The sequence below is a fragment of the Haemophilus sp. 27098_8_127 genome (assembly GCF_041433495.1).
GTDB lineage: Bacteria > Pseudomonadota > Gammaproteobacteria > Enterobacterales > Pasteurellaceae > Haemophilus_D.
Genome location: NZ_JAPWBP010000001.1, coordinates 1 through 461,373 on the forward strand (window position 1 = coordinate 1; position 461,373 = coordinate 461,373).

Sequence of the window (461,373 nt, forward strand, 5' to 3'; positions counted from 1 at the left end):
TTGGGGCTGCTCCTAGTACGAGAGGACCGGAGTGGACGCACCACTGGTGTTCCGGTTGTGTCGCCAGACGCATTGCCGGGTAGCTAAGTGCGGAAGAGATAAGTGCTGAAAGCATCTAAGCACGAAACTTGCCAAGAGATGAGTTCTCCCTGTCTTTAAGACAGTAAGGGTTGTTTAAGACTAAGACGTAGATAGGCATGGTGTGTAAGCGGTGCGAGCCGTTGAGCTAACATGTACTAATTGCCCGAGAGGCTTAACTATACAACGCTCAAGGGTTTTGGGTGTTGTAATGATACAAAGACGAAACTCAGAGGATAAAGAGAAAGTATTGAAGGTGAATCAGCTTGTTTGGTTGTGAGCGCTAGAGATAGCGGAGCAGAGAGAAAATAGAAGTTATTAAAGGAATAATCCTGGCGGCGATAGAGCGGTGGTCCCACCTGACCCCATACCGAACTCAGAAGTGAAACGCCGATGCGCCGATGGTAGTGTGGGGCTTCCCCATGTGAGAGTAGGACACCGCCAGGTACTGAATGTAGAACCCCGAGCTGAAGAGCTTGGGGTTTTGTTTTTTAGATTTCTTAATTTACTTTTAATTAGTACACTACTTCCTTTATTGAGTTTCTACATGGGACGAATTTTTGTTCAGATCACATCTAAACATTCTAAATTTTCAAAGAAGTATACTCCTTTTACTTGATATTGACATATCAAGTAAACTCTCTGAATAAAATTATGGTGACGATTATGGATGATAATTATCAAGAAATGCTTTCGCAACTATCTAAATCTTGGGAAGATTTAGATTTTCAATCTATTTTAGAATTAAATAAGGAGAATTTAGATAATAACCTAGTTTTTGAAATTGGTGAACTGATAAAAAACATAAAAAGTGTAGAAATTCATAGTTTTACGCATATTCAACAAACTATTGTATTATTAAATTATATTTATTCTGATTTAAAAGATGGAGATTTATCTGAAGTAAATACTAATTTTTTAAAGATTAAACAGTATATCTTAAATCTAAGAAAATAAGGGATCGAATGCTTTCAAATTATAAAAATTTATTTATTTTTAGTGTAGTATTTGCTTTATCAGCTTGCTCATCAGGCTTACATGTTTGGTATAACTCTTCGCCACAAAATGCAAGATTAATCTGTGGAGGACAGTTTGTTGGCTATACTCCTTATAATGCCTATTATAATATTTCTGAACAAGATATTCAGAGAGGCGTTATTCAAGTACAACCGTGTCAAGCTGTTTGGGTTGGAGGAGCTGTTGAGCAATATCGAAATCAATTCCCTGTAACTTCTACAAGCCATTCTTATGCTCTTACTGCTGTGAGTGCTAATGTGACAAGTGCAGATGTTCAATTTGATGCTGCTCAAAGTGCAGCTTATAGAGCATATCAACAACAAAACAATCAGGTTATCCAAAGTGTCGGTCAGAATAGACCAAGAAATACCATTTGTAATCGAATTGGTAATCAAGTTTTTTGTAATACTTATTAAGGAATCAAAATGAAAAAGTTACTTCCAGTAATGGCAATTGCTTTATTTATATCAGGCTGTGAGAGTAGTGTAAATTTACCTAATATAAATACTTCTAATGTGGCATTACAGGGCCAACAAGTTCGCCCATTTGCTGAAAAAACTGAGTTAGAGTATATTGGGTTAATTAGCGTTATGACGCTGACTTATAGTGAAACATGTCCAAAAAAAATAGCAAGTAAGTGGGAGAAACTTGATCAGGACGTCTTAAAAATTATTAGTAATATGAACGAGTATGAGCAACGTTATGTTAAAGACTACTCTTTGACTCAATTAATTCGTCCATATTTGATAGAAAATAATATTCCTTTGGTCCCTGAGAATATTGTTAAATTACCTAATATGGCTGATTCAGATCCAAAACTAAAAAAAACTATACTTAATTCATCAAAAAAGAATATAGATGCAGCAGGATTTAATTGTGTTTCTTCATTTGGACTAGTAGATCAAAAATTAAAAAGCATTATGGCAGGTCAGATTCATTAATACGTTAAATTTATGAGTTATTTAGTATAAACCGCATATTTTATTATGCGGTTTTTTATGCCATTAGAAATGATATAAAAATATATTATTATTTTTAATGGAAAAGCTTTTGCCAGAAAGAACAAACAAATTCCCTTTCTTCTGCAAACTCCGAATCATCAACAATGACAGGATTTCCTAATAAGTTCAGGTGATGAATTTTATTACGTAGTGTCACGTAGCAGAATTTGAGATTTTCACATTCTGTTGGAGAAATAATGTGATATTCTGCCATTGAATCAAAGATACGGACATTATCAGACCATTTGGTTAATATTGGGTTAATTGGAGCGTTCGCGAGCATCAGATACTGGGCGATAAATTCAATATCGGTAATGCCGCCACGATCGGTTTTGATATTAAAAAAGCCATCTTTTGTATGAGATAAATGTTCGTACATTTTTTCACGCATTTCTCTTACTTCGATTTTTAGCTGATTAATATCTCTTTGAGCGGAAAGTACATTACAGCGAATTTTTTCAAATTCCGCTTTTAATTCAGTTTCACCAAAAATAGCACGGCTACGGACAAGCGCTTGTTTCTCCCATGTCCAAGCCTCATTGAGTTGATAGTTTTCAAATGCTTGAAGTGAACAGCCTAATAAGCCTGCATCGCCTGAAGGACGTAATCGCATATCAACATCGTAAAGTACGCCTGCACTGGTGTTCATACTAAAAATGCTGACAATTTTTTGAGCCAATCTTAAATAGAATTGGTTGCTATCAATGGATTTTTTCCCACCAATGGTTTGGCCTTCAACAGCTTGGTATAAAAAGACTAAATCCAAATCGGATTTATACCCGAGTTCAATTCCGCCTAATTTGCCGTAGCCAATAACTAAAAAGCCTTTTTCAGTTTTATCTACAAGGTGTTCGGGAACTCCAAATCGTTGACTGACTTGTTGCCAAGCAAAATTGACAACGGCATCAATGATTGCCTCTGCCAGATAAGTGAGATGATCGCTTACTTTCATAACAGGCAATACGCCTAGAATATCAGCGGCTGCAACACGTAATAAAATAGACTGTTTGAATTGGCGTAAACCGTCAATAAATTGTTCTTCATCATCTTGCGGTAATCGCAGCATATATTGCTTCAATTCATCAGGATACTGTGTGAACGGCAATGGATTACGTAGCGCTTCAGTATTTAATAATTCATCGAGTAGAATAGGGAAACGAGCGACTTGTTCGGCAATCATCTGTGATTGCGCACATAGTTCAATAAGCTGCTCAATGGCTTGAGGATTTTCTAAGAGTAATTCTAAATACGTCGTTCTACTCGCAATTTTATCGACAATGTTGAGGATGCGTGGCAATAAAGTGCGGTAATTTTTTTGTTCAAATATTTGAGTGAAGATATTTGGTAATAAGTGAGCTAGAACTTCTCGACCTCTAGAGCCAATAACACGGCGCGCAAGCCCCTCTTTGAATTGAATAAGTTTATCTAAGATATCGGAAATTGCGTCATCATCAATGTGATTATCAACCAACATTTGTTCAATGTCATCAAGATCACTTTCTAAAAAATCAATCCAATGATTATTGTCATCGGTACGTTCATCTTTTTCTTCACCAATTAATACATCAAAAACTGACCGCACTTTTTGTTGGTGTGTTTGTAGTATTTGATAGAAATCATCCCAGTTTTCAATTGGATAAGATTTCATCGTAGTTTGATTGTTCTCATCTAAGTAAGTGTATTCTCGACAAGCGACCATTAATCTAAGGCGATTTTCTTCATCTGTTGGGAGAAGTTGCGTCTGTTGATCGTCAATAGCTTGTAGTACGTTTTCAGTTCGACGAAGGAAGATATAAGCGTCTCTTAATTCATGATATTGTTCAGGCGTAATTAAACCAAGATCTCGTATTTCAGGGAGAAGTTTAAGCAATTCATGTTGTTGGAGTTTAATCTCGCGGCCACCACGAATCAGTTGAAAAACTTGTACAATAAATTCGATTTCTCGAATCCCGCCTGCGCCTAGTTTAATATTGTCTTTTAAGCCACGACGACGTACTTCGCGCTCGATTTTACCTTTCATTTCACGTAAAGCTTGAATCACACTAAAATCAATATAGCGTCGATACACAAAAGGACGAAGTAATTGTTGTAAGGTTTTTACATTGGGATCTTGCGCATCACCGCCTAAAATACGACCTTTGATCATGGCATAGCGTTCCCAATCTCGCCCCTGATCTTGGTAATATTGTTCCATCGCAGAAAAACTTAAGGCAAGTGCACCACTATCGCCAAAAGGACGAAGACGCATATCTGTACGATAGACAAAGCCATCTGGCGTAAATTGATCCAATGCATTAATCAGACGTTGTCCTAAACGGGTAAAAAATTTAGCATTATCAACGGCTCGTCTTGCACCGACGGTTTCACCTTGTGAGGGATAGGTAAAAATTAAATCAATATCAGAGGAGAAATTTAGCTCAAAACCACCTAATTTTCCCATGCCAAGAATATAGAGTTGCTGAGGGTTGCCATGTTCATCACAAGGCGTGCCCATTTCTTCGCAAGCTTGTTTGTACAGCCAGTCTCTTGCACCAATGATAAGACTCTCAGCAAGTTTAGAAAGACGAATAAAAATTTCTTCTACGGTAGCAAGATTCAAGCTTTGACAGAAACTTAGTTTCGCCATTTCTTGATTTCGAAAATCTCGTAGCGTTTTGTAAAGCTGTTCTTCGTTTTGGATAGTGGAGAGTTGGTCAGCTAGATGGCTAGCGTAATGTTGACAATCTGAAAATTGAGGAGGTGTTTGCCACCATTGGGCTAAAAAGTGCGGGTGTTTTTTTAAGACTTTTTCCAAGAAATCAGACAGACTGATGGCATAGTTTATTTGTCCCATTGGGGTTGTGAGATCGGCTACGTCCCGCTCGATTTGTTGGGTTATTTTATCAAGATTCATTTCAGGGAAATGTTGGCAAAGCACTTCGCCAAGTTGAATGAGTTTTTCAGTCGAAAGCGGAAGTGAAAGCGCCATAATTTACCCCTTAAAATGTTCGTCAATCTTGCGTAGTACGATTTCTTTGGCTTGTTGCGGTTGCAGACTATCTAGCCAATTTAATGGTGTTTTCCAGCCGCGCAGCCAGGTGATTTGTCGTTTTGCTAATTGGCGAGTCGCACAAATGCCACGGAAGACCATTTCTTCATGATCATAGTCACCACGTAAATATTCCCACATTTGTCGATAGCCCACACAGCGGATAGAGGGCAAATCAGGATGGAGATCTTCTCGTTGATAGAGTTTTTCAACCTCTTCTTGGAAACCTAATTCGATCATTTTATGGAAACGTTGTTCGATACGTTGATGTAACACCGCACGATCTTCTGGAGCAATAGCAAATTGTAAAAATTGATAAGGCAATTCTTCGCCTTTTTGTTCAGTTAATTCCGTTAATGATTTGCCCGTTAAATAGAATACTTCTAATGCACGATTAATGCGCTGTGAATCATTTGGATTAATACGCTCTGCTGAAATAGGATCAATTTTTTGTAATTCTTGATGAAGTGCTGGCCAGCCAAGTTTTTGCGCTTTTTCTTCAATTTCTAAGCGTAACTTTTCATCAGCAGAAGGAAGGGGAGAAAGTCCCTCAATCAATGCTTTGTAATACAACATAGTGCCGCCAACCAAAAGCGGAATTTTACCTTGCGCGGTAATATCAGCCATTTCTCTGAGTGCATCATCACGAAAATTCATCGCGGAATAACTTTCAGCCGGATCTAAAATATCGATTAAGCGATGAGGGGCAAGGGCAAGTTCTTCTTTAGAAGGCTTTGCCGTACCAATATCCATCCCTTTATAAATTAATGCAGAATCGACGCTGATCACTTCCACGGGCAGGCTTTGACGTAATTGAATAGCAAGATCCGTTTTTCCTGAGGCTGTCGGTCCCATCAGAAAAAGTGCGGTTGGTTTGGAGTCAGTTTGTTGTGTCATATTACAAATCAGTTAAAAAAGGCTGCCAGTTAATCGGTTTCAGTAATGTATTAAATTTTTCTTGATGAGCTTTATTCAGTAAGCGTTCCGTTTCGCTTAATAAGCTGACCGCATCCGCTAACACTTGAATTGGTTTCATCTCTAGAGTCTGACAAAGTGCGGTCAGAAAATCAGGTATATTTTCTAGATGTTCCGCAAGTAGGCTCACCACACATTTTTGTAAATTTTGTGTACGTAAAACCACAGGGACTTTGTTTAATGTAAGACGTAGCTGAGCTTCATTTTCAATAAATTCAAAACCACTTTGTTGGAAAAAAGCTTTTTGTTTTTGCCATTGTTCAAATTGTTTTTCATCTAAGCGAAAAATAATCGGAATGAGCAACGGCTGTTGTGAAATTTCACCTTGTTGTAAGGTTAATTCATAATTTAAGGTTTGCAATTTAGCTAATGACATCAAATAAAACTGCTGATTTTGTTGTAAAAGCAATGCTTTATTTTCAATTAATGCTAATGCGCGTAAATAGCCTGTTTCACTTGTCTGTGGGTGTTGTTCAACGACAGATTTTGTTAAAACTTGAGAGGCTTCTGTTGGACGTACTAATTCACCATATAAGCGTTGTTCGGTCTTTGTAGGTTGTTCGCGATAACCATACGACGGAACGTACTCACTACGGCTTGAAAAGTGCGGTCGATTTTCTGATTGTTTTTCACGAGTCTGATGATAATGCGAGGCAAAAATATTTTGCCCTGCCGCAGCCCGATTGGGTTTTATTTCATAGTGCGTTTGATACGAAGCCGAAGGCTCTCTTGCCTCATTCATAGCGGGTGCTAAATCCAATTCAGCTTGAGGAATGGCATTGAGCGCATTTGTTACGCCTTGACAGATAAAATCATGAATTAAACGCGCTTGATGGAAACGTACTTCGTGTTTTGTTGGATGAACGTTGACATCGACATCATGTGGATTGAGATCGATAAACAGTACAAATGCAGGGTATTGCTCAGTATGCAAATGCTCCGCATAAGCTTGACGAATTGCGTGGGTGATCACTTTATCGCGCACCATTCGCCCATTGATATAGCAATAGCTTAAATCATTCTGAGAACGGGTAAATTCAGGTGTCGCCACCCAGCCAGAAAGATGCAGATCATCATGTTTCCAATCAATACGTAAGGCATGTTGAACAAAATCATCGCCACAAATGGCAGCAACGCGTTTTAGTTGCTGCTCTTCATTTGCCGCTGGGCGGTATTGTCGCACAATTTTGCCGTTATGAGTGAGCGTAAAAGCGATATTAAATTTTGCTAAAGCAATACGGCGAATGACTTCATCAATATGAGCAAATTCTGTTTTATCGGTGCGTAAGAATTTACGACGAGCAGGTGTGTTAAAAAAGAGATTTGCCACTTCAACTGTTGTACCGACTGGATGAGATGCAGGTTTAATTGTAGTTTCCATCTCTCGTCCTTGCGCATAGACTTGCCATGCTTCATTTTGCTCTGCTGTGCGAGAGGTAAGGGTTAGACGAGAAACCGAGCTGATACTGGCAAGGGCTTCACCGCGGAAACCTAAACTTAAAATGGCTTCTAGATCATCAAGATCGGCAATTTTACTGGTTGCGTGTCGAGCCAGCGCAAGGCTTAATTCTTCTTTAGGGATACCGCTGCCATTATCTCGAATACGAATCAGACTGGCACCGCCGTTTTCAATATCAATATGAATTTTATTGGCACCGGCATCAAGGCTGTTTTCCACCAATTCTTTCACCACAGAAGCAGGGCGTTCGACCACTTCACCGGCGGCAATCTGATTAGCCAGCTGTGGAGAAAGAATTTTGATTGCCATAGGATTCCTTATTTTTCTTTAAGTTTGATTTTTTGCCCAGTTACGACTTTGCCATTTTTCAATGTTGGGTTCAGTTTTAAAAGACGATTAACCGGTACATTGTATTCACGAGAGATAGCATAGATAGTTTGATCAGCTTTTACTGTGTGATAAAGCGGGGTTTCTTTCTTGCCATCATCTTTCTTTTCATTTCCTTTTGAAGAAGCGTCTTTTTTATCATTACCTTTTTTCTCAGGCTCTTTTTTATTCTCAGCTTTTTCTTGTTTTTGATCTTTTTTAGAAACCGCTTTTTCTGCTTCAACAATTTTGCTGCTTTTTCCTTTGTTATCGGCTTTGGCTTTATCATCCGCTTTAGGTTTTTCTTCTACCTTTTTGCCTTTGCCGTTATCAGGAATTTTAATGGTTTCATTCAGCCAAAGCTCTTTACGTTTCAGTTTATTTAACTCAATAATTTCACTGACTTTCACATCATATTTGTTCGCCAAGCTACCAATGCTTTCACCTGGTTTCACTTTATGACGTACACCGCTATCTTTGATATCGGAAGGGCGGTCAGATTTTTCGATGTTTTTATTTTCTTCTTTAGTTGGTTCTTCCGATTTTTTGCCTTTGCCATTATCAGGAATCTTAATGGTTTCATTTAACCAAAGTTCTTTGCGTTTCAGTTTATTTAACTCAATGATTTCACTGACTTTCACATCGTATTTATTTGCTAGGCTACCAATGCTTTCGCCTGATTTCACTTTATGGCGAATACCGCTATCCTTCACATCGGAAGTGCGGTCAGATTTTTCATTATTTTTGTCGTTTGATTTTGTAGATTTGCTATCTTGCTCATCACTAGGTGGAACAGCAATCGCTTTTAAATTACCATTGCGATAAGCGACTAAGCCTTCATAAATCATATAAGCAATACGACGACGATAAGCAATGGTATTCAGTTTTTGTTCTTCTTCCATATTGGAAAGGAAACCTGTTTCCACCAGAACGGAAGGAATATCCGGTGAACGCAATACGCCAAGGCTCGCATGTTGTGGCGTGCTACGACTTAATGAAGTCACGCGAGCAAAGCGACGTAAAATACTGTTTCCGAGTTCATAACCTGTGCGTTGGCTGTGACCAAATTGCAGGTCGAGTACAGTTTGATCTAAATATTTGTCATTGTTATTGGAAAGTACTTTTCCTGCACCACCTAAAAGCTCAGAGCGTTTTTCATCGTCTTCTAACCATTGACCCATTTCATCGTTGGCACGGCGATTGGATAGCACCCAAACAGATGCACCACGTTGGTCTGCATTAAGAGAGGAGTCGGCATGGATAGACACGAGAAAATTTGCTTTGTATTTACGTGCAATTTCAGAACGTTCTGGCACAGAAATGTAGTAATCGCTACTGCGCGTTAAAACGCCTTTGAAATTAGGATCTTTATCTAATAAGGCTTTTAATTCTCGCGCGATAGAAAGGGTGACATTTTTTTCATAAATGCCGAGATTTTTTCCGATTGCACCGGGATCTTTACCGCCGTGGCCGGGATCAATGGCAATTGTCCATTGTGGTGCGGCAAATACGGTAGTAGAAATTAGAGAAAATATTCCAAAAAGAAACGAAAATTTTGCTTTCATGTAAGTCAGTTTTATAGTTGTGTCAAAATATGCTCGCCCACTGAGTTTTGAGCAATTAGCGTGATGTTTCGAGCATCGTCGTAATAATCAATATTCACCAATAAATCAGCCTCAGGCAAGATGCCCTCACCTTTTTCTGCCCATTCGATTAAGCAGATGCAATTTTGGCTGAAATAATCACGAATACCCATAAATTCCAATTCTTCAGGATCGGCAAGACGATATAAATCAAAGTGATAAATCATTTTTCCTGCAATGCTATATTCTTCCACTAAGGTATAAGTAGGGCTTTTGACATTGCCTTGGTAGCCTAAACCTTGCACCATTCCGCGAGTCAGGGTGGTTTTTCCTGCACCAAGATCGCCATTAAAATAAAGCACAATGGCATTATCTTTCGGTTGTTTTACAAGCACTTCTGCCAGTTTTTTACCAAAACGGAGCATCGTGCCTTCATCAGGAATGTATTGGGTTAATTCGGTCATTCTTAGAGTGATTTTTTAGGTTAAAGTTTCTAGGGGATTTTATCGTATTTTGAAGGGAATATGTAGGGAAAATACAATAAAAAAATCCGCTGCTTTTCAGCAACGGATTGAGAATTTGGAGCGGGAAACGAGGCTCGAACTCGCGACCCCGACCTTGGCAAGGTCGTGCTCTACCAACTGAGCTATTCCCGCAGGGCATTTATGTGAAAATTTGGAGCGGGAAACGAGGCTCGAACTCGCGACCCCGACCTTGGCAAGGTCGTGCTCTACCAACTGAGCTATTCCCGCATTTCACATTGGTGAATGAGGCAACATTATACGAAAAAATTTATTCAACGCAAGTGCAGATTTCGCAAATGATTGAGTTTGCCTAAGTTTTCATCAACCCAGATTAATAAAGTGATCACGGTAGTAAGCTAACTCTTTTATTGACTCTCGAATATCGTCAAGGGCTAAATGAGTATTACCTTTTTTGAACCCGTCTAAAATTTCTGGTTTCCAGCGAGCGGCTAATTCTTTTAACGTGCTCACATCGAGATGACGATAATGGAAATAATCCGCTAAATCAGGCATATATTTATAAAGAAAGCGTTTATCTTGTGCGATGCTGTTGCCACAAATCGGTGAAGCACCTTTTGGTACCCATCGTTTTAAAAAATCTAATGTTTGTAATTCAGCCGCACGTTCGGTGAGTTTGCTCGCTTTGACACGGTCAACTAAGCCATTTGCTGTATGGGTTTTTACGCACCATTCTGACATTTTGTTTAATAATTCATCACTTTGATGTACCGCAATCACAGGTCCTTCCGCTAAAATATTGAGATCTTTATCTGTCACGATGGTTGCGATTTCAATAATTCGTTCTTTTTCAGGATCTAATCCTGTCATTTCTAAATCGATCCAAATCAGATTTTGTTTATCTAATTGCATAATATAAGGTATCCTATGAACATTTTTTAATCCCGTTTATTTTAACGAAAAACATCGGAAAAAACGACCGCACTTTATGAGCAAACGTAAACTAACGCAAAATCAAACTCGTCGAATTCAATCAAATAACGCGAAAGCTTTGCATCGCCACAAGAAGAAAGAAGTGGAATGGCAAGATGATATGCTAGGCGAAAGCCAAGATGGGGTAGTGGTCACGCGTTATTCGGTTCATGCAGACGTAGAAAACGCACAAGGCGAAATTTTCCGCTGTAATTTACGTCGTACACTTTCTAGTCTCGTGGTTGGAGACAAAGTGATTTGGCGACAAGGCAATGAACAGCTCCAAGGTGTGAGCGGTGTGATTGAAGCCATTCACCCAAGACAAAATGAAATTGCTCGCCCAGATTATTATGATGGGTTGAAACCAATCGCGGCGAATATCGATCGTATTATTATTGTTTCTGCGGTTGTGCCAGTACTTTCACTCAATATTATCGATCGTTATTTAGTGGTGTGTGAAAATGCGGGGATCGAGCCAGTCATCGTGGTAAATAAAGGCGATTTACTGAATTCGGAGCAAGAGCAGGAAGTGGAAAGTCAGTTACAGATTTACCGTGATATTGGTTATCAGACCATCATCATTTCTGCTGAAACTGGAAAAAATATGGAAAAATTGACCGCACTTTTAAGTGATGGAACATCCATTTTTGTGGGACAGTCAGGGGTAGGCAAATCCAGTTTAATTAACCATATTTTACCAACGGTCAATGCGCAAGTCGGTGGCATCAGTGAAACCTCGGGTTTGGGGCAACATACCACAACTTCTTCTCGCTTATATCATTTGCCACAAGGCGGTAATTTGATTGATTCACCAGGCATTCGTGAGTTTGGTTTATGGCATTTGGAGCCAGAACAGATCACCAAAGGCTATCGTGAATTTCAATATGTCTTAGGTACATGTAAATTCCGAGATTGTAAGCATTTGAACGATCCTGGCTGTGCATTACGTGAGGCTGTCGAAGCAGGTCGGATTTCACCTATACGCTATGAGAATTATCATCGCCTCATTGAAAGCTTGAGTGAGACGAAATCACAGCGTCATTTTTCTGTATAGTAGACAATTTACTGTAAATTAGGTATAAAGTACCTCTAATTTCGTGATGTAGCTCAAGTTTTTTTGTGTTTAGCCTTGATTATTGGGCATTTAATAGAGATACTACAGCGGATTTATAGACTAAATTTTACAATTACTATAGAGGTAACATTATGTTCTCAAAAGATGTAGAAATTACAGCTCCTAATGGTTTACACACCCGTCCAGCGGCGCAATTTGTGAAAGAAGCGAAAGCATTTGCTTCTGATGTAACAGTGACTTCTGGTGGTAAAAGTGCAAGTGCGAAAAGCCTATTTAAGCTACAAACCTTAGGCTTAACGCAAGGAACTGTAATCACCATCTCGGCGGAAGGTGAAGACGAACAACAAGCCGTTGAACATTTAGTCGCATTAATTCCTACTTTAGAATAATTTACGATTAGCCATAGGATTTCTATTCTATGGCTATTGTTTATCTAACCTTTAATAAATTATCTCGGAAGGTAAAAGTATGATTACAGGTATTCCAGCGTCACCAGGTATTGTTTTTGGTAAAGCCTTAGTATTAAAAGAAGAAAAAATTGTTCTTGATACGCAAAAAATTTCAGAAGATCAAGTTGAGGCAGAAGTTGCCCGTTTTTATGCAGGCCGTGAAGCGGCCGTTGAGCAACTTAATTCTATTCATCAACGTGCATTAAAATCCTTAGGTGAAGAAAAAGCGGCCATCTTTGAAGGCCATTTAATGATCCTTGAAGATGAAGAGTTAGAAGAGGAAATTATTGATTATCTTCGTTCAAACAAAGTGAATGCGAGTGTGGCAGCAAGTAAAATCATCGATCAACAAGTTGAAATGTTGTCTGAAATTGATGATGAATACTTAAAAGAACGTGCGGGTGATATTCGCGATATCGGTAATCGTTTAATCAAAAATATTTTAGGCATGCATATTGTGGATCTTGGTGATATTACTGAAGAATCCATCCTTGTGGCTTACGATTTAACTCCATCAGAAACTGCTCAATTAAACTTAGAAAAAGTATTAGGTTTTATCACTGATATTGGTGGTAGAACATCTCACACTTCAATTATGGCTCGTTCACTTGAATTGCCGGCCATTGTAGGGACGAATGATGTCACAGCTCGAGTGAATACAGGTGATTATCTTATTTTAGATGCCGTGAACAACCGTGTTTACGTGAATCCGACTCAAGCTGAAATTGATGAATTAAAAACACTAGAAGCAAAACTTGCTGAAGAAAAAGCAGAATTAGCGAAATTAAAAGATTTGCCTGCAGTTACCCTTGACGGTCATAAAGTGGAAGTGGTTGCAAATATTGGTACGATTCGTGATTGCGAAGGCGCACACCGTAATGGTGCAGAAGGGGTGGGTTTATACCGTACTGAATTCCTCTTTATGGATCGTGATCAATTGCCAAGCGAAGAAGAGCAGTTCATTGCTTATAAAGAAGTGGTTGAAGCAATGGAAGGTCGCCTAGTGGTATTACGTACCATGGATATCGGTGGAGACAAAGAGCTTCCATATTTAAATTTACCAAAAGAAATGAATCCATTCTTAGGATGGCGTGCGGTACGTATTGCCCTTGATCGTCGTGAGATTTTACACGCACAATTAAGAGCCGTATTACGTGCTTCTGCGTTTGGTAAACTTGCCGTGATGTTCCCGATGATTATTTCGGTAGAAGAAATTCGCGAATTAAAATCTGTGCTTGAAACCTTAAAAGCAGAATTACGTGCAGAAGGTAAAGCTTTTGATGAAAACATCCAAGTGGGTGTCATGGTTGAAACCCCATCTGCAGCAGTCAATGCAAAATTCTTAGCGAAAGAAGTGGATTTCTTCAGTATTGGTACAAACGATTTAACCCAATATACCTTAGCTGTTGACCGTGGTAACGAATTAATTTCTCACTTATACAATCCAATGTCACCTTCAGTGCTAGGCTTGATTAAACAAGTGATTGATGCCTCTCATGCAGAAGGCAAGTGGACTGGTATGTGTGGTGAGTTAGCCGGTGATGAACGAGCAACCTTATTGTTACTCGGTATGGGCTTAGATGAATTTAGTATGAGTGCAATTTCTGTGCCACGTATTAAAAAATTAATTCGTCATGTGAATTATCAAGAGGTGAAAGCCTTAGCTGATGAAGCATTACAAAAACCAACCGCTGCTGAAATTGAGCAATTAATTCAAGCTTTTTTAGCAGAAAAATCGTTAAACTAGATACAAAAACAGAGTTTTACGTTAAAATACTAGCCATCTTTAATAGATAGGAGATTAAAATGGGCTTATTTGACAAATTATTTGGTTCAAAAGAAAACAAAACAGTGGAAGTCGAAATTTATGCGCCACTTTCTGGTGAGATTGTGAACATCGAAGATGTACCAGATGTTGTTTTCTCTGAAAAAATCGTAGGTGATGGTATCGCGATTCGCCCAACAGGTAACAAAATTGTTGCGCCTGTTGATGGTGTAATTGGTAAAATTTTTGAAACCAACCATGCGTTTTCAATGGAATCAAAAGAGGGTGTTGAATTATTCGTTCACTTCGGTATTGATACCGTTGAATTGAAAGGTGAAGGATTCACTCGCATCGCACACGAAGGTCAAAGCGTAAAACGCGGCGACACAGTAATCGAATTTGATTTAGCAACATTAGAATCAAAAGCAAAATCAGTTTTAACACCAGTGGTTATCTCTAACATGGATGAAATTTCATCTATCGAGAAAAAATCGGGTGAAGTGATTGCTGGAGAATCGGTTGTTTTAAGTTTAACAAAATAAGATTTATAGACTAAAAGATCCGCTTTAAATAAGCGGATTTTTTTATCCTTATTCTTTTTTAAAGAAGGTAAAGATGATTTATCGATTAACTGGCCAAGTACAGCATTATGCATGGGGCGGAAAAAACTATATTGCATCATTGATTGGATTACATTCAGCGAAAGATCAACCTTGTGCAGAGTGGTGGTTAGGTGCTCATCCATCAGCACCTTCTGAAATTGAGGATGTAACAGGTAAGCAATCCCTTATTGAATTTTTATTGCAAAATCCGACCGCACTTGGGCAAGCAAGTCGTCAGCAATTTGGCGATGAACTCCCTTATTTGTTAAAGATTTTAGATGTTGAAAAGCCGTTATCGATTCAATTGCATCCGACTAAGTCTCAAGCTGAAAAGGGCTTTGAGGCTGAAAATGCAAAAGGCGTGGCATTAACAGACAGCACTCGGACTTATAAAGATAGAAATCACAAACCAGAAATGATGATTGCTTTATCTGATTTCTGGCTTTTACATGGTTTTAAAACAAAATCTCAAATTCTTGCCACATTAAATGCGCGCCCCTCTTTGCAACCTTTGGCTGAAAAACTAAGCACACAAAGCCTTGCTGAATTTTATGCGGATGTGATGTTAGCGGATCAATCAACGCTCGCAAATTGGCTATTGCCCATTATTGAAGCCAACCAACAGCCTTATAAAAATAGCGAGTTAGCGCTAGATAACCCTGATTATTGGGTGCTTTATACGATGGAAGCCATGGCGATTTCGCCTGAAAAATTAGATGCAGGCTTGGTGTGTTTTTATCTCTTTAATATCGTGCATTTAAAAGAAGGAGAGGGAATTTTCCAAGATGCAGGCATTCCTCATGCTTACCTTCGCGGACAAAACGTGGAGTTAATGGCCTGTTCTGATAATGTGATTCGTGGTGGATTAACACCAAAATATGTCGATATTGTCGAATTATTAAAAATTGTGGATTGTCGCGAAGTAACACCTAAAATTATCTCAGCCGCGCCTCAAAATCAGTCAGAATTTACTTATAAAACGCCAGTAAACGATTTTGCTTTAGCTCAAATTCGTGTCGAACCCGAAAAGCATACTAAAGTAAATCTTCAAAGTGCGGGTATTTTGTTGGTGATGCAAGGTGAGCTGAAAATACAAGAAAAATCAACTGCACTTACCTTGAAACAAGGTGAGTCAGCATTCATTACAGCGAATTCTAATGTTGAGATAATGAGTGAAAAAGGCGGTTATGCCTTCTTAGCAAAATTGCCATAAAAATTAATGTGATAACTATCACGATTTGTGAACTTATTGGTAGATTAGTCGAAGATTTTAGGTATAGTGGGCGTCATTCTGGCGCCCTTTTTTATGTGTCTAAATTGCATTAGGAGTTTTTATGCCGTTGCCTCGTTATTTTGAAGATCCGCAAACCTTGCACGTGAATACCACACCACATCATGCTTATTTTATTCCTTTTTCTTCAACAGAAAGTGCGGTCAAAAAGACACGAGAATTTTCCCATTACTTTACCTTACTAAATAGTGAATGGGATTTTGCTTATTTTGAAAGCTATACTCACTTGCCTCAAGATTTTCTTCATTTTTCATTTACAGATAAAATCCCTGTTCCTTCCAATTGGCAAAATCATGGTTACGATAATCATCAATATACTAATGTAAATTATCCTTTCCCTTTTGATCCGCCTTATGTGCCCATTGAAAATCCTTGCGGTTTGTATCACCGCGTTTTTAATGTTGAAATCAATCCAGAAAAACGATATCTCTTAAATTTTGAAGGGGTAGATAGCTGCTTATTTGTGTATGTGAATCAACAGTTTGTGGGCTACAGCCAAATTAGTCATTGCACTAGCGAATTTGATATCACTGATTTTTTACAACAAGGGGAAAATCACTTACATGTTTTAGTATTGAAATGGTGTGATGGTAGTTATTTGGAAGACCAAGACAAATTCCGAATGTCCGGTATTTTCCGAGATGTTTATCTGTTAGCGCGAGAAAGAAATTACTTACAAGATTTCTTTATTCAAATGCAATTGAATAAAGACCTTACCAAGGCTCAATTACATGTGGCCTGTCAGTTTGTAGAATGCGAACAATCCATTTCTTGGCAATTATTTGATCCTCAAGGCGAATTGATAATTGAACAAAAAGGGCATGCATTTCATGCTGAAATTGAAAATGCACAATTATGGCATGCGGAGAACCCTCGTTTATACACGTTGATTTTGCAATATGGATCAGAAGTAATTTGCCAAAAGGTTGGTTTGCGTCATATCGAAGTAAAGAATGGTGTAATGTTATTTAACGGACAAGTGATAAAGTTTAAAGGCGTTAATCGTCACGATAGCGATCCTAACACTGGTTATGTCATTAGTCGCGAACAAGCGTTGCAAGATTTACGCTTAATGAAACAGCATAATTTTAATGCCATTCGCACAGCGCATTATCCTAATGCACCTTGGTTTACTGAATTGTGTGATGAATATGGTTTTTATGTGATTGCGGAAAGTGATATTGAATCACACGGCACGAATGCAGTCTATGTAGAGTCGCCAGAAACAAGCATTTTATTAGGGGTAAAAACAGAGATTGATCATGACGCAATTCGTCAAAAAACAATCGACAATTATTGTTATATGGCTCGAAGCTCCGAATTTAATCAAGCCATTTTAGACCGCACTTATGCCAATGTTGAGCGAGATAAAAATCGTCCTTCTGTTGTGATTTGGTCATTGGGAAATGAAAGTGGTTACGGTGAGAACTTTGAGCAAGCTGCCGCTTGGGTGAAACAGCGCGATCCAAGTCGCTTAGTGCATTATGAAAATGCGATCTTTCAACATTCAGCGCATCAAAATGACACATCCAATTTAGATTTTCATAGCGAAATGTACACCAGTACGGAAGAATTGGATGCTTATTTTGCCGATGCCAAAAATCAAAAGCCGTATCTTTTCTGTGAATATTTGCATGCGATGGGGAATTCTTGCGGAGATACGGAAGATTATTTTAAAGTCATGGAACGACATGCAGGCGCTTGTGGTGGCTTTGTGTGGGAGTGGTGCAATCATTCGCCTTATTTGCCAAACTCAAGCAAGATGGGCTATGGCGGGGATTTTAATGACAAACCGAATGACGGTAATTTTTGTGCCGATGGATTAGTGACGGCTGACCGTCAAATTCAAAGCAATTTGTTGGAATACAAAAATGTGTATCGTCCACTTCGTGCTACCTTAAAAAATGGTCATGTTGAACTCAAAAATTATTTGGATTTTACGGATGCGGCAGAGGCCATTTCGATTCATTATCAAATCACCGAAGATTTTGCTGTTATACAAGAAGGCCAAATAGATGGTTTAAACATTGCACCAAAATCAACTTCACTTTTGCCTTTAACATTGCCGGCAAGTAACGGTTCATTACAAGTTTTAACATTGACCTATCATCAAAAAACAGAAACGGGCTTAATTCCCCAAGGGCACAGTTTGGGATTTGATCAGATCATTTTGTCGGAGCAACCTCATTTATTCGCTGATGAGCTCAAATCAAATCTCCAACCGATTTCTGTTTCAGAACATGCCAATTTAATTTTAGTTAAAGTGGCAGATATTGAATACCAGTTTGATCAATATAAAGGCACTATTCAACAAATTCGCAAAGCGGGCGAGCCGTGGTTGAATCAAGCTGCCGATTTTAATATTTGGCGAGCGCCTTTAGATAATGATAGTTTAATGAAAGCATATTGGCTTGCAGCAGGTTACGATCGTGCGACGAGTCGAGTCTATGATTACCGTGTAACTGAGCAGGAAAGTGCGGTTGAAATTACCTTTAAATTAGGATTGGTTGCCGTATCAAAAGCGCGAATTCTGACATTGCATGTGGTGTATCGTATTGAGCAAAATGGATTACTTCGCATCAATATTCATGCTGAAAAACAACCGCACTTGCCATTCTTACCACGCTTTGGTTTGCGTTTCTTCCTTAATCAAGGATTTAACCAAGTGGAGTATGTAGGCTATGGTCCAACGGAAAGTTATCTGGATAAACATCACGCCACGGCTTTCGGTCGTTATAAGACAATACCAGAAAGTAATCATGTACCTTATTTAAAGCCGCAAGAAAATGGCAGTCACTATGGTTGTCGTGAAGTGAAGGTGGCGAATTCGGCTGATTGTTTTATCGTGCAAAGTCATGTGCCTTTTAGCATGAATGTTTCGCCTTATTCTCAAGAAGAATTGGGCAGTAAAAAGCACCAATATGATTTGGAGAAAAGTGGCAGTACGATCTTGTGTGTGGATTATAAAATGAGTGGGGTAGGATCCAACTCTTGTGGACCTGTATTAAAAGAACAATATCGTTTGAATGAAACGGAGTGGGATTGGTCGATCTCGCTACAAATTAACTAAGATGAAATAAAAAAGTGCGGTTGAAATTAACCGCACTTTTATGTTTTTAGCAAAAATTAAGCAATAACGTTAAATTGTTCTTTCATTAATGCTTCGAAATCAGTGCAACCACCGATTGGTTTTTCATCGATAAAGATTTGTGGCACAGTTTCCACTTCTTTACCGACAGATTTTGATAAATCTGCTTTAGAAATGCCTTCAGCGATAATATCTACATAGCGATAATCGAAATCCGCTACTTCACCTTTTAATTTTTCAGCAAGGTTTTTTGCACGTACACAATAAGGGCAGCCAGGACGACCAAAAATAACTACGAACATAAAATTTTCCTTTTATTTAAACAAAATTCCTAATGATTTTACTCTATTTCCACAAAAGCAGAAATCATTTTTCAGGATTATTGTGATTGGTGTAATATATCAACTCTTCTTTTCCTAAGGGTATAACTGAATGAAATTATTGATGCTTTGCCGCGAGCCTCGCCTTTATAGCTGCCAGCGTTTAAAAGAAGCAGCAGAAAGTTGCGGGCATCAAATGGATATTTTGGATCCTAATCGTTGCATTTTAAAACTCGACAAAAATCAACCGCACTTTTCTTTGTATTATCAACAAAATGCAGAAAGTGAGCCTTATTTATTGCCCAATTATGATGCAGTGTTACCACGTTTTGGGACGACAAGTACCCAAATGGGTTGTGCGGTATTGCGTCATTTACAAGGAAAGGGTGTCTATTGCCTCAATAAAGAACAGGCATTTTTAGCTGCTCGCGATAAATGGCGAAGTTTGCAGATGTTATTGGAGCAGGGCATTGCAGTACCGAATTCAGTTTTATCAGGTTGTGAAGTTGCGCCGAAACAAGCCATTAAGCAAACAACCGCTCCAATGATTATTAAAACCTTAAAAGGGTCACAAGGGATTGGCGTGATCTTAGCCGAACGTCCACTAAGTGCGGTCAGTATTTTAGAAACGTTAAAAGATGCGAATGTGCCTGTTTTATTGCAAGATTTTGTAGAAGAGGCAAAAGGGACAGATATTCGCTGTTTTGTGATCGGTGATAAAGTCGTCGCTACTATGCAACGTATGGGGCAAGACGGCGAGTTTCGTGCGAATTTTCACCGTGGTGGCACAGCAGAAAAAGTTAAACTTACCGAAGATGAAAAATCCATCGCTATTCGTGCGACTAAAGCTTTAGGGCTTGCCGTGGCGGGTGTTGATTTGATTCGTTCAAAAGAAGGTTTATTGGTGCTCGAAGTGAATGCCAGTCCTGGATTAGAAATGATTGAGAAGACCAGTGGCATTGATATTGCATTGCAGATGATCTTGTTTTTAGAACAGCAAGTGAAATAATAAAAGAAAAGGGCGAACCATATCATGTTCGCCCTTCTTGTTTATCCTTTTGCGTCTTGTTTAAAATCGTAATTTGGTGGTAATTCCGGCATCGTATTTTCTTCATCAAAAGGCTCGCTTGCCGGTTGATGTTGAAATTCTTTGCTATCGTGAGCCGGTTTTTCTTTACCTAATAATTGCGGTTGTAATTTGATAAAACTACTTTTATCTGAAAGCCACACATCAATAAACGCTTGTGTAAATTTTTGATCGAATTCGTGATCTAACACGGTGTCATTTAACACAAAATAGCCTTTATCCGCTAAGGCAACAAAATTTAAGATGTCGCTTGGTGAAAAATCAGGAAAGATTTCCTGCATTTTTTTCAGCCATGCGGTGGTGTCATCTTTACTTAAGTTTTGGGCTTCCATTTCTTTAGTTAAAGCAATGGCGAAATTTTTCCCTTCAACTGGTTTCTCATATTTAATCGAAAACATTAACGGACGTTCATTCTTTTCATATGACCCCGTTTCAGAATATAAGCCGACAGTATAAACATGGAATGGCCCCCATGTGTATTCAGCGTTGCCAACTGGTTGCCATTGGGCAAAAAGTGCGGTGGAAAATAAGGCTGAAATGGCAGCAATAATAAATTTCAGTTTCATAGTTTTTTTCATATCAAAAATATTGCCGTGATTATAACAAAAAAGCCCTCTAAAAAAACACAAATAAAAAGGCAGGAATACCTGCCTTTGACATCAAATTATTAGGGGAGTTTATTTTAAGCTACCCACCATATCTTCTGGACGAACCCATTTGTCGAAATCTTCGGCTGAAACTAAGCCTAAGTTAATCGCTTCTTCACGTAAGGTTGTACCGTTTTTGTGTGCTGTTTTCGCAATTTTCGCTGCATTTTCGTAACCAATGTGTGTATTAAGTGCGGTTACTAACATCAATGAATTTTCCAATTGTTGTTTAATGCGTGGGTAGTTTGGTTGAATACCGGTTGCGCAGTGTTCATCAAATGATACGCAAGCATCACCCAATAATTGTGCAGATTGTAAGAAATTCGCCACCATGACAGGGTTAAATACGTTTAATTGGAAGTGACCTTGTGAGCCAACGAAAGAGATAGTGGTATCGTTACCGAATACTTGTGCACATACCATGGTTAATGCTTCACATTGAGTTGGGTTCACTTTACCCGGCATGATTGAAGAACCTGGTTCATTTTCAGGAATTAAGATTTCACCGATACCAGAACGAGGGCCTGATGCTAATAAACGAATGTCGTTTGCAATTTTGAATAAGCTCATCGCTAATTGTTTAATTGCACCGTGAGTTTCCACAATCGCATCGTGTGCGGCTAACGCTTCAAATTTGTTTTCTGCAGTCACAAATGGTAAACCAGTGAATTTTGCAATGTAATCTGCTACTTTCACATCATAGCCTTTTGGTGTGTTCAAACCAGTACCTACAGCTGTACCACCAAGTGCTAATTGACTTAAGTGTGGAAGGGTATTTCTCAGTGCACGTAAACCGAAATCTAATTGTGCTGCGTATGCAGAGAACTCTTGGCCTAATGTTAATGGAGTGGCATCCATTAAGTGAGTACGGCCAATTTTTACCACATCTTTAAATTCCGCTGATTTTTTAGCGAAAGTTTTTTGTAAACGTTCTACACAAGGAATGGTGTGTTCAACTACTTTTTTGTATGCCGCAATGTGCATTGCAGTTGGGAAAGTATCATTTGAAGATTGGGATTTGTTCACATCATCATTTGGGTGGATAAATGATTTTTCACCTAATTTACCACCATGTAAAACGTGAGCACGGTTTGCCACTACTTCGTTCACGTTCATGTTTGATTGTGTACCTGAACCGGTTTGCCAAATGACTAATGGGAATTGGTCGTCTAATTTTCCTGCAAGGATTTCATCACAGGCAGTTGCGATTAAATCACGTTTTTCTGCAGGTAATACACCTAAATCGCAGTTTGCGAAAGCAGCGGCTTTTTTCAAATAACCGAACGCTTCAATAATTTCGTGCGGCATAGAGGCTGCCGGACCAATTTTGAAGTTGTTACGGGAACGTTCGGTTTGTGCTGCCCAGTATTTATCTGCAGGAACTTGAACTTCGCCCATAGTGTCTTTTTCAATACGAAATGCCATGTGATACTCCTATCATCGAAAATAAAAATAAATCTTGAAAATTCTAACACCTACTAGTTATGAATGGAATGTAACATAAAGGTTAAAAGTTACTTTTGTGATGTAGATCATAAAAGTGCGGTAAAAAATTTCCGTGTTTTTTCTATTTACTTTAATCGCCTTGTTGATGATTTATTTTTTGCTGCTTTTTTGATAAAATCCGCCAGTTTACAAAACGATAAATGGAGAAGTCGCAATCATGGCAAAAAACGCACAATTTTATCTCTTAAATCCAGAAAAGAAGATAACAGTTGAGCAACTTGCCTGTGATCTTGCCGCTCAAGCGTGGCGTTTAGGCAAGCGAGTTTTAATCGCGTGCGAAACAGAAGAGCAAGCATTTTTAATTGATGAAGCATTATGGCAACGGGATCCGAACGAGTTTGTTCCTCATAATCTTTCAGGCGAAGCAACACAATATGCGCCGCCAATTGAGATTAGTTGGAAAGGCAAACGCAATGCCCAACGTCGAGATTTGCTGATCAATTTACAAATGGAAGTGCCGGATTTTAGCCACAGCTTTACGCAATTAATTGATTTTGTACCGGTAGAAGAAACACAAAAAGCTCAAGCGCGTGAACGTTATAAAATTCTTCGCTCGCAAGGTTGGACGCTTTCTACTGAAAACACTTAATATTTTTTAACTTTAAAACCTAGGAAATTAACATGAATTTAAACGCTAAAGTGGCTTTAAGCCTTATTCTTGGCGCAAGCACCTTATTATCTGCTTGTGACAATAAAGAAAACACATCAACTCAAGTTGAGAAAGCAGTAAGAATACCTGCACCAACAGAAAAAGTAGAAAGTGCGGTTGAAAAATCAAAAGAATTAGTGGCTGAAACTAAATCAGCCGAAAAAGTCGCTGAGAAAACAGAAACCACAGAAGTTAAAGCTGACGCTAACAAAGCAGATGTAAAATCAGACGCAGTGAAAGCCGAAGTTAAAAAAGAGGCGAAAGCGGATGATGTGGCAGAAAAAGTATCTGAGAAAAAGGAAACTGTTGTCGCTCAACAAGCAACAACTCCTCAGAAGCCACGTGTGGTAGTGACTGAAAAAGCACCAAAAGAAAGTGCAGAACGTAAACAGCAAAGAGCCGTATTAAATGTGTTAGAAAAACAATACGAAGAAGTTCGTTGTTCTGCTGATGCGAAAAACGTAAGCGGTGATAGTTTCTGCCGTCAAGAAGAACGCCGTTTATTCTTAGAAATTCAACGTATTAAAGATAAATTAAGAGGGATTGAGGAATAATCCTATCCTGACCAATATGAGGGTGTGATCAATTCGCCCTCAAAATAAAAAATAGATTTTTTGTGACCGCACTTTATGAACGATATTACCTTTTATCAACGCTTCGAAGCCGATATTCTCGCCGGGCGTAAAACCATCACGATTCGAGATAAATCCGAAAGCCATTTTAAAGTTGGTGATATTTTACGTGTTGGTCGATTTGAAGATAATCAATACTTCTGCACGATTAAAGTATTAAGTGTTGAGCCGATCATGCTTGATAATCTAACAGAACAGCACGCAGCTCAGGAAAATATGAGTTTGGCTGAATTGAAAGAGGTGATTAAGGCGATTTATCCTAGTGAAGATAAGTTCGTATTAATCAATTTTAAGATAAAATAATCAGAGGGAATCATGTATATAAAATATATTAGACTGATTTTATTGCTTCCTATTTTTCAGTCGTTGTCGGCATGTCTTAGTTTCGATGGGATATATCCGAAGTATAAAGATTATGAAGGTAGTGACTATGGCACGTTAAGTGTAAAAAATTACGCAACTCATCTTATAACTATTTATAAGAAAGATGATGTTAAGCAATGTTTAGTACAAGATGGCCCTCGAAGAGTTTTAGTTTTACGTGAGCTTTTTCTACCTCATTTTCAAAATGGGGTATTTAATAATTCACCATTTAAAGACTCCGAAAAATATTTATCTGAAAGTAGAGTAAAGGCTGGATCTTATGTGCAATTAACAAAAAGATCTAATAATTCCAATATAAGCTCTCAAACTTTTAAATTTATTATTGAGAATAAAGGGTATTATTATTTTCAACGAATAGCTAATAAACCTATACCTATTTTAAAGATGGATGAGGATATTAATGAGATTTTCTATCTTTTGCCGGATAAAAATGGGACTTATAAAAAAGATACCTATAGTGAAACAACAAAGAGACATTATACATTAGATGGATTACTCAGCGAAAATGATACTATTATTCGTTATAAGAATGAAATTCCCGCAAAGAAATGGGATCTTCCTGAATGTGAGTAGTTAGATTATAAGTTAGTTAAAGAGAAAATAAATGACACAAAAATTCGAAATGGCAGACCGTTTTAATCCGTCTGCGGTAGAGCAAGCCCTTTATCAACATTGGGAAGAGAGCGGTTATTTTAAACCGTCTGAAAATGAAAACGCACCGAGCTATTGCATTGCAATTCCGCCGCCGAACGTAACAGGTTCTTTGCACATGGGGCACGCTTTCCAACAAACCTTAATGGATACCTTAATCCGTTTTAACCGTATGGAAGGGCATAATACCTTATGGCAAGCGGGCACAGACCACGCGGGTATTGCGACCCAAATGGTAGTGGAGCGTAAAATCGCCGCAGAAGAAGGCAAAACTCGCCACGATTATGGTCGTGAAGCGTTCATCAACAAAATCTGGGATTGGAAAGCTTATTCTGGTGGCACAATCAGCCAACAAATGCGCCGTTTAGGGAACTCTATCGACTGGGAACGTGAGCGTTTCACTATGGACGATGGTTTATCTAACGCGGTAAAAGAAGTATTTGTTCGCTTGCATGAAGAAGGCTTGATTTACCGTGGCAAACGCTTAGTAAACTGGGATCCGAAACTTCACACCGCGATTTCTGATTTAGAAGTAGAAAATAAAGAGAGCAAAGGTTCCCTTTGGCATTTCCGCTATCCGTTAGCTAACGGTGCGAAAACGGCAGATGGTAAAGATTATTTAGTGGTGGCAACCACGCGTCCAGAAACCATGTTGGGCGATACGGCTGTTGCAGTGCATCCTGAAGATGAACGTTATCAATCTTTAATCGGTAAAACTGTGGTTCTGCCACTGGCTAATCGTGAAATTCCAATTATTGCCGATGAATACGTCGATCGTGAATTCGGTACAGGTGTGGTAAAAATTACCCCTGCGCACGACTTCAACGACTACGAAGTGGGTAAACGTCACAGCTTACCGATGGTTAACGTGTTAACTTTAAATGCGGATATTCGTGATGAAGCGGAAATTATCGGTACTGATGGCAAACCACTTGCTGGCTATGAAGCGACGATTCCTGCGGATTACCGTGGTTTAGAGCGTTTTGCAGCACGTAAGAAAATCGTGGCAGATTTTGAAGCGCTAGGTTTATTAGACGAAATTAAACCGCACGATCTCAAAGTGCCTTATGGCGACCGTGGTGGCGTGCCGATTGAGCCGATGTTAACTGACCAATGGTATGTGAGCGTGAAACCGCTTGCTGATGTGGCAATTAAAGCAGTGGAAGACGGCGAAATCCAATTCGTACCGAAACAATATGAAAACCTTTACTTTTCTTGGATGCGTGATATTCAAGATTGGTGTATCTCTCGCCAACTTTGGTGGGGACACCGCATTCCTGCATGGTATGACGAAGAAGGAAACGTTTATGTTGCGCGTAACGAAGAAGAAGTGCGGTCAAAATACAACTTAGATTCTGCAGTTGAGCTCAAACAAGATGAAGATGTGTTAGACACGTGGTTCTCATCAGGATTATGGACGTTCTCCACTTTAGGCTGGCCGGAGCAAACTAAAGAACTCAAAATGTTCCACCCAACGGATGTGTTAATCACAGGCTTTGACATCATCTTCTTCTGGGTTGCGCGTATGATTATGTTTACGATGCACTTTGTGAAAGATGAAAATGGCAAACCACAAGTGCCATTCAAAACTGTGTACGTAACGGGCTTAATCCGTGATGAAAACGGACAAAAAATGTCGAAATCGAAAGGTAACGTGCTCGATCCAATCGATATGATTGACGGCATTAGCCTTGACGATTTACTTGAAAAACGTACCGGCAATATGATGCAGCCGCAATTAGCAGAGAAAATTGCTAAAGCGACTCGCAAAGAATTTGCTGAAGGTATTGCCGCTCACGGTACAGACGCATTGCGTTTCACATTAGCCGCATTGGCTTCAAACGGTCGTGATATCAACTGGGATATGAAACGTTTAGAAGGCTACCGTAACTTCTGTAATAAATTGTGGAATGCAAGCCGTTTCGTTCTTACGAATGAAAAATTAGATTTAAGCGAAGGCGAGATCGAATTTTCATTAGCGGATCGTTGGATTCAATCAGAATTCAATCGTACCGTGGAAACTTTCCGTAATTCATTAAGCCAATATCGTTTTGACCTTTGTGCCAATGCGATTTATGAATTTACCTGGAACCAATTCTGTGACTGGTATTTAGAACTTACCAAACCAGTATTTGCAAACGGCAATGCAGCACAAATCCGTGCGGCAAGCCAAACCTTGGTTCATGTGTTAGAAAAATTATTACGTTTAGCACACCCGCTTATTCCGTTTATTACCGAAGAAATTTGGCAAAAAGTGAAAGGATTTGTGGGCATTACAGCTGACAGCATTATGCTACAACCTTTCCCACAAGTGGAAGAAAACGGCTTTGATCCAGAAGCAGAAGCTGAAATTGAGTGGTTAAAAGAAGTGATTGTTGCGGTACGTAACATCCGTGCAGAAAGCAACATCGCACCAAGCAAAGGCTTAGATCTGTTATTCCGTAATTTAAGTGCAGAAAATGCAAAAATTCTTGAAAAACAGACCGCTCTTTTAAAAGCCATGGCGAAATTAGATAACGTTCAAGTGTTAGCGGCAAACGAAACAGCACCACTTGCCGTAGCGAAACTTGTTGGCAATGCGGAATTACTCGTGCCAATGGCTGGCTTTATTAATAAAGAAGCAGAGCTTGCCCGTTTAACTAAAGAGATTGAAAAATATCAAAACGAAGTTAAACGTATTGAAAACAAACTCAGCAACGAAGCTTTCGTGGCTAAAGCGCCTGAAGCGGTGATTGCGAAAGAACGCGAAAAACAAGCGGAATACCAATCTGGATTAGAAAAAATCCAAGAGCAGTATAAAGCGATTGAAGCGTTGTAGTTTTTAAATAAAAAAAGCGGTCAGATTTAAAATCTGGCCGCTTTTTATTTTTTACAATATTCTTATAAGTAGAAAATCCACTCTAGTTATTCAGAACTTCAAGCAATGCTTGAACAGGGTGTTTCAAGATGGCTTTTTCATATCGCTTCACTTGGCTACGGCAGGAATAGCCAGTTGCGAGACAATGATTTGGATCTTTACCTTGTAATTTTTTGCCCCATGATACGTCGTAAATATCTTTCGACATGGTTTGATTTTGTACTTCATGACCAAATACACCTGCCATACCACAGCAGCCGACTTTTTCTACCTTCAAGGTTTGTCCAAATTGTGCGAAAATATTCTGCCATTCTTTTGGGCTGTTTGGCATAAAGGTGGATTCAGTACAATGAGGGAATAAATGCCACTCAGAAGTGCGGTCAGATTTGGCAATATTTTTCACCGCACTTTGTAATGAGTTACTTTCTAATTGATTGGTCAGCCATTCGTGCGCTGTGAGCACATGGAAGTCACCGCGAGAATTCCCTAAGGCCTCTTTATATTCATCTCGATAAGAAAGCACAATCGCTGGATCTACACCGACCAAAGGCACATTTAATTTAGCAACGCGATTTAAAAACTCCGCTTGTGTTTTTGCTGTTTTACTAAAGCGAGTTAAAAAACCTTTAATATGCATGGCTTTGCCATTCGGTTTAAAAGGCAGAAGGATTGGCTCAAAATCTAGTTTTTGTGTGAGAGCTACGAAATCCCGAACTACTTTAGCATCGTAATAAGAGGTGTAGGGATCTTGCACGATAAAGAGCATATTGGCTTTTTCTGTGGCACTGAGACTTTCCAACTCTTCTAATTTTTTGCCTTGGTAGCCAATTTCGACTAACTGTTGTTGAAGGTTAGGCTCAGAAAGGAGAGGCAAGTCAGTCATACCCAGTGTTTTTTCAACCAAGCGTTGTGTGACTTTGAGCTTGGTGAAATAATTGAACAATGCCGGTTGTTTCGCCATATAAGGTGCTGCCACTTCTAAATTCGCCACAATATGATCTTTGGCTGGACGCAAATAACGACTGTGGTAGAAATGGAAGAATTTCGCACGGAAACTTGGCACATCAATTTTAATTGGGCATTGGCTTGCACAGGCTTTACAAGCCAAACAAGTATCCATTGCGGCTTTCACTTCATGTGAGAAGTCATACTCACCACGCCATTTCTGCACGCTATTGCGGAAACGTTCCACTAGTGCGGTTAGTTTCACTTGTGTTTTATGAAAATCTAATTGCTCAGGTGATACGTTTTCATTGGCCATTAATCTCAACCATTCACGCACCATCGCGGCTCGTCCTTTTGGCGAGAATACGCGATTTTTACTCACTTTCATGGAAGGGCACATAATGCTGTGCTCATCAAAGTTGAAGCAAAGTCCGTTGCCGTTACAATTCATCGCACCTTTAAATTCGTTTCGCATCTGAATCGGGATTTGGCGATCATTGTCCGCACGCATCGGTGAGAGAATGGAATAGAGTTCCGCATCGCTATTAAGTGGTGTACAGATTTTACCTGGGTTGAGACGATTATTTGGATCAAATAAGAACTTCACATAACGCAACTCTTGCCAAAGTTCAGGTGTAAAGAATTTCTCGCCATAATGAGAGCGTACGCCTTTGCCGTGTTCTCCCCATAACAAACCGCCATATTTCACCGTGAGTTCTGCCACTTCATCTGAAATTTGTTTAAAGAGTTTGACTTGTTCTTTATCGCATAGGTCTAAAGCGGGACGAACGTGCAATACGCCAGCATCAACATGGCCAAACATCCCATATTGCAGATTGTGACTATCTAATAAGGCTCTAAACTCTGCAATGTAATCCGCAAGATGTTCTGGTGGCACACAGGTATCTTCCACAAAAGGAATTGGTTTGGCTGCGCCTTTCGCATTCCCCAATAGCCCCACTGCTTTTTTACGCATGGCGTAAATACGTTCAATAGAAGGCAAGTCAGAACAAAGTTGATAGCCGATAATATGATCTTGGCCTTGTGCAATTTTTTCATCTAATTGCTGACAAAGTGCGGTCACTTGGCTGTCGATTTTAGCTTGATTGTTGCCCGCATATTCCACAATGTTTAAACCCAGAATTGGATTTTGTTCTTCTTCTGTTAAAAGTTCTTTCACTGAATGCCAAATAATATCTTGCTTAGCAAGGTTCAGCACTTTGGAATCGACGGTTTCAACGGAAAGAGCATTGGCTTTCACCATAAAAGGCGCATTGCGAAGTGCTGCATCAAATGAACTGTACTTCACATTAATTAAGGTACGATATTTCGGAATCGGCAATAAATTCAGTTTAGCTTCGCAGATAAACGCAAGTGAACCTTCTGAACCCGTTAAAATTCGGGTGAGATTAAATTCACTTTCATCTTTATTAAAGACATTCTTAAGATCGTAACCGGTGAGGAAGCGATTGAGTTGTGGTAAATCTTGAATGATTGAGGCTCGCTTCTCTTTACAACGTTGGAAAATCGTTTGATGTAGCGTTTTACCATTTTCTGCAAGCGGGTAGTTTTCTAAAACGTCGTCAGATTTGACCGCACTTGTATCTAATATTCCACCGTTCATTAAAACAGAACGTAATGCTAAAACGTGATCAGAGGTTTTTCCGTATTGTAGTGAGCCTTGACCGGAGGCATCGGTATTAATCATGCCACCTAGTGTTGCTCGATTACTGGTGGAGAGCTCTGGTGCAAAGAATAATCCGTGTGGTTTTAGAAATTGGTTGAGTTGGTCTTTTACTACGCCTGCCTGAACGCGAACCCAACGTTCTTCTATATTAAGCTCTAAAATGCTCGTCATGTGGCGAGAGAGATCGACAATAATGTTGTTATTTATAGATTGTCCATTGGTACCCGTGCCGCCACCGCGAGGTGTAAAGGTTAGATGAAGATATTTCTCTTTATTGGCTAATTTGGTGATACGTACTACATCGGCAACAGATTTAGGGAATAAAATAGCCTGAGGAAGCTGCTGATAGACGCTGTTATCTGTCGCAAGACTTAAGCGGTCAGCATAATTTGAGGCAATATCACCTTCAAAATGCTGCTTTTGGAGTTCACTAAGATAATCACTTACCACGTTATTAAGTTGTGGCACATTAGAAAGACGGGGCAACATAAAATCACTCACCTATATAATAGAGAAGAAAGTGAATTTGATGATATATGAAGCTCAAAAAAAAGTCGATTTCAACAAAAGATATTTTTTGTTAGAATAGAAATCGGGTTAAAAATTAACCCGATTTTTGTGAACGAATGTTCATTTTAGGGGTTGTTTGTCTATAAAATAACCAAAAAGGGCAAAAAAAGTTTGATCTTTGATGTTTTTATAGGATAATAACCATACTTTTGAACGTTCCTTTGGCTATGGCAAAGGAATTGAATTTGTCAAAAGGATAAGTTAGGGCAAATTCAAAACCCTAGTTAAGCAACGTTTAGAGTGTTTCTTTTTTATAAAGTTCACAATAAACAAGGAAACTTTTCTTATTAATAACGATGACTAAATAGAGGACATCAAAATGAAAAAAACTGCAATCGCATTAGTCGTTGCTGGTTTAGCAGCAGCTTCAGTAGCTCAAGCAGCTCCACAAGAAAATACTTTCTATGCAGGTGCTAAAGTTGGTCAAGCATCTTTTCATGATGGTATCAAAGACAACTTAGGTTCTTATCACCGTAACTCTGTTACTTACGGTGTGTTTGGTGGTTACCAAATCTTAAACCGTGATAACTTAGGTTTAGCGGTAGAATTAGGCTATGATGACTTTGGTCGTGTTAAAGGTCGTGATTTAGGTAAAACTGACTTCAAACACACTAACCACGGTGCTCACTTAAGCTTTAAAGGTAGCTACAATCTTGGTGGTTTAACTTCTGCTTTAGAAGGCTTAGATGTTTATGGTCGTGCAGGCGTAGCATTAGTTCGTTCAGACTACAAATTCTATGATGTAACAAACGGTGGTGCTCGTATCCACGATGCTGGTCGTCATAGTTTACGTACTTCTGGTATGTTCGCAGCAGGTGTTGAATATGCATTACCATCATTACCAGAGTTAGCATTACGTTTAGAATATCAATGGTTAACTCGCGTGGGTAAATTACGTACTGAAGATCGTCCAAATAGCTCAGTAGACTACAACCCATGGATCGGTTCTATCAACGCTGGTTTATCTTACCGTTTCGGTCAAGGTGCTGCTCCAGTTGTTGCACCTGAAGTTGTAAGCAAAACTTTCAACTTAAGCTCTGATGTAACTTTCGCTTTCGGTAAAGCTAACTTAAAACCACAAGCTAAAGCAACTTTAGACGGTATCTACGGTGAAATCGCTCAAGTTAACAACGCTAACGTAGCTGTTGCTGGTTATACAGACCGTATCGGTAAAGATGCACCAAACGTGAAATTATCACAACGTCGTGCAGACTCTGTAGCTAACTACTTAGTAGCTAAAGGTGTTCCAGCTCAAAGCATCTCTGCAGTTGGTCACGGTAAAGCTAACCCAGTTACAGGTTCTACTTGTGACGCGGTTAAAGGTCGTAAAGCGCTTATCGCTTGTTTAGCACCAGACCGTCGTGTTGAAATCGCAGTTAACGGTACTAAATAATTTTATTTAGTTATCCATTAACGGATTAACATTAGAAGACCTAAACTTCGGTTTAGGTCTTTTCTTATATAAATTAAACCTATAATTGAAGGAATTTTTGAATGAAAAAGTGGATTATCTTGATTATTATCGCCGTTGCTGCAGGTTTTGGCTTAATGTCTAGCTACAATGGCTTAGTAAAAGCAGAAACTGAAATTGATTCTGTTTGGGCAAATGTTGAATCATCTTATCAACGTCGTGCAGATTTAATTCCAAACTTAGTGAATACTGTGAAAGGTCAAGCTAACTTTGAACAACAAACATTAACCAATGTAATCGAAGCTCGCGCAAAAGCGACACAAACTAAAATTGATCCGTCTAATTTAACGGAAGAACAATTAAACGAATTCCAACAAAACCAAAATCAAGTAGGTTCAGCATTATCTCGCTTACTTGTTACTGTAGAACAATACCCACAATTAAAAGCGAATGAAGGTTTTATGAACTTACAAGCGCAACTTGAAGGTACAGAAAACCGTATCAATGTCGCTCGTAATAAATTTAATGAAGCTGCACGTATTTATAATGAAAAAGTACGTCAATTCCCAACTAAATTAGCGGCAATGATTTTTGGTTTTAAAGCTAAACCTTACTTTAAATCATCTACAGGCGCTGAAAACGCACCGACTGTAAACTTTAATTAAGGTTTATCTATGCCATTCTTTTCCAGAATTCCGGTAGATAAAAAGCAAATCGAGGCGGCGATTAGTCGCCTCGAAAGCTTAAGTTCGGCTGAGTTACGTGTTTATATTGAACGCAAAGTACCAAAAGCTTCAGCACAACTGTCTGCAATGGAACGTGCTTTAGAAGTGTTTGATGAACTGGAAATGCATAAAACAGCGGCACAAAATGCCGTGTTGATTTATGTGGGATATAAAAATCATCTCTGTGCAATCGTAGGTGATAAAGGCATTCATCAATTTGTTGATGTAGCTTATTGGCAGTTACAATGTGATTTAATGATTGAACAGTTTAAACAAAAAGCTTATACACAAGGCATTGTCGATGCGATTGATCGTATCAGTGATATTTTATCTCGCCATTTCCCTATTCAGCCTGATGATGTGAATGAATTATCTAATGAGGTAATTATTAATGGCTAAGCTTTTATCTTTTATGAAAAGTGCGGTTATTTTTAGCCTTGTTTTTTTTGCTCAAATGGTTGTTGCGGCAGAATTTCCGCCTGCACCAAATCCTTTCCATTACATTAACGATTACACCAACACACTTTCATCAGAACATAAGCAAATTTTAGAAAATAAACTGATTGCTTATAGTAAAGAAACGAGTTCACAAATCGCTGTTGTTTTGGTTCCGACAACCGGTGAATATGAAATCGCTGATTATACCTTTGCTTTAGGTGATAAATGGGGCATTGGACGACAAAATCTGAACAATGGCGTGTTGATGCTGATTGCGAAAAATGATCGCAAAGTCTTTATTGCAACAGGGCAAGGTTTAGAAGGCGTATTGCCCGATGCTTTTTTATCGCAAGTCATCCGTTCGGCAATTTTGCCACAATTTAAACAAGGCCAATATGCGCAAGGTATTAATGACGGCTTAAACCAAATTATTGCGGCAAGTAAAGGCGAGTTTGATGCGGCACAAGTTGAAGAAGATGCGTTCGATAAGTACATCCCATTCTTAATGGTATTGGCGTTTATTGCTATTGTATTATTTGGTGAATTCCAATATCACAAAGATGAAGTCTATATCAGCCCGAATCAACGTGACCAACTGAATAAAATCATTCGTCAAAGTACGATTTCTCGTCGCCGTGGTGGCGGTTCCGGTTTCGGAGGCGGATTTGGTGGAGGCTTCGGTGGCGGTGGTTCTTCCGGTGGTGGCTTCGGCGGCGGTGGCTTCGGCGGCGGTGGAGCAGGTGGAAGTTGGTAAGACCAAGTCTTTCACTCAGGTTCTATCTTATGCTAGAATAGCGCCCTATTCAGACTTATTTGAACAAGGAACATTATGGAAACGTTAGACAAAATCAAAAAACAAATCGCTGAAAACCCAATTTTAATTTACATGAAAGGTTCACCAAAATTACCTTCTTGTGGTTTCTCTGCGCGTGCATCTGAAGCATTAATGAATTGCAAAGTGCCTTTCGGCTATGTTGATATTCTTCAACACCCAGATATTCGCGCTGAATTGCCGGCTTATGCAAACTGGCCAACTTTCCCACAATTATGGGTAGAAGGTGAGTTAATTGGTGGTTGTGATATTATTTTAGAAATGTACCAAGCTGGCGAACTTCAAACTTTATTAAGCGAAGTAGCGGCTAAACATCAAGCTTAATTGACGATAGATTACAAGATAAACCTGCTTTTTAGCAGGTTTTCTTTTGCTCAAAAAATGATAAACCTGTTATAAAAATGTGATCAGATTAACATTTTTAAGTTAAATAACTTGTTGATAAAACTCCCTTACGTTAGACTACATCGCACTTAGTCGGGGTGCCAATATTAATGGCTGAGAAACACCCGTGAACCTGAAACAGATAATGCTGGCGTAGGAAACTAATCATCTCATTATGCTGTTTCGTTATGCAAAAATAAGGAGAACGCATAATGAACAAAACGCTTCCCATTTTAACCGCACTTTTTACTGCTTCCGCTTTCGCACAAGCTGCACCTCAAACATTAGATGTTTATACTTATGATTCATTTAGTGCAGATTGGAGTGCTGGACCAAAAGTTAAAGCGGCTTTTGAACAACAATTCCCGCAATGTAAGCTGAATTATGTGGCTTTTGACAATAATGGCACCTTGTTTAACCGTGTTCGTCTAGAAGGTAAAAAAATTAAGGCGGATGTGGTGCTCGGTTTAGATAGCTATCAAATTGAAGATGCACAAAAACTCAATATTTTTGAGCCAAATAAAGTGGATTTAAGCCAGTTACGTTTACCCATTAAATGGGAAAATCACACATTCTTACCATTTGATTATGCGCAATATGCGTTTATTTATGACAAGAATAAATTGGCAAACCCTCCAAAGAGCTTAAAAGAATTAGTTGAGCGTCAAGATCTTAAAGTGTTATATCAAGATCCGCGTACAAGCAGTATTGGACGTGGTTTATTACTTTGGATGAATGCCGTTTATCCAGCAGCAGATGTCGCAAATGCCTGGAAAACCCTTTCTAAACATACTGTCACGGTCACAAAAGGTTGGACGGAATCTTACGGCGCCTTCTTAAAAGGCGAAGGTGATCTGGTTTTAAGCGTCAATACTTCGCCGATTTACCATATTCTTTCTGAACAAAAAGACAATTATGTGGCAACGGAATTTGCAGAGGGGAGCGTATTACAAGTTGAAGTCGCAGCAAAAGTTGCTAACCGTAATAATGCCTGTGCGGATGAATTTTTAGGCTTCCTACTTTCACCGCAAGCTCAAGCGGATATTGCCAAAAATAATGTGATGTTACCTGTGGTAGAAACCAATATCGAAAGTCATATTGATGCGCTTAATTCTCGCGCAAAATCAATGCGTATTTTAGATACCACGAAGGTGACAAGTGAGCAGCTTAAAGGCTGGATCAATCAATGGCAAAAAGCCTTATCTAAATAGTATTAATGAGCTTATTGCAACATCCGCATTTTCGTCCTCGCCATTATTTGGGCGGAAGTGCGGTCATTTTTTTCATTGTTTTACTCTATGGATTTTCACTTTCTGCGGTTTTTTCAGTAGGAAGTGATTATGCCTTATCTGATTTCTTAAAAGACGATTATTTGCATCAAGTTATTGCCTTTAGTATCGGGCAGGCATTCTTATCAGCCATTCTTTCTAGCATAATTGGAACTTTATTTGCACGCGCTTTTTTCTATTTAGATTTCAAAGGCAAATCGCTCATTTTACGCATTTTTTCCCTAACATTTGTTTTGCCGGCATTACTGGCTATTTTCGGGCTAATTGGTATTTATGGCACTGCCGGTTGGCTAACACAACTGCTGCAAACCCTAGGTATTTCATGGAAACCCTCCATTTATGGTTTAAGCGGCATTCTTATTGCTCATTTATTTTTTAATATTCCTTTAGCGGCACGAATGAGCTTGCAAGCTTTGCAAAGTATACCGACCGAACAGCATCAACTCGCGGCACAATTGAATATTAAAGGTTTCACATTTTTCCGTTTAATTGAATGGCCTTATTTGAAAAGCCAAATAGTGTCTGCCTTTGTGCTGATTTTTATGTTGTGTTTCACTAGCTTTACGATAGTGTTGGCACTGGGTGGCGGGCCACAAAATAGCACATTAGAAGTCGCGATTTACCAAGCCATTTTCTTTGAATTTGATTTACCCAAAGCCGCACTTTTTGCGCTTGTGCAATTTGCGTTTTGTTTTGCGTTATTTTCACTTTCACAATATTGGGCAAAAGCACCTGAAACGCAGATTTCGCAACGTTATCGCTGGGTTTTACCTGTTTCAAGAGCGGTCAAATTTGGACATGTTTTTGTCTTATTCTCGGTGTGCTTATTTATTTTAAGCCCCTTATTCAATATTGTTTTCCAAGGTTTGTCTGCGACCCAATTATTTGGCTATTGGCAAAATCCACAATTATGGAAGGCGCTTGCTTATTCATTAACCATGGCACCGACAGCCGGGATTTTATCAGTATTATTTGGATTCTTCTTATTGTTACTCTCCCGTCAGCTACAATGGTTATATCACCCTAAATTAGCGCACTTAATTTTAACGGGGGGCATGATGATTTTAGCCATTCCGACGATTGTCTTAGCAGTCGGCTTATTCATTTGGTTGCAAGATATTGATTTTTCGGCAGGGCATCTGTTTGTGGTGGTATCGGTTTGCAACGCCTTGGCTGCCTTGCCATTTGTCATCAAAATTCTCAATACACCAATGAATCAATCGATGCAATATTATGAAAAACTCTGTTTATCGCTGAATATTACAGGCTGGCAGCGTTTTCGTTTAATTGAATATCCGCTACTAAAAGCACCGTTGAAATATGCTTTGGCGCTCGCAACGACTTTATCACTCGGAGATTTTACAGCGATAGCCTTATTTGGTAGTCCTGATTTTACTTCGTTGCCTCATTTGCTTTATCAACAAATCGGGCAATATCGAAGTCAAGAAGCTGCAGTGACGGCATTGATTTTATTGGGCTTATGTTTAGGTTTATTTATGTTTGTTGAAGGGCAGAAGGAACAACATGATTAAATTAGATAATGTAGTCTTCAATTATCAATCCATGCCGATGGTGTTTGATTTACAGATTCAAGCGCAAGAAAAAGTTGCCATCATTGGGGAAAGTGGTGCAGGAAAAAGTACCTTACTGAATTTAATTGCTGGCTTTGAATATGCCGATAGTGGGGAGATTTGGCTAAATGGTGAAAATCATACCAAAACGGCACCTTTTGAACACCCCGTTTCCATGCTATTTCAGGAAAATAATCTCTTTACTCATCTTTCTGTGGAAGAGAATATCGCTTTAGGTTTAAAACCGAATTTAGCCTTAAATACAGAAGAAAAAGCCCTTGTAGAACAAGCTGCAAGTGCGGTCAATTTACAGGATTTTTTAACGAGAAAACCGACCGCACTTTCAGGTGGACAAAAACAGCGAGTAGCGTTAGCGCGCTGTTTGCTACGAGATAAACCGATTTTATTATTGGATGAGCCTTTTTCAGCTCTTGATCCTAAATTACGCATTGAAATGCAGGATTTAATGGATCAATTATGTGAAGAGAAAAAGCTCACCATGTTATTGGTGACACATCAACCCAAAGAAATTGAACGGCATATTGATCGAGTGATTGAAATTCATCAAGGAAAAGTGATCTGATCTCTTTTTATCATATTGTAGAGTAATATGCTCAACTTAATAAAAGCTAAGTAGCTTAAACGAGGAAAATATAATGACCACAACAAATGTAGTACAGCTTTCATCTATTACGCCCCATCCATCAGTAGAATATTGGTCAGTTTGTAAAGTAGAAGCGCTATTTGAGACACCTTTTTTAGAATTAGTCTATCGTGCGGCTCAAGTGCATCGAGAGCATTTCAACCCTGGCGCAATACAGTTGTCGACGTTGATGTCGATTAAAACGGGTGGCTGTCCGGAGGATTGTGGTTATTGTCCTCAATCTGCACGTTATCAAACAGGTGTACAAAATCAGCAGATCTTGGATATTGATGAAATTGTCGAAAAAGCCAAAATTGCTAAAGCACGTGGTGCAGGACGTTTTTGTATGGGCGCGGCATGGCGTGGTCCTAAGCCTAAAGATATGGAAAAAGTGACGGCGATTATTCGTGCGGTAAAAGATATTGGCTTAGAAACTTGCGGTACTTTTGGCTTACTACAAGATGGTATGGCGGAAGAGTTAAAAGATGCAGGATTGGATTATTACAATCACAATCTAGATACCGCGCCAGAGAATTATCACAATGTCATTGGTACACGCCGTTTTGATGATCGTTTAAGTACATTAGGAAAAGTGCGTCATGCCGGTTTAAAAGTTTGCTGTGGTGGTATTGTGGGGATGAATGAAACCCGTAAAGAGCGAGCAGGCCTTATTGCAAGTTTGGCAAATCTTGATCCTCAGCCGGAGTCAGTGCCAATTAACCAATTAGTGAAAGTGGAAGGTACACCAATGGCTGATGCAGCTGATTTAGATTGGACAGAGTTTGTTCGCACCATTGCTGTGGCGCGTATTACCATGCCAAAAAGTTATGTTCGCCTTTCTGCAGGTCGTCAAGGTATGAGTGAAGAAATGCAAGCCATGTGTTTTATGGCGGGAGCGAACTCTATTTTCTATGGGGATAAATTGTTAGTGACAGGCAACCCAGAAGAAGATGGCGATCAACTTCTTATGGCAAAATTAGATCTAGAGCCGGAAACGGAAGAAAATAGAAAGCCACTCGACAGAAATTAGTCATAAAAAAAGTGCGGTGAATCTACCGCACTTTTTGTTAAGACTTACTTCACTTGTTCGGTTAAGCAAGGCTGAATTTTATTTAGCATTTCTTTTAAAATACGCGCTGGAGCAGCCACAATATTGCCTGAGCGTAAATAGCCGTGACCCGCATTGAAATCACACACTAAACCGCCGGCTTCACGTACGATTAAATCACCTGCTGCGCAATCCCAAGGTTTTAAGCCCATTTCGAAATAACCGTCAACGCGATTAGAAGCCACATAGCAAAGGTCTAATGCGGCAGAACCCGTACGACGGAAATCTGCAGCTTCATCAATTAAGTTATTCATGATAGCAAATTGAGTTGGCATCAAGCTTGGTTGTTTGAATGGGAAACCGGTGGCTAAAATTGCCCCGTTAAGTTCATTTTGGCTATCTACACGTAAACGCACTTCATTTAATTTTGCGCCTTCACCACGCACCGCAGTGAATAATTCATTACGAATAGGATCGTAAACCACACCCACTTCGGTACGGTTTTTTACACGGATAGCAATAGAAACGGAGAAATGTGGCAAACCTTTTACGAAGTTGGTTGTGCCATCTAGTGGATCAATTACCCATTGAATATCACTGTCTTTGCCTTCTAATGCACCACGTTCTTCACTGATAATTGTATGATCAGGATAAGATTTTTGAATGATTTCAATGATCTCAGCTTCAGCGGCTTTATCGACGCTGGTCACATAATCATTAATACCTTTTTTACTTGTTTGGATGTCATCACGGCGCTCATAGTTTTTAGCAATCACGTTGCCCGCTCTTCGTGCCGCACGAATAGCGATATTTAACATTGGATTCATATTTCCACCAGATTTTAAAGAACAGATAAATAGGTGGCCTATTATAAGGGAGTTTTAGTAAATAGCCAGTTGAAAATGTTTAATTCACGGTTTTTCCCGTTTTTTAAAGCAAATTTGCGATCAGTATCGCAAAAATAAAGTATCAAATTTGGCTTTCTTCTGAAGGACTTTTAAAGTGAGGTCAAAAAAGAAGGCATTTTATGTATAAAGGGATAACCTTATTAGAAACCTTGATTGCATTATTTATTTTAAGCGTAACGTTGGCGTTTGCATTGCCTAAATGGCAGAAAAACGATCCCAAATATTTTCTCGAAAAAGAGCAACAACGGCTTTATTTTTTCTTACGTAATATCCAAGCGAGGGCAGAAAACTCATCGGCAATTTGGTTTATTTTAGCCAATCAAGATAGGGCGAATCAACGTTGGTGTATTACTGCTCAAGTAAAAAACGATCATTTTTGTGATTGTTTTCATCCCCAGAATTGTCCTAAAAACCTTTATGCGCATTTTTACTATCCTTATTTTGAAGGAAAAACGATGCTGATAGGCCCTAAATTATATCCATCTGAAGTGGCGGTGAAATTTAATGGGGCCAGGAATACCATGGAAACAAATTGTTTTATGTTACAGTCGGAAGAGCATCGTACATTGTTCTCTTTTTTCAATGTCGGCAGTATTAAATTAAAGTCTGATCAAGCGGCGAGTGCATGTACAAGATGAAACCATTAAAAGGCGAAACATTGGTGAGTTTATTGATTTCACTTGGCTTATCCGCTTTATTATTGCTATTGGTTGCACAGTTTTATGCCCAAACTCAACAGCAAAATCAGCGTTTAATGTTACAACTCAAATTACAAGCGGAATTACAACGCACAATTCAACTCATCGGGAAAGATCTGCGTCGTGTAGGCTTTCGAGCTGCAAGCCAAAAACTCATCGAAGATAATCTGGCTTTATTCGAATTAGACGAAAAGGGCACAGCAATAACCATTGCTCAAGCAGATAATGCCCCGTCAAATAGTTGTGTTTTATTTTTTTATGATTTGAATAGCAATGGTTGTATTGGTGAAAAATACACCAAGAATACCTGCGTAAATGGTGTTAAAAATGTGGCGAAAAATATCGAAAAAGAGCTGTTTGGTTACAAACTTAACGAGAAAATGATCGAAACCAAACAAACTTATAAAAATGCGGTAAATGCGGATTGTCGCTCGGAAGAATGTCAGCGTGCTTTAACCCAATCTACTTGTAACGCTGGTGGTGGATGGACAGATTTATTGGATGAAAAAGAGTTTGAGATTTCTCAATTACGTTTTGATTGGTTAAAGGCAGGGAAAGGGATTGAAATCAAACTCGCGGGAAATCTTGCAACACATAAGTATATTCAATATGAAACTTCGCTTGTGGTGCCTTTATTAAATCAAGAAGAATGATGATGAAAAAAGGGATGGTAACACTGACGGCTCTTATTTTACTTTCGGGATTATTGGCATTGATCTTATTATTTGATGAACAGATCTTTGCATTTTTTCGATCTCAAATGAGTCAGCGAAAATATTATGTAGAACAAAGTCTTCCTTTACAGAAAATCAGTCAGCAGCAACAAACGCACATTTGCCAAAACGTGCCTTTAAATGGTGCTGAAAAAGTGAAACAAGTCTTTTTCGAGTCTAATGGGGCAGAGGATAAAGTGGCCTATTCTGTTTGGTGTAAACGAGCAGAGTTATTTAAGAAATCGCCCACAAAAGGTATTAATGAAAATATGCTGCGAGATTTTATTTCCAGCGAAAAACAAGCTGATTTTCAACCGCACTTCATGAAAGTAGATACTACTTTAACTGCTCAAAAAACACCACAAGTGTATTGGATAACGCAAAACCAATTAGAAATTAAAGGGAATGTGAGTGGCATTTTGTTAGCAGAAGGGGATTTAACTTTAACCGGCAAAGGACGAATAAGTGGTGCGGTGATTACAGGTGGTTCACTTAAGTTAGAGGAGGGCGTGACGGTGGCTTACGGTAAAGCTGTGGTGACAAAACTCGTACAAGAATATAGCCAATGGCGTTTGGTGAATAAAAGCTGGAGTGATTTAAGTGCGCAAGATCAAAGTGAATAAAGGCATGTCGTTAATGTCACTTTTATTAGCCTTATCGATTTTCAGTGGGTTATTTTTGATCTTTAACCGATGGACGAGTGAGCAACGGAAAAGTGCGGTCAAAATTTTTCAAGAATTTCAGGCGATTCAAATTGCTGAGAATCAGGCTCAACGCCAGTTTCTAGGCTTGTTTTGTGAAAATAGCGTAGAACAAAATCGCATTCAATTTGCAATTCAATGTAGCGATCATCAAGTGAATATACGCTATCCTCAAGGTGAATTTTTATTGAAAACCGAGTAAAATAACGCATTGTTTTTGCTTTCAAAAGGGCGTTACTTTGTTCGTTACTTATTATTCAAACCAACCGGAAATTCAAAAGGATATTTTAGTTTCGCTGTTGGAAAATTTACCGCAACATGATCCGTTTCAGTCTGACATTGTGTTGGTGCAAAGCCCTGGTATGGCACAATGGTTACAAATGGAAATTGCTAAAAAACGCAGTGTTGCAGCGAATTTCCAATTCCCCATGCCTTCCAGTTTTATTTGGAAACTTTACGCTGATAATTTGCCGAATGTTTCCACGCAAACCCCTTTTGAAAAAGATTCAACGTTATGGCGATTAATGCGATTAATCCCTACCTTTTTACAGCAAAAAGAATTTGAACCCTTAAAAAAATATTTAGCGTCTTCACCTGCATCAGAACAGCAAAAACTTTATCAATTAAGCCTAAAAGTTGCCGATTTATTTGACCAATATCTCGTCTATCGCCCCGAATGGATTGCCGCATGGGAAGAAAATAACGATGAAAAAATCTTGGCTCAAATTAATCAGCAAAAGCAGGGCCTTTCGGCATTAAATCCTACCTTTCTTTCTCAAATTAAAGGCAATATTCACTGGCAGGGAATTTTATGGCGAGCCTTGGTGGATAATGTTCAACGTGATTTCGGCGGAAAAGCGAAACATCGTGCTGCACTCAATCAACAATTTTTAGCATTATGTCGTGATCCCAATGCGACGCTCAACTTACCAGAACGTATTTTTATTTTTGGTATCCCTGCATTGCCAACGGTTTATCTCAATATTTTCCAAGGTATTTCAGCTAAAACAGATGTGCATTTATTCTTTAATAATCCATGTCAAGAATATTGGGGCGATTTGCGAGATCTGAGTAAATCCTATTTATTAGAAAGACAACGTTTCTTGAAAGAAAGCGACGATGTGAAGCCTTTAATTTCAGCCGAGCAAGTGTCATGGGAACCTGCCGATCTTGATTACACCAATCAACAAGAAGAATTGTTCAGCGGGAATCCGCTTTTAGTCTCTTGGGGAAAAATGGGACGGGATTTTCTCTATCAATTAGTGCGTGATGAAGAAAATATTCAAGCCATTTCCCGTGATTACTATGCAGAACTTCCCGAAAAAACACTGTTAGGGCAGATCCAAAATCAAATTTTGACGTTGAGTCATGGTGCATTAAATGTCGCGAAAAATGACCGCTCTTTGGTGATGAAATCTTGTCATAGCGCGATGCGCGAAGTTGAGGTGCTACATGATTATTTGTTGGATTTATTTAATCAAAATCAGCATAAGCCAAAAGAAGAACAGATTACACCAAAAGATGTGGTGGTCATGGTGGCTGATGTTAACCAATATACGCCTTATATTCAGGCTGTCTTTGGGGCGAATAGTGCAGACGCACCCGTTATTCCGTTCTCAATTTCTGACAGTAAATTGTCTGAAAGTGATGTGATCGTATCGAGCTATCTTTCCCTGTTAAATTTAAAAGAAAGTCAGTTTGGCGCGGAAGAGGTGTTGGCTTTATTGGATATTCCGGCTATCCGTGAACGTTTTAATATTGCCCTTGCCGATCTCGAACAAATACGTGAATGGGTGAAAGAGTCGGGTATTCGCTTTGGTTTGGAAAAACGGCAGAATACACTGAATTTTAACGCGTGGCAGGCGGGGCTTGAACGTATGACTTTAGGTTATGCGATGCGAGAAGAACAAGGCGTTTGGCAAGACAGTCTTGGACTTGATAGTAGCTATGGATTGAAAGGGCAGTTAGTTGGTGCAGTGAATCAATTTTTTACGCTCTTAAATAAATGGCATCAAGATTTGCAAAAGGCACACAATATTGAAAAATGGCGTGAAAAACTGACCGCACTTTTGACGGATTTCTTTGTGCAAAATGAAGAAACTGCGGATACCTTATTTTATATTCAAGATTGTATCAATGCCTTTGCCGATGATTTGCAGACCGTTAATTTTGAAGAAACTTTGCAAGCGGATGTCATTGCGGAAGTGATGTCGGCACGTTTAGAAGAAACACCAAACAGCCTTCGTTTCTTAGCGGGGAAAGTGAATTTCTGCACACTTTTACCGATGCGTTCCATTCCTTTTAAAGTGGTGTGTTTGCTCGGAATGAATGAAGCGGATTACCCACGCAGTCATACGCCAAATAGTTTTGACTTAATGCAATATCATCATCAAAAAGGCGATCGTGTTCGTCGAGATGATGATCGTTATTTATTCCTTGAGGCTTTGCTCGCCGCAAGATCCCATTTTTATGTGAGTTATGTGGGGTCTTCAATTATTGATAATCAACCTAAAGAACCTTCAGTATTGGTGAGCCAATTGGTTGATTATATTAATCATTATTCAGACAATGGTTTGAGAATTGAACAACATCCAATGACGGCGTTTAGTCCAAGCAATTTCCAACATGAAGGGAAAATTAACCGCTCTTTTGCGAAAAAATGGCTGCCCATTGCTCAATTCCAAGAAAGAAAATGCCATGAATTTGTTGTGCCGATGGGCGAAAATAAAGAGCCAATAACGGAAATTGAGCTCGATCGTTTTGTGAGTTTTGTTGAAAATCCAGTGAAGTTCTTTTTTGAAAAGCAGCTTGGCGTGTATTTTCGAGATGAAGACGATCGTATTGAAGAAAGTGAAAACTTCACGTTAAATAGTTTGGATCATTATCGCATTAGTAATGAGTTATTGCATTTAGAGGAAGCGCAATTTAACTATTATTTCGCCAAACAGCGAGTAAAAGGCATCATGCCACGCGGCGAGTTTGCGGAAGTCTGTGCGCAATCCATTCGTGCTGATGTATTGGCTTTTAAAGAGAAAATTAAGGATTATTCTTCACCACATAGTGAGAGTGTCGATTTTGTGGTGGAAACGGCACAAGGCAATATTCGCTTATTTGGCTATATGGAGCCATTATTTGGCGATGAAAATCAGATAATCGAATGGCGATTTGCAAAATATAAGGATCGTTATCGCATTCGCCCATGGCTTTATTATCTCATTCAACTGGCGACAAAAGAGAACGCACTGCCACCACGCATTATCGCTAAAGATAAGGATTTAACATTAAAAACAATAGAAAAATCAACCGCACTTGAGAAACTGAAAATGTATGTCGAGGCTTATTTACAAAGCCAGCAACAAATTCAGCTCATTCCAACGGAAAATATAGCGAAGTTTATTGAAAAAGATGAAAGTGCGGTCAATTTTGACAATGTTTTAACGAATATCGAATCCCTAGCGAAAGATGATAACTATGGTTATAGAAAAGCCGATCCTTATTGGGCGAGGGTGTGGGGGCAAACAGAACAATTTAAATCGCAGGATGGTCTTTTGCAGTTGGTGAAACAAACCACATCCTGGTTTGGAGAAATGTTGTCTTAAAGCGGATCTTCAGATCGAAAAGATCTTGGATTTTTGATAAGATATTGACCTAAGAATGATTTTTAAAAGGAGCTAAAATGCGTTGTCCGTTTTGTTCAACTGAAGAAACTAAGGTAATTGACAGCCGTTTGGTTTCTGATGGGTATCAAGTGCGTCGTCGTCGGGAATGTGGGAATTGTCATGAACGCTTTACCACCTTTGAAACAGCCGAATTAGTGGTGCCAAAAATTATTAAAAATGATGGGTCACGCGAGCCGTTTAATGAAGATAAATTGCGTAGCGGCATTCAACATGCGTTAGAAAAACGCCCTGTAAGTTCGGATGATGTGGAAAAAGCCATCAGCCATATTATTATCCAATTACGTGCGACAGGTGAGCGCGAAGTGCCAAGTCATCTCGTGGGCAAATTAGCCATGAATGAGCTGAAAGAATTAGATAAAGTAGCGTATATCCGTTTTGCATCCGTTTACCTGAGCTTTGATAATATCAATGAATTTACTAAAGAAATTGAAAGCTTAAAGGATTAATATGAGTGACACCTTTTCCCTTGATGATGTGAAATTTATGCAACTAGCTCTTGAGCTTGCAGCAAAGGGGCAGTACACCACTACGCCGAATCCGTCCGTAGGATGTGTGTTAGTTAAAAATGGTGAAATTGTCGGGAAAGGGTTTCATTTTAAAGCCGGTCAGCCTCATGCAGAACGTGTAGCGTTGGCAGATGCCGGTGAGAAAGCGAAAGGCGCAACTGCTTATGTAACGCTTGAACCTTGTTCTCATTATGGCCGCACACCGCCCTGTGCATTAGGGTTAATTGAAGCGGGTGTCAGTCGAGTTGTGGCAGCTATGGCGGATCCTAATCCGCAAGTAGCAGGCAAGGGCCTGAAAATGCTAGTCGATGCAGGCATTCCAAGTGCGGTCAATTTATTGAATGAACAAGCAGAAGCCTTAAATAAAGGTTTTCTTAAACGTATGCGAACGGGCAAGCCTTATGTGCAGCTAAAATTAGCCATGAGTTTAGATGGTCGAACAGCTATGGCAAGCGGTGAAAGCAAATGGATCACTGGTGACGTAGCCCGTGCGGATGTGCAAAAAATGCGAGCCAAAGCGACCGCACTTTTATCAACAAGTGCTACGGTGTTAGCTGATGATCCAAGCTTGAACGTGCGTTGGAATCAATTTCCCAATGATCTAAAAGCGGAATATGCTGAAGAAACCGTGCGTCAGCCTATTCGTGTGATCTTAGATTCTAAAAATCGAGTTCAACCAAGCCATCAATTATTTCATACCCATTCGCCAGTTTGGCTTGTGGGTTCAATTCCACGAGATATGTCTGTATTCCCTGATTTCTGTGAGCAAATTCTACTGCCAGAAAACTATGATTTAGATCTATTGATGACAGAATTAGGTAAGCGACAAGTGAATTCTGTTTGGGTTGAAGCAGGCGCTAATTTAGCGGGTAGTTTGATTGAACAACATGCTGTGGATGAATTAATCATTTATGTTGCCCCGAAACTCTTGGGAGATAAAGCTCGAGGATTATGCCAACTCCCGCATTTGGAAAAACTTGCTGATGCCCCATTGTGGCAATTGCAAGAATGTGAAAGAATTGGGGATGATTTAAAGCTCAGTTATTTACCTAACTTATTAATAAAAGAATAAAAAATGTTTAAAAAACTTTTCCACTCCGCCCTTTGGGGGCTTGCTGCGGCAGGTGTTATTTTATTTGCCGTTCCCAAGCTCAATAACAGCAGCCTTTTCTCTGCTGACGATATCGTGTCTTTCAACAGCGCCGTGAGAATTGCTTCACCTGCCGTTGTGAACGTGTATAACCGCTCTTTTTCTTCTGCTAGCATTAATGACAGCGATCAATTACAGGTAAATAACTTAGGTTCTGGCGTGATCATGACCAAAGACGGTTATATTCTCACCAATAAACACGTTATTCAAAATGCCGATCAAATTGTGGTGGCGTTGCAAAATGGCAATATTTATGAAGCCAATTTAATTGGCTCAGACAATTTGACAGATCTTGCGGTATTAAAAATTAAAGCAACCAATCTTTCGACGATTCCACAAAATAAAGAACGCCAAGTACGAGTTGGGGATATTGCTCTGGCTATTGGTAATCCGTATAACCTCGGTCAAAGTGTTTCCCAAGGGATTATCAGTGCGGTAGGACGTAGTGCCGTAGGCGATTCTTTAGGTCGTCAAAACTTTATTCAAACCGATGCATCAATTAACCGTGGTAACTCTGGTGGCGCATTGATTAACTCAGCGGGCGAATTAGTGGGGATCAGCACGTTAAGTATTGGTAAAACAGCCAATGAAATTGCTGAAGGGTTAAATTTTGCGATTCCAATTAGTATTGCTAATGACGTGTTATATAAAATTATCCGAGATGGTCGCGTGATTCGTGGTTACTTTGGCGTACAAAGTGAAATCACCGCTAACTCAAACGGTGGTATTGTGATTACCGGCGTGACAGCGAATAGTCCTGCCGCTAAAGCAGGCATCCAAGTGGGTGATGTGATTTTACGTTTAAATAAACAAGATAACTTATCTATTCGTGAAATGATGCAAATTATTAGTGATACTAAACCGAATACAGAAGTCATTGTTACTGTTTCTCGCTTAGGTAAAGTGATTGATCTCCCTGTGGTTATTGAAGAGTTGCCGTCTAATTAAGGATATATTGTGGAAGTTAAAACCAGTCACTTTTTCGCTTGTTTAGATCGTCTTCGCTTAATTCAGCGTTGGTCATTGATGCGCAATATTGAAAAGGAAAACTTAGCAGAGCATAGTCTGCAAGTTGCCTTTGTAGCACAAGCCTTAGCCATTATTAAAAATCAATTTTTTGGTGGGGAAGTTAATCCTGAGCGTATTGCGGTGATGGCAATGTATCATGACACTTCTGAAATTTTTACTGGTGATTTGCCGACCCCAATTAAGTATTTCAATTCTGAAATTACTCATGCTTACAAAGACATTGAAGCGGCAGCAGAATTGCATTTAATTAGTTTGCTCCCGACAGAATTACAAGACAGTTTCGCGCCATACTTAGATAGTGAGCAATTTAGTCCAGAAGAAAAGCATATAGTAAAACAAGCGGATTTGATTTGTGCCTATATTAAAGCCCAATTTGAATTAGAGCATGGTAACCATGAATTTAAAACAGCGAAAAAACGCTTAGAAAATTTAATGGAACAATGGCACAGCCAAGAAATGGATTATTTTTTGCAGGTCTTTTTGCCAAGTTTTGGACGCTCGATTGATGAGATTGCGTTATAAATTAAAATAAAAAAGTGCGGTTAATTTTAACCGCACTTTTTGTTTCTAGGATTATTTCAATGTTGCCAAAATAATCTGTTCTGGATCCACGTGTAACCACACATCTTGTCCCACTTTCCAACCATCTTTGCTATGAATACTCGCACAAAATTCAATTGAGCTGTCCTTTATTTTCAAAATCGCTTCTTCATTCTGCATAGAAAGAATCGTCGCTTGGAAAAGGTTATTTTTTTCTTCTAATGGGGTGGTGCTAATTTTTACCCAAGGGGCTTTAAACATGACCATCACTTCTTTTTCAGTAATGAGTCTGAGTCGCTCTGCACTGCGCATTGTGATTGAAACATGTAATGGATGAGCTAAATCCTGAATGTTTACTGCAACAATGCAGCGGGAGTCCACAATATGTTGGCTTGCCACTTTCCCGAAAAATTGATTGCGCGCGCTACTTTGTAAGGAGAATTTTGCCGTTGCTGAAAGGAGGCTGTTTAGTGGGATCGTCTCATCTTGCAGAATATGGAACGCGTGCTCTTGTGTTTGTTCGAGTAAATCATAAAGCTGCAGTAAACGCTCAGCATAAGTGGTTAATGAAGTACCGCCCCCATTTTTCCCACCGATATTACGTTCTAAAAGCGGTTTGGGGCTGATTTTATTCATCGCTTCAAGATGATCCCAAGCACTTTTATAGCTCACTTTAGCGTTTTTGGCCGCTTGGTTGATTGAGCCACATTCTTTAATTTCTTTTAAGAGGCGAACACGTTTTGGATCAATAAATAATTCTTGATGAAGTTTGATAGTCAGTAAAATTTCAGTTTGTTTCATCATCTCCTCCTAATACACAATTCTGTTTATTTTACTTGATCTTTAAGTTTTTCTGTATGCTTATTTAAAAATTCAAGTTATAATTTACTCGTAGTATATTTTTTTATATATAGTTTCATTTATATAGGAGATAAATAATGAAATTAACTAAATTTGCAACCGCACTTTTAATTGCGGGCATGGGCGTATCTTTTGCTGCATCAGCAAAAGTGACTGTGTTTGCAGCAGCTTCAATGACTGATGCGTTACAACAAATTGCGGATCAATACCAAACTGAAAAGCCAAATAATACCGTCGTTTTCTCTTTTGCTTCTTCTTCTACCCTTGCAAAACAAGTTGAAGAAGGTGCACCTGCAGACTTATTTATTTCAGCTAGCAACAAATGGATGAAATATTTATCAGATAAAAATCTCACCGTAAAAGAAACTGAAAAAGTATTAGCGGGTAATGAATTGGTGTTAATTGCGCCGGCTAAAAGTGCGGCTAATTCAGTGGATATTGCTAAAGGTGAGTGGATCAAAGGCTTAAAAGATAGCTATTTATCTGTGGGTGATCCTGCGCATGTTCCTGCAGGACAATATGCAGAAGAATCATTAACGAAATTAAATTTATGGGATCAAGTTAAAGATAAATTAGCGCGTGCGAAAGACGTACGTGGCGCGTTAGCCTTAGTTGAACGCGCTGAAGCGCCTTACGGTATCGTGTATAGCACTGATGCAAAAGTGAGTAAAGACGTGAAAGCAGTAGGTGTATTCCCGAAAGATAGCTATAAACCGGTTGAATATCCAGTCGCGATTTTAAAAGATCATGACAATGCAGATACCCGTGATTTCCTTAACTACTTAGAATCGAGTGCAGCGAAAAAAATATTTGTTGAATATGGTTTCTCTGTGAAATAATGAGCTCAGACTTTATAAAGAAAGGACAGGAAACTGTCCTTTTTGTTATCTCTAAAGAAATTTCGTCATATCGATATATACACAAGGAAATATTTTGCTCTCTTGGTTTCAATTAAGCCCGATGGAATGGGATGCGATTCACTTAAGCATGAGTGTCGCATTGAGTTCTATGCTTTGGAGTTTGCCTTTTGCGATTTTTATCGCTTGGTTACTGGCTCGTAAGGAATTCTACGGTAAGTCACTGATTACAGGGATTATTCATCTGCCTTTGGTGTTACCGCCAGTGGTAATCGGTTATTTATTATTAGTCGCCATGGGGCGTAACGGCTTTATCGGTAAGTATTTATATCAATGGTTTGGCTTATCCTTTGGCTTTAGCTGGAAGGGGGCGGTATTAGCTTCTGCAGTGGTAGCATTTCCATTGGTTGTGCGGGCAATTCGTCTTTCCTTGGAAAGCATTGATTTTAAGTTGGAGCAAGCCGCACAAACGCTTGGTGCTTCGCCTTGGCGAGTCTTTTTTACAATCACGTTGCCTCTTTCTTTACCAGGTGTATTGGCGGGTTTAGTATTAGGTTTTGCACGCTCTTTAGGAGAGTTTGGTGCAACCATTACTTTCGTTTCGAATATTGCGGGTGAAACTCAAACCATTCCTTTAGCAATGTATTCGTTTATCCAAACACCTGGTGCAGAAGCACAAACTGCACGCCTTTGCTTGTTTGCGGTGATCCTTTCATTAATTTCTTTATTGCTTTCCGAAACCTTAAGTAAACGGATGCAGAAAAAATTGGGGCAAGGCGATGCTACACATTAATGTACAACAACAATTAGGACGCCTGACCTTACGTGCGGGTCTGCAATTGCCAACTCAAGGTGTGACGGCTATTTTCGGTTTGTCGGGTTCGGGGAAAACCTCATTGATTAATTTAGTGAGTGGCTTAACTCATCCTGATCAAGGATTTATTCGTTTAAATGACCGCACTTTGGTGGATGTAGAGAGCGGTGAGAATCTTCCCGTGCATCAGCGCAAAATCGGCTATGTATTCCAAGATGCGCGTTTATTTCCGCATTACAACGTCAAAGGCAATTTACGTTATGGCATGAAGCACGTTAGCCGTGAAGATTTTGACTATATCGTTCAGCTCCTTGGTATCGAACCGTTACTCAAACGCTATCCGCTTACTTTATCAGGCGGAGAAAAACAACGTGTGGCGATTGGACGAGCCTTATTAACGGATCCTGATATTTTGTTAATGGATGAACCGCTTTCAGCTTTAGATGTGCCTCGTAAACGTGAGCTTATGCAATATTTAGAAAGTCTATCCAAAGAAATTAATGTGCCGATTTTATATGTGACGCACAGTTTGGACGAATTATTACGTTTGGCAGATCGCGTTGTGCTGATGGAAAATGGCAAAGTGAAAGCCTATGACACCTTAGAAAATGTCTGGAACAGTCCGTTATTTGCCCCTTGGAAAGGTGAATCGGAGCAGAGTAGTGTGTTGGCATTGCCTGTATATTTGCATAATCCAACCTATAAAATGACCGCACTTTCTTTGGGCGAGCAACAGCTTTGGATTAACGAAGTGCATCATCAAGCGAATGAAAAAGTACGTGTCTGTATTTATAGTTCCGATGTATCACTCACTCTCAGCAAGCCAGAACAAACGAGTATTCGTAATATCTTACGTGGACAAATTGTACAAATCGTTCCGCAAGAGAATCGCATTGATATTGCGGTGTTGGTGGAAGGGCATAAAGTTTGGGCAAGTATCAGTAAATGGGCATTTCATGAATTGCATTTTGCTCAAGGCATGGATGTTTATGTACAAATAAAAGCGATTTCAGTCGTATAAAGTAAAAGTGCGGTCAATTTCAAAATAGTTTTAAAATTGACCGCACTTTTTTGTTTAGGCTTACTTACCTAAGTTATCAAAGAATTTCTTCACACCGTCTAAAAAGCTTGAAGATTTCGGACTATGCGATTTTTGTCCTTTCAAACTTTCTTCCAGTTTTTCTAATAATTCTTTTTGTTCTTTATTTAAGTTCACCGGTGTTTCAATCACTACGCGACAAATGAGATCGCCTGCGTAGCCACTACGTGTAGAGCTCACCCCTTTACCACGCATACGGAATAGTTTGCCTGTTTGGGTTTCCGCAGGGATTTTGAGTTTCACTTTACCGTCTAAGGTTGGAACTTCAATTTCACCACCTAACGCAGCCATTGAGAAACTGATTGGCACTTCGCAGTAGAGGTTATTGCCATCACGTTCAAAGATATGATGTTCTTTAACGTGAATAACCACATATAAATCACCTGCTGGAGCACCATTTTCGCCAGCCGCACCTTCACCGCTTAAGCGTAATTGGTTGCCGGTATCCACACCTGCTGGGATTTTAACGGAAAGATTTTTCTTTTTGTGAACACGACCTTCGCCATGGCAGCTTTTACATGGTTTTTCAATTTTCTTACCAGAACCATGACAAGTAGGACAAACCGCTTCAGTTACGAAGAAACCTTGTTGGCGACGAATACGACCTGAGCCATGACAGCTTGGGCATGTCTCAACTTTTGATCCTTTTTCTGCACCAGTACCATCACAGCTATCACAGTGAGCAAGCGTATTAATTTGGATGTCTTTGGTTGTACCTTTTACGGCTTCTTCTAACGTAATTTGGATGTCATAACGTAAATCTTCACCGCGTACTACACGCTGACGACCACGCCCGCCACCGCCGAAGATATCACCGAACATATCTCCAAAAATGTCACCGAAATCAGCACCGCTGAATCCGCCACCAAAGCCGCCGCCTCCCATGCCGCCTTGTTCAAAGGCTGCGTGACCGTATTGATCGTAAGCGGCACGTTTTTCTTTATCACCTAGGATTTCATAGGCTTCTTGGATTTCTTTAAATTTTTCTTCTTTGGCTTTATCACCTTTGGTTCTATCAGGGTGATATTGCATGGCGAGTTTTTTGTAAGCACGTTTAATTGCTTTTTCATCTGCGCCACGTTCAACACCAAGAACGTCGTAATAATCTTTCTTTGCCATAATGTTTTCGTTTTCCGTTTAAAAATATAAATTTAAAAAATTTTATTTTGTTATTGTGTGGTACTGCATAACAACATACCTAACAATAAAAATGATGCCTAAGGCAGAAATATCAAGGGTAAATACGTTAATTTATACTTGTTTTTGTTTGCTTACTATTAAGATAAGTAAACAAATAAAAATAAGCGATAAGCTGAACGTTTTTATCTCTCGTTATTTAAAGTGGCAGGCAATTTGCCTGCCTTATAACACTTATTTCGCTGCAGCGAATGCTTGCTCTAAGTCGGCTAAAATATCTTGAATATTTTCAATACCACAAGAAAGACGAATAAGTCCTGCAGAAATACCGGCTTTTTCTAACTCAGCTTCACTTAATTGGCGATGCGTTGAAGTTGCTGGATGTAACGCACAAGTACGAATATCGGCTACGTGTACTTCACGTGAGGTCATTTGTAACGCGTTTAACCATTTTGCCGCGGTTTCTTTGTCACCTTTAATCTCAAAGGAAATGACACCACACAAACCATTAGGTAAATATTTTTGTTTGAGCGCGTAATCTGGTGAGCTTGGTAAGCCTGGATAATTCACTTTAGCGACTTGCGGATGTTTTTCTAAAAACTCGGCTACAGCCTGTGCATTTTCATAATGACGTTGCATACGAAGCGCAAGGGTTTCCATACCTACATTCAATAAGAAACTATTTTGTGGCGCTGGGGTTGCGCCTAAATCACGCATTAATTGCACGCGTGCTTTGACAATATAAGCCGCAGGGCCAAAGGTTTCGGTATAAACCAAACCATGATAAGTTTGGTCTGGCGTGCTTAATTGCGGATATTTGCCGTTATTCCAATTAAAATTACCACCATCAGTAATGGATCCTCCTAAGGCAATAGCATGACCGTCTAAATATTTAGATGTGCTGTGAATGACCACGTTTGCGCCAAATTCGATTGGACGACAAAAATAGGGGGTAGCAAAGGTGTTATCAATTAATAATGGCGCTTCTGCTGCTTGCGCTAAGGAAGCAAATTTTTCAATATCCAACACGCGTAAAGCGGGGTTCGCAATGGTTTCAGCAAAAACAGCTTTTGTATTTGGACGGATTGCTTTTTTGAGCTCTTCAAGCGGTAAGTCTTGATCCACAAAAGTCACTTCAATGCCCATTTTTTTGAAGGTATGGGCAAATAAATTGTAAGTGCCGCCATACACATAAGAAGAGGAAATAAAATGATCGCCGGCTTCTAAAATATTCAACATCGCATAGAAAACTGCAGATTGACCAGAAGCAGTACACATTGTTGCTACACCATCTTCAAGTGCCGTGATTTTTTCTTCCGCAGCATTTGTTGTTGGGTTTGCTAGGCGAGTATAGAAATAACCGGCTGCTTGTAAATCAAATAACTTGCCAATTTCTTCTGCAGAATCGTAAGTATAAGTGGTGCTTTGTACGATTGGTTGAACACGTGGCTCACCGTTTTTAGGGCTATAGCCAGCATGGAGGCATTTCGTTTCGAATTTCATTGTTTTTTCCTTTAGTTGTGTTTGTTTGGGGATAAAGTGCGGTCATTTTTTATAAAATTTTATGCACTTTGAGCTTAGCAATGAGGTTCAACAGCAATATAAATTTCTACCAAACCATCAGGGTGGTGTTTTTCAAAATCCACCGAATAAGCCCGCTTAAGTAAACCTTGTTGTTCTTTTTTCCAGATTAGTTGCCATGTTTGATAAATTTCATCTACTTTGCAACGAAAAACTTCGTAGCAACTCAAATCTTCAATTTCAATCACTGGGATATCTGTTTCTGATACTACTTCACTTGCAATCGCAAAATCATAGTCTGCTTGGTAATTCGTAGCATAATTAAAATAAATGCTATAACAATAGTGACCTTGTGGTAGTTTATCGAGATTGTTTTGCCAAAGGGACGGAATTATCTCATCTGCTATGTTGTTATTTAAGCGTTGTTGTACGATTGGGTAGAGTTTTAACACCATTTATCCTCCTGGTTTATTTTTCCTGATTTCACTTTTTTAAATAAAGTCAGGAAAAACGGCATTTAATGAATATGCCAAAAGGGCGTATTGCTACGCCCTTTAATTTTGGTTCAAGTGAAATTATTTATTATCTTTCACTTCTTCAAACTCAGCATCAACAACATCATCATTTGGTTTGCTGTTGCTTTGAGCTTGTTGTGCATCACCTTGTGGTTGAGCCGCCTGAGCAAGTTTTTGAGCCACTTCTGCAAGCGCTTGAAGTTTAGCTTCGATTGCTGCTTTATCTTCACCTTTCGCTGCAGTTTCTAAATCGCTTAATGCGCTTTCAATTGCTGCACGATCTTCAGCTGGAACTTTGTCACCTGCTTCTTCTAATTGTTTACGTGTGCTGTGTACAAGGTGATCTGCTTGGTTACGAGCTTGTACTAATTCTTCAAATTTACGGTCTGCTTCAGCATTTGCTTCTGCATCACGAACCATTTTTTGAATTTCTTCATCACTTAAACCTGAAGAGGCTTTGATGGTGATTTGTTGTTCTTTACCCGTACCTTTATCTTTCGCAGAAACGTGGATAATACCGTCAGCGTCGATATCGAAGGTTACTTCAATTTGTGGCATACCGCGTGGAGCAGGGTTGATGCCTTCAAGGTTGAATTGACCTAAAGATTTATTCGCTGATGCTTGTTTACGTTCACCTTGTAACACGTGAATGGTTACTGCACTTTGGTTATCTTCTGCTGTTGAGAATACTTGCGATTTTTTAGTTGGAATCGTCGTGTTTTTCTCAATTAAGGTAGTCATCACACCACCCATAGTTTCGATACCTAAAGATAACGGCGTTACGTCTAACAATAATACATCAGTTACATCACCCGCTAATACACCACCTTGAACTGCTGCACCGATAGCAACGGCTTCATCTGGGTTCACATCTTTACGAGGGGCTTTACCAAAGAATTCTTCTACTTTTTGTTGTACTAATGGCATACGGGTTTGACCGCCCACTAGAATAACATCATCAATTTGTGATGCACTTAAGCCAGCATCGTTTAATGCAACTTTTACAGGTTCAAGTGATTTCGCCACTAAATCTTCTACTAAAGATTCTAATTTAGCGCGAGTTAATTTGATGTTTAAGTGTTTAGGACCTGTAGCATCTGCAGTGATGTAAGGTAAGTTCACATCAGTTTGTTGTGCAGAAGAAAGTTCAATTTTCGCTTTTTCACCTGCTTCTTTTAAACGTTGCATTGCAAGTGGGTCATTACGTAAATCAACGCCTTGTTCTTTTTTGAACTCATCCACTAAGTAGTTGATTACACGGTTATCGAAGTCTTCACCACCTAAGTGAGTATCACCGTTGGTTGCTAATACTTCGAAGGTTTTTTCGCCACCTACTTCATCAATTTCGATGATAGATAAGTCGAATGTACCACCACCTAAGTCATAAACAGCAATAGTTTTGTTGCCTTGACCTTTATCTAAACCGTAAGCTAATGCTGCAGCTGTAGGTTCATTGATAATACGTTTAACTTCTAAGCCTGCGATACGACCTGCATCTTTTGTTGCTTGACGTTGAGCGTCGTTAAAGTATGCAGGAACAGTGATTACTGCTTCAGTCACTGGCTCACCTAAGAAGTCTTCTGCAGTTTTTTTCATTTTTTTCAATACTTCTGCAGAAATTTGTGGCGGTGCAAGTTTGTCACCTTTTACATTTACCCATGCATCACCATTGTCTGCTTTGGTGATTTCAAATGGCATAATGTCGATATCACGTTTTACTTCAGCATCATCAAAACGACGACCAATTAAACGTTTGATTGCGAATAATGTATTTTTCGGGTTGGTCACCGCTTGGCGTTTTGCCGGTTGACCCACTAAAATTTCGTTATCATTTGTATAAGCGATAATTGACGGGGTAGTACGATCGCCTTCTGCGTTTTCAATTACGCGAGGTTTGTCACCATCCATTACAGCGACACAAGAGTTTGTTGTACCTAAGTCAATACCAATAATTTTTCCCATGTTGTTACTCCTAATTAAATTTTAAATTCGTTGTAAACTATTACGATGAATAAGATGTGGATACTTTTTCGCATTTCAAGAGGCAAGATTTAAAAATTTTTCTTCCTTTTAAAGTGCGGTCATTTCCGTTCTTGTTTTACAAAATAAGTCCAGAGATGAGAAGTTCAAGGGGGGATATAAAATTATTTTTTAAAAATAAGAAAAAAATTGTGATTTGTGATAAATTGCCAGCAATTTTAATCATCTATTAGTTAGCAAAGGAATCAAAATGAAAAAATCAACTGTAGCATTAGGTGTCATTGTTGCCCTCGGTATTGTCGGCATCGGTGGTGCATGGTTTACTGGGGAAAAAGCACAAACTGAATATTTGCGTCAAATTGAATTAGCGAACCAAAAATTCCAAAGTTTAGGTTTGCCAGATTCAGTGAATCTTGTTTATAAAAATAAGCAATTTGATCGCAGTTTCTTTACTTCTCAAGTGGAAGATGAAGTCGTTATTTCTTTACCAAAAGAAGGACAAGTATTTACTATTCCACTTTCAACTAAGCTTTATCATGGACCATTTCCACTTAATCAGTTGGAAAAATTTAACTTCGTACCAACAATGTTTTCAGCACAAGGTGTGATTGGTAAAAATGAAACAACTCAGCCGCTATTTGATTTTCTTAAATCAGATAAACCTGTTCAATATCAAGCTTCGACTAGCTATAGTTTAGCAACAAAAGGTAAAGTTGAATTAGCAGCTGGGGAAATGGCAGATCCTCACTCACCGCAAAATAAGATCTCCTGGTCAAATATCAACATTGGTTTTGATATAGATAAAGATCGAGCGGGAAAATATGACATGACCTTAGACGAAGTGACTGCTGATTTAGGCCCTAGTAGTGCAGATGGGGATAGCCAGGACGCTACTGCAGTTAAGTCGGTAAAAACGAAGATGAAGGGCATGAAATTGGATGCTTCATTCAATCCTACAAAATGGGCTTACATTTATACGGGGAAAGGTTCTTATTCAACTGAAAGCTTCGAAATGACGAGCACGGACTATGCTGGAAAAACGACTTCTCTTATTGAAAAAGGCTTAAAAGCCACATCTGATATTTCACTTAATGGTGATTTTGTAAATTTAAAAAGTGAGAGTGCAGTAGATTCATTTGTTCTAGATGGAAAAGAGTTAGGGAAGTTAACTAACAATAGTGAATTAAATCATATTGAAGCAAACGCAGCAAATGCGTTGATTGAAGCTGTTTTCACGGTATTTAAGTCTGTTAGAGATGATAAAAATGTGAATGATGAAGTGGTATCTGAAATTTTAAGTTCATGGGTTGAAGAGCATGGTATGGCTATTTTTAATAATCAGCCTCAACTTAAACTCAACCCAGTATCAATTTCAGATAATCAAGGTAAAGTGTCATTAGATCTCAATGTGGCATTAGCGAAAGATCCAAAATTTGATTTAATGAAAGGAAGTTTATATAAACAATTTACGGATTTTGCGGTGCATATTCATGTAGATAAAGCGACAGCAGAAAAAATCATGACACAATTTGCTCCAGAAGAAGATAAAGCGTTGATTAAAGAGAAAATTGAAGAGCAAGCCAAACAAGCAGCAGCACAAAATATTGTGGTGAATAACGATAAAAATGTGACGCTTGCTTTAGTGCTCGAAAACGGCGAACTCAAACTCAATGGTCAAGTGATTCCTGAAGAGCAGGTGCAAGGCGTGTTATTTATGTTGATCATGAGCGCGGCAATGCAAGGTAAGTAATTAACGACTAAATAAACAGAAAGGAGATAAAGTGATTTATCTCCTTTTTATTTAGTTAATTTAAACGTGCTTTTAAATATCCTTCATAATCGGGGATATCAATATTGATTTCTTGATCAAATAAGCTTGATGTTAAAAGAAAATCAGCGGTACTTTGATTAATTGCCACAGGAATATTCCAAACAGTTGCAATGCGCATTAAGGCTTTTACATCGGGATCATGTGGCGCGGCGTTCATCGGATCCCAAAAGAAAATCATCATATCAATTTTTTTCTCAGCAATTAGTCCACCAAGTTGTTGATCGCCACCCATAGGGCCACTTAATAGCGAGGCTATTTTGAGTCCCGTTTCTCTTTCTAATAGATGGCCAGTTGTACCCGTCGCATAAAGTTGATGGGGAGCGAGTGCTTCTTTGTGTTTCTTTACCCAATTGAGCAGATTTTGTTTGCAGCTGTCATGTGCAACGAGCGCTATTCGTTTATGAGAAAAGATTGGGCGAGTTGTCGTGTTCATATTTTGTCCTCTAAAAAGCTCAAAAGCATGCGAACACTTTAGATCAAAGCGGGTAAGGAATGCAATATATAAAGTATGCTTTAATTTAAACCCAAAAATCCTTTAAAAATGACCGCACTTTTAATGAAGACTATTGCAATAACAGGAAGAAATGCGTGAGAACAGTGAAAATCTACTATCTTTCTTGCAAAAAATCTTCTAAAATTTACAAGATTTGTTAAATGTTTGTAACATTGATTAACAAGCTTGATTTTCGTGTTTGGTCATGACCAAACTTCATTTTCACTCAGTAAAATAAGGAAAGACTATGTCAGATACCTTAGTAAACGATATTGACCCAATTGAAACACAAGATTGGTTGTCAGCTGTTGATTCATTAATTCGTGCCGAAGGCGCAGAGCGTGCGCATTACATCATCAATCAGGTGATTGATCAGGCACGTAATGGTGGTGTGAACATTGCAAAAGGTGGCGTAACAACCCCTTATGTTAATACCATCCCTGTTTCTGAACAGCCAGCATACCCAGGTGATAAAGCTATTGAGCGTCGTATTCGTAGTGCTGTACGTTGGAATGCGATCATGGCGGTATTACGTGGCCAGAAAAAAGATCTTGAATTAGGTGGCCATATTTCAACTTATCAATCTGCAGCAAGCATGTATGAAGTCTGTTTTAACCACTTCTTCAAAGCTGCTACAGATAAAAACGGCGGTGACTTAGTCTTCTTCCAAGGCCACGCGGCACCAGGTATGTATGCTCGTGCATTCGTTGAAGGTCGTATTACTGAGGATCAAATGAATAATTTCCGTCAGGAATGTGAACCAGGTAAAGGTCTTTCTTCTTACCCACACCCGAAATTAATGCCTGAATTCTGGCAATTCTCCACAGTATCGATGGGTTTAGGTCCAGTAAATGCAATCCGTACTGCTCGTTTTTTAAAATACTTAGATAACCGTGGCTTAAAAGACACCAAAGATCAAAAAGTGTATGCTTTCCTTGGTGACGGTGAGATGGACGAAATCGAAGCAAAAGGTGATTTAACATTTGCAGCACGTGAAGGCTTAGATAACTTAATCTTCGTAGTAAGCTGTAACTTGCAACGTTTAGATGGTCCTGTAACGGGTAACGGCAAAATCGTTCAAGAATTAGAAGGTTTATTTGCTGGTGCTGGTTGGGAAGTCATTAAAGTTATGTGGGGTAGTGGCTGGGATAAATTATTTGCAAAAGATACTACCGGCAAATTAACCCAATTAATGATGGAAGTACTTGACGGTGACTATTTAACCTTCAAATCTAAGAATGGTGCATACGTTCGTGAACACTTCTTCGGTCGTTATCCTGAAACCGCTGCATTAGTGGCTGATATGACAGATGATGAAATCTGGGCATTAAGACGTGGTGGTCACGATTCAGAAAAACTTTATGCGGCATTCCATAAAGCGCAAACTGCAGGTAAACCTGTTGTGATCTTAGCGCACATGGTTAAAGGTTATAAAATTCCTGAAGCAGAAAGTAAAAACACTGCGCACCAATCGAAAAAAATGTCTCTCGAAAGCTTAAAATCTTTCCGTGATCATTTCCAATTAGATATTAAAGATGAAGATATCCCTAACTATCCGTACATCACCTTCCCAGAAGGTTCGGAAGAATACAATTATCTTCACGGCAGACGTAAAGCGTTAAATGGTTACTTACCAAAACGTTTACCAAAATTCACCACTGAATTTAAAGTGCCATCATTGGAAGAATTTGCCCCATTATTGGAAGAACAAGCGCGTCCAATTTCAACTACAATGGCATTCGTGCGTTTCTTAAATACCTTATTGAAAGATAAAAATATTGGTAAACAAATTGTGCCAATTATCGCTGACGAAGCACGTACTTTCGGTATGGAAGGTTTATTCCGTCAAATCGGTATTTACAACCCACATGGTCAAAACTATGTACCTTCTGACCGTGACTTAGTGGCTTACTACCGTGAAGCGAAAGATGGTCAAGTATTACAAGAAGGTATCAATGAATTAGGTGCTGCATCATCTTGGTTAGCGGCAGCGAACTCATACTCTGTAAATAACCTGCCGATGATTCCATTCTTCATCTACTACTCAATGTTTGGTTTCCAACGTGTGGGTGACTTAATGTGGGCAGCAGGTGACCAATTAGCACGTGGTTTCATGATCGGTGGTACTTCTGGCCGTACAACATTAAATGGTGAAGGTTTACAACACGAAGATGGTCACAGCCATATTCAATCTCTTGTTATTCCTAACTGTGTGTCTTATGACCCAGCTTACGTTTATGAAGTGGCAGTTATCCTACAAGACGGTATCAACCGTATGTACGGTGAAAAACAAGAAGATGTGTTCTACTACATCACCACATTAAATGAAACTTACGAACAACCAGCAATGCCAAAAGGTGCAGAAGAGGGTATTCGTAAAGGTCTTTATAAATTTGAAACCGTTGAAGCGAAAGACAACAAAGGTCATGTTCAATTATTAGGTTCTGGTGCGATCTTCCGTCACGTTCGTGAAGCGGCACAAATCCTTGCAAATGAATATGGCGTAAGCTCAGATGTATATAGTGTGCCTTCATTCACTGAAGTCGCTCGTGAAGGTGCGGATGCCGTACGTTGGAATATGTTACACCCAACAGAAACACCACGTGTACCTTACATTGCACAAGTCATGAACGATGCGCCAGCTGTTGCGGCAACTGACTACATGAAATTATTCGCAGAACAAGTTCGTGCATTCATTCCTGCACGAAGCTATCACGTATTAGGTACTGATGGTTTCGGTCGTTCAGACAGCCGTGCAAACTTACGTGAACACTTCGAAGTGGATGCGCGTTATGTTGTGGTTGCAGCATTACATGAGCTTGCAAAACAAGGCAAATTTGATGCGAAAGTAGTGGCTGATGCAATCGCGAAATTTGGTTTAAAAACTGAAGTTTTAAACCCGCTTTACGCTTAATAAAAACATCCTGTGCGCAAAACGCACAGGATCATCTACAAATAAAGTGCGGTTGATTTTAACTGCGTTTTTTAAAGGTAAGATAACATGTCAAAACAAATTCAAATTCCTGATATCGGTAGTGATGAAGTTACCGTAACAGAAGTGATGGTGAAAGTAGGTGATACCATTATCGCTGATCAAAGTATTATCAATGTTGAAGGTGATAAAGCCTCAATGGAAGTACCCGCACCAGAAGCCGGTGTGGTAAAAGAAGTATTAGTGAAAGTGGGTGATAAAGTCACAACTGGCACACCAATGCTTGTTCTAGAGTCAGCGGAGGCGGCAGCACCTGCTCCAGCCGCTGCAGCACCAGCGCCGGCAGCCGCACCAGCAGCTGCAAGTGTAGTTGAAGTCAATGTACCAGATATCGGCTCAGACGAAGTAAACGTGACAGATATTATGGTGAAGGTTGGTGATACCGTTGAAGTTGATCAATCAATCATCAACGTTGAAGGTGATAAAGCGTCAATGGAAGTCCCTGCTCCAGTTGCTGGCGTGGTAAAAGAAATTTTAATCAACGTAGGCGATAAAGTGGTTACAGGCAAATTAATCATGAAATTTGAAGTGGCGGGTGCAGCACCAGCCGCAGCGCCAGTTCAACAGGCGGCAGCACCTGCAGCAGCACCAACAGCTTCAGCCATTAAAGAAGTGAACGTACCTGATATTGGTGGTGATGAAGTTAACGTAACTGAAATCATGGTTGCCGTTGGTGACAGCGTTTCTGAAGAGCAATCTTTAATTACCGTTGAAGGCGATAAAGCCTCAATGGAAGTACCAGCTCCATTCGCGGGTGTGGTAAAAGAAATTTTAGTGAAATCAGGTGATAAAGTTTCAACTGGTTCATTAATTATGAAATTTGAAGTGGCGGGTGCAGCACCTGCTCCTGCAGCGGCTCCAGTAGCGGCAGCTCCAGCGCCTCAAGCAGCACCTGCAGCGGCGCCGGTAGCACAACCAGGTAATGTATCTGGCTTAAGCCAAGAACAAGTTGTCGCAAGCGCTGGCTATGCACACGCAACTCCAGTGATTCGCCGTTTAGCACGTGAATACGGTATCAACCTTGATCGCGTAAAAGGTACGGGTCGTAAAGGTCGCGTAGTAAAAGAAGATATTCAAGCTTACGTGAAAACCGCTGTTAAAGCGTTTGAAACAGGCACTGTATCTTCTGCAGCAGCGGGTAATGGTGTGGCAAACGGCGCAGGCTTAGGTTTATTACCATGGCCGAAAGTTGACTTCAGCAAATTTGGTGAAGTGGAAGAAGTTGAATTAAGCCGTATCAACAAAATCTCTGGTGCAAACTTACATCGTAACTGGGTAATGATTCCACATGTTACTCACTTCGATCGCACAGATATCACCGATTTAGAAGCATTCCGTAAAGAACAGAACAAGATTGTTGAAAAACAAAAATTGGATGTGAAAATTACACCAGTTGTGTTCATTATGAAAGCCGTAGCGAAAGCATTAGAAGCGTTCCCACGTTTCAATAGCTCTATTTCTGAAGACGGTCAAAAATTAACACTTAAAAAATACATCAACATTGGCGTAGCGGTGGATACACCAAACGGTCTTGTTGTACCTGTATTTAAAAACGTGAACAAAAAAGGTATTATCGAACTCTCTCGTGAATTAATGGAAGTCTCCAAAAAAGCACGTGACGGTAAACTTTCAGGTTCTGATATGCAAGGTGGTTGTTTCACCATTTCAAGCTTAGGTGGTATTGGTACAACTCACTTTACGCCAATCGTAAATGCACCTGAAGTGGCAATTTTAGGTGTGTCTAAATCAGAAATGCAACCAGTTTGGAATGGTAAAGAATTCGAGCCACGCTTAATGCTTCCATTATCATTATCTTTTGACCACCGCGTGATCGATGGTGCTGATGGTGCTCGTTTCTTAAGCTATATCAATGGCGTATTAGCTGACTTACGTCGCTTAGTGATGTAATTAACACGGTAAGATGTGAGTGATTAGGCTCACATCTTACAGAAAGGACCGCAAGTGCGGTCAAAAATTTGAACGTTTTTACGAGGTAAAAATGAGTAAAGAAATTAAAACCCAAGTTGTGGTACTTGGTGCTGGTCCTGCAGGTTATTCAGCGGCATTCCGTTGTGCGGACTTAGGTTTAGAAACAGTACTTGTTGAACGTTATTCAACATTAGGTGGGGTATGTTTAAACGTAGGTTGTATCCCTTCTAAAGCATTACTTCACGTTGCTAAAGTAATTGAAGAAGCAAAACACGCAAGCAAAAACGGTGTGTATTTCGCTGAGCCTCGCATTGATTTAGATGAAGTGCGCGCAGGTAAAGAAGCGGTTGTGGCTAAATTAACAGGCGGTCTTGCAGGTATGGCTAAACAACGTAAAGTCACCGTTGTTGAAGGTTTAGCGGCGTTTACCGATCCACACACATTAGTGGCACGTGATCGTGATGGTAAACCAACCACAATTAAATTTGATAATGCGATTATCGCAGCGGGTTCTCGCCCAATTCAATTACCATTCATTCCACATGAAGATCCACGTGTTTGGGATTCAACAGATGCACTTAAATTAAAAGAAGTACCGAAAAAACTGTTAATCATGGGTGGTGGTATCATCGGTTTAGAGATGGGTACCGTATATCATGCATTAGGTTCTGAAGTTGAAGTGGTTGAAATGTTTGACCAAGTAATTCCAGCAGCAGATAAAGATGTTGTTGCAATCTACACCAAACAAGTTGAGAAAAAATTCAAGTTAATGCTTGAAACTAAAGTGACTGCAGTTGAAGCAAAAGACGATGGTATCTATGTTTCAATGGAAGGTAAAGCATGCAATGACACTAAACGTTATGATGCAGTGTTAGTGGCAATCGGTCGTACACCAAACGGTAAATTGATCGATGCAGGTAAAGCTAGCGTTGAAGTGGATGAGCGTGGTTTCATTCATGTTGATAAGCAAATGCGTACTAATGTGCCTCATATCTTTGCAATCGGTGATATTGTTGGTCAACCAATGTTAGCTCACAAAGGTGTCCACGAAGGTCACGTAGCGGCAGAAGTGATTGCAGGACAAAAACATTACTTCGATCCAAAAGTCATTCCTTCTATTGCTTATACTGAACCAGAAGTAGCTTGGGTAGGTAAAACTGAGAAAGAATGTAAACAAGAAGGTTTAAATTACGAAGTCGCTAAATTCCCTTGGGCTGCTTCTGGTCGTGCGATTGCATCTGAATGTGCAGAAGGTATGACCAAATTAATCTTCGATAAAGATACTCATCGTATACTTGGTGGGGCTATCGTGGGGGCTAACGGTGGTGAATTGTTAGGTGAAATCGGTCTTGCGATTGAAATGGGTTGTGATGCGGAAGATATCGCATTAACGATTCATGCTCACCCAACACTTCATGAATCTGTAGGTCTTGCGGCTGAAGTATTTGAAGGTTCAATTACCGATCTTCCAAATGCAAAAGCGAAGAAAAAATAATCAATTCTAATCCTTTTAAGGGCTGCTCATTGAGTAGCCCTTATTTTTTTGAGATCTCACTCACAAAATTGCATAAAAATTCAATAAAGACTGGCGGGCATAATGACTTTTTGATAAAATCCGACCAGTTTTGTTTTTATATTTTTTTATTATTTAAAAGCTATGTTAAAGAAGATTTTGATTATTGTAGGTTTGGCTGTTTTGACAACAGCCTGCTCTAACAATTCGGGGCAGGCACAAAACGGCATGATTAGTGAAAGTGATGATGCTGAGTTAACGGGTTTGATTGCAGGTTTAGATGGGAAACAAGGTGGACTTCACCCTAAATTAAGAACAAACCGTCCTAAATCTGGTTTAATTGGTGATAAAGCACTTGCTCAAGTTTATAACGAATGGGGTGGTACACGTTATAGAATGGGCGGAAGCACAAAACGTGGTATTGACTGTTCTGCATTTATGCAAACCGCTTTCCTTGATGCTTATGGTGTGGAACTTCCTCGTACAACTTCAGAACAACGCTATTTAGGTCGCCAAATCCAAAAACATGAATTACGTAAAGGCGATTTAGTCTTCTTCCGTCGAAATAACCATGTGGGCGTTTATATTGGTAACAACCAATTTATGCATGCAAGTTCAAGCCAAGGTGTAACAATTAGTTCATTAGATGAAGATTACTGGGCAAGAACTTACACACAATCACGTCGCGTGATGTAATAACAATTTTTTATTTCAACAAAAAGTGCGGTTAAAATTAACCGCACTTTTTCTTTACGTAGATTATCTGTTTATTGGCTTAAGCCGCAAATTTCATTAAATCTCTTCTTGGTTTCATTTGGTGGATGGTATTTGTTACTGTTCCAACCAATGGTAGGCTTGTCCATTGTGTGGTTTTAATATTCTCCACTTTGGAATCTAATGCCATGAATACAAATTCATTACCGCTTACACCGGCAAATTCATAAATATGGAATTCATCTTGTTTTTCCAATACCACAAGATCACCGATGAAAAGGCTGTCATTTTTTTCAACCACTAACATATCGCCCATTTCAATTCCCCAAGCAAGCATATTCGGATTCGTTACACGAATAAAACACGTTTGTTGTGGACGTTTGATGCAATAAAGGTTGAGATCTAATTTTTTATTAAATGTCGATTTGCTTTCAACATCATTGAAAAATGGCATAGGATGATAAGAAAACGTCATATCATTTTGTGCAACTGTATTTGCGTAGTTCATCATCTTGTGTTCCTTTTAGTTAGTGTGTTTTTAATCATTGGTTGTTTATACAGGTGTAATATACTGTGGTTAGATACAGTATGTCAATAGGACATAGAAAAAATTTTTTTATAGGCGAAAATTTTAGAAAAAATTCATTCCAAGCTTAAAAAGTTCAATTTTTTAATAAAATAATAAAGAAAAAATTTTCTTTTAAACAAAATTTAAGCTATCTTTACTCTGTTTCGGTGGATCGTAACGATCTGAAGTTCAACTTAATCTTCATTTAAAACTATTATGAATACATCACGTTTATTTCATTTTCTTTTCCAAGGTAATTTGGTAAAACGAATTGCTGTTGGTTTGGTACTCGGGATCCTTGTTGCATTGGTGAATGAGAGTGTTAAAAATTCATCAGGCATTGATCTTGCATCTAGCTTTGGTGTGCTGGGTCAAATTTTCGTTAAAGCATTACGTGCAGTTGCACCAATTTTGATTTTCTTCCTTGTTATGGCTGCACTGGCTAATAAGAAAGTGGGCTCTAAAAGCAATATGAAAGAAATCGTAGTGCTTTATCTTTTGGGTACTTTCTTAGCGGCTGTGGCTGCAGTAATTGCAAGTATGGCATTCCCATCAGATGTAGCTCTTGCAGTAAAAGAGGATGCGAGTTCAGCGCCTCAATCTGTTGGCCAAGTGATGCTTGCTTTAGTATTGAATGTGGTGGATAACCCATTAAATGCAATTTTCAAAGCAAACTTTATCGGTGTTTTAGCGTGGTCTATCGGTTTAGGTTTAGCCCTTCGTCATGCATCAGATACAACTAAACAGGTTGTGGCTGATTTTGCAGAAGGCATTTCTAAAATTGTTCACGTGATTATTTCATTTGCACCTTTCGGTGTATTCGGTTTAGTGGCTGAAACATTATCTGACAAAGGTTTATCTGCGTTAGGTGGATATGTTCACTTATTATTCGTGTTAATCGGTACAATGCTATTTACTGCCTTTGTACTTAATCCAATTCTTGTTTATTGGAAAATTCGTCGTAATCCATATCCATTAGTGTGGACTTGTGTACGCGAAAGTGGTGTAACGGCATTCTTTACACGTAGCTCTGCAGCAAACATTCCTGTAAACATTGAATTAGCAAAACGCTTAAATCTTGATGAAGAAACCTATTCTGTGGCAATTCCATTAGGTGCAAATATCAATATGGCGGGTGCGGCAATTACCATTACTGTATTAACGTTAGCGGCTGTTCATACATTAGGCATCGAAGTATCTTTCATCAGTGCGGTGTTATTAAGTATTGTGGCAGCGCTTTGTGCATGTGGTGCTTCTGGTGTGGCAGGTGGTTCATTATTATTAATCCCATTAGCTTGTAGTTTATTTGGTATTAATGATGACATTGCAGCTCAAATGATCGGTGTAGGTTTTGTGATTGGTATCTTACAAGACTCAACAGAAACCGCGCTAAACTCTTCAACTGACGTATTATTTACTGCGGCAGTATGTATGGAAGAAGAGCGTAAAAACGGTTAATTAAATTAATCTGACAAGGCGGGCAAATTGCTCGCCTTTTGTTTTTAAAGGAAAGAGAATGACACTTTTAATTCAGCAGGCAAAATTTGAGCTTCATCAAAAACAGACCTTAAACTTACCGCACTTTGCGATTGATCCACGACAATATTGGGTTGTGGTAGGCAGTAATGGGAGTGGAAAATCAGCGTTTGCTTTAGCTTTGCAAAATGAATTGTCTTTGCAGGAAGGGGAGTATCGTAATACTTTCAAACGTGTTCAATCTTTCTCTTTTGAAAAACAGCGAGAAATTCTTGAAGCGACATTAAAGAATTTAAATAATGATGATACCGATCCAGATTTTTTTGGTAAAACCGCAAGGGAAATGATCTTAAATGGCAGTTCATCGCTAGATTTTTGCGAAGAGATTGCAGAAAAATTAGGGATTACTTATCTCTTAGATCGTTTCTTTATCAAACTTTCCACTGGCGAAACACGTAAAGTATTATTGGCACAAGCGTTATTACAAAAGCCCGACCTATTAATTTTAGATGAACCTTTTGAAGGGCTAGATCAGCAATCTGTGCAAGATTGGATGGCGATGCTGAACGAACTGAAAAAAGAGTGTGCAATTGTTCTAATTGTTAATCGTCTAGCGGATATTCCAGAACAGTCCACTCATTTAGCCATGTTGGAAAATTTAGAGTTAGTATTAGAAGGTGAACGCCAATCCATTGAGCAACAAAGTATTTATCAACAATTAGTTTATGCAGAGCAATCTGTTGATGTGGCTTTGCCTGAACCAGCCTCACCATTACTAAAACTACCTGAAAACCAAGCGCACTTTGAGCTTAAAAATGTCACGGTCCAGTATGGCGATAAAGTCATTTTGGATCATTTAAACTGGGTTGTTCAACCTCATGAAAATTGGTGGATTAAAGGACCAAATGGTGCAGGAAAATCAACCTTACTTTCTTTGATTACAGGCGATCATCCTCAGGCATTTTCGAATCATGTGGTGATCTTTGGTAAACAACGAGGCTCAGGTGAAACGATTTGGGATATTAAACAAAAAATTGGTTACGTAAGTAGCCAACTGCATTTAGATTATCGTGTGAATTGTTCCGTGCTAGATGTCATTATTTCGGGCTTTTTTGACAGTATAGGGATTTATCAACAAGTACCAGAGGCAATTCGTTTGAAAGCCATGCAGTGGTTAGCTCGTTTAAATCTGACTCATTTAGCAAAAACGTCATTTCGTTCACTTTCTTGGGGGCAGCAACGTTTGCTTTTAATCACACGAGCGATGGTGAAACATCCGCCTGTTTTAATTTTAGATGAGCCTTTTCAAGGGCTTGATGGATTAAATCGTAAGCTAGTGAAACATTTTATTGAACAACTTGTTAATAATAGTGAAACGCAGCTTTTATTTGTTTCTCATCAAGATTTAGATGCCCCGAATTGCATTACGCATCTTTTTGAATTTATAAGAGAAAACGATAAATATATTTATGTACAAAGTGCGGTCTAATTTGATAGACTTTTCTTATATTTCCTCATCATTAAGGAGCAATCTATGGAAGGCTTATCTATTGCCGCAATCGTCTTTATTGTATTAGTTGTTGTTGTGCTATTTTCGGCACTTAAAACTGTACCGCAAGGTTATAACTGGACGATTGAGCGTTTTGGACGTTATACCCACACCTTAATGCCTGGCTTGAACTTTGTGGTTCCATTTGTGGATCGTGTTGGTCGTAAGATCAATATGATGGAACAGGTATTAGATATTCCCTCACAAGAAGTTATTTCTAAGGATAACGCGAACGTATCCATTGATGCGGTTTGTTTCGTCCAGGTGATTGATGCTCGCAGTGCAGCTTATGAAGTGAATCATTTAGAACAGGCGATTATTAATTTAACCATGACTAACATTCGTACCGTATTAGGTTCGATGGAATTGGATGAAATGCTTTCCCAACGTGACTCCATTAACGGTCGTTTGTTGGCAATTGTGGATGAAGCGACCAATCCTTGGGGGATTAAAGTTACCCGTATTGAAATTCGTGATGTGCGTCCACCACGTGAATTGATTGATTCAATGAACGCACAAATGAAAGCGGAACGTAATAAACGTGCGGAAGTGTTGGAAGCGGAAGGTATTCGTCAGGCGGAAATTTTACGTGCAGAAGGGGAAAAACAAGCCCGAATTCTGAAAGCGGAAGGGGAGCGTCAAGAAGCCTTCTTACAAGCAGAAGCGCGTGAACGTGCAGCAGAAGCGGAAGCGAAAGCAACTCAAATGGTATCAGAAGCGATTGCCAGCGGTGATACCAAAGCGATCAATTACTTCATCGCACAAAAATACACAGAAGCCTTAAAACAAATCGGTGGTTCACCAAATAGCAAAGTGGTCATGATGCCGCTTGAAGCCGGTAATTTAATCGGCTCGGTAGCGGGTATTGCCGAACTGTTAAAAGGCGACAAAAAAGCGTAATTTCCTAAAGTGCGGTTAAAAATGACCGCACTTTTTCTCTCAAGGAGTTGATATGGCAGATTGGTTAACAACTTGGTCGGTGTGGCATTGGTTAGTATTAGGTTTTGTATTGTTAATTGCTGAAACCCTCGTGCCCGGCGTATTTTTATTGTGGTGGGGCTTGGCTGCGATTGTGACTGCTGGTGTAATGGCGTTAGTACCAAGTTTATCCTTAACCGTGTTAGCCGTTTTTTATGCGATTTTAGCGATTATTCTCTCGCTGCTTTGGTGGAAATACCAACATAGCAAAGATAATCAGGACCAATCACGTACGACCTTAAATCAACGAGATCATATTCTGTTAGGTAAAAAAGGCACGGTATTAGAAATCGGTTCTAACGGTATTGGTCGTGGTGCCTTTGGCGATACCACATGGCGCATTCAAGGCGAGCATTTAACAGTGAATGATCTGGTGGTGGTAGAACGCGTTGATGGCATCACATTGTTAGTGAAAAAGGTAACGGAATGAATCATTTAATTATTTTTGCACATCCCAATAGCCAAAAAAGTTTTGGTCGTGCTATCGTAGATCGCGTTGTAAAAGCAAGCCAACAACTTGGTGTTGAAACCCATTTGCGCGATCTTTACACCATGGAATTTAATCCGATTATTTCCTTTGAAGAATTACAATCGGCGAATAAAGGGATTATTCCGGCAGAAATTCAGCAAGAGCATGATTTTATTCGCCAAGCAGATTTGATTACGATGATTTATCCTTTATGGTGGATGGGTTTTCCCGCAATCTTGAAAGGCTATTTAGATCGTGTATTAAGTCATGGTTTTGCTTATAAAACAGAAAATGGCGAATCCAAAGGTCTGCTTCAAGGTAAAGCGATGCAACAATTTATCACTATTGGTAGCAGCGTAGCAAAATATCAAGAATACGGCGTGGATAAGTCTCTCAATCATTGTTTGATCAATGGTTTATTTAATTATTGCGGTATCGAGAATGTGGATTACACCCTGTTTGGGGATATTCATATTATCGATAATGCTGCTCGCCAAGCGATGCTTGATGAAGCTGCCGAAAAAACAACAGCAAAATTGACCGCACTTTTAGCTCAATCTTGAGCACAATCATAGGAAAGCAACAGATGTCAGAAACTCAAGTTAATAATTTCTCTTTAATTAGCCGTTTATTCGGCAATTTATTTTATCGCAGCCCTACGGATCCCATTTTGAGTGGGGTATTTGATTGGCTGCAACAACAAGGTTTAAGTCAAGTGTGGGCACTTTCTACGGATAAAGAAAGCGAAGCGGCCATTGATAATTTACAGATGAAAATTGATTTAACGTTGCTTGATCAAGAATATCAAAAATTGTTTGGTCCAAACGGTAACGTACCAACGGCTATTTCAAGTTATGATATAGATGTACAACGTTTTGTGGATTTCCGCAATACTCGTAATGTGCCTGAGGCAGAGCATGTGGATCATTTCGCTTTGTTATTGCTTACTGCTTCTTGGTTAGAAGACAACACGGAATCACTATCCGCTCAACAAGATTTATTCGGTGATTTCTTATTGCCTTGTGCAGCGAAATTCTTAACCCAAGTGGAAACTTATGCAACGCTTCCTTTCTATCGTTCATTAGCGTATTTAACCCGTGAAATCTTAGCTGCAATGGCTGATGAATTAGAAGAAGGCGAGTAGTTTTCATTAATAGAATAGATCCCTAAAAGAGATTTTTAGAGAGCAATAAAAAAGCCCCGCGAATCAAAACGCGGGGCTTTTATTTAATGGAAGATCAATTATTCTTCAGAAGTCACATCTTCAGTGCCTTCGTCTTCATCATCCACATCACAAACACGTTCAAGACTGACTACGTGCTCATCTTCTGCGGTACGAATTAAACGAACCCCTTGGGTGTTACGGCCAACGATGCTCACTTCACTTACACGAGTACGCACTAAGGTACCCGCATCAGTGATAAGCATAATTTGGTCGGTTTCTTCCACTTGTGTCGCCGCAACGACTTTACCGTTACGTTCGCTCACTTTAATCGAAATCACCCCTTTGGTATTACGGGATTTGGTTGGGTATTCGCTTAATTGTGTGCGTTTACCGTAACCGTTTTGCGTCGCCGTAAGGATTGCGCCGTCATTTTTCGGCACAACTAAGGAAACCACTTTATCGATGTTGAGATCGAGTGTTTCTTCTGCATTATCATCAGAAACCTCTTCAATTTCGACCGCACTTTCATCGTCAGCGATGTCGTTGGTTAGAGCAAGTTTAATACCGCGTACACCTGTTGCTAAACGACCCATTGCACGTACTGCGCTTTCAGCAAAACGCACCACGCGACCTTGTGAAGAGAACAACATGATTTCGTTAGAACCATCGGTAATATCCACACCAATTAATTCATCTTCATCACGTAAGTTCAAGGCGATGATACCGCTTGAACGTGGACGGCTGAATTCGGTTAGCGCAATTTTCTTCACAATACCACCAGCCGTTGCCATGATGACGAATTTATCTTCTTCATAAGCAGAGATTGGTAGGATTGCGGTGATACGCTCGTTTTCTTGCAACGGTAGAATATTCACAATCGGACGACCACGCGCACCACGGCTAGCTTGTGGTAATTGATAGACTTTCAACCAATATAAGCGACCACGGCTCGAGAAACAGAGAATCGTATCGTGAGTATTCGCCACTAAGAGTTTTTCGATGAAGTCTTCATCTTTCATCTTCGTTGCGGATTTACCTTTACCACCACGACGTTGTGCTTCGTAGTCGGTAAGCGGTTGATATTTCACATAACCTTCGTGAGAAAGGGTCACTACTACATCTTCTTGAGCGATTAAATCTTCTAAATCAATATCACCGGAAGCCGCAGTAATTTCAGTACGACGTTCATCGGCAAATTGTGCTCGTACTTGTTCAAGTTCTTCACGAATCACTTCCATCAAGCGCTCAGGGCTGTTGATGATGTGGAGAAGTTCTGCAATTTTAACCAATAACTCTTTGTATTCATTGATCACTTCTTCGGTAGCAAGACCGGTTAAGCGATGTAAGCGAAGTTCTAAGATTGCATCAACTTGTTCTGGAGAAAGGTAGTAATCCGAACCTTTAATACCAAATTCAGCCGCTAACTCAGCTGGACGTGCCGCTGCATCAAGCAAACCTAAAATTTCGTTATTCAGTTTCCAAGGACGAGAAATTAATTTTTCTGCCGCTTCTTTACGCTCTTTCGATTGACGGATGATATCGATGATTTCATCGATATTTGATGTCGCAACCGCTAAACCTTCTAAAATATGAGTACGCTCGCGGGCTTTACGCAATTCAAATAAAGAACGGCGAATCACCACTTCTCGACGGTGCATCACAAAGGCTTCAATGATTTGTTTTAAGTTGAATAAACGTGGTTGACCGTGATCTAAGGCCACCATGTTGATCCCGAAGGTCACCTGCATTTGGGTAAGCGCATAGAGATGATTTAATACCACTTCGCCTACGGCATCGCGTTTGATGTCGATTTCAATGCGGATCCCTTCTTTGTTAGAAAGATCGATAATATTGCTGATGCCTTCGATTTTTTTATCTTTGATAAGCTCAGCAATTTTTTCTACCAATTTGGCTTTGTTCACCTGATAAGGCAATTCGGTCACAATGATTTGCTCTTTGCCTTTATCTGTGGTTTCTACGCTTGCACGAGCGCGAACATACACTTTGCCGCGGCCAGTGCGATAAGCTTCTTCAATCCCTTTACGGCCATTAATTAATGCCGCTGTTGGAAAGTCTGGACCTGGAATATATTGCATTAACTCATCAATGGTGATGTTTTCGTTATCAATATAAGCCAAGCAGCCATCTAAAACTTCATTTAAGTTGTGTGGAGGAATATTCGTTGCCATCCCCACCGCAATACCGGAAGAACCGTTTGCTAAAAGTGCAGGAATACGGGTTGGTAATACATCCGGAATCATTAATTCGCCATCATAGTTTGGCGAGAAATTCACGGTTTCTTTATCCAAGTCAGTTAATAACGCTTGGGTGATTTTTTGCATACGTACTTCGGTATAACGCATTGCCGCTGGCGCATCACCGTCGATTGAACCGAAGTTACCTTGCCCATCTACCAACATGTAGCGCAATGAGAACGGCTGTGCCATACGCACAATGGTGTCATACACCGCAGAATCACCGTGCGGGTGATATTTACCGATTACATCACCTACCACACGGGCAGATTTTACGTATTTTTTGCCGGCAGTGATGCCAGATTGATCCATGGAGAAAAGCACACGTCGATGCACCGGTTTTAAACCGTCACGTACGTCGGGCAAAGCACGCCCAACAATCACCGACATGGCGTAGTCAAGGTAAGAAGATTTGAGTTCTTCTTCAATATTGACTGGGGTAATAGAGGAATGGATTGAATCCGTCATTTTTATTCCTTTTTTGATCAAAAAATTGCGACGGATTATAGCATAAATTTAAGCGTTTTTGTGTGAAAAGTGCGGTTGATTTTAAAGCAGTTTTTTAATGCGGAAATAAATAAGGCAGACATTAAGTCCGCCTTATGATTGAGAGAAAATCATCTACTTCCAATTTTCTCGTTTAGCTTTTTGTAATTTCGCATAAGCGCCAAGTAAAGCTTGGTGTTCTTTGAAGTTTTCAAGCGTTTCATCGCTGGATGGCAAGTTATAGAACGGGTTACCTTTTTCTGCCACTACAGCCCAAGCTTGTTGAACGGCTTCTTTGCCATACATTCTTTCAAATACAGTGCGATATTGCTGTGGATCGCGAGTACTGTCTAAATGCAATTCAATGATACTGATTAAGGCACGATAGTAATTCACACGTTCTGGCGTAAATACAGAGCTGTTCATATTCATCGTCCAGTTTGCCCAATCTAAGGCGAATTCTAATTCACCTAATGCTAAGTAAAGCATGGATTTCAGTTCACCAACACGTAATGTTGTCCAACCGCTTGCTTTTGGTGCCACGATACCGATAAATTCGCGAACACGTGTGGCATCGTCAATATCTTGCTCATCTAATTCTGCCAATAACTCTTGGTAAGTTTCAGCATCATGATGATGGTGTGGTAGATCCAATAAGATCTCGCGCCAGTCCATACCCATATTATTATTGGCATAAATGAGGTCATCAGCAGGATAGATATCAGACATGCCTGGTACGATAATGCGGCAAGCGTAAACGTCTAAATGGTTGTAATCCATGATATAGACTTCTTTTTCCTCTGCATTAAAGATAGCCATCAAGTTTTCATATTCTTCTTGGGTTGAACCTGAGAAATCCCAATCTACAAACTCATAATCTGGCGTATTTTTGAATAAATCCCAAGAAATTAAACCGCTAGAATCAATGAAGTGTGTTTCAAGGTTAGCGTGTTCAGCCACATCATCATTATTGAATGATGGAGGAGAGAATACATCGAGATCTTTTAAGCTGCGGCCTTGTAAAAGCTCCGTTACGGTACGCTCTAGTGCCACTTGAAAGTTTGGATGTGCACCAAAAGAGGCAAAGCACGTGCCGTTATTGGGGTTGAGCAATACCACGCAAATCACAGGATATTTGCCACCTAATGAGGCGTCAAAGGCATAAATAGGGAAACCTTCTTCCTCTAATTTGGCAATAGAGGCTTGAATGGATGGATAGCGATCCATCACGGATTTTGGAATTTCAGGAAGACTGATCGCTTCTGCAATAATGCGATTTTTCACATAGCGCTCAAAGACTTCTGAAAGCCCTTGCACACGCGCTTCATTTTTTGTGTTGCCAGCTGACATCCCATTAGAAACATATAAATTCGCAATGATACTTTGCGGAATATAGACGGTTTGTTGATCGGATTGGCGCACATAAGGCATGGCGACAATACCACGATCGTAATTACCGGATTGCAGATCCACAAGTAATTCAGGCGTTAGTTCTTGGTTTGGATCGAAATAATCCCATAGATAATCATCTAAAATCCCTTCTGGTAAAAGGGCGTCATCTTCAATTGGAAACCATTTTTCAGCTGGGTAATGAACAAAATCACCGTTAGCAATTTCTTGTCCTAAATAGAAATCAGCAAAGAAATAGTTGGTGGAAAGACGCTCGAAATATTCACCTAATGCAGACGCTAATGCGGCTTTTTTGCTTGCGCCTTTGCCATTAGAAAAACATTGTGGGCAATCTTTATCACGAATGTGTACCGACCATACATTTGGCACAGGATTAAGCCAAGAGGCTTCTTCAATATTGAAACCAAGTGCGGTCAATTTTTGTTGAAATTTTGAAATACTGTCTTCAAGTGCGGCATCTTTGCCGGGGATAAATGTTTGTTCGGTCATAATTGTTCCTGTTATAAAAAGCCCCAGCATCATAGGGGAGTTTAGTGAGCTAATCAAGCATAAAATTTATGCACTTCTGCTCTTGTTTTCCTTGATTTTTAAGGGTAAATTAGCTTGGCGCAGAAAGGCATTTTCTGCGTGGGTAAAATTATAAACAAATCAACCAATTGGGAGATATCATGGCTCAAGGATTTTATGAATTAAAAGTGGCTAAAGATGGACAATTTATGTTCAACTTAAAAGCAGCAAACGGACAAGTGATTTTAACTAGCGAACTTTATAAAACTAAAGCATCAGCTGAAAACGGTATTGCTTCAGTGCAAAAAAATGGCGTGGATGCGAAAAACTTTGAATATCGCGTAGCGAAAAATGATAAACCTTATTTCGTATTAAAAGCGGCTAACCACCAAGAAATTGGCCGTAGCCAATATTATTCTTCTCAAGCTGCAGCAGAAAAAGGCGTTGAGTCAGTGATCAATAACGCATCTTCTGCAGTAATCAAAGAAGTCTCAGAGTAATCATTCTGTTCTTATTTCTTTAAATGCACCTGCCGGCTCTAAAAACGCCGGCATTTTTGACCGCGCTTTCTCCGGATTCAGTGTCAATGGATAGGTTCGTTTTTGAGCAACGATTACCGTGAGCGGAGAGCAGAGCGTGCTCTTTTCTTGTTTTATGGATAGTCTTTCTTCTGCAATCACATCAAAATTTAATAACGATAACCAGTCAATGACTCGCCAAGTAGCATATTGTCGGAATTTGAAGTCACCTAACTTCGGTTTGAAAAGTAATGGACTCATCGGATTAAATAACGTGATGAAAATCCAGCCGTCATCCTTTAAAACGCGATGTGCTTCACGCAATATTTGGTGAGGATCTTGCGCAAAATTTAAGGTGTTTGCCAACAAGCAGGCATCCATTTCTTTTTCAATAAAAGGCAAGGCTAATGGTGAGGCTTGGATCAAACTGTCACTTTCATTTAAAAGTGCGCTAGGAAAATGTGCGATTTTTTCTGCTAACACAATTTGATGGCGTAAAGGCAAGTCAAAGGCTATTTCGCCACTTAAGGCACCGACTTTCAGAATTTGATAGCCTAAAATTTTTGGTGTCCATTGGGCAAAATAATCGGTTAATACGTTACAATAGGCTTCACCTTGCGGTAACGCTTGCCAACTTTCAGGTGAAAGAAGAGGCTTGTGCCATTTGGCTTTCCAATTCAATGTTAATCCTATTTTCATAAGGTAATTTATGCTAGTTTCTATTCCTGCACTCAATGATAACTATATTTGGCTTTATAGACGAGAAAATTTCCCTGTAATTGTGATCGATATCCCAGAAATAACGCGTTTAATTCCGTACTTAGAATCGAATAAGTTAGACGTAGAGGCGGTGTTATTAACTCATAATCATGATGATCATGTGCAAGGTGTCGCGGAATTTAAGCAATATTATCCAAATGTACCTGTTTTCGGCCCAACAGAATGTGCAAATAAAGGGGCAACCAATATCGTGGATAGTGGTGTGATTAATACGGCACATTATCATATTGAAGTTTTGCCAAGTGGTGGTCATACAGCAGGGCATGTCAGCTATTTGGTGGATGGGCATTTATTTTGCGGTGATGCGTTATTCTCTGCGGGCTGTGGTCGCGTATTTACGGGAAATTTTGCACAAATGTTTGAATCTATGCAACGTTTTAATCAATTACCGAATGAAACCGTTGTTTGCCCCGCTCATGAATATACGCTGGGTAATTTAGCTTTTGCGGAAACCGTATTGGCAGATAAAAGTGCGGTCAAAAATCAACGTGTTTTAGTGGAACGTTATCGAGCAGAGGGTAAGCCGAGCTTGCCGACAACAATTGAATTAGAGAAACAAATTAATCCGTTTTTACAAGCAAAAAATTTAGACGAATTTACACAATGGCGTTTAGCGAAAGATAAGTTTTAACTCATTTTAGTTATTTATTTGAGTTTTTTCTCTTGAAATTTGCTCAATTCTCAACAATTCATTAAAATAGCGAAACTTTTACTTTCTACTTAAGCCGCATATTCATAAAAGTGCGGTTGTTTTTATTAGGTTTTTATGACCCTTCTTGTTCTAGGCATTAATCATAAAACAGCTTCTGTCGCTGTTCGTGAGAAAGTCGCTTTTTCTGAAGAAAAGCGGCAGCTTGCCTTACAACAAATTCACCAACAAGATTTGGCTGAAAGTGCGGTTATTCTTTCTACTTGTAACCGTACAGAGATTTATCTTCACCATCGTCAAATTTCACCCCAAGAGTGTAAGCAATGGCAAACGAACTGTATAAATTGGTTTGCTAACATTCATCAGCTTTCTGTCGATGAATTAAATAAAAGTATTTATGCGCATCAAAATCAACAAGCAGCAAATCATTTAATGCGCGTGGCCTGTGGTTTGGATTCATTAATTTTGGGTGAGCCGCAAATTTTAGGACAGGTGAAACAAGCTTTCCAAATTAGTGAAGATTATTATCAAGCGGCTAATATTCCGCTTTCAAGTACGCTTTCTCGCTTGTTCCAAAAAACCTTTGCAACAGCAAAACGAGTGCGTACTGAAACCAATATTGGTGAAAGTGCCGTATCGGTGGCTTATGCGGCTTGTAGCTTGGCACGTCAAATTTTTGAATCTTTACGTGAATTACAAATTTTGCTCGTTGGGGCAGGGGAAACCATTGAATTGGTGAGTCGTCATTTATTACGCCACGGTGTAAAAAAATTGATGATTGCTAACCGCACTTTATCTCGTGCTGAGCAGTTGGTGGAAAAATTAGCGTCTAATACACCGATTGATGTGTATTCGCTTGATGAATTGCAAACACCGCTAAATCAAGCCGATATTGTTATCAGCTCTACAGGCAGTCCGACTATTTTAATCACTAAAGCGATGGCTGAAATTGCGGAGAAAGCACGCCAATTTAGACCGACTTTAATGGTTGATATCGCCGTGCCTCGTGATATTGATGAAAATGTCTCTGAATTAGAAAGTGTGTATCATTACACCGTGGATGATTTGCAAGATATTATTCAACGCAATCTTTCTCAACGTGAGCAAGCATCAGAGCAAGCACAAGATATCATCACGCAAGAATGTAATGCCTTCTTTGAGTGGTTGAAAGTTCAACAATTCTCCAATTTGATCCGTCATTACCGTGATGAGGCAGAGAATACTCGCCAAGAATTACTCGAAAAAGCGTTACACCAAATTCAACAAGGTGAGAATGCTGAAAAAATTCTGCAAGAATTAAGTTATAAATTAACAAATAAACTCATTCATGCACCAACCCAAACTATGCAATCCATGATGAGATCGGGTAATGCAGAAGGGTTGCATGCCTTTTCAAATGCGTTGCATTTAACCCATCCTTTGAATGAAAAAAACGATTAAATTTTTGACCGCACTTTTCGGTAGTGCATCGTTACTGATGAGTGTGCCAGCCCTAGCGGAATACCGAACTTTTGATGATGGCAATATTACTTACGGAATTTTCCAAGCAAAGCCCGAAGAAGTACAGCTACATTGGAAAGATGCCGAAGGTAAAGATTATCAAAGTTTAACGCGTCTCAAAAATGCCTTAGAGCCTAGCTATAACGTGAAAATGATCATGAATGCAGGCATTTATAGCATGAATAACACGCCAGCGGGATTATGGATTGAGCATGGAAAAGAGCTCAATGCGTTAAATACAAAATCAGGCAAAGGTAACTTTCATGTACAACCCAATGGTGTGTTTGCCATTGCAAAAAATAAGCCCTACATTTTAACCACATCCGCTTATCAGAAAAGTAAACTCAAGCCGGATTTTGCGCTGCAATCAGGCCCGATGTTGATTATTCATGGCAAAATAAATCCGCAATTTAGAGCAAGCCTAGAAAGCTATCATAAGCGTAATGCAGTGTGTTTGACGAAGCAAAATGAATTGCTATTTTTGATGACGATAAGAGGTGAGCCTAATCTTTATACCTTGAGTCAAGGTTTGCTTAAAATTGGTTGTCAGGATGCCTTATATCTTGATGGAACCATTTCTAATTGGTACATTCCAGGGCAATTTAGCTCTTTGCATTGGAAGCATTTTGTGGGAATGATCTCCGTTCTTGATGTGAACAAAAAATAGCAAAAGCGTTTTATTTATAATCAACTAAATCAAAAAATCCGTTTTTTGCAAAAAAATGATTGACGAGAATAGGTCAAATCAGGATAATACGCCCCGCAAAGCCGATAAGGTAAAGCAAATGATGGCTACATAGCTCAGTTGGTTAGAGCACAACACTCATAATGTTGGGGTCGCAAGTTCGAATCTCGCTGTAGCCACCAAATTTGCGGGACTGGCGAAATTGGTAGACGCACCAGATTTAGGTTCTGGCGCCGAGAGGTGTGTGGGTTCAAGTCCCTCGTCCCGCACCATTTATCAGCTTGCAGTCAAATAGTAGTTGGGGTATCGCCAAGCGGTAAGGCACCGGGTTTTGATCTCGGCATCCCTAGGTTCGAATCCTAGTACCCCAGCCATACTATCTAAATAAAATCTTCTTTATTTCCAATCAAAGAATTTCTGTTGGGGTATCGCCAAGCGGTAAGGCACCGGGTTTTGATCTCGGCATCCCTAGGTTCGAATCCTAGTACCCCAGCCATCTTATTTTCTCTATTTCTTTTATATAAAAAATGCGATTAAATTTAACCGCACTTTGTTCTATCCATCAGTTGTTATTTGCTCAAAATTTTAATGTCTTTATATAAAAGAAAAGCCACCTTGCGGTGACCTTTCATATTGATTTATTTTAATTCTACTAAAGTTAAATTACATTGAGCTGTTGATGCTGCAGGTAATGCTTCATAATCTTTTCCTGCCTGAGGCGTGAATGTGAGTTTTTTACCCGAACAGCTGTAACCTAGTTGTGTATATTTAATACCTTTTGCATAATCGGTATAAGTATTATCTGGGGTTACTATTTCACTTTTTAGAGTGATTTCAGCACCAGCAGGGATAACAAACTCTTTAAAGAAAGTACTTGAACCAAAGTTATTGAATTGGCTTGGTTTTTTACTCGCTTCGCTATCTGGCATCCCTAGCGATTCATTACCTTTAAGGTAAAGCATTGAGCCGAAGGATTGCCCCCATCCACCTCCAACATTTACTTTTTCTGTTTTTCCATTCTGTTTTACTTCCATCTCGGTATAGCGACCATTTTGTCCATATAGACGGATACGTGCGTCAGTTTGTGGGTTATAAGCTTTTCCTGCATTTGACAGCTCAGTGTTTACACAACCCGAGAGTAGTAACACTGCTGTACTGATAAGCATCAATTTTTTCATAATTTTTCCTTTTGTTAATGGTAGAAAATGGTAATTAATGTTCCCTTGTCTTAAAGAAGGTCACATCAGGATAACGTTCTTGTGCAAGATTTAAATTAACCATAGTTGGTGCAATGTAAGTAAGATTATCGCCACCATCTAATGCTAGATTTTGCTCATTTTTGCGTTTGAACTCTTCAAATTTTTTGTTATCTGCACATTCCACCCAACGAGCCGTCGCGACATTGACCGTTTCGTAAATGGCTTCAACGTTATATTCTGATTTCAAACGAGAAACGACCACATCAAACTGTAGCACACCGACCGCGCCAACAATCAAATCATTATTACTTAATGGGCGGAACACTTGAACAGCACCTTCTTCAGAAAGTTGTACTAAGCCTTTTAACAATTGTTTTTGTTTAAGAGGATCTTTCAAACGAATACGACGGAATAATTCAGGGGCAAAGTTTGGAATACCGGTAAATTTAAGCTCTTCGCCTTGCGTAAAGGTATCGCCAATTTGAATCGTACCGTGATTGTGCAAACCGATAATATCGCCAGCATAAGCCTCATCTGCATGAGTACGATCCCCCGCCATAAAGGTGAGGGCGTCAGAAATGACTACATCTTTACCAATACGCACGTGTTTAAGTTTCATGCCTTTTTCATATTTGCCAGAAACTACGCGTAAGAAAGCCACGCGGTCGCGGTGTTTTGGATCCATATTGGCTTGGATTTTAAATACGAAACCAGTGAATTTTTCTTCTTCTGCTGAGACTTTACGGGTATCAGCTTGACGAGCTTGTGGTGCAGGTGCCCATTCAGTTAAACCATCTAAGAAATGATCAACACCGAAGTTACCTAATGCAGTACCGAAAAAGACAGGTGTTAATTCACCACTTAGGAATAAATCCAAATCAAATTCATTACTTGCACCTTTTACAAGCTCTAATTCATCACGCAGTTGTTGGGCTAAGTCATCGCCTACGGCAGCATCTAATTCTGGGCTATTTAGACCTTTCACAATGCGTACTTCTTGGATTGTAGAGCCTTGCCCACTTTGGTAAAGATAGGTTTCATCTTTATATAAATGATAAACCCCTTTAAACAATTTACCGCAACCAATCGGCCAAGTAATTGGCGCACAATGGATTTTTAATACGCTTTCCACTTCATCTAATAATTCCATTGGATCACGAATATCACGGTCAAGTTTATTCATGAAAGTGATAATTGGCGTATCGCGTAAACGGGTCACTTCCATTAATTTAATGGTACGTTCTTCAACCCCCTTTGCCGAGTCGATAACCATTAAGCAGCTATCCACAGCCGTCAACGTGCGATAGGTATCTTCCGAGAAATCCTCATGCCCCGGCGTATCCAATAAATTCACTAAGCATTCATTGTAAGGGAATTGCATCACGGAAGTGGTAATGGAAATACCACGTTGTTTTTCCATTTCCATCCAGTCAGATTTTGCATGCTGTGCAGAGCCTTTACCTTTTACTGAGCCTGCTTTTTGAATGGCATTGCCGTATAACAATACTTTTTCGGTGATGGTGGTTTTACCCGCGTCAGGGTGGGAAATAATCGCAAATGTGCGACGTTTATTCACTTCTTCTAATGGATAACTCATTTGTCTTGTTTCTTCTGTTTTAAATGATGCTGTATTGTCGCTGATTTTCAGATTGAGCTCAAATTAAATTGCTTTTCTTTTGTTATCTATAGCTTATTTAGGTGTATGACTCTGTAGTTTCTTTTCTTTAAAATTTTTCATAAAAAAAGCAAACGTTTGCGCCAAAAGTGCGGTACAATATCTACCGATTTTTTATTCTTATAATTAAAGGTGCAAGCAATGACACAACTTAGTCTAAAAAAAATCTATTCGGGAAAAGTGCGTGATCTTTATGAGATCGATGATAAACGGATGTTAATGGTAGCCAGTGACCGTTTGTCCGCATTTGATGTGATTTTAGATGATCCTATCCCACGTAAAGGTGAAATCCTGACTCAAATTTCCAATTTCTGGTTCAATAAGTTAGCTCATATTATGCCGAATCATTTTACGGGTGATTCAGTTTATGATGTGTTACCAAAAGAAGAAGCTGATTTAGTAAAAGATCGCGCAGTGGTTTGCAAACGTTTGAATCCAATTAAAATTGAGTCTATCGTGCGTGGTTATTTAACAGGTAGCGGGCTAAAAGATTATAAGCAAACAGGGACCATTTGTGGCTTGAAATTACCGGAAGGATTAGTTGAGGCAAGTAAATTACCTGAACCGATTTTTACGCCATCAAGTAAAGAAGAATTGGGTAATCACGATATCAATATCAGCTATGAACAATGTGAAAAAGCTATTGGCGCAGAGTTAGCGGCACAAGTGAGAGAAAAAGCGATTGCACTTTATACTGAGGCAGCAAAATATGCGCTGACTAAAGGTATTATTATTTGTGATACCAAATTTGAATTTGGTTTAGATGAAAATGGCACGCTCACTTTAATGGATGAGGTATTAACACCGGATTCTAGCCGTTTTTGGTCAGTTGATACTTATAAAGAAGGAACAAATCCACCGTCATTTGATAAGCAATTTGTACGAGATTGGTTAGAACAAAGTGGTTGGAATAAACAACCGCCAGCACCGAAAGTACCAAAAGAAGTGATTGAAAAAACAGTGGCTAAATATCAAGAGGCGTTGGATTTATTAACAAAATAACATTAACAAACTCCCTGCTATGCTTTAGAATAGCAGGGATTTTTATGGATAAAATATTGTGAATAAAAGAGTATGAAATCTGTTGCGATAGTTGGTTTAGGTTGGCTAGGCTTACCGCTGGCGCTGCACTTAAAAGAGCTTGGTTGGTGTGTAAAAGGCTCAAAACAATCCCCTGATGATGCTCAGAAATTGCATCAGCTAGGCATTGAAACTTATCCTTTTTCGCTTTCTGACGAAATGAAACGTTTACCAGACCATATTCGCCCTCTTTTTAATGTAGATGCTCTCATTATCACCCTACCACCTAGCCGTTTTTCTTCTCAACAGTATTGTGAATATCTTGCTTTTTTAGCCAATCAAGCCAAGAAACAAGGTGTACAACATGTACTTTTTACCAGTTCAACTTCTGTTTTTCCTGATATTTCGGGGCAATTTGATGAAAGTTCTCAACGTTCAGCTGAAACAGAAATGGGTAAAACACTGATACAAGCAGAACAGTGCTTGTTCCAATCAGGAATATTGCATTGCGATATTCTTCGACTTGCAGGATTAATTGGTAAACAACGCCATCCGGTTAAATTCTTAGCAGGAAAACACAATTTAAAACAGGGCTATTCGCCTGTTAATTTGGTGTATCTAGAGGATTGCATTCAAGCTATTACTGCCTTACTCATGAATTCAAATGGATTACGAACTTACCATCTTTGTGCGCCAATTCATCCTACTCGAGCAGAATATTACACAAAAGCAGCAGTATTTTATGATTTATCCATACCACAATTTGAATGTAGTGATTCGGATCCGAAACGAATCATTATGGCAGATAAAATTTGTCGAGATTTAGGCTTCGCTTATCGTTATCCAAATCCCGATGATATGTTAGAAAAGCGCAGTGATTTTTGACCGCACTTTTTAAAGACTCACTCACCATAACCACAATGAAGGAAATAAAATATGTCAAATACGATTCTGCAACATTTACCTAAAGGTCAAAAAGTTGGTATCGCTTTTTCAGGCGGGCTCGATACCAGTGCGGCATTACTTTGGATGCGTCAAAAAGGTGCAGTACCTTATGCTTATACAGCAAACTTAGGTCAACCAGATGAAGATGATTACAATGCAATTCCCAAAAAAGCAATGGAATATGGTGCGGAAAATGCGCGTTTAGTGGATTGTCGTGCGCAGTTAGCCCATGAAGGGATTGCGGCTATTCAATGTGGTGCATTCCATATTTCTACTGGTGGAGCAACCTATTTCAATACCACACCACTTGGCCGTGCGGTAACAGGTACGATGCTTGTTGCAGCCATGAAAGAAGATGATGTGAATATCTGGGGTGATGGTTCAACTTTCAAAGGTAACGATATTGAGCGTTTTTATCGTTATGGCTTATTAACCAACCCAAATTTAAAAATTTACAAACCATGGTTAGATCAACAATTCATCGATGAGTTGGGCGGTCGCTTTGAAATGTCACAATTCTTAATCGCAAATGGTTTTGACTACAAAATGTCGGTAGAAAAAGCGTATTCAACTGACTCTAATATGCTAGGTGCAACACACGAAGCGAAAGATTTAGAAGAATTAAGCACAGGCATCAAAATTGTGAAACCAATTATGGGCGTGGCATTCTGGGATGAAAATGTTGAAGTGAAACCAGAAGTAGTAACTGTTCGCTTTGAAGAAGGGGTGCCGGTTGCATTAAATGGTAAAACATTTGATAACGTAGTAGAGCTTTTCTTAGAAGCAAACCGCATTGGTGGTCGTCACGGTTTAGGCATGTCAGACCAAATTGAAAACCGTATTATCGAAGCAAAATCACGTGGTATTTATGAAGCACCGGGAATGGCATTATTCCATATCGCTTATGAACGTTTAGTAACGGGTATTCATAATGAAGATACTATTGAACAATATCGTATCAACGGTTTACGTTTAGGCCGTTTGTTATACCAAGGTCGTTGGTTTGATCCACAAGCGTTAATGTTACGTGAAACAGCACAACGTTGGGTCGCTCGTGCGGTGACTGGTGAAGTGACATTAGAACTTCGTCGTGGTAATGACTACTCAATCTTAAATACTGAATCACCAAACTTAACTTATGCGGCTGAACGTTTAAGTATGGAAAAAGTGGAAAACGCACCATTTGATCCAATCGATCGTATTGGTCAATTAACTATGCGTAATTTAGACGTAGCAGATACGCGCGGAAAATTAAGTATCTATTCTCAAGTAGGTTTATTAACTGCGGGTAAAGATTCCGTTTTACCGCAATTAGGTAAAAAATAATTTTCTCCTTTAAATATAAAAAGAGCGGTCGATTTTGACCGCACTTTTAGTAGAAATAATAAAAAACCTTAGGTTTTAACCTAAGGTTTTTGTTTTTTAGCACAGATTATTTTTTCTCTTCACATTTGTTGATATCGCTACATTTGCCGTAGAGATATAAACTGTGTGCTTTTAATTTGATGCCATGTTGTTCACTGATTTCTTTTTGACGTTGTTCAATAATGTTATCAGTAAACTCAAATACTTTGCCACAATCTTCACAGATAATGTGATCGTGGTGTTCTGTTGGCGCGAGCTCAAAAACAGATTTGTTGCCTTCAAAATTATGGCGAATCAAGATATGCGCTTCATCAAATTGGTTAAGCACGCGATATACAGTTGCAAGGCCAATATCACTGCCTTGCTCTAACAAGATTTTATATACTTCTTCAGCTGAGAAATGTTCATGTTTATGCTCTTGCATTAATGCAAGGATAGTGAGCCGAGGTTCAGTAATTTTTAATCCTGCTTTTTTGAGTAATTTGATGTTTTCTTCAGACATAATGTTCCCTTAAATTTGCTAAATTAGAGATGGTTAAGCTAATTCTGCTAAACACATTTCATCGTAGATTTGTTTTGTCCATTTCTCTACGCGTTCTGCAGTAAGTTCAGGTTGACGATCTTCATCAATACATAAGCCGATAAAGTTTCCATCATCTAACAATGCCTTTGAGGATTCAAAGGTATAACCATCCGTTGGCCAGTTCCCTACGATAATCGCACCGCGTGGTTCAACGATATCTCGTACTGTGCCGATCGCATCACAGAAATAATCTGCGTAGTCTTCCTGATCGCCACAGCCAAAGATACCGACTAATTTGTCAGTAAAATCAATTTCTTCTAAGGTTGGGAAAAAATCATCCCAGTCAGCTTGAGCTTCACCGTAATACCACGTTGGAATACCGAAAAGTAAAAAATCATAACCTTCGATATCTTCTTTAGAGCTTTTTGCAATGTCACGAATATCAACGAGTTCGTTGCCTAATTGCTTTTGAATCATTTTTGCAATGTTTTCTGTATTACCTGTGTCACTACCGTAAAATAAACCGACAACTGCCATTGTTCTTTCCTTTTGAAATAAAATTAGGTGAGTAGAAAAAAGATGAGGGATCAAAGCCCCACAATTTGTGCGAACTATAACATAAATGAATTCTCATTTGAATAGAATAATTCTCATTTAAAACGATTAATTCTTATTTAGAAACCTATCAATAGCACGTATCACAAAATCAGGTTTTTCTGCATGAACCCAGTGCCCACAACCATTGATGGTGAAGGAGGTCGCATTCGGGAATTGTTTTAGAATGGTTTCGGTATATTCAGGTTTAATATAAGATGAAAGCCCACCTTTGATGAAGAGTGTAGGCGTATTAGCGAAGACCTCTTGCCAATCCATTAGCTCCGCATAATGTTCAAAAAGTGCGGTCAAATTGAAACGAAAATATTCACTTGAAGACGGCTCAAAAGATTTCAACATAAATTGCACCACACTCGGATCGGCAATTTCAGTTTCTAAAATAGGCTTAGCTTGTTGACGAGTTTGTGGCTGCGCTTTTTTCACAGCAAACAAACCACGGAACACATCATCATGTCCAGCACTGCTATTTGCGACTGGGGCAATATCAATGACGACCAATTTTTCTACGCGCTGTGGTTGAAGAGCGGTCATTTTCATGGCCGTTTTTCCACCCATTGAATGACCAATTAAGATAATCTTATCTAATTGAAGATGATCGATAAGTTGCCATACATCATCAGCCATGACATCGTAATTCATTGTTTCTGAATGAAAACTATGCCCATGATTACGTAAATCTACGCGCAAAATATTATAGTTATCGCTAAATGCACGCGCGATGACACCAAGATTATTCATATCCCCAAATAAGCCGTGAATGAAAACTAAAGTGGGCGAATTAATTGATTGTTTTGCTTGGTGAAATTGATGGTTTAATAATTGGGAAGATGACATATATTTTGCGTGAGAATTTGGTTAGAAATCGTTATAATGGACGAAAATTTTAGCAAACGGAGAGAAAAAAATGAAGATAATTGAAGTCGATGAAGAATTGTATCAATACATTGCGGCACAAACTCAATCTATTGGAGAAAGTGCGTCTGATATTCTTCGCCGTTTGTTGAATTTACCCACTCACGCAACAAGCTCAGTTGATTTCTTTGAATCAGTCGTATCAGCTGAAACGCCAAAAAGTGCGGTGCATTCTGAGCCTGTTTTAACGGAAAAAGCAACCGAAGCATCTCAACCAAAAGTTGAACCTGTCGAACCGCCAAAAGCAGTGAAAAAACAATCGGATGAAGCAATCAATCATATTGTTGATAAAGTCCGTGCGCTCTTGAATTCTGCTGAATTTAAAGAAGAGCCAAAAGCAGTCGTGCGTTTTTTAAGTATATTGCGTACGCTTTATCGTACCAATCCAGAAAGTTTCGCACAGGCAACAGAAAGCCTACAAGGTCGTACTCGTGTTTATTTTGCTCGTGACGAAGGGACGTTGCTTGTGGCGGGTAATCACACGAAACCAAAACAAATTCCAGATACGCCATATTGGGTGATTACCAATACCAATAGCGGTCGTAAGATGCTGATGCTAGAAGGGGCGATGCAATCTATGCATTTGCCTGAATATTTAATTGACGAAGTTCGCCCTTATTTCGTTAGCAACTAATTCGATGCAAAAATTCCCTTGGCAAGCATTTGCCCAAAATTCAGCGTATGCAAATCAGGTCGCGTTGCGAAATTCGCAGGGCGATCCTTTTACTTGGGCAGAACTTGCTGAGAAAATTAATCAGGTAGAAGCCTTTCTTTTACAACAAGGTGTGACAGCGCAAAGTGCGGTTGCTTTTTGTGGTAAAAATTCAGAACAGATCTTATTTCTTTATTTAGCCGTTATTCAGCTAGGTGCAAAAATTTTAGGTATCAACCCTGCATTTCCTCAAGAAAAAAGAGAAGAATTGTGTCGAATGTATGGTGTGGGTTTTTGTTATCAAACCGAAGATATTCATTATTTAGCTGTTAAAGCATTACCCGAACATAACGCTGATTTTACAAAAGCGGCAACGATGACATTAACATCGGGCTCGACTGGTTTGCCTAAAGCGGTGGTGCATAATGTTTCTGCTCATTTAGCTAATGCAGAAGGCGTTTGTGCCTTAATGAATTTTGGCAAAGATCAATCATGGCTACTTTCTTTACCGCTTTATCATGTTTCCGGACAAGGTATTGTGTGGCGTTGGCTGTATGCGGGTGCAACTTTAGTACTACCGAAAGAAGATTTTTATCAATCTATTGGTTATGTTTCCCATGTTTCTCTCGTGCCAACTCAATTGCAGCGTTGGTTTGATTATTTGACGGAGTATCCTCAACCTATCCAAACGCAAGCCGTGTTATTAGGTGGGACACAAATCCCTGTAAAATTAACCCAAGTATTAAGTGAATTAGGTATTCGAAGCTATTCAGGCTATGGTATGACAGAAATGGCTTCTACCGTATTCGCTAAACAATCGGATGGAAAAATTGGTGTAGGTCAACCTTTACTTGGCCGAGAGTTCAAGTTAGTGAATGAAGAAGTTTGGTTAAAAGGTGCAGGGCTTGCCATGGGATATTGGCGCGATGGACGTATAGATCCACTCACGAATCACGAAGGCTGGTTCCAAACCAAAGATAAAGGTCAATGGCTTGATGATGAATTAGTCATTCAAGGCCGATTGGATAATATGTTTATTTCCGGTGGTGAAAATATTCAGCCGGAAGAAATTGAAAAAGTGATTGCACAATCAGATTCAGTAAAACAAGTTTTTGTTTTACCTAAACATGATGAGGAATTTGGCCATCGCCCTGTCGCGATTGTTGAATTTCATACCTCATTTAATGAAAGTGCGGTCGAATCTCTCAACATTTTTTTACAAGGGCGATTGGAACGATTTAAGCAACCTGTTGCCTACTATGAACTCCCGCAGGATTTAATCCAAGGGGCAATAAAGATTTCTCGCAAGGCACTCGCCGATTGGCTGTCGCAACAATAGGAAAGTTAGTTTAATGAAAAATATCTCTCGCGTTTTGACCGCACTTGGTCTTTCATTTGTTTTTACGCTGGCGCTTTCTCAGCCTGTTTGGGCAGAGAATAATAATGCGGATTTACCGACGGAAAAAACACTAAAAAGTGAATTAGCCGAGGCACAAAAATTACCAGATGGTGATGAAAAAACAAATAACGTCGCGACAATCCAGGCTTCGCTTGATTTCTTGCAACAAATTCAAACACAGCAAAAAAATAACAACGATTTGCAAGATACGCTTATTGATGCAGATTCTGAAATTCAGAAGAATAGTGCTGATCTTCAAAATCTTAAAAAACAGCTAAGCACGCCAAGTAACACCGATTATGCTTCACAAAGTTTAGCTAATCTACAGGCTCAGGTTGAGAAACTGACCAATCAACAACAAGATGCCCAATCTGCATTAAGTGCGGTGAATACGCAACTTGCAGGGCAGAGCTCTGTGTCGGAACGTGCTCAAACAGCCTTAACAGATAATGTTAAACGTACGCAAGAATTGAATCAGAAATTAGCTGATCCAACGACAAGTTCACTATTAAAACAGCAAATTCAGCTTGAATTACAACTGATTGAGCTAAAAAATATCTATAATCAAGTGCTATTAAAAAATAGCGATCAGTTGACTGTGCTTTATCGAAGTCGATATGAGTTATTAAATACTCGTGTTCAAGCATTGCAGCAACAAATTGCAGCCATTCAAGAAGCGATTAATCAAAAGAATTTGGCTAAAACACAAAACCAAGTTGAGCAAGCACAACAACAAAGCCAAAATGTTGAGCAAAATCCGTTGATTCAGAAAGAATTGAATTTGAATGCGCAGCTTAGCCAATATTTACTTGAGCAAACAGAGAAAACCAATACATTAACGCAAGATGAATTACGCATGCGAAATGTGTTGGATAACTTAACGCAGACACAACGTACCATTGATGAGCAAATCAGTGCGTTACAAGGCACGTTGGTGCTTTCTCGCATTATTCAGCAACAAAAACAAAAATTACCGACCAATTTAAATATTCAAGGTCTTTCAAAGCAAATTGCGGATTTGCGTGTACAGATCTTCGATATTACGCAAAAACGTAATGAGCTTTATGATATTGATGCCTACATCAGTAAAATTGAGCAGGATGAAAACAAATCGTTTACACCGGCGGAAAAAGCACAATTAACCAATTTATTGACAGAACGTCGAAAAGTGGCTTCTGATTTGATTAAGTCATTGAATAATCAGTTGAATTTGGCGATTTCCTTAGAGCTAACCCAGCAACAAATTACACAAATCAGTGATCAGATCCAGTCTAAACTTGATCAACAAAGTTTCTGGGTAAAAAGTAATAACCCAATTAATCTTGATTGGTTCAAAAAGCTGCCAATGTCACTCAAGGCACAATTTGATGGCATTGGAAAGAAAATCGGCTTCCCGACAAATTTTGATAATTTGCCGTATTTACTCACTTATGTCTTTATTTTGTTTGTGATTGGTGGATTGATTTTCAAATTTAAAGAATCAATTAAACAACGTTTGAGCGTGATTAATGGCGAAATTAATACGCTTCGTTCTGATAGCCAATGGCATACGCCGCTTGCGTTATTTTATACGGCATTTTTATCGTTATCGGGCACACTCTGGTTCTTAGCCGCTTGCCAACTTTTAGGCTTTTTCTTTGTGAAAAATCCACAAGAGTTTTGGGAGTGGTCGCTCAGTATGGCGGGCTATTGGTGGTTCTTTAGTTTTATCTTAGCTATTCTTCGTCCGAATGGTATTTTAGTCCGCCATTTCGGTTTTGCTAAAGAGAGCGCGGCTGCTTTGCAAGACGTCACAAAACGTATCATTGTTTCCGTTGTGTTATTACTGAATACGTCAATTTTCAGTAATGTCATGGATACAGGTTTAGCCAATGACGTCCTCGGCGAAATTAATACGATTGTTGCCTTGCTTTTCTGTATTGTGATTATTGCGCCACGTTTTGTTCGCACAGAAAAATCGTTGAATTCAAGCGTAACGGATCAGCGTGATAGAACGCTTTTAAAAATTATGCGCGTTTTATTGCAATTGGTCCCTGTTATTTTAATTGCACTAGTTGCTTTAGGCTATTATTACACCGCCTTAAATTTAATTACGCATATTATTAATACCTACATTGCATGGGTGGTGTGGTCGTTGGTGCGTCATACTATTTATCGTGGTATTACGGTTGCATCAAGACGTTTAGCTTATCGACGTTTACAAGAAAAACGTCAGCAAAAACAACAAGATTCAAGTGATACTTCAGCCTCTGATGATGTGGTCGTGATTACCGAACAAGAAGAGGGATTAGCCTTAAATGAAGTGCGTAGCCAGTTACTACGCTTTGCCGATCTCTTTATTTGGACCGCACTTTTTGCCATCTTCTATTATGTATGGTCAGATTTAGTGACCGTTGTAAGTTATTTGCGTGATATTACCTTGTGGCAACAAACTTCAACAACTGAAGCGGGCGTGGTGACAGAAACGATTTCACTCTTTAACTTGATTGTTGCATTAATCATTGTTGTGATTACCTATATTTTAGTGCGTAACATTCCAGGTATTTTAGAAGTATTAATCTTCTCTCGAGTGAAACTTTCACCAGGTACGCCTTATACCATTACAAAATTATTAACCTATATCTTGGTTGCAGTGGGTGGCGCATGGGCATTTTCGACGCTTGGGATGTCATGGTCTAAATTACAATGGTTATTTGCCGCCCTTTCCGTTGGTCTCGGTTTTGGTGTGCAGGAAATTTTTGCGAACTTTGTTTCTGGCATCATTTTATTATTTGAGCGTCCAATTCGTGTGGGCGATACCGTGACAATTAATGGTGTTACGGGGACGGTGGCGAAATTCCGTATTCGTGCCATTACCATGATTGATCCTGATCGCAAAGAAGTGATTGTGCCCAATAAATCTTTTGTAACCGGACAAGTAACTAACTGGGCATTATCTAGTACCGTTACTCGTTTAGTGGTGTCTGTTGGCGTGGCGTATGGTTCAGATTTAGAGTTGGTGAGACGCTTATTATTGCAAGCCGCACACGAGCAACCAAGCGTCTTAAAAGATCCGGAACCAAGAGTGCTATTTTTAACCTTTGGTGCAAGCACATTAGATCATGAACTACGTGTTCATGTTGGGCAAGTGTCTGAGCGAAATGATACGCTTGATGCGCTCAACCGTCGCGTGAATGAGCTATTTGCAGAAAATAATATTGATATTGCATTCAATCAATTAGATATCTTTATCAAGAATAAAGATACAGGTGAAGAAATTCCATTTATTGATGTAGCAAAATTAGCTCAAAACCATTAATTAAAGAGAGAAAATATGGCAGGGAATACTATCGGACAACTTTTTCGTGTGACGACCTTTGGGGAGTCGCATGGTATTGCATTAGGCTGTATCGTAGATGGCGTACCGCCGAATCTTGAATTATCGGAAGCCGATATTCAACCTGATTTAGATCGTCGTAAACCGGGTACATCACGTTATACCACACCACGTCGTGAAGACGATGAAGTACAGATTTTATCTGGCGTATTTGAAGGTAAAACAACGGGTACCAGCATTGGAATGATCATTAAAAATGGTGATCAACGTTCACAAGATTATGGCGATATCAAAGATCGTTTCCGTCCTGGACATGCGGATTTTACCTATCAACAAAAATACGGTATTCGTGATTATCGCGGTGGTGGTCGCTCTTCTGCACGTGAAACTGCCATGCGTGTTGCCGCAGGTGCGATTGCGAAGAAATATTTACGTGAGCAGTTTGGTATTGAAGTCCGTGGTTTTTTAAGCCAAATTGGTGAAGTGAAGATTGCACCACAGACTGTCGGCAAAATTGATTGGGATAAAGTGAATAGCAATCCATTTTTCTGCCCGGATGAAAGTGCGGTCGAAAAGTTTGATGAATTAATCCGTGAATTGAAAAAAGAAGGCGATTCGATTGGGGCAAAACTAACTGTGATTGCAGAGAATGTCCCTGTTGGTTTAGGAGAGCCTGTTTTTGATCGACTTGATGCCGATTTAGCACATGCCTTAATGGGGATTAATGCTGTTAAAGGTGTAGAAATTGGCGATGGTTTTGCGGTGGTTGAACAACGTGGCAGTCAACATCGTGATGAAATGACACCAAATGGTTTTGAAAGCAACCATGCTGGCGGTGTTTTAGGGGGCATTAGCTCTGGTCAGCCAATTATTGCAACGATTGCATTGAAACCGACGTCTAGTATCACGATTCCAGGTCGTTCCATTAATTTAGCGGGAGAGTCTGTGGAAGTGGTGACAAAAGGCCGTCATGATCCTTGTGTGGGGATTCGTGCAGTACCCATTGCGGAGGCAATGGTTGCAATTGTGTTACTCGACCATTTATTGCGTTTTAAGGCGCAGTGCAGATAACTCTTTTAAATTAAGCTTATTTTTTCTTTTATTGAAGATAAGGTCATTCGTTTAGGAAATCTTATGAATAAATCTTTAGCAAAATTACTTTCAAGTGCGGTTGTTTTAGGGAGTGTTTTTTTCTCGCTACAAACAACGGCCTCGCCACAAGACTGGCAAAGAATTAAACGTCCAATTCCTGCAACAGATGGTAAGGCAAATCCAATTGGTAGCTATTCGAATGGTTGTATTATCGGGGCTGAACCTTTGCCTTATAAAGGTGAGGGCTATCAAGTGATTCGTATGAATAAAAATCGCTATTATGGTCATCCGGATATGATTGCCTATTTACAGCGTCTTGGGCAAAAAGCGAAGTCAGCAGGCTTACCAACGATGTTAGTTGGGGATATTGCTATGCCAGGTGGTGGTCGATTCTTAACGGGGCATGCAAGCCATCAAATGGGATTAGACGCAGATATTTGGTTGCGCATGGGTACCATGACAGACAGTGAAGCGTTAAATTCTGATGGAAAAGGCTTGCTTGTGGTGAACCGTCAAACACAACGTGTTGATGAAAATGTGTGGAATAACAATCACGCCACCTTAATTAAATTGGCTGCGCAAGATCCCCAAGTGACCCGTATTTTTGTGAACCCCGCGATTAAATTAAAACTTTGTCAAACAGCAGGAGATGATCGGGCTTGGTTACACAAAATTCGTCCATGGTTTGGTCATGATTCACATTTCCACGTGCGTATTGCTTGTCCGAAAGATGCCGCTTATTGTGAAGATCAAGCACCTGTACCTGCAGGCGATGGTTGTGGCGATGAACTTTATTCTTGGTTTGAACCCGCAAAACCAGGTTCAGGCTCTTCTAAACCAAAAGTGACACCGCCAGAACCGTTCTTGTGCCAACAAGTGTTGAGTTCGCCAAATAGTAGCGAATGGTTAGAGTAGGAGTTAAATCATGGAGTTGGGGATTGATATATTAGCCATGCTTTTTGCAGCTGCTTTTATTGCCGCGTTTATTGATGCGATAGCGGGTGGCGGAGGCTTAATTACAATCCCGGCCTTATTAATGACAGGTATGCCACCAGCAATGGCATTAGGCACGAATAAATTACAAGCATTCGGCGGTGCGTTGTCGGCAAGTATTTACTTTCTGCGTAAAAGAGCGGTCAATTTATCGGAGTTTTCTTTCATCTTACTGGTGATTTTTATCGGCTCGGTGATTGGTACGTTACTCATACAAAATTTAGATGCATCATTAATTAAAAAAGGGCTTCCATTTCTCATTTTAGCGATCGGCTTATACTTTTTATTTACGCCTAAATTGGGTGAAAGTGATCGTAAACAACGAATTTCTTACGCTGTTTTTGCGTTATGTTTTGGTTCACTTTTAGGTTTTTATGACGGCTTTTTTGGGCCAGGAACAGGTTCATTAATGAATCTAGCTTGTGTGACGTTACTTGGATTTAACCTCACTAAAGCGACTGCGCATGCCAAAGTGATGAATTTAACCTCTAATTTTGCTTCATTAATTTTCTTCTTTATTGGTGGTCATGTGATTTGGACCGTTGGGTTAGTCATGATGGCAGGAAGCCTGATAGGCGCCAATTTAGGGGCTAAAATGGTGATGGCAAAAGGCAAACAACTGATCAGACCGATGGTGGTGATTATGTCATTTATCATGACGATAAAAATGGCGTATGATCAAGGTTGGTTTCATTTTTAACGATTGATTATGACAGACTCTCAGAAAAAATTACGTATTACGGCACGAACAGGCTATGAACCACATTTTTCATGGTCATATTTGCATCCGAAAAATTGGGGCATTTGGCTCGGTATTTTTGTGCTTTTGTTACTCGCTTTTGTGCCATTTCGTTTACGAGATAAAATGGCTGAGAAACTGGTGCGTGCACTGACGAAAAAAATTGGTAAGCCACGCATTCGTGCTGAGATTAATTTGAAACTCTGTTTCCCAGATTGGACGGATGAGCAACGTAATAAAGTGATTGAAGAGATGTTTGTGACGGTCGCACAAGTAATGCTCGGTATCGGTGAAATTGCTATTCGCTCTAAAAAACATTTACAAGAACGTAGCGAATTCATTGGCCTTGAGCATATCAAGCAAGCGAAAGCCGAAGGGCATAACATCATTTTGATGGTACCGCATGGTTGGGCAATTGATGCCTCTGGCATTATTTTGCATACACACGGCATGCCGATGACATCAATGTATAACCCTCACCGAAATCCATTAGTAGATTGGTTATGGACTTTAGCTCGTCAGCGTTTTGGCGGGAAAATGCATGCTCGCCAAAATGGGATTAAGCCATTTTTAGCGCACATCAAGCAAGGTCAAATGGGGTACTATCTTCCAGATGAAGATTTTGGTGCCGAGCAAAGTGTCTTTGTGGATTTCTTTGCCACTTATAAAGCCACCCTTCCTGGGTTAAACAAAATGGCGAAATTGGCAAAAGCGGTGGTTATTCCAATGTTTCCACGCTATAACGCTAAGAATGGCAAGTATGAAATGGAAATTCGCCCACCGATGCAATTAAGCGAAGATCCTGAGCAATCAGCCCGTGCGATGAACGAGGAAATTGAATATTTTGTTACACCAACCCCCGAACAATATGTCTGGATTTTACAGCTTCTTCGTACCCGAAAAGACGGGGAAGATATTTACCCAGATTAATTCATTTTATTTACAAAAGTGCGGTCAAAATTCACCGCACTTTTGTATTTTTCTATGCTAGAATGCGAGCCTAAAAACAGGATTTTTTCTTACTCTTTTTTGAGCAATTATTTATGAACAAACAACTTGAATTAATCAAATCTTCTATCAAATCTATCCCAAATCATCCAAAAGAAGGCATCATTTTCCGTGATATCACGAGCTTGCTTGAAGTGCCTGCAGCTTTCAAAGCCACAATCGATTTGATCGTTGAAAAGTATAAAAATCAAGGTCTCACAAAAGTCATCGGTACCGAGTCTCGTGGATTTATTTTTGGTGCGCCAGTTGCATTAGCATTAGGCTTGCCATTTATCCCTGTTCGTAAACCGGGCAAATTACCTCGTGAAGTGATTGCACAGTCTTATCAATTAGAATACGGTCAAGACACCCTTGAATTGCATACAGATGCAATTTCACAAGGCGATAATGTGTTAATCATTGATGACTTGTTGGCAACAGGTGGTACAGTTGAAGCCACCGTGAAATTAGTTCAACGTTTAGGTGGTGAAGTGAAACATGCTGCCTTTGTGATTAATTTGCCAGATTTAGGGGGCGAAAAACGCTTACGTGATTTAGGCATTGATTGCTACACCTTAGTGAATTTTGAAGGCCATTAATTTTTAAAGGGATGCGATGAGCTACCAAGTTTTAGCCAGAAAATGGCGACCAAAAAACTTTTCTGAAGTAGTGGGACAAAGCCATGTGCTCACTGCTTTAGAAAACGGTTTAAAAGAAAACCGTTTACATCATGCTTATTTATTTTCCGGCACCCGTGGCGTGGGTAAAACCTCCATTGCTCGTTTATTTGCGAAAGGCTTGAATTGTGTAAACGGTATTACTGCCGATCCTTGTGGTGAATGTGAAAACTGTAAAGCGATCGAGGCAGGCAACTTTATTGATTTAATTGAAATCGATGCGGCTTCTCGTACAAAAGTAGAAGATACGCGTGAGCTATTAGACAACGTGCAATATAAGCCGGTAGTAGGGCGTTATAAAGTCTATCTAATCGATGAAGTCCATATGCTTTCCCGCCATTCTTTCAATGCGTTGTTAAAAACCTTGGAAGAACCACCTGAATATGTGAAATTCCTACTCGCTACAACGGATCCTCAAAAATTACCGATTACGATTTTATCCCGTTGTATGCAATTTCATCTTAAAGCATTAGATGAACCGCAAATTTCAGCACATCTTAATCGCGTGCTTACTGCCGAAAATATTCCTTTTGATGCGCCAGCATTAGATAAATTAGCCAAAGCGGCACAGGGTAGTATTCGCGATAGCTTAAGTTTAACGGATCAAGCGATAGCCATGGGCAACGGTAAAGTTTCCACCGATGTGGTGAATACCATGCTTGGGCTATTAGATGAAGACCAACCGATTGAAATCATTTATGCTTTACATCAAGGTAACGGTGAGCGTTTAATGAAAACCATCCAAACGGTGGCAGAAAAAGCGGGCGATTGGGATGAGTTACTGGCAGAAACAGCCGAGAAATTACATCAAATTGCATTAATGCAGTTACTTGCTAAAAATGCCACCGATGAAAACGATCACTTAGGTTTTCTGGCTAAACATATTTCACCGGAAGACGTACAATTTTTCTATCAAGTGGTTGTATCGGGTCGAAAAGAATTAGCCTCTGCGCCAAATCGTCGAATTGGTGCAGAAATGACATTATTGAGGGCATTAGCATTCCACCCAAAGTTCCTTACGGCAGCACAAACGCCTAAACAAGGCGGGCTATCCCCTGAACAAAATACACATAAAAGTGCGGTTGAAAATCAGCCTGTTTCTGGTTATGTGGATATGCCGGTGCTGTCGCAAAACATCAAAGCAAATTATTCTGCACAAGCACAAAAGCCGATGGCTCAATCGGCGGTTGTGCATTCTTCACCTTCTCAACCTGTTTCCGCGCAAACCACATCTTCATTGAATTTAGCTAGCCTTGCTGCGCTAGAGGCGTTGAATCAATTAACGCAAATTGAGCAATCAGAGCGCCAGCAGCATCATGATGAACAGCAAGCCGCAGTGGAAGAAACTTTGCATCATCTCCAAGCGTTAGATGAGCAAAAAAATTCACCAAAAATGACCGCACTTCCTGTGCGAGAGATGACACCACCGAAAGCTACGCAAACGAAAGCCTCGGTGATAAATCCAATTACTCAACAAGCAGAAGCGTTAAAGCAAGGTATTGAGACGGTTGAAAATACCATTGATGACAACGCTGAAATGGACGCGGAAGAGCAAGAAATTCTGGATGCGGAAACCTATCGTTGGGAGTGGAGCAATCCGGATTTAGCCAAAGTAGATAGCGGAGTGCGACCTTCTGATATCAAACAGGCGATTTTAAAAGATGTGACACCAGAATTGCGTGAGAAAATTATTCAAATTACGCAAAAACAAGATCCTTGGACGGATATCGTTGAACGCTCTGGCGTGACTGGTTTCTCAAAAGAGTTGGCATTAAATTGCTTTATTAAGTCGCAAACCGAAAATGAGCTTCAACTCGGGCTTCATTCTGAAAAAGCCCATTTAAAACAAGATCGAAATATTAAAAATTTAGTGGATCATCTTGAACGTTTATATGAAAAACCAGTCAAATTGTCGATTTTTGTTGAAGATTCCGATGTTTTAACCCCGATGGATTACCGCAAAAAAGTTTATCAAGACTTGCGTGAACAGGCGCGTACGGATTTACAGCAAGATAAAAAACTGCTTTTATTACAAAAAGAGTTTGATGCGAAGTTGGATGTTGAAAGCATTCGACCCGTCTAAAACTCATTTCTCTAAATTTTAACTTTATAAAGGAAAAAATATGGCGTTTAGCTCTCTTTTTACTCTTATTGATGACATTGCATCGATTCTTGATGATGTCGCCTTGATGACCAAAATAGCAGCCAAGAAAACCGTTGGTGTAGTAGGTGATGACTTAGCCTTAAATGCTAATCAGGTAACAGGGGCATCTTCCGATCGTGAATTACCCATTGTTTGGGCAGTCACCAAAGGATCCTTAGTCAATAAAGTCATTTTAATTCCAATTGCTTTACTGCTTTCTGCATTTTTACCTTGGTTGATCGTGCCACTTCTGATGATTGGTGGAGCGTATTTATGTTTTGAAGGTGTAGAGAAAATTCTACATAAATTTATTGCCCATGAAGAGCATGAAGAAAAAACAACCTTTAATGAAGTCGCCAAAATCAAAGGGGCAATTCGTACCGATTTTATTCTTTCTGCTGAAATTATTATTATTGCATTGGGCGAATTAACCGAAGCGAGCTTGCTGACTCGCATCATTTCTCTTTCAATAGTGGGTATCGGAATTACTATTTTTGTTTATGGCTTGGTCGCATTGATTGTTAGAGCGGATGATTTCGGTTTATACCTTATCAAAAAAGGTGGTGTGGCGAAGTCAATCGGTAATGCAATTTTAGTGATTATGCCAAAATTTATGCGTTCACTTAGTTTTATCGGTACGCTTGCGATGTTCTTAGTCGGTGGCGGTATTTTCGTACATAATGTGGATTTCATTCATCATTTGCTCGCTGATTATCAATTAGCTGATGGCTTATTAGGTAATGTAGCGACGTTAGTCGTGGGTGTGATCGTAGGCGCGATTGCTTGTGCGATTGTATTACCCGCGATGAAATTATTTGGCAAACACTAAAAACGAGATAAAAAAATAACCGCACTTTGATTGTTTCAAGGTGCGGTTTTTTTATGGGCGAAATAGATTATTTACGAGAAGTGTAATCGCCGACACAGACCCATTTATAACTGGTTAAGGCTTCTAATCCCATTGGGCCACGTGCGTGAAGTTTTTGGGTACTTACCGCCACTTCTGCACCTAAACCAAATTGTCCGCCATCGGTGAATCGAGTACTTGCATTAACATACACGGCTGCCGCATCTACTTGATTGATAAATTGCGTGGCTAGTCGTTGATTTTCCGTCAAGATACTTTCTGAATGTTGTGTGCCATATTCACGAATGTGAGCAATTGCCGCATCCATATCTTCAACCACCACGACATTGAGATCGAGTGAGCCCCATTCTTGGCATAGCGCTTGTTCAGTCACTTCTTGCACATCGACATTTGCAGCTTGAAGAATAGAAAGTGCGGTCGATTTTGCATGGAATTTTACTTTTTTCTCGGCTAAATATTTCGCGAGTTTTGGTAGGAAAGCATCAGCAATCGAGCGCTGAACTAAAAGTGTTTCCAGCGTATTACATGTGCTTGGACGCTGGCATTTTGCATTAGCAATTACCGTTAGGGCTTTTTCTTGGTCAGCACTTTCTTCCACAAAAAGATGACAAACGCCCACACCACCGACAATCACTGGAATGGTTGAATGTTGTTTACAAAGTTCATGTAAACCAGCTCCGCCACGAGGAATAATCATATCTACATAGCGATCCAATTTAAGTAGTTGCATTACAAGCTCACGATTCGGATCGGTAATGGCTTGGACTGCATGGCGTGGTAATCCTGCTTGTTCAAGGGCATTTTGTACCACTTCCACTAAAATTTGGTTGGAATGTTGTGTTTCTTTTCCACCACGTAAAATCACGGCATTACCGGTTTTTAAGCAAAGGCTTGCCACATCAATAGTGACATTAGGACGCGCTTCGTAAATGGTTCCAATCACGCCAAGCGGTGTGCGAATTCGTTCGATCTTTAATCCGCTATCTAAGGTGCCCCCATCAATAATTTTTCCCACTGGATCCGCAAGCGAAATCACATGACGCACATCACTCGCAATGCCTTTTAGGCGATCTTCGGTTAATAAGAGACGATCAATTAATGCTTCGGATAAACCATTTTGTTTCGCAATTTCAATATCTTTTTGGTTTGCAGCAAGAATACGCTCCGCTTGTTGTTCTAATTGATCTGCAATAATGCTTAGCGCATGATTTTTTTCAGTGGTGTTTAACTGCGCTAAAATAAAGGCTGCATCTTTGGCCTGTTTGCCCATTTGTTCTAACATATCGAATCCCTTGTTATTGCAACAAAAATATGGTGTAGCTTATCGTAAAAATGAGCACGGTGAAATGATTAAATTTAAGGATTTTGTGAATTAGGTGTGAATGGGTTATGATTTGCCCGACTTTATGACGTAGGGAAGTATTTAAAATTTACAGGTTCTACAGATAGTACTATTTACAGTTGTAAAATAGACAACAATAAAACTTTTGAAAAAACATGACGAATAGTTTGGGAGATAAAATATGAAAAAACTATCAAAATTGCCAATAAATAATTCATTATGTTTTAGAAATATCGACTTTAATGGATTTTCGAGAAGTAACAAATGGGTGGGTTACTTTGGAGCAAATGATTTAGGTGATACGGCTAACATAAAAAGAGCTTCTAAATTGCTTGAAAGATTTTTTTCTGAAGATTTGGACGGTTTTTTCCTTATTAGTGCTCTAGTATATGATGATAATTCAGAGGTAGATGATGAATTAAAACAATCTGGCTATTTAGAAGAATACTTGAGTTTATATGAAGAAGCCAAGAAGAGTAATTTCTTAAATGAGTATACTGGTGTTTATGAAGATTATTTTGAATCAATCGATTTGAAAAATGAGCCACAACCTCCAATAAGTATATTTAACATGCATTTTGATTCCAATAAGATCTTCTTGTATTGTGAGTTGGTTATTGCTTTTTATTTTGGAAAAGTTTGTGGTGGTATTTGTTTTTTAATTAATCCTAAGTTAGGAATTGCACTTTATCCACATGATGATATTGGTTATGGCTGTATCTCTCTTACAGATGACACATCTTTAGCGGAGCGTTTCCTCGAATTTTGTAATGAAGATAAATATTTCTATTCTATTCTTGATGAAGAACTTAAGAATTAATTTTTCTTAAACAATAAAATAAAGGCTAGTATGACATTATTTGATGAGTGTATAGAAGCTCTTTCAGACGATTTTAGTCTCCTGACAGAGGAAGAAGAGAAAGAGGCTTTAAATATTTTTTATAAATATCCATTTGAGTATGGAAATATAGATAAATTAAAGGAAGGTGTTGTTACTTTAAAATTTGATAAATTGATTAAATTGGTTGAAGAAAAAGTTAAATCTTCAGAAGTTTATGTTTTAGCCGATATAAATGGAGTACCTATCTTTAAAACTAATTTATTCTTAGCTTTAGAAAAAATAGATGATATATCTGCATTATCAACAAAAGTGTTTTTGCTTGGGGATGGTTATTTGGCTCAAATAGTGCCCAAAACACCTCCATTAGATATTGTAGCCTTGAATTCTTAGTAGTTCGTGAGTCTGGGGTTTTAGCATTGTGTAATCAAAGTGTTAGAACATAAAATGTGTTTGGTTTTTAAGAAATTTTGAAATGCTTTTATCTTATGACCCATCATACTATCTCTTTAATTAGAGAAATCTAAATTTACATCTTATCCATTATTTCTATTTCGTTTTCTTCGGTAATTTATCATTTGTTTCATCATCTTGCTCTTGGAAATCGAAAACAGGTAATCCCCAACCAAATCGAACTGCAAGTAAGCGCAATGCAAAACCACTGAATAACGTGAGTAAAATTGAAAGTGTGTGTTCAACTTGAATGTGTTGTAATGCCATATACATAGCGGCAGAGAAGAATGACACGCTGGCGTAAAGTTCCTTTTGGAACACAAGGGGAATGCGGTTACAAAGTAAATCACGTAATACACCACCAAATGCCCCTGTCACCGTTGCCGCAATGGATGTCACGGTAAAGCCATAACCCATATCAATGGCAATTTGCGCACCGATAATGGAATATACGATTAACCCTAAGGCATCTAATACCAAGAAAATCGTGCGGAAGTAGCGCATGAAATGTTTGATGAAGGGCGCGATAAAAACCGTTAATACAGCTGCACCAGCCACCATAATGAAATATTCAGGATGTTTAACCCAGCCAAGCGGGTAGTGTCCAAGTAAGACATCGCGTACTGTACCACCGCCAATCGCCGTTACACAGGCAATAATAATTACCCCGAAAATATCCATTTTTTCTCGTCCAGCGGCTAATGCGCCAGTAATTCCTTCGGCGGTAATTCCAATAATATAAAGTACGCTTAATAGCATTTTTTTGTGGTTCCTAAAGTGCGGTTATAATTTTGCTTATTTTAAAAGGGAATGAGCCAAAATGCACGAAAGCCATTAAAAAAAGCCATAAATTTTGGCATAATGACGTCTTCTTTTTCTAATCGAGAATTTTATGTCAGAAGAACAATCCAAACCCTTGGCCGCATTTCTTGCACTATTACCAATTGGGTTGCTATTAATGATCGAGTTTTTTGTAGAAGCTTTGCAACTTGCTGAAAAACTGATTCCCCATTTAGCCTTTGGTGTGCTGATTGCCCAATTGCTTTGTTTGGTTGCTTTTATTAAAGGGGAAATTTGCCCTGGGCAGCGTGGACGTTTAATCAAAGCAAATGTCTGTTTTGCGCTTTATTGGTTCATTTGGTTAGGGATGAGCCTGGCCTCACCACATCATTACGTGATAACTGATATTGTTAGCTTATCTGGATTATCTGCCGTATATGCAGTATGGAAACAACCTAAAGATGAAGTCGCTCGCCGCGGTTTTCTCTTAATGTCATCTTTGGTGAGTGGATTGGGTGTCATTGCTTATTTGATGATTTTCTTCGGCAATCCAACACCCAATTTCATGCAATATAACCCACTGGCACAAGCTTTAATGGGCGTATTGTTAGCGAATTTATGTTTGTCTGTTTCTCGTAATCGTTTACAAGGTTTTATAGCATTACTGCCATTATTGATGATTTTACTGCTTGCACTGAATGCGTTGGCAGTACTGATTTTTATTATTTATCAAGGTGTAAGTGCGGTCAGTTCTGCCGTTGTTTTTGCATATGGCATTTATTTTCTGCTTCACTTAGTGATAGCGGGCATTCTGCTTTTACATAGTGTGAATAAATGGAAACTCAGCTATAACAGCTTACTCATTTTGTTCTTTATGGCGGCGAGTTTGGCTGTCTGGGCGATGTTTATTTAATGCATAAAATAAAATCTTACGCCGCTCCGATGCTAGTCGTGGGCTGCGTACTATTCGGTTTAGGAAGCCTAATTGTTAAGTTTGTGCCAGTAGGTGGTTATGCCATCGCATTTTGGCGCTTACTTATTGCCTCTTTTATTTTCTGGTTCTTAATGAAATTAAAAAGACAGCGTTTTCCAAAAAGCCGTAAAGCGATGATGTATGCGATATTAGCCGGGATCTTTTTAGCTTTTGATTTATCCTTTTGGCATGAAAGTGTATATGCCGTAGGGCCGGGTATTTCAACATTGCTGAATAGTTTGCAGATTTTCTTTTTGGCAGCAATTGGCTATTTTTTCTTTGGCGAACGCCAAACTAAACTACAAATGCTAAGCCTTTTTTTAGCCGTTGTTGGTGTTGTCTTAATATCAGGGGAAGAGCTACAGCATAATTTTGAAGGCATGTACGGCATTATCATTGGGCTCATTTCTGCTGGCTTGCTTGCAGCCTCAATGGTTATGATTAAAAAAGTACACGAAGAAGAACCAACGGCTTTATTCTCACTCATGTTTATTCTGAGCTTAAGTGGTGCTTTCGTCTTAATTATTCCTTCGCTAATTTTTAATCCTGATAGTCTTTATCCAACCACCTTCACCGATTGGGGATTGGTGTTTATTTATGGGGCGGTGATGCAATGTGTCGCCTGGGGCATGATTGCTTATACAATCCCTTATTTATCATTAGGTTTAACCGGTTTGTTGCTTCTTTCTGAACCGGTGGTTGCGCTCGTAATTGATTATTTTGGATTGGATAAGCCCATCAATCATTGGCAATGGGCGGGGGCAGTGCTGACATTAGTAGCGATCTATCTGGGCTCTCAAAAAAACAAAACCGCTTAAAACAAAAAAGTGCGGTAAATTTCACCGCACTTTGTCTTCACATTAAACCAATTACTCAGTTGCTTTCTTTTTCAAGTATTGATAGAGCTCGTCTTTAATCCGTAATTTTTCTTTTTTCAAGTTCTCAATTTCCGTATGAGTAGCGAGTTCTATGTTATCAATCTTATTTTTGATCTCTTGGTCTAATGCATTGTGCTTTTCAAACAAGCGATCGAAATAAGCATCTTTATTTTTGAGATTAGTAATTAAATCGCGAAATTCAGGAAACATAGGTTACTCCTCTTGGTTAACGTTCATTTTCATTATAGAGCTTTTTTTTGCTGTTTCTACTGCCTCATTCTCAGAATTTGACAGAGATCACAAAATTAAATCATGGCAAAGTGCGGTCATAAAATTGGATGTTTTTGAAGAGGTTAATAAAAGAAAAATCAGGGTTTTAACTGGTTTATTTGCTCAAAGCACGCTAGAATAAAGGTATCTGTTTCATAATGAAAAATAGGGAATTCCAATGATCGATCCAAATTTACTCCGTAATAATCTGGCTGAAGTAGCAGAAAAATTAAAAGTAAAACGTAACTTTATTCTTGATACGGAAAAACTTACCGCATTAGAAGAACAACGCAAAGATTTACAAGTAAAAACTGAAACATTACAAGCAGAGCGTAACGCACGTTCCAAAGCTATTGGTGCAGCAAAAGCACGTGGTGAAGATATTGCACCATTATTGGCTGAAGTAGATAACATGGGCGAACAGCTTAACGAAGCGAAGTCCCAACTTGATGCGGTGTTAGCCGAAATCAATCAAATCGCATTAAGCATTCCAAACCTTCCAGCAGATGAAGTGCCATTAGGTAAAGATGATACTGAAAATAAAGAAATTTTACGTTGGGGTACGCCGCGTACCTTTGATTTTGAGATCAAAGATCACGTGTCATTAGGTGAAGATGTCAATGGCTTAGATTTTGCTGCTGGAGCTAAATTAGCAGGTGCGCGCTTTGCGGTAATGAAAGGTCAAATTGCTAAAATGCACCGTGCGTTAGCGCAATTCATGTTAGATCTTCATACCGAACAACATGGTTATTTAGAAACCTATGTGCCTTATTTAGTTAACCATGCGACCCTTTATGGTACAGGCCAATTACCAAAATTTGGTGAAGATTTATTCCATACTTTAGCTTTAGAAGGTGAGCAACCTTACGCATTAATTCCAACAGCGGAAGTGCCAGTAACTAACCTTGTACGTGATGTGATTATTGATGAAGCAGAATTGCCAATCAAAATGACCGCACATACACCATGTTTCCGTTCTGAAGCAGGATCTTATGGTCGTGATACCCGTGGTTTAATTCGTATGCACCAATTCGATAAAGTCGAAATGGTACAGATCGTGGATCCAGATAAATCTATGGAAGCGCTTGAAGAATTAACCGGTCATGCAGAAAAAGTATTACAACTTTTAAATCTACCATATCGTAAAGTCTTACTTTGTACCGGAGATATGGGTTTTGGCTCTTGCAAAACTTACGACTTAGAAGTGTGGGTGCCTGCACAAAATACTTATCGTGAGATTTCTTCTTGCTCAAATATGTGGGATTTCCAAGCACGTCGTATGCAAGCACGTTGCAAAGCAAAAGGGGATAAGAAAACCCGCTTAGTACACACATTAAATGGTTCTGGTTTAGCAGTCGGTCGTACTTTAGTAGCCGTGCTTGAGAACTACCAAAATGCAGACGGCTCAATTACGGTGCCAGAAGTATTACGTCCTTACATGGGCGGATTAGAAGTGATCTGCAAATAATCAAAAATATATAAATTCAATTTAGGGCTAATGTTTATTAGCCCTTTCTTTCATCTAGAGAAATGAGATTTTTATTCTAGTCTTTGAGATAAATCCACATCAATATTCATGCATTTAGAGGTAATCTTATAAGGTATCAATTTTTAGGAGAATAATAATGACTGATAAACGACCATTTCCATTACCAACAGGGTATTTTGCGATTCCATTAGGTTTAAGCGCTTTATCTTTAGCCTGGTTGCATATGGGCGATACGATCTCTTTTTCTCGAAATGTGAGTGATATTATTGGCGTGACGTCTGTTTCAGTATGGGCACTTTTTGTCTTGCTCTATATTTATAAAATGATTTATTTCTCTCAAGAAGTACGCGATGAATATTGTTGTCCGATACGTTTTTCTTTTCTCGCATTAATACCGATTACAACGATGTTAAGTGGTGATGTTCTGTATCGTTGGTTTCCTCTTATTGGTGAGGGATTAATTTGGATCGGGACAATTGGGCAATTATTGTTTGCCTCAGTGCGTATTAGTGCGTTATGGAAAGATGGCACATTTGAGCAGAAATCTACATTGCCACCATTTTATTTACCCTCTGTAGCCACTAACTTTACAAGTGCCTCATCATTAGCCTTGTTAGGCTATCAAGATTTAGGTTATTTGTTCTTAGGCGCAGGGATGATTGCTTGGATTATCTATGAACCGGTGTTATTCCAACGTTTACGTGTGTTGCAGATTGAACCACAATTTCGTCCAACAATGGGGATCATTCTCGCCCCAGCATTTGTGGGCTCATCGGCTTACTTATCGCTTAATGGGGGAGAGATCGATCTTTTCGTTAAACTCTTATGGGGATACGGTTTTTTACAAATGTTCTTTTTAATTCGCCTGTTTCCTTGGATTAGTGAAAAAGGACTGAATATTGGGTTCTGGGCTTTTTCATTCGGATTAGCTTCTTTAGCGAATGGGGCTGTTTCTTTTGTTCATCATAACGTACTGAGCGGATTGGCAAACGGTGCATTTATCTTTGCTAACTTAATGATGAGCGGTTTGGTGCTGATGACATTAGTAAAAATTTTCAAAGGACAATTTTGGTTAAAATAGCTTAAATAAAAAGTGCGGTTAAAAATGACCGCACTTTTTTTATGAATTATTTTAAATAACAACCTATCATTTACAAAAACTAGACATGCCGTTTTGCTGTTGAAGTAAACGCAATTTTATCTGGTCGATAGCTAATACTCCCATATTGAAACGGTCGGCCATCCGCCAAATAAGTGGTACTCGTCACATTCACAACCATGTCATACTCACCAAGATCAATTGCCTTTTTTTCTTCTTCGTTTGCATAGCGAAAGACAATTTTTCGTTGTGAGTGACTAATTTTTAATTTTAATTCGTTTTCCAAATAGTGATAAATAGAGTGTTCAGCGATTTCTCGGCTAATAAAAGGCACGATGCGGCGATCAAAATAAGAAACCTCATATTCAACGGCTTCGCCATCAATTTCACGGAGGCGAGCAATACGGTAGAAATCGATCTGATCGTCAACATTAAAAATATGCATCAGCTCTTCTTCACCTTGCACAATATACAAGCTGGTTAATGTGGTTTTTACTTGATGTGTTGAGGCACTATTTAATTCGCTGACGGTTTTAATTTCGGAAAGCATTTGTGGTTTAGATAAATCATGCTTTAAAACAATCGAATTTCTGCCTTGTTGCTTTTGAATATAACCATCGATTTCAAGTAAAGAAAGCGCTTTTCGAATAGTATCTTTGGAAAAACCATAGCTTTGCATGAGTTCATTTTCACTCGGGAGTTCTTGCAATGGTGCTAAATTACCATTATTAATTTGGCTTTTTATCTCGTTATAGACCTGCTTGTACTTGCTCATTTCTTATCCTTTTATCAGCCGCTCCATAAATGTGTTAATAGCATATCATAAAATCCTTAATGTTATACGTATAAATTTTAATGAAAACCAATCTTTTACGAAAATGTTTTAAACTTTTACGTATATGTTGTTGCATTAAAATATGTTTAGGTTAGAATAAGCGAAAAATGATGACGTCCTAAAGGAGATATTATGCTTACTCGTTCAAGTGGTGTTCTTATGCACATTACCTCACTACCAAATGCATTTGGGATTGGTAGTTTTGGGCAATCCGCTTATGATTTTGTCGATTTTTTAGTTGAAACCAAACAAACTTATTGGCAAATTCTTCCACTCACTACCACCAGTTATGGTGATTCTCCTTATCAATCTTTCTCTGCGGTTGCAGGTAATACTCATCTTATTGATTTTGATTTATTAACTCAAATGGGCTTGTTGAAAGAATCGGATTATGCTTCGGTCAATTTTGGTGATGATCCAACTAGCGTGGATTATGAACGTATCTTCTACGCGCGCCGTCCGATTTTAGAAATAGCCGTGAAAAATTTTTTAGAGAATCAATCATTCCAAGCTGATTTCAAACACTTCGAGAAAAGCAATCGTTTATGGTTGGATGATTTTGCTGAGTTTATGGCAATTAAAGAGCATTTTGGCAATCAAGCATTGCAAAAATGGGATGATAAAAAAGCTGTGGCTCGAGATCCAAGTGCATTGGAAAAATATCGCACCATGTTAGCGGAGCAAATTCAGTACTTTAAAGTGACGCAATATTTCTTCTTTAAACAATGGAGCGAGTTAAAACATTACGCGAATCAAAAAGGCATTAAGATTATCGGTGATATGCCGATTTACGTGGCTGCAGATAGCGTAGAGGTTTGGACAAAACCAGAACTCTTCCAATTAGATGAAGAACGCAATCCGCTTTTTGTCGCGGGGGTCCCAGCCGATCAATTCAGTGCAACAGGACAACTTTGGGGCAATCCGCTTTACGCTTGGGAAGAACATAAAAAACAAGGCTACGCTTGGTGGATTCACCGCATTGAAGAAAGCTTCAAAATTTATGATGTACTACGTATCGACCATTTCAAAGGTTTCTCTGATTATTGGCAAGTAGACGGAAAAGCAGAGGTCGCTAAAGATGGTAGCTGGCAGCCAGGCCCAGGTTATGACTTATTTAAAGCCGTTAAAGAGCAATTGGGCGATTTACCGATTATTGCCGAAGATTTAGGTAATATTGATGACAAAGCCAGAAAATTGCTTGCAGATTGTAATTACCCAGGCATGAAGATCCTGCAATTTGGTTTTGAAGATGTCAGCGGAGAAAGCTTAGATAGCCCGCATTATTGCATCCCGCATTCCATTGTTTATACCGGTACACATGATAACGATGTGACCAATGGTTGGTATAACAGCCTGACTGAACAACAGCAGCAATATATCAATGATTATACGCATCGCCATGAGGATGAATCGATTTGCCAAGCGATGATTCGTCAGCTTTTTGCAACGGTTAGCAATACCACGATTGCCACAATGCAAGATGTTTTAGATTTGCCAGCGAGTTCAAGAATGAACGTGCCTTCAACAATTGGTGGAAACTGGCAATGGAGAATGCAGCAATCAGATTTAACGCAAGATAAAAAAGACTTTTTAGCAAAAATGACCACGTTATATCAACGTGCGAATCAGGAAAAATAATGATGAAATTTAGTACCTTTGTAAAAAACGAAACCAATAAATCGCTTGAACAATTAAGCGATAAAGAAACTTATATTCAATTATTAAATTACGTAAAAACACTCTCAGCAGATAAACCTAAAAACACAGGTAAACGTAAGGTTTATTATATTTCTGCAGAATTCTTAATTGGTAAATTACTTTCTAATAACCTGATTAACCTTGGTGTGTATCAAGATATCAAAGCGGAATTAGAAAGTGTGGGTAAATCATTAAGCCATATTGAAGATATTGAGCCAGAACCATCTTTAGGAAATGGTGGTTTAGGGCGTTTGGCTTCTTGTTTTATTGATTCCATGTCTACCCTTGGCTTAAATGCTGAGGGGGTTGGTTTAAATTATCATTATGGGTTGTTCAAACAGGTCTTTAAAAAGAATGAACAACATGCTGAACCTAATGATTGGATTGAAGATAATTCTTGGTTAATTCCAACAGATATTAGCTATGAGGTGCCATTTAAGAAATTTACATTAACCTCTAAATTAGATCGTATTGATATTTTAGGTTATAAGAAAGACACGAAGAACTATCTCAATTTGTTTGATATTAAATCAGTGAATCCTAAACTGATTAAGAAAGGTATTGAGTTTGATAAAACTGCGATTGAAGAAAATCTGACTTTATTCCTTTACCCAGATGATTCAGATAAAAATGGGGAATTATTGCGTATTTATCAACAATACTTCATGGTATCAAATGCGGCACAATTGTTAATTGATGAGGCGATTGCGCGTGGCAGTAACTTACATGATTTAGCCGATTATGCGTATGTACAGATCAACGATACACATCCTTCAATGGTGATTCCTGAATTAATTCGCTTATTAACAGAACAACATAAAATTAAGTTTGCTGAAGCGGTTGAAATTGTACGTAATATGGTGGGCTATACAAACCATACAATTTTGGCTGAAGCGCTAGAAAAATGGCCACTCGATTATCTAGATGAAGTGGTGCCGCATTTAGTCGTGATCATTAAGAAATTAGATAAATTAGTGCGTGCAGAATATAAAGATTCAGCAGTACAAATTATTGATAAACAAAAACGTGTGCATATGGCGCATATGGATATTCACTTTTCAAATTCTGTAAATGGTGTGGCAGCATTACATACGGAGATTTTGAAAAATTCAGAACTTAAAGCGTTCTATGCGTTATATCCTGAAAAATTCAATAATAAGACAAATGGCATTACCTTCCGTCGTTGGCTAGAGTTTTCTAACCAAGCATTGGCGGCTTATATTAAAGAATTGATTGGTGATGAGTATTTGCATGATGCAACGAAATTAGAGAAATTGTTAGCCTTTAAAGATGATAAAAAGGTTCATCAACAATTAGCGAAAATTAAGTTTGAAAATAAATTGGCATTAAAAACCTACCTTAAAGAAAATAAAGGTATTGAGTTAGATGAAAATTCTATCATTGATACGCAAATTAAGCGTTTCCATGAATACAAACGCCAACAAATGAATGCGCTTTATGTGATTCATAAATATTTAGAAATTAAAGCAGGTAATTTACCAAAACGTAAAATTACCGTGATTTTTGGCGGAAAAGCAGCGCCAGCTTATATTATTGCACAGGATATTATTCACTTAATTCTTTGTTTATCTGAGTTAATCAATAATGATCCTAAAGTGAACAAGTATTTAAACGTACATTTGGTGGAAAACTATAATGTGAGCGTAGCGGAAAAACTGATTCCAGCAACTGATATTTCAGAACAAATTTCACTTGCCTCTAAAGAAGCTTCTGGTACAGGTAATATGAAATTTATGCTTAATGGCGCGTTAACCTTAGGCACAATGGATGGGGCTAATGTTGAAATTGCAGAATTAGCAGGTGCTGAAAATATCTATACATTCGGTAAAGATTCAGAAAGCATTATTAAACTTTATGAAACAGCGGGTTATGTTTCAAAAGAGTATTATGAAAACGACAAAGATATTAAAAGAGCGGTTGATTTTATTCTGAATCCTGCCGTGGTGAAATTAGGCAATAAAACACGTTTAGAACGTCTTTATAACGAATTATTGAATAAAGACTGGTTTATGACGTTAATCGACTTTAATGCTTATGTCGACGCGAAAGAACAAATCTTAGCCGATTATGAAGATCAAGATAGTTGGAATGAGAAAGTGGTTCATAATATCGCAAAAGCAGGCTTCTTCTCATCAGACCGCACGATTGCTCAATATAATGCAGACATTTGGCATTGTGAGGGCTAAGGGGAAGCAATGAAACTACTTACCCTGAATGTACACGCTTGGTTAGAAGCTAACCAAGCGGAAAAAATAGAGGTTCTTGCTGAGACTATTGTGGAAAAGGGTTATGACATCATTGCCTTACAAGAGGTGAATCAATTGATGTCGTCTCCTGCTATTTCGCCAACGTTAAAGCAAGATAACTATGGTGTCATTCTGTTAAATAAAATCAATCAACGCGTTGCACAGAAATACTCGCTTTTTTGGAGCAATTCGCATATTGGTTATGATAAATATGATGAAGGCATTGCATTTTTAACGCGTTTGCCTGTTTATGATGTTGATGCGTTTTATTGTAGCCAACATCAACGTCTTGACTCGATTCTCTCGCGTAAAATCATTGGCTTGACAGTAGAATATCAAGGCCAGTTAATTGAATGTTATTCTTGCCATATTAATTTGCCAAATTGTGATGGTGAAAACCAACTTGATAATGTTCGTTATATTGTAGAGCGAAGTCAAAGTGCGAATCTTAAAATCTTGATGGGTGATTTCAATACCGATGCAATAGGCGATCAGCAAGCTTATCAGCAAATTAAATCCTTAGGCTTATTCGATACTTTTGATATGGCAGAGCAGAAGGATAGCGGTATCACTGTGGAGAAAGCGATTGACGGTTGGAAAGGCCATAGTCAAGAAAAGCGATTAGATTATATTTTTTTAAACCAAGCAAAAAGGGTTTTATCCAGTCAGGTTATTTTTAATGGTAAAAATAAACCGATTGTTTCCGACCATTTTGGCGTAGAAGTAGCTCTCATCTTGTAGGAGAATCAATATGAAAAAAATGCTCAGTTTTGAATTTTGGCAAAAATTCGGTAAGTGCCTAATGGTTGTGATTGCCGTGATGCCAGCCGCGGGTTTAATGGTGAGTATTGGTAACTCACTGCCTTTGATTAGCGATGCTGAATGGCTAGCGCTTGTCGGAAACATTATCGCCCAAATTGGTTGGGGGATTATCGGTAACCTCCATCTATTATTTGCTTTAGCGATTGGTGGTAGCTGGGCAAATGAGCGTGCAGGCGGTGCATTTGCAGCTGGCCTTGCTTTCATTTTAATTAACTTAATTACCGGTAACTTTTTCGGTGTAAAGCTTGAAATGCTAGCCGATCCAAATGCTCACGTAAGTACCATATTGGCCGGTGAAATTCCTGTGGCGAATTACTTTGTGAATGTGCTTGGGCAACCTGCGTTAAATATGGGCGTGTTCGTTGGTATTATCGCGGGTTTTGTGGGGGCAACAACTTTTAACCGTTACTACAATTTCCGTAAATTACCTGAAGTATTAACGTTCTTTAATGGTAAACGCTTCGTTCCTTTCGTTGTTATTTATCGTTCTGTATTAGTGGCGATCTTCCTATCATTATTCTGGCCTTTAGTTCAGACAGGAATTAATCATTTCGGTCAATGGATTGCTAACTCACAAAACTCAGCGCCAATTTTAGCACCATTTATTTACGGTACCTTAGAACGTCTATTGCTTCCATTTGGTTTACACCACATGTTGACTATCCCAATGAACTACACTTCATTAGGTGGTACTTATGAGTTCTTAACCGGTGCACAACAAGGTAAACAAGTATTTGGTCAAGATCCACTTTGGCTTGCCTGGGTGACTGACTTAATCAACCTTAAAGATGCAGGTAATTTAACGCAATATAACGAACTTCTTTCAACTGTGACACCTGCTCGCTTCAAAGTAGGACAAATGATTGGTTCAACCGGTATCTTAATGGGCTTGACCCTCGCCATGTATATCAATGTAGATGAAGACAAGAAAAAACTCTATAAAGGTATTTTCCTTTCTTCTGCACTTGCTGTGTTCTTAACCGGTGTAACAGAGCCAATCGAATACATGTTTATGTTTGTCGCCTTACCGCTTTATATTGTTTATGCGTTAGTACAAGGTTGTGCTTTCGCCATGGCAGATATTGTTGACTTACGTGTGCATTCATTCGGTAACATTGAGTTCTTAACTCGTACACCAATGGCGATTAAAGCAGGCATTGGTATGGATGTGATAAACTTTATTTGGGTATCCATCCTGTTTGCCGTTGCCATGTTCTTTATCGCGAACTTTATGATTAAGAAATTTAATCTTGCCACAGCAGGTCGTAATGGTAACTATGATGCAAAAGGTTCAGATGATGCTTCTAGCAATGAGCCAAAAGTGGCGAATGCTAGCGCGCAAGTTATTCAAATCATCAACTTACTTGGTGGACGTAATAACATTGCAGATGTGGATGCTTGTATGACACGTTTACGTATCACCGTACATAATCCAGATTTAGTCGGCGATGAAGCAAGTTGGAAACAAGCAGGTGCAATGGGCTTTATCGTGAAAGGCTCTGGTATCCAAGCGATTTATGGACCAAAAGCAGATGTCTTAAAATCCGATATTCAAGACGTGCTTTCATCGGGCGTAGAAATTCCTAAAATGTAATTTAGCCTAAACATTCATTTTATCCCCGCTTTTTAAGGCGGGGATGTCATATCAATATCTCATCTCGATGTTCTTCAATATATCCCAATAATCCTTTTATTTATTGCTATAGACGTACAAAATATTTTTACAACTTAGGTTCTATAAAAAATACCGCCCGTTGTGTCACGAGCGGTATTTCTAGATGGAAGGAAAGTGGTCATTAAATGATTAATTGACCGATAATACTGCGAGTTTCTTCTCGTACTTCGGTAAGTTTCACTTTCACCAAATCACCGATTTTGTAACGGCGTTCCCCTTGAATATACAGTGCTAATTCATCAGCATTCACTTGCATTTCATCTTTATTTGGATGCAACGTGGAAGCTGGTACGAACATGGATGCACCATTTTCTAATAATTGAACACGTAAACCGCCACGCATCACATCTTGCACTTCTGCATCAAATTCAGCATTTTCAGCGACTTTGTCAGCTAGATAGCGACAATATAACCAATCTGCAATATCACGTTCAACCAAGCGATTTTGGCGACGTGCTTCTTGCAAGCGAGCAAGCACCTCATCTTGTGGTTTTTCACAAGCTTGCTGTGTGAGCACGGCTTTAATTAAACGATGGTTTACCATATCAGAATATTTACGGATAGGCGATGTCCAAGTTGCATAACCTTCTAATCCAAGCCCAAAATGTGGAGCAAGTTCTGATTTAAATTCCGCAAAGGTTAAATAACGACGTAAACGGAATTCTAAATAGTCACCTTCAATCGGTTCAATATCATGACGCATTTGGCAATAACCCTTTAAGGTTGCCAAATTTTCTACTGAATAACGCTCAGCAAGCTCGGCTTGATTTTCTTCATTAGCTAAATTTGCCATTAAGAAATTATGCGCGTTTTCTAAGAATTTCTTATCAAACCCAGAATGTGTATTAAAAATACCGGTTTGTGCTTGTTCAGCTAAGAATTGTGCAGCACAGATATTGGCAATAATCATGGATTCTTCCACGATTTGATTGGCGATACGACGATATTCCGCTTTAATTTCTTTCACTTTGCCATTTTCAGCGAGAATAAAGGAGTAATCCGGCTTCTCTTTAAATAAAAGAGAATGCGTTTTACGCCATTGAATACGTGCTTTGGTAAATTGATGTAGCCAATCAATTTGCTGTACAATTTCTGGTGTTTCCGGTTGCCATGCATCAGGCACTTGCTCTAAATAATCTGAGATCTTGTTATAGACTAATTTCGCTTTAGATTGCACATAAGCAGACACAAAATGCGGTTTAGCCGTGATGTTACCGGCAAGATCCGTTTCAATGTAACACACTAATGCAGGGCGAGTTTCATTTGCCATTAATGAACATAATTCATCAGACAATTCACGCGGCAACATAGGAATGTTAAAGCCTGGCAAATAATTAGTGAAACAACGCTGTTTCGCATCTTTTTCAATTTGTGAATCTAATGCAATGTAAGCCGTAGGATCAGCAATAGCAACGACTAATCGCCAGCCGGTTTGTGTACCATTTTGCTCGACAGGTTCGATGTAAAGAGCATCGTCCATATCCTGCGTGCTTTCAGAGTCAATGGTGACAAAATGAAGTGCGGTCAGATCTTCGCGAGTTTGTTGATCTAACATTTCATAACTTTCTGCACCTTGCACAGGATGACGAGATTGCTCATGACGTGCCAGCGTGACCCACCAAGGGGCTAATTCATCATCAACACGGCAGATAAATTGATTGATAGTCGCATAGAAAAAGCGATCATCACGTAATGGGTGCGTTTTCAAATTTGCAACGACCCAGTCGCCTTCTTGTAATTCTTCTTTGACGGATTTAGCTTGTTGCGCGCCAATGGGTTGATTGATACTTGGATGATCAACCAAAACTTGCAATTTTTTGTCTTTATTGAACCGCACTTTGGCAATAAAGCGCGTGAGCATTGGCTCAATTAATTCTTCAGGTTCAGCTTGCTCTTTATCGCCTTGCTTTTCAATGGTGGCTTTGATTTTGTCACCGTGCATGACTTTTTTCATTGCAGGTGGGGCAATAAAGTAGCTTTTTTTATCGCACTCTAAAAAACCATAAGCTTTATCAGTACTTTTTACCACGCCTTCAACGTGTTCTTTGCTATCGTGGATTTGTTGCTTAAGTTGTGCGAGTAATGGATTATCTTGGAACATAGTTATATTTAAAAAAAGAGAAAAGGCAGACTGAAAAGCCTGCCTAAAAAATAGATTGTACGAAAAATTATTCTTCGCCTAATTCGCCCATTGCAGTGATGCTGAAACCTGCATCTACGTGAACGATTTCACCTGTAATACCAGATGCTAAATCAGAGCATAAGAATGCTGCTGAGTTGCCCACATCTTCGATAGTAACAGTGCGGCGTAATGCTGCGGTTTTCTCAAATGCAGAAAGCATTTTCTTTAAGTTTTTAATACCTGATGCCGCTAAAGTACGGATTGGACCTGCAGAAATTGCATTTACACGAATACCTTCTTTACCTAAGTCAGCTGCCATTACGCGAGTAGCCGCTTCAAGAGATGCTTTCGCTAAACACATCACGTTGTAGTTAGGAATTGCGCGCTCTGCACCTAAGTAAGAAAGGGTTAATAACGCTGCATTTGGATTTAAGTAAGGACGTGCCGCTTGTGCCATAGCAACAAAGCTGAATGCACTGATGTCGTGAGCGATACGGTAGCCTTCACGAGTTGCAGCATTTACATAATCACCATCTAATTGATCGCCTGGTGCGAATGCGATAGCGTGTACGAAACCATCAAATTTTTCCCAACGTTTGCTTAATTCTGCAAAGCAATTTTGGATGCTTTCATCGGTCGCTACGTCTAAAGGAAGGACGATGTCAGAACCAAATTCTTTTGCAAATTCTTCTACGCGTGGTTGTAATTTATCGTTTAAATAAGTGAAAGCAAGTTCAGCACCTTGTTCTTTCATTGCTTTTGCGATCCCGTAAGCGATAGAACGGTTGCTTGCAAGACCTGTTACTAAAATACGTTTACCAGTTAAGAAACCCATATTTTCTCCTATGTTTGAGTTAAAAAAATCGACGAGATTATACTTGTTTTGTGTGCTTTCGGCAATCAATCACACTTTGTACCAGTTAGGCAGGATTATCAATATCTTTAAATTCTACATCCAAGCCATATTCAGCCGCTAGCCATTCACCTAATGCTTTAATGCCATAGCGTTCAGTCGCATGATGACCAGCCGCAAAGAAATGAATACCTTGCTCACGAGCAGAGTGAATTGTTTGCTCCGAAACCTCACCGGTAATAAAGGCATCACAACCTTGTGCTGCAGCTAAATCAATATAGCCTTGTCCGCCACCGGTACAAATACCAATTTTACGGATTAAGTGCGGTCCATTTTCGATGCAAATTAACGGTTTGCGTTGAAGCACTTGTTCAATACGTTGTGCAAACTCTTCAGCGGTAACAGGATCTTTTAACGTTCCCCAAACAGGAATGCTGGTTGCGCTATTTTCTAAAGGTTGGAGATCGCTAATCCCTAATAACTGAGCAAGTTTTGCGTTGTTGCCTAATTCCGGGTGAACATCCAAAGGTAAGTGGTAGCCGTATAAATTAATATCATTTACAAGTAAGGTTTTGATGCGTTTGCCTTTCATGCCGCGAATACATGGATTTTCACTTTTCCAAAAATAGCCATGGTGGACAAGTACCGCATCAGCTTGTTGTGCAACGGCATAATCAATTAGTGCTTGGCTTGCGGTGACACCCGTGATGATCTTTTTGATCTCCGCTTTGCCTTCTACTTGCAAACCGTTAGGGGCGTAATCATTTATTCTGTCTGTGCTAAGTTTTTCGTTTAGTAAACGTTCAAGTTCTAGATTGTTCATCATTTTTGAGAGAAAAGAAAAAGGTGAGATATGGTAAGGGATTTAAAAAAAAATGGCTAGTGCAAAAGGAGTGGGGGGGGAATGCACTAGCCAGTAGTGTGTTTGTAATAAAACAAGTTTACTATCTAAAACGAGATTCATTATATATTTAATTATATAAAGATCAAGAAAAAAAATAAGGAAAAATTTCCTTATTTTTCTATATGTCGTTTTTATGCTCAAAAATAGATGAGAAATTAACCGCACTTATGAATACAAACTCGGTTCATTTTCAGTTGGACGCGTTTTAAATCGGCGGTGTAGCCACATGTATTGTTCCACGCCTTTTAAGATTTCTTTTTCCACAACTTTATTCATTCTTGCAGCGATTGCTGTTTCATCTGAAAGATCGGAAAAATCCACTGGTGGCGAAATACTGACCGTATAGCCTGAGCCGTCTTTATTACGCAATGGAGCAAAAGGCACAACTTTGCAATTTGGTGCAGATTTGAGCAGATAATAACTGCCTGTCGTAGTTGCGGCTTCTTTTACTGCAAAGAAAGGCACAAATACCGCATTTTTTCTACCGTAATCGTGATCGGGCGCATACCAAATGGTTTCACCTTTGCGTAAGGCTTTGAGCATACCACGCAGATCTTTTCGGTTCAGCATATCTTTGTTTGAACGTAAACGACCTTTAATTTGCAACCAATCCAATACAGGATTGTCATTTGGACGATAAACACCTACGCCAGGATGATGTAAGCCCACAATACGCGCGCCTAACTCAAGCGTAAGAAAATGGACGCCTACAAATATGATGCCGTCTTGAGCGTTTTCTTTTAAATAATTTAACCCTTCAATTTTTGACCATTTTTTGATGCGAGCATCAGACCAAAACCATGCCATGCCGGTTTCAATAATCGCCATCCCAACGGCACGTAAGTTTTCTTGCAAAATGGCTTCACGTTCTTGCTCAGGCATTTTTGGGAAGCAGAGCTCAAGATTTCGGCGAGCAATCGCGGCACGACGTTTTCCCACTTTTAATTTTGAGAAAAGCCAGCCTAAGACATTGCCGATATGACGTAGAATTGGATAGGGAAGTAACAAAAGGCTTCGCCAAATCGCCACACCAAGCCAAAATCCCCAGTATTTAGGGGCTAGAAAGTGCGGTTGAAATTGAGGGAGTTTTTCGTTTTTCATAATTCTTTTCTGGTTAGTTCGGCGTGTAGTTTATCGCAAATTTGAGTTGTGGTAAAATTGCGCCAAATTTTTATTATTCCAACAGAGAGATTTCAAAATGGCTCAATATTCTGCCAATTTTAATCAAGCAAAAGTATTAGTGTTAGGCGATGTAATGCTTGATCGTTACTGGTTTGGTGCGACTAATCGTATTTCGCCGGAAGCACCGGTTCCTGTGGTTCGTGTACAAGATAATGAAGAGCGTGCAGGTGGTGCAGCAAACGTGGCAATGAATATTGCTTCTCTTAATGTCCCTGTGCAAATTTTAGGTTTAATTGGTCAAGATGAAACAGGCACAGCCTTAACCAATTTATTACAACATCAAAAAATTGATTGTAATTTTGTGGCATTGGATACTCACCCAACCATTACGAAATTACGTATTTTGTCTCGTCACCAACAATTACTTCGTTTGGATTTTGAAGAAGATTTTCAAAACGTTGAATGTCATGAGTTGCTTGCGAAATTAGAATCGGAAGTGAAAAACTTTGGTGCGTTAGTGCTTTCTGATTATGGTAAAGGCACGTTAAAAGATGTGCAAAAAATGATTCAAATTGCATGCAAAGCAAACGTACCAGTCTTGATCGATCCAAAAGGCACAGATTTTGAGCGTTATCGTGGTGCGACTTTACTGACGCCAAATATGTCAGAATTTGAAGCGGTGGTAGGTAAGTGTGATTCTGAAGAAGAAATCATTGAGAAAGGTTTAAAATTAATTTCAGACATCGAATTGACCGCACTTTTAGTGACGCGTTCTGAAAAAGGTATGACATTACTTCGTCCAAATCAAGAGCCTTTCCATTTGCCAACCGTTGCCAAAGAAGTGTTTGATGTAACGGGGGCAGGTGATACGGTAATCAGTGTCTTAGCTACTGCACTTGCAGATGGTCGTTCTTTTGAAGAATCTTGCTATTTAGCCAATGTGGCGGCAGGTATTGTGGTCGGTAAATTGGGTACATCAACGGTTTCTACTGTGGAATTAGAGAATGCAATCCATGGCCGTTCTGAAACGGGCTTCGGCATTATGTCAGAAAGCCAATTAAAAACTGCGGTAGCTCATGCTAAAGCACGCGGTGAGAAAATTGTGATGACAAACGGTTGTTTTGACATTCTTCATCCAGGCCATGTGTCTTACTTAGAAAATGCTCGCAAACTTGGTGACCGTTTAATTGTTGCCGTAAATACGGATGATTCAGTCAAACGCTTAAAAGGTGAAAGTCGTCCAATTAACAATCTGAATGCACGTATGGCAGTATTGGCTGGTTTAGCATCAGTGGATTGGGTGGTTTCTTTTGATGAAGATACACCACAACGTTTAATCGGTGAGATTTTACCGGATTTATTGGTGAAAGGCGGCGATTACAAACCTGAAGAGATTGCAGGCAGCAAAGAAGTGTGGGCGAATGGTGGTGATGTTCGTGTATTGAATTTCGAAAATGGCTGTTCAACCACTAATGTGATTGAGAAAATTAAATCTCTGAAAGATTAATTTATTAAGGAATGAGTAGAATAAAGCTTGCCTTTATCCTGCTCAATCGTTAAAATTCAGGCTCCTTGTCATCGCTGAGTTAGAGATCGGCGAATGATGTATTAATAACACTACCTTTTAGGAGTAAAAAATGTCTCTAAGTACTGAAAAAAAAGCAGCAATCGTTGCTGAATTTGGTCGCGATGCGAAAGATACTGGTTCTTCTGAAGTTCAAATCGCATTATTAACTGCACAAATCAACCACTTACAAGCTCACTTCACTGAGCACAAAAAAGACCACCATGGTCGTCGTGGTTTATTACGTATGGTTTCTCGTCGTCGTAAACTTTTAGACTACTTAAAACGTACTGATCTTGCTTTATACCAAAGCACTATCGCTCGTTTAGGTTTACGTCGCTAATTTTTATTACGATAGTAAAAATAAAAGCCTTCGGATTACCGAGGGTTTTTTTATTTTCTGCATATTAGAAAAATAAAAAAACGGTCAAAAATTTGACCGCTCTTTTTTAGTTATTAGTTCGCAATGCCTTTATGGCGGAGCAATGCGTCTAATTGAGGTTCGCGTCCACGGAAGCGTTTGAATAATACCATTGGTTCTTCAGAGCCGCCGCGAGTGAGAATTTCATCTAAGAAGGATTTACCCGTAACCGGATTGAAAATCCCTTCTTCTTCAAAGCGAGAGAAGGCATCTGCAGATAACACTTCAGCCCATAAATAGCTGTAATAACCTGCCGCATAACCGCCTGCAAAGATATGGCTAAAGCTATGTGGTGCTCTTGCCCATTCAACACCTTTAATCACGGCAACTTTATCTTTCACTACTTTTAAGGTATCAAGCACTTGATTAGATTTGCCTGGTTCAAAAGTATGATGAAGGGTAAAATCAAACAAACCAAATTCAAGCTGACGTAGCACAAACATCGCTGCTTGATAGTTTTTCGCTTTGAGAAGTTGATTTAATTTTTCTTCTGGTAATGGTTCGTGCGTTTCAAAGTGACCCGAAATAAAATCAAGCGCTTCTTTTTCCCAACACCAGTTTTCCATAAATTGACTTGGAAGCTCTACCGCATCCCAAGGCACACCATTGATACCCGCGACATCAGGCACATCAACTTTGGTGAGCATATGGTGAATACCATGACCAAATTCATGGAAGAGAGTCGTGACTTCATCATGGGTGAATAGCGCAGGTTTATCACCAATCGGCGCGTTGAAGTTACACGTTAAATAGGCAACCGGTTTTTGAATTGAACCGTCGGCATTGCGTTTTCTGCCGATACAATCATCCATCCATGCGCCGCCACGTTTATTTTCGCGTGCATAAAGATCGAGATAGAAACTGCCGCGTACTTCATCGGTTTCATCAATTAAATCAAAGAAACGTATATCTTTGTGCCAAGTATCTACACCAAAACGTTCAACTGCACGAATATTAAAAATACGCTTAATTAATTCAAATAAACCCGAAATAACGCGATCTTCAGGGAAATAAGGACGAAGTTCTTCATCATTGATCGCATATAAATGTTGTTTTTGTTTTTCGGAATAGAAACTGATATCCCAAGGCGCAAGTTCAGTGACGCCAAATTCTTTTTCACAATAAGCTTTGAGTTCAGCTAATTCTTTCTCACCTTGTGCTTTTGAACGATCCGCAAGGTTATTTAAGAAGTCTAACACTTGTTGTGGATTTTCTGCCATTTTGGTCGCAAGTGAGCGTTCAGTATAGGTATTGAAACCTAACAATTTAGCCAATTCCACACGTAACGTCATGATTTCTTCAATGATCGCCGTATTATCCCATTGACCGGCATTTGGACCTTGATCTGAAGCGCGAGTCGCATAAGCACGATACATTTCTTCGCGTAGTGCTGCATTTTCACAATAGGTCATGATTGGCAAATAACTTGGGATTTCTAACGTAAAGCGATAGCCTTTTAAGCCTTTACTTTCGGCAGATTGTTTTGCCGCAAGTAATGCAGATTCAGGAAGACCTGCTAATTCACTTTCATCTTCAATGACTTTTTCCCAGCCCATGGTGGCATCGAGTACATTATTGCTAAATTGTGCGCTTAATTCAGATAAGCGAGCAACAATCTCACCATAACGTTTTTGTTTTTCTTCGGATAAACCGATACCTGAAAGCTCAAAATCACGTAATGCATTTTCAATGGCTTTCTTTTGCGCCACTGAATAAGTGGCAAATTCAGGACTATTTTTTAAGGATAAATAGGCATTGTATAATCCTTCGTGTTGACCTACCCAAGTACTGTATTCAGAGAGTAGTGGTAAGCAAGCTTGATACGCATCACGTAATTCAGGGCTGTTTTTCACTGAATTTAAATGGGAGATGGGTGACCAAGCACGGCTTAGGTGTTCGCCTGCTTCAGAAAGCGGTTCAATAAAATTTTCCCAAGTAAAGTGCGGTTGTTTTAAAACTTGTTCAATGGCTTGATGATTTTCTTCGATGAGTTTTTGGATTGCCGGTTGAATATGTTCTGGTTTGATTTGAGAAAACGGAGGTAAGCCTTCAATATGAAGTAATGGATTAGACATAAATATTCCTTTTGCTAACTGTTTCTTTAGTAAATTGCGACAAATTCTATAATATCAAGGTTGAAAAATCTAAAAAATCAGTAATAATTGCGTATCACTTTTATTTAGGAATGATGATGAACGACGCGTTATTGTTTTCTGGCTTAATCACATTTTCGGTTATAGCCGGTTTTGTTGCACTTAAATTCTTCCCCAAAAATCCTTTAATTAAAGCCATTTATATTGTACTTGGTTGTATTTCTTTGGTTTTAGGCGTGATTGGTATTTTTCTACCCATTCTTCCGACAACACCTTTTTTGTTGCTAACACTTTATTCTTTTGCGCAAGGTTCATCTCGCTTAGAACGTTGGTTTTTAGAGACAAAGCTTTATCAAAAGTATCTGAAATCTTTTAATGAACGTCGTGCATTAACAAAAAAAGCAAAAATTTCTATTCTAACCTTTTCAACTACAATGCTTTTAATTGGCTTTTACTTTACCCCAAGTGTAGTGGGGCGAACGATCATTGCCATTTTAATTGCGGTAAAATATTGGTTCTTTTTCTTTTGGATTAAAACAGAAGACGTTGAAAATGGATAATTCTTTCTTTACTTGGCTTAAAAGTGCGGTCATTTTCGGTATCGTTTTTGGATTGAGTGGTTGTGATAAATTAAACAGTCCTAAATCTACAAACGCGGCAGCAGAAGAGCAACCAACACAAAGTCAGTCTATCGAACAAGAAAATAGATCAAAACCGAGTCGAACTTTGCTGACTCGAGCGTTTACTCATACTCCTTCTTTTGAGCCTTGGTTTGTGCGTTATCCGGAACAAGAAAACTTATTGCGTGATTTATATGAAGGTTTAACCGCTTATGATTCGGAAGGGCGAATCGTGCCGGGTATCGCAGAAAGTTGGCAAACGAAAGATAACAAAACCTGGATCTTTACTTTACGTGAGGGGCTTCGTTGGTCAAATGGTGATCCTTTAGTCGCTCAAGATGTCATGCTTTCTTGGCAAGCATTATCCCAATCAAATAGTCCATTAAGATCTTATTTGGCTTATTTAAATCTAAAAAATGCGAAAGGCGTTTTAGAAAAAAATAAACCTTTTAAGAGCTTAGGGATTTATGCGGAAAATGACCACACTTTACGTATTGAGCTTGATAAACCAACACCATATTTACCGGAAATGTTGGCGCATATTAGCCTCGTGCCACAATATAGCGATCCTGAGTACCCTGTGACAAACGGGGCTTATATGATCGAAAGTGAAAATGTGAAAAGTATACACTTAGCTAAAAACCCCTACTATTGGCAAAAAAATAATGTGGCTTTTGAACGCGTAGCCTATTTGCCTTTTGTGGAACCTAAATTGGCTGAATTTGATGTGGTGGTTGATGTGCCAGAAGTGCATTCAGATCTTCAGCATTTTCCACAGCTTTGCGGTTATTTTTATGAATTTAATCTGAAAGATCCTAAAGTTACTAAGGCCGATATACGTAAAGCGATAGCGTCATTGGTCTCTGTCACCAATATCGTGAATAATGAGATTCCAGCGGCAATTCCGAGTTCTTATTTTTTACCGAAAGCCATGTTAAATGGACAAGATTCAAGATGGGAGCCTGTTGTTGCCGAGCAGTTATTGGCTCAAAATAAAATTGATGAAAGACATCCACTACATTTAAATGTGCTCTATGATGATGCACCATTGCATGTAAATATTGCGCAACGTTTAGTGGGCCAATTAACACAATCCGATATGTTGCGCGTGGATGCCCAACCCGTCAATTGGCAAACATTACAAATGAAACGCCAAAAGGGTGATTTCCAAGTCATTCGTTCTGGCTGGTGTGCAGACTTTAATCATCCTATGGCATTTTTAGGCTTGTTCTATTCTAAAAGTCCCGATAATAAAAATGGCTATGCTAATGCAGAATACGATCAACTTTTTGAGCAAGCACTGAGAAGCTTAAATGAAAAAGAGCGGTCAGAAATTTACTTAAAATTAAGTGAGAAGATCCAACAGGAAAACCTTGCTTTACCGCTTTTCCAATACACTACACCGGTTTATATTTCTCCAACTATTATGGGGGCGAAGAAAAATCCAGTAGGGGTCATTTATAGCAAAGATCTATGGCGAAAAGTGGAAGCTAAAGCTGATTAAGAAAGTTGTTTATCATGCGATAAACAACTTTTTTATTAAATTTAATTAAAAGTGTAAAGTAACACTGTTTACTTTTTATTTTTATCCGCTACAATACACAACAAATCAACCTAGAGGGAAATCCTGATGTTAAAAATGAATGATTTAGTTAAGCTTAGTCAGACACCAAAATCCACGGTGCTGTACTATGTGAAAGAAGGTTTGTTGCCTGAGCCGGTGAAAGATAAACCGAATTTTCATCTCTATGATGAACATTGTGTGAAGTTACTCAGCTTTATTAAATATCTACAAAGCAATTTCAATGCGACGATTTCACAAATTAAAGCACTTTTTGCACATCCTCATTTTGATTGGAATAATCCTTATGAAAGTCTTATTGGATTATTAGACATCATCATGGGCGCTGAAAATGAAGTATTTTCAGTGGAGCAACTCTCTAAAGAGTTTCATCTTTCTACTCAGCAAATCGAAGACATGGTAGCAGAAGGATTATTGAATCCTCGTGAAGGCATTTTTACCGCAAAAGAACGTGATATTTTAGCGATCTTGTCTCGTTGTGATGAAGCCGAAATGGATGTAGTGAAAGCTTATTTGGCTGCTGCAAAAATGTTAGCGGAAAAAGAGGTGAATGTGACTTTAGCTGCATTAGCCAATAGTGAACAAAAAGATGAAAAATTAAAACACTTATTTGATTTATTGTTGGTGTTAAAACCTTATCTCTTGAATATGAAAACCTTTAATCTTTACCAAGCGGAGAGTGCGAAATGAAACTCTTAAAATATGCTGGCTTTGTGCCTTATTTAGCCATTGCCTTTATTAATGCCAGTGTGGATTTGGCACATAAAATTACCATTCAAAATGTGTTACTGAAAAGCTTTTCAGGGGAGAGCTTGGTCGTTTTAACGGCGTTAATTAATGCCATGATTTTATTACCGTTTATTTTCTTGTTTTCCCCTTCGGCATTTATCAACGATAAATTTTCTCGCACCAATGTGATCCGTTACAGCAGTTTAGCGGCGGTGGTGATCAGTGCGGGGATTTTATTGAGTTATATGACGGGCATGTTTGCGCTTTCCTTTGTACTCACATTGATTTTGGCAGCGCAAAGTGCGGTCTATTCTCCGGCCAAATATAGCATTATTAAATCGATTGTGGGTACTGAAAATATCGGTATGGCAAATGGTGTCATTCAAGCACTCACCATTGTGGCCATTCTATTTAGTTCTTTTGCCTTTTCTTTCTTCTTTGAAGCGCATTATGTGGCATCAGATGATCCGAATGAAGTATTACAAAGTGTTTGGGTGATAGGTGTAGCATTAGTATTATTGAGTGCACTAGAAGCCTATTTTGCGTTTAAAATCCCATTCTTTAAGCAAGAAGCTGAGAATACAGATGGTCAGTTTGATATGAGAAAATACCTTTCTTTAGGGTATTTAAAAGATAACGTTTGCACATTAAAAGCAGATCAAAATATTTGGTTGAGTGTCATTGGATTAAGTCTCTTTTGGGGTGTATCACAAATTATTGTGGCAGCGTTCCCTGCACATTATAAAGCGATGTTCAATGAAGATAATGCTGTTGTCATTCAAGCAATTTTAGCGGTAAGTGGAGTCGGACTAGTGCTTGGTTCATATCTTGCTGGACGTGCTTCTCGTTTGCATATTGAGTTAGGTATTGTGCCGCTTGGTGCATTGGGTATTTGTGTGTCGTTATTCTTCTTAACTCTAGCTCAAAGTGGAGTGGTATTAGCACTTTGTTCTTTTGTCTTTGGTTTCTCTGGCGGTTTATTGATCGTGCCATTGAATGCGACGATTCAGTATTTCGCACCTGAGAAAATCAGCGGCAAAATCATGGCAGGTAACAACTTTGTGCAAAACGTGTTCATGGTGGTCTTTTTGCTATTAAGCATTGTTTTTGTACAACTTAATGTTTCGACTCAAGGTTTATTCTTAGTAACTTCTGCTGCATGTTTTGCTGCGAGTCTATATACCATGTCGAAAGTGCCTCATTTATTTACGCGTTTATTCTTGCTCTTTGCATTAAAAGCAAATTACCGTTTTCATGTGGATGGGTTAAAAAATCTTCCACAAAGTGGTGGTGTGTTGTTATTAGGTAACCATATTAGCTGGATTGACTGGTTGGTGTTACAAGCGGCTAGCCCGCGTGCGATTAAATTTGTCATGTATCGTCCGATTTACAACAAATGGTATCTCACTTGGTTCTTCCGTATTTTCAAAGTCATCCCAATTGGTGGAGGCTCAAGTCGTGAATCTATTGAAACTATTCGTGAATATTTAGCGCGTGGTGAAGTAGTGGCGTTATTCCCAGAAGGTCATATCAGTTATAACGGTCAAATCAATGAGTTCCAAAAAGGCTTTGAGCACGTATTAAAAGATTTAGAGAATGTCACAACGGTTCCTTTCTATTTACGTGGATTGTGGGGTAGCAGCTTCTCTCGTGCGGATTCTTTCTATAAGAATTTAACTAAACGCCAAGGTAAACGTGAAATTTTAGTGGCATTTGGTAAACCCATTCATGGCTTTATTGATGCGACAGCGATGAAGCAAAAAGTACTCGAACTTTCTTTCTCCGTATGGGAAAAAGTCATGAGTAAACGTAAACCGCTAATGCATCATTGGTTGAGTTCAGCAAAATCGAATTTATTCAAAGAAGCTACCGTAGATGCACAAGGCACTAAACTGAATAACCTGAAATTTATTGCTGCAGTGCTAATGTTTGTGAAAACCTTGAAAGCCGCTTTAGGGAATGAAAAAAATATTGGTGTGTTATTACCAAGTTCATCAATCGGGGCAATTATCAATATGACCTTAATGGTGATGGGCAAAGTACCGGTAAATTTAAACTACACGCTAAGCCCTGAGGTGATGGAAAAAGCGTTGAAGAAAGCCAACATTTCGCAAGTCATTACCTCTGAAAAATTCTTGGATAAGTTGAACGCAAAAGGTTTTGATTTTAGCCAAGTGGTGGCTGATAAAGCCCTCTTTATGGAAAATTTAGGAAAATCGATCACTAAAGCCAATAAAGTGCGATCATTTTTAACAGCGTTTTTGGCGCCACAATGGTGGATTAAATTACGCTACTTTGCAGACGTAAGCTTGGAAGATAATGCCACCATCCTATTCAGTAGTGGTAGTGAAGGTGATCCGAAAGGCATTGAATTAAGCCATAAAAATTTACTGACGAACATTAAACAGATTGGTGAATTATTAAATTTCCACAAAGATGATGTCATTTTAAATTCCTTACCAATTTTCCACTCATTCGGATTAACCGTGACAACCTTATTGCCATTGTGTGAAGGCATTAAAATGGTGAGTGTCGCGGACCCAACAGATGGGGCGACAGTAGGAAAAATGTGTGCTCGACATCGGGTGAGTATTTTATTTGGGACTTCAACTTTCTTTAGATTGTATGTACGCAATAAGAAATTCCATCCGTTAATGCTACAAAACGTGCGTATGGTTATTGCTGGTGCCGAAAAATTGAAAGCAGATGTCAAAGAAGCCTTCAAACTTAAATTTGGCTTGGAAATTTACGAAGGCTATGGGGCGACTGAAACGGCACCGGTAGCTAGTGTCAATATGCCTAATTTACTTGATCCAGAAACTTTACAAGAATTTACTTTCAATCAAGCTGGTACGGTAGGTATGCCATTACCGGGCACCATTATCAAAATTGTGGATCCAGAAAGCTTGCAGGAACTACCAGTCGGCGAAGACGGCTTGATCTTGATTGGTGGTGGGCAAGTGATGAAAGGTTATTTGAACGCACCAGAAAAAACAGCAGAAGTGATTGTTGAAATTGACGGAGTGCGTTATTACAAAACCGGTGATAAAGGCCATATCGATCATAACGGCTTTATTACCATTGTGGATCGTTATTCGCGATTTGCTAAAGTTGGTGGCGAAATGATCAGCCTCGGTAGCGTGGAAGAGAAACTTTCACAAGTATTTGATGAAGAAAATCAATTCGTTGCGGTGGCTGTAAGCGATGATAAAAAAGGCGAGAGCATTGTGCTTTTAATTAAGTCTGCGCTTTCTTTAGATGAGATCAATGAACGCATTAAAGGATTAAATGTTCCGCCAATTATGCTACCAAGCCAAGTCTTCTTAGTGGATGAAATTCCAATGCTCGGAAGTGGTAAAGTGGATTTTAAAGGCGCGAAGAATCTGGCGATGAGTTTGGTTAAGTAAAGAACATCGTAATAAATAAAAGAGCGGTCAATTTGACCGCTCTTTTTGTTATTTAATGAACCTCATTTAGGTGTTTTCAGCATCCTTAACCTTACATCAACGTGCCGACATATTTTAACATGACCCCAGCGGCAATGGCCGAGCCAATTACACCGGCAACATTCGGTCCCATGGCGTGCATGAGTAGGAAGTTTTGATTATCCGCTTCCAATCCGATTTTGTTGGAAACGCGAGCGGCCATAGGAACGGCAGATACGCCAGCAGAACCTATGAGTGGGTTGATTTTATTTTTGCTGAATTTGTTCATCAATTTGGCCATTAATACACCGCTACCTGTACCGATTCCGAAAGCAATGACACCAAGAATTAAAATGCCTAATGTTTGCGGTTGTAGGAATTTATCGGCGATAAGTTTAGAGCCTACAGACAAGCCAAGCACGATGGTTACAATGTTAATCAAGGCGTTTTGTGTGGTATCGCTTAAACGTTCAACGACGCCACTTACGCGCATGAGATTACCGAAACAGAACATCCCAAGTAATGGGGCTGCATCAGGTAAGAGTAAACCAACGAGCAACAGCAAAATCACCGGGAACAAGACTTTTTCTCGATTACTCACATGGCGCATTTGCGTCATGCGGATTTTGCGTTCTTCTTCTGTGGTTAACGCTTTCATAATCGGCGGTTGAATCAACGGCACTAGTGCCATGTAGGAATAGGCCGCTACGGCAATCGCGCCAAGCAATTCAGGCGCGAGTTTACTGGTAAGATAAATCGCGGTCGGACCGTCTGCACCACCGATAATGCCGATAGAGGCAGCTTGAGGTAGCGTAAATTCGATAATACCGAAATAATTTAACGCTAGCGCACCGAGTACGGTAGCGAAAATACCGAATTGAGCAGCTGCACCAAGTAGCAATGTTTTAGGATTGGCTAATAGCGGGCCAAAATCTGTCATTGCACCTACGCCCATAAAAATGACCAATGGTGCAATGCCGTAGCTTATCGCAACTTTATAGAATAATGCCAAAATACCGGCGCTGTAACCCATATCCACAGATAACGCTTCTAATTGATTTATCATAGATATCGGCGCAGAATTTAGCGCTGTTTTAATTGCAGCAATATCGGGTGAAACACCCAACTGCGCGGCGATTACCGCAATTTGCTCTGGTGAGCCAAGATGAAGCAAATTCTCCAATGCTGTCATAGCAAGACCTGCCTCAGGGATATTTGACAATAGTCCGCCGAAACCAATTGGCAGTAACAACAATGGTTCAAATTTGCGCGAAATGGCAAGCCATAGCAACAGTAGGCTCACAGCGATCATTACCGCTTGCCCCCATTGCAGATGGAATATACCCATCCCTTTAATTAACGCAATAATACTCTCCATAGACCATTCCTTATGCTAAGGTCATCACGGTGTCACCTACGGCGACAGCATCACCGGCTTTGACGCAAATGCCACGTACGGTACCAGCCTGTGCAGCTTTCACTTCGGTTTCCATTTTCATGGCTTCGAGAATGAATAATACATCGCCAGCTGCTACGGTTTGACCTTCTGTTGCAACAACTTTCCAAATATTACCTGCCATCGGCGCCGTTACTGGTGTACCACCGGTTGCTGGAGCAGGAGTCGCTTGTGGTACAGCTTGAGGAGCAGTAGTTGCGACATGAGAGATGTCACCGCCTTCGCTTACTTTCACCACAAAAGCTTTACCTTCCAATTCCACGGTATAAACAGCAGAGCCAGAAGCAGATGGTGCGGCTTTAGAAACAGGTTTATTTTCCACCGCACTTTCATTGCCGGTTGGAGCAGGTTCAAAGGCGGCTGGGTTGTTGCGGTTTTCTAAGAATTTCCACGCAATTTGAGGGAAGAGCGCCACGATTAAAGCATCATCCACAGCATTGTCTGCTAATTTCACGCCTTTCGCTTTAGCTTGTTCTGCAACTTCAGCTTCAATTTTCGCCATTTCAGGCGCAATGTGATCGGCAGGGCGGTCTGTTACTGGCGCAGCGCCTTCTAATACTCGAGTTTGCAACGCACTATCTACTGGTGCAGGCGTTTTACCGTATTCACCTTTTAAAATACCGGCAGTTTCTTTGGCGATAGTTTTGTAGCGTTCGCCAGTGAGAACGTTAATAACCGACTGTGTGCCAACAATTTGAGAAGTTGGTGTAACGAGCGGAATGTAACCTAAATCTTTGCGTACGCGTGGGATTTCTTCTAACACTAAATCTAATTTATCGGACGCATTTTGTTGTTTTAATTGGTTTTCCAAGTTAGTGAGCATGCCGCCTGGCACTTGTGCCACTAAAATACGGCTATCGACACCACGTAATTGGCCTTCAAATTTAGCGTATTTTTTACGTACATTGCGGAAATAGGCCGAGATTTTTTCCAAGCGAGGAATATCCAAACCGGTGTCATATTCAGTACCTTGTAAGGTGGCGACTAGGGATTCAGTTGCAGGGTGACCATAAGTTCCAGACATAGAAGAAATTGCCGTATCAATACCATCTACACCTGCTTCAACCGCTTTTAATAACGCCATTTCTGCCATACCAGTAGTAGAGTGGCAGTGTAAATGCAACTCTACGTCGAAACGTTTTTTGATTTCGCGTACTAAGTCTGCCGCCGCCATTGGATTTAAAATACCAGACATGTCTTTGATGACCAAGCTGTCGATACCGATTTCAAGCAATTGTTCTGTGGTGTCGAGCCAGGTTTGCATAGTATGTACAGGGCTGGTGGTATAACTTAAAGTCCCTTGAGCATGACCACCAAATTTACGTACTGCTTGCAACGCTGCTTTCATGTTACGCGGGTCATTGAGTGCATCGAATACACGGAAAACATCCATACCATTCGCTACACAACGTTCTACGAAACGTTCTACTACATCATCAGCATAGTGGCGATAGCCTAATAGGTTTTGGCCACGTAATAACATTTGTAATGGAGTTTTTGGACAAGCTTTTTTCAATTCACGCAAACGAACCCAAGGATCTTCACCTAAAAAGCGAATACAGCTATCAAATGTTGCACCGCCCCAAGCTTCCAACGACCAATAGCCAATATCATCTAATTCATGAGCAATTGGTAACATATCATCAAGACGCAAACGAGTTGCGAAAAGTGATTGGTGGGCATCACGAAGCACCAGTTCTGTCATTTTAATTTTTTTAGCCATGGTAAAATCCTTATTTTATTTGAACTGTTGGGTACGGCGATGATGTGCGATAGCCGCTGCAATCACAGGACGTAAACGCTCAAAATCGTCAGTAGGTGTCGCAGAAAGTGCGGTTGAGTTTTGGGGAGTTTTGGGTTCGGGTTGCGGTTCTGGAAAGAATCGATTGATAAGTTTAGACATCACCCCAATTGCCCAAATTAAAATGAGCAAAAAGACCAATACAAAACCCATCCCTGAAAACATCAGGTTAATTCCTTCGCCTATAAGTGCAGAGGGAGTCATCATTTTTCTTCCTTATTTACTTGAAAAAATGGACAATTTTATTCTAATCGATCTGTTTGAATAAAACTGTGATGAAGATCATAATTTGAAATATAGGCACACAATAAAAGGGGAAATGTGCGGTTGATTTTGAAGTATTTTGGCGTGAGTTAAATATTATTAATTAGGTATTTCTACTGAAACATACGTTATACAAAGCGTGTAAAATTAAAAGGACTAAGTCCTATAGTGATAGAACTTAGTCTTTGAATTAAATGAATCTCTATTTGTTGATAGAAAGGTAAATTATTCTACTTTTACAATCCAGCCTTCAGGGGCTTCAACATCACCGAATTGGATTCCGGTTAGCTCGTTGTAAAGTTTACGTGTAACAGGGCCTACTTCAGTTTCTGAATAGAACACGTGGAATTTACCTTTGTGTTGAATACCACCTACTGGCGTAATCACTGCGGCAGTACCGCAAGCACCCGCTTCGGCGAATTGATCAAGTTGATCAATATAGACATCGCCTTCAATGGCTTCCATACCTAAACGTTCTTTTGCAATGTGAAGTAATGAGTATTTCGTGATACTTGGTAAAATGGATTCAGATGCTGGCGTGATAAATTTATTATCTTTGGTAATACCAAAGAAGTTTGCCGCACCCACTTCTTCAATCTTAGTGTGAGTTTTTGGATCAAGATAGATCGCATCAGCAAATTTACGTTCAGGTGTGCCAGCTTCAGCTGCTAATTCATGAGGAAGTAAGCTTGCCGCATAGTTACCACCTACTTTTACACCACCGGTCCCCATCGGAGCCGCACGGTCGTAATCAGTTGTAATGAAGTTAGATGGCGCTAAACCACCTTTGAAGTATGCGCCGACAGGGCAGCAGAATACAGAGAAAATAAATTCTGGTGCGGTTTTTACACCGATATTCGCACCCGTACCAAAGAGGAATGGACGTAAATATAATGTTGCGCCAGAGCCGTAAGGACCTAACCATTCTTGGTTTGCTTTCACTACTTCTTTACAAGCGCGGATAAATAATTCTGTTGGCACTTGTGGCATTAATAAACGATCAGAGGTGTGTTGCATACGTTTTGCATTTTGATCAGGACGGAATAAGTTGATTGAACCATCTTTACAACGATAGGCTTTTAAGCCTTCAAAGCATTGTTGACCGTAGTGAATTGCAGTTGAACCTTCGTGGATATGTAGCATATTATCAGTGGTAAGTTTCCCTTCATCCCATTTACCATCTTTCCAATGTGCGATGAAACGATAATCTGTTTTGATATAACTAAATCCAAGATTGTTCCAGTCTAAGTCTTTCATTTTGCTTCCTTAATTTGTATAAATAATTTTATGAATGGAAATGCAGTTAATCTACACCATAACGGCTACTATGAAAACCTTTAAACACAAAAATATTGTGATTTCTCAAAATTTTTATTGGATTTTTAAATTTGTGAAGTTGGTCAGGAAATAAAATTTTGCTTATGTTAGAATGCGAGAATAAAAAAACGCCGCTCGAAATGAGCAGCGCTTAACCAGAATGGTTTAATATATACAGGAAGTAAATGAGTAACTTAATTGTTACTCCAGTTCGGAGAACCGAACTATATGCAAACACAACATCATACTTAAGTCTGAAACTCATTAACTTGTAAGGAATTACCAATCATTAAGTATGAGTGTATTGTAGGTAGAAGGTGATGGAAGGACAAATGATGTTTTTTTATTTGACGCATAAAAAAAACTAATCCGAATTAGATCTTAATCATTATAAACTAAAATTTAGCCATTGGGAAGAATTATGTATAAACGTTTGCCTCCCTTGAATTCATTGAAGTCTTTCGAATCAGCTGCACGACATTTAAGCTTCACAAAAGCTGCGGATGAACTTTTTGTGACACAAGCCGCAGTGAGCCATCAAATAAAATTATTAGAAGATTTTTTAGGTGTCGAGCTTTTTATACGTAAAAATCGTTCACTCGAATTGACGGAATTTGGGAAAGCCTATTTTGTTGATATTAACAAAGTCTTGCGAAAATTAAATGAAGCGACTGAACGTTTATTAACACTTAAAGCAGAGCCACATTTGGCAATTAGTGTGCCACAAACCTTTGGTATTCAATGGCTTGTGCCACATTTGAGTGATTTTAATAAGCAACACCCTGAAATTGAAGTGCGCTTGAAGGGCGTTGATCAAGATGAAGGTTTATTAAATAAAGAAATTGATATTGCCATTTATTATGGCAAAGGTGATTGGGAAAATTTACAAGTCGATCGATTAGGTGAAGAAAACTTAGTGATTTTGGCGGCACCTTCATTGCTTGAGAAAATTCCCGTTCGCCGTCCAGATGATTTGAAAAAGCACACGCTGATTCACACACATACTCGAGATAACTGGCAAGCGATGGCAGATTATCTCAAATTAGATGATTTGAATATTCAGCAAGGTCCGTTATTTAGCCATACTTTTATGGCATTGCAAGCGGCCGTTCATGGGCAGGGTATTGCGTTAGCTAATCGTATTTTGGCTCAGCAAGAAATTGAAAACGGTCATTTGCAAATTGTGTTACCAACCGAATTGCGGGATCCAAAATCATTCTATGTGGTCAATCATTTAGATCGTTTAGATGATGAACAAATTCAAGCCTTTAGAAAATGGATTAAAGATTCAATTAAATTAGGAAAACATGAATAAATTAGCCTTATATTGTCGAATTGGCTTTGAAAAAGAAGTCGCCGCAGAAATTACTGACCGAGCCTCTGAGCGTGGTGTATTTGGTTTTGCTCGCGTAGTAGAAAACAGCGGCTATGTCATTTTTGAATGTTATCAACCGGGTGATGCAGATCGTTTAGCGCGAGAAATCCCTTTTAATCGTTTGATTTTTGCGCGTCAAATGCTCGTTGTTTCAGATCTCTTAGAAAATCTCGATCCTCAAGATCGTATCTCGCCAATTCTTGCTCAATATAAACATATTGCAGAAGACATTAATCTTAAGCAAGCGGTAGAGTTATTTCTCGAAACAGCAGATACCAATGAAGCCAAAGAGCTTTCGACATTTTGCCGAAAATTCACCGTGCCGTTACGTCAAGCGTTGAAAAAACAAGGTTGGTTACAAGGTAAGCCGAATGCAAAGCGCGGTCAGATTTTACATTGTTTTTTCACTCAGCCGAATTGCTGCTATGTAGGGTATTCTTATCTTGGCAATAACTCTACCCATTTTATGGGGATACCACGTTTGAAATTCCCAGCGGATGCGCCAAGCCGTTCAACTTTAAAATTGGAAGAAGCGATTTTAACCTTTATTCCTCGAAATGAAGAAAGTAAACGCTTAAATGAAAATATGGTTGGCGTTGATCTTGGAGCTTGCCCTGGCGGCTGGACCTATCAATTAGTGAAACGTGGTTTATTTGTGTATGCGGTCGATCACGGCAAAATGGCGGCCAGTTTGCATGATACCGGTAGAATAGAACATTGCCCAGAAGACGGATTTAAATTCCAACCACCAAAACGCAAGCATATTGATTGGCTTGTGTGTGATATGGTGGAACAACCAAGCCGCATAGCCAATTTAATCGGAAAATGGCTGATTAACGGCTGGTGCCGAGAAACCATTTTCAACTTGAAATTGCCAATGAAAAAACGTTATCAAGAAGTGATGTTGTGCCTAGAAAATCTTGCAGTGATGTTGGCAGAAAAAGAACTGGAATTTGATATTCAGGCTAAGCATTTGTATCACGATCGAGAAGAGATTACGGTGCATATTGCATTAAAATAATTAAAATAGAAAAGCAAAGAGCGGTCAAAAAAACATTGAATTTTTTGACCGCTCTTTTATTTAAGCAATTATTTATTGGCTAAAATCACTGCACGAGTTGGTGCTTGATAGCCTTCGATAGTTTTACTGTGATTATTTGGATCTAAGAAATCAATCAAACTTTCATTTTCTAACCAATCAGTTTTACGTTGTTCTTCTAATGTTGTGGTGGCGACATCTACACAACGCACATTAGTAAAGCCGACTTTTTCCAACCAATTAATGAGTGCAGCAACAGAAGGAATAAAATACACGTTCTTCATTTTTGCATAGCGATCTGAAGGTACTAATACCGTATTGACATCGCCATCAACTACTAAGGTTTCTAAGACGAGCTCGCCACCTTTTACTAATTGATTTTTTAGTTGAGTGAGATGATCAAGCGGTGATTTACGGTGATAGAGCACACCCATTGAGAATACCGTATCAAATGCTGCAAGTGGTTGCATTTCTTCAATACCTAGTGGGATTAAATTAGCTCGGCGATCGTTATTTAATAATTTTCGAACGGCTTCAAATTGGCAAAGGAAAAGTTCGGTTGGATCAATACCCACCACCATTTTTGCACCTTCACCAACCATGCGCCACATATGGTAGCCGCTACCGCAGCCCACATCTAAAATGGTACGATCTTTTAATGGCGCAAGATGAGGCAAAACACGATCCCATTTGAAATCAGAACGCCATTCGCAATCCACGTGAATATCAAATAAATGATAAGGTCCTTTTCGCCACGGCATCAATTGCTTCAAATGATGGACAATGCGTTGTTTTTCGCCCTCTGAAAGTGGGGAAGTGCGGTCAGATTTCACCGCATTTTTTAAATCGATAGTATCTGCCTGCAAATCAGGGAGAAAGTCCACGATTTTTGACCATTTTGCATAATCACCATGGGTTTGTTTTTCCCATTCTTTTAACTGCAAAGGCAATGTTTCTAGCCAAGCAGATAAATTTGTGGTGGCAATTTGTTGATAAAAAGGACGAAAATCAATCATTATTTTGCTTCCTTATAGGCTCTTTCTGCTTTTTCAAAGGTTTCTTTTACTTCATTTTCAGGTTCTGCAGAAAGGAGAGAAACCACAATAATCGCCAGGCTAGCAAGGATGAATCCTGGGATCATTTCATAGACATTAAACCATTCACTGGTTTCTGGAATCACTGATTTCCAAGCAAAGACAACCACTGCGCCGACAACCATGCCTGCCATCGCCGCTGATGAAGTCATACGTTTCCAGAATAAGGAGAAGAGCACGACAGGACCAAATGCAGAACCAAAGCCCGCCCAGGCAAATTCAACGAGTTTTAATACTTTGCTGTTTTCATCCTGTGCAATCCAAATGGCGATACCCGCGATAACTAAAACCATTGCACGACCTAGCCAAACTAATTCTTTTTCAGAAGCTTTTGGACGAATAAACCCTTTATAAAAATCTTCAGTAATAGAACTGGAAGAAATTAATAATTGTGCGGAAAGTGTACTCATGACTGCCGCTAAAATTGCAGAGAGTAGAATACCGGCAATCCATGGATTAAAGAGCAATTTAGCCAATTCAATAAAGACTTGTTCTGGTTCATTATTTACCATGCTTGCTACTCCTGGATTTGCAAAGAAATAAGGAATCCCGAAGAAACCGATACCAATCGCACCGGCGAGGCAAATCACCATCCATGTCATACTGATGCGGCGTGCTTTAATGAGAGATTTTACCGAGTAAGCGGCCATAAAACGCGCAAGAATATGCGGTTGACCAAAATAACCTAATCCCCAAGCCGCCAAACTTAATAAACCTAATGGCGTGGTAGAACTAAATAAATCGGTAAAGTCTTTATTCGCTGAGATTTCAGCTTGATGTAGCACTTCTGTAAATTGTGATGTATCACCCAAACTTAAACAGATGAAGAGCGGCGTTAAAATCAGTGCAAAAATCATCAATGTGGCTTGAATGGTATCCGTCCAGCTTACGGCTAAAAATCCACCAATAAAGGTATAGACGATAGTCGCTAATGCGCCGTACCAAATGGCGGTGGAGTAGTCGACTGAGAATAGGTTTTGGAATAATTTCGCCCCAGCAACCACACCAGAACCACAATAAATAGTGAAGAATACCAGGATGATTGTTGCAGACACAATTTTTAAGAGATTATGTGATGTGCCAAAGCGATGGTGGAAATATTCCGGTAATGTGAGTGCATTGTTGTTAAATTCGGTATAGATCCGTAAACGACCAGCTACGAGCAACCAGTTAAAATAAGCCCCAAGGATTAAACCAATGGCGATCCAACCTTCAACCAGGCCAGACACATACACCGCACCTGGCAAGCCCATTAATAACCAGCCGGACATATCAGATGCGCCTGCAGACATGGCTGTCACAAAACTTCCGAGTTTACGGCCGCCTAAAATATAATCGGATAAGTTGTTTGTATAATAATAGGCAAGGACACCGATTAAAATCATGCCGAAAATATAAATACTAAAAGTAATAAGTGTTGGGTCTAAACCAAACATTAAATACCTCAAAAAAAGTCATGAAAATTTGAGAAAGGTCATATTTTACCTTATTTGGGTCTATTATTCTATTTTCCTTTTCGATAGACTTATACCATTAAAACTAAGGTCGAAAAAATGAATTCTGTTGAATTATTAATGAATGTTACGCCCAATGAAACCCGCGTTGCGCTGGTGGAAACGGGTGTTTTAAAAGAGGTTCATATTGAACGTCAAGCCAAACGTGGCATCGTGGGGAATATTTATAAAGGGCGAGTAACCCGTGTTTTACCGGGGATGCAGTCCGCATTTGTGGATATCGGTTTAGAAAAAGCCGCATTTTTGCATGCTTCCGACATTGTTTCACATACCGAGTGTGTGGACGTGAATGAGCAAAAGCAATTCCGTGCAAAAAGCATTTCTGAACTCGTCCGCGAGGGGCAGGATATCGTGGTACAAGTGGTAAAAGATCCTTTGGGCACCAAAGGCGCAAGATTAACCACGGATATTACATTGCCTTCTCGTTATCTCGTCTTTATGCCGGAAAATAGCCATGTTGGTGTATCACAACGTATTGAAAGCGAAGAAGAGCGAGCAAGATTAAAAGCGTTAGTTGAGCCTTTTTGTGATGAGTTAGGTGGCTTTATTATTCGTACTGCTACCGAAGGCGCAACGGAAGAAGAATTGCGCCAAGATGCGGAATTTTTAAAACGTTTATGGCGTAAAGTGCTTGAGCGTAAAGGTAAATATCCAACCCGTTCTAAAATTTATGGCGAACCCGCATTACCACAGCGTATTTTGCGTGATTTTATCGGCGCTAATTTAGAGAAAATTCATATTGATTCCAAACTTTGTTTTAACGAAGTGAAAGAATTTACCGATGAATTTATGCCGGAATTAAGTGATAAATTAATGCTTTATACGGGCAGTCAGCCGATTTTTGATATTTATGCTGTAGAACGTGGTATTCAAAATGCCCTAGAGAAACGTGTGAATTTAAAATCGGGCGGCTATCTTATTATTGAGCAAACTGAAGCCATGACAACCATTGATATTAATACGGGCGCATTCGTCGGTCATCGAAATTTGGATGAAACAATTTTTAACACCAATATTGAAGCCACTAAAGCCATTGCGCAGCAGCTACAACTGCGTAATTTAGGCGGTATTATCATTATTGATTTTATTGATATGCAAACCGATGACCATCGCAATCGAGTGATTGAATCCTTGGAAGAAGCGCTATCGAAAGATCGCGTAAAAACGAAAGTGAATGGTTTTACTCAACTTGGCTTAGTGGAAATGACCCGTAAACGTACTCGTGAAAGTTTAGAGCACGTTTTATGTGATGAATGCCCAACTTGTCAAGGTCGTGGACGCGTGAAAACCGTCGAAACGGTATGCTATGAAATTATGCGTGAGATTATTCGCGTGAACCACTTATTCTCGAGTGAACAATTTGTGGTTTATGCCTCTCCAGCCGTGGCAGATTACTTAATCAAAGAAGAATCGCACGGTTTATTGCCAGAGATCGAAATGTTCATCAGCAAACAAGTTCAAGTCAAAACAGAGCAGTACTACAACCAAGAACAGTTTGATGTGGTGGTGATGTAAAAGATGAAAGTGCGGTCAAATTCGACCGCACTTTTTATACTTAAACTTAGCCAGAATATGACTGGCTCAAAGGTAATAGAATAATGAAATATGTTTTTGGATATTTTACTAGTATTCTTGTTTTTTCTTTGATTTATTTTGTGGCTATTTTTTATGTGCAATTTGATGCAGTAGTTAAGAACATAAATTATGTTCTTCTAGCAAAAGAGGCAATAGTAGCAAGTTTGAAACTTCATATCCTCATTCTTCCTATTATATTTCTAACGACTAAAAGAAAAACAAAATAGCATGATGGAGCACTTTATATTTGTGTGTGAAAGTACTCTGTACAAATTATTTTTTACTTTTAAATGGCATAAATTTTCTGATGTTAGTTTTTAATTGCTTGTTGATAAGTTTTCATTTATAAAACGTATAGTTTAGAGTTCATAGGGGAAGTAAATGCTTATAGCTGATTTAAAATGGATTGATTATGGCTTTTCAACGAGGGATGAGGCATCCTTACTAGTTCTTAAGCCAGCTTATTGCTTAAATTTAACATTAGCAATAGGAACAAAAGGAAATTCTGGGAGTGACTATTTTTATACTAATGTTTTTAATGTAGGAATGGTGCAAAGAGAAAAGGTCTTGGTGATAAATAAAGGAATGGTTGTTGCTCTGAAAACATTAGATGACATAGAAAATTATTTGTCACTCATGATAAATAGTATATCAGGAGAAACCTGGGATGATATTGTTATTCAGTTACAAAAATATTTTGATTGGGAATATGAAGGGTATAGAGAAGTTTAAAAAGCATCTAATTTTAAATTCAAGAATAAAAAGTGCGGTCAAAATAGACCGCACTTTTTACTTTAACTATTTCAATCTTTCTAACTGTTGAATAATGGCTTCATCAGATTGTGATTGGATTTTTCGCATACGCATAAAGAGTAACGCAGCGGCAATGGTTAAGGCAATGATAAAGGCGACCCAGAAACCTTTTGCACCGATGCTTGGAACAATCCAATCCGTGCGGGAAAGAATATAACCAACAGGGATACCCACGCCCCAATAGGCAAGTAACGTGATATAAAGGATAATTTTAGTGTCTTTATAGCCACGTAAAATACCGCTCACGACGACTTGCACTGAATCTGAAAATTGATAAATCGCAGCCATCGCTAATAAGCTGCCTGAAAGGGCAATAACAGTAGCATTATCGCCTACAATTAATGCGGCAATCTCTGCACTAAATACCCAAATCACCAACGCCAATACACTTGCCACAATCAAGCCAAGAATAATAGCCGCGTGAGCCATAATTTTGGCTTTTTGTGGTGCGTGATTACCCAGTTCTTGCGCCACTAAAATGGTAGCAGCCATCGCAATAGACATGGGGAACATAAAGGCTACGGCACTGGTATTTAAGGCAATTTGGTGGCTGGCGACCACATCCGCACCTAATGGGGAAAGTAACAAACTACTTAACGCAAAGAGTGATACTTCACTGCACAGAGCAATGGCAATAGGCAAGCCAAGTGCGGTCAATTTTTTCAGTGTTTTGATGTCTGGCTTTTCAATAATCTTTTCAAAGACTTTCAAACTACGTTCATTATAGTTTTTGGCAGAGTAGGTAATCATTAAGATTGCCATTGCCCAGTTGACAATAGCCGTTGCCACACCACAACCGACACCGCCCAATGCAGGCGCACCAAATTTGCCGTAAATAAACATATAATTCAGCGGAATGTTCAGCATTAACCCCATGAAGGTAATCACCATGGCGGGTTTTGTTTTAGCAATGCCATCATTCAAACAGCGGAAATTAATCAGCAATAAATAGGCAGGTAAGCCCCACACCATCGCACGCAAATAATTCATCGTCACATCTGCCATGTGGGCATCCATATTCATAAACTGTAATATGAAATCATTATGATAGATGATGAGTGCAAGGGGAATCATCACTAAAAATGAAATCCAAAGGCCTTGTCTCACTTGGTGAGCAATGCGATGGCGCTGTCCAGATCCATTTAAATAGGAAATTGTTGGTGGCAAGGCGAGTAATAAGCCTTGACCGAAAAGCACCAAAGGTAGCCAAATGGAGGCACCAATACCGACACCGCCTACATCAGCCGAGCTCACACGCCCCGCCATAATCACATCCACGGTACCCATGCCAGTTTGAGCTAACTGGGCAAGCCCGATAGGTGTCGCAATTCGGATAAGTTTTTGAATATCAATACGGTATTGAGAAAAAAGACGAGAATTCATAAATTTTGCTATAATATTGGAAAAATTTTTAATGAAGGAATAATAATGTTTACGGGTATTGTACAGGGCATCGCCCAAATTTATGCAATTAAAGACAGCGATGATTTTAGAACACAGATCGTAAAATTACCAGCTGAAATGCGAAAAGGCTTAGAAATCGGTGCATCCGTGGCGAATAACGGTGTGTGCTTAACAGTGACTGAAATTCACGATGATCTTGTCAGCTTTGATTTAATGCAAGAAACCTTGCGCATCACCAATCTCGGCGGCTTAAAAGCCGGGGATTTTGTGAATATCGAACGCGCAATGCAAATGGGCGCAGAAATTGGTGGACATATTTTATCTGGTCACGTTTATTGTACCGCAAGCGTTTCACAAATTATCGAAAGCGAAAACAATCGTCAGGTTTGGTTTAAATTGCCTAATAAAGATGTGATGAAATATATCCTAACAAAAGGATTTATTGCGATTGACGGTATCAGTCTTACTATCGGTGAAGTAAAAGACGATGAATTCTGCGTGAATTTAATTCCAGAAACCCTACATCGAACCCTGATTAGCAAACGGCAAATTGGCGATTTAGTGAATATCGAAATCGATCCACAAACACAAGCGATTGTGGATACGGTGGAACGGTATTTGCAAGGAAGAAAAGTGTAATATTAGAAAAAGCTAGATGCATAACACTTAAAAAAAAAACAATGGTTTGTTTTAAATAAAGGTGAGAATATTAAATATGTCGTTATTTGATTATAATGTGAAAATGACAAAAGAAGATTTAAATAAATTTAATCAGTCAGTTTTAGAAAATTTGCATAATCTTTCCACTGGAAGAGATAGTTATAAAAACATATTATTTATTCAAACTATCAACCTATGTAAAGAGTTAGTTTATTTAATAGAAAATTATCAATTTTTATCAACCTCTATTGTATTGAGATCTGCTCTTGAATCTTACTTAAAGTTAATTGATGTAGTAAAAAATGGGGATGATGGTGTTAATAGAATTTTAGTTTCTGATATAGCCGAAAAAGAAAAACTATTAAAGTCTGGCTTGATTGATTCAGAAGTTGACGGTAAGGATCCGTCTGTATATTTAGAGCAATTTAAAAAAGAAAAAGAGAAATATCAAAAGAAAATAAATAATGGAGATAAAGTTTTTAAGCTAACGAGTCAAGCTAACAATCACTCTAAAAATATGCTTTCAGCTGTTATATTCTAAGTATACACATTCTACTTTATCAATGTTGCAGTAGCTCTATGTCAAAGATGACGATAAACTGATTTTCCAACCTTGTGTTACTGATGAATATAAATGGCAATATTTGCGTACTTTACAAAAAATAATTTCAGAATTACAGGATATTTATAATGAGCATATGGCACCTATTTTGTGATGAATCAGGTATAAGTGGAAAGCCATTTTATGCCTTTGGTGCATTATGGATTAAAGAGAATAATATTGAACGTTTTGAAAAAGAAATTGAGAGAATTCGAAAAAAACACTCTTGCACGGATGAAATAAAGTGGCAGAGTGCTAATTCTAAACGTTATGCTGATTTTTATAATGAACTTGTTAAATTCTTTTTTCAGTCTGATTATCTCTTTTTTAATTGTATTGTTGTTCAATTGTCTATTGTTAATAAATCCTTTCACAATGGGAATTATGAGACAGCAAAACAAAAGCATTTTAATGAGCTAATTTGTAATAAAATTGAAAATTCTCTACGTAGAAATAGAGATAATCGATTTATTTTATCCGTTGATGAATTACCATTTAGTTATCATAAAGCAGATGAGGCTATGCATATTATTGCTAACAATATCATTCGACAAAGAACATCTATTCCCAATGCAATTTTGAAATTAAATGAGGTTAATTCTAAATATTGTCATGGTGTGCAATTATGTGATTTGTTGTTGGGGGCTGTTTTAAGTAGTTATCAAAAAGATATATCCTCGGAGAGGAAGCTAGCCCTTTCTCTATTAATAGCGAAGCATCTTGGATGGGATAAATTAATGTACGATACATTAAGCTCAGAACGGAAGTTTAACATCTGGTATTTTTATGATCCAACAAAGGGCCCGCGTTTAGTTAAAACAAAAGAGATAAAACTTAAATATTAGATAATAAAAAAGCAGACCTTTCAGTCTGCCCATTGAATGTCCTAACAACTTTTATACATTTCCCACTACTAGGCATTGTACGAAATAGCAGTCTTTATGTTCCCTTGTATTTGTATTTCTCTTTCATTATATAACAGTAAAACATTATTAAAATTTTGACCGCACTTTATAGGAAATTATTTAGCCTGTTTCTTCGCTTTTTTCCATTTCCAAAATAGGAATAGGGCTAAAACACCGATTAGGATATAAATAACAAGTTGGCCTTTTTTAATTTGTTCGTGTAACCAATCTAAGTTTTTAGCGCCAAATTCACCGAGGTAAACCCAAATTGGTACGGAAATAATGGCGGCGCAGAAATCAATTAATACAAAGCGCGTGTAGCTGACGCGACGGGTAATGCCAGAAACCATATAAATTGGTGCGCGTAATCCAGGTAAGAAACGAGCCACAAATAGAACACGGTTACCGTATTGGTCAAACTTTTCACGAACCATTTTGAGACGTTCTAATGTGACGATTTTACGCATTGGTCGGAAACGTAAAATACGTGTGCCGTAAATGCGGCCAAGCCAGTACATGGTTGAATCACCGGCAAGTACACCAATCATACTCACAACTAACATTAAGTGGGAATTGACGCTTTCAGGATAGAGGCCAGCGATTACACCGCCGGAGACAAGCGTGATATCTTCTGGAATGGGTACACCAAAGCCACAAATAATCAGAACAAATAGCACCGCCCAATAACCGTAATCGGTAAAAAAGCTGATAAGAAATTCCATTTGAAACCCACTTACAATCAGTTAGTTAAAATTAATTAAAAATTGGGATTTATTTTAATCGCTTTGCCTTGAAAAGCCTAGAAAAAATTTGCTGTGTAAATTTGCATTGTGGGGCTGAATATTTTATAATCCGTCGCTCTCAAAGTTTGTCTTTGAGCAAATTTAGGAAAATTGCTGGGTCGCCTGCAATTTTTTATTTTAAACTTTTAATCAAGAGAACATGAAAATGGCATTTAAATTTAACGCTGAAGTTCGTCAAGCGCAAGGTAAGAGTGCGAGCCGCCGCCTGCGTCACAACGGTCAAATCCCTGCAATCATTTATGGTGGCAGCGAAGCACCTGTTTCAATCATCTTAAATCACGATGAATTAAACAATGCACAAGCTCACGATTCTTTCTATAGCGATGTAATCACTTTAGTGGTTGAAGGTAAAGAAGTTGCAGTGAAAGTTCAAGCAATGCAACGTCACCCATTCAAACCAAAATTGGTTCACATTGACTTCAAACGTGCTTAATTTTTAGCTTGTGATAAGAACACCAATAATGATGAGTTATTGGTGTTTTTTCTTTTCGGGCAAAGTGCGGTCAAATTTGAAATCGTTTTAGGAGTATTTTCCAATGAAGATAGCCTTAGGCATTGAATATAACGGAAAACAATATTGTGGCTGGCAGCGACAAGAGAAAGTACGCAGTGTACAAGAAGAATTAGAAAAAGCGTTATCTTTCGTGGCAAATGAAAAAATTGAAGTGTTTTGTGCGGGCAGAACAGATTCTGGTGTTCATGGCACAGGACAAGTGGTGCATTTTGAAACTACAGCAGTTCGCCCCGAAAAAGCATGGGCATTTGGTACGAATGCGAATTTGCCTGATGACATTTCAGTGAGTTGGGCAAAAGTGGTGGATGATGAATTTCACGCCCGTTTTTCGGCAACCGCGCGTCGTTATCGTTATATCTTGTATTGCAATAAATTACGTTCAGCCATTTTGCCGGAAGGGATTACCCATTGCCATTTAGATTTAGACGAAAAGAAAATGCACCAAGCGGGGCAGTTCTTATTGGGTGAAAATGATTTTTCCTCTTTCCGCGCGGCACAATGTCAATCGAATACCCCTTGGCGAAATGTGCATCATTTAAACGTGGTGCGAAAAGGGCAGTACATTATTGTGGATATTCAAGCTAATGCCTTTGTGCATCACATGGTGCGTAACATTGTAGGAAGCTTGATTGAAGTCGGCGCAGGTAATCAACCCGTTGAGTGGATGAAATGGTTGCTAGAGCAAAAAGATCGTAAATTAGCCGCGCCAACAGCAAAACCAGAAGGCCTGTATTTAGTCAATGTGATTTACCCTGAAAAATTTGCGATTCCACAGAAAAATTTAGGGCCATTATTTTTAGAAGATAATCTCATCTGACTAGCAAATTTCGCTAAATTATGATTAAATACGCAAACTTTTCTAGTTAATAAAAAAGGTAAAAAATGAGCTGGATTGATAGAATTTTTAGCAAAGGAACCTCTTCCTCTGCATCACGTAAAGCTAACGTACCTGAAGGGGTTTGGACAAAATGTACCTCTTGTGAACAAGTTCTTTATGGTGAAGAAGTAAAACGTAATTTATATGTTTGTCCAAAATGCGGTCATCATATGCGTATTGATGCTCGTGAGCGCCTTTTAGCCTTGTTAGATGAAGGTTCAAGCCAAGAATTATCCGCTGATTTAGAACCAAAAGATATTCTTAAATTTAAAGATTTAAAAAAATATAAAGATCGTATTACTGCCGCACAAAAAGAAACGGGCGAAAAAGATGCGTTAATCACAATGACAGGTACACTTTACAATATGCCTATTGTTGTTGCCGCTTCAAACTTTAGCTTCATGGGCGGTTCAATGGGCTCGGTTGTAGGGGCAAAATTTGTGAAAGCAGCAGAAAAAGCAATGGAATTAAACTGTCCGTTTGTTTGTTTCTCTGCAAGTGGTGGTGCACGTATGCAAGAAGCACTTTTCTCCTTAATGCAAATGGCGAAAACCAGTGCGGTTTTGGCAAAAATGCGTGAAAAAGGTGTGCCGTTTATTTCGGTATTAACCGACCCAACATTAGGTGGGGTATCTGCAAGTTTTGCTATGTTAGGTGATGTGAACATTGCTGAGCCAAAAGCATTAATTGGTTTTGCAGGCCCACGTGTTATCGAACAAACTGTACGTGAGAAATTACCAGAAGGCTTCCAACGTAGTGAATTCTTACTTGAGAAAGGGGCGATTGATATGATCGTGAAACGTTCAGAAATGCGTTCAACCCTTGGAAACCTTTTAAGCAAACTCACCAATCAACCTTCACCTTTTGTTGAAGTAGAAGTTGTTGAAAATGCCTAATACAATGAATTTAAAAGCCACTTCGCCACTCGCTGAGTGGCTTTCTTATTTGGAAAACAGTCACTTCAAAGCGATTGATTTAGGGCTAGAGCGTATTAAGTCAGTGGCAGAAGAATTGGATCTTTTGAATCCCGCACCTTATGTGATCACGGTAGGGGGCACAAATGGTAAAGGCACGACTTGCCGTTTGCTCGAAACCATTTTGTTAAATCATGGCTTGCGTGTGGGTGTGTATTCTTCCCCCCATTTATTACGTTATAACGAACGTGTTCGTATTCAAAATCAAGACTTGCCGGATGAAATGCATACCGCTTCTTTTGATTTCATCGAAAAGCATAAAACGCAATCCCTCACTTATTTTGAATTTAGCACGTTGTCGGCTTTGCATTTATTTAAACAAGCGAAACTTGATGTTGTGATTTTGGAAGTTGGGCTTGGTGGGCGTTTGGACGCAACGAATATTGTGGATAATGATCTGGCGGTTATCACCAGTATTGATATTGATCATACAGATTTTCTGGGTTCAACACGTGAAGAAATTAGCTTTGAAAAAGCGGGTATTTTTCGTGCGAATAAACCTGTTGTGATTGGCGAGCCAAATGTTCCGCAACCTATGTTAGAACAAGCGGAGAAATTACATTGCTACGTTTCACGCCGAGATGTTAATTGGTCGTTTAAAGCCAATGAGCAAACTTGGATGTGGCAGAGCAACAAAGTGGGGTTAGAAAATCTGCCGTTTTGCCAAATTCCATTAGCCAATGCAGCAACCGCTTTGGCGGCTGTTGAGCAATTACCTTTTGATATTTCTGTCGAGACCATTAAACGTTCATTAATTGAAGTGGAATTAGTTGGTCGTTTCCAACAATTGAAAGGTAATCAGCTAGAAAAACTGGCAGAACGCTTGAATGTCCCTTATTCACAGTTACCAAAAGTGATTATCGATGTGGGGCATAATTCTCATGCGGCAAAATATTTAGCCGAAAAATTGACCGCACTTAAAGCACAGATTTCAGGTCGTATCATTGCCGTTTGCGGTATGTTAAAAGATAAAGATGCGGAGTCGGTGTTTACCCAACTTACTTCTGTTATTGACCAATGGTATTGTGTCACATTAGGCGGTTACCGTGGTCAATCTGGCGATGACCTAAATGCAAAATTAACAACAGTTTGCCCATCAGCAAAAAGTGTTTCTGAAGATTCTGTAGCTGAAGGTGTAAAAAGTGCGGTTAAAAATGCCGATAAAAATGACATAGTGCTAGTATTTGGATCCTTCCACACGGTAGGGGAATTTTTAGAATATTTAGCTTAATGGATATGAAAAATAATAAAGGCTGGTTTTGACCAGCCTTTAGTTTTTAAAGTGTTTTATAAAAGTAATCACTTAATTCTGAGTATTGGAATGTAAATCCGCAATCTAACAAATGTTTTGGATAGGCATTCTGACTGTCTAATAGAATGCAAGCACGTTCACCGAGAAGAGAAGTGAGTAAGAATTGAGGCACTTGAGCAAAACAAGGTCGATGTAGTGCTTGACCTAATAATTGGTTAAAAGTCTTATTTTTAACAGGATGTGGCGCAGTAAAATTAAATGCACCTTCACAATCATTATGGTCAAGTAAGAAGAGAAGTCCTTTTACCATATCCTCTAACGCGATCCAGCTCCAATATTGCTCACCATTCCCTAATTTGCCGCCTAATCCAAAGCGATAGAGCGGTAGAATTTTAGCAAAAGCCCCACCTTTTGGAGAAAGCACCAATCCTGTTCTCACTAAACAGACTCTTGTGTTAGCTTGCTTTGCTGCATTTTCCCAATCAATACAAAGTTGCGCGGTAAATTGAGTACTTGGATTGGTATCTTCGCTGATCACGTCTTCGCCACAGTTTCCATAAATTCCCGTTGCGGAACCTGAAATAAGGGCTGGGGGATATTCACTTTGGTTAATAAGTTGAACAAGCTGTTGTGTTAAATCAATGCGACTATGACGCAGTTTCTCTTTTTGTTGAACAGTCCATCTTTTATCGAAGATTGGCTCACCGGCAAGATTAATGACCGCATCAAATTCATTTAAGTCTTTGAGTGTTGAAAGTGCGGTCAAAAATTGCGGTGTTTTTTCAAGAAAAACAGCTTGGGCTTTTTCAATAGAGCGAGTCAATACGGTAACGCTATCGCCACGTGAAAGTAGTGATTCAACTAAGGATTTCCCAACAAATCCGGTTCCACCGGTCACTAAGATATTCATTATAGATTGCTTTCAAAGAGCGTTTGAATTTGTTCTAAAAGCGATTTAATTGTTGTGTCTTTTGTTGGTGTCACAAAAATGGTGTCATCTCCTGCAATCGTGCCTAAAATGCCTTCAGGTTTACCTATGGAATCCAATAAGCGGGCAATCAACTGCGCGGCACCTGGAGAGGTTTTAATGACGATAACGAAATCATTGTGATCAATATCCAAAACTAGATTTTTTAATGGACTGCTGGTAGCGGGTACACTTAATTCGCTTGGTAAGCAATACACCATTTCCATTTTCGTATTTCTTGCACGAACCGCACCAAATTTACTTAGCATGCGTGAAACTTTAGACTGGTTAATGCTTTGAAATCCTTGGTTTTTCAAGGCGTCAACAATTTCACTCTGAGAAGCGAATCGTTCTTGATGGAGCAGTTCTTTAAATGCTTTTGTTAATTGATCTGACATAGTTATTCTCATATAGGGGAATTTGCATAAGAATTGCATAAAAATTCATTTTAAGCAATTAAAATAAATTTGCCGTTTGAAAAGTTTGAGCTAGATCGCATTATTGAATTTCTCTGTTTGTAATTTAATGACTAAGACTTTAAAATTCTACCTAGTTAGGATTAATTAATACATGAGGAGTATTTTATGAAAGTTGCAGTATTAGGCGCAGCAGGCGGTATTGGTCAAGCATTAGCCTTATTACTTAAATTACAATTACCCGCTGAAAGTGAATTAGCACTTTATGATATTGCACCAGTGACACCAGGTGTGGCTAAAGATGTGAGTCATATTCCAACAGCGGTGAAAGTGGAAGGTTTTGCGGGAGAAGATCCAACACCTGCACTTAAAGGTGCTGATGTTGTTTTAATTTCTGCAGGGGTAGCACGTAAACCAGGTATGGATCGTTCAGATCTTTTCAACATTAATGCGGGTATCGTGCGCAACTTAATTGAACATGTTGCAAAAACTTGTCCAAAAGCGTGTGTAGGTATTATCACCAACCCTGTGAATACGACTGTTGCGATTGCTGCGGAAGTATTGAAAAAAGCGGGTGTTTACGACAAACGTAAATTATTCGGTGTCACTACTTTAGACGTGTTACGTTCTGAAACATTCGTATCTGAATTAAAAGGCTTAAATGTTTCTCGTACAAGCGTGCCAGTTATTGGTGGACACTCAGGTGTGACGATTCTTCCATTACTTTCACAAGTTCAATATGCTGAATGGAAAGAAGAGGAAATTGCACCATTAACTAAACGTATCCAAAACGCAGGTACCGAAGTAGTTGAAGCAAAAGCAGGTGGCGGTTCTGCGACACTTTCTATGGCTCAAGCTGCAGCACGTTTTGCGCGTTCATTAGTGAAAGGCTTAAGTGGTGAAACTGTGGTTGAATGTACTTATGTTGAAGGAGATGGTAAATACGCACGTTTCTTCGCTCAACCAGTACGTTTAGGTAAAGAAGGTGTAGAAGAAATTTTACCAATCGGTACCTTAAGCAAATTTGAACAAGAAGCTTTAGAAGCAATGTTACCAACATTGCGTGCAGATATTGAATTAGGCGAAAAATTTATTAACGGTTAATTTAATTCTATTTCTAGAGAAGAGGAGCTGTATGCTCCTCTTTTTTTATACGAAAACGATTAAACATAAAAAAGTGAAGAAAAAGCGTGATTTAGCTCACAAATTTGAACATTGCTATTTGCAATATAAAGGACTTTGCCGTATTCTTAAATCACTAAAAACAAGTGCTATTTTTAAATAGCCGACATCTATTTTGCTTTCCGAGTAGTGCCCCAATGGGGCACTTTTTTTTGCTTTATTTTTAGTCGAAGCATAAAAAAGTGCGGTCAAAAAACACTGGATTTTCTGACCGCACTTTTAAAATGAATGATAAGCGAAAGAATTATTCAAACATTGCTGAAATAGATTCTTCATTGCTGATACGACGAATTGCTTCAGCAAGCATAGTTGAAAGAGTCAGCACGCGTACTTTACCGAGTGCTTTCATTTCAGGTGAAAGTGGAACAGTATCCGTTACCACGATTTCATCAATGGCATCGCTCGCTAAATGTTGTGCAGCTGCACCAGAGAATACGGCGTGAGTTGCGTAAGCAAATACGCGTTTTGCACCGCGTTCTTTTAGTGCTTCAGCCGCTTTACATAGCGTACCACCGGTATCAATCATATCATCCACAAGGATACAATCACGATCTGCGACATCCCCGATAATATGCATAACTTGTGATACGTTTGCGCGTGGACGACGTTTATCGATAATCGCCATCTCTGTATCATTTAATAATTTCGCTACTGCACGAGCACGAACAACACCACCGATATCTGGAGAAACAACGATAGGATTGACAAGATCTGTTTTCTTCAAGATGTCATCAAGTAAAACTGGTGAACCGAATACGTTATCAACAGGTACATCAAAGAAACCTTGGATTTGCTCTGCGTGTAAGTCACAAGTTAATAAGCGGTCAATCCCTACAGTTGAAAGTAAATCTGCCACCACTTTTGCAGTGATTGGAACACGAGCAGAACGCACACGACGATCTTGACGAGCATAACCAAAATAAGGAACAACGGCAGTAATACGGCCGGCAGATGCACGACGTAAAGCATCAACCATTACAATCAATTCCATCAGGTTGTCATTCGTTGGTGCACAAGTAGATTGAATAATAAACACGTCTGCACCACGCACATTTTCATTAATTTGCACTTGGATTTCACCATCGCTAAAGCGTCCAACAGTGGCATCGCCTAATGAAATGTAAAGACGTTCAGAAATCTTTTTCGCTAGCTCAGGCGTAGCATTTCCAGCAAAGAGTTTAATGTCTGGCATTTTATATAACCTCAGGTTGAGTGTAGATAGATTGGTTGGTCGAGAGTTGTTTCAACATCACATGTAATGGTGAAACGTTTAATCCTTTAGCAACAAAGCCGAAAAACTCCTTCGGTTTTTGTTGGAAAACAGCTTGTGCTGATTTTTCATCATCAAATTCAGCAAAAACACAAGCCCCGGTTCCGGTTAATCTGGCTGGTGCATATTGTAGCAACCATAGTAGGACTTTTTCAACTTCAGGATATTGAGTTCGCACGACTTTTTCGCAATCGTTTGCAAACGGTTGATTCAAAAGTTCGGCAAGGGATCTTTTTTCTGTATTGCGAGGCAAATCGGGATCACTAAAGACCACTGCAGTAGAAATTGCAGTTTCAGGTTTTAGTACCACATAATATTTTTCTTGTGGTTCGCAGTATTGAATTTTTTCACCTACACCTTCTGCAAAAGCGGCTTGGCCATGAACAAAGATAGGCACATCAGCCCCGAGTTTTAGCCCAATCTCGGCAAGTTCATCAATAGATAAATTAGTTTGCCATAAATAGTTTAAAGCAAGGAGAGTCGTTGCTGCATTGGATGAACCGCCACCAATACCACCGCCCATTGGCAGAATTTTATCTAAATGAATGGATGCACCGAGCGTACAGGCTGTTTTTTCTTGTAGTAGTGTCGCTGCACGATAGATTAAATTTTGTTCTAGAGGTAAGCCAGGAATTTCTGGAGTGATGTGGATTTGTTTATCTTGGCGAATATCAATGGTGAGCCAATCGCCAAAATCAAGAAATTGGAAAAGCGTTTGTAATTCGTGGTAGCCGTTTGGCAGTTTACCGTTTATATAGAGAAATAAATTGAGTTTTGCGGGGCTTGGAAAGCGGTTAGGCTTTCCAAGAGAAGTTGAAAGTGCGGTCGAAAAGTGATGTGTTTTCATTAGAACGCCCATTCATCCACACGAATTTTTAGGGTTTGCGATGTACTTTTGTTCTTTAACAGAATATTTTCAGGCATCGAATTATCTGCATGATAACTTAAGTAATCGGCTGTCCACATCGAGCCATCAAGTGGGTAGCTAAATTCGGATAAAAGATGATTTGTTCCAACTTGGTAATCTGCGTTATCCGCTGGCTGACCTTTTAACCAATAAGATAAATGCTCTAATGGCACATCCATTCCGATGATTTCGCGTAACAATAATTTGGCATTTTTATCCGATTGTTGGTTGCCTTTATTATCTGAAATCGTCATACCGTTTGGATGCATTTCCATAGTTAGCGTTGTTTTGCTAATCAGAGAATAAAGTTTTAACTTATAGGCTTTCGGGTTTTGATATTGCCACTCAAAGCGACTCGAAAAACGCTCTTGTGGACTGATGTAACCAATTTGTCCTTTGGTGCTATAAGATTGAATTTGTTTGATTTTTTTGAGGTGTTGTTGCCACGTAATATCGTTTTTATCGATATGTTGAACATCTGTTGGGCGCTCTGCATCAAGAGTACAAGCGGATAAGATCACACTTGCAAATACAGGTGCTAGAAGAGATTTTAATAATTTCATAACAAAATATTTACTAAAAAATTGCACATATTGTAAGGGTTAGTTTACTTTTAGTAAAGATGGATTAAGCATTTAGGCGAGTTTTCTCTGCTTTCACTGCGGCAATTCTTCGACGCGTTAATTCATCTCGAATGCCTTGTTTTTCAAAACCATCTGCAATGACTTGCTGTACATCAACAGCAAGGGCGGCTTGATAAAGCGCTTTGAGATAATCAATTTGCGGATATTCTTTATTTTCAAAACCCGTTCGCCCGCGAGTATCAGATAAACATACTAATAGAAATTCTTCGAAGCGCTGAGGTTTACGCCAAACATCAAACGTATTAAAGAGTTTCACCACTGTTTCAGGGCGAAGTTCTAAGGCTTTATGCACATGCGTATGATATTCACAAGTTAATTCGGCTAATTCTTGAAGATAATTAGGCACTCTAAGGCGTTTGCATAATGAGCGAGTTGGTTTAATCCCCGCTTTTTCATGACCATGATGACTTGGCCACATTTCTTTTGGTGTAAGGGCTTTTCCAAGATCATGACAAATCGCTGCAAAAAGAACCGCACTTTTATTCAAATTGGTATTTTCTGTGAGTTTAACCGCTTGTTGCAATACGAGCATGGTATGAATAAAACTATCAATTTCAGGATGATATTTGGCTGGATTCGGTACACCGTCTAAGGCGGCAATCTCAGGGAGAAGTATTTTGAGTGCGCCGACTTGATGTAGCGTTTCAAAATAAATTTCAGGATGCGGTTCGTTTAATGCTTTTTCTGTTTCCATCCAAACTCGCTCAGCCGTTAGGTGGGCGAGTTCACCTTGTTCAGTGAGTTCAGCCATTAATTTAAGGGTTTCTTCGGCAATGGAGAAACATAAATGATGGAAACGAGCAGCGAAGCGTGCGACGCGTAACACACGAAGTGGATCTTCAGCAAAAGCGGGCGAGATATGACGTAAAATACGTTGGTGAATATCTTCTACGCCATGATAAGGATCGTGCAGGTTGCCATCTTTGTCTTGGGCAATGGCATTAATGGTAAGATCTCGACGAATTAAATCTTGTTCAAGCGTAATATCATCTGAAAAATCACAAATAAATCCGGTGTAGCCTTTGCCTGATTTTCGTTCTGTACGGGCAAGTGCATATTCTTCATGGTTTTCAGGCTTGAGAAAAACAGGGAAGTCTTTGCCAACTTGTTGGTAACCTTGAGCCAGCAACATTTCTGGTGTTGCACCTACGACGACCCAGTCACGATCCTTCACGGGTAAACCTAAAAGTTGATCACGTACTGCACCGCCGACAAGATAAATGTCCATTTTACTCTCCCATCAAAATATAAAGAAAAGGTAGGCAAATGCCTACCTCAATGATGAATCATTACCAGCTATCACGACGTTTACGTCTTGGTAAAATGTGAGGTAATACTAAGCCGATTAATAAACCTACGCCTAATACCGAGCCGCCATAAATAAACCATTGGATCGCAATTTCGCGTTTATTCGCATCAAGCATTGCTTCTAAATCACGATTTTTATTTTTCGTCATTTCTAATTCACGTTTAAGTTGTGAATTTTGCTCAAGCAATTCACTGCTTTGTTGTTCCGCTTGTTTACTACGACGTTGGATTTCATTTGTACGTTGCTGCCAATCTGAATCGACGCGACTCAGCTTCAAAGTCAGCTCTTGAACCTGTGCTTTTAATCTTGGATTTTCTTCACGGCTACTTGGCGTAGAACTTAGTTCCGAGGTTAAAATCCAAGCCTCGCGATTTTTATTATCACGAATTAGGGTATATTTTCCTTCTTGTCCTAAGACTGTTACCGCTTCGCCAGATTGGATTGCACCCGCGATCTTAAACTGATCGCCTGCACCTTTGCGTAAATAGGTGTTCAGATTTTCTGTCACATATTGCGTTTCAGCTTGTACTGTCCCAATGGTTGAGCCCAGTAAAACACAAGAAAATAAAAGTTTGCTCACTTTTGACATAATACTTCCTAGATTCATGAAGGAAGTGCGGTCAGAAAATACAATGAAAAATAACCGCACTTTTAATAATTATACTAGTGGAAAATCGCGCGAAGGATGTAGAAAATCACAATCGCAAAGAATGCACCAGCAGGTAATGTCACAACCCATGAACTAATGATGTTACGGATAACCGTTAAGTTAAGTGCTGCAATACCACGTGCGAAACCGATACCTAAGATTGCGCCCACTAAAGTTTGCGTAGTGGAGATAGGTAAACCAGTACCCGATGCCACAACAACAGTCATCGCGGTTGCAAATTGTGCAGCAAAACCACGGCTAGGGGTTAAATCGGTAATACCAGATCCTACGGTTGCCATCACTTTTTGTCCCATTGCGATAAGACCAACGGCGATACCTAATGCCCCTAAAGGTAAAATCCACCAAGTTAAATCACCACCACTCAGGATTTTCCCGCCATTTTGCACGATTGATACTACAGAAGAAAGCGGACCAATTGCGTTAGCTACGTCATTAGACCCATGTGCGAATGCCATTGCACAAGCGGTTAGAAGCATTAAGATACTAAAAATCTTTTCAACCGATCCGAATGATCCTTTTCTTGCTTTTGCGGTAAACGCTTTACTACGGAAGTAAAAATGGCAGAAAATCATACCAACAACACTGATAAGCAATGAAATAACGAGTGTTTCATTGTTGGAAAGATTTAAACCAACGTGTTTTAAACCTTTTGCCATGGTAACGATACAAAGTACGAATACGGTAATTGCCATGTAGTAAGGACCGTATTTTTGTGCGTTTTTCAGCGGTTCTTCTGTATCGAATATGAGTTTCTGGATACTTGCAAAGATGGTATAAGCTAAAAGCCCAGCAATCACAGGGGTGATAAACCAACTTCCAACGATCCCACCGATAGTAGACCAGTCAACAGAACTTGGGCCAATCGTAATACAAGCAAAACCAATTAAAGCCCCGATGATGGTATGAGTACCTGAAACGGGCCAACCCATTTTAGTGGCGATAAATAACCAAGCACCGGACGCAAAGAGAGCTGAAAGCATCCCTAATGCCAATACATCTGGCATCTCGACAAATTGAGTAGGGTCGATCACACCACTTTTGATGGTTTCAGTTACTTCGCCACCAGCTAAATACGCACCGGCAGATTCAAAAATGAGAGCAATAATAATTGCTTGTTTGGCTGTAATGGTCCCAGAACCAACTGAGGTGCCCATTGAGTTTGATACGTCGTTGGCACCAATACCAAATGCCATAAAAAAACCGAATACCGCGGTAATTAAGACTAACCACGAACCGTATGCATTAATAATTTCCATAGTGATTTCCTATGTTGTAGTTAATGTCGTCAAAATTAGGAACGGGCTAGCATCAATTCAATGCGAGATCCAACACGTTGAGCTTGATCGGCTAATACGCCTACCCATTCGATGATTTTATATAAGAACATTACATCAATAGGGTTATAACGACTTTCAATCGTGTAGAGCATTTTACGCAATTTAATTTGCATTTGATCCGTATCGTCTTCAATGCTGTCTAGCTCTTGAATCATATGGTTCACTAACTTTAATTCACGGCCTTTAAAACCGGTTTCAAGTAGTTTATCCATTTCTTCAATCACTAAATGAGCTTGATGAATAGAATCTAAACTACGTTTCACATAGTGCAAAAATTCTTCCTGCATTTCTTCAGGAATACCAAACTGGCGACCAATCATACGACCCGCAATATCTTTAGCATAGTTAGCTAATTTGTCTTGTTGGGTGACTAACTCAAGTAAATCGGTACGATCAATAGGTAAAAATAAACCGCGAGGCAATTTCAAACGGATTTCGCGTTTTAAACTATCTGCTTCACGTTCACATTGAGAAATATCTAGGCGTGTTTTTTCCGCATCATCCCATTGTTTTACAAAGGTATGTTGGAAGAATGGAATTAATAAATCACAACATTCAGTCACTTTGTCAGAATGTTTCTGCAGTGGTTTTAAAGGAGAATGGGCAAATAATCCGAGAATATTATTCATTGCCATAGGTGTTTTACTCCATAACAAGGGTTAAAATTTCGGTTGCATATTACCTGATTTTATAAGGAAATACACGAAAAAGATCTTGATTTGTATAAAAATATATGTATATTTGAACAGTTAAAAATAATAAGGAAAAATAAAATGAGTAATGAAGTTGAATTAAAGCTTGCAGTTACCTCTGATGCTTTCGATACCTTAAAAACACATCTCAATCAATTCAAAATCTTAGAACAAAATACTGTCTTCTTAGGAAATACCTATTTCGATTATCCCGATCATTTTTTGGCTAAACAAAAAATGGGATTGCGTGTCCGTCAGGAAAATAATGATTTTACCCTCACTTTAAAAACAGACGGAAAAGTGGTTGGCGGATTGCATAGCCGTCCAGAATACAATTTATCTATACCTGATAATTCAGTACCTACAACAGCACAATTAACGTCATTGTATCCATTTGAAAATTTGCCTTCCGCTACATTGCAACCGATTTTCTCAACAGATTTTAACCGCACTTTTTGGTTAATTGCGTTTGGAGCATCAAAAATTGAAGTAGCTTTTGATCAAGGGAAAATTTTATCAGGGGAAAAACCACAGCCTATTTGTGAAATTGAATTCGAATTAAAAGAAGGGCTCGTTTCAGATCTTTTCCATTTTGTCTCACTTTTACCTTTTGAACAGGATGTTTATTTTAGTTCAGCAAGCAAAGCAAAACGAGGCTATCAATTAGGTAGCAAACCACTGCTGATTGATTGGTTAAATAAATGGCGTGATTTCTTAAAAGAGGAAAGAGAGGGAAGTGCGGTAGATTCTCGCCAGAAATTAAGTGCTGTCATGAAAATGGAACAGCAATTAATTGAAGAAACGCTTTCATTCCCAACAGATGTGTTTGCTTTCGATTTTATGAAAACCGTTGAACGTGTGGGCGCATTTTTCAATCTTTATCATTATTATGATGACAACAAAACCTTGTTTGAAAAACTGGAAGGAAGTCAATCAGCTGAGTTATTAGCAAGTAATCAATTTTTCCTTAATGAAATAAAACGCTTGATTACCTTTCATAGTGAAACAAAAGATAATGCTCAAACCATTGAGAAGTTAAAAGTATTACTAAAGAGTCGTGCGTATTTTGAAAGAATGCTTGGCTTAATGATGTTGATGGCGTAAAACGGGTTCTCTAAAGGATAGTAAAAATGGCAAAAGCTCCTAAAACCGCTTATGTATGTAATGATTGTGGCGCTGAATTTTCGCGATGGCAAGGGCAATGTTCTGCCTGTAAAGCGTGGAATACGATTAGTGAAGTGCGGTTAATTTCAGCCTCAAATTCCACAAAAAATGATCGTTTTAGTGGGTATGCAGGAGAAACTCGCGCAAAAATCCAAACGCTTTCTGAAATTAGCTTACAAGAAACACCGCGTTTCACCAGTGGATTTAAAGAATTAGATCGCGTGCTAGGTGGCGGGATCGTGCCAGGGAGTGCTATTTTAATTGGTGGGCATCCTGGTGCGGGTAAAAGTACCTTGTTACTTCAAGTAATGTGCGGATTAGCGAAAAATATGACCGCACTTTATGTGACAGGGGAAGAGTCACTTCAACAAGTCGCCATGCGAGCTAATCGCTTGAATCTGCCGACAGATAAATTAAATATGTTATCTGAAACATCGGTTGAGCAAATTTGTAATCTGGCGGATCAGCTGAAACCTCAAATTATTGTAGTAGACTCGATCCAGGTTATGCATCTTTCGGATATTCAATCTTCTCCAGGAAGTGTGGCACAAGTGCGTGAATGTGCCTCTTTCCTTACTCGTTATGCGAAAACTCGACAGGTCGCTATCATTATGGTTGGACACGTCACGAAAGATGGCACCCTTGCCGGTCCAAAAGTATTGGAACATGCCATTGACTGTTCTTTATTGTTAGAAGGGGAGGCAGATTCCCGTTTCCGTACGTTACGTAGCCACAAAAACCGTTTTGGTGCGGTGAATGAGCTGGGTGTATTTGGTATGACTGAGCAAGGTTTGCGCGAGGTGAAAAATCCATCAGCAATTTTCTTAAGTCGAGGCGATGAACAAACACCAGGTAGTTCGGTCATGGTACTTTGGGAAGGCACTCGTCCGCTTTTAGTGGAAATTCAAGCCTTGGTGGATCATTCCATGCTTGCAAATCCGCGTCGTGTGGCGGTGGGGTTAGAGCAAAATCGTTTAGCCTTATTGCTTGCGGTATTGCATCGCCATGGTGGATTACAAATGTCGGATCAAGATGTTTTTGTGAATGTCGTTGGCGGTGTAAAAGTCGGGGAAACCGGGGCAGATCTTGCGTTATTACTCGCATTAATTTCGAGTTTCCGTAATCGCCCGTTACCACAAGATTTAGTTGTCTTTGGTGAAGTAGGGTTAGCGGGTGAAATTCGCCCGGTGACCAGTGGTCAAGAACGTATTAGTGAAGCGGCAAAACATGGATTTAAACGTGCGATTGTGCCTTTCGCCAATAAGCCGAAAAGTGCGGTCGAAAATATGGAAGTTTTTACGGTGAAAAAACTCGCTGATGCACTTGCCATTTTGGATAATTTCTAAAAAAACGTTGTCCTATTGTTGTCTGATTACTGAAAGTTTTTGATAAATTAGATAGAATATGCGCCGTACATAAGGAAAGGTTATGGAAAAGAAATTAAATAAAGCGTTGGATAGCATTGATATCAAAATCTTAAATGAATTACAACGCAACGGTAAAATCTCTAATATCGATTTATCAAAGAAAGTGGGGTTATCGCCAACGCCTTGTTTAGAAAGGGTAAAACGCCTAGAAAAACAAGGTGTAATTATGGGCTATCGTGCACTACTAAATCCTGAATTACTGGATGCCCCTTTATTGGTGATCGTTGAAATCACTCTTGTGCGTGGTAAACCGGATGTTTTCGAAGAGTTTAATGCCGCGATTCAAGCACTTGATGAAATTCTCGAATGTCATTTGGTATCAGGTGATTTCGATTATTTACTCAAAACACGTGTAGCAGATATGGCGGCATATCGAAAATTATTAGGTACCACATTATTGCGCTTACCCGGTGTGAATGACACCCGAACTTATGTCGTCATGGAAGAAGTGAAACAAACTAATTATCTCGTACTAAAATAAAAATGATTAAGCGAATTACAAAACGATTTACACCGAAACAATATTTAGCAGAATTATTACTCGGATTGACCGCACTTTTAGGTTTATATTTAATCGTGGCATGGTCAAGCTATACGCCATTAGATAACTCTTGGTCTACAGCAAGTTTTCAAACTGAAACCATCAATAAAGCCGGTGCTTTTGGTGCTTGGCTAATTGATGCGTTTTTTGTTTTCCTTGGTTATGTAGGTCACCTCATTCCGTTTGTCATTTTCATCGTACCGATTTATTTACTGAAAACCAAAGCGGTTCATTCTCTCTCGGCCACCCGCATTGCATTACGTTCCTTTGGCTTTATAGCCCTCATCGTTGGCTTAACTATTATGGCAACCTTGTTGCTTTCAAATACGAACTACTATTTAGCTGGCGGCGTATTTGGTGGTAGCTTAGTGGTAAATTTATATCCTACGCTCGGTAAGTTTGGCTGTATTTTAGTGGGCTTTATCTGCGCAGTTGTAGGCTTTATTTTCTGTTCTGGTGCATCATTAATTCGTTTAATTGTGAAATTCTACCATTGGCTAACCATGAAAAATCAGCCGGCAGAAGAGGAGCATGCAGAGCATACTTCTGTAGATGATCTTGAACAAATTGTGATTGAGGCTCCTCAACAACTCGCTTTTTCTGATTCTCAATTGGAAACAGAATCAGCAGAAGATAAAAAAGAGGAAGTGTCTGAAAATACCTTTGTTAAGCCAGAACAACTGATTAATATCAGTGGACTATCCTCACCGAGTGTTTCAGAGCCTGCAGATGTTGAGAAATTAGAAGATAAGTTTAAAGGTTTCACGGTTGAATCAGACAATTTACCGAATGTATCTATTTCTGCGGCTTCTTCTTTGGAATTACCGACAAAAGAAGATTTTTCAGCCACATGGAAAAATCCGCAAGTGAATAATCAAAGTGTGGATGAATCAGATGACATTTTTGAAGAAAATGTGATGCCAAAAGTGTCACTTAAAACACCTGAAAATACAACCGCACTTTATCCAACGTATGATGAACCTTTAGAACCAGAAAATGATGGTTTAGAAGATGAATTAGCACGTCAGTTTGCCGCACAAGAGCAAGCGCGTTTGCAAGAAATGGAAGTTCGTGCAAAAGCTGCAAATGCTGAAGATGCATTGAAAGTGATCTTAAATGAACCGGCGGTTTCAGCACCTAAAGCGCGTGAAATTCATATTGAGAATGCAACTGAAACAACCTATAAGCCGTATTCTGATACGCTTATTCACCCAGCATTCCAACAACCAACGAATAAACGTGAAAAACCAACGACACCATTACCAAGTTTAGATTTACTTGAGCATCGTCCTACACAGGCTCAAGATATTACGCGTGAAGAAATTTTAGACACATCCGCACGCATAGAACAACAATTAAAGAATTTTAATGTCAAAGCAACGGTACAAGATGTGTTAGTTGGCCCAGTGGTGACTCGTTATGAGCTTGAATTACAACCGGGTGTAAAAGCATCCAAAGTAACAAGCATTGATACCGATTTAGCACGTGCGTTGATGTTCCGTGCGATCCGTGTGGCGGAAGTGATTCCAGGCAAACCTTATATTGGTATTGAAACGCCAAATGCACACCGTCAAATAGTGCCATTGCGTGATGTGCTCGATAGTAATGAATTCCGTTCCTCAACATCATTGCTTTCAATGGCTTTGGGGAAAGATATCAGCGGAAAACCTGTTGTAGTTGATTTGGCTAAAATGCCTCACTTACTTGTGGCGGGTTCAACAGGCTCTGGTAAATCTGTTGGTGTGAATACCATGATTTTAAGTTTGCTTTTCCGTGTGACACCGGATGAAGTGAAATTTATTATGATTGACCCGAAAGTGGTTGAGCTTTCTATTTATAACGATATTCCGCACTTGCTTACCCCTGTGGTGACGGATATGAAAAAAGCGGCAAATGCATTGCGTTGGTGCGTAGAAGAAATGGAACGCCGCTATCAATTATTGTCAGCCTTACGTGTGCGTAACATTGAAGGGTATAACGAAAAAATTGAAGAATATGAAAAACTCAATATGCCAATTCCAAACCCAATTTGGAAGCCTGGCGATACAATGGATAAGATGCCGCCTCCATTAGAAAAATTGAGTTATATTGTCGTGATCGTTGATGAGTTTGCAGACTTAATGATGGTTGCGGGTAAACAAATTGAAGAGTTAATTGCGCGCTTAGCACAAAAAGCTCGTGCAATTGGTATTCACCTGATTTTAGCCACACAACGCCCATCAGTAGATGTGATTACAGGTTTGATTAAGGCTAACATTCCAAGCCGTATCGCCTTTACTGTAGCAAGTAAAATTGACTCTAGAACGATCCTGGATCAAGGCGGTGCTGAAGCTTTATTGGGTCGTGGTGACATGTTATATTCAGGTCAAGGTTCTTCTGATCTCGTTCGGGTACATGGTGCCTTCATGAGTGATGACGAAGTGGCCCGTGTAGCAGATGATTGGCGTGCACGTGGTAAACCAAATTATATCGATGGCATTTTAGACGGCGCGGATGATGAAGACTCAGGTGAGAAATCAACTGCAAGCAGTGGCGATCTTGATGCATTATTTGATGAAGTTGTTGAGTTTGTATTAAGTACAGGTAATACCTCGACTTCTTATGTTCAACGTAAATTTAGTGTTGGGTTTAACCGAGCGGCTCGAATTATGGATCAGCTCGAAGAACAAGGTATTTTAGGCCCAATGAAAAATGGAAAACGAGAAATTTTAGCTCGACGTTCCGAATATTAATTCTCTTAAGTTTCACTTTACAAAAAGGAAAGTAGAATGAAAAAAACATTATTAAAAATGACCGCACTTACTGCACTGTTGAGTGCGAGTAGTTTTGCTTTTGCCGATGCTGCGGATGAGCTGCAAAATCGCTTAAATCAAGTGACAGTATTGAGTGCTGATTTCTCTCAAACCGTGACTTCTGTTGGTGGTAAAAATGTTCAACAAGGAAGTGGAAAACTTCAAATTAAACGTCCAAATCTTTTCCGTATGGATACCAAATCACCACAAGAAACACAAATTATTGCAGATGGTAAAACCCTTTGGTATTACGACCCATTCGTGCAACAAGTTACCGCTCAATGGGTGAAGGATGCAGTCAATAATACACCTTTTGTACTTTTAACCAGTAACGATAAAAGCCACTGGAATCAGTATTCAGTGACACAGAATGCGGATACCTTTGTGTTAAAACCAAAGGCGAAAAATAGCAATATTAAACAATTTGATATTCGTGTCGATGCAAATGGTGTGTTAAAAAATTTCAGCACGACAGAAAAAGATGGTCAAACCAATCTTTATGTATTGCGCAATATTACAAACCAAACCTTAGCTGATAGCTTATTCCAATTTAGCGTACCGAAAGGTGTAGAATTGGATGACCAACGTAAAGGTAAAAAATAATCCATAAGGTGTGAATGATAATTTTCACACCTTTTGCTTATTAAGGAAAGAATATGTCTAATCTTAATTTTGATTTTGCTGAAAATGACTTTCGTCCTTTAGCAGCCCGTATGCGTCCAACAAATTTGGAACAATATTATGGGCAGACGCATTTAATTGGGGAAGGAAAGCCACTTCGTAAAGCGATTCAAGCAGGGCATGTTCATTCTATGATTCTGTGGGGACCGCCGGGTACAGGTAAAACAACACTGGCGGAAATTATTGCTCATCGTATCAATGCAGAAGTTGAACGAATTTCAGCGGTAACAAGCGGTGTGAAAGAAATTCGAGAATCAATTGAGCGAGCGAAACAAAATCGACTTGCAGATCGCCAAACGATTTTATTTGTGGATGAAGTACATCGCTTTAACAAAAGCCAACAAGATGCGTTTTTGCCACATATTGAAGATGGTACGATTATTTTTATTGGTGCGACAACGGAAAATCCTTCCTTTGAATTAAATAATGCATTGCTTTCTCGTGCGAGAGTTTATCTACTCAAGCCATTGACAGTTACTGAAATCGAACAAGTTCTACAACAAGCCATTTCTGATCCTGAGCGAGGATTAGGTAAAGAGCGGTTAGTTTTAGAAGAGAATTTACTACAGGTATTAGCTGAATATGTGAATGGTGATGCGCGCCTGGCTTTAAACTGCCTTGAATTGATGGTGGACATGGCTCCTGAAACAGAAAACGGTAAAAAATTAGACCGCACTTTGTTGAAAGAAGTATTAGGTGAACGACAAGCGCGTTTTGATAAGCAAGGTGATCGCTTCTATGATTTGATTTCTGCTTTACATAAATCCATTCGTGGCTCAGCAGCGGATGCGGCACTTTATTGGTATGCACGAATTATTACCGCAGGTGGCGATCCTCTTTATGTTGCAAGACGTTTATTAGCGATAGCTTCGGAAGATGTGGGCAATGCTGATCCAAGAGCAATGCAAGTAGCTCTCGCCGCTTGGGATTGTTTTACGAGAGTGGGTGCCTATGAAGGAGAGCGAGCTATTGCGCAAGCCATTATTTATTTGGCCGTAGCGCCAAAGAGTAATGCGGTTTATAAAGCATTTAATGCTGCTAAACAGCATGCGAAAGCGTTTCCTGATTTCGATGTGCCACCTCATTTACGTAATGCGCCAACGGCTTTAATGAAAGAATTAGGCTATGGCGCTGAATATCGCTATGCACATGATGAGCCAAATGCTTATGCCGCAGGAGAAAATTACTTTCCACCGGAACTGAAAGATACCCAGTATTATTTCCCAACTAATCGAGGGATGGAAATTCAAATTAAAGAAAAGCTTGAACGTTTACATGAACAAGATAAAAACGCATCAAAAAAACGCTATAAATAGTTTTTCTACACATTAAATGTAAAAAAGAGCGGTCAATTTGACCGCTCTTTTGATTATTACTTAAAAGCGCATTATTTTGCTGCTTTTAACTCTTGGTAATACTGTTCATAATATTGAATCGCATCACCTACATCATCTTGCCAGTAGCTTTTTTGAAGGATTTCTGCTGGTGGATAGATAGATGGATCTTCAGTGATTTCTTTCGGAAGCACTTTTTTCGCTTCAAGGTTAGCTGTTGGGTAACCGATCGCTAAAGTCAATTTTTCCGCAGCTTTTGCACCTAATAAGTAGTTAATTAACTTGTGAGCACCATCTGGGTTTTTAGAGGTTTTAGGAATCGCTAAAGTATCAACCCAAAGAACAGGACCTTCTTTTGGGAACACCATATTTAATGGCGCTTGTTCTTTTTTCGCGATACGTACAGAACCATTCCATAATTGACCTAATTCTACTTCACCTGAGATGAAAGAGTTTGCAGGGTTATCTGAATTGAAAGAAAGTACGTTTGGACGTAATTTTAACAACTCTTCGTAAGCTTGCTTGATAATTGCTGGATCTTTGGTGTTTGGATCTTGACCAATTTTTAATAATGCAATATTGAATACTTCACGCGCATCATCCAATAATTGGATTTTATTTGCGTATTCTGGTTTCCAGAAATCACCCCAAGAAGTGAAGTCAGAGCCTTTATAGGTATTGGTATTAAATGCAATACCTGGCGCACCTAACAACTGAGGAAGTGAGTATTTATTGCCTTTGTCATAAGGTTTGTTGAGCCAATCAGGGTCTAATTCTTTGATAACAGGTAATTTACTGTGATCTAATTCTTGTAGCATGCCTTCACGAGCCATTTTAGATACGAAGTAGTTAGATGGAGCAATAACATCATAACCGCCTGCATCACCTTGGGTTTTCATTTTGGCATACATCGTCTCATTGGATTCAAGACTTGCTACGATAACTTTGATACCAGTTTCTTTTGTGAAGTCATCTAAAAGACCATCTGGTACATATTCAGTCCAAGTATATAAGTACACAGTATCATTTGCTGGGGCCTGTGCTTTTGTTGCATCAGGCTTGGCTTCTTTGTCGTTACAAGCAGTTAATGTAGCGGCAACTAAACCGGCAGTAAGCAAACCTGCAAATTTTTTCATTTTTCTTTGTTCTCCGTAAAAGAGGGGTAAAAAACCACCTGCATTAATGCAGGTATAAAAAAACGCCTTGATTGTGCGTCAAGGCGTATTTTATTTGATCTTAAAAGATTTGTGAAACCTTTTTATATCAATGTTTAATGATTATTTTTGCGTGTAACTAATTGACTTAAAATTACTAATCCTAATGAAAGCACGATCATAATCGTTGCTAATGCGTTCACTTCTGGTGTTACCCCTGTTTTAACAAGAGAGAAGATACGCAATGGTAGGATTTCATAGCTTACACCACTTACGAAAGACGATACGACAACATCATCTAATGAAATAGTAAAGCTTAATAACCAACCAGATACTACAGCCGGTAAGGCAAGTGGTAGGATAATTTTACGCAAAATGGTGACTTCGCTCGCACCTAAATCTTTTGCTGCTTCAAGCATTCTTGCATCAAAGCCATTTAAACGCGAGAAAATCGTTACGGTAACATAAGGTAAACAGAATGTTACGTGCGCCAATAATAATGACCAGAAACCTAACGAAATCCCTACAACCATGAATAAGGCAAGTAGAGAAACCGCCATTACGATATCTGGTGACATCATGACGATAAATAACATACCACTTACTGCTTGTTTACCACGGAAACGATAGCGATAAAGTGCAATCGCGGTTAAACCACCTACAATAGTTGCTAAGGTTGCAGCAAAGAAAGCAATAGTGACAGAGTGGAACGCAGCTTGGATTAAGGTATCGTTATTAAATAAACGCTCATACCAGTTCCAACTAAAGCCTTTCCAACTTAAACCATAACGGTCTTCGTTAAAGGAGTTAGTCACCAAGATAATAATTGGGATATACAAATAAGCGTATACCACAAACATAAAAATATTACGTAGTAAACGACTCATTATTCTAACTCCACTTTCTTATTCAACAATTTATTTGCACGATAGTAAACGAAAATCAACAATGCCATCAAGATGGTTAAGCCGATACTGATTGCCGAACCAAATGGCCAGTTACGAGAAATTAAGAACTCACTCTTAATCACGTTACCAACTAATAATACTTTCGCACCACCAAGTAAGTCTGCGACATAGAACATACCCATTGCAGGCAGTAATACTAATAAACAACCTGCTACGATACCTGGCATGGTTAATGGTAAAATCACACGGAAGAAACGTTGAACAGCATTCGCGCCTAAATCTCTTGCCGCTTCTAATAAACGCCCGTCTAATTTCTCAATAGCAGAGTAGAGTGGAAGAATCATAAATGGTAAAAGGAGATACACTAAACCAATGATTACAGCTACTTCGGTATTTAAAATACGAATAGGCTCACTCAAAATGCCCATATCTATTAACATGGTATTTAACACACCTTTCACACCAAGGAATACTTTCATCCCATAGATACGGATAAGTGAGTTTGTCCAGAATGGCAATACCACGAGGAATAACAAAAATGGACGATATTTTGGATTAATTTTGCTGACCATAAAGGCAAATGGATAGCCAATGAGTAAGCAAATAATCGTCGCAATGCCAGACATATACAATGAATTCCACACAACCTGTGCATAAAGCGGATTAAACAGGTTCGCGTAGTTATCTAAAGTAAATGGCAAAGCATAAAAGTCGCTACCATCTCGGGTTAAAAAACTTACGGTTAATACTAATAAGTTTGGAATTAGCACAAAGAAGATTAACCAACTGAAGATAATTGCAACAGTAATTTTCTGGAATTTATTATTGATTATCTTCATCGTTGAGTACAACCTCCCAACCTTCGTGCCATGTAATACCTACACGTTGACCAACGCTGTGATCCATATGTGGGTCATCTTCGTTAAAGAATTCGCTTACTAATACGCGTTTACCGTTGTGATCAAATTCTACGGTAGACTCAAGTGTCATCCCTTTATAGGTGCGATCCACAATGCGACCAATAATTGCATTTGAGTGCTCATTTTCGTCAAGCTCTTCAATCACAATATCTTCTGGGCGTAATAACACTTGTAGTTTTTGACCTTTTTCAGCAGAGATGCTCGTGTGGATATCACATACACGACCTTCTACATTAGCAAGTAGCTCATCGTCAGATTTACGTTCAATCACTGTGGCATCAAATACGTTGATTTCACCAATGAAGCGAGCAACGAATAAGTTGGCTGGATCTTCATAGATTTCACGTGGTGAACCATCTTGTGCAATTTTACCTTTACGTAATAAGACGATACGATCAGACATGGTAATCGCTTCTTCTTGATCGTGAGTAACGAAAATAAAGGTAATGCCAAGTTGACGCTGTAATTGTTTAAGTTCGTTTTGCATTTGTTTACGTAACTTATAATCCAGCGCAGATAAAGATTCGTCAAGTAGCAACACTTTTGGCTTATTCACAACAGCACGAGCAATCGCGATACGTTGTTGCTGACCACCAGAAAGTTGAGCTGGTTTACGGTCGGCCATTTCTTCTAATTGCACCATACGCAATGCATCTAGAACACGAGGTTTAATTTCGCTCTCTGACACCTTTTGCATACGCAAACCAAAAGCCACGTTATCAAAGATAGTCATATGCGGGAATAATGCATAACTTTGGAATACAGTATTGATATGGCGTTTTTCAGCCGGAACATTAGTAATGTCCTCACCGTCCAAAATAATATGACCTTCATCTAATTCTTCTAAACCCGCTAATAAACGTAAAACTGTCGTTTTACCACAGCCTGAAGGGCCAAGAATTGTGACGAATTCACCGTTATTAATGGTTAGACTGAAATCATCAATAATTGTGTTATAACCATAGGATTTTTTGATAGAACGAAGCTCAATAATAGGCTTGTTTTGAACCAGATTTTCCACTAGCTTTGGTTTTCTCCCTAATTTCACCAATTTGATTGGTGCTGAGTAGAAATAAACCTGCAAAAAATGATGCAGGGGCGACATAAAATTGAACAGATATGATATAGCGAATTGTTAATGATGAAAAGGATTTAATCGTGTTTTTAGGAAAAAAATTATCGAAAATTTGACCGCACTTTTTTCAGAAAATCTTATAACTCTCTACTTTATTGTTATATATCAAGAACTGTAACGAATTTTGGGATTAGACTAGTGCCGATATAAAGGAGAATTTTAAAATGGAAGAACATAATAACAATGAATTATTACAGCGATTTTTAACTTATGTCGCGTTTGATACGCAATCTAAATCGTCCGCAAAACATTCACCTAGTTCGCCAGGACAAATGAAATTAGCTTTGCATTTGCAGCAAGAATTAATTGAACTTGGTTTACAAGATGTCAATGTGACTAAGCATGCCGTCGTCACGGCTTATTTACCCTCAAATCATCCCGATTTAACACAAACCATAGGTCTTATTTCTCATTTAGATACCTCACCACAATGCAGCGGTAAAAATGTTCAGCCCGAAGTGATCGAAAACTATCGGGGGGGAGATATTGCCTTAGGTTTAGGGGAAGAGTTTATTAGCCCTGTTTATTATCCATTTTTACACCAGCTTATTGGCAAAACCTTGATTGTGACAGATGGAACTACTTTACTTGGTGCGGATAATAAAGCTGGAATCGCAGAAATTATGACCGCACTTTCTGTCTTACAACAGGAAAATATCCCACATTGCAATATTCGAGTGGCATTTACGCCTGACGAAGAAATTGGTTTAGGTATGCATTATTTTCCATTAGACGATTTCCCTTGTGATTGGGCATATACCATTGATGGTGGGGAAGTGGGTGAGCTCGAGTATGAGAATTTTAATGCGGCAACGGCAAAAATCACCTTTAAAGGACGGGGAATTCATCCTGGTTATGCGAAAAACAAATTAGTGAATGCGCTTACGTTAGCTTGTGAGTTTCAACAAGGTTTTCCAAAAGATGATGTGCCCGAAAAAACATCGGGAAAAGAGGGTTTTTTCCATTTAGATGATTTTAAAGGAGATATTGAGAAAGTTGAGTTACATTATCTCATTCGAGATTTTGACCAAGCTAATTTTGAGCAACGTAAAGCGTTTATTTATCAACTTGTAGAAAAATTTAATAGAGAGAAAAGTTTGAAGGAACCCGTGGAATGTGTGATTGAAGACAGTTACAAAAATATGTATGACACAGTCAAAAATGTTCCACAGTCGATTAGGCTTGCTGATGCAGCAATGAAAGCTTGTGGTATTACACCAAATCACAAACCAATACGGGGCGGAACGGATGGGGCATTTTTAGCGGAAAAAGGATTAGCTTGCCCAAATATCTTTACTGGTGGCTATAATTTCCATAGCAAACATGAGTTAGTGACCCTTGAAGGGATGGAAAAAGCTGTCGAAGTGGTTATAAAAATAGCAAACTGTAAAGATTTGTAAATTAGTGTAAAGAAAAAACTTGCATTTGTCAGAATATGTCAATATAATCGTTAGCGTTTTATCGAGATTCCTTTGATAAAGCTAAACTTTAGAGATTTTATTCATAAATTCCTTTTTGGTGCTCCTAAGAAATTAGGAGCTTTTTTTTTGCCTTAAATTCAGATCTTTACTTCAAAAACGGATTGTTTCGTTTTTCTTGTCCAATGGTTGTGTAAGGACCATGTCCCGCAATGACAACCATATCATCATTTAATGTAAATAATTTATTCTTGATTGATGAGATCAAGGTGTCGAAATCCCCACGAGGGAAGTCTGTACGACCAATACTGTTTTGGAAAAGGACATCGCCAGTAAAAGCAATATTTTTTTCATGTTCAATAAAACCAATGTGGCCAGGTGTATGACCAGGAAGATGAAGAATTTCAAAGGTAAATGTACCAATTTGAATTTTTTCGCCTTCTTGATTAAACCAGCGATCAGGTGTAAATGCAGAAATATAAGGTAAGCCAAACTGCTGAGATTGCTGTGGTAGACTTTCAAAAAGGAAACGATCTTCTTCCTGTGAGCCCCAAATTTCAATGTTAAAATGATCGCGAATCGCTTCTGCCGCACCTACATGATCAAGATGACCATGCGTCAATAAGACTGCTTTTAGGTTTAATTCTAATTCCTCAATGCGTTGAATAAGCTTTTCCGCATTGCCACCAGGATCGATAATTGCCGCATTTTTTTCATCATCCCAAATAAGAGAGCAATTTTGCTGAAAGGCTGTAACTGGAATAATTTCAATATTCATCTTTTTTCCTTATCGTTGATAACAAAAAACCGCACTAAAGTGCGGTCTAAAATTAAACTGTTTTTTATGCACCACGCCATGTTCTTACAGGGCCAGTATCCACGTGAATAAAATTACTATACGGATAATATCCTACACCACCGCTATCAAGATTTTCGGCTGCTTGGCGTAATCTTGCTAAAGGTACACCAGGGATTTTAAAATCAATCGCTTGGCCTTTAATATGATAGCTGTTGCTTGCTACATCACGACTTTGTCTACGACGCATGGCATTTGTCGCAGCACTACGATAGCCACAAATCACATCAATTTGTGCAGTACGTAAACCTAAATCACTTTGTAAATGATAAAACTTCATGAAGAGATTTGGATCCATTCGGCGTACTTGGTCTGTACGGCGATCTCTCATGAAGTAATCAAGTTTACCAAGTAATGAACGATTAAATCCAGTTGTTGCAGAGAACTCACCGCTTAATCGTTCATTGGTGTTGACATTATAGAAGCTGAGAATACGAGGTTTAGGGGTAGAGACCATTGCTAACACCGTACTCGGCATCATGCTTGCGCCCAAAACGATGCCGCCTAATGAAAGCCATTTACGACGATTTTTGTCAATGTTACCCATTTTTTAGTCTCTTTTATTACCCATCTCTCACCCTAGACAATTTTTTCTTTAAAAAGTTCTAGCGTAAACATTGTTTAAAGATATTTTTTTACAACTGCCCAGTCAATACCATTAAAAGTCGCGGCATCGTCGTATTTATAAATATCCGGTAAAACTTGTGTTTGGCCGTTTTCAACCCATGCAGTCACATAATATAAGAATACAGGATCATTTGTACGAATGTTTGCAGACGTTGTTTTCTTACTTTCTAAAACGTTACGTTTTTTATCTTCTGACCAGCCAGCTTCTTGTAACAGAATAGAGGCTAGTTGATCGGATTTTTCTACACGCACACAACCTGAGCTTAATGCACGGTCTTTTTTGCCGAATAAGCTATGATTTGGTGTATCGTGAAGATAAATCGCATCAGAACTTGGCATATTAAATTTATAGTTACCTAATGCACTGTCGCCAGCTGCTTGACGGATACGGTACGGGAATTTATCCCCAATACTACTCCAATTAATAGAGTAAGGATCGATAGTATTACCTTTGCTATCCAAAATAGAGTAGTTGTGTGCTGCCGCATAGCCTGGGTCACGTTTTAATTTCGGTAAAATATCTTCATTGATTAAACGTGTTGGGGCATTCCAAGGTGGATTCACTACCACGTTACTCAGACGGCTGTACATCACTGGCGTACGGCGTTCATTTTTACCCACAATGACGCGTGATTCTAGAAGAACTTTACCATCACGATAATATTTCAATTGATAGCTTGGAATATTAACAAAGATTCCATTTTCAAAATCAGGAATAACGCGTAAGCGTTGTGCATTAAGGGCAAGTTTTTTACCCATTGCAGAAATACCTGAAGCTGAAATCATCGATGGAAGTGCTTGTACCGTTTCACGATATAAACGATTATGGTTAGATAATCCGTTTATAAAACCAGAAACAGCATTGTTTTTAACCGCACTTTGCCATTGGTCGATAACTTCTTGATTTGGTAATTCTGGTTTATAAGCATTCGTTGCGTATAACCAACGTTGTGCTTGTTGATTGACGTTCTTGCTGTAATACAAGTAATCAAGGAAAGCGTCACTTAACAACACATCATAGGTGAGTCCACCCGTTTTTTCAGCATTATGTAAATTGACTAACGATTGAGCTGAACGTTTAGAAATACCAGATGCCACCATGGCTGCATATTCACGTAGGAATTGTTTCTCAGCCGCCTTGTCTTTCCACATTAGGTCATATTTATTATCGGCATATAATTTAGCCAAAATTGGTTTGAACTGTAGATTTTGTTCACCAATTTCATGTGTTAATGACATCTCTAGCATCGCTTGCTTTTCAGCGGCAAGACGAGCTTGATCTTCTTTGATTTCAGCTTCAAGTTTTGCTCGCTCTTCTGGACTTAATTTAGACATATCAACGCCTTTATTTTCGGCTTGTTGAGGCTGTCCAACTGTTTTGGCCCATTCAGCTAATGCACAACCTGACGTCATCATTGATAATGATAAGACTAATGCGCTTAATTTCATTGTTCCTTTTAACATTGCTGTACCTTTAAAAATATTCATAAAAAATAACCGCACTTCAGTTTTTTCATCTGCTAAAGTGCGGTCAAAATAATCGTTATTTTGTTGCTTTTGCCGCTTCTTGTTTTATTTCAGCATCCACTTTTTGTTGATTCGCATTAAGTTTAACTAAATCAGCTGCCATTTTTTCTGCTTCTTTTAAGAAGAAATCTGGGGCTTCATAGTCTTTTGGCAAATCATCAATGTCTTTCAATGCTTTTTTACCTTCACGTTTAAAACGAGCATTGAGATCTTTTAAACGTCTCGCATCATCCTTATCATTTTCCGCTTTGCGTTCTTGGAAATTCAATGATAAGAATTTGCGCTCACGACGTTCATCACGGATTTTAAGATCTTCATTTAAAGCAATAAATTCAGGATCTTTTGCAATACGCTCTAGATGTTTTTCATTTAATGCTTCAACATCTTTACGAGCTTTATTGGTTTCAGAATAAGTCGCCGGAGGAATTTTATCCCAAGGTAATGCGTTATCTTCTTTTTCTTCACCAATTTCTTTGGCATCAATAATTTCAGGGAAATTAATATCTGCAGCGACACCTTTTAATTGGGTTGAACCACCATTAATTCGATAGAATTTTTGGATAGTATATTGCAATACACCAAGTGGTGTTTGGTCTAAATCATAAACAAAGTTTAATGAACGACTTTGTTGTACGGTACCTTTACCAAAGGTATTTTGCCCAATAATGATACCACGATTGTAATCTTGCATTGCCGCAGCAAAAATTTCAGAGGCTGATGCACTGAAACGATTAATCATTACCAACAATGGTCCTTTATATTGTTGAGCATTGTCATCATCTTCGTGTACACGAATACGTTGATACGCATCTCGTACTTGTACTACAGGACCATCAGTGATGAATAAACCGCTTAATGCCACGGCTTCTGTTAATGCACCGCCGCCATTCTCACGAAGATCCACAATTAAAGCGCCAATTTTTTTCTTCTCAGCATCTACTAATAATTTTTTCACATCATCAGTTAAGCCTATATAGAAACTTGGAATTTTAATGACACCAACAGTTTCACCATCTACTTTAGAAACTGTAAGTTTTGCTGCTTGGTCTTCAATACGGACTTTATCGCGAACTAAGGTAACAATACGGCTTTTTCCACCTTTTGCAGGTTCAATTTCAAGACGAACTTTTGTTCCTTTTTTACCTTTAATTTTGTCAACGATATCTTCTAAACGCCAACCGATAACATCTTCGATTTCGCCTTTTTCTTGGCCCACACCAATGATTTTATCGCCCGCTTGTAATTTTTTACTGCGTTCAGCCGGTGCTCCTGGCACTAAAGATTTGATGCTAGTTTCGTCATCTTCAGATTGTAATGTTGCGCCAATCCCTTCTAAAGAAAGGTTCATGCTTTCATTAAAGCTTTTTGCAGTACGTGGCGCAAGGTAGCTTGTATGTGGGTCAATTTCTCGAGCAAAAGCATTAATGTAAATTTGAACGATATCATCCGCTTTCGTTTGAGTTAATCGACGAATCGCTAAATTGTAACGTTTAGTGAGTTTTTCTTTAATTTCAGGCCATTTTTTATCTTTTAACTTGAGGCTAATCACATCATTTTTGACGCGCTCTTCCCAAAGTTTATTCGCTTCTTCTTCCGTTGCTGGGAAAGCGGCTTTTTCACGATCGATCTCAATTTGATCATTACCTTTTAAATCTGGTTCTTTATCTAATAGAGATAGAGCATAAGCATAACGCTCATAACGACGTTTCATCATCAGATCGTAAATCGCAAATGCCGCAGAAAGATCGCCCTCATTAAGTTGGTCATCTAATTTTGAGCCATATTTAGCACGTAAATCATCAATATCTGATTTTAAAAAGGTGTTATGGCTGTAATCTAAACTTTTAATATAACGATCAAAAATCTTTTCGGAAAAGGCGTCATCAAGCTGGAATTTACGATAATGTGATTGGGTTAAACGTGTTGTTGCACGCTTTGTTGCCAACTGATTTGCATCAGTTGCTGAAGGAATCGTAATATCACTTTGCTTTAATTTCGGCTGCACAGCAAAAGTGTCAGACGAATGAAGAAATAACGCACCTAAAATTGCTGTCGCAATAAGACTTTTGGTTGTATGTAATTTCATTTAACCTTTCCCGATAAGAAATAAATTATTAGGCAAATAAACGATCTGCGGTGATTGTCATCACTAAACCATTTTCAAGTTCTACGCGTGCGCCATCTTTTTCCACATTTAATACGGTCGCATTTTTCGCTTGTTCTGCTACTTTCACTTTTACTTTGCTACCTGCAGAAAGTGTAGTGAAATCAACCGCACTTAGTTTTACTTGCGGGGCTTTTGGTTTGCGAGTTGCTTGATTTGAATTTGGCTTACGAGCAGGTCGTTTTTGTTGTGCTTTTTTGGCTGCTAATTCTGCTTTGCGTTTTTCTGCAAATTTAGCTTTTGCTTCTGCTAATTGTTGAACCGCATGAGAAACGTGTTCTGCGTCTAATACACCAGCAGGGTTGCCGTATAAATCCACACGCTCAGCACCTTCACGGCAACCATGTAAATAGCGCCAGTTAGAAGTGTATTGACGTAAAGCCTGACGTAATTGAGTTTTGCTGATACGTTCATCATCTTTTAATGCTTCAGCAAGATCTTGGAAAAGACCAATTTTTAATGGTTTAGCTTCACCTTCTGCAATAAAGCAAAGTGGGAATTTTTCCACAAGATATGCAATGATCGCTTTTGTATCAGTTAATTTTTGAACGCCTTCAGCATTATTTTCAACTTGGGCTTCAACTTGAGAATCTGTCATTTCTGAGTTTTCCTAGGATAAAAAATAAAAACTTGCACAGTTTACCGCACTTTTATAAGGATTGACAATGGTTGGACAGAATAATTCCGTTTCTAATTCTAATGAATAACTTCACAAATTCCCTTAATTCAGGCTAAAATAGTCCACTTTTATAATTTCTGAAAACATAATGACAAAAACACCTGATTTTACTCATGCCACTTATAGACTAGTGCGTTGCATAGGATGCGATGCAACGGTGTCTGTTCGTCGTCCGCAAGAAGGGGAACACGCGCAATGTCCGCGTTGCCATCATAAATTGCAATCAGGAAGTCGTTGGTCACTTAAACGTTGTTCATTAATCGCTCTTTCTATCTTAATTTTAATGCCATTTGCTTTAGGCTATCCTTTATTGAGCTTAGATTTACTAGGTACTAAAATTGATGCTTCTGTTTGGAAAGGAATTTGGAAAATGGCAGTAGAGGGATATTCCTATACTGCATTTATGATTTTTATCTGTGCTGTTTTAATGCCTGTATCTTTTGCGATTCTAGTCATTATGTTGCAGCTTTCTAAATTACTCAAAATTAAGCCTCGTAATGTCTTATTATTTGTGGGTTATATTAAGCCTTGGGTCATGTTTGACGTATATTTAGTTGCACTCGGTGTTACCATGTTTAAAGTGCGCGAATATGCCACTTTAGAAGTGGATGTGTATTTAATTGCTTTTGTTTTTACTGCACTTTTAACCACTTTATTATTCATTAAAATTAATTTAGATGACTTATGGCATGATTTTTATCCCGAGCAGAAACCAGTTACTAAAAGTGATAAACCGTTAGAACTTTGTACAGCCTGCGATTACACTTTTTTTAAAGAAGATCAAGAATACGATCACCATCATCGTGCAATTTGTCCACGTTGTGCATCGCTTATTGAAATACCAGAGAGTGTAAAATTACAACGTGTTTGGGCGACATTAGTGGCGGGGATTATCATGCTTTTCCCTGCAAACTTGCTCCCAATATCCGGTGTTTATTTAACAGGAAATTTGTCACAAGATACCTTGATGTCGGGTGTAATGTCATTTATAAGCATGGGCAGCTATTTTGTTGCTTTCGTGGTATTCTTCGCCAGTATTTTTGTGCCCGTAAGCAAAATCCTGATTATGTTGTATTTACTGGCAAGCGTGCATTTTAAATGGAGACATTCAATTAAATGGCAAATGCGGCTATTACATATCATTCACTTTGTAGGACGTTGGTCAATGCTGGATCTTTTTGTGTTAGCCTTGATGATGTCTTTAGTGACACGTGGACAGATTATTAATTTTACCGTAGGCCCTGCGGCATTTTATTTCGGTGCAGCAGTGTTTTTAACTATGATTTCAACTTCTCAGTTTGATAGTCGATTAATTTGGAAAATTTATGACAGAAAACAATAAACCAGAATCTCAATCTATTGATGAGCAATCTAACAATGTAGAAGCGTTATTACGTAAGAATAAACGCATCTCACCGTTTTGGTTGTTACCTTTTATTGCATTATGTATTGGTGCCATTTTATTTTTCCAAATTGTGAAAGAACAAGGAAAGATGATTACGATTACATTTTCTAATGGTGCAGGGTTGGTTGCAGATAAAACACCGATTCGCTATCAAGGTTTGCAAATTGGCGTTGTGAAGAAGGTTAACTTTACTGACAATATGCAAAAAGTGAAAGTTGAGGCAAGTATTCATTCTGAAGCCACCGATGTGTTAAAGGAAAATACTAAATTTTGGCTTGTGCAACCGAGCGTATCGCTCGCGGGGATTTCAGGTTTAGATTCTTTAGTGTCAGGAAATTATATTACGCTTCAACCAGGTGATGGTGATTCAGAAGATGAATTTATTGCGGAAGAACAAGGGCCTATTGCACAAGTAAATCCTGGCGATTTATTAATTCATTTAATTTCGGATGATTTAGGTTCGATTTCAATTGGGGCTTCTGTTTACTTCAAAAAAATGCCAGTCGGGAAAATTTATGATTACCGCTTCAATAAAGAGAATAAAGTTGAAATTGATGTGGTAATTGATAAGGCCTTTGCGCATTTTGTGAAGAAAGATTCACGTTTCTGGAATATTAGCGGTATTAACGCCAATATTAATTCATCCGGTATGAATGTGGCAGTGGAAAGTTTAAATGCAGTGGTGCAAGGTGCCGTATCATTCGACTCGCCATCAGATAGCCCACAAGCGGTGACTAACAGCAACTATATCCTTTATTCTAATTTACAAGCGGCTAAACGCGGGATTGAGGTTGAGGTGACGCTGCCAGTTTCTGCAGGTTTACAAGCTGGACAAACTTCAGTTTATTATGGTGATGAGCAAGTCGGTTTGCTTTCGTCTTTAAGAACAGTTGAAAACAATGAAGATATTTTACAAGGGACATTATTAATTGAGCCAAGTCAGGCTAATCTCTTAAAAACTAATACGCACATTGTGTTGAAAAGTCGCAAGTTAGATTTAGGCGATATTGCTAATCCACAGAAATTCTTCCGTGGTGATTATTTCGAAATTATTCCAGGAAGTGGAGAAAGCAAAACGCAATTCGAAGTCATTCGAGAAAATGAGTTATTGCTCAAAGCACTAAATACTTTGGTTTTAACCTTAACGGCACCAGAGACTTATGGTATCGCGGAAGGGCAATCCGTGTTTTATAACAATATTGCTATTGGGCAAATTGTGAAACAGCACTTAAATGTTGATGGTGTCAAATTTGAAGTGGCGATTGCATCAGAATATCGCAATCTTATTCATGAAAACACCCAGTTTGTCGCTGCCTCTAATTTTGATGTGAGTTTGGGTATTGATGGCTTACGTTTTGAATCTGCAACTCCATCAAAATGGTTGCAAGGTGGCGTGCGTGTATTAGCGAAAAAAGGAAGTGGTGCACCGCATTCTACCTATCCACTTTATAAAGATATTAGCAGTGCAGAAACAGGCGTTACGGGCAATTTAGTGAATCCAACGATTGTGTTACATTCCACTAATTTGCCAAGTATTAGCAAAGGTTCTGTGGTGCTTTATCGTCAGTTTGAAGTAGGTAAAATTATTAACGTAAGACCGAAAGCCAATAATTTTGATATTGATGTGTATATTTATCCGGCTTATCAAGATCTTCTGACAGATAAAAGTGTATTCTGGGTAGAAAGTGCAGCACAGATTGATATTACGCCGAAAGGCATTAGTATCCAGGCATCACCGGTTGCGCGATCATTAAAAGGCGCAATTAGTTTTGATAATACGGGTTCAGGCAAAAATCAAACACTTTATCCAAGCGAACTACGAGCCAAATCAGCGGGGCAAGTGATTACGTTAATAACAGATGATGCAACCGCTTTAAGTAAAGGAATGAGTTTGCGTTATCTTGGTATGAATGTGGGTGAAGTTGAGCAGATTGCCCTTGATCAAAAAACAAATCGTATCACAGCAAAAGCATTAATTAACCCAAGTTATATGGGGATGATTGCAAAAGAAGGTACGGTATTTAAAGTGATTTCCCCACAAATCTCAGCAGGTGGAATTGAAAACTTAGATAGCCTTTTACAGCCTTACATTGATATTGAGTTAGGTAAAGGACCATCAAAAACACAGTTTAATTTAGCGCAAACCGCACAACCTCGAAATAAATACAGCAATGGCGTGCCATTTATTTTGGAAACCAGTGATGCGATGAATTTAACAGAAGGATCACCTGTGCTTTATCGAGGCGTTGAAGTGGGAACCGTGCGTAAGTTTGAATTGAATTCTTTAGGTGATCGTGTGTTGGTACATATTGCGATTACGCCGAAGTATCAACATTTAGTACGTAAAAATTCAGAGTTCTGGGTTTCATCAGGTTATGATTTCAACCTTGGTTGGAAAGGGGCTGAATTTAATACCGGTAGTATACAGCAATTGTTGAAAGGGGGGATTTCGTTCTCGACTCCATCGGGTACGATCGTTCAACCGCAAGCAACGGCAAATCAGCGCTTTATGTTGCAAGTGAAGAAACCAGCTGAAGCACCAACTTGGAATTCTGGTGCTTTACCAGCAAATCAATAAAACATAAAAAGAAATAACCGCACTTTTGAATCATCAAAGTGCGGTTATTTTTTAGGTATTTTGAATAGTGTTATAGGTGTTATTGTCCCATATTTTTGACTGATTTTAAAAAGCCTTTGGCTGAAGTATAGACTTCATCTTTTCCCTGAGCATGTAAAATCATATCGGACATTTCTCGGAAAGCGCCTTTACCGCCTCCAAGTGCAAGCACATAATCTACGGCATTTTGCACATAAGGTGCAGAGTCTGCCACAGCAAAAGAAAGGCCACAGGTTGCAAAAGCAGGGAGATCGACGCTGTCATCACCAATATAGGCAGTTTGTTCTGCGGTAACTCCTGCTTGTTTCATGAGTTCCAAACAAGCACTTTCTTTCTCAAGCTTGCCTAAAAAGAACAATTTAATTCCGAGATCATTAATTCGCTTACGTAGAATCGCAGAATCTCTGCCCGATAATACGGCGACTTGAATACCTGCATCCATCAACATTTTGACACCAAGTCCATCGCGTACATGGAAACTTTTAATGGCTTCACCATTCGCATCGTAATGGAGTAGTCCGTCAGTTAATACACCATCGACATCGGTGATGACCAATTTAATTTTCTTTAATTTTTCGTTAATCATTAGCTTGAGAACTCCACTAAGCCCACAACATTATTTTCGTCATTGACCACAACCAGTGAGTGAATTTTCTTCTCTTTCATCAAGTCTTCCGCTTTCGCCAAGAATTCATTTTCATGAATGGTTTTTGGTGAAGAGGTCATTAATTCTTTCGCGGTTTTATTAAGCGTGTCCGCACCATTAGCTGTTAATGCTCGGCGCACATCACCATCGGTAATAATGCCTTTAAGTTGTTGGTTTTCCATCACTAATGCCACACCCATACGACCTTCATTCATAATTGTTAAGCAATCAGTGAAGCAGGTATCTGGTGTGGTAATCGGTAATCGAGTTTGCATTTGATCTTTTACTTTGCATAACAAACGACGACCAAGGCTACCGCCTGGATGGAATTTCGCAAAATCAGCCGGTTGGAAATGACGAGCAGTAATCAATGAAACGGCAAGGGCATCACCTAATGCTAAAGTCACTAACGCAGAAGTGGTTGGGGCGAGGTTATTTGGACACACTTCGCGTTCAACAGTAATATCCAAAACATAATCAGCATGGCGAGCAAGCGTTGAGTTTTTATTGCTGGTTAGGGCAATAATTTTATTGCCAAAGTTTTTCAAACTTGGAATGAGTTTATTTACATCATCGGTTTCACCGCTATAAGAAATCAGCATCACGATGTCGATGGGTTTTAACATACCTAAATCGCCATGAAAGGCTTCGGTCGGATGAAGGAAGAAACTTGGGGTTCCCGTTGAGGCAAAAGTCGCTACCATTTTTTTGCCAATTAGCCCCGATTTACCTATACCTCCGATGACTAAACGACCTTCGCAAGCAAGGATAAGATCCACAACTTGAGAAAATTCATCATCCAAGCGTTGGCTTAGTTGTGTGAGCGCCTGGCTTTCGACAGAAAGGGTTTCTCGTGCGATTTGTAAATAATTCATTGGAAATCCTTATGATAGAAGTGCGGTTGAAAATAACCGTATTTTATGGGGCTATTCTAACGGAAGTTATTAAAAATAAGAATGAAAATTTGACCGCCTTTTGAATTCCCCCTATACTACGCCGCGAGTTGGTTAGACAATCGCTGGTTTATTGAAGCCCTTAACCGTGTTCGCACGACCTAGTGGGACAAGTAAACGAGAGGAAAGTCCGAGCTACAAAGGGCAGAGTGCCGGATAACGTCCGGGCGGCGTGAGCCGACGACCAGTGCAACAGAGAGCAGACCGCCGTGAAAACGGTAAGGGTGAAAGGGTGTGGTAAGAGCACACCGTGCCGTTGGTAACAACGTGCAGCAAGGTAAACTCCACTCGTAGCAAGACCAAATAGGAACTCAATGGGTGGCCCGTCCAGAGTTCGGGTAGGTTGCTTGAGCGGCAGAGTAATTTGTCGCCTAGAGGAATGATTGTCCACGACAGAACTCGGCTTATCGACCAACTCAACAAATTCATCAAAAATGACCGCACTTTTGTTTTTTCGTTATCCTACTCGGGATAGAATGAATAAAAGTGCGGTCATTTTCTTTTTTGTTTTACCATAAGCTCATTTGTTCTAAATGGCTTTCTTCCGGTAACGTCACGTGTAATCCCACAAGACGAATGGATTTTCCGTGGCTACGTTGCCAAATTTGTTCCAGTAATTGCTGAAAGCTTTTTAGTGATAAAGGCAAGCCTGTTTTTTCTAAGGTCGTCACCTGAAAATCTTCAAATTTTAATTTCACCCCAATTTTGCGAAAAGCCGTTAAGGGGACATTCGGCGCGCTTCGTTCAATACGGCGAATAAGCTCAGCATAGAGATTATCTAGTAGCGCTATACCTTGTTCAACATGGCTAATATTTTCAGATAAAGTGCGTTCTACACCGATAGATTTTCGTTCTCGATGAGCTTGAATTTCACGATCATCAATACCATGGCTAAAATCCCAAATTCGTTTGCCCATTTTCCCGAAGATATTTAATAAAATAGATTGATCGAGTTTTTGCACATCTTCACAAGTTTCTAACCCCATTTTCAATAAACGTTCAGAGGTGACCTTGCCCACACCAGGGATTTTTTTCAATGGCAGTGTTTTTACAAATTGCTCCACTTCATGAGGTTGAATCACAAATTGTCCGTTCGGTTTATTCATATCGGAAGCAATTTTGGCGAGAAATTTAAGGGGCGCTACACCGGCAGAGGCGGTCAGTTTTAATTCATCAAAAATCGCTTGGCGAATTTCTTGTGCGATCCACGTGGCGGATCCTGAACATTGTGTACAATCTGTGACATCTAAATAAGCTTCATCTAAGGAAAGTGGCTCAATGATAGAAGTGTAACGTTGAAAGATTTGATGAATTTGTGCGGATACCTGTTTATAAAGCGGCATATTGACTGGCACTAAAATCAGGTTAGGGCATTTTTTGATGGCTTGTGCAGTAGGCATCGCACTGTGTAGTCCAAATTTTCGAGCTTCATAATTACAGGTGGTAAGCACACCACGTTGTCGAGAACTTCCCCCCACCGCAACAGGTTTGCCCTGTAGCGTTGGATTTTCACGGATTTCAACAGAGGCATAAAAGCAATCCATGTCAATGTGAATAATTTTTCGGGTGGAATTCATGCGGTAAGTGCGGTCAAAATTAGGCGTGTTTTTAGTATATCTAAAAGAAAATAACTGTTCAAGCATACAGTTGTTAAAAAGCCCACATTACGTGGGCTAGATAAGAGAATTAACGATCAGAGAGAACGGTTTTATCACCAAACAGGATAACGCGTTCAATAGGATAAACATCAATTTTTTCTTGTTGGTTCATAAAGACTTTGCGTGCGTCTTCAGCCAATTGAACAAACGGAATTTGTAAATTAATATTGATGGATTTACCCGGTTGTAATGGGGTTTCTAAGTTGATTTGCATATCTTGGCTGTAAATCACTTTGCGGTTATTCACATACACGCCCACCCATTGAATATTTTTGATTGGTTTTTGACCAATGTTAGTGATTTCATGTTTGAATGCACTTAATGCTTGGCCATTTTCGTCAACCACCATTTCACGATTACCAATATTGATGGCAAGATATTTGTCGATGTTATCACTCGCTTTTGCCACTTGTTGAGTTGCTTGTGATGCTTTTGCGGGTGTTGCTTCTTTTGCAATAACTTGTGTGTTAAATGCTAAACATAATGCACCTAATGAAAGTGCGGTCAGAGATTTTAATGTTTTCATTATTCGATTCCTTATAAAAAAGTGGCAAAATTTTACCCTAACTTCTCAGGTTAATAAATAGCTTCTTTTCCTTTCTTAGATTTTTTGATAAACTGCCGAACGATTTTGGGGCTGATTCTGGATTCGACGGGATTAGCGAAGCCCAAGGTGCACGTCGAGGTGCGGTAGGCCTCGTAAATAAACCGCAAAAAAATAGTCGCAAACGACGAACAATACGCTTTAGCAGCTTAATAACCTGCTCATAGCCTTCGCTCCCCAGCTTCCGCTCGTAAGACGGGGATCAAGCGGAGTCAAACCAAAACGAGATCGTGTGGAAGCCACCGTTTGAGGATCGAAGCACTAAATTGAATCAAACTAGCTTAAGTTTAGCGTGTCTGTCCGCATGCTTAAGTGAAATTAAAGACGAGACTAAACGTGTAGTACTGAGGGTAGAGTAATTTCGGACGCGGGTTCAACTCCCGCCAGCTCCACCACAAAATAAACCTATCAAGTCCTATGAAAGACTTTAAAGCCTTGAAAATAATGACTTCAAGGCTTTTTTATTGCGCTTTTAACTTCTATCAAACTCTCGATTTTGAGTAGTACGTTTAATAGTCGGAGCTTATTGATTGGTTAAATTGTTGCATTACTAAAGTGCTTAGTAATCGGTAAATTATCAGCTAAAGGAGAAAAAATGAATATTTTATTATTAGACGGTGGTAAAGATTTTGGCCATTCACATGGTGAGTTGAATCATACGCTTCACAAAAAAGCGAAAGAAGTTTTGACCGCACTTGGACACAATGTAAAAGAAACCGTGATTGATGCCGGCTATGATGTTGAGGCAGAAATCGAAAAATTCTTGTGGATGGATGCCGTGATTTGGCAGATGCCAGGTTGGTGGATGCACGAACCTTGGACAGTGAAAAAATACATAGACGAAGTATTAACCAGCGGACACGGCAAGCTTTACCACAGCGATGGTCGTCATCGCGTCAATCCGACAGAAGGCTACGGCACCGGTGGCTTGTTGCAAGGCAAAAAACACATGCTTTCGCTTACGTGGAATGCGCCTATTGAAGCGTTTACCCGCGAGGGCGACTTCTTCGAAGGCAAAGGTGTGGATGCGTTATACATGCACTTTCACAAACTCAACGAGTTCATCGGCTTGACCCGTCTACCGACATTCTTATGTAACGATGTGATTAAAAATCCACAAGTAGAACAATACTTAGCAGACTACCAAGCACACTTGGAAAAAGTGTTCGGATAATTACAAAATATGAGTTTATAAGGTGAGCATTTTGACTCACCTTTTTTATTTCAAACGCTTATCAAACTTTTTGATAGGGAGAGGAAGAGGAATAGACTGAGTTTAGATCAAACAAGCGGTTTAATTTTGAATTGAATTTGCAAAAACACCTAAAAATTTGACCGCACTTTAAAATAAAAAGATCTAAACATCCTCAATTTGAAACTGCTTACGCCAGCGATTCGGTGAAATTTTATGTTTTTTCAAGAAGTGCTGACGCAAGGCGGTATCGCTATGAAACCCACTTTGTTCTGCAATATCAGTAATAGATAAATCTGTGCTTTCCAAAAGCTCTCTTGCTCGCTGTAGTCTTGCTTCAATTAACCATTGATTTAATGACACTCCAGTTGCTTTGCGAAAATGTCGGGTGAAAGTGCTACGGCTCATTGACAAACGTTCTGCAAGACTATCAGTCGAATGAAGAGCGGTCAGATTTTCATTTAAATAAGCAAGCAACGCATTGATATTATGATTAGGTGTGGAACGAGAAATAGGGCATTCGATAAATTGTGCTTGTCCGCCTTCACGATGAGGGGGGATAACCAGTATTCGGGCAATATGATTGGCAATTTTCACACCATATAATTTACGGACAATAGAAAGGCAACAATCCATGGAAGCTGCCGTTCCTGCTGAGGTAATCAGTCGATCTTGTTCTAAATAAATAGGATTTAAATCCCATTTCACCTGCGGAAAACGATTAGTAAAATCACTATCTCCTAGCCAATGTGTGGTTGCTTTTTTGCCGTTAAGTAGACCACTGCACGCCAACACATAGGCGCCATAACATAAACCCACTACTGTCGCACCACGTTGATACGCTTGCCGTAACGCTGTTAATAAAGCCTCGCTCGGCATCACTTGAGTATCATGCCATCCAGTCATCACAACAATATCGGCATTCTCTAACCATTCTAAACCACCATCTAAATGTATGTGAAATAGCGAGTTTGTCAGGTTGTCCGAATCGCTAACGATTTTACAGTCAAATAACGGCTTGCCGTTTAAATCCGACATAGAAAAAACGGAATATGCCATCGCAAAATGAATGGGCATCATTTGTTCATACACAATCAAAGCAACAGTGGGTTTATTCATTTTATTTCTCCTACTTTGATATGAGCATAACACAGAAATGACCCGATTATTACGTTTATTGATTTTTTATCTATTTTTGCGCAATTTTGTTCTCACTATAATATGTTTATTCATTCAATAACGTATAGAAAAGGAAAAACAATGAACTTAAAAACCTTAATTAACACTGCAGCATTGGCTATTAGCGCAAATACTTTCGCCGTAGATCTTGCCTCTAAAAACACTGATAGCTACCAACATATCCGCAATGCCACTGGTCGCCTGAACTACGCAGGGAAAACTTTTTTAATTGATCCGATGCTTGCTGAAAAAGGACATTATGCAGGCTTTGAAGGGACATTAAATAGCCATTTGCGTAATCCACTTGTGGAATTGCCGATGAAAACAGAAGATACTTTCAAAGATGTTGATGCCATTATTTTAACTCATACACATGAAGATCATTGGGATGAGGTTGCACAAAAAATTTTACCTAAATCCATCAAAATTTTTGTGCAACATGAACGGGATGGCGACTTACTCAAAGCGCAAGGTTTTACTAACATAACCAGTTTATCGCTAGAAAAACCTGTGGAGTTTGAAGGTATTATTTTAAATAAAACTGGCGGTTCTCACGGCACAACAGAAATGTACGCTGTACCACAATTAGACGAGATTTTAGATGAGGCGATGGGTGTAATATTCCAAGCGAAAGGTCATCCAACGGTTTACTTGGTTGGTGATACAATTTGGACTGCCGAAGTAAACAAAGCCATTAATCGTTATAAACCTGATGTAATGATTATGAACACAGGTGATGCGCGTACCTTAGCTTTTCCGAATGACGGCATTATTATGGGGTTACAAGATGTTGCTCATGCTCGCCAAATGCTACCGAATACAAAACTTATCACGGTGCACATGGATGCGGTAAACCATATGTCTGTGTACCGTAAGGATTTACGCCAATTTGTCCAAGCAAACAAGCTTGAAAATGTAGTAATTCCAGAAGATGGTGAAACAGTGAAGTTTTAAAAACAAGCGGTTTTAATTTTGATTGAATTTGCAAAAACACCTAAAAATTTGACCACACTTTGTTATAAAAAAGCCGTCTGAAATTTCAGACGGCCTTTTTCTAAGAAATAATTTTAATTAATTCCTTCCACTAAAATTGCGCGGCCTGTTGTTGCGCCCAAACGGATGGATTTGAATGCTTGGAAACGCCGAAATCGGGCACGATACGCAATACTTTCCGCAAAACGGGTTTTCTGTTTCAGGAAAACCGCCTGCCGGAAAACTTGACCGCGATGCAGAATATCGCTATTTTTATGGACAAACCCGATGAAGGCGAAATCATCGCGCTGGCGGCGAAAGTCGGGCTGACTGCGGGCGATTTGAACAAATATCCGACCGAATTGTCCGGCGGCATGGCGAAACGGGTAGCATTTTTGCGCCTGCTGCTGTGCGGCTGCGACCTTGCCTTGCTGGACGAGCCGTTCGTCTGTTTGGACCGCGATTTGCGCGATATTTTGGTCGCCATGCTGGTGGAAAAAATCGAGCGGCAGGGCATGGCGTGTATGCTGGTAACGCACGACCGCTTCGAAGCCGTACGCCTGAGCCATGAAATCATGCTGCTTTCCACTAAGGGCATGAACGTGCAAAACGTGATTACTCTGCCTATGCCGCTGTCCGAACGCGATTCGGCTTTTGAAGAAGCCGTGGTGGCAAGAGAGTTTCAGGGGATTCATTATTATGAGTGATAGGAATTTAAATTTCTGACAAACCTTGCGGTTCGTTGCCCTCTCCCTAACCCTCTCTCACGGGGAAAGGGGATCAGGTTTCTCAAAATCAGAGAGCCGTAGAATTGGGAATCAGATGTCAGGTAAACCTGAAAATGTTCAGGCTCGACAGCCCAATTCCCTCTCCCCGTGGGAGAGGGTTAGGGAGAGGGTAAGCAAGCCGCAGGCTTGCCTCTTTAGCGAAAGATACGAATCTGTTATCCGAACGCGATTCGGTTTTTGAAAAAGCCGTGGTGCCAAGGGGGCAGGGGATTCATTATGAGGTGCTTTATGTTTTCGACTGTGATTACTGCTGCTGTTTTATATATTGCTACAGCAGTAGATTTGTTGGTAATACTATTAATATTTTTTGCTAGAGCAAATACTAGAAAAGAATATCGAGATATTTATATCGGACAATATTTAGGTTCTGTAATTTTAATATTAGTTAGTTTATTTCTAGCTTTTGTTTTGAATTATGTTCCGGAAAAATGGGTGTTGGGTTTATTAGGTTTAATACCGATTTACTTAGGTATTAAAGTTGCTATTTACGACGATTGTGAGGGCGAAAAAAGAGCTAAAAAAGAATTGGATGAAAAAGGGTTGTCAAAATTAGTCGGTATTGTTGCTTTGGTTACAGTTGCTAGTTGTGGTGCAGATAATATTGGACTTTTTGTTCCTTACTTTGTGACTTTAGATCTTGTCGACTTATTAGTTACTCTTCTTGTATTTTTAATATTGATTTTTGTTTTAGTATATACAGCACAAAGATTGGCTAATATTTCAGGTGTTGGTGAAATTGTAGAGAAGTTTAGTCGTTGGATAATGGCTGTTATTTATATTGGTTTAGGGTTATTTATTATTATTGAAAATAATACAATTCAAACAATAATATCAATAATATGAATGATACGGGCATTTGAGTATCTGACAAACCTTCGGCTTGCTTCTTCAATACAAGATACAACCCTGTCCGCCCAATAAATCCATATCCGAAAGCATCTTCATGCAGAATTAAGCCAAACCATGAATAAGTTTTTCACCCACCCCATGCGGCCGTTTTTCGTCGGTGCGGCGGTGCTTGCCATACTCGGCGCGTTGGTGTTTTTCATCAGCTCCGGTGCCGTCATTTTGAAATGAAACCAAATCAAAGCCGATTGAACCATCGTCCACTTGGGTACGACCATCACGTCCGCCGGTTGCTGTTGCTGATGTTTTGTAGAAAATTTTCATGATATTGTCCTCAATTCAATATTGGTTAAATGTTTTGGCGTACTGCCGTTGAAAGTGAGTTCATTATATTGAACGGCAATATGAAGTGTTATATGATTTATCCAAATTACTTGCCTATTCCTACAAAACTATGTTCTCAACTGAAACGATAGAACGCTTATTAAAAGTTATTCCACATAACGAAACCTATTCATCTCCAATTAAAGGCTTGGTGATTCGCCATGCCGATTAGCCGTTTTGCTACGAGGGTATTATTCAAGAACCGAGCATTTGCATCGTGTTAAGTGGGGAACGTGAAATACAACTAGGCGAACAATGCTACCGTTTTGACAATCAACACTTTATGTTCTGCCCTGTCAATGTGCCGATGCGCGGCGAAATTAAATATGCCGAGCCGAAAAAGCCGTTTTTAGTGATGTCGATGAAAATTGATATTGAAAGCGTTAGCAAGATTTTATTAGCAAATCCAAACCTTGCAGATGATGTTCAACAGGGCGACGAAGATTTTGCACAATGGCATTTGGATGAATCTCTCAAAAATGCTGTTGAACGCTTATTACTCTTGCACGAAAATCCAAAAGATATTGGGTTTCTTGCACCGCTTATCCAACAAGAAATATATTATCGACTCCTTACAGGCGAACAAGGTGGCAAATTTAAAGCCATGGTAAGCAATGGATCGCACACCAAAAAAATCGCCCAAGCCACCCATTATCTGCAACAACATTTTAGTGAAACCATCACCGTGGAAACCTTGGCAAATCTAAGTGGTATGTCATTATCTGGATTTCATAGTCATTTTAAGAAGATAACCAGCCTTTCACCGCTGCAATATCAAAAATCCTTACGTCTGATGGAAGCCAGACGACTAATTGCACAAGAAGAGCAAGGCATTACTGAAACCGCTTACCAAGTCGGCTACGAGTCACCTAGCCAATTCAGCCGTGAATACAAACGGTATTTCGGGCATGCGCCCAAGGGGGATATTAAATAGATGGGGCTTAAAGAAGGGATAGCCAAGCGGTCAAGTTTTGAAGAGGTATGGTGAAACAGAAAAAGCCATCTGAAAAATTTCAGATGGCCTTCTTCCCATTGATCCTTTCCACTTTACCATCGGCATCATCACAGATATCATATCAAACCAATTGTCATGATTTATTTGATTGCTTATACAACTATTTTATCAGTTAGAAGTATATTCGTTGAACCTTTTTATTTACGCACACCTTATTGCCTAGTAGCATTGCATATTCTGTAATTATTATCAAAGGTAGATATATGGGCTTATCATTAAAAATGTAAATAATTTAGATATCTATGTAAAAACGGAGAGAATTGTTTTGAATTTAACGATTAGGAACCTAGAAAAATTTAAATGGTTGGTAATATGGAATATATGATATTAAGTCTTCAGGTGCTTTGGGAGGAAATTGGCAAATACGCATTCTTTTTGATTGTCAATGCCTACTGCATTATCAGAATGTATCAAAACCGTCATTGGAAATATTGTGCAGTTGTTTTCATTCTGCTCAATGTTTGGGTAATTTACGGATACTGGATTGATATCATTAATTCGTATCTTTATTGGAATCAATAAGATAGTCAAAAGGCCGTCTGAATGAAACACAAGAAAACAAATATCCTTTTAGGAATAGTAGCAGCAGGTTACCTCAGCATTGTATTGGCAAACATAGGATTAAATAGAATGATTGAAGGCAACGGCAATCCCGAGCAGGCAAAAGGCATGGCTTGGGGTGTTAAGATGGCGGAGGCTATATTGGTTAACGCCACACCGGAAAATTCTTCATATTTGACGTTGGGAGCATATGCGGTAGACGTATCTAATAAGTACAGTTCTGATTTTTATTTGCAGAACGGAACGGTCTTGCGAAACTTCTTTGGTACAGGCTCTATCTGGGGTCGAGGAGGATACTTAGGAAGAACGGCAGAGTTTGATTTACTTCCCGAAAGGTTAACTTTTACCTATTTATCCCAGTTTGAAAATAAATTTTATCAGCTGGACGAAGCTCTTCCTACAGACAAGATACGTCCTATGATGGCAAAAAGTTACAGGGTATTTAATAATGCAGTAGAGGATACTGAAACTCCGCGATATGAATCTCCCAATAATTTTGAATTAGCTGTTGCTCCTGGTGGTTGGGTTACGTTGAATTTGACCAGCACTTTTATTCATAAGGAATTAATGTCCTGGCAAGCAAGAGAAATTGTACCTTCTTTAGAAGAGGCTGCTAAACACCACTTTAATGAAATGTGGTATTACGATGTTGAGTTTTATCATGACCCTAAGAGAAGGGCTGAATACTTAGATAGAGTACGTAAAGAACATCCCGATTTCTATCACACTTATATAGCTGGATCCAAAAACGTCAGTGCAGAATGGTACAAACAGATGCAAACGAAATATCCATGGAACTTGGAAGTTGAAGTCGATGGAGGGGAATGGAACGGCGAATATTATATGGAATTCGCTAATACGGAGCGCTGGACGGCCATCGGTAAAGAGAGGATAGAAGAAGAGAAGAAGGCAATGAAGGCGATGCCAACTTACATCAAGCTATGGTTAATAGATAAGGAAACAGGTAATCGGTGGGGTATTAGATTGCATCCATTTAAGACTGAAGAACAAGAACAGAATGATTATAAAATCATATACGATGATGCCCGACTAAACGGGTTATACAAGATATTTCAACAGGCGTTCCCCGGAAGGAATCAAGCGCACAATATCAGTACACCTTCAATAAATCAGTTTGCCACGTTGAAATTGAAATTTGATGATCATTTTGAATTAACCGAAGCATATCTTCAAAAAGATGGACAAAAATTTGTATTGCCAGATGCTAAGCTCCATCAACGTTATGAAATCAACAATACTGCTTATTACTAATATTATTAGGAAAATACGGCTTTGATAACTTTATCGGTCATGAAAACCAATCAGTCGAGGAGAACTTCTGCCTGCCGAACAGGTCAGTGCCAAGAGGGATGAGAACGGCAATCTCATTTTTCGGGAAGATACTGTTTGGCGGCTACTCAAGTGTGAAGTAAAGGTCTAGTCCGCTTTAGTGAAAAAGAATTGAAAGAGCTTCAAAAGTAAAATATAAACGAAACGATAAAAAGCTCGTCTGAAATCATATCGGGTTTTCAAACGGCCTTTTGCAAACTACACCGCGAAACCGAACGCGCCTTTGGCAAACATATCCGCCAACAAACACAATACGACCCTATGGGCAGAATCCTGCAGCAAATCCACAACCGCAGCCGGCGCGAATACGGCTATGATGCCGCCGGACAACTGACCCACATCCAAAGCAGAGGAGGCCTTTAGAAGGTGAGCATTTTTGCTCGCCTTTTTATTCAACCAGATTTTGTGAAAAACATTAAAAATGAGATAATTCTCGAACCTTTTAAGAGGCTTTATTGATAAAAATATTTGGAGAAAGCATGGAACACAAACTTGAGGATATCATTGCGATTTTTAATCAATGTTTTGAAGAAGAATATAATACGCGATTGGTTAAAGGTGGGGATGAGCCGATTTACATTCCGGCAAATGATGAGGTGCCTTATAATGCGATTTACTTTGCGAGAGGCTTTTACAGCAGTGCATTACATGAAATCGCCCATTGGTTGGTAGCAGGGAAAGAGCGGCGTAAATTAGAAGATTTTGGCTATTGGTATGAGCCAGATGGTCGTTCTGAAGCACGTCAGCGTGATTTTGAAAAGGTGGAAGTGAAGCCCCAAGCATTGGAATGGATTTTAGCCACAGCGGCGGGATTCCGTTATTTTGCTAGTGCGGATAATTTGAATGGCAATCCAGGGGATACGCAACCATTTAAGCAAGCGGTGTATGAGCAAGTGAAAACCTATGCTGAAAAAGGTTTACCAAAACGTGCAGAAACCTTTCGTCATGCCTTGGCTCAATTTTATGGTACAGAAGATCGAATTGATTTAGCGAAGTTTGATGTGACTCGCATCTAAAGTACGGTCATTTTTAGGCAGATTTTGCGTCTGTCAATTTCCCTTAAAATCGGCTAGAATAGGCCGATTTTATTTTTGGCTTTAACTTTATAAAAATATGAAAGATTCTATTATTGCAAAACTTGAAAGTTTAAAAGAACGTTATGAAGAATTAGAGGCATTGCTAGGTGATGCGTCGGTAATTTCGGATCAGGATAAATTCCGTGCGTATTCTAAAGAATATTCACAACTTGAAGATGTGGTGAAATGTTTTAATCGTTGGAATCAGCTTAATTCTAACATTGCTGATGCAGAATTGATGTTAGATGATCCTGAAATGAAAGAAATGGCAGAAATGGAAATTGAAGAATCCAAAGCCGAAATTGAAGAAGTCGAACAACAACTTCAAATTCTTTTATTACCGAAAGATCCAAATGATGAATATAACTGCTATTTAGAAATTCGTGCAGGTACCGGTGGTGATGAAGCGGGTATCTTTGCCGGCGATTTATTCCGTATGTACAGCCGTTATGCTGAAAGTAAACGCTGGCGTGTTGAAATGCTCAGCGCAAATGAAAGTGAGCAGGGCGGTTATAAAGAAGTGATCGTTAAAGTAAGCGGTGATGGCGTGTATGGTCAGTTAAAATTTGAATCAGGCGGTCATCGTGTACAACGTGTACCAAAAACAGAAAGCCAAGGTCGTATTCATACTTCAGCTTGTACTGTTGCGGTTATGCCTGAATTGCCTGAATCTGAAATGCCGGAAATCAATCCAGCAGATTTACGTATTGATACCTACCGTTCATCTGGTGCGGGTGGTCAGCACGTTAATACCACAGACTCTGCGGTACGTATTACCCACATTCCAACAGGTATTGTGGTGGAATGTCAGGATGAGCGTTCACAACATAAAAATAAAGCTAAAGCGATGTCTGTATTGGCTTCACGTATTGTTCAAGCGGAGCAAGAGCGTCAAGCCGCAGAGCAAGCGGATACCCGCCGTAACTTATTAGGTTCAGGCGACCGTTCCGATAAAATTCGTACTTATAACTACCCACAAGGTCGTGTAACAGATCACCGTATCAACTTAACGCTCTATCGCTTAGATGAAGTGATGAACGGCAAAATTGACGAGCTTATTCAACCGATTATTACTGAATATCAAGCAGATCAATTAGCAGCGTTATCTGAGAGTAATTAATGACCTATCAACAATGGCTTGCCGATGCTGCGCAAGCCTTAAATCAGGTAAATCCGACAGAGAATGGCAAAGTGGATGCGTTAGTGCTATTGCAACATGCAACGGGCAAATCAAGAACGCAAATTTTAGCTTTCGATGAAACGGAAATTGATGAAAAAGTGCGGTTAAAATTGACCGCACTTTTAGATCGTCGTTTAAAAGGTGAACCTATCGCTTATATCCTCGGTGAAAAAGAATTCTGGTCCTTGCCTTTAAATGTGTCTGAAGGAACATTAATTCCTCGCCCCGATACCGAAATTCTCGTAGAAAAAGCATTACAAATTGCGTTAGAAAAACTGGAAGAAAATCCACCGCACTTTCGTATTCTCGATCTCGGAACCGGCACTGGCGCCATTGCGTTGGCGTTGGCTTCTGAGCTTTCTCCTATTTGTCAAAAAAAGGCTATTCAATTAGATGTTATTGGTGTGGATTTAATGCCAGAAGTCGTCAAATTAGCGCAATCCAATGCAGAAAAAAATCAGCTCAAGGTACAATTTTTACAGAGTCGTTGGTTCGAAAATGTTGAAGGGCAGTTTGATATTATCGTCAGTAATCCACCTTATATTGATGAAACCGATGAGCATCTTTTCCAAGGTGATGTGCGTTTCGAGCCTCGTTCGGCGTTGGTGGCGGGCGAAAACGGTTTAGCGGATTTACGTCATCTTATTGAGCATGCGCCAGGACATTTAAAAGATAACGGCTATTTATTGTTAGAGCACGGCTGGAAACAGGGCGAAGAAGTGCGGTCAATTTTCTGGCAAAATCATTGGCAAGGGGTTGCAACCATACGGGATTATGGCGACAATGAGCGCGTAACGTTGGGATATTGGAAGCGGTAATGAAATACGATCAAAAAGCCTTGTATGCTGAACTGACTCATTTTTATCTGAGCATTTGTGAGAAAGAGCAACTTGATGAGCCTCGTATAAGAGGGCTGGTTGGAAGCTTGGTGCGCAAAGCTCGCCAAGCTATTCCAGAAGAATGGGATGATAAAGCTAAAATTCATCAATTATTGCAGCTCTTCTACGGTGATTGGGGTTTTCATTGTGATGCAGATAATTATTTCTATGCCCGCAATTTATATCTTCCGTATATTCTAGAAGAGCGTGAAGGCATGCCGGTGAGTCTTGGCACCTTAATTCTTTATTTGGCTGCAAGTTTAAAATTGCCGATTTATCCCGTGAATTTCCCGACCCAACTGATTTTACGTGCAGAAGTCGATGGTGAAGTGGCATTTATTGATCCTTGGAGTGGAAAATACATTTCAGTGGATGAATTGAAGAAGCTCTATGAAGGTGCCTTTGGTTTTGGGGCTCAAATTCAACCTGAAGACTTAGCTCGAGCAGATATTCCGATGCTTACCGCACGTTTCCGTCAGCTCGCCAAGAATGCCTTAATTCGTGAAGAACAAAACGATTTGGCGTTTAATTATATCCAATTCTTGTTAGCAGGAAGAAAAGATCCTTACGATATTCGCGATCGAGGCTTAGTGTTGGCGCAAATGGGAGCTTATCCTTCCGCCATTGAGGATTTGGAATATTTTGTAGATCAATGTCCAAATGATCCCACTTCTTCTCTGTTAAAAACTCAACTTTTAGAACTGAAAGGCGAAGCATTGAAAGATGCCAATGCCATCCATTAAAAAGGAAATATTATGCAAAATAAAATTGTAAAAATTGGCAATATTGATGTCGCAAATGACAAACCCTTTGTGCTTTTCGGCGGAATGAACGTGCTTGAAAGTCGCGATATGGCAATGCAAGTTTGCGAAGCTTATGTAAAAGTGACTGAAAAGTTGGGCGTTCCTTATGTTTTTAAGGCGTCTTTCGATAAAGCTAACCGTTCTTCAATTCATTCTTACCGTGGTCCAGGCATGGAAGAAGGTTTAAAAATTTTCCAAGAGATAAAAGAAAGCTTTGGCGTGAAAGTGATTACCGATGTGCACGAAATCTATCAATGTCAGCCTGTTGCCGATGTGGTGGATGTGATTCAGTTACCGGCATTCTTAGCTCGTCAAACAGATTTAGTCGAAGCTATGGCAAAAACGGGTGCGGTAATTAACGTGAAAAAACCACAATTCTTAAGCCCAGGTCAAATGGGGAATATTGTAGATAAGTTTGAAGAATGTGGTAACGATAAAATTATCCTTTGTGATCGTGGTTCAAACTTCGGTTACGATAATTTAGTGGTGGATATGTTAGGCTTCGGCGTAATGAAAAAAGTGTCTAAAGGTAGTCCAGTTATTTTTGATGTGACCCATTCATTACAATGCCGAGATCCGTTTGGTGCAGCTTCAGGCGGTCGTCGTGAACAAGTGACTGAATTAGCCCGTTCTGGTTTAGCAATTGGGATTGCAGGTTTATTCTTAGAGGCTCACCCAAATCCAAATCAGGCAAAATGTGATGGCCCTTCTGCATTGCCACTTTCGGCATTAGAAGGTTTTGTCTCACAGATGAAAGCCATTGATGATTTAGTGAAGTCTTTCCCTGAATTAGATACGTCCATCTAATGGAGAAGTGCGGTTGAAAACAGCGTTGTTTTTGACCGCACTTTTGTTCTGTAAAAGGAGATAACAATGAATATCGTATTTTTAGACAGCACCGCAATTCCAAAACATATTCCTATTCCTCGTCCAAGCTTTCCACATAACTGGGTAGAGTATGAATATACTTCTGCAGAGCAAACTATTGAGCGAGCAAAAGACGCGGATATTATTATTACCAGCAAAGTGATTTTAAGTCGTGAGGTATTACAACAACTACCTAAATTAAAACTCATTGCTATCACCGCAACAGGCACCAATAACGTAGATTTAGACGCCGCAAAAGAATTTGGTGTAGCGGTTAAAAATGTGACGGGTTATTCAGCAACAACAGTACCTGAACATGTATTAGGCATGATTTTTGCGTTAAAACATAGTCTAGCTGGATGGCAACGCGATCAACTCACGGGAAAATGGACAGAGAGCAAACAGTTCTGCTATTTTGATTATCCCATTACAGATGTGAAAGGTTCAACATTAGGCGTGTTTGGAAAAGGCTGTTTAGGTACGGAAGTGGGGCGTTTAGCCGAGCTTTTAGGCATGAAAGTGCTTTATGCTGAACATCGAAATGCCACAACGTGTCGTGAAGGTTACACATCTTTTGAAGAGGTGCTAAAACAAGCCGATATTCTCACATTGCATTGTGCATTGACTGAAACAACCAAAAATTTAATCAATCAAGAAACCTTGTCACTTTGTAAGAAGGGGGCGTATTTAATCAATACTGGTCGTGGTCCATTGATTGATGAGCAAGCAGTTTGTGACGCATTGAAGTCAGGACAATTAGGTGGTGCCGCATTAGATGTGTTAGTGAAAGAGCCACCAGAGAAAAACAATCCACTGATTGAATTAGCGAAAACGATGCCGAATTTAATTATCACACCTCATATTGCTTGGGCGAGTGATAGTGCGGTAACCACGCTAACGAAAAAAGTGACGCAAAATATCGAAGATTTCGTTCAACAATTAAATCAAAAATAATGAATTTACCTATTTCTTTATACGTCGCCCTGCGATATTGGCGGGCAAAAAGCGCTGATCGTTTTGGGCGACTTGTTGCTAATTTGGCAAGCTTTGGCATCGTACTGGGTGTGATGGCATTGATTATTGTGCTTTCTGTCATGAATGGACTAGAAGGCTATCAAAAACAACAGGTGCTTTCGAGCATTCCACACGCGATTATTAGCCAAGAGGCGCCTATTTCGGCAGAAAAACCGCTTGAAAATATACCGCACTTTGTGCAAAAAGCTGTACCGATTAATACCACGAATGTTGTGTTTCAAACGGCAAAAGGTGTGAGCGCGGGACAAGTGATTGGTATTCAGTCTTTTTCAGATGACCCTTTACTGGAAGGTTTCGATCCTAGTCAGTTTAACCAACTTTTACCGCAAGGTGAGTTTAAGTTGATTATTGGTGATACGTTGGCGCAAAAATTAGGCTTAGTGGTAGGCGATAAAGTTCGCTTAATGATTACGGAAAACAGCCAATACACCCCATTTGGTCGCGTGCCGATGCAGCGTTTATTTACGGTGAGCGAGCTTTACTATGGTTATGGTGAAGCGTCAGGCTATGAAGTTTTTGCTAATTTAGCGGATATTGGTCGCCTAATGCGCATTCAACCAGGTGAGGCTCAAGGCTATCGTTTATTCCTGGATGATCCTTTCCAAATCACAGAATTGCCAACCTATTTTAAAGAGAGCCATATCAGCGATTGGCGTGTCCAAAAAGGGGAATTCTTCCAAGCGGTTCGTATGGAAAAAAATATGATGGGCTTGTTGATTAGCTTAATTATTGTTGTGGCGATTTCGAATATCGTGACCTCATTAAGTTTAATGGTGGTGGATAAACAAGGGGAAATCGCCATTTTGCAAACGCAAGGTGTGACTAAATCACAAGTGCGTTCGATCTTTATTTATCAAGGTTTATTGGTGGGGCTAGTGGGTACATTGATTGGTGCTGTACTGGGCGTATTAATTACCTTAAATCTTGGGGCAATTTTAAGTGCGGTCAATCCGAACGGTGTTTTCTTGCCAACATCCATTGAGCCTGTGCAAGTCATTATTGTGATTGCCTTTTCTTTATTGTTATCTTTATTATCAACCATTTATCCCGCTTATCGCGCGGCAAAAACAGAGCCGGCGGAAGCATTACGTTATGAGTAAAATATGAATAACTACTTATTAGAATGCCAAAATATTAATAAATTTTACCAAGAAGGCGAGAACCAAACCCAAGTATTAAAAGGCGTAAGCTTTGCCATGAAACCACAAGAATTAGTGGCGATTGTGGGGAGTTCTGGTTCGGGAAAAAGTACTTTATTACACACTTTGGGTGGTTTAGATCAGCCAAGTAGTGGGGAAGTCTTTATTAAAGGGCAATCTTTGCAAAAAGCGTCTGAAAGTGAATTGGCTAAATTACGTAACCAAAATCTAGGTTTTGTGTATCAATTTCACCATTTAATGGCGGATTTTACCGCATTAGAAAATGTGATGATGCCGATGTTAATTGGTCGTCAGAATAAAACAGAAGCAAAAGATCGTGCTGAAAAAATATTGGGTGCAGTAGGCTTAAGTCATCGCATTACTCACCGACCATCAGCCCTTTCGGGTGGTGAGCGTCAACGTGTGGCAATTGCTCGTGCATTAGTGAATAATCCCGCTCTCGTCTTGGCCGATGAACCAACGGGTAACTTAGATCATAAAACTACAGAAAGTATTTTTGAATTAATTCAAACCTTGAATGCGGAACAAAACATTGCGTTTTTATTGGTGACACATGATATGTCATTAGCGCAAAAACTGTCTCGTTGTTTAACCATGCAAGATGGTATTTTGAAGGAAGGTGCATAATGAATACGCCTTTTTTCATTAGTTGGCGTTATCAACGGGGTAAGCAAAAGAATCCGTTGGTGGCGTTAATTTCAAAATTCTCTGCTATCGGTATCGCCCTTGGCGTGGCAGTATTGATTGTGGGATTAAGTGCGATGAATGGTTTTGAGCGTGAATTGAATTCACGTATTTTGGCTGTGGTGCCACATACGGAAATCACCGTTAATCCACATGCCAATGAAGCCACATTGAACCATTGGCGGAACCTAGCGGAACGTCTAAAAACAAACAAAAAAATTACCGCACTTTCGCCTTTTGTGAGTTTTACTGCCTTAGTCGAAAATGGCAATAAACTTAAAGTTGTGCAAGTGAAAGGGGTAGATAAACAAGCTGAAGATCAAGTGAGTTCTCTTGGTAAGTTTGTGGAAGGGGATGGCTGGCAAAAATTCGCAGAAGAAGGCGGATTGGTGTTGGGCTCTGGTATTGCCAAAGCGTTAGATGTTAAAGCTGGCGATTGGGTGTCATTATTAATCTCTCAACCAAATGGCGAAGATCAAATGGCTCAACCTAATCGTGAGCGTGTTCAAGTGACTGCTATTTTACGTTTAGATGGTCAGCTAGACCACAGTTATGCCTTACTGGCATTACCTCAAGCACAAGAATTAATGGGGTATCGCGAAGATCAAATCACCGGTGTTGAATTGAAAGTGGATGATCCATTCAAAGTACAAGAAATGGATTATTCGATGCTGAATGATTATCCGCAACTGCTTTATATTCAAAACTGGGTGGCAAAATTTGGCTATATGTATCGAGATATTCAGCTTATCCGTACCGTGATGTATATCGCGATGGTGCTTGTAATTGGGGTAGCATGTTTTAATATCGTTTCAACCTTAATTATGGCGGTAAAAGATAAGCAAGGTGATATTGCAATTATGCGAACCCTTGGCGCAAATAATGGTTTTATTAAACAAATCTTTATTTGGTATGGTTTACTTGCAGGGATGAAAGGGTGTCTAATTGGTATCGTATTAGGTGTTGTACTCGCACTGAATCTCACGCCGATTATTCAAGGCATCGAGAGATTACTCGGTAAAAAATTGTTATCAGATGGTATCTATTTCGTTGATTTCTTACCAAGTGAATTACATTGGTTCGATGTTGTATTGGTTCTCGTGGCGGCATTGGTATTGAGTTTACTTGCCAGTCTTTATCCAGCTAGTCGAGCCGCGAAGTTACAACCGGCTCAAGTATTGAGTAATCACTAATAAAAAATCAGGGATTAAGTATTTAATCCCTGATTTTTTTATTATTCAACCGTTAATTATTATTGGTTTTCTTTATCTGTTTTTAATAAGCCAGATGAACCTTCGGAATAATCGCGAGGTGGTTCTTCTGATTTACTTTCTGATGAGGCTGTCACCAATTGCTGGGTAAATAAACCTTTGTCGGCTGGTTTACTGCCAAGCAAGGTTTCAGATGAAACCGCATAGTGACGATAGAGTTTTTGATAATCACCAATTAAGGTTTTAAATAATTCGGCACTTTCCGCGAAATGTTTTTCAAGTTGTGCTTGTTTATCGCTTAATTGTGTTTTCACTTCTTTCAGTTCAGCTTCGGTCTGAACTTGTTTTTTTACGGAACCTTTTGTTAAACGTAATAATAAATAGCCTAAGATTACGCCAACCACAAGCCCAATCACAGCGGCTTGCCACATTTCTGGTGTCCATGATTGCATACATTACTCCTTATTTTGAATTCAATGTTTAGTGTAAAGGAAAACTGAAAAACTTTCTTTGCAGTTGATCACATTTTGAAAAAGCAGCGTTTACACAGCTGCAATAATCACGATCTCAACTTTCCAATCAGGATCTGCAAGTTTCGCTTCTACCGTTGCTCGGCTTGGTGGATTTTGGCTATCGACCCATTCATCCCATGCTTGGTTGAGTTGGGCATAATCAGCCATATCAGCAAGGAAGATTTGCGTGGTAAGAATTTTACTTTTTTCAGAACCAATTTCAGCCAATAATTTATCGATCAGTGAAAGGACTTCTTTGGTTTGCTCGTAAGCATTTTGCTTAACGGTTTTTTCCGGTACTTGACCGGCAAAATAGGCGGTATTGTTATGAATGACCACTTCAGAAAAGCGTTTGCTTGGTTGAATGCGTTGAATCGACATAATGGCTCCTTTTTGATGAAGATAATTCCATTCTAAAGGTGGTTTTAGACTTTGTAAATCAAGAAATTGTGAGATAAAATAATTGAGAATTTTTATCAACTAAAGAAAACTATGAAACTCCTGATTTCGAATCAATATGGCGCTATTGTCATGGCATTATTGCCTTTTGTTTACGGTATGTTATTAGCTTCACCCGTTTGGGCGCATTTCTTTTTGCTTTTAGCTTGGTTCAGCATGTATTTGCTGAGTTACCCAATGCTTAGTCTCTTTAAAGGCAAAAATATGGCGGAATATAAAAAGTGGACAATCATCTATGGTGTCGCAGCTTTTTCATTTGCGCTTCCTGCCATTTTTTATAACTGGCAAATTCTTTTCTTTATTGCCGCCATGTTTCCTTTTGTGTTGGTGAGTATCTATTACACCAAGAAAAAAGATGAGCGCAATCTTCTCAATGATTTAGCCGGTATTGCGATTTTTGCCCTTGCAGGTATGGGATCCTATTATTTTTCTGACCGCACTTTTGATGAAAAAATCTGGTGGGTGGCGCTGTATCCAAGTCTCTTTTTTATTGGTACCACACTTTATGTCAAATCAATGATGCGTGAACGTAAAAATCCGCTTTATCTCAAAGCCTCTATTATTTTCCATGTGCTTTGCGTGCTCGGTTGCTTGTTTACCCAACAATATGTCTTATCACTTGCTTTTGTGCCGGCGTTAATTCGTGCCATTTATTTACCAACCAAGAAACTTTCGGTTAAGCAAGTTGGTCTAATAGAATTCGGAACATCCGCCATTTTTTTGATTATTTTATTGATAGCGACATTATAAGATGAAGACATTAGCCAAACTTTTACTCCTCACCACGCTCACCTTAAGCAGTTCAGCATTTGCCATGAAAACCATTGATTTGGTTGATAAAGCGCAAATGACGGATCAGCAAAAAATGGATCTGGCGCAAAAACTGGCAGAGAAACAAGATTGGAAAGCGGTTTTTGAAATTATGTATCCTCTTGCGTTGGAAGGTAATTTACAAGCACAAAGCAATTTAGGGATGCTTTATAATTTAGGCCGTGGAGTGGATGAAAATAAAGAGTTGGCTTATTGGTGGTTTAGCGAAGCTGCTGAACGAGGCAGCATTAAGGCTATCAATAATTTGGCAGTCATGTATTTCAACGGCAACAACTATGTGAAACAAAATACCGCTCAAGCGATTAAATTATTTGAAGCCAGTGCAACAAAAGATCCTGATGCTATGCTTACATTAGGGGAAATTTATACCAATCAGAAAGAATTTACCAAAGCCTTTGAATGGTTCCAAAAAGCTGCGAATGCGGGCAGCAATGAGGGGCGATTCCGTTTAGCTCGTTTGTATGAAGAAGGGATTGGAACACAAGTTAATATTGGCTTGGCCAAATTGATTTATTTGGAAATTATGAATACGGCGAAAAAGGATGAAATCAAAGAAATCGCCAGACAGCGATTACAACGTTTAAGCTTGTATTAAGAAAAAGTGCGGTTGATTTTAACCGCACTTTTTTTATTTCACCTCCGCCCCTTTTAACCAGCGTCTGACCCAACTGCGGTTTGGCATTAAGTTATGAATCAGATCTTCACTCATTGGTAAGGGCTCGCCATAAATTAAGGAAGCCAGTGTTTCCCCTAAAAACGGCGCAGAAGTTAATCCTCTAGAGCCTAATGCGCCGATTAAATAGAGATTAGGGTAGTTTTCAGCCTGTTCTATTGGCTGCTTACGGCGTCGTAAATTAAACAAATTCTGATATTGTGTTTGCTGAGCTGAAAAATGAGGAACGATACCCATCATTGGTGTGAGGTCACGTACTGAACAACGCACACCGATTCGAGCAAGATTGCCCGATGTATCCACTTCTCTTGTCCAATCTTCAGGAATATTTTGTTGAATTTTTTGTTGGTTTTCTTGTTGTTCGGTTAGGCTAAATTCACGAGTCGCATTATCACGAACATGACTTGCGCCAATACAATGACTGGTTTTCGCTTGATCGACTGGAGTCAGGTAGCCGTCATAGCACAACACGGTTTTGAGTTTAAGTAAGTTTTCCGATGTCGGAATTTGGCTCACTTGTCCGCGAACAGGATAGAGTGGCAGTTTTTGTGTTTGTTCAAACTCAGTGAGTTTATGTCCGTTTGCTAAAACAACCACTTCATGGCAGAAAGTTTCATTTTCAGCTGTGGTGATTTGCCAACCGTATTCTGTTTGTGAAAGTGCGGTTACTTTTTGTGATGTTTTAATCTGGACACCTTGTTTCTCTAAAAAGGCAAAAGCATGCTGAACTAACTGACGTGGTGCAAGCCAAGCGCCTTGAGGAATAAAACCGCCCCCAAAAGGTAACGGTAAACCCACTTTTTCACTTAATTCAGATTGGCTTAAAGACTGATATAAATCAGAAGGTAAATTCAGCTCAGCGATTTTACTTAATTTACTTTCAGCTTTGTCGCTGTAAGCACAAAGCGCGACACCGCAAAATTCATGTTCAAATTCGATTTTGTGCTGAATTGCCCATTGTAGGAATTGATGGCCATAGGCAAAGGCATGAATATAAAAACGAATATTGCGTTCGTTATCATCACTCAGTTGCGGATAAAAGGCACCTTGTTTGTTGCCGGATGCATTGAGGGCAGTTTGTTCATCCTCACAATAAATCGTAATTTTTGCTCCGCGTTTAACCAATGAAATGGCGGTGCAAAGCGAGGCAATCCCACCACCAATAATGGCAATATCTTGCTTGTTTAGATTCGCGGATTGACTATGAAACCAGGGTAATGAAAGTGCGGTCAGTTTTTCATGCGTTTTTTGACCAGAAAGACATTCTCGCTTTTTACCAAAGCCTTTTCGTTTCGTAATACTAAAGCCTGCATTTTCTAAGCCTTTTCTGACCGCACTTGCCGCAGTAAAGGTCGCAAAGGTGCCTTGTGGCTTGGTAAAACGAAACATTTGCTGATAAAGCTGCTCGTTCCACATGTCTGGATTTTTACTTGGCGCAAAACCATCTAAAAACCACGCATCAATTTTATCATTCATATAATCGCCCAGTTGCGGCAGATTTTCAGCCACATCACCAAACCAAAGATCTAACGTGGTTTCATCAAACTGAAAACGATAGCAACCCTGAATGGGATTAAGCCAATGCTGTTGTAAATGCTGAGCTAGATGAGAAAATTGCGGATAGGCTAAATGAGCTTGTTGTAACGCATCAAGTGGCAAAGGGTATTTTTCAAAAGAGATAAAATAAAGGCGTTTTAAAGGCGAATCGGGATGTTTCTGACGAAACTCACGGAATAGCGAGGTAACAGCAAAGAAATTTAATCCTGTGCCAAACCCTGTTTCAGCAATAACAAAATGGGCTTCTTGATAATTAACCCAACGTTCCCACAACTGATTGCCTTCTAAAAACACATAATGGGTTTCCGCTAAACCATCTTGATTAGAAAAATACACATCATCAAATTTATCCGAAACAGGCGTATTCTCTTGGTTAAAATGAATTTTTGCGTGCTGAATGGTGAACATGTGTTAGCCCTTTTTTGCCTTATCAAATTCTTTTATAATAGCACGGAAATTTTGAGTCGGTTAAAACTTAACTGGTCGAACAAATGAATTATTGCTTGCAATATTTTCATTTCATAGTAAATTGCGTTCAGCTAACAACTGTAAGTTGAACTAAATTTACCCTAAATCATAAGGAATAAAGAATGAAAAGAGCTGTAATTACTGGTTTTGGTATTATTTCAAGTATCGGTAACAACAAAGAAGAAGTTTTGGCTTCATTAAAAGCAGGTAAATCTGGTATTGAAGTCGTGCCTGAGTTTATTGAAATGAAAATGCGTAGCCATGTTGCCGGCACAATCAAACTTGATCCAAGCGAGCACATCGATCGTAAAGTGTATCGTTTTATGGGTGATGCGGCAGCTTATGCATACCTTTCTATGCGTGAAGCAATTGAAGATTCAGGTTTAACAGAAGATCAAGTTTCAAATGACCGTACAGGTCTTGTAATCGGTGCGGGTACTGGTTCAGCTCACAACCAATTAGTGGCTTGTGATGCAGTACGTGGTCCACGCGGTGTGAAAGCAATTGGTCCTTACGCAGTAACTAAAACCATGGCTTCAAGCGTATCAGCTTGTTTAGCAACCCCTTATAAAATCCGTGGTGTGAACTACTCAATCAGCTCTGCTTGTGCAACGTCTGCACACTGTATCGGTCACGCAGTTGAGTTAATCCAATTAGGTAAACAAGATGTGGTTTTCGCTGGTGGTGCGGAAGAATTATCTTGGGAATGTGCAACAGAATTCGATGCAATGGGTGCGGTTTCAACTAAATACAATGATACCCCAGAAAAAGCGTCTCGTGCTTACGATGCAAACCGTGATGGTTTCGTTATCGCAGGTGGTGGTGCAGTTGTGGTGGTTGAAGAATTAGAACACGCATTAGCACGTGGTGCAAAAATCTACGCTGAAATCGTAGGTTATGGTGCAACCTCTGATGGTTACGACATGGTAGCGCCAAGCGGTGAAGGTGCAGAGCGTTGTATGAAACAAGCGATGGCAACGGTAGATACCCCGATTGATTACATTAACGTACACGGTACATCAACACCAGTTGGTGACGTAAAAGAATTAGGTGCAATCAAAAATGTATTTGGTGACAAAATCCCAGCGATTTCTTCAACCAAATCAATGACAGGTCACTCTTTAGGTGCAGCAGGTGCACACGAAGCAATCTATACCTTATTAATGTTACACAATGACTTCATTGCACCAAGCATTAATATCGAAACATTAGACGAAGCAGCTGAAGGTTGCAATATCGTGACTGAAACAAAAGAAAATGCTGGCTTACAAACTGTTATGTCCAATAGCTTCGGTTTTGGTGGTACAAACGCGACTTTAGTGTTCAAACGCTATAACGGCTAATTAAAAACGTCTTAAAATCTAACCGCACTTTGGGTCTTCCAAGTGCGGTTTTTTCTTATAATCTCTCCCTTTCTCTTTAATCGTCATAGAAATTGACGCGTAAAATGTGATCTACCTCAAAATTTTGAATAAAAGAATAAAAAATTTTTATTTTATAAATCTCTATATAAAACTAGTATTGTCTTATTTTTCTAAGCTTAAGCTTTATTTAAAACTATATTTTAAAATTGAAACAGATTTTAATGCTTTTAAAGTTGCTTTTTTAGACTTTTTCAAATGCTAGACAAGTTATTTTCTTTCAGTATGATGTTTCCATTGTTTTGACAAAGAATCGTAGTAATAAAAGTGCGGTCAGTTTTAGGAGTAAAATATGAAGAAATTATCCGGTGCGGAAATGGTGGTTCAGTCTTTGCGTGACGAAGGCGTTGAGTATTTATTTGGTTATCCAGGCGGTGCCGTATTGGATATTTATGATGCAATCCATACCCTTGGTGGGATTGAACATATTTTAGTCCGTCATGAGCAAGCAGCGGTGCATATGGCTGATGGTTACGCACGTGCGACCGGTAAAGTGGGGTGTGTGTTAGTCACATCAGGACCTGGTGCAACCAATGCGATTACGGGGATTTTGACCGCTTATACAGATTCGGTACCAATGGTGATCATTTCAGGTCAGGTAATGAGTAGCTTAATCGGTCGTGATGCGTTCCAAGAATGTGATATGGTGGGGATTTCTCGTCCGGTGGTTAAACACAGCTTTATCGTTAAAAAAGCAGAAGACATTCCAGGTATCTTGAAAAAAGCTTTTTACATTGCTTCAACAGGCCGTCCTGGTCCCGTTGTTGTTGATATTCCAAAAGATACCGTAAACCCAACTTTAAAATATCCTTACGAATATCCAAAATCTGTTGAGCTTCGTTCTTATAATCCAACGGTAAATGGTCACAAAGGTCAAATTAAGAAAGCGTTAAAAGCATTATTAGTGGCTAAAAAACCGGTTTTATTCGTCGGTGGTGGTGCTATTGCAGCAGGCTGTCATGAGGAATTAACGCAATTTGCACAACGTTTAAATTTACCGGTAACTTCATCGTTAATGGGTTTAGGTGTGTATCCAAGTACCGATAAACAATTCTTAGGTATGCTTGGGATGCACGGAACTTACGAAGCCAATACAGCCATGCATGAAAGTGATTTAATCCTTGGTGTTGGAGTTCGTTTTGATGACCGTACCACTAACAACTTAGATAAATATTGCCCGAATGCAAAAGTGATTCAGATTGATATTGACCCAACCTCTATTTCTAAAAACGTCCCTGTTGCGATTCCAATTGTAGGTAACGCGAAAAATGTATTGGATGAGTTCTTAAGCTTATTAGGTGAAGAAATTGGTTCGCGTCCTCAAAACCAATTAGAAGATTGGTGGAAACAAATTGATGAATGGAAAGCGAAAAAATGCTTGGATTTCGACCGCACTTCAGGCGTAATTAAACCGCAGCAAGTGATGGAAGCCGTATATCGTATTACAAAAGGCCAAGCTTATGTGGCATCGGATGTAGGTCAACACCAAATGTTTGCCGCATTACATTATCCGTTTGATTTACCGCGTCGTTGGATCAACTCAGGCGGTGCAGGTACGATGGGCTTCGGTTTACCGGCTGCATTAGGGGTGAAACTTGCGCATCCTGAAGCAACAGTGGTTTGTGTAACGGGTGATGGCAGTATTCAAATGAATATCCAAGAGCTTTCAACAGCAACGCAATATGGTATTCCTGTTGTGGTAATTTGTTTGAACAACCACTTCTTAGGCATGGTAAAACAATGGCAGGATTTGATTTACTCTGGCCGCCATTCTCAAACTTATATGAATTCTTTACCGGATTTCGTGAAGTTAGCCGAATCTTATGGTCATGTGGGAATTCAAATTTCTACACCAGATGAATTAGAAAGCAAATTAAAAGAAGCCTTCAGTATTAAAAATAAATTGGTCTTTGTTGATATTAACGTTGATGAAACCGAACACGTTTACCCAATGCAAGTTCGCGGCGGGGCGATGAATGAGATGATTTTAAGCAAACCACAAGAGGAGAAAGAATAATGCGTAGAATTTTATCTGTTTTATTAGAAAATGAATCCGGTGCATTATCTCGTGTGGTCGGCTTATTTTCCCAACGTGCATTTAACATTGAAAGCTTAACTGTGGCACCAACCGATGATCCAACGCTTTCTCGTATGACGATTGAAGCGGTGGGAGATGAGCAAGTACTCGAACAAATCGAAAAACAACTTCACAAATTAGTGGATGTGTTTAAAGTTATTAACTTGAGTGAACATGAGCATGTTGAGCGTGAAGTGTTGTTAGTGAAAGTTCGTGCAACGGGTTCATCGCGTGATGAGTTAAAACGTTTAGCCGACATTTTCCGCGGTCAGATTGTAGATGTAACAACAAAATCCTACACGATTCAATTAACTGGTACAAAAGATAAATTAGATGCTTTTGTTGAGGCTGTGAAGGAAGAAAGTACATTACTTGAGATTGTTCGTTCAGGCTTAATTAGCCTTTCCCGTGGTGAGAAAAATATTCTCTAATGATATGGAAAGTGTGGTTAAAAATGACCGCACTTTTGCAAATGAAAAAAGGAAGTCATGATTGACTTCCTTTTTGTTTATTCTGAATGAATATTAAGCTTCCGATTTATTAGTTAATGCGATATATAAACAAACTGCAAAACCGGCAAGTAAAACATAAGGCGTAAAGGTTGGAACGCCAGTAGGAGCGGCTGCGAAACCAAAGTTATGTGCCGCTGCTGCACCCAGTAGCATACCGAGCACAAATAATGCTGAGTCATTATTTCCTTCACCAATATTGACTAATTGTTTGCCTGGGCAACCACCGCCTAATGCAAAGCAAAGACCGCAAAGTGCCATAGAAAGGAAATTGTAGAGATAGTCATTATGTGCGATAGGTTGTTTTTCAAAGCCTAAATGGAATTGACCTAATAAGGCATTGGTTATTGCTGCAAAGACAATCAGTGCAATCACACCATTTAATAAATGTGCATCACGGAAGAGGACAAAGTTTCGGAATGCCCCAATTGTACAAAAACGTGATTTTTGCATCAGCACACCAAGAAGTAATCCGCCAGCAAGTGACATCCAAATAGCCGCATGTTGTGCACCAGGGCCTTTTTCAGAGGTGTAAATCGCTAGATTTTCACCAAATTTAAATTGGGTTAAGGCTAAAACAAGCAAAATCACGGCAAAGATTGGACCGATTAATCCAGAAGATTGGCTTTGTTCCTTAGATTTACCTAATGAGAATCCTCGATTAGCAAAGAAAATGCCACCTAATACACCGGCAAATAATCCTACGATACCTGCAATTGCAGTGAGATCTCCGCCACCTAATCGTAAATAAGCACGCCATGGACAACCTAAGAAAATGAGCGCACCAAGCATCGCAAAAAAGCCTAAGCTAATACGAGCAAGTGGGGCAGAGCCACCACGAGGTTTAAATTCCTTAGATAAGAATGCACTGGCGAGTGCTCCTAAAACTAATCCAATGAGTTCTGGGCGAAGGTATTGCAATGGGGCTGCGTGGTGTAATCCAAGCGATCCTGCTGTATCGCGTAAGAAACAAGCCGCACAAAATCCCATATTACCAGGATTGCCATTGTAAGTAAGAAGTGGCGCAACGATACCAAGTGCAGCACCTGCAACCACAGGCCAAGTTAAAATTTTCATAATTAGACCCTTGTGATATCTGAAGTTAATTGAATTGTGTGTTTTTAATAATAAAAACAAAGGTATTGTAGAAAGAGTTGAAAAATAAAGAAAGTTTATTTTTTTGAAATTGTGAGCAGGATCAAAGATTAATTGATAATGAGAACAGCTTGTTTAATTACTGTAAAAAAATAAAAGTGCGGTTAAATTTAACCGCACTTAGGATATATTATTCAGCCGGGTACCAATGTAGATGTTCAAAGGCTATTTGACACGCTTCTCCTTCTTTCGGACCTGTATCTCGTCGTCCAATTTGAACACGAATATCTTGATCACCAACTTGGATATTATAATCCGTCACTTCACCAAGATAGGAACGACGTTTTACGACACCAGGAATTCCACCTTGTTGAACAAATTCAATGTCAGATGGACGGCTTGCCAATATTGCTTTCCCTTGTGAAAGTAAGTCATTATTTGGCATTTCTGGAAGATTAAAAATACCATCAATTTTATCAATATGAATACCTTGTGATGACAGGTTTACATTTAATTGATTTGATAACCCGATAAAATTGAAAACAAACTTGTTAGCGGGGTTGTTATAAATATTTAATGGGGTATCAATTTGTTGTACCGCCCCTTTCTTCATAACCATAATACGATCTGAAAGTGCCATTGCTTCAGATTGGTCATGAGTCACATAAATAATTGAGAACCCAAATTTTTTCTGTAATGCCTTAATTTCAAACCGCATTTCTTCGCGAAGATGTGGGTCTAAACTTGATAATGGTTCGTCGAGTAACATGACGTCTGGGTTAATTGCTAATGCTCTAGCAAGTGCCACACGTTGTTTTCCGCCACCAGATAAATCATCAGGGCTTTTCTTGGCAACACTAAGTAAATTAGTGTGTCTTAACGCATCAGTTGTTCGTTTTTCAATTTCTTGGGCTGAAATATTTTTGAGTTTTAACGGAAAGGCAACGTTATCATATACCGTCATATGTGGCCATACCGCAAAGGCCTGAAAGACCATGCCAAAATTGCGTTTCTCTGGCGGGAGATAGAAATTGTTTTTCTTCGATGACAGTAATTTATCACCGACTTTAATTTCCCCACCATCTAAGTCTTCAAAGCCTGCAATCATTCGTAGGGTAGTTGTTTTTCCACAACCTGATGGCCCTAGCATAGAGAAACATTCGCCTTTTTCGATAGAAAGGTTAAGATCTTCAATGGCAATAACATCACCAAATTTTTTCATGACATGATTTAATTGAATATAGCTCATCTTTTACTCCTAACCTTCTATTTTTGAGTTTTCTTTTCAGCATAACGTTTAATAACAGTTTGACCTAACACAATAATTATTAGGGCAATACCCGCTAATGCTGCAGAATAAACCGTTTCACCGTCTTCATTTAGAGTATAAATTGCGACACCGATGGTTCGTGTAGAAGGACCATATAACATAACAGAAACAGTCAATTCACGTAGAGCAGGAAGGAAAATCAGGAAGAAAGCGGCAATCATCCCTGGTCTTACGAGTGGGATAACAATATCTTTTAAAGATTGCCACATACTTGCTCCACATGCTCGAGAAGCTTCAACTAATGAATCATGCACTTGCTCAAGTGCAGCAGAGTTGGCTTTGAGTGAGAAAGCCATATAACGAGCGATATAGGCAATTAAAATAATCCAAACTGTGTTGTAGAGATTGATGCCAAATTTACCACTCCAGGCAAGGATCACCCCAAGAGCAATGACAGAGCCAGGTACGGAGAATGGTAACATCCCTAAGAACTCAAGGATGCCTTTTCCGCGAACACGCATTTTAACGATAACATAAGAAATCATTACCCCTGCAAACATGGTAATCAATGCTGCAGCGAGACCGAGAGTCACACTATTGCGAATTGCATCTTTTGTTAACTGCCATTCAAATAAGATGAATTTATAGTTATCTAATGTGAGATTTTCCCATGTAATTGGCAATCCATAGGTTTTTAATCCGCCAACAAGGAAAATCGTGACTGTAGGCAATACGATTGTAAAGGCGATGTAGAGTAAGCAAATAACAAGCAATGGTTTTCTTAAACCACGAAGTTTTACTTCGATAGGTCTAAAGCTTTTACCTGCAATAATTTGGAATCGACCTTTATTTAAGATTTTGTTTTGTAACCAAATAATCAGTGCCGCAGTGAATACTAAAACGGTTGCAAGTACAGTACCGGTACGAATGGCTTCAAAACTACCCGCACTTTGGTGAATACGTTCATAAATGAGGGTTGGAATGTTAAAAATACCATTTTCTACGCCTAGTACAGCAACTGTACCAAAGTGAGCCATAGAATAGAGCATAATGAGTAATGCACCAGAAAGGATACTTGGCATGACGAGTGGAATGGTAATTTTGCGGGTAATGGTAAAGAGGCTTGCGCCTGAGATTCTCGCTGATTCTTCTAATGTAGGGTCCATGCGCTCTAATGCACCACAGACTTGGATAAAGACGAATGGGAAAAGATACATCGTTTCTACAGCCATAATACCGGCGTAGCTATAGATATTAAAAATAGGTCCATCAAATCCTAAATCCATGAAGAATTGGTTAATGTAGCCAGAACGTGGTGAAAGTAACATTTTCCAAGCTAATGCCCCAATGAAGGAAGGAAGCATAAAAGGTACAAGGAACATCACTTTCATAAAACCTTTATAAGGTAGATCTGTTCGAGTCACTAACCAAGCAAAAAATGTACCAATAATCGTACTCATCACAGTTACGCCAGATGCGATGAAAAGTGAATTGAGTAATGCTTCATAGGTTTCTTCTTGCTTAAGAATATTCACCACATCGGTGATATTAAATTGCCCATCAACCCAAAAAGAATTGAGGAAAATAAGTAAAACAGGAACCGCAACAACGATAACTAAGATACCGATAGATAAGGCTAGAATAACGTTAGCAATATTGAATGGATGATTATTTTGAATAGTTGTAGCCATAATAAACCCCTCTAGATTTCTTTAGCAGAATCAAACCAAAGCAAATCATGAAAACTGATAAAGCAATTTTCACCTTCATTGAACATTAAATTATTACGTAATGCTTTATTAGTTGGGATTTCTGTTCGTAGTGTTACACCATCAATCTCTACCATATAATCCATTACCGCGCCAAGAAAGCTGGCTCTTGATATTTTTCCTAGTAAACCTTCATTGCCTTTGCTTAGTATGATATCGGAAGGTCGACATCCTAATTTCCCTGAGTTAGGTGGCAAGTTTTTCCAGTTTAAAATTTGATTACCTTCTCCAATATAGTGATGATTATTTTCGTATCGGACTGGAATGAAATTGGCGAGTCCCATAAATTTAAATACCATCTCATTTTCTGAGCGCTCATAAATGTCCCATGGTGTTCCAACTTGTTGGATATCACCATGCTCATTCATAATGGCCAAACGATCAGATATTGCTAGGGCAATTTCTTGGTCATGTGTTACGTAAAGAATAGTAATACCGAGTTTTTTCTGTAATTCTTTAATTTCAAAACGCATTTCTTCTCGAAGATTGGCATCTAAATTATTGAGAGGCTCATCCAAGAGCATTAAAGATGGTTTAGCAACTAATGCCCTTGCGAGAGCAACGCGCTGTTGTTGCCCCCCTGACAATTGAGAAGGTAAACGTTCTTCTAAACCAGTTAAATTAACTAATTCAACCACTTCCATCACTTGTTTATGGAGAGCTTGTTTTTCAATATTCTTTAATTTAAGAGGGTAGGCGATATTATCAAAGACAGTCATATGCGGCCAAACAGCATAATCTTGGAAGACCACACCTAGACCGCGTTGATCTGGCGGAATATCCGTATTTGTAGCGGGATCGGCAACAACCACATCATCAATTAAAATACGGCCACTATCTGGCACATCAAATCCTGCAAGCAGGCGTAATAAGACAGTTTTCCCACAGCCGGATGGGCCAAGAAGCGTAAAACATTCTCCATCTTGTACAACTAAGGACAGATTTTTTAACACTTCATTTGAACCGAATTTTTTGGATACATTTTCAAATGTAATTGTTGCCATAATCACTACTCCTTACTGATTAACGACCTTGAAGAATTTGAGTGAAATGTTTAATTGTTTCTTCTTTTTCTGACATTAATTTTTCATAGTCAATAGGAATCGCTCTTGATACGGCATCTTCTAGAGATGGCATACCAAATTTAGCATCAAGTTCAATACCTTTTCTAACTGGTAATGTTCCTTCATTTGCAATGATTTTTTGCCCATCTTCAGAAAGTAAGAAGTCAATAAATTTTTGTGAAGCAGCAAGGTGTTCAGTGCCTTTTAAGATTGCAGCAGGGCTAGGAATGACAAGCATTTCTTTTGGATAGACCAATTTTAATTGCGCACCTTTTTTGATTTTATCATTGGTAATATAGTCAACCGCTAAGGAAGCTAACAAATCACCTGATGCAGTATCATCGATAACTTGTCCTGCGCCTTTACCCACTTTAGCTTTATTTGATTTTAATTTTTCAAAGAATTCCCAACCAAATTTATCTTTTAATAGAGAAACACTCATATATGACGTACCTGATAATGCAGGGTTTGCAATACCAAATGCACCTTTATATTCAGGTTTTAAGATATCAGCCCATTCAGCAGGTGGATTATCTTTAACGAAACGCGTATTGTAGGCGATTGCTAGTGTGCCGAGGCGGATTGGGGTAAAAGAACCATCGAAATTAGGGATAGGATTAACGATATTGTTTGTTTCAGGGGAAACATAAGCTTCGAGCATGCCGTTCTTTTTCATTTGGAAGAAGTCAGGTACTTCACTTGTCCAAATTACATCAGCCATAATTTTCCCGGATTCTTTTTCCGTTGCAATTTTAGCCATCAATTTTCCGGCACCAGCAGACTGATAATCCATTTCAACATCTGGATATTTTTCAGTAAACTTAGCTTTTAATGCTCCAATTAATGATTCCTTCATTGATGTGTACACAATTAATTTTTCTTGTGCTGCAGCAATATTACTAAGTGACATACCTAGTCCAATAGCAATCAATGTTAAAGACATTTTTTTATTCATAATGAAACCTCACTGAGATAGGGATAAAATCAGTAAATGAGATCAAACTACGATCGACATTTATACCAAAACATCTAACCTACAAAATACGCTTAAATATTTGAATATAAAAGTCTAAATTTAAATAATTTTCAGATTTGTGATAGAGATCACTTAATAATGTCTAAATCCATCTTCCCAAATGCAATTCCACAATATCAACTAAATGTCGAAGGAATGTGGTGTCTTGGTCGTTGTGGAAACGGTCTGTGTCTCGAGATTTGAAGAGTAAAAGTGCGGTTGGTTTTTGAGGTGTTCCACCTAAACGGCAAATTGCCACAGAGCCGATAGGGAGTTCTTCAGGGAGGAACATTAGGGCTTTTTCTTTATTGGAGAGATCGCCTAAATAGAATTGGCGTAAACCCATACGCTCTAGTCGAATGAGTTCAAAAGCTTTTCGGTCTAGCCAATGTTGTTCAGGAATGGTGTCCTTTTTTTGCCAGCTGTCAGTGAAAAGTAAGATTTTTGCACCTTCTAGTTCATAGCCTTTTGCCCAGTCATCAAGCCTTTCATTGATAGAGATAAAGTCTTCTGTTTGAAATAGTTTTTTCTGCAAAGGCAAGAGAGCAAAGAAAATATCAGCTTCTTGATGAGCAAGCTGATGAAATTTTTCGAGGAGTTGAGTAAGCATTTTGATCTGTTCTCGTTGCTGAGCAAGTTGTGCTTCGACTAACGAAATTGTCCCTTCTTCATGGCTATGTGGAATGGTAAGCTGTTGAAGTAATTCCGGGCGATGAGTAAAAAAATCAGAGTGATTTTTTAGGTAGTCAGCAATATCTTGTTCAGTCATCAAAAACTCCTTAAAAAATAACCGCACTTGGTTATGCCAAAGTGCGGTTTATTTTTATGCGGTTTTAGGCCGCAAATGGATCGCGTAAAATCATTGTTTGAACACGATCTGGACCTGTTGAAAGGATAGCGACTGGCACGCCAGTTACTTCTTCGATACGTTTGATGTAATCACGGCAAGTTTGCGGTAATTTATTTACATCAGTCACACCAAAGGTGTTTTCTTTCCAACCAGGTAAGGTCTCGTAAATTGGTTCTACGCCTTCCCAATCTTTTGCGGCTAATGGTGCGTATTCAACGATTTCGCCATTTGGCATTTTATAAGCTGTACAGATTTTCACTTCATCGAAGCCATCTAATACGTCTAATTTGGTCATGCAGAAACCAGAAATTGAGTTAAGTTGAATTGCGCGACGAATCGCTACAGCATCAAACCAACCACAACGACGTGGACGACCAGTTACTGCACCAAATTCGTTACCTTTACGGGCAATTTCAGCACCAGTTTCATCGAATAATTCAGTGGTGAATGGACCGCCACCAACACGTGTACAGTATGCTTTGATGATACCTAACACATAATCAAGGTTACGAGGACCGAAACCTGAGCCTGTCGCTACGCCACCAGCAGTAGTATTAGAACTGGTTACATACGGATAGGTGCCGTGGTCGATATCAAGCATGGTGCCTTGTGCACCTTCGAACAGGATGTTGTCACCATTTTTACGAGCTGTATCTAAGATGGTTGTGATATCCGCCACCATGCCAGTAATAATATCAGCTACTGCGAATACATCGTCTAATGTTTTTTGATAATCAACAGGTTCTACTTTGTAGTAGTTCACCAATTGGAAATTATAGTATTCAAGGATATTTTTTAATTTTTCAGCAAAGGCTTCACGGTTGAATAAATCGCCCACGCGTAAACCACGACGAGCCACTTTATCTTCATAAGCTGGGCCGATACCACGACCGGTTGTACCAATGGCTTTTTTACCTAATGCGGCTTCACGCGCGTGATCCATTGCAACGTGATAAGGTAGGATTAATGGACAAGCTTCTGAAATTAATAAACGTTCACGTACTTTTACGCCACGGCTTTCTAATTCGCCCATTTCTTGCATTAATGCAGCAGGAGAAAGCACCACACCGTTACCAATTAAACAGGTCACGTTATCACGTAAAATACCTGATGGAATTAAGCGTAATACGGTTTTTTCACCATTAATAATTAAAGTGTGACCTGCGTTGTGACCACCTTGGTAACGCACCACATATTTAACACGATCTGTTAATAAATCAACGATCTTGCCTTTCCCTTCATCGCCCCACTGAGCGCCAAGAACAACAACACTTTTTCCCATAATTTCCGCCTTAAGTTTGCGTAAGTTTATAAATCAGACAAACGATTACTTTACTCTTTTTTGGTTGTAATCTCAAATTTTAAACGTAAAAAAGTGCGGTTATTTTTAACCGCACTTTCAGTAAATTTTTTATTCAAACAATGATTTGTGTAATGAACGAACCACGTCATCTGCTTTGTCACTATGTGCTAGCATACAAATGTTATTGGTGCTTGCGCCATAGCTAATCATGCGAATGTTATAGCCTTCAAGAGTGTCAAAAATACGTTTTGCCACACCTGAAGCGAGGTGTAAATCATTTCCAATTAATGCGACAAGCGATAAGCCGGTATCCACTTTCACGGTACAATATTGGCTTAATTCTTCTAGTAATTCAGGTGAAAGTAATTCAACACCAGATGAAGCAGAACCTGTTTTATCTAAGGTTAATGCAATGCTTACTTCAGAGGTTGTGATCGTATCCACAGAAATTTTATATTTCGCTAAGATAGTGAATACATTCGCTAGGAAGCCTTGTGCATGTAACATACTGAGACTTGAAAGCGTTAATAGGGTTTGATCGCGACGTAATGCAATGGCACGGAATGTCGGACGAGGTTGCGGATCACGTGTTACCCAAGTACCGCCAGCTTCTGGTGCTTTACTTGAACCCACATAAACAGGGATATTACTGCGTACAGCAGGAAGTAACGTTGCAGGGTGTAATACTTTCGCCCCAAAGGTTGCCATTTCAGCGGCTTCAGCAAAGCTCATGGTATCAATACGTTGTGCATTTGGTACGATACGTGGATCGGTCGTATAAATACCCGCCACATCCGTCCAAATTAAGACATCTTTTGCGTTTAATACTTCTGCTAAAAGTGCCGCAGAGTAGTCGCTACCACCACGGCCTAAAGTAGTCGTTTTACCGCCTGGTTCACGACCGATAAAGCCTTGAGTGATGACTAATTCGCCACGGTCGATTAATGGTTTTAATAAATTATCGCAGTTCGCTTGAGTTTGTGCATCATCTGGTGCGGCTTTACCGAAGTTATCATTAGTCGCCACTAAAGTACGAACATCCACCCAAGTCGCAGAGGCTTGTAATTCTCTTAATACTTCAATGAAAATTTGCGTTGACATCATTTCACCGTGGCTAATGAGCTCATCAGTTAAAGCAAGTGATGTTGCAAGGCTAGCTGCTTCAGAAAGTGCGGTAATATTTTCTAAGTATTTTTCGATGATAGGGCGAACACGGCTGTCGTCTTTTAATTCATTTAAAATGTTTTCTTGAATTTGGCGGACTTCACCAATTAATTTCGCGCGCTCTTCAGCTTCGACACCATTGGCTAAGGCAACTAATAAGTTTGTTACGCCAGCAGAGGCAGAAAGCACGACAACGCGAGTATTAGGATCTGCAATGACGATTTTGGCACAAGCTTGCATCGAGGAATAGTTCGCGACGGATGTACCACCAAATTTTGCTACCGATAAATGAGACATAAGATAATCCTCTAAAATGAAAAAAAGTAAGATGTTGTGTTTTATGATGGCTATTAGAAATAGCGATTTAAGTAAAAATTGTCAAATAAATATGATAAAAAATCGTATAAAAATCTTTTTATTTAGATCTTTTTTGATTAAATAGGGTAAAAATTAAATAATTATTAACTATTCAGCAGGCATTGGCAGTGGTTCTGGAGCGCCAAGAAAATAAGGTTTTACCCCAATGATTAAGTCTAATACGGCTTTCACGCGAGCAAACATTTCGCGGACACGCGTCCCAAAATAAACTTCAGGCTGTTTTGCGGTGAAACAAATGGCATCAATATCGTAATGTTTAGCAATAAGCAGAGCACGTTCACAATGGAATTTTTGACTGATGATCGTAAAGGAAGGAACTTGGAAAACTTTATTGGCTCGCACAACCGAGTCTAAGGTACGGAATCCTGCAAAATCTTTAAACATGACGCTTTCAGACACGCCCATTTTACGTAGGTCCAAAAACATGGTACGAGGTTCGTTATATTGAAGCGTGCGGTTATCACCACTTAGCAGTAAATAATCAACTTTATTTTGATCGATTAAGTATTTTGATGCTTCTAAACGGTAGTCGTAATATTTGTTGGTTTTACCTTTGGCAACATATTTGGATGTGCCCAATACTAATGCATAGTGACGATGTGGGAGTGTTTCAACGTCTTCATAAACTCGATCCTGTACATAGAAACTCACAGCGCGATCAATGGTGAAACAACCAATCAAGACGAGTAAACCTAACCCCAAAGCGTAGCCGAGGAGTTTTTTCAGCGGAAGGCGAGAGAGCCATGAAAGTGCGGTCATTTTTGACAGCATTTTGGATAGTTGCATATGGCTAACATACTGAAAAAGCAAAATAATTTCAAGTGTAATTTGTTTACTAAATTGATAAGGAAATATTTAGACGTCTAAACGTCTAAAATTTCTTGACAAAAAACATGAGCTGTTGATAATTGGTAAATCATCAACGTAAAAGGTTATCATTTTAATGGCTGTGCAAAATGTCGTGCTTTTTCAAGACAATCCCCTCCAATTAACATTGGGTGGGCAGCTTTCGCCTATCAATGTCGCGTATCAAACTTACGGGACTTTAAATGCAGATAAAAGCAATGCTGTATTGATTTGTCATGCCTTAACGGGAGATGCAGAACCTTATTTTGATGAACCGAATAAAGATGGTTGGTGGCAAAATTTTATGGGGGATGGCCTCGCATTTGACACATCTAAATATTTTTTCATTTGTTCAAATGTATTAGGCGGTTGTAAAGGAACAACGGGACCAAGCTCAATTAATCCCACTACGGGAAAACCTTATGGTAGTCAGTTCCCCAATATTATTGTTCAAGATATTATCAAAGTACAAAAAGCGTTACTTGACTATCTCGGTATAACACATCTAAAAGCGATAGTGGGCGGCTCTTTTGGCGGTATGCAAGCTACACAATGGGCAATTGATTATCCGGATTTTATGGATAATATTGTGAATCTTTGCTCTTCAATTTTCTTCAGTGCGGAAGCTATTGGGTTTAATCATGTGATGCGTCAGGCTGTCATTAATGATCCGAATTTTAATAATGGTGATTATTATGAAGGGACACCGCCTAATCAAGGTCTTTCTATTGCTCGTATGTTGGGAATGTTAACGTATCGGACAGATGTACAGTTAGCCAAGGCATTTGGACGAGCGACTAAATCTGAAGGACAATTTTGGGGTGATCACTTTCAAGTGGAATCCTATTTGAGTTATCAAGGTAAAAAATTCTTAGAGCGTTTTGATGCCAACACCTATTTGCATTTATTGCGAGCTCTCGATCTGTATGATCCAAGCGTAGGGTATACAGACGTAAAAGAAGCCTTATCCCGAATTAAAGCCTGTTATACATTAGTTTCAGTGACGACAGATCAACTATTTAAATCCATTGATTTGCATAAAAGTAAACAGCTTTTAGAGCAAGCAGGCGTGGATTTAAGATTTTACGAATTCCCATCGGATTATGGTCACGATGCGTTTTTAGTGGACTATACAGCGTTTGAAAATAAAATCCGAAGTGGATTAGAAGGCGAGTTTGAATAACATGAATAGAAAAGGCGGAAATCTCCGCCTTTTTTGATCTTTATAGATGGCTCACAAAACGTGATAAATCTTTTGGTTTACAGTCTCTTTCTAATTTTTCAGCTGCGGTACCAATTTGTAATAAGGCAACGATCTTATCATTTTTGTCACAACCAAATGCTTCACGTAATTCATGTCCCTCAACGAGAGGACCAGTTGCCCAAAAACTTTCAAAACCCAATGCATTGCCCGCAAGTTGAATCGCATAAGTTGCTGCACCTGCAGTAAGCATTTGTTCCCAACCTGGTACTTTTTTCACTTCATGATTAATTTTAGCAATCACCGCAATGACCATCGGCGCACGGCGTGCAAAATTTTCTGCTTTTTTTAATCGTTCTTCACCTAAATCAAATTCAGTCACCGCCGCTTTGAGCAAGCTTTCCAATTTACTTAAACCTGTGCCTTGGATTACCACAAAATGATAAGGCTCAAGTTTACCATGATCAGGTGCATGTAAAGCGGCTTGAAACATTTGTTCTAATTGCACTTGGCTTGGTGCGGGTGCAGTTAATTTTTTATTCGATTTGCGTTGTGTTAAAAGGGTTAATGCATCCATAGTATTTTCCTTCTTCTAGTTAAGTGCGGTTGATTATAGCATAGTTTTTCATAGGACTTTATGATAGGCTACGCACAATTTTTATTTCTGTTTTAAAGGTTTAATTTCGCATGAATGTCATCTTAAGCGTATTGAAATTTTGTTGTAAAGCGCTCAATTTTATCCGAAATCTTGTGATGAATTTTGTGTTCTTACTGTTTGTTTTAGCATTGATTGTGCTCGTCAGCCTTTTTAGTGATGGTAAGAAAAGCCAAGTTTTATCAGGCGATCAAGGTGCATTATATTTAAATTTAACAGGCTATCTTGCAGATAACACAGAGGATATGTTGAGTTGGCAAGAGGAGTTTCAACGTTTAAATAATGAAAAGGTCTCGTATAAATATTCTACGTTTGATGTGGTGCAAAGTATTTTATCTGCGAAAGATGATGAACGAATTCGTGGTTTAGTGCTGAATTTAAATGACTTTGAAGGGGGCGATCTTCCCTCATTAGAATATGTAGGAAAAGCGATTCAAAGCTTCAAAGAGTCAGAAAAGCCGGTTATTGCTTATGCTGACAATTACACACAGGCACAGTATTTCCTCGCGAGTTTTGCGGATGACATTTATCTCAATCCAATTGGCCAAGTCGGTATTCAAGGTTTGCGTCAGGAAAATCTTTACTTTAAATCCATGCTCGAAAAACTTGAAATCACACCTCATATTTTCCGTGTAGGGACATATAAGTCCGCGGTAGAACCTTTCTTGCGTGATGATATGTCGCCAGAAGCAAAAGCGAATATGCAAAAATGGCTTGGTGGCATGTGGCAAAACTATATGCAAACACTAATGGTTAATCGCCATATTACCGCCAATGATGTATTACCGAATGCACAAAAATATATTAGTGATTTAAAAGCGTTAAAAGGTGATGAAACGGCTTATGTGAAAAAACGTCAGTTAGTGACACAGTTTGCGACAAGATTGGATTTAGATAAAAAATTGACCGCACTTTTCGGTCAAGGTGAAGAAGGCAAAGCCAAATTAGTGGATTTTGAAGATTATTTATCTGATTTAGGCGATCGTTTCTCTGTTGATCCAAATGAAAAAAATATCGTTGCGGTAGTGAATGTCGAAGGGACAATTATTGATGGTGAAAGCGATGAAGAATCAGCTGGTGGCGATACCATCGCGAAGTTATTGAGACAAGCCTACAATAACGAGAAAGTGAAGGCGGTTGTTCTGCGCGTTAACTCACCGGGAGGCAGTGCGTTTGCCTCTGAAATTATTCGCCAAGAAACTGAAAACCTTCAGAAAGCAGGTAAACCTGTTGTGGTATCAATGGGGGGCATGGCAGCATCTGGTGGTTATTGGATTTCTTCAACTGCTGACTATATTGTGGCAGATAAAAATACGATTACGGGTTCAATCGGGATTTTTGCATTATTCCCAACCTTTGAAAATACAATCAAAAAAATGGGAATGAGTACTGATGGTGTAGCGACAACGGATCTCGCGGAAACGTCAGCTTTAAGTCCATTAGGTAAAAATACACAGGATATTTATCAACTTAGCATCGAAAATGGTTATGATCGTTTCTTAGAGGTGGTAAGCCGTGGTCGTCAATTATCAAAAGATAAAGTGGATAAAATTGCTCAAGGCCAAGTGTGGTTAGGGCAAGATGCACAGAAAAATGGCTTAGTGGATGAATTAGGCGATATTGATGTAGCCATTGATAAAGTGGTCGCACTAGTCAATCAACATCCTGATAAATACATGGATAATTTTAGTGTGCAATGGTTGGTGGATGAAGATAATAGTTTCTTTGCTAAATTAGATCGCAAGCTTAAACAAAAAGGTCAAGCGTTACTGACAAATTGGTTGGGACTGCCACAGGAAGTGCACCAAGTGAAAAAACAACTGAATGTGTTAAGCCAATTTAATGATCCAAAAGGGCAGTATTTATATTGTTTAAATTGTGGTTCAGTTAAGTAATTCATAAAGTATAAAAAAGGGCGGAATGTAATTTCCGCTGTATCCAACCACTAAATATGAGAAACATAAAAACAAATAGGGATTGGGCGGGAATTTTCGGGAATAAGCGGGATGAATATAGATAAAACGGGGCTTGGCGGCGTGCCAACCCCTTTTTTATTAGCTAAAAAATAGAAATAATGAAATGAGAAAATTTTTCTAAATATTGGCAGTTTAACCGCTAAAAATGGGAAACATTAAACACGGTTTAAATGGCTTTAAATTTAGGTTTAAATCTTTAAATTAAGTCGTGGCCTATAAATACAACCTGGCCTAGCACTTCAAAGTTTAAATTATCTTCAAACATCAACTCTATCGGGGCGTAGATTTCTTTATTATCGCTAATCAAGCGAATGCCGCCAGGAATACCCTGGACGCGCTTAACCCAAAGCTGATCGCCCGAACGGATAACATATATCTGCCCATCACGCGGCGTGGTTACGGCACGGTTGATTAATAACATATCGCCGTGGTGGATAGTTGGGGTCATGCTATCGCCGGAGGTTAGAATAAATGCCAGTTTATTCTTTTGAAGGCCGCGTTGCTGCAACCAGCGCGCGCTTAGCCCTACAAAATCATCCGGTTCATACACGTCGTCATTAAACGCCCCAAAGCCGGCAGAAGCGAACGTCTTATAAAAAGGCACGCTAACAAGCTCAGTAGCCTTACTTATCGCCTCTTTCACATAACGCCCTACTGTTTCTGTAATATCCGGGACGAGCGTTTCAGTGGGATAAAAGCCAAGATCCCTTTGCACCGATGGTGGAAGCGATGATACGTGGTATTCAAGCGCCCCGCCTTGCACGCCGTCCCTTTCTCTTTTTTCCCAATGTTGCGTTCTTGCGCGTTTATTTACCCCTTGAGGTGAATTAGGCATGCCGGCGAAGTCTTTTAGTTCATTTGCTGAGAACCACTCTTTAGGCATTGAAAAGCCAAGTTGTTTTTGTATTTCAATGGGAAAGGATGAGTAATGGTACTCAAATGTTTTCCCTTTTACGCCCTCTCTTTGACGTTTAACCCAATTCTCGCGGTCAGCTTTTTTAACAATTCCTTTGTCCGAGGCCGGGAGCCCTATTAAGTTTTCATCCATCAATTCCTTTATAGAAAACCACTCTTTCAAGTTCTTCATAAGAATTTTAGTAAGGAACTCAGTTCGTTTCTAAAAGCAAGCATTTAACTATTTGATTTTTAAAGCACTATAAAAAAATAGTTAAAATTCTTGAAACGAACTATTGAGTTCCTTACAAAATAGTTGTATAGTTCCTTTCAAGTTACTCACTTACATAAATCATCGTAATAAGGATAGCACATAATGAAAAAGAGTAAAAAAAATATGCATCGCGCCGACATTATTGCAGCGATTCGTAAACAAGGAACAACGCTGACACAGTTATCTGTGGACGCTGGGTTACACCCAAGAACACTAGCAAATGCATTAGACCGTAAATACCCGAAAGGGGAAAAAATCATCTCTGATTGTATCAACGTTCCAGTGCAAGAAATATGGCCTGAACGTTACTTATAAAAAGGAGCTGGTTATGGAAAAGTGGCTAACAGTTCAAGAGCTTTTAGGGCTTGAAACTCTACCAAAATCAGATCGTGGCATAACCAAAAAAGCCGACCGCGAGAATTGGGTTAAACGTCAAAGAGAGGGCGTAAAAGGAAAAACATTTGAGTATAAATTCAGTTCCTTACCTGAAGATTCCCAAGCCGAGATCTTATTAAAGCAAAACGCGACTCCAGTTATGGCAGAAGCGCCAAAAGCTAAAAAAGAACTCAACTACCTACCGGAAGTTATTTGGAAGCCTTATGAAAAAGCGACCGATAAACAAAAGGAAGAAGCAAAAGCGAAACTCGCCCCGCTGCAAAAGCTAGACGATTTAGTGAGAAACAACGTGGCATTAATGATGGCACTTGATGCGGTTTCTACCGAGTATGAAATCGCGAAAGGATCTCTTAAACGTTGGTATTACAAAGTGCGGTCTTTTGAACGCCCGGATTGGTTACCTTTATTGTTGGATAAACACAGCAATAAAAAAGCTGGCAAAGAAGCTGACTTCACAGAAGAAGCCTGGGAGGCATTTAAAGCCGACTATTTTAGACCGGAATGCCCGCAATTTGGCAGCTGTTACGAGCGTTTAAAACGCGCCGCACGAGAAAATCCGCCCTTATTTTTTATCCAATTAGTTTATTTTTCATTTTTGATATTGGAGAAAATATTTGCCAAAATTGGACCCGATACATTGTGCCAGAAACTAAATAAAGCACTTGGTACTGCGGCAATCGGGTTGAAATGAGCGGCTGCCAGTGCAGCACCTAAACCTGAGTTTTGCATACCTACTTCGATTGCTACTGCTTTACTATCCGCCGTATTAAGTTTAAATAATTTTGCTGCAAAGTAACCAATTAAATAGCCTAAGCAGTTATGTAAAACCACAACACTGAAAATTAATAGGCCTGATTCTACGATTTTATCCTTACTTACAGCTACAACGGCAGCCAAGATTAAGACGATAGAAATAACAGACACTAATGGCATAGTTTGGCTTGCTTGCTCCACTTGTTTTTTGAAGAGCGCACGAACAACTAAACCTAAGCAAATTGGGAACAACACCATTTTTAATACAGACATAAACATTGCACCGGCATCAATATCTAACCATTGGCTTGCTAATACATAGAAAATAGCAGGGGTTAATACTGGTGAAAGCAAGGTTGAGATTGTGGTACAAGCAACAGAAAGCGCAGTGTTACCTTTCGCTAAATAAGTCATTACGTTTGATGATGTACCACCAGGGCAAGAACCCACAAGAATTACACCAACCGCTAAATCAGCAGGCAAATCAAAGGCTTTTGCTAATCCAAATGCGATAGCTGGCATAATGATAAATTGACCCGCTACACCAATGAACACAGATTTTGGATGTTTAGCCACTTCACTGAAATCTGCAAAAGTTAAGGTAATCCCCATGCCAAACATCACTAAACCTAAAAGGTAAGGAATGTAGGGTGCAAAAATTTTGAATTGCTCAGGGAAGAGAAAGGCGAGAAGAGCAAAAACAATCGCCCATAATGCGAAAGTTTTGCTCACAAAGTTAGTGAGTTTTAATAACGCTTGCATAGTTGCTTTCCTATTTTGTTTAAAAGAATGAAAAGAGCGGTCAATTTTAAAGACGTTTTTTTGAGATGTCTATGCCTAACTTCTTTGACGGAGAATTAGGAAGTAGTTGTTTGCCAAGCATTTTCATCAAGCAATTGACCAAAATAACTTTCTACAAGTAGGCGAGTAATGTTATTTTGAGGATTGGTAAAGATCTCTCTCGGGGTGCCAGACTCAATAATTTCACCTTCATCCATTACCAAAACTTGATCGGCAATATGTTTGATAATGCCTAAATTTTGTCCAACATAAATATAGGAAATCCCTAAATGTTCTTGTAAATCTAAAATCAGATTAAGCAATTGAATACGCACAGAGGCATCTAATGTACTCAATGCATCATCAATAATAATGATCTCAGGTTGAAGAATCAGCGCACGAGCTAAGGCGATCCGCTGTTTTTGACTGACCGAAAGGTGTTTAATTTTCAGATTGGTGTAATCAGGATAAAGCCCCACCAATGAGAGCGTTTCAAATATCTTTTTATTGCGAGTCTCTTCATCCCAATCGGTAATTAATCGTAGTGGAGCATCTAAGGCTTGTCCAATATTTAAACGCGGGTTAAACGCTGAATTCGCATCTTGGAAAACCATTCGAATATGCTGTGCGCGATAGTGAAAATCTTCGAATTGTAATGGTAAATCATTAAATAAGATTTTTCCTGAAACAGGGGGAGTTATCCCTGCGATCATTTTTACTAAGGTCGATTTACCCGAACCATTTTTACCGATAATCGCAAGCGTTTCTTTACGGTTAAGCGTAAAGCTGACGTCTTTTACCGCATAAAACTGCTCGAAACCAAAAAGTTTTGCGGGTTCATCAAAGGTTTTACTGAGATTTTCCACTTGTAATAATGGCATTATTCGTTTCCTTTTGATTCGGTATTTAGCGTAAGCGGTGAAGTTGCAATTTTATCTTTAAACTGCCGTTCTCGAAGATTAATCGGATGATGGCAGGAAAACTCATGCTGTTTAATGCGATATCGGCTTGGCTTTTGAATACATTCACGCTGAGCAAAAGGGCAGCGAGGTCCTAAACGACAGCCAATCGGCATTTGTTCTAAAATCGGCACAGTGCCTTCTAATGTCCCTAATTTGCTTTTAAAACCTAAAGGGCGACTAAAATCGGGAACAGAGTAAAGCAATGCTTGTGTATAAGGATGATGAGGCATTTCTAATATTTGGTCGGTCGGCCCAGACTCTGTATTTTGCCCACAATAAAGAACGGAAATGCTATCACACCATTCACTGATACTTTTAAGATCGTTACTGGCTAATAAAATTGTTGTACCTTGGTTTTGGTTCATACTTGAAAGCAAACGGAAAATTTGCAATGCCGTAATGGATTCCAAAGAATTAGTGGGTTCATCTGCAATTAAGAGACGAGGTTGATTCGCCACCGCTACGGCAATCATCACTTTTTGGCCTTCACCTTCAGTGAGCTCATTAGGATAACTCGCCATAATATCTTGGTGGTCTTTAATCCCTACACGGTGCAGTAATTCAATTGCACGACGTTTTTTCCAACCAAACCACTGCCACCAACGGCCTTTAAAGGTCCAGTTTGGAATACTTTGGATAAGCTGTTTACCGATTTTTCGACTTGGATCTAGGCAGCTTAATGGATTTTGGAAAATCATTGAAATTTCTTTTCCAACGATTTTTCGACGTTGATTCGGTGTCAGTTTAAGCAATTCAATATCATTAAAACGAAAACGGTCAGCGGTGACAATCCAGTTATCTTTAATGGAATTACTGATTACTTTAGCGATTAAACTTTTACCTGAACCTGATTCACCGACGAGTCCTAGAATTTCCCCTTCATTAAGCGAAAGATTGACGCCGTCCACAATTTTCATGCGACCGTTTGGTGTTTGAATTTCAATATTAAGATTGCGAATATCTAACAGCGCCATGGGTTACTCGTAATATTTATTGATTGCTTTACACAATCCATTAGTAAAAATAATGCTTAATAAAATGGTAAAAATAATAGCAAAGCCCGGTAATAAAACAGTCCAAGGGGCAAGATAAATCAGCTCTAACGAATCTTTAATCATTGCGCCCCATTCTGGCATTGGACGTTGTGCACCTAGAGAAATAAAGCTGAGAGCTGTAATATCTAAAATAGCGACCACAAATGCTCGAGAAATTTCTTGCGTATAGACGACACTAATATTTGGCAAGATTGTCGTTTTTAATAATTCCCAGTTTGAAATACCATCTAATTTCAGTAAGAGTACATAGTCTTTTTTTAGCTCTTGCTGAATCGCTTGATAAATCGCATGGACAAAATACGGCAAAATAGCCAACATAGTGGCAAACATGGCATTTATTAAACTCGGTTCCATTAACGTCGAAATAATAATGGCAATCAGCAAAATAGGGATAGATAAAAATGCATCAAAAAAATGACCTAAAAAACGAGACTTAATCCCTTCTGACATACCGGCAAGAATACCTAATGCGCCACCAATAATTGCCACAGCAATGACCACTAAAAGAGAGGAACCTAGAGTATATTGTGTCCCCATAATTAATCGACTGAGTACATCACGACCAAGATCATCTGTACCAAAGAAAAAAGCAATACGACCTTTTTCTACCCAAGATGGCGGCATGAGTTCTTCTCCGACAAACTCCATGCTTTCGCTATAAGGCATAATGAGTTTAGGAAAAAGTGCGGTCAAAATCAGAAGACAAAATAAATAGAAACAGAATAATGCCACGCGATTCTGACGGAAAAGCAACCAAATCTGAAAGAAGGAGGTGCTTTCGCGAAATTCATCAGGTTCTCTATCTTGCATACCAGCCCTTCTTATTCAATGGATCTAACACAAACATGAGCAACTTGGCGAAGGTATCAATAATAATGATACAAATACCAATTACAACTACACCGGCAGAAATACTGTTGTAATCTTGTTGGGTTACGGCATCAATCAACCAACGTCCAATTCCTGGCCAGCCTAATACCGTCTCAACCAACATACATTGCGTTAATACTAAGGTAAATACACGCGTAAGTTGTGGAATCAATAATGGAAAAGTATTGCGGAAAACATAACGTCTTAAAATCGCCCATTTTGACCAGCCACGTGTTGCTGCTGCTTTAGCATATTCTTGTTGAAGTAAATAATCTGTTCGTTGCTGAATGATGCGGATAAATTCCATGGTCGGCAGAATACAAAGCACTAATGTAGGCAAGGCTAAATGTTGTAAAACATTTTGTACGATTTTAGTTCGGTAAGGCACATCCACAAACCACACATCAATAATAGGGAAACCCGTGATAGGTTTGATTTCATAGAGTAAATTATATTGCCCAATGGCTGCGATCTCCCAACTTTGAATCGTTGCTACATAAAGCAAAATTGGGGCAAACCAGAAAATCGGAATAGACAAACCAACATTGGATATACTCTGCAATGTACGTGAAAAAACACGTTGATTATAGACCGCACTTAATACACCGAGAGGAATACCTAAGATACAAGCTAATAAGAGCGCAGTAAAACAGAGTTCTAATGTGGGTGGTAATACCGTAAAAATTAAATCTTTTAAGGATTCTCCGCCGTTATAGGTAATTCCTAAATCACCCTGTAACAATGATGTAAGGTAATGATAATAAGTACTATAAATGTTATTTGTGACAAGATCGGCGTTGAGCGGATCTCGCATCAAAATCACAAAACTTAATACGGACAGAATCAATAATAAAATGGTCACCCAAACCACATGACGGATTGCTGAAACGAGCATTATTTATTCTCCTTATTTTTCATGAAATACAAGGTAGAAAAATTGATGCTACCAAATGGGGTCATCTCAATTCCTTTAACATTGCCGCGAGCGACTAAAAGCCGTTTGACGTTTGCAATTGGCACAATAGGCAATTCGTTTAAAATGAGGTCTTGTGCATTGTTATATGCTTTAGAGCGCTCATATAAATGATTGGTCGCTAGTGCACGATTCATCATCTTATCAAATTCAGGATTACACCAATTTGATAAATTCGTGATTTCATTTTGCGTATCACAACTTAAAATCGGGCGCATAAACCCGTCAGGATCAAGGTTTCCAGCAAGCCAACCCGTTAAGATTAAATCGTAATCTTCAGTGCCTTTGCGTAATTGTTCGATTAAATATGTACGTGTGACTGACCGCACTTTAACATCCACTCCCGCTTTGGCTAAATCCCATTTAATGAGCTCCGCCATTTTTATTGGGGCTGGGTTATACACTTGCTCTTCATTCATCACCCACATCTTTAACGTGAGTTTTTTATCGCGTAATGCTTTCTCTGCTTCAGCTGGCTGGTAATCATAAGGAAAATCAGGCGTATTAATTGCAGAAGCCCAAGAAATCTCAGGAATAATGTTATTCGCCACCGTTGCTGTGTTGTGGTAAATATTTCGCACAATTCTAAAACGGTTTAAGCTTTGTGAAATGGCTTGGCGAATGGTTTTATCCTGCATTAATGGCTTTTGGAAATTGAAAGCCAAATAGGCTAAGTTCATTCCATCCGTAGATTGCAGATAATAACGATCATCTTTTTCGCTTAATAAACCGAGTTGGCTAACTTCAGGGTAAGAAGCAATTTGGCATTCATTATTAAAGAATTTTATTAAACGTCCCGTACGATCCGTAGAAAGATCCACGATGATATTTTTAATTTTAGCTTCTTTTTTCCAATAGTCCTCATTGCGTACCAGGCGAACATATTGGTTATAAACGTAATCTTTCACTTGATAAGGGCCCGTGCCAACAGGATGTGTATCCAATTGGGTGAGATTATCATCCGCACTTAATTGATACGCATATTCTTGCGAGAAAATAATAGAGTATTGGCTAGCAAGATGGGACAGAATTGACGCATCGGGTTCAAACAGGTCAATTTTGACCTGATAAGGATTCGTTGCCGTGATACTTTTAATTTTTTGATTCAGCTTAATACTTTCAAAATACGGAAAGTGTACCTTCTTGGCCTGTTCGTGAAAGATTTTATATTGCGGATTTTTGTAGGTGACTACATCATCTGAGAGTGTTGGCAAGTAAGTATCGTGACCTAAAACGCGATTAATCGAAAAGACCACATCTTCTGCATTAAAGTCACGCGTAGGCGTAAACCAAGGGGTATGATGGAATTTCACCCCTTTACGAAGATTAATGAGAATTTGTTTTCCATCAGATGAAATAGAATAAGATTGGGCTAATACAGGAACGAGTGCTGCACTATGATCTTTAATATCAAATAATTTGTTATAAATTTGCTCCGTCACCACATTCATACTGGTGCCGGCGTCTGCAGTTTGCGGGTTAAAGGAAAAACCCGATGCATTTGTGCAGTATGTTAAGCCATTTTCTGTCAGCATTTTGGGTATGCTTGGGGCGGCTTGTGCCAGATTAATTTGGCTCAACCCACACAATAAAAAACAAAAAGTGACATTTCGACGTAACATAGCTTTATTATTAAAGACCGTTTTGTGATAAATTGAGTGAATTGTAAAATATCTTGGCAAAAATGGCTAGTTATTGGATTTTTAGGATATGTTTAAATCAATTAATCGGGAAATTAATCAAATAATCAATCGTGGATTTGACCGCACTTTACGTTTAGCTGTGACAGGGCTAAGTCGAAGCGGTAAAACGGCTTTTATTACGAGTTTGATTAATCAATTGTTACATATTAATCAAGAGGGGAATGCTCATCTTCCTTTATTTGAGGCCGCCCGAAATCAATCTATTTTGGCCGTGAAACGTGTGCCTCAGCAGGATTTAAGTATTCCACGTTTTGATTATGAAGCGAATCTCAATGATTTAATGAATAATCCACCACAATGGTGCCAATCTACTCGAGGAGTGAGTGAAACGCGCCTTGCTATTCGTTTTGAACGCCAATCGGGCTTGCTTCGCCATTTTAAAGAACGTGGCACATTATACTTGGATATTTTTGATTATCCTGGTGAATGGTTATTGGATTTACCTTTGCTGAATTTAGATTTTCAACAATGGTCACTTGAACAAGCTAAAATTACATCGGGTGTTCGCCAACAGTTTGCGCAAGATTGGTTGGATAAACTGAAAAAACTCGACCTAAGTGCGGTCGTCAATGAAGATGTTTTAGCGCAGATTGCAAAATCTTATACCGATTATTTACTTGCCTGCAAAGCAGAAGGAATGCAATTTATTCAACCAGGTAGATTTGTCTTGCCTGGAGAATTAGAAGGTGCACCTGTATTACAATTTTTCCCGTTATTGCATTTGTCCGAGGAGCAATGGCAAAAACTGAAAAGAGAAGCAAAATCCAATAGCTATTTTGCTGTGTTGAATAAACGATATGATTATTATCGTAATAAGGTGGTGAAAGGCTTTTATGAAAATTATTTTTCAACCTTTGATCGCCAAGTGATTTTAGCCGATTGCTTAACGCCATTAAATCATAGCCAACAGGCTTTTATTGATATGCAAACCGGGCTTAATCAGCTTTTCAAAAATTTCCATTATGGTAAACGCAATTTACTTAATCGCTTGTTTTCTCCAAATATTGATAAGCTCATGTTTGTGGCAACAAAAGCCGATCATATCACAACCGATCAAATTCAAAACTTAATTAGCCTTATGCGTCAATTGGTGCAAGAAGGTGGTCGTCATGTAGAATTTGAAGGAATTGATACAGAATATACGGCAATTGCCGCCATTCGAGCGACGAAACAGGTTTTAGTTAATCAAAATGGTAGACAAATCAAAGCTATTCAAGGTGTACGTTCTTTAGATAAGCAGCTGATTACACTTTATCCGGGATCTGTACCAACTAAACTACCTAGTGCAGAGTTCTGGTCAAAACAATCTTTTGATTTTGATTCCTTCGAACCTCAAGTTTTACAACAAGGTGAAAGCATTCCGCATTTAAGAATGGATGCAGTTTTACAGTTTTTATTAGCAGATAGGTTTGATTGATAGAAAAATCAAATCAATTTAATTGTCAAATACTTAATATAAACCACTATTTTTTTATTGGTATTTAGGTAGAATCAATTTGAGTCTTTCTAAAGTAAAGGAGCTTATGATGAAAATGAAAACTCTCTTAGCATTAGCAATCAGCGGAATTTGTGCTGCTGGCGTGGCAAATGCACATGACCATATGGCAAAACCAGCAGGTCCTTCAATCGAAGTAAAAGTACAACAATTAGATCCTGCAAACGGTAACAAAGATGTAGGGACTGTAACTATTACTGAATCAAATTATGGTTTAGTGTTTACACCAAATCTACAAGGTTTAGCTGAAGGTTTACATGGTTTCCACATTCATGAAAATCCAAGCTGTGATCCAAAAGAAAAAGACGGTAAATTAACAGCGGGTTTAGCAGCTGGCGGTCACTGGGATCCTAAAGGTGCAAAACAACACGGTTACCCATGGCAAGATGATGCTCACTTAGGTGACTTACCGGCTTTAACTGTATTACATGATGGTACAGCAACTAACCCTGTTTTAGCGCCACGTCTTAAAAAATTAGATGAAGTTCGTGGTCATTCTATTATGATTCACGCTGGTGGCGATAACCACTCAGATCATCCAGCTCCACTTGGCGGTGGCGGCCCACGTATGGCATGTGGCGTGATTAAATAAGTCGATTCTTAAAGATAAAAAAGTGCGGTCAATTTTGACCGCATTTTTATTTTTATAGCAATTTATTTAATCACTTCCGCCGTATATTCCAATTTATGAATTGCATTAATCAATTGCTCATCAGCAACTTTTGGATCTTCTACAACAGTCACAGTTCTATCTTTAATGGAGGCTTTAGTGGAAATCACGCCATCAATATTGCGTAACTCTTTATTCACTAAATAAGCACAAAGTTGGCAATTCATTTCATTTACTTTTAGCATAACTTGCTTTGTTTCTTCTGCCTGTGCAACAGAGATGGTGAATAATGAAAGCAAAAGTGCGGTCGTTAATTTCTTCATTTTTTGTTCCTAATTAGAAAGCTCTAAAATCCACGGTAAAATAGTTGGATAAGTTAAGAAAAAGAGCATGATGATAAATACAATCCAATACAAAACAATGAGCTTTTTACGGGAAATGTATTTGCTGCAAATGATTTTTTTGGAAAACATTAGCAACCAAAAGCCGTAGGCAAAGGCGCATAATGAAACGATAAGCATAGGAATGCGTAAATAATCATATTCACCCAAGCCAATCAACCATGTGGATGACACGCCAAAAACTAAATAGATTAAAGGCGCAATGCAGCACAAGGTTGATGCCACCGCAGCGCTTAGTGCGGTGGCAATCGCAACCCAAAAAGATTTATTAGAGCTTTTTAGAGACGTAGTCATACTTAAATTCTTTCGGGTCAAAGGAATTTAACGGGTCACCACCTACTTCGGCATACGGATAGCCAAAGTTATTGAGTGGAGCAAGTTCTGGTTGCGGATATAAATCGAAGTCGCGAGCATGGTTAAAGCCTACCCAGTTTGCTTCCCAATTACCGAATAAGTATTTGGCAACGGCTTGTGTATCTTTATCATCAACAGATTTTTTCTCTGCTAAACGCATTTTTGCTACGTCTGCAGAATCAACAGGCACCCAACCAAATCCCGCAAGATAGAATTCAGCACGACAATGCTGACCACCGCTTACATTTGCTACGCCATGTTCGTCCGCACTACCGAATGCACCTTTAGAGTATTTGCCCATTTTATCCGCTGCACCTAAACGAATACCGAAAATTTCACGAGCAGGAATACCGCTGGCACGAGCAAGTGCAACGAAAACAGAGTTAATATCAGTACATTTACCTTTTAACACACCAGTAGTCAGAATTTTTTCTACATCACCATCGCCACAGCCTAAAACAGAATTATCACGTTCCATATTGTTGACGATCCATTGGTGAATCAACTCAGCTTTTTTCAATGGATTAGTTTCAGTGCCCACAATTTTATCGGCGAACTGTTTCACAATGCCATCAGTTTTAATATGTTGAGTCGGTTTTAAATATTCTTGTACATCAACAGAATAGTGAATATCTTTTGGTGGTTTGTAATTTTCTAATGCACCTTTAACCATTGGTTCACGATCTTTGGTTTCAATCACCATTGTGATTTTTAAATCGCGTTTTTGTGCATCTTTATCCCAAGTTGCAAAGAGCGTTTTCGCACCATATTTGTTGTTTTCTGTTACATAGGCATCCAAATAGTTACCTTCAAAATGGATAGATTTTACCTGTTGATATTCGCCATTAAACGGTAAAGGTACCCACAGATTCGCTTGTCCTTGCGAACCTTTTGGCACAACTAAATCATAAGTTTGAGTGAATTCATACAGATGAGAATCGGTATTGTAGTTTGGAATGTCGGTATTGGCGTAAGTCATGGAACATGCGGAGAGTACCGCAGTGGCGATAAGTTTCTTCATGAAAAGATCCTTCTAGTTAGTTAACAGTTAAAACTTAACACATTAGATAAACTAATTGTGGACATGACTATAGTAGCTCATTTTATTTTCTAGTCAATATTGCTTTTTTATTTCAGCCATTTAAGATTTGCTAAAGAAATTCGAAGTAAAATACCGTTTCTATTTTTATTGGAAAGAATAATGACAAAACAAATTTTCACACAATCTCAACAACCAGAAGAGGAAGAAATTCTGCCTAAGCAGGAATTTTATAATGTTGAAACAACCATCGATAATGAACCTTTAGAAGGGGAGTTATTGGACGAGCAATTTGAACAAATAGTGAAGCCAAAAGCGAGTGGTTGGAAAACGGTTTTAAAATTGACCGCACTTTTATTTTTAGGGGCGACGGTTGCACAATCTGTTCAATGGATTTGGGACAGTTATCAGAACCAACAATGGATTTACCTTGCTTTTGCGTTAGTGAGTTTTGTGGTAGTGCTGTTTGGTTTATCTGAAATTATCGCAGAATGGCGACGTTTAGTGAAACTCAAAAAGCGTTTGAATTTACAAGAACAAAGTCAGCGATTAATAGGTGAAAGTGCGGTTAAAAATCATCAAGTTTTTTCTGAACAGGATAGCGAGAAAGGAAAAGCCTTGTGTTTATCGATTGCTGATACCTTAAAATTGGATTCGCAACATCCCTCAATTGTCCAATGGGAAAAACAGCTGAATGAAAGTTATTCTGCTCGCGAAGTCACCCATTTATTCAGTAAGACGGTGTTACAGTCTTTTGATCAAAAAGCGAAAAAACTGATTACAAAAATGTCGGCAGAATCTGCTGTGATTGTGGCAATTAGTCCTTTGGCCGTTATTGATATGTTTTTTATTGCGTGGCGAAATATTCGTTTAATCAATAAAATTGCAGCGATTTATGGGATTGAGCTTGGGTATTTTACCCGTCTTCGTTTGCTCAGAATGGTGTTAGTGAATCTTGCTTTTGCCGGTGCGACTGAAATCGTGCAAGATTTAGGGATGGATTGGCTTTCGCAAGATATTACCGCAAAACTTTCTGCACGAGCTGCACAGGGGATCGGCGTGGGAGTATTGACAGCTCGATTAGGCATTAAGGCTATGGAGTTTTGTCGTCCACTGGCATTTGATAAAGCAGAAAAGCCAAAACTTTCTCATGTTCAAAAAGAATTGCTCACGGTAATGAAAGATACGGTGCTAGGCAAGAATAAACTGAAAGAAAAAGAAGAAGTGTAATAAAAAAGTGCGGTTAAAATTGACCGCACTTTTTTGTATAAAAGAGATGATTAAAGTCCCGCTTTCAAGCTGGCCTCAATAAAGCGATCAAGATCGCCATCTAGTACGGCTTGCGTATTACGATTTTCAACGCCTGTACGGAGATCCTTAATACGTGCATCATCTAGCACATAAGAACGAATTTGGCTGCCCCAACCGATATCCGATTTATTATCTTCCATCGCTTGTTTGTCCGCATTTTTCTTTTGTAACTCAAGCTCATACAATTTCGCTTTTAACTGCTTCATAGCTTGATCTTTATTCTTGTGTTGAGAACGATCGTTTTGACATTGCACAACAATCCCACTTGGCATGTGAGTAATTCGCACCGCACTTTCAGTTTTATTGACGTGCTGACCACCCGCACCAGATGCACGATAAACGTCAATACGTAAATCAGCCGGATTGATTTCAATATCAATATCGTCATCAATTTCTGGATAAACGAAAGCCGCTGCAAATGATGTATGGCGGCGATTGTTGGAGTCAAATGGGCTTTTACGTACTAAACGATGAATCCCTGTTTCTGTGCGTAACCAACCGAAAGCATATTCACCACTAACACGAATCGTCGCTGATTTTAAACCCGCCACATCACCATCGGATACTTCCATTAATTCTGTTTTAAAGCCTTTGCTTTCAGCCCAGCGAAGGTACATGCGAAGTAACATTTCTGTCCAGTCCTGCGCTTCTGTACCACCGGAACCTGCTTGTAAATCGACATAACAATCGCACGCATCATGTTCACCGCTAAACATACGGCGGAATTCTAATTTTGCAAGTTGTTGTTCAAGTTCGTCTAATTCAGCAACGGCTTCATTGAAGGTCTCTTCATCTTCAGCTTCAACGGCTAATTCAAGCAGCCCTTCAACATCCTCTAAACCTTGTTCTAAATTCTTGATGGTATCAACCACTTGTTCAAGTGAAACGCGTTCTTTCCCAAGCGCTTGAGCTTTTTCAGGATCGTTCCACACATCGGGTTGTTCTAATTCGGCATTAACTTCTTCTAAACGCTCAACTTTTGCATCGAAGTCAAAGATACCCCCGAAGCACAGATGTGCGCTCGGAAAGGTCGGCGATTTTGTTTTTGATTGGATTAATTTCAAACATAATAAATAAACCTCTATAAGCGGCAGAAGTATAAGTCATTTTCAGTTTTTTGGGTAGTTTGGCTTGCACAAATCATCGATCCATTTATAATTCTAATCTTTGTTGTTTAGATATTTAGGAATAAAAATGAAAAAATTACTGACCGCACTTTTAATCACTGCTTCTGCCACTGCGATGGCGACTGATGCTGAGATTAAATCGAAATTACAAGCATTAGGTGCGAAAAATATTGAAGTGAAAGATTCACCGGTAAAAGGCCTTAAAACAGCGTTGACTGATCAAGGCATTTTATATGTAAGTGAAAATGGTCAATATGTTTTGCAAGGCAAAATGTATGAATTAACAAATAAAGGCCCAGTTGATGTGGCAGGTAAACTTTTAGCGGATAAAGTGAATGCGTTAAAAAACGAAATGATCATTTATCCGGCAAAAAATGAAAAATATGTTGTGACCGTATTCATGGATATTACTTGTCATTATTGCCATATCCTTCATCAACAAGTGAAAGAATATAATGATTTAGGTATTACCGTTCGTTATCTTGCATTCCCACGTGCTGGAATGAATGAAACAGCTCGCCAAATGGAAGCCATTTGGACAGCGAAAGATCCTGTATTTGCATTGAACGAAGCAGAAAAAGGTAACTTACCAAAAGAATTGAAAACACCTAACATTGTGAAAAAACAGTATGATTTAGGTGTACAACTTGGTGTGAAAGGTACGCCAAGTATTGTGACTTCAACAGGTGAAATGCTTGGGGGATATTTAAAACCTCAAGATTTATTAGCTGTGTTACAAGAATCAGCACAATAATTGTTAGTAGTGAGGGCGTATGATATACGCCCTTAAAATATTCATATCATCAAAGCACATATCGAATGTTCCTTTAGTGGTCATTTTTAATAACAAAATACTGTGAAAAAACTCATCAAACGTCGTGAAATTCCTGCCGGAAATCCTGTTTCAGATAATGCATTACTCGATCGTCTCTATCGTTCTCGTCATATCAAAAATAGCCAAGAATTAGACCGCACTTTGCAATCAATGCTGAACCCTAATAAATTATACGGTATTCAACAAGCCGTGGATTTATTGTTTGAAGCTTATCAACAGCAACAAAAGATTGTTATCGTCGGTGATTTTGATGCCGATGGAGCAACCAGTACGGCACTTTCAGTATTAGCTTTGCGTATGCTTGGCTTTACTGATGTGGAATATCTTGTGCCAAATCGTTTTGAGCAAGGGTATGGATTGAGTGTGCCAGTTGCTGAAATGGCAATGGAAAAAGGCGTGCAGTTATTGATGACGGTAGATAACGGAGTATCCTCCTTTGAGGGCGTGGCGTATTTAAAAGAGCAAGGGGTGAAGGTGTTGATTACCGATCATCACTTACCGCCAGAAATACTGCCAAATGCTGATGCCATTGTTAATCCAAATTTGCAACAATGTGATTTCCCTTCAAAATGTTTAGCCGGCGTAGGCGTGGCGTTTTATTTAATGCTCGCTTTGCGTGCTAAATTTCGCGAATTGGGTATTTTTACGGCAGAAACACAACCTAATTTTACTGAATTACTGGATTTAGTCGCGCTCGGCACAATTGCAGACGTTGTTCCCCTTGATCAAAATAACCGTATTTTAGCCCATCAAGGCTTGATGCGAATTCGTGCGAAACGTTGTCGACCAGGAATTATTGCTCTCGCAGAAGTGGCTAATCGGGAAGTTGAAAAACTTTGTTCGGCTGATTTGGGTTTTGCGATTGCTCCCCGTTTAAATGCTGCGGGTCGATTAGATAATATGTCTGTTGGTGTGGAGTTATTACTTACAGAAAGTATGCAAGAGGCTAGAGCGCAAGCCTTAGATTTGGATAGTTTAAATCAAGCCAGAAAAGAAATTGAGCAAGACATGAAGTTAGAAGCCTTAGAAATTTGCCGAAATCTCACCGCACTTTCTGATGAATTACCTATGGGGATAGCCTTATTCCAGCCAGATTGGCATCAAGGCGTATTAGGCATTGTAGCTTCTCGAATCAAAGATCAATACCATCGACCCGTTATTGCTTTTGCACAAGATCAAGAAGGTATTTTAAAAGGTTCTGCGCGTTCAATTGAAGGCTTGCATATGCGCGATGTATTAGAGCGCATCCATTCCCAACATCCTGATATGATTTTAAAATTTGGCGGTCATGCCATGGCAGCAGGATTAAGCATTAAAGAAAGCTTTTTCCCTGATTTTCAAAAGATTTTTAATCAAACGGTGCAAGATTGGTTAAATGAAGATCAATTACAAGGTGTAATTTGGACGGATGGCGAACTTCAAGCAAATGAATTTAGTATTGAAACAGCAGAAGTGATAAAATCTGGCGGACCTTGGGGACAAGCTTTTCCTGAGCCTGTTTTTGATGGTGAGTTTAAAATTTTTGAGCAACGTGCTATCGGACAAAATCAAAATCATTTAAAAATGCTTGTTGAGCCTAAAAATGGTGGTCCATTATTAGATGCCATTGCGTTTAATATCGATACTCGGTATTATCCCGATTTGTCGATTAAGCAGGCAAAATTTGCTTATAAGTTAGAAATTAATGAGTTTCGTGGAAATCGAAACGTCCAATTATTAGTCGATTATATTGAACCAATTGGTTAATTTATGAAAAAAGTTTGGCAGAATAAATTATTAAAAGGATCCTTTGCAATGATATTGCTGAGTGTGACGAATGTCGCATTCGGTGAAGTCAGTGCAAAGGATTTTTCTGCCAAAAATCCACCGCACTTACCACCAGCGAATGTCGCACAGTTTGAAGATGGTCGAGATTATTTTTCATATCAAGAACCGATTGAACAAGCCAAAAGAAGCGATCGTAAAATTCCGATCCAATTTTTCTTTGATTATGACTGTCGAGTTTGTTCTTCAGCGCAAGACATCTTGCAGCTTTATAGCCAAATTCGCCCAAATAAAGTGGCATTAGATGAATACCCGGTTGCTACGAACGAAGCAAAATTTTCAGCGACAATATTTTATACCTTACAGCGTTTAAAAGTAGGCGAGTTGTCAGATACGCTGTTATTTGAAACCTCTGAAAAGGCACGTTATACCGAATTATCGTCATTAGATAAGATGCGTGAATGGATAGTCTCGCAAGGGATCAGTAAAGCTGAATTTAATAAGGTCGTGCATTCTTCTGAAGTAAAAGAAGATGTGAATAATGCCATTAATTTAACAGAAGAATATGGCGTATTTACGTTCCCTTATGTGGTTGTGGGCGGAAAATATGTGCTCACCGCAAGTACATTATATAACGATGATTATGGCGTCGCGGTATTAGATTTCTTAGTGAATAAACTTGAGCAAGAAAGGAAAAAATAATGAAAATCGGGATTGTTGGTGCAATGGCACAAGAAGTGGAAATTTTATCCCAATTAATGACAGATAAAAAAGAAACAAAAGTGGCAAGTGCGGTCATTTTTGAAGGCAAAATTAATGGTAAAGAAGTCGCATTATTGCAATCAGGGATAGGTAAGGTCGCTGCGGCTATTGGTACCACCGCTTTATTGCAATTGGCTAGACCGGATGTGGTCTTAAATACGGGCTCAGCAGGCGGTGTTGTAAAAGGCTTAAAAGTAGGAGATATCGTTATTTCTGATGAAACCCGCTATCACGATGCCGATGTGACGGCATTTGGCTATGAAAAAGGTCAATTACCCGCAAATCCAGCGGCTTTTCTTTCAGATAAAAAATTAGCAGATTTAGCCGATGAAATTGCACAATCACAAGGGCAAAATGTAAAACGTGGTTTAATTTGCTCGGGCGATAGTTTTATTAATAGTGAAGAAAAAATTGCTCAAATTAAAGCAGATTTCCCTAATGTAACAGCAGTAGAAATGGAAGCAACAGCGATTGCACAAGTTTGTCATGCCTTTAACGTACCTTTTGTGGTCGTTCGAGCTATTTCTGATGCAGGCGATGGCGCAGCAAGTATGTCATTTGAGGAATTCCTTCCGCTTGCAGCAAAACAATCATCGGCATTAGTGTTGGGAATGATAGATAGATTGTAAGCTTATATATAAAATCATTATATAATAGGGAAATCAGTTATTAGATAGCCTTTTATAAAACACATAAAATCAAAAGCCTCCGTTAATGGAGGCTTATTTTTTATAACAATAAAAGGATTATCAAAATGCTAAACATCATACATAAAACTCTTGTGGGAGGATTGCTGTTATTGTTGTCTTTCTTTTCACAAGCTAATGACGCAAGCCCTTTACGAGTAGGAATTGATTTAACTTATGCTCCTTATGCTTACTTAGATAATAAAGAGGCTAGCGGATTTGATCCTGATTTAATGCGATTACTTGGAAAAAATCTGAATCGTCCTGTCGAGTTTAAAGACACTCGAATTGAAAATATTATTATTGGATTAAATGCTGGACATTATGATCTTGTTGCTTCAGCTTTATATGTTAATCCTCAACGAGCGAAGCAAGTTGATTTTCTCCCTTATTTACAAACGGGAGGCGTTCTTGTTGTTCGAGGTAACGATAGCTTTTCTCCACAAAAATTAGAGGATCTTTGTGGTAAAAGCATTTCTTCAATGAAAGGTGCAGCTTGGATTCCAACGATGAATGAGGTTTCAGAAAAGTATTGTGCGCCTAAAAATCTAAAACCGCTTATTGTGAAAGAGTATCCGAGTGCACCAGAGGCTGCTCAAGCACTTTTATCTGGTGGTGTTGATGTTCAGTATGAAGACGCAGCCGTTGCACAGATGGTGATTAATCAATTAGGTGATCGTTTAAAAATTACAAATAAAGAACAGTTATATCCAGTATTGATTGGACTTGCTTTTAATAAGAATGACTTATCAGGTAAGGCTGTTATTGCACATGCGATAAAAGATACTTTAGAAGATGGTTCATATGAAAAATTACTAAAAAAATATAACCTTGAGTTTCCAAATGAAGCATTATTAAAACAAAATGGACTAGAAAATGCCTTAGATAATGCGATTCTAGCTAGTGAAAATGGAAATGATAAAACGATATCAAAAGGTTTTAACTGGTCATATTTAGCAAGCTTATTCGTAAATACTGATTTCTGGAAAGCTGTTTTAACCGTATTTGAGTTAAGTACATTAACTTGGATCTTTGCTGTTATTTGGGGATTTTTTCTTGCGCTTGGAACTCAATCGAATAAAAAACTAGTTAATAAATTTTCGAATACTTATATCTGGTTGTTTCGTAGTTTACCTTTATTAGTGTTATTAATTTTTATCTATAATGTGCCTCAATTCTGGAGTGCTAGTTCTGTTTTATTATCAAATCCATTTATTGCAGGTTTAATTGCTATGGTGCTCAGTGAATCTGCTTATATAGCAGAAATTCATCGTGGAGCCTTATCCTCTATACCTAAAGGTCAATATGAAGCCGGTAAAGTATTAGGAATTCGATTCTGGGGGCTTCAACGTTTAATTATTATTCCTCAGGCATTAAAAGTAGCGTTACCTCCACTAACTAACCAGTATATTACAATTGTAAAATTAACTTCTCTTGTTTCGGTAATTTCTTTAACTGAGATTTTATTAGTCGGACAACAGCTTTATACACGTAACTTTTTAGTATTAGAAACTTTGCTTGCTGTTGCATTTTATTACATTATTATCGTGAGTTTCTTGTCTTGGGTGCTAAAAAAAGTTGAAAGCAAATTAGATGTATCTTTAATTAAAAATGAAAATTATGCTGAGATTAATATCGATAAGTCAGCATTAGTACCTTATAGTATTTTAAAAACTGAACATGCTAATAGCGATGAAGCATTGAGTGTACATGGAGTAAAAAAATCCTTTAACGGCGTACAAGTTCTAAAAGGTATTGATCTTTCTTTAAAATGGGGTGAGGTACTTTCAATTATTGGTTACTCAGGATCAGGTAAAACAACGTTAATTCGAAGTATTAATGGTTTAGAGTCGTTAGATGAAGGAAGTATCAAATTAGAAGGAGAGGACTTTATCAATGGTAGCCATTTTGTTTCAAATTCAGTGGGTAAAATTGTGAATTTAGGAATGGTATTCCAAAATTATAATTTATTTCCGCATAAGACAGTGTTAGAAAATCTTCTCCTTGCTCCTGAGTATCATAATAAACCTAAAGATGAGACTCGATTATTGGCTTTAGCAATGCTTGATAAAGTAGGAATGTTGCAACATGCCAATAAATATCCACATCAATTATCGGGTGGACAACAACAGCGAGTAGCTATTGCAAGAGCTTTGGTCATGAAACCTAAAATTATGCTGTTTGATGAGCCAACTTCGGCATTGGATCCTACACTAGTTGGAGAAGTATTGCTTGTTATGGAAGAACTTGCAAAAGAAGGAATGACAATGATTATTGTGAGCCATGAGATGCAATTCGCAATGCGGGTATCAGATAAAATTGCGTTTATGGATTCTGGTGAAATAGCATTTTTACAAACACCAAGTGAGTTAAGAAATAATGATGATCCTCGAATTCGTCGATTTATTAATAATGAAATTTTACGTAACGATTTTGTAATTTAAAGGAGTGAAAATGAATAAAGATTTTCCTGAGTTTGTCGAGATTGGTATTTTACAGCAACGTAAAATTGAAGCAGAGATAATTAAACCTATTTACGAAATAATGAAACGTGAATTTGGTTTAGATAAAGCTAAATCAATCATAGAGGAAGCTGTAGCTAATGCTGCAATTGATGCAGGAAAGGAATATGCCAAACGAGAACCTAATGGTACGAGTGTAGAGAGCTTTGTGGCCTTACAATATTTATGGGAAAAGGATGATGCATTACGTATAGAGGTTATTAATAATGATCATTATAAATATGATTATAATGTACATCGTTGCCGTTATGCTGAAATGTATAAAGAAATGGGATTAGAAGAAATTGGTTTCCTGCTTTCTTGTAATCGAGATAGCAAATTTATTGAGGGATATGCACCAAATGTGAGTTTAAGTCGACCTCATACAGTCATGAATGGTGATGGCTTTTGTGATTTTAGATATCGATTACAAGAAGAGTCAGCTAAAAATGAGGAATAGCATGGATGTTAATAATTCAAGATTACTTCATTTGTTAGATGTGTTTTCTCAATTTGGGAAAACCCCCTTAAATGGTGTAACAAGACTTGCATTAAGTAGTGAGGATAAACTTGCAAGAGATTATTTGATTAAACTTTCCAAAGAGGCAGGCTTTTCGATAAAAATAGATGCAATTGGTAATATTTTTATTCGCCGTAGTGGAAAGGATAACCGATTAGCTCCAATATTAATTGGTTCTCATGGTGATTCTCAACCATTAGGTGGCCGTTACGATGGTATTTATGGGGTGTTAGCTGGATTAGAAGTGTTATTGTCATTAAATGATCATAATATCGAAACTGAGCGACCAATTGATCTTGTTATGTGGACAAATGAGGAAGGGGCTAGATTTTCTCCTGCTATGTTGGGAGCTTCAGTTTTTATTGGTAATTTATCTCTTATAGCTGCATTATCTGAAAAAGATAAGGACGGTATTTCAGTGGAGGAAGCTTTAAATAATATTAATTATTTAGGTACAGACGATTTTTCATCATATCATCCTTATGCTGTATTAGAGCTTCATATCGAGCAAGGACCTGTTTTAGAAAATAATCAGACTGAAATAGGTGTAGTAACTGGTGCATTAGGACAGAGCTGGTATCAAATCAAATTGATGGGGTTATCTTCTCATGCTGGAACTACACCAATGAATATGCGTCAAGATGCATCAGTAGGCATGGCAAATGCAATAGTCAAATTTAATAAATTAGGTTTGAGAGAAGTAGTTAATCAGGGGCGTGTGACTGTTGGTCAGATTAAATTAACGCCAAATTCACCTAATGTAATCCCAGGTGAAGCTTATTTTACGCTAGAGGTTCGTCATCCTAATGAACAAAGTTTAATAAATATCGAAAGGGAAATTTATGCAATTTTGAATGATATTGCTCGAGAAAATAATTTAGTGTTTGATATTAAGAAAGTTGTTTCTTTATCTCCAGTTAAATTTAATTCAGAGTTGATTAAAACGATCCAAGAAAGTTGTGATTTATTAGGTTATTCTTGGGAGTATATTGTTTCTGGAGCTGGTCATGATGCATGTCAATTAAATCATAAATTTCCAACATCAATGATATTTATTCCTTGTGTTAATGGATTAAGCCATAATGAGGCAGAAAATATTACAGATGATTGGTGTCAAAAAGGAGCAAAAGTATTACTTGATTCGACAGTAACTCTGGCTAATCAAATTTAAAAAGCAATAATGTGGAGAATAAGGTAAAATTCTCTACATTATTATTTTAACTGGAGATTTTTATGGGGATAATCATCACCGTTGATGGCCCAAGTGGTGCAGGGAAAGGAACACTTTGTTACGCATTGGCAGAAAAGTTAGGTTTTACCTTATTAGATAGTGGCGCCATTTATCGCGTGACGGCATTGGCTGCACTGAAACGCCATGCAGACTTAACCGATGAAGAAGGATTAGCGGAGTTAGCACGTCATTTAGATATTCAGTTCATTCCAAAGAATGGAGAAGTCAATGTGCTTTTAGGTGGAATGGATGTGAGCCATTTGATCCGTACGCAAGAAGTGGCGGAAGCCGCCTCAAAAGTGGCGGTTTTCCCAAAAGTGCGGTCAGCTTTACTGCAACTTCAGCAGGATTTTAGCAAAAATGATGGCCTGATTGCGGATGGGCGAGATATGGGAACCGTGGTTTTCCCAAATGCACAAGTTAAACTATTTTTAGACGCGAGTGCGGAAGAACGTGCAAAAAGACGCTATAAACAGTTGCAAAATAAGGGAATTAATGGTAACTTTGCACAGATTTTAGCCGAGATACAAGAACGCGATTTTCGTGATAGAAATCGTGAGGTTGCGCCATTGAAACCGGCTGATGATGCTTTATTGTTAGATAGTACAACATTGAGTATTGATGAAGTCATTGCTCAAGCGTTAGTTTATATTCAAGAAAAAGCGTCAATTTCGATTTAACTGTTTATTCAAGGAAGAATAGACATTTATCCTCAACCCCGCATTTTATGGATCTTAATGTGGATGTTATTAACTTAAATTAAGAAGATTATTTATATGTCAGAATCTTTTGCTCAACTCTTTGAAGAATCATTAAAAGGCCTTGAAACCCGTCAAGGTTCAATCGTTAGCGGTACTGTTGTTGCTATTCAAAAAGGCTTTGTACTTGTTGATGCCGGCTTAAAATCTGAATCTGCAATTCCTGTTGCTGAATTCCAAAACGCTCAAGGTGAACTTGAAGTTAAAGTTGGCGACACAGTAAACGTAGCTTTAGATGCAGTTGAAGATGGTTACGGCGAAACTAAACTTTCTCGTGAGAAAGCTGTTCGTCACGAATCTTGGATTGAATTAGAAAAAGCTTACGAAGAAAAAGCGACCGTTATCGGTTTAATCAACGGTAAAGTGAAAGGCGGTTTCACAGTTGAGTTAAACGGTGTTCGTGCATTCTTACCAGGTTCATTAGTTGATACACGTCCTGCACGTGAAGCTGATCACCTACTTGGTAAAGAATTAGAATTCAAAGTAATCAAATTAGATCAAAAACGTAACAACGTTGTTGTTTCTCGTCGTGCAGTGATCGAATCTGAAAACAGCCAAGAACGTGAACAAATCCTTGAGAACCTCGCTGAAGGTTCAGAAGTTAAAGGTATCGTTAAAAACTTAACTGACTACGGTGCATTCGTAGATTTAGGTGGCGTTGACGGTTTATTACACATCACTGATATGGCTTGGAAACGTGTTAAACACCCAAGCGAAATCGTGAATGTAGGCGACGAAGTAACTGTTAAAGTATTAAAATTTGACAAAGATCGTACTCGCGTATCTTTAGGCTTAAAACAATTAGGTCAAGATCCTTGGGTTGCTATCGCTGAAAACCACCCAGTAAACAGCAAATTAACGGGTAAAGTAACTAACTTAACTGACTACGGCTGTTTCGTTGAAATCTTAGATGGTGTTGAAGGTTTAGTTCACGTTTCTGAAATGGATTGGACTAACAAAAACATCCACCCATCTAAAGTTGTAAGCCTTGGCGATACAGTTGAAGTAATGGTGTTAGAAGTTGATGAAGAACGTCGTCGTATTTCTTTAGGTTTAAAACAATGCAAACCTAACCCATGGACTCAATTCGCTGAAACTCACAACAAAGGCGACAAAGTTACTGGTAAAATCAAATCAATCACTGATTTCGGTATCTTCATCGGTCTTGAAGGTGGTATCGACGGTTTAGTTCACTTATCTGACATTTCTTGGAATGTTGCAGGTGAAGAAGCAGTTCGTAACTACAAAAAAGGTGACGAAGTTTCTGCAGTAGTATTAGCAGTAGACGCAGTGAAAGAACGTATTTCTTTAGGTATCAAACAACTTGAAGATGATCCATTCAACAACTTCGTAGCAATCAACAAAAAAGGCGCAGTAATTTCTGCAACTGTTGTTGAAGCTGACGCTAAAGGTGCTAAAGTTGAATTAGCAGGTGGCGTTGAAGGTTATATCCGTGCAGCAGACTTAACAAACGAAGTGGCAGCAGGTGATGTAGTTGAAGCGAAATACACAGGTGTTGATCGTAAAGCACGTATCGTTCACTTATCTGTAAAAGCGAAAGATCAAGCTGAAGAAGCAGCTGCAGTTGCAAACGTGAATAACAAACAAGAAGATGTTGCTATTCCAAACGCAATGGCTGAAGCTTTCAAAGCTGCTAAAGGTGAATAATTAATTCACATAAATAAGGCTGGGTCATTGACTCAGCCTTATTACTACCAGCTATAATTAACAAGGATTTAGCGGTAATTTATTATGAACTAATGCATTACCTGTAAGTCTTAATAACAAGTTTAAGTATAAATTTAAAGGAGAGTTGACGATGACTAAATCTGAACTAATTGAAAATCTATCAACAAAGCACCCAACTTTATCCGCAAAAGAAGTAGAAGGTATTGTAAAGGATATTCTTGAACTCATTGCACAATCTTTAGAAGAGGGTAATCGTATTGAAGTTCGTGGTTTTGGTAGCTTCTCTTTACACCATCGTCAACCACGAGTTGGCCGTAATCCTAAAACCGGTGATTCTGTAAAATTAGATGCTAAATCTGTACCGCACTTTAAAGCGGGTAAAGAATTAAAAGATCGCGTAAATGTTTTTGCTTAAACATTCAATCGATATCAATAAAACGACACTTAGGTGTCGTTTTTTATTACAAATTTTGGCATAATGAACCTATTCTTAACAAAGGAGATTGTGATGATTAAATATATTCTTGGGCTCATTATTGTATTGGCTATCGTACTTGTTGCGGTAACTATAGGGGCAAATAATGATCAAGTAATCACCTTTAACTACATTGTTGCTGAAAGCCAATTCCAACTTTCAACATTAGTTGCCATTTTATTTGGTTTTGGATTGATTTTAGGTTGGTTAATTACAGGATTTTTCTACTTAAAATTAAAATTCAAAAATATGTCGTTAGCGCGTCAAGTTAAACGTCAAACATTACAAATTAACGAATTAACGACTACTCGCGATAAGGCAGTATAATGCTTGAATTACTCTTTCTGCTTCTGCCAATAGCCGCCGCTTATGGTTGGTATATGGGGCATCGGAGTGCCAAGAAAGATCAGGAAGATATTAGTAATAAACTCTCCCGTGATTATGTCACGGGGGTCAATTTTTTGCTTTCTAATCAAACGGATAAAGCCGTTGATTTGTTTCTTGATATGTTGCAAAAACAAGAAACAGAAAATGAAATTGAAAGCAATTCTCAATTTGAAGCTGAGCTAACGCTCGGTAACCTTTTCCGTTCTCGAGGCGAAGTGGATCGTGCTTTAAGAATTCATCAAGCCCTCGATCGTAGTCCCAATTATTCTTTCGAACAAAAATTATTAGCTAAACAGCAACTCGCCAAGGATTTTATGACGGTGGGTTTTTATGACCGCGCTGAAGCACTTTACATCATTATGGTGGATGAACCAGAATTTGCTGAAAATGCACTGCAACAGCTTTTGGTGATTTATCAAAAAACAAAAGAATGGAAAAAAGCCGTTAATATCGCAGAGAAGCTTGCCAAGATCTCACCCAAAGAAAATAATGTGGAATTAGCACAATGTTATTGTGAATATGCCTTAAGCGGTGAACTTGAAAGTGCGGACGAAAAACGTAGTATTTTACAAAAAGCGCTGAATGTATCTCCAACCAGTGTGAGAGCATCAATGCTACTTGCTGATTTAGAAATGGCTAATAAAAACTATCGTCAAGCTATTCATTTTTTGGAGAATATTCTTAATCAAAATCCAATTTACATTGGAGAAGTGTTGAAAACACTCAAATATTGTTATGATGAATTAGGAGAGAGAGATAACTTTGAGTTATTCTTGATTCGAGCCAGCCAGCAGATTAACAATACTAAAGTCGATTTAATGTTAGCAAGCGTGATTGAAGAGAAAGATGGCAAGAGTGCAGCTCAATCAAAGCTTTATCAACAACTAACCAAAAATCCAAGTACATCTATTTTCCACCGTTTTATTCAATTCCAAATTGATGATGCAGAGGAAGGGCGAGGTAAAGAAAGCTTAATTTTGTTACATAAAATGGTCGGAGAGAGAATTAAGCAAGGCTTTGGTTATCGTTGCTCAAATTGCGGTTATCAAACCCATAAATTAATGTGGAATTGTCCTTCTTGCAAACAGTGGGAAACCATCAAACCTGAACATAATTAATTGACACAGTGAGGTAAAATTATGAATAGCAAAGTAATCGTTGCATTGGATTACGAAACGGAAGCGCAAGCGTTATCCCTCGTGGATCAAATTGATCCAAGCTTATGCCGTTTAAAAGTGGGTAAAGAAATGTTTACCACACTGGGAACCAGTTTCGTTAAACAATTACACGAGCGTCAATTTGATGTTTTCCTCGACCTAAAATTTCATGATATCCCTAATACTGTGGCAAGAGCGGTGCGTTCTGCGGCTGATTTAGGCGTATGGATGGTTGATGTCCACGCTAGTGGCGGCTTAAAAATGATGGAAGAGGCGAAGAAAATTCTCAAGCCTTATGGAAAAGATGCGCCGTTATTAATCGCAGTAACCGTATTAACAAGCATGGAAGATTTAGATTTGTTGCAAATTGGTATTAATTCTTCGCCACTTGAACACGTTTTACGTCTTGCAAATTTAACACAGCGTGCAGGATTAGATGGGGTAGTTTGTTCACCACAGGAAGTAGAGATTTTACGTAATACTTGTGGTCCTGATTTTAAATTAGTCACCCCAGGGATTCGTCCAATTGGTAGTGATTTTGGTGACCAGCGTCGCGTCATGACACCAGCAGCAGCTATTCGATCTGGTTCTGATTATTTAGTAATTGGTCGTCCAATTACTCAAGCTGAAAATCCAGCTGAAGTGCTTCGTTTAATTAATGCATCAATTGAGTAATATGACAGAGAGTACTTTAGTTTATTCTACCGAAGTTGGTCGAATTAAAGAGAAAAAGCACCCAGTACAACCCCTAAAGGTGATGGTGTGGTTCGCATCCAAAAACAAACCAGTGGTCGAAAAGGCGCAGGTGTTTCAGTGATTACAGGGCTAGATTTATCAGATGATGAATTGAAAAAGTTAGCGGCTGAACTTAAAAAGCGTTGTGGTTGCGGTGGTTCAGTTAAAGACGGCAATATTGAGATTCAAGGCGAAAAACGTGATTTACTAAAACAACTTTTAGAACAAAAAGGGTTTAAAGTAAAATTAGCCGGTGGTTAAGATAAAACAAAAAATCCATCTTCAAATGAAGATGGATTTTTTTATGATTAACTTTCCATGAAGTCTGGTTGGTAAGCAAAGAAAATTGCGCCCAAGAAACTTAATACAGCAAGTGCCAGAAATGCATTGTTTGGATTGACTGCTTTACGACTAAAATATTTAGCCGAGAAGAAGATATAAAGCACAAGCATGATAATTTTCATGACAAGCCAGCTTTGTAACTGATAACCGACCAAGAAGAAAATCGTTAAGCCACTTGCAATTAAAAGTGTATCAACTAAGTGCGGTAAAATTTTTAGCAGTTTAATCGCGCGCCAATTTTTCCCACTTAATTGCATTCCCCCACGGATAATTAATAACCCTAAACTTAAAAATGCACAAACAATGTGCAAATAAACTAACATAATCACTCCAGATGTAAAAGGAAAGTGCGGTCAAAAGTGACCGCACTTTAATTTCTTATTTTGCAATACGCTTATATTTAATACGATGTGGCTGTGTTGCGGCTTCACCTAAGGTTTTCTTTTTCCACTCTTCGTAGTCAGAGAAGTTACCTTCATAGAAAGTCACTTTACCTTCATCACCGTAATCTAAAATATGAGTTGCAATACGGTCTAAGAACCAACGGTCATGGGAAATTACCATTGCACAACCAGGAAATTCTAAGATCGCATTTTCTAACGCACGTAAAGTTTCAACGTCTAAGTCATTAGTCGGTTCGTCCAATAACAATACGTTACCACCACGTTGTAGAAGTTTCGCTAAATGTAAACGACCACGCTCACCACCTGATAATTCGCCCACACGTTTTTGTTGATCTACGCCTTTGAAGTTAAATCGGCCAACATAGGCACGGCTTGGAATTTCAAAGTTACCAATAGTGAGAACATCTTGTCCGTTAGACACTTCTTCCCAAACGGTTTTCTTGTCATCCATTGAATCACGGAATTGATCCACAGAAGCAAGCACAACGGTTTCACCCATCGTAATTGAGCCGCTATCTGGTTGTTCTTGGCCTGAAAGCATACGGAATAAGGTAGATTTACCCGCACCATTCGCCCCGATAATACCTACGATAGCACCTTTTGGAATGCTAAATGATAAATCATCAATTAAAGTGCGATCGCCGTAAGATTTAGTGAGATGTTCTACCTCAATAACCTTATCACCTAAACGAGGACCAGGTGGAATAAAGAGTTCATTGGTCTCGTTACGTTTTTGGTATTCACCAGAGTTCAACTCATCGAAGCGTGCCATACGAGCTTTGCTTTTCGCTTGACGACCTTTAGGATTTTGGCGTACCCATTCTAACTCTTTCGCAATCGATTTTTGGCGTGCATTTTCAGCCGCTTGTTCTTGCTCTAAGCGTTTCTCTTTTTGCTCTAACCAAGAAGAGTAGTTACCTTCCCAAGGAATACCTTCACCACGGTCAAGCTCTAAGATCCAACCTGCTACGTTATCTAAGAAGTAACGGTCGTGGGTAATTGCCACAACAGTACCTTCGTAGTCATGTAAGAAGCGTTCTAACCATGCCACAGATTCTGCATCTAAGTGGTTGGTTGGTTCGTCTAATAAGAGCATGTCTGGTTTTTCGAGCAATAAACGACAAAGCGCCACACGACGACGTTCACCACCAGATAAATGCTCAATTTTGGCATCCCAATCCGGTAAACGTAATGCATCAGCCGCACGTTCTAATTGGTTATCTAAATTATGTCCATCGTGTGCTTGAATAATCGCTTCAAGGTTTGCTTGTTCTGCGGCTAGTTTATCGAAATCCGCATCAGGATCAGCATAAAGTGCATAAACTTCATCTAAACGAGTCAGTGCATTTTTTACTTCAGAAACCGCTTCTTCTACTGCTTCACGTACAGTTTGTTGCGGATCAAGTTTTGGTTCTTGTGGAAGATAACCAATCTTAATACCCGGTTGTGGACGAGCTTCACCTTCGAACTCTTTATCCACGCCCGCCATAATGCGTAAGAGGGTTGATTTACCCGCACCATTTAAGCCGAGCACCCCGATTTTTGCACCAGGGAAGAAGCTTAAAGAAATATCTTTCAAAATATGACGCTTCGGTGGCACCACTTTGCCGACACGGTGCATCGTATATACAAATTGCGTTGACATAATTTTCTCGATGTTATGAATAAAAGTGCGGTTATTTTACTTGATGTTTAGGGAATAAGCTATTTGAAAGGCAAAAAAAACCACCCATATAGGGTGGTAGGAAAGTAGTTTAGCTATATTTATGATTATTTTATTTAGGAACTTTATGAATATCAAGCAATCACTTGACGAGGCAAATAGTACATAAATTTCAGTTACAAGGGAAATGCGAATGAATAATTTGTTGATACAAATCAAGAAAATCACAGGATTTTTTATGTTTCGACCGATTTTTATTCGATTTTGATTAGGAACTGCTTGTGATAAAATCTGTCTATTCAATTATTTAGCCCACTTTATTCTTATTTATGTTTAAAAAATTACTCCTAGGATTATCGCTGATTTCTCCTTTTTCGGTTCTTGCTCATCCTCACGCCTTTATTGATATGCAAACCAAACCGTTAGTGAAAGATAATCAATTAATTGGTTTTTCGGCTCAATGGTTACTGGATGAAGCCAGCTCTTCAGCCGTATTGTATGATGTGATGCAGGCAAAAGGCGATAAAGCGGCTAAACAAAAACTCATTGATGAAGTGATGACGAATGTCGTGAATGAGCATTACTTTAGTTATGTCTTTGATAAAGAAAATCACAAAATTAAATATAAAAAACAGCCTGAAAATTATGGCATGCGTGTTAAAGGAAATGAGGTGGAGTATTATTTTGATTTTCTTTTAGCTCAGCCACAGACTTTGCAAAATAATGAATTTACGCTAATGACTTATGACAGCACCTATTATGTGGCAATGCGTTATGCTGAAATAGGTAAAAGAGCGGTTGATTTTTCAGCACTTCCTGCAAACTGCAAAGGGGAAGTGCTTGAACCTAATGTGGATGAAAAAATTAAATCCTACGCTTCATCATTGGATAAATCGCAAAAAAATGAGGATGATTCTCTTGGTGTATTGTTTGCGCAGAAAGTAAAAATTAAATGTGAATAAAAAAATGAAGTTAAAATTGACCGCACTCTTTATCGGCTTATTAGCGATTATTTTCGCCTTGCTACCTTGGCTTTTTGTGCAAGTAGCCGATTGGCAAAAAGCCTTTAATCAGCTGATTTCTGAAAATCTACGCCAAATTCAAGCACATTCATCTACAGCAGGATTGTGGTTGATTTTCGCCGCCTTTTCTTATGGTGTATTACATGCATTAGGGCCTGGGCATGGGAAATTTATTATTGCTGGTTATCTTTCTACTCACGAAAGCCAGCTTAAAACCAGCGTACGCTTAAGTTTACTTTCCTCTCTCATGCAAGGTTTTGTCGCAGTTACAGCAACCTCCATTGTGGTGGTGATACTTAATCTTTCCTCTAAATATTTTAAACTTAGTCAGTTATGGCTGGAGCGTAGCGCACTCATTTTATTATTGTTACTAGGGTTTTATTGGATTGCTCAAGGTTTGAAAGGCTTGAAGAAAAAACAGTCTTTTCGTATCACATCTATTCAATCATTACCGAAACAGATTGGAGCAGCTTCGCCATTTCGATATGAGCAAGGAAAAGCAAGCCAAGCGCAGTGTAGTTGTGGACATCAACATCTACCCAATGATCAACAGCTTAAGCAATCGGGTGATTTAAAATCTCAACTCTTAGTGATTTTAACCATTGGTATGCGACCGTGTAGTGGCGCCATTTTTGTGCTTTTTCTCGCTTATATGCTGGATCTTTATTGGTGGGGAATTTTAGCTACTTTTGCCATGTCTTTGGGGACAGGATTAATGCTTTCGCTTTTTGCAGCGTTAGTACGCTATGCGAGAAATGTCGCGACTCGCTTAGGGCATTGGTATGGTTTAGCGGGTTCTAATCAAAAAGGCGAAGCCATGATCAAATGTATTGCGGGTGCAATGATGATCTTTTTTGCACTAAGCTTGTTATATGGCACGATGGGGGCTGTAACAGGTGGTGCAGCTTTATTCGGTGGATAAAGAAAAGGGCAGCGTTTGCTGCCCATTTATTTGAAAATAGATTATTCAACCCAAGTGACGATTTCTTCAATTGGTCGACGAGATTTTTTGGTAATGTCTCTCGCGCGATAACCAAATGTTGCGGCCACGGATACACCCCATTCACTTGGATCAAAAAGACCTTCAGCGGCTAAAACTTCATTCATTTTATCGTAGTTAAAGCCTTCAATAGGGCAAGAATCTACACCGATAGCGGCAGCACCAGTTAGCATATTGGCTAAGGCTATATAGGTTTGTTTACTTGTCCAGTCAAATAATGCACGCTCGCTTTCTGCGGTTTTCATTTCAACTTCTTGTAAGCCTTTATATTTTTCCAAGGCTTTTTCTAATTGCTCGCCTTGTAAACCTCTACGCACCGCAACATCACGGAAGAAAGGCGTGTCATATCGAGCATTCTTCTTAGCAAGAATGATCACTAAATGACTACAATCATCTAATTGATATTGCATGCCCCAGCTAAAAGGTTTGAGCTTATCGCGTAATGCTTTATTTTGAATAACTAAGAACTTCCATGGCTCAGAACCTACTGAGCTTGGTGATAAACGAGCAAATTCTAAAATTGCAGCAAAATCTTCTTGGCTAATTTTTTTATTCGGATCGTAATAGCGTGTTGAACAGCGATTTTCGAATACTTGAAGCATTTGTTCGCGTGTAATTTGACTCATGTTTTCTTCCTCTTAACATTATCTAATTTATGATCTTTTGACCGCACCTTAGCGCTCTTTCCAATATCCAATCCACTCTTTGAGTAATTGCATATTTTTAGTAATTGCGCCACCTTGCGGAATAAAATGCATCATATTGAGTCCGTAACTATCTGGCGTAATGCCTTCACCTACACTTGCAGGTAACACATCAAAGCCTTGTTGTTGGAATAATAATTTTGCACGTTGCATATGCCATTCATTAGTGACTAAAATAATTTTATGAATACCTTCTTTTTCCAATATTTGTTTGGTGAAAAGGGCATTTTCTTTGGTGGTAAGTGCCTTAGGTTCAATCCATTTTGTTGGCACATTAAAGAAGTTTTGGAGTTCTTCTGCGGCGATTTTTGCCTCAATGGCACCAGTTGGACTAGCCCCTGTAATCAATAGTGGCAAGTGCGTTTCTTTTTGTAAGAAAGCGGCATAACGTAAGCGTTCAAGTTGAATACCTGTTGAAGCTAATGGCGCATAAAGCTCTTTGCTATCACGTAAACCACCACCCAGTAAAACGATCGCTTGAGCTTGTTGGTAATCTTGCAGTGTCAAATGATCTTCAGTAATGAGACTATCTTTAAGTACTTGTGCAGTGTAAGGAATACTTAAAAGATAGAGTAGTGAGAAACCAAGTGCGGTCGAAATTCGGCTTAATTTTTTGAAATTGAATTTAGCTAGAATAAGAGACAGCCCCCACAGAATTAAAATATTAAATGGGGGAAGAATCATAGCGGTAATGAGTTTTTTCAATTCAAACATTATTTATCCAATTCAACGAAATCTAGCTCTTTTGTCCATAATTTCGCATAGCTACTATTTTTGCCATAAGAGTTATCGCAAACACGATTTGGAATTTCTAACAAGCAAGAGAAAATATGACCATGTAAGCGAGTTGTGGTCACTTTGTCGTTCGCTAAGAATACTTGTGCAACACGTTTTACAATGCGTTGAGTATAGGCATACCAGAATTGATGGCAGAGATCTTTTAGCCAACTTAAACCAAATTTATTGGCCATTTTACTCATTCGCCAACTTAATGCTAAAACCACATCATCTTCGGTTGAAAGAATGTCTTCCCAGTCTTTTACATTGCTGTTGGCAGGCAGTTGCGCGAGGATATTTTTCTCTATATCACTTGCTTCAATGTCTTTACGCAAGAAATAAAGTTGTTCCCCCGTTGTGCCTTGCTTAGTTTCCATCGTGCCATAAAGCTGATGCGCCATATCCGGTGATAAATAAACATGATCAGAAAATTGTGCAAATAAGTTCTCCGTTCTTTCATCGCGAGCCAGTAGATGGCAATCACTGTGGCTACGGAAAAGAGCGGCTGATTTTTGCAGATTTTCTTCGTGCTTAAAATAAGCGGTTTGTGGTAACACAATAATGCGATTATTCGGGAAATGGGTCACCATTTCTTCACGGATCTTTTGATGCTGCGGATAAAGATCACCAAAGTTGCCACCACCATGTAAAAGGATGGTAGTGTTCGGTGTAATTTTTGCTTTAACTTCTTCAAGATCTAAATCATATTCACAGCGTTTTAAGGTCACATTAATGTGGTGATCTTTAAAAAATTGTTCGGTTCCGTGATAAATCAGTAAATCGCCCACGTTCAAATGAAGCGGGTAGTCAAAATAAAATACGTCGTTTTTATCTTTGATCAGTTCGACAATAGAATTCAATTTGTTTTTTAAATCAATAAGGAGTTGATTCATTTTTTTACTCTTTTCTTTAAATAGCTAAACAAGAAATTTTTTTCTGCTGTGTTTAATCCGAAGATTAAAATGACACAGATTAATACCATTTCTAAGATGATGGATTGTCCAATAAACTCCAATAAAGAATAACTGCGGGTAGTATCTGATATATAGATGATACCTAATAGTAGACCAAACACCACGCCGACATTCACTAAATATGAGACAAATTCTTTTTGGTTAAATTTAATTTTTTTATTAATAAAATATAATCGATAGATTTGTGAGATGACCATCGTACTAAATTTACCCACAAAGGCAAATACTGGATTGTAACCTAGTGTGAACAAATAATAAGCCAATGGCACCGTACAAAGATCGATTAACGCTACGATGATATTGTATTGTTTTACGGTAGATGTGCCAATGGCTAATGCACTCATCCAAAATGCGCCAGCCATTGCACTGATCAATAAGCAAGCAATAATAGCTTGTACAAGTTGTTCAGTATATTGCGGAAGATGATCACCTAGCCAAAATGTCAATAAGGTATGGGTGAAATATAATACAGGCGCAGAGAGAATTGCCATTAAATAAAGTGAATATTTTGAAATCCCAAGAATTAATTGGCGATTGCGATCATAATCTTTTGCAGCATAAGACTGAACTAACTGCGGATTAGCTGCCATTTGGAAATTATTTACAAAGCTGTAAACTGCACCTTCTACTTGTGTTGCAATCGCAACAGCGGCATTGACTGCCACACCAAAGAATAAGTTAGACACCATATTCAAGCCTTGTGTTGAACCCACATAAGCGACTTGCCCCATAAGCATCCAACCGGAAAAACTCACCATTTCTTTGGTTTTACTTAAATCTTTATATAAACGGAAACGTGCGGCTTCTTTGAAATAATATTTAGTGAATAACACATAAAGGGAGAGCACGATTAAGCTGACTGAAAGCAATAAGCCACCATAAGTAATCAACTTATCGTAATGTGTGATATGACTTAAGATAAAAACAGAGGTTAGTTTTAAGATGGTTTCCCCTAATCCCAACCACGCATAGAATCCCATTTTCTCGTGTGCAACAATCATGGCATTGAATGGCACTTTAATGATTTCAACAAGGGCAATAATTAATGCTAATTGGTAAACGATATTTGCCGCTTGCAAGCGTTCAGCGGGGATAACTAATTTGTGATTTAAAAACCATAAACCTACGGTTTCAGCTAACACTAATACGATAAAAATAATGAGTAGGTGATTTAAGATACTAATATTAAAGACTTTATTGACACGTTGAATGTCATTCGAGGCTTTTTCTACGTTAATAAAACGCTGAGTAGTGGCGGTCATTGTGCCATTAAAAAAGGAAAATAAGACCACGACCCCCATCACAATGTTATAGATACCAAAATCTTCTACTCCCAAAACCTGTAATACCACACGAGAGATATACAGCATGGCTCCCATGTTGAAAAGCATTCGGATGTAGAGAAATAGCGTATTTTTTGCAATGGTTTTATTTGACATTGTGAAAATGGAATTAGAAAAATTGGGGGAATTATAGGGGGGATTGGGGTGTGTAGCAAGCATTGTGCAAGTTCTAGGTCGCCGTATAGGCTTTATAATAAAGAAAAGGCTAAATATAATTTAGCCTTTTGTTATTTAGACGATGCAGACAGCCAAATCCAATTGTTTGTTATGGAATTGATGCAATGTGCCACGATGGCCAACACTCAGAATGATCATATTCGGTAAGCGCTCTTTAATTGTTTTATAAAGCAGATACTCTGTTGGCTCATCAAGTGCTGATGTGGTTTCATCTAAAAAGACCACTTCTGGCTTCGTCAGTAAAATCCGAATGAATGCCACACGCTGTAATTCACCCGGTGACAAAATTGCTTGCCAATCGTTATCTATATCAAGACTATGAAGGTATTTATCCAAACAGCAATCCGCGAGTGTTTTTTCCAATTCAGGATGATAAGGATCAATATCTGGATAGCAAATCGCTTCACGTAACGTGCCTTGTGGCATATAAGGACGTTGTGGTAAGAATAAACTGGTCACACAAGGATGTTCCACCAGCCCCACTGTCTCAAAAGGATAAATCCCCGCCATCGCTTTTAATAGCGATGTTTTCCCTGTGCCAGATGGACCTTGAATTAATAAGGCATCACCATTTTTTAATTCAATATTTAAGTTATTAAGCAACAATCTGCCTTGCTCGTCTTTAATACCAAAGTTTGACAATGCAACACGGTTAGAACATTTCATGGGTTGATGAACCTCTGAATGATCTAATTCATCCAACTTCGTCATAAAACCATAAAGACGATTTAAGCGCGCTTGATAGAGCGTAAACTCTTCATAGAACAAACGGAAGAAGGAAAGTGCGGTCATTAATCGGTTAAATGCTTGCACAGTTTGGTGCATATCGCCCAGTTTGATTTGTCCAGTGAAAAAACGAGGGGCTTGAAGCATTAAAGGTAAGAGTTTCGCCACTCGTGTGACGCTTCCATTAAAGCCGTCTAATCCCAACATTCTCAACACAATTGCCCAACGGTTATGAATAATTTCGGCAAATTTGTTTTTCAGTAAATGCTGTTCTTGTTGTTCACCTTGATAGAATGCAATACTTTCCGCATTATCTCGCACTCGAATTAAAGAATAACGGTAGTCACCATTGAGTTTTTCTTTATTAAAGTTCAGCTTGATTAAAGGGTGACCAATCCAAACGGACATTAACGTTGCGAGGATAATAAAGGCATAAATAAAGAAAACAACACCTTTTTCGATATTCAAGCCGAAAAGACTCAACACACCAGAAAGTGACCAAAGAATGATGGTAAATTCAATGGTAGTCAGAATCGAATTAATCATTCCCCGCACAATTTTAACGGTACTACTGATAAATTCACGTGCATCTTGTTCAATACGTTGATCAATATTATCGGGCAGATCTTTTTCGTATTTGAGGCGATAGTATTTTTTATTTTCTAACCATCGTTTAACAAGGACTTTATTCAAGCTTTCCAACCAACGGATTTCAAATACTTGTTGCAAGAAATAATCGGCGATGGAGTGGATAACTTGTACCAATACTAAGAGGGCATTCAGTTTTGCAAAGAACCAAAACTTATCCGCATCTAATTCCTGCATTGAGCTATAAAGCCCGTTATAGAAAAAAGAGTTGAGTACGCTGAAACGCACTTCTAACAAAATCATGGTAAACAACACCAGTAGCATAAGGATTATTTTGATGCTGTTACGGCGATTAATCGAAGGGGATGCAATATGCCAAAACTTCTGACCGAATGTGGTTTGTTTGAGTACCAGTGTCGTCACGCTAAAGCACACAATCACCCAGAAAAGTGCGGTCAAAATCCAGCTTAAACTTGAGTTAAGTTCAGTTTGCCAATTCATTGATTATCCATAAAGTAAAAAACGAAAAAAAGGGCGAAATGATTCGCCCTCGCATTGTGCGCTCAATTAAAACTCAACTTTCGTGTTGAAGATAAATTCACGTCCATAACCTAATGCAACAGGGATTAACGTGTTTGTTGCGTTACCAGAGGTGGATGGATAGTAAGTTTTATCTGCTAAGTTTTTACCGTTAAGTTGGAAAGACACTTTCTTGCCAGAGATTTTGGTATCGTAAGCAATAAAGGCATCATATACCACGGCATGAGGTAATTTGTATGCTTTTGTGTAATCACTGTTATAAGCATGCCAAGAACCTAAATAACGAGCACCACCACCAACACGGATGTTACCAAAATCAAATTCACCTACGTTATAAGCTAGGAATAGGGAAGCTTGATGTTTTGGTACACCAGAAAGTTGTTGATTTACCGCATCAGGATAGCGCTCATTTTCAAGTGATTTTACTTTGGTGTAGGTATAGTTAGCCGCTACGCTTAGACTATCCGTAATTTGACCATTAAGATCGAATTCCACACCACGAGAACGTTGTTTGCCGACGATATTTAATTGCGCATTTGAACCAGAACCAACAGCCTCAGCTACATTACGTTTGCTGATATTGAATAATGCAAGTGTTGCATTAAAGCCTGAGTTTTCGTATTTTGCACCAATTTCAAAAGATTTACCTTGTTCTGGTTTTAAATCGCCGCTAACAGGTGTTGCCACACTCATTTGTGGACGGAAAGACTCAGAGTAGTTCGCAAAGGTCGCAATATGTGGCGTAAATTTATATACGGCACCTAATTGATACAATAATTTACCATCGTGCTGATCGGTATTTCCGGTTTTTGTTAGATTTTGACCTTTTTTACAGTTTGCTGCATTTAAGCAATGGCGTCCTGCAAATTGATCAAAGTACTCATAACGTAAACCACCCGTCATGATAAAGTTATCTGTAAAGTAGGCGGTATCTTGAATATAAACACCAACGGTTTTGAGATAGTTATATTGGTAGGCGTTGCCATTACCATTTTTATGTGCTGCAACAGGGCTGGTATATTTTGGATTATCAATATTAATATCTGAATTTGTAATACCTTTGTTATAAATCGGTCCAAGATCACGAATATTACGCATTGCATCAATACCGGCTACAAAGCGGTTAGCAATATCACCAATACCAAATTCACCGACAATATTTAATGTGCCACTATGAACACGCTGGTCACCTTGTTGCTGTTCAATCTCTCGGCGGGCTGTACGTGTTTTAACGTTAACATTTGTAATACGAGCTTGATCGTAGAAATATTTGTAACGAGCATAGCTATAACCCGCATTTAATTTCCAACCATCACTTAATTTGTGCTCAATTTTGAAATCAATGTTATCGGTTTTTGCGGTTGTTTCATTATTTGGTTCATCTAAACGACGCGATACAGGAATATCCGGTAATGCATTAGTTGCCGTTAAAAGATTTGTACCACGATCAAATGGCTCAAGAATATCTTTGTGTTCATAAGAAAGAAGTACTTTAGTTTTATCATTTTCCCAAGAAAGTGATGGCGCGTAAGTCGTGTTTTTCACTTTGCCAAAATTACGCCAGTAGTCTTTTTCTTGTTTGTCATAGATAAAGCGGTAAGCAAAACCATTTCCTAAGCCACCAGTGAAATCTAATTGTGTTCCCCATAGGCTATGATTACCTAAAGTGCCACCAATGACATAGCGAGGTGTTTGTTGTGGTTTTTTAGTAATGATATTGACCACGCCACCTGGATCTTGAATACCATAAAGCACAGATGCAGGCCCTTTTAACACTTCAACGGTTTCAGTTGTCGTGCTAAAGTTTTTAGCTGGGCCAGCTTGTAAACCGTTACGCATAATTGAGTTGTCACGGTTTCCACCAAAACCACGTTTTTGGATGGCATCAAACATACCACCCAGCGTATTGGCTTGGCTTACACCACTGACGTTATAAAGCGCATCAATGAGTGACTCAGGTTTACGATCTTCTAATAATTTAGTCGAAAGGATATTGACAGTATTTGGCGTATCGAATACAGGCACTTCAGCTTTTGATACGACGGATGTCCCTGTCGTTTGATAACCATTTTGTTTAATACCTGTATCTTGAACATTGATTTGCTCAAGTACTTCGGTGTTTGTATTTGCGGCTTGTTCAGTTTCCGCAAAAGTAGAAGCGGAGAAACTCGCCAAAAGTGCGGTTGAAATAAGACTTAATTTAAATTTCATAATTGTTTTCCGATATATAACCCGATAGATAATAAAAGAGTCGTAAGTATAGCGAAAACGTTTACGTCGATCAATGCAAATTATTTTCATTTGCTTATGCGGTTTATTCAGAAAATATTCATTTAAATTAAGTAGGGGATAAAAAGAAAAATCCCAAGCTAAAAAGCTTGGGATTGTAATATGGTGCGACTAGCTGGACTCGAACCAGTGACCCCCACCATGTCAAGGTGGTGCTCTAACCAACTGAGCTATAGTCGCGTAAAAGATGTGGCAGATGATAAACAGTTTTAAGGATGAAAACAAGAGGATTTGTTTTAAGTTAAATTTAGCTGCTAAAAAAATAACCAAAATCTGATTTAAAAAGTCTCAGTAGTTATTTTGATTTTGTACAGGTTTAAGCGTATAATGCGCAACGTTTTTATCTCGGATGAGCCGAAATTTAAAAAAGCTTTAAGTAAATTGTAACCATTTGTGGAGTTTAGATAATGTCTAGAAAATTAAGAAGAACGAAGATTGTATGTACAATGGGGCCTGCAACAGACCGCGATAACAATCTTGAAAAAATTATCGCAGCAGGCGCTAATGTTGTACGTATGAACTTTTCTCACGGTACACCAGATGATCATATTGAGCGTGCTGAGCGTGTTCGTTCGATCGCGAAAAAATTAGGTAAAACCGTGGCAATTTTAGGTGACTTACAAGGTCCTAAAATTCGTGTTTCTACTTTTAAAGACGGCAAAATTTTCTTAAATGTTGGCGATAAATTTATTCTTGATGCGGAATTACCAAAAGGTGAAGGTAATCAAGAAGCCGTTGGTTTAGACTATAAAACACTTCCACAAGATGTTGTACCAGGCGATATTCTTTTATTAGATGATGGTCGTGTTCAATTAAAAGTCCTTTCTACTGACGGTGCAAAAGTATTTACTGAAGTGACAGTTGGTGGTCCATTATCAAACAATAAAGGGATCAACAAATTAGGCGGTGGTTTATCTGCAGATGCATTAACCGAAAAAGATAAAGCAGATATCATCACAGCTGCACGTATCGGTGTAGATTACTTAGCGGTATCTTTCCCTCGTTCAAGTGCAGATTTAAACTATGCGCGTGAATTAGCAAAACAAGCAGGTTTAGACGCGAAAATCGTTGCTAAAGTTGAACGTGCTGAAACGGTTGTTGATGAAGCTGCAATGGATGATATCATCCTAGCTTCTGATGTGATCATGGTTGCACGTGGTGACTTAGGTGTTGAAATCGGTGACCCAGAATTAGTTGGCGTACAGAAAAAATTAATTCGTCGTTCACGTCAATTAAACCGTGCGGTTATTACTGCAACTCAAATGATGGAATCAATGATCAGCAACCCAATGCCAACTCGTGCAGAAGTGATGGACGTGGCAAATGCGGTATTGGATGGTACTGACGCGGTAATGCTTTCAGCAGAAACTGCGGCAGGTCAATATCCAGCTGAAACTGTGGCAACAATGGCTCGCGTATGCTTAGGTGCAGAAAAAATGCCAAGCATCAATATTTCTAAACACCGTTTAGATCGTGAGTTCAGAGATATTGAAGAATCTGTAGCGATGTCAGCAATGTACGCAGCAAACCACTTAAACGGTATCGCTGCAATCATTACATTAAGCCACTCTGGTCGTACACCATTATTAATGTCACGTATCAGCTCAGGTTTACCAATCTTTGCACTTTCTCGTGTTCAAGAAACATTAAACCGTTGTGCATTATACCGCGGTGTGACACCCGTTCATTTTGATGGCGAATCTCGTAGCTCTGCGGGTGCAAAAGCAGCGATTAACCTATTAAAAGAAAAAGGTTATTTAGTTTCTGGTGATGTTGTTTTATTAACACAAGGTGATGAGTCAGAAGGTACAACTAACGTTTGTCGTACTTTAACTGTTGAATAATCAACATTCATGAATAAAAAAGAGCGGTGGATTTTTCCACCGTTTTTTTATATCTAAAATATTGAAAATATTGACCGCACTTTTTTCTTAAAACCACCTCGTATTTGCGGTATCATAAGCACAGTTTTTAGTTTAAATTGAAATCCTTATGGCCTCACAAAGACAAATTCAATCTCCAGATCAGAAAACTGAACAAGTTAGCATCCCGCCTCATTCCACTGAAGCTGAACAAGCCGTACTTGGTGGCATTATGTTGAGTAATCAACATTGGGATGGTATTGCTGAAAGAGTAATTGCTGAGGATTTTTATACTTTTGCGCATAAAGCAATCTTCCAAACTATGGAAGAATTAATGCGTAACCAAACACCGATTGATTTAATCACCCTTGATCAAGCCCTTAAAGCGAAAGGTATTAGCGATTCTGTAGGCGGTTTTGCTTATCTCGCTGATCTTTCTAATAACACCCCAAATGCCATTAATATTTTGGCTTATGCCGAAATCGTGCGTGAAAAAGCGATTTTGCGTGAGCTTATTGCAGTGGGAAATCGTATCGCAGAAAACAGCTATTCTCCGAAAGGCAAAGACATCAAAATGGTGTTGGATGAAGCTGAAAGAGAAGTGTTTGCTATTGCTGAAAAACGCAGTTCTTCAACTGAAGGGCCACAAAATGTGATCAGCGTGTTGGAAAGTACTATTGCTCGAATTGATACCTTAAGTAAGCTTGAAAATCATAGCGGTGTGACAGGGGTCACAACGGGCTTTGTTGACTTAGATAAGAAAACAGCAGGTTTACAACCTTCGGATCTCATCATTGTTGCTGCACGTCCTTCTATGGGTAAAACCACGTTTGCGATGAACCTTTGTGAAAATGCCGCCATGGCAAGTGATAAGCCTGTGTTGGTATTCAGTTTAGAGATGCCTGCGGAACAAATCATGATGCGTATGATTGCCTCTCTTGCTCGCGTGGACCAAACCAAAATTCGTACTGGTCAAAATTTGGATGAAACGGAATGGAGCAAAATTGCCAGCGTGTTTGGGATGTTTAAGCAAAAAAATAATCTTTATATTGATGATTCATCAGGTTTAACTCCAACAGAATTGCGCTCTCGAGCACGTCGTGTGTACCGCGAAAACAATGGTTTGAGCATGATTATGGTGGATTACCTTCAGTTAATGCGTGCACCGGCATTCTCAGACAACCGAACCTTAGAGATTGCTGAGATTTCCCGTTCGTTAAAAGCCTTAGCGAAAGAATTAGAAGTCCCCGTTGTAGCTCTTTCCCAGCTTAACCGTACTTTGGAGCAACGTGCAGATAAACGTCCAGTAAACTCAGACTTGCGTGAATCAGGCTCTATTGAGCAGGATGCTGACTTGATTATGTTCATTTATCGTGACGAAGTGTATAACGATAATTCTGAAGATAAAGGGGTTGCTGAAATCATTATTGGTAAACAACGTAACGGTCCGATTGGTCGTGTACGTTTAGCATTTAACGGTCAATTCTCACGCTTTGATAACCTTGCCGAACAGCGTGAATACAGAGATGATTATTAGGCAAGAGATAACGGATTAGAAAAATGAACGTAAAACCGGCAACAGCGAAAATCAGTTCGCTTGCCCTAAAACATAATTTACAAGTTATTAAAGAAAAAGCACCACACAGCAAAATTATTGCCGTGGTAAAAGCAAACGCATATGGTCACGGTGTGGTGTTTGTCTCATCCGCTTTAGAAAGCATGGTGGATTGTTTTGCTGTAGCACGTTTGGAAGAGGCGTTATCTTTACGCTCCAACGGTATTATTAAACCGATCTTATTGCTAGAAGGCTTTTTTGATGAAAAAGATCTGCCTATTATTGCAGTAAATAATATTGAGACGGTGGTTCATAACCGTGAACAGCTTGAAGCATTAAAACGAGCTGTAGTACCAAGTCCAATTAAAGTCTGGTTAAAAATTGATACCGGCATGCACCGTTTAGGTGTGTCGCTTGATGAAGTGGATTATTTTTACCAAGAGCTGAAAAAACTTCCTCAAATTCAACCGCACTTAGGTTTTGTGAGTCATTTTAGCCGTGCTGATGAGTTAGATTCAGATTACACTCAAGTTCAGTTAGATCGTTTTCTTCAAGCCATAAAAAATAAAGAGGGAGAGCGAACCATTGCCGCATCAGGTGGGATTCTATTCTGGCCAGAAGCGCATTTAGATTGTATTCGCCCAGGGATTATTATGTATGGTATTTCACCAACGGATACAGTTGGGGCTGAATTTGGTTTAACTCCTGTGATGAATTTAACGTCATCCTTGCTTGCTGTTCGCGAACAGAAAAAAGGTGAGCCTGTGGGCTATGGTGGCATTTGGACCAGTCCGAAAGATACTAAAATTGGTGTTGTCGCTATTGGATACGGTGATGGCTATCCGCGTGATGTGCCAGAAGGTACGCCAGTTTATTTAAATGGTCGTATTGTTCCTATTGTTGGTCGTGTATCAATGGATATGCTGACGGTAGATTTAGGTGCAGATAGCCAAGATAAAGTCGGTGATGAAGTGATCTTATGGGGTAAGGAATTACCAATTGAAACGGTAGCTAAATACAGTGGTATTTTAAGCTATGAATTGATTACAAAATTGACCCCTCGTGTTATAACAGAATATGTCGATTAATTGTTTTTGCAAGAAAGCAAAAATGTAAAGAATTCAATTTTTAAAAGGAAATATTCATGAAAAACATCAACCCAACCAATACACAAGCTTGGAAAGCACTTGAAGCTCATCAATCTCAGCTGGCTAATACCACGATTGCTGATTTGTTCAAACAAGAACAAAATCGTTTTAACGATTATTCTTTAAATTTTGAAAATCAAATCTTAGTGGATTTTTCAAAAAATAAAATTAATCAAGAAACCCTCAAATTACTTCGTCAATTAGCCAAAGAGTCTGCATTAGATGGAGCGATTAATGCTATGTTTACAGGTGAGAAAATTAATCGTACAGAAAATCGAGCCGTATTACATACCGCACTTCGTAACCGTTCAAATACACCTGTCTATGTAGATGGCAAAGATGTGATGCCAGAAGTGAATGCAGTATTAGCGAAAATGAGCGCGTTCTGTGATCGTGTGATTTCAGGTGAGTGGAAAGGTTATACCGGAAAAGCGATTACTGATGTGGTGAATATTGGTATCGGTGGTTCAGACTTGGGGCCTTATATGGTGACTGAAGCGCTTCGTCCTTATAAAAATCACTTGAATATGCATTTCGTTTCAAACGTAGATGGTACACATATCGCTGAAACGTTGAAAAAAGTAAATCCTGAAACCACACTTTTCTTAGTCGCATCTAAAACCTTTACCACACAAGAAACTATGACCAATGCGAATTCTGCACGTGATTGGTTATTGGCGGCAGCGAAAGATAACAGCGCGGTGGCAAAACACTTTGCTGCACTTTCGACCAACGGTAAAGCGGTAGCAGAATTCGGTATTGATACAAACAATATGTTTGAGTTCTGGGATTGGGTTGGTGGCCGTTATTCTTTATGGTCTGCAATCGGTCTTTCAATCGCACTTTCAATCGGCTTTGATAATTTTGAAGCACTCTTAAGTGGTGCGCACGAAATGGATAAACATTTCCGTACCGCACCATTAGAAAAAAATATCCCAGCGACATTAGCGTTAGTAGGCTTATGGAATACCAATTTTCTTGGCGCACAAACTGAAGCAATTTTACCTTATGACCAATATTTACATCGTTTTGCGGCTTATTTCCAACAAGGCAATATGGAATCAAACGGTAAATATGTCGATCGTAATGGCGATGTTATCCGTGATTATCAAACTGGCCCAATTATTTGGGGGGAACCGGGTACAAATGGTCAGCATGCGTTCTATCAATTGATTCACCAAGGTACGATGTTAATTCCTTGTGATTTTATCGCGCCGGCACAAAGTCATAACCCATTAGGTGATCATCACAGCAAATTGTTATCAAACTTCTTTGCACAAACTGAAGCACTTGCTTTTGGTAAAACCAAGGAAGAAGTTGAAGCAGAGTTTGTGAAAGCCGGTAAATCGTTGGATGAGGTAAAAGACATTGTGCCATTTAAAGTCTTTACAGGTAACAAACCGACCAACTCTATTTTAGTGCAGAAAATTACACCATTTGTTCTTGGCGCATTAATTGCAATGTACGAACACAAGATTTTTGCACAAGGTGTGATTTTCAATATTTTTAGTTTCGACCAATGGGGCGTGGAATTAGGTAAACAATTAGCAAACCGAATTCTTCCTGAATTGGCAGACAAAGAGAACGTTTCAAGCCATGATAGCTCAACAAATGGATTGATTAACCAATTCAAAGCATGGCGATAAGATAATGGAAAGCAAAAGAGCGGTCAAAATTGACCGCTCTTTTTTATTTTAATCAAACTGATTTGACTTTCCACATACAGGTTACACTGATAAAAATTAGTGCCACAGCGACATAAAAAACAGAGTTGTAATGCCAGATTTCCGCAATAATGCCCGCAATAGGTCCTCCGATAATCCAACTGCTTTTTGCTGCATTACTAAATAGCGTAGTGGCTGTGCCCATTTTAGTCGGCATTAAGTCTTGGAAATACACCATGCCAATCGTAGCAGTAATACCGATAAAAATTGCATTAAGCATTTGTAATCCGATAAGCTGCCAAGTTTGCTCAGCGAATAATAAACTTGAATAGAAGGCGAGACCTGAAACTAAAGCAATCATCATCAAGCGTTTTTTACTGAAATATTTGGTGAGATAGCCCGCAAAAATCATCACAGGAATTTCCAATCCCGCAGCTGTCCCCATTAATGTTCCCGCCAGTTCTTTGTTTAAATGTAATTCATTAATTACAAATAATGGCATATTAATGAGATACATGCTGTTACAGGTCCAAAGTAATAGGTTAGCGATGAACAAGTAAATCACACTTTTTCTTGGTGGCATATTGTCTAAAATCTCTTGATTTTTGACCGCACTTTGACGAGGAATTTTCGGCAATAATTTGCTGACACCTGCACACAGTAAAAAGGCAGAACCTGCCACCAAATACATATAATCAAAGCCCCAGTTTAGCGCAATGAAAAAGGAAAGTGGCGGCCCCACAATCCAAGCCAATGAGATTTGAGTTCGCATAATTGTGGTGAACATCACCGCTTCACGATGGCTGCTTTCAGCATATTCTCGCGCTAAAGCAAAAGATTGCGGATTAGCGGATGAGCCCAGTCCTAACAATGTTGTACCGATAATAATTAACACATAATAATTTCGGCTATAAGCAAAAATCAGGCATCCAAGCACAGCAATTAAACAGCAAACAATCATCACTTTGCGACGGTCATCTTGCTTATCAGAATATTTCGCGAGAATTTGGCTTAAGATAATGCCAATAATGGCATTAACTGAATAGAACAAGCCCACAAAAAAAGGTGAAACTTGAATCTCTTGAGAGAGATATAAACTCAAGGTCGGCGTTTGAAACGCAGATGCAATCCCCGTTAAAAAGGCGATCAATAGAAAATTGAAGGCTACAAGATTAGATGGTGTTGCATTTTGTTGTTGAACAAACATAGTCATTACTTAATAAAAGAACATAGTTGGAAATAAAAGTGCGGTTAATTTTAACCGCACTTGAGTTGATTATTTGTCATATTGAATAGCCGGTAAATAACCGATCGTTAAATCTAACGGACGGTTGCTGGCTATTGTATTCTCTCTGTTCTCAATAAAAAATCTTGATGTCATGGCTTTTTCACCATGATTAAAGAAAATTTCAATAATTGAGCAATCAAAGAAAATTTCAACAGTCTGTAGATTTTCAATTTCGCAGAAGCGTTTGGTATCGAATTTCTCCATTAATTCTGTTTGTTCGCTTTGACTGCGATCTAAGCAAACTACGCCGTTTTCATAAGAAAGGCGCAAGGATTGGCCTTTGTCATTTTGGAAGAAGGTTAAGTCAAAGGCTTGGTTATTTGTCTCAAATTTAAGATAGGCACGATCTAAATTGGCAATATCCGCTTGTTTATCAAGATGAAGCGCTGAAAGTGCGGTCAGATTTTCGTATATTTTAGCAATCGGACGCTGATAAATTTTCGTCCCTTCTAAGCGTAATTCTCTTGGCAAGGTTAAAGCTGAATGCCATTTAAATTTGTCTGTTGGATAGGTTAAATCTGGCAAACCAATCCAACCGAAAAGCACCGCATGAGTTTGGTTATCTAAGCCAGCAAATGTTTGTGGGGCATAGAAATCAAAGCCCTGATCTAATTCGCTAATATATTCTGCTTCAAAGGTTAAATCCGTTAATTTACCCACAGCATAAGTCGCATGATAATTATTTTGGAATTGATGCGCTTCCCGATCTTTACCTTGTGGCGACCAAATAAAGACATCTTTATCACCGAGTTTCAATAGGTCAGGGCATTCCCACATAAACACGTTTTTATTGTCAAAAGCAGGTAAGGAAAGCTCACCTAATAAACGAGGCGTATCTTCAAGATTGTCCATTTCAAAAATAATGGCTGTTCCTGTGAGGTTTTCTCGCTGTGCACCGCAGATAAAACGGATTTTTCCGTCTTCAGTAAAATACGGTTTAGGATCGCGAACATGCTCAGTATAACCTTCTGGTGCATTTTCAATTAATGGACGTTTGCTAAGCAATCTCCCATTAAGATTGAAAATTGCTAAATTTTGATAAGGCACGCGTTGATTATCACTTGGTCGACGAGTATTGCCGGTATAGAACATGGCCAATTTGTCACCAACTTTTAAAGCGCCACCAGAATAACAGCCGTGAGACTCAAAAAGCTCGCAAGGAATCAGATCATCTGCTGATTGATAATGTTGGAAGTCTTTCGTGATTAAATGCTTCCAATGTTTCATCCCGTGAATTGCATCGAATGGAAACCATTGGTAGAACAGATGATACTTTTCACCATCAAAGATCAAACCATTGGGATCATTCATTAAGCCGGTTGGTGGGGCAATATGAAAGTGCGGTCGAAAATCGTTGTCTTTTTGCACGGTTTCAGCAATTTCTGCGAGCTCGCCTTTTTCTGCGGCTAGGATGCTTTTGTATTTGCCATTATTGAAAATAATCATCGTGATCGTGCCTCGTTAATGTGATTGGGTCAAAAGGTGCAATAATTTGCACCTTTGCTCCTTAGTTGGCTAGGAAGGCTGCTAATTGTGCTTTATTGGGTAGCGCAGACATCGCCCCTTTTGCTGTTGTAGCAAGGGCTCCACATGCATTGGCTTGACGGATAATTTGCACAAGCACATCATTTTCCTTCCAGTTTGGATGCTGTGAAAGTCCAGCAAGCAGACCACCAACGAAGGCATCGCCTGCACCCGTTGTATCAACCGGCTGTAAGGCTTTGCCTGAAATTACATCTTTCTTACCTTCTAAGTGATAGAGTGCGCCATCTTTACCCAAAGTCACAATAATTAATTTTTCAGGATAAAGTGCGGTCACTTTTTCAAAAGCTTTTTCAAGGCTGTCAGTATTAGTCAAAAGCGTTAATTCTTCTTCAGAGAATTTTAATACGTCAGCCAACGCAACCGCTTCCATGACCACGGTTTTCATTTCTTCTAAGCTAGGCCAAAGTGATTCACGTAAATTAGGGTCAAAAGAGAAGAAACCGCCAGCAGCTTTAATGCGACGAATCGCTTCGAAAGTCGCTTCGCGAGATGGATTATTGATCAGCGCAATAGAGCAGCAATGTAGCCATTCACCTTGTTGGAAAGGCGGTAAATCGCTAGCTTGTAAGAACTGATCCGCACTTGGGTTTACCATAAAGGTAAAACTGCGTTCGCCATTATCTAAGCCAACCACAACCGTAGAGGTTCGATGTTGCGGATCTAAAATCATATGTTGTGTATTCACATTTTCCGCATTTAGGGTGTCTTGCATAAATTGGCCAAGGGGATCGTTACCTACGCGACCAATAAAGGCACTCTGGCTGCCTAAACGTGCTACGCCAACAGCCACATTTGCAGGCGCACCACCGGCGCAGCGTAAATAATGATTTTCACCGTCAGGAATAAGATCGACAACCGCATCGCCGGTTACCCAGATTTTTTGGCTCATATTATTTTCCCTCTATTGTGGATATCAGTTAAAAAATAACCGCACTTAAAAAGAGCGGTCATTTTCATAGGTGTTTTATGCGATGGTTACGCGTGCAAACTTACGTTTACCGACTTGGTAAACATTTGTGCCTTTTGGCGCATTGGCTTTCATGTCTTCGACTTTTTCGCCATTGATTTTCACACCACCTTGCTTCGCTGAGCGAATCGCTTCAGAAGTAGAAGGAGCCAATCCCGCTTCTTTTAATAAGGTTGCTAAACCAATTTCGCCTTCAAAGGTGAATTCAGGCATTTCATCCGGCATTGCACCTTTTTGGAAACGGTTAATAAATTCTTGCTCAGCCGCCTCTGCAGCCGCTTCATCATGGAAACGTGCAATGATTTCTTTGGCTAATAAAATCTTCACATCACGTGGGTTTTTACCATTTGCTACTTCTGCTTTTAATTCAGCAATTTCAGTGAGTGGACGGAAAGAAAGTAAGTTATACCAATCCCACATTAATTCATCCGAGATCGACATGATTTTACCGAACATATCACTTGGTGCATCTGTTACGCCGATATAGTTGCCTAATGATTTAGACATTTTCTTCTCACCGTCTAAACCAACAAGTAATGGAAGCGTAATCGCTACTTGTGGTTTCTGACCAGCTGATTTTTGTAACTCGCGACCAACAAGTAAGTTAAATTTTTGGTCTGTACCACCAAGTTCCACGTCTGCTTCTAAAGCAACAGAGTCATACCCTTGTAATAAAGGATAAATAAATTCGTGAATTGCGATAGGTTGATTGTTACCAAAACGTTTTTTGAAGTCATCACGTTCTAGCATACGCGCTACGGTGTAGTTACTTGCTAAACGGATCATTCCTTCAGTACCCAATTTACCCAACCATTCAGAGTTGAATACGATTTTCGTTTTTTGTGGGTCTAGAATTTTGTAAATCTGTTCTTTATAGGTTTCCGCATTGCGAAGTACATCTTCGCGGCTAAGCGGTGGGCGAGTGGTATTTTTACCAGATGGATCACCGACCATCCCCGTGAAATCACCAATTAAGAAATAGACTTCGTGGCCTAATTGTTGGAATTGACGAAGTTTGTTTAATACCACGGTATGCCCTAAGTGAATATCTGGAGCAGTAGGGTCTGCACCAAGTTTAATTTTAAGTGGGCGATTTTCTTTTAGTTTTTCGATTAAATCCGCTTCAGAAAGAATCTCATCAGTACCGCGTTTTAGTTCTGCGAGAACGGTATTAATATCAGTCATTCTATTTCCTAATGTTATTTTAATATTAAAGGCTACATTATAGAGAATATGGCTGAAATGAAAAGATTGAGATGAAAAAAAACGCCTATTTGTGGGGAAATAGGCGTGAAGTTGGAGTGATTATCTGTTTGTTTTTGGAATGCCTAGATGATAACTATTATCAAGTACCTTGTCAACAACAAAATGAAAATAATTCGCAATTATTTTTTTAATCGATGTAAGGTACACTTTCTGTGAGAGAAAGTGCGGTCGGAATTCCATCTGAAATTTCAAATTTTCCCGCATAAGCATAAGCTTCAACGCCCTGAGATTTGGCGTCTTTTAAAAGGCGATCATATTCAGGATCTACAAACTCAGCGATTTTAAAACGATCGAAACCATCATGTAATCCAGCAAAGAGGACAACCGCTCGATGTCCTTGTTTTTTCATGGCTAAAAGCTCACGAACATGTTTTTGCCCACGAGTAGTCACCGCATCGGGAAACATTCCTAATGTACCTTTTACGAAGGTGATGGATTTCACTTCAACATAACAATCTGGTAAGTCCTCACCTTTAAGTAAGAAGTCGATACGGCTATTTTCTTCACCATATTTCACTTCAGGATAAATTTCATCATACATAGCGAGTTCTTTGATTTGTTTATTTTGCAAGGCTTCAAAGACTAGCTGGTTGGATCTGTGTGTGTTAATACAAACAAGCTGACCATTTGCTAATTGCGTTAATTCCCAACTGTGTGGATATTTGCGCGTTTGGCTATCAGAATGAGAATACCAAACGGTATCACCTTTTTCACCACAGCCAGTCATTGCACCAGTGTTTGCACAATGAATCGTGATCACTTCGCCATTTGGTAATTCAATATCAGTCAAAAAACGCTTATAGCGGCGAATTAATTTTGCAGATTGTAGGGTAGGGAGTTGCATGGTTGTTCCTTGTTAAAAGAAAGTGCGGTCAAATTTAATGATGAAATTGACCGCTCTTTGATCTGCCCCCAAAAAGTTGGACAGGTTAGTTAACTTAAATATTGAGCTCGGTATTGCACAGGGCTCAATCCTTTGAAAGCAAGTTTAATGCGTTTTTGGTTGTAATACACTAAATATTCTTCAATTTCAGCCTGTAATTCAGCAATTGAATGATAAGTCCGAGAGTAAAAACACTCTGATTTTAGTATCGCAAAAAAACTTTCAATCACCGCATTATCATAGCAATTTCCTCGGCGGCTCATACTTTGCACCGCTTTGTGATAAAGCGAAGGAGTGGAATATGATTGCATATAGATTTTTTACCTTAGAAAAGAGGGAGAAATAGTGTGTTTTAGCTCTTTATTATTGGTTATAACAATGAATTTCAGTCAATTTCTTTAAAAATTTTACAAAAATCTGTAAGAAATCGGATTATCCGCCGTCTAACCTTATGTAACGTTAATTTTCACATCATAAGGAAAAACAATGAAACTATCAAAAACATTTCTATTTATTACCGCACTTTGTTGTGCTACACCAACTTTAGCAATACAAAATTCAACATCATCTGGAGAACAAAAAATGGCAATGGAAAATACGCAAAATATTCGTGAAATTTATCTTGCTGGTGGCTGTTTTTGGGGTATGGAAGCATATATGGAGCGTATTCACGGCGTGAAAGATGCGATTTCTGGCTATGCCAATGGTAATACGGAGAAAACTAGTTATCAGATGATTGGGGTAACCGATCATGCAGAAACGGTAAAAGTCACTTACGATGCAAACCAAATTTCGTTAGATAAATTGCTTAAATATTATTTTAAAGTGATTGATCCAACCAGCGTAAATAAACAAGGTAACGATCGTGGTAGACAATATCGCACAGGGATTTATTATCAAGATGGGGCAGATAAAGCGGTGATCGAACAAGCACTCGCCCAGCTTCAAACCAAATATAAAAAACCAGTGCAAATTGAGGTGCAACCACTTAAAAATTACATCGTAGCAGAAGAATATCATCAAGATTATTTGAAGAAAAACCCAAATGGTTATTGCCATATTGATATTACCAAAGCTGATGAACCCGTGATTGACGAGAAAGATTATCCGAAACCGAGTGATGCAGAACTCAAAGCGAAATTGACACCGTTGCAATATTCCGTCACTCAAAATAAACATACTGAACGCTCTTTTAGTAATGAATATTGGGATAATTTCCAACCAGGTATTTATGTTGATGTCACCACAGGCGAGCCTGTTTTTTCTTCAAATGATAAATTTGAATCGGGTTGTGGCTGGCCGAGTTTTACGAAACCAATAGCGAAAGAGGTGGTGCATTATCAAACGGATAATAGTTTTAATATGCAACGTACCGAAGTGTTAAGTCGTGCGGGCAACGCCCATCTAGGACACGTTTTTGACGATGGTCCGAAAGATAAAGGTGGTTTGCGTTATTGCATTAACAGTGCATCAATTAAATTTATTCCGTTAGCCGAAATGGAAAAGGCAGGGTACGGATATTTGATTCAATCGATTAAAAACTAAGGAGAGGCACGATGTTAGATCAACAACTCCTTATTGGAACTGTATTTTTAGCGGGGCTTGCTTCTTTTCTGTCGCCTTGTATTTTCCCGATTATTCCAATTTATTTTGGTATTTTGAGTAAAGGTGGTAAAAAAGTCCTAAATACTTTTTTATTTATTTTAGGGCTTTCCCTTACATTTGTCAGTTTAGGCTTTAGTTTTGGCTTTTTAGGGAATATTTTATTTAGTAACACCACCCGCATTATCGCTGGCGTTATCGTGATTATTTTGGGCATTCATCAACTTGGCATTTTCAAAATTGGTTTGTTGGAACGCACGAAATTGGTTGAAATCAAAACATCAGGAAAATCGACCGCACTTGAGGCATTTGTGCTTGGTTTAACCTTTAGTCTTGGTTGGACACCTTGTATTGGCCCGATTCTGGCTTCTGTGTTAGCGTTATCAGGCGATGAAGGTTCTGCACTTTATGGTGCATCAATGATGTTCATTTATGTCTTGGGGCTTGCAACTCCGTTTGTATTGTTTTCGTTCTTCTCTGACAGCTTGCTCAAACGTGCTAAAGGGTTAAATAAACACTTAGATAAATTTAAAATCGTTGGCGGTGTTTTAATTATCGTGATGGGCATTTTATTGATTACGAATAATTTTTCGTAAAGCATAATCTCAACAAAAGAAATCTATAAAAGGAAAAAGCAATGAAAAAACTACTATCAATATTTTTAATGGCATTCAGCCTAAACACTTTTGCACAAACCAATTTGTCGGATGTGCAACTCAAAGATTTAAACAATCAGCCAGTTACTTTAAGCCAGTATAAAGGCAAACCTGTGTATGTAAAAATGTGGGCATCTTGGTGTCCGATCTGTTTGGCAGGATTAGCTGAAATTGATGATTTAAGTGCGGAAAAAGATCGCAATTTTGAAGTGATTACCATTGTTTCGCCGGATCACAAAGGCGAAAAAGGCACTGCTGATTTTATTGAGTGGTACAAAGGGCTAGAATATAAAAATATTAAAGTCTTGCTAGATGAAAATGGTGAAATTATTGATCGTGTTCATGTTCGAGGTTATCCGTTTAATCTATTTTTAGATGCTGATTTAAATGTGAAGAAGACGGTGCCAGGGCATTTAGGAGCTGAACAAATCCGAGTGTTTGTTGAAAAATAACGATGACAAGCGGCTTATTTTTAAGCCGCTTTTACTATTTTTGTGATTTTAGCCATCCCAACGCGCCTAATTCTGCTGCTTCCGCTGCACCAATAGCTTGAGAAATCTGGGAAAACTCACTACCCACGCCAATCAAACGATTGTGCCAAACTCCATCATTACGCATCAACAACTTTGCTGACGTTCTACAAGCTGCAATGGACGCTCAAGGTCTCTCACTTGAACTATCGCCCTGAACATTGCCAGTTAACCCCGTGCAACATAACCGCGACAAAAAAATTTAGGTAAGCAATCTCCGCACGAGCCAAGGCGAGCTCTCGTTGTAACTTTTTAAACGCTTTAGGTGAAAAGTCTGTGGTTTTTGGAATTTCAATGCCTTTCTTTTTCATCTTTGGCTTCACTACTTTCGGTGTTTGAAGGTTTGTATAAGGCGATTTTACGCCATCAAGCCCTCTTTCCCGAAATGCTTTTAGCCAATAAATGACGAGCGCATGGGAAATTTGATGAAGTTTAGCCACCTCACGGATACCATAATCCTGTTCGGTGACGAGTTTGATAATTTTCAAACGAAATTGATAAGAGTAGGACATAATCTGCATCTCAAATTAGATGTCCAGGTTTTGGGGGTAGATCACTTTTACCTTCTTAAATTTAAAAATTAAAACAAATTCTTGATTTACCATTGACTTTTTGACCTATAGTCCTTACTTTACGTATTGATGTTTCATCAACTTTATTCTTTGTAAAATAAGGAGCTTTTATGCAATCTCGCATTGTTGTTAATTCACAGGAAGAATCACTACTGAGCACACATAAAGTGCTACGTAATACCTATTTCTTATTGGGATTAACGATGGCATTTTCGGCAGTTGTTGCTTATATCTCTATGAGCTTAAATTTGCCTTATCCTAACCTTATCGTGTTACTTGTGGGTTTCTACGGTTTACTTTTCGTGACAAACCGCTTAGCAAATAGTGCATGGGGAATCTTAGCTGCATTCGCGTTTACTGGGTTTATGGGTTATACCATCGGGCCAATTTTAAACATGTATGTGGCGAGAGGAATGGAAGATTTAATTATGCTTGCATTCGCAGGTACAGCAATCGTCTTCTTTGCGTGTTCAGCTTATGTGCTCACTACGAAGAAAGATATGTCTTTCCTTTCTACCGCAATTTTCTCATTATTTATCGTGTTATTGTTAGGGATTGTGGCAAGCTTCTTCTTCCAAATTCCGGTACTAGCGGTAGGGATCAGTGCATTGTTTGTGGTGTTCTCAACAATGACAATCCTTTATGAAACCAGCAATATTATTCACGGTGGCGAAACAAACTACATTCGTGCAACTGTGAATATTTATGTATCAATTTACAACTTATTCATTAGCTTATTAAGATTACTTTCTATCTTCTCAAGCGATGACTAGTCAGTATTAAATTTAAAGACGCTCCTTATTAGGGGCGTTTTTTGTTTTGAACTAATTTTCTGAAGAGAAGTCTTAGCATACAGGTTCGCTCGTGGAACCTATCAATAATAAAACAGGAGTTTTTATGAAATCTTTAAAATCACTTTTAACATTAACATCACTCGCATTAGCGGTATCAGGTTCTGCATTAGCAACGAATACTTCCGTATTGCCAACAAAAGAAGATGTTGTAACCAATTCAAAATCAATGGTTGAAAGCGCAAAAGCTGATATGAAAAATGCAGCAAATGATAAGCTTAAATCAATGACAGATAGTGCAAGTTCAACAAAATCAACTGCATTAGATAAAGTAAAAGAGGCTAAAGAAAAAGCGACATCTGCAAAAGATGCAATGAAAGATAAAGCAACTTCTGCAAAAGATGCGGTAAAAGAGAAAGCATCAGCTTTAAAAGAAAAAGCGACTGAGAGTAATCAACCCTCAATTAAAGATAAAGCTACTGAAAAATTAAATTCAGTCAAAGAGAGTGCAAAAGAGAAAGTGTCTGATGCAAAAACAAAAGCAGCAGATAAAGTAAAAGAAGTGAAAGAAAAAGCGGCTTCTACAAAAGATGCAGCCAAAGAGAAAGTTGCTTCTTCTGCAAAAGTGAACGTTAATAAAGCGGATGCTGAAACCTTACAAAAACTTTCTGGTATCGGTGAGAAAAAAGCACAAGCGATCATTGATTACCGTAACAAAGTGGGTAAAATCAAAAGTGCTGCCGAGCTTTCAAATATTGATGGTATCGGTGAAGCCACAATTGAGAAAATCACACCATTCTTAAGTTTCTAAGAAAACATAGATAAAACAGACCGCACTTTATGTGCGGTTTTTTTATTGAAGTAGATCACAAAATTGTAACAAAGTGTGATTTGGAGGATTATTTCTTTTTTTATCCTATGTATAATGGGCGGACAACATCATGTAATACAAGGGGTAGATATGCAGCATTATAATGCCTTTGATGAATGGTTGGCTTCAACTGCTTTAGGTGGGGCGAATCAATCGTATATTGAAGAGTTATACGAAAGTTATTTAGAAGATCCATCGTCAGTTGATGAAAGCTGGCGTGCCACATTTGATGCATTGCCAAAAACAACCGCCGCAGAGCAACCACATTCACCAGTGCGTGATTATTTCCGTCGTTTAGCAAGAGAAAATACAACAGAAGCCGTGACGGTTATCGATCCAGAAGCCAGTGCAAAATTAGTCAAAGTCCTCCAATTTATCAATGCTTATCGCTTCCGTGGTCATTTAGAAGCGAAACTAGACCCAATCAATTATTATCGTTGGAAAGTTTCCAGCGTACCTGAGTTGGATTACCGTTATCACGGTTTTACCGAGCAGGATCTCAATGAAACCTTCAATATTAATCACTACGTTTATCATCGAGATAACATCAAATTAGGTGATTTAGCTAAAATGCTGAAAGAGACCTATTGTGGTTCAATTGGTCTTGAGTTTATGCATGTTCAAGATATGGAGCAGAAAAGTTGGCTACAAAGCAAATTAGAAAGCCAATTAAATAAACCGCTCTTTACTAAAGAAGAAAAAATTAATTTATTAAGTGAATTGACTGCTGCTGATGGCTTAGAACGTTATCTTGGTGCGAAATTCCCGGGTGCAAAACGTTTCTCTTTAGAGGGAAGTGATGCCTTTATTCCATTGATGAAAGAAATTATTCGTCATGCGAGCAAACAAGGTGTACAAGATGTCATGTTTGGTATGGCACACCGTGGCCGTTTAAATATGTTAGTGAATGTGCTTGGTAAGAAACCCGAAGATCTTTTCGATGAGTTTGCGGGTAAACATTCAGGCGAGCGTACAGGTGACGTGAAATACCACCAAGGTTTCTCTTCTGACTTTGCGGTTGGTGATCGTCGCGTGCATTTAACCCTTGCATTTAACCCTTCACACTTAGAAATTGTCAGCCCAGTAGTGATTGGGGCGGTACGTTCTCGTCAAACCAAAAAGAATGATACAGAACGTAATCAAGTATTAGCCGTTACTGTTCATGGGGACTCCGCGGTTGCAGGACAAGGTGTTGTACAAGAAACCTTGAATATGTCTAATGCACGTGGTTATACCGTTGGTGGCACAATCCGTGTTGTGATCAATAACCAAATTGGTTTTACTACCTCTAACCCAAATGACACCCGTTCAACAGAATATTGTACTGATATCGCGAAAATGATTCAGGCACCGATTATTCATGTGAATGGTGATGATCCTGAAGCAGTGGCTTTTGCGGCGAGAATGGCGGTGGAATATCGTGATTTATTCAAACGCGATATCTTCATTGATCTGATTTCTTATCGTCGTCATGGTCATAATGAAGCGGATGAACCATTAGCCACTCAACCAATGATGTATAGCATCATTAAAAAACATCCAACGCCACGTAAAGTCTATGCAGATCGTTTAATTGCTGAAGGGGTGATTACCGAAGAAGAAGCCATTGAAATGATGAATCTCTATCGTGATGCTTTAGATAACGGCGATCGTGTAGTGAAAGAATGGCGAGAAATGGATATCGCCCAAATGGACTGGTTGCAATATCTCAACTATGACTGGACATCCCCTTACGAAAGTAAATTTCCACAAGAACGTTTCCAGACTTTAGCGGAGCGTGTCAGTGAATATCCAGAAACCTTGCGTGCTCATCCTCGTGTAGAAAAAATTTATGCTGATCGCCGTGAAATGGCAAAAGGCGAGAAATTGTTCGATTGGGGGATGGCGGAAACTATGGCATACGCAACCTTATTAGATGAAGGTGCTAATGTTCGTTTATCGGGTGAAGATGCGGGACGTGGTACGTTCTTCCATCGCCATGCGGTTGTGCATAACCAAAATGATGGTACAGGTTATGTGCCATTAACACATTTACATGCCAACCAAGGTCGTTTTGAGGTGTGGGATTCTGTATTATCCGAAGAAGCCGTATTGGCTTTTGAATATGGTTATGCAACAACAGATCCAAAAACATTAACCATTTGGGAAGCGCAATTTGGTGACTTTGCAAACGGTGCACAAATCGTGATTGACCAATTTATCAGTTCAGGCGAACAAAAATGGGGCAGAATGTGTGGCTTGGTGATGTTATTACCACATGGTTATGAAGGCCAAGGTCCAGAGCACTCATCAGCTCGTTTAGAACGTTATTTACAACTTTGTGCAGAACAGAATATGCAAGTGTGTATTCCATCTACACCAGCACAGGTTTACCACATGCTACGTCGTCAATCGATTCGTAAAATGCGTCGTCCATTAATTGGTATTTCACCAAAATCCTTATTACGTCATCCACTTGCCGTGTCAAGTTTAGATGAATTAGTAAATGGCACATTCCAAACAGTCATTGGTGAAATTGATAACATCGATCCAAAACAAGTTAAACGAGTCGTCCTATGCTCAGGTAAAGTGTATTACGATCTTTTGGAACAACGTCGTGCGAATAACCAAACAGATGTGGCGATTATTCGTATTGAGCAGCTTTATCCGTATCCACATGAAGATGTGAAGAAGGCGTTAGAGCCTTATGCTCATGTGACGGATTATGTATGGTGTCAAGAAGAGCCATTAAACCAAGGTGCTTGGTATTGTAGTAAGCATAACTTTGACAGCTCGCTTCCTGAGCATGTGAAGTTAAAATATGCAGGCCGTCCAGCATCTGCTTCACCAGCGGTAGGTTATATGTCTTTACACACCAAACAGCAAAAACAATTGGTAGAAGACACGCTGACACTGTAAAAGTGCGGTCGAAATTTCAGTAATTTTTAAAGAAAGAATAATTTAAAGGAAAATAAAATGACAATTGAAATTCTTGTTCCAGATTTACCGGAATCCGTTGCGGATGCAACTGTTGCAACATGGCATAAAAAAGTTGGTGAGACAGTAAAACGTGACGAAGTATTAGTAGAAATTGAAACAGATAAAGTGGTACTTGAAGTGCCGGCATTAAGCGATGGTGTGGTGGTTGAAATTCTTCAAGAAGAAGGTGCAACCGTAGTAAGTAAACAGCTTTTAGGTAAGCTTTCAACTCAACAAGCGGGCGATATTTCAACTGAAACAGTGAAAGACAATGAGCCAACACCAGCCGATCGTCAAAGAGCAGCCATTGAAAATAGTCACAATAATTCAGCTGATCAAGGTCCAGCTATTCGTCGTTTATTAGCTGAACACGATTTAGATGCAGAGAAAATTCAAGGCTCAGGTGTGGGAGGCCGTATTACCCGTGAAGATATTGCGCGTGAAGTGGCAAAACGTGATGCACAAAAAGCGAAACAAGATGTGGCGACAGAGCAGAATACCATTAGTACTGTGGCATATAGCTCTCGTTCAGAAAAACGCGTACCGATGACTCGTTTACGTAAACGTATTGCGGAACGTTTATTAGAAGCAAAAAATACCACCGCAATGCTCACTACATTCAATGAAGTGGATATGCAGCCGATTATGAAATTACGTAAAACATACGGCGAGAAATTTGAGAAACAGCATGGTGTACGTTTAGGCTTTATGTCTTTCTACATTAAAGCTGTGGTTGAAGCGTTAAAACGTTACCCTGAAGTGAATGCTTCAATTGACGGTGATGACATTGTGTATCACAACTATTTTGATATTAGCATTGCCGTTTCAACCCCGCGTGGTTTAGTGACACCAGTATTACGCAATTGTGACAAACTCAGCATGGCAGATATTGAGAAACAAATTAAATCACTCGCAGAAAAAGGCCGTGATGGTAAATTAACGGTTGAAGATTTAACAGGCGGTAACTTCACCATTACTAATGGTGGCGTATTTGGTTCTTTAATGTCTACACCAATTATCAATCCACCGCAAAGTGCAATTTTAGGCATGCATGCCATCAAAGAGCGCCCGGTTGCGGTAGATGGCCAAGTTGTGATTCGTCCGATGATGTATTTGGCATTATCTTATGACCACCGTTTAATTGATGGTCGTGAATCCGTCGGCTTCTTAGTAGCGATTAGAGACTTATTAGAAGATCCAACTCGTTTATTATTAGAAATTTAAATATATAGGCTTTTTCTCTTTTCAGGGAAAAAGCCTTTTTTATATTGAAGTGAATAAAAGGGCGGGAACAAGCCCGCCTTTCTATCATTAAAATCCAATCTTTATTTAGCTATTTTGCGTACTAAGATTGCTAAGATAAAGGTAATGATGATAACAGGGAAAGTCAGACCTAAATCGCTTTCCCAACCTTTTGCCATAAGAAAACGATAGAGAACGAAGCCGACAAACCAAACGCCGAGTCCAACACTATCAACTGATTTTCTCACATCATGTTGTTTAAGCACGAAGAAATCAGCAATAAGTACGGCAATCATTGGCGCAAATACTGAACCAATAAAGAACAAGAAATGTTCGTATTCTGTTACAGGTAAGGTTGAGGCTAATATAATGCCCACAATCACGGTAAGCACGGAGATTGGCGTAACTTTTAATTGATGGAAGATATTGTTTAAACTCATGCCGGTGGAATAAGCAGGAAGTGCCGTGTTAATCATGGTAGAGGCGATGACAATTAATACGCCGATAACACTGACACCCGCAAGGGAAAGAATTTGGGAGATTTCAGATTTACCTGTCACTAATGCTGCACCCAAGCCGAGCGCATACATCCAGCAGCTGGTGGCAGTATAAGTCAGCGTTGAAAGTGCGGTCGTTTTAAATGGTGTTTCGCTGTTCTTTGTGTGGTCAGATACTACTGGTAACCAAGAAAGCGGCATGACGGCAGCAATTTCAACTGCTGTACCAAATTTGATATTTTGTGCTACATCCATGGCAATGAATGGTTTATTCGCGACTTGAATACTAAGCCACAACATCAGTAAAAACATGGTAACAAGTGAAATGCTTTTGAAGATACCTAATTTAGTGAAGCCGAGTAGTAGCCAAAGTATGATGAGTATGCCTAAGCCAAGTGTAAGGAATGGAAAGATGGAAGCATCAGCTGTTTGATTTAAGATAGAAATGACTTCAGCCCCCATATAAATCATGACAGCAGTCCATCCCATCAGTTGCATGGCATTGAGTAAAGAGAAAAGGGCAGAACCTTTTTCACCAAATGATATTTGTACCGTTTGCATGGCACTTTTTTGGGTTTTTGCACCGATGTAACCTGCACAGAAAAACATCGAACCACCAATAAGGTGCCCAACGACGATGGCAATTAAACCTTGTTGCCACCCTAGAGGAGCAAACCAAGTACCAGTGAGAATTTCTGCCATTGAAATAGCAGCAGTAAACCAAATGAGCGCAATTGCAAGATTGCTTGATTTTTTTGTTTGCATGTTGTTATCCTTAACATGGATTGTGGTTATTCTGGCTCAGTATATAACTCAATATGTAAAGAGCAAGCCCAGAATTTAAAATAAAACAAAGTGCGGTCAAATTTTTGTTTGTTTCTCTAAACAACATCAAAATAGGAAGGAAATATGAATTTACATGAGTACCAAGCCAAGCAGCTTTTTAAGCAATATGATCTGCCTGTGAGTGAAGGTGTCGTATGTCAAACAGCAGACGAAGCTGAAATGGCGCTCTTTCAGCTGAATGGCGATGTTTGGATAGCGAAATGTCAAGTTCACGCAGGTGGACGTGGAAAAGCTGGTGGTGTGAAACTTGTACATAATACCGAAGAAGCGCGTGCTTTTGCGGATAAATGGCTTGGACAGCATTTAGTGACCTTCCAAACCGATAAAAAAGGCCAACCCGTTAATAGCATTTATATTGAAGAAACCTGCCAGATTGATAAAGAACTCTACTTAGGTGCGGTGATTGATCGTGCTTCACAGAAAGTCGTTTTTATGGCGTCTTCAGCTGGTGGCATGAATATTGAAGATGTAGCAAGAGAAACGCCTGAGCTAATCCATAAAGTCGCCATTGATCCTTTGGTTGGTGGAATGCCATATCAAGGTCGTGAATTAGCCTTTAAACTTGGCTTAAGTGGCGAGCAAAATAAACAATTTGCTGATATTTTTGTGAAATTATCGCAGCTTTTTATCGAAAAAGATTTTTCTTTAGTTGAAGTGAATCCACTCGTGGTGACAAAAGAAGGTCACTTAATTTGTCTCGATGCGAAAGTAGGCATTGATGATAACTCACTTTATCGTCATCCTGATTTGTTAGCTTTACGCGATTTAAGTCAAAGTGATTCTCGTGAAGCAGAAGCAGAAAAATATCAGCTCAACTATGTTGCCTTAGAAGGTGATATCGGCTGTATGGTTAATGGCGCCGGACTGGCTATGGGAACCATGGATATCGTGAAATTATATGGCGGCAATCCAGCAAACTTCCTTGATGTTGGTGGCGGTGCAACGAAAGAGCGCGTGGCTGAAGCCTTCAAGATTATTCTCACAGATAAAAATGTGAAATCTGTCTTAGTGAATATTTTTGGTGGAATTGTACGCTGTGATCTGATTGCAGAAGGTGTCGTAGCAGCGATCCAAGAAGTCGGTGTAAAAGTGCCTGTTGTGGTTCGATTAGAAGGAACCAATGCCCCACAAGGCAGAGCAATTTTAGCCGAAAGTGGTGTGAATTTAATTGCAGCACATAGTTTACAAGAAGCAGCACAAGCGGCAAAAGGAGAATAATCATGGCGATTTTAATTAATAAAGAGACAAAAGTAATTTGCCAAGGTTTCACTGGTGCGCAAGGGACATTTCACAGCGAACAGGCATTGGCTTATGGCACAAAGTTAGTGGGGGGCGTTTCACCGAATAAAGGCGGAACAACGCACTTAGGTTTGCCGGTATTTAATACAGTGCGTGAAGCGGTGCAAGCTACAGGGGCTACAGCAACGATGATTTATGTACCTGCATCATTTTGCAAAGATGCCATTTTAGAAGCTATTGATGCAGGTATTCAGTTGGTAGTCTGTATTACAGAAGGCATTCCAACATTGGACATGTTGTTGGTAAAACAAAAATTAAATGAAACGGGTGTTGTGATGATCGGCCCAAATTGTCCAGGTGTGATTACACCGGATGAGTGTAAGATTGGTATTATGCCGGGGAATATCCATAAAAAAGGCAGAGTAGGCATTGTTTCTCGTTCAGGTACTTTGACTTATGAAGCGGTAAAACAAACAACAGATGAAGGTTTCGGTCAATCCACTTGCGTAGGGATCGGCGGCGATCCTATTCCAGGATCTAACTTCATTGATATTCTTAAGCGATTCCAAGAAGATCCTGAAACTGAAGCCATCGTGATGATTGGTGAAATCGGTGGCTCTGCAGAAGAAGAGGCGGCAGCGTTCATTAAATCTCATGTAACAAAACCTGTGGTGGCTTATATCGCAGGTGTAACGGCGCCAAAAGGCAAGCGTATGGGACATGCAGGAGCGATTATCAGCGGTGGAAAAGGAACAGCGGCAGATAAAATTGCCGCACTTGAAGCGGCGGGTGTGAAGACAGTGAGAAGCCTCGCTGAAATCGGTTCAGCTCTCCGTGAATTGTTGAAATAAAAACTAAAAAAATAGACCGCACTTTGGATGAGTTTTCAAAGTGCGGTCGTTTTTTATAACAAATCCTTATAACTACATCTAAATCGGTGTATAATCTCGTCAGTTTTTTAAGGACAAAATTATGAGCCAATTTTTCTATATCCACCCTGAAAATCCGCAAGCACGTTTGATTAATCAAGCGGTAGAAATTTTGCGTCAAGGTGGTGTCATTGTGTATCCGACAGATTCGGGCTATGCCTTGGGTTGTATGATAGGCGATAAACATGCGATGGATCGTATTGTGGCAATTCGTAAATTGCCAGACGGGCATAATTTTACGTTGGTATGTAGCGATTTATCCGAGCTTTCAACCTATGCAACGGTCAGTAATGTGGCTTATCGCTTAATTAAAAACAATACACCGGGGCGTTATACCTTTATTTTGACAGCAACGAAAGAGCTTCCTCGTCGATTGATGACGTCAAAACGCAAAACGATTGGCTTGCGTGTACCAGATAATCAAATAGCCTTAGATTTATTGAAGGCATTAGGTGAACCGATTTTATCTTGCTCACTGATGCTGCCTGATAATGAACATATGACTTATTCCGATCCCGAAGAGATTCGCGAATGCTTAGAACGTCAAGTGGATTTAATTATTCATGGTGGCTATTTAGGTCAAGAGCCAACAACGGTGGTAGATTTAACGGAAGAATCGCCAGTCATTTTACGTGAAGGAAGTGGTAGTACCGATCCTTTCATTTAACTTATTTTAGACGCTTGGGAAAGCGACAAAGGAAAACAGATGAAACCTATTCAAAAACCAGTCAGACAAGAACGTGAAAAACAGGCGGAAAAACAACCGCACTTTGAGCGTAAAGATCGTAAAAGTGCGGTCAATTCTGACATCAAATCAACCCCTAAAGCTAAGGTGGCTAAACCCTCTCGTCAATCTACCGTAGAAGGTGAAAAATTACAGAAAGTGCTTGCGCGTGCAGGACAAGGCTCTCGTCGTGAAATTGAAGCAATGATTGCTGAAAATCGAGTGAGTGTCGATGGTAAAATGGCGACCCTTGGAGATCGTATCGATGTACATTCCGGTGTAAAAGTGCGTATTGATGGTCGTATCATTAATCTTCAACAAGCACAAAAAGAAGTATGCCGTGTATTAATGTATTACAAACCAGAAGGTGAACTTTGTACGCGTAGTGATCCTGAAGGCCGTCCGACCGTATTCGATCGTTTACCACGCTTAAATGGCGCAAGATGGATTGCTGTCGGTCGTTTGGATATTAATACTTCAGGCTTATTGCTTTTCACAACAGATGGTGAATTAGCGAATCGTTTAATGCATCCAAGCCGTGAAGTTGAGCGTGAGTATTCAGTACGTGTATTTGGTCAAGTGGACGATGCCATGTTAGCGCGTTTACGTAAAGGTGTGCAGTTGGAAGATGGCCCAGCCAATTTCAAAGAAATCAAATTTGCAGGTGGCGTGGGGATTAACCAATGGTACGACGTGACTTTAATGGAAGGTCGTAACCGTGAAGTGCGCCGTCTGTGGGAATCACAAGGCATTCAAGTGAGCCGCTTGATTCGTATTCGTTACGGCAACATTAAGCTGATGAAAGGTTTACCGCGAGGTGGCTGGGAAGAAATGGATTTGGAAAACGTCAACTATTTACGTGAATTAGTGGGCTTACCGCCTGAAACCGAAACTAAATTGGATGTGACGAAACCTCGTCGTCGACCAAAGTCAGGTCAAATTCGTAAAGCAGTAAAACGTTATACTGAGTTAAGTAAACGCTATAAAAAATAGGTGGTATTCGCGATGAAAATGCAGCAACTCCGCTACATTGTTGAGATTGTAAACCAAAATTTAAATGTGACTGAAGCCGCGAATGCGCTTTATACCTCTCAACCTGGTATCAGTAAACAGGTTCGCTTGTTAGAAGATGAATTAGGTTTAGAGATTTTTGAGCGTAATGGTAAACACATTAAATCCATTACGCCTGCGGGTAAAAAGATCGTCGCTATAGCTCGTGAGCTTTTAGTGAAAGCCCAAAGCATTAAATCAGTGGCCAATGAATATACTTGCCCGAATCATGGTGTGTTACGTATTGCGACAACTAATACGCAAGCGCGTTATATGTTGCCGGCTGTGGTGGAGCGTTTCTCTAAACAATATCCGGATGTGAGTTTACATATTCATCAAGGTTCACCGACGCAAATCCATGATGCATTGATTTCAGGTGAAGTGGATTTAGCGATCACAACAGAAGCGCCGTATCTTTTTGATGATTTGATTCAACTGCCTTGCTATTTGTGGAATCGTTCGGTGATTGTTAAACCTGACCATCCTTTGGCAAAAGTGAAAAATCTTACTGTTGAGGAGTTAGGTAAATATCCGTTAGTCACTTATACCTTTGGTTTTACCGGTGTATCTGATTTGGATTATGCGTTTAATCGCGCGGGGATTCTGCCGAATATTGTGTTTACCGCAACGGATGCTGACGTGATTAAAACTTATGTGCGTTTAGGATTAGGTGTAGGTATCATGGCATCTATGGCACATACACCAGCAGATAAGGATTTAGTGGCAATTGATGCGGGGCATTTGTTCCGTGCGAGTATGACGCAAATTGCCTTTAAACACAGTACTTTCTTACGCAACTATATGTATGACTTTATTGAATTCTTCTCTCCACACTTAACTCGCCCAATGGTTGAAAAGGCTGAGAAATTGCGTGATAACAGCGCGGTGAAGAAATTGTTTGATAATGTTGAATTAGAAGTGAAATAAGCATAGAAAAATATAAAAGTGCGGTCAGAATTTAATGTGAATTCTGACCGTTTCTTTTTTACAATAAAAACAAATGTGGCACTAAGTTCATGACGATAACCGTTGCGATAGAAAGCAATAATCGTGATGAGCCAAAGATAAAACCTCGGTTTGTACCATTATCAAATTTTACTAATAAATTTGCCATCGCGGTTAAAGCATAGACTTCAATTACCGTGAAGATGACCAAGTAAATATAAGCAGAAACCACAGAAATATATTTCAACGTAATAAACCAAGGTAAGATAATGCCAATGGCCAAGATTGGCGCCACCCATAGGGTTTGTTTAATTGTTAAATTAATTTTTCGAGAAAAATAACTTTGTAGTGATACAGTCAACAACCCATTCACAAAAAGTGCAATGGGGGAGTGTTCCGGCATACCTAATTTGTTGTCAAACAGGAAAGGGAAGATCACAAAGAATGACGTTGCAATGGAAAGGGGAATAAACAACATCAAATGCACCAATAAAAATTCTTTAGTGATGATTTCTTTAATTTGGGCAAAGCGAAATTTCACTAAGGTTTGCAAAGTTTGAATTTGATAAAATGGTTTAACCATTAAGGCAAAGAGAACCGCTTCCATCGCAAAGCAGACCCAAATCAACCATTCAATATGATTATATTTGATAAATGGAATCACCAATAAGGGCGCAAACATAGACGACATGGAGGTGACTTTTAAATATTTTCCCTGTGATCGGGTTTTCTCTTTGTATTCTTCACCCGCGAGCACCAATAGGCAGGCTTTCGCATTGGTACCAAACAAACAGCTGCCTAAGCCAAAACAGGTGGTGGCAATTAAAAGCAGAATGTAATTGTCTGCAGAGAGAAAGAAAATATAGGCGATGACATCTAAAAAGCATCCGAGCAACATCATTTTTGCCAGTCCAAAGCGGTCACCCCAGATACCGGCTAAAATAGCCAATGCTTGGTTGCAGAAAAAAAGCAACGAGAGCGAAAAGGCAATTTCGCTGTTACTTAATCCTTTCCCTTGTAAATAGATGAAAAATACCGTTTGCATGGAAAAAAATGCAAGGGTAGAAAAGAAACGACGAGTCAGTAAAAGTTTTTGTAAATTCATTGTTTTATTAAAAAAAGAAAAGCACGCGTTTAGAACGCGCGCCAGTAATTGGTTGAGTGCGGTCAAAATTTACGACGATTTTTAACCGCACTTGAGATTAAAAAGAATCGTGATATTTCACTAAATCTTCGCGGCTAATGGCAAATACACCCAGGCCACCATTTTTTAGTTCAACCCATTCAAATGGCACATCTGGATATTGTTCAATGAGACTTACCATGCTGTTGCCCACTTCGCAAACGAGCACGCCATTTGGCGTTAAATAATCTGGTGCTTGTTTTAAAATTTGTTTCGTGATTTCTAAGCCATCAACACCCGAACCTAAAGCTAATTCAGGTTCATAATGAAATTCTTCCGGCATATCTGCCAAATCTTCTTCATCCACATAAGGCGGATTGGTGACGATTAAATCATATTGTTGACCGAAGAGATTTTGGAATAAATCTGATTGAATCGGGAAAACACGGTGTTCTAATTGGTGGCGCGCAATATTGATTTCCGCCACATTTAATGCATCCACAGAAAGATCGACGGCATCTACTTCTGCTTCAGGAAAGGCTTCAGCCGTCGCGATTGCGATACAACCACTGCCAGTACAAAGATCTAAAATATGTTTTGGTTCAGATTTTAAAAGCGGAGCAAATTTATCTTGGATTAATGCACTAATTGGCGAGCGAGGAATAATCGTACGCTCATCCACATAAAATTCTAATCCGCAGAACCACGCACTATTCGTTAAATAAGCTACTGGCACACGTTGTTCAATTCGGCTTAAGACTAATTGTACTAAAGTCTCTTTTTCAGAATGAGTAAGTTTGCTACCAAATAAATCTTGCGGTAAATCGAGCGGTAATTGAAGCCCCGCAAGGACTAATTGAAGACTTTCATCCCACGCATTGTCATGGCCTTGCCCGTAGTAAATATCAGAACGGTTGAATGTGCTGTATGTCCAGCGTAAAAAATCTTGAATAGTTGTTAATTCACTTGCCACGTTATCTTCTAAAATTGTCGCAACAAGTTCTTGATTGTGTAAGGTTTCCATTTTCTGCCTCAATAAAAAATTTGGCTAGTTATACCATAGAATAGATGTGCTATCATTAAGCAAAATAACAAATTGAGAAAAATAATGACAGAACCAGATGATTTCGATCTTTTTCGGGCGGAAACAAAAGGGATTAAACCCATCAAGCAAGATATCTTTGTGGCACCTCGTCAAAAGAGCGGTCAAAAAAAATCCCATTTACGTGATATTCGAGAAAAAGAAGATACACTTTTCTATTTTTCCGATGAATATGAACCATTGCTAAATGAACATGATGGTGTCATCAAATATTTACGCGAAGGGGAAGATAGTCATTTATTGAAACAACTTCGTCGTGGCGATTTTTCACCCGAATTATTTTTGGATTTACATGGTTTAACCCGTGAGCAAGCCAAAATGGAATTGGCAGCACTGTTGTTAGCTTGTGAAGATGAGCATGTTTATTGCGCGAGCATCATGACCGGCTATGGAACCTTTACGTTGAAAAAACAAATTCCACGTTGGTTGGTTCAGCATCCTAAAGTTCGAGCGTTACACCAAGCTCCCAAAGAATGGGGCGGAGAAGCGGCGATACTCATTTTAGTGGATGTGTAAAGAAAAAGTGCGGTCGAAATTGACCGCACTTTTTTACATTTTTTCGATTGTCTTAATGCCTAATAACTCTAGACCTTGTTTTAAGGTTTTCTCTGTAAGAGAAGCAAGTTTTAAACGGCTTAATTTTACGCTTTCATCTTCAGAATTTAAGATTGGACAGTGTTCATAGAATGAGGAGAACACACCTGCCAATTCATATAAATAAGCACAGAGCACATGCGGTGTTCCTTCTTTGCCCACAGTTTGAACCGCTTCTTCAAATTGAAGCAATTTGATGGCTAATGCACGTTCTTTTTCATCAGAAAGCTGAATTTTCGCTTCTGCAAGTGCGGTTGGATTCACGTCTGCTTTATTGAAGATTGAACGAATACGTGTGTAAGCATATTGCATATAAGGCGCGGTATTACCTTCAAAGCTGAGCATATTATCCCAATCGAATACATAGTCAGTGGTACGGTTTTTAGAAAGATCCGCATATTTCACCGAACCGATACCCACCGCTTCAATAACCGCTGCTTTTTCATCGTCAGATAAATTGGTATTTTTCTCATTGATTAATACCGTTGCACGCTCAATCGCTTCATCTAATAAATCTGCTAATTTTACGGTACCACCAGTACGAGTTTTGAATGGTTTACCATCTTTACCCAACATCATACCGAAGTTTTTATGTTCAAGTGAGAAGCTGTCTGGCACATAACCTGCTTTACGCGTAATTAACCACGCTTGTTGCATGTGTTGGCTTTGACGTGTATCAGAGAACACTAATGCACGATCCGCTTTTAAGGTTTCATAACGATATTTAGCCGCTGCAATATCGGTAGTGGTATAAAGGAAACCACCATCTTTCTTCTGAACGATAACGCCCATCGGTTCGCCTTCTTTATTCTTGAATTCATCAAGATAAACCACTAATGCACCTTCATCTTCAACCGCTAAACCTTGTTTTTTCAGATCTTCAACGATAGCAGGTAACATCGGGTTATAAAGACTTTCACCCATCACATCTTTTTCGGTCAATGTGACATTCAAACGATCGTAGTTACGTTGGTTTTGTTGCATGGTGATATCAACTAATTTTTTCCACATTGTGCGGCAATATTCATCTCCACCTTGCAATTTCACCACATAGTTACGGGCTTTTTCAGCGAAGGCTTCATTTTCATCATAATGTTTTTTCGCTTCGCGATAGAATGCTTCAAGATCTTGAAGTTCCATTTCGCTTGCGTGTTCATTTTCCATTTTTTCAAGATAAGCAATAAGCATACCAAATTGCGTACCCCAGTCACCTACGTGGTTTGCACGAATAACATTGTGACCTAAAAATTCAAGGGTGCGAACAACAGCATCACCGATAATGGTAGAACGTAAGTGACCTACGTGCATTTCTTTCGCAACGTTTGGTGAAGAATAATCAATCACGATAGTTTGTTTTTCATTTGCGCTGACACCTAGATTTTGATCTTTTAATGCGGCAGAAACGTTATTCGCTAACCAAGTAGGATTTAAGAAAATATTAATAAAACCTGGACCAGCAATTTCAGTTTTTTCAGCAACATCAGAAAGATCCGCATGATTTAATACTTTTTGTGCAAATTCACGTGGATTTAAACCTAGTTTTTTAGCAGCAGCCATGATGCCGTTTGCTTGGTAGTCACCAAACTGCGGTTTACCAGATTGACGGATAAGCGCATCGCATTGTTCATCAGCACCAGCTGCAATCATCGCCTGTTTAATTTTATCGGATAAAATAGATTGAATATTCACTGTTTTTCCTAATCTTGAAATTGAATAATGAAAATAATCGGCTATGATACCGTTGTTTATAGATTTCTCAAAGTAAGAGCAAGAGAAAATGTCAAATTTAATGGAAAAATCGACCGCACTTTATCAAGAGTTGCCTCTATTTCAAGAAAAAATTCAGCAATTAGCTGCCGTCATGAAAGTGAATTTAGCGGATTATCAAATTGATCATTTAGCTTTAAGAGCAAATACTGAAGAAAAAGCAAAAAATTGGCTGACAGAGTTATTAAAGTGCGGTAGAATTTTAAGCGATAATATCGTCAATGGGCGTCCTATCTATTTGATTGAATTAGATGAGCCAGTTGATTTCATTGGTCAGCCTGTCGATGTTATTGAATTACCGTTTCCTAAAAATAAACAATATCCCCAAGAAACTTGGGAACATATTGAAATTGTAATGCCGTTTTTATCTCATGAATCTGTTGAGGATTGGGTTAATCGAATTTGCAATACATTTTTATGGAAGGAACTAACTCAATTAACCATGAAGGTGAGCGAACCTAAGGTGGAAGGGGAGCAATTGCCCAATCCATCCATTGCAGTGAGTTTTGTTGATAAAACAGAAAATCACGTTTGCATAAAGGTTCATCCTTATACAATAAAGAAAATACTCGAGGTTTAGTGTAATGAAAAAAATTACCTTAGCATTAACTGTCTTATTAAGTTTAGGTTTATCAGCTTGTTCATCTCAATCACAAAAAGATGAAAGCGCTTATAAAGGTCAAGTTATCTTCACCGAATTCCAAGGTGATGATGTAAAATTAACCGTTCGTAAAAACGACTGCTCATACAAACAAGAAGGTGAAACAGAAGTTATCGTTCACAAATACGATTCAACTTTAGTAACTGGTGCTTGTGTGAAAGTATCTGACAACGGTCAAGGCGTGAAAAACGTTTCTACTTGGTCTCCAAGAAACCCAATCTAATTCATTTTTAGAAGGTTAGTTTTATGAAAAAAGTAACAGTAGCATTAGCACTTATGATGTCTGTTGGTTTAACGGGTTGTGCAAACACCGATGTTTTTAGTGGTGATGTATACTCTGCAGATCAAGCAAAAGAAGCTCGTTCAATTAGTTATGGTACAATCGTATCTGTTCGTCCTGTTAAAATCCAAGCTGATAACAATGGTGTCATTGGTTCAGTTGGTGGTGGTGCTTTAGGTGGTATCGCTGGTAGTACGATCGGTGGTGGTACTGGTCAAGCCATTGCAAGTGTTATTGGTGCGATTGGTGGTGCTATTGCAGGTAGCAAAATTGAAGAGAAAATGAGCCAAGTTAATGGTGCAGAGCTTGTTATCAGAAAAGATAATAGAGAAGAGATCGTTGTGGTTCAAAAAGCGGATCCTAGCTTTAAAGCAGGTCGTCGCGTAAGAATCGTTGGCGGTTCATCATTAAATGTTTCTGTTATCAACTAACTTAAACGAAAAAATAGAAAAAAGCGAGCCATAATAAGGTTCGCTTTTTTTATGTTTTAAATCAAAAGAAAGTGCGGTTGTTTTTTGCTTGAAAGTCAAAAATATGATACAACTATCAACCGTTATTTCACATCAACAATAGGAAGCAAAATGTCAAATTTACAACAAGTTATTGAAGCTGCATTTGAAAAACGTGCGGAAATTACCCCTAAAACAGTTGATGCACAAACTCGTGCAGCAATCGAAGAAGTGATCGAAGGATTAGATAGCGGTAAATACCGTGTTGCAGAAAAGATTGATGGCGAATGGGTTACTCATCAATGGTTGAAAAAAGCGGTATTGTTATCCTTCCGTATCAATGATAACCAAATCATTGATGGGGCAGAAACCAAATACTACGACAAAGTGGCATTGAAGTTTGCTGACTATACAGAAGAGCGTTTTGCTCAAGAAGGTTTCCGTGTTGTACCTTCTGCAACAGTACGTAAAGGGGCATACATTTCTAAAAACTGTGTATTAATGCCATCTTATGTAAATATTGGTGCATATGTGGGTGAAGGTACCATGGTTGATACATGGGCAACTGTTGGTTCATGTGCGCAAATTGGTAAAAATGTACACTTATCTGGTGGTGTAGGTATTGGTGGTGTATTAGAGCCATTACAAGCAAACCCAACCATTATCGGTGATAACTGTTTTATCGGTGCACGTTCTGAAGTCGTTGAAGGCGTGATTGTGGAAGATGGTTGCGTGATCTCTATGGGCGTATTCATTGGTCAATCAACGAAGATCTACGATCGTGAAACTGGTGAAGTATTCTATGGCCGCGTTCCTGCTGGTTCTGTAGTGGTTTCAGGTAGCCTTCCATCTAAATGTGGTAAATACAGCTTATACTGTGCAGTGATCGTGAAAAAAGTTGATGCAAAAACTTTAGGTAAAGTAGGTATCAACGAATTATTACGTTCTATTGAAGAGTAATTAAAATACCATAAAAAATGACCGCAATTTATATGACAAAGTGCGGTCATTTTCTTTTCTAAATTGTGAATTATTTTTTTCTTGCTAACATTGTGGCAAATTTTAATTTAATGCGATTGCCGTTTTCATCGGTTTTATGTAATTCGCCCATATTTTCGTTGTATTCTAAGAATTCCCAATCTTTGTAGTATTCTTTTAATTCACCTTCAGAGAACGTAAATGAGAATGCTAATGGACAAGGTACCTCAGGTGTAGACATCGCTGCTACAATTAAGTTGTAACCACCTGGGTTGGTGTGTTCTTGCATATTCTTAATAATGGCTGGAATTCGCTCACGATTTAAGAACATAAATACCACGGTTGATACAATAAAGTCGTAGTTTTCTTGAATATTGGCGGTATTAATATCATAAACTGCAGTCTTGATATTCAAGTTTTCTTTATCTTTGGTTTCGTTTAAGAAGGCAATGCTGTTTTCGTTGTGATCCCAAGAAGTCACATCGTAACCTTTTAAACTTAAATAAAGGGAGTTACGACCTTGTCCGCAGCCTAAATCTAACACTTTACAAGGCTTAATAATTTTAGCTGCATCAACCACATCACCATGCGTTGCCGTCATATTATATTTTTTGCTGAAGTAGTCTTCTTTTTTGCAATAGAAACCAAGCGTACATTCTAAGTCATCAGAAAGGGCTTCAACTCGGTGCCAGGCTTGTGGCTCAACAAACGGAATGTTGCTTTCAGGCGTGAAAATATGCTCAGCAATAACATCTCCATCTTCGGTTAGCTCATAAAACTTAAGCTTACCTTTCAACACCGTAAGTTTGCCCCAAGTGCCCACTTTTGTATTGTGTTTTTCTTGGAACATTTTAGGTAGTTTATCTTTTGTCCAAACCGGCATTTGTTTATAGCAGATAAGTTCGTTTGTCATAATGAATTCCTTTTAATTTGCTTGATAAATAGCTGATTGATATGGTATGGTATTTGGTTCTGTTTGGCAATAAAAAAGGCGACCAAAGTCGCCTAAATATTAAATTATTTTACTTGCATACCGGCAGTCACACCGCTATCAGCTGAAAGTAAGAATAAATCACTTCCACCAGTACCAGCGGAGAGAATCATTCCTTCTGATACACCGAATTTCATTTTGCGAGGAGCCAGGTTTGCTACCACAATAACAAAACGACCTTCTAATTCTTCAGGTTTGTTGTAAGCCGCTTTAATGCCAGAGAATACTTGGCGAGTATGGTCACCTAAATCTAATTCAAAACGTAAGAGTTTGTTTGATTCAGGTACTGCTTCGCATTTCAGTACTTTTGCCACACGCATATCGATTTTAGCAAAATCATCAATGGTAATGGTATCAGCAATTGGTTCGACATTTGAAAGAGCGGTCGCTTTTGCCGCTGTTTTTTCTGTCGCTTTGTTTGCTTCAGCGAAAAGTGCTTTAGTTTCTTCTACAACAGCATCAATTTGTTTTTTCTCTAAACGAGAGAAAAGGGCTTTAAATGGAGTAAGCTGATGACCAAATAATGGCTGTGCAATATTATCCCATGTTAGTTCTGTTTGTAAGAACGCTTCTGCACGTTCAGCCAGTTTCGGAAGAACCGGTTTTAAGTAAGACATTAATACACGGAAAAGCTCGATACCCATTGAGCAAACTGCTTGTAATTCACCCTCTTTGCCTTCTTCTTTTGCAATGACCCAAGGGGCTTTTTCATCAATATATTTATTAGCTTTATCGGTTAATGCCATGATTTCACGAATCGCTTTGTTGTATTCGCGGCTTTCATAATAAGCAGCAATTTGTTCAGCTTGTGCAGTGAATTCATTGAAAAGCGCTTCATCTTCTAGTTTATCTGCTAATTTGCCTTCAAAACGTTTTGTGATAAATCCAGCATTACGAGAAGCCAAATTGACTAATTTATTCACGATATCCGTATTGACACGTTGAACGAAATCTTCCAAATTGAAATCAAGATCTTCAATGCGATCGTTTAATTTCGCTGCATAGTAGTAACGCAAACATTCTGGATCAATGTGATTTAAATAGGTACTGGCTTGGATAAATGTACCGCGTGATTTTGACATTTTTGCACCATCTACGGTGACATAACCGTGCGCAAATACATTGGTTGGTTTGCGGTATTCGCTCCCTTCTAACATCGCTGGCCAGAATAGGCTGTGGAAATATACGATATCTTTACCGATAAAGTGATAAAGTTCTGCATCGCTGTTTTCTCCCCAGAATTCATTAAAATCAATACCTTCACGATCGCAGAGATTTTTGAAAGAAGCCATGTAGCCGATTGGGGCATCTAGCCAAACATAGAAGAATTTATCTTTAGCTCCTGGGATTTCAAAACCAAAATAAGGTGCATCACGAGAGATATCCCATTGTTGCAAACCACTTTCAAACCATTCTTGCATTTTGTTTGCAATTTCCGGTTGAAGTGAGCCAGAGCGAGTCCATTCTTTTAACATCTCTTCAAAAGCGGGTAAGTCAAAGAAGAAATGTTCAGATTCTTTGATGATTGGTGTTGCACCAGATACAGCTGAACGAGGATTAATTAAATCCATCGGGCTATAAGTCGAAGCACAAACTTCGCAGTTATCACCATATTGATCTTCAGCTTTACATTTTGGGCAAGTCCCTTTGACGAAACGATCCGGTAAGAACATGTTCTTTTCAGGATCGAATAACTGAGAAATGACTTTTGTTTTAATGAAGCCTTTTGCTTTTAATTTATTGTAAATGTCCGCAGTGAGTTGTTTATTTTCTTCACTGTGAGTAGAGTGATAGTTATCAAAACTGATATTAAAACCTGCAAAATCACGTACGTGATCGGCTTTTGCTTTTGCGATTAATTCTTCTGGTGTGATACCTAATTTATCAGCATTAAGCATGATTGGTGTGCCGTGTGCATCATCAGCACACACAAAATAAATTTTATTACCACGCATACGCTGAAAACGCACCCAAATATCTGCTTGAATGTGTTCTAACATATGGCCTAAATGAATGGCACCATTTGCATAAGGTAATGCACATGTGACTAAAATTTTACGAGGTTGAGTTGTCATTATTTTTCTCTTATTCTTTTTGCAAAAATTGCGAGTATGTTACCCGATTAGTGCGATTTTTTCTAGTTTAGTTATACTTTTAGCTTAACATTTGAGGGGGAAAAGGGGTAGAATATCCCTGACAAATTTACTCTACTACCTACTACTATTAAAGGAATGTTATGGCAACTGCTTTTTCTGAAAATTTAACAGCAGAACAACAAGTTCAGGTTCTGCAACTTTTCCAACAATTTCAACACCCAAGTTTGCAAAAAGATTTAATCGCATTAAATACTTTGAAGAAAGTAGAAAAAGGTGGCGATGTATTGCGTATTGAATTACAACTGCCTTTTGCATGGAACACTGGCGTAGAGCAAGTGAAACAACAGCTTTCTGATGCATTATTAAAAGCAACGGATAGCAAAGAAATCAAATGGGTAGTGAATTATCAAATCGCAACGTTAAAACGTGCGAATAATCAACCCGCTGTAAAAGGTGTGAAGAACATCATTGCAGTGACTTCAGGTAAAGGCGGGGTAGGGAAATCATCCGTTTCGGTGAATCTTGCGCTTTCTTTACAAGCTCAAGGTGCTCGCGTAGGGATCTTAGATGCAGATATTTACGGTCCATCTATTCCACATATGTTAGGTGCGCCGCATCAACGCCCAACCTCACCAGATAACCAACATATCACTCCAATTAAAGCGTATGGTTTATCTGCAAACTCGATTGGTTTCTTAATGGATGAAGACAACGCAACCATTTGGCGTGGTCCAATGGCAAGTAGTGCATTAAGCCAGCTTTTAAACGAGACCTTGTGGGATAGTTTAGATTACTTAGTGATCGATATGCCTCCGGGTACAGGTGATATTCAGTTGACCCTTTCACAACAAATCCCAGTAACGGGTGCGGTAGTGGTCACAACACCACAAGATATTGCATTATTAGATGCGGTGAAAGGTGTATCGATGTTTGAACGCGTATCTGTGCCAGTGTTAGGTATTGTGGAAAATATGTCTATGCATATTTGTAGCAATTGTGGACACCACGAAGCGATTTTTGGTACCGGTGGTGCAGAAAAAATGGCACAAAAATACAATGTGAAAGTATTAGGTCAGTTACCGTTGAATATCCAAGTTCGTCAAGATTTGGATGCGGGTAAACCAACCGTAGTTGCCGCGCCAGACAGTGAAATTGCGAAATCTTTCTTAGATTTAGCGGAGAAAGTATCAACCGAGCTTTACTGGCAAGGTTCTGTGATTCCAAGCGAGATTTTATTCCGCGAAGTGAAATAATCACAAAAACATCATAAAAATTAACCGCACTTTAGGTCATCCAAAGTGCGGTTATTTTTTATCTAAATTTGCTTATTTTAAATGATCCGCATCATTCATTTTCTCAACGTGAAAACCGTTCTCATCGTCATAATGTACAACACTAATTGATGTATTAATAAGTGATACCGATTTATCTTCATCACGGTGGTTTTGCCAGGTTGCGCCGTTTAACAAGGCAAGCAATAAACGCAAGGTATGGCCATGAGACACAATAAGAATATTACCTTGATCGTGGATCTTAATAATATCTTGTAAGGCTTTCATGGCACGTTTGCCTAATTGTTCGAATGTTTCTCCGCCATTTACTTGAGCTTTGTAATTGGCAGGATCTTTAATGAGTTGTTTGAACTCTGGGTGTTCTCTTAACGTATCAACAACTTTGCCTTCCCAAGAACCAAAATACTGTTCGTTTAAACCTTGGTGATGGAAAAGGGGAATATCACGTTCACCGATAATGTGAGAGGCGGTTGCGATAGTGCGGTTTAATACGCTGGAATAAGCAGCAATGAAAGGAATATGATTAAGTGCCACACCTGTTTTTTTCGCACCAATAACGCCTTCTTCTGTTAAAGGAGAATCGCCATGACCTTGCATTAAACCTTCTGTATTCCAAACAGTTTTACCATGGCGAATGAAATAAAAAGTTAGCTGTTTTTTCATTTTTCATGTCCATAAAAAAGATTAAGGAAGCCGAAACTTCCTTAATCATGATTTTAACGGGAGTAATAACCTGCCATTGAACTATATACGGCATTTTCTGCCTGAATGATGTTGTATTTTGCATTCAAGATAGAAAGTTGAGAACTTTTCTCTGTGTTTGCCGCGGCGAGCCATTCACGTAATTCAGATACACCAGCATTGTAACGATCACGATAGTATTTAGTGATGCGTTGGTTATAGCTGTGTGTTTTTTGCAAGTTAGCAAAAGCACTTTGTGCTTGTGTATAGGCGAAGTAGTTGGTATCTACATCGTTCAAGGCTTTAGTAATGCTTTGCTCATAGTTTAAACGTGCGGTTTCATAATCTGCTTCAGATATTTTCACGTTCCATTTAACCGTGTTCCAGTTGAGGAATGGTAGGCTAATGCCAATTAAACCTGTACCAACAGGATTGTGTAATGCGTTACCGACCTTAGTGCCACTTGATGTTAAGCTGCCACCTAAAGTCACTTCAGGGAACCAACCTTTTTCAGTTGCTTTTGCATTTTTGAATGCACTACTTAAGCGATATTGATAGCCTTTTACATCAGGACGGTTTGCAATCACAGAAACAGGTACATTTAAATTTACGCCTACATTTTTTACATTAAGAATGTGTGGGAAGTTGATATTTAATGCTTCTTCTGGTTTTAAGTTCAGTAAGTTACGTAAAGTTTGTTCTGCTGTTTTACGTTGTGTTTGATAGTTGATCAAGTTGTTACGTGCGTTCAATACCGCTTGTTGTGCTTGATCTACACTTGCGCTGTCTGCAACACCTTGAGATAAACGACGTTGCATAATGCTGCTAATGTCGTTGTAGTATTTAATGCTTTCTTGCGTGGTGCTGATTGCATCATTCAAGTAGGCAATTTGATAATAGGTTGTTATAACAGAGTTGATAAGTGAAAGTTTCGTTGCTTCTAAATCTTCAGCCGTTGCTTTGTGTGACCATTCGGCGGCATCAGCGGTATCCGCTAAACGTTGCCATAGATCTAACGTATAACTCACATTTAATGCACCTTTATGACTGATGGTTGAGTTGCCACCAGTTTTCAGATTTTTACCCGCAGAAGATTGGGTTGAACCGCTAAATGCCGGAATTAAATTCGCGCCTGCAAGGTTTGCATTATATAAAGCACGGTTTACGGCAATAGACGCTTTGGCTAAATCTTTGTTGTTGACTAATGCTTGTTCTACCACACGATTTAATTGTGAATCATTGTAAAGCGCCCACCAGTTTTCTTTTACATTAAATTGTTTGGTGATTTCCGCATAATTTTGGTAATCCTGCTGGCTCGCTTTATAAGAATCGCCGATGTTAGCACAACCTGCTAGAGCAGTTGCTATCGCGATTGCTAAGGTTAATTTTTTCATTTTTAACATGGATTTTTCCTTTCTTTTTAATTAAAGTGCGGTCAAAAATTAGTAAGAATTTTAACCGCTCTTTTGTGTTTTACAAAATTTCTTTATTCTCTCGCAAGGGCGGTAATTGGATCTAATTGTGCCGCACGTTTTGCCGGCATATAACCGAAGATCACACCAATCAGGGTAGAGAAGACCACCGCTGCAACAATTGAGCCAGTTGAGAATGCCATCGTAAAGTCAGTCATAAATACGTTAAATAGCAGACCGATTAAGCCCGAAAGCAGAATCCCCGTCACGCCGCCAATTAAACAAATCAGCACGGCTTCAATTAAAAATTGTTGCAGAATGTTAAATTGTCTCGCACCAATAGCCATGCGCACACCAATTTCTTTGGTTCGTTCAGTGACAGAAACCAACATGATATTCATCACACCAATACCGCCTACAATCAATGAAATAAAGGCAATGGAAGAAATAAGCAATTTCATTGTGCCAGTGGTACTTTCAATGGTTTGTTTAATAGTGTCACTATTCATGATGAAGAAGTCTTTTTTGCCATGACGCATGGTCAGCAATTCAGTAATTCCTTTTTCAGCGACAGTAGTATTCACCGAATCATCCACTTTAACGGTAATTGAACCAATTTTTTTGCTACCCGAAATACGATTCATCACGGTGGTGTAAGGCGCATAGAGATTAAGTGAACTACTTGCACCGCCCATTTGTTTATCAGATACCACGCCGATAATACGTAATGGACGTTTATTAAACATCACAATTTTGCCAATAGGATTTTCATCTGGGAAAATCGACTTTTTCGCACTTTCATCGATTAAGGCTACTTGGTTGTTATCAGCGACATCTTGAGCCGAAAATAAATTACCAGATTTTAGTTTTAAGCCATCTACATCAAAATATTGTTCGCCTACACCTTTTAAACTGGTCGAGGAGAAAGTTTGATTACCATAAATTAATGTGCCACTTGATGAGCTATTTGGCGTGACACTTTGTACATAGCTTTGTTGATTTAAGGCAGTGGCATCATTAATTGTAAGGTTCTGCATCTGTTCAGCACGACGATCGCCAAAGCCTGTACCATTAAAGATGGTCATGGTACTTGTACCAATACCTTTGATATTCTCTAAAATTTTTTGCTGTGAACCATTTCCCAATGCCACGACGGAAACCACGGAGGTAATCCCGATAATAATCCCGAGCATGGTTAAAAGAGAACGCATTTTGTGGGCGATAATCGCACTCACAGACATACGAAAGGCTTCGACAAATTGATCTTTGCTAAACCCAAAGTGCGGTTTAGATTTGGTTTGATTTTCGACCGCATTTTTTACCGCCTCTTTTTGTGTATCGCCAATGATTTCGCCATCTTTAATTTCAATCACGCGATTCGCACTGGCGGCAATTTCACGATCGTGGGTTACCATAATAATAGTGTGGCCTTCTGCGTGTAATTGACGCAGAATTTCCATTACATTTTGTCCGCTTTGCGAATCTAATGCACCAGTGGGTTCATCGGCTAAGATAATTTCACCGCCATTCATCAACGCACGCGCAATACTCACACGTTGTTGCTGACCACCAGAAAGCTGGCTGGGTTTATTTTGCCATTTATCGCCTAAACCTAATTTTTCTAAAAGCTGTTTTGCACGAGAAAGACGTTTTTCTTGCGACATTCCTGCATAAATTGCAGGCAAGGCAACGTTTTCTGCTGCGGTCAAGCTCGACAATAAGTTATAGCGTTGGAAAATAAAACCGAATTTTTGGCTACGTAAATCTGAAAGCTGATCTTTGCTTAATTCAATAGTTTCTTTGCCATTGATTTTGTAAGAACCACTGGTTGCCGTATCCAAGCATCCGATGATATTCATCAAGGTCGATTTGCCGGAACCTGATTGCCCAATAATCGCGACAAAATCGCCTTTTTCAATATTTAAAGAGACATTCTTTAAAATATGAACGCGATTTTCGCCTTCACCGAAGTAACGGTTGAGATCCTTAATTTCAATAATATTCATTAATTTTCTACCGCACTTTTAGAACATTCTTGGACCACGAGGCATGGAGCCTACTTTTTCACCATTGGCCACTTGTGACACGATAACTTTTTCACCTTCGTTTAAACCAGATTTGATTTCAGTCTGGAAATCATTTTGTACACCGGTTTCAACTTCACGCTGTTCAGGCTGATTTTTGTTATTCAATACATTCACGAAGCTTTTGCCATCACGTTTTTGAATAGCCATATTGGAAACCAATAACACATCTTTCGCATTGGCAATTTTAATGTTGTTTTCTGTCGTCATTCCGATGCGTAAGGTACGATCAGGGTTATCAATTAAAACATTGGCGTAATAGTAGATCGCACTGGTTGTGGAGCTGCTACTTGAACTTGTCGAAGATGACGTTGAAGAACTATCACTTGTCGTGGTATTGGCTGGATCAACAGAATTAATGACGGAGTGATACACCGTTTGGCTATCCGATAAAATAGTAAAGCTAACTTCTTGACCTGCTTTAACTTTAGTAATATCGCCTTCTGAAATTTCAGGCTTAATTTTCATTTTGCTTAAATCAGCAATGGTTACAATCGTTGGAGTCGTTTGGTTGGCATTAACAGTTTGACCTTCAGAAACGGGCACGGAAATAACAGTACCGTCCATTGGTGCGGTGATTTTGGTGTAGCCCACATTGGTTTCTGCGGTATTCACTTCAATTTCAGCTTGTTTGATATTGGCTTCAATGGCTTCCATTTCAGCTTTCGCATTATCAAGTGTGCTTTTTGCAGTATTCAAACTATCGAAAGACGTCGCTTTTTGTGTATAAAGTTTTGATAAGCGGTTATAGCTTGAAAGGGCTACATCATAAGCGGTTTTCTTCGCTTTTAATTGAGCTTGATAGCTGACTAATGCGGCCTTTTTGGTATTTAAGGTATTAATTTGGGTTGTGGAATCAATATCCGCGATCATTTCGCCTTTTTTGATTTCTTGCCCTAATTTGACATAGAGTTTAGTGATTTTACCTGAAGCTTGAGCACCAACATCAACTTCATTCACGCTTTCAACTGAACCAGAAGCGACAACTGTTTTTTCCACATTACCACGGGTAACGGATTCCGTCAGATAGGTGGTTTCTTGTTTGTTATTGTTTGAGAAAAAATAATAAGCTGCGCCAGCAGCAACTGCTAATCCAAGTAAAATAAAAAAGCGTTTTTTCATAAAGACTTTGTTATCCTAAATAAAAATGAACGTTTGTTCAGTAAAGTGGTATTCTAAAGGTAAACTTTTCAGTTTGCACGAAAAATCTTCAAGTTAGACCTAAAAATTCTAAAAAATTCAGTCATTAATTTAATGAAAGTGCGGTTAGTTTTGTGATCAAATTCACAACGCCAGACTTTTCGTATAGAATGGGGAAATTATTTTCAATTTATTGAGAAATTTATGAGCAATACAGAACACACTCTAGAAAATGCGGAAAATGCCCGCACACACAATTTCATTACTCAAATTATTGATGAAGATTTAGCTTCGGGTAAACACAAAAGTGTTCATACTCGTTTCCCACCTGAGCCAAATGGCTATTTGCATATTGGCCACGCAAAATCGATTTGCTTAAACTTTGGCTTAGCAAAAGAATATAACGGTTTATGTAACCTACGTTTTGACGATACCAATCCGGTGAAAGAAGACGTGGAATATGTGGATTCCATTAAAGCCGATGTGGAATGGTTAGGCTTTAAATGGGAAGGTGAACCGCGTTATGCATCTGATTACTTCGATGCACTTTATGGCTATGCGATTGAGTTAATCGAAAAAGGTTTAGCCTATGTAGATGAACTTTCACCAGACCAAATGCGTGAGTATCGCGGTACATTAACTGAGCCAGGTAAAAACAGCCCATATCGTGATCGTAGTATCGAAGAAAACCTCGCGTTATTTGAAAGAATGAAAAACGGTGAGTTTGCCGAAGGTACATTAAGTCTTCGTGCAAAAATCGACATGGCTTCACCATTTATGGTCATGCGTGATCCCGTGCTTTATCGTATTAAATTTGCGAGCCATCACCAAACTGGTGATAAATGGTGCATTTACCCAATGTACGATTTCACTCACTGTATCTCTGATGCGATTGAGCGTATTACACACTCTTTATGTACATTAGAGTTCCAAGACAACCGTCGTTTATATGACTGGGTGTTGGAAAATATTAGTATTGAACGTCCATTACCGCATCAATATGAATTTTCACGTTTGAATTTAGAAGGTACATTAACGTCTAAACGTAAATTATTGAAATTAGTGAACGACGGCATTGTAGATGGTTGGAATGACCCGCGTATGCCAACCATTTCAGGTTTACGTCGTCGCGGTTATACCCCGGCTTCGTTACGTGAATTCTGCCGTCGTATTGGTGTGACTAAACAAGATAACGTCGTAGAGTATTCTGCGCTTGAAGCATGCATTCGAGACGATTTAAATGAAAATGCACCACGTGCAATGGCGGTGATTGATCCTGTTCGCGTAGTGATTGAAAACTTTGAAGGCGAAGAAACCTTAACGGCACCAAATCACCCGAATCGTCCAGAATTAGGTGAGCGTCAATTACCGTTTACAAAAGAGCTTTATATTGATCGCGCAGACTTTCGTGAAGAAGCAAACAAACAATATAAACGTTTAGTATTAGGTAAAGAAGTGCGTTTGCGTAACGCTTACGTGATTAAAGCGGAGCGTGTCGAAAAAGATGCAAATGGTGAAATCACCACCATCTTCTGTACTTACGATCCAGAAACCTTAGGTAAAAATCCATCCGATGGTCGTAAAGTGAAAGGGGTGATTCACTGGGTATCTGCAGTCCATCATCACCCAGCAGAGTTCCGTTTATACGAGCGTCTTTTCACCGTACCAAATCCAGGTGCAGCAGAAGACATCGAAAGCGTGTTAAATCCAACCTCTTTAGTGGTGAAACACGGTTTTGTAGAACAAAGCCTTGCAAATGCAGAACCAGAAAAAGGTTACCAATTTGAACGCGAAGGTTATTTCTGTGCGGATAACAAAGACAGCCGCCCAGAGCACTTAGTGTTTAACTTAACCGTAAGCTTAAAAGAAGGCTTCTAATTCTAAACAACAAAGTGCGGTCAAAAATCACGTAAATTTTGACCGCACTTTTTTATTGGTTTCACTATGCAATTTGAATCTCATTTTTGGCAAACAAAATCGCTCCTTGAAATGACGGAATCCGAATGGGAAGTCTTATGTGATGGCTGCGGGAAATGCTGTTATCGGAAATATATTCAAGGGCGGGGCAAGCGTGAAAAACTCTATTACACGCGCATTGCTTGCAATCTATTAGATGTGGAAACAGGGAAGTGTCGTAATTATCCTGAACGTTTTAAAATCGAAAGTGATTGTACGAAATTAACCAAAAAGAATTTGCCTGATTTTGGTTGGCTGCCGAATACCTGTGCCTATCGTTTATTGTATGAAGGTAAACCTTTGCCCGAATGGCATCCCTTAATCAGCGGTGATCCTAATTCAGTGAAAAATGCAGGTATTTTAATTCCAGATGGCGTGCACGAAGAAGATGTCATTGATTGGTTTGAATTTGTCATTGAAACTGAATAATTTAAATTTCGTTGTTTTTTTATTCTCTTTAAACTTTGTTTTTTGATTTAGGTCACAATTTGCGAGATTGGCAATTGTATTTCAACCCTGCTTACCTATAATACTTAATAAGTATTATGTAGATATGTTATCAGTTGTATGCAAATGACCTCATCCATTAAACAATCCGCTGAAAAACTTGGCATTTCACTTTCCCATTATGATATTGACGGGCATTTAATTTATGCCTCGCCAAGCTCTATTGATTATTTTATCGAGCAGTTGCAATTTCCGCCGAATATTGGACAAAACCAACCGTTCCAAGATGTAATTTGTGCCTTTGAAAATGAACCCATTCATGATGATTTAACCGCGTTTTCTTCTCCTCTTGATGCTTTTTTGCGTTATCAATTGCTCGACGAGCAAAACCAAATTCAGTTTGAAAAAACCATTCCATATTCAACAGCACTTTCATTCATTGCCTGCTTTGCCTTTTATCTATTATCGTTTAATGCTTTTTGCCGCTCAACAAACGAGAAAATACAATCGGTTGTAAATAATCAAGCTTGCAAAGCATAAAGGAGTATGTCATGACGAAATTAGTCGCTCAATCAGTAATTAATTCATTTTTTGATGGCAAACATGCCGATCCTTTTGCTGTATTAGGCATGCATGAAACTCACAATGGTATTGAGATTCGTGCTTTATTACCCGATGCAGATAAAGTCGAAGTGATTGACAAAGAAAGTCAATCCATCGTTGTCGAACTAGAAAAACTGGATGACCGCGGATTTTTTGCTGCGATTGTGCCAGAGATTCACCATTTCTTTACCTACCAATTAAAAGTGTATTGGGGCGTAGAAGCCCAAATTATTGAAGATCCGTACCGTTTCCATCCAATGATTAATGACTTGGATCAATGGTTATTAGCGGAAGGTTCGTTATTGCGTCCTTATGAAGTATTAGGTGCACATTTTACTGAATGTGACAGTGTACCGGGCGTAAATTTCCGTGTATGGGCGCCAAATGCTAAGCGCGTTTCGTTGGTAGGTGATTTTAATTATTGGGACGGTCGTCGTCATCCAATGCGTTTCCATCCGGCAAGTGGGGTATGGGAATTATTCTTACCCAAAGCTAGCCTGGGTCAACGCTATAAATTTGAATTGATTGATTGCAACGGCAACCTTCGTTTAAAAGCTGACCCTTATGCATTCAGATCGGAATTGCGTCCAGATACAGCATCAGAAATCAGCATGTTGCCAGATGTGGTCGAAATGACGGAGCAACGTCGTAAAGCGAACCAACGTAATCAACCTATTTCGATTTACGAAGTACATTTGGGATCATGGCGCCGTAATTTAGAAAATAATTTCTGGCTAGATTACGACCAAATTGCCGATGAGCTTATTCCTTATGTAAAACATATGGGCTTTACCCATATCGAGTTTTTACCACTCTCCGAATTTCCATTCGATGGCTCTTGGGGCTACCAACCGATAGGGCTGTATTCACCAACGAGTCGTTTTGGTACACCAGAAGGCTTTAAACGCTTAGTCGAAAAAGCGCACAAAGCAGGCATTAATGTGATTTTAGACTGGGTGCCAGGGCATTTCCCTAGTGATACACACGGTTTAGTGGCATTTGATGGTACAGCCTTATATGAACATGCTGACCCACGTGAAGGCTATCATCAAGACTGGAATACCTTAATTTATAACTATGGTCGTAATGAAGTGAGAAACTTCTTATCCAGTAATGCACTGTATTGGCTTGAGCGATTTGGTGTAGATGGTATCCGTGTAGATGCGGTCGCATCAATGATTTATCGCGATTATAGCCGAGCTGAAGGCGAATGGATTCCGAATCAATATGGCGGTCGTGAAAATTTAGAAGCCATTGAATTCTTAAAACATACCAACTGGAAAATCCATTCTGAGGTGTCCGGTGCTATTTCGATTGCGGAAGAATCCACTTCTTTCGGTGGCGTAACCCATCCGACAGAAAATGGGGGGCTTGGATTTAATTTCAAATGGAACATGGGCTGGATGAATGACACCCTAAGTTATATGCAACTCGATCCAGTTTATCGTCGTTATCATCATGACAAAATGACCTTCGGAATGATTTATCAATATAGCGAGAACTTTGTGTTACCGCTTTCTCATGATGAAGTCGTACATGGAAAATGTTCGTTACTCGGCAAAATGCCGGGCGATACATGGCAAAAATTCGCTAATTTACGTGCCTATTACGGTTATATGTGGGGCTATCCAGGCAAGAAATTATTATTCATGGGGAATGAATTTGCTCAAGGTCGTGAATGGAATTATGAAGAAAGTTTGGATTGGTTCTTACTTGACGAAAACCATGGTGGCCTATGGCATAAAGGCGTATTGCAATTAGTCAAAGATTTGAACGGAATTTATCAAAAAAATGCACCGCTCTTTGAATTAGACGGTGAACCGGAAGGCTTTGATTGGTTAGTGGTAGATGATGCGGAAAATTCAGTCTTTGCTTTTGAACGTAAAAGCACTAAGGGTGAACGCATTATTGTGATCAGCAACTTCACCCCAGTACCACGCGAAGGCTATCGTATCGGTGTGAATGTTGCGGGTGAATACGAAGAAATTTTGAATACTGACTCAATGTATTATCAAGGTTCAAACGTAGGTAATTTTGGCTTGGTAGAAAGCGAAGCGATCGCAAGTCACGGACGTGAAAATTCGATTAGCGTGACCATTCCGCCACTCGCAACGATCTATTTAAAATATAAAGCATAACAATCGCGAAAAACACAATGTTTAGTATTTATAACAATGGCAAACCTTCCCCAATGGGATATTCTCAAACGCTGGAAAACGGCCTAAAAATTTCGAATTTTGCGCTGTTTTCTAGTGCGGCCGATGCTGTTGAACTTTGTTTGTTCCGTGATGGCAAAGAAAGCCGTTTTGCCATGAGCAGAACCGATGATATTTGGCATGTGGCAATTGAAGGCGTTGAGTTAAATGATGAGTATGCGTTCAGAATCACAGGCAAAAATAACCGCACTTTAGCCAATCCGCAAAAGTTAATGCTTGATCCTTATGCCAAAGCAGTAAGCCATAAACCGGATTTAAGCTCACCAGAATCTCGTTCAATTTTCGTGTTAAATGATGAACGAGATAATGCCGCCGTTGCACCTAAAGGCCACATTATTGACGAGCATTTTGATTGGTCAGGGGATTGCAAACCGTCCATTCCTTGGGCTCAAACCATTGTGTATGAACTGAATGTTAAAGGATTTAGCCAATTAAATTCCCGTATTCCAGAAAATATCCGGGGTACTTATGCGGCGTTAGCTCACCCTGAAAATATTGCGTATTTTAAATCATTGGGTATTACCAGCCTTGAATTGCTTCCAGTGAACTTCTTCATTGATGAACCGCATTTGCAAGAAAAAGGATTACGTAATTATTGGGGCTACAACCCACTAGCCATGTTTGCTTTAGAACCAAGTTACGCAGCTGATCAAAAACAGCCTTTAAATGAGTTTAAGAGCATGGTGAAAACCTTGCATCAAGCGGGCATTGAAGTGATTTTAGATGTGGTGTTTAACCATACGGCTGAATCTGAAAAAACGTTCCCAACATTTTGCCAACGCGGTATTGATGATAAAACCTATTACTGGCAAAGCGAGCATGGTGATTACCTCAACTGGACGGGTTGCGGCAATATGCTCAATCTTTCTAATGATGTCACTCGCAAATGGGTATTAGATTGTTTACGTTACTGGGTAACAGAATGTCATGTGGATGGTTTCCGTTTTGATTTAGCCACGGTACTTGGTCGTGAAACGCCTGATTTCAATTCGAATGCAAAATTGTTTGCGGAAATGGAACAGGATGAGGTTCTACAAAAAATTAAATTAATCGCAGAACCTTGGGATATTGGTCATTACGGCTATCAAGTTGGTTATTTTCCTGCTTATTTCTCTCAATGGAATGATCGTTTCCGCGATGATATGTGCCGTTTTTGGTTGTGGCAAAGTGGTGAAGTGGGGGCCTTTGCAGAACGTTTTGCTGGCTCTAGCGATATTTTTAAACGAGAAGAACGATTACCGCATGGTAGCTTGAACTTTATTACTGCTCATGATGGTTTTACGTTACGAGATTTAGTGAGCTATAACCATAAACACAATGATGCTAATGGTGAAGAGAACCGTGACGGACGCAATGAAAATTATGGCTACAATCATGGCATAGAAGGTTCTCAACTGGATTTAGCTGATGAATGGCAAAGTGCGGTCGAAAATAACCGTGTTTTATCAGAAAAAGGTTTGTTAGGCTCTTTATTACTGGCAAATGGTGTACCCATGCTGCTTGCTGGAGATGAGTTCGGCAACAGCCAATATGGCAACAACAATGCCTATTGCCAAGATAACGAAATTACGTGGTTAAAGTGGGATGATTTTAACCAAACCTTATTTGACTTTACCAAGCAAACCATTGCATTTCGAAAAAAAATTCAAAGTTTGCAACAGGAGGCTTGGTGGTCGGATGAAAATGTCGAGTGGTTGAATACTGGGGGAAACCCTATGACACTAGACGATTGGCATAATCGGGAAAGCAAAGCCCTACAAGTTATGTTGGACGGCAAATATCTTTTCTTAATTAATGCAAAAACTGAACCGCAATCTTTTTATTTGCCAAAGGGTAAATGGAAAAAGATTGCCGAAACTGAAAATAGCGTGATTCAACAATGTGATGTGAGCGGTATAGCATTTGAAGTGTTGGAACATATGGATGATGAAAACGATGGAGTTTGTTATGAAAAGCGATCTTAATAAATATGAATTAGTTAAAGATACTTTAGTGCTTATTTTGGCTGGTGGTCGTGGTTCCCGTTTACATGAATTAACCGATAAACGTGCTAAACCTGCGTTATATTTTGGCGGTAATCGTCGCATTATTGATTTTGCGCTTTCCAACTGTATTAACTCAGGCCTGAATCGCATTGGTGTCGTGACCCAGTATGCCGCTCACTCTTTATTACGCCATTTACAAACAGGTTGGTCATTCTTACCGCAAGAGCGTGGTGAATTCGTTGATATGTTACCTGCCCGTCAACAAATTGATGATTCTACGTGGTACCGTGGTACAGCGGATGCGGTGTATCAAAATATGGCGATTATCCGTAATCACTATCGTCCAAAATACATTTTGATTCTTGCAGGTGACCATATTTATAAACAAGATTACAGTGTCATGTTGATGGATCACGTGAGAAGTGGAGCAAAATGTACAGTAGGTTGTATTGAGGTACCGCGTTCTGAAGCGAGTGAATTTGGTGTCATGGCGGTAAACGAAAACCTTAAAGTGAAAGCCTTCGTTGAGAAACCAAAAGATCCACCAGCAATGGTTGGTAAACCAGACATTTCATTAGCTTCCATGGGGATTTATGTCTTTGATGCAGAATATCTCTATAAAATGCTAGATAGAGAAGTAAACACACCTTGCACATCTCATGACTTTGGCAAAGATGTCTTGCCAAAATGCTTGGAAGAAGGCGTGCTTTATGCGCATCCATTCAGCCGTTCTTGTATGGGCCGAAACACTGAAGGTGAAATTTACTGGCGTGATGTGGGTACACTCGATAGTTTCTGGCAAGCGAATATCGATTTAGTTTCAGAGCATCCACAATTAGATATTTATGATCAAAGCTGGCCAATTCGTGGTAATCCAGTGCAGGCTTATCCATCTAAATTCTTCTATAAAAAAGCGAATGTCAAACCGGTAGATAACTCGCTTATCGGTGGTGGCTGTGTGATTACCGATGCATCTATTAGTAACTCGGTGTTGTTTGATAGAGTCAAAATTGATGAAGGCTCTTCTGTTGATCACAGTGTCGTGTTACCGCAAGTACAAATCGGTAAAAATTGTACATTGAAAGATTGTATTATTGATCGCCATTGTATTATTCCAGATGGTATGGAAATCGGTGTGGACAAAGCCCTTGACAGTAAACGCTTCCGTGTAAGTTCTACCGGTAAAGTTGTACTTGTAACCTCAACAATGTTGAAAAAATTGCAGGGTGAAGAAGTTACGAACGAAGAACATTTGGACTAAAGTGCGGTCAATTTTGACAGTGTTTTAAGTGAACTAAAAAGATTGTGCTGTTATTAATGACAGCACAATTTTAAGTATAAAAGGAAAATTATGAGAGTTTTACATGTTTGCTCGGAGCTGTATCCCTTACTCAAAACTGGCGGACTTGCCGATGTTTTAGGGGCATTGCCTTTTGCACAAAAAGAAATTGGTATTGATGCACGTATTTTGTTGCCGGCTTATCCAAAAATTTCAGCGGGCATTGAGAATACGCATGTCGTCACAGAATTTGATAATTTTGCTGGTCATGTTGTATTGCGTTATGGCGAATACAATGGCGTAGGAATTTATCTGATTGATGCACCACATCTCTATTGGCGGGAAGGGAATCCTTATCATGATACCGATTACAACGATTATGCTGATAACTATAAACGCTTTGCTTTATTAGGCTGGGTGGGAGCCGAGCTTGCGACAGGCTTAGATAGTTGGTGGAGAGCTGAAGTGATTCATGCCCACGATTGGCATGCGGGCTTAGCCGCCGCTTATCTCTTCAATAAAGGCCGTCCAGCAAAATCGGTATTTACGATTCATAACTTGGCTTATCAGGGACAATTCGCTCATCGCCATTTACATGAAATTGGATTGCCGGAAGGTATGTTCCATGTTGATGGTTTAGAGTTATTTGGCCAAATTTCATATTTGAAAGCAGGTCTCTATTATTCTGATATGGTCACAGCAGTGAGTCCAACTTATTCGAAAGAAATTACCACACCAGACTTTGCTTATGGCTTACAAGGCTTGTTAACAGGTTTACGTGAAGCTGGCAAGTTGGTGGGGATTTTAAATGGTGTTGATCAAGAAATTTGGCATCCAAGTTGTGATGCTTATATTCAGCATCACTACAAATTGAAATCCATCGCGGGTAAGAAGAAAAATAAAGCGGATTTACAAGATTATTTTAATTTGCCACAACAACCTGATGCACTTTTATTTGTGATGGTGACTCGCTTAACCGAACAAAAAGGCGTGGATTTACTGATTGCCACAGCGGATGAAATTGTTAAACAAGGTGGTCAATTAACTATTCTCGGTTCTGGTGCAAAACATTTGGAAGAAGGAATTTGCCAATTAGCACAACGTTACCCAGAAAATATTGCAGTAAAAATTGGTTATGATGAAGCACTTTCACATTTGATGGTTGCCGGTGGTGATGTCATTTTGGTACCAAGCCGCTTTGAACCTTGTGGATTAACTCAATTATATGGGTTGCAATATGGCACATTGCCGCTTGTTCGTGCAACGGGAGGATTAGCAGATACCGTGACCAACAGTACAAGTGAAACCATTAAAGAGCGTACTGCAACAGGTTTTGTATTCCAAAAAGCCGAAGCAGATGATTTACGAAGTGCTATCCAGCATGCCTTTGCCTTGTGGCAAAAACAACGTGTTTGGGCGATGGTGCGTAATAATGCCATGGCACAGGACTTTAGTTGGAAAAATGCGGCCGCTCAATATGAGCAGCTCTATTTAAGCATTTTAAACTCATAATTCAATGGATTGACTCCCTCTTCGAAATAATCGCCTTTGAAGGGGGAATTTTTGTTGTTTTTTTCGTAAAAAAGCTTAAAATTTGCGCGATTTTTTTATTGAGGTTTTATTTTCTATGATCATGGACAATTTTGATTCGCCATTTCTCTACAATCGACCAAGTCTTGATGTTGAAGGCGTGAAAAAAGCAATTGTTTATAAATTAATTTTCTTAATTGGTCGTTCACCAAAAGAGGCGAGTCAACGCGACTGGTTAAATGCAACCCTTCATGCGGTACGTGATTTAGTGACTGAAGGCTGGATTACCACCGCTCGTCAATCTCGTGCAGAAGAAACCCGTCGTGTTTATTACCTTTCTATGGAATTCTTAATCGGCCGTACACTTTCTAATGCAATGATCGCAGAAGGTGTTTATGACGTGGCAGAAAAAGCCCTGGCTGAATTAAATGTTAATTTAGAAGAGATTATTGAAAAAGAAGTGGATCCAGGTTTAGGTAACGGGGGCTTAGGTCGCCTTGCTGCTTGCTTTATGGACTCACTGGCAACATTAGCCATTCCTGCGATGGGTTACGGTATTCGTTATGAATACGGTATGTTCCGTCAAAAAATTGAAAATGGTCAACAGGTTGAACGTCTGGATGATTGGTTGGAAAAAGGTGCACCTTGGGAATTTATGCGTCCATCAAAACGTTTCAGTATTGATTTTGGTGGTCATATTTATTTTGAAGATAAAAAATGTATCTGGAATCCGGCTGAAAAAGTGACCGCACTTGCATACGACCAAATGATCCCAGGCTACAAAAATGATTCGGCATCGACTTTACGTTTATGGTCTGCTCATGGTGGAGAGTTATTTGATTTAGCTGAATTTAACCGTGGTGATCATTTAGCAGCGGTGGCAACGCGTTCCGCTAACCAAAACCTTTCTCGCGTACTTTATCCAGATGATTCTACCTGGAATGGTCGTGAGTTACGTTTACGTCAAGAGTACTTCTTGGTATCTGCATCTTTGCAAGATATTCTACGTCGCCATTTAAGAACCCATGGTACATTGGATAATCTTGCTGATAAAGTAGCGATTCACTTGAATGATACCCACCCGGCATTAGCCATTCCTGAGTTGATGCGTATTTTAATCGATTTACATGGTTACTCATGGCAAAACGCTTGGGATGTGACTCGTCGAATCTTCTCTTATACTTGCCATACTTTAATGTCAGAAGCATTAGAAACCTGGCCGGTAGAAATGATGGCGAAGATCTTACCGCGTCACTTACAAATGATTTTTGAAATCAATGATCATTTCCTTGAATATGTGAAAACGTATGTCACGACTGATATGGACTTTATCCGTCGCGTTTCACTTATCGAAGAAGGATATCAACGTAAAGTGCGCATGGGATGGTTGTCTGTTGTGGGTTCGCATAAAGTGAACGGTGTTGCGGCAATTCACTCAGATCTTATGGTGACATCAACCTTTGCTGATTTTGCTCGTATCTATCCGGAACGTTTCACCAATGTAACAAACGGTGTGACACCGCGTCGTTGGCTTGCTGTAGCGAACCCGAAATTAGCGGCTTTATTTGATCAATATATTGGTTCTGAATGGCGTTGCGATTTAAGCCAAATTGAAAAACTTAAAGCCTTTGCAGATAAAGGTGAATTTAAGCGTGCAGTTGCGGATATTAAATACGATAACAAAGTGAAATTAGCACAATATGTGAAGAAAACACTTGATATCGATTTAGATCCACATGCTTTATTTGACGTACAAGTAAAACGTATTCACGAATACAAACGTCAAATGCTTAATGTGTTACACATTATTGCACGTTATAACGAAATGTTGGCTCATCCAGAAAAAGATTGGCAGCCACGTGTGTTCATTCTAGCGGGTAAAGCGGCTTCAGCTTACTATGCAGCAAAACAAACCATTCGTTTAATTAACGATGTCGCGAATGTTATCAATAATGATGAACGCTTAAAAGGTCGTTTAAAAGTTGTCTTTATCCCGAACTACAGCGTAAGTCTTGCACAATTAATCATTCCAGCGGCAGATATTTCTGAGCAAATCTCTCTTGCAGGAACAGAAGCATCAGGTACCAGTAACATGAAGTTTGCCTTAAATGGTGCGTTAACATTGGGTACGCTTGATGGTGCGAACGTTGAGATTTTAGATAATGTTGGTGAAGACCACATCTTTATCTTTGGTAATACGGTTGAACAAGTGGAAGCCTTACGTCGCGAAGGTTATCGTCCGTTTGATTATTATCAAAATGACGAGCAATTACGTGAAGTTATTGACCAAATTATCCGTGGTGATTTCTCGCCGGAAGAACCGAACCGTTATCACTCTCTCATTCAAGGTTTACAATACCACGATTATTATCAATCTTTTGCTGATTTCCGCAGTTATGTGGAAGCGCAAAAAGCAGTAGATAAAAAATATCAAGATCGTGACGTGTGGATAGCAAGTACCATTCAAAATATGGTGAACATGGGCTTCTTCTCATCAGACCGTACAATTCTTGAATATGCGAAAAATATCTGGAAAATTGAACCGTTAAAACTCGAGAAGTAAGTTCTTTTCCACTCATAGAAAACCCTGTCGGATTATTTCCACAGGGTTTCTTTTTATGCTAAAATCCACCGTCAAATTTATTGTTCATTCAGATTAGGAAAAAGTATGAAAGTTTTAGAAGGTGCGGTAGCGGCGCCAAATGCTAAAATCGCAGTGGTGATTGCTCGTTTTAACAGTTTTATTAATGAAAGTTTATTAGAAGGTGCGGTAGATGCATTAAAACGTATCGGCCAAGTGAAAGATGAGAATATTACAATCGTTCGTGCACCAGGTGCGTATGAACTTCCATTAGTAGCACGTCGTTTAGCTGAAAGCAAAAAATTTGATGCAATCGTGGCACTAGGTACAGTAATCCGTGGTGGTACAGCTCACTTTGAATATGTAGCGGGTGAAGCAAGCAGCGGTTTAGGTCAAGTAGCAATGCAAGCTGAAATTCCAGTGGCATTTGGTGTTTTAACGACTGAAAACATTGAACAAGCTATTGAACGCGCAGGTACTAAAGCAGGTAACAAAGGCGCTGAAGCAGCATTAACTGCACTTGAAATGGTGAACCTTTTACAACAAATTGATGCGGCATAATTCCAATGACAGAGAAAAAAGAACCTGTAAAAAAAGTATCGCCACGTCGTAGAGCGAGAGAATGTGCGGTTCAAGCATTATATTCTTGGGCGCTGTCTGGTAATGCACCAGAACAAGTGGAACTCACGTTCGTTGTGGATCAAGATTTAAAAGGTGTGGATAAACCTTATTTTAGCCGCCTTTTTCGTCAAACCGTTGCGAATGTAGAAGCCGTTGATTTTTCAATGAGCCATTATTTAGATCGTGCGTTGGATGAATTAGATCCGATTGAAAAAGCGATTTTGCGTTTAGCGGTTTACGAACTTCAATTTGAGCCAGATGTACCGTATAAAGTGGCGATTAATGAGGCAATTGAAGTGGCGAAAGTGTTTGGTGCAGATGAGAGCCATAAATACATTAACGGTGTATTGGATAAAGTCGCTCCTGCATTAGGTCGCAAATAATTATTCAAATGTAGGGTAGACAAATGTCTGCCCTTTGTTTTTTGGTGCGCAGATAAAATGAGTTCGGGTGAATTTGATCTTATAGGACGATATTTCTCAATACAAAAAGGCAATCAACACTTTGTTGATTTCAGTATTGGGGATGATTGTGCGATCACTCATATTCCAGAAGGCTATCAGCTTGCGATCACCACCGATACAATGGTCGAGGGTACGCATTTTTTATCTTCTATTTTTCCCCAAGATTTAGCCTATAAAGCTATCGCGACAAATCTAAGTGATTTAGCTGCTATGGGCGCTAAACCTGCTTGGATTTCTCTTGCACTGACATTACCTGAAGTTGATGAAAACTGGCTAAGCCAATTTAGTCAAAGTCTGTTTGATACATTAAATCAATATGAGGTGACGTTAATTGGTGGCGATACAACGAAAGGCCCACTTTCTGTCACCATTACGGCACAAGGTTTCGTACCAAAAGGAAAGGCTTTATTCCGACATAACGCGAAGGTTGGAGATTTAATTTATGTATCGGGCACGTTAGGTGATAGCGCGGCGGGTTTAAATTGGATCTTACAGGGTAAAAGTGCGGTCGATTTTGATACTGAATTTTTAGTAAAACGTCATTTTCACCCAATGCCACGCGTTGAATTAGGTCAAGCCTTAATGGATGTAGCGCATTCATGCATTGATATTTCAGATGGTCTTGTCGCTGATTTAGGACATATTTTAACGAGAAGCCAATGTTCTGCAGAGATTGATTTATCCTTCTTGCCTTTATCTACATCACTCAAAAAAACATATAGCTTAGAAAAAGCAGAAGTGTTTGCATTAAGTGGCGGGGAAGATTATGAGCTTTGCTTTACGGTTCCCGCAAATAAAAAATCTGAGATTGAGACGTTATCTCAATCGTTGAATATACCTTGCACTTGTATCGGAAAAATTGTTCAGCAAAATAACAATCAGATTACTTTTTTAAAAGATGGACGTGTAATCAATTATCAAGCACCGTCTGGTTTCGATCATTTTAAGGATAAATAATGAAGAGTTCACCACTTGATAGAGTTAACTTAAAAAATCCAGTTCACTTACTTGCATTAGGTTTCGGTTCAGGATTAATTCGTCCAGCACCGGGTACATGGGGAAGTTTAGCTGGAACGATTTTAGGTTCGGCATTATTAGCTTGTCTTGGACTAAAAATCTTCTTAATTTTGACCGCACTTTGCTTTGCGCTTGGCTGTTATCTATGTCAAAAAACTGCAGATGATATGGGCGTTCATGATCACGGCTCCATTGTTTGGGATGAATTTGTTGGGGTATTTATCGTGTTAGCCGCAATTCCAACTTTATCCTTGCCTTGGATTGTCATTGCCTTTGTACTGTTCCGTTTCTTCGATATCTTAAAACCTTATCCTATCCGTTATTTTGATCAAAAACTGGAAAGTGGTTTTGGGATTATGGTAGATGATGTTTTAGCAGCAATCTATGCTGTTATCGTGATTGTGATATTACGTATTGTAGGCTTGCCATGCTAAATTTGATGATTATTCATCTTGTTGGTTTACTTTCGCCTGGCCCAGATTTTTTCTATGTCAGCCGAATTTCTGCCATGAGCTCTCGTCGAGAAGCCATTGGTGGCGTGATTGGGATTACCATTGGTGTATTAATTTGGGCTACGGCTGCCGTTTTAGGACTTGCCATTATTTTTGCCACTATGCCAATTATTCAAGGTATTGTGATGATGCTTGGCGGATCGTATTTAGTTTATCTCGGCATTAAAATGGCAAAAGTAAAAACCAATGCGGTTTTTGATGAAAAGCAGAATGCAAATGTGCCAAATCAATCAATATTAACGAGCATTATGAAAGGCTTATTGGTGAATTTATCTAATGCTAAAGTTGTGATTTACTTCAGCAGTGTGATGTCATTGGTTTTAGTGAATATTACCGAAACATCACAAATTTTGACCGCACTTGCCGTGATTACCGTAGAAACCTTTTTATATTTCTACATCATTTCAGTGCTTTTTTCGCGTTCTGTTGCAAAACAGTTTTATAGCCAATATAGTCGCTATATTGATAATGCAGCAGGGCTGATTTTTATTTTCTTCGGAATATATTTAATTTATAGTGGTGTTCAACACGCTTTAATTTGATTAAAAAAGGACAAAACATGACATTAAAAATTGCGATCGCCGGTGCTGGCGGAAGAATGGGGCGTCAATTAATTCAAGCCGTACATAATGCAGAAGGGGCAGAATTAGGTGCCGCTTTTGAGCGTAAAGGTTCTTCTTTAGTTGGTGCAGATGCCGGTGAGCTTGCGGGTATTGGTGCATTAGGTATCAAAGTATCAGATGATTTAAATGCGGAAAAAGACAACTTTGATTTGCTGATTGATTTCACGCGTCCAGAAGGCACACTTGAGCATATCGCATTTTGTGTTGCTCATAACAAAAAAATGGTGATTGGTACCACGGGGTTTGATGATGCAGGTAAAGCCGCAATTCAAGCTGCATCGGAAAAAATCGCCATTGTATTTGCCTCCAACTTCAGTGTAGGGGTGAATTTGGTGTTTAAACTATTAGAAAAAGCCGCCAAAGTGATGGGCGATTATTGCGATATCGAAATCATTGAGGCACATCACCGCCACAAAGTGGATGCACCATCTGGTACCGCACTTTCAATGGGCGAACACATTGCGAAAACCCTTGGTCGTGATTTGAAAACACATGGCGTATTTTGTCGCGAAGGCATTACAGGCGAACGCAAACGTGATGAAATTGGTTTCTCTACCATTCGTGCCTCTGATGTAGTGGGTGAGCATAGTGTCTGGTTTGCGGATATTGGTGAGCGCGTTGAAATTGCCCACAAAGCATCAAGCCGTATGACATTTGCTAATGGCGCAGTGCGTGCAGGTAAATGGCTAGAAAAACAATCTCACGGATTGTTTGATATGACAGATGTGTTGGATTTGAATAATTTATAATTCTATTTCTAAATCACTTTCCACCCGACAACAACAGAGTAAAATCTCATCGGGTTGAATAAAGGCAAGGGGCTCTTCAGCGTAGGAAACCTTGCCTTTTTTGATCTTAACGCGACAAGAACCACAATAGCCAGAACGACATTGATATTCATGGTGAATTTGATGTTGTTCTAAAAAGTTAAGCAGGGAAGTTTGGTTATCAAAATCTAAGGTGATTTGGCGCTGAATAAGATGGATTTTCATGAAACAAAATAAAACAAAATTTTGCTCATTATAGAAGAAAGAGAAGTAAAACTCACGGCTCTTTTGTTGTAATATAGCGAGCTAATATTCATCATAAGGGAAGACTATGCGAACCTTTCTAAAATTAACGTGGATTTCAACCGCACTTTTATTAACGGCTTGTAGCACCATTTCAAAAGAGCCGGTTAAGCACATTGATATGTATGTAAAGCCTTATTACGATGCCAGAGATGGGCGACTTGAACAGATTAATGTGAACAAAGATATTGATGCGTTATTACTGAAAAATACACAAAAAGATTTTGAAAGTGCGGTCAATATTATTGAGAAAAAAGTGGATTTTGTTTCTCCGATGACGATGTTTGCACTTTCTGCTCGTGCTTATGATTTTGGCTTGCGTGATGAAGCGGTAAAATGGTTTTATCGTGGGCAAAACCGTTTAATCACGGCGTTATATGTGTTGGATTTAGATAAATTAACAGTATCGAATAACACGGCATTTGGGCAATTAGTCGGGCAACATGTTAATCCGTATGCGTTCTGTGATTTGAATAAGCAACACAAGGCGGCGCAAGATGCGATTGACTGGGCGAAAAATCATCCGTACCAGACGGTGTTTTTACCTCAATTACCAAGCAAACATCCAGATAGAAAACAGGCATTAAAAGAAGCAGAGGCAAAACTTGATGCGCGTTTAGTTGAGCAAGACCGCTATTTTGCTAATCCTGAAAATAAAGCGAAATGGGAAAAAGAACGCCAAGATAACTGGGTGAATGAGCGATTTTGTTGGTGATTCTAAAAAAATTTAAAAATCTTAAGGTTGCTTAAGATTTCATTAAGATTTGTTGTGTTTAATAAGCATTAACAAGGCGGCAATGAGGATAATCCTTCGCTTTGAAACATGATTAATTTATGCTTAATTCTATTTAGGAGAACATGATGAAAAAATTAGCTTTAGCAACCCTTTTAGCTTTATCTACTTCAGCAGCATTTGCTGGTTTTAATGGCAATACTGCACAAGGTGGCTTCCAAGGTGGTAACCAAGGTCAACAACTGACTGTTAAACAAGCATTATCTGCGAAAGATAATTCTATGATTACCTTAGTCGGTAACATCACTCAACAAATTGATGGTGATGAATATGTTTTCACCGATGGTACAGACCAAATCAAATTAGAAATTAAAAACCGCGTTTGGAATGGCTTAAATGTGGGACCTCAGGATAAAATCCGCGTTTACGGTAAATTGGATAATGACGCTTTTGAAAAAGCTGAGCTTGAAGTCATTAGCGTTGAAAAAGCGCAATAATTCATATAATTTGAAGTGGTGGGCAAAAGCCCGCCATTTTTTCGTTTTGAGAAAGAGAAAAGTGCGGTCAATATTATGCGAGTTTTATTAGTAGAAGACGATCCTCTCATCGGCAATGGTCTGCAAATTGGTTTAACGAAATCAGGTTTTATTGTAGATTGGTTTACTGATGGGCAAAGTGGATTAAATGCCTTAATTGGTGCACCTTATGATGCGGTGGTATTGGATTTAACCCTGCCTAAACTGGATGGTTTGGATGTATTAAAACAATGGCGCTCAAATAATCAAGATGTGCCTGTATTGATCTTAACTGCACGTGATACATTGGATGAACGGATTAAAGGCATTCAACAAGGTGCCGATGATTATCTTTGCAAACCCTTTGCCTTGGCTGAAGTGGTAGTGCGATTACAAGCATTAATTCGTCGTCGTTATGGGCAAGTTAAACCACAGATTGAACATGGCAATGTCAAACTCGATCCTGCACAGCGTAAGGCTTGGTTGAATGAGGATGAAATTACATTAACCGGACGTGAATATAAATTACTCGAGCTTTTTATGCTGAATAAAGAACGAGTGCTTTCACGTGCGACCATTGAAGAAAAATTGTCAAATTGGGATGAAGAATTAAGTAGTGGTGCATTGGACGTACATATTTATAATTTGCGTCAAAAGTTGGGTAAACAATTTATTCGTACGGTACATGGCGTAGGCTATGCTTTAGGACAAGTTAATGAAAAATAAACGACTGAGTTTTCGTCTCTTAATCGGTTTAAGTTTGACCGCACTTTGTGTGTGGTGCGTTGCCACGGCTGTTGCTTGGACGGTTGTTAAAAAAGAAGTCAAAGATGTGTTTAATGCACAACAAGTGCTTTTTGCTGAGCGTTTGGCAACCTCTGATTTAAAAAATGTATTGTTGGACGAAAATGCGAATTTTCCACGTGGTGGATTTAAACCGCAGAAACGTCATTACGATAATGACGCTCTAGCCTTTGCTATATTTTCTAACAAAGGCGAAAGACTATTAACCGATGGTGATAATGGCGACAAATTTATTTTTCAAAATAAGACCGGTTTTAGCAAAGAACATATTTTAGATGATGACGATGAATGGCTGATTTATTGGCAACCTGTCGGTAAAGGTGAACTTGTCATTGCGGTGGGACAAGAATTGGAATACCGCGAAGAGTTGGTCAATAAAATGGTTTTCAGCCAAACGGGAATTTGGTTTGCAGGATTACCAGTACTCTTATTGGTCGCGTTTATTGTGATTTATCGAGCATTAAAACCAATTAATCGATTGAGTCGAAACGTACAAGCTCGCCGACCAGGTGATGTGTCGTTATTAGAAATTGATGATGTGCCAAAAGAGATTCTACCGTTAGTCCAAAACTTAAATCAATTTTTCACACGTACCAGTGAGCAGCTAGAACGGGAGCGACGTTTTGTTTCTGATGCAGCACATGAATTACGTAGTCCATTAGCGGCATTGCGCATTCAAACAGAAGTCGCACAGTTGGCTGGCGATGATGCACAAACGCGTGAAATGGCCTTAGCGCATTTAACCCAAGGTATCGATCGAGCAACCCAATTAATTGAACAGCTTCTTACACTTTCCCGCTTGGATAATCTTAAAGAATTAAATCATCAGGAGCCTATTCATTGGTCAGAAATTATAACTTCACTTATCGGTGAGTTATATTTCAGTGCACAGCAACGCCAAATCGAATTGCAGTTTGAGCATCAGGGAGATCCTGCCGTTAAGCAAGGGCAGCCATTATTACTTGCCCAAATGTTGAGAAACTTGTTGGATAATGCCATTAAATATTGTCCTCAAGGCACTCTGGTTCGAGTGATTTTGCAGCCTCGTAAAATTCTTATTGAAGATAATGGCGGTGGTGTTACGCCAGAAGAATTAGCAAAATTAGGGCAGCGTTTTTATCGTCCTGCAGGACAAAATGAAAAGGGAAGTGGGCTTGGATTGTCTATTGTGGCAAGAATAGCAGAATTGCATCACTATCGTTTCCGATTAGAAAATATTGAAGCTAACGGGCAAATTCAAGGTTTGCGAGCTATCATTGAGTTATAAAAAAGGGCGTTTAATACGCCCTTATTGTTAAAACATTCCACCAATTAATTCCAGTCGACCTTTTTCAACTTTAATTTCTTTGGCAAACTTCTTAATCAGCATTTGTTTCATGTCACTTTCATCCAAGGTGTAAACAGGCATCCGACTTAATAATGCTGCCACACCATCGCTTAATAGCGGCATAACATCTTGGAGTTGCTCCATTGCACTATTAGGTTCGCCAGACCAGCGTAAAATTCGCAGATTTTTTAAATAGAGCGCTCCTTCCTGTGCGTTATATTCTGGAACGGCATCAAAGGTTAAATGCAATTTAGCTGGATAGGTTTTACCGGATAAACGAATAAGCGTATCAGCCAAACCACTCATTTCAACACGATTACTTTCAGTTTGCCCGATTTGAGTTACTAAATCTTTCAGTGAGTAATCCACAGAAAATAATCCTGGAATACCGAGTTTGTCATTAATCGTGCCTTTTTCACTTAAATATTGGTTAATTTGTTGCTCGCTGATACTGAAGGGAGAGGCTTGTACAGATAGCGTACAGAAACCTAAGGTCAGTATGGTAAGCACTTTTTTCAAAAAATGCATATTTTTCTCCTTGATTGAAAAAGAATGAAAATTTTGTAGAATGTATCGCTTATCTTTTCAATACACAATAAAAATTTAAGTAGAGATTATGACTTCGTCACTTAAAGACCATGTGCAAAAGCTTCTTGAAGAACATCGTGGAGAACGTGTTTTCCGCTTTAAATATTTAGGGAAACATTATTGGTTAAAGCAACCCGAGCAATTAAAAGGGATATGGTTATTATTAAAACCATATCCAAAACAACATTTTAAAGAAGAGTGTGAAATACTACAGCATTTAAATAATATTGGTGCACCAGTACCTAAATTATGTGATTTAGGAGATGATTATTTAGTATTGGAAGATGTGGGACCGACATTGAACATCTGGCTGAGTGATGAAAAATTGTCTTGGGCAGAAAAATCACATATTTTGCATTCAGCGATGGAGATATTGATTAATCTTCATCAACAAGGCATTATTCATGGACGTCCAGCCATACGGGATATTGCATGGAAAGATGGTAAGATTAGTTTTATGGACTTTGAATCCCATTCAAAAAGCCATAATGAGCACTGGTTGATTACACGTGATATGCTGGCATTTTTAGATAGTTTATGTCGTGTGAAAAGCTTAGATGATGAAAAGCTTGATGAATTATTTGATTATTATAAATCTCATTGCCCGACAACTTATTGGACTGATATGTTGTCTTATGTGAGAAGATTTCGTTGGCTTTATTATCTTTTACTTCCGTTCAAACCGATTGCACGAACGGACCTATTGGCCGTTTATCGGTTATTTGAACATTTAACAAAGGAAAATCTATGAAAAAATTATTTTTAGTGGCTGTATTAAGTGCTTTAGTGAGTGCTTGTTCTGTTGGTGTAGGTGCTGGTGGCGGCAGTAATGGCGTAGGCGTTGGTGTAGGCCTAGGCACAGGTTTTGGCTTCTAACTCTCACTTTAGATAAAGCAAAGGGCGGTCAAAAAATCTTAAGTTTTCAAGAAAATTAGCAGAAATTGCTTGATCTTTTGATTTAGATCACTATAATACACCGCATATTTCGGACGCGGGGTGGAGCAGCTTGGTAGCTCGTCGGGCTCATAACCCGAAGGCCGTCGGTTCAAATCCGGCCCCCGCAACCAATAACAAGTTCAGTAATAAGAACCCCAAGTTTGGGGTTTTTTTGTACGAGAAATTTAGAAACTGGGCTTAGGTTCATTGACGAACCTAACCCTTTTTTTATGTCTGAATTTTAAGATTAGGAGCAAAAATTGGCAACATTAGAACAAAGATTGCAAGAGATGCTTCAAGGTGCAGTAGAAGACTTAGGCTGCGAACTTTGGGGGATTGAATGCCAACGTGCAGGTCGCTTTATGACCGTGCGTTTATTCATTGATAAAGACGATGGCGTAGGCGTTGATGATTGTGCTGATGTAAGTCGTCAAGTGAGCGCGATTTTAGACGTGGAAGATCCAATTGCGGATAAATATAACCTAGAAGTGTCATCACCAGGTCTTGATCGTCCGTTATTTACGCTTGAACAATTCCAACGTTATGTGGGTGAGGATATCGCTGTGCATTTACGTATTCCTGTTTTAGATCGCCGTAAATGGCAAGGTAAATTGGAAAAAATTGAAAATGACATGTTGACACTTATTGTTGATGGTCAGGAACAAGTTCTTATTTTTGGCAACATTCAAAAAGCCAATGTAATCGCAAAATTTTAAAGGAGAAAAAGGAAAATGAGTAAAGAGATTTTGTTAGCTGCTGAAGCAGTATCTAACGAGAAGTTATTACCACGCGAAAAGATTTTTGAAGCGTTAGAGAGTGCGATTGCACTTTCAACAAAGAAAAAATATGACTATGAAACCGATATTCGCGTATCTATCAACCCTAAAACGGGTGAGTTTGATACATTCCGTCGTTGGTTGGTGGTTGATGAAGTTAAAGTGCCAACAAAAGAAATGACATTAGAAGCGGCACAATTTGAAGATCCGAATGTTCAACTTGGTGATTATGTTGAAGACCAAATTGAGTCTATCGCATTTGACCGTATTGCAATGCAAACTGCTCGCCAAGTAATCAGCACTAAAATCCGTGAAGCAGAACGTGCAAAAGTAGTTGAGCAATTCCGTTCTGAAGAAGGCAAGATTGTTACGGGTACGGTGAAAAAAGTAAACCGTGAAAGCATTATTTTAGATTTAGGCAATAAAGCTGAAGCCGTGATTATGCGTGAAGATATGCTTCCTCGTGAGAACTTCCGTCCAGGTGATCGTGTTCGTGGTGTGCTTTATAAAGTGAATCCAGAAAGCAAAACTGCACAACTATTTGTGACTCGTGCGAAACCTGAAATGTTAATCGAGTTATTCCGTATTGAAGTACCAGAAATCGGCGAAGAAATGCTTGAAATTCGTGGTGCGGCACGTGATCCAGGTTCTCGCGCGAAAATTGCGGTGAAATCTAATGATAAACGTATCGACCCAGTTGGTGCATGTGTGGGTATGCGTGGTGCACGCGTTCAAGCGATTACCAATGAGTTAGGTGGCGAACGTGTGGATATCGTACTTTGGGATGACAATCCAGCACAATATGTGATCAATGCAATGGCACCAGCTGATGTGACTTCAATCATCGTGGATGAAGATAATCACTCAATGGATATTGCAGTTAATGCTGATAACTTAGCACAAGCAATTGGTCGTAATGGTCAAAATGTACGTTTAGCGACACAATTAACCGGTTGGACATTAAATGTCATGACTACCGAACAATTAAATGAAAAACATCAAGCAGAAGACACCAAAGTATTAAATTTATTCATGGATAAATTAGGTCTTGATGAAGAGTTCGCTCAAATCTTAGTGGATGAAGGCTTTACTTCATTAGAAGAAGTAGCTTATGTTCCTGTGAGTGAGCTGACTGCAATTGATGGTTTAGAAGATGAAGATCTTATCGAAGAGTTACAAGGTCGTGCAAAAGATGCGATTACTGCAGCTGCTGCAGCTGAAGAAGAAGCCTTGAAAAAAGCGAATATTGAAGATCGTTTATTAAATCTTGAAGGGATGAATCGTCACATTGCCTTTAAATTAGCTGAAAAACAAATTACTACGCTTGAAGAACTTGCTGAGCAAGGTGTAGATGATTTAGCTGATATCGAAGAATTAACCGCAGAGCAAGCCGCTGACTTTATTATGGCTGCGCGTAATATTTGCTGGTTTAGCGAAGAGTAAGGAGTTTAATAATGACTGAAGATGTAAAAAATGCGGATGCGAATGCACCGAAAAAACTAAGTATTCAACGCAGAACAAAAACAACCGTAAGCAGTACAACAGCTGGCGGTAAAGCAAAAGCGGTACAAGTTGAAGTACGTAAAAAACGTACAGTACCAACAGATGCCGCTAAAAAAGCGGAAGAAGCAGCAAAATTAAAAGCCCAGCAAGAAGCTGAAGCAGCTGAAAAGAAAGCAGCAGAAGAAAAAGCACGTTTAGCCGCTGAAAAAGCGAAAGCCGAAAAAGCTAAGGCTGAAGCAGAAAAAGCTGCAAAACCAGCACCAAGTGCGGTTGAAAATAAACCTAAATCGGTTGATCCAGAAAAAGAAAAACGTAAAGCGGAAGAAGCAGAACTTCGTCGCAAAGCGGAAGAGCTGGCTCGCGAAAAGGCTGAAGAGCAAGCACGTAAAGCAGCTGAAGATGCTAAACGTTATGCTGAAGCGGATACATCAAGCAATGAAAGCGCATCAGAAGATTATACTGATTACAATTTAAGCTCTCGTTATGCTTTAGAAGCGGAAGACGAAGAAGAACGCCGTAATGAAAATCGCGGTCGCGGCAAAAATAAAGTCGCTAAAGCGAAAAAAGAACGCGATGACGTGAAAGGCGGCAATAAAAATGAGCGCGAATCTAACCGTAAAAATCAAAAAGACGGTAAATTCGGTAAAGGTAAAAATGGTAAGAAAGGCGCAGCATTACAACAAGCCTTCACAAAACCTGTTCAGGTTGTGAAACAAGATGTTGTTATTGGTGAAACAATTACCGTTGCGGAATTAGCAAACAAAATGGCAACCAAAGCGACTGAAATCATCAAAGCTATGATGAAGATGGGCGAAATGGTAACCATTAACCAAGTGCTTGACCAAGAAACGGCACAATTAGTGGCTGAAGAATTAGGTCACAAAGTGATTCTTCGCAATGAAAATGAACTCGAAGAAGAAGTATTAGGCGATCGTGATGTTAATGCAGAAAAAGTGACTCGTGCACCGGTTGTAACGATCATGGGGCACGTTGACCATGGTAAAACCTCATTGCTTGACTATATTCGTAAAGCGAAAGTTGCAGCAGGTGAGGCGGGTGGTATTACTCAGCACATCGGTGCGTACCACGTAGAAATGGATGACGGCAAAATGATCACCTTCTTAGACACGCCGGGACACGCCGCATTTACTTCAATGCGTGCACGTGGTGCGAAAGCAACGGATATCGTCGTACTTGTGGTTGCGGCAGATGATGGGGTGATGCCTCAAACCATTGAAGCGATTCAACATGCGAAAGCAGCAGGTGCGCCTTTAGTGGTTGCGGTGAACAAAATTGATAAACCAGAAGCAAATCCAGACCGAGTAGAACAAGAATTACTTCAACACGAAGTGATTTCTGAGAAATTCGGTGGTGATGTGCAATTCGTTCCTGTTTCTGCGAAGAAAGGTACCGGTGTTGATGACTTATTAGATGCCATCTTACTTCAATCAGAAGTACTTGAATTAACAGCTGTAAAAGACGGTATGGCAAGCGGTGTAGTGATTGAATCTTACCTTGATAAAGGTCGTGGTCCGGTTGCGACCATTCTTGTTCAATCAGGTACTTTACGTAAAGGTGATATCGTACTTTGCGGTTTTGAATACGGTCGTGTTCGTGCAATGCGCGATGAAAACGGTAAAGAAATCGATGAAGCAGGCCCATCTATCCCAGTTGAGGTGTTAGGTCTTTCTGGTGTACCAGCAGCGGGTGATGAAGCAACCGTAGTACGTGATGAGAAAAAAGCACGTGAAGTGGCGTTACACCGTCAAGGTAAGTTCCGTGAAGTGAAACTTGCTCGTCAGCAAAAAGCGAAACTTGAAAATATGTTTAGTAATATGGCTGAAGGTGATGTTGCTGAACTGAATATTATCGTGAAAGCAGACGTACAGGGTTCTGTGGAAGCGATTATTCAATCGTTACAAGATCTTTCTACTGATGAAGTGAAAGTGAAAGTTGTTGGTTCTGGTGTCGGTGGTATTTCTGAAACTGATGCAACCCTAGCGGCAGCCTCTAATGCGATTATTGTTGGCTTTAACGTACGTGCGGATGCTTCTGCCCGCCGTATTATCGAAGCAGAAAATATTGACCTTCGTTATTACTCTATCATTTATGAACTATTAAATGATGTGAAAGCAGCGATGAGCGGTATGTTACAACCTGAATTCAAACAAGAAATCATTGGCTTGGCTGAAGTGCGTGATGTGTTCAAACATCCGAAATTTGGTGCAATCGCAGGTTGTATGGTGACCGAAGGTGTAGTAAAACGTAACAACCCAATCCGCGTATTACGTGATAACGTGGTAATCTTTGAAGGTGAATTGGAATCTCTCCGTCGCTTTAAAGATGACGTTTCTGAAGTCCGTAATGGTATGGAATGTGGTATCGGCGTTAAAAACTACAATGACGTGAAAGTCGGCGACCAAATCGAGGTGTTTGAAGTCGTTGAAATTAAACGTTCAATCTAATCAATAAAAAGAGCGGTCAAAATTCAACGTATTTTTGACCGCTTTTTAATAAGAGAAATATTATGGCAAGAGAATTTAAACGCAGTGATCGCGTTGCACAAGAATTACAAAAAGAAATCGCCATCATTTTGCAACGTGAAGTGAAAGATCCCCGTATTGGCATGGTAACCGTGTCAGATGTGGAAGTATCAAGCGATTTGGCTTATGCAAAAGTGTTTGTCACATTTTTGTTTGATCATGATGAAGTGGCGATTGCACAGGGCATGAAAGGGTTAGAAAAAGCAGCACCTTATATTCGTTCATTAGTGGGTAAAGCAATGCGCTTACGCATTGTGCCAGAAATTCGTTTCTTCTACGATCAATCCTTAGTTGAAGGGATGCGTATGTCTAATTTAGTAACAAACGTAGTACGTGAAGACGAAAAAAAACACGTTGAGGAAAATGACTAATGTCGAGACCTCGCAAGCGTGGGCGTGATATTGATGGTGTATTTTTATTAGATAAGCCACAAGGCATGTCATCTAATGACATTATGCAAAAGGTGAAACGCTTATTCCAAGCGAATAAAGCTGGACATACCGGTGCGCTCGATCCATTAGCAACCGGTATGCTGCCTATTTGTTTAGGAGAAGCGACAAAGTTTTCCCAATTCTTATTAGATGCAGATAAACGCTATGTGGTCACAGCAAAATTAGGTGAACGTACGGATACCTCTGATGCTGAAGGACAAGTGGTCGAAACGCGCCCTGTTAATGTGGAAACATCGCAAATTTTGACCGCACTTGAACAATTTCGTGGTGATATTTTGCAAGTGCCGACCATGTTCTCTGCGTTAAAGCACAATGGGAAACCGTTGTATGAGTATGCTCGCGCAGGCATTACAGTAGAACGTGAAGCCCGTCCTATCACGATTTTTGAGCTAAACTTTATCGAGTATCAAGCACCTTTTCTAACTTTAGAAGTGCATTGTTCGAAAGGAACCTATATCCGTACATTAGTGGATGATTTAGGTGAAGTGTTAGGTTGTGGTGCTCATGTGACCGTGTTACGTCGAACTGCGGTTGCGGATTATCCAACAGAAAAGATGATGACATGGGATGCTTTGCAGACGCTTGCAGAGCAAGGTGATCTTGCACAACTTGATCAACATCTTTTACCGACAGATACAGCGGTCAGTAAATTACCCGCATTACAGCTAAATGCCGAGCAAAGTAAAGGGATTGGCTGTGGACAACGTGTCAAATTTGCTAATGAAGCAAAATTACATGGTCGAGTGCGGTTGTTTTCTGACGAGAATATCTTTTTAGGCGTAGCTCTTGTAGATGATAACAATGTGATTCGTCCGCAACGCTTGATTACGCAATCTCTCTAACTATTTGCCTTTCTTTTTTAATTCCAGTAATCTCACCTGTAACCTTTTAATTGCAATCTATGTAAATAAGATATTACAGGTGAATTATGGATGCCCTTAACCATTTACGTCAGGAAATTGATTCGCTCGATCGTGAACTGATTCAACTTTTTGCTAAACGTCTCGAATTGGTGACCCAAGTAGGCGAAGTAAAGCACGAAAAAGGTTTGCCGATTTATGCACCAGATCGTGAATTAGCGATGTTACAAGCACGCCGAGAAGAAGCGGTTAAAGCAGGAATCTCTCCACAACTTATTGAAGATGTGCTACGTCGTTTTATGCGTGAATCTTATTCCAATGAAAATCAATTTGGTTTTAAAACGCTGAATCCAGCCATTAACAAAATTGTTATTGTTGGCGGTTACGGAAAAATGGGGCAGTTATTTGCCCGCTATTTACGAGCCTCTGGTTATCCTATTTCTATTTTAGATCGTGATGATTGGGATGTGGCAGAACGTATTTTAACGAATGCGGATGTTGTTATTATCTCAGTACCGATTGATCACACGTTAGAAACCATAGAACGTTTAAAGCCCTATTTAACGGAAAATATGCTACTGGCGGACCTCACCTCCGTGAAACGTGCTCCATTAGCTAAAATGTTAGAGGTGCATAAAGGGGCGGTAGTTGGATTGCATCCAATGTTTGGCCCAGATATCGCGAGCATGGCAAAACAAGTGGTTGTGCGTTGCGATGGGCGTTTTAGTGAACGTTATGAATGGTTGTTAGAGCAAATTCAAATCTGGGGTGCAAAAATTTATCAAATTGATGCTGCAGAGCATGATCACAATATGACGTACATTCAAGCATTACGTCACTTTTCTACTTTTGCGAATGGTCTGCATCTTTCTAAACAGCCTGTCAATTTAAGCAATTTATTGGCATTATCTTCCCCGATTTATCGTTTGGAATTAGCCATGATTGGTCGTCTATTTGCCCAAGATGCGGCACTTTATGCCGATATTATTATGGATAAGCCAGAAAATTTAGACGTGATTGAAAGCTTGAAGAAAACGTATGAAGAAGCGTTACAATTTTTTGAAAAAGGCGATCGCCAAGGGTTTATTGATGCTTTCCATCAGGTGAGAGAATGGTTTGGGGAGTGTTCCGATCAATTCTTGCAGGAAAGTCGTCAGTTATTACAACAAGCTCATGATCTACGACATGTATAAAATAAAAGTGCGGTTGATTTTCACCGCACTTTTGTTTTGTGATTTATTGTCTTGCCAAGCGTAAATTCTGCGGAATGTCCTCAAAGTTCGAACGGAATGGATTAATATCCAATCCACCACGGCGCGTATAGCGCGCATAGACGGTGAGTTTTTCTGGTTTGGCATAATGCATCAAATCACAGAAAATACGCTCAACACACTGCTCGTGAAACTCATTATGTTGACGGAAAGACACAATGTAGCGGAGAAGTTTTTCGCGATCGATTTGTTTGCCCACATAATGAATTTGCACGGTTCCCCAATCGGGCTGACTGGTGATAAGACAATTAGATTTCAATAAATGGCTTACTAAGCTTTCTTCCACCACGTTATCGGACGTACAATTTTGCAAAATGTCTGCATTAAATTCGTAGCTGTGGATTTCGATATTCTGATCATCAATGCAATCGCCCGTTAAAGTATCAATACCTTGTCCTTGATAGTGGGATAATGGATGTAAATGAACTTTAACCTCGCCTTGAGCACAAGCACTTAGGTCTTCACGCATCGTGCGTTCTACGCTAGCAAAATCAGCGAATTTACTTTGATTAAAGCTGTTTAAGTAGAGTTTAAAACTTTTCGATTCAATTAAATTTTCACTGCGATAATCAATTTCCACATCGGCAATAGCCACTTGCGGTAAGCCTTTTGGATTTAACCAAGAAATTTCATAGGCTGTCCAAATATCAGCGCCTTGGGTAAATGGCTGCTGTTCGGTTATGCCTAAGCCATCACGATTGAGTTTTCGAGGCACGGGTTGTAACAAAGTGCGGTCATAATTCGCAGCATATTCTGTTGCTTGACCGAGTTTTAAAGATTGAAGGCTTTTATCTTGATAGTTCATGTGTTTTCCTGAATAACGAAAGCGCTATAAAAAATTCCACGACACATTCGAGACTAATCGACATTGGTCGCATTTAAAGTAAATTACATCAAATAGTGGCGTGTCTAATACCCAATCGCCACCACATTGTGGGCAACAGCGTTGTTGTTCCGATTCTAAAGAATGTCCACCGACACGGTATAAATAATAATAGGTCGGTATGCCGCTTTCTTTTTCAATTTCGGCAGCAAGGTATAGTCCATGTTTGCTGAGCGTGCTATTAATCTCGGAGATTTCGCTTAATGATTCTTTTTCTAAAACCGAACCATTCATTTGCAACTGATCGCAAGCCTGCCAATTTTCCTGCCATTTAATCAAATCTTGGCTTAAATGCGGTTGATTTTTTAGCTGTTTATAAAGTGGAATTGGAGAAAAATCATCTCCGCTATGCAATGGCGAGCAAGATTGCAAATGTGTGGTATAAAGCATCTGCCATGCTGGTTGACTACATTCTGCGGTGCTGTCTGCATTTAAATCATCGGCAATAATTTGAAAACCTTGAAAATTTAGACCGCACTTTTCAGCATGTTCCATCGCCAGATTTACAGTTTGGTTATTATTCTCGGGTAAAAGGCTATCTTGCTCAGGGCAAATAACTCGCATTGCAAAACCTTGTTCGCCGTCTTCCTCCGTCAAATAAAGCGGGATTTCACGGCCGATAATTTGCCCGTTATAACGCCATTGGTCGATGATTGCATTGAGCAAACGGCTTTGTTGGCCGATGTCGTTTTCTAAGGCAGTTAATTTAAAAAAGGGTTCGATCAGATACATAATTACAGATTGTGCAAGATTTCTTCAATTTGTTTTAAACCGTTTAAGCGGGTTTCACTTAAGCGGGAGGCAACACCAAGCTCATCAAAAAATTGACGAATATTAAATTGTTGTAATTGGTTTCGGGTTTGGCCGTTGATGTTTTGTAACAACAACCATAACAAGCCATTCATAATGCGCGCTTCGCTGTAAGCTTGAAATTGAAACGTATCGTCATGTTGTGGAATGGGCATAAACCAAAGTCCCGCTTCACAGCCTTGAATCGATTGCATTTGAGCCAATTCATCAGGAGAAGGTTGAGGGAGATGCTTACCCGCTTGAATAATAAAACGGTAGCGATCTTCCCAATTTTTTGCCTGTTTAATGTTTTCTAGCATGCTAATAACTCTAAGGATTTATCTAATGCCGCAAAAAAAGCGTCCACATCTTGTGGGCTGTTATAAGGCGCAAAAGAAAGTCTTAATGTGGTACGTTCACCAAGGCGGACTAAGTAAGGTTGGGCGCAATGTTCGCCAACACGCAACGCAATTTTCTGTTCACTTAATAGGGTAGCAAGATCCGAAGCCGCAATCCCATCAAAAACAAAACATACTACTGAACTCGGTTGCGGTGAATTGAATAAACGACAATTCGGATAGTTTTTTAACCGCACTTTACTTTGTTCAGCAAGCTCAACGGCATGCGCTTCAGCTGCCTGAAAATCCCATTTTTTGAGCCAATCTAGCACCGCACCAAAGCCAATCACGCCAGCAATATTCGGTGTGCCGGCCTCTAATCGATAAGGTAAATCGGCAAAGGTAATACATTCATGGGAGACTCGCTCAATCATTTTTCCACCGTAAAAAAGTGGTTGTAGCAGGGAAAGTGAGCTTAATTTTCCGCTTAATACACCAATGCCGTTAGGTCCATAAATTTTGTGCGCAGAAAAGGCAATAAAATCCGCATCTAATGCCTGTAAATCAATCTGTATATGACTAATAGCCTGAGCAGCATCCACTAAAACGAGAGCATTGCTATGTTGACGAATTAGGCGAATTAAATGTTGGATATGTTGTTCCGTTCCCGTTACGTTGGAAACAAAATTGAGTGCTACTAATTTGGTTTTCTCATTTAAGGCTGCAATTAAGGCATTTTCATCAATTAGCCAATTATCCAAAATAGGCAACACTTGAATTTTTGCCCCACATTTTTTCGCTGTTTCATGCCAAGTAACATAATTAGCATGATGGTCCGCTTGGCTAATTAAAATCTCATCATCTGTATGCAAAGAGGGGAGTAAACCATTAGCAACCAAATTAATGCTATGAGTCGTCCCAGAAGTCCAGATTACGGCTTTTTCATCTTCCGCATTAATTAAGGTTTTGACTAGGTGACGAGCATTTTCATATTGTGCTGTTTGTGCCGCTTCATATTGGCTACGATGCACAGAGCCTGCCGATTGATAAAAGGTACTTGTTGCATCAATTAATGCCCGAGGCTTTAATGCTGTCGCTGCATTATCCAAATAAACCACGGCATTTGCTGTTTGAAAATAAGGGAATTCACCTTTAAATGATAAGTAATCGAAAGCCATAGTTACTCTCCGTGTTTGCCTGCTTTGTTCTGTTTGCGCCATTCATAAGGGGCGATAGGGTTGGGATCCCGCCATAAACCGATTTTTTGTTGTTGGGCAAAATCTTGAGCTTGAAAGTAGAGTGGATTTTTAGCGAATTGTGGGTAAATCCACGCCATGCCATTTTTTACCATTTTTAAGTTGATGTTTTGTTCTTGCAGATAAACCGTTGCCAAAATACGTTGGTAGCGATCATAACCTGAAACCGACAACGTCACATTTTGTTTGAAAACCAGTTGTGAAAGATATTGTTTGGCTTTCTTTCCAAATGGTTGGCCTTTTTCCGGAGCATCAATTTCTTGTAATCGCACTTTGAGTTGTTTTTTAGTGGATAAGAGGCAAGTTAAGGTATCGCCATCACTTACACCAACGACCCAACACGCCATTTGGCGTTCAGTAGCGACTGAAAATTGCGTCCAAAGTGCGGTCAAAATTAGGGTTAAAAATAAGAAGAATTTTTTAATCATTGGAATTTCTTTGATCTGCATCGCAAAATTTAGCTAAAATGAATGGGTAATTTTAACAAAAAAGCGTAAAATAAATTTTAATTATTATTAAAAAAATTGATAGAGGAAATATGTTACTCCAAAAAGGCGTTCAACTCGCTCGTTCGCTCATCATTTTATACATTATGTTACTACTCGGCAATTTGATTTCTCACTATATCCCAGTGGGGATTCCAGGCAGCATTTGGGGATTGTTATTACTTTTTTTAGGTTTAACGACTCATGTAATTCACTTGGAGTGGATTTATTTCGGTTCGAGCTTACTGATTCGCTATATGGCGGTGCTTTTTGTGCCGGTGAGTGTTGGTATTATCAAGTATTATGATTTACTCGTTGCGCAATGGAAAATTTTACTCATTCCAAATATTCTTAGTACTTTTTTAACACTTTTTGTGATTGCATTTATAGGAAACTATTTATTTTACAAACAATCTTTTAGCCATAAACGTAAAAAAGTATTGGAAAAACGTAATCTTCAAGCAGACTAAGGTTTTATTATGCAGTATGCAATTTATCTTTATACCGGTTTAACGATTTTCGGATTTTGGCTCGCACTACAAATTAGTAAACGTTGGAAATCGATGATTTTCAATACTTTTGTGCTAACGGTATCCATTCTTGTACTGATTTTAGTGGTTAGCGGTATTCCTTATGATGATTATATGGCAGGCAATGCGCCGATTAATAATTTATTAGGATTGAGTATTGTCGCACTGGCATTACCGTTATATGAACAAATTCGTCAAATTGCGAAACAATGGAAAATTATCCTTTCAGTAGTCGCATTGGCCTCAATATTCTCAATGTTTACCGGGGCTATTTTTGCCATTATTTTAGGTGCAAGCCCTGAAATGGTCGCGACGGTATTACCAAAATCAATTACTACCCCAATTGCAATGGAAGTGGCTTCACATTTAGGCGGCATTCCTGCCGTGACGGCGGTAGGTGTGGTTGTCGCCGGTTTACAAGGGTCTGTTTTTGGTTATCTCATCTTGAAAAAAGTTGGGATTAAACAACAAGAAGCGATCGGTTTATCTGTTGGTGCGGTTTCTCACGCATTAGGTACGGTAAGTTGTATGGAAGCCGATCCGAAAGCGGGGAGTTATAGTTCGATTTCTTTGGTACTTTGCGGTATTATGAGTTCCATTTTAGCGCCCTTAGTATTCCATGTTATTCGTCTATTTTTATGAGAACCCAATTAGCTGATTTTTGGACTGAACGTTTCCTTCCTGATCCGCCTCGCGAAAAAGATCATCGACCACCATTTCGTCGTGATCGCGGGCGGATTTTACATTCTGCCGCTTTCCGTTGTTTGCAAGCCAAAACACAGATTCATGCGGTGGGCGAGAATGATTTTTATCGCACTCGTTTAACCCATTCCCTTGAAGTGGCACAAATCGGTAGCAGTCTGGTTTCCCAATTAAAATTTGCGGAAAGTTATGTTGCTATTTCAGACCAGCTTCATATTGAAAAAAGTGAATTACAGAAACAACTCAAGCCTTTATTGCCAAGCAATGATTTAATTGAAAGTTTGTGCTTTGCGCATGATATTGGTCATCCACCCTTTGGTCATGGTGGGGAAGTAGCCCTCAATTATATGATGCGGAATCATGGCGGCTTTGAAGGCAATGCGCAGACATTTCGTATCATTACTAAACTTGAGCCTTATACTGAAACGGCAGGGATGAATTTAACGCGTCGTGCTATTTTAGGCGTGGTGAAATATCCGAATATTTTAGACTTATCTTCCCCTCAATATGCCCAGTTGCCGCATACTGAAAGCGCTGATCCGCGTTATGTCAAAATTAGTGATTGGAAACCAGGAAAAGGGTTGTTCCGTGATGACGTCACAATGTTTGATTGGCTGTTGCAAAATCTTTCTGAAAATGACCGCACTTTATTTGGTTCATTTCAAAAAGTGCGGTCAAATCCTGCCGAGTTTTTAAAAACACAATTTAAATCGTTAGATTGCAGCATTATGGAATTGGCAGACGATATTGCCTATGGTGTGCATGATTTAGAAGATGCGATTGTGACAGGTGTGGTAAATCAACATCAATGGCAAGAAGCATTGGATGAACTTAAAACGATTCCTTCAGATTGGCTGGCAAAAAATATAGAGCAAGTCAGCCAACGATTATTCTCCAACCTTCATTTCGAGCGTAAAAATGCCATTGGTGCATTAGTGAATTTCTTTATCACCCATGTGCGTTGGAAAGTTACCGGCAATTTTGATGAGCCTTTGTTACGTTATAACGCAGAACTACCGCAAGATGTGATTGCGGCATTAAATGTGTTCAAAAAATTTGTGTGGAAATACGTAATTCGCCATGTCGAAACGCAACGCATTGAATATAAAGGACAACGCATTCTCACGGAAATGTTTCAGATTTTTGATTCTGACCCAGAACGTTTATTGCCAACGAATACGGCTAATCGTTGGAGAAATGCACCGGAGCAGGGTAAAAAACGTATTATTTGTGATTATATTGCTGGCATGTCAGATGCCTATGCCTTAAAGGTTTATCACCAGCTTTAAAGTGCGGTTATTTTTATTGATATTTTGAATTTATAGGACAATTTTGTGGCATTAATTAGTTTAACTAACGCTTATCTTTCTTTTAGTGATCACCCCTTACTTGATCACGCCGAATTGCATATTGAACCGAATGAGCGCGTATGTTTGGTGGGGCGTAACGGTGCAGGTAAATCAACGTTATTAAAAATTATTGCAAAGCAAGTCACGATGGATGACGGTAAAGTGCAGTATGAAAAAGATTTAGTGGTTTCGCGTTTAGAACAAGACCCGCCTCGCCATGCTGAAGGGAATGTATTTGATTATGTGGCGGAAGGGATTGAGCATTTAGCGGATTTGTTAAAGGAATATCACCACATTTCGCAAGAATTGACACAAAATTACAGCGAACAAATTCTTAATCAACTAGCACAAGTGCAAGCTAAATTAGAGCATGCTAACGGCTGGCAGTTTGAAAATAAAATCAATGAAGTCCTGCAAAAGCTTGAGTTAAATCCCGATACCAAATTAGCGGATTTATCGGGTGGTTGGTTGCGTAAAGCCGCTCTTGCTCGTGCATTGGTGTGTAATCCTGATGTCTTGTTATTAGATGAACCGACCAACCACCTGGACGTAGATGCAATCGAATGGTTAGAAAACTTCTTATTAGAATTTACCGGAAGCATTGTGTTTATTTCCCACGACCGTTCTTTTATCCGTAAAATGGCGACCCGTATTGTCGATTTAGATCGCGGGAAATTAGTGTCTTATCCAGGTAATTATGATTTATACCTCACCACGAAAGAAGAAAACTTACGTGTCGAAGCGTTACAGAACGAGCTTTTCGATAAACGCTTAGCACAAGAAGAGGTTTGGATTCGTCAAGGTATTAAAGCACGTCGTACGCGTAATGAAGGACGTGTGCGCGCCTTAAAAGCCATGCGTGAAGAACGTCGCCAACGTCGTGAAGTGATGGGTACCGCCAAGTTACAATTAGATAACTCAAGTCGTTCTGGCAAAATCGTATTTGAAATGGAAAATGTAAGCTATGAAATTGAAGGCAAACAACTTCTCAAAGATTTCAGTACGACCATTTTACGTGGCGATAAAATTGCATTGGTTGGCCCAAATGGCTGCGGAAAAACCACCTTTATTAAACTTTTATTGGGTGAAATCAAACCAACCAGCGGTCGCATTCATTGCGGTACAAAATTAGATATTGCTTATTTTGACCAATATCGTGCTGATCTTGATCTGGAAAAAACGGTGATGGATAACGTTGCCGATGGCAAACAGGATATTGAGGTCAATGGTGTAAAACGTCATGTGTTGGGCTATTTGCAGGATTTCTTATTTCCACCGAAACGAGCGATGACACCCGTCAAAGCGCTTTCAGGTGGTGAACGTAACCGTTTGTTATTGGCTAAATTATTACTGAAACCGAATAACTTGCTGATTCTCGATGAACCAACCAATGACTTGGATGTAGAAACCTTAGAATTATTGGAAGAAATCCTCACGGATTATCAAGGCACCTTATTGATTGTCAGTCATGATCGTCAGTTTATTGATAATGTCGCGACTGAGTGTTATTTCTTTGAAGGCGATGGCGTATTGAATAAATACGTGGGCGGTTTCTTTGATGCGAAAGGACAACAAGCCAATTACTTTGCGATGAAAGCAGAGCAAGAGACCCCAAAATCCAAAAGAGAAGCACCAAAAGTACAGGAAAGTGCGGTCAAAAATGATGCTGTTTCTCAAAAGCCAAAATCCGTTAAACTTTCTTACAAAGAACAACGTGAGTTAGAACAGCTACCACAATTGTTGGAAGAATTGGAAGAGAAAATTACTGCACTTCAAGCTGAAATTGGTGACCCTCACTTTTTCCAACAAGCCCATGATGTAACAGATGCAAAGCTTAAGGAATTATCGGACACCGAAGCTGAACTTGAAACAGCTTTCCTCCGTTGGGAAGAACTTGAAGAGAAAAAAACTCAAGCTGAAGCAAAATAGAGGATAGATAAAAAAACCGAGCGAAATTGCTCGGTTTTTTTATTACATATTACTGATAAAAATCACCAAAATAATCACTGGAACCACAAACTTAACATAGTTAAACCAAATTGTGGTGAAGCGTGAATTTGGTGTTGGTGATAGTTCTTTTTTTGCATCGTCTTTTAACACAAAACCAACGAAAATCGCACAACCAAGTGCGGTCAACATAAAGAGAATATTGCCGCTGACGAAATCGAAGGCATCGAAAATGCTTTTACCGAAAATGGTGAAATCTTTCCAAAGGTTATCACCTAGAATAGAGGGTATATTACCTAATAAGAAAATCCCCATTAAGGTCACAAAAATTGCTTTACCACGGCGCATTCTGAGTTTTTCTTGCAATGCGGTGATGATGACTTCATAAATGGTAATTGATGTGGTTAATGCGGCAATAAGCAATAAGCCGAAGAATACGATAGCAAAGAATTTACCTGCCCATAAATGTGAGAATACAATTGGTAAACTTTGGAAAATCAAGGTTGGGCCAGCGTTAGGTTCAATGCCGAATGTGAATAATGATGGGAAGATCATAAAACCACATAACACAGCGATAATGGTATTGGTGAAACCCGTAATAACGGCTGTGTGAATAAGGTTTTCTTCCTTGTTTAAATAGCTGGAGAGGGTGATTAATACACCGAAACCAAGGCTTAATGCGAAGAACACTTGGCCTAATACGAAAATGAATAATTTAGGTGTAATTTTGCTGAAATCTGGTTTTAAGTAGAAAGTCACACCCTCCATTGCACCCGGTAAGGTAAGGTTACGAATCACCATGCCGATGAGGAAAATGAAGAGTAATGGCATTAAGTATTTTACGGAACGTTCAATCCCGCCGATGATACCTTTCGCTAAAATAATGTAATTCACTGCCACAAACAGGAAGGTGTAGAGCATGATTTCCCATGGGCTGTTGCTGATGTGTAAATCGTAGAAATCTTTGGCCACTTCTTTTGTAATTGGGGTACTGATATCAAGGGTATTATTCATCAGGCTGATGATATAAGACATCACCCAACCACCTAATACCATGTAATAAGCCATGATACCAAATGAGCCAAGAAGCCCCATGTAACCAAGAATCTTCCAATATTTGGAGATGTTTTTACCTTTATCTTGGATTTTGTCGCCAAAGGCATCAATGGAATTCACACGCAAACGGCGTCCGATAACATTTTCTACTAAAATCATCGGGATACCAATGACAATCATCGCGATACAAAAGAGGAGTACGTAGGCACCGCCGCCATTTTCACCCACTAAATAAGGGAAGCGCCACGTTGCCCCAAAGCCAACTGTCGCACCCGCAACGGTGAGCACATAAGTTAGTCGGCTAGACCATGTTTGGCGAGATTGATTGTTTGTTGTCATAATATATTCCGTTTGATTTTATTCGTTTAATATTCTGTTTTTTCTTTGTATTCACAGAGATCTTCAATAATGCAAGCTCCACATCGAGGTTTGCGCGCGGTACAAGTATAGCGCCCGTGCAAAATCAGCCAGTGATGTACATCCACTTTAAATTCTTTTGGCACAACTTTGAGTAGTTTTTCTTCCACTTTTACCACATCTTTGCCAGGGGCAAAGTTTGTGCGGTTGCATACGCGAAAAATATGCGTATCCACTGCAATAGTTGGATGACCGAAAGCGGTATTTAACACTACATTCGCCGTTTTTCTGCCGACTCCCGCAAGGGCTTCTAAGGCTTCACGACTTTCAGGTACTTCACCGTTGTGTTTTTCAACTAAATCACGGCAGGTTTTAATGATATTTTCTGCTTTGCTGTTATAAAGCCCGATGGTTTTAATGTATTCTTTTAACCCCTCTAAGCCGAGATCTAAAATAGCTTGTGGGGTATTTGCCACAGGGAATAATTTTGCTGTCGCTTTATTCACGCCTTTATCGGTCGCTTGAGCTGACAAAATCACAGCGATGAGTAATTCGAAAGGCGAATTATACTCTAATTCCGTGGTTGGATGCGGGTTTTGCTCCCGAAGTCGAGTGAGGATTTCAATTCGTTTAGCTTGGTTCATTTTTTCATATCAATTCGGTTTTTAATCGCCAGTAGAATGCCTAATCCAATAAACGCACCTGGCGGAAGAATAAAGAGTAAAAAGCTGCTGTCAGCGTGATAAATATGTAATGTCAGGAATTTGGCGCCTTGACCAAATAGGTTTTCAATGCCTTCAAAAAGGGTACCTTGGCCTAGGATTTCACGTAGCGCACCTAATACGGTGATACTTAATGCCATACCTAATCCCATCGAAAAACCATCCCAGGCTGCATGTGCTACGCTATTTTTAGAGGCAAAGGCTTCGGCACGACCGATGACGATACAGTTAGTCACGATTAAAGGAATAAAAATCCCAAGAGCTTGATAGAGTGTATAGGTATAAGCATTCATCAATAATTGCACCACGGTTACGGTGGTGGCAATAATCATCACATAAATCGGAATACGGATTTCATGAGGGATTTGTTTACGAAAGAGCGAAACAACGGTGTTTGTACAGGTTAAAACCAACATAGTTGCAAGGCCCAAACCCAATGCATTCGTCGCAGTACTTGATACAGCTAAGAGCGGACAAAGCCCCAATAATTGCACGAGGGTTGAGTTATTTTTCCATACGCCTTGAATAAAGATTTCTTTCCAAATAGAAGGCGTTTGCGTTATTTCTTCTGAATTTTCAACCGCACTTTGCTCATCAAGTGAGGTCGTTTTTTCGGTTAAATCAGTCATAATAAATATCCTATTGCGCGTATTTTTTTGCCATCTCGTTGAGTAATGCCTCATTTTCAAGCATCACGAGAGCAGAACGTTTTACTTGATTTACAATCGCGCGTGGCGTAATGGTTGCGCCAGAAAATTGATCAAATTTACCGCCATCTTTTTTGACCGCCCAATCTTTTAGGCTTTCTGGTACGATAACTTGGTTCGTAAAACTTAAAATCCAATTAGATATGCGAAGTTCGATTTTATCGCCCAATCCTGGGGTTTCATGATGTTCGATGACACGCACACCTAAAACTTCACCTTTTGGTGTGATTCCTACTAATAAACGGATATTCCCTGAATAACCATCTGGTGCTGTTGTTTCATAAGCATAGGCAGTGGGTACATGATCTTTAATAGCAAAATAGAGTTTTTGAATGCCTTTGAGTTTATCTTGCTCAGGTGTTTCTACGCTTTCAAGCAAGTTATTATTAAAATAATCTTGAGGGATCACTTGGAGTAATAACGCTTTTTGTTGTTCAGCCATGGCTTCATCAATTTTATCTTTTGTCAGCATATAAATGCCTGCAGAAACAGCGGTACATGTAAGCGCAATAAAACCTAATAACAAACCAAAACGGGAGGTGACTTTTAAAATACCCATTATTTTCTCCCTTTTGCAAAGTGGCCAGCTACACGAGGGCGGGTATAGTGATCGATAAGTGGTACACAAATATTACTTAACAAAATCGCAAATGCCACGCCGTCAGGGTAGTTTCCAAAGTAACGAATAAGGTAAACCAATAGTCCAACCAAAGTACCAAATACAAGCTTACCACGAGGTGTAATAGAAGCTGTGACAGGGTCAGTCGCAATAAAGAATGCGCCGAACATCATGGCACCGCTAAAGAGTTGGCTTATCATACTTAAATGATGATGGCCTGACATCGCAGTGATTGTTGCTAAGGTCACAAAGGTCACGAGCATTGAAACAGGAACTTGCCAGTGAATTTTTTTCTTTAAGATTAATACAATCCCACCAAGCATAAATGCCAGATTAACCTGCCACCAACCTTCAGCAAAGTCAGTCCCGTTTTGTAATAAAATCGGCAATTTTACAAAATCATGGAATACGCTTTCATCGCCTTGATGTAAGTTATAGAAGATTTTTGCGCTGTCTAATGGCGTCGCTTGTGTAATTCCATCAATGGAATGGACGAGTTGGCTTAAGCTAAAACCGTCAGTGGTTAAGCCTGTGAAAATTAAAGAAAGCGAATCCGCAAATGTTGGGGGTTCATTTAATAATGAAATAGGCGGCATCCAACTTGTCATTTGTAGAGGGAAAGAAATCAATAGCACCACATAACCCACCATAGCCGGATTAAAAGGATTTTGTCCCAAGCCGCCATAAACGTGTTTGCCTAGAATAACAGCAGAAAGCGTACCGATTAAAATCACCCAATAAGGTGCATAAGGCGGAATCGCCATCGCTAAAATTAAGGCAGTAAGCACCACGCTAAAATCTGAAATATAGACAAGATTTGCCTTATTGCGCAATTTGGTCACAATAAACTCAAGTAATAATGCGAAAGAAATAGCCAAGGCGGATTGCACCAAAACACCCATTCCAAAATAATAAATTTGTGTGAGCAGAGCAGGCAACATGGCTGCAATCACCCATAACATAATACGGGCGGTTAATTTGCCTGAATGGGTATGAGGCGAACTCACCATTTTCTTAAACATAATTTTTTCCTGCGTTATTCTGTTTCTTTGGCAGCTTCAGCCGCCGCTTTTTTTTGCTTTAGCTCTTGCTATGGCTGCTGCGATAGCGGCTTTTTTCGGATCAAGTGCGGTTGGATTTTCATCCGTTTTTTCGACCGCACTTTCAGTTTCATTTGTTGTAACTGCTTCACCTTGAGCGGCAGCTTTCTTGGCTTTAGCTCTCGCAATGGCTGCAGCTATTGCTGCTTTTTTCGGATCAAGTACGCTTGAATTTTCATCTGTTTTTTCTACTGCACTTTCAGTTGTATTTGTTGCAACTGTTTCACCTTGAGCAGCAGCTTTCTTCGCTTTGGCTCTTGCAATGGCTGCAGCTATAGCCGCTTTTTTCGGATCAAGTATGGTTGGATTTTCATCTGTTTTTTCTACTGCACTTTCAGTTGTATTTGTTGCAACTGTTTCACCTTGAGTAGCAGCTTTCTTCGCTTTGGCTCTTGCAATGGCCGCAGCTACTGCCGCTTTTTTCGGATCAAGTGCGGTTGGATTTTCATCTGTTTTTTCTACCACGCTTTCAGTTGCATTTGTCGCAACTGTTTCACCTTGAGCGGCCGCTTTTTTCGCTTTTGCTCTTGCGAGAGCAGCTGCAACAGCTGCTTTCTTCGCATCTTTTTCATTGGTTTGTGACGTTGTTGCATTTGTCACAGTGCCTGTATCTGCTTGCGCTTGTTGTTTAGCTAGGCGACGGGCTTTACGTTGCTCCATGAGCTCATGGTTATCTGGTAAGATTTCGCCTTTCTCAGATACGATAGTTTTTGTTTCTTTATTTGCTGCTAAACCCGCTTGTTTTGCTTTCAGGCGTTCTAATGCCGCTTTAACTGGGTCTTCACCTTTTTGTTTTGCAAGTTCTTCACGGCGAGCTTCTGCTGCGCGTTGTGAACGTGCTTTACGTTCTTGCTCCTCACGTTCCATACGAGCTTGTTTTGCTTCAAAACGGATTTTGGCTTCTTCTGCTTTTTTCGCTTTTTCTTTAATTTCCCAAATTTTGGCTTTTTCCTGACGGAAATATTGAATAAGCGGAATATGGCTTGGGCAAACATAAGCACACACGCCACATTCAATACAATCTTTTAAGCTATATTCTTCAGATTTTTGGTGATCTTCACTGCGAGCATACCAATAAAGTTGCTGTGGCATTAAATTAACAGGGCAAGCGTCAGAACAAGCAGAGCAGCGGATACAAGATTGTTCCGGTTCGGGTTCACCATATTCAAAATGATCAGGTGCCAATAGACAGTTAATTAATTTGGTGACGGGAGCATTGAGATCTGAAAGTTGCAATCCCATCATTGGTCCGCCTGCAAAAACAGGGAAGCGTTCGTCATATTGATAGCCAACTTGTGCCAATAAGTGGTCAACTGGTGTACCTAAGCGAACCCAGTAATTGCCTTTCTCGGAAATTTTATCACCCGTAAGCGTGACGACACGCTCAATCAAAGGCTCATCATTAATGACCGCTCTTTTTATCGCAAAAGCTGTGCCGACATTATGCATTAATACGCCAATATCGTAAGAACGTCCGCCACTTGGCACTTCCATGCCAGTAAGCAAATAAATCAGCTGTTTGGCTGCACCGGATGGATATTTGGTCGGAATAACGCGCAATTCAATGTCATTTGCACCATGTAGTGATTGTTGAATAGCCTGAATCGCTTCAGGTTTATTGTCTTCAACCGCAATCACCACTTTTTCAGGGCGTAAGATATAACGTAAGATGCGAATCCCTTCGATCATTTCATCGGTGTAATCACGCATTAAGCGGTCATCACAGGTAATATAGGGTTCACATTCTGCGCCGTTAATAATTAAGAGTTTAACTTTCTTTTCAGCCGATTGGATTTTGGCTGCAGTCGGGAATACCGCACCACCTAAGCCTGCAACGCCAGCTTGATAAATACGATCAATAAGTTGTTCGACAGATAATGTGAAGAATTCTTCAAGTGGAAATTGCTCACGCCATTTATCCAAGCCATCCGCTTGAATATGAATCATATCCTCGGTTAAACCAGAAGGATGAGGCGCAACATGTTTTCCGATAAATTTTACCGTACCAGAAGTCGGTGCATGAACAGGCAAGGTTCTTAAGCCATCACCTTGTGTTAAAGGTTGGCCTTTTAGGACATAATCGCCTTCTTTAACTAATACATTTCCTGCAGTGCCGGCATGCTGTTTAATCGGCACATAAAAATCATGAGCAAGTTCAGATTGCTGAATAGGGGATTGGTTTGATTGAGATTTCATTTCAGGTGGATGAATACCGCCTTTAAAATCCCAAATCTTGCCTGAGTTAAATCTCGTTAATACATCAGCCATTTGATTCCGACTCCCCAACCACTAATTTTTTCTCGATTTCTGTGGTATTTACAACCGGAATGACTAATTTAGGATCAAACTTCCAGTTCCAATTATCAATATTTTTTTTCACTTTAATCATGGAAATACAATCTGTCGGACAAGGTGCCACACAAAGTTCACATCCAGTACAGAGATCAGGAATAATAGTATGCATGGCTTTGTTTGTACCGATAATGGCATCAACAGGACAGGCTTGAATACATTTAGTACAGCCAATACACATATTCTCATCAATAAAGGCAACCATTTCTTCTGGTTCAGCGATATCATCCATTGCAGGTACATCAACGCCCATGATTTCGGCAATTTTTACTACCGCTGGGCGACCACCAGGCACACATTTTGTGATAACGTCACCATTGGCAATCGCTTCAGCATAAGGCTTGCAACCAGGATAGCCGCATTGCCCACATTGGCTTTGCGGTAAGATGGCATCAATTTTTTCGACGATAGGATCAGCTTTGACTTTTAATTTAATCGAAGCAACACCTAAAATCGCACCAAAAATTAAAGCGAGAACGGTTACTGAAATTAAGATAAACATTATTTTTTAGTGTTATTCCAAAATAAGCCGAGAAAAATCACTGTCACAGTAATAAACATTAAGAGATAAATCATTTTACTAACCCGGCGAAGCCCATAAAGGCGAGAGACATTAAACCGGCCGTAATTAACGCAATAGACGAGCCACGAAACGTAATGGGTACATCTGCAGCAACTAAACGTTCACGTAAGGCTGCAAATAAAACTAAAACCAAACTGAAACCTAAAGAGGCACCAAAACCATAAATGACAGATTCTGTTAAATTGTGTGCCAAATTCACGTTTAATAATGCCACACCGAGTACTGCACAGTTTGTGGTAATCAGGGGTAAGAAAATCCCTAATAAGCGATAAAGTGATGGGCTTGTTTTATTAATCACCATTTCGGTAAATTGAACCACAACGGCAATCACTAAAATGAAGACTAACGTGCGCAAGAATGTGGCGTTTAGCGGCATTAAAATATAATTATCGACTAAATAAGAACACAGTGACGCTACGGTTAATACGAATGTCGTAGCAAGCCCCATACCAATTGCCGTTTCAATCTTTTTGGACACGCCCATAAATGGACAAAGTCCTAAGAATTTGACCAAAACAAAGTTATTGATTAATGCGGTGCTGATAATGAGTAGAATGTAATGTGTCATTGCGTCTAAATTTATTTTACATAAGTGGCGTATTATCTCTATTTATCGCACTGAGAACAATAAAAAATTTGGGTTAGTGCGGTCAGTTTTTCCTTTGTTTTTTTATTTGCTAGTTGGTTCTTTCTGGCTATGTTGGAAATAGCGATACAGCTGCGGCAGCAATTGAGAAATCAGGTTAAGCTGCTGATATGGTAACGCAAAAGCCATATCTGCTTTAGTTTGATTGTCATCCAACTGAATTTCTTTTAGGCTTTGCTCAATATTACCTTGTAATTTGGCAAAGATTTCAGGACGAAGCTTTTCAATATTTTCCAGCGTATATAAAACCTTTTTCGCGACAGGATAAAAGTCTGCTAAAAATTCTGTAGTTTGCTGTAACTGCGTCATTTTATAGCGATATGCCCCTAAAGCAGAAATATAACTCAACAGAGAATAATTCATTTTTAGCAGGTCAAAACCTTCCTGCAAATAGGCTTGATATTTCTTCGGCTCATTATTCATATTGGAAAGCGTTGTACTCAATGCTGCCGCATATTGATGAGCATTACGGCGTGCAATACGGTATTTCAAATCATCGCTTTTACCAAATTGTAGTTGGCTTATGATGTGCAATAAATATTGTGCATCACTTTGAATCGCTTGGTGGCTCACTTTATCGAGTTGCAGATATTTCCAATCCGGCCATAAATAAGAAACTGCAAACCATGCAATGGCTGAACCTAATACGGTATCGATGAGGCGAGGAAAGAGCGCCGCCTGAGTATCAAATCCCATCACATCAAAGCTGATCAACACTTGCAGCGTAATAAAGAACGTGGAGAAACTGTAATTATTACTTCGGAAGAAGAAAAAGAGCGTACTGGTCACCACCATTAAGCCAAGTTTCATCTCTAATGTTGGGTTGAGATATGGCAATAAGGAACCAATAATTACCCCTAAAATCGTACCAATAATACGCTGACGTAACCGCACTTTTGTCGCTGAATAGTTCGGCTGACATACAAAGACCGCAGTAAGCAAAATCCAGTAACCCAAATTAAATTGGAAAAATTCAACAATAGCGCAACACAAAAACACCACGATAGACAAACGCACGGCATGACGGAAAAGTGGTGACTCAAAAGTGAAATTACTTCCAATAACAGAAAGAATATTTTTTAATCCTGTAATTTGTTCGGTATGAATTTGTGCCGTTTGCTCATTTTCACTGGTTTCTTGCTCAAGCTGACGTAGCTGCCAGTTAATGCTTTGCAGGTTATCAATCAGTGTTTGAAGGGCTAGCAAAACATTGTTTTGATTAGTATGTTCTTTGCTATACAGCTCAAGGGATTGAATTGTGCCCATTAACGCTTTTTCTACGCGAATATTATAGTGATAAGGCGTATTTTGACGTAAGCAAGCCGTAATATCGTGACAGGCTTGTGCTTGTAATTCGAGCAAACGCTGAATGCGGAAAATTAAGTCCGTATTCTTGAGCTGTTCCGCAATTTGTCGATAATCAAAATGTGTTGAATTTGCACGCTCATGAATGTCTTGCGCAGCAAAATAATAGCGGATCATGCGTTGTGTGCGAACATGGCGATGTTGTCCACGTATACGATAGAAAAGCGCTGTTCTGGCTTGATTGAAAGCCTCCACCACATTGGTGTTTTTCATCGCAAAATTAAGATGTTTTTTCTCGATTTCATCAATTTCATCAGGATCAAAAAATTCGGATTTGGCATCTAAATAATTGCCTAAGGCACAAAACGCTTTTGCCACACTTTCTTGTACAGGACGATTTGGAAAAAAGAGATAGACGATGATGGTCACAATACTGTAGAGCAAAGTACCTAATAAAATCATTACAGGATTGATAAACCAACTCGCAGAATTATCCGGTGTATAAGTGAGGGTGGTATAAATGGCTACCACCAGCGTACCAAAAGCAATGGTGCGATAACGTTCACCTACGGCGCCAACCATCGTAAATAAAAAGGTGATGATGGTCATCAGCAATACGTATTGAATGGGTTTACCAATATTGAGTTGAACGATGAAGGTTGAAATAGAAAAGGCAATTAATGTGTAAAAAATATTTTTTAATCGTCCGGTAAGACGATTATCTAAATCCACTAAACCGCCTGCAATAATCCCTAAAATTAAGGGCATAGATTGCGTGGAAATATCAAAAAACCAGACGCCGAACGCTGCGATATTCACTGCAATAAAAATAGGTATTGAAGCGATTACTTTTGCATTAAGCCATTGGTTCATGTTGATATCCTTGCTTATTATTTAAATGACTAAAAAATGAATGACAAAAAAGTGAGCGGGAAGGCTCACTTCTTTATCAAAGTGCGGTTAAAAAAACGATTATTTTTGTTTTTTTGCCCAGTTTAAGAAACGAGTTTGGGTTTCTTTATCGGCTTGTTGGAACCAGTATTGTAATTGTTGTTCAGCAACGTTTTCACCTTGCACAACAACTTTGCCTTTCGCTGCTTTTCCTGATGCTGCAGGCATCATACCTACTGCAGGTACTGCTAAAGCTGAAACCGCTGCGGGTGCATTAGATGCATTATACTCAGCGAGGTCATTAACAATATTCGCTGATGGGAATAAACCTTCTTGTTTTAAGGTATCCACTTTAGCATCAATCACATTACCTGATTTAGTTTTAACGGTAATTTGTGGTTGTGCATTAAATTTTTCGCCATCTTCTTGCGAACGAATTTTTTCTGCAGATAACACAACATCATCAGCCGTACCTTTGAAGGTCACAATAATAGGATTAGACTCAAAAAGTCCTTGGCTAGAACCAGTACCGACGATTTCACCTAAACGTACCACAACTTGTTGTGTTTGGTCAGCTTCAGCATTGAATGATTTTTTTTCTTTTAGAAGGGATTTGCTGGCTTTTTGGCCGTTGATTGCAAGAAACTCAAGGTTTGATGACGTGGTGACCGTACCGGCTAAACTGCTCGCACTGACTGCAAAGGCAACAACACCTAATGCAAACTGACATAATTTCATAATTACTCCTTTTATTTTTTGAATGAAATTAGATGATTGTAATGCTATGCTAAATTTTAAAAAATGGGAATAGGAAAGTGCGGTTAATTTTTAAAAAGTTTTTGTAACAAAGGAGCAAATCATGGCAAAACGATTTGTCGTATATGGTCGAGTTCAAGGTGTCGGGTTTCGCTATTTTACATGGAAAGAAGCAGAGAAAATTGGTATTAAAGGCACGGTAAGAAATTGTACAGACGGCAGTGTCGAAATCATTGCGGAAGGCAATGATGACCAACTGCAACACTTTTATGATTGGTTAAACGTCGGGCCAAGAACCGCAAGTGTTGAACGGGTCTTAGTCGATAATATTGAAGATAAACGATATCCTGACTTTTCGATTATTCATCGTTAAAACTGACCGCACTTTACAGTGTGAATTGATGCTCGTAGAATACGCCGCTTATTTATAGATAGGAAAAATCATGCGTAATCAAACAAAACTTCATCTTCAACAATTACAACTTGCTATGCAAAAACTTGATTTATGGCAAGCGGTTCCACCTTCACAAGATGCCTTTTTAAGTGAAGAGCCTTTTGCTATTGATACTATGTCACCAGAAGAATGGTTGCAATGGATTTTTATTCCAAGAATGTTTGCCTTACTTGAAAGTGGTGCTGAATTACCTTCAAAAATTGCGGTGTCACCTTATTTAGAGGAAGCATTTAAAGAAGCAGAAGAAGATTTTTTAGTTGAATTATTAACACCGTTACGTGAATTAGAAGCCTTATTACAAAATCAATAAATGTTAGAAATCTTATATCAAGACGAATATCTTGTCGCCGTTAATAAGCCTGCAGGCATATTGGTACATCGTAGCTGGCTTGATACTCATGAAACGCAATTTGTGATGCAAACCTTGCGCGATCAAATCGGGCAGCATGTTTTTCCGATTCATCGATTAGACCGACCTACATCAGGTGTTTTGCTGTTTGCTTTAAATAGTGAAATAGCAAATTTAATGTGTCAGCAATTTGAACAGAAAACAGTGCAAAAATCTTATTTAGCGATTGTTCGAGGGTATTTGCAAGGCAAAGGACAAATTGATTATCCACTTAAAATTCAATTAGATAAGATTGCGGATAAGTTTGCGCAAGAAGATAAAGCGCCTCAAGAGGCAGTGACGGATTATGAGGGCTTAAACATTGTGGAAATGCCTTATGCGGTAGGGCGTTATCAAACCACGAGATACTCCTTAGTGAAGCTAACCCCCCAAACAGGCAGAAAACATCAGTTACGACGTCACATGAAACATATCTTTCATCCTATTTTAGGGGATACGCAATATGGTGATTTACATCAAAATCGTGCATTGACGGAACATTCAGGCTGTCAGCGTTTATTTTTACATGCCGATACACTTATTTTTAAGCATCCTATTCATTCAACAAGAATAGAAATTAAAGCAGATTTAGATGAACAATGGATGAAAGTGATGGAATTATTTAATTGGTCGATTTAATGAGAAAAAATCATGTTAGATATTAATTTAACCCACGAACAGCAACAAAAAGCAGTAGAACAAATTCAGGAATTAATGGCACAAGGAATTAGCAGCGGTGAGGCCATTCAAATTGTGGCAAAAGCGTTACGTGAAATTCATCAAAAAGATGAAAAAGAGAATTCTGCAAGTAAATAAATAAAAATTTTGTGATCAATGTATCATTTTTAAAGTTTCCTTGTTGCATAAAAAAATAAAATGTTTGAATATATTTCCAATTGAGGTGATAAGGCATGAGTCTTATTGTTTTTAAGTATTAAGGGCGAAGCCTAATAGAGGTCTACTATGGAAATTGGTGTAGTAAAATGGTTTAACAACGCAAAAGGATTTGGGTTTATTTCTGCAGAAGGCGTGGATACAGACATCTTTGCACATTATTCAGCAATTGAAATGGATGGTTACCGTTCATTGAAAGCAGGGCAACGTGTGCAATTTGAAGTGATTCACGGCGACAAAGGATCTCACGCCACAAAAATTATTCCGATTGCGGAATAGGCGAAACGCTAAAACGTTTCAAAAATCTTCTCTATTTAGCATAATCAAAAGCCAAGATTTCGGTCTTGGCTTTTTTTCATCTTATTTATTGAGCAAGTTTTTCAAACCGGCTTTCATTGCCGTCATTTGACTTTCATATAACGCTTTGCTTTCACGTTCATCAATCATATAGGTGATGGTTTCAGAAAGCGTCATTTTCATTTTTCGTGAATATTTAGACAAACGAAGCCAAACGCCATATTCTAAATCAATGGATTTTTTCTTCGTTGATTGTTTCTCTGCATTAAAAAAGCGTTTACGTCTTGCACGAATAGCCTGATCAAGCTTAATAGGTAAATCAAGAGAAAGGTGATTTTTAATCCACTCTTCGATTTTTTCAGGATAATTCTGACATTCTATTAATTCTTGAACTTTGCTTTCTTCTAAGCTTTTTTCTTCGTAACGGGTAATTTTTTCCCCTTCGCGATGTTTGCGAATGAGATAAATCCATTTCCAGTTTGCTTCTTGGTTTTCTAATTTTTGATATTTCATCGTTTTATTATACTTTTTAGTGACGTGGTAACCTCATAAATATACGCTGTTTAAATAAATTTTTCCAGTAGATTTTTATAACGGATTTTCACTCAGGGTGAAGTGTGCGATAATACCGCCAATTTAATTAAAGCGAGATATGTCGTGACTTCTACATCTTCGGAACAAGCCTTAAATTGGCAAGCCTTACAACCAGAATTATCGATTACTGAACTTTCAGCTGAAAAGGCTGATTTTTGGTCATTACAAAAACATGCCACAAAAGCGATTTCTTTATTCTTAAAACAACCTCGTCGTTCTTTGCTGGTTTTAAAAGCCGATGATCAAGCAGAATATGCAGATTTATTAGCAGAACTTATTCGTCAAGAACAGCCAAAAGAGCGGTCAGTTTTTGGGGTGAATTATGTCGTTGAGCAGGGGGATTCTTTTTCTTTCCCTCGTATTTATACCGAGCCAGCTCAATCACCAGCAGATAATTTTGCCGCACAAGGTGATGTGTTGAAGGCATTACACGCTGATCAATTTAGTCTTTTTGGTAGTGTACGCGTTCATCCAAGTTCGCAAGATATTTTGCTTACACCAGGTTTAGTGCATCAAGCCAATGGGGGCGTTTTGATTTTAAGCGCAGCAACGATGCTAAGCCAATTTGATTTATGGCAACGCTTAAAACATATTTTACAAACGCAAACTTTTGATTGGTATTCAGCTCATCCATTTAAAACCTTGCCTTGTGATATTCCAAGTTATCCACTTAATTTAAAAGTGGTGATTTTAGGCAATCGCACTGAAATTGCGACCTTAGGTGAGTTAGAAGAAGATCTTTACAGCTTGGCTGATTATGCAGAAATTGAAAGCTACTATTCTGTTGCCCAACCTAAAGCACAAGAAAATTGGGCTAATTATGTGTTGGCATTAGCCTCAAAATATGAACTTGATTTAGATTTAACTGCATTGAATAAACTCTATCAGTTATTGGTGCGTGAGAGTGAAGACCGCTTTTTAATTAACATTTCCCCGTTAAAAACAACGGAAATGTTACTCAATGCTGCGACGTTGTCACAAAAACAAACCTTAAGTGCGGTTGATTTTGAGCAAGCTTTTAAACAAAAAAATGAACAGCATGGTTTTTTACGTGAACGTACTTATGCAGATATTCTCAACGAACAAATTTATGTAGAAACCAACGGTGAAATTGTTGGGCAGATTAATGGCTTGTCTGTGATTGAATATCCAGGCACACCGGTTTGTTTTGGTGAACCTTCTCGCATCAGCTGTTTAGTGCAGTTTGGTGATGGTGAAGTCGTGGATGTGGAGCGTAAAAACGAATTAGCGGGCAACCTCCACGGGAAAGGTATGATGATTTCTGAAGCATGCTTGGCAAGTATCTTAGAGTTGCCATCACAGTTGCCATTTTCTGCTTCTTTAGTATTTGAGCAGTCTTATGGTGAAATTGATGGTGACAGTGCGTCTCTAGCTATTTTCTCCGTATTAGTCAGCGCGTTATCTGATTTGCCATTGCCACAAAATATTGCGATTACGGGTACCATTGACCAATTTGGTTTGGTGCATGCGGTAGGCGGAGTGAATGATAAAATTGAAGGCTTTTTCACCATTTGCCAACGTCGTGGTTTGACGGGTAAACAAGGGGTGATTATTCCTGCGACGACGATTCAACAACTAAGCTTATCTGACGAAGTGGTTGAGGCGGTGAAAAATGAGCAGTTCTTTATCTATCAAGTCGAGGATATTTATCAAACAGCCAAAATCCTATTTGACCGCGATTTATTGGAAGAGAAAGAAGAATATGCGAAGGGCAAAGAGCCTATTGCACGTTTAATTCAAAATCGAATTGCTTTTCGTTCGGAAACGCCGAAAAAAAACTGGTTAGATTTCTTTAAATCTTAATTTCTTTAAAGCGAACCTTGAGTTCGCTTTTCTTTTATGTGAATTTTACTGACTGATCCGACAAGTTGAGCTAACAAGTGTTTGCTGTTTACATTTCTTATAAATCCCCATAGAATCTGCACTTATTGTTTGTAACCAAGCAAAACTATATATACAAGGAAATAAAAAATGGAAAACACCTGTACACCCAACATCAAAAGCAGCTACACTTATGAAGATTTATTAGCTTCTGGTCGTGGTGAATTATTTGGTAAAGAAGGCCCGCAACTTCCAGCACCAACCATGTTGATGATGGATCGCATTGTAAAAATGACCGAAGATGGCGGTGCGTTTGGTAAAGGGTATATTGAAGCGGAATTAGATATTCATCCAGATTTACCGTTTTTCGGTTGTCACTTTATTGGTGACCCCGTTATGCCTGGTTGCTTAGGCTTAGATGCGATGTGGCAATTAGTGGGTTTCTTCCTTGGCTGGGTAGGCGGTAAAGGTAAAGGCCGTGCATTAGGCGTAGGTGAAGTGAAATTTACCGGACAAATCTTACCAACCGCGAAAAAAGTGGTTTACCGTATCAATATGAAACGCGTAATTAATCGCAAATTAGTAATGGGAATGGCTGATGGTGAAGTGGAAGTAGATGGTCGTGTTATCTACACTGCAACCGATTTAAAAGTTGGCTTATTCCAAGATACATCAAGTTTCTAATTCAAATAAACACAACATCATATAAAAATAATAGCCCGATTCATTCGGGCTTTTCTTTTTCTATTCTTCGTCAATAATATCGACAAATTCGGCATTCAGTAATTTAGCCAAATCTTGAGGCGCTAATTCGACGCTTAATCCACGTTTTCCACCTGAAACAAAAATCGTATCAAACTCAAGTGCGGTCGAATTTATCACAGTTTTTACCCGTTTCTTTTGACCTAATGGGCTAATGCCACCGACTAAATATCCCGTGCTTTTTTGTGCCGCATCTTTATCGGCCATTTCAACTTTTTTTACACCAATTGATTTTGCCGCTTTCTTTAAACTCAACATATTTGCTGTGGAAAGCACAAAACACGCTAATTTTTTCTGATCACCATTTTCAGCAACTAAAAGTGTTTTAAAGGATTGGTGCGGATCAAGCCCAAGTTTTTCAGCGGCTTCATCGCCAAAATGTGTATTGTTAGGGTCATGATCGTAAGTATGGAGAGTAAAAGGAATTTTATTTTTCTTTAGTAAATCAATTGCTGGTGTCATCTGATTTCCTTATGTATTTATCAGTCTTTTTTCTGTAGAATGAATCGGTTCAGAACATTTTACAGCGGAGAGAAAAATGGACGCAAGCCTAAATATTGCTATTGCAGCAGAATTTGATCTATGTGAAAAAATTGCCGAAGCACTTGAACAAAGTGAGCTAGATGTAGGCAATGTTTCGATTGTAGAAATTTATCCTTTTGAAGAAGAACAAGCGATACGTTTTCGCAATAAAGCCGTTGCTCAATTAGCCACTGATGAGATTGAGTGGGATAGCGTTAATTATCTTTTCTTCGCAGGCCAAATTGACCAAGCGCCTTTATTAGCACAAACCGCAGAAAGTGGCTGTGTGGTGATTGATTTAAAAGGGATTTGCTCTGCATTGTCTGATGTACCCGTCGTAGTTCCTACAATCAATGAAGAAAATCTGACTGAATTAAGACAACGTAACATTGTGAGTTTACCTGATCCGCAAGTGAGTCAATTAGCTTTATCTCTACTACCAATTATTCAACAAACAAATTTAACTCAAGTCTTTGCTACGTCACTTTTACCTGCGTCTTATACAGATGGTGAAACCGTGAATAAACTTGCGGGTCAAACTGCTCGTTTACTGAATGGTATGCCATTGGAAGAAGGTGAAACCCGTTTTGCCTTTGATGTGTTTCCACAACAAGCGGCTAATTTAAATCTGCAATTACAAAAAATCTTCCCGCAGTTAGACAATGTCATTTTCCATCAAATTCAAGTACCTGTCTTCTACGGCATGGCACAAAAAGTGACAGCACTTTCAGATTATGAATTTGATTTCCAACCACAACAAGGCGAATTGATTGAATTACATGATAGCCTTATTACGCCTGTGATTAATGGCGAAAACGAAAATGGTGAAGAAAGCGTAAAATTGCATATCAGCCAACAAAGTGCGGTTGAAAACGGTATAGAATTTTGGACGGTTGCTGACGAGCAACGTTTCAATATCGCCTTATTAGGTGTGAAATTACTTGAGTCGATTTATCACCAAGGTTATTAATTTAAGTTAAGGGGAAAACAATGCAACAATCTTTACTTGAACGCCTTTTTTCCATTAAAGAAAAGGGCAGTACCACCAAAACCGAAATTATCGCGGGTATCACCACCTTCTTTACCATGGTGTATATCGTGTTTGTAAACCCATCCGTATTAGGTGATGCGGGAATGGATAAACAAGTTGTTTTCGTGACTACTTGTTTAATCGCCGCGCTCGGTACCATTGCGATGGGATTATTCAGTAATTTACCTATCGCCCTTGCACCGGCTATGGGACTCAATGCGTTCTTTGCTTATGTAGTCGTTGGCAAGCTTGGTTATTCTTGGGAAGTGGGCATGGGCACTATTTTCTGGGGCTCGATTGGTTTATTTGTTCTCACCTTATTCCAAATCCGTTATTGGTTAATGGCTTCGATTCCACTTTCATTGCGCGTGGGAATTGGTGCAGGTATCGGCTTTTTTATTGCGTTAATTGGCTTTAAAAATATGGGATTGGTTGTAGAGAATCCTGCAACCTTAGTGGCATTAGGCAATTTACATGATCCTAAAATTCTGCTTGGCGTATTAGGTTTCTTCATTATCGTAGTTTTAGCTGCACGTAATATTTTCTCTGGTGTTTTAATTTCTATCGCGGTAGTCACTGGATTAGCGCTTTTAATTGACGACCAAGTTACCTTCCACGGCATTGTTTCGATGCCACCAAGTTTAGGTGCGGTTGTCGGTAAAGTGGATATTGCAGGTGCTTTAGATACCGCTTTGCTCGGCATCATTTTCTCTTTCCTTTTAGTAAACCTATTTGACTCATCAGGCACCTTATTAGGCGTGACCGATAAAGCAGGTTTCAGCGATGAGAAAGGTCGTTTCCCGAAAATGAAACAAGCTCTTTATGTAGATAGCGTGAGTGCGGTAGTAGGTTCTTATATCGGCACATCCGCTATTAGTACTTATATTGAAAGTGGTGCAGGGGTTTCAGTTGGTGGTAGAACAGGTTTAACAGCAGTAACAGTCGGTGTTTTATTCTTACTTACCATTTTCTTCTCGCCACTTGCTAGTGTTGTACCAGCTTATGCAACCGCAGGGGCATTAGTCTATGTAGGGATTTTAATGGCATCTAGTCTTATTCGTGTACACTGGGATGATTTAACTGAAGCCACCCCTGCTTTTATCACTGCAGCGATGATGCCATTTACTTATTCAATTACTGAAGGTATCGCATTTGGCTTTATTAGTTATTGCGTCATGAAGGCCTGTACAGGTAGAATACGCGAGGTCAATGCCCCTGTGTGGGTGGTGTCTTTATTATTTGTAGCCAAGTTCGTTTGGGTTGGCTGATTTCATAAAGGCGTAATTTATTACGCCTTCATTTTTATAGCATTGCAACAAGGAGTGCGTCATGCAAAATATTCTTTTTATCGTCAATGATTCCACATATAGTGGAGAGAAAACGTTCAACGCTGTTCGTTTCGCCATCAATATGAAAGAAGAGCACAGCAAGGATGTGAATATTAAATTATTCTGCTTTTCTGATGCGATTTTATGCGGTATTGCGGGGCAAAACCCAAATGAAGGCTTCAATATCCAACAACTTATCGATATTTTAGCGGCACAAGGTGCTGAAATTAAATTATGCACCAGCTGCGTAAAAGCACGTGGTTTATTAGATGCTAAATTAATTGACGGCGTGACCCTTGGTACCTTAGATGATGTATCCGAGTGGACATTATGGGCGGATAAAGTTTTAACGTTCTAATTTCTGATAAAACTGACAAAATAAAAAGGTGTAATCAATAATAGATTGCACCTTTTTAATTCTATATAGTCGGTTTAAGTTTTTAAACCTCGCCACCAATCCCAACAAATTTCTCAACAAAGGCAACGATCTTTTGGAAAATGCTTTGTTTTTTCGTGAGATATTGCGGATTAAGCGGACTCATTTTCGGTAGGGCCTCATTTAAATCCGTACCTTGTTCGCTAGCATATCCGCGTTTTAAGGACACGTTAATATAACGCTTCGCAGCATCAATATTCAGGCCTTCACTGCTAATTAATTCGTCAGCTTCTTTCTGTTGCTCTTTTTGGGCAAATTGGAAGAAGGACTCAATAATACCGGCTTTATCGACAATGCTATCTAAGTCCGTTTGATTAATAAAATCTACGATCAAACTTTCTTTGGCTCGATTACCTAGACTCGCTCGGATTGTGGTTCGAATTTCATCAATCAGCTCAGCCTTATTTTTCATTTTTTTGTTGTGTTCAAAAATCAATTCTAAGATGTAATCTAGATTGATTTCTTGAGATTTTAATAAATCCACTTCAAACACCACATCGTCCCAATCAATGGTCGATTTTGCTTTTTCCTCGCTATCTTTTTGACGACGGAGCCAATCCCGAATATCGTTGTAAGTCGAACGGTAATTCTGAATGCTACGTTCGCTTGGCATATCAATAGGTTGCATTTCAGTAAAAGCCTCATCCGTTAAATAATATTTTTCTTTAAAGGCTTCAACGGCTTTTGCATCACTGGTATCGAGCGATTGAAATGCTTGTAAAGCAGCGAACTCATCATAGTTTTGCAGAATGTTTTCAACCCGCAAATATTCACCAAATAATTTTACAAAGTCTTTCTTGTCTTTTTCTGTTTGAATTAAATCTGGATCAGGGAAGCGTTCTTGCAATTCAGCAATAACCTCTAAATACCCACGACGGGCCACACCCGCATCGGTAAAGCCTTCCATATATTCTTGGTAACTTTTTTCTAATACGATATTGCGTGTATTGGATTTACCGAAAAGGGTAATCGCATCAATGGTATCTTGTTCCAAATCACGGAAAGTGACGATATTGCCAAAACTTTTGGTGCTGTTGTAAATGCGGTTTGTACGAGAATAAGCTTGAATCAAACCATGGTAACGTAAGTTTTTATCTACAAATAACGTGTTTAAGGTTGGGGCATCAAAACCAGTTAAAAACATTCCAACGACAATCAACAAATCCACTTCTTTGTTTTTGACGCGTTTGGCGAGATCACGATAGTAGTTTTGGAACGATTTCGCATCCACATCATAATTAGTGGCAAAATAGCCGTTGTAATCATCAATGGCAGATTTTAAAAACTCCTTCGCAGATGAGTTCATTGCCTCCACTTCAAAACTTTCATCGACAATATCGCCAATCGCATCTTGCTCTTCATTTGCGGCAAACGAAAAGATTGTTGCAATTTTAAGTGGATTTTTGACCGCACTTTGTAACTGTTTAAAAGTTTGATAATAAGCTTTGGCTGCATCCACGCTACTTACCGCAAACATCGCATTAAAGCCATTGTTACCCGCATTAAAGCGATGGGTCTTTTGCTTGAAATTATCTAGAACATATTGGGCAATTTGCTCAATACGTTTAGGTTGTAAAAAGGCTTGTTTTTTCTCGAGTTTTGTTAGCTCTTCAAGATTCTTTTCAGTTTCGATGCTCTTGAATTGTGGTCGTACATCATTGTAATCCACTTTAAATTTCAGCACTTTTTCATCACGAATCGCATCGGTAATAATATAAGAATGGAGTGGGCTTCCAAATACACTTTTTGTTGTATCCTTACCTAATGCGTTTTCTGGGAAAATCGGTGTACCAGTAAACCCAAATTGATAGTATTTTTTGAATTTTCTCGTTAGATTTTTTTGCGCTTCACCAAATTGAGAACGATGGCATTCATCAAAGATAAAAACGACCTGTTTATCGTAAATCGGTAATTTATCTTCCGATTTCATCAGGTTGTTGAGTTTTTGAATGGTGGTAACAATGATCTTATTGTCGTCTTTTTCGATATTGCGTTTTAATCCTGCCGTACTTTCTGAACCATTTACACTATCAGGTGAAAAGCGTTGGTATTCTTTCATAGTTTGATAGTCCAAATCCTTTCTATCTACCACGAAGAATACTTTTTCAATAAAGTCTAATTCCGTCGCAAGGCGTGCAGCTTTAAAGCTAGTGAGCGTTTTGCCTGAGCCCGTAGTGTGCCAAATGTAACCGCCACTGTCTGTATTGCTCCAATTTTTCGCCAGATATGAGCTCTTGATTTTCCATAAAATCCGCTCGGTGGCAGCAATTTGATATGGGCGCATAATCAATAGGGTGTCGGAAACATCAAAAACGCAGTAATTCACTAACACATTGAGCAGGGTATGTTTTTGTAGGAATGTCGCCGTAAAATCCTTTAAATCTTTAATCAGAGTATTTTTTGCCGTTGCCCAATTCATTGTGAAGTCGTAGCTGTTTTTATCGCGCTTTGTAGTGTTGGCAAAATAGCGGGTATCTGTGCCATTAGAAATGACAAAAATCTGAATATATTTAAAGAGAGAATTTTCTTTATTGAAACTTTCTTTGCTATAGCGGTGAATTTGATTAAAAGCTTCACGAATCGCCACGCCACGTTTTTTTAATTCAATATGTACAAGCGGTAAACCATTGACCAAAATGGTCACATCATAACGATTGTCATAGCTGCCAGTTTGTTCAAATTGATTGATAACTTGCACGGCGTTATTGGCAAGATTTTTCTTATCTAGCAGATAAATATTCTGAATGCGTCCATTATCAAACACAAAATCATAAATATAGTCATCATGAATTTTACGGGTTTTCTCAATCAGACTATCGCTCGGTTTATCCAAATACTCCTCTAAAAAACGTCGCCATTCCGCATCAGAGAAAACTACATTGTTCAATCGTTGTAATTGCGCCCGTAAGTTTTTAACCAACGCATCATGACTATTGATATCTTGTAAATACTCATAGCCTTGCGCCTGTAAATCACGAATAAATTCACGTTCAAGACTCCCTTCCGTTTGATAACCAGCATTGGGTTCTTCCACAACAAACTTTTTGTATTGATCTAAAACGATAAAATTATTGGATTCAGTGATGGTGGAGTAGTTGATCATAGGTTTTCCTTATCTATTTAATCCTTACCAAGTTTAATAAATTTACTTCTAAAATTATATTTTGTATTTATATGTTCGACTAAACCTTTAAGAACACGTTTGTCATTATCAGAAATGAGTATAGTTTCTTCTCCTGAATGTTTTGAATGACTTGATAGGTTAACTATACGATTCATATATGGGTCTGGTCCACTTCCATCTTGAGGAAGCATATCTTTCATTTCTTGGTATCCAAGAAATGTAGCAAGTTTTTCTAGAATGTTTCTAATTAAATTAAAATGATACTTTTCTACTTCACATTCTTTTATTTCTTTTTCTTTAAATAAGGATAGTGTAAATTTATCTCCAACATGATTTTTTCTAATATAAAAAAGACTGCTCATTGTTAGATTGCTAATCAATCTATAAAATTCAGATAGTTCATTATCATTCAATGCATCTTTTTTTAGTATGGTTTCTACTTTGTTTTTATATCCATGTTTTATTTCTTTTAGAAACTCCTGAATTTGTATTTCCTGCTTAAATATGCTTTCAAGTTTATCTATTAAGTGAACTTGATATGCAAAAGGTGAATCATTACTTTGACTACATAAATTGTGATTATTGTCTTCCATTTTTTCTAATCTAAACTTTTTACATCCTTTTTTTAAGTTCCTAAATTCGTTACATAGAATATTATAGAATAGAGGGTTATGAGTCGTGATAATGAATTTTAGATCTGACTCACTCTCTTTAATCAGGCAGGATATATTAACAGCTAGTTCAATTAAATGATTTTCATCTAAGGAGCTCACAGGGTCATCAATAAATATATATTTTAGATTATTAAAGTCTTGAGTCTCTCGTTGTGTTGGTTCAACAATATTAAGAACGGATATTATTTGTTCAAAGAGGCTATAAAAAATGCTCCAAATAAAGCAACTTTCTTCCCCTTTAGAAATTTTAATATTATCTTCTTTTACATCATTCCCTCTTTCAAATGAAAAAGTAACCTGAGAGTAGTTTTCATTGAATTTAGGAGTGAGTTTATTATTTGTGTAGCGTTGAAAATTACTAATAATATTATTTTCTTGACCTTGAACTCTTAAAATCCAGTCAGTAAATTGATTTGGTTGTATGTTTAGGGTGCGGGTAGAATCTTTCTCTAAATCATTATTCCAGAAAAATAAATCTTCTGTAAATGCACTAAAATAAATTATTTTCTTATCTTTAAAGCCAAGACTAATATCTTCTTCATTTTTAGGTGATATTAAGTTTTGAAATTCTTTTGATAATCTAGTCTTACCAGAACCATTAAATGCATAAATCAGGTTAACTTTTGAAGTTGAGTGTTTTTCTGTTAATTCCTTTGCAATATCTTCTAATTTTTTACTCATATTATAATTTTCCTTTTTTTAGAAATTTAAGAGAAGCTCTCTGTAATACTCATACCGCTTTTGGCTTTGTTCAATCGCCAAAGGCAAGCCTTCGGTGATGGAATTGGTTAAGGTTTCAAATTTGTCGAGGATTGAAACGATACGTTGTTGTTCTTTAATTGATGGAACAAAAATAGGAATCTCATTCAAAATAGCTTGTGTTAAGCTAGGTCTTCCTGAACCAGTATCTAATTTTGTTAAATCTACCGTTTTCATAAAATGATAAAAGTATTTTGGTAAAATTTGAGTTGTATCAATTTCTGTATAGTAAATTGTATCAACGTTCCAAAATGGTTCTTCAAGGTAAAATATGTTTGTAATAGTTCCTTTTCGTGGAATTAATACCGTAGGTTTATCGTATGAATATGTATCAACATACCCCATAATCCCACCTGAACCATATATTGGAATATCACCTTCCCCAAGATGTTTCCAATCTTTCCCATTTTTGATTTTAGCTACATCAATAAGTTTCTTCTTCGCCCCCCCCATATTTAATTGTTCTAAACTATCGAAAGATAACAATTTCTCCCGATAGTATTCATACTGCTTCTGGCGTAGTGTAAGCTCGCTGGTAAGCTCGCTGGTAAGCTCGCTGGTAAGCGCTGTCAATGCGTCCAAAATTCGCACGATTTCGGTTTGGACAGAGAGTGGGGGGATGGGGATTAGGATTTTTTCCATCTGGTGGCTCATTAGTTTGGGATTTCCCATACCTGAATAAACATGATTCTTTGCTTCAATTGAAAGCCAATAAAATAAAAATTTATAGTTTAGTTCAAGGTTATTTTGAATTTTTATCAAGCCACAAACATTTGTGATTGAGAATTTTCCTGACCGATAAAATACTGTTCCTGCATTAGCGCCATCAGTAGTCCAACTAACAAATTCTCCATCGAAGTCGAATGAGTTTATTTTTCCAATTTCACCATTATTGACAGTTTGAGAACTATATACCGGATAATCACCTAAATTATCAGCTAAATACTCCTTTGATATAACTCTTCCTCTTGTCAAAGAGGCTACTTTAATTAAAGGCTTCCACTCAACCTCAGCCCCATCCAATAATTTTTCTAAAAAAGTGCGGTTGTTTTTCATTGTGTTTTTGTTGTTCCTCGTAGTTCCTCGTAGGGTGGGCTTTAGCCCACCGTGTGCTATCGTAAATTGGTGGGCTGAAGCCCACCTTACGGTTTGCTGTTATTTTTCAATCTTATTGGTGGGCTAAAGCCCACCCTACATTTTATGCTTCAATCTCCGTCACAATTTTGTCAATCTCGGCACGCAAGCGGTCGATGTTGGCAACGGTTTGTTTAATTTCTGCGTTGAGTTTATCGATATCGATCACTTCTCGGGTGTCTTTTTGTTCTACATAAGAACTCACCGCAAGGTTGTAGTCATTTTTAACGATGTCTTCAAAGGATATTGATTTGGCCAAATGAGGCACATCCTCTTTATCGGCAAAGAGTTTGAGAATTTGCTCAATATGTTCCTCTTCCAAAATATTGTTGTTGGTGGCGGATTTAAATAAACCGCTGGCATCGATAAATTGGGTTTGGGTATCAGGTTTATGTTTGGAAAGCACCAAAATATTCACCGCAATACTGGTACCGAAAAAGAGATTTGGCGCAAGCGCAATCACCGTTTCTACATAGTTATTATCCACCAAATATTGACGAATTTTTTGCTCGGCACCGCCACGATAAAAAATGCCGGGGAAGGAGACTATCGCCGCACGACCTTTTGCCGAAAGATAACTTAGTGCATGTAAAATAAAGGCAAAATCCGCTTTGGATTTTGGTGCAAGCACGCCGGCGGGGGCAAAACGCTCATCATTAATCAGTGTTGGATCATCCGAGCCAATCCATTTCACGGAGTAAGGCGGATTAGAAACAATGGCATCGAAGGGTTTATCATCGCCAAATTGCGGATTCATTAAGGTGTTGCCAAGGGCGATATCAAACTTGTCGTAGTTGATGTTATGTAAAAACATATTCATACGAGCAAGGTTGTAAGTAGTGTGGTTAATTTCCTGCCCAAAGAATCCTTCTTCGATGATGTGTTCATCAAATTGTTTTTTGGCTTGCAATAATAAAGAACCCGAACCGGCCGCAGGGTCGTAAATTTTATTGACTTTGTCTTGTCCATATAAAGCCAGTCGAGCAATTAGCTTGGAAACGCATTGTGGTGTAAAGAATTCGCCACCCGATTTACCGGCATTAGCAGCATAGTTGGAAATTAAAAATTCGTAAGCATCGCCGAATAAATCGATATGATTATCTTCAAAGTCACCAAAATCTAACTCGGCAACGCCTTTTAATACGGCAGCTAGACGACTGTTTTTATCGGCAACGGTATTACCTAATCGGTTGCTGGTAGTATCAAAATCAGCAAATAAGCCTTTGATATCCTGTTCGGAAGGGTAGCCAGTAGCGGAGTTTTCGATATCAGTAAAAATGCTTTTCAGATCTGTATTTAAATTCGGATTAGTATTGGCTGTTGCGACGACATTTTTAAATAGCTGGCTTGGATAAATGAAGTAACCTTTGGTTTTTATTGCATCCGCTTTAATTTCTGGCGTGATAATATCGTCAGATAAAGTTGCATAATTTATGCTCTCATCTCCATTTTTCATGTGATTAGCAAAGTTTTCACTGATAAAACGATAGAAAAGCGTACCTAAAACATATTGTTTAAAATCCCAACCATCGACAGAACCGCGGACATCATTAGCGATTTGCCAAATACGGCGTTGAAGTTCGGCACGTTGTTGAATTGCTGCTGCCATAAAATCCTCAGAATATTTTGTGTCATTATTAAGATATAAATGCTCCAAATTATACAAGAAATAAATAATAACTAAATGAATTTCTATGGAAATTCCTCTACAATAAGAACACGCTAATGTTTCCAAAAAATAAAAAAAATGAGCCAAAAATCAACCGCACTTAATGCTATTTCATTACCCTTAAATCAAGTCAATTTAATTGAGGCCTCGGCCGGTACTGGGAAAACCTATACCATTGGTTCTATCTATCTTCGTTTACTTTTACAGGCGGGTGAGAATTGTTTTTCTCGTCCGTTGAATGTGGAAGAGATTTTGGTGGTAACCTTTACTGAAATGGCGACGGAAGATTTAAAACGCAAAATTCGGGAACGTTTAACAGCGGCAATTTTGGTTTTTTCTGAATATTATGAAAAGCAAGATAAGGCGATTTTTACTGGGGAACATCAATTTTTAGCGGAGTTGTTGCCTTATTTAGAGGATATTCCGACCACACTTCGCCGCTTAAAGCTGGCCGAACAAAATTTAGATTTAGCCTCCATTTATACCATTCACGGTTTTTGTCGCCGAATGCTGATGCAACATGCTTTCAATTCAGGCGTGCATTTCAATTTAAAACTTCTCAAAGATCAGTCTGATTTACTCAAACAATTTGCAAATGAATTTTGGCGGGAGCATTTTTATGATTTGCCTTTCCATTTGGCTGCATTTATCTCAAAAGAATTAAAGTCGCCAGAAGATGTATTGAATGATTTAGGCTCAAATATTGGGAATGATTTTTCTATAAAACTGGATAAACCAGGACTATTAGAAATGTCATTAAAAGAATTTTTGCAAAAAGATATCACTAAAAATGCGAAAGTTATTGAAAAGATTAAAGATATTTGGTTAGAAAGTGCGGCTAAAATCCGAGATCTTTTTGATGAAGAAGTCGTAAAAAAAGATGAATCTTGTTTAAATGGTAGATCATATTCAAGTAAAACGATTTTATCTTTTGTCGATGAAGTCACCTCATGGGCAAAAAATAGAGCAGATATCACCTTAAATGAAACATTAGTGAAAAAATTTACACAGTCGGCTTTAGATAACGCCATCAAAGCAGATTTTAAGAAAAAAGGGGTGAGAATAACGCATCCAGCCTTTGAAGAGATTGAAGCTTTAATTGAAGAAATTCAACCAAGTGATTTATTTAAAAAAATCATTCTCTATCACTATCGTCAAGGTATTCAAAAGAAACTTCTTGAATACAAAGCGAATCATCCTGAAAAATCCTTTGATGATTTATTACGCTTATTGAAAGAAGCATTACATGGTGAGGGCGGAGAACAGTTAGCGGAATTAATTCGTTTTCAATATCCTTTTGCCATGATTGACGAGTTCCAAGATACGGATGCGTTGCAGTATCAAATTTTCTCGAAAATTTATCACAATAAAAACGTGTCTGGTAATGTTGGCTTTATGATGATTGGCGACCCTAAACAGGCGATTTATCGTTTCCGTGGTGCCGATATTTTTACATATTTAAAAGCAGCAAAAGAAGCCAATGAACGTTTTAACTTAGGCACAAACTACCGTTCATCCCAACCTTTAGTGGACGGGGTAAATCGATTATTTGATTTTAAAAATGATCCCTTTATTTATAAAAATATTGAATTTTTAAATGTAGGTGCAGCCAAGAAGAATCTTGTTTTTCAGTTGAATAATCAACCTGAACCAGCCTTTCGTTTTTATATTAACGATAAAGACAAATCCACCCAGCAAGATTATGCGAAAGCTTGTGCAATATCGATTCAGCAATGGTTAAAAAGTGCGGCTGAAAATCCGGTTGTTTTTCCGAATGAAAGCAAAGCGGAAAATCAAACATTGCGAGCAGAAAATATTGCCGTTTTGGTGCGTGGTTATACCGAAGCGGATCTAGTGAAAAAAGAATTGCAAGCACTCGGTATTGCTTCGGTTTACCTTTCGGATAGAGGAAATGTCTTTGAGAGTAACACAGCAAAAGAACTGGCCCTGATTTTGCAAGCCTGTTTGAGTGTGACGGAACGTCCAATTTTAAATGCAATTGCGACCGCACTTTTCGGCTTAAATGCAGCTGAAATTCATCAAATTCATCATGATGAAATTCAGTGGCAACGTTGGGCTGAAAAATTTGCAGAGTATCAACAAATTTGGCAACGCCAAGGCGTATTGCCGATGTTGCACCATTTACTTTTAGCTGAAAATATCACAGAAAAACTCTTATCCAGACCTGATGGCGAGCGAAAACTGACAGATTTATTACATTTAGCTGAAATTTTACAGCAAGCAGCCGCATTAAATGAAAGTGAAGCGGCATTATTGCGCTGGTTTGAAAAGCAAATTCAAGATAATGGCCGTCAAGAAGCACAAATTCGTTTAGAAAGCGAACGTCAATTAGTGAAGATTGTGACTATCCATAAATCCAAAGGATTGGAATATGATTTGGTTTGGTTGCCATTTTTAGGTAATGAAGCAAAAGACCCAACAAAATCAGGCAAGCAGAAGAAACTGTTTAATTTATATTACGACAGTGATGAAGAGAAAACCTTGTGGGATATGCAAGATCAACACTTGGATAAATTAACAGAAGAAGTGTTTGCAGAAGAATTGCGTTTGCTTTATGTGGCATTAACCCGAGCAAAATATCAAATGGCCTTTGTGTTACCGAAAGCCTTTGATAAAAAATGGAATGCTTTATTGTATGTTTTAACGCAAGGTGAAATTGGTCGAAAACTCGATTTGCCAAATAATTGGGATACCCAACTGTTATTGGAAAAATTTAAGCAGCTTTTACCAAATGATGTAGCGATTGAATTAACCGATGTGTTACAAGCCAGTGAACCACTTACTTTAAATGTTTCTCAAGAAAATTTAAGCGCAGAAATTTTCCAAGGTGAAATTGAACAAGATTGGCGAGTGACGAGCTTTAGTGGCATAGAACAAACACATCAACGCAAAGCTTATTTGAATGAAAGTGCGGTGAAAAAATCGCTCATTTTTGATGATGCGAAAGATTATGATGCGTCGATTTCAACAGAAAATATCACTGAAAATCTGGCCGCACTTGCTCATGGTAACGATGAAATGGTTTTAGATTTTCCACGGGGAACACAAATCGGTACTTTGTTACATCGTTATTTTGAAAAGGTGCCTTTTGCACAACTGACTGAGAAAGAAAACATTGAAAAGTTATGTCAGGATTTGAATCTTGCCGAAGAGCAATTTGCAGCAGTTCAACAGTGGTTTGTACAAATACTCAGTACACCAATTTTGCCAAATAATGATCTTACCCTTGCTCAGATTAACGAAAAACAATGCTTAAAAGAGTTGGCATTTTATCTCAATATTTCAAGCCATTTTGATGTCGCTGGTTTTAACCGAGCGTTAGCAACCTTACATCATTTGCCGTCAGAACCGTTACAGTTTGATGATATTCAAGGCATGCTGCGAGGCACAATGGACTTAGTTTTCAGTTATCAAGATAAATATTATTTGCTTGATTACAAATCGAATTTCTTAGGTGAGACGTTAAAGGATTACGATCAAGCTGCATTGAAAAAAGCCATGTTAGAGCATCATTATGATTGGCAATACTTGTTGTATGTGGTGGCATTACACCGTTATTTAAAAACACGTTTACCTCACTACGATTACGACCGAGATTTTGGTGGTGTGGTCTATGCATTTTTACGAGGAATGAATGGTTTGCCACAATCGGGCATCTTTTTTGATAAACCAGATTGGCAATTAATCCAACAATTAGAGGAATTATTTTAATGTTAAGCCTATTAAAATCCTTGCAAGAACAAGGTGTGATTACTCAAGGCGATTATTATTTTGCTCAATTAATTGCGGATAAACAAAAAGATAAAGGCTATGCCGAACCCGTACAAAATTTAGCGATTTTATTAGCCGCACTTTGCAACTGGAGCTATACACAAGGCAATACTTGTTGTGTGTTAGATCGCTTTTTAGAACGTAATTTATTTGGTTTGGCTTATCGTCATACTGAAACGAATTTTTTAGCGCTTATCGATGAAAAGATCGGTTCGCTTCCGGTATCAAAATGGCAATCAGCCTTAGCGGGGCATATTGCTTTTACACAAGATCCTAAAAATCAGATTGCGCCTCTTGCGTTTCAATTTGGGGCGATTTATTTCTATCGAGCTTGGCAAGATGAATTCCGCGTTGCGCAATATATTAAAAATGCATTGAAAAATGACCGCACTTTATCGGTGGAACCGCAACAAATTCGAACCTTATTAGATCGTTATTTTCCTCAGCAACAAGCGCAAGTTGATTGGCAAAAAGTAGCAGTCGCAACGGCAGTGAAAAGCCCATTTTCTGTGATTACAGGTGGCCCTGGAACAGGGAAAACCACGACAGTCACTCGCTTGTTATGCGTATTACAAGAATTATTTAGTGGCAAGCTTCATATTAAATTGGTTGCGCCAACAGGAAAAGCCGCGGCGCGTTTAACAGAATCTATCGAAAACGCTTTGGCACAAATGCCGATTTCAGATGAGTTACGCGCATCTATTCCTCAAACCGCAGAAACGTTACATCGCTTACTAGGCGTTCGACCTTTTACCGATAGCGTAAAATATCATGCACATAATCCACTGCAAATTGATGTATTAGTGGTGGATGAAACCTCAATGATTGATTTGCCTATGATGGCGAAGCTTGTGCAAGCATTGAAACCCGAAACGCGTTTAATTTTATTGGGTGACCAAGCACAATTAGCTTCAGTAGAAGCGGGAGCAGTATTAGGGGAAATTGCACAATTTTTAACGCAAGATTATAGCCCGGCTCAAGCCGATTATATTCATGCAACAACGGGCTATACTGTGCCAACTGAAGGCGAACATAGTCCGTTGCGTGATGCCATTTGCCATTTAACCTTTAGTCGTCGTTTCCGAGATGATTCGGGCATTAAACAACTTGCTGAGCAAATTCAACAAGGAAAAGGTGAGGGGAGTTTAGCGACTTTTGCGGAATATCCACAAGAGTTGCATTTCCATCATTTTGATGAAGAACAAGACGTTAAAGAATCTGTTCGACAAGTGGTGAAAAGTGCGGTTGAAAATTACCGTGTTTATTTAACCCAACTTCAAACTTATTTTGCTCAGAAGAAAGATCTCAATGCAAAATTTATAGATGAAAAGGGCAACGAGAAAACTTATGCAGAAGCGATTTTAGACAGTTTTAATTCGGTGAGATTTTTGACCGCACTTCGAGCTTCGGCATTAGGTGTGGAAGAATTAAATCGTGAAATTTCTTTAGCATTACGAGCGGAGAAATTACTTTGGTTCCGTCAAGAAGATGATTGGTATATTGGTAAGCCAATTATGATTACCGAAAACGATCATAATGTGAAACTGTATAACGGTGATATTGGCTTATGTTTAGCTAAAGGCAAAGTGTGGTTTGGCAATCGAGAAGTCTCTACCAGTCGTATTCCCGCTCACGAGCCCGCGTTTATGATGACGATTCATAAATCCCAAGGTTCGGAGTTTGATCATACCGTCATGGTGTTACCAACAGAACCTAATCCAGTGCTTTCTCGAGAGCTGGTCTTTACCGGTGTTACCCGTGCGAAAAATCAGCTTTCCGTATTTGCCAATGAAAAAATCTGGCAAAGTGCGGTCAGAAATACCGTAAAACGACAAAGTGGATTAGGAAAGTTATTACAGGAAAAAGAGGAGTAAAAAATGAAATTATATGTTTACGATCATTGCCCGTTTTGTGTGCGAGCTCGCATGATTTTCGGTTTAAAAAATTTGCCGGTAGAACTTGTAGTGCTCGCGAATGATGATGAAGCTACGCCGATTGGTTTAGTGGGCAAAAAAGTAGTGCCAATTCTTGTCAAAGAGGATGGTACCGCGATGCCGGAAAGTTTGGATATCGTGCATTATGTCGATGAACATTTTGGTGAAAAAATCTTATCTGAACAAGTTCGTCCAGAAATTGAAGCATGGTTAAAAGAAGTCGGCAGTTATTATGGTCATCTTACGACTGCACGCTTTACGCAAATTGGTTTAGCCGAATTTGAAACCCAAAGTGCGGTCGATTATTTCACTAAAAAGAAAACGGAATTTATTGGGGATTTTGCTAAAAATATCGCGAAGACAGAAACCTATCTTACTCGCTTAAAAGGCGATTTAGAGAAATTAGCGGTATTAATTCAATCTGAAAATGCCTTAAACGGCCAACTTTCTCTTGAAGATATTATCGTTTTCCCGGTATTACGAAATCTTACTTGTGTGAAAGGCATCGAATTCCCACCAGCGGTTTTAGCTTATATCACGAATATGGCTAAGTTAAGCAATGTGCCGCTGTATTTTGATAAAGCCATTTAATCTCTGTTAAGTCATAGGCTTTGGAGATACTGAACTTTTGACTTGGATCATAGATACGGTCATTTTTTCAGTATTTTTTATTCATCGGTCTATAATCTCTAAGGTTTACTTTATAAGAGCGCAGAGATATGGATCAGGAATACCAACGAGCGGTTACCCGTATTTGTGTGGAAACCGCTTTGTTATTATTACAGCATGGGGCAGAAAGTGCTGTCGTCGTACAAATGGCTCAGCGATTAGGTGTAGCTTTAGGCATTGAAAGCGTGGAGTGTGCTTTGACGGCAAATGCCGTCTTATTGACCACACTTTCTAAGCAACATTGTATTACTACTGTGCGGAAGAATGTCGATAAAGGCATTAATATGCAAATCGTTACGGATGTTCAGCACATTGTGGTTGCCGTAGAGCATCACTTGTATGATTTGTCTATGGCACAAAAGAAATTGGATAAGTTAAAACCACTAAAATATAACCGTTATTTGGTGGTGTTTATGATTGGTTTATCTTGTGCCTCTTTTGCTCACCTTTCTGGCGGAGATATGACAATTTGTGCGATCACCTTTATTGCTTCTGCCATTGCCATGTTTGTTCGACAAGAAATTTCTAAACGTCATTACAATCCACTCATCGTTTTTGCCATTACCGCTTTTGTCGCCTCACTGATTTCCGGTGTCAGTTTGAAATATAGTTTAGGAAATGATCCTCATATCGCATTAGCTTCTAGCGTTTTATTACTCGTTCCAGGATTCCCATTAATTAATTCACTTGCGGATATTTTAAAAGGGTATGTCAATATGGGAATAGGACGCTGGACCATCGCTACGGTTCTCACTTTTGGTGCTTGTTTAGGTATTGTCTTTGCGTTAAATCTTTTAAATATTGTTTCTTGGGTGGGGTAATAAGATGTTTTTACTGAATTTACTCGATGATATGCTTTTTGCTGCCATCCCCGCAGTAGGATTTGCTTTAGTATTTAATGTTCCGCCTAAAGCCTTAAAGTATTGTGCGATTTTAGGTGCACTTGGACATGTCACACGAACTTTATTACTACACTTTGGTGTCCCAATTGTTTTTGCCACTTTTTTCGCCACTTGTGTGATTGGTTTTATTGGGGTGCATTTATCTCATCGTTATTTAGCCCATCCGAAAGTCTTTACTGTTGCGGCAATTATTCCAATGATTCCAGGTGTTCATGCTTATAAAGCGATGATTGCTATCGTACAAATTCACCATTATGGCTTTTCCGATAAATTATTTGAGCAAATGATCAGCTCTTTTATCAATACCAGCTTTATTTTGGGCGCTCTTGTTTTAGGCTTAGCCTTACCAGGACTATTGTTCTATCGACAAAAACCGGTCGTATAGAAAATAAAAAAGCCGACATCAGTCGGCTTTCGTATTTAATCAATATTTAATTAAGCATGGCAAGTTTGGCAAGCAGCTTGGAACATCCAAACAAGTTTTTCTTGTTCTTTGATGTAGTCGCTCATTTGAGAAGCCGTACCTTCATCATCAGACTCACCCGCTAATTCAAGAATTTCACGTTGTTGTTCAAGTAATACTTTTAATCCTTCTAATGTGCCTTCTAAGCAAGATTGCGCATCACTTACCCCTAACTCTTCTTTAATACGTGAGTGTTGGAAGTATTGTGAATAACCGTTATGCGGTGTGTAACCTAAAGTTAAGATACGTTCTGCCACTTCATCGACTTTTTCCACTAAATCAGTGTAGATTTCTTCAAATTTGGCGTGTAATTCAAAGAAGTTTACCCCTTTAATGTTCCAGTGGTAACCGCGCACGTTGGTATAGAATACCTGATAGGTTGCTAATAATTCATTTAATTTTGCTGCTAATTTTTCAGATGCTTTTTTATCTAAACCGATTGATGTTTTTGGCATAGTATTTTCCTCTTTGTTGTTGATTAAAATATTGTTCCCTTGCTTGGGAATTGCGGTCATTATAGCATAGTTTTTTCTGATAGCTATTTCATATTACCTAGTGATTTAATAGACAAAAACTATCTATAATAAATTATACATAGCTAAAAACTTTTATGCTGAATTGCGAAAAAAACTCTGTGAAGTAGATCACACATTCAATATTTCCTCTTTGACAGAATGAAGCGAAGATGATTATGATTGATGCAAATCATTTTATTCTAAGATTTGATTGCTTTACTTCATTTTCGAATGAAATGTTTGGCTAGGTTTAAAAACCAAAAATATGATTTTATTACTCATCAGGAGTTTTTAGTATGACAAAGCATTTTTCCTTTGAAACGAATGAATCTCGTCGTCATTTTATGAAACTTATGGCTGGCGTAGGGGCAGGTCTTGCATTTAGTGGTACGTTAGGCACATTTGCACCAAAAGCCTTTGCTGCAGACATTAAAGGTAAAACTATTGAAGCGGGGATTGCTTATCCGCTTTCTACCGGTTTTGACCCAATGACATCAAGTGGTGCTTCACCTTATGCAGCAAACTTGCACATTTTTGAAGGTTTGGTGGATTTGCATCCTGCAACTCGTGAACCTTATCTTGCTTTAGCAGGAAAAGAGCCAGAACAAGTTGATGAAACAACCTGGCGAATTACTTTACGTGAAGGCGCAACGTTCCACGATGGCGCACCAGTCACCACTGAAGACGTTGTGTATTCTTTCAATCGTATTATGGATCCAGCCAATAAATCTTTATTCGTGATGTTTATTGATTTCATTGAAAGTGTGAAAGCAGTGGATGATAAAGTGGTGGAATTTAAATTGAAATATCCATTTGCTTTATTTGCTAACCGTTTAACTTGCGTGAAAATTGTACCGAAACACGTGATCGACAAAGTAGGACAATCTGCATTTGATGCACACCCAGTTGGTTCTGGTCCATTCAAATTTGTTTCAGCGGTGAAAGATGACAAAATCGTCTTTGAAGCGTATGAACCTTACAATGGTAAATATCCAGCGCAAGTTGAAAAAATGTCTTGGTTATTACTTTCTGATGCCGCAGCTCGTGTGACTGCACAAGAGTCTAAACGTACTCAAGCAATGGAAAGTGTGCCTTATTTAGACATTAGTCGCTTGAAAAACAAAAAACAACAAGTGCAATCCGTTCAATCTTTCGGCTTGCTATTCTTAATGTTTAACTGTGAGAAAGCTCCGTTTAACAATCCAAAAGTACGTCAAGCGTTACACTATGGTTTAAACACTGACAAACTTGTTGATATTGTATTTGATGGTAATGCAGAAGCTGCAACATCATACTTACAAACAACTCACCCAGATTATATTAAGGCATCAACTCAATATCCTTATGATCCGGAAAAAGCAGCAGCATTACTAAAAGAAGCTGGTGTGACTGAGCTTAAATTTGAATTGCTCGCAACCGACCATGACTGGGTGAAAGAATCTGCACCGTTAATTTTAGAGTCTTGGAACAAGATTCCAGGTGTGAAAGTGACTTTACAACACTTACAATCAGGTGCGTTATACAGCAACAACGTGGATCCAGGTGTGTATGAAGTGGCAATCGCTCCAGGTGACCCATCAGTGTTCGGTGATGACTTAGACTTGCTTTTAAGCTGGTGGTATCGTGGTGATGTATGGCCGAAACGTCGTTTCCGCTGGAGCAACACCCCTGAATTTGCGAAAGTGACTGAATTACTCAATGCAGCTGTGAGAGCAAAAGATCACGCTGAAGCGAAAAAATCATGGGAAGAAGCGATTAATATCATTGCGGCTGAAGTACCACTTTATCCGATTGTTCATCGTAAACTTCCTTCTGCATGGGATGATAGTAGCCTTGAAGGCTATCAACCATTGGCAACAACCGGTTTATCTTTCCTCGGTGTGGGCCGTAAATAAAAGCACTTTTTAATTTAATGTTTTGGCTGTTGAGCAATCAACAGCCTTTTTTCTTTCTTTTTAACACCAAAGTGCGGTCATTTTTCTCTCTATTTTTCAATCATTTTTTCTCTCAATTTCATTTCAAAAAAATCTTTGTGAAGCCGATCACAGATTTGAATTTTGCCCTAGGTACTTGGATTGACAGGGTATAGAGCGGATATTATGATTTGTATAAATCATTTTGTTTTTTAATTTGATTGTTTCACTTCATTTTTAATTTAATGAATTTCTCAAAATAGAATAGGAGAGGTCAGATGGAAATGATACTTCGATTATTGTTACGCCGATTGATGGCTTTGCCGGTCATGATACTTGGTGTAACAGCACTCGTCTTTGTAGTGCTTCAATTCACGCCGGGTGATCCTGCTACAGTGGCATTAGGCGAAAGTGCTAGTGAAGCGGCAAAACAACTTTACCGCGAATCACATGGCTTAAATGATCCACTCTTTGTTCAATATTTTCGTTTCTTAGGCAACTTACTTGTATTGGATTTTGGTGTGACGATGCCACCAGAATTACCGATTAGTAGCATGTTAGCGAAATCTTTCCCAATCACGTTACAACTTACCTTAATTGGTGTGGTGTTTGCGGCAGTGGTGTCTTTCTCATTAGGTGTACTAGCCGCGCTTTATCGTGATAGCTGGGTAGACCAAGTGATTCGTTTAATCTCTGTAGCAGCGGTTGCAACACCATCATTCTGGTTAGGTATCTTACTTATTCAATGGTTCTCTTTGGAATTAGATTGGTTGCCTTCTGGTGGTTTTGTGCCATTCAGCGAAAGCCCAATGGGGTATATCAATTCCATGATTTTGCCATCTCTTGCACTTGCTGTGCCGGTATGTGCGTCATTAATTCGTGTGGTACGTACAACCATGGTAGAAGAAATGGATAAAGACTATGTGAGAACGGCGATTGGTAACGGTGTACCTTATGCAACTGTTATTCGCCACAACGTATTACGTAATGCCTTAATTACACCAGTGACTGTATTAGGTTTACGCGTAGGATACTTACTTGGTGGTGCGGTAGTTATCGAACAAATCTTTGACTTACCAGGCATGGGGAAATTGATTTTTAACGGTATCGTCAACCATGACTTGCACTTAGTACAAGGTGTGGTACTAACAATCGCCTTTACCTTCGTTTTAGTGAATATTATCGTTGATATTCTCTATGTGTTGATTAACCCTAAAATTCGGAGTCTATAATGTTTCGTCAAGGTTTAGCAGATCGATTAGCTGCAAGCGGTGCGAGATTCCGAGCACTTTCCACCGCATCAAAAATTTCATTATTATTCTTAGTTTTCGTTGCTTTAGTGGCGGTGTTTGCCCCTTGGGTCGCAACACATGATCCATTAGAAGTGATCGCACGTATGCGTGCTCCAAGTGCGGAATATTGGTTTGGGACTGATCGACTTGGTCGTGATATTTTCTCTCGTATTGTTTACGGCGCCCAAACGTCCTTATTTATCGGTTTAGGTGCGGTAGCTTGTGCCATTCTTTTCGGTAGTATTTTAGGTGCAACTGCAGCCACATCCGATAAATGGGGTAATGAAATCATCATGCGCTTAATGGATATTTTAATGGCTTTCCCGGGTATCGCATTAGCCGCAGTGTTATTAGCAACCTTTGGTAATTCTGTACCGGTTATTATTATCACCATTGCCGTGGTTTATACCCCGCAGCTTGCTCGAGTGGTTCGTGCGAACGTGGTATCACAATGGGATGAAGACTATGTGCGTGCTGAACGCGTGATTGGTGGTAGCCGTACTTATATTCTTCTCAAACACGTTGTACGCAATACCGCTGCACCGGTTTTAGTCTTCGCAACCGTAATGGTGGCAGATGCCATTGTATTCGAAGCCTCGCTTTCTTTCTTGGGCGCAGGTGTACAACCACCGCATCCTTCATGGGGTAATATTCTTTCTGAAGGTCGTAATATCGTATTAAACGGTGCATGGTGGGCGACAACCTTTGCGGGTGTCATGATTCTTTTAACCGTATTAGCCTTAAATATCTTGGCGGAAGGTCTTACTGATGCCTTGGTTAATCCGCGCTTAAAAGGCGGTAAAAAACCAGAAGGCAAATCAGATGAACGTCTTTCTACTGACGTACAAGAAGCGCTTTCTGAGGGGCTTGCGTTAAAACGTTACTTACTCAAATTACATGAAAAAGAAATCACACGTACTAATCGTATGCAATTAGATCCAAATGCAAAACCGATTTTACAAGTGAAAAACTTATCTATTCGTTTCCCGAATCGTTATGGTGAAATTCCATTAGTAGATAATATCAGCTTCACCGTAAATGAAGGGGAAACCATGGGGTTAGTCGGTGAGTCTGGTTGTGGTAAATCCATTACAGCATTCTCTATCATGGGCTTGTTACCAAAAACAGCAAAAATCACTGGGGAAGTGCTTTTCACCGACCGTAGCGGTAAACAACACAGCTTGCTCAATTCTAATAATTTAAGTGAATTGCGTGGTTCTGAAATTGCGATGATTTACCAAGACTCTTTAAGTGCGTTAAACCCATCAATGCGTATTAAAGATCAAATGGCACAGCTCATTAAACGTGGCAGCCACCATACCGCAGAAAAATTGTTGGAATGGGTACACCTTGATCCTGAAAAAGTATTGAACCGTTATCCGCATGAACTTTCTGGTGGTCAACGTCAACGTGTGGTGATTGCAATGGCATTAACTCGTGAGCCGAAATTATTAATCGCCGATGAACCAACAACCGCATTAGACGTAACCGTTCAAGCAGAAGTAGTGAAATTATTGAATGAATTACGTGAAAAACTGGGTTTTGCGATGGTGTTTGTCAGCCACGATTTAGCATTGGTTGCCCAATTAGCTCACCACATTACGGTAATGTATGCGGGTCAAGTGGTTGAAATGGCGCCAACATCCTTATTGCTTGCTAATCCAACACACGAATATACCCGTGGCTTATTGGGTTCTGTCCTTTCAACTGAAGTCCGTGCGAAACGTTTATATCAAATTCCGGGCAGTGTACCATCACCTTACGATTTTGCTACAGGTGACCGTTTTGCAAGTCGTTCATTACGACCAGATGCAAATCCGGATCAAAAATTGATATTAACCGCCGTGGAGGGCGAGCCATCTCACTTGTGGGCTTCTCATTTAGCTGAGCCTGTAACGGAAGCGAAAGGAGCATAATATGAGCAGTAGTATTAAAGTCATTAAAGAACAAAACATCATTGATTTAGAAAATATCGTGGTGCAATTTCCTTCTCGCGACGGTTCGTTGTTTGGACGTAAAAAATTCACTGCGGTGAACAATGTGAGTCTTGGCATCAAAGCAGGGGAAACCATTGGTTTAGTAGGGGAGTCCGGCTGCGGTAAATCTACCTTAGCCAACGTGATCATAGGGCTTCTTAAACCGACATCCGGTTTAGTGAAATTCAACGGTTTACAAATGCAATATGGCAGCTCAGAAGCAAGAAAACAATTCGGCCGCCAAGTGTCGGTCATTTTCCAAGACCCAGCAACAGCGTTGAATCCTCGTATGAAAGTGTTAGATATTTTGCGTGACCCAATGGATATTCACAATGTGTTACAACCCCATGAGCGGGAAAAACGTGTGTATGACTTGCTTTCTCGCGTAGGTTTACCACGTTCTGCAGCACAAGTTGAGCCAACTCGTTTATCAGGTGGACAAAAACAACGTGTGGCGATTGCACGTGCCTTAGCGCTGAATCCCAAACTGATTGTGGCGGATGAACCGACTTCTGCATTAGACGTATCCGTTCGTGCTCAGGTATTAAACTTATTGGCGGATTTGAAAAAAGAACTCAATCTTGCCATGGTGTTTATCTCTCATGATATCCAAACCGTACGCCAAGTCTCTGATCGCATTGTCGTGATGTACGGCGGTCAAATTTTGGAAACAGGTAGTACAGAAGATATTTTCAATCACCCTACAGTGGATTACACCCGGAAACTACTTGGTGTGGCTCCATCATTGTTATAAAACGAGTAAATAAAATATCTTAATTTATGACCGCACTTTTAAAGTGCGGTTATTTTTTTATGATTTTTCTTGCATAGACTTGAAAACTTAGATAAAAGATTACTTATTTTTACTGATGAATTGTAATTGTGGAGCAATTATGCAAACTAAATTTAATTTATATCCCAAAGAACAATTACCTGAAAACTTTAAGTTTCCTCAGTCTTATATTGATTTATCGAGTAATATGGAAAAGATAAATGAATTGGAATATTTTCCTTGGTGGTTTGAAGATCCTGATTATGAGAATTCAGAGATAGAGGACAGTGTTTATCTTTATAGTAAAGCAATAGAAAAACTGACAGGGGTAGCTGATTTAATATCATTTGCTAGAGATGGTGATTGGGCAGCTTGTTTCAAATTGACGGATTACTCTGGAAATCCGAGAGTTTATGTTCATGATCTTGGTAATAAAGACAATAAATATGAATGTAAGGATTTTGATGAGTGGTTAGCGGATGAAATCAAAAGTGCAAAAGAGTATTAAAATGGACTATTTAAATTTAAGTAAAGAAGTTTCCTATGCGCTTCGTCATGCTCCATGGGAATATGAATTAGAACTGGATTCTGAAGGTTGGGTTTCTGTTGAACAATTAATTTCATCATTTAGAAATAGTGATGAAAAATGGAATACGTTAACCGAAGACGATTTAGTTAAAATGATCGACTTATCGGAAAAGAAAAGACATGAGATTAAAAATGGAAAAATAAGAGCTTTCTATGGGCATTCAATTCCAATGAAAATTTCTAAAGAAATTGGTTATCCACCAAAGTATTTATACCATGGGACAAGTATAAATTATTTAGATGATATTAAATCAAATGGATTGAAGCCGATGTCTCGTCAATATGTACATTTATCTGAGGATGTTGAGACCGCAACATTGGTTGGAAATAGAAAAAAAGGGGAGACAATTCTTCTAAAAATTGATACAGAACTAGCACAATCTAAGGGTATCAAATTTTATATTGGCAATGAAAAAGTCTGGTTATCAGATTACATTTCGCCTGAGTTTATAAAAGATAATTAATGATTAAGCATATTTTCATTATGTGATCATTTTTGCGGTGAAGTTCCTCCAAATAGCGTAGAATGGGCATATAAAAATAAGGAGATTTAACATGCAACAAAAAATTCGACAAGCATTATCCGATTCGCCACTTTCAAATGCAATTCTTTCTGCATTAGAAGAACAAGAATGGAAAGGTTTTTTACCGGCTGAAAAAGTGCGGTCAATTTGTGATGAATTTAAGCTTACGCCTGTTCAATTAGGTTTGGCGCTTTTGCCCGTAGCGGCTTGTTATAGTCATACACCCATTTCAGAATTTCATGTTGGAGCGATTGCGATTGGTGAAAGTGGTGATTTTTACTTTGGTGCGAATCAAGAATTTCAGGGTAGTAGCATGGCTCAAACCATCCATGCTGAACAAAGTGCGATTAGCCATGCATGGTTACGTAATGAATCTCGAATCACCGATATCGTGGTGAATTACACGCCTTGTGGCCACTGCCGTCAATTTATGAATGAGCTTTATCAAGCGGAAGATTTAAAGATTCATTTGCCACATAGCCAAAATAATCCACTTCCTCAATATTTACCCGATAGCTTTGGCCCGAAAGATTTAGGCGTTGATTTGCTTCTATTAAACAAAGAAGAACAAGGTTTCACTTTGACGACGGAAGATGAAGTGGCAAATAAAGCGATTTTAGGGGCAAACCGAGCTCATTCACCTTATTCTAAAAGCCCTCATGGTGTAGGCATTTTATTTAAAAATGGAGAAATGATTTGTGGTCGATATGCAGAAAATGCGGCATTTAACCCAAGCTTACCCGCTATGCAAACAGCGATTAATTTTGCTTACTTAAATCAATTGGATGTATCAAAAATTGAGCGTGTAGTATTTGCAGAGAAACCATTGCGTTTAAGTCACCGCAAGATGGCAGAGCAGTTATTGAAGAGCCTCTGCAAGGTGAAAATGGAATATATTAGCCTGTAAGTGCGGTCAAAAATGAATTAGTTTTTTTAACTAAAAGAAAAGGCGAACAGAGATAATCTCTCATGTTCGCCTTTCTTTTTACTGATTTTATGCTAATTCAGCACGTAATTTTTTCGTAACATCAACCATCACTTTTAATGCCGCAATTGTTTCTGGCCAACCGCGTGTTTTCAAACCACAGTCTGGGTTTACCCATAAACGTTCTTTCGGCACCACTTGTAATGCTTTGCGAAGAAGATGTTCAATTTCTTCTGCTGCAGGCACGCGTGGACTGTGAATATCATATACACCTGGGCCAATATCATTCGGGTATTTGAAATCACCAAATGCGGTGAGTAATTCCATGTCAGAACGCGAGGTTTCGATAGTAATGACATCGGCATCTAAGGCTGCAATAGCCGGTAGAATGTCGTTAAATTCGGAATAACACATGTGCGTGTGAATTTGGGTATCATCTTGGCAACCCATTGAGCTTAAACGGAAGGCTTCGCCCGCCCATTTCAAATAAGCATCCCAATCTGCACGTTTTAATGGTAAACCTTCACGAATAGCTGGCTCATCAATTTGAATCACTTTGATGCCAGCTTTTTCTAAATCTAATACTTCATCAGAAAGTGCAACAGCAATTTGTTTACAAACGGTTTCACGAGGAATATCGTTACGCACAAAAGACCATTGTAAGATCGTGACTGGCCCCGTCAGCATGCCTTTCATCACTTTATTGGTAAGGCTTTGGGCATATTGCGACCAACGTACCGTCATTGGTTCTGGACGAGTAACATCACCGTAAATCACAGGCGGTTTCACGCAACGTGAACCGTAACTTTGTACCCAGCCAAATTTAGTGAAAGCAAAACCATCAAGTAGTTCGCCGAAGTATTCCACCATATCGTTACGTTCTGCTTCGCCATGTACCAATACATCTAAGTCTAATTTTTCTTGCTCACGTACAACAAATTCAATTTCTTTTTTCATTGCTGCTTCGTAATCCGCTAAGCTGAGTTCGCCTTTTTTGAAGGCTGCACGTGCATGACGAATTGCTGTCGTTTGTGGGAAAGAACCAATGTTTGTAGTTGGCAGAAGTGGCAGATTTAACCACGCATTTTGTAATTTAATGCGTTCCGCAAATGGTGATTTACGTTGGTCGGCATTTTTCGGTAAGTTTGCTAATCGTTCTGCGACACAAGTGCGGTGAATTTCACGTGAGTTTTTACGTGCATCCGCAGCAGCTTGAGAAGCCGCTAATTCAGCTTGAACCGCTTCACGGCCTTGCTCTAGTGCAGTCTTAATAACGCGTAATTCTTGAATTTTTTGTAACGTGAAAGCCAACCATTGATAAAGCTCAGGCTTATTGGCTTGTAGCTGTGTTTCGACTTCTAAATCATAAGGTGTATGAAGGAGAGAGCAGCTTGGCGCAATCCATAAACGATCACCTAATTTCGCTTTTAATGGCTCAACTACATCTAACACTTGATTTAAGTTTGCACGCCAAATATTACGGCCATCAATGATGCCGACAGATAAGATTTTGTCGTAATCCGCAAAGGCAACAAGTTGTTCAGGTGCACGAACTAAGTCGATATGTAAACCTGTAACAGGCAAGGCTTTTAACAAATCAGCATGTTCTGCTACAGAGCCGAAATAAGTCGCAAGCAATAATTTCGCTTTCACTTGTTCAGCAAAAGTGGCGTAAATCGCTTTATAAGCGGCAATCCATTCAGCCGGTAAATCTAAGGTGAGAGCGGGTTCATCAATTTGAATATATTCTACGCCTTCTGCAGCTAACGCATTTAAAATTTCAACATAAACTGGCACGAGTTTTGCTAATAAATCAAAGCGATTAAATGCAGCGCCTTTTTCTTTTCCTAACCAAAGGAAGGTGAGTGGCCCAACGATTGTTGGTTTAACTTGGTACCCAAGCGCTTTAGCTTCACGGATTTGTGTCACATAATGTGCTGGGTTTGCTTTAAATTGTGTCTCTTTATGGAATTCTGGTACAAGATAGTGATAGTTGGTATCGAACCATTTTGTCATTTCAATCGCAAATTGGGTTTTATTACCGCGCGCTAATTGGAAATATTGATCGAGTGTTAAGTTTTGGCTATCGAAACCAAAGCGAGCAGGAATTGCACCTGTTGCCACTTGTAAATCTAAAATATGATCATAAAGCGTGAAATCAGCCACTGCAACAAAATCGGCATTTGCCTTGGCTTGGTGTTGCCAGTTTAGTTCACGTAATCTTTTTGCAATATCTAATAAATCCGCTTCCACAATTTCGCCACGCCAGTAACGCTCTTGAGCAAATTTAAGTTCACGCTTTGCGCCTACACGCGGAAATCCAGCCAAATGAAATGTTGTCATAATTAATCCTTCTATTGTTTTATTGGTTTAGACGTCTAAACGTCTGTTCGTTTATAGAATGCAACAGAAAAGAAAATTATACAACTTCATAATTTTCAGCTTTTAAATGAATTAAATTAATAAATAAAAAGACCGCACTTTAAGATTTCTAAAAAGTGCGGTCTTTTTTGTATGAGGTTTTATAGTGTTATAAGGCGGTAACGAAAGTAATCAAACCAAGTATGACACCAGGCGCATTTGCTAATGAAATAGGCAGATCGCGTTTTTCTTTTAGCAAGCCATAAGCCACCCATAAACTACAGTTAATCATCGTGGCAAAAGGTTGTAACCAGCCACCTTTTTGACCAGATAAATTTAGACCAATTTGTTGCAAGTAAGAAACATACATACAAACTGAAGTAAATGTTGCGACATAGCCTAAAATGGTAATAAAACGTTGGTTTGTCATTTGCCCTCCTAATGTTTAACAAAATAATTCTAAATTAGATTATTAACTAAAAATTGATAATATATGTATATTTTACAGTATATTTAATTAAAAGTCAATGAATGGGAGGTTGTATAAAGATTATTTCATTTTAGTTAAGGATAAAATGCGTTTTGAGGAGAGTATGAAGAGAATTGGGTGAAACAAGACAAAAAAATAACCGCACTTTTAAAGTGCGGCTACATATGAGATTCTGAACAGTGTAGTTGAGATTATTCAACACCAACCATTACAGAAGTTGCTTTGATAATCGCATATGCTTCTTTACCAACTGCTAAACCTAATTCTTTTACTGCATCGATAGAGATAGTAGAAGAAATTACGTTACCGTTACCGATATCAATGTGTACGATTGCGTTCACAGAACCGGTTTCGATTGATTTTACAGTACCTTTAAGTTGGTTTCTTGCACTAATTTTCATCAAGTATTTCCTTATGTTTGAGTTAAAAAAGAACGTACATTATAACGATAAATGCTTTAAATGAAAATACTACTTAAGAGGTGCTAAGCCTTTCAAGATTTGCTCGGCATTTTCTTTGCTTAACGCATAACCATAATATTTTTTATAGAAAGCTTGTGTTTTCTCTACCATGTTTAAATCTTTAAATTGCTCAGGATGGAAAAGTTGAGCCGCCCAAAGAATTTGTAAGGCTTCTTCTGCACTATAGCGATCCCATGGGAACGTGCCAGTTGGGTTGGCATAAATACGATTATTTTTGACCGCACTTATTGATTGCCATGCTGGGTCAGCTTTAATTTTTTCGATTGCTGCTTGCGCTTTATTACCGCTGCTGCCGATAATAATGACATCAGGATTCGCTTGAATAATGCTTTCTACTGTCACGGTCACCATATTGGCTTCATCAGGTAAGACACTTTTACCGCCAGCTAATTTAATCCATTCACCAATCATCGATTTTCCGCCGTCAATCATCAATAAGTCTGAGCCTTTAGTGATATGTAACACCGTTGGGCGTTGTTCATCTTTTAAGCCTTTAAGACGACTTTCCACAAATTGAATGTTGCCTTCTAATTCTTTGATATAGTTTTCTGCGATTTCAGGGGCTTCATCACCTAACACTTCAGCCGTGATACGTACGGTTTTCTTCAAACCATCAAAATCTTGGAAACTCACTCGTACGCCTTTTAAGCCTGCTTGTTCCACTTCAGTTAACATGGATTTTTTCGAGAGCAATACTGCATCTGGTTTATGACTTAACAGTTCTTCCGTTTGAATGGTTTCACCGTTGGTTAATACCGGTACATTTTTGATATTTGGATATACTTCGCTATACCAAGGATTGGCTGCGATAGATGTGGTCGTGCCAACCAGTTTATTGGCACCGCCTAATAGTAAGACAATTTGGTTATTCGCATGCCAAAGATCAGCGACGCGTTGAACGTTGTCCGGTAATTCAATTTTATTACCTTCAACATCCGTCACGATTTTTGCTTGCAAAGGCAGAGCAAAACAAGCTGCTAGGGAGAGGGCAATTAAGCCTTTTTTCAGAGAGTGTTTTAACATATGAATGTCCTTCTAGTGGGGTTATAAATGGGTAATCGCACAGATTTGTCGTTGTAGTGCAGGTACATCAACTAAGCGCAAATCGGTTTGATAAAGTGCTTTCAAGTTGGCTTCGGTAATGATTTCCGGTGCCAAACCTGTTTGTAATTTGCCGTGCTCGTTTAAGATGCTTACACGGCTATGGGACAGTGCGCTATGTAACAACATGGGATGATCGGGATTGTGTGTTGTCATGATAATGGTAAAGCCTTGCAGTGAGAGCTCTTTTATTAGGCTTAAGGTTTTAAACACATTGCCGTAATCTAATGCCGAAGTAGGTTCATCAAATAAAATCAGTTGCGGTTGTTGTACCAAAATACGCGCAAGATTGACCAGTTGCTTTTCACCGCCACTCATTTGCATATAAATTCGGTCTGCAAAATGACTGATGCCAAGTTTATTTAAAGCCTCATCAACTAATGCAAAATCAGCTTCACTTGGCTTATCAAAAACACCTAAATGCGCCGCGCGACCGAGTACTACATAATCACGCACGCGATATTGATAGGTTTGTGGGCTGTGTTGCGAGACATAAGCAATTTTCTGAGCAATTTGCTTACTGTTCATTTCGCTTAATTTGCAATTATCTAGCAAAATCTGACCGCTCTTTGGTTTCAAAAGCCCCGCGATACAGTTTAATAACGTTGATTTACCACGACCATTTGCACCAAGAATAGTCAGCAATTCGCCTTTTTTTAAGGTTAGATCAATACCATTGAGTAGCGAATGTTCAACATTGTGCCAGTAATACAGATTATCAATTTTCAGCATTAGTCCACCACCTTTTGTTTAATCAGAACCCAAGCAAAAAATGGCGCACCGATAAAGCCGGTGAGAATGCCGAGCGGAATTTCTTGAATGTATAAATTGCGGGCGAGAGTGTCGATAACGAGTAAAAAAATCGCACCGATAAGTCCGGCTAGCGGTAAACTTTTGACATTGTTATCACCAATGAAAAGCCGCGCTAAATGCGGAATCACTAAACCAAGCCAACCAATTGTCCCGCTTAAGCAAACCGATGAAGCCGTCAGCAACGTGGCACAAACTACCATTAAACCTCGTTCTAATCGGATATTGGCTCCGATTAATTTAGCCTCACGATCACCTAATGAAAGCACATTGATACGCCAACGCATTAAAAATAAGCCAAGGGTAGTGAGCAAAATGATAGGAGAAAGGATAAGCAAGTTGTCGTAGTTAGATTTGGTTAGGCTACCTAATTGCCAGTAAACGATATCAGCCAGCTGAGTTTCAGGATCAGCAAGATATTTCAATAGGCCTAATGTCGCCATCATAAAGCCCGAAACAATAATGCCAGAAAGCACTAAAACAATGGTGGAGTCGCGCTGAATTAGACGCGGTAAATTCATGGTGAGCAAGACGGCAATCAAACCACCAACAAAGGCAAAGGCTTGAATGCCCAGCATCCCCGAACCGATTAAAATCGCCAATGCAGCACCAACACAAGCGCCATTAGATACCCCTAAAATATCAGGTGAAACCAATGGATTACGGAAAATACCTTGATACACAACACCCGCAATAGCTAATGAAGCACCCACAAGTATAGCTGCAATTACACGAGGCAAACGAAGATTAAAAATGATGTTGTTTTGCACATCATTGGCGTTACTGCCAATAAGACTTTGTACCACATTCTCAAGTGGAATCGCAAAACGTCCCCAAGAGAGTGAAAATAAAACCAACCCGATAAGGAGACAAAGTAAAAGAGGAAAAGTAAGAGAAGATTTGTTCATATAACTCAAAATTCGCTGTTTTTGTAAGTATATAGCGATTGTATTTTTTTGTATATAGCGAAATTTGAGTAAAAAAATAACCGCACTTTATCGCGCGGTTACGTTATTTTATAAGCATTTAGCCGGTTTTGGCAGACCAGCCAGTTTAGTTGCTTGTTTAGCTGGTCCGTCAGGGAAGAGTCGTTGCAAATGGCGGCTATTGCCTTTATCGGCGCCTAATTTTTCTGACATTGCTTTTACCAGCATTCTAATCGCAGGGGAGGTGTTATATTCTTGATAGAAATCACGCACAAAATAAATCACTTCCCAGTGAGCTTCGGTCAGTTCTACATCTTCTAGCTGAGCAATGTGTTTTGCTACATCCTCATTCCAATCAGCAATATTAAGTAAATAGCCAAAGGCGTCGGTTTCGATTTGTTTTCCTTGTACGGTAATCATATTAATTCACTTCTTTAAAGCTGATCATTTCGTTATCAGAGTAGTCAGACGTATCTTCATCATCAAATTTCATTGGTTCGATGCGTTCTTCATCAAATGCGGTATCCCCTTCAATGCCATCAAGCGATTGGCCATGTTTAATGCCTTTGAAATCGAAGAGTTTTGGGTCACATAAGTGTGACAACGTAATGTTTTGCATCGCACTAAACATGGTTTCTAAGCGTCCAGGATATTGACGATCCCAGGTATTCAGCATTTCTTTCACTACTTGACGTTGTAAATTAGGTTGAGAACCACATAAATTACAAGGGATAATTGGGAATTCTTTGGCTACGGCATACTTTTCAATATCTTTTTCTTTACAATAAGCCAATGGACGAATCACAATTTGCTTGCCGTCATCTGAAATTAATTTCGGTGGCATCGATTTTAGTTTCCCACCGTAGAACATATTCAGAAACAGGGTAGCCAACATATCATCACGATGGTGCCCAAGTGCAATTTTTGTTGCACCAAGTTCGGTTGCTGTACGGTATAAAATACCACGACGTAGGCGAGAGCAGAGAGAACACGTTGTTTTACCTTCTGGAATTTTCTCTTTTACAATACCATAAGTATTTTCTTCAACGATTTTATAATCCACACCAATACTTTGCAGATATTCAGGTAAAACATGCTCGGGAAAACCTGGTTGCTTTTGGTCTAAATTAACTGCAACGATATCAAATTTAATCGGTGCGCTTTGTTGTAAATTTAATAAAATATCGAGAAGCGTATAGCTGTCTTTGCCACCAGAAAGACAAACCATCACTTTATCACCATCTTCAATCATACCGAAATCAGCAATTGCATTACCTACATTACGGCGAAGACGTTTTTGTAGCTTATTGAAATTATAAGTCTGTTTTTTATCTTGGTTTTGTTCTGTCATATTGATTAACTTATAGCTAATAAAAAAGCCCTGAATAACTTCAGAGCTTATAAATTCTGTGGTGCCTAGGGTCGGACTCGAACCGACACGGTTATTCACCGGCGGATTTTGAATCCGCTGCGTCTACCAATTTCGCCACCCAGGCATTTGGGTTGTTCTGAATTATACGTTTATCTTACTTCGTTGCAAGTAAAATTTCATTAAAAACGTGTGGTTGTTTTAAATTTCATCAACTTGTATTCAAAGATGAAAGGGAAGTTTAAAATATTTGATACGTTGTCACAAACAATGGGTAAAATAAAAGCTTAGTATTTCTACTAAGCTTTATGATTATCTAATTAAGCGGTTTGACCAGCAAGGTTACCTAAATCTTTATCGATTAAGAATAAGCCTTTGCCATCTTCGCCAAGAAGATTTAATTTGTCTAAAATACCGCTGAATAATTTCTCTTCTTCGTGTTGTTCTGCAACATACCATTGTAAGAAATTGAATGCAGAGTAGTCTTTTTCTTCAAAAGTTTTACCCACTAATTCATTAATTTTACTTGTGATCAATTTTTCGTGTTCATAAGTTAATTCAATGATTTCTTTTAATGATTTGTACTCATGCGCAGGCGCTTCAATTGCAGTGATTACCGCTAATGCACCAGTTTCGTTTAAATAAGTGAATAATTTACGCATGTGTTGCATTTCTTCTGCAGCGTGTTCTGATAAGAATTTAGCTGCACCTTCAAAACCATTTTGTTCGCACCATGCACTCATTTGTAAGTAAAGGTTTGAAGAGTAGAACTCAAGGTTCATTTGATCATTTAATAATTTGATTACGTTTGCTGATAACATTTTGTATTCTCCTTCTAAAATTATAATGTTGCTAAATCACGATCGATAAAGTAAAGCGAACGACCATCTTCACCCAGCAAGTTAAATTTATCAATAATGCTATTGAATAATTTTTCTTCTTCGTGTTGTTCTGCAACATACCACTGTAAGAAGTTAAAAGTAGAATAGTCTTTGTTTGCAAAAGTCACTTCAACTAATTCGTTAATTTTAGAAGTAACGAGTTTTTCATGTTCAAGTGTAGTTTCAAATACTTCTTTAAGTGATTTGTAGTCATTTTTAGGTGCATCAATTTTACCTAAAAGTGGCATACCGCTTGTTTCACTCACATATTTGAATAATTTTTGCATGTGTTCTAATTCTTCATCAGCATGACGAAGTAAGAATGCTGCAGCACCTTCGTAACCGTGCTTGCTACACCAAGAACTCATTTGTAAATAAACATTAGAAGAGTAGAACTCTAAATTGATTTGTTCATTTAACTTATCTGCGATTGCTTTATTAAGCATAACCAACTCCTTTCCTTATTAAGTAGAGATTAAAAATAAAAACAAGACTGCTTAACTTGTCATCGGTGTGCATTCTAACCTCGCAAATGAGAATAATCAAGCATTTTTTTAAAATTATTTTTATAAACTACTAATAATAAAAGAAAAATCAATGTTAATTATTCTCATTTATGTGATATGTGTAAAATAAATTCTCATTATCAGATCAAAAATGATGAAATCTGGTGAATTGATGTACGCAATTGTATTCAGAATTCACGTAGCGTTATCTCAAAAATTCATTCTAATTTAATTATTCCATCTCAAAGACATTCTTTTATTTCTTTTATATCCATAATCAAAAATCACCTTATTTTGACCTATGCATGAAAGTAGGATAGTTATCCGTTTTGATTTGTGACGTATTCACATATTTAATTTAACATAATATACATTATGCGAAATCAATTACAAGGTTAGTGAAAGCTACGTATTAATAAAATCACAAAGTTATGCACAGGTTGCAAATACCACTTAAGCGATGCAGAATCTAGCCTTACAACACCCTACAATAAGATTAAATAATGATTTATACACTCTAAAGTTGTTATGTAAGGAAAAAATAAAGAAGTTTATATGTGTCAAAATAATGGCAACGCTACGTGAATTCTGCGTTATTTTATGAGGTGAATATCATCAGATTTAAAAAAGAAAAACGTAAATCTCATGGATAAGATTTACGTTTTTGATGATTGGCATTTGTGTGACTATGTCACGATGTGTATAAGGTTAAGATAACAGTTTTGTTCCGTATTCATAAACCTGTTGTAGTAAATTCAGTTTGGTTGGATTATCCGAATATTCCTCCGCTAACCGTTGTAGACTTTCCTCAAATTTAACCGCACTTTGTTCTAATTTACGTTGGCGATATTTTTGCCATTTGATTTGTTCTGCACGATTTAGAGTTTTGTAGAAATGTCTTGCTCGATAATGGAATAACAGTTCAGGAATTCGTTTATCTTCAAATGCTAAACCATGCTCAGCTAATTTTTCAGGCGGTAAATCGCGTAAAATAGCCATATTGTTTTTATCGGCATTGCTAAAGAAACCGTTATAAAGTTCAGTTTCTACATTATCACTTGGCTCAAATTTGCGCTCTTCTGAGAAGATTTCAATAACTTTCTCGCGTATATCTAAGGATTGACGTAATTTTGCTAAATTATCTAAGCATTGTTGTCTGTCTATCCCTAAACGAGCTGCATTTTCTGGCAGTAATGTTTTTGCAGGCGCCAAAATTGGGCATTTATTAATATGAACCAATTTTAATGGAACTGATGAAACTCCCCTTTCTTCTAGCTCACTTTTCTTGGTATATAAATCTTGGCGTAAATCAACCGCACTTTTACTGAGTAAATTATCAATATCACCTGATAAATCACAGACGATTACGGCATTTTGATTAGTTGGATGCCATGCTAATGGTGCTACCCAAGCACAATTGCCGCGATAATTGCCTAGCATGCCCGAAACGTGCACTAATGGTGTCATTTCAGCGGTGTCGATCAGTTTCTCAATTTCCTTTTTACCTCTATGTTCAAAGAAGAATTGAAATAATTTAGGCTGCTTTTCTTTGATTAATTTAGCCATGGCGATGGTTGCATACACATCCGCCATCGCATCATGGGCATTTTCATGCTCAATACCATTTGCTTTGGTTAGTTTTTCTAAGCGAAAGCTTGGCATACCATCATCGTCATAAGCCCAATTTATCCCTTCTGGACGCAGTGCATAGCAAGCTCGGACCAAATCCAGTAAATCCCAACGAGAATTACCATTTTTCCAGCTATATTCATAGGGATCAATGAAGTTACGGTAAAAGGTATAACGAGTCATTTCATCGTCATAACGAATATTGTTGTAGCCCATCACACAAGTATTAGGTTGTGAAAACTCAGCTAGAATTTTTGCGGCAAATTCAGGTTCAGGAATCCCCTTTTCATTACACTCTTGTGGTGTAATTCCTGTGACCATTACGGCTTCCGGGGCTGGCAAATAATCATTGGTTTGCTTGCAATACAACATAACAGGCTCGCCAATAATATTAAAATCTGCATCGGTACGAATACCGGCAAATTGAGCTGGACGATCACTTGCCGGATTGATACCAAAACTTTCGTAATCGTAGATAAAAAAACTAAAATCGTTTGCCATAATTAAGCCAAAATTTTATCTAAATAATATAAACAGAAAATTGCTGAAAGACTGATAAGTACGCCAAACCAGTTTATTTTGCTGATTTTTTCTTTAAAGAAAAATGCGCCGGTGATGGTACCTAAACAAATGACACCAATGTTCATTCCCGCAAAAACTAAGGTTGGATTTTGTCCGAAACTTTGGTGCGCTTTAATGTAAAACAGGATGTTGAAGAAATTCAATACACCTAAAATAATTCCACCAATAAAGCTTGGCACAGTCCATTGAGTGCGTTTTAGGAATAAATACAGGAACATGACACAAGCGGCTAATGAGAAAGCGATGAATAATGTGGTTGGGAATGCTCCCCCGCTTTTGGCTACTTGTTTGAATAAGATATCAATGGTGCCATAACCAAACCAAACACCGATTAAGCCTAAAATACCTTTAAAAGTGACCGCACTTTGCTCATTCGATTTATTCAAGATACAGAATAAACCAATGAATGCCAAAATAATGCCAACAACTTTTGGCTGACTTAATGTTTCATGGAAGATAATAAAAGAGGCAACAATCGGTAGAAATAACGATAAGCGTTGTGCTGCATCTGAACGCACAATACCCGCAAATTCAACGGCTTTAGACATAATGATAAATACGGTTGGTAATAAAATACCTAATGCTAGGAAGATAGGTGTGCTATCACTTTGTGCCAAATATTCGGTAAATTCTAATCCTTTAAAATCAGGCTTGAGTAAGAAATAGCTTAATGAAATGGCGACGATATAGTTAAACGCAATGGCTTGTTCAATAATGATATTTTTCTTGCGAGCAACTTTAAGTAACACCGATACGGCAACACTACATAGAATGGCAAAAATAAGATTGTGCATAATTCGTCCTAAATTCTCATAAAAATAACAATGAAAAAAGCGGCCAATGCTTTGACCGCTTTAAAAAACTACTCTGTTGCGCCAAAGCCACGCAAACCAACCACATGAACTTGTTCTTGGTTGCCGGCAATTTTACGCACCAGTTTATAGGTTGTCCCTTTTTCAGGGCTGATATTCTCTGGCGCGGCGATAAGTAATTGCATATCCAAACGTTCGCAAAGTTCGAACAAGGTGGAAATGGATTTACCATCCAAACGCGCCGCTTCATCCAAGAATAGCAAACGACATGGTACGATATCTTTTCCGCGAATACGGCGGCTTTCCTCTTCCCAGCTTTGTACAACCATTAATAGGATTGACATACCCGTACCGATCGCTTCACCTGTCGATAATGCGCCACTTTCAGCACGTAACCAGCCATCTGCACCACGGAAAACTTCAACTTCTAACTCGAGGTAATTACGATAATCTAATAATTCTTCACCGATAGTTTGTGCTGTGCGTTGGCCCATATCAATATGCGGGTTAATGCGTTGATAAAGTTTCGCAATGGCTTCAGAGAAAGTAATACGATTATCGCTGAATAAATCTTGATATTCTTCCTGTTTACCAGATAGCGCATCAAGCAACATCGCATGTGTATCACGAATATTGACCACTAAACGTACCGATTTCACCTGACCGAATGCAATATTTTGTAGACCTTGGTTCAACATGCGAATACGGTTCTGTTCACGTTGAATGGTTTTACGCATAATATTCGCCACACTTTCAGAACTGATCGCCAATTTTTTCTCACGGCCAGTCAATTCTTCTGTTAAGCGATTAAGCTCAATTTCCATTTGCTCAATTGCATCAATCGGATCATCTGTTTTTATAATATCCTGACGAATACGTTCACGAAGATGTTGATACACGGCAATAAAGAAGCGAACTTTATTTTCCGGTTTACGGCTGTCTTCAGAAATACGCAATGCATCGCGGAGATATTCATTATCTGCCACCGCAGTACGTAGCGCACCTAAGGCTTTATCCGACATTGAACGTAGTTCATCAGCAGATAAATAAGCTAATTCACGGCGATTGAGTCGTTTTTCCACATCGGAATTACGAGATAAACGGAGAACCACGCACCAGCTGACTTTCGCAGCTACAACCAATTCACGTTGAGTTTTATAATCACGTTCTGCTTTACGAATACGTTTATTTAAGTTATCCGCTTCACTTTCAATGAGTGTTAATTGTTTTTCGACATAAGAACGACGTTGACGGATGGTTGAAAGCTGTTGATACAACTCATCACGGCGATTTCTTGCACGTTCCTCTGCTCCTTCATCAGCACGTACGCCCAATTCACTAATCTCAGCAATTAATTCTTTCAACAATTGATTTTTACTGTCGTAAGAACTTTGCAATTGAATAAATACTTGATTGTATTGTGCAAATTGGCTTTGTTTTTGACGTAATTGTTCACGTTGAGCATCACGTTGCGCCTGCAATTGCTCCAAACGTTGACGAAGTTGCTCATTAAGCTCTGAGGTTTCAGCTTGACCCGCATCTTCATAGCTAAAGTGATTTTTACGTTGTACTACATCCGCTAAAGCAAATACACGTTGCTGTACTTGTTTTTGACGTTCAACCGCTTGGGTTAAATCAGCTTTTAAACGTTCATAGTTTTCTGGATCACTTTGTAAGGTATTGGCAATCGGTTCTAATTGTGACAACGCAACGCCATGTTGACGAATGAAGCTTTCATCTTGTTCCGCAATATCTAATTGTTCACGGCATTCTTCAATGCGATCAAGTAATTCTTCATCAGCAAGTAAGTTAAGCTGCGGCATTAACTTATTCAACAATTGCATTTTTTCTTTGGCATTATCCAATTTAATGCGAATTTGTTGCTCAGTACTTGAGAATTGATTGAGTTCGCGATCAATTTCATTGCGTTCTTGATTGATTTCCGCCATCACCTCTTCAGGGTTTGGTTGGAACGCAAGCGCTAAATGTAAGCCAACAAATTGACTAAAGTGTTCGTGTAAACGTTGACATTTTTGTACATCAAAGGCGATTTGTGCGTATTCTTCCGCAATCTCATCACGTTTAGCTTGTAATTCTTCTAAATGTTTTTCACGTGCAGCACGGCCGAATAATGGAATTTGCGGGAATTTTGAATAACGCAATTCACGATCAGACACTTGCACCACAACGCCCATTTCAAGTTCTTGGGCTGAAAGTACGCTGTCATCAAAGGCATTTGGGTCACCTTCGATTAAATATAAATCGTCTGGACAATCTTCTAAATTAGCTAATTGTTCACGTACCGTGTTGAGATCACGCACAACAATAGCATGACGAGCTGGACCATAAAGTGCCGAGAAATAAGGTGCATCTTCAATTGGTACATCATCATATAATTCAGAAAGCAATACCCCACCAAAACGTTCTGCAAGCACATTTAAGCGAGCATCTTCAGAACCATCTGGTTGGCTTAGACGAGAAATTTGCTCGTCTAATTGTTGACGTTGTTTTTCTAAATTGTCACGTTGAATAGTCAGTTCACGTTCTTTCACCAATTGTGATTGCATAAAATGCATCACATCTTGGTTATGTTCAAAGGTTTCACCACTTTGCTCTTGTAAGCGTTCTAAAGCGGCTTGAGCAGTCAACCAAGCAGGTGCTTTACGAGCATTTTCTTCGTAAAGTGCGGTCAAACTTTCACGTTTTTGACGCAAGGTTGAACGGTTTTCTACTTGCTCAGCAAGTTCTTCATTCAAGCTTTCAATGAGTTCTTCTTGTTCTGCGTGGTATGCTTCAAGTTCATCAGCGGTTTCTAAAGATAAATCAGCACGTTGATTAAAATCAGCCAATAATTTAACCGCACTTTGTTGTTGAGCATAGCGCTGCTCTAACTCATGTAATTTTGCGCGTAATTGAGGAGTTTGTTGCGCTTGAATTTTTTGTGTTGGATATTCACGCAATAATTCTTTAGCACTTTCCCAAGCACTTGAACGTGGCACATCACCGGCAATTTTGCAAACTAACTGATAGGCCTTATCAAATTGTGATTTTGCCGCTTCAGAAATAGACATCTTATGCTCTAACTCAAGCACTTGCTCGGTAAGACTTTCTGCATGGGCAGCAAATTCCGCTTGGTAGTCTTCCGCATTTTTCACGCTTAAATCCGCTAAACCACATAAGGTTTTCGCTTTTTCAAGTGCGGCAATCGCTTGTTGATATTGCAATGCACGGGTTTGTTGAGCATCTAATGCTTGTTGGTAGTCCGCAAGTTGCGCACGTACTTGGTCAATTTCAAGTTCCGTTTGCTCAAATTGTGCTTGGCTTTCTTCAAGCTGTTCGGTTGCGGTTTCCACAACCATTTTTTGTTCTTCTAATTTTTCTGTAAGCTCAGCTACGTCTTCTTGATAGCGCGATACTTTTTCTTGATGACGTAACGCATTTAATACCAAGTTCAAGTGGTCTGCCGCACTTTGGTGATCGACTTCTAAAGTACGTTCATTTTCTGCCAATTCTGCAGCTTCACGGCTTAAATCAATTAGTCGATGTTGTGATAACGCTTGCTCAGCTTTTGCTTTATACCAATCACGACGGAAACCCAAAGCCGCTTCGATATTACCGCGGCGTTCATTGGCATTACGCATATAATCTGATGCCACATAATTAGTGGTTTCGGTGATTAAATGTTTGAATAAATCACGGTCAGATTGGGTGACTTTAATTGCTTCAAGGGTCATACGGTTTTCACGTAACGCACTTTCCATATCTTGGAAGGCTTTGCGCACACCAAGGTTTTCTGGCAATAAGTAATCACGTAAAGAACGAGTAATAGCACTGGAAATACCGCCGTATAAAGACGCTTCGATTAATTTATAGAATTTGCTACGATCAGAGGCACTACGTAAGCGTTTTGGAATAATACCCAAATCAAACATCATGCCGTGATAATCGGTGATGGAATGATATTGCTTAAATTGCGCACCAAGATTTTCAATTTTGTCTTTTAATTCATTTAAATTGAGTACACGTGCTTGACGCTCACCGACTGTTTCGGTGAAAAGTGCGGTCGGATTTAAGGATAATTCTACACCTTGAATCGAGAACGTTTTTAAATCGACTTTCTTATCACGACCTGCGATTTGTTGCAGACGCACACCTACGAGAATTCGTTGGTGACGGGAATTGATGGTATCCAATACTGCATAACACACACCTGGACGTAATTTACCGTGTAAGCCTTTATCACGAGAGCCGCCTGTCGAGCCGGCTTCTGTGGTATTACGGAAATGTAATAAGGTTAAGTCTGGAATCAACGCTGTCACAAAACCAGCCATGGTTGTGGATTTACCAGCACCGTTACCGCCGGAAAGTGTTGTCACCAATTCATCCAAATCAAAGGTGCGGGCAAAGAAACCATTCCAGTTAATTAAGGTGAGTGAACGGAATTTACCACGTTCTACCCCATTATGTTGGTTTAATACAGGAGCAATAAATTCTTCTTCAACCTGTTCGGTTGATTGCTCAGGTTCGTCTTGATAGATTTCGTTTTTAAGTTCTAATACATCAGACATTATTCTTGTTCTCCTGCATCATCAAATTCTTCATCAATTTCGACCGCACTTTCTTCATCATCGAGGTCATCAGCATGACTTGCCGCTTTTGCTTGTTTTTCCAATTCAAGAGATTGCGGTGTGGCTGCTTCCCCATCACGAATTAAGCGAGCTTGTGCTTCTAACGGGTCATCACCAGAACGGACTTCAGCCCCAAAACGGAAAACTGATTCTGAAATAGTAAATTTACCGCTATGCTGTTCGCCCACAGTATGAATCATGCCTAAACGGCGTAAACGACCGATCGCCGCACGTACTTTTTCAGATAATTTTTGCTTATCTAAATCTGAACCGCTGGAACGTTGATTGACGGCTTTCAATAATTTGCCTTCGTCCGCCAAGTTGAGTAATTCATCATAAACCTCTTGCGTACTGAAGATACCTTGCTGTGCCAAACGTTCTGGACTTAAATATAAATAGCAAAGTACCTTACCTACTAACATTTCTAATTCGGAAAGCACTGAACGGGCAATTAAGGTCGTGGCTTTCGGACGCAAATAGAAAAAACCTTCTGGAGCTCGGATTAATTCCACGTTGTAACGGCGGTAAAAGCCATCTAACTCATTTTGGAAATCCATCAAAAAAGCATGATTATCTAATTGATCTGTGCTGATATGGCGACCTGAGCGCAATAAACTGTCCACTGTAGGAAAAATAGGATTAGCAATGGCATTTGCTAATTTCGGGGAAATTACATCTTGAATATCTGTCATGGTTAATTTCTCATTTTATGAATTCATTTTTGGGTAAGCCACGAAATTAATATTTATCAATTACATGCGCTTGCACTTCTGCGCCGTAATCGTTAATTTCCTGCCATTGCGGATAAAGACCGGCTAAATCATCATTTGCCATACCTAAACGCACTGCTTGATCCACAATAATACGCGCCACATCAAAATGACGGGAAAGTGGATAAGCCTCTAATTGTTCTTTTAAGACCAAACTTAAATCGATTGGACGATTGTTTTCACGGTATTGAATTAATAAGCCTTGCATATGTTCGACGATTTGATCATGTAAATCAGCCAAAGACTCATATTGCAATTCTTCAGGTAACTCACCCAATGCATCATCTTCACGTAATGCCATTTCTTCATCACGCAGATCGACCAAACGTTCCGCTTGAGCAGTCCACAAGAACCAAGGATGATCGAAATAGCTGTGGATAGAATTACGCAAGCGTTGTGAGAATACACGGTTTTTATCCATATCAATGGCGGTACGGATAAATTTATGCACGTGACGGTCATAACCAATCCATAAATCGATGGCTTGTTGTCCCCAGCTAATAATGCGGTCAAGCTTGGATTGTAAATCAGTAATTAATTGTTCAATAAAATACAGCTCATCATGACCAATTACACAATCTTGAATACGTAATAATTGAGCCTGTAACTTATCACCTGCGGCATTTAAAGTATCTTGTAACTCACGTAAATTGCCTGAGGTTTCATCTAATAAACGTTCACAGCTGGAAATTGCTGCCTGCCAATCTTTGGTAAGTAAATTCGCAATTTCTTCTTTAATGCTTTGCTGATTTTCATCCATCACACGTTGTGATAAATCAATACTATCGAAAATTTCTGCCACAGAATATTTTAACGGAGCAAAAACATTCCGACGCCAAAAGTGCTCACTCTCCCCTTTTGTTGCACCTTCTTCTGCTGCATCGGATGCACGCTGAATTTCATCAGCCACAATAGAGAGCTGTACAGAAAGACGCAATGCAGAAAATTCACGCTGACGAATATAATAATCTGATACGCCTACACCTAGTGGGGTGAGACGATAAATGGAAAGTCCTTCAGTAAATTCACTGCTGAAACGATTAAGAAAACGCTGTTTCACCAATTCATTGATAGCATTATTGGCACGAGTGGCAATCGCATCCGTTGATTGGTCAAAAGCATTGGCTGTATGGCGGAAAATATCCACTAAATCAGCTTCTAGCATTTCACCGTCCAAACGTTCGTTGTTATAGATGGCGATTGCCAATAAAAACACCAAACGCTCTGTTGGCAGATTTAACGAAAATTCCCGCTCTTTCGCCCATGAGACGAGTTCAGGAATGGTTTGTGAAGTTTCGATCATTCGGTTACAAAAGCTTAAAATTGAACAAAAAATTTTTGAGATTATACAGGATTTTTTCTCAATCTTGAAAATCTTCTTGCAAATTGACCGCACTTTTTAAATTTAAAATATCCTTAACTTAAATAAGGAAATATATTTTCTAATAATCGAACAATATTCAGACAAAATTTACAATTCTTTACAAAATAACCATACTCATTTGCTTTTCTATACAAAAAAACCTATCTATAATCGTTGCCTAGGTACGCAATCGTTTACTGAATAGAGAGAAATGACATTTGCAATCTCTAATAAGACATTACAAATCATATAGTTAATCCATTCTTCAAGGCGTCCTATTATAGTATTTATGTATATTTACACTGCTCTAATGAAATTCTTTTATCACATTTATGTAATTAAAGAAGAAACTCAAGCGAGGACATTATGAAAAATTTTAAATTTAATGCTATCACGGCATTAATTATTGGGGTGAATGTTGCTGTAGCGAATGCTGCTGATGGAAACATTCTGAATATCACGACACAAGACGCTGTTAATGCAAACAAAACAATAGAAGCGACTAACGTTAAAGGTCCTGGACATACAGCTATTGGTCAGCAAAACCAAATCTATTCTATTTCTGCTGCTGAAGCTGAAGAAAGCCAGGGTTCAAGTTCTGCCATCGGTAATCAAAATGTGGTAAAAGGTGAACAAGCAAATGCGATTGGTGATGGGAATGATGCATATGGTCATTTTACCCAAAGTGTTGGTGATAATAACAAAGTTTATGCCGATCATTCTCTTGGATATGGTGCACATAATAAAGTAGGTGCTCAGCGTGCAATCGGCACTCCAGAAAAAGATGTTGTTGTGGATAAAAACACAAATAAAGCAAGCGTATTTGGTTTAAATAATGAAGTCGTTGGCAAAAACGTTTTTGTTGCTGGTAATGATAATAAAATTACAGACACATCAACTTCAAATGCAACTGTAATTGGCTTCGGTGCAACTGCAAGCTCAGCTAATGCAACTGCAATTGGTACTGCTGCTAGTGCATTAGCAAACGAAACTGTTGCAATTGGTCAAGCAGCAAAAGCAAGTGGTCAAAATAGTAATGCTTATGGTTCACAAGCGAATGCTAGTGGTACAAGCTCATTGGCTGTAGGTACTGGTTCTGTAGCCTCTGGCGATTCAGCTGTAGCGATTGGTAACGATTCAACTGTTACAGGTGGCTCTGCTGTTGCTATTGGTGCATCAGCAACATCTACAGGTAAATGGTCTACTGCACTAGGCGATTCAGCTAATGCTAAAGGCGAAAAAAGCGTAGCCTTATCGAAAGACTCTTATGCAAAAGATGATAACTCTGTTGCCTTAGGCTCTGGCACTATTACTCGTTCAGCAACACAAGAAAATACTGCAACAGTTAACGGTATTACATACAGTGGTTTTGCAGGTAACACGCCTGTAGCTGTTGTTTCTGTTGGTTCAGACAAAACTGAAACTTACACGCCACCAGATCACTCAACTCCAGGTCGTACAGTAACCATTACGCCACATACACGCCAAATTATTAACGTAGGTGCAGGTGAGATTTCTGCTACTTCTACTGATGCAATCAACGGTTCTCAACTTTATATGGTTGCTGACCAAGTAGGCAAAAATAAAACGCGTATTGATAATATTCGTCAACGTACATCTGACGTAAAAGTAAAAGCTGGCGATAACATTGATGTAAAAGAAGTTTACGATGATGCTAACCAAGTCAAAACTTATACTGTTAGTACCAAAAAAGACATCAAAGCAAATTCTTATACCATTAATAATTCCAATATCAAAATTGATCAAAATGGAATTAATGCAGGTAACAAAAAAGTTATCAACGTCGCAAATGGTGAAAATGATAACGATGCGGTTAATGTTTCACAATTAAATAAAGTGAAAAATGATGTGGCTAACAATACTAAAAATATTGCTACCAACACTCAAAACATCGCTAACAATGCTAAAGCAATTAATACTTTAAATAAGAAAGTTAATGATGTTGACCGTAAATCTCGCGCAGGCATTGCAGGCGTTGCAGCTATCGCTTCTGCTCCATCTGCACGTAAAGATGGCAAGAGCATGGTATCAACCGGCGTAGCTCATCACCGCGGTGAAAGTGCAATTGCAATTAAAGCATCTCGTAACTCTGATAATGGTCACTGGTCAACCAACGTGAACGGTGCTGCAGATACTCGCGGTCAATTTACTGTGGGTGCGGGTGTCGGTTACGAATGGTAATCTGGCTTAAACTTTAAAACAAAGAGCCACAAAATCGTGGCTCTTTTTTATACGCTAAAATAATGAAAAATTTGACCGCACTTATTGCAATATATATCGCCAAACAAATGCACTGACCAAAATAATCAACATGATAATAATTTGTATTAAACGTTTTTTGGTTAATTTTTCTGCTGCCATACCTATTTACTCGTAGATAACTTCTTAAATTGACTATTTAGTGGTAGAATAATTGCGTTAGATCAATTTTACACTATATTTATCGATTTGAGGAACTAATGAAGAATTTCGTTTCAGAAACCAAATCAGGGCGCAGAGTTCAATCTGGTGGTTGTGCGATTCACTGCCAAGATTGCAGCATTAGTCAACTTTGTATTCCTTTCACATTGAACGAACATGAGCTCGATCAGCTTGATAACATCATCGAGCGTAAAAAACCCATCCAAAAATCTCAAGTCCTTTTTAAAGCCGGTGACACACTGAATTCCATTTATGCGATTCGCTCCGGTACCATCAAAACTTATACCATTAGTGAAGCCGGTGAAGAACAAATTACCTCTTTCCACTTGCCTGGCGATTTAGTGGGCTTTGATGCGATTACTAATATGCAACATCCAAGTTTTGCACAAGCTTTGGAAACCGCCATGGTGTGTGAAATTCCATTTGATATCTTAGATGACTTATCTGGAAAAATGCCTAAGCTTCGTCAGCAAATTATGCGTTTAATGAGTAGTGAAATCAAAAGTGATCAAGAAATGATTTTATTACTGTCTAAAATGAATGCTGAAGAACGTTTAGCGGCATTTATTCACAATCTATCAAAACGTTATTCTGCTCGTGGTTTCTCTGCGAAAGAATTCCGCTTAACCATGACCCGTAGCGATATCGGTAACTATCTTGGTTTAACTGTTGAAACCATCAGTCGTTTACTTGGCCGTTTCCAAAAACTGGGTGTACTCTCTGTTCAAGGTAAATATATTACGATTAATGATATTAATGCCTTGATTGATTTAACCGGTGTACATAAAACCAAAATCCAATTAGCAGAATAAATTAAAAGCGTGAGTCTTCACGCTTTTTTAACATTTGAAACAAAAAAACTTGCACGAGATCACTTTTTTGATAATCGGTTCTTGTCATCGTTTAAAATCTTTTCTATCCTATTGATATCTCATATCTTGGAGGTTTTATGAAATTTAATAATATTCTTGTTGTACTCAATCCTGATAACGAAAAACAATATGCGCTTGCTCGTGCCGTTCGTCTTGTTAAAGAACAGCAAAATGAAACAAAGGTAAAAATCACCACCCTTTTGAGTGTTTATGACTTATCGTATGAGATGTCAGCCCTTCTTTCTTCTGAAGAACGCAGCGAAATGCATAAAACAGCCGTTGAACAACAACGTCAAGCCGTACAATTTTATTTAGATAAATATGCCGATCCAGAAATTGAGTTTGAATCTCATATTGTATGGAGCAGTAATGAAGCGGATGCAATTCGTGAAGAAGTTGAAAAAAATCAATACGACCTCGTTGTAAAATACACCAAAGATGAAGAAAGTTTCACTTCATTGATTTTCACACCAGTAGATTGGCAATTATTACGTAAATCTCCAATCCCAGTATTAATGGTACGTGATGGCGACTGGAAACACCAACGCCGTATTTTAGTCGCTGTTAATGTATCTGGTGAGCAAGAATATCAAGATGAATTCAATCAAGAATTAGTTTCAACAGGCATGAATTTAGCGGAAAACTTAAACCGTGGTAACGTACATTTAGTAGCAGCCTACCCTGTTGCGCCAATTAATATGGCGATTGATTTACCTGAATTTAATACTTCCGGTTATGAAAATGGCATTCGTGGCCAACACCTCATCAATATGAAAGCCTTACGACAAAAATTTGGTATTGATGAAGATCATACCCATGTACGCGAAGGTTTCCCTGAAGAGGTGATTCCTGAAGTGGCGAAAGAAATTGAAGCTGAATTAGTGATTTTAGGTACAGTGGGACGAACAGGTTTATCTGCAGCGTTATTAGGTAATACGGCTGAACATGTAATTAGTAAATTAAGTTGCAATTTATTAGCCATTAAACCATCTAAAAAATAAGCCTATTTAGCTTTTTATTTAAAACAAGTGCGGTCAGAAAAACAATCGTTTTATTGACCGCACTTTTTTGTTAAAAAAATGTGAAGTTCCTCACAAAATCAACTTTTTTCATTCGTCTCATCATTTCTTTTTCGTTATACTCGTCCGCCCTATCGAAGACTTTCTATAAATTGATTTATTGATTAAAAAGGAAAGACAATGAAAAAAACATTAATTGCTGCACTACTTGGCTTCTCTGCGCTTGCGCAAGCACATGAAGTTTGGGTTGCAACACCAGCACAACTGGCTTCTAATAGCGTTTTAAAAGCTGATTTAGCTTATGGTGACTACCCCTACGTTGAAAAAATTCCTGAAAAACGTCTCGCAATTTTTCCACCGATGGAACTCATCAATCAAGATGGTGAAATGCAAACATTAGTACAAAAAGGTGAAAACTACCAATATCAATCAGAAAAACCGTTAAAAGACGGTTCATATTGGGTAACAGCTACTTATAAACCAACTTTCTGGTCACAAAATAATGAAGGTTGGAAAATGGATAACTTACAAGGCACACCAAATGCATTCTATTGCGAACAAACTCAAATGTTTGGTAAAGCCTTTACTGTAGTGGGCAAAAAACCATTAAATGCAGATATGGCAATGACACGACTCGGCTTACCACTTGAAATCGTGCCACTTAAAGACCCGAAAACAATTAAAGCAGGTGAAGCTTTCCCTGTTCAGATTTTCTATAAAGACCAACCACTTGCAGGCGAAACGATTATCGCAACCTCTGATACATTTGTTGTGAAAGATATGGAAGCGGCGACATCTCACCGTGAGCCGCAAGCCTTTTCTGGTAAAACAGACAAAGAAGGTAAAGTTAACTTTATTCCATTAATTGAAGGCGTTTGGAAACTTAAAGTGATTCATAAAGAACCATTTGAAGATCAAAAAGTTTGTCAACATTCAGCGAATTACGCGACGTTAATTCTCCCTGTTGGTAAAGCTAGAGCTAAACTCCCACCAAAACCAGAACATCATCATTAATCATAAAAAAGTGCGGTCAAATTTAACCGCACTTTTTTAATATGTTCTTAATGCTGGAGGTTGATAATTCTCAATAAAGGTTTCAATTTTTTGAAGATCATTCGAGAATAGAATCTTCTCAAAATCACCTTGAGTAAAGAAACCTTCTTTCACCATATGGCTAAAAAAGGACTTTAGTGAATCAAAATAACCCTTTTCATTAAACAAAATACAAGGATTATTATTTTTTCCAATTCGTGCCCAAGAAATCACCTCAGCAATCTCTTCTAAAGTGCCAGGTCCGCCAGGCAAAGCAATATAAGCATCACCGAGCTCAATCATTTTATTTTTTCGCTCAGACATGCTTTCAACAATTACGGTCTTAGTTAAATTAGGATGTGAAACTTCTCTGTCTTGTAAAAATTGAGGGATAATGCCAATTACTTTACCTTGATGAGCAAGTACAGTATCTGCAACTACGCCCATTAATCCCAATTTTCCGCCACCATAAACTAAAGTATGTTGACCATCAGCAATCCATTTTCCTAATTTTTTTGCGGCAGCCTGATAAGTAGAATCATTACCTAAACTCGCACCGCAATAAACCGTGATGTTCATCCTACTTTTTCCGTTCTACCCATTTTCCATCAATATAATCCACAATCCATTTTGTGGCTTTGCCATTCTTTTCAGATGTCACATATTGATGTTTTTCTTTACGGCTAAAGCGGATAATGGCTTCATTACCCTCAGGGTCTTTTTGTGGTGCATCTGCTAAATAACGTAATTTTTCCGGTAAACGATCACGATAAAGCGCTAATTCCGCCACTTTTGCTGGTCGAGTTTCACGAGATTTAGGGAAGTTATGTGCTGACATAAACACGCCACTTGCACCATCACGCAATACAAAATACGCGTCAGATTTTTCACATTTCAATTCAGGAAAATGAACCGGCTCTTCTTTTGGCGGTGCAACCTCGCCGTTTTTCAAAATCTTACGGGTGTTATCACAGTTGGTACAGCCCATATATTTACCAAAACGACCGAGTTTCAAGTGCATATCCGCACCGCACTTATCACATTCTACAATCGGACCATCATAGCCTTTAATTTTGAATTGGCCTTGTTCAACCAAATAACCATCACAATTCGGATTGTTACCACAAATATGTAATTTACGATGTGGGTCAATGATGTAGCTATCCATCGCGGTACCGCATTTCGGACAACGTTTACGATCCATTAAGGCTTTGGTCTCAGAAGCCTCATCCAATACATTGAGTAATTCTGCTTCTGGAATGAGATTAATCGTTGTTTTACAACGCTCTTTTGGTGGTAATGCATAACCAGAACAACCAAGGAAGACACCTGTACTTGCTGTGCGAATCGCCATTTTGCGGCCACAAGTTGGGCAATCAATATCGGTGAGCACAAGGCTATTCGGCTTCATTCCACCTTCTAACTCATCTAATTCAGCCGTAGAAAGTTGGGTAGAAAAATCTTTGAAGAATTGATTTAACTCAGCCTTCCAATTTTTCTCACCAGATGCAATTTGGTCTAGTACGTTTTCCATATTGGCAGTGAAATCGTAGCTCATCAAATCAGTAAAAGATTGATTTAAGCGATCGGTAACAATTTCGCCCATTTTCTCGGCATAGAAACGGCGATTTTCAATGCGCACATAACCACGTTCTTGAATAGTTGAAATAATTGCCGCATAAGTCGAAGGACGACCAATACCACGTTTCTCCAATTCTTTAACTAATGCTGCTTCAGTAAAACGAGCGGGCGGTTTGGTAAAGTGTTGGCTTGGCGAAACCGTTTTTAGTGCTAATGTTTCGTTTAAACTCACAGCCGGTAAAATTTGGTCTTCTGGATTTTTACCTAATTGTGGCAAGACTTTTGTCCAACCATCAAAGCGTAAAATACGGCCTTTGGCTTTCAACTCATAATCGCCAGCCATTACAGTGACGGTTGTGCTGTCATATTGTGCAGCCGGCATTTGACAAGCCACAAATTGACGCCAGATTAAATCATATAAACGCACCGCATCTTTATCCATGCCACTTAAATGATCCGCGAGCATTTTCACATCAGAAGGACGAATCGCTTCGTGTGCTTCTTGTGCATTTTCTTTGCTCGAATAGAAATTCGGTTTAGCTGGCAAATAATCTTTGCCGAAATGGCTTTCGATATAAGAGCGTGCCATATTTAATGCATCTTGGCTCAAGTTGGTAGAGTCAGTACGCATATAAGTGATGTAACCAGCTTCGTATAAACGTTGAGCCAACATCATAGTTTTCTTCACTCCAAAACCTAAACGAGTACTTGCTGTTTGTTGTAAGGTTGAAGTAATAAATGGGGCTCTTGGTTTAGAACCTGTTGGTTTTGTTTCTAAATCTGTGACAACGTAATGTGACTTATTTAAGAAATCGACCGCACTTTGTGCTTCTTTTTCATTTTTCGGCTCAAACTTCTTGCCTTTATATTGCACCACATCCAAACGTAAGTCTTCTTTCTTGCTCGTTTGGGTTAGCGCTTCAATTTCCCAAAACTCTTCCGGTTGGAATGCTTTGATTTCTCGTTCACGCTCTACCACCAATTTCACGGCAACAGATTGTACTCGTCCTGCAGATAAACCACGTGCTACTTTCTTCCATAATAATGGCGACACCATAAAGCCTACTACGCGGTCTAAGAAACGACGGGTTTGCTGAGCATTAACCTGGTCCATATTAATGTGAGCAGGATGCTGGAATGCTTTTTCGATTGCTTTCTTCGTAATCTCATTAAATACGACACGACTAAAACGGCTATCATCTCCACCAATGACTTCACGTAAATGCCACGCGATAGCCTCTCCTTCTCTATCCAAGTCGGTTGCGAGATAAATATGATCGGATTTTTTAGCAAGGGATTTTAATTCGGCTACCACTTTTTCTTTGCCTGGTAGAATTTGGTAATTGGCTTTCCAATCATGATAAGGGTCAATTCCCATACGTTTCACTAAGGCAGCACGGTCTTTTTCTGCTTTAATTTTGTTTTTTTCTTCCGCACTTAATCCTTTAGTGGAAACGGGTTTAGCCTTCTCGCCTGTGCTACTCCCCGCAGTTGGCAAATCACAAATATGCCCTACGCTGGATTTCACCACATACTGGCTACCTAAATATTTATTGATGGTTTTCGCTTTGGCTGGCGACTCCACAATCACTAAAGATTTGCTCATTTGCTTACCTAAAATATAACTAGAATTCTGTAAAATTGGCGATATACTGCAAACTTACGCCGATAAAATCAAGCTTTTTTTCAAAAAGGATTTATAAATGGATAAACTCAATGCAATTTCGGTTTTCTGCAAAGTGATCGAAACGCAAAGTTTTACACAAGCCGCAAACCAACAGAATATTTCTGTGGCAATGGCGAGTAAATTAGTTTCACAATTAGAAGAACATTTAAAAACGCGATTATTACAACGTACAACACGAAAAATTGTGCCAACTGAAGCCGGTATGCTTTATTACCAACGTTGCCAAGCCATTCTATTAGATTTAAGCGAGGCTGACTCTAGCATCAGTAATATGGCAACGAGCTTACAAGGTAATTTATTAATCTCTGTGCCACGTGATTTTGGCTTACTTTATATTTCACCTAATTTACCTAAATTTATTGAGCTTCATCCTAATTTACACGTAGAAATTGAATTTGAAGACAAGCGTGTTGATCTCGTTGCGGAAGGCTATGACTTAGCATTACGTATCGGCTATATGCAAGACAGCTCACTTGTTGCGCGTAAAATTAGCAGCTCCCCTATGCATTTTGTTGCTTCGCCAAGTTATTTAGAGTCGCGAAGCACACCACTTACACCTGATGATTTAGAATATCACCAAGGTTTACTTTATAAATCATCGTTAAATCAGGTGCATTGGCAATCAACAAAAGCCAATCAAATTCAACGTTATAAAATTCAATCTAAAGTGGTTTCTAATAATGGTATGGCATTGTTAGAAATGACAAAAGCAGGCTTGGGCATCAACAATTCACCTGGTTTCTTTGTAAAAGAAGCGCTTGCTTCCGGTGAATTAGTTGAAATTTTGTCTGAATATAAACAAAAACCTTTAGATATTTATGTGGTTTACCCAAATCGTCGTCATTTACCGGCTAAAGTTCGCGCATTTATTGAATTTCTAGCGAGTCTCGGTTTGTGTGAGAACAGTCAAATATAAAAACAAGGGCGGATTGACCGCCCTTTATTATTCAAATAATGTCCAAATCGGTTTTACCTCTTCAGGTAAAAACAAATTCTTTCCTAATTCAATCCATCCGCAAGGAAAATGAAAATCCGAGCCTAAAGAGGCGGCTAAGTCATATTCATTGGCTAAACGCGCAAGATATTGACGTTGATCTTTGGTCTGTCCACTATCTGCGACTTCCATACCATCACCGCCCCATTGTTTAAAATCAACAATTAATCGACGAATCCATTTTCCTGTCATGTTATAACGCATAGGATGAGCAATAATGGCAACGCCACCTGCTGAATGAATCGTATCAATCGCTGTTGGAATATCTACCCATTCAGCTTTGACAAAACACGATTTTCCACCACCTAGATAACGCTTAAAGGCTTGCCCATCATTTGAAACCTTTCCGATTTGTACCAAATAACGCGCATAATGCGCACGAGTTACCTCCCCGTTTGCTAACGCTTTTGCGCCTTCATAGGCATTTGGAACACCTGCTTTTTCTAATTTATGGCCAATTTCGACCGCTCTTTTTTCTCTCAGTGATTTTTGTTCAGCTAAAAGTGCGGTCATTTTAGGATGCGTTTTATCAAAATTTAATCCAACAATATGGATGCCACGACCTTCCCAATTCGTTGAAATTTCCACGCCATTAATTAGCTCAATACCTAATTTATCTGCTTCAATTTTAGCTTCATCAATGCCCATTACCGTGTCGTGATCACATAAAGCAAGCACATTGATACCTAGCTCATGAGCTCGTTGCACAAGCTCTATAGGCGTTAAAACACCATCTGAAGCCGTACTATGGCAATGTAAATCATATTTTTTTGTCATTTATTTAATCGCTTTCACTAATTCTTTAACTAAGCTTGGGCCGTGATAAATCAAACCAGAATAAACTTGTAACAACTCTGCACCTGCTTCAATCTTCTCTTGTGCATTTTGTACACCATCAATTCCACCACTACCAATAATCGGAATTTGCCCTTTCAGCTCTTTATGCAATCTTCGAATAATTTCTGTACTTTTCTGCTGTAACGGTTTTCCACTTAAGCCACCTTGTTGCTCAGCATTTTTCAAACCTGTGACGTTGTCGCGTGAAATCGTTGTATTAGTGGCAATTACCCCATCCATTTGATGACGAAGTAACGTATCAGCAATTTGAACGAGCTCAGCCTCAGATAAATCAGGTGCAATTTTTACTGCAATCGGCACATATTTATTATATTGCTCAGCTAATACTTTTTGGCGCTGTTTTACACTTTGCAGTAAATCATCAAAATAATCACCATACTGCAATTGACGCAAATCTGGAGTGTTCGGTGATGAAATATTTACCGTAATATAATCCGCATAGTTATAGGCTTTATTTAAGCAAAATAAGTAATCATCTTTCCCCTTTTCAAGTGGCGTGACTTTATTTTTGCCAATATTAATCCCAATTACACCATCAAATTTTGCTTTTTTAACATTCTCGACCACGTAATCAATGCCATAATTATTGAATCCATTACGGTTAATAATCCCTTCCGATTCCACTAAACGGAATTGACGAGGTTTTGCATTTCCCTCTTGCGCTAAAGGCGTAACCGTACCGACTTCAATAAAACCAAATCCCATTGAACCAAAGCCATCAATCGCTTCGGCATTTTTATCTGCGCCCGCTGCTAATCCAATAGGATTTTTAAACGTAATGCCCATCAACTGCTTAGGTGTACCTTGTGGACAAGCCAAAAGCTGCTTCAATAAAAATTGACAAGGTGATTTACCCGCTAAATGCAGTGATTTAATCACTAAATCATGGGCGGTTTCAGGATCAAGGGAAAAAATGGCTTTACGGATTAAAGAATACATACTCGTTTATCTCTCAGGATAGTTCACTGTAAATGGAAAGTGCGGTTAAAATTAACCGCACTTTAGCTGAAAATTTCGTTGCATAGCATTTTAAAATGAAAGCAACGTATATGCAACGAAAGGTGCTTAGATAACACTACTTACGAATATAAAGCTCCTTAGTATAAACATAATCCTGTGGATTATGCATTGGGAATCCACCTACAGCTGGATTAATTACTTTGATCAGCGGTGAATAGAATATCGGGATTAGAGGCGTCTCTTCCTCAATAATCAGCTCTGCTTGACGATATAATTCAGCACGCGTCTTATCATTTAAAGTACTTTGTGCTTCTTTCATGATTTGATCAAATTTCTCATTCTTCCACAGCCCCACATTTTCGGGAGATGTTGAAACTAATGAATTAAGAAATGCTGTTGGCTCATTATATTCCGCATCAATTGACATACGTGACAATTGGAAATTTCCCATATTGCGTTCGCCTAAATAGGTTTTCCATTCCATCGTACGTAATTTCACATCTGCACCTAATTGTTTTTTCCATTCTGAAGCTAATGCTAACGCCACTTTTTCATGTGTCGTATATTTGTTATAAAAAATCTCAAACTGGAGCGGATGTTTTTCATTATATCCTGCATCATTTAATAATTTTTTAGCTTGTTTAACTCTATCTGTTAACGGTTGATTTAATTCAGCAATGTTCGGTGCAGTAAAACCATCAACGTCTGGAGGTGTCAATGTCGCTGCAGGTTTACGTAACCCAATAATATGTTCAGCTATTAATGGTCGGTCTAACGTAAGATATAATGCTTTGCGAACCTTTTCGTTATCAAATGGTGGTTTCACCACATTGAACGTGTAGAATTCAGTCGTTAGTCTCGGGACCACAAGTAACGCGCTTGGCGTATTTTTCTGAATGAGTGGTATTTGCTCCACTGGTATCCAGGTTAAATCCAATTCTTTAGCTTGGTAACGTTGATAGGCTGAAGCCAAACTTTCTTGAAATAAATATTCTGAAGTATTAATGAGCGTCTTTTTATCATTCCAATAGAATGGGTTACGTTCTGCTATAATTTTCTCGTTAATTGTCCATTGTTTTAATTTATAAGCACCATTACTCACGATATTTTGAGGGGTAGTCCATTTATCGCCAAATTGCGCTAATTTATGATGGGGAACAGGAAATGTTGTAGGATATGCGAGTAGCTGTAAGAAGTAAGGTGTGGCTTGGGTTAGTTTGATTTCAAGTTGTTTATCATTAATCGCCTTAATACCCAACGCACTTATAGGCTGTTTACCTTGCATCACATCTTCTGCATTTAAAATATGTGCTTTAGACAAATAACTGGCATTTGGACTACCAAACTTAGGATCAACTGCTCGTTGCCAACCTAGCACGAAATCTTGAGCTGTTACCGGTGTACCATCTGACCATTTTGCATCACGTAATGAAAAAGTATAAATCTTACCATCGTCAGAGACTGTCCATTTCTCTGCCTGCGCTGGCTGTACTTGTCCATTTTCATCTAACCAAATTAATCCTTCAAATAAATCAATCGCAATTTGTGCAGCTGTATTTTCTTGCACCAATTGAGGATCAAGTGACCCGGGATCACTATGTGTATTTTGACGGAAAATCTGTGTTTCAGAAAGTGTTGTACCAGCAGGCACAGTGGCTGTAAATGCTGTTGTTGAAAAAATGCCAAGCATCATACTGACCAGCACTGATGTTTTGTATGTTTTCATATAAAATCCTTATTAACTAATATGGCGAAATGCCATTAATCATTCTATCAAAGGCAATAAAAGAAAAGATTGATATAGTTAACAAATTTGAAAAAAATACGGAATGTCTTAGACATCCCGTATTGAATTTATAAAGTATTTGTATCGCGATTATTGCAAGGCTTTTTCAATCTTCTCAAATAAATCTTTTGAGAGATCTTCAACAGCACTTAATCGTTCTAAGGCACGTTTCATTAACGTTTGACGTTGTGCATCAAAACGTGAGAAACGAATTAATGGCTCAATTAAACGCGCGGCCACTTGTGGATTTGTTTCATTTAAACGAATTAAAACATCTGTTAAGAAACGATAGCCAGAACCACTAATATGATGGAAAGCTTTTAAGTTGTGATTTGCAAAGCTACCCACTAATGAACGTAAACGGTTTGGATTGTTGAAGTTAAAGCTTGGGTGATCCATTAATGCTTGTACAATTTCCAATACGTTTTCATCAGGACGAGTTGCTTGTAAAGCAAACCATTTATCCATGACTAAGCCATCATGTTGCCATTTTTGTTCGAAATCCGCTAACAAGGTATCACGACAAGGTAATGCCGCTTTGGTCGCCATATTTAATGCCGCCAGCGTATCTGTCATATTATTGGCATTATTGTAATGTTTTTGGACTACATTATTACCAAGATTGGTGTAAGCCAAATAACTTAAACAAAGATTACGCATGGCTCGTAAGGCAATATCTTCTTGTGTTACTCGATAATCTTCAAGACGAATATGGGTGTAAATACGCAATAAATCTTCTTTCAAGTATTCTGCAATTTGCACCAACATAAATTCTCTTGCGGCCGCAATGCCATCTGGATCAATCGTTTTAAAGCTTTCTGCAAACTCAATGTCTTTTGGCAAGGTTAGAATTAATGTAGCTAATTCAATATCCTGTTCGTAATTTTCCAATACATGCGCAAGTGCGGTTAAAACATCAGGTGAAATTTCAAAGGCTTCACCTTGTTGGAAATGTGCTACATTACGACGCAATTCTTGAGTAAACAGCATTTGTGCTGCATCCCAACGAGCAAATTGGTTATCAGCGAATTTAAGCAAACCTAATAACTGCTCTGTGGTGTAATCATAATCAAGTTTCACCGGTGCAGAGAAGTCACATAATAATGCAGGAATTGGACGACCATAAATGCCATGGAACTCAAAGACTTGGTCTTTTTCTGTTACATTTAATACATCACTTAACAATTCACCGTTATGCTGTAACATTTGTTTAGTGCCTTTGGCATCATAAAGCGCAATTTTCAATGGAATATGTAAGTTTACTTTTTCCATTTGGTCCGCTGTTGGTGGCGTAGATTGCGAAACAGTTAAACGATAAGTATGAGTTTGTTCGTCATAGGCATCACTAATCAATAATTCTGGCGTACCTGATTGGCTATACCAACGACGGAATTGTGCTAAATCAACATCATTTGCACGTTCCATTGCAGAAACAAAATCTTCACAAGTTGCTGCTTTACCGTCATTTTCTGCAATATAAAGTTGCATTCCTTTTTGGAAACCTTGTTCACCTAATAAGGTATGCAACATACGAATCACTTCTGCCCCTTTTTCATATACAGTCACGGTATAGAAGTTATTCATTTCAATGACTTTTTCAGGGCGAATTGGGTGTGACATTGGGCTTGCATCTTCGGCAAATTGCACCGTACGTAAGAATTTCACGTTATTAATGCGATTAACGGCACGAGAGCCTGTATCAGATGAAAATTCTTGATCACGGAAAACTGTTAAACCTTCTTTCAAACTTAATTGGAACCAATCACGGCAAGTTACACGATTTCCTGTCCAGTTATGGAAATATTCATGTGCAATCACGCTTTCAATGGCGAGATAATCATCATCGGTTGCTGTTTGCGGATTTGCCAACACAAATTTAGAGTTAAAAATATTCAACCCTTTATTTTCCATGGCCCCCATATTGAAGAAGTCCACTGCAACAATCATGTAAATATCTAAGTCGTATTCTAAATTGAAACGCTCTTCATCCCATTTCATCGCTTTTTTCAGGCTTTCCATTGCCCAAGAAGCACGATCAAGATTGCCACGGTCAACATAAAGCTCTAAGGCCACTTCACGACCACTTTTTGTCGTAAAGGTATCTTGTAATAAATCAAAATCACCCGCCACTAAAGCGAATAAATAGCTTGGTTTCGGGAATGGGTCATTCCACTCAACCCAATGACGACCATCCTCTAATTCTCCACTTGCAATGCGGTTACCATTAGAAAGTAAGTAAGGATATTTAGTCTTATCTGCGGTAATTTTGGTTGTATAGCGAGCCAATACATCTGGGCGATCAAGCATATAAGTGATTTGACGGAAACCTTCTGCTTCACATTGTGTACAAATGCCCTCGCCAGATTGATAAAGCCCTTGTAAAGAGGTGTTTTGTGCAGGCTCTAAATTTGTCACAATTTCAAGTTCAAAATTGACCGCACTTTGATTGGTTAAATCTAACGTTAAACTTTCATGGTCTTGATGATAATGTTTAAAGTCTTCGCCATTGAATTTAATGGAGGCAAATTGGAAGCCATGACCATCTAATCGTAGATAGGTTGCTTCATCATTTAAACGTTGGAAGGTTGTTTTTGCAGTGACAACGGTATGCTTAGGATCTAATTGAAAATCAAGGAAAATATCCGTAACTGTAAAATCAGGTTGTTTGTAATCTTTTCTATATTTCGCTTTAGCTAACATAATCTGCTCTATTTCTAAGAAAAAAACTCGTATTAGGATAAGATTTTATGACAAAACTTGCAATGGAATTTTCAGTTTTTACCATATAGCAAACGTTTGCTTAAAAGTAGACAAATATGCTATTCTACGCATCGTTTTTTATTAGATAAATTTTTAAAAATATGTCAAATACCGCACAAATTGCTATTGTGATGGGCTCAAAAAGCGATTGGGCAACCATGCAAGAAGCAACTCAAATTTTAGATGAACTCAATGTGGCATATCATGTTGAAGTCGTTTCCGCACATCGAACCCCCGACAAACTGTTTGAATTTGCCGAAAATGCACAAAAAAATGGTTACAAAGTGATTATTGCGGGTGCGGGTGGCGCTGCTCATTTACCCGGTATGATTGCAGCTAAAACGCTTGTACCGGTATTGGGTGTCCCTGTTAAAAGTTCTATGTTAAGCGGTGTTGATAGTCTCTATTCTATCGTGCAAATGCCGAAAGGCATTCCTGTTGGTACATTAGCAATTGGTCCTGCTGGTGCAGCGAATGCGGGATTACTCGCCGCACAAATTCTTGCCGGTTGGGATGATGCGTTATTCGCTCGCCTACAAGTATTCCGCGAAAATCAAACCAATATGGTATTGGATAATCCTGATCCACGTACATAAAACACCTTTAAATTTGACCGCACTTTTTAAAGTGCGGTTGTTTTTTTAGCTAGATTTGATGAGAAATTTTATGCAAAACTCTACCCTATATCCTACTGTCTATGTGCTTGGTAATGGTCAACTCGGCAGAATGTTACGTTACGCAGGCGCACCTTTAGATATTCACGTTCAACCGCTTGAGTTCAATGCGCCCGTATTTGATTTACCTAAAGATGCCATCATCACCGCAGAAATTGAACGTTGGGAAAAAACACCTTTAACCGAGTTATTAGGCCATCATAAGAATTTCGCTAATCAGAATGTTTTTGGCTTATTGGCTGATCGCTTTACCCAAAAATCTTTACTAGATGAACTCAATCTCCCTACCTCGCCATGGTGTTTATTAAAAGATAAAACGCAATGGTCTGAAGTATTTAAAAACGTGGGCAAAAAAGTCGTAGTGAAACGTCGTACCGGTGGTTATGATGGCCGTGGTCAATGGATTATTACTGAAAATAATCAACGTGATATTACTGATGATTTATTCGGTGAAATTATCGCAGAAAAATTTATTCCTTTTGATTATGAAGTGTCTATCGTAGGCGCAAGATTTAAAAATGGTGAAAAACGTTTCTATCCTGTGACGCATAACCTACAGCAAAATGGCATTTTACGTTACAGTGTGACAGATGTTTCATTCCCTCAACAACACAGCCAACAAATTCAGGCTGAATCTATGCTTGGAAAAATCATGGATAAGCTTGAATATGTGGGTGTAATGGCAATGGAATGCTTTGTGGTGGGTGATAAATTATTAATTAATGAACTTGCCCCTCGTGTGCATAATAGCGGACATTGGACGCAACTTGGTTGTGCTATCAGTCAATTTGAATTGCATCTACGAGCCTTGTTAGATTTACCTACACCGTCATTACAACCTATTGCCCCAAGTGTCATGGTCAACTTGATTGGTACAGAACATAATTCACAATGGTTGAACACGCCTTTCTCTCAGTTACATTGGTATGGTAAGGAAGTTCGTCCAGGTAGAAAATTAGGTCATATCAATATTACGCATCCAGACAAAACGATCATTATTCAACAGCTTGAAAAACTTCGTCACGAACTCCCTGAAGACTATCAATCTGGTTTAAATTGGGCGATTGAGAAATTAAAATAATCGAAAAAAACAACCGCACTTTTTGATGAATATCTAAAAACATCAAAGTGCGGTTAATTTTTATCAGGTTCTTCTTGATAAAATCTATCGGCTGAAGTATAAAATTACTTATCTCACAACACATACATAAGGAAAAGCTATGTTTGAACATATCAAAGCGGCTCCGGCCGATCCTATCTTAGGCTTAGGCGAAGCATTCAAATCTGAAACACGTGAAAATAAAATCAATTTAGGTATTGGCGTTTATAAAGATGCACAAGGTACAACGCCGATTATGCGCGCGGTAAAAGAAGCCGAAAAACGCTTATTTGATAACGAAAAAACGAAAAACTATCTGACTATCGATGGTATTGCCGATTATAACGAACGCACAAAAGAACTCCTTTTCGGTAAAGATTCTGAAGTCATTAAAGCAAACCGTGCAAGAACTGCGCAAAGTTTAGGGGGCACAGGTGCATTACGCATTGCTGCTGAATTCATCAAACGCCAAACCAAAGCACAAAATGTGTGGATTAGTACACCAACGTGGCCAAACCACAATGCAATTTTCAATGCGGTGGGCATGACAATTCGCGAATATCGTTATTATGATGCTGAGCGCAAAGCCCTTGACTGGGAACATTTACTTGAAGATTTAAGCCAAGCAAGCGAAGGTGATGTGGTGCTTTTACACGGTTGCTGCCACAATCCAACTGGTATTGACCCAACTCCTGAGCAATGGCAAGAATTAGCCGCACTTTCAGCGAAAAATGGCTGGTTGCCACTCTTTGACTTTGCTTATCAAGGTTTAGCTAATGGCTTAGACCAGGATGCTTACGGTTTACGTGCATTTGCAGCAAATCATAAAGAATTATTAGTGGCAAGTTCATTCTCTAAAAACTTTGGTTTATACAATGAGCGCGTAGGTGCCTTTACCCTTGTGGCTGAAAATGCAGAAATCGCTTCCACCGCTTTAACACAGGTGAAATCAATTATTCGTACCCTCTACTCTAACCCAGCATCTCACGGTGGTGCGACTGTAGCAACGGTGTTAAATGATCCACAACTTCGTCAAGAATGGGAAAATGAATTGACTGAAATGCGTGAACGAATCAAAAAAATGCGTCATTTATTCGTTCAGTTATTAAAAGAATACGGTGCAGAACAAGATTTCAGCTTTATCATGGAACAAAACGGTATGTTCTCTTTCAGCGGTTTATCGCCTGAACAAGTTGATCGATTAAAAGAAGAATTTGCGATTTATGCTGTTCGTTCTGGTCGTATCAATGTGGCCGGTATCACTGAAGACAATATTCGTTATTTGTGTGAAAGTATTGTGAAAGTGCTTTAATCAATAAAAACAAAAAGTGCGGTTAAATTTGACCGCACTTTTTTATTACCACTTCTCTAACGCTTCTTTATCGCTCTCTCTTGCTTCAATCCAACGTTCGCCTTGATTGGTTTGTTCTTTTTTCCAGAACGGTGCTTTGGATTTTAAGAAGTCCATAATAAATTCGTTGGCATGATAGGCATCACCTCGGTGAGCAGAACTAATTCCAACTAAAACAATTTCATCGCCAGTATGTAAAAGTCCCACACGATGAATCACAGAGACTCGCTGAATATCCCAACGTGCTTTCGCCTGTTCTACAATTTCACGTAAGGCTTTTTCTGTCATTGCGGGATAATGTTCTAAGTATAAGCTGGATACCTCATCGCCTAAATTAAGATCGCGAACTTTACCCACGAAAATAACCGTTGCGCCAACTGAATGTTGCTCAGAAAGCCATTGGTAAACGGCATTTTGATCGAAAGGCTGTTCTTGTACTGAAATTTGAATATCCATCATTTAGCCCCCCGTTACAGGTGGGAAAAATGCAATTTCATCCCCATTTTTGACCGCACTTTCTAGTGGCATCAAGGTTTGATTGATAGCGACTAAAAGCTTCCCTTTTTCTAATGCTAACGCCCATCTATCACCTTTTTGAGCGAGATGTTCACGCACCGCTTCCGCTGTTGCAAAATCGCCTTCAAGCTGAATAGAATCTACACCAATTAATTCACGAGTTTGAGCAAAAAATAAAACATTTAACATCTTATTTTTCCTCCGCAATAAAATGACCGGATTTTCCACCGCTCTTTTCTAACAGACGAACATGCTCAATCATCATGTCTTTTTGTACGGCTTTACACATGTCATAAATGGTTAATGCGGCAACACTTGCAGCGGTTAATGCTTCCATTTCTACGCCGGTTTTTCCGGTTAATTTGCACAGAGATTGAATACGAACTTGATTGGTTTCAAGTAACGGTTCTAAATTTACTTCTACTTTAGAAAGTAATAAGGGGTGGCAAAGCGGGATAAGTTCCCAAGTACGTTTTGCTGCTTGAATACCTGCAATACGCGCTGTAGCAAATACATCACCTTTGTGATGTTTGCCTTCCACGATCATAGCAAGGGTTTCTTTTGACATAGTAACGATGGCTTCAGCACGAGCTTCACGAACAGTCTCTGCTTTTGCAGAAACATCCACCATATTGGCTTCGCCTTGAGAATTGATATGCGTAAATGTAGTCATAATAAAATAAAGTGCGGTTAAAATATTGAATGTTTTACATGTGTGACGAAAGCAAAATAAGTGAACAGTAAAATTCACCTATTTTCTTTTAGCCACCGATAGAAGCTAAATGATTTCTTACGCCACTATCACCGATATGCAAATAATGATGTTCACGTTTGCCTTGCAGTGCAGAAAAAATACGTGCTTGCAAAATATCTTGCTGTTCATGGGATTGCAATAAATCACGTAATTCAATGCCTTCTTCGCCGAATAAACAGAGATGAAGTTTGCCCTTCGCTGATACTCTGAGACGATTACAGCTTACGCAGAAATTCTTCTCATAAGGCATAATTAAGCCAATTTCGCCAGCATAATCAGGATGCGTGAATACTTTTGCAGGACCATCAGTATGGGATTTGTGTTGTAATTGCCAACCGTTTTGCAGCAATTTATCCGCTAATACTTGTCCTGAAAGATGGAATTTATCAAAGAAACTATCCATTTCGCCCGTTTGCATGAGCTCGATAAAGCGCATTTGAATTGGGCGATCTTTCACCCAAACGAGGAATTGCTCAAACTCTTTGTCATTCAAATTTTTCATTAAAACTGAATTGACTTTAACTTTGTTGTAGCCCACTTCAAATGCACGATCGATACCACACATTACGTCATCAAATTTATTGATACCTGTAATTTGATGGAACATTTTAGGATCTAAGCTATCAACACTGACATTAATAGACGTAATCCCTGCTTTCTTCCAATCAGCCACATCTTTTGCCATGCGATAGCCATTTGTCGTGACAGCTAATTGACGGATTCCATCAATATTAGCAATGCTTTCAGCAATAGAAATAAAATCTTTGCGTAAAGTCGGTTCGCCACCCGTTAAACGGATTTTCTCTGTGCCCATTTCAGCAAACGCTTGAGCAAGATGGGTAATTTCTTTTAAGGTTAAGAAACTTGGTTTGTTAGCTTCGGGTTGATAACCATCAGGTAAACAATAGGTACAACGAAAATTACACTGATCGGTAATCGACAGTCGTAGATAGTAATATTGGCGTTGGAAAGGATCGACTAAGCGAGACTCTCCTACGTTCTTGATAGGAATGGATTGCATTTTACACCTTTCTAAATATGGAGAGGATAAACCGTTTCCAGCGTATCCCTGAATAACGTACTGCGTTATTGGCTTGCCACCGTATTTCTTATGAAACTTAGGCTAAACAAGCTCGGAGTTATGCGTTAAAAATAAATTGTATTGGTATTGTAATAAAAGCAAGCGGTTAATAGCAATAATTTGGTAGAATAACCCGACTATATTGATAAAAATAACAGCATTAACTTATATAAAAAAATATATAACATTATTTTTTATAATTATTTATAGGTAAAAAAGGAAGAAAAATGTCTGATTTATCTCGTCACAGCCGTCATGAACATTTAGACGAAATCAAACATATTGTTGCCATTGGTGGTGGTCATGGATTAGGGCGTGTATTATCGGCGCTTAGTTTTATGAAAGAGCGTTTAACCGGTATTGTCACCACCACAGATAATGGCGGTTCAACGGGTCGTATTCGCCAAGAACAAGGTGGTATCGCATGGGGCGATCTACGTAATTGCTTAAACCAAATCATCATTGAGCCAAGCACTGCATCTGCATTATTTGAATACCGCTTTACCGGTGAAGGTGAACTTTCTGGGCATAATTTAGGCAATTTAATGCTCAAAGCTTTAGAAGATATGCATATTCGCCCTATTGAAGCCATTAACTTAATTCGTGAATTACTCAAGGTAAAATCTCACATTATTCCCATGTCAGAAGAACCGGTTCATCTTGCCGCGAGTTTAGGTTCAGGCTCCAGTATTGTAGGTGAAGTGAGCATTGATAATTTAACAGAATTACCCCAATCACTTTTCTTAGTACCGATGGTTAAAGCCGCACAAGAAGCCATCCAAGCATTAGAGCAAGCGGAAGTCATTTTACTTGGTCCAGGAAGTTTCATGACGAGCATTATGCCACCATTATTATTACCTGAATTAGCTACTGCCCTGCGTAATAGCAAAGCGAAAGTAATTTTTATTGATAATTTAGGAGTAGAAATTGGTGCTGCCTCTCATCTATCGTTGGCTGATCGCATTCAGAAAATAAATGAAATTGCCGGCGAACCCGTTATTGATGGTGCTATTACCCCTTATCGCGAACAAAGTGCGGTCGATTTGTCTGCTATTTCTCCCGTTAAAATCTTAGCTAAACGTTTGAATGCAGATGATATCAGCTATCGTCATGACCGAACATTACTTGCCCAAGCTATCGATGAATTAGTGGGTGAATTAGATTACGAATAAAAAAACCGCACGTTAAAGTGCGGTCATTTTTTGCTTATTTTTTCCCGAAAACTCTCACATTCGTAAAACCATTTTCTTTTAAATAAAGCGCTTGCAGTTTACTCATCACGCCTCGTTCACAGTAAAGCACATAGTTTTTACTTTGATCTAATGAGCCGAATTGTGAAGATAATTTATAAAACGGCAACTGCATCACTTGATGCTCATCTGATTCAAATGGATTTTCATCTGTCTCTTCAGGGCTACGAATATCTAAAATAATATCATTTTCACCAAGCACTGAAATGGTATCTACTTCCACCACTTCTTTCTCAGTTTCTTCTGCAATTTGACGAATATCTAAATATTGTGCATTTTCAACCGCACTTTCTAGCACACCAAAATCAAAGTGATTTTCTTCTTCAAGAATTTTTTCACGTACCGCTTTAATCGTTGGATTTTTAGAAATCACCCCACAGAATTCCGGCATTGATTTAGCAATATCATCGGTACCGATCTCTTTCGCCATCGCGATAATCTGTTCTTTATCATGGGTAATAAGTGGACGTAATACTAAAGCATCAGATGCTTCATCAATTAAACGTAAATTGGTTAAAGTTTGGCTAGATACTTGCCCGAGTGCTTCGCCGGTAACAATGGCTTGAATATCAAAACGTTGTGCAACTTTACTTGCAGCGCGAACCATCATTCGTTTTAACACGACGCCCATTTGGCCGTTATCGACTTTCTCTAAAATCTCGCCCACTACGCCTTCAAAAGGAATGGCAATAAAACGGACTTTATGGGATGAACTATAACGACTCCAAATATGGTAAGCCATTTGTTTCACGCCAATTTCATGGGCTGCACCACCTAAATTGAAGAAACAATAATGCACACGAGAACCACGGCGAATAAGCATATAACTGGATACGCCTGAGTCAAAGCCCCCTGAAATCAATGAAAGTACATCTTCTTGTGTCCCAATTGGATAACCACCAAGGCCAACATGACGAGCTCTCACCAGCATCATTTTGTCATCTTCAATATCAATGCGAACAGTTACATCAGGATTTTTTAAACGTACTTTTGCACTTTCAATATGCTGATTTAAACCGCCACCGATATAACGTTCTGCTTCAATGGAACTAAAATCATGTTTCCCTTTACGTTTTACACGCACGCAAAAGGTTTTGTTTTCAAGTTGAGAAGCTACATCCGCTAATGTCAATTCAAAGATATGATGTAAATCAGTAAACGGTTTTTCTTCCACTTCTAAAAAATGATGAAGACCCGGAATGCGTTGTAAAAGCGCAATTAATTCTTCACGGTTTGCTTCATTTTTTGACCGCACTTCGATGTAATCCCAATGACGAACAACCGCTGTTTCTTCATCATATTTCTGTAAAATATTACGGATATTTGAGGTCAAAATTTTCGCGAAACGCTTACGCACGGTTTCGCTTTTAATCATAATTTCAGGAAAAAGTTTAACGATAAATTTCATAATAATCTGTGAATAATAAAAAATGGCCGTATTGTACGCTAAATTCTAGATCCCACAAAGTTCAAATTCTCACGAAAAACTGACCGCACTTTGAAATAAGTTTTTAACATCCCTATAAAAATCAAGTACAATACGGAGCAATTTATTCATCTGAAAAGGATAATTTAATGGCGCGTAAACAAGCAAATGCTGAACCTGATTTTGAAACAACACTTGCACAATTAGAAACAATTGTGACAAAACTTGAAAGCGGTGAATTACCATTGGAAGATGCGCTGAAAGAATTTGAGAACGGCATTAAATTGGCTCAACTTGGTCAAGAACGCTTACAACAAGCAGAACAACGTATTCAAATTTTGTTACAAAAAAGCGAAACCGCCCCATTAAGTGATTATCAAGGGGACGAGTAATCCATGAGTTATCAATTCGGCACTGAACTCAAACAAGTTCAAGATCGTATTAATCAGTTTTTAGCCAATCAATTTGAAGAAATTGACTCTTATAATGCCCCTTTGCGTGATGCCATGAAATATGGCTTATTACTAGGCGGCAAACGCGTTCGCCCTTTCCTTGTCTATGCAACGGGTAAAATGCTGGGTGCAGAAACAACAGCTTTAGATTACGCGGCAGCAACCATTGAAGCTATTCATGCTTATTCTTTAATCCATGATGATTTGCCTGCCATGGACAACGATGAACTTCGTCGTGGTCAACCAACTTGTCATATCGCTTTTGATGAAGCCACGGCCATTTTAGCCGGCGATGCATTACAAGCTTTTGCCTTTGAAATTCTTACGCAAGCCCCTTCTCTTTCTGCAGAACAAAAGTTGCAATTAGTGAAAGTCTTAGCTCAAGCATCTGGCGTACAAGGCATGTGTTTAGGACAAAGTTTAGATTTAATTTCTGAGCATAAACAAGTTAATTTAGACGAATTAGAGCTTATTCATCGTAATAAAACTGGTGCATTGCTAACGGCCGCATTAAAAATGGGTTTTATCTGTTCGCCTCACTTTGAAAACAAAGAATTAGAGCAACAACTAGAACGTTATTCACAAGCTATTGGTTTAGCTTTCCAAGTGCAAGATGACATTTTAGATATTGAAGGCGACAGTGCGGAAATCGGTAAACCGGTGGGATCTGATTTAGATTTAGATAAAAGTACTTATCCAAAGCTGTTAGGATTAGAGGGCGCGAAACAAAAAGCACAAGAACTCTATCAAACCGCCTTACATGAATTAGACAATTTACCTTTTGATGCTACTGCATTGCGTGCATTAGCTGAATTTATTGTCAATCGTAAAAGTTAATGGTGACAACACTGACTTTGATTTTTCAAAGTGCGGTCACTTTTTTCACATTTTAGGACTAACGAATATATGAACAACTATCCTCTTTTATCCTTAATTAATTCGCCGGAAGATTTGCGTCTTTTAAATAAAGATCAGCTTCCGCAACTTTGTCAGGAGTTACGGAGTTATCTGTTGGAATCCGTTAGTCAAACCAGTGGTCATTTAGCGTCTGGTCTTGGTACCGTTGAATTGACGGTTGCACTACATTACATTTTCAAAACCCCTTTTGATCAATTAATTTGGGATGTGGGCCATCAAGCTTACCCACACAAAATTTTGACGGGGCGTCGTGATCAAATGTCCACCATTCGCCAAAAAGGCGGTATTCATCCTTTCCCTTGGCGTGAAGAAAGTGAGTTTGATGTATTAAGTGTTGGACACTCTTCCACTTCAATCAGTGCAGGACTAGGTATTGCTGTTGCAGCAGAACGTGAAAATGCGGGTCGTAAAACCGTTTGTGTGATTGGTGACGGTGCTATCACTGCGGGGATGGCATTTGAAGCCTTAAACCATGCGGGTTCTTTGCATACTGATATGTTGGTCATTTTAAATGACAATGAAATGTCTATTTCTGAAAATGTCGGCGCATTAAATAATCACCTCGCCCGTATTTTCTCTGGTTCATTATATTCAACCGTTCGTGATGGCAGTAAGAAAATTTTAGATAAAGTGCCAACTGTTAAAAACTTTATGAAGAAAACTGAAGAGCACATGAAAGGTGTGATGTTCTCTCCAGAAAGTACGCTTTTTGAAGAGCTCGGTTTTAACTATATTGGACCAATTGATGGGCATAATATTGATGAATTAATTGCCACCTTAAGCAATATGCGCGATCTCAAAGGGCCGCAATTCTTACACATCAAAACTAAAAAAGGAAAAGGTTACGAGCCTGCAGAAAAAGACCCGATTGGTTTCCATGGCGTACCAAAATTTGACCCAACAAGCGGCCAACTTCCTAAATCAAATGCTAAACCGACCTATTCAAAAATCTTTGGTGATTGGTTATGTGAAATGGCGGAACAAGACGATAAATTAGTCGGTATTACACCTGCAATGCGTGAAGGTTCTGGCATGGTAGAATTTTCAGAACGATTCCCGCAACAATATTTTGATGTTGCCATCGCTGAACAACATGCTGTCACTTTCGCGGCGGGCCTTGCAATTGGTGGTTATAAACCTGTTGTAGCCATTTATTCTACCTTCTTACAACGTGCTTATGATCAGCTTATTCATGATGTCGCCATTCAAAACTTACCTGTTCTCTTTGCCATCGATCGTGCTGGTATCGTAGGTGCTGATGGTCAAACTCACCAAGGTGCTTTTGATTTAAGCTTTATGCGCTGTATTCCGAATATGATCATTATGACCCCAAGTGATGAAAATGAATGCCGCCAAATGCTTTATACCGGTTATAAATGTGGTAAACCTGCTGCGGTACGTTATCCGCGTGGAAATGCAATCGGCGTAGAATTAACTCCACTTGCTGAATTAGAAATTGGTCGTTCAAAAATGGTTCGTCAAGGTGAAAAAATCGCGATTCTGAATTTTGGTACACTCTTACCAGCTGCTTTATCTGTGGCAGAAAAACTCAATGCGACTGTTGTCGATATGCGCTTTGTGAAACCAATTGATGAAGCTCGTATTCTAGAAGTGGCAAATACCCATGATGTCATTGTGACATTAGAAGAAAATGCAATTCAAGGTGGTGCAGGTTCTGCTGTTTCAGAAGTGCTAAATTCTCATGGAAAAACAACCGCACTTTTACAACTAGGTTTACCTGATATCTTTATTCCGCAAGGTACACAACAAGAAGCGCTTGCTGAAATTAAATTAGATGAAAAAGGGATTGAAGAGCAAATTATTGCCTTTATAAAGGGCTAAATTCGTTCATTTTGGTTTAATTTTGATATTTTTAAATATTTTTTCAAAAATATCGAACTATTTCAAAAACACACAGTCTGATACATTGCTAGTGCACTGCATATTGCAGTTATCTTTTTGAAGTTTCTTATAATTAAGACCTCCCCGCTATTCAAGTTTTGAGTAGCGGTTTTTTCTTTTTTGGAGGTAATAAAAAAGGACGCTTTTCAGCGTCCTAATTTTTGAATCTAAACTTTAAAAAATTAAAGTGCAGATTTTGCTTTTTCAACTAATGCAGCGAACGCCACTTTGTCGAATACAGCGATATCAGCAAGGATCTTACGGTCGATTTCAACAGACGCTTTTTTCAAGCCGTTGATGAATTTGCTGTAAGATAAACCATTTTGACGAGCCGCAGCGTTGATACGTGCAATCCATAATTGACGGAATTGACGTTTACGTTGACGACGGTCACGATATGCGTATTGACCAGCTTTGATCACCGCTTGGAAAGCAACGCGATACACGCGTGAACGTGCACCATAATAACCTTTAGCAGCCTTAAGAACTTTCTTATGGCGTGCTCTTGCAATAACACCACGTTTTACACGAGCCATTATTTAATCTCCTATGTAATATTTTTAACTAATTTAACTAATCGTACGTTTTGCTTAAATAACGGCTTATGCGTATGGTAAGCAAGCTACTACTAAAACTTGGTCTGCTTTCGCAACCATTGATTTATGACGTAAATGACGTTTACGTTTAGTTGTCTTTTTAGTCAAAATATGACGTAAGTGAGATTGTTTACGTTTGAAACCGCCAGAAGCTGTTTTTTTGAAACGCTTAGCAGCACCACGTACTGTTTTAATTTTAGGCATTGTTAAAATAACTCCGCATTTTAAGTTAAACACATAATTAGGCGAATCCGAAGATTACTTGTAGGCACTAATTATTCCAATATGGCAAATTGAATTGCCCTTCTCCAAAAGCAATTAGGCTGCGTAGTTTGCCCAATATGCAGTTGTATTCTCACCGAAGTGAAAATTCGATTATCTAGATTAGATCTAAATAAAAAATTATTTTTTCTTAGGTGCTAACACCATTACTGCTTGGCGACCTTCTAATTTACCCGGTGCAGATTCCACAACAGAAATATCAGCTAAGTCATTTTTAACGCGTTCTAACACGTCTAAACCGATATCTTGGTGAGCCATTTCACGACCACGGAAACGTACAGTAATTTTCGCTTTATCGCCATCTTCTAAGAAACGGATTAAGCTACGTAATTTAACTTGATAGTCACCTTCGTCAGTACCTGGACGGAATTTAATTTCCTTCACTTGTACAACTTTTTGTTTTTTCTTCTGCTCTTTTGCAGTTTTACTCTTTTCATAGAGGAACTTGCCGTAGTTCATAATACGACAAACCGGTGGTTCGGCATTCGGACTGATCTCAACTAAATCAAGTGCTGCTTGTTCTGCCATATCTAAGGCCTGTTGAATTGATACAATCCCCGCTTGTTCACCATCTTGGTCAATCAAACGAACTTCTTTTACTCGAATTTCATCGTTAATGCGATTCGGGCGGTTAGCTGCCGGAGCTTTTTTTACGGTTTTAATAATGTTATTCCTTCTATTTATTTAAGATAAAACCCACTGCATTCAAACAGAAGATTTCTTCAATCATTTGCTATAAAAACAAGCAAAAAACGGGCAAAATTTTATAGTATTTGCCACGTTTATGCAACAAGGATTTCTATTCCTTTAAATATCAGTAGTTAAAGCACTTATTTCTGCAGAAATACTTTCACCAAATTGAAGTAAGTTCTCTAATCTTGCGGTTTCAATACACACCATATTTCTATATCCATCTGCTTTCATTGCACTTGGCGTTTTTTCCCAAGGATTCCATAGCACAATTGAATCTGCATGATGATGGGTAATTTGAATATGTCGATTAAATGCCTTATCCACTAAGAATGTTTTATCTTCCTCTAATGTATAAATACAATCCACACCTTGTTCTATTCTGCGTGTTGAAGGAACGTCTGTATGTTTACCTTGTAATGAGTCATAGCAACGACTTGGTAAATTTTGGACTTCAATTTGTGAAATATCACTAATATTAAAATAACTGTGTAATGCCGCTTGAGCTGGTTCTTGCCCTAAATGCGTTAAAGTCATTGTGCATTTATCGGTAAATTCCATTTTCATTTTGGCTTCAATCACACCATATTCAGAAAAGAGCGAAAATTCTAACCGCACTTTATTCGCTTGCAGATCATAATCACTTAATTGCCACAAACATAAACGCGCTGTACCGTGTGAAGGTTGTTTAACGCCTCCAAACCAAGGGTAACAAATCGGCACACCGCCGCGAATTGCCACACCTTGTGTGAAAGGTTCAATCTCACTTAACCAAAAAATATCCTGCTCAGCCCCTTTAGGTTGCCAATTTAATAGCTGCGCCCCTTGTAATGCAATTCGAGCCGTTCCTACTGGATGATTTAAGATTAAAACAGGAATTTCATTGATATGTTCTAACGTTAATTCTGGTGTTAATTGTTGAATTTGATCTGTCATATTCGCCTCCTTGTGATAAAGCTATTATATAGAAGAAAGAGATACTTGAGTTTATTTTTATACCGTGAATATAAAAAAAACCGCACATCAAAGTGCGGTCATTTTTAATTAAGATTTTAAAGAGTCAATTACTCTTCACCCAACAATTTCAACTCACGTTGTCTTACTTGGGATTTCAAGATTTCAGCAAATTCTTCAATCGTGAAAGTACCTAAATCTGCACCTTTACGGGTACGTACAGCCACTTTGCCTTCAGCGATTTCTTTATCACCGCAAACGAGCATATAAGGCACGCGACGTAAGGTATGTTCGCGGATCTTGAAGCCGACTTTCTCATTACGTAAATCTGCTTTAACACGTAATCCAGCATCAGAAAGTTGTTTCACTACTTTTTGCACGTAATCCGCTTGGCTATCTGTAATGTTCATCACAATCGCTTGAACTGGTGCTAACCATGCAGGGAAGAAACCCGCATACTCTTCAGTAATGATACCGATGAAACGCTCAATTGAACCTAAAATCGCACGGTGAATCATAACCGGTGTGCGACGATCATTGTCTTCTGCAACATAAGACGCATTTAGACGACCAGGTAATGCAAAGTCTAATTGGATAGTACCGCATTGCCATTCACGATCTAAACAGTCGCGTAATGCAAACTCAATTTTCGGCCCATAGAATGCACCTTCACCTTCTTGAATTTCATATTCAAGACCGTTATGCGCTAATGCTGCTGCTAGACCCGCTTCTGCACGATCCCACATATCATCTGCACCGATACGTTTTTCAGGACGAGTGGATAATTTCACCTGAATATTTTGGAAACCGAACGTGCTGTAAATGTCGTAAACCATTTTAATACAGCTGGTTACTTCACTTTCAATTTGGTCTTCAGTACAGAAAATGTGTGCATCATCTTGAGTGAAGCCACGTACACGCATTAAACCGTGTAAAGAACCTGATGGTTCGTTACGGTGACAAGAACCAAATTCTGCCATACGGATTGGTAAATCACGGTAAGATTTTAAACCTTGGTTAAAGATTTGAACGTGTCCTGGGCAATTCATTGGTTTAATCGCATATTCACGGTTTTCTGATTGTGTAGTAAACATCAAATCGCCGTAGTTTTGCCAGTGACCTGTTTTTTCCCATAACACACGATCCATCATGAACGGACCTTTCACTTCTTGATAATCGTATTCTTTTAATTTAGTACGTACGAAGGTTTCCAATTCACGGAAAATTGTCCAACCATCGTTATGCCAGAACACCATACCCGGTGCTTCTTCTTGCATATGGTATAAATCTAACGCTTTACCGATTTTACGGTGGTCACGTTTTGCCGCTTCTTCTAAGCGAGTTAAGTATTCCGCTAATTGTTTTTTATCTGCCCAAGCCGTACCGTAGATACGTTGTAACATTTTATTTTTGCTATCACCACGCCAGTACGCACCAGCAACCTTCATTAATTTGAAGTGTTGGCAGAAACGCATATTTGGCACATGTGGCCCACGACACATATCAATATATTCTTCATGATGATAAAGCGCAGGCGTTGCGGTACGTTCGATATTTTCATCTAAGATAGCCATTTTGTATGGCTCGCCGCGTTTTTCAAAAGTATCTCTTGCTTCTTGCCAGCTTACCGGAGTTTTGATGACGTCATAATTGGTTTTCGCCAATTCAAGCATACGTTTTTCGATAGCATCAATGTCTTCTTGCGTTAAAGAACGGTCTAAATCCACGTCATAATAGAAGCCATTTTCAATCGTTGGACCGATTGCCATTTTGACATCTGGAAATAATTGTTTGATTGCGTGACCAAGCAAGTGTGCGCAAGAGTGACGAATAATTTCTAAACCGTCTTCATCTTTTGCCGTAATAATTTCAAGGTTGGCATCTTCATTGATGATGTCACAGGCATCACGACGTTCACCGTTTACACGGCCCGCGATAGTTGCTTTGGCAAGACCGGCTCCGATATCTTGAGCCACTTCTAACACCGAAACTGGACGATCAAATTCACGTTTAGAACCGTCCGGTAAAGTAATAATAGGCATAATTTTTCCTTATACAGTGGTCGCCCATACGAAAGGCAACATGCAAATAATGATTAAAAACAAACCGCACTTTCATTCACTCCCACTATCGAGCAAACCAAGTGCGGCGGAGAATTTTAGCACTTTCCACCACACTTGTTAATATCTCGCTGAATTCTTTCCAATGAGTAAATAATGATTTTCCTGATAGCTACTTTATCTATTCAAAATTTCCGATAAAATGACCGCACTTTTGATAGACACAAATTAAAGGAAACTCTATGAACGTATTAGTATTAAAATCCAGCATCCTTGCAGATAACTCTCAAAGCAATAAATTAGCCGATTACACCATTGAAAAATTAAAAGGTCACAACATTGTGGTACGTGATTTAGCGGCGCAACCCCTTCCCCATTTTGATGCAACAGCGGCAACTGCAGTACGTGGCGAACCTAAAACAGCAGAAGAAAATGCTCTTTTAGCCTTATCTGATGAGTTAGTAGCTGAATTAAAAGCAGCAGATATTATTGTAATTGGTGCGCCAATGTATAACTTAGGTATCCCAACACAACTTAAATCTTATTTTGATTTTATTGCACGCCCTCGTGTAACTTTCCAATACACTGCAAATGGCCCTGAGGGTTTACTTCAAGGTAAAAAAGCGATTGTGTTAGCAAGCTTTGGTGGCATGTATGATGAAAACAATAACGTGACAAATTACTTAAAAGCCATTTTAGGTTTTGTTGGTATTACCGATGTTCAGTTTGCTTATGCAAAAGGTATCGGATTAGGTGCTGAAGCGATTGAAAAAGCACAACGTTCAGCAAGAAATAAAATTGATGAGATTGTTGCATCTCTCTAATTACTAAAATCCCCAGATAAGCCATTTTGAGATATGCCTCAAAATGGCTTTTTTCTAATCAACTTTCTCTATTTTTAATATCTTTGGTTAAAAATTAAAAAAATATTGTAAAATTACGCCAATTTTTTGATTATTTTCTTGACTTACGCATCATGTACTAGTTTAATAGTGCAAAAGTTCAGAATAAAGGATTCATTATGAAAAACATCCCATTTATTGCGGTGACCTCTCAACCGGTTCCCTACCATGCCGACACCACCGCAATTTTTAATACATTATGCCAACAGAACTCAAATTCTCTCCTCCTCGACTCTGCAGAAATTGGTAGTAAAAATAGCTTACAGAGCCTTATTCTAATTAATGCTGCCGTTAAAATTACTTGTTTAGGCAATCAGGTGACCTTTAGAGCATTGAATGCGAACGGAAAACAAGTGTTAAACGAAATTCATCCTGTATTAAGCCAACTTGGTACCGTAAGTGTGGTTAATTTTGAGAATGAATTTTCTGTACAATTCGCGCCGCTCGACAATCAATTAGATGAAGACAGCAAATTACAAGCTGCAACCATTTTTGATGGACTTCGTGTAATTTCTAACCATTATCAACATAGCAGCACACCAGTCTTTTTAGGTGGTTTATTTGCTTATGATTTGGTGGCAAATTTTATTCCAATGCAAGGTGTTGAATTAAAAGATGATGGCATTAACTGCCCAGATTACAGTTTCTATCTCGCAGAAAACTTAATCACCATCGATCACCAAAGCCAACAAGCTACATTAAAAAGCTTCTGTTTTAGCCAAGAAGAGCAAGTGGAAGTCGCGAAAACCGCACTTTCTATTGCACAAAAATTAAGAAATATTGATGGCGTACTTTCCATTAAAGCAGCAAGTGATGAGGTCAACACCAACTTTGAAGATCCTGAATTTATCGGCATTGTCAAAGCATTAAAACATCATATTAATATTGGTGATGTGTTCCAAATTGTGCCATCTCGCCGTTTTTCATTAGCTTGCCCGAATACCCTTGCGAGCTATGCACAATTAAAACATAACAATCCAAGCCCTTATATGTTCTACATGAACGATGAGGATTTCATTTTATTCGGTGCATCACCAGAAAGTGCGTTGAAATATGCACCAGATAATCGTCAATTAGAAATTTACCCAATTGCAGGTTCTCGCCCACGTGGTTTTGATGCCCATGGCAATATTGACCCTGAATTGGATGCGCGTTTGGAATTAGAACTACGTCTTGATCATAAAGAGCAAGCCGAACATTTAATGTTGGTAGATTTAGCACGTAATGACATTGCTCGCGTGTGCCAAAGCGGTACACGTAAAGTCGCTGAATTAATGCAAGTAGATCGCTATTCGCACATCATGCATTTGGTTTCTCGCGTAGTGGGTAAACTTCGTCCTGAACTTGATGCCTTACACGCTTATCAAGCTTGTATGAATATGGGGACGTTAACTGGTGCGCCAAAAATCAAAGCCATGCAGTTAATCTATCAATTTGAACAGCAAAAACGTCATAGCTATGGTGGTGCGGTCGGTTATCTCACCTCTGACGGCCGTTTTGATACCTGTATCGTGATTCGTTCTGCCTTTGTACAAAATGGCATTGCCCATATTCAAGCAGGTTGTGGTGAAGTATTAGATTCAGATCCTCAAATGGAAGCGGATGAAACTCGCCATAAAGCGGCTGCGGTGCTTAAAGCAATCAAACAAATCAATACCCAAGCAAAATAAGGACGATAAATTATGGCTAATATTCTCTTTTTAGATAATTTCGATTCATTCACGTATAACTTAGTGGATCAATTCCGTGTGCTTGGGCATAACGTAAAAATTTATCGTAATGACACCAATTTAGAACAAGTGGTACAAGAAGCATTAAATACACCCGATACAATTCTTGCGCTCTCTCCAGGACCAGGTACTCCGGCTGAAGCGGGTATCTTACTCCCGCTCATTGAACGTTTAAAAAATGATGTGCCAATTATCGGGATTTGCTTGGGCCATCAAGCGCTTATTCAAGCCTTTGGTGGAGAGGTTGTACATGCAGGCGAAGTATTACATGGTAAAGTATCGCGCATTCAACACGATAACCAAGCCATGTTTAAAGACATTGCCAACCCAATGCCAGTGGCACGTTATCACTCTTTAATGGGTAAAAATCTGCCTGACGAATTTATTGTTAATGCAGATTACAATGGTATTGTGATGGCGATTCGTCATAAAACCTTGCCAATTTGTGCTTTCCAATTCCACCCAGAAAGCATCCTTACTGTGCAAGGTTCGAAATTATTACAACAATCTGTGGAATGGTTATTAAACAGAGATTAAGGAAGAAAAAAATGATTACCGTATATGGATTAAAAGAAACCCTTACCCCTCGTCGTAAAGCTATTGCTAAGGCCATTTATGACAGCCTTAATTTAGGCTTGGATATTCCGCATGGCAAGCATACAATTCGATTCGAGTGTTTGGATAAAGAAGATTTTTTCTATCCAGAAGATCGTAGCGAAAACTATATCGCAATCGAAATTAATCTTATGCAGGGACGTTTAGAAGGAACTAAAAAACGTTTGATCAAAATGCTATTTAGCGAATTGGAATACAAAATAGGTATTAAATCCTATGATGTGGAAATCACCATTAAGGAACAACCGGCTCATTGTTGGGGCTTCCGAGGTATGACTGGTGATGAAGCTCGAGACTTAGTCTATGATCTTAACGTATAAGGAAGATTGATTATGCAAACGGCTCAATTATTAGAACAACTTTACAACGGAAAAACACTTAACAAAGAAGAAAGTGCGGTCATTTTTAATGCCATTATGCAAGGCGAACTCAATAATGAACAAATTGCTGCCATGCTGATTGCGTTAAAAGTACGTGGTGCCACTATTGATGAGTTAAGTGGTGCGGTATCGGCATCTTTACAAAATGCCAAATCATTCCCTCGTCCTGACTACCCTTTTGTGGATATTGTGGGTACTGGTGGTGATGGTCAAAACACAATTAATATTTCTACTGCGAGTGCTATTGTTGCAGCCTCTATGGGTGCCAAAGTAGCAAAACACGGTAACCGCAGTGTATCAAGCAAATCAGGTGCCAGTGATGTATTAACTGCACTAGGTGTGAATGTCAACGTCACGCCTGAACAAGCTCGTCAAGCACTTGATGATATTGGCGTATGCTTCTTATTTGCGCAACAATATCACAGTGGGTTTAAGCATGTAGCCCCTGTTCGAGCGGCATTAAAAACACGTACGCTTTTTAATATTTTAGGTCCATTAATTAACCCTGCTCGACCAACTTATCATTTGCTTGGCGTATATGCCCCTGAATTAGTGAAAACCTATGCAGAAACGGCTGTTGCATTAGGCCATCAACATACTTTTGTTGTGCATGGTGCAGGTCTTGATGAAGTCGCGGTACACGGCGAAACCCAAGTGGCTGAAATTAAAAACGGTAAAATTGACTACTTCACCTTAACGCCTGAAGATTTTGGTTTAAAAACACAATCTTTAGAAAGTTTACGTGGTGGCGAACCGCAAGAAAATGCCCAATATCTGACCGCACTTTTACAAGGTAAAGGTAAAACTGAACACGCTAATGCGGTAGCGGCGAATGTGGCATTATTGTTGAAATTATTTGGTCATGATGACTTAAAACAAAATGTTCAAAATGTATTGGCTCATCTTGTATCAGGCAAAGCGTTTGATACATTACAACATTTAACAAAATATTAAGATAAAGGCTGATTTGATAAGCCACAATAAGAAGAAAGATTATGATCACGCAAGATTTCACTAAACCCATTGACTCTGCTACGGTACTGCAAAAAATCGTCTTAGACAAAGCGCAATGGGTTAAAGCAAAGGAAGCTGAATTTCCGCTTTCACAATTTAAAGAAAACATTCAAAAATCTGACCGCTCTTTTTATGATGCGTTGACTAAAGGCACCCATCAAAAGCCTGCTTATATTTTGGAATGTAAGAAAGCTTCCCCTTCTAAAGGATTAATTCGTGATGAATTTAATTTAGACGAAATCGCCAATGTGTATAAACATTATGCGTCGGCTGTTTCTGTGCTAACGGATGAGAAATACTTCCAAGGTAAATTTGATTATTTGCCGCAAGTACGTGACGTTGTCTCACAACCTGTATTGTGCAAAGATTTTATGATCAGCGAATATCAGGTGTATCTTGCGCGCTACTATCAAGCTGATGCTATTTTATTGATGCTTTCAGTGGTGAATGATGAAACCTATCGCATACTGGCTGATCTGGCACATTCTCTTGGCATGGGCGTATTGACGGAAACCAGCAACGAAGAAGAGTTTGAGCGAGCCCTTGCATTAGGTGCAAAAATTATCGGCGTCAACAATCGTAATCTTCACGATCTCACTGTTGATTTAAACCGCGTGGTAGAACTCACACAAAAATATGCCGATCGTATCCCCTCTGATGCACGTATTATCAGCGAATCAGGGATTTATAATCACAGTCAAATTCGTGATTTGCAAAAAGTGGCACATGGCTTTTTAATCGGCAGTAGCCTAATGGGCAGCGCAGATTTAAATAATGCTGTGCGTGAAGTGATTTTTGGAGAAAATAAAGTATGCGGTTTAACTCGCACGCAAGATGTCAAAGAGGTTTACGCAAATGGAGCATTATACGGCGGCTTAATTTTCGTCGAACATTCAAAACGCTGTGTGAGCCTACGTCAAGCTCAAGAATTAGTGACAGCATCACCACTTCGCTTTGTGGGCGTGTTCCAGAATCAAGAAATTGATTTTATTGTGAAAATTGCTAAACAATTGCAGCTTTATGCGATTCAGCTACACGGTTCAGAAACTGCTGAATTTATTACCGCACTTCATCACCAACTGCCTGAGGAAACTCAAATTTGGAAAGTCATTTCGGTGAATACTGAGGCACAAAGTGCGGTTGATTTTACTGATGATTTAAATATCGCTCGCTATATTTTTGATAGCCAATCCGCTAATCAACAAGGTGGCACAGGAAAAACCTTTAATTGGTCACTCATTCCTGAAAACTTGAAACACAAAATTATTTTGGCGGGTGGCATTTCATCTGACAATATTGAACAAGCCATTAAGCAAGGTTGCCTAGGGGTTGATCTCAATTCTGGTGTAGAAACTGCCGCTGGCGTGAAAGATAGCGAAAAAGTGCGGTCAGTTTTTAAGACGATTTTGTCAAATTAATCTGATTGCTAAGGGGAAGTATTATGCAAAGAACAGCGTTAGTAACTGGCGCAACTGCCGGATTTGGTGCGGCAATTTGTCGCACACTCATTGAAAATGGCTATCGTGTAATTGGCACGGGACGCCGTGTAGCTCGTTTGGAACAATTACAACAAGAATTAGGTGATAACTTCCATTTTCTTGCCTTTGATATTTCAGATCGCCAAGCAACAGAAGATGCGTTCCATTCTCTTCCCGCTAGTTGGCAATCCATTGATTTATTGGTGAATAATGCAGGATTAGCATTAGGCTTAGAAAGTGCCGATAAAGCGAGTTTAGACGATTGGATGCAAATGATTGATACCAATATTAAAGGACTCGTCACTATCACACGTCTTGTGTTACCACAAATGGTAGAACGTAATTCAGGCCATATTATTAATTTAGGCTCAATTGCAGGTACTTATCCTTATCCAGGTGGCAATATATACGGTGGTACTAAAGCTTTTATCAAACAATTTAGTTTAAATCTTCGAGCTGATCTTGCAGGCACACAAATTCGCGTGACCAATGTAGAGCCTGGTCTTTGTGGTGGAACTGAATTTTCGAATGTCCGTTTTAAAGGTGATAATGCCCGAGCAGAAAAACTCTATGAAAATGTGGAATATGTCAGTCCACAAGATATTGCTAATATTGTTTTATGGCTCAATCAACAACCTGAACATGTCAATATTAATCGCATTGAAGTGATGCCTACTGCACAAACCTTTGCACCACTTAATGTCGCAAGAATTCAAAAATAACAAGGAAATATTATGTCAGAAACCCTTTTAAATCCTTATTTCGGTGAATTTGGCGGAATGTATGTACCGGAAATTCTCGTACCAGTACTACAACAGCTAGAAAAAGCCTTTGTTGAAGCAAAAGACGATCCGGAATTCCAACGTGAATTTCAAGATTTACTTAAAAATTATGCAGGCAGACCTACCGCCCTTACCCTTTGCCGTAATTTAACCAAAGGGACAAAAGCAAAAATTTATTTAAAACGTGAAGATTTACTTCACGGTGGTGCCCATAAAACCAACCAAGTGTTAGGTCAAATTTTATTAGCAAAACGCATGGGGAAAACGCGCATTATCGCCGAAACCGGTGCCGGCCAACATGGCGTAGCAACAGCTCTTGCTTGTGCAATGTTAGATATGCCTTGTCGTGTTTATATGGGTGCAAAAGACGTAGAACGTCAATCACCAAACGTCTTCCGTATGCGTTTGATGGGCGCAGAGGTGATTCCTGTACAAAAAGGTTCTTGCTCATTGAAAGATGCATGTTGTGAAGCCATGCGTGATTGGTCAGCCAACTATGAAAACACCCATTATTTATTGGGTACAGCTGCAGGCCCTCATCCATTCCCAACCATTGTACGTGAATTCCAAAAAATGATTGGTGAAGAAACTAAACGTCAAATTTTAGAAAAAGAAGGCCGTTTACCGGATGCTGTCATCGCGGCAGTTGGTGGTGGTTCGAATGCAATTGGTATGTTTACTGATTTTATTGATGAAAAAGGAGTACGCTTGATTGGTGTAGAACCTGCAGGTCATGGCATCGAAAGTGGTGAACATGGTGCACCATTAGGCCATGCAAAAGTGGGCATTTATTTCGGTATGAAATCACCTTTAATGCAAACGGAAGATGGTCAAGTAGAAGAATCCTACTCTATTTCTGCTGGATTAGACTTCCCTTCTGTAGGGCCTCAACATGCTTATTTGCAAAGTATTGGTCGTGCAGAATACCCAAGTATCACTGATGATGAAGCATTAAATGCTTTCCAAACGTTAGCAAAACATGAAGGGATTATTCCTGCATTGGAAAGCTCCCACGCATTAGCGCATGCGCTAAAAATGATTCATCAAGAACCGAATAAAGAACAAATTTTAGTGGTGAATCTCTCTGGTCGTGGTGATAAAGATATTTTCACCGTTGATAAAGTTTTAAAAGAAAAAGGAATGCAATAATGAGCCGCTTTGAAACTAAATTTGCAGAACTTGCAGCGAAAAAAGAAGGGGCTTTTGTACCTTTCGTTACATTATGCGATCCAACATTTGATCGCTCTTTTGAGATTATTTGCACTTTAGTCGAAAATGGCGCAGATGCTTTGGAATTAGGCTTTCCATTTTCTGATCCGCTATTAGACGGTCCTGTTATTCAAGCTGCCAATAACCGAGCCCTTAATGCGGGTCATAGCACTGAGGATAGCTTTAAATTACTCGCTAAAGTGCGGTCAAAATATCCAGAAATTCCGATTAGTTTACTCCTTTGTGCAAATTTAATTTTTGCGAAAGGCTTAGATAATTTCTATCAACGTTGTGCAGAAGTCGGCGTAGATGCGGTTTTAGTGGCAGATATTCCACTATTAGCAAAAGAAGACTATGTTCAAGCTGCTAAAAAGCATGGCATTCAACCTGTCTTTATTTGCCCACCAAATGCGGATGCCAAAACCGTACAAGGTGTTGCTGAAAACAGCGAAGGCTATACCTATTTAGTTTCTCGTGCGGGTGTAACAAGTGCAGAGAATCAAGCTCATGCCGCAAACTTAGATACACTTGTAGAACAACTTAAAGCCCACAAGGCGCCACCAATTCTACAAGGTTTTGGTATTGCTCAACCAGCTCAAGTGAAAGAAGCCCTTCAACTAGGTGCAGCGGGAGCTATTTCAGGCTCTGCAACGGTAAAAATCATCGAGCGAAATTTAGATAATCAAGCTCAATGCTTAACTGAACTCTCTGAGTTTGTTCGTGATATGAAAGCTGCAACCAAATAATAAATAAAAAAGTGCGGTTAATTTTAACCGCACTTTTGTTTTTCTTTTATTAATCCACAATTCGTAAATGAGATGCTGATTTCTGTGGTTTCTTTTCAGTCTTTGGCTTATCTACCGCTTCTGCAAAGCTTAATGGCTGTTCTGATGTTGGCTCACGATTTAGCTCATCGTAAATGTCCTCTGGCTCAAACATCACGCCATCACCATTTTCACGAGCATAAATGGCTAAAGCTGCGCCCATCGGAATGTATAACTCACGAGCCACACCTTGGAAACGTGCATTAAACTGAATAAAATCATTGGTTAATTGCAAATTCCCAGTTGCTCCCGCAGAAAGATTTAAGACGATTTGCCCATCTTTCACGTATTCCGCAGGCACATTGGTACCATAATAATTAGCATCCACCACCAAATATGGAGTGAAATCGTTATCCACTAGCCAATCATAATAGGCTCTTAGTAAATAAGGGCGTTTTGGAGATGGTGTGTGGGTCATTATTTATCATCCATTAAATTTTTAGGTGCTGCTTCACCTACTGATTGTAAGAATGAATCACGGCTAAATACACGATCCATATAGCCTTTGATTGCTTTGCTTCCTGTGCCACTGAATTCCACGCCCATATTACGTAGTTTCCATAATAATGGTGCAACGTAGCAATCGACTAAGCCAAACTCTTCACTCATAAAATAAGGGGTTTGTTGGAAGATAACCGATACCGCTAACAATTCTTCTTTAAGCTGTTTTAATGCTTCTTCACGTTCAACTTCCGTGCCTTTTTCAGCAATTTCTAATGTTGGGTACCAATCTTGTTCGATACGTAACATTAAAAGACGGCTTTTCGCACGAGAAACCGGATAAACTGGCATAAGTGGAGGATGTGGAAAACGCTCATCAAGATATTCCATAATAATGCGTGAGCTGAATAACACTAAATCACGATCTACCAAGGTTGGTAATGTGCCGTAAGGATTTAATTCCATTAAATCTTCTGATAATGCTTGCAGATCAACTTCTTCGTTTTCGTAAGCAACACCTTTTTCAGCTAAAACAATTTTTACCTGATGGCAGTAAATGTCATTTTTATTTGAAAAAAGAGTCATTACTGAACGTTTACTTGATGCATTGGACATTTATTCCTCCGAAGATCCAAACTAACTTATATACTTCTACTAAAAATGGGCGGTTATTTTAACATAACCGACAGGTAAATTGCTAACAATTTCTTATTTTTCCTTTAAAATCAATTAATTATAAGCAATCAATGAAAAATCAAAGAACGGGAATTTTTCATTAATTTGTTTTTTACAGACATAAAAAAAGCAGAGATTTCTCTCTGCTTTCTTGAAACGATAATAAAAAATTAACGTTTGGAGTATTGTGGACGACGACGCGCTTTGTGTAAACCAACTTTTTTACGTTCAACGCGACGTGCGTCACGAGTAACGAAGCCAGCTGCACGAAGAGCAGGACGTAAAGTCTCATCATATTCCATCAATGCACGAGTGATACCGTGACGGATTGCACCCGCTTGACCAGAAATACCACCACCTTTAACAGTGATGTATAGGTCTAATTTATCAGTTAATTCCACTAATTCTAACGGTTGACGTACGATCATACGAGCTGTTTCGCGACCGAAATATACGTCTAATTCACGTTGGTTGATAGTGATTTTACCACTGCCCGGTTTGATAAATACACGAGCTGAAGAGCTTTTGCGGCGACCAGTGCCGTAGTTTTGATTCTCTGCCATTTCCTAAACCTCGTGATTAAATGTCTAATACTTGTGGTTGTTGTGCTGCGTGTTGGTGTTCTGCACCTGCATACACTTTTAATTTACGGAACATTGCACGGCCTAATGGACCTTTTGGCAACATACCTTTAACCGCAATTTCAATCACCGCTTCAGGACGGCGAGCGATCATTTCTTTGAAAGTCGCTTGTTTAATACCACCTACATAGCCAGTGTGCCAGTAGTAAAGTTTATCTGTTTCTTTACGACCAGTTACTGCCACTTTGTCTGCGTTGATAACGATGATGTAATCACCAGTATCTACGTGTGGAGTGTACTCAGCCTTGTGTTTACCACGAAGACGGCGTGCTAATTCAGTAGCTAAACGACCTAAAGTTTTACCTGTCGCATCTACCACATACCAGTCACGTTTTACTGTTTCCGGTTTTGCTACAAAAGTTTTCATTAATTAATTACCAAAATATAAGTTTGATACCCAGTGTTCCATATTGTTTGAAACACAACCATTAATCTTAATCTCCACCCCTTCGAGTGTGATCTCGATAAAATAATGCACGGTGGGAATCCGTGCATTTACAGGGTCGGCGTATTATACCTATTTTTAGAAAAAATGCTAACTTTTTGTGCAAATAAATTGATTTTCTTTTAAAATACAACGCGTAATAAATAATCATTAATTTCATTCATCATTTTGATGAAATCATTGAAATTGACGCATATTAGTTCTTATCTTATGATAAGCACATTCTAATAAAAAATGTAAGAAGGCATGCTATGAGCTACGCAAACGAAATTAACACATTAAATCAACATCTTGCTGATACTAACAAAAAAATCAATGTCTCCTTTGAATTCTTTCCGCCTAAAAATGAAAAAATGGAAAGCATGCTTTGGGATTCCATTCATCGCTTAAAAGTATTAAATCCTAAATTTGTTTCCGTCACCTATGGCGCCAACTCAGGCGAACGTGATCGTACACATAGCATCGTGAAAGCTATTAAAGCAGAAACTGGCATAGAAGCTGCACCACATTTAACGGGTATTGATGCTACACCTGAAGAATTAAAAGAAATTGCAAAAGATTATTGGGATAGCGGTATTCGTCGCATTGTGGCTTTACGCGGTGATGAGCCAAAAGGTTATGCGAAAAAACCTTTCTATGCGGCTGATTTAGTTGAACTACTCCGCTCCGTAGCTGATTTTGATATTTCCGTTGCAGCATACCCTGAGGTTCACCCTGAAGCAAAATCAGCACAAGCCGATTTAATCAATTTGAAACGTAAAATTGATGCAGGCGCTAATCATGTCATTACTCAATTCTTCTTTGATATTGATAGTTATCTTCGCTTCCGTGACCGCTGTGCATCCATTGGTATTGAGGCTGAAATTGTTCCGGGTATTCTACCTGTCACTAATTTCAAACAACTTCAAAAAATGGCATCATTTACGAATGTAAAAATTCCAGCATGGTTGGCTAAAGCATATGAAGGATTAGATGATGATCCAACTACTCGTAATCTCGTCGCGGCGAGTGTGGCAATGGATATGGTAAAAATCCTTTCTCGTGAAGGCGTAAATGACTTCCACTTCTACACATTAAATCGTAGTGAACTCACTTATGCGATTTGCCATACATTAGGCATTCGCCCTACAACAAATCCATAAAGAAAAAGTGCGGTTAAAGTTAACCGCACTTTTTTATTTCCACTATACTCGTCTAACTTGCCAAAAAGCTTTTTTCCAATAAGGGCTATTCATCGAAGAATAAATCACGCCACCTTTAGTTGAAGCGTGTAAAAATTTATCTTCTTTCACATAAATCCCAACATGATAGCCATTTGGTCCGCGTCCCGTTTTAAAGAAAATTAAATCGCCTGTTTGGATATCTTCTTTACGAACAAGTTTTCCGTAACCCGCTTGATCTTTCGTCGTTCGAGGAAGGTTGATATTAAAACGATCAATAAAAGTCTTTTGCACAAAACCAGAACAATCAATACCACCACGAGACTGCCCACCTAACACATAAGGTGTACCCGCCCATTCATATTGTTGTTCACTTAACATGGCAATAGCTATAATCGGATCTCCAATCTGACCTTTATAGTTCATGGCATACTCTTCACGAACACCGCTTGAACAAGCAAAAAGCAAAAAACTTCCTGCGACTAAAAAAGCACATTTAATCTTATTCATGTTCA

At 39.0% G+C, this 461,373-nt stretch carries 415 protein-coding genes, 9 tRNA genes, 2 rRNA genes, 2 other RNA genes, 3 pseudogenes and 2 riboswitches; of the genes and pseudogenes, 250 read left to right on the top strand and 181 right to left on the bottom strand.

Annotated features, from left to right (window positions below; all coding sequences use genetic code 11):
* The 5 genes from O3746_RS00005 to O3746_RS00025 form a co-directional block, all read left to right on the top strand.
* A 23S ribosomal RNA gene (locus O3746_RS00005) occupies positions 1–261 on the top strand; the annotation flags it as partial.
* 148 nt (positions 262–409) lie between these two features.
* Positions 410–525 (top strand): 5S ribosomal RNA (gene rrf / locus O3746_RS00010).
* 219 nt (positions 526–744) lie between these two features.
* Positions 745–1,035 (top strand): hypothetical protein, encoded by a 291-nt coding sequence (locus tag O3746_RS00015; RefSeq protein ID WP_049384650.1) that lies wholly within the window; start codon positions 745–747, stop codon positions 1,033–1,035.
* A gap of 8 nt (positions 1,036–1,043) precedes the next feature.
* A complete protein-coding gene (locus O3746_RS00020) occupies positions 1,044–1,511 on the top strand; it encodes a hypothetical protein (RefSeq protein ID WP_049384649.1) in 468 nt (155 codons plus the stop codon).
* A gap of 9 nt (positions 1,512–1,520) precedes the next feature.
* A complete protein-coding gene (locus O3746_RS00025) occupies positions 1,521–2,036 on the top strand; it encodes a hypothetical protein (protein ID WP_049384648.1) in 516 nt (171 codons plus the stop codon).
* A 94-nt stretch (positions 2,037–2,130) separates the two neighbouring features.
* Here O3746_RS00025 and glnE read toward each other — a convergent pair whose 3' ends face one another.
* From glnE to orn, 8 genes are all read right to left on the bottom strand, one after another.
* Complete coding sequence (glnE, locus tag O3746_RS00030; RefSeq protein ID WP_371447355.1) at positions 2,131–5,064, bottom strand: bifunctional [glutamate--ammonia ligase]-adenylyl-L-tyrosine phosphorylase/[glutamate--ammonia-ligase] adenylyltransferase; 2,934 nt, start codon at positions 5,062–5,064, stop codon at positions 2,131–2,133.
* Between the two features lie 3 nt (positions 5,065–5,067).
* Entirely contained in the window at positions 5,068–6,021 is a 954-nt protein-coding gene (miaA, locus tag O3746_RS00035; protein ID WP_075916032.1) for a tRNA (adenosine(37)-N6)-dimethylallyltransferase MiaA, read from the bottom strand.
* A gap of 1 nt (position 6,022) precedes the next feature.
* Positions 6,023–7,867: a DNA mismatch repair endonuclease MutL gene (mutL, locus tag O3746_RS00040; RefSeq protein WP_371447358.1), complete on the bottom strand. Its 1,845-nt coding sequence runs from the start codon at positions 7,865–7,867 to the stop codon at positions 6,023–6,025.
* A gap of 8 nt (positions 7,868–7,875) precedes the next feature.
* A complete protein-coding gene (locus tag O3746_RS00045) occupies positions 7,876–9,489 on the bottom strand; it encodes an N-acetylmuramoyl-L-alanine amidase (RefSeq protein WP_302130690.1) in 1,614 nt (537 codons plus the stop codon).
* Positions 9,490–9,500: 11 nt separating this feature from the next.
* On the bottom strand, positions 9,501–9,971 hold the full coding sequence (gene tsaE / locus O3746_RS00050) for a tRNA (adenosine(37)-N6)-threonylcarbamoyltransferase complex ATPase subunit type 1 TsaE (protein WP_005695630.1): 471 nt from the start codon (positions 9,969–9,971) through the stop codon (positions 9,501–9,503).
* A 116-nt stretch (positions 9,972–10,087) separates the two neighbouring features.
* Positions 10,088–10,163, bottom strand: a tRNA-Gly gene (locus O3746_RS00055).
* Positions 10,164–10,183: 20 nt separating this feature from the next.
* Positions 10,184–10,259 (bottom strand) — tRNA-Gly (locus tag O3746_RS00060).
* A gap of 93 nt (positions 10,260–10,352) precedes the next feature.
* On the bottom strand, positions 10,353–10,901 hold the full coding sequence (orn, locus tag O3746_RS00065) for an oligoribonuclease (protein ID WP_049366140.1): 549 nt from the start codon (positions 10,899–10,901) through the stop codon (positions 10,353–10,355).
* A gap of 76 nt (positions 10,902–10,977) precedes the next feature.
* Here orn and rsgA point away from each other — a divergent pair, with 76 nt between their 5' ends.
* From rsgA to O3746_RS00095, 6 genes are all read left to right on the top strand, one after another.
* Complete coding sequence (gene rsgA / locus O3746_RS00070) at positions 10,978–12,015, top strand: small ribosomal subunit biogenesis GTPase RsgA (RefSeq protein WP_178161187.1); 1,038 nt, start codon at positions 10,978–10,980, stop codon at positions 12,013–12,015.
* Between the two features lie 152 nt (positions 12,016–12,167).
* Positions 12,168–12,425, top strand: coding sequence for a phosphocarrier protein Hpr (ptsH, locus tag O3746_RS00075; RefSeq protein ID WP_005695633.1), 258 nt, complete (start codon positions 12,168–12,170; stop codon positions 12,423–12,425).
* 79 nt (positions 12,426–12,504) lie between these two features.
* On the top strand, positions 12,505–14,232 hold the full coding sequence (gene ptsI, locus O3746_RS00080) for a phosphoenolpyruvate-protein phosphotransferase PtsI (protein ID WP_197543590.1): 1,728 nt from the start codon (positions 12,505–12,507) through the stop codon (positions 14,230–14,232).
* A 59-nt stretch (positions 14,233–14,291) separates the two neighbouring features.
* A complete protein-coding gene (gene crr / locus O3746_RS00085; RefSeq protein ID WP_049374055.1) occupies positions 14,292–14,792 on the top strand; it encodes a PTS glucose transporter subunit IIA in 501 nt (166 codons plus the stop codon).
* 73 nt (positions 14,793–14,865) lie between these two features.
* Positions 14,866–16,065, top strand: coding sequence for a mannose-6-phosphate isomerase, class I (gene manA / locus O3746_RS00090; RefSeq protein ID WP_290990248.1), 1,200 nt, complete (start codon positions 14,866–14,868; stop codon positions 16,063–16,065).
* A 121-nt stretch (positions 16,066–16,186) separates the two neighbouring features.
* Positions 16,187–19,213, top strand: a complete 3,027-nt coding sequence (locus O3746_RS00095) for a glycoside hydrolase family 2 TIM barrel-domain containing protein (RefSeq protein ID WP_290990246.1) — start codon at positions 16,187–16,189, stop codon at positions 19,211–19,213.
* A gap of 56 nt (positions 19,214–19,269) precedes the next feature.
* On the opposite strand, the gene O3746_RS00100 is transcribed toward O3746_RS00095, so the two are convergent.
* Positions 19,270–19,533 carry a GrxA family glutaredoxin gene (locus O3746_RS00100; RefSeq protein ID WP_014065694.1) on the bottom strand — a complete coding sequence of 88 codons (264 nt, stop codon included), beginning with the start codon at positions 19,531–19,533 and terminating at the stop codon, positions 19,270–19,272.
* 130 nt (positions 19,534–19,663) lie between these two features.
* Here O3746_RS00100 and O3746_RS00105 point away from each other — a divergent pair, with 130 nt between their 5' ends.
* Positions 19,664–20,560: a RimK family alpha-L-glutamate ligase gene (locus O3746_RS00105; RefSeq protein WP_290990243.1), complete on the top strand. Its 897-nt coding sequence runs from the start codon at positions 19,664–19,666 to the stop codon at positions 20,558–20,560.
* A 41-nt stretch (positions 20,561–20,601) separates the two neighbouring features.
* Here the strand turns inward: O3746_RS00105 and O3746_RS00110 are convergent, their stop codons facing one another.
* Together O3746_RS00110 and fumC are read right to left on the bottom strand one after the other, a co-directional pair.
* Positions 20,602–21,204: a chalcone isomerase family protein gene (locus O3746_RS00110; RefSeq protein WP_049374051.1), complete on the bottom strand. Its 603-nt coding sequence runs from the start codon at positions 21,202–21,204 to the stop codon at positions 20,602–20,604.
* 111 nt (positions 21,205–21,315) lie between these two features.
* Positions 21,316–22,710: a class II fumarate hydratase gene (gene fumC / locus O3746_RS00115; protein ID WP_049366126.1), complete on the bottom strand. Its 1,395-nt coding sequence runs from the start codon at positions 22,708–22,710 to the stop codon at positions 21,316–21,318.
* A 238-nt stretch (positions 22,711–22,948) separates the two neighbouring features.
* Between fumC and O3746_RS00120 the strand changes: the two genes are divergently transcribed.
* The 5 genes from O3746_RS00120 (at position 22,949) to valS (ending at position 27,925) form a co-directional block, all read left to right on the top strand.
* Positions 22,949–23,380 carry a DNA polymerase III subunit chi gene (locus O3746_RS00120; protein ID WP_049355404.1) on the top strand — a complete coding sequence of 144 codons (432 nt, stop codon included), beginning with the start codon at positions 22,949–22,951 and terminating at the stop codon, positions 23,378–23,380.
* A 32-nt stretch (positions 23,381–23,412) separates the two neighbouring features.
* Entirely contained in the window at positions 23,413–23,994 is a 582-nt protein-coding gene (locus O3746_RS00125) for a hypothetical protein (protein ID WP_371447367.1), read from the top strand.
* 75 nt (positions 23,995–24,069) lie between these two features.
* Positions 24,070–24,375 carry a N(4)-acetylcytidine aminohydrolase gene (gene yqfB / locus O3746_RS00130; protein WP_049374048.1) on the top strand — a complete coding sequence of 102 codons (306 nt, stop codon included), beginning with the start codon at positions 24,070–24,072 and terminating at the stop codon, positions 24,373–24,375.
* Between the two features lie 12 nt (positions 24,376–24,387).
* The gene (locus O3746_RS00135; protein ID WP_049374047.1) at positions 24,388–25,029 is read left to right on the top strand and encodes a hypothetical protein; all 642 of its coding nucleotides are present in this window, start codon (positions 24,388–24,390) and stop codon (positions 25,027–25,029) included.
* Positions 25,030–25,060: 31 nt separating this feature from the next.
* Positions 25,061–27,925 (top strand): valine--tRNA ligase, encoded by a 2,865-nt coding sequence (gene valS / locus O3746_RS00140; RefSeq protein ID WP_371447370.1) that lies wholly within the window; start codon positions 25,061–25,063, stop codon positions 27,923–27,925.
* A gap of 82 nt (positions 27,926–28,007) precedes the next feature.
* Here valS and O3746_RS00145 read toward each other — a convergent pair whose 3' ends face one another.
* Complete coding sequence (locus O3746_RS00145; RefSeq protein ID WP_371447372.1) at positions 28,008–31,085, bottom strand: FAD-binding and (Fe-S)-binding domain-containing protein; 3,078 nt, start codon at positions 31,083–31,085, stop codon at positions 28,008–28,010.
* A 400-nt stretch (positions 31,086–31,485) separates the two neighbouring features.
* Here O3746_RS00145 and ompA point away from each other — a divergent pair, with 400 nt between their 5' ends.
* The 9 genes from ompA (at position 31,486) to bioB (ending at position 39,489) form a co-directional block, all read left to right on the top strand.
* On the top strand, positions 31,486–32,559 hold the full coding sequence (ompA, locus tag O3746_RS00150; RefSeq protein ID WP_314022643.1) for a porin OmpA: 1,074 nt from the start codon (positions 31,486–31,488) through the stop codon (positions 32,557–32,559).
* A gap of 101 nt (positions 32,560–32,660) precedes the next feature.
* Positions 32,661–33,242, top strand: coding sequence for a LemA family protein (locus O3746_RS00155; RefSeq protein WP_054418573.1), 582 nt, complete (start codon positions 32,661–32,663; stop codon positions 33,240–33,242).
* 9 nt (positions 33,243–33,251) lie between these two features.
* Positions 33,252–33,701, top strand: coding sequence for a TPM domain-containing protein (locus O3746_RS00160; protein ID WP_014065676.1), 450 nt, complete (start codon positions 33,252–33,254; stop codon positions 33,699–33,701).
* Positions 33,694–34,494 carry a YgcG family protein gene (locus O3746_RS00165; protein ID WP_371447375.1) on the top strand — a complete coding sequence of 267 codons (801 nt, stop codon included), beginning with the start codon at positions 33,694–33,696 and terminating at the stop codon, positions 34,492–34,494. Before O3746_RS00160 ends, O3746_RS00165 begins: the two co-directional genes overlap by 8 nt.
* A 75-nt stretch (positions 34,495–34,569) precedes the next feature.
* Positions 34,570–34,896, top strand: coding sequence for a Grx4 family monothiol glutaredoxin (grxD, locus tag O3746_RS00170; protein WP_005699458.1), 327 nt, complete (start codon positions 34,570–34,572; stop codon positions 34,894–34,896).
* A gap of 144 nt (positions 34,897–35,040) precedes the next feature.
* A riboswitch (TPP riboswitch) is annotated at positions 35,041–35,133 on the top strand.
* Positions 35,134–35,168: 35 nt separating this feature from the next.
* Entirely contained in the window at positions 35,169–36,167 is a 999-nt protein-coding gene (thiB, locus tag O3746_RS00175) for a thiamine ABC transporter substrate binding subunit (RefSeq protein ID WP_371447378.1), read from the top strand.
* Between the two features lie 5 nt (positions 36,168–36,172).
* A complete protein-coding gene (thiP, locus tag O3746_RS00180; RefSeq protein ID WP_371447380.1) occupies positions 36,173–37,777 on the top strand; it encodes a thiamine/thiamine pyrophosphate ABC transporter permease ThiP in 1,605 nt (534 codons plus the stop codon).
* The gene (thiQ, locus tag O3746_RS00185) at positions 37,770–38,399 is read left to right on the top strand and encodes a thiamine ABC transporter ATP-binding protein (protein ID WP_371447382.1); all 630 of its coding nucleotides are present in this window, start codon (positions 37,770–37,772) and stop codon (positions 38,397–38,399) included. Before thiP ends, thiQ begins: the two co-directional genes overlap by 8 nt.
* 73 nt (positions 38,400–38,472) lie before the next feature.
* Positions 38,473–39,489: a biotin synthase BioB gene (bioB, locus tag O3746_RS00190; protein ID WP_049374926.1), complete on the top strand. Its 1,017-nt coding sequence runs from the start codon at positions 38,473–38,475 to the stop codon at positions 39,487–39,489.
* Positions 39,490–39,533: 44 nt separating this feature from the next.
* Here the strand turns inward: bioB and suhB are convergent, their stop codons facing one another.
* Positions 39,534–40,334, bottom strand: a complete 801-nt coding sequence (gene suhB, locus O3746_RS00195) for an inositol-1-monophosphatase (protein WP_049374925.1) — start codon at positions 40,332–40,334, stop codon at positions 39,534–39,536.
* A 200-nt stretch (positions 40,335–40,534) separates the two neighbouring features.
* Between suhB and O3746_RS00200 the strand changes: the two genes are divergently transcribed.
* The 9 genes from O3746_RS00200 (at position 40,535) to yfbR (ending at position 49,414) form a co-directional block, all read left to right on the top strand.
* Positions 40,535–41,053 (top strand): prepilin-type cleavage/methylation domain-containing protein, encoded by a 519-nt coding sequence (locus tag O3746_RS00200; protein WP_371447385.1) that lies wholly within the window; start codon positions 40,535–40,537, stop codon positions 41,051–41,053.
* Entirely contained in the window at positions 41,050–41,766 is a 717-nt protein-coding gene (locus O3746_RS00205; RefSeq protein WP_371447741.1) for a hypothetical protein, read from the top strand. The genes O3746_RS00200 and O3746_RS00205 overlap by 4 nt, the downstream gene beginning before the upstream one ends.
* On the top strand, positions 41,763–42,449 hold the full coding sequence (locus O3746_RS00210; protein WP_371447387.1) for a DUF2572 family protein: 687 nt from the start codon (positions 41,763–41,765) through the stop codon (positions 42,447–42,449). Before O3746_RS00205 ends, O3746_RS00210 begins: the two co-directional genes overlap by 4 nt.
* A 13-nt stretch (positions 42,450–42,462) precedes the next feature.
* On the top strand, positions 42,463–42,729 hold the full coding sequence (locus O3746_RS00215) for a DUF5374 domain-containing protein (RefSeq protein WP_371447742.1): 267 nt from the start codon (positions 42,463–42,465) through the stop codon (positions 42,727–42,729).
* A 37-nt stretch (positions 42,730–42,766) separates the two neighbouring features.
* Positions 42,767–46,126: an exodeoxyribonuclease V subunit gamma gene (recC, locus tag O3746_RS00220; protein ID WP_371447389.1), complete on the top strand. Its 3,360-nt coding sequence runs from the start codon at positions 42,767–42,769 to the stop codon at positions 46,124–46,126.
* A 77-nt stretch (positions 46,127–46,203) separates the two neighbouring features.
* Entirely contained in the window at positions 46,204–46,653 is a 450-nt protein-coding gene (gene nrdR / locus O3746_RS00225; RefSeq protein WP_005695670.1) for a transcriptional regulator NrdR, read from the top strand.
* A gap of 1 nt (position 46,654) precedes the next feature.
* Positions 46,655–47,785 carry a bifunctional diaminohydroxyphosphoribosylaminopyrimidine deaminase/5-amino-6-(5-phosphoribosylamino)uracil reductase RibD gene (gene ribD, locus O3746_RS00230; protein WP_308566188.1) on the top strand — a complete coding sequence of 377 codons (1,131 nt, stop codon included), beginning with the start codon at positions 46,655–46,657 and terminating at the stop codon, positions 47,783–47,785.
* A 3-nt stretch (positions 47,786–47,788) separates the two neighbouring features.
* Positions 47,789–48,811 (top strand): outer membrane-stress sensor serine endopeptidase DegS, encoded by a 1,023-nt coding sequence (gene degS, locus O3746_RS00235; RefSeq protein ID WP_049366095.1) that lies wholly within the window; start codon positions 47,789–47,791, stop codon positions 48,809–48,811.
* A gap of 6 nt (positions 48,812–48,817) precedes the next feature.
* Positions 48,818–49,414 carry a 5'-deoxynucleotidase gene (yfbR, locus tag O3746_RS00240; protein WP_049370236.1) on the top strand — a complete coding sequence of 199 codons (597 nt, stop codon included), beginning with the start codon at positions 48,818–48,820 and terminating at the stop codon, positions 49,412–49,414.
* A 51-nt stretch (positions 49,415–49,465) separates the two neighbouring features.
* Here yfbR and O3746_RS00245 read toward each other — a convergent pair whose 3' ends face one another.
* Positions 49,466–50,233, bottom strand: coding sequence for a TOBE domain-containing protein (locus O3746_RS00245; RefSeq protein WP_308566208.1), 768 nt, complete (start codon positions 50,231–50,233; stop codon positions 49,466–49,468).
* A 134-nt stretch (positions 50,234–50,367) separates the two neighbouring features.
* On the opposite strand from O3746_RS00245, the gene modA reads away from it, so the two are divergent.
* The 3 genes from modA to modC all read left to right on the top strand — a co-directional run bounded on the left by modA (position 50,368) and on the right by modC (position 52,985).
* On the top strand, positions 50,368–51,132 hold the full coding sequence (gene modA, locus O3746_RS00250) for a molybdate ABC transporter substrate-binding protein (protein ID WP_049384477.1): 765 nt from the start codon (positions 50,368–50,370) through the stop codon (positions 51,130–51,132).
* 94 nt (positions 51,133–51,226) lie between these two features.
* Positions 51,227–51,943, top strand: coding sequence for a molybdate ABC transporter permease subunit (gene modB, locus O3746_RS00255; protein ID WP_308566187.1), 717 nt, complete (start codon positions 51,227–51,229; stop codon positions 51,941–51,943).
* Positions 51,930–52,985 carry a molybdenum ABC transporter ATP-binding protein ModC gene (modC, locus tag O3746_RS00260; protein ID WP_197554111.1) on the top strand — a complete coding sequence of 352 codons (1,056 nt, stop codon included), beginning with the start codon at positions 51,930–51,932 and terminating at the stop codon, positions 52,983–52,985. The genes modB and modC overlap by 14 nt, the downstream gene beginning before the upstream one ends.
* A gap of 60 nt (positions 52,986–53,045) precedes the next feature.
* Here modC and dnaJ read toward each other — a convergent pair whose 3' ends face one another.
* The 4 genes from dnaJ to dnaK all read right to left on the bottom strand — a co-directional run bounded on the left by dnaJ (position 53,046) and on the right by dnaK (position 58,198).
* Positions 53,046–54,182 (bottom strand): molecular chaperone DnaJ, encoded by a 1,137-nt coding sequence (gene dnaJ, locus O3746_RS00265; protein ID WP_049370241.1) that lies wholly within the window; start codon positions 54,180–54,182, stop codon positions 53,046–53,048.
* Between the two features lie 252 nt (positions 54,183–54,434).
* A complete protein-coding gene (locus O3746_RS00270; protein ID WP_371447394.1) occupies positions 54,435–55,703 on the bottom strand; it encodes an O-acetylhomoserine aminocarboxypropyltransferase/cysteine synthase family protein in 1,269 nt (422 codons plus the stop codon).
* A gap of 74 nt (positions 55,704–55,777) precedes the next feature.
* Positions 55,778–56,176 (bottom strand): GyrI-like domain-containing protein, encoded by a 399-nt coding sequence (locus O3746_RS00275; RefSeq protein WP_197544738.1) that lies wholly within the window; start codon positions 56,174–56,176, stop codon positions 55,778–55,780.
* Between the two features lie 120 nt (positions 56,177–56,296).
* Positions 56,297–58,198, bottom strand: coding sequence for a molecular chaperone DnaK (dnaK, locus tag O3746_RS00280; RefSeq protein WP_178161232.1), 1,902 nt, complete (start codon positions 58,196–58,198; stop codon positions 56,297–56,299).
* Between the two features lie 268 nt (positions 58,199–58,466).
* Here dnaK and O3746_RS00285 point away from each other — a divergent pair, with 268 nt between their 5' ends.
* On the top strand, positions 58,467–59,966 hold the full coding sequence (locus tag O3746_RS00285) for a YdgA family protein (RefSeq protein WP_371447398.1): 1,500 nt from the start codon (positions 58,467–58,469) through the stop codon (positions 59,964–59,966).
* A gap of 55 nt (positions 59,967–60,021) precedes the next feature.
* On the opposite strand, the gene mgsA is transcribed toward O3746_RS00285, so the two are convergent.
* Entirely contained in the window at positions 60,022–60,480 is a 459-nt protein-coding gene (gene mgsA, locus O3746_RS00290) for a methylglyoxal synthase (protein WP_070582169.1), read from the bottom strand.
* Positions 60,481–60,787: 307 nt separating this feature from the next.
* On the opposite strand from mgsA, the gene aceE reads away from it, so the two are divergent.
* From aceE to O3746_RS00310, 4 genes are all read left to right on the top strand, one after another.
* Positions 60,788–63,454, top strand: coding sequence for a pyruvate dehydrogenase (acetyl-transferring), homodimeric type (aceE, locus tag O3746_RS00295; protein ID WP_371447400.1), 2,667 nt, complete (start codon positions 60,788–60,790; stop codon positions 63,452–63,454).
* 87 nt (positions 63,455–63,541) lie between these two features.
* Complete coding sequence (gene aceF / locus O3746_RS00300; RefSeq protein ID WP_371447402.1) at positions 63,542–65,440, top strand: pyruvate dehydrogenase complex dihydrolipoyllysine-residue acetyltransferase; 1,899 nt, start codon at positions 63,542–63,544, stop codon at positions 65,438–65,440.
* A gap of 91 nt (positions 65,441–65,531) precedes the next feature.
* Positions 65,532–66,956 carry a dihydrolipoyl dehydrogenase gene (lpdA, locus tag O3746_RS00305; protein WP_371447404.1) on the top strand — a complete coding sequence of 475 codons (1,425 nt, stop codon included), beginning with the start codon at positions 65,532–65,534 and terminating at the stop codon, positions 66,954–66,956.
* Between the two features lie 162 nt (positions 66,957–67,118).
* A complete protein-coding gene (locus O3746_RS00310) occupies positions 67,119–67,670 on the top strand; it encodes an NlpC/P60 family protein (protein WP_371447406.1) in 552 nt (183 codons plus the stop codon).
* A 79-nt stretch (positions 67,671–67,749) separates the two neighbouring features.
* On the opposite strand, the gene O3746_RS00315 is transcribed toward O3746_RS00310, so the two are convergent.
* A complete protein-coding gene (locus tag O3746_RS00315) occupies positions 67,750–68,199 on the bottom strand; it encodes a LexA family transcriptional regulator (RefSeq protein WP_075915980.1) in 450 nt (149 codons plus the stop codon).
* Between the two features lie 273 nt (positions 68,200–68,472).
* Here O3746_RS00315 and sstT point away from each other — a divergent pair, with 273 nt between their 5' ends.
* The 6 genes from sstT to O3746_RS00345 are packed head-to-tail and all read left to right on the top strand — an operon-like array spanning position 68,473 to position 73,872.
* Complete coding sequence (gene sstT / locus O3746_RS00320; protein WP_371447409.1) at positions 68,473–69,714, top strand: serine/threonine transporter SstT; 1,242 nt, start codon at positions 68,473–68,475, stop codon at positions 69,712–69,714.
* Positions 69,715–69,772: 58 nt separating this feature from the next.
* A complete protein-coding gene (gene modF / locus O3746_RS00325) occupies positions 69,773–71,221 on the top strand; it encodes a molybdate ABC transporter ATP-binding protein ModF (RefSeq protein WP_371447411.1) in 1,449 nt (482 codons plus the stop codon).
* 45 nt (positions 71,222–71,266) lie between these two features.
* Positions 71,267–72,181 carry an SPFH domain-containing protein gene (locus O3746_RS00330; RefSeq protein ID WP_049366068.1) on the top strand — a complete coding sequence of 305 codons (915 nt, stop codon included), beginning with the start codon at positions 71,267–71,269 and terminating at the stop codon, positions 72,179–72,181.
* 52 nt (positions 72,182–72,233) lie between these two features.
* Positions 72,234–72,689 carry an NfeD family protein gene (locus O3746_RS00335; protein ID WP_371447413.1) on the top strand — a complete coding sequence of 152 codons (456 nt, stop codon included), beginning with the start codon at positions 72,234–72,236 and terminating at the stop codon, positions 72,687–72,689.
* A complete protein-coding gene (locus O3746_RS00340) occupies positions 72,686–73,291 on the top strand; it encodes an NAD(P)H-dependent oxidoreductase (protein ID WP_371447415.1) in 606 nt (201 codons plus the stop codon). The genes O3746_RS00335 and O3746_RS00340 overlap by 4 nt, the downstream gene beginning before the upstream one ends.
* A 23-nt stretch (positions 73,292–73,314) precedes the next feature.
* Positions 73,315–73,872, top strand: a complete 558-nt coding sequence (locus O3746_RS00345; RefSeq protein ID WP_197560584.1) for a molecular chaperone — start codon at positions 73,315–73,317, stop codon at positions 73,870–73,872.
* A gap of 98 nt (positions 73,873–73,970) precedes the next feature.
* On the opposite strand, the gene gyrA is transcribed toward O3746_RS00345, so the two are convergent.
* Both gyrA and ycaO read right to left on the bottom strand, forming a co-directional pair.
* On the bottom strand, positions 73,971–76,616 hold the full coding sequence (gene gyrA, locus O3746_RS00350; protein WP_014065640.1) for a DNA topoisomerase (ATP-hydrolyzing) subunit A: 2,646 nt from the start codon (positions 76,614–76,616) through the stop codon (positions 73,971–73,973).
* Positions 76,617–76,769: 153 nt separating this feature from the next.
* The gene (ycaO, locus tag O3746_RS00355; RefSeq protein ID WP_371447417.1) at positions 76,770–78,533 is read right to left on the bottom strand and encodes a 30S ribosomal protein S12 methylthiotransferase accessory factor YcaO; all 1,764 of its coding nucleotides are present in this window, start codon (positions 78,531–78,533) and stop codon (positions 76,770–76,772) included.
* A 179-nt stretch (positions 78,534–78,712) separates the two neighbouring features.
* Here ycaO and O3746_RS00360 point away from each other — a divergent pair, with 179 nt between their 5' ends.
* Positions 78,713–79,051, top strand: coding sequence for a YegP family protein (locus O3746_RS00360; protein ID WP_049370256.1), 339 nt, complete (start codon positions 78,713–78,715; stop codon positions 79,049–79,051).
* Here O3746_RS00360 and O3746_RS00365 read toward each other — a convergent pair whose 3' ends face one another.
* The gene (locus O3746_RS00365) at positions 79,052–79,768 is read right to left on the bottom strand and encodes a class I SAM-dependent methyltransferase (protein WP_371447419.1); all 717 of its coding nucleotides are present in this window, start codon (positions 79,766–79,768) and stop codon (positions 79,052–79,054) included.
* Positions 79,769–79,778: 10 nt separating this feature from the next.
* Between O3746_RS00365 and gloB the strand changes: the two genes are divergently transcribed.
* The 7 genes from gloB (at position 79,779) to O3746_RS00400 (ending at position 83,179) form a co-directional block, all read left to right on the top strand.
* Complete coding sequence (gene gloB, locus O3746_RS00370) at positions 79,779–80,480, top strand: hydroxyacylglutathione hydrolase (RefSeq protein WP_290990161.1); 702 nt, start codon at positions 79,779–79,781, stop codon at positions 80,478–80,480.
* 135 nt (positions 80,481–80,615) lie between these two features.
* Entirely contained in the window at positions 80,616–81,938 is a 1,323-nt protein-coding gene (gene hemA / locus O3746_RS00375) for a glutamyl-tRNA reductase (RefSeq protein WP_290990159.1), read from the top strand.
* Positions 81,922–82,665, top strand: coding sequence for a phosphodiester glycosidase family protein (locus O3746_RS00380; RefSeq protein ID WP_290990157.1), 744 nt, complete (start codon positions 81,922–81,924; stop codon positions 82,663–82,665). Before hemA ends, O3746_RS00380 begins: the two co-directional genes overlap by 17 nt.
* Positions 82,666–82,788: 123 nt before the next feature.
* Positions 82,789–82,865: transfer RNA gene (locus O3746_RS00385), tRNA-Met, on the top strand.
* 5 nt (positions 82,866–82,870) lie between these two features.
* Positions 82,871–82,955 (top strand) — tRNA-Leu (locus O3746_RS00390).
* Between the two features lie 27 nt (positions 82,956–82,982).
* Positions 82,983–83,057 (top strand) — tRNA-Gln (locus O3746_RS00395).
* A gap of 47 nt (positions 83,058–83,104) precedes the next feature.
* Positions 83,105–83,179: transfer RNA gene (locus tag O3746_RS00400), tRNA-Gln, on the top strand.
* Positions 83,180–83,321: 142 nt separating this feature from the next.
* On the opposite strand, the gene O3746_RS00405 is transcribed toward O3746_RS00400, so the two are convergent.
* Positions 83,322–83,861 carry a hypothetical protein gene (locus O3746_RS00405; RefSeq protein WP_070775556.1) on the bottom strand — a complete coding sequence of 180 codons (540 nt, stop codon included), beginning with the start codon at positions 83,859–83,861 and terminating at the stop codon, positions 83,322–83,324.
* Positions 83,862–83,895: 34 nt separating this feature from the next.
* On the bottom strand, positions 83,896–85,479 hold the full coding sequence (gene prfC / locus O3746_RS00410; protein WP_070775555.1) for a peptide chain release factor 3: 1,584 nt from the start codon (positions 85,477–85,479) through the stop codon (positions 83,896–83,898).
* Positions 85,480–85,698: 219 nt separating this feature from the next.
* Here prfC and O3746_RS00415 point away from each other — a divergent pair, with 219 nt between their 5' ends.
* The 3 genes from O3746_RS00415 (at position 85,699) to argG (ending at position 88,848) form a co-directional block, all read left to right on the top strand.
* On the top strand, positions 85,699–86,559 hold the full coding sequence (locus O3746_RS00415; RefSeq protein WP_070775554.1) for a phosphoribosylaminoimidazolesuccinocarboxamide synthase: 861 nt from the start codon (positions 85,699–85,701) through the stop codon (positions 86,557–86,559).
* A 72-nt stretch (positions 86,560–86,631) separates the two neighbouring features.
* Entirely contained in the window at positions 86,632–87,462 is an 831-nt protein-coding gene (locus O3746_RS00420; RefSeq protein ID WP_197560577.1) for an SDR family NAD(P)-dependent oxidoreductase, read from the top strand.
* 51 nt (positions 87,463–87,513) lie between these two features.
* Complete coding sequence (gene argG, locus O3746_RS00425) at positions 87,514–88,848, top strand: argininosuccinate synthase (RefSeq protein ID WP_049384012.1); 1,335 nt, start codon at positions 87,514–87,516, stop codon at positions 88,846–88,848.
* Between the two features lie 106 nt (positions 88,849–88,954).
* Here the strand turns inward: argG and fur are convergent, their stop codons facing one another.
* From fur to O3746_RS00440, 3 genes are all read right to left on the bottom strand, one after another.
* The gene (gene fur / locus O3746_RS00430) at positions 88,955–89,389 is read right to left on the bottom strand and encodes a ferric iron uptake transcriptional regulator (protein ID WP_049366031.1); all 435 of its coding nucleotides are present in this window, start codon (positions 89,387–89,389) and stop codon (positions 88,955–88,957) included.
* Between the two features lie 33 nt (positions 89,390–89,422).
* Positions 89,423–89,947: a flavodoxin FldA gene (fldA, locus tag O3746_RS00435; RefSeq protein ID WP_049362803.1), complete on the bottom strand. Its 525-nt coding sequence runs from the start codon at positions 89,945–89,947 to the stop codon at positions 89,423–89,425.
* A 126-nt stretch (positions 89,948–90,073) separates the two neighbouring features.
* Positions 90,074–90,859 (bottom strand): alpha/beta fold hydrolase, encoded by a 786-nt coding sequence (locus tag O3746_RS00440; RefSeq protein ID WP_049370274.1) that lies wholly within the window; start codon positions 90,857–90,859, stop codon positions 90,074–90,076.
* A gap of 70 nt (positions 90,860–90,929) precedes the next feature.
* On the opposite strand from O3746_RS00440, the gene seqA reads away from it, so the two are divergent.
* The 10 genes from seqA (at position 90,930) to O3746_RS00490 (ending at position 103,764) form a co-directional block, all read left to right on the top strand.
* The gene (seqA, locus tag O3746_RS00445; RefSeq protein WP_049370275.1) at positions 90,930–91,571 is read left to right on the top strand and encodes a replication initiation negative regulator SeqA; all 642 of its coding nucleotides are present in this window, start codon (positions 90,930–90,932) and stop codon (positions 91,569–91,571) included.
* A 4-nt stretch (positions 91,572–91,575) separates the two neighbouring features.
* Positions 91,576–92,928 carry an o-succinylbenzoate--CoA ligase gene (gene menE / locus O3746_RS00450; RefSeq protein WP_049384049.1) on the top strand — a complete coding sequence of 451 codons (1,353 nt, stop codon included), beginning with the start codon at positions 91,576–91,578 and terminating at the stop codon, positions 92,926–92,928.
* A gap of 13 nt (positions 92,929–92,941) precedes the next feature.
* A complete protein-coding gene (gene mscK / locus O3746_RS00455; RefSeq protein ID WP_371447427.1) occupies positions 92,942–96,286 on the top strand; it encodes a mechanosensitive channel MscK in 3,345 nt (1,114 codons plus the stop codon).
* Positions 96,287–96,301: 15 nt separating this feature from the next.
* Complete coding sequence (gene aroC / locus O3746_RS00460) at positions 96,302–97,375, top strand: chorismate synthase (protein WP_371447429.1); 1,074 nt, start codon at positions 96,302–96,304, stop codon at positions 97,373–97,375.
* Positions 97,376–97,438: 63 nt separating this feature from the next.
* Entirely contained in the window at positions 97,439–98,311 is an 873-nt protein-coding gene (gene mepA, locus O3746_RS00465) for a penicillin-insensitive murein endopeptidase (protein WP_265469828.1), read from the top strand.
* A gap of 10 nt (positions 98,312–98,321) precedes the next feature.
* Positions 98,322–99,089 carry a TSUP family transporter gene (locus O3746_RS00470; protein WP_371447432.1) on the top strand — a complete coding sequence of 256 codons (768 nt, stop codon included), beginning with the start codon at positions 98,322–98,324 and terminating at the stop codon, positions 99,087–99,089.
* 9 nt (positions 99,090–99,098) lie between these two features.
* Positions 99,099–100,058 carry a lauroyl-Kdo(2)-lipid IV(A) myristoyltransferase gene (gene lpxM, locus O3746_RS00475; RefSeq protein ID WP_371447433.1) on the top strand — a complete coding sequence of 320 codons (960 nt, stop codon included), beginning with the start codon at positions 99,099–99,101 and terminating at the stop codon, positions 100,056–100,058.
* 113 nt (positions 100,059–100,171) lie between these two features.
* Positions 100,172–100,714, top strand: coding sequence for an adenine phosphoribosyltransferase (gene apt / locus O3746_RS00480; RefSeq protein WP_049384055.1), 543 nt, complete (start codon positions 100,172–100,174; stop codon positions 100,712–100,714).
* 16 nt (positions 100,715–100,730) lie between these two features.
* On the top strand, positions 100,731–102,875 hold the full coding sequence (gene dnaX, locus O3746_RS00485) for a DNA polymerase III subunit gamma/tau (RefSeq protein WP_371447435.1): 2,145 nt from the start codon (positions 100,731–100,733) through the stop codon (positions 102,873–102,875).
* A 40-nt stretch (positions 102,876–102,915) separates the two neighbouring features.
* Positions 102,916–103,764 carry a DUF808 domain-containing protein gene (locus O3746_RS00490; protein ID WP_197569929.1) on the top strand — a complete coding sequence of 283 codons (849 nt, stop codon included), beginning with the start codon at positions 102,916–102,918 and terminating at the stop codon, positions 103,762–103,764.
* Positions 103,765–103,831: 67 nt separating this feature from the next.
* On the opposite strand, the gene proA is transcribed toward O3746_RS00490, so the two are convergent.
* The gene (proA, locus tag O3746_RS00495) at positions 103,832–105,085 is read right to left on the bottom strand and encodes a glutamate-5-semialdehyde dehydrogenase (RefSeq protein ID WP_371447437.1); all 1,254 of its coding nucleotides are present in this window, start codon (positions 105,083–105,085) and stop codon (positions 103,832–103,834) included.
* 241 nt (positions 105,086–105,326) lie between these two features.
* On the opposite strand from proA, the gene O3746_RS00500 reads away from it, so the two are divergent.
* Both O3746_RS00500 and O3746_RS00505 read left to right on the top strand, forming a co-directional pair.
* Positions 105,327–105,965 carry a hypothetical protein gene (locus O3746_RS00500; RefSeq protein WP_371447439.1) on the top strand — a complete coding sequence of 213 codons (639 nt, stop codon included), beginning with the start codon at positions 105,327–105,329 and terminating at the stop codon, positions 105,963–105,965.
* 30 nt (positions 105,966–105,995) lie between these two features.
* Positions 105,996–106,376 carry a hypothetical protein gene (locus O3746_RS00505; protein WP_049380631.1) on the top strand — a complete coding sequence of 127 codons (381 nt, stop codon included), beginning with the start codon at positions 105,996–105,998 and terminating at the stop codon, positions 106,374–106,376.
* A gap of 156 nt (positions 106,377–106,532) precedes the next feature.
* Here O3746_RS00505 and O3746_RS00510 read toward each other — a convergent pair whose 3' ends face one another.
* Complete coding sequence (locus O3746_RS00510; protein ID WP_371447441.1) at positions 106,533–107,195, bottom strand: trimeric intracellular cation channel family protein; 663 nt, start codon at positions 107,193–107,195, stop codon at positions 106,533–106,535.
* A 133-nt stretch (positions 107,196–107,328) separates the two neighbouring features.
* On the opposite strand from O3746_RS00510, the gene O3746_RS00515 reads away from it, so the two are divergent.
* Both O3746_RS00515 and O3746_RS00520 read left to right on the top strand, forming a co-directional pair.
* The gene (locus O3746_RS00515) at positions 107,329–108,129 is read left to right on the top strand and encodes a hypothetical protein (protein WP_371447442.1); all 801 of its coding nucleotides are present in this window, start codon (positions 107,329–107,331) and stop codon (positions 108,127–108,129) included.
* Positions 108,129–109,007, top strand: coding sequence for a DMT family transporter (locus tag O3746_RS00520; RefSeq protein ID WP_371447444.1), 879 nt, complete (start codon positions 108,129–108,131; stop codon positions 109,005–109,007). The genes O3746_RS00515 and O3746_RS00520 overlap by 1 nt, the downstream gene beginning before the upstream one ends.
* A 51-nt stretch (positions 109,008–109,058) precedes the next feature.
* Here the strand turns inward: O3746_RS00520 and O3746_RS00525 are convergent, their stop codons facing one another.
* Positions 109,059–109,277: a YdcH family protein gene (locus tag O3746_RS00525; RefSeq protein WP_371447446.1), complete on the bottom strand. Its 219-nt coding sequence runs from the start codon at positions 109,275–109,277 to the stop codon at positions 109,059–109,061.
* 238 nt (positions 109,278–109,515) lie between these two features.
* Between O3746_RS00525 and serS the strand changes: the two genes are divergently transcribed.
* Both serS and tehA read left to right on the top strand, forming a co-directional pair.
* Complete coding sequence (gene serS / locus O3746_RS00530; protein ID WP_371447448.1) at positions 109,516–110,805, top strand: serine--tRNA ligase; 1,290 nt, start codon at positions 109,516–109,518, stop codon at positions 110,803–110,805.
* Between the two features lie 157 nt (positions 110,806–110,962).
* Complete coding sequence (gene tehA, locus O3746_RS00535; RefSeq protein ID WP_371447450.1) at positions 110,963–111,907, top strand: dicarboxylate transporter/tellurite-resistance protein TehA; 945 nt, start codon at positions 110,963–110,965, stop codon at positions 111,905–111,907.
* 79 nt (positions 111,908–111,986) lie between these two features.
* On the opposite strand, the gene O3746_RS00540 is transcribed toward tehA, so the two are convergent.
* Positions 111,987–112,700, bottom strand: coding sequence for a GntR family transcriptional regulator (locus O3746_RS00540; RefSeq protein WP_178410566.1), 714 nt, complete (start codon positions 112,698–112,700; stop codon positions 111,987–111,989).
* Between the two features lie 192 nt (positions 112,701–112,892).
* Here O3746_RS00540 and malQ point away from each other — a divergent pair, with 192 nt between their 5' ends.
* The 4 genes from malQ to O3746_RS00560 are packed head-to-tail and all read left to right on the top strand — an operon-like array spanning position 112,893 to position 119,141.
* On the top strand, positions 112,893–114,398 hold the full coding sequence (malQ, locus tag O3746_RS00545) for a 4-alpha-glucanotransferase (protein ID WP_049373994.1): 1,506 nt from the start codon (positions 112,893–112,895) through the stop codon (positions 114,396–114,398).
* Positions 114,398–116,665, top strand: coding sequence for a glycogen/starch/alpha-glucan family phosphorylase (glgP, locus tag O3746_RS00550; protein WP_371447453.1), 2,268 nt, complete (start codon positions 114,398–114,400; stop codon positions 116,663–116,665). Before malQ ends, glgP begins: the two co-directional genes overlap by 1 nt.
* Positions 116,666–116,674: 9 nt before the next feature.
* The gene (locus O3746_RS00555) at positions 116,675–117,466 is read left to right on the top strand and encodes an endonuclease/exonuclease/phosphatase family protein (RefSeq protein ID WP_371447455.1); all 792 of its coding nucleotides are present in this window, start codon (positions 116,675–116,677) and stop codon (positions 117,464–117,466) included.
* 10 nt (positions 117,467–117,476) lie between these two features.
* Complete coding sequence (locus tag O3746_RS00560; protein ID WP_371447456.1) at positions 117,477–119,141, top strand: PTS transporter subunit IIBC; 1,665 nt, start codon at positions 117,477–117,479, stop codon at positions 119,139–119,141.
* Between the two features lie 202 nt (positions 119,142–119,343).
* Here the strand turns inward: O3746_RS00560 and rnb are convergent, their stop codons facing one another.
* The 4 genes from rnb to O3746_RS00580 form a co-directional block, all read right to left on the bottom strand.
* The gene (gene rnb, locus O3746_RS00565) at positions 119,344–121,323 is read right to left on the bottom strand and encodes an exoribonuclease II (protein ID WP_371447458.1); all 1,980 of its coding nucleotides are present in this window, start codon (positions 121,321–121,323) and stop codon (positions 119,344–119,346) included.
* Between the two features lie 67 nt (positions 121,324–121,390).
* A complete protein-coding gene (locus O3746_RS00570) occupies positions 121,391–122,179 on the bottom strand; it encodes an SDR family oxidoreductase (RefSeq protein ID WP_049365990.1) in 789 nt (262 codons plus the stop codon).
* A gap of 85 nt (positions 122,180–122,264) precedes the next feature.
* A complete protein-coding gene (locus O3746_RS00575; protein WP_070868061.1) occupies positions 122,265–123,020 on the bottom strand; it encodes a Nif3-like dinuclear metal center hexameric protein in 756 nt (251 codons plus the stop codon).
* A 246-nt stretch (positions 123,021–123,266) separates the two neighbouring features.
* Positions 123,267–124,202 carry a Kdo(2)-lipid IV(A) acyltransferase gene (locus tag O3746_RS00580; protein WP_371447461.1) on the bottom strand — a complete coding sequence of 312 codons (936 nt, stop codon included), beginning with the start codon at positions 124,200–124,202 and terminating at the stop codon, positions 123,267–123,269.
* A 97-nt stretch (positions 124,203–124,299) separates the two neighbouring features.
* Between O3746_RS00580 and hldE the strand changes: the two genes are divergently transcribed.
* Both hldE and rpsO read left to right on the top strand, forming a co-directional pair.
* Positions 124,300–125,730, top strand: a complete 1,431-nt coding sequence (gene hldE, locus O3746_RS00585; protein ID WP_314977166.1) for a bifunctional D-glycero-beta-D-manno-heptose-7-phosphate kinase/D-glycero-beta-D-manno-heptose 1-phosphate adenylyltransferase HldE — start codon at positions 124,300–124,302, stop codon at positions 125,728–125,730.
* Between the two features lie 130 nt (positions 125,731–125,860).
* The gene (gene rpsO, locus O3746_RS00590; RefSeq protein WP_314977168.1) at positions 125,861–126,130 is read left to right on the top strand and encodes a 30S ribosomal protein S15; all 270 of its coding nucleotides are present in this window, start codon (positions 125,861–125,863) and stop codon (positions 126,128–126,130) included.
* A gap of 113 nt (positions 126,131–126,243) precedes the next feature.
* Here rpsO and prlC read toward each other — a convergent pair whose 3' ends face one another.
* Positions 126,244–128,283, bottom strand: coding sequence for an oligopeptidase A (gene prlC / locus O3746_RS00595; RefSeq protein ID WP_314977169.1), 2,040 nt, complete (start codon positions 128,281–128,283; stop codon positions 126,244–126,246).
* Between the two features lie 206 nt (positions 128,284–128,489).
* On the opposite strand from prlC, the gene O3746_RS00600 reads away from it, so the two are divergent.
* The 4 genes from O3746_RS00600 (at position 128,490) to O3746_RS00615 (ending at position 134,639) form a co-directional block, all read left to right on the top strand.
* Positions 128,490–128,861, top strand: a complete 372-nt coding sequence (locus O3746_RS00600; RefSeq protein WP_032804133.1) for a YbaN family protein — start codon at positions 128,490–128,492, stop codon at positions 128,859–128,861.
* Positions 128,854–130,425 (top strand): peptide ABC transporter substrate-binding protein, encoded by a 1,572-nt coding sequence (locus O3746_RS00605; protein ID WP_371447464.1) that lies wholly within the window; start codon positions 128,854–128,856, stop codon positions 130,423–130,425. The genes O3746_RS00600 and O3746_RS00605 overlap by 8 nt, the downstream gene beginning before the upstream one ends.
* Positions 130,426–130,551: 126 nt before the next feature.
* Entirely contained in the window at positions 130,552–131,193 is a 642-nt protein-coding gene (locus O3746_RS00610; protein ID WP_314976640.1) for a MerR family transcriptional regulator, read from the top strand.
* Positions 131,190–134,639 (top strand): acyl-[ACP]--phospholipid O-acyltransferase, encoded by a 3,450-nt coding sequence (locus tag O3746_RS00615; protein WP_371447467.1) that lies wholly within the window; start codon positions 131,190–131,192, stop codon positions 134,637–134,639. Before O3746_RS00610 ends, O3746_RS00615 begins: the two co-directional genes overlap by 4 nt.
* 91 nt (positions 134,640–134,730) lie before the next feature.
* Here O3746_RS00615 and O3746_RS00620 read toward each other — a convergent pair whose 3' ends face one another.
* The 4 genes from O3746_RS00620 to O3746_RS00635 all read right to left on the bottom strand — a co-directional run bounded on the left by O3746_RS00620 (position 134,731) and on the right by O3746_RS00635 (position 139,435).
* Positions 134,731–136,035, bottom strand: a complete 1,305-nt coding sequence (locus O3746_RS00620; RefSeq protein WP_307981505.1) for a sodium ion-translocating decarboxylase subunit beta — start codon at positions 136,033–136,035, stop codon at positions 134,731–134,733.
* A gap of 10 nt (positions 136,036–136,045) precedes the next feature.
* A complete protein-coding gene (gene oadA / locus O3746_RS00625) occupies positions 136,046–137,836 on the bottom strand; it encodes a sodium-extruding oxaloacetate decarboxylase subunit alpha (protein ID WP_371447469.1) in 1,791 nt (596 codons plus the stop codon).
* 15 nt (positions 137,837–137,851) lie between these two features.
* The gene (locus O3746_RS00630; protein ID WP_371447743.1) at positions 137,852–138,118 is read right to left on the bottom strand and encodes an oxaloacetate decarboxylase subunit gamma; all 267 of its coding nucleotides are present in this window, start codon (positions 138,116–138,118) and stop codon (positions 137,852–137,854) included.
* 285 nt (positions 138,119–138,403) lie between these two features.
* A complete protein-coding gene (locus O3746_RS00635) occupies positions 138,404–139,435 on the bottom strand; it encodes a branched-chain amino acid aminotransferase (protein WP_070592341.1) in 1,032 nt (343 codons plus the stop codon).
* Between the two features lie 481 nt (positions 139,436–139,916).
* On the opposite strand from O3746_RS00635, the gene O3746_RS00640 reads away from it, so the two are divergent.
* A complete protein-coding gene (locus tag O3746_RS00640; protein ID WP_371447472.1) occupies positions 139,917–140,810 on the top strand; it encodes a transcriptional regulator GcvA in 894 nt (297 codons plus the stop codon).
* The gene (gene rlmM / locus O3746_RS00645; protein ID WP_371447474.1) at positions 140,803–141,891 is read left to right on the top strand and encodes a 23S rRNA (cytidine(2498)-2'-O)-methyltransferase RlmM; all 1,089 of its coding nucleotides are present in this window, start codon (positions 140,803–140,805) and stop codon (positions 141,889–141,891) included. The genes O3746_RS00640 and rlmM overlap by 8 nt, the downstream gene beginning before the upstream one ends.
* Before the next feature lie 68 nt (positions 141,892–141,959).
* Here rlmM and cmoB read toward each other — a convergent pair whose 3' ends face one another.
* Together cmoB and putP are read right to left on the bottom strand one after the other, a co-directional pair.
* On the bottom strand, positions 141,960–142,925 hold the full coding sequence (gene cmoB / locus O3746_RS00650; protein WP_160222677.1) for a tRNA 5-methoxyuridine(34)/uridine 5-oxyacetic acid(34) synthase CmoB: 966 nt from the start codon (positions 142,923–142,925) through the stop codon (positions 141,960–141,962).
* Complete coding sequence (gene putP, locus O3746_RS00655; RefSeq protein WP_371447477.1) at positions 142,925–144,439, bottom strand: sodium/proline symporter PutP; 1,515 nt, start codon at positions 144,437–144,439, stop codon at positions 142,925–142,927. Before putP ends, cmoB begins: the two co-directional genes overlap by 1 nt.
* A 117-nt stretch (positions 144,440–144,556) precedes the next feature.
* Between putP and rng the strand changes: the two genes are divergently transcribed.
* Both rng and O3746_RS00665 read left to right on the top strand, forming a co-directional pair.
* Complete coding sequence (rng, locus tag O3746_RS00660; protein WP_371447479.1) at positions 144,557–146,032, top strand: ribonuclease G; 1,476 nt, start codon at positions 144,557–144,559, stop codon at positions 146,030–146,032.
* Positions 146,033–146,473: 441 nt separating this feature from the next.
* Positions 146,474–146,824: an Imm8 family immunity protein gene (locus tag O3746_RS00665; RefSeq protein ID WP_111386403.1), complete on the top strand. Its 351-nt coding sequence runs from the start codon at positions 146,474–146,476 to the stop codon at positions 146,822–146,824.
* A gap of 66 nt (positions 146,825–146,890) precedes the next feature.
* Here O3746_RS00665 and O3746_RS00670 read toward each other — a convergent pair whose 3' ends face one another.
* Positions 146,891–148,288: an MATE family efflux transporter gene (locus tag O3746_RS00670; protein WP_197544683.1), complete on the bottom strand. Its 1,398-nt coding sequence runs from the start codon at positions 148,286–148,288 to the stop codon at positions 146,891–146,893.
* A 45-nt stretch (positions 148,289–148,333) separates the two neighbouring features.
* Here O3746_RS00670 and O3746_RS00675 point away from each other — a divergent pair, with 45 nt between their 5' ends.
* From O3746_RS00675 to O3746_RS00685, 3 genes are all read left to right on the top strand, one after another.
* Positions 148,334–148,948, top strand: a complete 615-nt coding sequence (locus O3746_RS00675; RefSeq protein ID WP_371447482.1) for a riboflavin synthase subunit alpha — start codon at positions 148,334–148,336, stop codon at positions 148,946–148,948.
* 103 nt (positions 148,949–149,051) lie between these two features.
* Positions 149,052–149,510, top strand: a complete 459-nt coding sequence (locus O3746_RS00680) for a DUF5677 domain-containing protein (protein ID WP_371447484.1) — start codon at positions 149,052–149,054, stop codon at positions 149,508–149,510.
* Positions 149,511–149,659: 149 nt separating this feature from the next.
* Positions 149,660–150,415 carry a DUF3800 domain-containing protein gene (locus O3746_RS00685; protein ID WP_049384113.1) on the top strand — a complete coding sequence of 252 codons (756 nt, stop codon included), beginning with the start codon at positions 149,660–149,662 and terminating at the stop codon, positions 150,413–150,415.
* 176 nt (positions 150,416–150,591) lie between these two features.
* Here O3746_RS00685 and O3746_RS00690 read toward each other — a convergent pair whose 3' ends face one another.
* The gene (locus tag O3746_RS00690; protein ID WP_193451148.1) at positions 150,592–151,197 is read right to left on the bottom strand and encodes a DedA family protein; all 606 of its coding nucleotides are present in this window, start codon (positions 151,195–151,197) and stop codon (positions 150,592–150,594) included.
* Between the two features lie 226 nt (positions 151,198–151,423).
* Here O3746_RS00690 and rplY point away from each other — a divergent pair, with 226 nt between their 5' ends.
* From rplY to folC, 4 genes are all read left to right on the top strand, one after another.
* Positions 151,424–151,711 (top strand): 50S ribosomal protein L25, encoded by a 288-nt coding sequence (gene rplY / locus O3746_RS00695; protein WP_065243978.1) that lies wholly within the window; start codon positions 151,424–151,426, stop codon positions 151,709–151,711.
* A 103-nt stretch (positions 151,712–151,814) separates the two neighbouring features.
* A complete protein-coding gene (truA, locus tag O3746_RS00700; protein ID WP_049356504.1) occupies positions 151,815–152,609 on the top strand; it encodes a tRNA pseudouridine(38-40) synthase TruA in 795 nt (264 codons plus the stop codon).
* A 65-nt stretch (positions 152,610–152,674) separates the two neighbouring features.
* Positions 152,675–153,565, top strand: a complete 891-nt coding sequence (accD, locus tag O3746_RS00705) for an acetyl-CoA carboxylase, carboxyltransferase subunit beta (RefSeq protein WP_049365964.1) — start codon at positions 152,675–152,677, stop codon at positions 153,563–153,565.
* A 4-nt stretch (positions 153,566–153,569) separates the two neighbouring features.
* The gene (folC, locus tag O3746_RS00710; RefSeq protein WP_302482103.1) at positions 153,570–154,874 is read left to right on the top strand and encodes a bifunctional tetrahydrofolate synthase/dihydrofolate synthase; all 1,305 of its coding nucleotides are present in this window, start codon (positions 153,570–153,572) and stop codon (positions 154,872–154,874) included.
* A 46-nt stretch (positions 154,875–154,920) separates the two neighbouring features.
* Here the strand turns inward: folC and O3746_RS00715 are convergent, their stop codons facing one another.
* Entirely contained in the window at positions 154,921–155,805 is an 885-nt protein-coding gene (locus O3746_RS00715; protein ID WP_302482097.1) for a TIGR01777 family oxidoreductase, read from the bottom strand.
* Positions 155,805–156,260: a transcriptional regulator ArgR gene (gene argR / locus O3746_RS00720; protein ID WP_197562561.1), complete on the bottom strand. Its 456-nt coding sequence runs from the start codon at positions 156,258–156,260 to the stop codon at positions 155,805–155,807. The genes O3746_RS00715 and argR overlap by 1 nt, the downstream gene beginning before the upstream one ends.
* A 186-nt stretch (positions 156,261–156,446) precedes the next feature.
* Here argR and mdh point away from each other — a divergent pair, with 186 nt between their 5' ends.
* Positions 156,447–157,382: a malate dehydrogenase gene (gene mdh / locus O3746_RS00725; RefSeq protein ID WP_005698784.1), complete on the top strand. Its 936-nt coding sequence runs from the start codon at positions 156,447–156,449 to the stop codon at positions 157,380–157,382.
* A 322-nt stretch (positions 157,383–157,704) separates the two neighbouring features.
* Here mdh and O3746_RS00730 read toward each other — a convergent pair whose 3' ends face one another.
* From O3746_RS00730 to O3746_RS00760, 7 genes are all read right to left on the bottom strand, one after another.
* On the bottom strand, positions 157,705–158,652 hold the full coding sequence (locus tag O3746_RS00730) for a ribose-phosphate pyrophosphokinase (protein WP_005695817.1): 948 nt from the start codon (positions 158,650–158,652) through the stop codon (positions 157,705–157,707).
* Position 158,653: 1 nt separating this feature from the next.
* Complete coding sequence (ispE, locus tag O3746_RS00735; RefSeq protein ID WP_302482098.1) at positions 158,654–159,577, bottom strand: 4-(cytidine 5'-diphospho)-2-C-methyl-D-erythritol kinase; 924 nt, start codon at positions 159,575–159,577, stop codon at positions 158,654–158,656.
* On the bottom strand, positions 159,577–160,200 hold the full coding sequence (lolB, locus tag O3746_RS00740; RefSeq protein WP_005698818.1) for a lipoprotein insertase outer membrane protein LolB: 624 nt from the start codon (positions 160,198–160,200) through the stop codon (positions 159,577–159,579). The genes ispE and lolB overlap by 1 nt, the downstream gene beginning before the upstream one ends.
* Positions 160,201–160,264: 64 nt before the next feature.
* Positions 160,265–161,509: a multifunctional CCA addition/repair protein gene (locus O3746_RS00745; RefSeq protein ID WP_371447489.1), complete on the bottom strand. Its 1,245-nt coding sequence runs from the start codon at positions 161,507–161,509 to the stop codon at positions 160,265–160,267.
* 61 nt (positions 161,510–161,570) lie between these two features.
* Positions 161,571–162,179: a TIGR04211 family SH3 domain-containing protein gene (locus O3746_RS00750; RefSeq protein ID WP_111315673.1), complete on the bottom strand. Its 609-nt coding sequence runs from the start codon at positions 162,177–162,179 to the stop codon at positions 161,571–161,573.
* A 74-nt stretch (positions 162,180–162,253) separates the two neighbouring features.
* Complete coding sequence (locus tag O3746_RS00755) at positions 162,254–163,516, bottom strand: inorganic phosphate transporter (protein WP_371447491.1); 1,263 nt, start codon at positions 163,514–163,516, stop codon at positions 162,254–162,256.
* 35 nt (positions 163,517–163,551) lie between these two features.
* Complete coding sequence (locus O3746_RS00760) at positions 163,552–164,232, bottom strand: TIGR00153 family protein (protein ID WP_049365956.1); 681 nt, start codon at positions 164,230–164,232, stop codon at positions 163,552–163,554.
* 138 nt (positions 164,233–164,370) lie between these two features.
* Here O3746_RS00760 and O3746_RS00765 point away from each other — a divergent pair, with 138 nt between their 5' ends.
* The 6 genes from O3746_RS00765 (at position 164,371) to O3746_RS00790 (ending at position 172,210) form a co-directional block, all read left to right on the top strand.
* Complete coding sequence (locus tag O3746_RS00765; RefSeq protein WP_070592285.1) at positions 164,371–165,393, top strand: inorganic triphosphatase; 1,023 nt, start codon at positions 164,371–164,373, stop codon at positions 165,391–165,393.
* A 26-nt stretch (positions 165,394–165,419) separates the two neighbouring features.
* Positions 165,420–166,799: a DNA repair protein RadA gene (radA, locus tag O3746_RS00770; protein WP_049380993.1), complete on the top strand. Its 1,380-nt coding sequence runs from the start codon at positions 165,420–165,422 to the stop codon at positions 166,797–166,799.
* An 82-nt stretch (positions 166,800–166,881) separates the two neighbouring features.
* The gene (lrp, locus tag O3746_RS00775; protein ID WP_005695827.1) at positions 166,882–167,361 is read left to right on the top strand and encodes a leucine-responsive transcriptional regulator Lrp; all 480 of its coding nucleotides are present in this window, start codon (positions 166,882–166,884) and stop codon (positions 167,359–167,361) included.
* Between the two features lie 2 nt (positions 167,362–167,363).
* Positions 167,364–170,153: a DNA translocase FtsK gene (locus O3746_RS00780; protein ID WP_371447494.1), complete on the top strand. Its 2,790-nt coding sequence runs from the start codon at positions 167,364–167,366 to the stop codon at positions 170,151–170,153.
* 36 nt (positions 170,154–170,189) lie between these two features.
* Positions 170,190–170,816, top strand: a complete 627-nt coding sequence (lolA, locus tag O3746_RS00785; RefSeq protein ID WP_049384978.1) for an outer membrane lipoprotein chaperone LolA — start codon at positions 170,190–170,192, stop codon at positions 170,814–170,816.
* Positions 170,817–170,869: 53 nt separating this feature from the next.
* Positions 170,870–172,210 (top strand): replication-associated recombination protein A, encoded by a 1,341-nt coding sequence (locus O3746_RS00790; RefSeq protein WP_371447496.1) that lies wholly within the window; start codon positions 170,870–170,872, stop codon positions 172,208–172,210.
* Positions 172,211–172,281: 71 nt separating this feature from the next.
* Here O3746_RS00790 and O3746_RS00795 read toward each other — a convergent pair whose 3' ends face one another.
* The 4 genes from O3746_RS00795 to potA form a co-directional block, all read right to left on the bottom strand.
* Positions 172,282–173,364 (bottom strand): extracellular solute-binding protein, encoded by a 1,083-nt coding sequence (locus O3746_RS00795; RefSeq protein WP_371447498.1) that lies wholly within the window; start codon positions 173,362–173,364, stop codon positions 172,282–172,284.
* 134 nt (positions 173,365–173,498) lie between these two features.
* The gene (gene potC, locus O3746_RS00800; RefSeq protein ID WP_005695832.1) at positions 173,499–174,269 is read right to left on the bottom strand and encodes a spermidine/putrescine ABC transporter permease PotC; all 771 of its coding nucleotides are present in this window, start codon (positions 174,267–174,269) and stop codon (positions 173,499–173,501) included.
* A complete protein-coding gene (gene potB / locus O3746_RS00805) occupies positions 174,269–175,129 on the bottom strand; it encodes a spermidine/putrescine ABC transporter permease PotB (protein ID WP_371447500.1) in 861 nt (286 codons plus the stop codon). The genes potC and potB overlap by 1 nt, the downstream gene beginning before the upstream one ends.
* Positions 175,113–176,231: a spermidine/putrescine ABC transporter ATP-binding protein PotA gene (potA, locus tag O3746_RS00810; protein WP_371447502.1), complete on the bottom strand. Its 1,119-nt coding sequence runs from the start codon at positions 176,229–176,231 to the stop codon at positions 175,113–175,115. The genes potB and potA overlap by 17 nt, the downstream gene beginning before the upstream one ends.
* A 278-nt stretch (positions 176,232–176,509) precedes the next feature.
* Here potA and pepT point away from each other — a divergent pair, with 278 nt between their 5' ends.
* Complete coding sequence (pepT, locus tag O3746_RS00815; protein WP_288294044.1) at positions 176,510–177,745, top strand: peptidase T; 1,236 nt, start codon at positions 176,510–176,512, stop codon at positions 177,743–177,745.
* Between the two features lie 166 nt (positions 177,746–177,911).
* Here the strand turns inward: pepT and O3746_RS00820 are convergent, their stop codons facing one another.
* The 5 genes from O3746_RS00820 to proQ form a co-directional block, all read right to left on the bottom strand.
* Complete coding sequence (locus tag O3746_RS00820; RefSeq protein ID WP_288294043.1) at positions 177,912–178,541, bottom strand: MBL fold metallo-hydrolase; 630 nt, start codon at positions 178,539–178,541, stop codon at positions 177,912–177,914.
* Positions 178,542–178,605: 64 nt separating this feature from the next.
* Positions 178,606–179,166, bottom strand: a complete 561-nt coding sequence (locus O3746_RS00825; RefSeq protein WP_049365945.1) for a YcbK family protein — start codon at positions 179,164–179,166, stop codon at positions 178,606–178,608.
* 74 nt (positions 179,167–179,240) lie between these two features.
* Positions 179,241–180,710: a L,D-transpeptidase family protein gene (locus O3746_RS00830; protein ID WP_288294048.1), complete on the bottom strand. Its 1,470-nt coding sequence runs from the start codon at positions 180,708–180,710 to the stop codon at positions 179,241–179,243.
* Positions 180,711–180,789: 79 nt separating this feature from the next.
* On the bottom strand, positions 180,790–182,859 hold the full coding sequence (prc, locus tag O3746_RS00835) for a carboxy terminal-processing peptidase (protein ID WP_371447506.1): 2,070 nt from the start codon (positions 182,857–182,859) through the stop codon (positions 180,790–180,792).
* Positions 182,860–182,887: 28 nt separating this feature from the next.
* Entirely contained in the window at positions 182,888–183,535 is a 648-nt protein-coding gene (proQ, locus tag O3746_RS00840; RefSeq protein WP_049371225.1) for an RNA chaperone ProQ, read from the bottom strand.
* A gap of 169 nt (positions 183,536–183,704) precedes the next feature.
* Between proQ and O3746_RS00845 the strand changes: the two genes are divergently transcribed.
* Positions 183,705–184,958 carry a paraquat-inducible protein A gene (locus tag O3746_RS00845; RefSeq protein ID WP_049371224.1) on the top strand — a complete coding sequence of 418 codons (1,254 nt, stop codon included), beginning with the start codon at positions 183,705–183,707 and terminating at the stop codon, positions 184,956–184,958.
* A complete protein-coding gene (locus tag O3746_RS00850; RefSeq protein ID WP_288668251.1) occupies positions 184,942–187,599 on the top strand; it encodes a PqiB family protein in 2,658 nt (885 codons plus the stop codon). Before O3746_RS00845 ends, O3746_RS00850 begins: the two co-directional genes overlap by 17 nt.
* 79 nt (positions 187,600–187,678) lie before the next feature.
* On the opposite strand, the gene O3746_RS00855 is transcribed toward O3746_RS00850, so the two are convergent.
* On the bottom strand, positions 187,679–188,224 hold the full coding sequence (locus O3746_RS00855; RefSeq protein WP_065243167.1) for an HAD family hydrolase: 546 nt from the start codon (positions 188,222–188,224) through the stop codon (positions 187,679–187,681).
* Positions 188,224–189,159 (bottom strand): KpsF/GutQ family sugar isomerase, encoded by a 936-nt coding sequence (locus tag O3746_RS00860; protein WP_314022213.1) that lies wholly within the window; start codon positions 189,157–189,159, stop codon positions 188,224–188,226. Before O3746_RS00860 ends, O3746_RS00855 begins: the two co-directional genes overlap by 1 nt.
* 124 nt (positions 189,160–189,283) lie before the next feature.
* On the opposite strand from O3746_RS00860, the gene rnpB reads away from it, so the two are divergent.
* An RNA gene (gene rnpB / locus O3746_RS00865) (RNase P RNA component class A) lies at positions 189,284–189,660 on the top strand.
* Between the two features lie 86 nt (positions 189,661–189,746).
* Here the strand turns inward: rnpB and dinB are convergent.
* Both dinB and O3746_RS00875 read right to left on the bottom strand, forming a co-directional pair.
* Entirely contained in the window at positions 189,747–190,814 is a 1,068-nt protein-coding gene (dinB, locus tag O3746_RS00870; RefSeq protein ID WP_371447744.1) for a DNA polymerase IV, read from the bottom strand.
* 109 nt (positions 190,815–190,923) lie between these two features.
* A complete protein-coding gene (locus O3746_RS00875; RefSeq protein ID WP_049384967.1) occupies positions 190,924–191,421 on the bottom strand; it encodes a hypothetical protein in 498 nt (165 codons plus the stop codon).
* A gap of 107 nt (positions 191,422–191,528) precedes the next feature.
* Here O3746_RS00875 and ssrA point away from each other — a divergent pair.
* Positions 191,529–191,894: a transfer-messenger RNA gene (ssrA, locus tag O3746_RS00880) on the top strand.
* A gap of 200 nt (positions 191,895–192,094) precedes the next feature.
* Positions 192,095–192,673 carry an NAD(P)H-dependent oxidoreductase gene (locus O3746_RS00885; protein WP_314722963.1) on the top strand — a complete coding sequence of 193 codons (579 nt, stop codon included), beginning with the start codon at positions 192,095–192,097 and terminating at the stop codon, positions 192,671–192,673.
* 183 nt (positions 192,674–192,856) lie between these two features.
* Here O3746_RS00885 and O3746_RS00890 read toward each other — a convergent pair whose 3' ends face one another.
* Positions 192,857–193,810 carry a GlxA family transcriptional regulator gene (locus tag O3746_RS00890; RefSeq protein ID WP_371447511.1) on the bottom strand — a complete coding sequence of 318 codons (954 nt, stop codon included), beginning with the start codon at positions 193,808–193,810 and terminating at the stop codon, positions 192,857–192,859.
* Between the two features lie 141 nt (positions 193,811–193,951).
* Here O3746_RS00890 and O3746_RS00895 point away from each other — a divergent pair, with 141 nt between their 5' ends.
* The 3 genes from O3746_RS00895 (at position 193,952) to O3746_RS00905 (ending at position 196,473) form a co-directional block, all read left to right on the top strand.
* Positions 193,952–194,824 carry an MBL fold metallo-hydrolase gene (locus tag O3746_RS00895; protein WP_371447513.1) on the top strand — a complete coding sequence of 291 codons (873 nt, stop codon included), beginning with the start codon at positions 193,952–193,954 and terminating at the stop codon, positions 194,822–194,824.
* Between the two features lie 179 nt (positions 194,825–195,003).
* A complete protein-coding gene (locus O3746_RS00900) occupies positions 195,004–195,549 on the top strand; it encodes an ATP-binding cassette domain-containing protein (protein WP_371447515.1) in 546 nt (181 codons plus the stop codon).
* 309 nt (positions 195,550–195,858) lie between these two features.
* Positions 195,859–196,473 (top strand): CadD family cadmium resistance transporter, encoded by a 615-nt coding sequence (locus tag O3746_RS00905; protein WP_003766668.1) that lies wholly within the window; start codon positions 195,859–195,861, stop codon positions 196,471–196,473.
* Between the two features lie 108 nt (positions 196,474–196,581).
* On the opposite strand, the gene O3746_RS00910 is transcribed toward O3746_RS00905, so the two are convergent.
* Entirely contained in the window at positions 196,582–196,800 is a 219-nt protein-coding gene (locus tag O3746_RS00910; RefSeq protein WP_046943022.1) for a hypothetical protein, read from the bottom strand.
* Between the two features lie 130 nt (positions 196,801–196,930).
* On the opposite strand from O3746_RS00910, the pseudogene O3746_RS00915 reads away from it, so the two are divergent.
* The 12 genes and pseudogenes from O3746_RS00915 (at position 196,931) to lolE (ending at position 208,662) form a co-directional block, all read left to right on the top strand.
* Positions 196,931–197,794, top strand: a pseudogene (locus O3746_RS00915) (AraC family transcriptional regulator N-terminal domain-containing protein).
* 624 nt (positions 197,795–198,418) lie between these two features.
* Positions 198,419–199,708, top strand: coding sequence for a DUF2931 family protein (locus O3746_RS00920; protein ID WP_371447518.1), 1,290 nt, complete (start codon positions 198,419–198,421; stop codon positions 199,706–199,708).
* 339 nt (positions 199,709–200,047) lie between these two features.
* A complete protein-coding gene (locus O3746_RS00925) occupies positions 200,048–200,149 on the top strand; it encodes a hypothetical protein (protein ID WP_197541921.1) in 102 nt (33 codons plus the stop codon).
* 116 nt (positions 200,150–200,265) lie between these two features.
* Positions 200,266–200,802, top strand: coding sequence for an elongation factor P hydroxylase (locus O3746_RS00930; protein ID WP_371447520.1), 537 nt, complete (start codon positions 200,266–200,268; stop codon positions 200,800–200,802).
* Positions 200,803–200,899: 97 nt separating this feature from the next.
* A complete protein-coding gene (prfA, locus tag O3746_RS00935; RefSeq protein ID WP_371447522.1) occupies positions 200,900–201,982 on the top strand; it encodes a peptide chain release factor 1 in 1,083 nt (360 codons plus the stop codon).
* Complete coding sequence (prmC, locus tag O3746_RS00940; RefSeq protein ID WP_178161404.1) at positions 201,982–202,860, top strand: peptide chain release factor N(5)-glutamine methyltransferase; 879 nt, start codon at positions 201,982–201,984, stop codon at positions 202,858–202,860. The genes prfA and prmC overlap by 1 nt, the downstream gene beginning before the upstream one ends.
* Complete coding sequence (locus tag O3746_RS00945) at positions 202,860–203,663, top strand: SirB1 family protein (protein WP_178161406.1); 804 nt, start codon at positions 202,860–202,862, stop codon at positions 203,661–203,663. The genes prmC and O3746_RS00945 overlap by 1 nt, the downstream gene beginning before the upstream one ends.
* A gap of 12 nt (positions 203,664–203,675) precedes the next feature.
* Positions 203,676–204,530 (top strand): 3-deoxy-8-phosphooctulonate synthase, encoded by an 855-nt coding sequence (gene kdsA / locus O3746_RS00950; RefSeq protein WP_197541926.1) that lies wholly within the window; start codon positions 203,676–203,678, stop codon positions 204,528–204,530.
* A 66-nt stretch (positions 204,531–204,596) separates the two neighbouring features.
* Positions 204,597–205,544, top strand: a complete 948-nt coding sequence (locus tag O3746_RS00955; protein ID WP_371447525.1) for a 2-hydroxyacid dehydrogenase — start codon at positions 204,597–204,599, stop codon at positions 205,542–205,544.
* Positions 205,544–206,725: a lipoprotein-releasing ABC transporter permease subunit gene (locus O3746_RS00960; RefSeq protein ID WP_197569676.1), complete on the top strand. Its 1,182-nt coding sequence runs from the start codon at positions 205,544–205,546 to the stop codon at positions 206,723–206,725. The genes O3746_RS00955 and O3746_RS00960 overlap by 1 nt, the downstream gene beginning before the upstream one ends.
* A 3-nt stretch (positions 206,726–206,728) precedes the next feature.
* A complete protein-coding gene (gene lolD / locus O3746_RS00965; RefSeq protein ID WP_014065207.1) occupies positions 206,729–207,412 on the top strand; it encodes a lipoprotein-releasing ABC transporter ATP-binding protein LolD in 684 nt (227 codons plus the stop codon).
* Positions 207,412–208,662: a lipoprotein-releasing ABC transporter permease subunit LolE gene (gene lolE / locus O3746_RS00970; RefSeq protein ID WP_197560510.1), complete on the top strand. Its 1,251-nt coding sequence runs from the start codon at positions 207,412–207,414 to the stop codon at positions 208,660–208,662. Before lolD ends, lolE begins: the two co-directional genes overlap by 1 nt.
* 59 nt (positions 208,663–208,721) lie before the next feature.
* Here the strand turns inward: lolE and O3746_RS00975 are convergent, their stop codons facing one another.
* The gene (locus O3746_RS00975; protein WP_197545648.1) at positions 208,722–209,132 is read right to left on the bottom strand and encodes a YhcB family protein; all 411 of its coding nucleotides are present in this window, start codon (positions 209,130–209,132) and stop codon (positions 208,722–208,724) included.
* A gap of 90 nt (positions 209,133–209,222) precedes the next feature.
* Positions 209,223–209,573 (bottom strand): RidA family protein, encoded by a 351-nt coding sequence (locus O3746_RS00980; protein ID WP_005698531.1) that lies wholly within the window; start codon positions 209,571–209,573, stop codon positions 209,223–209,225.
* 111 nt (positions 209,574–209,684) lie between these two features.
* Between O3746_RS00980 and O3746_RS00985 the strand changes: the two genes are divergently transcribed.
* Together O3746_RS00985 and O3746_RS00990 are read left to right on the top strand one after the other, a co-directional pair.
* A complete protein-coding gene (locus O3746_RS00985; RefSeq protein WP_070592262.1) occupies positions 209,685–210,401 on the top strand; it encodes a YwiC-like family protein in 717 nt (238 codons plus the stop codon).
* A gap of 1 nt (position 210,402) precedes the next feature.
* Positions 210,403–211,077, top strand: coding sequence for a tetratricopeptide repeat protein (locus O3746_RS00990; protein ID WP_371447529.1), 675 nt, complete (start codon positions 210,403–210,405; stop codon positions 211,075–211,077).
* A gap of 33 nt (positions 211,078–211,110) precedes the next feature.
* On the opposite strand, the gene mnmC is transcribed toward O3746_RS00990, so the two are convergent.
* Positions 211,111–213,120, bottom strand: a complete 2,010-nt coding sequence (gene mnmC, locus O3746_RS00995) for a bifunctional tRNA (5-methylaminomethyl-2-thiouridine)(34)-methyltransferase MnmD/FAD-dependent 5-carboxymethylaminomethyl-2-thiouridine(34) oxidoreductase MnmC (RefSeq protein WP_178161418.1) — start codon at positions 213,118–213,120, stop codon at positions 211,111–211,113.
* Positions 213,121–213,302: 182 nt separating this feature from the next.
* Here mnmC and fabB point away from each other — a divergent pair, with 182 nt between their 5' ends.
* From fabB to ilvN, 3 genes are all read left to right on the top strand, one after another.
* Positions 213,303–214,523 carry a beta-ketoacyl-ACP synthase I gene (gene fabB / locus O3746_RS01000; RefSeq protein ID WP_111315755.1) on the top strand — a complete coding sequence of 407 codons (1,221 nt, stop codon included), beginning with the start codon at positions 213,303–213,305 and terminating at the stop codon, positions 214,521–214,523.
* Between the two features lie 370 nt (positions 214,524–214,893).
* Entirely contained in the window at positions 214,894–216,618 is a 1,725-nt protein-coding gene (locus O3746_RS01005) for an acetolactate synthase 3 large subunit (protein WP_049367501.1), read from the top strand.
* Positions 216,618–217,109, top strand: a complete 492-nt coding sequence (ilvN, locus tag O3746_RS01010; RefSeq protein ID WP_005695880.1) for an acetolactate synthase small subunit — start codon at positions 216,618–216,620, stop codon at positions 217,107–217,109. Before O3746_RS01005 ends, ilvN begins: the two co-directional genes overlap by 1 nt.
* A 93-nt stretch (positions 217,110–217,202) precedes the next feature.
* Here the strand turns inward: ilvN and yedE are convergent, their stop codons facing one another.
* From yedE to O3746_RS01055, 9 genes are all read right to left on the bottom strand, one after another.
* Positions 217,203–218,264, bottom strand: a complete 1,062-nt coding sequence (gene yedE, locus O3746_RS01015) for a YedE family putative selenium transporter (RefSeq protein WP_197553960.1) — start codon at positions 218,262–218,264, stop codon at positions 217,203–217,205.
* 208 nt (positions 218,265–218,472) lie between these two features.
* Positions 218,473–219,531, bottom strand: coding sequence for an ABC transporter ATP-binding protein (locus O3746_RS01020; protein WP_294789926.1), 1,059 nt, complete (start codon positions 219,529–219,531; stop codon positions 218,473–218,475).
* A 17-nt stretch (positions 219,532–219,548) separates the two neighbouring features.
* A complete protein-coding gene (locus tag O3746_RS01025) occupies positions 219,549–221,243 on the bottom strand; it encodes an iron ABC transporter permease (RefSeq protein ID WP_014065220.1) in 1,695 nt (564 codons plus the stop codon).
* Positions 221,244–221,254: 11 nt separating this feature from the next.
* Complete coding sequence (locus O3746_RS01030) at positions 221,255–222,325, bottom strand: ABC transporter ATP-binding protein (RefSeq protein ID WP_371447533.1); 1,071 nt, start codon at positions 222,323–222,325, stop codon at positions 221,255–221,257.
* A 19-nt stretch (positions 222,326–222,344) separates the two neighbouring features.
* The gene (locus tag O3746_RS01035) at positions 222,345–223,340 is read right to left on the bottom strand and encodes an ABC transporter substrate-binding protein (RefSeq protein ID WP_371447535.1); all 996 of its coding nucleotides are present in this window, start codon (positions 223,338–223,340) and stop codon (positions 222,345–222,347) included.
* A 163-nt stretch (positions 223,341–223,503) separates the two neighbouring features.
* Positions 223,504–224,169: a DUF484 family protein gene (locus O3746_RS01040; protein ID WP_371447537.1), complete on the bottom strand. Its 666-nt coding sequence runs from the start codon at positions 224,167–224,169 to the stop codon at positions 223,504–223,506.
* A 64-nt stretch (positions 224,170–224,233) separates the two neighbouring features.
* Positions 224,234–225,532, bottom strand: coding sequence for an adenylosuccinate synthase (gene purA / locus O3746_RS01045; protein ID WP_005695883.1), 1,299 nt, complete (start codon positions 225,530–225,532; stop codon positions 224,234–224,236).
* Positions 225,533–225,661: 129 nt separating this feature from the next.
* Complete coding sequence (gene lysC, locus O3746_RS01050) at positions 225,662–227,014, bottom strand: lysine-sensitive aspartokinase 3 (RefSeq protein ID WP_308569084.1); 1,353 nt, start codon at positions 227,012–227,014, stop codon at positions 225,662–225,664.
* A gap of 168 nt (positions 227,015–227,182) precedes the next feature.
* Entirely contained in the window at positions 227,183–227,881 is a 699-nt protein-coding gene (locus tag O3746_RS01055) for a vancomycin high temperature exclusion protein (protein WP_371447539.1), read from the bottom strand.
* Between the two features lie 157 nt (positions 227,882–228,038).
* On the opposite strand from O3746_RS01055, the gene O3746_RS01060 reads away from it, so the two are divergent.
* Positions 228,039–229,124 carry a homoserine O-acetyltransferase gene (locus O3746_RS01060; protein WP_049365909.1) on the top strand — a complete coding sequence of 362 codons (1,086 nt, stop codon included), beginning with the start codon at positions 228,039–228,041 and terminating at the stop codon, positions 229,122–229,124.
* 40 nt (positions 229,125–229,164) lie between these two features.
* Here the strand turns inward: O3746_RS01060 and O3746_RS01065 are convergent, their stop codons facing one another.
* Positions 229,165–229,719 carry a nitroreductase family protein gene (locus O3746_RS01065; protein WP_308569085.1) on the bottom strand — a complete coding sequence of 185 codons (555 nt, stop codon included), beginning with the start codon at positions 229,717–229,719 and terminating at the stop codon, positions 229,165–229,167.
* Positions 229,720–229,829: 110 nt separating this feature from the next.
* Here O3746_RS01065 and sppA point away from each other — a divergent pair, with 110 nt between their 5' ends.
* Entirely contained in the window at positions 229,830–231,692 is a 1,863-nt protein-coding gene (gene sppA / locus O3746_RS01070; protein ID WP_371447542.1) for a signal peptide peptidase SppA, read from the top strand.
* Between the two features lie 277 nt (positions 231,693–231,969).
* Here the strand turns inward: sppA and O3746_RS01075 are convergent, their stop codons facing one another.
* Entirely contained in the window at positions 231,970–232,821 is an 852-nt protein-coding gene (locus O3746_RS01075) for a DNA-binding protein (protein WP_290915591.1), read from the bottom strand.
* Positions 232,822–233,043: 222 nt separating this feature from the next.
* Here O3746_RS01075 and O3746_RS01080 point away from each other — a divergent pair, with 222 nt between their 5' ends.
* Positions 233,044–233,256: a helix-turn-helix domain-containing protein gene (locus tag O3746_RS01080; protein WP_049370731.1), complete on the top strand. Its 213-nt coding sequence runs from the start codon at positions 233,044–233,046 to the stop codon at positions 233,254–233,256.
* Between the two features lie 13 nt (positions 233,257–233,269).
* Positions 233,270–234,028, top strand: coding sequence for a DNA-binding domain-containing protein (locus tag O3746_RS01085; RefSeq protein WP_371447544.1), 759 nt, complete (start codon positions 233,270–233,272; stop codon positions 234,026–234,028).
* Here O3746_RS01085 and O3746_RS01090 read toward each other — a convergent pair.
* From O3746_RS01090 to O3746_RS01115, 6 genes are all read right to left on the bottom strand, one after another.
* Positions 233,920–234,852: a bile acid:sodium symporter family protein gene (locus tag O3746_RS01090; RefSeq protein WP_371447546.1), complete on the bottom strand. Its 933-nt coding sequence runs from the start codon at positions 234,850–234,852 to the stop codon at positions 233,920–233,922. The two genes, O3746_RS01085 and O3746_RS01090, sit on opposite strands and share 109 nt — an antisense overlap.
* 95 nt (positions 234,853–234,947) lie before the next feature.
* Entirely contained in the window at positions 234,948–235,751 is an 804-nt protein-coding gene (locus O3746_RS01095) for an ATP-binding cassette domain-containing protein (protein ID WP_371447548.1), read from the bottom strand.
* Positions 235,751–236,806 carry an oligopeptide/dipeptide ABC transporter ATP-binding protein gene (locus O3746_RS01100; protein WP_049367513.1) on the bottom strand — a complete coding sequence of 352 codons (1,056 nt, stop codon included), beginning with the start codon at positions 236,804–236,806 and terminating at the stop codon, positions 235,751–235,753. Before O3746_RS01100 ends, O3746_RS01095 begins: the two co-directional genes overlap by 1 nt.
* A gap of 3 nt (positions 236,807–236,809) precedes the next feature.
* Positions 236,810–237,697, bottom strand: coding sequence for an ABC transporter permease subunit (locus O3746_RS01105; protein ID WP_049367514.1), 888 nt, complete (start codon positions 237,695–237,697; stop codon positions 236,810–236,812).
* A complete protein-coding gene (locus tag O3746_RS01110) occupies positions 237,687–238,652 on the bottom strand; it encodes an ABC transporter permease (protein ID WP_371447550.1) in 966 nt (321 codons plus the stop codon). Before O3746_RS01110 ends, O3746_RS01105 begins: the two co-directional genes overlap by 11 nt.
* Positions 238,652–240,352, bottom strand: coding sequence for an ABC transporter substrate-binding protein (locus tag O3746_RS01115; protein WP_197544646.1), 1,701 nt, complete (start codon positions 240,350–240,352; stop codon positions 238,652–238,654). Before O3746_RS01115 ends, O3746_RS01110 begins: the two co-directional genes overlap by 1 nt.
* 88 nt (positions 240,353–240,440) lie before the next feature.
* Between O3746_RS01115 and O3746_RS01120 the strand changes: the two genes are divergently transcribed.
* Together O3746_RS01120 and sodC are read left to right on the top strand one after the other, a co-directional pair.
* Positions 240,441–241,850, top strand: a complete 1,410-nt coding sequence (locus O3746_RS01120) for a YcjX family protein (RefSeq protein ID WP_178165339.1) — start codon at positions 240,441–240,443, stop codon at positions 241,848–241,850.
* Positions 241,851–241,959: 109 nt separating this feature from the next.
* Entirely contained in the window at positions 241,960–242,520 is a 561-nt protein-coding gene (gene sodC / locus O3746_RS01125; protein WP_005695896.1) for a superoxide dismutase family protein, read from the top strand.
* Positions 242,521–242,582: 62 nt separating this feature from the next.
* Here the strand turns inward: sodC and O3746_RS01130 are convergent, their stop codons facing one another.
* From O3746_RS01130 to O3746_RS01140, 3 genes are read right to left on the bottom strand one after another with little or no spacing between them, the layout of a single operon-like run.
* A complete protein-coding gene (locus O3746_RS01130; RefSeq protein WP_371447553.1) occupies positions 242,583–242,861 on the bottom strand; it encodes a heavy-metal-associated domain-containing protein in 279 nt (92 codons plus the stop codon).
* 9 nt (positions 242,862–242,870) lie between these two features.
* Positions 242,871–243,233, bottom strand: coding sequence for a mercuric transporter MerT family protein (locus O3746_RS01135; RefSeq protein ID WP_049372503.1), 363 nt, complete (start codon positions 243,231–243,233; stop codon positions 242,871–242,873).
* On the bottom strand, positions 243,208–244,314 hold the full coding sequence (locus O3746_RS01140; protein ID WP_049372504.1) for a transglutaminase-like domain-containing protein: 1,107 nt from the start codon (positions 244,312–244,314) through the stop codon (positions 243,208–243,210). Before O3746_RS01140 ends, O3746_RS01135 begins: the two co-directional genes overlap by 26 nt.
* A 180-nt stretch (positions 244,315–244,494) precedes the next feature.
* Between O3746_RS01140 and O3746_RS01145 the strand changes: the two genes are divergently transcribed.
* Positions 244,495–245,562 (top strand): TIGR01620 family protein, encoded by a 1,068-nt coding sequence (locus O3746_RS01145; RefSeq protein WP_049369016.1) that lies wholly within the window; start codon positions 244,495–244,497, stop codon positions 245,560–245,562.
* Between the two features lie 50 nt (positions 245,563–245,612).
* Here the strand turns inward: O3746_RS01145 and prfB are convergent.
* Positions 245,613–246,711 (bottom strand): peptide chain release factor 2 gene (gene prfB, locus O3746_RS01150; RefSeq protein ID WP_111406587.1). Its coding sequence is split into 2 segments (ribosomal slippage): positions 245,613–246,635 and positions 246,637–246,711, totalling 1,098 coding nucleotides; the frame shifts between segments, so codons are not numbered across the junction.
* A gap of 126 nt (positions 246,712–246,837) precedes the next feature.
* Here prfB and dsbC point away from each other — a divergent pair.
* From dsbC to yciH, 14 genes and pseudogenes are all read left to right on the top strand, one after another.
* A complete protein-coding gene (gene dsbC, locus O3746_RS01155) occupies positions 246,838–247,524 on the top strand; it encodes a bifunctional protein-disulfide isomerase/oxidoreductase DsbC (RefSeq protein WP_371447557.1) in 687 nt (228 codons plus the stop codon).
* Between the two features lie 102 nt (positions 247,525–247,626).
* Entirely contained in the window at positions 247,627–249,351 is a 1,725-nt protein-coding gene (gene recJ, locus O3746_RS01160; protein ID WP_049369019.1) for a single-stranded-DNA-specific exonuclease RecJ, read from the top strand.
* A gap of 48 nt (positions 249,352–249,399) precedes the next feature.
* Complete coding sequence (locus O3746_RS01165) at positions 249,400–250,071, top strand: thiol:disulfide interchange protein DsbA/DsbL (protein ID WP_049369124.1); 672 nt, start codon at positions 249,400–249,402, stop codon at positions 250,069–250,071.
* On the top strand, positions 250,071–250,760 hold the full coding sequence (locus O3746_RS01170) for a 5'-methylthioadenosine/adenosylhomocysteine nucleosidase (RefSeq protein ID WP_049369020.1): 690 nt from the start codon (positions 250,071–250,073) through the stop codon (positions 250,758–250,760). The genes O3746_RS01165 and O3746_RS01170 overlap by 1 nt, the downstream gene beginning before the upstream one ends.
* Positions 250,761–250,885: 125 nt before the next feature.
* The gene (locus tag O3746_RS01175; protein WP_080972320.1) at positions 250,886–253,261 is read left to right on the top strand and encodes an ABC transporter permease subunit; all 2,376 of its coding nucleotides are present in this window, start codon (positions 250,886–250,888) and stop codon (positions 253,259–253,261) included.
* A gap of 10 nt (positions 253,262–253,271) precedes the next feature.
* Positions 253,272–253,778 (top strand): L-2-amino-thiazoline-4-carboxylic acid hydrolase, encoded by a 507-nt coding sequence (locus O3746_RS01180; RefSeq protein ID WP_049369021.1) that lies wholly within the window; start codon positions 253,272–253,274, stop codon positions 253,776–253,778.
* 1 nt (position 253,779) lies between these two features.
* Positions 253,780–255,009: a M20 family metallo-hydrolase gene (locus O3746_RS01185; protein WP_308569151.1), complete on the top strand. Its 1,230-nt coding sequence runs from the start codon at positions 253,780–253,782 to the stop codon at positions 255,007–255,009.
* Positions 255,010–255,071: 62 nt separating this feature from the next.
* Positions 255,072–255,749 carry a (d)CMP kinase gene (gene cmk / locus O3746_RS01190; protein ID WP_049369023.1) on the top strand — a complete coding sequence of 226 codons (678 nt, stop codon included), beginning with the start codon at positions 255,072–255,074 and terminating at the stop codon, positions 255,747–255,749.
* A 96-nt stretch (positions 255,750–255,845) separates the two neighbouring features.
* The gene (gene rpsA, locus O3746_RS01195) at positions 255,846–257,495 is read left to right on the top strand and encodes a 30S ribosomal protein S1 (RefSeq protein ID WP_049369024.1); all 1,650 of its coding nucleotides are present in this window, start codon (positions 255,846–255,848) and stop codon (positions 257,493–257,495) included.
* A gap of 151 nt (positions 257,496–257,646) precedes the next feature.
* Entirely contained in the window at positions 257,647–257,931 is a 285-nt protein-coding gene (locus O3746_RS01200) for an integration host factor subunit beta (protein ID WP_005695916.1), read from the top strand.
* 93 nt (positions 257,932–258,024) lie between these two features.
* Positions 258,025–258,318, top strand: coding sequence for a LapA family protein (locus tag O3746_RS01205; RefSeq protein WP_005699471.1), 294 nt, complete (start codon positions 258,025–258,027; stop codon positions 258,316–258,318).
* Positions 258,318–259,496, top strand: coding sequence for a lipopolysaccharide assembly protein LapB (gene lapB, locus O3746_RS01210; RefSeq protein ID WP_371447562.1), 1,179 nt, complete (start codon positions 258,318–258,320; stop codon positions 259,494–259,496). Before O3746_RS01205 ends, lapB begins: the two co-directional genes overlap by 1 nt.
* 21 nt (positions 259,497–259,517) lie before the next feature.
* The gene (pyrF, locus tag O3746_RS01215) at positions 259,518–260,210 is read left to right on the top strand and encodes an orotidine-5'-phosphate decarboxylase (protein WP_295656141.1); all 693 of its coding nucleotides are present in this window, start codon (positions 259,518–259,520) and stop codon (positions 260,208–260,210) included.
* A 1-nt stretch (position 260,211) separates the two neighbouring features.
* Positions 260,212–260,531, top strand: a pseudogene (yciH, locus tag O3746_RS01220) (stress response translation initiation inhibitor YciH).
* A 47-nt stretch (positions 260,532–260,578) separates the two neighbouring features.
* Here yciH and O3746_RS01225 read toward each other — a convergent pair.
* Together O3746_RS01225 and ettA are read right to left on the bottom strand one after the other, a co-directional pair.
* On the bottom strand, positions 260,579–260,935 hold the full coding sequence (locus O3746_RS01225) for a SirB2 family protein (protein WP_295656137.1): 357 nt from the start codon (positions 260,933–260,935) through the stop codon (positions 260,579–260,581).
* A 55-nt stretch (positions 260,936–260,990) separates the two neighbouring features.
* Entirely contained in the window at positions 260,991–262,661 is a 1,671-nt protein-coding gene (gene ettA / locus O3746_RS01230) for an energy-dependent translational throttle protein EttA (RefSeq protein ID WP_007242265.1), read from the bottom strand.
* Between the two features lie 347 nt (positions 262,662–263,008).
* Between ettA and zevA the strand changes: the two genes are divergently transcribed.
* Together zevA and zevB are read left to right on the top strand one after the other, a co-directional pair.
* Positions 263,009–263,641 carry a zinc transporter binding subunit ZevA gene (gene zevA, locus O3746_RS01235; protein ID WP_371447565.1) on the top strand — a complete coding sequence of 211 codons (633 nt, stop codon included), beginning with the start codon at positions 263,009–263,011 and terminating at the stop codon, positions 263,639–263,641.
* 4 nt (positions 263,642–263,645) lie between these two features.
* Positions 263,646–264,623 carry a zinc transporter permease subunit ZevB gene (gene zevB / locus O3746_RS01240; protein ID WP_054419331.1) on the top strand — a complete coding sequence of 326 codons (978 nt, stop codon included), beginning with the start codon at positions 263,646–263,648 and terminating at the stop codon, positions 264,621–264,623.
* Between the two features lie 41 nt (positions 264,624–264,664).
* Here the strand turns inward: zevB and O3746_RS01245 are convergent, their stop codons facing one another.
* From O3746_RS01245 to O3746_RS01275, 7 genes are all read right to left on the bottom strand, one after another.
* Positions 264,665–265,327: an NAD(P)H-dependent oxidoreductase gene (locus O3746_RS01245; RefSeq protein ID WP_054419333.1), complete on the bottom strand. Its 663-nt coding sequence runs from the start codon at positions 265,325–265,327 to the stop codon at positions 264,665–264,667.
* 48 nt (positions 265,328–265,375) lie between these two features.
* Positions 265,376–266,119, bottom strand: coding sequence for a YdcF family protein (locus O3746_RS01250; RefSeq protein WP_049376249.1), 744 nt, complete (start codon positions 266,117–266,119; stop codon positions 265,376–265,378).
* Entirely contained in the window at positions 266,119–267,075 is a 957-nt protein-coding gene (locus tag O3746_RS01255; protein WP_054419335.1) for a polysaccharide pyruvyl transferase family protein, read from the bottom strand. The genes O3746_RS01250 and O3746_RS01255 overlap by 1 nt, the downstream gene beginning before the upstream one ends.
* Positions 267,072–268,595 carry a lipopolysaccharide biosynthesis protein gene (locus O3746_RS01260; RefSeq protein WP_054419337.1) on the bottom strand — a complete coding sequence of 508 codons (1,524 nt, stop codon included), beginning with the start codon at positions 268,593–268,595 and terminating at the stop codon, positions 267,072–267,074. The genes O3746_RS01255 and O3746_RS01260 overlap by 4 nt, the downstream gene beginning before the upstream one ends.
* Before the next feature lie 135 nt (positions 268,596–268,730).
* Positions 268,731–270,491: an ABC transporter ATP-binding protein/permease gene (locus O3746_RS01265; RefSeq protein WP_054419339.1), complete on the bottom strand. Its 1,761-nt coding sequence runs from the start codon at positions 270,489–270,491 to the stop codon at positions 268,731–268,733.
* Between the two features lie 66 nt (positions 270,492–270,557).
* Entirely contained in the window at positions 270,558–272,741 is a 2,184-nt protein-coding gene (locus O3746_RS01270; RefSeq protein ID WP_371447570.1) for a TonB-dependent siderophore receptor, read from the bottom strand.
* A 181-nt stretch (positions 272,742–272,922) separates the two neighbouring features.
* Positions 272,923–272,999: transfer RNA gene (locus O3746_RS01275), tRNA-Val, on the bottom strand.
* A gap of 227 nt (positions 273,000–273,226) precedes the next feature.
* Between O3746_RS01275 and pyk the strand changes: the two genes are divergently transcribed.
* The 4 genes from pyk (at position 273,227) to pgi (ending at position 279,030) form a co-directional block, all read left to right on the top strand.
* Entirely contained in the window at positions 273,227–274,663 is a 1,437-nt protein-coding gene (gene pyk / locus O3746_RS01280) for a pyruvate kinase (protein ID WP_371447572.1), read from the top strand.
* Positions 274,664–274,811: 148 nt separating this feature from the next.
* Positions 274,812–276,218: a replicative DNA helicase gene (locus O3746_RS01285; RefSeq protein WP_065244803.1), complete on the top strand. Its 1,407-nt coding sequence runs from the start codon at positions 274,812–274,814 to the stop codon at positions 276,216–276,218.
* A gap of 23 nt (positions 276,219–276,241) precedes the next feature.
* Complete coding sequence (alr, locus tag O3746_RS01290; protein WP_371447574.1) at positions 276,242–277,324, top strand: alanine racemase; 1,083 nt, start codon at positions 276,242–276,244, stop codon at positions 277,322–277,324.
* A gap of 56 nt (positions 277,325–277,380) precedes the next feature.
* Complete coding sequence (gene pgi, locus O3746_RS01295; RefSeq protein ID WP_371447575.1) at positions 277,381–279,030, top strand: glucose-6-phosphate isomerase; 1,650 nt, start codon at positions 277,381–277,383, stop codon at positions 279,028–279,030.
* A gap of 52 nt (positions 279,031–279,082) precedes the next feature.
* On the opposite strand, the gene O3746_RS01300 is transcribed toward pgi, so the two are convergent.
* The 6 genes and pseudogenes from O3746_RS01300 to O3746_RS01325 all read right to left on the bottom strand — a co-directional run.
* On the bottom strand, positions 279,083–280,255 hold the full coding sequence (locus tag O3746_RS01300) for an MFS transporter (protein ID WP_371447577.1): 1,173 nt from the start codon (positions 280,253–280,255) through the stop codon (positions 279,083–279,085).
* A gap of 69 nt (positions 280,256–280,324) precedes the next feature.
* Positions 280,325–281,782, bottom strand: coding sequence for a glycoside hydrolase family 32 protein (locus O3746_RS01305; RefSeq protein ID WP_371447578.1), 1,458 nt, complete (start codon positions 281,780–281,782; stop codon positions 280,325–280,327).
* A 61-nt stretch (positions 281,783–281,843) separates the two neighbouring features.
* Positions 281,844–282,770, bottom strand: a complete 927-nt coding sequence (locus tag O3746_RS01310) for an aminoimidazole riboside kinase (RefSeq protein ID WP_371447580.1) — start codon at positions 282,768–282,770, stop codon at positions 281,844–281,846.
* Positions 282,771–282,845: 75 nt separating this feature from the next.
* Positions 282,846–284,033: a tyrosine--tRNA ligase gene (gene tyrS, locus O3746_RS01315; RefSeq protein ID WP_371447582.1), complete on the bottom strand. Its 1,188-nt coding sequence runs from the start codon at positions 284,031–284,033 to the stop codon at positions 282,846–282,848.
* 208 nt (positions 284,034–284,241) lie between these two features.
* Complete coding sequence (gene sfsA / locus O3746_RS01320; protein ID WP_049384255.1) at positions 284,242–284,958, bottom strand: DNA/RNA nuclease SfsA; 717 nt, start codon at positions 284,956–284,958, stop codon at positions 284,242–284,244.
* A gap of 89 nt (positions 284,959–285,047) precedes the next feature.
* Positions 285,048–285,266, bottom strand: a pseudogene (locus O3746_RS01325) (IS3 family transposase); the annotation flags it as partial.
* A gap of 217 nt (positions 285,267–285,483) precedes the next feature.
* Between O3746_RS01325 and msrAB the strand changes: the two are divergent.
* From msrAB to O3746_RS01340, 3 genes are read left to right on the top strand one after another with little or no spacing between them, the layout of a single operon-like run.
* Positions 285,484–286,542 (top strand): bifunctional peptide-methionine (S)-S-oxide reductase MsrA/peptide-methionine (R)-S-oxide reductase MsrB, encoded by a 1,059-nt coding sequence (gene msrAB, locus O3746_RS01330; RefSeq protein WP_049372532.1) that lies wholly within the window; start codon positions 285,484–285,486, stop codon positions 286,540–286,542.
* A gap of 11 nt (positions 286,543–286,553) precedes the next feature.
* On the top strand, positions 286,554–287,195 hold the full coding sequence (locus O3746_RS01335; protein ID WP_049362973.1) for a cytochrome c biogenesis protein CcdA: 642 nt from the start codon (positions 286,554–286,556) through the stop codon (positions 287,193–287,195).
* A 41-nt stretch (positions 287,196–287,236) separates the two neighbouring features.
* On the top strand, positions 287,237–287,707 hold the full coding sequence (locus O3746_RS01340; protein WP_049372533.1) for a redoxin family protein: 471 nt from the start codon (positions 287,237–287,239) through the stop codon (positions 287,705–287,707).
* Between the two features lie 34 nt (positions 287,708–287,741).
* Here O3746_RS01340 and O3746_RS01345 read toward each other — a convergent pair whose 3' ends face one another.
* The gene (locus tag O3746_RS01345; RefSeq protein WP_264462701.1) at positions 287,742–287,873 is read right to left on the bottom strand and encodes a hypothetical protein; all 132 of its coding nucleotides are present in this window, start codon (positions 287,871–287,873) and stop codon (positions 287,742–287,744) included.
* A gap of 58 nt (positions 287,874–287,931) precedes the next feature.
* Complete coding sequence (locus O3746_RS01350) at positions 287,932–288,297, bottom strand: transposase (protein WP_049372534.1); 366 nt, start codon at positions 288,295–288,297, stop codon at positions 287,932–287,934.
* 170 nt (positions 288,298–288,467) lie between these two features.
* On the opposite strand from O3746_RS01350, the gene O3746_RS01355 reads away from it, so the two are divergent.
* The 4 genes from O3746_RS01355 (at position 288,468) to odhB (ending at position 294,201) form a co-directional block, all read left to right on the top strand.
* Positions 288,468–289,130, top strand: a complete 663-nt coding sequence (locus O3746_RS01355) for a Bax inhibitor-1/YccA family protein (RefSeq protein ID WP_193451045.1) — start codon at positions 288,468–288,470, stop codon at positions 289,128–289,130.
* 124 nt (positions 289,131–289,254) lie between these two features.
* Positions 289,255–289,959 carry a helix-hairpin-helix domain-containing protein gene (locus O3746_RS01360; RefSeq protein WP_371447587.1) on the top strand — a complete coding sequence of 235 codons (705 nt, stop codon included), beginning with the start codon at positions 289,255–289,257 and terminating at the stop codon, positions 289,957–289,959.
* A 150-nt stretch (positions 289,960–290,109) separates the two neighbouring features.
* Positions 290,110–292,917 carry a 2-oxoglutarate dehydrogenase E1 component gene (gene sucA, locus O3746_RS01365; protein WP_371447589.1) on the top strand — a complete coding sequence of 936 codons (2,808 nt, stop codon included), beginning with the start codon at positions 290,110–290,112 and terminating at the stop codon, positions 292,915–292,917.
* A 57-nt stretch (positions 292,918–292,974) separates the two neighbouring features.
* Positions 292,975–294,201 (top strand): 2-oxoglutarate dehydrogenase complex dihydrolipoyllysine-residue succinyltransferase, encoded by a 1,227-nt coding sequence (odhB, locus tag O3746_RS01370; protein WP_371447591.1) that lies wholly within the window; start codon positions 292,975–292,977, stop codon positions 294,199–294,201.
* Between the two features lie 101 nt (positions 294,202–294,302).
* Here the strand turns inward: odhB and cytX are convergent, their stop codons facing one another.
* Complete coding sequence (gene cytX / locus O3746_RS01375) at positions 294,303–295,481, bottom strand: putative hydroxymethylpyrimidine transporter CytX (protein ID WP_371447593.1); 1,179 nt, start codon at positions 295,479–295,481, stop codon at positions 294,303–294,305.
* Positions 295,482–295,625: 144 nt separating this feature from the next.
* On the opposite strand from cytX, the gene sucC reads away from it, so the two are divergent.
* From sucC to cysB, 5 genes are all read left to right on the top strand, one after another.
* A complete protein-coding gene (gene sucC, locus O3746_RS01380) occupies positions 295,626–296,780 on the top strand; it encodes an ADP-forming succinate--CoA ligase subunit beta (protein WP_371447595.1) in 1,155 nt (384 codons plus the stop codon).
* Positions 296,781–296,782: 2 nt separating this feature from the next.
* On the top strand, positions 296,783–297,652 hold the full coding sequence (gene sucD, locus O3746_RS01385; RefSeq protein ID WP_290915171.1) for a succinate--CoA ligase subunit alpha: 870 nt from the start codon (positions 296,783–296,785) through the stop codon (positions 297,650–297,652).
* A gap of 121 nt (positions 297,653–297,773) precedes the next feature.
* Positions 297,774–298,397 (top strand): L-threonylcarbamoyladenylate synthase, encoded by a 624-nt coding sequence (locus O3746_RS01390; protein WP_070592197.1) that lies wholly within the window; start codon positions 297,774–297,776, stop codon positions 298,395–298,397.
* Between the two features lie 39 nt (positions 298,398–298,436).
* Positions 298,437–299,447, top strand: coding sequence for a 23S rRNA pseudouridine(2605) synthase RluB (gene rluB, locus O3746_RS01395; protein WP_290915165.1), 1,011 nt, complete (start codon positions 298,437–298,439; stop codon positions 299,445–299,447).
* A 12-nt stretch (positions 299,448–299,459) separates the two neighbouring features.
* Positions 299,460–300,431 (top strand): HTH-type transcriptional regulator CysB, encoded by a 972-nt coding sequence (cysB, locus tag O3746_RS01400; RefSeq protein WP_049366941.1) that lies wholly within the window; start codon positions 299,460–299,462, stop codon positions 300,429–300,431.
* 58 nt (positions 300,432–300,489) lie between these two features.
* On the opposite strand, the gene O3746_RS01405 is transcribed toward cysB, so the two are convergent.
* Together O3746_RS01405 and prmB are read right to left on the bottom strand one after the other, a co-directional pair.
* Positions 300,490–301,554, bottom strand: a complete 1,065-nt coding sequence (locus tag O3746_RS01405; protein ID WP_371447599.1) for an MFS transporter — start codon at positions 301,552–301,554, stop codon at positions 300,490–300,492.
* 97 nt (positions 301,555–301,651) lie between these two features.
* Positions 301,652–302,596 (bottom strand): 50S ribosomal protein L3 N(5)-glutamine methyltransferase, encoded by a 945-nt coding sequence (gene prmB, locus O3746_RS01410; RefSeq protein WP_295673371.1) that lies wholly within the window; start codon positions 302,594–302,596, stop codon positions 301,652–301,654.
* An 84-nt stretch (positions 302,597–302,680) separates the two neighbouring features.
* On the opposite strand from prmB, the gene smrB reads away from it, so the two are divergent.
* Positions 302,681–303,190: an endonuclease SmrB gene (smrB, locus tag O3746_RS01415; protein WP_295673369.1), complete on the top strand. Its 510-nt coding sequence runs from the start codon at positions 302,681–302,683 to the stop codon at positions 303,188–303,190.
* Between the two features lie 33 nt (positions 303,191–303,223).
* Here smrB and argS read toward each other — a convergent pair whose 3' ends face one another.
* A complete protein-coding gene (gene argS / locus O3746_RS01420) occupies positions 303,224–304,957 on the bottom strand; it encodes an arginine--tRNA ligase (protein ID WP_371447601.1) in 1,734 nt (577 codons plus the stop codon).
* 88 nt (positions 304,958–305,045) lie between these two features.
* Between argS and O3746_RS01425 the strand changes: the two genes are divergently transcribed.
* The 4 genes from O3746_RS01425 (at position 305,046) to dapD (ending at position 307,385) form a co-directional block, all read left to right on the top strand.
* On the top strand, positions 305,046–305,615 hold the full coding sequence (locus O3746_RS01425; protein WP_049366949.1) for a VOC family protein: 570 nt from the start codon (positions 305,046–305,048) through the stop codon (positions 305,613–305,615).
* A gap of 4 nt (positions 305,616–305,619) precedes the next feature.
* Positions 305,620–305,919: a hypothetical protein gene (locus O3746_RS01430; protein ID WP_005695975.1), complete on the top strand. Its 300-nt coding sequence runs from the start codon at positions 305,620–305,622 to the stop codon at positions 305,917–305,919.
* A gap of 23 nt (positions 305,920–305,942) precedes the next feature.
* The gene (locus O3746_RS01435) at positions 305,943–306,407 is read left to right on the top strand and encodes a glycine zipper 2TM domain-containing protein (protein ID WP_049369068.1); all 465 of its coding nucleotides are present in this window, start codon (positions 305,943–305,945) and stop codon (positions 306,405–306,407) included.
* 150 nt (positions 306,408–306,557) lie between these two features.
* Entirely contained in the window at positions 306,558–307,385 is an 828-nt protein-coding gene (dapD, locus tag O3746_RS01440) for a 2,3,4,5-tetrahydropyridine-2,6-dicarboxylate N-succinyltransferase (RefSeq protein ID WP_005695977.1), read from the top strand.
* A gap of 70 nt (positions 307,386–307,455) precedes the next feature.
* Here dapD and tehB read toward each other — a convergent pair whose 3' ends face one another.
* Positions 307,456–308,316: an SAM-dependent methyltransferase TehB gene (gene tehB / locus O3746_RS01445; RefSeq protein WP_314788881.1), complete on the bottom strand. Its 861-nt coding sequence runs from the start codon at positions 308,314–308,316 to the stop codon at positions 307,456–307,458.
* Positions 308,317–308,420: 104 nt separating this feature from the next.
* Positions 308,421–310,469, bottom strand: coding sequence for a methionine--tRNA ligase (gene metG, locus O3746_RS01450; RefSeq protein ID WP_371447605.1), 2,049 nt, complete (start codon positions 310,467–310,469; stop codon positions 308,421–308,423).
* Between the two features lie 161 nt (positions 310,470–310,630).
* Here metG and apbC point away from each other — a divergent pair, with 161 nt between their 5' ends.
* Positions 310,631–311,743 (top strand): iron-sulfur cluster carrier protein ApbC, encoded by a 1,113-nt coding sequence (gene apbC / locus O3746_RS01455; protein WP_371447607.1) that lies wholly within the window; start codon positions 310,631–310,633, stop codon positions 311,741–311,743.
* 72 nt (positions 311,744–311,815) lie between these two features.
* On the opposite strand, the gene O3746_RS01460 is transcribed toward apbC, so the two are convergent.
* The 4 genes from O3746_RS01460 to O3746_RS01475 form a co-directional block, all read right to left on the bottom strand.
* Positions 311,816–312,445: a histidine phosphatase family protein gene (locus tag O3746_RS01460; RefSeq protein ID WP_371447609.1), complete on the bottom strand. Its 630-nt coding sequence runs from the start codon at positions 312,443–312,445 to the stop codon at positions 311,816–311,818.
* 53 nt (positions 312,446–312,498) lie between these two features.
* Positions 312,499–313,866: a TolC family protein gene (locus O3746_RS01465; RefSeq protein ID WP_371447611.1), complete on the bottom strand. Its 1,368-nt coding sequence runs from the start codon at positions 313,864–313,866 to the stop codon at positions 312,499–312,501.
* An 83-nt stretch (positions 313,867–313,949) separates the two neighbouring features.
* Positions 313,950–315,881, bottom strand: a complete 1,932-nt coding sequence (locus O3746_RS01470) for a MacB family efflux pump subunit (RefSeq protein WP_371447613.1) — start codon at positions 315,879–315,881, stop codon at positions 313,950–313,952.
* A gap of 18 nt (positions 315,882–315,899) precedes the next feature.
* Positions 315,900–317,081, bottom strand: coding sequence for an efflux RND transporter periplasmic adaptor subunit (locus tag O3746_RS01475; protein ID WP_302482276.1), 1,182 nt, complete (start codon positions 317,079–317,081; stop codon positions 315,900–315,902).
* Positions 317,082–317,303: 222 nt separating this feature from the next.
* Between O3746_RS01475 and glnS the strand changes: the two genes are divergently transcribed.
* The 14 genes from glnS to dapB all read left to right on the top strand — a co-directional run bounded on the left by glnS (position 317,304) and on the right by dapB (position 333,682).
* Positions 317,304–318,977, top strand: coding sequence for a glutamine--tRNA ligase (glnS, locus tag O3746_RS01480; RefSeq protein ID WP_371447615.1), 1,674 nt, complete (start codon positions 317,304–317,306; stop codon positions 318,975–318,977).
* Between the two features lie 66 nt (positions 318,978–319,043).
* Positions 319,044–319,484 carry a YcgN family cysteine cluster protein gene (locus tag O3746_RS01485; RefSeq protein WP_371447617.1) on the top strand — a complete coding sequence of 147 codons (441 nt, stop codon included), beginning with the start codon at positions 319,044–319,046 and terminating at the stop codon, positions 319,482–319,484.
* A 144-nt stretch (positions 319,485–319,628) separates the two neighbouring features.
* Positions 319,629–320,042, top strand: coding sequence for a 4-alpha-glucanotransferase (locus O3746_RS01490; RefSeq protein ID WP_371447618.1), 414 nt, complete (start codon positions 319,629–319,631; stop codon positions 320,040–320,042).
* 11 nt (positions 320,043–320,053) lie between these two features.
* A complete protein-coding gene (gene glgB / locus O3746_RS01495; protein WP_371447620.1) occupies positions 320,054–322,243 on the top strand; it encodes a 1,4-alpha-glucan branching protein GlgB in 2,190 nt (729 codons plus the stop codon).
* A 17-nt stretch (positions 322,244–322,260) separates the two neighbouring features.
* Entirely contained in the window at positions 322,261–324,285 is a 2,025-nt protein-coding gene (gene glgX / locus O3746_RS01500; protein WP_070592184.1) for a glycogen debranching protein GlgX, read from the top strand.
* Entirely contained in the window at positions 324,269–325,567 is a 1,299-nt protein-coding gene (gene glgC, locus O3746_RS01505) for a glucose-1-phosphate adenylyltransferase (protein WP_070592183.1), read from the top strand. Before glgX ends, glgC begins: the two co-directional genes overlap by 17 nt.
* Positions 325,568–325,657: 90 nt before the next feature.
* Complete coding sequence (gene glgA / locus O3746_RS01510) at positions 325,658–327,097, top strand: glycogen synthase GlgA (RefSeq protein ID WP_371447623.1); 1,440 nt, start codon at positions 325,658–325,660, stop codon at positions 327,095–327,097.
* 115 nt (positions 327,098–327,212) lie between these two features.
* On the top strand, positions 327,213–329,678 hold the full coding sequence (locus O3746_RS01515) for a glycogen/starch/alpha-glucan phosphorylase (RefSeq protein ID WP_371447625.1): 2,466 nt from the start codon (positions 327,213–327,215) through the stop codon (positions 329,676–329,678).
* Positions 329,679–329,783: 105 nt separating this feature from the next.
* Positions 329,784–330,257, top strand: a complete 474-nt coding sequence (gene ribE / locus O3746_RS01520; RefSeq protein ID WP_005695997.1) for a 6,7-dimethyl-8-ribityllumazine synthase — start codon at positions 329,784–329,786, stop codon at positions 330,255–330,257.
* A gap of 5 nt (positions 330,258–330,262) precedes the next feature.
* A complete protein-coding gene (nusB, locus tag O3746_RS01525; RefSeq protein WP_049366976.1) occupies positions 330,263–330,700 on the top strand; it encodes a transcription antitermination factor NusB in 438 nt (145 codons plus the stop codon).
* Between the two features lie 57 nt (positions 330,701–330,757).
* Complete coding sequence (gene thiL, locus O3746_RS01530) at positions 330,758–331,738, top strand: thiamine-phosphate kinase (RefSeq protein ID WP_371447628.1); 981 nt, start codon at positions 330,758–330,760, stop codon at positions 331,736–331,738.
* Positions 331,738–332,232 carry a phosphatidylglycerophosphatase A gene (locus O3746_RS01535; RefSeq protein WP_371447630.1) on the top strand — a complete coding sequence of 165 codons (495 nt, stop codon included), beginning with the start codon at positions 331,738–331,740 and terminating at the stop codon, positions 332,230–332,232. Before thiL ends, O3746_RS01535 begins: the two co-directional genes overlap by 1 nt.
* A complete protein-coding gene (locus O3746_RS01540) occupies positions 332,226–332,852 on the top strand; it encodes a LysE family transporter (protein ID WP_178161542.1) in 627 nt (208 codons plus the stop codon). The genes O3746_RS01535 and O3746_RS01540 overlap by 7 nt, the downstream gene beginning before the upstream one ends.
* 17 nt (positions 332,853–332,869) lie before the next feature.
* Positions 332,870–333,682, top strand: coding sequence for a 4-hydroxy-tetrahydrodipicolinate reductase (gene dapB, locus O3746_RS01545; RefSeq protein WP_065243236.1), 813 nt, complete (start codon positions 332,870–332,872; stop codon positions 333,680–333,682).
* Here the strand turns inward: dapB and yfaE are convergent.
* A complete protein-coding gene (gene yfaE, locus O3746_RS01550) occupies positions 333,677–333,925 on the bottom strand; it encodes a class I ribonucleotide reductase maintenance protein YfaE (protein WP_049355675.1) in 249 nt (82 codons plus the stop codon). The genes dapB and yfaE overlap by 6 nt on opposite strands.
* Positions 333,926–334,031: 106 nt before the next feature.
* On the opposite strand from yfaE, the gene O3746_RS01555 reads away from it, so the two are divergent.
* From O3746_RS01555 to qseC, 4 genes are all read left to right on the top strand, one after another.
* Positions 334,032–334,718, top strand: a complete 687-nt coding sequence (locus tag O3746_RS01555) for a hypothetical protein (protein WP_371447633.1) — start codon at positions 334,032–334,034, stop codon at positions 334,716–334,718.
* A 146-nt stretch (positions 334,719–334,864) separates the two neighbouring features.
* A complete protein-coding gene (locus O3746_RS01560) occupies positions 334,865–335,233 on the top strand; it encodes a YgiW/YdeI family stress tolerance OB fold protein (protein WP_165818952.1) in 369 nt (122 codons plus the stop codon).
* Positions 335,234–335,308: 75 nt separating this feature from the next.
* Complete coding sequence (locus O3746_RS01565; protein ID WP_014065314.1) at positions 335,309–335,977, top strand: response regulator; 669 nt, start codon at positions 335,309–335,311, stop codon at positions 335,975–335,977.
* Positions 335,967–337,322, top strand: a complete 1,356-nt coding sequence (qseC, locus tag O3746_RS01570) for a quorum sensing histidine kinase QseC (protein ID WP_371447635.1) — start codon at positions 335,967–335,969, stop codon at positions 337,320–337,322. The genes O3746_RS01565 and qseC overlap by 11 nt, the downstream gene beginning before the upstream one ends.
* A gap of 27 nt (positions 337,323–337,349) precedes the next feature.
* On the opposite strand, the gene O3746_RS01575 is transcribed toward qseC, so the two are convergent.
* Positions 337,350–337,910, bottom strand: coding sequence for a DUF1439 domain-containing protein (locus tag O3746_RS01575; protein WP_115912703.1), 561 nt, complete (start codon positions 337,908–337,910; stop codon positions 337,350–337,352).
* 88 nt (positions 337,911–337,998) lie between these two features.
* Between O3746_RS01575 and O3746_RS01580 the strand changes: the two genes are divergently transcribed.
* From O3746_RS01580 to tyrA, 9 genes are all read left to right on the top strand, one after another.
* Entirely contained in the window at positions 337,999–338,721 is a 723-nt protein-coding gene (locus tag O3746_RS01580) for an RIO1 family regulatory kinase/ATPase (protein WP_371447638.1), read from the top strand.
* Complete coding sequence (locus O3746_RS01585) at positions 338,718–338,846, top strand: hypothetical protein (RefSeq protein WP_005696016.1); 129 nt, start codon at positions 338,718–338,720, stop codon at positions 338,844–338,846. Before O3746_RS01580 ends, O3746_RS01585 begins: the two co-directional genes overlap by 4 nt.
* 114 nt (positions 338,847–338,960) lie before the next feature.
* Positions 338,961–339,037, top strand: a tRNA-Met gene (locus tag O3746_RS01590).
* A gap of 129 nt (positions 339,038–339,166) precedes the next feature.
* On the top strand, positions 339,167–339,622 hold the full coding sequence (gene rimP / locus O3746_RS01595; protein WP_049371053.1) for a ribosome maturation factor RimP: 456 nt from the start codon (positions 339,167–339,169) through the stop codon (positions 339,620–339,622).
* Positions 339,623–339,637: 15 nt separating this feature from the next.
* Entirely contained in the window at positions 339,638–341,125 is a 1,488-nt protein-coding gene (nusA, locus tag O3746_RS01600; protein WP_049373488.1) for a transcription termination factor NusA, read from the top strand.
* Positions 341,126–341,136: 11 nt separating this feature from the next.
* Complete coding sequence (gene infB, locus O3746_RS01605) at positions 341,137–343,650, top strand: translation initiation factor IF-2 (RefSeq protein ID WP_371447642.1); 2,514 nt, start codon at positions 341,137–341,139, stop codon at positions 343,648–343,650.
* A gap of 62 nt (positions 343,651–343,712) precedes the next feature.
* Positions 343,713–344,099, top strand: a complete 387-nt coding sequence (gene rbfA / locus O3746_RS01610) for a 30S ribosome-binding factor RbfA (RefSeq protein WP_005696020.1) — start codon at positions 343,713–343,715, stop codon at positions 344,097–344,099.
* Positions 344,099–345,022 carry a tRNA pseudouridine(55) synthase TruB gene (gene truB, locus O3746_RS01615; RefSeq protein WP_371447645.1) on the top strand — a complete coding sequence of 308 codons (924 nt, stop codon included), beginning with the start codon at positions 344,099–344,101 and terminating at the stop codon, positions 345,020–345,022. Before rbfA ends, truB begins: the two co-directional genes overlap by 1 nt.
* 86 nt (positions 345,023–345,108) lie before the next feature.
* Entirely contained in the window at positions 345,109–346,233 is a 1,125-nt protein-coding gene (gene tyrA, locus O3746_RS01620; protein WP_371447647.1) for a bifunctional chorismate mutase/prephenate dehydrogenase, read from the top strand.
* A 43-nt stretch (positions 346,234–346,276) separates the two neighbouring features.
* Here tyrA and queF read toward each other — a convergent pair whose 3' ends face one another.
* From queF to O3746_RS01645, 5 genes are read right to left on the bottom strand one after another with little or no spacing between them, the layout of a single operon-like run.
* Positions 346,277–347,116 (bottom strand): NADPH-dependent 7-cyano-7-deazaguanine reductase QueF, encoded by an 840-nt coding sequence (gene queF / locus O3746_RS01625; RefSeq protein WP_371447649.1) that lies wholly within the window; start codon positions 347,114–347,116, stop codon positions 346,277–346,279.
* A 24-nt stretch (positions 347,117–347,140) separates the two neighbouring features.
* Positions 347,141–347,926 (bottom strand): Zn-ribbon-containing protein, encoded by a 786-nt coding sequence (locus tag O3746_RS01630; protein WP_371447651.1) that lies wholly within the window; start codon positions 347,924–347,926, stop codon positions 347,141–347,143.
* Between the two features lie 2 nt (positions 347,927–347,928).
* A complete protein-coding gene (locus O3746_RS01635) occupies positions 347,929–348,303 on the bottom strand; it encodes a SufE family protein (RefSeq protein WP_070592165.1) in 375 nt (124 codons plus the stop codon).
* Positions 348,297–349,499 (bottom strand): cysteine desulfurase, encoded by a 1,203-nt coding sequence (locus O3746_RS01640; protein WP_302129638.1) that lies wholly within the window; start codon positions 349,497–349,499, stop codon positions 348,297–348,299. Before O3746_RS01640 ends, O3746_RS01635 begins: the two co-directional genes overlap by 7 nt.
* A 2-nt stretch (positions 349,500–349,501) precedes the next feature.
* Complete coding sequence (locus O3746_RS01645; RefSeq protein WP_302129645.1) at positions 349,502–350,005, bottom strand: thermonuclease family protein; 504 nt, start codon at positions 350,003–350,005, stop codon at positions 349,502–349,504.
* 110 nt (positions 350,006–350,115) lie between these two features.
* Here O3746_RS01645 and O3746_RS01650 point away from each other — a divergent pair, with 110 nt between their 5' ends.
* The 4 genes from O3746_RS01650 to O3746_RS01665 are packed head-to-tail and all read left to right on the top strand — an operon-like array spanning position 350,116 to position 354,572.
* Positions 350,116–350,532 carry a CidA/LrgA family protein gene (locus tag O3746_RS01650; protein WP_070775381.1) on the top strand — a complete coding sequence of 139 codons (417 nt, stop codon included), beginning with the start codon at positions 350,116–350,118 and terminating at the stop codon, positions 350,530–350,532.
* A 6-nt stretch (positions 350,533–350,538) separates the two neighbouring features.
* Entirely contained in the window at positions 350,539–351,234 is a 696-nt protein-coding gene (locus O3746_RS01655) for a CidB/LrgB family autolysis modulator (protein WP_302129646.1), read from the top strand.
* Positions 351,231–352,583 (top strand): anti-phage deoxyguanosine triphosphatase, encoded by a 1,353-nt coding sequence (locus O3746_RS01660; protein ID WP_302129639.1) that lies wholly within the window; start codon positions 351,231–351,233, stop codon positions 352,581–352,583. The genes O3746_RS01655 and O3746_RS01660 overlap by 4 nt, the downstream gene beginning before the upstream one ends.
* 45 nt (positions 352,584–352,628) lie before the next feature.
* Positions 352,629–354,572, top strand: coding sequence for an ABC transporter ATP-binding protein (locus O3746_RS01665; protein ID WP_371447655.1), 1,944 nt, complete (start codon positions 352,629–352,631; stop codon positions 354,570–354,572).
* Between the two features lie 42 nt (positions 354,573–354,614).
* On the opposite strand, the gene O3746_RS01670 is transcribed toward O3746_RS01665, so the two are convergent.
* The 10 genes from O3746_RS01670 to O3746_RS01715 all read right to left on the bottom strand — a co-directional run bounded on the left by O3746_RS01670 (position 354,615) and on the right by O3746_RS01715 (position 365,666).
* On the bottom strand, positions 354,615–355,985 hold the full coding sequence (locus O3746_RS01670) for a sodium-dependent transporter (protein WP_371447657.1): 1,371 nt from the start codon (positions 355,983–355,985) through the stop codon (positions 354,615–354,617).
* 26 nt (positions 355,986–356,011) lie between these two features.
* Complete coding sequence (gene nth / locus O3746_RS01675) at positions 356,012–356,647, bottom strand: endonuclease III (RefSeq protein WP_005696036.1); 636 nt, start codon at positions 356,645–356,647, stop codon at positions 356,012–356,014.
* A complete protein-coding gene (locus O3746_RS01680; RefSeq protein ID WP_005699035.1) occupies positions 356,644–357,354 on the bottom strand; it encodes an electron transport complex subunit E in 711 nt (236 codons plus the stop codon). The genes nth and O3746_RS01680 overlap by 4 nt, the downstream gene beginning before the upstream one ends.
* A gap of 10 nt (positions 357,355–357,364) precedes the next feature.
* Positions 357,365–357,991 carry an electron transport complex subunit RsxG gene (gene rsxG / locus O3746_RS01685; RefSeq protein WP_070592148.1) on the bottom strand — a complete coding sequence of 209 codons (627 nt, stop codon included), beginning with the start codon at positions 357,989–357,991 and terminating at the stop codon, positions 357,365–357,367.
* Complete coding sequence (gene rsxD / locus O3746_RS01690; protein WP_070592144.1) at positions 357,991–359,073, bottom strand: electron transport complex subunit RsxD; 1,083 nt, start codon at positions 359,071–359,073, stop codon at positions 357,991–357,993. The genes rsxG and rsxD overlap by 1 nt, the downstream gene beginning before the upstream one ends.
* Before the next feature lie 36 nt (positions 359,074–359,109).
* Positions 359,110–361,419, bottom strand: coding sequence for an electron transport complex subunit RsxC (gene rsxC, locus O3746_RS01695; protein WP_371447658.1), 2,310 nt, complete (start codon positions 361,417–361,419; stop codon positions 359,110–359,112).
* Positions 361,412–362,005, bottom strand: a complete 594-nt coding sequence (gene rsxB, locus O3746_RS01700; protein WP_371447659.1) for an electron transport complex subunit RsxB — start codon at positions 362,003–362,005, stop codon at positions 361,412–361,414. The genes rsxC and rsxB overlap by 8 nt, the downstream gene beginning before the upstream one ends.
* Before the next feature lie 70 nt (positions 362,006–362,075).
* Entirely contained in the window at positions 362,076–362,654 is a 579-nt protein-coding gene (gene rsxA, locus O3746_RS01705; protein ID WP_371447660.1) for an electron transport complex subunit RsxA, read from the bottom strand.
* A 102-nt stretch (positions 362,655–362,756) separates the two neighbouring features.
* Positions 362,757–364,910, bottom strand: a complete 2,154-nt coding sequence (gene yccS, locus O3746_RS01710) for a YccS family putative transporter (protein WP_371447661.1) — start codon at positions 364,908–364,910, stop codon at positions 362,757–362,759.
* A 99-nt stretch (positions 364,911–365,009) separates the two neighbouring features.
* Positions 365,010–365,666, bottom strand: a complete 657-nt coding sequence (locus O3746_RS01715; protein ID WP_070775371.1) for a DUF2057 domain-containing protein — start codon at positions 365,664–365,666, stop codon at positions 365,010–365,012.
* Positions 365,667–365,787: 121 nt separating this feature from the next.
* Between O3746_RS01715 and O3746_RS01720 the strand changes: the two genes are divergently transcribed.
* The 5 genes from O3746_RS01720 (at position 365,788) to cspD (ending at position 367,699) form a co-directional block, all read left to right on the top strand.
* Entirely contained in the window at positions 365,788–366,057 is a 270-nt protein-coding gene (locus O3746_RS01720) for an acylphosphatase (RefSeq protein ID WP_083315416.1), read from the top strand.
* A 70-nt stretch (positions 366,058–366,127) separates the two neighbouring features.
* Entirely contained in the window at positions 366,128–366,448 is a 321-nt protein-coding gene (locus tag O3746_RS01725; protein ID WP_005696046.1) for a YqcC family protein, read from the top strand.
* Complete coding sequence (gene truC, locus O3746_RS01730) at positions 366,449–367,165, top strand: tRNA pseudouridine(65) synthase TruC (RefSeq protein WP_295673556.1); 717 nt, start codon at positions 366,449–366,451, stop codon at positions 367,163–367,165.
* 12 nt (positions 367,166–367,177) lie between these two features.
* Positions 367,178–367,342, top strand: a complete 165-nt coding sequence (locus O3746_RS01735) for a YoaH family protein (RefSeq protein ID WP_197544572.1) — start codon at positions 367,178–367,180, stop codon at positions 367,340–367,342.
* A 147-nt stretch (positions 367,343–367,489) separates the two neighbouring features.
* Entirely contained in the window at positions 367,490–367,699 is a 210-nt protein-coding gene (cspD, locus tag O3746_RS01740) for a cold shock domain-containing protein CspD (RefSeq protein ID WP_005696050.1), read from the top strand.
* Between the two features lie 81 nt (positions 367,700–367,780).
* On the opposite strand, the gene matP is transcribed toward cspD, so the two are convergent.
* Positions 367,781–368,230, bottom strand: coding sequence for a macrodomain Ter protein MatP (gene matP / locus O3746_RS01745; protein ID WP_005696051.1), 450 nt, complete (start codon positions 368,228–368,230; stop codon positions 367,781–367,783).
* Positions 368,231–368,332: 102 nt separating this feature from the next.
* Here matP and O3746_RS01750 point away from each other — a divergent pair, with 102 nt between their 5' ends.
* On the top strand, positions 368,333–370,135 hold the full coding sequence (locus O3746_RS01750) for a Lon protease family protein (RefSeq protein ID WP_070592131.1): 1,803 nt from the start codon (positions 368,333–368,335) through the stop codon (positions 370,133–370,135).
* Positions 370,136–370,303: 168 nt separating this feature from the next.
* Entirely contained in the window at positions 370,304–370,837 is a 534-nt protein-coding gene (gene fabA, locus O3746_RS01755; RefSeq protein WP_005698958.1) for a bifunctional 3-hydroxydecanoyl-ACP dehydratase/trans-2-decenoyl-ACP isomerase, read from the top strand.
* A gap of 60 nt (positions 370,838–370,897) precedes the next feature.
* Here the strand turns inward: fabA and ybaK are convergent, their stop codons facing one another.
* Positions 370,898–371,377 carry a Cys-tRNA(Pro) deacylase gene (gene ybaK / locus O3746_RS01760; RefSeq protein WP_005696054.1) on the bottom strand — a complete coding sequence of 160 codons (480 nt, stop codon included), beginning with the start codon at positions 371,375–371,377 and terminating at the stop codon, positions 370,898–370,900.
* Between the two features lie 76 nt (positions 371,378–371,453).
* Between ybaK and O3746_RS01765 the strand changes: the two genes are divergently transcribed.
* From O3746_RS01765 to O3746_RS01775, 3 genes are all read left to right on the top strand, one after another.
* Positions 371,454–372,407, top strand: coding sequence for an oxidoreductase (locus O3746_RS01765; protein WP_070592129.1), 954 nt, complete (start codon positions 371,454–371,456; stop codon positions 372,405–372,407).
* 20 nt (positions 372,408–372,427) lie between these two features.
* Entirely contained in the window at positions 372,428–373,735 is a 1,308-nt protein-coding gene (locus O3746_RS01770; RefSeq protein WP_371447662.1) for an NCS2 family permease, read from the top strand.
* Between the two features lie 61 nt (positions 373,736–373,796).
* The gene (locus O3746_RS01775; RefSeq protein WP_005696059.1) at positions 373,797–374,153 is read left to right on the top strand and encodes a DsrE/DsrF/TusD sulfur relay family protein; all 357 of its coding nucleotides are present in this window, start codon (positions 373,797–373,799) and stop codon (positions 374,151–374,153) included.
* 82 nt (positions 374,154–374,235) lie between these two features.
* On the opposite strand, the gene O3746_RS01780 is transcribed toward O3746_RS01775, so the two are convergent.
* The 4 genes from O3746_RS01780 to O3746_RS01795 all read right to left on the bottom strand — a co-directional run bounded on the left by O3746_RS01780 (position 374,236) and on the right by O3746_RS01795 (position 381,531).
* Complete coding sequence (locus O3746_RS01780; RefSeq protein WP_371447663.1) at positions 374,236–377,334, bottom strand: type I restriction endonuclease subunit R; 3,099 nt, start codon at positions 377,332–377,334, stop codon at positions 374,236–374,238.
* 17 nt (positions 377,335–377,351) lie between these two features.
* A complete protein-coding gene (locus O3746_RS01785) occupies positions 377,352–378,710 on the bottom strand; it encodes an AAA family ATPase (RefSeq protein WP_288668392.1) in 1,359 nt (452 codons plus the stop codon).
* A gap of 18 nt (positions 378,711–378,728) precedes the next feature.
* On the bottom strand, positions 378,729–379,844 hold the full coding sequence (locus O3746_RS01790; protein WP_288668393.1) for a restriction endonuclease subunit S: 1,116 nt from the start codon (positions 379,842–379,844) through the stop codon (positions 378,729–378,731).
* A 142-nt stretch (positions 379,845–379,986) separates the two neighbouring features.
* On the bottom strand, positions 379,987–381,531 hold the full coding sequence (locus tag O3746_RS01795) for a type I restriction-modification system subunit M (protein ID WP_288668394.1): 1,545 nt from the start codon (positions 381,529–381,531) through the stop codon (positions 379,987–379,989).
* A 138-nt stretch (positions 381,532–381,669) separates the two neighbouring features.
* Between O3746_RS01795 and recB the strand changes: the two genes are divergently transcribed.
* The 5 genes from recB (at position 381,670) to O3746_RS01820 (ending at position 389,273) form a co-directional block, all read left to right on the top strand.
* Positions 381,670–385,323 (top strand): exodeoxyribonuclease V subunit beta, encoded by a 3,654-nt coding sequence (gene recB / locus O3746_RS01800; RefSeq protein WP_371447664.1) that lies wholly within the window; start codon positions 381,670–381,672, stop codon positions 385,321–385,323.
* The gene (recD, locus tag O3746_RS01805; protein ID WP_371447665.1) at positions 385,323–387,257 is read left to right on the top strand and encodes an exodeoxyribonuclease V subunit alpha; all 1,935 of its coding nucleotides are present in this window, start codon (positions 385,323–385,325) and stop codon (positions 387,255–387,257) included. The genes recB and recD overlap by 1 nt, the downstream gene beginning before the upstream one ends.
* A gap of 3 nt (positions 387,258–387,260) precedes the next feature.
* The gene (gene grxB, locus O3746_RS01810; protein WP_371447666.1) at positions 387,261–387,908 is read left to right on the top strand and encodes a glutaredoxin 2; all 648 of its coding nucleotides are present in this window, start codon (positions 387,261–387,263) and stop codon (positions 387,906–387,908) included.
* A gap of 128 nt (positions 387,909–388,036) precedes the next feature.
* Positions 388,037–388,807 carry a threonine/serine exporter ThrE family protein gene (locus O3746_RS01815; protein ID WP_111315251.1) on the top strand — a complete coding sequence of 257 codons (771 nt, stop codon included), beginning with the start codon at positions 388,037–388,039 and terminating at the stop codon, positions 388,805–388,807.
* Positions 388,808–388,811: 4 nt separating this feature from the next.
* Entirely contained in the window at positions 388,812–389,273 is a 462-nt protein-coding gene (locus O3746_RS01820) for a threonine/serine exporter family protein (RefSeq protein ID WP_049363622.1), read from the top strand.
* Positions 389,274–389,323: 50 nt separating this feature from the next.
* Here O3746_RS01820 and O3746_RS01825 read toward each other — a convergent pair whose 3' ends face one another.
* Positions 389,324–389,806, bottom strand: a complete 483-nt coding sequence (locus tag O3746_RS01825; protein WP_070592114.1) for a Dps family protein — start codon at positions 389,804–389,806, stop codon at positions 389,324–389,326.
* A 356-nt stretch (positions 389,807–390,162) separates the two neighbouring features.
* Here O3746_RS01825 and O3746_RS01830 point away from each other — a divergent pair, with 356 nt between their 5' ends.
* The 7 genes from O3746_RS01830 (at position 390,163) to cdd (ending at position 397,838) form a co-directional block, all read left to right on the top strand.
* The gene (locus O3746_RS01830; protein WP_070582411.1) at positions 390,163–391,761 is read left to right on the top strand and encodes an ABC transporter substrate-binding protein; all 1,599 of its coding nucleotides are present in this window, start codon (positions 390,163–390,165) and stop codon (positions 391,759–391,761) included.
* A 296-nt stretch (positions 391,762–392,057) separates the two neighbouring features.
* Positions 392,058–393,011, top strand: a complete 954-nt coding sequence (locus tag O3746_RS01835; RefSeq protein ID WP_014065363.1) for an ABC transporter permease — start codon at positions 392,058–392,060, stop codon at positions 393,009–393,011.
* Complete coding sequence (locus O3746_RS01840) at positions 393,011–394,987, top strand: dipeptide/oligopeptide/nickel ABC transporter permease/ATP-binding protein (protein WP_290989509.1); 1,977 nt, start codon at positions 393,011–393,013, stop codon at positions 394,985–394,987. Before O3746_RS01835 ends, O3746_RS01840 begins: the two co-directional genes overlap by 1 nt.
* Position 394,988: 1 nt before the next feature.
* Positions 394,989–395,801, top strand: a complete 813-nt coding sequence (locus O3746_RS01845; RefSeq protein WP_005696082.1) for an ABC transporter ATP-binding protein — start codon at positions 394,989–394,991, stop codon at positions 395,799–395,801.
* A 139-nt stretch (positions 395,802–395,940) separates the two neighbouring features.
* Complete coding sequence (locus O3746_RS01850; RefSeq protein WP_111406422.1) at positions 395,941–396,327, top strand: SMI1/KNR4 family protein; 387 nt, start codon at positions 395,941–395,943, stop codon at positions 396,325–396,327.
* 1 nt (position 396,328) lies between these two features.
* Positions 396,329–396,871: an RNA 2'-phosphotransferase gene (locus O3746_RS01855; protein WP_111406585.1), complete on the top strand. Its 543-nt coding sequence runs from the start codon at positions 396,329–396,331 to the stop codon at positions 396,869–396,871.
* A 91-nt stretch (positions 396,872–396,962) separates the two neighbouring features.
* Entirely contained in the window at positions 396,963–397,838 is an 876-nt protein-coding gene (gene cdd, locus O3746_RS01860; RefSeq protein WP_111406421.1) for a cytidine deaminase, read from the top strand.
* An 87-nt stretch (positions 397,839–397,925) separates the two neighbouring features.
* Here cdd and metE read toward each other — a convergent pair whose 3' ends face one another.
* The 16 genes from metE to mukF all read right to left on the bottom strand — a co-directional run bounded on the left by metE (position 397,926) and on the right by mukF (position 416,506).
* Positions 397,926–400,199, bottom strand: coding sequence for a 5-methyltetrahydropteroyltriglutamate--homocysteine S-methyltransferase (metE, locus tag O3746_RS01865; protein ID WP_290989501.1), 2,274 nt, complete (start codon positions 400,197–400,199; stop codon positions 397,926–397,928).
* 187 nt (positions 400,200–400,386) lie between these two features.
* Entirely contained in the window at positions 400,387–400,647 is a 261-nt protein-coding gene (locus O3746_RS01870) for a SemiSWEET family transporter (protein ID WP_005699501.1), read from the bottom strand.
* A 251-nt stretch (positions 400,648–400,898) separates the two neighbouring features.
* On the bottom strand, positions 400,899–401,108 hold the full coding sequence (locus tag O3746_RS01875) for a molybdopterin-binding protein (protein WP_007525241.1): 210 nt from the start codon (positions 401,106–401,108) through the stop codon (positions 400,899–400,901).
* A 69-nt stretch (positions 401,109–401,177) separates the two neighbouring features.
* On the bottom strand, positions 401,178–402,212 hold the full coding sequence (locus tag O3746_RS01880) for an ABC transporter substrate-binding protein (RefSeq protein WP_371447667.1): 1,035 nt from the start codon (positions 402,210–402,212) through the stop codon (positions 401,178–401,180).
* A 21-nt stretch (positions 402,213–402,233) separates the two neighbouring features.
* Positions 402,234–403,022: an ABC transporter ATP-binding protein gene (locus O3746_RS01885; RefSeq protein ID WP_371447668.1), complete on the bottom strand. Its 789-nt coding sequence runs from the start codon at positions 403,020–403,022 to the stop codon at positions 402,234–402,236.
* Positions 403,022–404,008 carry a FecCD family ABC transporter permease gene (locus O3746_RS01890; RefSeq protein ID WP_371447669.1) on the bottom strand — a complete coding sequence of 329 codons (987 nt, stop codon included), beginning with the start codon at positions 404,006–404,008 and terminating at the stop codon, positions 403,022–403,024. Before O3746_RS01890 ends, O3746_RS01885 begins: the two co-directional genes overlap by 1 nt.
* Positions 404,009–404,116: 108 nt before the next feature.
* The gene (locus O3746_RS01895; RefSeq protein WP_049376407.1) at positions 404,117–404,446 is read right to left on the bottom strand and encodes a TusE/DsrC/DsvC family sulfur relay protein; all 330 of its coding nucleotides are present in this window, start codon (positions 404,444–404,446) and stop codon (positions 404,117–404,119) included.
* Between the two features lies 1 nt (position 404,447).
* Positions 404,448–405,377: a tRNA 2-thiocytidine(32) synthetase TtcA gene (gene ttcA / locus O3746_RS01900; RefSeq protein WP_070592095.1), complete on the bottom strand. Its 930-nt coding sequence runs from the start codon at positions 405,375–405,377 to the stop codon at positions 404,448–404,450.
* A gap of 59 nt (positions 405,378–405,436) precedes the next feature.
* A tRNA-Leu gene (locus tag O3746_RS01905) sits at positions 405,437–405,522 on the bottom strand.
* A gap of 193 nt (positions 405,523–405,715) precedes the next feature.
* Positions 405,716–406,216, bottom strand: a complete 501-nt coding sequence (ftnA, locus tag O3746_RS01910) for a non-heme ferritin (protein ID WP_070714008.1) — start codon at positions 406,214–406,216, stop codon at positions 405,716–405,718.
* A gap of 20 nt (positions 406,217–406,236) precedes the next feature.
* Positions 406,237–406,722: a non-heme ferritin gene (gene ftnA, locus O3746_RS01915; protein ID WP_014065387.1), complete on the bottom strand. Its 486-nt coding sequence runs from the start codon at positions 406,720–406,722 to the stop codon at positions 406,237–406,239.
* Positions 406,723–407,490: 768 nt separating this feature from the next.
* Complete coding sequence (gene sbcB / locus O3746_RS01920) at positions 407,491–408,912, bottom strand: exodeoxyribonuclease I (protein ID WP_302131096.1); 1,422 nt, start codon at positions 408,910–408,912, stop codon at positions 407,491–407,493.
* A 2-nt stretch (positions 408,913–408,914) separates the two neighbouring features.
* Entirely contained in the window at positions 408,915–409,787 is an 873-nt protein-coding gene (locus O3746_RS01925; RefSeq protein ID WP_371447670.1) for an EamA/RhaT family transporter, read from the bottom strand.
* Between the two features lie 68 nt (positions 409,788–409,855).
* A complete protein-coding gene (gene mukB / locus O3746_RS01930) occupies positions 409,856–414,373 on the bottom strand; it encodes a chromosome partition protein MukB (RefSeq protein ID WP_371447671.1) in 4,518 nt (1,505 codons plus the stop codon).
* A complete protein-coding gene (gene mukE / locus O3746_RS01935; protein WP_118816905.1) occupies positions 414,373–415,125 on the bottom strand; it encodes a chromosome partition protein MukE in 753 nt (250 codons plus the stop codon). The genes mukB and mukE overlap by 1 nt, the downstream gene beginning before the upstream one ends.
* Positions 415,126–415,171: 46 nt before the next feature.
* Complete coding sequence (gene mukF / locus O3746_RS01940) at positions 415,172–416,506, bottom strand: chromosome partition protein MukF (RefSeq protein WP_371447672.1); 1,335 nt, start codon at positions 416,504–416,506, stop codon at positions 415,172–415,174.
* A gap of 426 nt (positions 416,507–416,932) precedes the next feature.
* On the opposite strand from mukF, the gene O3746_RS01945 reads away from it, so the two are divergent.
* The 4 genes from O3746_RS01945 to O3746_RS01960 all read left to right on the top strand — a co-directional run bounded on the left by O3746_RS01945 (position 416,933) and on the right by O3746_RS01960 (position 421,913).
* Positions 416,933–418,768, top strand: coding sequence for a YadA-like family protein (locus tag O3746_RS01945; RefSeq protein WP_302131176.1), 1,836 nt, complete (start codon positions 416,933–416,935; stop codon positions 418,766–418,768).
* 278 nt (positions 418,769–419,046) lie between these two features.
* Complete coding sequence (locus tag O3746_RS01950) at positions 419,047–419,820, top strand: FNR family transcription factor (protein ID WP_014065394.1); 774 nt, start codon at positions 419,047–419,049, stop codon at positions 419,818–419,820.
* A gap of 137 nt (positions 419,821–419,957) precedes the next feature.
* Entirely contained in the window at positions 419,958–420,881 is a 924-nt protein-coding gene (uspE, locus tag O3746_RS01955; protein WP_302131173.1) for a universal stress protein UspE, read from the top strand.
* 198 nt (positions 420,882–421,079) lie between these two features.
* On the top strand, positions 421,080–421,913 hold the full coding sequence (locus tag O3746_RS01960; RefSeq protein WP_054419576.1) for a DUF4198 domain-containing protein: 834 nt from the start codon (positions 421,080–421,082) through the stop codon (positions 421,911–421,913).
* A 36-nt stretch (positions 421,914–421,949) separates the two neighbouring features.
* Here the strand turns inward: O3746_RS01960 and O3746_RS01965 are convergent, their stop codons facing one another.
* Positions 421,950–422,510: a TIGR00730 family Rossman fold protein gene (locus O3746_RS01965; RefSeq protein WP_371447673.1), complete on the bottom strand. Its 561-nt coding sequence runs from the start codon at positions 422,508–422,510 to the stop codon at positions 421,950–421,952.
* A 1-nt stretch (position 422,511) separates the two neighbouring features.
* Positions 422,512–425,118: a type I DNA topoisomerase gene (gene topA / locus O3746_RS01970; protein WP_371447674.1), complete on the bottom strand. Its 2,607-nt coding sequence runs from the start codon at positions 425,116–425,118 to the stop codon at positions 422,512–422,514.
* 97 nt (positions 425,119–425,215) lie between these two features.
* On the opposite strand from topA, the gene O3746_RS01975 reads away from it, so the two are divergent.
* Entirely contained in the window at positions 425,216–426,115 is a 900-nt protein-coding gene (locus tag O3746_RS01975) for a LysR family transcriptional regulator (protein ID WP_371447675.1), read from the top strand.
* A 27-nt stretch (positions 426,116–426,142) separates the two neighbouring features.
* Here O3746_RS01975 and O3746_RS01980 read toward each other — a convergent pair whose 3' ends face one another.
* The 4 genes from O3746_RS01980 to pepN form a co-directional block, all read right to left on the bottom strand.
* A complete protein-coding gene (locus tag O3746_RS01980; RefSeq protein WP_371447676.1) occupies positions 426,143–426,970 on the bottom strand; it encodes a PHP domain-containing protein in 828 nt (275 codons plus the stop codon).
* Positions 426,971–427,990: a quinone-dependent dihydroorotate dehydrogenase gene (gene pyrD / locus O3746_RS01985; protein WP_371447677.1), complete on the bottom strand. Its 1,020-nt coding sequence runs from the start codon at positions 427,988–427,990 to the stop codon at positions 426,971–426,973.
* 136 nt (positions 427,991–428,126) lie between these two features.
* Positions 428,127–429,737, bottom strand: coding sequence for an ABC transporter substrate-binding protein (locus tag O3746_RS01990; RefSeq protein WP_371447678.1), 1,611 nt, complete (start codon positions 429,735–429,737; stop codon positions 428,127–428,129).
* Between the two features lie 150 nt (positions 429,738–429,887).
* Complete coding sequence (pepN, locus tag O3746_RS01995) at positions 429,888–432,497, bottom strand: aminopeptidase N (protein WP_371447679.1); 2,610 nt, start codon at positions 432,495–432,497, stop codon at positions 429,888–429,890.
* 161 nt (positions 432,498–432,658) lie between these two features.
* On the opposite strand from pepN, the gene purE reads away from it, so the two are divergent.
* The 3 genes from purE to O3746_RS02010 all read left to right on the top strand — a co-directional run bounded on the left by purE (position 432,659) and on the right by O3746_RS02010 (position 435,642).
* The gene (gene purE / locus O3746_RS02000; protein WP_049365474.1) at positions 432,659–433,153 is read left to right on the top strand and encodes a 5-(carboxyamino)imidazole ribonucleotide mutase; all 495 of its coding nucleotides are present in this window, start codon (positions 432,659–432,661) and stop codon (positions 433,151–433,153) included.
* A gap of 70 nt (positions 433,154–433,223) precedes the next feature.
* Positions 433,224–434,312: a 5-(carboxyamino)imidazole ribonucleotide synthase gene (purK, locus tag O3746_RS02005; protein ID WP_371447680.1), complete on the top strand. Its 1,089-nt coding sequence runs from the start codon at positions 433,224–433,226 to the stop codon at positions 434,310–434,312.
* 139 nt (positions 434,313–434,451) lie between these two features.
* Positions 434,452–435,642, top strand: a complete 1,191-nt coding sequence (locus O3746_RS02010) for an amino acid aminotransferase (RefSeq protein ID WP_049368743.1) — start codon at positions 434,452–434,454, stop codon at positions 435,640–435,642.
* 45 nt (positions 435,643–435,687) lie between these two features.
* Here the strand turns inward: O3746_RS02010 and moaE are convergent, their stop codons facing one another.
* The 4 genes from moaE to moaA form a co-directional block, all read right to left on the bottom strand.
* Positions 435,688–436,140 carry a molybdopterin synthase catalytic subunit MoaE gene (moaE, locus tag O3746_RS02015; protein ID WP_371447681.1) on the bottom strand — a complete coding sequence of 151 codons (453 nt, stop codon included), beginning with the start codon at positions 436,138–436,140 and terminating at the stop codon, positions 435,688–435,690.
* Positions 436,141–436,386: a molybdopterin synthase sulfur carrier subunit gene (gene moaD, locus O3746_RS02020; protein ID WP_009499890.1), complete on the bottom strand. Its 246-nt coding sequence runs from the start codon at positions 436,384–436,386 to the stop codon at positions 436,141–436,143.
* 1 nt (position 436,387) lies between these two features.
* A complete protein-coding gene (gene moaC / locus O3746_RS02025) occupies positions 436,388–436,870 on the bottom strand; it encodes a cyclic pyranopterin monophosphate synthase MoaC (protein WP_371447745.1) in 483 nt (160 codons plus the stop codon).
* An 88-nt stretch (positions 436,871–436,958) separates the two neighbouring features.
* Complete coding sequence (gene moaA / locus O3746_RS02030; protein ID WP_193451921.1) at positions 436,959–437,972, bottom strand: GTP 3',8-cyclase MoaA; 1,014 nt, start codon at positions 437,970–437,972, stop codon at positions 436,959–436,961.
* Positions 437,961–438,102, bottom strand: a riboswitch (molybdenum cofactor riboswitch). It overlaps the preceding gene by 12 nt.
* Positions 438,103–438,259: 157 nt before the next feature.
* Between moaA and yvcK the strand changes: the two genes are divergently transcribed.
* The gene (gene yvcK, locus O3746_RS02035; protein ID WP_371447682.1) at positions 438,260–439,204 is read left to right on the top strand and encodes a uridine diphosphate-N-acetylglucosamine-binding protein YvcK; all 945 of its coding nucleotides are present in this window, start codon (positions 438,260–438,262) and stop codon (positions 439,202–439,204) included.
* A 34-nt stretch (positions 439,205–439,238) separates the two neighbouring features.
* Here yvcK and thiI read toward each other — a convergent pair whose 3' ends face one another.
* On the bottom strand, positions 439,239–440,690 hold the full coding sequence (thiI, locus tag O3746_RS02040) for a tRNA uracil 4-sulfurtransferase ThiI (RefSeq protein ID WP_371447683.1): 1,452 nt from the start codon (positions 440,688–440,690) through the stop codon (positions 439,239–439,241).
* Between the two features lie 167 nt (positions 440,691–440,857).
* Between thiI and xseB the strand changes: the two genes are divergently transcribed.
* From xseB to dxs, 3 genes are all read left to right on the top strand, one after another.
* Positions 440,858–441,100, top strand: coding sequence for an exodeoxyribonuclease VII small subunit (gene xseB, locus O3746_RS02045; RefSeq protein WP_126471313.1), 243 nt, complete (start codon positions 440,858–440,860; stop codon positions 441,098–441,100).
* Between the two features lie 3 nt (positions 441,101–441,103).
* A complete protein-coding gene (gene ispA, locus O3746_RS02050; RefSeq protein ID WP_371447684.1) occupies positions 441,104–441,997 on the top strand; it encodes a (2E,6E)-farnesyl diphosphate synthase in 894 nt (297 codons plus the stop codon).
* A gap of 69 nt (positions 441,998–442,066) precedes the next feature.
* Entirely contained in the window at positions 442,067–443,920 is a 1,854-nt protein-coding gene (dxs, locus tag O3746_RS02055) for a 1-deoxy-D-xylulose-5-phosphate synthase (protein ID WP_288533721.1), read from the top strand.
* 242 nt (positions 443,921–444,162) lie between these two features.
* Here the strand turns inward: dxs and rplT are convergent, their stop codons facing one another.
* From rplT to thrS, 5 genes are all read right to left on the bottom strand, one after another.
* Positions 444,163–444,516 carry a 50S ribosomal protein L20 gene (gene rplT / locus O3746_RS02060; protein WP_005596075.1) on the bottom strand — a complete coding sequence of 118 codons (354 nt, stop codon included), beginning with the start codon at positions 444,514–444,516 and terminating at the stop codon, positions 444,163–444,165.
* Positions 444,517–444,582: 66 nt separating this feature from the next.
* Positions 444,583–444,780: a 50S ribosomal protein L35 gene (rpmI, locus tag O3746_RS02065; protein ID WP_005596065.1), complete on the bottom strand. Its 198-nt coding sequence runs from the start codon at positions 444,778–444,780 to the stop codon at positions 444,583–444,585.
* A 198-nt stretch (positions 444,781–444,978) separates the two neighbouring features.
* Positions 444,979–445,521: a translation initiation factor IF-3 gene (infC, locus tag O3746_RS02070; protein WP_080351268.1), complete on the bottom strand. Its 543-nt coding sequence runs from the start codon at positions 445,519–445,521 to the stop codon at positions 444,979–444,981.
* A gap of 144 nt (positions 445,522–445,665) precedes the next feature.
* Positions 445,666–446,484 (bottom strand): D-hexose-6-phosphate mutarotase, encoded by an 819-nt coding sequence (locus O3746_RS02075; protein ID WP_371447685.1) that lies wholly within the window; start codon positions 446,482–446,484, stop codon positions 445,666–445,668.
* Positions 446,485–446,612: 128 nt separating this feature from the next.
* Complete coding sequence (gene thrS / locus O3746_RS02080) at positions 446,613–448,544, bottom strand: threonine--tRNA ligase (RefSeq protein WP_049373418.1); 1,932 nt, start codon at positions 448,542–448,544, stop codon at positions 446,613–446,615.
* Between the two features lie 260 nt (positions 448,545–448,804).
* On the opposite strand from thrS, the gene O3746_RS02085 reads away from it, so the two are divergent.
* The 9 genes from O3746_RS02085 (at position 448,805) to trpA (ending at position 457,418) form a co-directional block, all read left to right on the top strand.
* On the top strand, positions 448,805–449,386 hold the full coding sequence (locus O3746_RS02085) for an FMN-dependent NADH-azoreductase (RefSeq protein WP_288506497.1): 582 nt from the start codon (positions 448,805–448,807) through the stop codon (positions 449,384–449,386).
* 197 nt (positions 449,387–449,583) lie between these two features.
* A complete protein-coding gene (gene trpE / locus O3746_RS02090; protein WP_371447686.1) occupies positions 449,584–451,134 on the top strand; it encodes an anthranilate synthase component I in 1,551 nt (516 codons plus the stop codon).
* 12 nt (positions 451,135–451,146) lie between these two features.
* Positions 451,147–451,731 (top strand): aminodeoxychorismate/anthranilate synthase component II, encoded by a 585-nt coding sequence (locus tag O3746_RS02095; protein ID WP_005697516.1) that lies wholly within the window; start codon positions 451,147–451,149, stop codon positions 451,729–451,731.
* A gap of 11 nt (positions 451,732–451,742) precedes the next feature.
* On the top strand, positions 451,743–452,129 hold the full coding sequence (locus tag O3746_RS02100) for a tautomerase family protein (RefSeq protein WP_049380813.1): 387 nt from the start codon (positions 451,743–451,745) through the stop codon (positions 452,127–452,129).
* Positions 452,130–452,141: 12 nt separating this feature from the next.
* Positions 452,142–453,143, top strand: a complete 1,002-nt coding sequence (gene trpD, locus O3746_RS02105) for an anthranilate phosphoribosyltransferase (protein WP_102704393.1) — start codon at positions 452,142–452,144, stop codon at positions 453,141–453,143.
* A 41-nt stretch (positions 453,144–453,184) separates the two neighbouring features.
* The gene (trpCF, locus tag O3746_RS02110; RefSeq protein ID WP_371447687.1) at positions 453,185–454,621 is read left to right on the top strand and encodes a bifunctional indole-3-glycerol-phosphate synthase TrpC/phosphoribosylanthranilate isomerase TrpF; all 1,437 of its coding nucleotides are present in this window, start codon (positions 453,185–453,187) and stop codon (positions 454,619–454,621) included.
* Between the two features lie 23 nt (positions 454,622–454,644).
* Positions 454,645–455,403, top strand: a complete 759-nt coding sequence (locus O3746_RS02115) for an SDR family oxidoreductase (RefSeq protein ID WP_371447688.1) — start codon at positions 454,645–454,647, stop codon at positions 455,401–455,403.
* Positions 455,404–455,415: 12 nt separating this feature from the next.
* A complete protein-coding gene (gene trpB / locus O3746_RS02120; protein ID WP_197559386.1) occupies positions 455,416–456,612 on the top strand; it encodes a tryptophan synthase subunit beta in 1,197 nt (398 codons plus the stop codon).
* Positions 456,612–457,418: a tryptophan synthase subunit alpha gene (gene trpA / locus O3746_RS02125; protein ID WP_197559385.1), complete on the top strand. Its 807-nt coding sequence runs from the start codon at positions 456,612–456,614 to the stop codon at positions 457,416–457,418. The genes trpB and trpA overlap by 1 nt, the downstream gene beginning before the upstream one ends.
* 49 nt (positions 457,419–457,467) lie before the next feature.
* Here the strand turns inward: trpA and O3746_RS02130 are convergent, their stop codons facing one another.
* The 4 genes from O3746_RS02130 to rplM form a co-directional block, all read right to left on the bottom strand.
* Positions 457,468–457,914, bottom strand: a complete 447-nt coding sequence (locus O3746_RS02130; RefSeq protein WP_197559384.1) for a ClpXP protease specificity-enhancing factor — start codon at positions 457,912–457,914, stop codon at positions 457,468–457,470.
* The gene (sspA, locus tag O3746_RS02135) at positions 457,914–458,552 is read right to left on the bottom strand and encodes a stringent starvation protein SspA (protein ID WP_005696172.1); all 639 of its coding nucleotides are present in this window, start codon (positions 458,550–458,552) and stop codon (positions 457,914–457,916) included. Before sspA ends, O3746_RS02130 begins: the two co-directional genes overlap by 1 nt.
* Positions 458,553–458,782: 230 nt before the next feature.
* The gene (gene rpsI / locus O3746_RS02140; protein WP_005696173.1) at positions 458,783–459,175 is read right to left on the bottom strand and encodes a 30S ribosomal protein S9; all 393 of its coding nucleotides are present in this window, start codon (positions 459,173–459,175) and stop codon (positions 458,783–458,785) included.
* 16 nt (positions 459,176–459,191) lie between these two features.
* Positions 459,192–459,620, bottom strand: a complete 429-nt coding sequence (gene rplM, locus O3746_RS02145; protein WP_005628896.1) for a 50S ribosomal protein L13 — start codon at positions 459,618–459,620, stop codon at positions 459,192–459,194.
* A gap of 329 nt (positions 459,621–459,949) precedes the next feature.
* On the opposite strand from rplM, the gene metF reads away from it, so the two are divergent.
* Positions 459,950–460,840 carry a methylenetetrahydrofolate reductase gene (gene metF / locus O3746_RS02150; RefSeq protein ID WP_005697527.1) on the top strand — a complete coding sequence of 297 codons (891 nt, stop codon included), beginning with the start codon at positions 459,950–459,952 and terminating at the stop codon, positions 460,838–460,840.
* Positions 460,841–460,882: 42 nt separating this feature from the next.
* On the opposite strand, the gene O3746_RS02155 is transcribed toward metF, so the two are convergent.
* Positions 460,883–461,368: a C40 family peptidase gene (locus tag O3746_RS02155; RefSeq protein ID WP_005696176.1), complete on the bottom strand. Its 486-nt coding sequence runs from the start codon at positions 461,366–461,368 to the stop codon at positions 460,883–460,885.
* Between the last annotated feature and the right edge of the window lie 5 nt (positions 461,369–461,373).

Coding starts and splice junctions, on each gene's coding strand:
- O3746_RS00015 (WP_049384650.1), top strand. CDS start 745: ATGGATGATAATTATCAAGAAATGCTTTCGCAACTATCTAAATCTTGG.
- O3746_RS00020 (WP_049384649.1), top strand. CDS start 1,044: ATGCTTTCAAATTATAAAAATTTATTTATTTTTAGTGTAGTATTTGCT.
- O3746_RS00025 (WP_049384648.1), top strand. CDS start 1,521: ATGAAAAAGTTACTTCCAGTAATGGCAATTGCTTTATTTATATCAGGC.
- glnE (WP_371447355.1), bottom strand. CDS start 5,064: ATGGCGCTTTCACTTCCGCTTTCGACTGAAAAACTCATTCAACTTGGC.
- miaA (WP_075916032.1), bottom strand. CDS start 6,021: ATGACACAACAAACTGACTCCAAACCAACCGCACTTTTTCTGATGGGA.
- mutL (WP_371447358.1), bottom strand. CDS start 7,867: ATGGCAATCAAAATTCTTTCTCCACAGCTGGCTAATCAGATTGCCGCC.
- O3746_RS00045 (WP_302130690.1), bottom strand. CDS start 9,489: ATGAAAGCAAAATTTTCGTTTCTTTTTGGAATATTTTCTCTAATTTCT.
- tsaE (WP_005695630.1), bottom strand. CDS start 9,971: ATGACCGAATTAACCCAATACATTCCTGATGAAGGCACGATGCTCCGT.
- orn (WP_049366140.1), bottom strand. CDS start 10,901: ATGCAATTAGATAAACAAAATCTGATTTGGATCGATTTAGAAATGACA.
- rsgA (WP_178161187.1), top strand. CDS start 10,978: ATGAGCAAACGTAAACTAACGCAAAATCAAACTCGTCGAATTCAATCA.
- ptsH (WP_005695633.1), top strand. CDS start 12,168: ATGTTCTCAAAAGATGTAGAAATTACAGCTCCTAATGGTTTACACACC.
- ptsI (WP_197543590.1), top strand. CDS start 12,505: ATGATTACAGGTATTCCAGCGTCACCAGGTATTGTTTTTGGTAAAGCC.
- crr (WP_049374055.1), top strand. CDS start 14,292: ATGGGCTTATTTGACAAATTATTTGGTTCAAAAGAAAACAAAACAGTG.
- manA (WP_290990248.1), top strand. CDS start 14,866: ATGATTTATCGATTAACTGGCCAAGTACAGCATTATGCATGGGGCGGA.
- O3746_RS00095 (WP_290990246.1), top strand. CDS start 16,187: ATGCCGTTGCCTCGTTATTTTGAAGATCCGCAAACCTTGCACGTGAAT.
- O3746_RS00100 (WP_014065694.1), bottom strand. CDS start 19,533: ATGTTCGTAGTTATTTTTGGTCGTCCTGGCTGCCCTTATTGTGTACGT.
- O3746_RS00105 (WP_290990243.1), top strand. CDS start 19,664: ATGAAATTATTGATGCTTTGCCGCGAGCCTCGCCTTTATAGCTGCCAG.
- O3746_RS00110 (WP_049374051.1), bottom strand. CDS start 21,204: ATGAAACTGAAATTTATTATTGCTGCCATTTCAGCCTTATTTTCCACC.
- fumC (WP_049366126.1), bottom strand. CDS start 22,710: ATGGCATTTCGTATTGAAAAAGACACTATGGGCGAAGTTCAAGTTCCT.
- O3746_RS00120 (WP_049355404.1), top strand. CDS start 22,949: ATGGCAAAAAACGCACAATTTTATCTCTTAAATCCAGAAAAGAAGATA.
- O3746_RS00125 (WP_371447367.1), top strand. CDS start 23,413: ATGAATTTAAACGCTAAAGTGGCTTTAAGCCTTATTCTTGGCGCAAGC.
- yqfB (WP_049374048.1), top strand. CDS start 24,070: ATGAACGATATTACCTTTTATCAACGCTTCGAAGCCGATATTCTCGCC.
- O3746_RS00135 (WP_049374047.1), top strand. CDS start 24,388: ATGTATATAAAATATATTAGACTGATTTTATTGCTTCCTATTTTTCAG.
- valS (WP_371447370.1), top strand. CDS start 25,061: ATGACACAAAAATTCGAAATGGCAGACCGTTTTAATCCGTCTGCGGTA.
- O3746_RS00145 (WP_371447372.1), bottom strand. CDS start 31,085: ATGTTGCCCCGTCTTTCTAATGTGCCACAACTTAATAACGTGGTAAGT.
- ompA (WP_314022643.1), top strand. CDS start 31,486: ATGAAAAAAACTGCAATCGCATTAGTCGTTGCTGGTTTAGCAGCAGCT.
- O3746_RS00155 (WP_054418573.1), top strand. CDS start 32,661: ATGAAAAAGTGGATTATCTTGATTATTATCGCCGTTGCTGCAGGTTTT.
- O3746_RS00160 (WP_014065676.1), top strand. CDS start 33,252: ATGCCATTCTTTTCCAGAATTCCGGTAGATAAAAAGCAAATCGAGGCG.
- O3746_RS00165 (WP_371447375.1), top strand. CDS start 33,694: ATGGCTAAGCTTTTATCTTTTATGAAAAGTGCGGTTATTTTTAGCCTT.
- grxD (WP_005699458.1), top strand. CDS start 34,570: ATGGAAACGTTAGACAAAATCAAAAAACAAATCGCTGAAAACCCAATT.
- thiB (WP_371447378.1), top strand. CDS start 35,169: ATGAACAAAACGCTTCCCATTTTAACCGCACTTTTTACTGCTTCCGCT.
- thiP (WP_371447380.1), top strand. CDS start 36,173: ATGAGCTTATTGCAACATCCGCATTTTCGTCCTCGCCATTATTTGGGC.
- thiQ (WP_371447382.1), top strand. CDS start 37,770: ATGATTAAATTAGATAATGTAGTCTTCAATTATCAATCCATGCCGATG.
- bioB (WP_049374926.1), top strand. CDS start 38,473: ATGACCACAACAAATGTAGTACAGCTTTCATCTATTACGCCCCATCCA.
- suhB (WP_049374925.1), bottom strand. CDS start 40,334: ATGAATCCAATGTTAAATATCGCTATTCGTGCGGCACGAAGAGCGGGC.
- O3746_RS00200 (WP_371447385.1), top strand. CDS start 40,535: ATGTATAAAGGGATAACCTTATTAGAAACCTTGATTGCATTATTTATT.
- O3746_RS00205 (WP_371447741.1), top strand. CDS start 41,050: ATGAAACCATTAAAAGGCGAAACATTGGTGAGTTTATTGATTTCACTT.
- O3746_RS00210 (WP_371447387.1), top strand. CDS start 41,763: ATGATGATGAAAAAAGGGATGGTAACACTGACGGCTCTTATTTTACTT.
- O3746_RS00215 (WP_371447742.1), top strand. CDS start 42,463: ATGTCACTTTTATTAGCCTTATCGATTTTCAGTGGGTTATTTTTGATC.
- nrdR (WP_005695670.1), top strand. CDS start 46,204: ATGCGTTGTCCGTTTTGTTCAACTGAAGAAACTAAGGTAATTGACAGC.
- ribD (WP_308566188.1), top strand. CDS start 46,655: ATGAGTGACACCTTTTCCCTTGATGATGTGAAATTTATGCAACTAGCT.
- degS (WP_049366095.1), top strand. CDS start 47,789: ATGTTTAAAAAACTTTTCCACTCCGCCCTTTGGGGGCTTGCTGCGGCA.
- O3746_RS00245 (WP_308566208.1), bottom strand. CDS start 50,233: ATGAAACAAACTGAAATTTTACTGACTATCAAACTTCATCAAGAATTA.
- modC (WP_197554111.1), top strand. CDS start 51,930: ATGCTACACATTAATGTACAACAACAATTAGGACGCCTGACCTTACGT.
- dnaJ (WP_049370241.1), bottom strand. CDS start 54,182: ATGGCAAAGAAAGATTATTACGACGTTCTTGGTGTTGAACGTGGCGCA.
- O3746_RS00270 (WP_371447394.1), bottom strand. CDS start 55,703: ATGAAATTCGAAACGAAATGCCTCCATGCTGGCTATAGCCCTAAAAAC.
- O3746_RS00275 (WP_197544738.1), bottom strand. CDS start 56,176: ATGGTGTTAAAACTCTACCCAATCGTACAACAACGCTTAAATAACAAC.
- dnaK (WP_178161232.1), bottom strand. CDS start 58,198: ATGGGAAAAATTATTGGTATTGACTTAGGTACAACAAACTCTTGTGTC.
- O3746_RS00285 (WP_371447398.1), top strand. CDS start 58,467: ATGAAAAAATCAACTGTAGCATTAGGTGTCATTGTTGCCCTCGGTATT.
- mgsA (WP_070582169.1), bottom strand. CDS start 60,480: ATGAACACGACAACTCGCCCAATCTTTTCTCATAAACGAATAGCGCTC.
- aceE (WP_371447400.1), top strand. CDS start 60,788: ATGTCAGATACCTTAGTAAACGATATTGACCCAATTGAAACACAAGAT.
- aceF (WP_371447402.1), top strand. CDS start 63,542: ATGTCAAAACAAATTCAAATTCCTGATATCGGTAGTGATGAAGTTACC.
- lpdA (WP_371447404.1), top strand. CDS start 65,532: ATGAGTAAAGAAATTAAAACCCAAGTTGTGGTACTTGGTGCTGGTCCT.
- O3746_RS00310 (WP_371447406.1), top strand. CDS start 67,119: ATGTTAAAGAAGATTTTGATTATTGTAGGTTTGGCTGTTTTGACAACA.
- O3746_RS00315 (WP_075915980.1), bottom strand. CDS start 68,199: ATGATGAACTACGCAAATACAGTTGCACAAAATGATATGACGTTTTCT.
- sstT (WP_371447409.1), top strand. CDS start 68,473: ATGAATACATCACGTTTATTTCATTTTCTTTTCCAAGGTAATTTGGTA.
- modF (WP_371447411.1), top strand. CDS start 69,773: ATGACACTTTTAATTCAGCAGGCAAAATTTGAGCTTCATCAAAAACAG.
- O3746_RS00330 (WP_049366068.1), top strand. CDS start 71,267: ATGGAAGGCTTATCTATTGCCGCAATCGTCTTTATTGTATTAGTTGTT.
- O3746_RS00335 (WP_371447413.1), top strand. CDS start 72,234: ATGGCAGATTGGTTAACAACTTGGTCGGTGTGGCATTGGTTAGTATTA.
- O3746_RS00340 (WP_371447415.1), top strand. CDS start 72,686: ATGAATCATTTAATTATTTTTGCACATCCCAATAGCCAAAAAAGTTTT.
- O3746_RS00345 (WP_197560584.1), top strand. CDS start 73,315: ATGTCAGAAACTCAAGTTAATAATTTCTCTTTAATTAGCCGTTTATTC.
- gyrA (WP_014065640.1), bottom strand. CDS start 76,616: ATGACGGATTCAATCCATTCCTCTATTACCCCAGTCAATATTGAAGAA.
- ycaO (WP_371447417.1), bottom strand. CDS start 78,533: ATGACCGAACAAACATTTATCCCCGGCAAAGATGCCGCACTTGAAGAC.
- O3746_RS00360 (WP_049370256.1), top strand. CDS start 78,713: ATGGCTCAAGGATTTTATGAATTAAAAGTGGCTAAAGATGGACAATTT.
- O3746_RS00365 (WP_371447419.1), bottom strand. CDS start 79,768: ATGAAAATAGGATTAACATTGAATTGGAAAGCCAAATGGCACAAGCCT.
- gloB (WP_290990161.1), top strand. CDS start 79,779: ATGCTAGTTTCTATTCCTGCACTCAATGATAACTATATTTGGCTTTAT.
- hemA (WP_290990159.1), top strand. CDS start 80,616: ATGACCCTTCTTGTTCTAGGCATTAATCATAAAACAGCTTCTGTCGCT.
- O3746_RS00380 (WP_290990157.1), top strand. CDS start 81,922: ATGAAAAAAACGATTAAATTTTTGACCGCACTTTTCGGTAGTGCATCG.
- O3746_RS00405 (WP_070775556.1), bottom strand. CDS start 83,861: ATGAAAAAATTGATGCTTATCAGTACAGCAGTGTTACTACTCTCGGGT.
- prfC (WP_070775555.1), bottom strand. CDS start 85,479: ATGAGTTATCCATTAGAAGAAGTGAATAAACGTCGCACATTTGCGATT.
- O3746_RS00415 (WP_070775554.1), top strand. CDS start 85,699: ATGACACAACTTAGTCTAAAAAAAATCTATTCGGGAAAAGTGCGTGAT.
- O3746_RS00420 (WP_197560577.1), top strand. CDS start 86,632: ATGAAATCTGTTGCGATAGTTGGTTTAGGTTGGCTAGGCTTACCGCTG.
- argG (WP_049384012.1), top strand. CDS start 87,514: ATGTCAAATACGATTCTGCAACATTTACCTAAAGGTCAAAAAGTTGGT.
- fur (WP_049366031.1), bottom strand. CDS start 89,389: ATGTCTGAAGAAAACATCAAATTACTCAAAAAAGCAGGATTAAAAATT.
- fldA (WP_049362803.1), bottom strand. CDS start 89,947: ATGGCAGTTGTCGGTTTATTTTACGGTAGTGACACAGGTAATACAGAA.
- O3746_RS00440 (WP_049370274.1), bottom strand. CDS start 90,859: ATGTCATCTTCCCAATTATTAAACCATCAATTTCACCAAGCAAAACAA.
- seqA (WP_049370275.1), top strand. CDS start 90,930: ATGAAGATAATTGAAGTCGATGAAGAATTGTATCAATACATTGCGGCA.
- menE (WP_049384049.1), top strand. CDS start 91,576: ATGCAAAAATTCCCTTGGCAAGCATTTGCCCAAAATTCAGCGTATGCA.
- mscK (WP_371447427.1), top strand. CDS start 92,942: ATGAAAAATATCTCTCGCGTTTTGACCGCACTTGGTCTTTCATTTGTT.
- aroC (WP_371447429.1), top strand. CDS start 96,302: ATGGCAGGGAATACTATCGGACAACTTTTTCGTGTGACGACCTTTGGG.
- mepA (WP_265469828.1), top strand. CDS start 97,439: ATGAATAAATCTTTAGCAAAATTACTTTCAAGTGCGGTTGTTTTAGGG.
- O3746_RS00470 (WP_371447432.1), top strand. CDS start 98,322: ATGGAGTTGGGGATTGATATATTAGCCATGCTTTTTGCAGCTGCTTTT.
- lpxM (WP_371447433.1), top strand. CDS start 99,099: ATGACAGACTCTCAGAAAAAATTACGTATTACGGCACGAACAGGCTAT.
- apt (WP_049384055.1), top strand. CDS start 100,172: ATGAACAAACAACTTGAATTAATCAAATCTTCTATCAAATCTATCCCA.
- dnaX (WP_371447435.1), top strand. CDS start 100,731: ATGAGCTACCAAGTTTTAGCCAGAAAATGGCGACCAAAAAACTTTTCT.
- O3746_RS00490 (WP_197569929.1), top strand. CDS start 102,916: ATGGCGTTTAGCTCTCTTTTTACTCTTATTGATGACATTGCATCGATT.
- proA (WP_371447437.1), bottom strand. CDS start 105,085: ATGTTAGAACAAATGGGCAAACAGGCCAAAGATGCAGCCTTTATTTTA.
- O3746_RS00500 (WP_371447439.1), top strand. CDS start 105,327: ATGAAAAAACTATCAAAATTGCCAATAAATAATTCATTATGTTTTAGA.
- O3746_RS00505 (WP_049380631.1), top strand. CDS start 105,996: ATGACATTATTTGATGAGTGTATAGAAGCTCTTTCAGACGATTTTAGT.
- O3746_RS00510 (WP_371447441.1), bottom strand. CDS start 107,195: ATGCTATTAAGCGTACTTTATATTATTGGAATTACCGCCGAAGGAATT.
- O3746_RS00515 (WP_371447442.1), top strand. CDS start 107,329: ATGTCAGAAGAACAATCCAAACCCTTGGCCGCATTTCTTGCACTATTA.
- O3746_RS00520 (WP_371447444.1), top strand. CDS start 108,129: ATGCATAAAATAAAATCTTACGCCGCTCCGATGCTAGTCGTGGGCTGC.
- O3746_RS00525 (WP_371447446.1), bottom strand. CDS start 109,277: ATGTTTCCTGAATTTCGCGATTTAATTACTAATCTCAAAAATAAAGAT.
- serS (WP_371447448.1), top strand. CDS start 109,516: ATGATCGATCCAAATTTACTCCGTAATAATCTGGCTGAAGTAGCAGAA.
- tehA (WP_371447450.1), top strand. CDS start 110,963: ATGACTGATAAACGACCATTTCCATTACCAACAGGGTATTTTGCGATT.
- O3746_RS00540 (WP_178410566.1), bottom strand. CDS start 112,700: ATGAGCAAGTACAAGCAGGTCTATAACGAGATAAAAAGCCAAATTAAT.
- malQ (WP_049373994.1), top strand. CDS start 112,893: ATGCTTACTCGTTCAAGTGGTGTTCTTATGCACATTACCTCACTACCA.
- glgP (WP_371447453.1), top strand. CDS start 114,398: ATGATGAAATTTAGTACCTTTGTAAAAAACGAAACCAATAAATCGCTT.
- O3746_RS00555 (WP_371447455.1), top strand. CDS start 116,675: ATGAAACTACTTACCCTGAATGTACACGCTTGGTTAGAAGCTAACCAA.
- O3746_RS00560 (WP_371447456.1), top strand. CDS start 117,477: ATGAAAAAAATGCTCAGTTTTGAATTTTGGCAAAAATTCGGTAAGTGC.
- rnb (WP_371447458.1), bottom strand. CDS start 121,323: ATGTTCCAAGATAATCCATTACTCGCACAACTTAAGCAACAAATCCAC.
- O3746_RS00570 (WP_049365990.1), bottom strand. CDS start 122,179: ATGGGTTTCTTAACTGGTAAACGTATTTTAGTAACAGGTCTTGCAAGC.
- O3746_RS00575 (WP_070868061.1), bottom strand. CDS start 123,020: ATGAACAATCTAGAACTTGAACGTTTACTAAACGAAAAACTTAGCACA.
- O3746_RS00580 (WP_371447461.1), bottom strand. CDS start 124,202: ATGAAAAACGAAAAACTCCCTCAATTTCAACCGCACTTTCTAGCCCCT.
- hldE (WP_314977166.1), top strand. CDS start 124,300: ATGGCTCAATATTCTGCCAATTTTAATCAAGCAAAAGTATTAGTGTTA.
- rpsO (WP_314977168.1), top strand. CDS start 125,861: ATGTCTCTAAGTACTGAAAAAAAAGCAGCAATCGTTGCTGAATTTGGT.
- prlC (WP_314977169.1), bottom strand. CDS start 128,283: ATGTCTAATCCATTACTTCATATTGAAGGCTTACCTCCGTTTTCTCAA.
- O3746_RS00605 (WP_371447464.1), top strand. CDS start 128,854: ATGGATAATTCTTTCTTTACTTGGCTTAAAAGTGCGGTCATTTTCGGT.
- O3746_RS00610 (WP_314976640.1), top strand. CDS start 130,552: ATGTTAAAAATGAATGATTTAGTTAAGCTTAGTCAGACACCAAAATCC.
- O3746_RS00615 (WP_371447467.1), top strand. CDS start 131,190: ATGAAACTCTTAAAATATGCTGGCTTTGTGCCTTATTTAGCCATTGCC.
- O3746_RS00620 (WP_307981505.1), bottom strand. CDS start 136,035: ATGGAGAGTATTATTGCGTTAATTAAAGGGATGGGTATATTCCATCTG.
- oadA (WP_371447469.1), bottom strand. CDS start 137,836: ATGGCTAAAAAAATTAAAATGACAGAACTGGTGCTTCGTGATGCCCAC.
- O3746_RS00630 (WP_371447743.1), bottom strand. CDS start 138,118: ATGACTCCCTCTGCACTTATAGGCGAAGGAATTAACCTGATGTTTTCA.
- O3746_RS00635 (WP_070592341.1), bottom strand. CDS start 139,435: ATGAAAGACTTAGACTGGAACAATCTTGGATTTAGTTATATCAAAACA.
- O3746_RS00640 (WP_371447472.1), top strand. CDS start 139,917: ATGTATAAACGTTTGCCTCCCTTGAATTCATTGAAGTCTTTCGAATCA.
- rlmM (WP_371447474.1), top strand. CDS start 140,803: ATGAATAAATTAGCCTTATATTGTCGAATTGGCTTTGAAAAAGAAGTC.
- cmoB (WP_160222677.1), bottom strand. CDS start 142,925: ATGATTGATTTTCGTCCTTTTTATCAACAAATTGCCACCACAAATTTA.
- putP (WP_371447477.1), bottom strand. CDS start 144,439: ATGTTTGGTTTAGACCCAACACTTATTACTTTTAGTATTTATATTTTC.
- rng (WP_371447479.1), top strand. CDS start 144,557: ATGAATTCTGTTGAATTATTAATGAATGTTACGCCCAATGAAACCCGC.
- O3746_RS00665 (WP_111386403.1), top strand. CDS start 146,474: ATGCTTATAGCTGATTTAAAATGGATTGATTATGGCTTTTCAACGAGG.
- O3746_RS00670 (WP_197544683.1), bottom strand. CDS start 148,288: ATGAATTCTCGTCTTTTTTCTCAATACCGTATTGATATTCAAAAACTT.
- O3746_RS00675 (WP_371447482.1), top strand. CDS start 148,334: ATGTTTACGGGTATTGTACAGGGCATCGCCCAAATTTATGCAATTAAA.
- O3746_RS00680 (WP_371447484.1), top strand. CDS start 149,052: ATGACAAAAGAAGATTTAAATAAATTTAATCAGTCAGTTTTAGAAAAT.
- O3746_RS00685 (WP_049384113.1), top strand. CDS start 149,660: ATGAGCATATGGCACCTATTTTGTGATGAATCAGGTATAAGTGGAAAG.
- O3746_RS00690 (WP_193451148.1), bottom strand. CDS start 151,197: ATGGAATTTCTTATCAGCTTTTTTACCGATTACGGTTATTGGGCGGTG.
- rplY (WP_065243978.1), top strand. CDS start 151,424: ATGGCATTTAAATTTAACGCTGAAGTTCGTCAAGCGCAAGGTAAGAGT.
- truA (WP_049356504.1), top strand. CDS start 151,815: ATGAAGATAGCCTTAGGCATTGAATATAACGGAAAACAATATTGTGGC.
- accD (WP_049365964.1), top strand. CDS start 152,675: ATGAGCTGGATTGATAGAATTTTTAGCAAAGGAACCTCTTCCTCTGCA.
- folC (WP_302482103.1), top strand. CDS start 153,570: ATGAATTTAAAAGCCACTTCGCCACTCGCTGAGTGGCTTTCTTATTTG.
- O3746_RS00715 (WP_302482097.1), bottom strand. CDS start 155,805: ATGAATATCTTAGTGACCGGTGGAACCGGATTTGTTGGGAAATCCTTA.
- argR (WP_197562561.1), bottom strand. CDS start 156,260: ATGTCAGATCAATTAACAAAAGCATTTAAAGAACTGCTCCATCAAGAA.
- mdh (WP_005698784.1), top strand. CDS start 156,447: ATGAAAGTTGCAGTATTAGGCGCAGCAGGCGGTATTGGTCAAGCATTA.
- O3746_RS00730 (WP_005695817.1), bottom strand. CDS start 158,652: ATGCCAGACATTAAACTCTTTGCTGGAAATGCTACGCCTGAGCTAGCG.
- ispE (WP_302482098.1), bottom strand. CDS start 159,577: ATGAAAACACATCACTTTTCGACCGCACTTTCAACTTCTCTTGGAAAG.
- lolB (WP_005698818.1), bottom strand. CDS start 160,200: ATGAAATTATTAAAATCTCTTCTAGCACCTGTATTTGCAAGTGTGATC.
- O3746_RS00745 (WP_371447489.1), bottom strand. CDS start 161,509: ATGGACATTTATCTTGTCGGCGGTGCAGTACGTGATCAACTTTTAGGT.
- O3746_RS00750 (WP_111315673.1), bottom strand. CDS start 162,179: ATGTCAAAAGTGAGCAAACTTTTATTTTCTTGTGTTTTACTGGGCTCA.
- O3746_RS00755 (WP_371447491.1), bottom strand. CDS start 163,516: ATGGAAATTATTAATGCATACGGTTCGTGGTTAGTCTTAATTACCGCG.
- O3746_RS00760 (WP_049365956.1), bottom strand. CDS start 164,232: ATGGCAATGAATAATATTCTCGGATTATTTGCCCATTCTCCTTTAAAA.
- O3746_RS00765 (WP_070592285.1), top strand. CDS start 164,371: ATGAGTAATGAAGTTGAATTAAAGCTTGCAGTTACCTCTGATGCTTTC.
- radA (WP_049380993.1), top strand. CDS start 165,420: ATGGCAAAAGCTCCTAAAACCGCTTATGTATGTAATGATTGTGGCGCT.
- lrp (WP_005695827.1), top strand. CDS start 166,882: ATGGAAAAGAAATTAAATAAAGCGTTGGATAGCATTGATATCAAAATC.
- O3746_RS00780 (WP_371447494.1), top strand. CDS start 167,364: ATGATTAAGCGAATTACAAAACGATTTACACCGAAACAATATTTAGCA.
- lolA (WP_049384978.1), top strand. CDS start 170,190: ATGAAAAAAACATTATTAAAAATGACCGCACTTACTGCACTGTTGAGT.
- O3746_RS00790 (WP_371447496.1), top strand. CDS start 170,870: ATGTCTAATCTTAATTTTGATTTTGCTGAAAATGACTTTCGTCCTTTA.
- O3746_RS00795 (WP_371447498.1), bottom strand. CDS start 173,364: ATGAAAAAATTTGCAGGTTTGCTTACTGCCGGTTTAGTTGCCGCTACA.
- potC (WP_005695832.1), bottom strand. CDS start 174,269: ATGAGTCGTTTACTACGTAATATTTTTATGTTTGTGGTATACGCTTAT.
- potB (WP_371447500.1), bottom strand. CDS start 175,129: ATGAAGATAATCAATAATAAATTCCAGAAAATTACTGTTGCAATTATC.
- pepT (WP_288294044.1), top strand. CDS start 176,510: ATGGAAGAACATAATAACAATGAATTATTACAGCGATTTTTAACTTAT.
- O3746_RS00820 (WP_288294043.1), bottom strand. CDS start 178,541: ATGAATATTGAAATTATTCCAGTTACAGCCTTTCAGCAAAATTGCTCT.
- O3746_RS00825 (WP_049365945.1), bottom strand. CDS start 179,166: ATGGGTAACATTGACAAAAATCGTCGTAAATGGCTTTCATTAGGCGGC.
- O3746_RS00830 (WP_288294048.1), bottom strand. CDS start 180,710: ATGTTAAAAGGAACAATGAAATTAAGCGCATTAGTCTTATCATTATCA.
- prc (WP_371447506.1), bottom strand. CDS start 182,859: ATGAAATTACATACAACCAAAAGTCTTATTGCGACAGCAATTTTAGGT.
- proQ (WP_049371225.1), bottom strand. CDS start 183,535: ATGACAGATTCTCAAGTTGAAGCCCAAGTTGAAAATAATGCTGAAGGC.
- O3746_RS00845 (WP_049371224.1), top strand. CDS start 183,705: ATGACAAAAACACCTGATTTTACTCATGCCACTTATAGACTAGTGCGT.
- O3746_RS00850 (WP_288668251.1), top strand. CDS start 184,942: ATGACAGAAAACAATAAACCAGAATCTCAATCTATTGATGAGCAATCT.
- O3746_RS00855 (WP_065243167.1), bottom strand. CDS start 188,224: ATGATTAACGAAAAATTAAAGAAAATTAAATTGGTCATCACCGATGTC.
- O3746_RS00860 (WP_314022213.1), bottom strand. CDS start 189,159: ATGAATTATTTACAAATCGCACGAGAAACCCTTTCTGTCGAAAGCCAG.
- dinB (WP_371447744.1), bottom strand. CDS start 190,814: ATGAATTCCACCCGAAAAATTATTCACATTGACATGGATTGCTTTTAT.
- O3746_RS00875 (WP_049384967.1), bottom strand. CDS start 191,421: ATGAAAACATTAAAATCTCTGACCGCACTTTCATTAGGTGCATTATGT.
- O3746_RS00885 (WP_314722963.1), top strand. CDS start 192,095: ATGAATATTTTATTATTAGACGGTGGTAAAGATTTTGGCCATTCACAT.
- O3746_RS00890 (WP_371447511.1), bottom strand. CDS start 193,810: ATGAATAAACCCACTGTTGCTTTGATTGTGTATGAACAAATGATGCCC.
- O3746_RS00895 (WP_371447513.1), top strand. CDS start 193,952: ATGAACTTAAAAACCTTAATTAACACTGCAGCATTGGCTATTAGCGCA.
- O3746_RS00905 (WP_003766668.1), top strand. CDS start 195,859: ATGTTTTCGACTGTGATTACTGCTGCTGTTTTATATATTGCTACAGCA.
- O3746_RS00910 (WP_046943022.1), bottom strand. CDS start 196,800: ATGAAAATTTTCTACAAAACATCAGCAACAGCAACCGGCGGACGTGAT.
- O3746_RS00920 (WP_371447518.1), top strand. CDS start 198,419: ATGAAACACAAGAAAACAAATATCCTTTTAGGAATAGTAGCAGCAGGT.
- O3746_RS00925 (WP_197541921.1), top strand. CDS start 200,048: ATGGGCAGAATCCTGCAGCAAATCCACAACCGCAGCCGGCGCGAATAC.
- O3746_RS00930 (WP_371447520.1), top strand. CDS start 200,266: ATGGAACACAAACTTGAGGATATCATTGCGATTTTTAATCAATGTTTT.
- prfA (WP_371447522.1), top strand. CDS start 200,900: ATGAAAGATTCTATTATTGCAAAACTTGAAAGTTTAAAAGAACGTTAT.
- prmC (WP_178161404.1), top strand. CDS start 201,982: ATGACCTATCAACAATGGCTTGCCGATGCTGCGCAAGCCTTAAATCAG.
- O3746_RS00945 (WP_178161406.1), top strand. CDS start 202,860: ATGAAATACGATCAAAAAGCCTTGTATGCTGAACTGACTCATTTTTAT.
- kdsA (WP_197541926.1), top strand. CDS start 203,676: ATGCAAAATAAAATTGTAAAAATTGGCAATATTGATGTCGCAAATGAC.
- O3746_RS00955 (WP_371447525.1), top strand. CDS start 204,597: ATGAATATCGTATTTTTAGACAGCACCGCAATTCCAAAACATATTCCT.
- O3746_RS00960 (WP_197569676.1), top strand. CDS start 205,544: ATGAATTTACCTATTTCTTTATACGTCGCCCTGCGATATTGGCGGGCA.
- lolD (WP_014065207.1), top strand. CDS start 206,729: ATGAATAACTACTTATTAGAATGCCAAAATATTAATAAATTTTACCAA.
- lolE (WP_197560510.1), top strand. CDS start 207,412: ATGAATACGCCTTTTTTCATTAGTTGGCGTTATCAACGGGGTAAGCAA.
- O3746_RS00975 (WP_197545648.1), bottom strand. CDS start 209,132: ATGCAATCATGGACACCAGAAATGTGGCAAGCCGCTGTGATTGGGCTT.
- O3746_RS00980 (WP_005698531.1), bottom strand. CDS start 209,573: ATGTCGATTCAACGCATTCAACCAAGCAAACGCTTTTCTGAAGTGGTC.
- O3746_RS00985 (WP_070592262.1), top strand. CDS start 209,685: ATGAAACTCCTGATTTCGAATCAATATGGCGCTATTGTCATGGCATTA.
- O3746_RS00990 (WP_371447529.1), top strand. CDS start 210,403: ATGAAGACATTAGCCAAACTTTTACTCCTCACCACGCTCACCTTAAGC.
- mnmC (WP_178161418.1), bottom strand. CDS start 213,120: ATGTTCACCATTCAGCACGCAAAAATTCATTTTAACCAAGAGAATACG.
- fabB (WP_111315755.1), top strand. CDS start 213,303: ATGAAAAGAGCTGTAATTACTGGTTTTGGTATTATTTCAAGTATCGGT.
- O3746_RS01005 (WP_049367501.1), top strand. CDS start 214,894: ATGAAGAAATTATCCGGTGCGGAAATGGTGGTTCAGTCTTTGCGTGAC.
- ilvN (WP_005695880.1), top strand. CDS start 216,618: ATGCGTAGAATTTTATCTGTTTTATTAGAAAATGAATCCGGTGCATTA.
- yedE (WP_197553960.1), bottom strand. CDS start 218,264: ATGAAAATTTTAACTTGGCCTGTGGTTGCAGGTGCTGCACTTGGTATC.
- O3746_RS01020 (WP_294789926.1), bottom strand. CDS start 219,531: ATGAGCTATATTCAATTAAATCATGTCATGAAAAAATTTGGTGATGTT.
- O3746_RS01025 (WP_014065220.1), bottom strand. CDS start 221,243: ATGGCTACAACTATTCAAAATAATCATCCATTCAATATTGCTAACGTT.
- O3746_RS01030 (WP_371447533.1), bottom strand. CDS start 222,325: ATGGCAACAATTACATTTGAAAATGTATCCAAAAAATTCGGTTCAAAT.
- O3746_RS01035 (WP_371447535.1), bottom strand. CDS start 223,340: ATGAATAAAAAAATGTCTTTAACATTGATTGCTATTGGACTAGGTATG.
- O3746_RS01040 (WP_371447537.1), bottom strand. CDS start 224,169: ATGACTGAACAAGATATTGCTGACTACCTAAAAAATCACTCTGATTTT.
- purA (WP_005695883.1), bottom strand. CDS start 225,532: ATGGGAAAAAGTGTTGTTGTTCTTGGCGCTCAGTGGGGCGATGAAGGG.
- lysC (WP_308569084.1), bottom strand. CDS start 227,014: ATGTCTCATTTATCGGTAGCAAAATTTGGTGGTACATCCGTCGCGAAC.
- O3746_RS01055 (WP_371447539.1), bottom strand. CDS start 227,881: ATGCAACTATCCAAAATGCTGTCAAAAATGACCGCACTTTCATGGCTC.
- O3746_RS01060 (WP_049365909.1), top strand. CDS start 228,039: ATGGCTGTGCAAAATGTCGTGCTTTTTCAAGACAATCCCCTCCAATTA.
- O3746_RS01065 (WP_308569085.1), bottom strand. CDS start 229,719: ATGGATGCATTAACCCTTTTAACACAACGCAAATCGAATAAAAAATTA.
- sppA (WP_371447542.1), top strand. CDS start 229,830: ATGAATGTCATCTTAAGCGTATTGAAATTTTGTTGTAAAGCGCTCAAT.
- O3746_RS01075 (WP_290915591.1), bottom strand. CDS start 232,821: ATGGATGAAAACTTAATAGGGCTCCCGGCCTCGGACAAAGGAATTGTT.
- O3746_RS01080 (WP_049370731.1), top strand. CDS start 233,044: ATGAAAAAGAGTAAAAAAAATATGCATCGCGCCGACATTATTGCAGCG.
- O3746_RS01085 (WP_371447544.1), top strand. CDS start 233,270: ATGGAAAAGTGGCTAACAGTTCAAGAGCTTTTAGGGCTTGAAACTCTA.
- O3746_RS01090 (WP_371447546.1), bottom strand. CDS start 234,852: ATGCAAGCGTTATTAAAACTCACTAACTTTGTGAGCAAAACTTTCGCA.
- O3746_RS01095 (WP_371447548.1), bottom strand. CDS start 235,751: ATGCCATTATTACAAGTGGAAAATCTCAGTAAAACCTTTGATGAACCC.
- O3746_RS01100 (WP_049367513.1), bottom strand. CDS start 236,806: ATGGCGCTGTTAGATATTCGCAATCTTAATATTGAAATTCAAACACCA.
- O3746_RS01105 (WP_049367514.1), bottom strand. CDS start 237,697: ATGCAAGATAGAGAACCTGATGAATTTCGCGAAAGCACCTCCTTCTTT.
- O3746_RS01110 (WP_371447550.1), bottom strand. CDS start 238,652: ATGCTCGTTTCAGCAATCCGTCATGTGGTTTGGGTGACCATTTTATTA.
- O3746_RS01115 (WP_197544646.1), bottom strand. CDS start 240,352: ATGTTACGTCGAAATGTCACTTTTTGTTTTTTATTGTGTGGGTTGAGC.
- O3746_RS01120 (WP_178165339.1), top strand. CDS start 240,441: ATGTTTAAATCAATTAATCGGGAAATTAATCAAATAATCAATCGTGGA.
- sodC (WP_005695896.1), top strand. CDS start 241,960: ATGAAAATGAAAACTCTCTTAGCATTAGCAATCAGCGGAATTTGTGCT.
- O3746_RS01130 (WP_371447553.1), bottom strand. CDS start 242,861: ATGAAGAAATTAACGACCGCACTTTTGCTTTCATTATTCACCATCTCT.
- O3746_RS01135 (WP_049372503.1), bottom strand. CDS start 243,233: ATGACTACGTCTCTAAAAAGCTCTAATAAATCTTTTTGGGTTGCGATT.
- O3746_RS01140 (WP_049372504.1), bottom strand. CDS start 244,314: ATGAAGAAACTTATCGCCACTGCGGTACTCTCCGCATGTTCCATGACT.
- O3746_RS01145 (WP_049369016.1), top strand. CDS start 244,495: ATGACAAAACAAATTTTCACACAATCTCAACAACCAGAAGAGGAAGAA.
- dsbC (WP_371447557.1), top strand. CDS start 246,838: ATGAAAAAATTACTGACCGCACTTTTAATCACTGCTTCTGCCACTGCG.
- O3746_RS01165 (WP_049369124.1), top strand. CDS start 249,400: ATGATATTGCTGAGTGTGACGAATGTCGCATTCGGTGAAGTCAGTGCA.
- O3746_RS01170 (WP_049369020.1), top strand. CDS start 250,071: ATGAAAATCGGGATTGTTGGTGCAATGGCACAAGAAGTGGAAATTTTA.
- O3746_RS01175 (WP_080972320.1), top strand. CDS start 250,886: ATGCTAAACATCATACATAAAACTCTTGTGGGAGGATTGCTGTTATTG.
- O3746_RS01180 (WP_049369021.1), top strand. CDS start 253,272: ATGAATAAAGATTTTCCTGAGTTTGTCGAGATTGGTATTTTACAGCAA.
- O3746_RS01185 (WP_308569151.1), top strand. CDS start 253,780: ATGGATGTTAATAATTCAAGATTACTTCATTTGTTAGATGTGTTTTCT.
- cmk (WP_049369023.1), top strand. CDS start 255,072: ATGGGGATAATCATCACCGTTGATGGCCCAAGTGGTGCAGGGAAAGGA.
- rpsA (WP_049369024.1), top strand. CDS start 255,846: ATGTCAGAATCTTTTGCTCAACTCTTTGAAGAATCATTAAAAGGCCTT.
- O3746_RS01200 (WP_005695916.1), top strand. CDS start 257,647: ATGACTAAATCTGAACTAATTGAAAATCTATCAACAAAGCACCCAACT.
- O3746_RS01205 (WP_005699471.1), top strand. CDS start 258,025: ATGATTAAATATATTCTTGGGCTCATTATTGTATTGGCTATCGTACTT.
- lapB (WP_371447562.1), top strand. CDS start 258,318: ATGCTTGAATTACTCTTTCTGCTTCTGCCAATAGCCGCCGCTTATGGT.
- pyrF (WP_295656141.1), top strand. CDS start 259,518: ATGAATAGCAAAGTAATCGTTGCATTGGATTACGAAACGGAAGCGCAA.
- O3746_RS01225 (WP_295656137.1), bottom strand. CDS start 260,935: ATGTTAGTTTATTTGCACATTGTTTGTGCATTTTTAAGTTTAGGGTTA.
- ettA (WP_007242265.1), bottom strand. CDS start 262,661: ATGTCAACGCAATTTGTATATACGATGCACCGTGTCGGCAAAGTGGTG.
- zevA (WP_371447565.1), top strand. CDS start 263,009: ATGTTTAAAAAATTACTCCTAGGATTATCGCTGATTTCTCCTTTTTCG.
- zevB (WP_054419331.1), top strand. CDS start 263,646: ATGAAGTTAAAATTGACCGCACTCTTTATCGGCTTATTAGCGATTATT.
- O3746_RS01245 (WP_054419333.1), bottom strand. CDS start 265,327: ATGAGTCAAATTACACGCGAACAAATGCTTCAAGTATTCGAAAATCGC.
- O3746_RS01250 (WP_049376249.1), bottom strand. CDS start 266,119: ATGTTTGAATTGAAAAAACTCATTACCGCTATGATTCTTCCCCCATTT.
- O3746_RS01255 (WP_054419335.1), bottom strand. CDS start 267,075: ATGAATCAACTCCTTATTGATTTAAAAAACAAATTGAATTCTATTGTC.
- O3746_RS01260 (WP_054419337.1), bottom strand. CDS start 268,595: ATGTCAAATAAAACCATTGCAAAAAATACGCTATTTCTCTACATCCGA.
- O3746_RS01265 (WP_054419339.1), bottom strand. CDS start 270,491: ATGAATTGGCAAACTGAACTTAACTCAAGTTTAAGCTGGATTTTGACC.
- O3746_RS01270 (WP_371447570.1), bottom strand. CDS start 272,741: ATGAAATTTAAATTAAGTCTTATTTCAACCGCACTTTTGGCGAGTTTC.
- pyk (WP_371447572.1), top strand. CDS start 273,227: ATGTCTAGAAAATTAAGAAGAACGAAGATTGTATGTACAATGGGGCCT.
- O3746_RS01285 (WP_065244803.1), top strand. CDS start 274,812: ATGGCCTCACAAAGACAAATTCAATCTCCAGATCAGAAAACTGAACAA.
- alr (WP_371447574.1), top strand. CDS start 276,242: ATGAACGTAAAACCGGCAACAGCGAAAATCAGTTCGCTTGCCCTAAAA.
- pgi (WP_371447575.1), top strand. CDS start 277,381: ATGAAAAACATCAACCCAACCAATACACAAGCTTGGAAAGCACTTGAA.
- O3746_RS01300 (WP_371447577.1), bottom strand. CDS start 280,255: ATGTTTGTTCAACAACAAAATGCAACACCATCTAATCTTGTAGCCTTC.
- O3746_RS01305 (WP_371447578.1), bottom strand. CDS start 281,782: ATGATTATTTTCAATAATGGCAAATACAAAAGCATCCTAGCCGCAGAA.
- O3746_RS01310 (WP_371447580.1), bottom strand. CDS start 282,770: ATGAGCCAAAAAATCTGGGTAACCGGCGATGCGGTTGTCGATCTTATT.
- tyrS (WP_371447582.1), bottom strand. CDS start 284,033: ATGACTGATATTAATACCGTTCTCGCAGAACTAAAACGCGGTACTGAT.
- sfsA (WP_049384255.1), bottom strand. CDS start 284,958: ATGCAACTCCCTACCCTACAATCTGCAAAATTAATTCGCCGCTATAAG.
- msrAB (WP_049372532.1), top strand. CDS start 285,484: ATGAAACTATCAAAAACATTTCTATTTATTACCGCACTTTGTTGTGCT.
- O3746_RS01335 (WP_049362973.1), top strand. CDS start 286,554: ATGTTAGATCAACAACTCCTTATTGGAACTGTATTTTTAGCGGGGCTT.
- O3746_RS01340 (WP_049372533.1), top strand. CDS start 287,237: ATGAAAAAACTACTATCAATATTTTTAATGGCATTCAGCCTAAACACT.
- O3746_RS01345 (WP_264462701.1), bottom strand. CDS start 287,873: ATGCGTAATGATGGAGTTTGGCACAATCGTTTGATTGGCGTGGGTAGT.
- O3746_RS01350 (WP_049372534.1), bottom strand. CDS start 288,297: ATGTCCTACTCTTATCAATTTCGTTTGAAAATTATCAAACTCGTCACC.
- O3746_RS01355 (WP_193451045.1), top strand. CDS start 288,468: ATGCAATCTCGCATTGTTGTTAATTCACAGGAAGAATCACTACTGAGC.
- O3746_RS01360 (WP_371447587.1), top strand. CDS start 289,255: ATGAAATCTTTAAAATCACTTTTAACATTAACATCACTCGCATTAGCG.
- sucA (WP_371447589.1), top strand. CDS start 290,110: ATGCAGCATTATAATGCCTTTGATGAATGGTTGGCTTCAACTGCTTTA.
- odhB (WP_371447591.1), top strand. CDS start 292,975: ATGACAATTGAAATTCTTGTTCCAGATTTACCGGAATCCGTTGCGGAT.
- cytX (WP_371447593.1), bottom strand. CDS start 295,481: ATGCAAACAAAAAAATCAAGCAATCTTGCAATTGCGCTCATTTGGTTT.
- sucC (WP_371447595.1), top strand. CDS start 295,626: ATGAATTTACATGAGTACCAAGCCAAGCAGCTTTTTAAGCAATATGAT.
- sucD (WP_290915171.1), top strand. CDS start 296,783: ATGGCGATTTTAATTAATAAAGAGACAAAAGTAATTTGCCAAGGTTTC.
- O3746_RS01390 (WP_070592197.1), top strand. CDS start 297,774: ATGAGCCAATTTTTCTATATCCACCCTGAAAATCCGCAAGCACGTTTG.
- rluB (WP_290915165.1), top strand. CDS start 298,437: ATGAAACCTATTCAAAAACCAGTCAGACAAGAACGTGAAAAACAGGCG.
- cysB (WP_049366941.1), top strand. CDS start 299,460: ATGAAAATGCAGCAACTCCGCTACATTGTTGAGATTGTAAACCAAAAT.
- O3746_RS01405 (WP_371447599.1), bottom strand. CDS start 301,554: ATGAATTTACAAAAACTTTTACTGACTCGTCGTTTCTTTTCTACCCTT.
- prmB (WP_295673371.1), bottom strand. CDS start 302,596: ATGGAAACCTTACACAATCAAGAACTTGTTGCGACAATTTTAGAAGAT.
- smrB (WP_295673369.1), top strand. CDS start 302,681: ATGACAGAACCAGATGATTTCGATCTTTTTCGGGCGGAAACAAAAGGG.
- O3746_RS01425 (WP_049366949.1), top strand. CDS start 305,046: ATGTCAAATTTAATGGAAAAATCGACCGCACTTTATCAAGAGTTGCCT.
- O3746_RS01430 (WP_005695975.1), top strand. CDS start 305,620: ATGAAAAAAATTACCTTAGCATTAACTGTCTTATTAAGTTTAGGTTTA.
- O3746_RS01435 (WP_049369068.1), top strand. CDS start 305,943: ATGAAAAAAGTAACAGTAGCATTAGCACTTATGATGTCTGTTGGTTTA.
- dapD (WP_005695977.1), top strand. CDS start 306,558: ATGTCAAATTTACAACAAGTTATTGAAGCTGCATTTGAAAAACGTGCG.
- tehB (WP_314788881.1), bottom strand. CDS start 308,316: ATGACAAACGAACTTATCTGCTATAAACAAATGCCGGTTTGGACAAAA.
- metG (WP_371447605.1), bottom strand. CDS start 310,469: ATGACAACTCAACCTCGTAAAATTTTAGTCACATGTGCATTACCTTAT.
- apbC (WP_371447607.1), top strand. CDS start 310,631: ATGGCAACTGCTTTTTCTGAAAATTTAACAGCAGAACAACAAGTTCAG.
- O3746_RS01460 (WP_371447609.1), bottom strand. CDS start 312,445: ATGAAAAAACAGCTAACTTTTTATTTCATTCGCCATGGTAAAACTGTT.
- O3746_RS01465 (WP_371447611.1), bottom strand. CDS start 313,866: ATGTTAAAAATGAAAAAATTAACCTTAGCAATCGCGATAGCAACTGCT.
- O3746_RS01470 (WP_371447613.1), bottom strand. CDS start 315,881: ATGAATATTATTGAAATTAAGGATCTCAACCGTTACTTCGGTGAAGGC.
- O3746_RS01475 (WP_302482276.1), bottom strand. CDS start 317,081: ATGAAAAAACGCTTTTTTATTTTACTTGGATTAGCAGTTGCTGCTGGC.
- glnS (WP_371447615.1), top strand. CDS start 317,304: ATGAGCAATACAGAACACACTCTAGAAAATGCGGAAAATGCCCGCACA.
- O3746_RS01485 (WP_371447617.1), top strand. CDS start 319,044: ATGCAATTTGAATCTCATTTTTGGCAAACAAAATCGCTCCTTGAAATG.
- O3746_RS01490 (WP_371447618.1), top strand. CDS start 319,629: ATGACCTCATCCATTAAACAATCCGCTGAAAAACTTGGCATTTCACTT.
- glgB (WP_371447620.1), top strand. CDS start 320,054: ATGACGAAATTAGTCGCTCAATCAGTAATTAATTCATTTTTTGATGGC.
- glgX (WP_070592184.1), top strand. CDS start 322,261: ATGTTTAGTATTTATAACAATGGCAAACCTTCCCCAATGGGATATTCT.
- glgC (WP_070592183.1), top strand. CDS start 324,269: ATGAAAAGCGATCTTAATAAATATGAATTAGTTAAAGATACTTTAGTG.
- glgA (WP_371447623.1), top strand. CDS start 325,658: ATGAGAGTTTTACATGTTTGCTCGGAGCTGTATCCCTTACTCAAAACT.
- O3746_RS01515 (WP_371447625.1), top strand. CDS start 327,213: ATGATCATGGACAATTTTGATTCGCCATTTCTCTACAATCGACCAAGT.
- ribE (WP_005695997.1), top strand. CDS start 329,784: ATGAAAGTTTTAGAAGGTGCGGTAGCGGCGCCAAATGCTAAAATCGCA.
- nusB (WP_049366976.1), top strand. CDS start 330,263: ATGACAGAGAAAAAAGAACCTGTAAAAAAAGTATCGCCACGTCGTAGA.
- thiL (WP_371447628.1), top strand. CDS start 330,758: ATGAGTTCGGGTGAATTTGATCTTATAGGACGATATTTCTCAATACAA.
- O3746_RS01535 (WP_371447630.1), top strand. CDS start 331,738: ATGAAGAGTTCACCACTTGATAGAGTTAACTTAAAAAATCCAGTTCAC.
- O3746_RS01540 (WP_178161542.1), top strand. CDS start 332,226: ATGCTAAATTTGATGATTATTCATCTTGTTGGTTTACTTTCGCCTGGC.
- dapB (WP_065243236.1), top strand. CDS start 332,870: ATGACATTAAAAATTGCGATCGCCGGTGCTGGCGGAAGAATGGGGCGT.
- yfaE (WP_049355675.1), bottom strand. CDS start 333,925: ATGAAAATCCATCTTATTCAGCGCCAAATCACCTTAGATTTTGATAAC.
- O3746_RS01555 (WP_371447633.1), top strand. CDS start 334,032: ATGCGAACCTTTCTAAAATTAACGTGGATTTCAACCGCACTTTTATTA.
- O3746_RS01560 (WP_165818952.1), top strand. CDS start 334,865: ATGAAAAAATTAGCTTTAGCAACCCTTTTAGCTTTATCTACTTCAGCA.
- O3746_RS01565 (WP_014065314.1), top strand. CDS start 335,309: ATGCGAGTTTTATTAGTAGAAGACGATCCTCTCATCGGCAATGGTCTG.
- qseC (WP_371447635.1), top strand. CDS start 335,967: ATGAAAAATAAACGACTGAGTTTTCGTCTCTTAATCGGTTTAAGTTTG.
- O3746_RS01575 (WP_115912703.1), bottom strand. CDS start 337,910: ATGCATTTTTTGAAAAAAGTGCTTACCATACTGACCTTAGGTTTCTGT.
- O3746_RS01580 (WP_371447638.1), top strand. CDS start 337,999: ATGACTTCGTCACTTAAAGACCATGTGCAAAAGCTTCTTGAAGAACAT.
- O3746_RS01585 (WP_005696016.1), top strand. CDS start 338,718: ATGAAAAAATTATTTTTAGTGGCTGTATTAAGTGCTTTAGTGAGTGCT.
- nusA (WP_049373488.1), top strand. CDS start 339,638: ATGAGTAAAGAGATTTTGTTAGCTGCTGAAGCAGTATCTAACGAGAAG.
- infB (WP_371447642.1), top strand. CDS start 341,137: ATGACTGAAGATGTAAAAAATGCGGATGCGAATGCACCGAAAAAACTA.
- rbfA (WP_005696020.1), top strand. CDS start 343,713: ATGGCAAGAGAATTTAAACGCAGTGATCGCGTTGCACAAGAATTACAA.
- truB (WP_371447645.1), top strand. CDS start 344,099: ATGTCGAGACCTCGCAAGCGTGGGCGTGATATTGATGGTGTATTTTTA.
- tyrA (WP_371447647.1), top strand. CDS start 345,109: ATGGATGCCCTTAACCATTTACGTCAGGAAATTGATTCGCTCGATCGT.
- queF (WP_371447649.1), bottom strand. CDS start 347,116: ATGAACTATCAAGATAAAAGCCTTCAATCTTTAAAACTCGGTCAAGCA.
- O3746_RS01630 (WP_371447651.1), bottom strand. CDS start 347,926: ATGTATCTGATCGAACCCTTTTTTAAATTAACTGCCTTAGAAAACGAC.
- O3746_RS01635 (WP_070592165.1), bottom strand. CDS start 348,303: ATGCTAGAAAACATTAAACAGGCAAAAAATTGGGAAGATCGCTACCGT.
- O3746_RS01640 (WP_302129638.1), bottom strand. CDS start 349,499: ATGGCTTTCGATTACTTATCATTTAAAGGTGAATTCCCTTATTTTCAA.
- O3746_RS01645 (WP_302129645.1), bottom strand. CDS start 350,005: ATGATTAAAAAATTCTTCTTATTTTTAACCCTAATTTTGACCGCACTT.
- O3746_RS01650 (WP_070775381.1), top strand. CDS start 350,116: ATGTTACTCCAAAAAGGCGTTCAACTCGCTCGTTCGCTCATCATTTTA.
- O3746_RS01660 (WP_302129639.1), top strand. CDS start 351,231: ATGAGAACCCAATTAGCTGATTTTTGGACTGAACGTTTCCTTCCTGAT.
- O3746_RS01670 (WP_371447657.1), bottom strand. CDS start 355,985: ATGACAACAAACAATCAATCTCGCCAAACATGGTCTAGCCGACTAACT.
- nth (WP_005696036.1), bottom strand. CDS start 356,647: ATGAACCAAGCTAAACGAATTGAAATCCTCACTCGACTTCGGGAGCAA.
- O3746_RS01680 (WP_005699035.1), bottom strand. CDS start 357,354: ATGACTGATTTAACCGAAAAAACGACCTCACTTGATGAGCAAAGTGCG.
- rsxG (WP_070592148.1), bottom strand. CDS start 357,991: ATGGGTATTTTAAAAGTCACCTCCCGTTTTGGTTTGTTATTAGGTTTT.
- rsxD (WP_070592144.1), bottom strand. CDS start 359,073: ATGTTTAAGAAAATGGTGAGTTCGCCTCATACCCATTCAGGCAAATTA.
- rsxC (WP_371447658.1), bottom strand. CDS start 361,419: ATGGCTGATGTATTAACGAGATTTAACTCAGGCAAGATTTGGGATTTT.
- rsxB (WP_371447659.1), bottom strand. CDS start 362,005: ATGTTTATCTTAATTTCAGTAACCGTTCTCGCTTTAATTTTTGGTGCG.
- rsxA (WP_371447660.1), bottom strand. CDS start 362,654: ATGACACATTACATTCTACTCATTATCAGCACCGCATTAATCAATAAC.
- yccS (WP_371447661.1), bottom strand. CDS start 364,910: ATGAACCAATGGCTTAATGCAAAAGTAATCGCTTCAATACCTATTTTT.
- O3746_RS01715 (WP_070775371.1), bottom strand. CDS start 365,666: ATGAAATTATGTCAGTTTGCATTAGGTGTTGTTGCCTTTGCAGTCAGT.
- O3746_RS01720 (WP_083315416.1), top strand. CDS start 365,788: ATGGCAAAACGATTTGTCGTATATGGTCGAGTTCAAGGTGTCGGGTTT.
- O3746_RS01725 (WP_005696046.1), top strand. CDS start 366,128: ATGCGTAATCAAACAAAACTTCATCTTCAACAATTACAACTTGCTATG.
- truC (WP_295673556.1), top strand. CDS start 366,449: ATGTTAGAAATCTTATATCAAGACGAATATCTTGTCGCCGTTAATAAG.
- O3746_RS01735 (WP_197544572.1), top strand. CDS start 367,178: ATGTTAGATATTAATTTAACCCACGAACAGCAACAAAAAGCAGTAGAA.
- cspD (WP_005696050.1), top strand. CDS start 367,490: ATGGAAATTGGTGTAGTAAAATGGTTTAACAACGCAAAAGGATTTGGG.
- matP (WP_005696051.1), bottom strand. CDS start 368,230: ATGAAATATCAAAAATTAGAAAACCAAGAAGCAAACTGGAAATGGATT.
- fabA (WP_005698958.1), top strand. CDS start 370,304: ATGGAAAACACCTGTACACCCAACATCAAAAGCAGCTACACTTATGAA.
- ybaK (WP_005696054.1), bottom strand. CDS start 371,377: ATGACACCAGCAATTGATTTACTAAAGAAAAATAAAATTCCTTTTACT.
- O3746_RS01765 (WP_070592129.1), top strand. CDS start 371,454: ATGGACGCAAGCCTAAATATTGCTATTGCAGCAGAATTTGATCTATGT.
- O3746_RS01770 (WP_371447662.1), top strand. CDS start 372,428: ATGCAACAATCTTTACTTGAACGCCTTTTTTCCATTAAAGAAAAGGGC.
- O3746_RS01775 (WP_005696059.1), top strand. CDS start 373,797: ATGCAAAATATTCTTTTTATCGTCAATGATTCCACATATAGTGGAGAG.
- O3746_RS01780 (WP_371447663.1), bottom strand. CDS start 377,334: ATGATCAACTACTCCACCATCACTGAATCCAATAATTTTATCGTTTTA.
- O3746_RS01785 (WP_288668392.1), bottom strand. CDS start 378,710: ATGAGTAAAAAATTAGAAGATATTGCAAAGGAATTAACAGAAAAACAC.
- O3746_RS01790 (WP_288668393.1), bottom strand. CDS start 379,844: ATGAAAAACAACCGCACTTTTTTAGAAAAATTATTGGATGGGGCTGAG.
- O3746_RS01795 (WP_288668394.1), bottom strand. CDS start 381,531: ATGGCAGCAGCAATTCAACAACGTGCCGAACTTCAACGCCGTATTTGG.
- recB (WP_371447664.1), top strand. CDS start 381,670: ATGAGCCAAAAATCAACCGCACTTAATGCTATTTCATTACCCTTAAAT.
- recD (WP_371447665.1), top strand. CDS start 385,323: ATGTTAAGCCTATTAAAATCCTTGCAAGAACAAGGTGTGATTACTCAA.
- grxB (WP_371447666.1), top strand. CDS start 387,261: ATGAAATTATATGTTTACGATCATTGCCCGTTTTGTGTGCGAGCTCGC.
- O3746_RS01815 (WP_111315251.1), top strand. CDS start 388,037: ATGGATCAGGAATACCAACGAGCGGTTACCCGTATTTGTGTGGAAACC.
- O3746_RS01820 (WP_049363622.1), top strand. CDS start 388,812: ATGTTTTTACTGAATTTACTCGATGATATGCTTTTTGCTGCCATCCCC.
- O3746_RS01825 (WP_070592114.1), bottom strand. CDS start 389,806: ATGCCAAAAACATCAATCGGTTTAGATAAAAAAGCATCTGAAAAATTA.
- O3746_RS01830 (WP_070582411.1), top strand. CDS start 390,163: ATGACAAAGCATTTTTCCTTTGAAACGAATGAATCTCGTCGTCATTTT.
- O3746_RS01835 (WP_014065363.1), top strand. CDS start 392,058: ATGGAAATGATACTTCGATTATTGTTACGCCGATTGATGGCTTTGCCG.
- O3746_RS01840 (WP_290989509.1), top strand. CDS start 393,011: ATGTTTCGTCAAGGTTTAGCAGATCGATTAGCTGCAAGCGGTGCGAGA.
- O3746_RS01845 (WP_005696082.1), top strand. CDS start 394,989: ATGAGCAGTAGTATTAAAGTCATTAAAGAACAAAACATCATTGATTTA.
- O3746_RS01850 (WP_111406422.1), top strand. CDS start 395,941: ATGCAAACTAAATTTAATTTATATCCCAAAGAACAATTACCTGAAAAC.
- O3746_RS01855 (WP_111406585.1), top strand. CDS start 396,329: ATGGACTATTTAAATTTAAGTAAAGAAGTTTCCTATGCGCTTCGTCAT.
- cdd (WP_111406421.1), top strand. CDS start 396,963: ATGCAACAAAAAATTCGACAAGCATTATCCGATTCGCCACTTTCAAAT.
- metE (WP_290989501.1), bottom strand. CDS start 400,199: ATGACAACATTTCATTTGGCTGGATTTCCGCGTGTAGGCGCAAAGCGT.
- O3746_RS01870 (WP_005699501.1), bottom strand. CDS start 400,647: ATGACAAACCAACGTTTTATTACCATTTTAGGCTATGTCGCAACATTT.
- O3746_RS01875 (WP_007525241.1), bottom strand. CDS start 401,108: ATGAAAATTAGTGCAAGAAACCAACTTAAAGGTACTGTAAAATCAATC.
- O3746_RS01880 (WP_371447667.1), bottom strand. CDS start 402,212: ATGTTAAAACACTCTCTGAAAAAAGGCTTAATTGCCCTCTCCCTAGCA.
- O3746_RS01885 (WP_371447668.1), bottom strand. CDS start 403,022: ATGCTGAAAATTGATAATCTGTATTACTGGCACAATGTTGAACATTCG.
- O3746_RS01890 (WP_371447669.1), bottom strand. CDS start 404,008: ATGAACAAATCTTCTCTTACTTTTCCTCTTTTACTTTGTCTCCTTATC.
- O3746_RS01895 (WP_049376407.1), bottom strand. CDS start 404,446: ATGATTACCGTACAAGGAAAACAAATCGAAACCGACGCCTTTGGCTAT.
- ttcA (WP_070592095.1), bottom strand. CDS start 405,377: ATGACAGAACAAAACCAAGATAAAAAACAGACTTATAATTTCAATAAG.
- ftnA (WP_070714008.1), bottom strand. CDS start 406,216: ATGTTATCAGCAAACGTAATCAAATTATTAAATGATCAAATGAACCTT.
- ftnA (WP_014065387.1), bottom strand. CDS start 406,722: ATGCTTAATAAAGCAATCGCAGATAAGTTAAATGAACAAATCAATTTA.
- sbcB (WP_302131096.1), bottom strand. CDS start 408,912: ATGGCAAACGATTTTAGTTTTTTTATCTACGATTACGAAAGTTTTGGT.
- O3746_RS01925 (WP_371447670.1), bottom strand. CDS start 409,787: ATGCACAATCTTATTTTTGCCATTCTATGTAGTGTTGCCGTATCGGTG.
- mukB (WP_371447671.1), bottom strand. CDS start 414,373: ATGTCTGATGTATTAGAACTTAAAAACGAAATCTATCAAGACGAACCT.
- mukE (WP_118816905.1), bottom strand. CDS start 415,125: ATGACAGATATTCAAGATGTAATTTCCCCGAAATTAGCAAATGCCATT.
- mukF (WP_371447672.1), bottom strand. CDS start 416,506: ATGATCGAAACTTCACAAACCATTCCTGAACTCGTCTCATGGGCGAAA.
- O3746_RS01945 (WP_302131176.1), top strand. CDS start 416,933: ATGAAAAATTTTAAATTTAATGCTATCACGGCATTAATTATTGGGGTG.
- O3746_RS01950 (WP_014065394.1), top strand. CDS start 419,047: ATGAAGAATTTCGTTTCAGAAACCAAATCAGGGCGCAGAGTTCAATCT.
- uspE (WP_302131173.1), top strand. CDS start 419,958: ATGAAATTTAATAATATTCTTGTTGTACTCAATCCTGATAACGAAAAA.
- O3746_RS01960 (WP_054419576.1), top strand. CDS start 421,080: ATGAAAAAAACATTAATTGCTGCACTACTTGGCTTCTCTGCGCTTGCG.
- O3746_RS01965 (WP_371447673.1), bottom strand. CDS start 422,510: ATGAACATCACGGTTTATTGCGGTGCGAGTTTAGGTAATGATTCTACT.
- topA (WP_371447674.1), bottom strand. CDS start 425,118: ATGAGCAAATCTTTAGTGATTGTGGAGTCGCCAGCCAAAGCGAAAACC.
- O3746_RS01975 (WP_371447675.1), top strand. CDS start 425,216: ATGGATAAACTCAATGCAATTTCGGTTTTCTGCAAAGTGATCGAAACG.
- O3746_RS01980 (WP_371447676.1), bottom strand. CDS start 426,970: ATGACAAAAAAATATGATTTACATTGCCATAGTACGGCTTCAGATGGT.
- pyrD (WP_371447677.1), bottom strand. CDS start 427,990: ATGTATTCTTTAATCCGTAAAGCCATTTTTTCCCTTGATCCTGAAACC.
- O3746_RS01990 (WP_371447678.1), bottom strand. CDS start 429,737: ATGAAAACATACAAAACATCAGTGCTGGTCAGTATGATGCTTGGCATT.
- pepN (WP_371447679.1), bottom strand. CDS start 432,497: ATGTTAGCTAAAGCGAAATATAGAAAAGATTACAAACAACCTGATTTT.
- purE (WP_049365474.1), top strand. CDS start 432,659: ATGTCAAATACCGCACAAATTGCTATTGTGATGGGCTCAAAAAGCGAT.
- purK (WP_371447680.1), top strand. CDS start 433,224: ATGCAAAACTCTACCCTATATCCTACTGTCTATGTGCTTGGTAATGGT.
- O3746_RS02010 (WP_049368743.1), top strand. CDS start 434,452: ATGTTTGAACATATCAAAGCGGCTCCGGCCGATCCTATCTTAGGCTTA.
- moaE (WP_371447681.1), bottom strand. CDS start 436,140: ATGATGGATATTCAAATTTCAGTACAAGAACAGCCTTTCGATCAAAAT.
- moaD (WP_009499890.1), bottom strand. CDS start 436,386: ATGTTAAATGTTTTATTTTTTGCTCAAACTCGTGAATTAATTGGTGTA.
- moaC (WP_371447745.1), bottom strand. CDS start 436,870: ATGACTACATTTACGCATATCAATTCTCAAGGCGAAGCCAATATGGTG.
- moaA (WP_193451921.1), bottom strand. CDS start 437,972: ATGCAATCCATTCCTATCAAGAACGTAGGAGAGTCTCGCTTAGTCGAT.
- yvcK (WP_371447682.1), top strand. CDS start 438,260: ATGTCTGATTTATCTCGTCACAGCCGTCATGAACATTTAGACGAAATC.
- thiI (WP_371447683.1), bottom strand. CDS start 440,690: ATGAAATTTATCGTTAAACTTTTTCCTGAAATTATGATTAAAAGCGAA.
- xseB (WP_126471313.1), top strand. CDS start 440,858: ATGGCGCGTAAACAAGCAAATGCTGAACCTGATTTTGAAACAACACTT.
- ispA (WP_371447684.1), top strand. CDS start 441,104: ATGAGTTATCAATTCGGCACTGAACTCAAACAAGTTCAAGATCGTATT.
- dxs (WP_288533721.1), top strand. CDS start 442,067: ATGAACAACTATCCTCTTTTATCCTTAATTAATTCGCCGGAAGATTTG.
- rplT (WP_005596075.1), bottom strand. CDS start 444,516: ATGGCTCGTGTAAAACGTGGTGTTATTGCAAGAGCACGCCATAAGAAA.
- rpmI (WP_005596065.1), bottom strand. CDS start 444,780: ATGCCTAAAATTAAAACAGTACGTGGTGCTGCTAAGCGTTTCAAAAAA.
- O3746_RS02075 (WP_371447685.1), bottom strand. CDS start 446,484: ATGACAGATCAAATTCAACAATTAACACCAGAATTAACGTTAGAACAT.
- thrS (WP_049373418.1), bottom strand. CDS start 448,544: ATGCCTATTATTACTTTACCGGACGGTTCTAAACGTGAATTTGATCGT.
- O3746_RS02085 (WP_288506497.1), top strand. CDS start 448,805: ATGAACGTATTAGTATTAAAATCCAGCATCCTTGCAGATAACTCTCAA.
- trpE (WP_371447686.1), top strand. CDS start 449,584: ATGAAAAACATCCCATTTATTGCGGTGACCTCTCAACCGGTTCCCTAC.
- O3746_RS02095 (WP_005697516.1), top strand. CDS start 451,147: ATGGCTAATATTCTCTTTTTAGATAATTTCGATTCATTCACGTATAAC.
- O3746_RS02100 (WP_049380813.1), top strand. CDS start 451,743: ATGATTACCGTATATGGATTAAAAGAAACCCTTACCCCTCGTCGTAAA.
- trpD (WP_102704393.1), top strand. CDS start 452,142: ATGCAAACGGCTCAATTATTAGAACAACTTTACAACGGAAAAACACTT.
- trpCF (WP_371447687.1), top strand. CDS start 453,185: ATGATCACGCAAGATTTCACTAAACCCATTGACTCTGCTACGGTACTG.
- O3746_RS02115 (WP_371447688.1), top strand. CDS start 454,645: ATGCAAAGAACAGCGTTAGTAACTGGCGCAACTGCCGGATTTGGTGCG.
- trpB (WP_197559386.1), top strand. CDS start 455,416: ATGTCAGAAACCCTTTTAAATCCTTATTTCGGTGAATTTGGCGGAATG.
- trpA (WP_197559385.1), top strand. CDS start 456,612: ATGAGCCGCTTTGAAACTAAATTTGCAGAACTTGCAGCGAAAAAAGAA.
- O3746_RS02130 (WP_197559384.1), bottom strand. CDS start 457,914: ATGACCCACACACCATCTCCAAAACGCCCTTATTTACTAAGAGCCTAT.
- sspA (WP_005696172.1), bottom strand. CDS start 458,552: ATGTCCAATGCATCAAGTAAACGTTCAGTAATGACTCTTTTTTCAAAT.
- rpsI (WP_005696173.1), bottom strand. CDS start 459,175: ATGGCAGAGAATCAAAACTACGGCACTGGTCGCCGCAAAAGCTCTTCA.
- rplM (WP_005628896.1), bottom strand. CDS start 459,620: ATGAAAACTTTTGTAGCAAAACCGGAAACAGTAAAACGTGACTGGTAT.
- metF (WP_005697527.1), top strand. CDS start 459,950: ATGAGCTACGCAAACGAAATTAACACATTAAATCAACATCTTGCTGAT.
- O3746_RS02155 (WP_005696176.1), bottom strand. CDS start 461,368: ATGAATAAGATTAAATGTGCTTTTTTAGTCGCAGGAAGTTTTTTGCTT.